This is a genomic window from Amycolatopsis cynarae (genome assembly GCF_026802195.1).
GTDB classification, from domain to species: domain Bacteria; phylum Actinomycetota; class Actinomycetes; order Mycobacteriales; family Pseudonocardiaceae; genus Amycolatopsis_E; species Amycolatopsis_E rhizosphaerae.
The window spans coordinates 6667894-7110227 of sequence record NZ_CP113836.1; the positions used below are offsets into that span (position 1 = coordinate 6667894).

Annotated in this window: 457 protein-coding genes, 4 tRNA genes and 3 pseudogenes (1 of these 464 running past the window's edge); 211 read left to right on the forward strand and 253 right to left on the reverse strand. The window is 69.5% G+C overall.

Features of this window, described 5'->3' with window-relative positions:
* The 3 genes in view from ORV05_RS32235 to msrA are tightly spaced (at most 40 nt apart) and all read right to left on the reverse strand, a layout consistent with a single transcriptional unit that may run on beyond the window.
* Positions 1–146 carry the 5' portion of a type II toxin-antitoxin system RelE family toxin gene (locus tag ORV05_RS32235; RefSeq protein WP_268755660.1) on the reverse strand. 121 nt of this gene lie to the left of the window's left edge, so 146 of the gene's 267 nt are visible here — the first part of the coding sequence; the start codon lies at positions 144–146; the stop codon falls past the left edge of the window.
* A 3-nt stretch (positions 147–149) separates the two neighbouring features.
* Positions 150–401, reverse strand: coding sequence for a type II toxin-antitoxin system Phd/YefM family antitoxin (locus ORV05_RS32240; protein ID WP_268755661.1), 252 nt, complete (start codon positions 399–401; stop codon positions 150–152).
* Positions 402–441: 40 nt separating this feature from the next.
* Positions 442–1110 (reverse strand): peptide-methionine (S)-S-oxide reductase MsrA, encoded by a 669-nt coding sequence (gene msrA, locus ORV05_RS32245; protein ID WP_268755662.1) that lies wholly within the window; start codon positions 1108–1110, stop codon positions 442–444.
* Between the two features lie 105 nt (positions 1111–1215).
* Here msrA and ORV05_RS32250 point away from each other — a divergent pair, with 105 nt between their 5' ends.
* The gene (locus ORV05_RS32250; protein WP_268755663.1) at positions 1216–2292 is read left to right on the forward strand and encodes a hypothetical protein; all 1077 of its coding nucleotides are present in this window, start codon (positions 1216–1218) and stop codon (positions 2290–2292) included.
* On the opposite strand, the gene ORV05_RS32255 is transcribed toward ORV05_RS32250, so the two are convergent.
* The 3 genes from ORV05_RS32255 to ORV05_RS32265 are packed head-to-tail and all read right to left on the reverse strand — an operon-like array spanning position 2234 to position 7787.
* Positions 2234–3394, reverse strand: a complete 1161-nt coding sequence (locus ORV05_RS32255) for an acyltransferase family protein (RefSeq protein ID WP_268755664.1) — start codon at positions 3392–3394, stop codon at positions 2234–2236. The genes ORV05_RS32250 and ORV05_RS32255 overlap by 59 nt on opposite strands.
* 52 nt (positions 3395–3446) lie before the next feature.
* On the reverse strand, positions 3447–4565 hold the full coding sequence (locus ORV05_RS32260; RefSeq protein ID WP_268755665.1) for an acyltransferase family protein: 1119 nt from the start codon (positions 4563–4565) through the stop codon (positions 3447–3449).
* A 51-nt stretch (positions 4566–4616) separates the two neighbouring features.
* Positions 4617–7787: a glycosyltransferase gene (locus tag ORV05_RS32265; RefSeq protein ID WP_268755666.1), complete on the reverse strand. Its 3171-nt coding sequence runs from the start codon at positions 7785–7787 to the stop codon at positions 4617–4619.
* 58 nt (positions 7788–7845) lie between these two features.
* Between ORV05_RS32265 and ORV05_RS32270 the strand changes: the two genes are divergently transcribed.
* Both ORV05_RS32270 and ORV05_RS32275 read left to right on the forward strand, forming a co-directional pair.
* Complete coding sequence (locus ORV05_RS32270; protein ID WP_268755667.1) at positions 7846–9156, forward strand: alginate O-acetyltransferase AlgX-related protein; 1311 nt, start codon at positions 7846–7848, stop codon at positions 9154–9156.
* A 122-nt stretch (positions 9157–9278) separates the two neighbouring features.
* On the forward strand, positions 9279–10535 hold the full coding sequence (locus ORV05_RS32275; protein ID WP_268755668.1) for a DUF1707 domain-containing protein: 1257 nt from the start codon (positions 9279–9281) through the stop codon (positions 10533–10535).
* A gap of 244 nt (positions 10536–10779) precedes the next feature.
* On the opposite strand, the gene ORV05_RS32280 is transcribed toward ORV05_RS32275, so the two are convergent.
* The 3 genes from ORV05_RS32280 to ORV05_RS32290 all read right to left on the reverse strand — a co-directional run bounded on the left by ORV05_RS32280 (position 10780) and on the right by ORV05_RS32290 (position 13505).
* Complete coding sequence (locus tag ORV05_RS32280) at positions 10780–11448, reverse strand: response regulator (RefSeq protein ID WP_268755669.1); 669 nt, start codon at positions 11446–11448, stop codon at positions 10780–10782.
* Between the two features lie 7 nt (positions 11449–11455).
* Entirely contained in the window at positions 11456–12523 is a 1068-nt protein-coding gene (locus ORV05_RS32285; RefSeq protein WP_268759996.1) for a sensor histidine kinase, read from the reverse strand.
* A gap of 118 nt (positions 12524–12641) precedes the next feature.
* Positions 12642–13505: a helix-turn-helix transcriptional regulator gene (locus tag ORV05_RS32290; RefSeq protein ID WP_268755670.1), complete on the reverse strand. Its 864-nt coding sequence runs from the start codon at positions 13503–13505 to the stop codon at positions 12642–12644.
* A 102-nt stretch (positions 13506–13607) separates the two neighbouring features.
* Here ORV05_RS32290 and ORV05_RS32295 point away from each other — a divergent pair, with 102 nt between their 5' ends.
* From ORV05_RS32295 to ORV05_RS32305, 3 genes are read left to right on the forward strand one after another with little or no spacing between them, the layout of a single operon-like run.
* Positions 13608–15020 (forward strand): MFS transporter, encoded by a 1413-nt coding sequence (locus tag ORV05_RS32295; protein ID WP_268755671.1) that lies wholly within the window; start codon positions 13608–13610, stop codon positions 15018–15020.
* A gap of 52 nt (positions 15021–15072) precedes the next feature.
* Positions 15073–15597: an RNA polymerase sigma factor gene (locus ORV05_RS32300; protein WP_268755672.1), complete on the forward strand. Its 525-nt coding sequence runs from the start codon at positions 15073–15075 to the stop codon at positions 15595–15597.
* On the forward strand, positions 15590–16492 hold the full coding sequence (locus tag ORV05_RS32305; RefSeq protein WP_268755673.1) for a VOC family protein: 903 nt from the start codon (positions 15590–15592) through the stop codon (positions 16490–16492). Before ORV05_RS32300 ends, ORV05_RS32305 begins: the two co-directional genes overlap by 8 nt.
* Positions 16493–16536: 44 nt before the next feature.
* Here the strand turns inward: ORV05_RS32305 and ORV05_RS32310 are convergent, their stop codons facing one another.
* Positions 16537–17838 carry a UDP-glucose dehydrogenase family protein gene (locus ORV05_RS32310; protein WP_268755674.1) on the reverse strand — a complete coding sequence of 434 codons (1302 nt, stop codon included), beginning with the start codon at positions 17836–17838 and terminating at the stop codon, positions 16537–16539.
* Between the two features lie 153 nt (positions 17839–17991).
* On the opposite strand from ORV05_RS32310, the gene ORV05_RS32315 reads away from it, so the two are divergent.
* Positions 17992–18750 (forward strand): SDR family NAD(P)-dependent oxidoreductase, encoded by a 759-nt coding sequence (locus tag ORV05_RS32315; protein WP_268755675.1) that lies wholly within the window; start codon positions 17992–17994, stop codon positions 18748–18750.
* Positions 18751–18787: 37 nt separating this feature from the next.
* Here the strand turns inward: ORV05_RS32315 and ORV05_RS32320 are convergent, their stop codons facing one another.
* The gene (locus tag ORV05_RS32320; RefSeq protein ID WP_268755676.1) at positions 18788–20419 is read right to left on the reverse strand and encodes a TM0106 family RecB-like putative nuclease; all 1632 of its coding nucleotides are present in this window, start codon (positions 20417–20419) and stop codon (positions 18788–18790) included.
* Positions 20420–20514: 95 nt separating this feature from the next.
* On the opposite strand from ORV05_RS32320, the gene ORV05_RS32325 reads away from it, so the two are divergent.
* Positions 20515–20979, forward strand: a complete 465-nt coding sequence (locus tag ORV05_RS32325) for a DUF6474 family protein (RefSeq protein ID WP_268755677.1) — start codon at positions 20515–20517, stop codon at positions 20977–20979.
* A 19-nt stretch (positions 20980–20998) separates the two neighbouring features.
* On the opposite strand, the gene ORV05_RS32330 is transcribed toward ORV05_RS32325, so the two are convergent.
* Genes ORV05_RS32330 through ORV05_RS32345 form a run of 4 tightly spaced genes read right to left on the reverse strand, consistent with a single transcriptional unit; the run spans position 20999 to position 24555 of the window.
* Positions 20999–21964, reverse strand: a complete 966-nt coding sequence (locus ORV05_RS32330; protein ID WP_268755678.1) for a glycine betaine ABC transporter substrate-binding protein — start codon at positions 21962–21964, stop codon at positions 20999–21001.
* On the reverse strand, positions 21961–22737 hold the full coding sequence (locus tag ORV05_RS32335) for an ABC transporter permease (RefSeq protein WP_268755679.1): 777 nt from the start codon (positions 22735–22737) through the stop codon (positions 21961–21963). Before ORV05_RS32335 ends, ORV05_RS32330 begins: the two co-directional genes overlap by 4 nt.
* Positions 22734–23915 (reverse strand): ATP-binding cassette domain-containing protein, encoded by a 1182-nt coding sequence (locus ORV05_RS32340; protein WP_268755680.1) that lies wholly within the window; start codon positions 23913–23915, stop codon positions 22734–22736. Before ORV05_RS32340 ends, ORV05_RS32335 begins: the two co-directional genes overlap by 4 nt.
* Complete coding sequence (locus tag ORV05_RS32345) at positions 23908–24555, reverse strand: ABC transporter permease (RefSeq protein WP_268755681.1); 648 nt, start codon at positions 24553–24555, stop codon at positions 23908–23910. The genes ORV05_RS32340 and ORV05_RS32345 overlap by 8 nt, the downstream gene beginning before the upstream one ends.
* Positions 24556–24866: 311 nt before the next feature.
* Here ORV05_RS32345 and ORV05_RS32350 point away from each other — a divergent pair, with 311 nt between their 5' ends.
* Genes ORV05_RS32350 through ORV05_RS32365 form a run of 4 tightly spaced genes read left to right on the forward strand, consistent with a single transcriptional unit; the run spans position 24867 to position 27679 of the window.
* Entirely contained in the window at positions 24867–25340 is a 474-nt protein-coding gene (locus ORV05_RS32350; RefSeq protein ID WP_407652809.1) for a hypothetical protein, read from the forward strand.
* A gap of 60 nt (positions 25341–25400) precedes the next feature.
* Positions 25401–26132 carry a YcnI family copper-binding membrane protein gene (locus ORV05_RS32355; protein ID WP_268755682.1) on the forward strand — a complete coding sequence of 244 codons (732 nt, stop codon included), beginning with the start codon at positions 25401–25403 and terminating at the stop codon, positions 26130–26132.
* Positions 26133–26135: 3 nt separating this feature from the next.
* Positions 26136–26660, forward strand: coding sequence for a copper resistance CopC family protein (locus ORV05_RS32360; RefSeq protein WP_268759998.1), 525 nt, complete (start codon positions 26136–26138; stop codon positions 26658–26660).
* Positions 26657–27679, forward strand: coding sequence for a copper resistance D family protein (locus ORV05_RS32365; protein ID WP_268755683.1), 1023 nt, complete (start codon positions 26657–26659; stop codon positions 27677–27679). Before ORV05_RS32360 ends, ORV05_RS32365 begins: the two co-directional genes overlap by 4 nt.
* 199 nt (positions 27680–27878) lie before the next feature.
* Here ORV05_RS32365 and ORV05_RS32370 read toward each other — a convergent pair whose 3' ends face one another.
* Together ORV05_RS32370 and ORV05_RS32375 are read right to left on the reverse strand one after the other, a co-directional pair.
* Entirely contained in the window at positions 27879–28805 is a 927-nt protein-coding gene (locus ORV05_RS32370) for an aminoglycoside phosphotransferase family protein (protein WP_268755684.1), read from the reverse strand.
* Positions 28806–28826: 21 nt separating this feature from the next.
* Positions 28827–30209 carry a helix-turn-helix domain-containing protein gene (locus ORV05_RS32375; protein ID WP_268755685.1) on the reverse strand — a complete coding sequence of 461 codons (1383 nt, stop codon included), beginning with the start codon at positions 30207–30209 and terminating at the stop codon, positions 28827–28829.
* 285 nt (positions 30210–30494) lie between these two features.
* On the opposite strand from ORV05_RS32375, the gene ORV05_RS32380 reads away from it, so the two are divergent.
* Complete coding sequence (locus tag ORV05_RS32380) at positions 30495–30815, forward strand: hypothetical protein (protein ID WP_144588822.1); 321 nt, start codon at positions 30495–30497, stop codon at positions 30813–30815.
* A gap of 13 nt (positions 30816–30828) precedes the next feature.
* Positions 30829–31236, forward strand: coding sequence for a hypothetical protein (locus tag ORV05_RS32385; protein ID WP_268755686.1), 408 nt, complete (start codon positions 30829–30831; stop codon positions 31234–31236).
* Positions 31237–31423: 187 nt separating this feature from the next.
* Here ORV05_RS32385 and ORV05_RS32390 read toward each other — a convergent pair whose 3' ends face one another.
* Both ORV05_RS32390 and ORV05_RS32395 read right to left on the reverse strand, forming a co-directional pair.
* On the reverse strand, positions 31424–32671 hold the full coding sequence (locus ORV05_RS32390; protein WP_268755687.1) for an MFS transporter: 1248 nt from the start codon (positions 32669–32671) through the stop codon (positions 31424–31426).
* Positions 32668–33945 carry a GH1 family beta-glucosidase gene (locus ORV05_RS32395; protein WP_268759999.1) on the reverse strand — a complete coding sequence of 426 codons (1278 nt, stop codon included), beginning with the start codon at positions 33943–33945 and terminating at the stop codon, positions 32668–32670. The genes ORV05_RS32390 and ORV05_RS32395 overlap by 4 nt, the downstream gene beginning before the upstream one ends.
* A 121-nt stretch (positions 33946–34066) precedes the next feature.
* On the opposite strand from ORV05_RS32395, the gene ORV05_RS32400 reads away from it, so the two are divergent.
* Positions 34067–34687, forward strand: a complete 621-nt coding sequence (locus tag ORV05_RS32400; RefSeq protein WP_268755688.1) for a TetR/AcrR family transcriptional regulator — start codon at positions 34067–34069, stop codon at positions 34685–34687.
* Positions 34688–34718: 31 nt separating this feature from the next.
* On the opposite strand, the gene ORV05_RS32405 is transcribed toward ORV05_RS32400, so the two are convergent.
* Positions 34719–35906, reverse strand: coding sequence for an amino acid deaminase/aldolase (locus ORV05_RS32405; protein WP_268755689.1), 1188 nt, complete (start codon positions 35904–35906; stop codon positions 34719–34721).
* A gap of 87 nt (positions 35907–35993) precedes the next feature.
* On the opposite strand from ORV05_RS32405, the gene ORV05_RS32410 reads away from it, so the two are divergent.
* Positions 35994–37316 carry a D-arabinono-1,4-lactone oxidase gene (locus ORV05_RS32410; RefSeq protein ID WP_268755690.1) on the forward strand — a complete coding sequence of 441 codons (1323 nt, stop codon included), beginning with the start codon at positions 35994–35996 and terminating at the stop codon, positions 37314–37316.
* Positions 37317–37387: 71 nt separating this feature from the next.
* On the opposite strand, the gene ORV05_RS32415 is transcribed toward ORV05_RS32410, so the two are convergent.
* From ORV05_RS32415 to ORV05_RS32425, 3 genes are all read right to left on the reverse strand, one after another.
* Positions 37388–38038: an NAD(P)H-binding protein gene (locus tag ORV05_RS32415; RefSeq protein ID WP_268755691.1), complete on the reverse strand. Its 651-nt coding sequence runs from the start codon at positions 38036–38038 to the stop codon at positions 37388–37390.
* A gap of 130 nt (positions 38039–38168) precedes the next feature.
* Positions 38169–38807 (reverse strand): hypothetical protein, encoded by a 639-nt coding sequence (locus tag ORV05_RS32420; RefSeq protein ID WP_268755692.1) that lies wholly within the window; start codon positions 38805–38807, stop codon positions 38169–38171.
* Positions 38808–39027: 220 nt separating this feature from the next.
* Entirely contained in the window at positions 39028–40029 is a 1002-nt protein-coding gene (locus ORV05_RS32425) for a LysR family transcriptional regulator (RefSeq protein WP_268755693.1), read from the reverse strand.
* A 122-nt stretch (positions 40030–40151) separates the two neighbouring features.
* Between ORV05_RS32425 and ORV05_RS32430 the strand changes: the two genes are divergently transcribed.
* Complete coding sequence (locus tag ORV05_RS32430) at positions 40152–41420, forward strand: MFS transporter (protein ID WP_268755694.1); 1269 nt, start codon at positions 40152–40154, stop codon at positions 41418–41420.
* Here the strand turns inward: ORV05_RS32430 and ORV05_RS32435 are convergent.
* Positions 41386–43227 carry a serine/threonine-protein kinase gene (locus ORV05_RS32435; protein ID WP_268755695.1) on the reverse strand — a complete coding sequence of 614 codons (1842 nt, stop codon included), beginning with the start codon at positions 43225–43227 and terminating at the stop codon, positions 41386–41388. The two genes, ORV05_RS32430 and ORV05_RS32435, sit on opposite strands and share 35 nt — an antisense overlap.
* Before the next feature lie 106 nt (positions 43228–43333).
* Between ORV05_RS32435 and ORV05_RS32440 the strand changes: the two genes are divergently transcribed.
* A complete protein-coding gene (locus ORV05_RS32440) occupies positions 43334–44404 on the forward strand; it encodes an HpcH/HpaI aldolase/citrate lyase family protein (protein WP_268755696.1) in 1071 nt (356 codons plus the stop codon).
* 38 nt (positions 44405–44442) lie between these two features.
* Entirely contained in the window at positions 44443–45270 is an 828-nt protein-coding gene (locus ORV05_RS32445; protein ID WP_268760000.1) for an HpcH/HpaI aldolase/citrate lyase family protein, read from the forward strand.
* Between the two features lie 62 nt (positions 45271–45332).
* Here the strand turns inward: ORV05_RS32445 and ORV05_RS32450 are convergent, their stop codons facing one another.
* From ORV05_RS32450 to ORV05_RS32500, 11 genes are all read right to left on the reverse strand, one after another.
* Positions 45333–47174, reverse strand: coding sequence for a hypothetical protein (locus ORV05_RS32450; protein WP_268755697.1), 1842 nt, complete (start codon positions 47172–47174; stop codon positions 45333–45335).
* A gap of 29 nt (positions 47175–47203) precedes the next feature.
* Positions 47204–48574, reverse strand: a complete 1371-nt coding sequence (locus ORV05_RS32455) for an amidase (protein WP_268755698.1) — start codon at positions 48572–48574, stop codon at positions 47204–47206.
* 10 nt (positions 48575–48584) lie between these two features.
* Positions 48585–49337 (reverse strand): SDR family NAD(P)-dependent oxidoreductase, encoded by a 753-nt coding sequence (locus ORV05_RS32460; protein ID WP_268755699.1) that lies wholly within the window; start codon positions 49335–49337, stop codon positions 48585–48587.
* Positions 49334–50761: an aldehyde dehydrogenase family protein gene (locus ORV05_RS32465; protein ID WP_268760001.1), complete on the reverse strand. Its 1428-nt coding sequence runs from the start codon at positions 50759–50761 to the stop codon at positions 49334–49336. Before ORV05_RS32465 ends, ORV05_RS32460 begins: the two co-directional genes overlap by 4 nt.
* Positions 50761–51531 carry an ABC transporter ATP-binding protein gene (locus tag ORV05_RS32470; protein ID WP_268755700.1) on the reverse strand — a complete coding sequence of 257 codons (771 nt, stop codon included), beginning with the start codon at positions 51529–51531 and terminating at the stop codon, positions 50761–50763. Before ORV05_RS32470 ends, ORV05_RS32465 begins: the two co-directional genes overlap by 1 nt.
* On the reverse strand, positions 51531–52292 hold the full coding sequence (locus ORV05_RS32475; RefSeq protein WP_268755701.1) for an ABC transporter ATP-binding protein: 762 nt from the start codon (positions 52290–52292) through the stop codon (positions 51531–51533). The genes ORV05_RS32470 and ORV05_RS32475 overlap by 1 nt, the downstream gene beginning before the upstream one ends.
* The gene (locus tag ORV05_RS32480; RefSeq protein WP_268755702.1) at positions 52289–53125 is read right to left on the reverse strand and encodes an ABC transporter permease; all 837 of its coding nucleotides are present in this window, start codon (positions 53123–53125) and stop codon (positions 52289–52291) included. Before ORV05_RS32480 ends, ORV05_RS32475 begins: the two co-directional genes overlap by 4 nt.
* The gene (locus ORV05_RS32485) at positions 53122–54087 is read right to left on the reverse strand and encodes an ABC transporter permease (RefSeq protein WP_268755703.1); all 966 of its coding nucleotides are present in this window, start codon (positions 54085–54087) and stop codon (positions 53122–53124) included. The genes ORV05_RS32480 and ORV05_RS32485 overlap by 4 nt, the downstream gene beginning before the upstream one ends.
* Positions 54087–55577: an ABC transporter substrate-binding protein gene (locus tag ORV05_RS32490; protein WP_268755704.1), complete on the reverse strand. Its 1491-nt coding sequence runs from the start codon at positions 55575–55577 to the stop codon at positions 54087–54089. Before ORV05_RS32490 ends, ORV05_RS32485 begins: the two co-directional genes overlap by 1 nt.
* 97 nt (positions 55578–55674) lie before the next feature.
* Positions 55675–56721, reverse strand: a complete 1047-nt coding sequence (locus tag ORV05_RS32495; RefSeq protein WP_268755705.1) for a trans-sulfuration enzyme family protein — start codon at positions 56719–56721, stop codon at positions 55675–55677.
* Entirely contained in the window at positions 56718–57374 is a 657-nt protein-coding gene (locus ORV05_RS32500) for a B3/B4 domain-containing protein (RefSeq protein ID WP_268755706.1), read from the reverse strand. Before ORV05_RS32500 ends, ORV05_RS32495 begins: the two co-directional genes overlap by 4 nt.
* A 72-nt stretch (positions 57375–57446) precedes the next feature.
* Between ORV05_RS32500 and ORV05_RS32505 the strand changes: the two genes are divergently transcribed.
* Together ORV05_RS32505 and ORV05_RS32510 are read left to right on the forward strand one after the other, a co-directional pair.
* Positions 57447–58007: a helix-turn-helix domain-containing protein gene (locus ORV05_RS32505; protein ID WP_268755707.1), complete on the forward strand. Its 561-nt coding sequence runs from the start codon at positions 57447–57449 to the stop codon at positions 58005–58007.
* Between the two features lie 58 nt (positions 58008–58065).
* Positions 58066–58440 carry an FKBP-type peptidyl-prolyl cis-trans isomerase gene (locus ORV05_RS32510; protein ID WP_268755708.1) on the forward strand — a complete coding sequence of 125 codons (375 nt, stop codon included), beginning with the start codon at positions 58066–58068 and terminating at the stop codon, positions 58438–58440.
* 8 nt (positions 58441–58448) lie between these two features.
* Here the strand turns inward: ORV05_RS32510 and ORV05_RS32515 are convergent, their stop codons facing one another.
* Positions 58449–59351, reverse strand: a complete 903-nt coding sequence (locus ORV05_RS32515) for a LysR family transcriptional regulator (protein ID WP_268755709.1) — start codon at positions 59349–59351, stop codon at positions 58449–58451.
* A 75-nt stretch (positions 59352–59426) separates the two neighbouring features.
* Between ORV05_RS32515 and ORV05_RS32520 the strand changes: the two genes are divergently transcribed.
* A complete protein-coding gene (locus ORV05_RS32520) occupies positions 59427–60326 on the forward strand; it encodes a serine/threonine dehydratase (protein WP_268755710.1) in 900 nt (299 codons plus the stop codon).
* Positions 60327–60424: 98 nt separating this feature from the next.
* Here the strand turns inward: ORV05_RS32520 and ORV05_RS32525 are convergent.
* Positions 60425–60507, reverse strand: a tRNA-Leu gene (locus tag ORV05_RS32525).
* Between the two features lie 130 nt (positions 60508–60637).
* Between ORV05_RS32525 and ORV05_RS32530 the strand changes: the two genes are divergently transcribed.
* The 7 genes from ORV05_RS32530 to pknB all read left to right on the forward strand — a co-directional run bounded on the left by ORV05_RS32530 (position 60638) and on the right by pknB (position 70199).
* Positions 60638–61921 (forward strand): DUF3662 and FHA domain-containing protein, encoded by a 1284-nt coding sequence (locus ORV05_RS32530; RefSeq protein ID WP_268755711.1) that lies wholly within the window; start codon positions 60638–60640, stop codon positions 61919–61921.
* A 149-nt stretch (positions 61922–62070) separates the two neighbouring features.
* Entirely contained in the window at positions 62071–62538 is a 468-nt protein-coding gene (locus ORV05_RS32535) for an FHA domain-containing protein FhaB/FipA (RefSeq protein WP_144593147.1), read from the forward strand.
* The gene (locus tag ORV05_RS32540; protein WP_268755712.1) at positions 62535–63869 is read left to right on the forward strand and encodes a PP2C family protein-serine/threonine phosphatase; all 1335 of its coding nucleotides are present in this window, start codon (positions 62535–62537) and stop codon (positions 63867–63869) included. The genes ORV05_RS32535 and ORV05_RS32540 overlap by 4 nt, the downstream gene beginning before the upstream one ends.
* Positions 63869–65356 (forward strand): FtsW/RodA/SpoVE family cell cycle protein, encoded by a 1488-nt coding sequence (locus ORV05_RS32545; protein ID WP_268755713.1) that lies wholly within the window; start codon positions 63869–63871, stop codon positions 65354–65356. The genes ORV05_RS32540 and ORV05_RS32545 overlap by 1 nt, the downstream gene beginning before the upstream one ends.
* Positions 65353–66822 (forward strand): peptidoglycan D,D-transpeptidase FtsI family protein, encoded by a 1470-nt coding sequence (locus ORV05_RS32550; protein WP_268755714.1) that lies wholly within the window; start codon positions 65353–65355, stop codon positions 66820–66822. The genes ORV05_RS32545 and ORV05_RS32550 overlap by 4 nt, the downstream gene beginning before the upstream one ends.
* A gap of 3 nt (positions 66823–66825) precedes the next feature.
* Positions 66826–68022, forward strand: a complete 1197-nt coding sequence (locus ORV05_RS32555; protein WP_268755715.1) for a serine/threonine-protein kinase — start codon at positions 66826–66828, stop codon at positions 68020–68022.
* A 167-nt stretch (positions 68023–68189) separates the two neighbouring features.
* Complete coding sequence (gene pknB, locus ORV05_RS32560) at positions 68190–70199, forward strand: Stk1 family PASTA domain-containing Ser/Thr kinase (protein ID WP_268755716.1); 2010 nt, start codon at positions 68190–68192, stop codon at positions 70197–70199.
* 58 nt (positions 70200–70257) lie between these two features.
* Here the strand turns inward: pknB and ORV05_RS32565 are convergent, their stop codons facing one another.
* Genes ORV05_RS32565 through ORV05_RS32585 form a run of 5 tightly spaced genes read right to left on the reverse strand, consistent with a single transcriptional unit; the run spans position 70258 to position 73423 of the window.
* Positions 70258–70905: a hypothetical protein gene (locus ORV05_RS32565; protein WP_268755717.1), complete on the reverse strand. Its 648-nt coding sequence runs from the start codon at positions 70903–70905 to the stop codon at positions 70258–70260.
* Positions 70902–71768 (reverse strand): ABC transporter ATP-binding protein, encoded by an 867-nt coding sequence (locus ORV05_RS32570; RefSeq protein ID WP_268755718.1) that lies wholly within the window; start codon positions 71766–71768, stop codon positions 70902–70904. The genes ORV05_RS32565 and ORV05_RS32570 overlap by 4 nt, the downstream gene beginning before the upstream one ends.
* Entirely contained in the window at positions 71765–72406 is a 642-nt protein-coding gene (locus ORV05_RS32575) for an aminodeoxychorismate/anthranilate synthase component II (protein WP_144585911.1), read from the reverse strand. The genes ORV05_RS32570 and ORV05_RS32575 overlap by 4 nt, the downstream gene beginning before the upstream one ends.
* A 24-nt stretch (positions 72407–72430) precedes the next feature.
* Entirely contained in the window at positions 72431–72586 is a 156-nt protein-coding gene (locus ORV05_RS32580) for a hypothetical protein (RefSeq protein WP_268755719.1), read from the reverse strand.
* Positions 72587–73423, reverse strand: a complete 837-nt coding sequence (locus ORV05_RS32585) for a class E sortase (RefSeq protein ID WP_268755720.1) — start codon at positions 73421–73423, stop codon at positions 72587–72589.
* Between the two features lie 104 nt (positions 73424–73527).
* Here ORV05_RS32585 and crgA point away from each other — a divergent pair, with 104 nt between their 5' ends.
* Entirely contained in the window at positions 73528–73794 is a 267-nt protein-coding gene (gene crgA, locus ORV05_RS32590) for a cell division protein CrgA (RefSeq protein WP_144585913.1), read from the forward strand.
* A gap of 79 nt (positions 73795–73873) precedes the next feature.
* Positions 73874–74278, forward strand: coding sequence for a PH domain-containing protein (locus ORV05_RS32595; RefSeq protein WP_268755721.1), 405 nt, complete (start codon positions 73874–73876; stop codon positions 74276–74278).
* Between the two features lie 13 nt (positions 74279–74291).
* On the opposite strand, the gene ORV05_RS32600 is transcribed toward ORV05_RS32595, so the two are convergent.
* Entirely contained in the window at positions 74292–75059 is a 768-nt protein-coding gene (locus ORV05_RS32600; RefSeq protein ID WP_268755722.1) for a rhomboid family intramembrane serine protease, read from the reverse strand.
* 195 nt (positions 75060–75254) lie between these two features.
* Positions 75255–75809, reverse strand: coding sequence for a peptidylprolyl isomerase (locus ORV05_RS32605; RefSeq protein WP_268755723.1), 555 nt, complete (start codon positions 75807–75809; stop codon positions 75255–75257).
* 89 nt (positions 75810–75898) lie between these two features.
* Between ORV05_RS32605 and ORV05_RS32610 the strand changes: the two genes are divergently transcribed.
* Positions 75899–76531: a hypothetical protein gene (locus tag ORV05_RS32610; RefSeq protein ID WP_268755724.1), complete on the forward strand. Its 633-nt coding sequence runs from the start codon at positions 75899–75901 to the stop codon at positions 76529–76531.
* 78 nt (positions 76532–76609) lie between these two features.
* Here ORV05_RS32610 and ORV05_RS32615 read toward each other — a convergent pair whose 3' ends face one another.
* Both ORV05_RS32615 and ORV05_RS32620 read right to left on the reverse strand, forming a co-directional pair.
* A complete protein-coding gene (locus ORV05_RS32615) occupies positions 76610–77062 on the reverse strand; it encodes a DUF6918 family protein (protein ID WP_144585918.1) in 453 nt (150 codons plus the stop codon).
* 137 nt (positions 77063–77199) lie between these two features.
* Complete coding sequence (locus tag ORV05_RS32620) at positions 77200–77763, reverse strand: DUF2020 domain-containing protein (RefSeq protein WP_268755725.1); 564 nt, start codon at positions 77761–77763, stop codon at positions 77200–77202.
* A gap of 65 nt (positions 77764–77828) precedes the next feature.
* Between ORV05_RS32620 and ORV05_RS32625 the strand changes: the two genes are divergently transcribed.
* Entirely contained in the window at positions 77829–78782 is a 954-nt protein-coding gene (locus ORV05_RS32625; protein WP_268755726.1) for a threo-3-hydroxy-L-aspartate ammonia-lyase, read from the forward strand.
* Positions 78783–78789: 7 nt separating this feature from the next.
* On the opposite strand, the gene ORV05_RS32630 is transcribed toward ORV05_RS32625, so the two are convergent.
* From ORV05_RS32630 to ORV05_RS32650, 5 genes are all read right to left on the reverse strand, one after another.
* Positions 78790–79653, reverse strand: coding sequence for a spermidine synthase (locus ORV05_RS32630; RefSeq protein WP_268755727.1), 864 nt, complete (start codon positions 79651–79653; stop codon positions 78790–78792).
* Position 79654: 1 nt separating this feature from the next.
* Positions 79655–80170: a DinB family protein gene (locus ORV05_RS32635; protein WP_268755728.1), complete on the reverse strand. Its 516-nt coding sequence runs from the start codon at positions 80168–80170 to the stop codon at positions 79655–79657.
* Positions 80171–80193: 23 nt separating this feature from the next.
* Positions 80194–81762, reverse strand: a complete 1569-nt coding sequence (locus ORV05_RS32640) for an MFS transporter (protein WP_268755729.1) — start codon at positions 81760–81762, stop codon at positions 80194–80196.
* A 110-nt stretch (positions 81763–81872) separates the two neighbouring features.
* Positions 81873–82457, reverse strand: a complete 585-nt coding sequence (locus ORV05_RS32645; protein ID WP_268755730.1) for a TIGR03086 family metal-binding protein — start codon at positions 82455–82457, stop codon at positions 81873–81875.
* A gap of 81 nt (positions 82458–82538) precedes the next feature.
* Complete coding sequence (locus ORV05_RS32650; protein ID WP_268755731.1) at positions 82539–83429, reverse strand: SDR family NAD(P)-dependent oxidoreductase; 891 nt, start codon at positions 83427–83429, stop codon at positions 82539–82541.
* Between the two features lie 70 nt (positions 83430–83499).
* On the opposite strand from ORV05_RS32650, the gene ORV05_RS32655 reads away from it, so the two are divergent.
* Both ORV05_RS32655 and ORV05_RS32660 read left to right on the forward strand, forming a co-directional pair.
* Positions 83500–84420, forward strand: a complete 921-nt coding sequence (locus tag ORV05_RS32655; protein WP_268755732.1) for a LysR family transcriptional regulator — start codon at positions 83500–83502, stop codon at positions 84418–84420.
* 51 nt (positions 84421–84471) lie between these two features.
* Positions 84472–85389: an SDR family oxidoreductase gene (locus ORV05_RS32660; RefSeq protein WP_268755733.1), complete on the forward strand. Its 918-nt coding sequence runs from the start codon at positions 84472–84474 to the stop codon at positions 85387–85389.
* Here the strand turns inward: ORV05_RS32660 and ORV05_RS32665 are convergent.
* Positions 85380–86345 (reverse strand): helix-turn-helix transcriptional regulator, encoded by a 966-nt coding sequence (locus ORV05_RS32665; protein ID WP_268755734.1) that lies wholly within the window; start codon positions 86343–86345, stop codon positions 85380–85382. The genes ORV05_RS32660 and ORV05_RS32665 overlap by 10 nt on opposite strands.
* Before the next feature lie 57 nt (positions 86346–86402).
* On the opposite strand from ORV05_RS32665, the gene ORV05_RS32670 reads away from it, so the two are divergent.
* The gene (locus ORV05_RS32670) at positions 86403–86990 is read left to right on the forward strand and encodes a flavodoxin family protein (RefSeq protein WP_268755735.1); all 588 of its coding nucleotides are present in this window, start codon (positions 86403–86405) and stop codon (positions 86988–86990) included.
* Here ORV05_RS32670 and ORV05_RS32675 read toward each other — a convergent pair.
* The 3 genes from ORV05_RS32675 to ORV05_RS32685 form a co-directional block, all read right to left on the reverse strand.
* Positions 86962–87573: a hypothetical protein gene (locus ORV05_RS32675; RefSeq protein WP_268755736.1), complete on the reverse strand. Its 612-nt coding sequence runs from the start codon at positions 87571–87573 to the stop codon at positions 86962–86964. The genes ORV05_RS32670 and ORV05_RS32675 overlap by 29 nt on opposite strands.
* 178 nt (positions 87574–87751) lie before the next feature.
* A tRNA-Ala gene (locus tag ORV05_RS32680) sits at positions 87752–87824 on the reverse strand.
* A 27-nt stretch (positions 87825–87851) separates the two neighbouring features.
* Positions 87852–88040 carry a DLW-39 family protein gene (locus tag ORV05_RS32685; RefSeq protein WP_144585929.1) on the reverse strand — a complete coding sequence of 63 codons (189 nt, stop codon included), beginning with the start codon at positions 88038–88040 and terminating at the stop codon, positions 87852–87854.
* A gap of 122 nt (positions 88041–88162) precedes the next feature.
* On the opposite strand from ORV05_RS32685, the gene mbp1 reads away from it, so the two are divergent.
* The 5 genes from mbp1 (at position 88163) to ORV05_RS32710 (ending at position 90459) form a co-directional block, all read left to right on the forward strand.
* A complete protein-coding gene (gene mbp1, locus ORV05_RS32690; RefSeq protein ID WP_268755737.1) occupies positions 88163–88396 on the forward strand; it encodes a microaggregate-binding protein 1 in 234 nt (77 codons plus the stop codon).
* A 132-nt stretch (positions 88397–88528) separates the two neighbouring features.
* Complete coding sequence (locus ORV05_RS32695; RefSeq protein WP_268755738.1) at positions 88529–89005, forward strand: MerR family transcriptional regulator; 477 nt, start codon at positions 88529–88531, stop codon at positions 89003–89005.
* A complete protein-coding gene (locus ORV05_RS32700; RefSeq protein WP_268755739.1) occupies positions 88960–89427 on the forward strand; it encodes a PP2C family protein-serine/threonine phosphatase in 468 nt (155 codons plus the stop codon). The genes ORV05_RS32695 and ORV05_RS32700 overlap by 46 nt, the downstream gene beginning before the upstream one ends.
* A 111-nt stretch (positions 89428–89538) precedes the next feature.
* On the forward strand, positions 89539–89898 hold the full coding sequence (locus tag ORV05_RS32705) for a hypothetical protein (RefSeq protein ID WP_268755740.1): 360 nt from the start codon (positions 89539–89541) through the stop codon (positions 89896–89898).
* 330 nt (positions 89899–90228) lie between these two features.
* Entirely contained in the window at positions 90229–90459 is a 231-nt protein-coding gene (locus ORV05_RS32710; RefSeq protein WP_268755741.1) for a hypothetical protein, read from the forward strand.
* A 409-nt stretch (positions 90460–90868) separates the two neighbouring features.
* On the opposite strand, the pseudogene ORV05_RS32715 reads toward ORV05_RS32710, so the two are convergent.
* The 3 genes and pseudogenes from ORV05_RS32715 to ORV05_RS32720 form a co-directional block, all read right to left on the reverse strand.
* Positions 90869–91162 (reverse strand): annotated as a pseudogene (locus ORV05_RS32715) (DUF1330 domain-containing protein).
* Positions 91163–91210: 48 nt separating this feature from the next.
* Complete coding sequence (locus ORV05_RS36555; RefSeq protein WP_407652627.1) at positions 91211–91879, reverse strand: hypothetical protein; 669 nt, start codon at positions 91877–91879, stop codon at positions 91211–91213.
* Between the two features lie 1325 nt (positions 91880–93204).
* Positions 93205–94017, reverse strand: coding sequence for a GntR family transcriptional regulator (locus ORV05_RS32720; protein ID WP_268755742.1), 813 nt, complete (start codon positions 94015–94017; stop codon positions 93205–93207).
* A gap of 130 nt (positions 94018–94147) precedes the next feature.
* On the opposite strand from ORV05_RS32720, the gene ORV05_RS32725 reads away from it, so the two are divergent.
* The 15 genes from ORV05_RS32725 to ORV05_RS32795 all read left to right on the forward strand — a co-directional run bounded on the left by ORV05_RS32725 (position 94148) and on the right by ORV05_RS32795 (position 105096).
* Positions 94148–94453, forward strand: coding sequence for a hypothetical protein (locus tag ORV05_RS32725; protein ID WP_268755743.1), 306 nt, complete (start codon positions 94148–94150; stop codon positions 94451–94453).
* Positions 94453–95253: a DUF4097 family beta strand repeat-containing protein gene (locus ORV05_RS32730; protein WP_268755744.1), complete on the forward strand. Its 801-nt coding sequence runs from the start codon at positions 94453–94455 to the stop codon at positions 95251–95253. The genes ORV05_RS32725 and ORV05_RS32730 overlap by 1 nt, the downstream gene beginning before the upstream one ends.
* Before the next feature lie 5 nt (positions 95254–95258).
* Positions 95259–95609 (forward strand): HIT family protein, encoded by a 351-nt coding sequence (locus tag ORV05_RS32735; RefSeq protein ID WP_268755745.1) that lies wholly within the window; start codon positions 95259–95261, stop codon positions 95607–95609.
* A gap of 13 nt (positions 95610–95622) precedes the next feature.
* Positions 95623–96498: a hypothetical protein gene (locus tag ORV05_RS32740; protein WP_268755746.1), complete on the forward strand. Its 876-nt coding sequence runs from the start codon at positions 95623–95625 to the stop codon at positions 96496–96498.
* Between the two features lie 8 nt (positions 96499–96506).
* The gene (locus tag ORV05_RS32745) at positions 96507–96821 is read left to right on the forward strand and encodes a hypothetical protein (RefSeq protein WP_268755747.1); all 315 of its coding nucleotides are present in this window, start codon (positions 96507–96509) and stop codon (positions 96819–96821) included.
* The gene (locus ORV05_RS32750) at positions 96818–97252 is read left to right on the forward strand and encodes an RRQRL motif-containing zinc-binding protein (RefSeq protein WP_268755748.1); all 435 of its coding nucleotides are present in this window, start codon (positions 96818–96820) and stop codon (positions 97250–97252) included. The genes ORV05_RS32745 and ORV05_RS32750 overlap by 4 nt, the downstream gene beginning before the upstream one ends.
* On the forward strand, positions 97249–97425 hold the full coding sequence (locus ORV05_RS32755) for a hypothetical protein (RefSeq protein ID WP_268755749.1): 177 nt from the start codon (positions 97249–97251) through the stop codon (positions 97423–97425). The genes ORV05_RS32750 and ORV05_RS32755 overlap by 4 nt, the downstream gene beginning before the upstream one ends.
* Complete coding sequence (locus ORV05_RS32760) at positions 97425–97679, forward strand: hypothetical protein (RefSeq protein WP_268755750.1); 255 nt, start codon at positions 97425–97427, stop codon at positions 97677–97679. The genes ORV05_RS32755 and ORV05_RS32760 overlap by 1 nt, the downstream gene beginning before the upstream one ends.
* The gene (locus tag ORV05_RS32765; protein ID WP_268755751.1) at positions 97666–97983 is read left to right on the forward strand and encodes a hypothetical protein; all 318 of its coding nucleotides are present in this window, start codon (positions 97666–97668) and stop codon (positions 97981–97983) included. Before ORV05_RS32760 ends, ORV05_RS32765 begins: the two co-directional genes overlap by 14 nt.
* Positions 97980–98948 carry a conjugal transfer protein TraI gene (locus tag ORV05_RS32770; protein ID WP_268755752.1) on the forward strand — a complete coding sequence of 323 codons (969 nt, stop codon included), beginning with the start codon at positions 97980–97982 and terminating at the stop codon, positions 98946–98948. The genes ORV05_RS32765 and ORV05_RS32770 overlap by 4 nt, the downstream gene beginning before the upstream one ends.
* On the forward strand, positions 98945–101191 hold the full coding sequence (locus ORV05_RS32775) for an FtsK/SpoIIIE domain-containing protein (RefSeq protein ID WP_268755753.1): 2247 nt from the start codon (positions 98945–98947) through the stop codon (positions 101189–101191). Before ORV05_RS32770 ends, ORV05_RS32775 begins: the two co-directional genes overlap by 4 nt.
* 468 nt (positions 101192–101659) lie before the next feature.
* Positions 101660–102604 (forward strand): bifunctional DNA primase/polymerase, encoded by a 945-nt coding sequence (locus tag ORV05_RS32780; protein ID WP_268755754.1) that lies wholly within the window; start codon positions 101660–101662, stop codon positions 102602–102604.
* 29 nt (positions 102605–102633) lie between these two features.
* Positions 102634–103686: an AAA family ATPase gene (locus ORV05_RS32785; RefSeq protein WP_268755755.1), complete on the forward strand. Its 1053-nt coding sequence runs from the start codon at positions 102634–102636 to the stop codon at positions 103684–103686.
* A gap of 65 nt (positions 103687–103751) precedes the next feature.
* A complete protein-coding gene (locus tag ORV05_RS32790) occupies positions 103752–103964 on the forward strand; it encodes a helix-turn-helix domain-containing protein (RefSeq protein ID WP_268755756.1) in 213 nt (70 codons plus the stop codon).
* A complete protein-coding gene (locus tag ORV05_RS32795) occupies positions 103948–105096 on the forward strand; it encodes a tyrosine-type recombinase/integrase (protein ID WP_268755757.1) in 1149 nt (382 codons plus the stop codon). Before ORV05_RS32790 ends, ORV05_RS32795 begins: the two co-directional genes overlap by 17 nt.
* An 89-nt stretch (positions 105097–105185) precedes the next feature.
* Here ORV05_RS32795 and ORV05_RS32800 read toward each other — a convergent pair.
* The 9 genes from ORV05_RS32800 to dnaA form a co-directional block, all read right to left on the reverse strand.
* Positions 105186–105259 (reverse strand) — tRNA-Ile (locus ORV05_RS32800).
* 30 nt (positions 105260–105289) lie between these two features.
* Entirely contained in the window at positions 105290–106009 is a 720-nt protein-coding gene (locus tag ORV05_RS32805) for a DUF3566 domain-containing protein (RefSeq protein ID WP_268755758.1), read from the reverse strand.
* Positions 106010–106020: 11 nt separating this feature from the next.
* Positions 106021–108555, reverse strand: coding sequence for a DNA gyrase subunit A (gene gyrA / locus ORV05_RS32810; protein ID WP_268755759.1), 2535 nt, complete (start codon positions 108553–108555; stop codon positions 106021–106023).
* 64 nt (positions 108556–108619) lie between these two features.
* The gene (gene gyrB, locus ORV05_RS32815; protein ID WP_268755760.1) at positions 108620–110587 is read right to left on the reverse strand and encodes a DNA topoisomerase (ATP-hydrolyzing) subunit B; all 1968 of its coding nucleotides are present in this window, start codon (positions 110585–110587) and stop codon (positions 108620–108622) included.
* A gap of 209 nt (positions 110588–110796) precedes the next feature.
* Complete coding sequence (locus ORV05_RS32820) at positions 110797–111324, reverse strand: DciA family protein (protein WP_268760002.1); 528 nt, start codon at positions 111322–111324, stop codon at positions 110797–110799.
* A 250-nt stretch (positions 111325–111574) separates the two neighbouring features.
* Positions 111575–112729, reverse strand: a complete 1155-nt coding sequence (recF, locus tag ORV05_RS32825; protein WP_268755761.1) for a DNA replication/repair protein RecF — start codon at positions 112727–112729, stop codon at positions 111575–111577.
* 33 nt (positions 112730–112762) lie between these two features.
* Positions 112763–113650: a phosphogluconate dehydrogenase (NAD(+)-dependent, decarboxylating) gene (gene gnd, locus ORV05_RS32830; protein ID WP_268755762.1), complete on the reverse strand. Its 888-nt coding sequence runs from the start codon at positions 113648–113650 to the stop codon at positions 112763–112765.
* Positions 113651–113681: 31 nt separating this feature from the next.
* Entirely contained in the window at positions 113682–114815 is a 1134-nt protein-coding gene (dnaN, locus tag ORV05_RS32835) for a DNA polymerase III subunit beta (protein ID WP_268755763.1), read from the reverse strand.
* 764 nt (positions 114816–115579) lie between these two features.
* Positions 115580–117250, reverse strand: a complete 1671-nt coding sequence (dnaA, locus tag ORV05_RS32840; protein ID WP_268755764.1) for a chromosomal replication initiator protein DnaA — start codon at positions 117248–117250, stop codon at positions 115580–115582.
* 515 nt (positions 117251–117765) lie between these two features.
* Between dnaA and rpmH the strand changes: the two genes are divergently transcribed.
* From rpmH to ORV05_RS32880, 8 genes are all read left to right on the forward strand, one after another.
* Positions 117766–117909 (forward strand): 50S ribosomal protein L34, encoded by a 144-nt coding sequence (gene rpmH / locus ORV05_RS32845; protein ID WP_027941633.1) that lies wholly within the window; start codon positions 117766–117768, stop codon positions 117907–117909.
* A 22-nt stretch (positions 117910–117931) separates the two neighbouring features.
* The gene (gene rnpA / locus ORV05_RS32850; protein ID WP_407652629.1) at positions 117932–118471 is read left to right on the forward strand and encodes a ribonuclease P protein component; all 540 of its coding nucleotides are present in this window, start codon (positions 117932–117934) and stop codon (positions 118469–118471) included.
* Positions 118468–118785, forward strand: coding sequence for a membrane protein insertion efficiency factor YidD (gene yidD / locus ORV05_RS32855; RefSeq protein ID WP_144590342.1), 318 nt, complete (start codon positions 118468–118470; stop codon positions 118783–118785). Before rnpA ends, yidD begins: the two co-directional genes overlap by 4 nt.
* Before the next feature lie 4 nt (positions 118786–118789).
* A complete protein-coding gene (gene yidC / locus ORV05_RS32860) occupies positions 118790–119890 on the forward strand; it encodes a membrane protein insertase YidC (RefSeq protein WP_268755765.1) in 1101 nt (366 codons plus the stop codon).
* Between the two features lie 27 nt (positions 119891–119917).
* A complete protein-coding gene (locus ORV05_RS32865; RefSeq protein WP_268755766.1) occupies positions 119918–120466 on the forward strand; it encodes a Jag family protein in 549 nt (182 codons plus the stop codon).
* Positions 120467–120629: 163 nt separating this feature from the next.
* Positions 120630–121343, forward strand: coding sequence for a 16S rRNA (guanine(527)-N(7))-methyltransferase RsmG (gene rsmG / locus ORV05_RS32870; protein ID WP_268755767.1), 714 nt, complete (start codon positions 120630–120632; stop codon positions 121341–121343).
* Positions 121344–121463: 120 nt separating this feature from the next.
* A complete protein-coding gene (locus tag ORV05_RS32875) occupies positions 121464–122321 on the forward strand; it encodes a ParA family protein (RefSeq protein WP_268755768.1) in 858 nt (285 codons plus the stop codon).
* Positions 122318–123322 (forward strand): ParB/RepB/Spo0J family partition protein, encoded by a 1005-nt coding sequence (locus tag ORV05_RS32880; RefSeq protein WP_268755769.1) that lies wholly within the window; start codon positions 122318–122320, stop codon positions 123320–123322. Before ORV05_RS32875 ends, ORV05_RS32880 begins: the two co-directional genes overlap by 4 nt.
* Positions 123323–123355: 33 nt before the next feature.
* On the opposite strand, the gene ORV05_RS32885 is transcribed toward ORV05_RS32880, so the two are convergent.
* Both ORV05_RS32885 and ORV05_RS32890 read right to left on the reverse strand, forming a co-directional pair.
* Positions 123356–124306 (reverse strand): D-alanine--D-alanine ligase family protein, encoded by a 951-nt coding sequence (locus tag ORV05_RS32885; RefSeq protein WP_268755771.1) that lies wholly within the window; start codon positions 124304–124306, stop codon positions 123356–123358.
* A 37-nt stretch (positions 124307–124343) separates the two neighbouring features.
* Entirely contained in the window at positions 124344–125657 is a 1314-nt protein-coding gene (locus ORV05_RS32890; protein ID WP_268755772.1) for an aminotransferase-like domain-containing protein, read from the reverse strand.
* 197 nt (positions 125658–125854) lie between these two features.
* Between ORV05_RS32890 and ORV05_RS32895 the strand changes: the two genes are divergently transcribed.
* Complete coding sequence (locus tag ORV05_RS32895) at positions 125855–126514, forward strand: GNAT family N-acetyltransferase (protein ID WP_268755773.1); 660 nt, start codon at positions 125855–125857, stop codon at positions 126512–126514.
* 139 nt (positions 126515–126653) lie between these two features.
* Here ORV05_RS32895 and ORV05_RS32900 read toward each other — a convergent pair whose 3' ends face one another.
* The 9 genes from ORV05_RS32900 to ORV05_RS32940 form a co-directional block, all read right to left on the reverse strand.
* Positions 126654–127799, reverse strand: coding sequence for an N-acetylmuramoyl-L-alanine amidase (locus tag ORV05_RS32900; RefSeq protein WP_268755774.1), 1146 nt, complete (start codon positions 127797–127799; stop codon positions 126654–126656).
* Between the two features lie 205 nt (positions 127800–128004).
* Positions 128005–128331: a thioredoxin gene (trxA, locus tag ORV05_RS32905; protein ID WP_268755775.1), complete on the reverse strand. Its 327-nt coding sequence runs from the start codon at positions 128329–128331 to the stop codon at positions 128005–128007.
* A gap of 32 nt (positions 128332–128363) precedes the next feature.
* The gene (gene trxB / locus ORV05_RS32910) at positions 128364–129353 is read right to left on the reverse strand and encodes a thioredoxin-disulfide reductase (protein WP_268755776.1); all 990 of its coding nucleotides are present in this window, start codon (positions 129351–129353) and stop codon (positions 128364–128366) included.
* A gap of 95 nt (positions 129354–129448) precedes the next feature.
* Entirely contained in the window at positions 129449–130201 is a 753-nt protein-coding gene (locus ORV05_RS32915; RefSeq protein ID WP_268755777.1) for a hypothetical protein, read from the reverse strand.
* A gap of 85 nt (positions 130202–130286) precedes the next feature.
* The gene (gene sigM / locus ORV05_RS32920) at positions 130287–130895 is read right to left on the reverse strand and encodes an RNA polymerase sigma factor SigM (RefSeq protein WP_144592432.1); all 609 of its coding nucleotides are present in this window, start codon (positions 130893–130895) and stop codon (positions 130287–130289) included.
* A gap of 10 nt (positions 130896–130905) precedes the next feature.
* Positions 130906–132501 (reverse strand): protein kinase family protein, encoded by a 1596-nt coding sequence (locus ORV05_RS32925; RefSeq protein ID WP_268755778.1) that lies wholly within the window; start codon positions 132499–132501, stop codon positions 130906–130908.
* Between the two features lie 104 nt (positions 132502–132605).
* A complete protein-coding gene (murJ, locus tag ORV05_RS32930; RefSeq protein WP_407652810.1) occupies positions 132606–134528 on the reverse strand; it encodes a murein biosynthesis integral membrane protein MurJ in 1923 nt (640 codons plus the stop codon).
* Between the two features lie 336 nt (positions 134529–134864).
* Positions 134865–136997: a DUF6049 family protein gene (locus tag ORV05_RS32935; protein ID WP_268755779.1), complete on the reverse strand. Its 2133-nt coding sequence runs from the start codon at positions 136995–136997 to the stop codon at positions 134865–134867.
* Positions 136994–137518, reverse strand: coding sequence for an NUDIX hydrolase (locus tag ORV05_RS32940; RefSeq protein WP_268755780.1), 525 nt, complete (start codon positions 137516–137518; stop codon positions 136994–136996). Before ORV05_RS32940 ends, ORV05_RS32935 begins: the two co-directional genes overlap by 4 nt.
* Positions 137519–137691: 173 nt before the next feature.
* On the opposite strand from ORV05_RS32940, the gene ORV05_RS32945 reads away from it, so the two are divergent.
* Positions 137692–139086: a CCA tRNA nucleotidyltransferase gene (locus tag ORV05_RS32945; protein ID WP_268760005.1), complete on the forward strand. Its 1395-nt coding sequence runs from the start codon at positions 137692–137694 to the stop codon at positions 139084–139086.
* Positions 139087–139149: 63 nt separating this feature from the next.
* A complete protein-coding gene (locus ORV05_RS32950) occupies positions 139150–139296 on the forward strand; it encodes a hypothetical protein (RefSeq protein ID WP_268755781.1) in 147 nt (48 codons plus the stop codon).
* Here the strand turns inward: ORV05_RS32950 and ORV05_RS32955 are convergent.
* The 3 genes from ORV05_RS32955 to ORV05_RS32965 are packed head-to-tail and all read right to left on the reverse strand — an operon-like array spanning position 139280 to position 143532.
* Positions 139280–141133, reverse strand: a complete 1854-nt coding sequence (locus ORV05_RS32955; protein WP_268755782.1) for a TNT domain-containing protein — start codon at positions 141131–141133, stop codon at positions 139280–139282. The genes ORV05_RS32950 and ORV05_RS32955 overlap by 17 nt on opposite strands.
* 34 nt (positions 141134–141167) lie before the next feature.
* Positions 141168–142265 (reverse strand): TNT domain-containing protein, encoded by a 1098-nt coding sequence (locus ORV05_RS32960; RefSeq protein ID WP_268755783.1) that lies wholly within the window; start codon positions 142263–142265, stop codon positions 141168–141170.
* Positions 142266–142293: 28 nt separating this feature from the next.
* A complete protein-coding gene (locus ORV05_RS32965; RefSeq protein ID WP_268760006.1) occupies positions 142294–143532 on the reverse strand; it encodes an MFS transporter in 1239 nt (412 codons plus the stop codon).
* A 307-nt stretch (positions 143533–143839) separates the two neighbouring features.
* Here ORV05_RS32965 and ORV05_RS32970 point away from each other — a divergent pair, with 307 nt between their 5' ends.
* On the forward strand, positions 143840–144412 hold the full coding sequence (locus ORV05_RS32970) for a YqgE/AlgH family protein (RefSeq protein ID WP_268755784.1): 573 nt from the start codon (positions 143840–143842) through the stop codon (positions 144410–144412).
* 4 nt (positions 144413–144416) lie between these two features.
* On the opposite strand, the gene ORV05_RS32975 is transcribed toward ORV05_RS32970, so the two are convergent.
* Positions 144417–144824: an SdpI family protein gene (locus ORV05_RS32975; RefSeq protein ID WP_268755785.1), complete on the reverse strand. Its 408-nt coding sequence runs from the start codon at positions 144822–144824 to the stop codon at positions 144417–144419.
* 106 nt (positions 144825–144930) lie between these two features.
* Between ORV05_RS32975 and leuS the strand changes: the two genes are divergently transcribed.
* A complete protein-coding gene (gene leuS, locus ORV05_RS32980; protein ID WP_407652630.1) occupies positions 144931–147771 on the forward strand; it encodes a leucine--tRNA ligase in 2841 nt (946 codons plus the stop codon).
* Positions 147772–147958: 187 nt separating this feature from the next.
* On the opposite strand, the gene ORV05_RS32985 is transcribed toward leuS, so the two are convergent.
* A complete protein-coding gene (locus tag ORV05_RS32985; protein ID WP_144586683.1) occupies positions 147959–148705 on the reverse strand; it encodes a TetR/AcrR family transcriptional regulator in 747 nt (248 codons plus the stop codon).
* Between the two features lie 344 nt (positions 148706–149049).
* On the opposite strand from ORV05_RS32985, the gene ORV05_RS32990 reads away from it, so the two are divergent.
* Together ORV05_RS32990 and ptsP are read left to right on the forward strand one after the other, a co-directional pair.
* Positions 149050–149925, forward strand: a complete 876-nt coding sequence (locus tag ORV05_RS32990) for a ribokinase (protein ID WP_268755787.1) — start codon at positions 149050–149052, stop codon at positions 149923–149925.
* 44 nt (positions 149926–149969) lie between these two features.
* Entirely contained in the window at positions 149970–151604 is a 1635-nt protein-coding gene (ptsP, locus tag ORV05_RS32995) for a phosphoenolpyruvate--protein phosphotransferase (protein ID WP_268755788.1), read from the forward strand.
* Here the strand turns inward: ptsP and ORV05_RS33000 are convergent.
* Genes ORV05_RS33000 through ORV05_RS33015 form a run of 4 tightly spaced genes read right to left on the reverse strand, consistent with a single transcriptional unit; the run spans position 151601 to position 155234 of the window.
* Positions 151601–152212 carry a DUF1707 SHOCT-like domain-containing protein gene (locus ORV05_RS33000; RefSeq protein ID WP_268755789.1) on the reverse strand — a complete coding sequence of 204 codons (612 nt, stop codon included), beginning with the start codon at positions 152210–152212 and terminating at the stop codon, positions 151601–151603. The two genes, ptsP and ORV05_RS33000, sit on opposite strands and share 4 nt — an antisense overlap.
* Before the next feature lie 48 nt (positions 152213–152260).
* Positions 152261–152905 carry a response regulator gene (locus ORV05_RS33005; protein ID WP_268755790.1) on the reverse strand — a complete coding sequence of 215 codons (645 nt, stop codon included), beginning with the start codon at positions 152903–152905 and terminating at the stop codon, positions 152261–152263.
* Positions 152902–154050: a MacS family sensor histidine kinase gene (gene macS / locus ORV05_RS33010; RefSeq protein ID WP_268755791.1), complete on the reverse strand. Its 1149-nt coding sequence runs from the start codon at positions 154048–154050 to the stop codon at positions 152902–152904. The genes ORV05_RS33005 and macS overlap by 4 nt, the downstream gene beginning before the upstream one ends.
* Positions 154047–155234 carry an AI-2E family transporter gene (locus ORV05_RS33015; RefSeq protein ID WP_268755792.1) on the reverse strand — a complete coding sequence of 396 codons (1188 nt, stop codon included), beginning with the start codon at positions 155232–155234 and terminating at the stop codon, positions 154047–154049. The genes macS and ORV05_RS33015 overlap by 4 nt, the downstream gene beginning before the upstream one ends.
* 462 nt (positions 155235–155696) lie before the next feature.
* Here ORV05_RS33015 and ORV05_RS33020 point away from each other — a divergent pair, with 462 nt between their 5' ends.
* From ORV05_RS33020 to ORV05_RS33030, 3 genes are all read left to right on the forward strand, one after another.
* The gene (locus ORV05_RS33020) at positions 155697–155951 is read left to right on the forward strand and encodes a hypothetical protein (RefSeq protein ID WP_268755793.1); all 255 of its coding nucleotides are present in this window, start codon (positions 155697–155699) and stop codon (positions 155949–155951) included.
* Positions 155952–156213: 262 nt separating this feature from the next.
* Positions 156214–157167, forward strand: coding sequence for a hypothetical protein (locus ORV05_RS33025; RefSeq protein ID WP_268755794.1), 954 nt, complete (start codon positions 156214–156216; stop codon positions 157165–157167).
* A 173-nt stretch (positions 157168–157340) separates the two neighbouring features.
* Positions 157341–160193 (forward strand): beta strand repeat-containing protein, encoded by a 2853-nt coding sequence (locus tag ORV05_RS33030; RefSeq protein WP_268760090.1) that lies wholly within the window; start codon positions 157341–157343, stop codon positions 160191–160193.
* A 59-nt stretch (positions 160194–160252) separates the two neighbouring features.
* Here ORV05_RS33030 and ORV05_RS33035 read toward each other — a convergent pair whose 3' ends face one another.
* Both ORV05_RS33035 and ORV05_RS33040 read right to left on the reverse strand, forming a co-directional pair.
* Positions 160253–161029, reverse strand: a complete 777-nt coding sequence (locus ORV05_RS33035) for a dioxygenase family protein (protein WP_268755796.1) — start codon at positions 161027–161029, stop codon at positions 160253–160255.
* Between the two features lie 84 nt (positions 161030–161113).
* Entirely contained in the window at positions 161114–161431 is a 318-nt protein-coding gene (locus ORV05_RS33040) for an ArsR/SmtB family transcription factor (protein ID WP_326938166.1), read from the reverse strand.
* 71 nt (positions 161432–161502) lie between these two features.
* Here ORV05_RS33040 and ORV05_RS33045 point away from each other — a divergent pair, with 71 nt between their 5' ends.
* The gene (locus tag ORV05_RS33045) at positions 161503–162159 is read left to right on the forward strand and encodes a haloacid dehalogenase type II (RefSeq protein WP_268760008.1); all 657 of its coding nucleotides are present in this window, start codon (positions 161503–161505) and stop codon (positions 162157–162159) included.
* Positions 162160–162168: 9 nt separating this feature from the next.
* Here ORV05_RS33045 and dnaB read toward each other — a convergent pair whose 3' ends face one another.
* From dnaB to ORV05_RS33105, 12 genes are all read right to left on the reverse strand, one after another.
* The gene (gene dnaB, locus ORV05_RS33050; protein ID WP_268755797.1) at positions 162169–163572 is read right to left on the reverse strand and encodes a replicative DNA helicase; all 1404 of its coding nucleotides are present in this window, start codon (positions 163570–163572) and stop codon (positions 162169–162171) included.
* Positions 163573–164028: 456 nt separating this feature from the next.
* Positions 164029–164826 (reverse strand): ESX secretion-associated protein EspG, encoded by a 798-nt coding sequence (locus ORV05_RS33055; protein ID WP_268755798.1) that lies wholly within the window; start codon positions 164824–164826, stop codon positions 164029–164031.
* Positions 164819–166144: a PPE domain-containing protein gene (locus ORV05_RS33060; protein WP_268755800.1), complete on the reverse strand. Its 1326-nt coding sequence runs from the start codon at positions 166142–166144 to the stop codon at positions 164819–164821. The genes ORV05_RS33055 and ORV05_RS33060 overlap by 8 nt, the downstream gene beginning before the upstream one ends.
* A gap of 25 nt (positions 166145–166169) precedes the next feature.
* Positions 166170–166796, reverse strand: coding sequence for a DUF3558 domain-containing protein (locus ORV05_RS33065; RefSeq protein ID WP_268755801.1), 627 nt, complete (start codon positions 166794–166796; stop codon positions 166170–166172).
* Positions 166793–167212: a hypothetical protein gene (locus ORV05_RS33070; RefSeq protein ID WP_268755802.1), complete on the reverse strand. Its 420-nt coding sequence runs from the start codon at positions 167210–167212 to the stop codon at positions 166793–166795. Before ORV05_RS33070 ends, ORV05_RS33065 begins: the two co-directional genes overlap by 4 nt.
* A 258-nt stretch (positions 167213–167470) precedes the next feature.
* Positions 167471–167932: a 50S ribosomal protein L9 gene (rplI, locus tag ORV05_RS33075; protein ID WP_268755803.1), complete on the reverse strand. Its 462-nt coding sequence runs from the start codon at positions 167930–167932 to the stop codon at positions 167471–167473.
* Between the two features lie 11 nt (positions 167933–167943).
* Positions 167944–168192, reverse strand: a complete 249-nt coding sequence (gene rpsR, locus ORV05_RS33080) for a 30S ribosomal protein S18 (RefSeq protein WP_027941586.1) — start codon at positions 168190–168192, stop codon at positions 167944–167946.
* A 36-nt stretch (positions 168193–168228) separates the two neighbouring features.
* Positions 168229–168720 (reverse strand): single-stranded DNA-binding protein, encoded by a 492-nt coding sequence (locus ORV05_RS33085; protein ID WP_268755804.1) that lies wholly within the window; start codon positions 168718–168720, stop codon positions 168229–168231.
* Positions 168721–168730: 10 nt separating this feature from the next.
* Complete coding sequence (gene rpsF / locus ORV05_RS33090; RefSeq protein ID WP_186382810.1) at positions 168731–169045, reverse strand: 30S ribosomal protein S6; 315 nt, start codon at positions 169043–169045, stop codon at positions 168731–168733.
* Between the two features lie 115 nt (positions 169046–169160).
* The gene (locus ORV05_RS33095) at positions 169161–170054 is read right to left on the reverse strand and encodes a hypothetical protein (protein WP_268760009.1); all 894 of its coding nucleotides are present in this window, start codon (positions 170052–170054) and stop codon (positions 169161–169163) included.
* A gap of 75 nt (positions 170055–170129) precedes the next feature.
* Positions 170130–171017, reverse strand: coding sequence for a hypothetical protein (locus tag ORV05_RS33100; protein ID WP_268755805.1), 888 nt, complete (start codon positions 171015–171017; stop codon positions 170130–170132).
* An 82-nt stretch (positions 171018–171099) separates the two neighbouring features.
* On the reverse strand, positions 171100–171888 hold the full coding sequence (locus ORV05_RS33105; RefSeq protein WP_268755806.1) for a hypothetical protein: 789 nt from the start codon (positions 171886–171888) through the stop codon (positions 171100–171102).
* A 112-nt stretch (positions 171889–172000) separates the two neighbouring features.
* Here ORV05_RS33105 and ORV05_RS33110 point away from each other — a divergent pair, with 112 nt between their 5' ends.
* Positions 172001–172774 carry a deoxyribonuclease IV gene (locus ORV05_RS33110; RefSeq protein WP_268755807.1) on the forward strand — a complete coding sequence of 258 codons (774 nt, stop codon included), beginning with the start codon at positions 172001–172003 and terminating at the stop codon, positions 172772–172774.
* Here the strand turns inward: ORV05_RS33110 and ORV05_RS33115 are convergent, their stop codons facing one another.
* The 3 genes from ORV05_RS33115 to ORV05_RS33125 all read right to left on the reverse strand — a co-directional run bounded on the left by ORV05_RS33115 (position 172775) and on the right by ORV05_RS33125 (position 177515).
* The gene (locus ORV05_RS33115; protein ID WP_268755808.1) at positions 172775–174322 is read right to left on the reverse strand and encodes a glycosyltransferase family 87 protein; all 1548 of its coding nucleotides are present in this window, start codon (positions 174320–174322) and stop codon (positions 172775–172777) included.
* A gap of 111 nt (positions 174323–174433) precedes the next feature.
* Entirely contained in the window at positions 174434–177043 is a 2610-nt protein-coding gene (locus ORV05_RS33120; RefSeq protein ID WP_268755809.1) for a transglycosylase domain-containing protein, read from the reverse strand.
* A gap of 73 nt (positions 177044–177116) precedes the next feature.
* A complete protein-coding gene (locus tag ORV05_RS33125; RefSeq protein WP_268755810.1) occupies positions 177117–177515 on the reverse strand; it encodes a DUF5318 family protein in 399 nt (132 codons plus the stop codon).
* A 349-nt stretch (positions 177516–177864) separates the two neighbouring features.
* On the opposite strand from ORV05_RS33125, the gene ORV05_RS33130 reads away from it, so the two are divergent.
* Entirely contained in the window at positions 177865–178428 is a 564-nt protein-coding gene (locus ORV05_RS33130) for a PadR family transcriptional regulator (protein ID WP_268755811.1), read from the forward strand.
* Between the two features lie 61 nt (positions 178429–178489).
* Positions 178490–179581 carry an inositol-3-phosphate synthase gene (locus tag ORV05_RS33135; protein WP_268755812.1) on the forward strand — a complete coding sequence of 364 codons (1092 nt, stop codon included), beginning with the start codon at positions 178490–178492 and terminating at the stop codon, positions 179579–179581.
* A gap of 91 nt (positions 179582–179672) precedes the next feature.
* Here the strand turns inward: ORV05_RS33135 and ORV05_RS33140 are convergent, their stop codons facing one another.
* Positions 179673–180308: an HAD family hydrolase gene (locus tag ORV05_RS33140; RefSeq protein ID WP_268755813.1), complete on the reverse strand. Its 636-nt coding sequence runs from the start codon at positions 180306–180308 to the stop codon at positions 179673–179675.
* Between the two features lie 152 nt (positions 180309–180460).
* Between ORV05_RS33140 and ORV05_RS33145 the strand changes: the two genes are divergently transcribed.
* The 3 genes and pseudogenes from ORV05_RS33145 to ORV05_RS33155 all read left to right on the forward strand — a co-directional run bounded on the left by ORV05_RS33145 (position 180461) and on the right by ORV05_RS33155 (position 184163).
* The gene (locus ORV05_RS33145; protein WP_268760010.1) at positions 180461–180850 is read left to right on the forward strand and encodes a MarR family winged helix-turn-helix transcriptional regulator; all 390 of its coding nucleotides are present in this window, start codon (positions 180461–180463) and stop codon (positions 180848–180850) included.
* Complete coding sequence (locus ORV05_RS33150; protein WP_268755814.1) at positions 180847–182064, forward strand: MFS transporter; 1218 nt, start codon at positions 180847–180849, stop codon at positions 182062–182064. Before ORV05_RS33145 ends, ORV05_RS33150 begins: the two co-directional genes overlap by 4 nt.
* An 85-nt stretch (positions 182065–182149) precedes the next feature.
* Positions 182150–184163, forward strand: a pseudogene (locus ORV05_RS33155) (PhoX family protein).
* A 36-nt stretch (positions 184164–184199) separates the two neighbouring features.
* On the opposite strand, the gene ORV05_RS33160 reads toward ORV05_RS33155, so the two are convergent.
* Positions 184200–185516 carry an MFS transporter gene (locus ORV05_RS33160; protein WP_268755815.1) on the reverse strand — a complete coding sequence of 439 codons (1317 nt, stop codon included), beginning with the start codon at positions 185514–185516 and terminating at the stop codon, positions 184200–184202.
* 55 nt (positions 185517–185571) lie between these two features.
* Here ORV05_RS33160 and ORV05_RS33165 point away from each other — a divergent pair, with 55 nt between their 5' ends.
* Positions 185572–186261, forward strand: a complete 690-nt coding sequence (locus ORV05_RS33165; RefSeq protein WP_268755816.1) for an SDR family oxidoreductase — start codon at positions 185572–185574, stop codon at positions 186259–186261.
* A gap of 8 nt (positions 186262–186269) precedes the next feature.
* Here the strand turns inward: ORV05_RS33165 and ORV05_RS33170 are convergent, their stop codons facing one another.
* Both ORV05_RS33170 and ORV05_RS33175 read right to left on the reverse strand, forming a co-directional pair.
* On the reverse strand, positions 186270–187577 hold the full coding sequence (locus tag ORV05_RS33170; RefSeq protein WP_268755817.1) for an amidohydrolase family protein: 1308 nt from the start codon (positions 187575–187577) through the stop codon (positions 186270–186272).
* A gap of 83 nt (positions 187578–187660) precedes the next feature.
* Positions 187661–188395, reverse strand: coding sequence for an SDR family oxidoreductase (locus ORV05_RS33175; protein ID WP_268755818.1), 735 nt, complete (start codon positions 188393–188395; stop codon positions 187661–187663).
* Between the two features lie 230 nt (positions 188396–188625).
* On the opposite strand from ORV05_RS33175, the gene ORV05_RS33180 reads away from it, so the two are divergent.
* Entirely contained in the window at positions 188626–189465 is an 840-nt protein-coding gene (locus ORV05_RS33180) for a helix-turn-helix transcriptional regulator (protein WP_268755819.1), read from the forward strand.
* 40 nt (positions 189466–189505) lie between these two features.
* Here the strand turns inward: ORV05_RS33180 and ORV05_RS33185 are convergent, their stop codons facing one another.
* On the reverse strand, positions 189506–190156 hold the full coding sequence (locus ORV05_RS33185; RefSeq protein WP_268755820.1) for a response regulator transcription factor: 651 nt from the start codon (positions 190154–190156) through the stop codon (positions 189506–189508).
* Positions 190157–190182: 26 nt separating this feature from the next.
* The gene (locus ORV05_RS33190; RefSeq protein WP_268755821.1) at positions 190183–191877 is read right to left on the reverse strand and encodes a sensor histidine kinase; all 1695 of its coding nucleotides are present in this window, start codon (positions 191875–191877) and stop codon (positions 190183–190185) included.
* Between the two features lie 109 nt (positions 191878–191986).
* Here ORV05_RS33190 and ORV05_RS33195 point away from each other — a divergent pair, with 109 nt between their 5' ends.
* Together ORV05_RS33195 and ORV05_RS33200 are read left to right on the forward strand one after the other, a co-directional pair.
* A complete protein-coding gene (locus ORV05_RS33195) occupies positions 191987–192682 on the forward strand; it encodes an ABC transporter ATP-binding protein (RefSeq protein WP_268755822.1) in 696 nt (231 codons plus the stop codon).
* Positions 192679–194880 (forward strand): FtsX-like permease family protein, encoded by a 2202-nt coding sequence (locus ORV05_RS33200; RefSeq protein ID WP_268755823.1) that lies wholly within the window; start codon positions 192679–192681, stop codon positions 194878–194880. The genes ORV05_RS33195 and ORV05_RS33200 overlap by 4 nt, the downstream gene beginning before the upstream one ends.
* Positions 194881–194923: 43 nt before the next feature.
* Here the strand turns inward: ORV05_RS33200 and trmB are convergent, their stop codons facing one another.
* The 7 genes from trmB to ORV05_RS33235 all read right to left on the reverse strand — a co-directional run bounded on the left by trmB (position 194924) and on the right by ORV05_RS33235 (position 201087).
* Complete coding sequence (trmB, locus tag ORV05_RS33205) at positions 194924–195628, reverse strand: tRNA (guanosine(46)-N7)-methyltransferase TrmB (RefSeq protein WP_144587609.1); 705 nt, start codon at positions 195626–195628, stop codon at positions 194924–194926.
* 77 nt (positions 195629–195705) lie between these two features.
* Positions 195706–196275 carry a hypothetical protein gene (locus tag ORV05_RS33210; RefSeq protein WP_407652631.1) on the reverse strand — a complete coding sequence of 190 codons (570 nt, stop codon included), beginning with the start codon at positions 196273–196275 and terminating at the stop codon, positions 195706–195708.
* A 157-nt stretch (positions 196276–196432) separates the two neighbouring features.
* Positions 196433–197116, reverse strand: a complete 684-nt coding sequence (locus tag ORV05_RS33215) for a hypothetical protein (RefSeq protein ID WP_268755825.1) — start codon at positions 197114–197116, stop codon at positions 196433–196435.
* A 233-nt stretch (positions 197117–197349) separates the two neighbouring features.
* Positions 197350–198120: an ABC transporter permease gene (locus ORV05_RS33220; protein ID WP_268755826.1), complete on the reverse strand. Its 771-nt coding sequence runs from the start codon at positions 198118–198120 to the stop codon at positions 197350–197352.
* A 14-nt stretch (positions 198121–198134) separates the two neighbouring features.
* Positions 198135–199076, reverse strand: a complete 942-nt coding sequence (locus ORV05_RS33225; RefSeq protein WP_268755827.1) for an ABC transporter ATP-binding protein — start codon at positions 199074–199076, stop codon at positions 198135–198137.
* A 194-nt stretch (positions 199077–199270) separates the two neighbouring features.
* On the reverse strand, positions 199271–199939 hold the full coding sequence (locus ORV05_RS33230) for a response regulator (RefSeq protein ID WP_268755828.1): 669 nt from the start codon (positions 199937–199939) through the stop codon (positions 199271–199273).
* Positions 199936–201087: a sensor histidine kinase gene (locus tag ORV05_RS33235; protein ID WP_268760011.1), complete on the reverse strand. Its 1152-nt coding sequence runs from the start codon at positions 201085–201087 to the stop codon at positions 199936–199938. The genes ORV05_RS33230 and ORV05_RS33235 overlap by 4 nt, the downstream gene beginning before the upstream one ends.
* 194 nt (positions 201088–201281) lie before the next feature.
* Here ORV05_RS33235 and ORV05_RS33240 point away from each other — a divergent pair, with 194 nt between their 5' ends.
* The 5 genes from ORV05_RS33240 to ORV05_RS33260 all read left to right on the forward strand — a co-directional run bounded on the left by ORV05_RS33240 (position 201282) and on the right by ORV05_RS33260 (position 208099).
* Positions 201282–202787 (forward strand): dynamin family protein, encoded by a 1506-nt coding sequence (locus ORV05_RS33240; protein ID WP_268760012.1) that lies wholly within the window; start codon positions 201282–201284, stop codon positions 202785–202787.
* A 5-nt stretch (positions 202788–202792) separates the two neighbouring features.
* The gene (gene grpE / locus ORV05_RS33245; RefSeq protein ID WP_407652632.1) at positions 202793–203251 is read left to right on the forward strand and encodes a nucleotide exchange factor GrpE; all 459 of its coding nucleotides are present in this window, start codon (positions 202793–202795) and stop codon (positions 203249–203251) included.
* Entirely contained in the window at positions 203248–205083 is a 1836-nt protein-coding gene (locus ORV05_RS33250; protein ID WP_268755830.1) for a dynamin family protein, read from the forward strand. Before grpE (ORV05_RS33245) ends, ORV05_RS33250 begins: the two co-directional genes overlap by 4 nt.
* 94 nt (positions 205084–205177) lie before the next feature.
* Complete coding sequence (locus tag ORV05_RS33255; RefSeq protein ID WP_268755831.1) at positions 205178–205879, forward strand: DUF6802 family protein; 702 nt, start codon at positions 205178–205180, stop codon at positions 205877–205879.
* A gap of 396 nt (positions 205880–206275) precedes the next feature.
* Complete coding sequence (locus ORV05_RS33260) at positions 206276–208099, forward strand: phosphoenolpyruvate carboxykinase (GTP) (protein WP_268755832.1); 1824 nt, start codon at positions 206276–206278, stop codon at positions 208097–208099.
* 194 nt (positions 208100–208293) lie between these two features.
* On the opposite strand, the gene ORV05_RS33265 is transcribed toward ORV05_RS33260, so the two are convergent.
* Positions 208294–208548 (reverse strand): helix-turn-helix domain-containing protein, encoded by a 255-nt coding sequence (locus tag ORV05_RS33265; RefSeq protein WP_268755833.1) that lies wholly within the window; start codon positions 208546–208548, stop codon positions 208294–208296.
* A 115-nt stretch (positions 208549–208663) separates the two neighbouring features.
* A complete protein-coding gene (locus ORV05_RS33270; RefSeq protein ID WP_268755834.1) occupies positions 208664–210292 on the reverse strand; it encodes an alpha/beta hydrolase in 1629 nt (542 codons plus the stop codon).
* 193 nt (positions 210293–210485) lie between these two features.
* On the opposite strand from ORV05_RS33270, the gene ORV05_RS33275 reads away from it, so the two are divergent.
* The 3 genes from ORV05_RS33275 (at position 210486) to ORV05_RS33285 (ending at position 213084) form a co-directional block, all read left to right on the forward strand.
* Entirely contained in the window at positions 210486–210758 is a 273-nt protein-coding gene (locus tag ORV05_RS33275) for a DUF3311 domain-containing protein (RefSeq protein ID WP_268755835.1), read from the forward strand.
* Positions 210759–210772: 14 nt separating this feature from the next.
* The gene (gene mctP / locus ORV05_RS33280) at positions 210773–212446 is read left to right on the forward strand and encodes a monocarboxylate uptake permease MctP (protein ID WP_268760013.1); all 1674 of its coding nucleotides are present in this window, start codon (positions 210773–210775) and stop codon (positions 212444–212446) included.
* A gap of 62 nt (positions 212447–212508) precedes the next feature.
* A complete protein-coding gene (locus ORV05_RS33285) occupies positions 212509–213084 on the forward strand; it encodes a peroxidase-related enzyme (protein ID WP_268755836.1) in 576 nt (191 codons plus the stop codon).
* Between the two features lie 10 nt (positions 213085–213094).
* Here ORV05_RS33285 and ORV05_RS33290 read toward each other — a convergent pair whose 3' ends face one another.
* Positions 213095–214024, reverse strand: coding sequence for a bifunctional helix-turn-helix transcriptional regulator/GNAT family N-acetyltransferase (locus ORV05_RS33290; RefSeq protein ID WP_268755837.1), 930 nt, complete (start codon positions 214022–214024; stop codon positions 213095–213097).
* A 111-nt stretch (positions 214025–214135) separates the two neighbouring features.
* On the opposite strand from ORV05_RS33290, the gene ORV05_RS33295 reads away from it, so the two are divergent.
* Positions 214136–214639: a hypothetical protein gene (locus ORV05_RS33295; RefSeq protein ID WP_268755838.1), complete on the forward strand. Its 504-nt coding sequence runs from the start codon at positions 214136–214138 to the stop codon at positions 214637–214639.
* Positions 214640–214780: 141 nt separating this feature from the next.
* Here the strand turns inward: ORV05_RS33295 and ORV05_RS33300 are convergent, their stop codons facing one another.
* A complete protein-coding gene (locus tag ORV05_RS33300; protein WP_186382548.1) occupies positions 214781–214930 on the reverse strand; it encodes a hypothetical protein in 150 nt (49 codons plus the stop codon).
* A 184-nt stretch (positions 214931–215114) separates the two neighbouring features.
* Positions 215115–216311 (reverse strand): ATP-binding protein, encoded by a 1197-nt coding sequence (locus tag ORV05_RS33305; RefSeq protein WP_268755839.1) that lies wholly within the window; start codon positions 216309–216311, stop codon positions 215115–215117.
* Between the two features lie 196 nt (positions 216312–216507).
* Here ORV05_RS33305 and ORV05_RS33310 point away from each other — a divergent pair, with 196 nt between their 5' ends.
* Positions 216508–217014 carry a DoxX family protein gene (locus ORV05_RS33310; protein WP_268755840.1) on the forward strand — a complete coding sequence of 169 codons (507 nt, stop codon included), beginning with the start codon at positions 216508–216510 and terminating at the stop codon, positions 217012–217014.
* Positions 217015–217041: 27 nt separating this feature from the next.
* Here ORV05_RS33310 and ORV05_RS33315 read toward each other — a convergent pair whose 3' ends face one another.
* A complete protein-coding gene (locus ORV05_RS33315) occupies positions 217042–218313 on the reverse strand; it encodes an acetyl-CoA C-acetyltransferase (RefSeq protein ID WP_268755841.1) in 1272 nt (423 codons plus the stop codon).
* Positions 218314–218404: 91 nt separating this feature from the next.
* Between ORV05_RS33315 and ORV05_RS33320 the strand changes: the two genes are divergently transcribed.
* A complete protein-coding gene (locus ORV05_RS33320; protein WP_268755842.1) occupies positions 218405–219748 on the forward strand; it encodes a 3-oxoacyl-ACP reductase in 1344 nt (447 codons plus the stop codon).
* On the forward strand, positions 219748–220617 hold the full coding sequence (locus ORV05_RS33325) for a MaoC/PaaZ C-terminal domain-containing protein (protein ID WP_268755844.1): 870 nt from the start codon (positions 219748–219750) through the stop codon (positions 220615–220617). The genes ORV05_RS33320 and ORV05_RS33325 overlap by 1 nt, the downstream gene beginning before the upstream one ends.
* On the opposite strand, the gene ORV05_RS33330 is transcribed toward ORV05_RS33325, so the two are convergent.
* Positions 220574–221227 (reverse strand): TetR/AcrR family transcriptional regulator, encoded by a 654-nt coding sequence (locus ORV05_RS33330; protein WP_268755845.1) that lies wholly within the window; start codon positions 221225–221227, stop codon positions 220574–220576. The two genes, ORV05_RS33325 and ORV05_RS33330, sit on opposite strands and share 44 nt — an antisense overlap.
* Before the next feature lie 45 nt (positions 221228–221272).
* Between ORV05_RS33330 and ORV05_RS33335 the strand changes: the two genes are divergently transcribed.
* The gene (locus ORV05_RS33335) at positions 221273–221839 is read left to right on the forward strand and encodes an SCP2 sterol-binding domain-containing protein (RefSeq protein ID WP_268755846.1); all 567 of its coding nucleotides are present in this window, start codon (positions 221273–221275) and stop codon (positions 221837–221839) included.
* 8 nt (positions 221840–221847) lie between these two features.
* On the opposite strand, the gene ORV05_RS33340 is transcribed toward ORV05_RS33335, so the two are convergent.
* Both ORV05_RS33340 and ORV05_RS33345 read right to left on the reverse strand, forming a co-directional pair.
* Positions 221848–222282, reverse strand: a complete 435-nt coding sequence (locus ORV05_RS33340; protein WP_268755847.1) for an FxsA family protein — start codon at positions 222280–222282, stop codon at positions 221848–221850.
* Positions 222283–222286: 4 nt separating this feature from the next.
* Positions 222287–222877: a TetR/AcrR family transcriptional regulator gene (locus ORV05_RS33345; RefSeq protein WP_268755848.1), complete on the reverse strand. Its 591-nt coding sequence runs from the start codon at positions 222875–222877 to the stop codon at positions 222287–222289.
* A gap of 82 nt (positions 222878–222959) precedes the next feature.
* Here ORV05_RS33345 and ORV05_RS33350 point away from each other — a divergent pair, with 82 nt between their 5' ends.
* Positions 222960–223895 carry a quinone oxidoreductase family protein gene (locus ORV05_RS33350; protein ID WP_268755849.1) on the forward strand — a complete coding sequence of 312 codons (936 nt, stop codon included), beginning with the start codon at positions 222960–222962 and terminating at the stop codon, positions 223893–223895.
* 75 nt (positions 223896–223970) lie between these two features.
* Positions 223971–225770 carry an NHL domain-containing thioredoxin family protein gene (locus ORV05_RS33355; protein WP_268760014.1) on the forward strand — a complete coding sequence of 600 codons (1800 nt, stop codon included), beginning with the start codon at positions 223971–223973 and terminating at the stop codon, positions 225768–225770.
* Here the strand turns inward: ORV05_RS33355 and ORV05_RS33360 are convergent.
* Complete coding sequence (locus ORV05_RS33360) at positions 225748–226335, reverse strand: TetR/AcrR family transcriptional regulator (RefSeq protein ID WP_268755850.1); 588 nt, start codon at positions 226333–226335, stop codon at positions 225748–225750. The genes ORV05_RS33355 and ORV05_RS33360 overlap by 23 nt on opposite strands.
* 56 nt (positions 226336–226391) lie before the next feature.
* On the opposite strand from ORV05_RS33360, the gene ORV05_RS33365 reads away from it, so the two are divergent.
* From ORV05_RS33365 to ORV05_RS33375, 3 genes are all read left to right on the forward strand, one after another.
* A complete protein-coding gene (locus ORV05_RS33365; protein ID WP_268755851.1) occupies positions 226392–227753 on the forward strand; it encodes a carboxypeptidase regulatory-like domain-containing protein in 1362 nt (453 codons plus the stop codon).
* 61 nt (positions 227754–227814) lie between these two features.
* Positions 227815–228108, forward strand: a complete 294-nt coding sequence (locus ORV05_RS33370) for a GroES family chaperonin (protein ID WP_268760015.1) — start codon at positions 227815–227817, stop codon at positions 228106–228108.
* A gap of 14 nt (positions 228109–228122) precedes the next feature.
* Entirely contained in the window at positions 228123–229964 is a 1842-nt protein-coding gene (locus ORV05_RS33375; RefSeq protein ID WP_268755852.1) for a VanW family protein, read from the forward strand.
* An 86-nt stretch (positions 229965–230050) separates the two neighbouring features.
* Here ORV05_RS33375 and ORV05_RS33380 read toward each other — a convergent pair whose 3' ends face one another.
* The 4 genes from ORV05_RS33380 to mug form a co-directional block, all read right to left on the reverse strand.
* Positions 230051–230332, reverse strand: a complete 282-nt coding sequence (locus ORV05_RS33380; RefSeq protein ID WP_268755853.1) for a GlsB/YeaQ/YmgE family stress response membrane protein — start codon at positions 230330–230332, stop codon at positions 230051–230053.
* A 165-nt stretch (positions 230333–230497) separates the two neighbouring features.
* Entirely contained in the window at positions 230498–232345 is a 1848-nt protein-coding gene (locus tag ORV05_RS33385; protein ID WP_268755854.1) for an acyl-CoA dehydrogenase, read from the reverse strand.
* A 130-nt stretch (positions 232346–232475) separates the two neighbouring features.
* Positions 232476–233267, reverse strand: a complete 792-nt coding sequence (locus tag ORV05_RS33390) for a response regulator transcription factor (RefSeq protein WP_268755855.1) — start codon at positions 233265–233267, stop codon at positions 232476–232478.
* Between the two features lie 200 nt (positions 233268–233467).
* The gene (mug, locus tag ORV05_RS33395) at positions 233468–234022 is read right to left on the reverse strand and encodes a G/U mismatch-specific DNA glycosylase (RefSeq protein ID WP_268755856.1); all 555 of its coding nucleotides are present in this window, start codon (positions 234020–234022) and stop codon (positions 233468–233470) included.
* 40 nt (positions 234023–234062) lie between these two features.
* Here mug and ORV05_RS33400 point away from each other — a divergent pair, with 40 nt between their 5' ends.
* Both ORV05_RS33400 and ORV05_RS33405 read left to right on the forward strand, forming a co-directional pair.
* Positions 234063–234419, forward strand: a complete 357-nt coding sequence (locus ORV05_RS33400; protein WP_268760016.1) for a VOC family protein — start codon at positions 234063–234065, stop codon at positions 234417–234419.
* Positions 234420–234471: 52 nt separating this feature from the next.
* Positions 234472–235107: a class I SAM-dependent methyltransferase gene (locus tag ORV05_RS33405; protein WP_268755857.1), complete on the forward strand. Its 636-nt coding sequence runs from the start codon at positions 234472–234474 to the stop codon at positions 235105–235107.
* 189 nt (positions 235108–235296) lie between these two features.
* On the opposite strand, the gene ORV05_RS33410 is transcribed toward ORV05_RS33405, so the two are convergent.
* Complete coding sequence (locus ORV05_RS33410) at positions 235297–235926, reverse strand: VanZ family protein (protein ID WP_268755858.1); 630 nt, start codon at positions 235924–235926, stop codon at positions 235297–235299.
* Positions 235927–236105: 179 nt separating this feature from the next.
* On the opposite strand from ORV05_RS33410, the gene ORV05_RS33415 reads away from it, so the two are divergent.
* The 4 genes from ORV05_RS33415 to phoU all read left to right on the forward strand — a co-directional run bounded on the left by ORV05_RS33415 (position 236106) and on the right by phoU (position 241791).
* Positions 236106–237806, forward strand: coding sequence for a bifunctional metallophosphatase/5'-nucleotidase (locus tag ORV05_RS33415; protein ID WP_268755859.1), 1701 nt, complete (start codon positions 236106–236108; stop codon positions 237804–237806).
* Between the two features lie 172 nt (positions 237807–237978).
* A complete protein-coding gene (locus tag ORV05_RS33420; protein ID WP_407652633.1) occupies positions 237979–238683 on the forward strand; it encodes a GGDEF domain-containing protein in 705 nt (234 codons plus the stop codon).
* A 282-nt stretch (positions 238684–238965) separates the two neighbouring features.
* Positions 238966–241050, forward strand: coding sequence for an LCP family protein (locus ORV05_RS33425; protein ID WP_326938105.1), 2085 nt, complete (start codon positions 238966–238968; stop codon positions 241048–241050).
* A 75-nt stretch (positions 241051–241125) separates the two neighbouring features.
* Positions 241126–241791, forward strand: a complete 666-nt coding sequence (gene phoU / locus ORV05_RS33430; RefSeq protein WP_268755860.1) for a phosphate signaling complex protein PhoU — start codon at positions 241126–241128, stop codon at positions 241789–241791.
* Positions 241792–241798: 7 nt separating this feature from the next.
* On the opposite strand, the gene ORV05_RS33435 is transcribed toward phoU, so the two are convergent.
* From ORV05_RS33435 to ORV05_RS33470, 8 genes are all read right to left on the reverse strand, one after another.
* The gene (locus tag ORV05_RS33435) at positions 241799–242431 is read right to left on the reverse strand and encodes a GTP pyrophosphokinase (RefSeq protein WP_268755861.1); all 633 of its coding nucleotides are present in this window, start codon (positions 242429–242431) and stop codon (positions 241799–241801) included.
* Between the two features lie 9 nt (positions 242432–242440).
* The gene (locus ORV05_RS33440) at positions 242441–243349 is read right to left on the reverse strand and encodes an EamA family transporter (RefSeq protein ID WP_407652634.1); all 909 of its coding nucleotides are present in this window, start codon (positions 243347–243349) and stop codon (positions 242441–242443) included.
* Positions 243350–243431: 82 nt separating this feature from the next.
* Positions 243432–244208, reverse strand: a complete 777-nt coding sequence (gene pstB / locus ORV05_RS33445) for a phosphate ABC transporter ATP-binding protein PstB (protein WP_268755862.1) — start codon at positions 244206–244208, stop codon at positions 243432–243434.
* Between the two features lie 9 nt (positions 244209–244217).
* The gene (pstA, locus tag ORV05_RS33450) at positions 244218–245144 is read right to left on the reverse strand and encodes a phosphate ABC transporter permease PstA (RefSeq protein ID WP_268755863.1); all 927 of its coding nucleotides are present in this window, start codon (positions 245142–245144) and stop codon (positions 244218–244220) included.
* 4 nt (positions 245145–245148) lie between these two features.
* Positions 245149–246072: a phosphate ABC transporter permease subunit PstC gene (pstC, locus tag ORV05_RS33455; RefSeq protein ID WP_268760020.1), complete on the reverse strand. Its 924-nt coding sequence runs from the start codon at positions 246070–246072 to the stop codon at positions 245149–245151.
* 144 nt (positions 246073–246216) lie between these two features.
* Entirely contained in the window at positions 246217–247341 is a 1125-nt protein-coding gene (gene pstS, locus ORV05_RS33460) for a phosphate ABC transporter substrate-binding protein PstS (RefSeq protein WP_268760021.1), read from the reverse strand.
* A gap of 213 nt (positions 247342–247554) precedes the next feature.
* Complete coding sequence (gene mshD / locus ORV05_RS33465; RefSeq protein ID WP_268755864.1) at positions 247555–248472, reverse strand: mycothiol synthase; 918 nt, start codon at positions 248470–248472, stop codon at positions 247555–247557.
* Positions 248473–248505: 33 nt separating this feature from the next.
* The gene (locus ORV05_RS33470; RefSeq protein ID WP_268755865.1) at positions 248506–249258 is read right to left on the reverse strand and encodes a winged helix-turn-helix transcriptional regulator; all 753 of its coding nucleotides are present in this window, start codon (positions 249256–249258) and stop codon (positions 248506–248508) included.
* 167 nt (positions 249259–249425) lie between these two features.
* Between ORV05_RS33470 and ORV05_RS33475 the strand changes: the two genes are divergently transcribed.
* From ORV05_RS33475 to ORV05_RS33510, 8 genes are all read left to right on the forward strand, one after another.
* Positions 249426–250292 carry an LmeA family phospholipid-binding protein gene (locus ORV05_RS33475; RefSeq protein WP_268760022.1) on the forward strand — a complete coding sequence of 289 codons (867 nt, stop codon included), beginning with the start codon at positions 249426–249428 and terminating at the stop codon, positions 250290–250292.
* Positions 250293–250297: 5 nt separating this feature from the next.
* Entirely contained in the window at positions 250298–250744 is a 447-nt protein-coding gene (locus ORV05_RS33480; protein WP_268755866.1) for a thioredoxin family protein, read from the forward strand.
* Between the two features lie 206 nt (positions 250745–250950).
* The gene (locus ORV05_RS33485; protein WP_268755867.1) at positions 250951–251394 is read left to right on the forward strand and encodes a DUF4395 domain-containing protein; all 444 of its coding nucleotides are present in this window, start codon (positions 250951–250953) and stop codon (positions 251392–251394) included.
* Between the two features lie 55 nt (positions 251395–251449).
* Positions 251450–252286, forward strand: coding sequence for a sulfurtransferase (locus ORV05_RS33490; RefSeq protein WP_268755868.1), 837 nt, complete (start codon positions 251450–251452; stop codon positions 252284–252286).
* A gap of 2 nt (positions 252287–252288) precedes the next feature.
* Positions 252289–252597, forward strand: coding sequence for a DUF1416 domain-containing protein (locus ORV05_RS33495; RefSeq protein WP_268755869.1), 309 nt, complete (start codon positions 252289–252291; stop codon positions 252595–252597).
* Between the two features lie 258 nt (positions 252598–252855).
* Positions 252856–253470 carry an FABP family protein gene (locus tag ORV05_RS33500; protein WP_268755870.1) on the forward strand — a complete coding sequence of 205 codons (615 nt, stop codon included), beginning with the start codon at positions 252856–252858 and terminating at the stop codon, positions 253468–253470.
* A 5-nt stretch (positions 253471–253475) separates the two neighbouring features.
* Entirely contained in the window at positions 253476–254087 is a 612-nt protein-coding gene (gene pxpB, locus ORV05_RS33505) for a 5-oxoprolinase subunit PxpB (protein WP_268755871.1), read from the forward strand.
* The gene (locus ORV05_RS33510) at positions 254084–254935 is read left to right on the forward strand and encodes a 5-oxoprolinase subunit C family protein (protein ID WP_268755872.1); all 852 of its coding nucleotides are present in this window, start codon (positions 254084–254086) and stop codon (positions 254933–254935) included. Before pxpB ends, ORV05_RS33510 begins: the two co-directional genes overlap by 4 nt.
* Here ORV05_RS33510 and ORV05_RS33515 read toward each other — a convergent pair.
* The gene (locus ORV05_RS33515; protein ID WP_268755873.1) at positions 254926–255774 is read right to left on the reverse strand and encodes an aminodeoxychorismate lyase; all 849 of its coding nucleotides are present in this window, start codon (positions 255772–255774) and stop codon (positions 254926–254928) included. The two genes, ORV05_RS33510 and ORV05_RS33515, sit on opposite strands and share 10 nt — an antisense overlap.
* 31 nt (positions 255775–255805) lie before the next feature.
* On the opposite strand from ORV05_RS33515, the gene ygfZ reads away from it, so the two are divergent.
* Both ygfZ and ORV05_RS33525 read left to right on the forward strand, forming a co-directional pair.
* Positions 255806–256933, forward strand: a complete 1128-nt coding sequence (gene ygfZ, locus ORV05_RS33520) for a CAF17-like 4Fe-4S cluster assembly/insertion protein YgfZ (protein ID WP_268755874.1) — start codon at positions 255806–255808, stop codon at positions 256931–256933.
* A 50-nt stretch (positions 256934–256983) separates the two neighbouring features.
* Positions 256984–257559 carry an RsiG family protein gene (locus ORV05_RS33525; protein ID WP_268755875.1) on the forward strand — a complete coding sequence of 192 codons (576 nt, stop codon included), beginning with the start codon at positions 256984–256986 and terminating at the stop codon, positions 257557–257559.
* Between the two features lie 20 nt (positions 257560–257579).
* On the opposite strand, the gene ORV05_RS33530 is transcribed toward ORV05_RS33525, so the two are convergent.
* Positions 257580–258473: a hypothetical protein gene (locus ORV05_RS33530; protein ID WP_268755876.1), complete on the reverse strand. Its 894-nt coding sequence runs from the start codon at positions 258471–258473 to the stop codon at positions 257580–257582.
* A gap of 196 nt (positions 258474–258669) precedes the next feature.
* Between ORV05_RS33530 and ORV05_RS33535 the strand changes: the two genes are divergently transcribed.
* Together ORV05_RS33535 and ORV05_RS33540 are read left to right on the forward strand one after the other, a co-directional pair.
* Complete coding sequence (locus ORV05_RS33535) at positions 258670–258867, forward strand: DUF3073 domain-containing protein (protein ID WP_144586201.1); 198 nt, start codon at positions 258670–258672, stop codon at positions 258865–258867.
* A 96-nt stretch (positions 258868–258963) separates the two neighbouring features.
* The gene (locus ORV05_RS33540; protein ID WP_268755877.1) at positions 258964–259824 is read left to right on the forward strand and encodes a 3-hydroxybutyryl-CoA dehydrogenase; all 861 of its coding nucleotides are present in this window, start codon (positions 258964–258966) and stop codon (positions 259822–259824) included.
* 62 nt (positions 259825–259886) lie between these two features.
* On the opposite strand, the gene arfB is transcribed toward ORV05_RS33540, so the two are convergent.
* From arfB to ORV05_RS33575, 7 genes are all read right to left on the reverse strand, one after another.
* Entirely contained in the window at positions 259887–260324 is a 438-nt protein-coding gene (gene arfB, locus ORV05_RS33545) for an alternative ribosome rescue aminoacyl-tRNA hydrolase ArfB (RefSeq protein WP_268755878.1), read from the reverse strand.
* Positions 260305–261375, reverse strand: a complete 1071-nt coding sequence (purM, locus tag ORV05_RS33550) for a phosphoribosylformylglycinamidine cyclo-ligase (protein ID WP_268755879.1) — start codon at positions 261373–261375, stop codon at positions 260305–260307. Before purM ends, arfB begins: the two co-directional genes overlap by 20 nt.
* A 31-nt stretch (positions 261376–261406) precedes the next feature.
* Entirely contained in the window at positions 261407–262939 is a 1533-nt protein-coding gene (purF, locus tag ORV05_RS33555; RefSeq protein ID WP_268755880.1) for an amidophosphoribosyltransferase, read from the reverse strand.
* Between the two features lie 135 nt (positions 262940–263074).
* Positions 263075–263416, reverse strand: a complete 342-nt coding sequence (locus tag ORV05_RS33560; protein WP_268755881.1) for a hypothetical protein — start codon at positions 263414–263416, stop codon at positions 263075–263077.
* 13 nt (positions 263417–263429) lie between these two features.
* The gene (locus ORV05_RS33565; RefSeq protein ID WP_144586195.1) at positions 263430–263669 is read right to left on the reverse strand and encodes a DUF397 domain-containing protein; all 240 of its coding nucleotides are present in this window, start codon (positions 263667–263669) and stop codon (positions 263430–263432) included.
* Positions 263670–263895: 226 nt separating this feature from the next.
* A complete protein-coding gene (locus ORV05_RS33570) occupies positions 263896–264774 on the reverse strand; it encodes a helix-turn-helix domain-containing protein (protein WP_268755882.1) in 879 nt (292 codons plus the stop codon).
* A gap of 136 nt (positions 264775–264910) precedes the next feature.
* Positions 264911–265291 carry a sterol carrier family protein gene (locus ORV05_RS33575; RefSeq protein WP_268755883.1) on the reverse strand — a complete coding sequence of 127 codons (381 nt, stop codon included), beginning with the start codon at positions 265289–265291 and terminating at the stop codon, positions 264911–264913.
* A 55-nt stretch (positions 265292–265346) separates the two neighbouring features.
* On the opposite strand from ORV05_RS33575, the gene ORV05_RS33580 reads away from it, so the two are divergent.
* The 4 genes from ORV05_RS33580 to ORV05_RS33595 all read left to right on the forward strand — a co-directional run bounded on the left by ORV05_RS33580 (position 265347) and on the right by ORV05_RS33595 (position 269322).
* Positions 265347–265970 (forward strand): type VII secretion system-associated protein, encoded by a 624-nt coding sequence (locus ORV05_RS33580; RefSeq protein ID WP_268755884.1) that lies wholly within the window; start codon positions 265347–265349, stop codon positions 265968–265970.
* Positions 265971–266065: 95 nt separating this feature from the next.
* Positions 266066–266974: a lysozyme gene (locus ORV05_RS33585; protein WP_407652635.1), complete on the forward strand. Its 909-nt coding sequence runs from the start codon at positions 266066–266068 to the stop codon at positions 266972–266974.
* A 185-nt stretch (positions 266975–267159) separates the two neighbouring features.
* Positions 267160–268041 (forward strand): lysozyme, encoded by an 882-nt coding sequence (locus tag ORV05_RS33590; RefSeq protein WP_268755886.1) that lies wholly within the window; start codon positions 267160–267162, stop codon positions 268039–268041.
* 171 nt (positions 268042–268212) lie between these two features.
* Positions 268213–269322: a hypothetical protein gene (locus ORV05_RS33595; protein ID WP_268755887.1), complete on the forward strand. Its 1110-nt coding sequence runs from the start codon at positions 268213–268215 to the stop codon at positions 269320–269322.
* On the opposite strand, the gene ORV05_RS33600 is transcribed toward ORV05_RS33595, so the two are convergent.
* Positions 269313–269900 carry a helix-turn-helix domain-containing protein gene (locus ORV05_RS33600; protein ID WP_268755888.1) on the reverse strand — a complete coding sequence of 196 codons (588 nt, stop codon included), beginning with the start codon at positions 269898–269900 and terminating at the stop codon, positions 269313–269315. The two genes, ORV05_RS33595 and ORV05_RS33600, sit on opposite strands and share 10 nt — an antisense overlap.
* A 31-nt stretch (positions 269901–269931) precedes the next feature.
* Between ORV05_RS33600 and ORV05_RS33605 the strand changes: the two genes are divergently transcribed.
* On the forward strand, positions 269932–270435 hold the full coding sequence (locus ORV05_RS33605; RefSeq protein ID WP_268755889.1) for a GNAT family N-acetyltransferase: 504 nt from the start codon (positions 269932–269934) through the stop codon (positions 270433–270435).
* A 34-nt stretch (positions 270436–270469) separates the two neighbouring features.
* On the opposite strand, the gene purL is transcribed toward ORV05_RS33605, so the two are convergent.
* Entirely contained in the window at positions 270470–272758 is a 2289-nt protein-coding gene (gene purL, locus ORV05_RS33610; protein WP_268755890.1) for a phosphoribosylformylglycinamidine synthase subunit PurL, read from the reverse strand.
* A gap of 105 nt (positions 272759–272863) precedes the next feature.
* Between purL and ORV05_RS33615 the strand changes: the two genes are divergently transcribed.
* Positions 272864–274438 carry an ABC transporter transmembrane domain-containing protein gene (locus ORV05_RS33615; RefSeq protein WP_268755891.1) on the forward strand — a complete coding sequence of 525 codons (1575 nt, stop codon included), beginning with the start codon at positions 272864–272866 and terminating at the stop codon, positions 274436–274438.
* Positions 274429–276180, forward strand: a complete 1752-nt coding sequence (locus tag ORV05_RS33620; RefSeq protein WP_268755892.1) for an ABC transporter ATP-binding protein — start codon at positions 274429–274431, stop codon at positions 276178–276180. The genes ORV05_RS33615 and ORV05_RS33620 overlap by 10 nt, the downstream gene beginning before the upstream one ends.
* Here the strand turns inward: ORV05_RS33620 and purQ are convergent.
* Together purQ and purS are read right to left on the reverse strand one after the other, a co-directional pair.
* The gene (purQ, locus tag ORV05_RS33625; protein WP_246127695.1) at positions 276141–276818 is read right to left on the reverse strand and encodes a phosphoribosylformylglycinamidine synthase subunit PurQ; all 678 of its coding nucleotides are present in this window, start codon (positions 276816–276818) and stop codon (positions 276141–276143) included. The genes ORV05_RS33620 and purQ overlap by 40 nt on opposite strands.
* A complete protein-coding gene (gene purS / locus ORV05_RS33630; RefSeq protein ID WP_144587841.1) occupies positions 276815–277051 on the reverse strand; it encodes a phosphoribosylformylglycinamidine synthase subunit PurS in 237 nt (78 codons plus the stop codon). Before purS ends, purQ begins: the two co-directional genes overlap by 4 nt.
* A gap of 187 nt (positions 277052–277238) precedes the next feature.
* Between purS and ORV05_RS33635 the strand changes: the two genes are divergently transcribed.
* The gene (locus ORV05_RS33635) at positions 277239–278171 is read left to right on the forward strand and encodes a U32 family peptidase (protein ID WP_268755893.1); all 933 of its coding nucleotides are present in this window, start codon (positions 277239–277241) and stop codon (positions 278169–278171) included.
* A 4-nt stretch (positions 278172–278175) separates the two neighbouring features.
* Here the strand turns inward: ORV05_RS33635 and ORV05_RS33640 are convergent, their stop codons facing one another.
* From ORV05_RS33640 to ORV05_RS33650, 3 genes are all read right to left on the reverse strand, one after another.
* Positions 278176–278940, reverse strand: coding sequence for an IclR family transcriptional regulator (locus ORV05_RS33640; protein WP_268755894.1), 765 nt, complete (start codon positions 278938–278940; stop codon positions 278176–278178).
* Between the two features lie 75 nt (positions 278941–279015).
* Positions 279016–279441, reverse strand: coding sequence for a L,D-transpeptidase (locus tag ORV05_RS33645; RefSeq protein WP_268755895.1), 426 nt, complete (start codon positions 279439–279441; stop codon positions 279016–279018).
* A 27-nt stretch (positions 279442–279468) separates the two neighbouring features.
* Positions 279469–280962, reverse strand: coding sequence for an aldehyde dehydrogenase family protein (locus ORV05_RS33650; RefSeq protein ID WP_268755896.1), 1494 nt, complete (start codon positions 280960–280962; stop codon positions 279469–279471).
* Between the two features lie 198 nt (positions 280963–281160).
* Between ORV05_RS33650 and ORV05_RS33655 the strand changes: the two genes are divergently transcribed.
* Entirely contained in the window at positions 281161–281796 is a 636-nt protein-coding gene (locus tag ORV05_RS33655; protein WP_268755897.1) for an MBL fold metallo-hydrolase, read from the forward strand.
* Here the strand turns inward: ORV05_RS33655 and ORV05_RS33660 are convergent.
* The 5 genes from ORV05_RS33660 to ORV05_RS33680 all read right to left on the reverse strand — a co-directional run bounded on the left by ORV05_RS33660 (position 281718) and on the right by ORV05_RS33680 (position 285916).
* Complete coding sequence (locus ORV05_RS33660; RefSeq protein ID WP_268755898.1) at positions 281718–282464, reverse strand: DUF2334 domain-containing protein; 747 nt, start codon at positions 282462–282464, stop codon at positions 281718–281720. The genes ORV05_RS33655 and ORV05_RS33660 overlap by 79 nt on opposite strands.
* Before the next feature lie 236 nt (positions 282465–282700).
* Positions 282701–284131 (reverse strand): adenylosuccinate lyase, encoded by a 1431-nt coding sequence (gene purB, locus ORV05_RS33665; RefSeq protein WP_268755899.1) that lies wholly within the window; start codon positions 284129–284131, stop codon positions 282701–282703.
* Positions 284128–284727, reverse strand: a complete 600-nt coding sequence (locus tag ORV05_RS33670) for a TetR/AcrR family transcriptional regulator (RefSeq protein WP_268755900.1) — start codon at positions 284725–284727, stop codon at positions 284128–284130. Before ORV05_RS33670 ends, purB begins: the two co-directional genes overlap by 4 nt.
* Before the next feature lie 33 nt (positions 284728–284760).
* On the reverse strand, positions 284761–285417 hold the full coding sequence (locus ORV05_RS33675) for a hypothetical protein (protein WP_268755902.1): 657 nt from the start codon (positions 285415–285417) through the stop codon (positions 284761–284763).
* Positions 285410–285916 carry a SigE family RNA polymerase sigma factor gene (locus ORV05_RS33680; RefSeq protein WP_268755903.1) on the reverse strand — a complete coding sequence of 169 codons (507 nt, stop codon included), beginning with the start codon at positions 285914–285916 and terminating at the stop codon, positions 285410–285412. The genes ORV05_RS33675 and ORV05_RS33680 overlap by 8 nt, the downstream gene beginning before the upstream one ends.
* Positions 285917–286122: 206 nt before the next feature.
* On the opposite strand from ORV05_RS33680, the gene ORV05_RS33685 reads away from it, so the two are divergent.
* Positions 286123–287079: a threonine aldolase family protein gene (locus ORV05_RS33685; protein ID WP_326938167.1), complete on the forward strand. Its 957-nt coding sequence runs from the start codon at positions 286123–286125 to the stop codon at positions 287077–287079.
* A 21-nt stretch (positions 287080–287100) separates the two neighbouring features.
* Here ORV05_RS33685 and ORV05_RS33690 read toward each other — a convergent pair whose 3' ends face one another.
* The 9 genes from ORV05_RS33690 to purD all read right to left on the reverse strand — a co-directional run bounded on the left by ORV05_RS33690 (position 287101) and on the right by purD (position 295103).
* Positions 287101–287283 carry a hypothetical protein gene (locus ORV05_RS33690; protein WP_268755904.1) on the reverse strand — a complete coding sequence of 61 codons (183 nt, stop codon included), beginning with the start codon at positions 287281–287283 and terminating at the stop codon, positions 287101–287103.
* Between the two features lie 91 nt (positions 287284–287374).
* Positions 287375–288574: a pyridoxal phosphate-dependent aminotransferase gene (locus ORV05_RS33695; protein WP_268755905.1), complete on the reverse strand. Its 1200-nt coding sequence runs from the start codon at positions 288572–288574 to the stop codon at positions 287375–287377.
* 101 nt (positions 288575–288675) lie between these two features.
* Positions 288676–289824 carry a transglycosylase SLT domain-containing protein gene (locus ORV05_RS33700; RefSeq protein WP_268755906.1) on the reverse strand — a complete coding sequence of 383 codons (1149 nt, stop codon included), beginning with the start codon at positions 289822–289824 and terminating at the stop codon, positions 288676–288678.
* A 31-nt stretch (positions 289825–289855) separates the two neighbouring features.
* A complete protein-coding gene (locus ORV05_RS33705) occupies positions 289856–290206 on the reverse strand; it encodes a hypothetical protein (protein ID WP_268760024.1) in 351 nt (116 codons plus the stop codon).
* Between the two features lie 79 nt (positions 290207–290285).
* A complete protein-coding gene (locus ORV05_RS33710) occupies positions 290286–291068 on the reverse strand; it encodes an ESX secretion-associated protein EspG (RefSeq protein WP_268760025.1) in 783 nt (260 codons plus the stop codon).
* Positions 291065–292756, reverse strand: coding sequence for a RodZ family helix-turn-helix domain-containing protein (locus tag ORV05_RS33715; RefSeq protein WP_268755907.1), 1692 nt, complete (start codon positions 292754–292756; stop codon positions 291065–291067). Before ORV05_RS33715 ends, ORV05_RS33710 begins: the two co-directional genes overlap by 4 nt.
* On the reverse strand, positions 292753–293349 hold the full coding sequence (locus tag ORV05_RS33720; protein WP_268755909.1) for a DUF3558 domain-containing protein: 597 nt from the start codon (positions 293347–293349) through the stop codon (positions 292753–292755). The genes ORV05_RS33715 and ORV05_RS33720 overlap by 4 nt, the downstream gene beginning before the upstream one ends.
* Complete coding sequence (locus ORV05_RS33725) at positions 293333–293716, reverse strand: hypothetical protein (protein WP_268755910.1); 384 nt, start codon at positions 293714–293716, stop codon at positions 293333–293335. The genes ORV05_RS33720 and ORV05_RS33725 overlap by 17 nt, the downstream gene beginning before the upstream one ends.
* A gap of 127 nt (positions 293717–293843) precedes the next feature.
* Positions 293844–295103: a phosphoribosylamine--glycine ligase gene (gene purD / locus ORV05_RS33730; protein ID WP_268755911.1), complete on the reverse strand. Its 1260-nt coding sequence runs from the start codon at positions 295101–295103 to the stop codon at positions 293844–293846.
* 169 nt (positions 295104–295272) lie between these two features.
* On the opposite strand from purD, the gene ORV05_RS33735 reads away from it, so the two are divergent.
* The 4 genes from ORV05_RS33735 to ORV05_RS33750 all read left to right on the forward strand — a co-directional run bounded on the left by ORV05_RS33735 (position 295273) and on the right by ORV05_RS33750 (position 301314).
* The gene (locus ORV05_RS33735; protein ID WP_407652811.1) at positions 295273–296322 is read left to right on the forward strand and encodes a glycerophosphodiester phosphodiesterase; all 1050 of its coding nucleotides are present in this window, start codon (positions 295273–295275) and stop codon (positions 296320–296322) included.
* Between the two features lie 143 nt (positions 296323–296465).
* Positions 296466–297989: a DHA2 family efflux MFS transporter permease subunit gene (locus tag ORV05_RS33740; RefSeq protein ID WP_268755912.1), complete on the forward strand. Its 1524-nt coding sequence runs from the start codon at positions 296466–296468 to the stop codon at positions 297987–297989.
* A gap of 142 nt (positions 297990–298131) precedes the next feature.
* Positions 298132–299634 (forward strand): amino acid permease, encoded by a 1503-nt coding sequence (locus ORV05_RS33745; protein WP_268755913.1) that lies wholly within the window; start codon positions 298132–298134, stop codon positions 299632–299634.
* A 27-nt stretch (positions 299635–299661) separates the two neighbouring features.
* On the forward strand, positions 299662–301314 hold the full coding sequence (locus tag ORV05_RS33750) for a Na+/H+ antiporter (protein ID WP_268755914.1): 1653 nt from the start codon (positions 299662–299664) through the stop codon (positions 301312–301314).
* Here ORV05_RS33750 and ORV05_RS33755 read toward each other — a convergent pair.
* Complete coding sequence (locus tag ORV05_RS33755) at positions 301300–302220, reverse strand: TIGR03564 family F420-dependent LLM class oxidoreductase (protein ID WP_268755915.1); 921 nt, start codon at positions 302218–302220, stop codon at positions 301300–301302. The two genes, ORV05_RS33750 and ORV05_RS33755, sit on opposite strands and share 15 nt — an antisense overlap.
* A gap of 124 nt (positions 302221–302344) precedes the next feature.
* Here ORV05_RS33755 and ORV05_RS33760 point away from each other — a divergent pair, with 124 nt between their 5' ends.
* Positions 302345–302842, forward strand: a complete 498-nt coding sequence (locus tag ORV05_RS33760; protein WP_268755916.1) for an OsmC family protein — start codon at positions 302345–302347, stop codon at positions 302840–302842.
* Between the two features lie 24 nt (positions 302843–302866).
* Here ORV05_RS33760 and ORV05_RS33765 read toward each other — a convergent pair whose 3' ends face one another.
* Complete coding sequence (locus ORV05_RS33765) at positions 302867–304153, reverse strand: adenylosuccinate synthase (protein ID WP_268755917.1); 1287 nt, start codon at positions 304151–304153, stop codon at positions 302867–302869.
* Positions 304154–304224: 71 nt separating this feature from the next.
* On the opposite strand from ORV05_RS33765, the gene ORV05_RS33770 reads away from it, so the two are divergent.
* Complete coding sequence (locus ORV05_RS33770) at positions 304225–304905, forward strand: hypothetical protein (protein ID WP_268755918.1); 681 nt, start codon at positions 304225–304227, stop codon at positions 304903–304905.
* A 31-nt stretch (positions 304906–304936) separates the two neighbouring features.
* Here ORV05_RS33770 and ORV05_RS33775 read toward each other — a convergent pair whose 3' ends face one another.
* Positions 304937–305584: a TetR/AcrR family transcriptional regulator gene (locus tag ORV05_RS33775; protein ID WP_268755919.1), complete on the reverse strand. Its 648-nt coding sequence runs from the start codon at positions 305582–305584 to the stop codon at positions 304937–304939.
* A 75-nt stretch (positions 305585–305659) separates the two neighbouring features.
* Here ORV05_RS33775 and ORV05_RS33780 point away from each other — a divergent pair, with 75 nt between their 5' ends.
* On the forward strand, positions 305660–306871 hold the full coding sequence (locus ORV05_RS33780) for a lipase family protein (RefSeq protein ID WP_268755920.1): 1212 nt from the start codon (positions 305660–305662) through the stop codon (positions 306869–306871).
* A gap of 68 nt (positions 306872–306939) precedes the next feature.
* On the opposite strand, the gene ORV05_RS33785 is transcribed toward ORV05_RS33780, so the two are convergent.
* On the reverse strand, positions 306940–307353 hold the full coding sequence (locus ORV05_RS33785; protein WP_268755921.1) for a DUF3151 domain-containing protein: 414 nt from the start codon (positions 307351–307353) through the stop codon (positions 306940–306942).
* A 226-nt stretch (positions 307354–307579) separates the two neighbouring features.
* Here ORV05_RS33785 and ORV05_RS33790 point away from each other — a divergent pair, with 226 nt between their 5' ends.
* Entirely contained in the window at positions 307580–308752 is a 1173-nt protein-coding gene (locus ORV05_RS33790) for a hypothetical protein (RefSeq protein WP_268755922.1), read from the forward strand.
* Between the two features lie 27 nt (positions 308753–308779).
* Here the strand turns inward: ORV05_RS33790 and fbaA are convergent, their stop codons facing one another.
* Together fbaA and ORV05_RS33800 are read right to left on the reverse strand one after the other, a co-directional pair.
* Complete coding sequence (gene fbaA / locus ORV05_RS33795) at positions 308780–309811, reverse strand: class II fructose-bisphosphate aldolase (protein WP_268755923.1); 1032 nt, start codon at positions 309809–309811, stop codon at positions 308780–308782.
* Positions 309812–309877: 66 nt separating this feature from the next.
* Positions 309878–310705 (reverse strand): LLM class F420-dependent oxidoreductase, encoded by an 828-nt coding sequence (locus ORV05_RS33800; RefSeq protein ID WP_268755924.1) that lies wholly within the window; start codon positions 310703–310705, stop codon positions 309878–309880.
* Positions 310706–310783: 78 nt separating this feature from the next.
* Between ORV05_RS33800 and ORV05_RS33805 the strand changes: the two genes are divergently transcribed.
* Together ORV05_RS33805 and ORV05_RS33810 are read left to right on the forward strand one after the other, a co-directional pair.
* Positions 310784–311716, forward strand: coding sequence for an aldo/keto reductase (locus ORV05_RS33805; RefSeq protein ID WP_268755925.1), 933 nt, complete (start codon positions 310784–310786; stop codon positions 311714–311716).
* A gap of 60 nt (positions 311717–311776) precedes the next feature.
* Positions 311777–312655 (forward strand): SDR family oxidoreductase, encoded by an 879-nt coding sequence (locus tag ORV05_RS33810; protein ID WP_268755926.1) that lies wholly within the window; start codon positions 311777–311779, stop codon positions 312653–312655.
* A gap of 47 nt (positions 312656–312702) precedes the next feature.
* Here the strand turns inward: ORV05_RS33810 and ORV05_RS33815 are convergent, their stop codons facing one another.
* Positions 312703–312978 (reverse strand): YciI family protein, encoded by a 276-nt coding sequence (locus ORV05_RS33815; RefSeq protein ID WP_268755927.1) that lies wholly within the window; start codon positions 312976–312978, stop codon positions 312703–312705.
* Positions 312979–313133: 155 nt separating this feature from the next.
* On the opposite strand from ORV05_RS33815, the gene ORV05_RS33820 reads away from it, so the two are divergent.
* Genes ORV05_RS33820 through ORV05_RS33835 form a run of 4 tightly spaced genes read left to right on the forward strand, consistent with a single transcriptional unit; the run spans position 313134 to position 315986 of the window.
* Positions 313134–313706 (forward strand): SigE family RNA polymerase sigma factor, encoded by a 573-nt coding sequence (locus tag ORV05_RS33820; protein WP_268760027.1) that lies wholly within the window; start codon positions 313134–313136, stop codon positions 313704–313706.
* A gap of 28 nt (positions 313707–313734) precedes the next feature.
* Complete coding sequence (gene nagA, locus ORV05_RS33825) at positions 313735–314871, forward strand: N-acetylglucosamine-6-phosphate deacetylase (RefSeq protein WP_407652636.1); 1137 nt, start codon at positions 313735–313737, stop codon at positions 314869–314871.
* Between the two features lie 50 nt (positions 314872–314921).
* Positions 314922–315248, forward strand: coding sequence for a hypothetical protein (locus tag ORV05_RS33830; RefSeq protein WP_268755928.1), 327 nt, complete (start codon positions 314922–314924; stop codon positions 315246–315248).
* 42 nt (positions 315249–315290) lie between these two features.
* Positions 315291–315986: a DedA family protein gene (locus ORV05_RS33835; RefSeq protein ID WP_268755930.1), complete on the forward strand. Its 696-nt coding sequence runs from the start codon at positions 315291–315293 to the stop codon at positions 315984–315986.
* Between the two features lie 68 nt (positions 315987–316054).
* Here the strand turns inward: ORV05_RS33835 and ORV05_RS33840 are convergent, their stop codons facing one another.
* The gene (locus tag ORV05_RS33840; protein ID WP_268755931.1) at positions 316055–317446 is read right to left on the reverse strand and encodes an FAD-binding oxidoreductase; all 1392 of its coding nucleotides are present in this window, start codon (positions 317444–317446) and stop codon (positions 316055–316057) included.
* Between the two features lie 78 nt (positions 317447–317524).
* Complete coding sequence (locus ORV05_RS33845; RefSeq protein ID WP_268760029.1) at positions 317525–317959, reverse strand: PPOX class F420-dependent oxidoreductase; 435 nt, start codon at positions 317957–317959, stop codon at positions 317525–317527.
* A 273-nt stretch (positions 317960–318232) separates the two neighbouring features.
* Here ORV05_RS33845 and ORV05_RS33850 point away from each other — a divergent pair, with 273 nt between their 5' ends.
* The 4 genes from ORV05_RS33850 to ORV05_RS33865 all read left to right on the forward strand — a co-directional run bounded on the left by ORV05_RS33850 (position 318233) and on the right by ORV05_RS33865 (position 323040).
* A complete protein-coding gene (locus ORV05_RS33850) occupies positions 318233–318757 on the forward strand; it encodes a MarR family winged helix-turn-helix transcriptional regulator (protein WP_268755932.1) in 525 nt (174 codons plus the stop codon).
* Positions 318754–321384: an MFS transporter gene (locus ORV05_RS33855; RefSeq protein WP_268755933.1), complete on the forward strand. Its 2631-nt coding sequence runs from the start codon at positions 318754–318756 to the stop codon at positions 321382–321384. The genes ORV05_RS33850 and ORV05_RS33855 overlap by 4 nt, the downstream gene beginning before the upstream one ends.
* Entirely contained in the window at positions 321381–322202 is an 822-nt protein-coding gene (locus tag ORV05_RS33860; RefSeq protein WP_268755934.1) for a YceI family protein, read from the forward strand. Before ORV05_RS33855 ends, ORV05_RS33860 begins: the two co-directional genes overlap by 4 nt.
* A gap of 151 nt (positions 322203–322353) precedes the next feature.
* Positions 322354–323040: a DedA family protein gene (locus tag ORV05_RS33865; protein ID WP_268755935.1), complete on the forward strand. Its 687-nt coding sequence runs from the start codon at positions 322354–322356 to the stop codon at positions 323038–323040.
* Between the two features lie 9 nt (positions 323041–323049).
* Here the strand turns inward: ORV05_RS33865 and ORV05_RS33870 are convergent, their stop codons facing one another.
* The 7 genes from ORV05_RS33870 to ORV05_RS33900 form a co-directional block, all read right to left on the reverse strand.
* The gene (locus ORV05_RS33870; protein ID WP_268755936.1) at positions 323050–323463 is read right to left on the reverse strand and encodes a VOC family protein; all 414 of its coding nucleotides are present in this window, start codon (positions 323461–323463) and stop codon (positions 323050–323052) included.
* Between the two features lie 209 nt (positions 323464–323672).
* Positions 323673–324413: an SDR family oxidoreductase gene (locus ORV05_RS33875; RefSeq protein WP_268755937.1), complete on the reverse strand. Its 741-nt coding sequence runs from the start codon at positions 324411–324413 to the stop codon at positions 323673–323675.
* Positions 324410–325045, reverse strand: a complete 636-nt coding sequence (locus ORV05_RS33880; RefSeq protein ID WP_268755938.1) for a nucleoside/nucleotide kinase family protein — start codon at positions 325043–325045, stop codon at positions 324410–324412. Before ORV05_RS33880 ends, ORV05_RS33875 begins: the two co-directional genes overlap by 4 nt.
* On the reverse strand, positions 325042–325875 hold the full coding sequence (locus ORV05_RS33885; protein WP_268755939.1) for a PfkB family carbohydrate kinase: 834 nt from the start codon (positions 325873–325875) through the stop codon (positions 325042–325044). Before ORV05_RS33885 ends, ORV05_RS33880 begins: the two co-directional genes overlap by 4 nt.
* Positions 325872–326705, reverse strand: a complete 834-nt coding sequence (locus tag ORV05_RS33890; protein ID WP_268755940.1) for an ATP-binding cassette domain-containing protein — start codon at positions 326703–326705, stop codon at positions 325872–325874. The genes ORV05_RS33885 and ORV05_RS33890 overlap by 4 nt, the downstream gene beginning before the upstream one ends.
* Positions 326702–327700, reverse strand: coding sequence for an ABC transporter permease (locus ORV05_RS33895; RefSeq protein WP_268760030.1), 999 nt, complete (start codon positions 327698–327700; stop codon positions 326702–326704). Before ORV05_RS33895 ends, ORV05_RS33890 begins: the two co-directional genes overlap by 4 nt.
* Positions 327697–328710, reverse strand: coding sequence for a substrate-binding domain-containing protein (locus ORV05_RS33900; protein ID WP_268755941.1), 1014 nt, complete (start codon positions 328708–328710; stop codon positions 327697–327699). Before ORV05_RS33900 ends, ORV05_RS33895 begins: the two co-directional genes overlap by 4 nt.
* Before the next feature lie 114 nt (positions 328711–328824).
* Here ORV05_RS33900 and ORV05_RS33905 point away from each other — a divergent pair, with 114 nt between their 5' ends.
* On the forward strand, positions 328825–329841 hold the full coding sequence (locus tag ORV05_RS33905) for a LacI family DNA-binding transcriptional regulator (RefSeq protein ID WP_268755942.1): 1017 nt from the start codon (positions 328825–328827) through the stop codon (positions 329839–329841).
* Positions 329842–329875: 34 nt separating this feature from the next.
* Here ORV05_RS33905 and ORV05_RS33910 read toward each other — a convergent pair whose 3' ends face one another.
* Entirely contained in the window at positions 329876–330412 is a 537-nt protein-coding gene (locus tag ORV05_RS33910; RefSeq protein ID WP_268755943.1) for a hypothetical protein, read from the reverse strand.
* Between the two features lie 38 nt (positions 330413–330450).
* Entirely contained in the window at positions 330451–331437 is a 987-nt protein-coding gene (locus tag ORV05_RS33915; RefSeq protein ID WP_268755944.1) for a glycoside hydrolase family 76 protein, read from the reverse strand.
* A gap of 56 nt (positions 331438–331493) precedes the next feature.
* On the opposite strand from ORV05_RS33915, the gene ORV05_RS33920 reads away from it, so the two are divergent.
* A complete protein-coding gene (locus tag ORV05_RS33920) occupies positions 331494–333632 on the forward strand; it encodes a molybdopterin oxidoreductase family protein (protein WP_268755945.1) in 2139 nt (712 codons plus the stop codon).
* A 10-nt stretch (positions 333633–333642) separates the two neighbouring features.
* Here the strand turns inward: ORV05_RS33920 and ORV05_RS33925 are convergent, their stop codons facing one another.
* From ORV05_RS33925 to ORV05_RS33940, 4 genes are all read right to left on the reverse strand, one after another.
* Positions 333643–334296, reverse strand: a complete 654-nt coding sequence (locus ORV05_RS33925) for a TrmH family RNA methyltransferase (protein ID WP_268755946.1) — start codon at positions 334294–334296, stop codon at positions 333643–333645.
* 14 nt (positions 334297–334310) lie between these two features.
* Positions 334311–334703, reverse strand: a complete 393-nt coding sequence (locus tag ORV05_RS33930; RefSeq protein WP_407652638.1) for a DUF2784 domain-containing protein — start codon at positions 334701–334703, stop codon at positions 334311–334313.
* Positions 334704–334926: 223 nt separating this feature from the next.
* The gene (gene pyrE, locus ORV05_RS33935; protein ID WP_268755948.1) at positions 334927–335490 is read right to left on the reverse strand and encodes an orotate phosphoribosyltransferase; all 564 of its coding nucleotides are present in this window, start codon (positions 335488–335490) and stop codon (positions 334927–334929) included.
* Positions 335491–335545: 55 nt separating this feature from the next.
* Complete coding sequence (locus tag ORV05_RS33940) at positions 335546–336301, reverse strand: hypothetical protein (protein WP_268755949.1); 756 nt, start codon at positions 336299–336301, stop codon at positions 335546–335548.
* Between the two features lie 976 nt (positions 336302–337277).
* Here ORV05_RS33940 and ORV05_RS33945 point away from each other — a divergent pair.
* The 3 genes from ORV05_RS33945 to ORV05_RS33955 all read left to right on the forward strand — a co-directional run bounded on the left by ORV05_RS33945 (position 337278) and on the right by ORV05_RS33955 (position 339970).
* Positions 337278–337739, forward strand: a complete 462-nt coding sequence (locus ORV05_RS33945; protein WP_268755950.1) for a hypothetical protein — start codon at positions 337278–337280, stop codon at positions 337737–337739.
* Between the two features lie 25 nt (positions 337740–337764).
* Positions 337765–338343: a DUF3558 family protein gene (locus tag ORV05_RS33950; RefSeq protein WP_268755951.1), complete on the forward strand. Its 579-nt coding sequence runs from the start codon at positions 337765–337767 to the stop codon at positions 338341–338343.
* 1051 nt (positions 338344–339394) lie between these two features.
* Complete coding sequence (locus ORV05_RS33955; RefSeq protein WP_268755953.1) at positions 339395–339970, forward strand: DUF3558 family protein; 576 nt, start codon at positions 339395–339397, stop codon at positions 339968–339970.
* A 174-nt stretch (positions 339971–340144) separates the two neighbouring features.
* Here the strand turns inward: ORV05_RS33955 and ORV05_RS33960 are convergent, their stop codons facing one another.
* The 6 genes from ORV05_RS33960 to ORV05_RS33990 form a co-directional block, all read right to left on the reverse strand.
* Positions 340145–340909: an SDR family NAD(P)-dependent oxidoreductase gene (locus tag ORV05_RS33960; protein WP_268755954.1), complete on the reverse strand. Its 765-nt coding sequence runs from the start codon at positions 340907–340909 to the stop codon at positions 340145–340147.
* Positions 340906–341667 (reverse strand): type III secretion system chaperone family protein, encoded by a 762-nt coding sequence (locus tag ORV05_RS33965; RefSeq protein ID WP_268755956.1) that lies wholly within the window; start codon positions 341665–341667, stop codon positions 340906–340908. Before ORV05_RS33965 ends, ORV05_RS33960 begins: the two co-directional genes overlap by 4 nt.
* Before the next feature lie 73 nt (positions 341668–341740).
* Complete coding sequence (clpB, locus tag ORV05_RS33970) at positions 341741–344338, reverse strand: ATP-dependent chaperone ClpB (RefSeq protein WP_268755957.1); 2598 nt, start codon at positions 344336–344338, stop codon at positions 341741–341743.
* A 101-nt stretch (positions 344339–344439) separates the two neighbouring features.
* Positions 344440–345654, reverse strand: coding sequence for an iron uptake transporter deferrochelatase/peroxidase subunit (gene efeB / locus ORV05_RS33975; RefSeq protein ID WP_268755958.1), 1215 nt, complete (start codon positions 345652–345654; stop codon positions 344440–344442).
* A complete protein-coding gene (gene efeU, locus ORV05_RS36395) occupies positions 345654–347660 on the reverse strand; it encodes an iron uptake transporter permease EfeU (protein ID WP_326938106.1) in 2007 nt (668 codons plus the stop codon). The genes efeB and efeU overlap by 1 nt, the downstream gene beginning before the upstream one ends.
* 117 nt (positions 347661–347777) lie before the next feature.
* Positions 347778–348251, reverse strand: coding sequence for a MarR family winged helix-turn-helix transcriptional regulator (locus ORV05_RS33990; RefSeq protein ID WP_268755959.1), 474 nt, complete (start codon positions 348249–348251; stop codon positions 347778–347780).
* Positions 348252–348595: 344 nt separating this feature from the next.
* Between ORV05_RS33990 and ORV05_RS33995 the strand changes: the two genes are divergently transcribed.
* Complete coding sequence (locus ORV05_RS33995) at positions 348596–349768, forward strand: globin domain-containing protein (RefSeq protein ID WP_268755960.1); 1173 nt, start codon at positions 348596–348598, stop codon at positions 349766–349768.
* 9 nt (positions 349769–349777) lie between these two features.
* Here ORV05_RS33995 and ORV05_RS34000 read toward each other — a convergent pair whose 3' ends face one another.
* Positions 349778–350341, reverse strand: a complete 564-nt coding sequence (locus ORV05_RS34000) for a TetR family transcriptional regulator (protein WP_268755961.1) — start codon at positions 350339–350341, stop codon at positions 349778–349780.
* An 89-nt stretch (positions 350342–350430) separates the two neighbouring features.
* Between ORV05_RS34000 and ORV05_RS34005 the strand changes: the two genes are divergently transcribed.
* On the forward strand, positions 350431–351321 hold the full coding sequence (locus ORV05_RS34005) for an SDR family NAD(P)-dependent oxidoreductase (protein WP_268755962.1): 891 nt from the start codon (positions 350431–350433) through the stop codon (positions 351319–351321).
* A gap of 42 nt (positions 351322–351363) precedes the next feature.
* Complete coding sequence (locus ORV05_RS34010; RefSeq protein ID WP_268755963.1) at positions 351364–352062, forward strand: dienelactone hydrolase family protein; 699 nt, start codon at positions 351364–351366, stop codon at positions 352060–352062.
* 41 nt (positions 352063–352103) lie between these two features.
* Here ORV05_RS34010 and ORV05_RS34015 read toward each other — a convergent pair whose 3' ends face one another.
* The 5 genes from ORV05_RS34015 to ORV05_RS34035 all read right to left on the reverse strand — a co-directional run bounded on the left by ORV05_RS34015 (position 352104) and on the right by ORV05_RS34035 (position 357181).
* Entirely contained in the window at positions 352104–352541 is a 438-nt protein-coding gene (locus ORV05_RS34015) for a heat shock protein transcriptional repressor HspR (RefSeq protein ID WP_268755964.1), read from the reverse strand.
* On the reverse strand, positions 352541–353716 hold the full coding sequence (gene dnaJ, locus ORV05_RS34020) for a molecular chaperone DnaJ (RefSeq protein WP_268755965.1): 1176 nt from the start codon (positions 353714–353716) through the stop codon (positions 352541–352543). Before dnaJ ends, ORV05_RS34015 begins: the two co-directional genes overlap by 1 nt.
* Positions 353717–353777: 61 nt before the next feature.
* The gene (grpE, locus tag ORV05_RS34025) at positions 353778–354476 is read right to left on the reverse strand and encodes a nucleotide exchange factor GrpE (RefSeq protein WP_268755966.1); all 699 of its coding nucleotides are present in this window, start codon (positions 354474–354476) and stop codon (positions 353778–353780) included.
* Positions 354473–356341 (reverse strand): molecular chaperone DnaK, encoded by a 1869-nt coding sequence (gene dnaK / locus ORV05_RS34030; protein WP_268755967.1) that lies wholly within the window; start codon positions 356339–356341, stop codon positions 354473–354475. The genes grpE (ORV05_RS34025) and dnaK overlap by 4 nt, the downstream gene beginning before the upstream one ends.
* 171 nt (positions 356342–356512) lie before the next feature.
* On the reverse strand, positions 356513–357181 hold the full coding sequence (locus ORV05_RS34035; RefSeq protein WP_268755968.1) for a DUF4097 family beta strand repeat-containing protein: 669 nt from the start codon (positions 357179–357181) through the stop codon (positions 356513–356515).
* A 171-nt stretch (positions 357182–357352) separates the two neighbouring features.
* Between ORV05_RS34035 and ORV05_RS34040 the strand changes: the two genes are divergently transcribed.
* Entirely contained in the window at positions 357353–357892 is a 540-nt protein-coding gene (locus ORV05_RS34040; protein ID WP_268755969.1) for a YbhB/YbcL family Raf kinase inhibitor-like protein, read from the forward strand.
* 7 nt (positions 357893–357899) lie between these two features.
* Here ORV05_RS34040 and cynS read toward each other — a convergent pair whose 3' ends face one another.
* The 3 genes from cynS to ORV05_RS34055 are packed head-to-tail and all read right to left on the reverse strand — an operon-like array spanning position 357900 to position 359277.
* Positions 357900–358343, reverse strand: coding sequence for a cyanase (gene cynS / locus ORV05_RS34045; RefSeq protein ID WP_268755970.1), 444 nt, complete (start codon positions 358341–358343; stop codon positions 357900–357902).
* A gap of 50 nt (positions 358344–358393) precedes the next feature.
* Positions 358394–358954 carry a TetR/AcrR family transcriptional regulator gene (locus tag ORV05_RS34050; RefSeq protein ID WP_268755971.1) on the reverse strand — a complete coding sequence of 187 codons (561 nt, stop codon included), beginning with the start codon at positions 358952–358954 and terminating at the stop codon, positions 358394–358396.
* Positions 358951–359277: a DMT family transporter gene (locus ORV05_RS34055; RefSeq protein WP_268755972.1), complete on the reverse strand. Its 327-nt coding sequence runs from the start codon at positions 359275–359277 to the stop codon at positions 358951–358953. Before ORV05_RS34055 ends, ORV05_RS34050 begins: the two co-directional genes overlap by 4 nt.
* 145 nt (positions 359278–359422) lie before the next feature.
* Between ORV05_RS34055 and ORV05_RS34060 the strand changes: the two genes are divergently transcribed.
* The 3 genes from ORV05_RS34060 to ORV05_RS34070 all read left to right on the forward strand — a co-directional run bounded on the left by ORV05_RS34060 (position 359423) and on the right by ORV05_RS34070 (position 363538).
* Complete coding sequence (locus ORV05_RS34060; protein WP_268755973.1) at positions 359423–361714, forward strand: (Fe-S)-binding protein; 2292 nt, start codon at positions 359423–359425, stop codon at positions 361712–361714.
* Positions 361715–361835: 121 nt separating this feature from the next.
* A complete protein-coding gene (locus tag ORV05_RS34065) occupies positions 361836–362510 on the forward strand; it encodes a DUF742 domain-containing protein (protein WP_268755974.1) in 675 nt (224 codons plus the stop codon).
* 98 nt (positions 362511–362608) lie between these two features.
* A complete protein-coding gene (locus ORV05_RS34070) occupies positions 362609–363538 on the forward strand; it encodes a cation diffusion facilitator family transporter (RefSeq protein ID WP_456062022.1) in 930 nt (309 codons plus the stop codon).
* On the opposite strand, the gene ORV05_RS34075 is transcribed toward ORV05_RS34070, so the two are convergent.
* Both ORV05_RS34075 and ORV05_RS34080 read right to left on the reverse strand, forming a co-directional pair.
* Positions 363535–363924, reverse strand: coding sequence for a DUF6640 family protein (locus tag ORV05_RS34075; RefSeq protein WP_268755976.1), 390 nt, complete (start codon positions 363922–363924; stop codon positions 363535–363537). The two genes, ORV05_RS34070 and ORV05_RS34075, sit on opposite strands and share 4 nt — an antisense overlap.
* 37 nt (positions 363925–363961) lie before the next feature.
* Positions 363962–364588: a TetR/AcrR family transcriptional regulator gene (locus ORV05_RS34080; protein ID WP_268755977.1), complete on the reverse strand. Its 627-nt coding sequence runs from the start codon at positions 364586–364588 to the stop codon at positions 363962–363964.
* Between the two features lie 75 nt (positions 364589–364663).
* Between ORV05_RS34080 and ORV05_RS34085 the strand changes: the two genes are divergently transcribed.
* Together ORV05_RS34085 and ORV05_RS34090 are read left to right on the forward strand one after the other, a co-directional pair.
* Positions 364664–365260, forward strand: a complete 597-nt coding sequence (locus ORV05_RS34085; RefSeq protein WP_144585076.1) for a TetR/AcrR family transcriptional regulator — start codon at positions 364664–364666, stop codon at positions 365258–365260.
* The gene (locus ORV05_RS34090; protein WP_268755978.1) at positions 365253–366872 is read left to right on the forward strand and encodes an acyl-CoA dehydrogenase family protein; all 1620 of its coding nucleotides are present in this window, start codon (positions 365253–365255) and stop codon (positions 366870–366872) included. Before ORV05_RS34085 ends, ORV05_RS34090 begins: the two co-directional genes overlap by 8 nt.
* Positions 366873–366893: 21 nt before the next feature.
* Here the strand turns inward: ORV05_RS34090 and ORV05_RS34095 are convergent, their stop codons facing one another.
* The 3 genes from ORV05_RS34095 to ORV05_RS34105 are packed head-to-tail and all read right to left on the reverse strand — an operon-like array spanning position 366894 to position 370342.
* The gene (locus ORV05_RS34095) at positions 366894–368486 is read right to left on the reverse strand and encodes a nucleotidyl transferase AbiEii/AbiGii toxin family protein (RefSeq protein WP_268755979.1); all 1593 of its coding nucleotides are present in this window, start codon (positions 368484–368486) and stop codon (positions 366894–366896) included.
* A 40-nt stretch (positions 368487–368526) separates the two neighbouring features.
* A complete protein-coding gene (gene dcd, locus ORV05_RS34100) occupies positions 368527–369108 on the reverse strand; it encodes a dCTP deaminase (protein WP_144585071.1) in 582 nt (193 codons plus the stop codon).
* Positions 369109–369124: 16 nt separating this feature from the next.
* The gene (locus tag ORV05_RS34105) at positions 369125–370342 is read right to left on the reverse strand and encodes an oxygenase MpaB family protein (RefSeq protein ID WP_268755980.1); all 1218 of its coding nucleotides are present in this window, start codon (positions 370340–370342) and stop codon (positions 369125–369127) included.
* A gap of 94 nt (positions 370343–370436) precedes the next feature.
* Between ORV05_RS34105 and ORV05_RS34110 the strand changes: the two genes are divergently transcribed.
* Positions 370437–370507: transfer RNA gene (locus ORV05_RS34110), tRNA-Gly, on the forward strand.
* A gap of 94 nt (positions 370508–370601) precedes the next feature.
* Here the strand turns inward: ORV05_RS34110 and ORV05_RS34115 are convergent.
* Positions 370602–370766 (reverse strand): hypothetical protein, encoded by a 165-nt coding sequence (locus tag ORV05_RS34115; RefSeq protein ID WP_268755981.1) that lies wholly within the window; start codon positions 370764–370766, stop codon positions 370602–370604.
* Between the two features lie 247 nt (positions 370767–371013).
* Here ORV05_RS34115 and ORV05_RS34120 point away from each other — a divergent pair, with 247 nt between their 5' ends.
* Both ORV05_RS34120 and ORV05_RS34125 read left to right on the forward strand, forming a co-directional pair.
* A complete protein-coding gene (locus tag ORV05_RS34120; protein WP_268755982.1) occupies positions 371014–371772 on the forward strand; it encodes an SDR family NAD(P)-dependent oxidoreductase in 759 nt (252 codons plus the stop codon).
* A gap of 10 nt (positions 371773–371782) precedes the next feature.
* On the forward strand, positions 371783–372133 hold the full coding sequence (locus ORV05_RS34125) for a MerR family transcriptional regulator (RefSeq protein WP_268755983.1): 351 nt from the start codon (positions 371783–371785) through the stop codon (positions 372131–372133).
* A gap of 92 nt (positions 372134–372225) precedes the next feature.
* On the opposite strand, the gene ORV05_RS34130 is transcribed toward ORV05_RS34125, so the two are convergent.
* Positions 372226–373080 (reverse strand): patatin-like phospholipase family protein, encoded by an 855-nt coding sequence (locus ORV05_RS34130; protein WP_268755984.1) that lies wholly within the window; start codon positions 373078–373080, stop codon positions 372226–372228.
* Between the two features lie 82 nt (positions 373081–373162).
* On the opposite strand from ORV05_RS34130, the gene ORV05_RS34135 reads away from it, so the two are divergent.
* From ORV05_RS34135 to ORV05_RS34145, 5 genes are all read left to right on the forward strand, one after another.
* Positions 373163–373723, forward strand: a complete 561-nt coding sequence (locus ORV05_RS34135) for a TetR family transcriptional regulator (protein ID WP_268755985.1) — start codon at positions 373163–373165, stop codon at positions 373721–373723.
* 70 nt (positions 373724–373793) lie between these two features.
* The gene (locus tag ORV05_RS36560; RefSeq protein WP_407652812.1) at positions 373794–373955 is read left to right on the forward strand and encodes a GNAT family N-acetyltransferase; all 162 of its coding nucleotides are present in this window, start codon (positions 373794–373796) and stop codon (positions 373953–373955) included.
* Between the two features lie 127 nt (positions 373956–374082).
* Entirely contained in the window at positions 374083–374658 is a 576-nt protein-coding gene (locus ORV05_RS34140) for a hypothetical protein (RefSeq protein ID WP_268755986.1), read from the forward strand.
* A 102-nt stretch (positions 374659–374760) separates the two neighbouring features.
* A complete protein-coding gene (locus ORV05_RS36565; protein ID WP_407652640.1) occupies positions 374761–375000 on the forward strand; it encodes a hypothetical protein in 240 nt (79 codons plus the stop codon).
* 117 nt (positions 375001–375117) lie between these two features.
* Positions 375118–375741, forward strand: coding sequence for a maleylpyruvate isomerase family mycothiol-dependent enzyme (locus ORV05_RS34145; protein ID WP_268755987.1), 624 nt, complete (start codon positions 375118–375120; stop codon positions 375739–375741).
* A 7-nt stretch (positions 375742–375748) separates the two neighbouring features.
* Here ORV05_RS34145 and ORV05_RS34150 read toward each other — a convergent pair whose 3' ends face one another.
* From ORV05_RS34150 to ORV05_RS34195, 10 genes and pseudogenes are all read right to left on the reverse strand, one after another.
* Positions 375749–376402 carry a class I SAM-dependent DNA methyltransferase gene (locus ORV05_RS34150; protein WP_268755988.1) on the reverse strand — a complete coding sequence of 218 codons (654 nt, stop codon included), beginning with the start codon at positions 376400–376402 and terminating at the stop codon, positions 375749–375751.
* Between the two features lie 20 nt (positions 376403–376422).
* Positions 376423–376921: pseudogene (locus ORV05_RS34155) on the reverse strand (GrpB family protein).
* Positions 376922–376985: 64 nt separating this feature from the next.
* Positions 376986–377540, reverse strand: a complete 555-nt coding sequence (locus tag ORV05_RS34160) for a potassium channel family protein (RefSeq protein ID WP_268755989.1) — start codon at positions 377538–377540, stop codon at positions 376986–376988.
* 37 nt (positions 377541–377577) lie between these two features.
* A complete protein-coding gene (gene glmS / locus ORV05_RS34165; protein ID WP_268755990.1) occupies positions 377578–379404 on the reverse strand; it encodes a glutamine--fructose-6-phosphate transaminase (isomerizing) in 1827 nt (608 codons plus the stop codon).
* A 15-nt stretch (positions 379405–379419) separates the two neighbouring features.
* Entirely contained in the window at positions 379420–379677 is a 258-nt protein-coding gene (locus tag ORV05_RS34170) for a hypothetical protein (protein ID WP_268755991.1), read from the reverse strand.
* Positions 379678–379790: 113 nt separating this feature from the next.
* Positions 379791–381209 carry a hypothetical protein gene (locus ORV05_RS34175; RefSeq protein ID WP_268755992.1) on the reverse strand — a complete coding sequence of 473 codons (1419 nt, stop codon included), beginning with the start codon at positions 381207–381209 and terminating at the stop codon, positions 379791–379793.
* A gap of 175 nt (positions 381210–381384) precedes the next feature.
* The gene (locus ORV05_RS34180) at positions 381385–381570 is read right to left on the reverse strand and encodes a hypothetical protein (protein ID WP_268755993.1); all 186 of its coding nucleotides are present in this window, start codon (positions 381568–381570) and stop codon (positions 381385–381387) included.
* A 94-nt stretch (positions 381571–381664) separates the two neighbouring features.
* On the reverse strand, positions 381665–381904 hold the full coding sequence (locus ORV05_RS34185) for a hypothetical protein (protein WP_268755994.1): 240 nt from the start codon (positions 381902–381904) through the stop codon (positions 381665–381667).
* A gap of 174 nt (positions 381905–382078) precedes the next feature.
* Complete coding sequence (locus ORV05_RS34190) at positions 382079–382234, reverse strand: hypothetical protein (RefSeq protein WP_268755995.1); 156 nt, start codon at positions 382232–382234, stop codon at positions 382079–382081.
* Positions 382235–382321: 87 nt separating this feature from the next.
* A complete protein-coding gene (locus tag ORV05_RS34195) occupies positions 382322–382552 on the reverse strand; it encodes a hypothetical protein (RefSeq protein ID WP_268755996.1) in 231 nt (76 codons plus the stop codon).
* A 599-nt stretch (positions 382553–383151) separates the two neighbouring features.
* Between ORV05_RS34195 and ORV05_RS34200 the strand changes: the two genes are divergently transcribed.
* Complete coding sequence (locus ORV05_RS34200; RefSeq protein WP_268755997.1) at positions 383152–383925, forward strand: AfsR/SARP family transcriptional regulator; 774 nt, start codon at positions 383152–383154, stop codon at positions 383923–383925.
* A gap of 64 nt (positions 383926–383989) precedes the next feature.
* Here ORV05_RS34200 and dusB read toward each other — a convergent pair whose 3' ends face one another.
* Entirely contained in the window at positions 383990–385129 is a 1140-nt protein-coding gene (gene dusB, locus ORV05_RS34205; protein ID WP_268755998.1) for a tRNA dihydrouridine synthase DusB, read from the reverse strand.
* Between the two features lie 125 nt (positions 385130–385254).
* On the opposite strand from dusB, the gene ORV05_RS34210 reads away from it, so the two are divergent.
* Together ORV05_RS34210 and ORV05_RS34215 are read left to right on the forward strand one after the other, a co-directional pair.
* Positions 385255–385713, forward strand: a complete 459-nt coding sequence (locus ORV05_RS34210; RefSeq protein WP_268755999.1) for a DUF6328 family protein — start codon at positions 385255–385257, stop codon at positions 385711–385713.
* A gap of 80 nt (positions 385714–385793) precedes the next feature.
* Positions 385794–387731, forward strand: coding sequence for a class I SAM-dependent methyltransferase (locus tag ORV05_RS34215; protein WP_268756000.1), 1938 nt, complete (start codon positions 385794–385796; stop codon positions 387729–387731).
* On the opposite strand, the gene ORV05_RS34220 is transcribed toward ORV05_RS34215, so the two are convergent.
* Positions 387707–388885, reverse strand: a complete 1179-nt coding sequence (locus tag ORV05_RS34220; protein ID WP_268756001.1) for a M20 metallopeptidase family protein — start codon at positions 388883–388885, stop codon at positions 387707–387709. The two genes, ORV05_RS34215 and ORV05_RS34220, sit on opposite strands and share 25 nt — an antisense overlap.
* An 83-nt stretch (positions 388886–388968) precedes the next feature.
* On the opposite strand from ORV05_RS34220, the gene ORV05_RS34225 reads away from it, so the two are divergent.
* Positions 388969–390495 carry a RyR domain-containing protein gene (locus ORV05_RS34225; RefSeq protein WP_268756002.1) on the forward strand — a complete coding sequence of 509 codons (1527 nt, stop codon included), beginning with the start codon at positions 388969–388971 and terminating at the stop codon, positions 390493–390495.
* Here the strand turns inward: ORV05_RS34225 and ORV05_RS34230 are convergent.
* Positions 390480–390764, reverse strand: coding sequence for a DUF3040 domain-containing protein (locus tag ORV05_RS34230; RefSeq protein ID WP_268756003.1), 285 nt, complete (start codon positions 390762–390764; stop codon positions 390480–390482). The two genes, ORV05_RS34225 and ORV05_RS34230, sit on opposite strands and share 16 nt — an antisense overlap.
* A 230-nt stretch (positions 390765–390994) precedes the next feature.
* Between ORV05_RS34230 and ORV05_RS34235 the strand changes: the two genes are divergently transcribed.
* The gene (locus tag ORV05_RS34235) at positions 390995–391123 is read left to right on the forward strand and encodes a hypothetical protein (protein WP_268756004.1); all 129 of its coding nucleotides are present in this window, start codon (positions 390995–390997) and stop codon (positions 391121–391123) included.
* A 52-nt stretch (positions 391124–391175) separates the two neighbouring features.
* Here the strand turns inward: ORV05_RS34235 and ORV05_RS34240 are convergent, their stop codons facing one another.
* Positions 391176–391577: a VOC family protein gene (locus ORV05_RS34240; RefSeq protein ID WP_268756005.1), complete on the reverse strand. Its 402-nt coding sequence runs from the start codon at positions 391575–391577 to the stop codon at positions 391176–391178.
* Between the two features lie 67 nt (positions 391578–391644).
* On the opposite strand from ORV05_RS34240, the gene ORV05_RS34245 reads away from it, so the two are divergent.
* The gene (locus ORV05_RS34245) at positions 391645–392400 is read left to right on the forward strand and encodes a TetR/AcrR family transcriptional regulator (protein ID WP_268756006.1); all 756 of its coding nucleotides are present in this window, start codon (positions 391645–391647) and stop codon (positions 392398–392400) included.
* Here the strand turns inward: ORV05_RS34245 and ORV05_RS34250 are convergent.
* Positions 392390–393178 carry an IclR family transcriptional regulator gene (locus ORV05_RS34250; RefSeq protein ID WP_268756007.1) on the reverse strand — a complete coding sequence of 263 codons (789 nt, stop codon included), beginning with the start codon at positions 393176–393178 and terminating at the stop codon, positions 392390–392392. The genes ORV05_RS34245 and ORV05_RS34250 overlap by 11 nt on opposite strands.
* Before the next feature lie 110 nt (positions 393179–393288).
* Between ORV05_RS34250 and ORV05_RS34255 the strand changes: the two genes are divergently transcribed.
* Genes ORV05_RS34255 through ORV05_RS34270 form a run of 4 tightly spaced genes read left to right on the forward strand, consistent with a single transcriptional unit; the run spans position 393289 to position 397630 of the window.
* Positions 393289–394434, forward strand: coding sequence for an acyl-CoA dehydrogenase family protein (locus ORV05_RS34255; protein ID WP_268756008.1), 1146 nt, complete (start codon positions 393289–393291; stop codon positions 394432–394434).
* Positions 394431–395651 carry a CaiB/BaiF CoA transferase family protein gene (locus ORV05_RS34260; RefSeq protein WP_268756009.1) on the forward strand — a complete coding sequence of 407 codons (1221 nt, stop codon included), beginning with the start codon at positions 394431–394433 and terminating at the stop codon, positions 395649–395651. The genes ORV05_RS34255 and ORV05_RS34260 overlap by 4 nt, the downstream gene beginning before the upstream one ends.
* Entirely contained in the window at positions 395648–396388 is a 741-nt protein-coding gene (fabG, locus tag ORV05_RS34265; RefSeq protein ID WP_268756010.1) for a 3-oxoacyl-ACP reductase FabG, read from the forward strand. Before ORV05_RS34260 ends, fabG begins: the two co-directional genes overlap by 4 nt.
* 33 nt (positions 396389–396421) lie before the next feature.
* Positions 396422–397630 (forward strand): acetyl-CoA C-acetyltransferase, encoded by a 1209-nt coding sequence (locus tag ORV05_RS34270; protein WP_268756011.1) that lies wholly within the window; start codon positions 396422–396424, stop codon positions 397628–397630.
* A gap of 107 nt (positions 397631–397737) precedes the next feature.
* On the opposite strand, the gene ORV05_RS34275 is transcribed toward ORV05_RS34270, so the two are convergent.
* The gene (locus ORV05_RS34275) at positions 397738–398505 is read right to left on the reverse strand and encodes a crotonase/enoyl-CoA hydratase family protein (RefSeq protein ID WP_268756012.1); all 768 of its coding nucleotides are present in this window, start codon (positions 398503–398505) and stop codon (positions 397738–397740) included.
* Positions 398502–400046, reverse strand: coding sequence for a class I adenylate-forming enzyme family protein (locus ORV05_RS34280; RefSeq protein WP_268756013.1), 1545 nt, complete (start codon positions 400044–400046; stop codon positions 398502–398504). Before ORV05_RS34280 ends, ORV05_RS34275 begins: the two co-directional genes overlap by 4 nt.
* Before the next feature lie 59 nt (positions 400047–400105).
* On the opposite strand from ORV05_RS34280, the gene ORV05_RS34285 reads away from it, so the two are divergent.
* Positions 400106–400678, forward strand: coding sequence for a TetR/AcrR family transcriptional regulator (locus ORV05_RS34285; RefSeq protein WP_268756014.1), 573 nt, complete (start codon positions 400106–400108; stop codon positions 400676–400678).
* On the opposite strand, the gene ORV05_RS34290 is transcribed toward ORV05_RS34285, so the two are convergent.
* Positions 400647–401858: an MFS transporter gene (locus tag ORV05_RS34290; RefSeq protein ID WP_268756015.1), complete on the reverse strand. Its 1212-nt coding sequence runs from the start codon at positions 401856–401858 to the stop codon at positions 400647–400649. The two genes, ORV05_RS34285 and ORV05_RS34290, sit on opposite strands and share 32 nt — an antisense overlap.
* A 64-nt stretch (positions 401859–401922) precedes the next feature.
* Between ORV05_RS34290 and ORV05_RS34295 the strand changes: the two genes are divergently transcribed.
* Positions 401923–402288, forward strand: a complete 366-nt coding sequence (locus ORV05_RS34295) for a MerR family transcriptional regulator (protein WP_268756016.1) — start codon at positions 401923–401925, stop codon at positions 402286–402288.
* Positions 402289–402292: 4 nt separating this feature from the next.
* On the opposite strand, the gene ORV05_RS34300 is transcribed toward ORV05_RS34295, so the two are convergent.
* Entirely contained in the window at positions 402293–402970 is a 678-nt protein-coding gene (locus tag ORV05_RS34300) for an SDR family NAD(P)-dependent oxidoreductase (protein WP_268756017.1), read from the reverse strand.
* Positions 402971–403088: 118 nt separating this feature from the next.
* Here ORV05_RS34300 and ORV05_RS34305 point away from each other — a divergent pair, with 118 nt between their 5' ends.
* From ORV05_RS34305 to ORV05_RS34315, 3 genes are all read left to right on the forward strand, one after another.
* A complete protein-coding gene (locus tag ORV05_RS34305; RefSeq protein WP_268756018.1) occupies positions 403089–403541 on the forward strand; it encodes a MarR family winged helix-turn-helix transcriptional regulator in 453 nt (150 codons plus the stop codon).
* A gap of 13 nt (positions 403542–403554) precedes the next feature.
* Complete coding sequence (locus ORV05_RS34310) at positions 403555–404415, forward strand: haloalkane dehalogenase (protein ID WP_268756019.1); 861 nt, start codon at positions 403555–403557, stop codon at positions 404413–404415.
* A 191-nt stretch (positions 404416–404606) separates the two neighbouring features.
* On the forward strand, positions 404607–405113 hold the full coding sequence (locus ORV05_RS34315; protein WP_268756020.1) for a hypothetical protein: 507 nt from the start codon (positions 404607–404609) through the stop codon (positions 405111–405113).
* A gap of 55 nt (positions 405114–405168) precedes the next feature.
* Here the strand turns inward: ORV05_RS34315 and ORV05_RS34320 are convergent, their stop codons facing one another.
* Positions 405169–406068, reverse strand: a complete 900-nt coding sequence (locus tag ORV05_RS34320; protein ID WP_268756021.1) for a serine hydrolase — start codon at positions 406066–406068, stop codon at positions 405169–405171.
* Between the two features lie 112 nt (positions 406069–406180).
* On the opposite strand from ORV05_RS34320, the gene ORV05_RS34325 reads away from it, so the two are divergent.
* Complete coding sequence (locus ORV05_RS34325; RefSeq protein WP_268756022.1) at positions 406181–407032, forward strand: endo alpha-1,4 polygalactosaminidase; 852 nt, start codon at positions 406181–406183, stop codon at positions 407030–407032.
* A gap of 16 nt (positions 407033–407048) precedes the next feature.
* On the opposite strand, the gene ORV05_RS34330 is transcribed toward ORV05_RS34325, so the two are convergent.
* Positions 407049–408071: a Gfo/Idh/MocA family protein gene (locus ORV05_RS34330; RefSeq protein WP_268756023.1), complete on the reverse strand. Its 1023-nt coding sequence runs from the start codon at positions 408069–408071 to the stop codon at positions 407049–407051.
* An 82-nt stretch (positions 408072–408153) separates the two neighbouring features.
* Between ORV05_RS34330 and ORV05_RS34335 the strand changes: the two genes are divergently transcribed.
* From ORV05_RS34335 to ORV05_RS34360, 6 genes are all read left to right on the forward strand, one after another.
* Complete coding sequence (locus ORV05_RS34335) at positions 408154–409230, forward strand: glycosyltransferase (protein WP_268756024.1); 1077 nt, start codon at positions 408154–408156, stop codon at positions 409228–409230.
* Positions 409227–409973, forward strand: a complete 747-nt coding sequence (locus ORV05_RS34340; RefSeq protein WP_268756025.1) for a polysaccharide deacetylase family protein — start codon at positions 409227–409229, stop codon at positions 409971–409973. The genes ORV05_RS34335 and ORV05_RS34340 overlap by 4 nt, the downstream gene beginning before the upstream one ends.
* Positions 409970–410350 (forward strand): BlaI/MecI/CopY family transcriptional regulator, encoded by a 381-nt coding sequence (locus tag ORV05_RS34345; protein WP_268756026.1) that lies wholly within the window; start codon positions 409970–409972, stop codon positions 410348–410350. The genes ORV05_RS34340 and ORV05_RS34345 overlap by 4 nt, the downstream gene beginning before the upstream one ends.
* Positions 410347–411318, forward strand: coding sequence for a M56 family metallopeptidase (locus tag ORV05_RS34350; RefSeq protein ID WP_268756027.1), 972 nt, complete (start codon positions 410347–410349; stop codon positions 411316–411318). The genes ORV05_RS34345 and ORV05_RS34350 overlap by 4 nt, the downstream gene beginning before the upstream one ends.
* Positions 411319–411340: 22 nt before the next feature.
* Positions 411341–412615: an MFS transporter gene (locus ORV05_RS34355; RefSeq protein ID WP_268756028.1), complete on the forward strand. Its 1275-nt coding sequence runs from the start codon at positions 411341–411343 to the stop codon at positions 412613–412615.
* 104 nt (positions 412616–412719) lie between these two features.
* Positions 412720–413052, forward strand: coding sequence for an STAS domain-containing protein (locus ORV05_RS34360; protein WP_268756029.1), 333 nt, complete (start codon positions 412720–412722; stop codon positions 413050–413052).
* Positions 413053–413061: 9 nt separating this feature from the next.
* Here the strand turns inward: ORV05_RS34360 and ORV05_RS34365 are convergent, their stop codons facing one another.
* Positions 413062–413865, reverse strand: coding sequence for an inositol monophosphatase family protein (locus ORV05_RS34365; RefSeq protein ID WP_268756030.1), 804 nt, complete (start codon positions 413863–413865; stop codon positions 413062–413064).
* A 112-nt stretch (positions 413866–413977) separates the two neighbouring features.
* Between ORV05_RS34365 and ORV05_RS34370 the strand changes: the two genes are divergently transcribed.
* Complete coding sequence (locus ORV05_RS34370; protein WP_268756032.1) at positions 413978–414640, forward strand: hypothetical protein; 663 nt, start codon at positions 413978–413980, stop codon at positions 414638–414640.
* 76 nt (positions 414641–414716) lie between these two features.
* Here ORV05_RS34370 and ORV05_RS34375 read toward each other — a convergent pair whose 3' ends face one another.
* Together ORV05_RS34375 and ORV05_RS34380 are read right to left on the reverse strand one after the other, a co-directional pair.
* Positions 414717–415649, reverse strand: coding sequence for an LLM class F420-dependent oxidoreductase (locus ORV05_RS34375; RefSeq protein ID WP_268756033.1), 933 nt, complete (start codon positions 415647–415649; stop codon positions 414717–414719).
* A gap of 36 nt (positions 415650–415685) precedes the next feature.
* Positions 415686–416339 carry an NAD(P)-dependent oxidoreductase gene (locus ORV05_RS34380; RefSeq protein ID WP_268756034.1) on the reverse strand — a complete coding sequence of 218 codons (654 nt, stop codon included), beginning with the start codon at positions 416337–416339 and terminating at the stop codon, positions 415686–415688.
* A 132-nt stretch (positions 416340–416471) separates the two neighbouring features.
* Between ORV05_RS34380 and ORV05_RS34385 the strand changes: the two genes are divergently transcribed.
* Together ORV05_RS34385 and argS are read left to right on the forward strand one after the other, a co-directional pair.
* On the forward strand, positions 416472–416816 hold the full coding sequence (locus tag ORV05_RS34385) for a winged helix-turn-helix transcriptional regulator (RefSeq protein WP_456062023.1): 345 nt from the start codon (positions 416472–416474) through the stop codon (positions 416814–416816).
* A gap of 110 nt (positions 416817–416926) precedes the next feature.
* The gene (argS, locus tag ORV05_RS34390; protein WP_268756036.1) at positions 416927–418684 is read left to right on the forward strand and encodes an arginine--tRNA ligase; all 1758 of its coding nucleotides are present in this window, start codon (positions 416927–416929) and stop codon (positions 418682–418684) included.
* A 50-nt stretch (positions 418685–418734) separates the two neighbouring features.
* On the opposite strand, the gene ORV05_RS34395 is transcribed toward argS, so the two are convergent.
* Both ORV05_RS34395 and ORV05_RS34400 read right to left on the reverse strand, forming a co-directional pair.
* Positions 418735–419949, reverse strand: a complete 1215-nt coding sequence (locus ORV05_RS34395; protein ID WP_268756037.1) for an MFS transporter — start codon at positions 419947–419949, stop codon at positions 418735–418737.
* A complete protein-coding gene (locus tag ORV05_RS34400; protein ID WP_326938107.1) occupies positions 419949–420566 on the reverse strand; it encodes a mycothiol-dependent nitroreductase Rv2466c family protein in 618 nt (205 codons plus the stop codon). Before ORV05_RS34400 ends, ORV05_RS34395 begins: the two co-directional genes overlap by 1 nt.
* A gap of 112 nt (positions 420567–420678) precedes the next feature.
* Here ORV05_RS34400 and pdxR point away from each other — a divergent pair, with 112 nt between their 5' ends.
* From pdxR to ORV05_RS34415, 3 genes are all read left to right on the forward strand, one after another.
* Entirely contained in the window at positions 420679–422127 is a 1449-nt protein-coding gene (gene pdxR / locus ORV05_RS34405) for a MocR-like pyridoxine biosynthesis transcription factor PdxR (protein WP_268756038.1), read from the forward strand.
* A 336-nt stretch (positions 422128–422463) separates the two neighbouring features.
* Positions 422464–423129 carry a hypothetical protein gene (locus ORV05_RS34410; protein ID WP_268756039.1) on the forward strand — a complete coding sequence of 222 codons (666 nt, stop codon included), beginning with the start codon at positions 422464–422466 and terminating at the stop codon, positions 423127–423129.
* Between the two features lie 22 nt (positions 423130–423151).
* Entirely contained in the window at positions 423152–423940 is a 789-nt protein-coding gene (locus ORV05_RS34415; RefSeq protein WP_268756040.1) for a hypothetical protein, read from the forward strand.
* Here ORV05_RS34415 and ORV05_RS34420 read toward each other — a convergent pair.
* Positions 423874–424362, reverse strand: a complete 489-nt coding sequence (locus tag ORV05_RS34420) for a hypothetical protein (RefSeq protein ID WP_268756042.1) — start codon at positions 424360–424362, stop codon at positions 423874–423876. The genes ORV05_RS34415 and ORV05_RS34420 overlap by 67 nt on opposite strands.
* 4 nt (positions 424363–424366) lie before the next feature.
* Positions 424367–424657 carry a saccharopine dehydrogenase family protein gene (locus ORV05_RS34425; protein WP_268756043.1) on the reverse strand — a complete coding sequence of 97 codons (291 nt, stop codon included), beginning with the start codon at positions 424655–424657 and terminating at the stop codon, positions 424367–424369.
* Positions 424658–424666: 9 nt separating this feature from the next.
* On the opposite strand from ORV05_RS34425, the gene ORV05_RS34430 reads away from it, so the two are divergent.
* Positions 424667–424816: a hypothetical protein gene (locus ORV05_RS34430; RefSeq protein WP_268756044.1), complete on the forward strand. Its 150-nt coding sequence runs from the start codon at positions 424667–424669 to the stop codon at positions 424814–424816.
* Between the two features lie 22 nt (positions 424817–424838).
* Here ORV05_RS34430 and ORV05_RS34435 read toward each other — a convergent pair whose 3' ends face one another.
* Positions 424839–425867 carry an aldo/keto reductase gene (locus ORV05_RS34435; RefSeq protein WP_268756045.1) on the reverse strand — a complete coding sequence of 343 codons (1029 nt, stop codon included), beginning with the start codon at positions 425865–425867 and terminating at the stop codon, positions 424839–424841.
* Between the two features lie 364 nt (positions 425868–426231).
* Positions 426232–426552, reverse strand: a complete 321-nt coding sequence (locus tag ORV05_RS34440) for an ArsR/SmtB family transcription factor (protein ID WP_268756046.1) — start codon at positions 426550–426552, stop codon at positions 426232–426234.
* A gap of 112 nt (positions 426553–426664) precedes the next feature.
* Here ORV05_RS34440 and ORV05_RS34445 point away from each other — a divergent pair, with 112 nt between their 5' ends.
* Positions 426665–427924, forward strand: a complete 1260-nt coding sequence (locus ORV05_RS34445; protein ID WP_268756047.1) for a CynX/NimT family MFS transporter — start codon at positions 426665–426667, stop codon at positions 427922–427924.
* Positions 427925–428069: 145 nt separating this feature from the next.
* On the opposite strand, the gene ORV05_RS34450 is transcribed toward ORV05_RS34445, so the two are convergent.
* From ORV05_RS34450 to ORV05_RS34460, 3 genes are all read right to left on the reverse strand, one after another.
* Complete coding sequence (locus ORV05_RS34450) at positions 428070–428507, reverse strand: hypothetical protein (RefSeq protein WP_268756048.1); 438 nt, start codon at positions 428505–428507, stop codon at positions 428070–428072.
* A 99-nt stretch (positions 428508–428606) separates the two neighbouring features.
* Entirely contained in the window at positions 428607–429122 is a 516-nt protein-coding gene (locus ORV05_RS34455; RefSeq protein WP_268756049.1) for a DUF2199 domain-containing protein, read from the reverse strand.
* A 106-nt stretch (positions 429123–429228) separates the two neighbouring features.
* Positions 429229–430257, reverse strand: a complete 1029-nt coding sequence (locus ORV05_RS34460; protein WP_268756050.1) for an NAD-dependent epimerase/dehydratase family protein — start codon at positions 430255–430257, stop codon at positions 429229–429231.
* Positions 430258–430312: 55 nt separating this feature from the next.
* On the opposite strand from ORV05_RS34460, the gene ORV05_RS34465 reads away from it, so the two are divergent.
* Positions 430313–430789 (forward strand): MarR family winged helix-turn-helix transcriptional regulator, encoded by a 477-nt coding sequence (locus ORV05_RS34465; RefSeq protein ID WP_268756051.1) that lies wholly within the window; start codon positions 430313–430315, stop codon positions 430787–430789.
* A gap of 59 nt (positions 430790–430848) precedes the next feature.
* Here the strand turns inward: ORV05_RS34465 and ORV05_RS34470 are convergent, their stop codons facing one another.
* Positions 430849–431376: a DUF2199 domain-containing protein gene (locus tag ORV05_RS34470; RefSeq protein WP_268756052.1), complete on the reverse strand. Its 528-nt coding sequence runs from the start codon at positions 431374–431376 to the stop codon at positions 430849–430851.
* Positions 431291–431779 carry a DUF6959 family protein gene (locus ORV05_RS34475; RefSeq protein WP_268760091.1) on the reverse strand — a complete coding sequence of 163 codons (489 nt, stop codon included), beginning with the start codon at positions 431777–431779 and terminating at the stop codon, positions 431291–431293. Before ORV05_RS34475 ends, ORV05_RS34470 begins: the two co-directional genes overlap by 86 nt.
* A 91-nt stretch (positions 431780–431870) precedes the next feature.
* Here ORV05_RS34475 and ORV05_RS34480 point away from each other — a divergent pair, with 91 nt between their 5' ends.
* The 4 genes from ORV05_RS34480 to ORV05_RS34495 all read left to right on the forward strand — a co-directional run bounded on the left by ORV05_RS34480 (position 431871) and on the right by ORV05_RS34495 (position 434074).
* Positions 431871–432299: a tyrosine-type recombinase/integrase gene (locus tag ORV05_RS34480; RefSeq protein ID WP_326938108.1), complete on the forward strand. Its 429-nt coding sequence runs from the start codon at positions 431871–431873 to the stop codon at positions 432297–432299.
* A gap of 382 nt (positions 432300–432681) precedes the next feature.
* The gene (locus ORV05_RS34485) at positions 432682–432891 is read left to right on the forward strand and encodes a hypothetical protein (protein WP_268756053.1); all 210 of its coding nucleotides are present in this window, start codon (positions 432682–432684) and stop codon (positions 432889–432891) included.
* Positions 432891–433310, forward strand: a complete 420-nt coding sequence (locus tag ORV05_RS34490) for a type II toxin-antitoxin system VapC family toxin (protein ID WP_268756054.1) — start codon at positions 432891–432893, stop codon at positions 433308–433310. The genes ORV05_RS34485 and ORV05_RS34490 overlap by 1 nt, the downstream gene beginning before the upstream one ends.
* Positions 433311–433903: 593 nt before the next feature.
* Positions 433904–434074 (forward strand): hypothetical protein, encoded by a 171-nt coding sequence (locus ORV05_RS34495; protein ID WP_268756055.1) that lies wholly within the window; start codon positions 433904–433906, stop codon positions 434072–434074.
* A gap of 335 nt (positions 434075–434409) precedes the next feature.
* Here the strand turns inward: ORV05_RS34495 and ORV05_RS34500 are convergent, their stop codons facing one another.
* From ORV05_RS34500 to ORV05_RS34515, 4 genes are all read right to left on the reverse strand, one after another.
* Positions 434410–434571 carry a hypothetical protein gene (locus ORV05_RS34500; protein WP_268756056.1) on the reverse strand — a complete coding sequence of 54 codons (162 nt, stop codon included), beginning with the start codon at positions 434569–434571 and terminating at the stop codon, positions 434410–434412.
* A 66-nt stretch (positions 434572–434637) separates the two neighbouring features.
* A complete protein-coding gene (locus ORV05_RS34505) occupies positions 434638–435384 on the reverse strand; it encodes a GAF domain-containing protein (RefSeq protein ID WP_268756057.1) in 747 nt (248 codons plus the stop codon).
* A 301-nt stretch (positions 435385–435685) separates the two neighbouring features.
* Positions 435686–436474, reverse strand: coding sequence for a hypothetical protein (locus tag ORV05_RS34510; RefSeq protein ID WP_268756058.1), 789 nt, complete (start codon positions 436472–436474; stop codon positions 435686–435688).
* A gap of 4 nt (positions 436475–436478) precedes the next feature.
* Positions 436479–437306 (reverse strand): hypothetical protein, encoded by an 828-nt coding sequence (locus ORV05_RS34515; RefSeq protein WP_268756059.1) that lies wholly within the window; start codon positions 437304–437306, stop codon positions 436479–436481.
* Between the two features lie 148 nt (positions 437307–437454).
* Here ORV05_RS34515 and ORV05_RS34520 point away from each other — a divergent pair, with 148 nt between their 5' ends.
* The 5 genes from ORV05_RS34520 (at position 437455) to ORV05_RS34540 (ending at position 442330) form a co-directional block, all read left to right on the forward strand.
* Positions 437455–437910 carry a hypothetical protein gene (locus ORV05_RS34520; RefSeq protein WP_268756060.1) on the forward strand — a complete coding sequence of 152 codons (456 nt, stop codon included), beginning with the start codon at positions 437455–437457 and terminating at the stop codon, positions 437908–437910.
* A 36-nt stretch (positions 437911–437946) separates the two neighbouring features.
* Positions 437947–438225 carry a GntR family transcriptional regulator gene (locus ORV05_RS34525; RefSeq protein WP_268756061.1) on the forward strand — a complete coding sequence of 93 codons (279 nt, stop codon included), beginning with the start codon at positions 437947–437949 and terminating at the stop codon, positions 438223–438225.
* Between the two features lie 555 nt (positions 438226–438780).
* Complete coding sequence (locus ORV05_RS34530; RefSeq protein ID WP_268756062.1) at positions 438781–440331, forward strand: FtsK/SpoIIIE domain-containing protein; 1551 nt, start codon at positions 438781–438783, stop codon at positions 440329–440331.
* Positions 440328–440720 carry a hypothetical protein gene (locus ORV05_RS34535; RefSeq protein ID WP_268756063.1) on the forward strand — a complete coding sequence of 131 codons (393 nt, stop codon included), beginning with the start codon at positions 440328–440330 and terminating at the stop codon, positions 440718–440720. Before ORV05_RS34530 ends, ORV05_RS34535 begins: the two co-directional genes overlap by 4 nt.
* Positions 440717–442330: a replication initiator gene (locus tag ORV05_RS34540; protein ID WP_268756064.1), complete on the forward strand. Its 1614-nt coding sequence runs from the start codon at positions 440717–440719 to the stop codon at positions 442328–442330. Before ORV05_RS34535 ends, ORV05_RS34540 begins: the two co-directional genes overlap by 4 nt.
* The last annotated feature ends 4 nt before the right edge of the window (positions 442331–442334 follow it).

Sequence of the window (442334 nt, forward strand, 5' to 3'; positions counted from 1 at the left end):
GGGTGCCCCACCAATGCCTTCGATCCGGGAGGCCGGGGATCCGAGCCGAGTTCCGTAACGGCACGCACGATTCGGCGCTGCACCGATCGATCAAGCTTGCGAAGCTCTCGAGCGGCAGGTGCCGTCCATTCGATGCCGTACTGCACGGATCAAACGAGACCAAGCTCGGAGAGGATCTCGCTGTGCGGCACGCGACGCTCCTCAGAGGCGAGAGACTCGCGCGCGGCAAGCAGATCAGCCTCGTCCTCTGCCGCTTCCAAGGCCCGGAGGTCGTCGATGGAGACGACCGCGGCGACGGGACGCCCATGCCGGGTCAGCACGGCCCGCTCGTGGGCATGCTCCACCTTCGCGACCACATCGCCCAGATGGTTACGTGCTTCGCTGATCGGAAGCTCTGTCATACCACAAATTGTACAAAATCGAGAGTTTGGCTGCCAGCGGCTATGCCTGGCCCTCCCTGACGCCGAGGCCCACCGGGCAAGAGACCCCGGTCCCGCCGAGGCCGCAGTAGCCGTCCGGCACCTTGTGGAGGTACTGCTGGTGGTAGTCCTCGGCGTAGTAGAACTCGCCCAGCGGGGCGATCTCCGTGGTGATCGCCCCGTATCCGGCCCCGCGCAGTGCCGTCTCGAAGGAGGCGAAGGAAGCTTCTGCCTGAGCTCGCTGCGTGTCGTCCGAGTAGTAGATGGCGGAGCGGTACTGGGTGCCGACATCGTTGCCCTGGCGCATGCCCTGCGTCGGGTCGTGACCCTCCCAGAACACCTTCAGCAGCGTTTCGTACGAGGTCCGCGCCGGGTCGAACACCACCAACACCACCTCGGCGTGTCCGGTCAGGCCGGTGCACACCTCTTCGTAGGTGGGGTTCGGCGTGTGCCCGCCGGCGTAGCCCACGGCCGTGGAGTACACGCCCGGCGTCCGCCAGAACAGCCGCTCGGCGCCCCAGAAACAACCGAGCCCGAACACCGCGGTTCGCAGCCCCTCCGGGAACGGGGGCTTGATTCGGCGATCCGGGTACACGTCATGCCACTCCGGCGTCCGCAAGGGCTCCGGCCTGCCGGGCAGCGCCTCTTCCGCGGTGACCCGCCGGGTCTTGTCCCTGCCGAACCACGTCATATTTCCACTGTACGGACGATCCGGCGCAACTCGGAGGCGCTACGGTAGCGCTGGGCCGTCACCGTTCCACATCGACGCCAGGTACGCGGATCCGAGGAGTCCCAGATGAGTTGGCAGGAGGAGCTGCGCCGTCTGGACGCCGAGCTGGCCAGCGGCAAGATCAGTCTGCGCCAGCATCGCAAGCAGCGTGAAGAGTTGCTCGCGGCGGTCTCCGGTGGCTTCCGGCCCGCGCCTTCACCGGCACCGGCACCGCCTCCCGCCCAGCAGGCGCCGCCCGAGCCTGCCGGGGGCACCCCGGCCTGGCCGCAGGCCGAGCCGCTGGGCACCTCAGCCGCACGGCTGCTCGCCTCCGACGTGCCCACCACCGCGCCCAGCCCGGCCGACGAACGGGCCACCGAGTCGATGCGCTACCCGTCGCTCGACGACACCCCCACGGTGATCACGAACCCGGCGCGGCCGGGTATGCCGCTGCCCGGCCTCACCCCCGCTCCGCGCCCCCAGGGGCACGTCCCCCCGCTGCCCACCGCGACGATCCGGCCGTCCCGGCGGCGCCCGACGTGGCTGTTCATCTCGCTGGGCCTGTTCCTGGTCCTCGCCATGATCGTCGCCGCGACCTGGTTCCTCGGCGCCCGGGGCACCTCCCAAAACTCCCAGAACCCGGCGAACACGTCCGTGCCCGTCACGAGCACGGCCGGCACTCCCACGCCCGCGGTTCCGCTGGAGAACCGCATGCCCACGCTGCCGGGCACGCAGGACGTCAACAACTCGACCGTCTCCGTGGCCAAGGGGGTGGAGCTCGGGCTGTACCCCGCGCAGGCGGCCGACACCTTCACCCGCAACGGCGTCCAGCAGGTCGTGTACCGGGGCTCATCGCAGGGCGACGACAACTACTTCGTGCTCGCCATCCAGGCCGGTGACCCGGCGAAGGCGAAGGCGATCGTCGACTACATGTACAACGGCGCCCTGACCGGCGGATTCACCGCCGTGACCTCCGCACCGTCGACCGCGCCGGTGGCGAACGGCATCAAGGGCACCCGCGCGATGCGCGGCACGTGGTACGCCTCGGGCGACACCGCCGTGGTCGTGTGGGTTTCCCAACCGCGCGGACTGGCCGCCTCCCGGCTCAGCCAGCACCTCGACTCGACGGTGACGGCGCTGCGGCAGGTGCTCCCCGCTGGGTGATCATCGTCGTTTCCGCCTCGGGCCGCGGTTCGGGGGGCGGCGGCTTGCGCAGGTAGCGGCGCAGCCGCTGGGTCGGTTCCTCGACGAAACGCCATGAAAGCTGGCCCGCCAGGAAGGCGGCGGGCACGGCCAGCGCGATGAGCAGCCACAACTGCCGGACCCCGGCCATCACCAGCAACTGCTGGATCGGGAACGCCCAGATGTAGAGCCCGTAGCTGCCGTACACCAGTGCTCCGGCGCGTTCCCAGCGCTTCGGCCAGTGCGAAGCCAGGGTGATCGCGCCGTAGGACGCCATCACCGCGAGCAGATAGCGGCTCACCACCGTCTGGCTCAACGGAATCCACGCCAGGAACAGGACGATGGCCACCCAGGGGCGGAGCGGGATCTTGTCCCGGTAGGTCCGCAGGATCATGCCGATCACGAACGGCACCAGGAACGCCACCGCCGAACCGATCGGCACGACCAGCAGTGAGAGGGGACGGCCGTGGTACTCGAAGGTCGCCTGGAAAACGCTGTCCGCGTAGACCATGCCGCCCAGCACGCCGAACAGCGCGAGCCGCGACACCCCGAAGGAGATCAGCACCCCGGCCAGCAGCACCAGCGCGTAACCGAGCATCTCGATCGGCAGGGTCCACAGCGCGCCATTGACCGAATAGGGATAGGGATTGCCGCTGAACACGCCGGGCAGTTGGTGCTGCAACAGGAACAGCACCGTGGTCCCGACCAGGTACCGCCAGGTCTGGACATGGGTCCAGTAGGCGTGGGCGGGCCAGGTGGTGACCAGCGGACCGATCACGAACACGGTGGTGCAGAGCACGACCACCAGCGGCGGCAGGATCCGCAGCAGACGGCGAGCCGAGTACCGCCACCACGACGGGTCGCGGGTCCAGCTGTCCTGGATCTGGAACCCGCTCATGGCGAAGAAACCCATGAGCGCCACGTATCCCGGGGACGCGTGCCACGAGGCCGGGAAGATCGTCAGCCGGTTCGGTTCCAGCAGCGGACAGCAGTGGTCGACGACGACCGTGATGGCGCCGATCGTGCGCAACCAGGCGAACCCGATATTGGGATCCGCGTAGATCTTCCCCCGAGCGCCCCGCATGGCGGCTGATGGTAGTGCACGTATCCATTCGCCGGGACCGGCAGTTGGAAATTCACCGCGACAGGGTCGCGACCACCGCCTGCTCCGCCTCGGACCGCGGTTCGGGGGGCGGCGGCTTGCGCAGGTAGCGGCGCAGCCGCTGGGTCGGTTCCTCGACCAGACGCCACGAAAGCTGGCCCGCCAGGAAAGCAGCGGGCACGACCAGCGCGATGAGCAGCCACAACTGCCGGACCCCGGCCATGACCAGCAACTGGGTGATCAGGAATCCCCACAGGTAGATCCCGTAACTGCCGGAGAGCAGGGTGCGGCCCCGGGCCCACCGGCTGGGCCAGTGCGAAGCCAGGGTGATCGCGCCGTAGGACGCCATGGCGGCGAGCAGGTAGCGGCTCGCCGCGGTCTCGGTCGCCAGTATCCACGCCACGACCAGGACGACGGCCACCCAGGGGCGGAGCGGGATCTTGTCCCGGTAGGTCCGCAGGATCATGCCGATCACGAACGGCACCAGGAACGCCACCAGCGAACCGATCGGCACAACCAGCAGGGAACCGCCGCCACCCTGGTACGCCTCGGTCGCCCCGAGCACGGTGTCCCCCCAGACCAGGCCTCCCAGCAGCACGAACAGCACGAATCGTGGCGCGCCGAAGGAGATCACCAGCCCGGCTGCGAGGACCAGCCCGTAGGCGAGGACCTCCATGGGCAGGGTCCACAGCGAGCCGTTGACCGCGTACGGATACGGGTTGCCGAGGAAGACTCCCGGCAACTGGTGCTGCATGAGGAACAGCACGGTGGTGCCGACCAGGTAACGCCAGGTCTGGACGTGGGCGAAGTAGGCGTGCGCGGGCCACGAGGTGATCAGCGGCCCGATCACCAGCGTGGTGATCAGGAGCGCCACCACCAGCGGCGGCACGATGCGCAGCAGACGGCGGGCCGAGTACCGCCACCACGACGGATCCCGGAGCCAGCTGTCCTGGACCTGGAAACCGCTCATGGCGAAGAACGCCATGAGCGTCACGTATCCCGGGGTGACGAACCAGGACGGGGGGAAGAAGGCCACCCCTTGCACCCCCAGCAGCGGGATGCAGTGATCGACGACGATGACGAGCGCGCCGATCGTGCGCAGCCAGGCGAAACCCGTGTTGGGATTCGCCTGGATTTTCCTTTCAGGCCGCACCGGCCGATGGTAATATGCCGACTCACCTTCGAAGGCGTGTCGATGTGCGCGTTATCGTAACAATGTCTCAAGTGTCCTTCGTGCGTTCTCCGGCCCGAACTGCCTGGCCACCGCGGCCTTTCCGTGTTCGGACAACGTCAGCCACAGCTTGTCGTCCTCGAGCACGGTGACCAGCTGGGCCGCGAGTTCGGCGGCGGTTTCACCGAGCAGCGCGCTTTCCCCCGGCACCAACGGCATCCCTTCCGCGGCCAGTGAGGTCACCACCACCGGCACCCCGTGCCCGAGCGCTTCACCGACCTTGCCCTTGACGCCCGCGCCGAACCGCAACGGGGCCACCACGGCGCGGGCCCGCCGGTAGTGGGGGGCGAGTTCGGGCACCCAGCCGTGCACGAGCACGCCTTCCCCGGCGAGGTTCCGGATCTCCTCCGGCGGGTTGCTGCCGACGATGTGCGCGACCGCGTCGGGCCTGCTGAGCCGCACCAGCGGCATGATCTCCTCGGCCAGCCAGCGCGCCGCGTCGCGGTTCGGCAGGTGGTCGAAACTGCCCACGAAGAGCACGCCGGAACGCCCGTCCGGCACCGCTTCCGCGCGGTCGGCGGTGTGCACGTTGGACAGCACCTCCACCTTCGCCGAAGGCACCAGCTCGCCGAGGAGCTCCCGTTCCACCTCGGACACGGTCAGCGTGACGTCGGTGGTGCGAGCGAGCCCGAGTTCGAGTTCCCGCAGGACGGCGGCCCGGCGGCGCAGCGATGCGGCCTCGTCCTCGTCACCGGTCTTCGCGGCCAGCTCGGCCTGCCGCTCAAGACGCAGGAAGTGCAGGTCCACGGTGTCGTAGACGACGCGGCAGTCCGGCGCCACGCCACGGATCTGTTCGAGCAGCCGCCAGGCCACCTCGGGTCGCGACAGCAGGGCGAGGCGCAGCGCCGGGCCCGCTTCACGCAGGAACTCCCGCTGGTGCCCCTCCCCGGCGATCACCGTGATTCCCCGGTCGTGCAACAGCTTCGTGTAGTCCTCCGGAAGCCATTGGTTCATCGGGAAGAACACGACCCGCTCGCGCAGGTCCGCGAGCAGTTCGAGGACGCGGCTCATCCGCACCGAACCGGAGTCCTCGTCCGGCCGCGGCACCTGGTGGTCGGCGACCAGCACGAGGCCACCGTGGTGGCCTGAAGCGCCGCGCTGCCGGGCAAGCCACACGTTGCGCGGACTCGCCTCGGGCAGCTGCCCGGCCAGCTGTGCGGCCCACTTGTCGACGAACACGGTCCGGTTCAGTTCCTGGTGGCGCTTCACCCCGGAAGCGAGGTCGGTGCCGTTGGACACGCCCTCGTGGTGCACCACGACCGACGCCGGCTGCACCATCGTGCGGTAGCCCGCCGCGCGCACGGCGAAGGCGAGGTCGGTGTCCTCGTAGTAGGCGGGCGCGAAACGCGCGTCGAAGCCGCCGATCTTCTCGAAGAGGTCTCGCCGGACCAGCAGGGCCGCCCCCGAGCAGTAGTCGACCTCGCGCACGGTCTGGAACCACGGCTCGTTCGCCTGCTGGTTGCGGCCGTAGTTCCAGCCCGTCCCGTCGGCCCAGATGATCCCGCCGCTCTCCTGCAGGGTGCCGTCGGGATAGATCAGCTTGGAGCCGACGAGGCCCACGTCTTCGCGGTCCTCGACGAGCTCGACGAGCTTGTCCAGCCATCCAGGCCGGACCTCGGTGTCGTTGTTGAGGAACATGATCAGCTCGCCGCGCGCGTGCTCCGCACCCAGGTTGCAGGCGCCGATGAAACCGAGGTTGCGCGGGGCACGGACCAGGCGCACGCCGGGGCAGGCGGCCGCCCGGTCGGCCGAGTCGTCCGGAGAGGCGTCGTCCACCACGATCACCTCGAACGGCGTGACCGGCAGCGCGAGTTCGATGGATTCCAGGCAGCGACGGGTGTAGTCCCAGTGCCCGTAGGTCGGGATGACCACGCTGACGATCGGCTGTTCGCTCGTCGTCACGGCGATCGGGCCGGGCACCGGAGGCGCCGAGGGCAGCACCCCGGCGGGACGGCCGAAGGCCCGCTCGTACAGGTCACGCCGCCGGGTGCCGCGCGGCGCGTACCGCTCGATAGAGGTGCGGTAGCGGTTGATCAGGCGCTGGCCCAGTGCGGACTGCTCCTCGCGCAGGCGCGCGTTCTCCGCCGCCAGTTCGTGCACGGTGCGCTTCAGGCTGCTGCTGGTCTCGCTGAGCCAGGAGAGCCGCGCCTGCTCGTGACCGGCCTTGCGCTGCTCCCGGTCGAGTTCGGCGGCCAGCTGCCGGTTTTCCGCACGTTCCCGCTCGATCCGCTCCAGCGCGGCGTCCCGTTCGGCGGCGGTCCGCAGACCGGTTTCCCGGGCCTCTGCCAGTTCGGCCGCCCTGCTCTCGGCCTTCTCGGAAGCGCTTTCGAGGTCGCGTTGCAGGGCCTGTGCGGCCTGGGCCAGCCGGTCCACCTCGGCGCGCGCCGCGGCGACGAGGGCCAGATGTTCGTCGACCAGCACGGAGACCCCGGGGCTTTCGACCCGTTCATCCGAAGCGACCGCGAGGAAATAGGTGTGCGGCGCACCCTCGCGCACCGACCACTCGTCGGCCGAGGTCTGGTTCATGGTGTGCAGCTCGCCACCGGTTCCCTCGCCGTGGATCAGCGACCCGACCGCGACGTTCTGCCGCAGCAGTTCGACGTGGGCGAAGCTCCCCGACAGCAGCGAACGGAAACCGTCTTCGTCCAGTTCCCTGACGTGATAAGGGTTCTCGTTGCCGTGGTCGTGCGTGTAGACCTCGACGTCGGGGGTGCTGCACAGGAAGACCCCGCCGGGGACCAGCAGCCGCCGCACCAGTCGCAACACCTGTTCCTGGGCCTCGACGTGTTCGATCGCCTCGAAGCAGGTGATCACGTCGAAGGGTTCGGCCCCGGACAGCGCCTCCGGATCGTCCATCGAGCCGACCTCGAAGCTCACCGTTCCGGACTGGTAGCGGCGCCGGGCGTGCTCGACGGCGGCCGGGTCCAGTTCCAGCCCCACCACCGCGGCCGCGGCCCGGCCGAGCAGCGCGCAGCCGTACCCTTCGCCGCTGGCCAGGTCCAGCACGCGCTTTCCGGCGACGAACCGCAGGGCGAAGGCATAACGGTGGTAGTGCTCGTAGATGACCTGGTGGTCGTCGGTCCACGGCACGCAGCGTTCGCCGGTCCACTCGATGAGTCGTTCGCCCGGGGTCCCCACATCCATGCCGAGCAGGTTAGCGAACCGGCACCACCGGCCCGCGGTGCTCGGTACCCTACGTCCCATGAAGGTGGGCACCCGATCGCACCCGCCGGGCTCGGGCGGTCTGCCTCCCACTCCGGAATCCTGGCTGCCCAAGGAACACAACCTCTACCGGCCCCGGCACAGCCTGCGGCAGCGGACGGCACTGGTCTCCGCCATCGTCTTCTTCCTGGTACCGGCGCTGGCCTTCGTGGTCGGTGTGCGGCCCACCGCCTTCGAAAACCGCGCCCTGCACGGGTTTCCCCCACTGGGCTCGGGATGGGCGTTCTTCACCGGATTGTCCGCCTGGGCCACCGACCAGCTGCCCCTGCGGCAGGCCGGGGTCGAGGCCGCGAACGGCATCAGCACCGGTGTCTTCGGGGACCCGCCCGGATCCGGCCGCGGCAGCACACAGGGGGGACCCACCGTGCTCGGGCCGCAGGACCAACGGCCGCCGACCCCTCCGGCGGAGAACTACCCGCCCCTGATCTTCGGTTCCGACGGCTGGATCTACCTGGGTGCCGACGTGAGCAACAAGTGCGCGCCCACCCTGAACCCCGCGGGGGTGGTGCGGGCGTTCCAGCGGTTGCGGGCGGCGGTCGAATCGTCCGGACGGCGCTTCGAGCTGATCATCGCCCCGGACAAGTCGACCGAACTGCCCGAGCACCTGCCCGCCTCCTATCCCGGGCGCGACTGTTCGCGAGCGGTTTCCGACCAGTTCTGGCGCGATGCCACCCAGCTCGGAAACATCGACCTGCGCCCGAGCCTCGCCGCGACCACGGCCCGCGTCGGCCACCCGCTGTACGACCCGAACGACACGCACTGGAACTACGAGGGCGGCCTGACCATGGCCTACGCCCTCGCGGAACGGCTCCAGCCCGGCATCACCGCCTCCTGGATGGCGAAACCGGGACGGGTCAACCCGTGGCCGGCGGATCTTCCCCCACTGATCGGAAAATCGGAAAACCGGCATCTTCAGACCTACTCGCTCGCCCCGGACGGCACCACGGATCGCTCGCACTACGTGGCGAGCGATTTTCGAACTCCCCTGCACCTCCAGCAAAACACCGCCGAACCGGGGAAGGGTGTCATCGGGGGCAAGGTCGCGCTGATCGCGGACTCGTTCACGCAGTTCGCATCGCCGTTTCTCGCCGCGGCTTTCCAGGACGTCAGCATCGTGCACGCCGAAACGATGGCGGCGAACCCCACGGCCGAAGCCGCCCAGTTGCTCGCCGACCGGGACACCGTGGTGGTGGAGCTGGCCGAACGCAATGCCGCGGGCGGCGCGAGCCCGCTGCTCGAGGATTCCGTGATCGACCAGATCGCCGCGGTACTGGCGAATAACCCCAGGTAGCAACAACCGCGCCAATGGCGGGGTGCACAATATGCACGGTCCGGGAACCGCTTCACCGTTCCCGGTTGTCGCGGCGGAGCCCGTCAGCATCGGTGAACATCTATCCCGAAGGGGGTGCCGGGGTGACCTGGCAGGAAGAGTTGCGCAAGCTCGACGAAGACCTGGCGAGCGGCACCCTGTCCGCCGACGCCTACCGCGCGCGACGCGACCAGATCCTTTCCGCCGCGGTGACCTCCGGCGATCCCGGCTCCCAGCCCAACCAGGGCGGTGAACAGGCGAACGCGACGCAGATCATCGAACCGGTGTCGCCTCCCGGCGGTTTCCCGCAGCGCCCCGGCACGCAGAACCAGCCGGCACCGCAGCAGCCGGTGCAGCAGCCGCCCCAGCAGCAGGTGCCGATGCCCGGCGTCCACCCGGAAGCCACGCAGGTGGTGCAGCCGCGCGACACGGCCTCCGAGCGCACCCAGGCGGTGCCCGCGTGGCAGGTCCAGCAGCAGCCTCCGTACCAGCAGGGCCCGCAGTCCCCGCCCGCCGGCTTCGCGGCCCCGCAGCAGCCGATGTGGAACGCCCCGCAGGAGGACGCCACCCCGCCGTGGGCTGGTTCGGACCTGCCGCCCATCGCCCCGACCGGCGGCTACGACTGGGGCGGCGGCCCGCAGGTGTCGCAGGGGCCGGAAAGCTTCGACTCGGGGCCGGGTTCCTCGGGCAACAAGGGACGCAAGATCCTCTTCTCGGCCCTCGCGGTGATCGTGGTGGCCGGGCTCGGGGTCGCCGTGTGGCTGCTTTTCTTCCACAACGGCAACACCCCGCAGGGCGTCGCGGCGAACACCCCCGCCCCCACCGCGGCCTCGCCGACCACCAAGCAGCTGCCCGCGCCGCCCCCGGCGAAGGCCGAGCCGGCCGACGACAAGAGCGCACTGATCACGCCGCCGGGTACCCCGCGCAACGGTGGCGGTGACTTCACCCTGACCACCCTCAAGAGCGGCAAGCTGCTGCCGGACACCGTCATCTCGGCGCTCACGCAGGGCGGCATGACCAGCGGACGGCTCAACACCTCGACCGACGGCGCGGTCACGATCGGCATGTTCTCGCTGACCCTGCCCGACACCCAGACCGCCTCGACGGTGGCGCAGCAGTACGCCAGCAACCAGCAGAACGGCGGCCTGCCCGCGAACCAGGACCTGGCGATGCAGGGCGTGCCGGTGTTCAGCACCCGCAGCGGAAGCAGCCAGGCGGTCTACCGCGCGGTGTACGTGCTGTACGGCCGAGTGATCATCGTCGAGGCCTTCGGCAGCGACCGGACCGCCGTCGAGGACGAGTTCAAGACGGTTCTGGAGCAGCAGATCGAGCACGCGCCGCCGACGCAGCGCAACTCCTGACCGGAACGGCCGGGGCCGGGGCGGGGGTCACACTTCAGTGGCTTTTCTCCCCGGTACCCCGACCACCTCCCCCCTTCGCGCGTCTTCCGGACAGAGGATCACGTGCGAAGGGAGGTACGACATGTGGATGGGCATCGGCCTGGCCGGCCTCGCCGGGATCGTGTTCCTCGTGCGGATAACCTGGCAACTCCTCCGCGGCCGCTAGAACTTTTTGGCAGTCCCCGACGCCGTTGAAAAGCACAAGCTATGTGTTACGGGGTTTGACCAAACCGGACTCGTAGGCGAGGACCACCAACTGGGCGCGGTCACGGGCGCCGACCTTGGTCATGATGCGGCTGACGTGGGTGCGGGCGGTGGCGGCGGAGATGACCAGCTGCGCGGCGATCTCGTCGTTCGACAGGCCGCCGGCGACAAGGCCGAGCACCTCGCGTTCACGTTCGGTGATCTGCTCCACGGCCCGCGCGTCGACCCGCCGGTTCTCCGGCCTGGCGACGAACTCCGAGATCAGCCGCCGGGTGACGGTGGGCGCGAGCAGCGCTTCCCCGGCCGCCACGATGCGCAGCGCCCGCAGCAGTTCGACCGGCTCCGTGTCCTTGAGCAGGAATCCGCTCGCCCCGGCTCGTAACGCTTCGTAGACGTAGGCGTCGATGTCGAAGGTGGTCAGCACGAGCACCTTCACCGCGGCCAGTTCCTCGTCGGCGGTGATGCGGCGGGTGGCTTCGAGCCCGTCCACACCGGGCATCCGGATGTCCATCACCACCACGTCCGGCTGGTGCCGCCGGGCCAGTTCGACGGCACCAGCACCGTCACCGGCCTCGCCGCAGACCTCGAACCCCTCCTCGGTTTCCAGCAGGACGCGGAACCCGGCGCGCACCAGCGCCTGGTCGTCGGCCAGCACCACGCGGATCGGCATTCGCCCCTCAATCCCCCTCGGTCCGCTCCTCGACGGGCAGCAGCGCCCGTACCTCGAATCCGCCGTCGACGGGTCTCGCGGTCAGCTCTCCGCCGAGGGCCGTCGCCCGCTCGCCCATACCCCGCAACCCGTTGCCCGGCTTGGGCTCGGTCGCACCGCGGCCGTCGTCCCGTACCACGAGTTCCAGCGTGCCGCCTCGCCGCGCGAACGTCACCCGGACCAGACCCGGCTGGTTCGCATGCCGCACCACGTTCGTCAGGGATTCCTGCAGGATCCGGTAGGCGGCGCCGTCCACGGGCGCGGGGAGCTCCCCGGGAGATCCGTGCACCTGGACGTCCAGACCGGTAGCGCGGGTGTGGTCGAGCAGTTCGTCGAGCTGGCGCAGGCTCGGCGCCGGGCCGAGCCCCTGTCCGGAGCGCAGGACCGCGACGGTGGCACGCAGGTCGGCCAGTGCGGCGGCGCTCGCCTCCTTGATCGCCCGCAGGGCCTCGACCGCCTGTTCGGGACGGCGGTCGGCGACGTGCGCCGCCACCCCGGCCTGCACGTTGATCATGGCCAGGCTGTGGGCCACCACGTCGTGCACCTCGCGGGCGATCCGCAGCCGCTCCGACTCGGCAAGGCGCTCGCGGTGTTCGGCGGTACGCTCGCGGGCCGCCTGGATCGCCGCGACCCGGTTGCGCACGGCCGTCCCGATGCCCAGCACGGCCGCCAGCCACGCGATGACCAGCGCGGCGCGCGCGTCGAGGAGAGCGCTTCCCCGGACGATCAGATGCGCCCCGAACGGCACGGCCAGTGCCACGGTCCCGGCGATACCGGCCACCACCGGCCCCCGCAGCCTCGTCAGCGTGAACAGCGCGACGGTGGGCAGAAGCATCGCGGGCCCGCTCGGGTAGGCCGACCAGTAGTAGGCGAAGGTCAGCCCGGCGACGACGAGGAACACCGGGAGCGGGAACCGCCGCGACACCAGCAACGGCAGGGCGGCGGCCACCAGCCAGGCGTAGCCGAGCGGGTCGAGTGGATGCCGGGCGTGCTGGAAATGCCCGGCCGCGGTCGTCACACCGAGGACCAGCACCATCGGCACGACCGTCAGCAGGACATCGCACGGGGCCGGCACCCGCCCGTTCCCTCGCCACACGCCTGAAAAGCTACGGCACTCCGGCCCGGTGCGCGTCCGTCCGGAAGCGGCCGTCCGATTACGTCCCCGACGTTAGGTCCAAGCAGCGCAGCTTCGCTTCGGTTTCCGCGTCGGCGGGGGTGTAGGTGGTCAGCCGGATCTCGGAGCGGCGACCGAACCACAGGTGCGTGTAGTCGAAGCTGAGCAGACCGGCCTCGGGGTGCAGGAAGTGCTTGCTGAGATTGCGCATCGGCTGCACGTCGTGCTGCTCCCATGCCCGCGCGAACAGCGGCGATTCCTCACGCAGCCGCTTGACCAGCTTCTTGAAACTCGGCTCCCCCACGTGCTCGGCCATCACTGCCCGGAACTGCGCCACCGACCGCGCCACGCCGTCCTCCCAGCCGGGCAGCCGCGCGTGCCACTTCGGGTTCGTGCACAGCTGCAGCAGCGAGTTGCGCTCCTCGAACGGCAGTTCGTCGACCTCGAACAGCCAGTTGTGGGCGCGGTTGTAGGCGAGGATGTCGGTGCGGCCGTTGTACGCGGCGGCGGGGAACGGATCGAGCTTGTCGAGCATCGCGCGGATGCCGGGCGAGACGGCCTTGCACTCCTTGGCCACGACCGGCTCGCCGAGCCCGGCGAGGGTGAACAGGTGGGAGCGCTCGTACGGGTCGAGCCGCAGGGTGGTCGCGATGGCCTCGAGTACCTGTTCGGAGGCGTTGATGTCGCGGCCCTGTTCGAGCCACGTGTACCAGGTGACGCCGACTCCGGCGAGCTGCGCGACCTCTTCGCGCCGCAATCCCGGGGTGCGCCGGCGGCCGAAGGACGGGAGGCCGACCTGCTCGGGGGTGATGCGCTCGCGGCGGCTGCGCAGGAACGCGGCGAGTTCCCGGCGGCGGATGACGTCGGGCCGCTCCGGTGCGGCGGTGGTCAGAATGCCGGTCATGCCGCCACTGTGTCACACCGTCCAGCCAGTTACCAGGTAGTCCGAATACCTGGATAACCAGGCTCCTGGTACCAGGTTGGACGGCGCCCGAACCTGGTACTCATGACGACCACCACCACCCTCGCGGCGCCGGCGACTCCGGCGTTGAGCCGGGCCGGGCTGGCCACGGTGCTCCTGGGTGCCGCACTCGCCCCGATCGACATGTTCATCGTCAACGTCGCGCTGCCGACCATCCACAGCGATCTGAAGACCTCCACCACCGCACTCGAATGGATCGTCGCCGGGTACGCCATCGCCTACGCGCTGCTGCTCGTCGTGGGCGGGCGGCTCGGCGACGCGTTCGGCCGCCGCCGCCTGTTCACCGCCGGGTTGGCCGCGTTCACCCTCACCTCGCTGGTGTGCGGGCTGGCGCCGGACGCGACCGTGCTCGTGGCGGCCAGGGTGGCGCAGGGTGGCGCCGCGGCCATGATGGTGCCGCAGGTCCTGTCGATCATCCAGGCCACCACCTCGGGTGAGCAGCGGGCCCGGACCCTGGGCTACTACGGCGCCACCGGCGGTATCGCGATGGTGATCGGCCAGCTGTTCGGCGGGGTCCTGGTGTCGGCGGACATCGGCGGCACCAGCTGGCGGCCGGTCTTCCTGGTCAACGTGCCGATCGGGCTGCTGGGACTGCTGCTGGCCCGGCGGACGCTGCCCGAGACCCATGCCACCGACCCCGTGGGGGTGGACCGCGCCGGCACCGCGCTGCTCGGCCTCACACTGCTCACCCTGCTGGTCCCGCTGATGGAGGGCCGGACGCTCGGCTGGCCGCTGTGGTGCTGGCTGGTGCTCGCCGCCTTCCCGTTCGCCGCGACCGCGTTCGTGAGAGCGGAACGCCGGATGGAACAGGCCGGTGGCGCGCCGCTGCTCCCGATGTCGGTGCTGCGCGTGCCGAGCATGCGCCACGGCCTTGGCATCGCCATCCCGTTCTTCACCTCGTTCGGCGGCTTCATGTTCGTCTACGCGCTGACCCTGCAGGACGGCCTGCACCTCGGCCCGCTCGGTTCCGGCCTCGCCCTGACCCCGCTCGCGCTGGCCTTCCTGGTCACCTCGCTGAGCAGTAGCAGGCTGGTGCGGCGGTACGGGCACCGCGTCGTCATCCTGGGCACGACCGTTCAACTGCTCGGTCTGCTCACCCTGATCGCGACCGTGCTGATGGCGTGGCCGAACCTCGACGTCGCCGATCTCGCGCCGGGCACCCTGCTCTGCGGGGCGGGCCAGGGCCTGACCGCGCCGACCATGTTCCGGCTGATCCTCTCGCGGGTGCCCGCGGCGAGCGCGGGGGTGGGCAGCGGGGTGCTGACCACCACGCAGCAGACCTCGCTGGCGCTCGGCGTGGCCACTCTCGGCAGCCTGTTCGCCAGTCTCGCCACCGGTGGGCTGGAGGGCGCGCTGCTCACCGTCACCGGGGTGCAGGCACTGCTGATCGCCGGGATCGCGGCGACCGCGAACCGGCTGCCCGACCCCCGCGCGTGAAAAATCCGGGCGAACCCGTCGGAGCAGCGGCCTCCCGGACGACGATGGGGATGTGAGCGAACCGCGGGTGCGACCGGACCCGGCCTTCGAACTGCTCGGTCTGTACGAGACCGCGCTGCCGGAGGTCTACGGGTACCTGCTGTCGCGGTGCGGGAACCCGACCGTCGCCGAGGAGCTCGCCTCGGAGACCTTCCTCGGTGCGGTCACCGCCTGCCGACGGCCGGAGGCACCGCCGGTCAGCACCGCGTGGCTGATCGGGGTGGCCCGGCACAAGCTGGTCGACCACTGGCGCCGCAGGGAACGCGAGGAGCGCGGGCTGCGGCTCGTCCACGAGCAGGAGGTCGAGACCATCGATCCCTGGGACGGGCGACTGGACGCGCTGATGGCCAGACAGGTGCTCGACGAACTGGGTGTCCATCACCGGAGTGCGCTAATCCTGCGCTATGTGGACGGACTGGGAGTTCCGGAGGTGGCCCGCCTGCTCGGGCGCACCGTGCACGCCACGGAGGCGCTGCTGGTGCGGGCCAGGTCCGCGTTCCGCGCGGCTTACCGGGAGAAGGAGGGCAGCGATGGCTGATCCGTTCGCCGACCTCCATGCCCTCCTCGGGCAGGCCCGGCCGATCGAGCCCGATCCCCGGTTCGCCACCGGACTGCGGGAGCGGTTACGCCGCGCCGTGCTGCAAGGAGAACCGGAAGGAGCACGAGGAATGACCACGACCGAAACGCCTGCGAGGGCCGAAGTGCGCTCCCTGACCCCGTACCTGGCAGTGCCCGATGCCCGGCGCGCGCTGGACTTCTACGTCGAAGTGTTCGGCGCGACCCGCCGTGGCGATCCGGTCGTCATGCCGGACGGCACGATCGGGCACGCCGAACTGGCGATCGGCGATGCCGTGCTGATGCTGGCCGACGAGGCACCGGAGATCGGGCACCGGGCCGCGCCCGCGGGCGCCTCGATCCGCATCGAACTGTCCGATGTAGACGATGCGGTGGCGCGGGCGGTGGCGCGGGGCGCCGAGGTGCTGCGACCGGTGCAGGACAGCGGATACGGCCGCAGCGGGGCGCTGCGCGACCCGTTCGGGCAGCGGTGGATCGTCGCCCAGGCCCCGGCACGGACGCCCGGGGGCGAAACCGGGCCCCGGCACGGGGAGGCCAACTACTTCACCTTCCAGGTACCGGATGCCGAACTGGCCAAGACCTTCTACGGCGGGGTGCTGGGCTGGCGGTTCTCCCCCGGCAGCGTGGAAGGCGGCTGGCTGGTCCAGGGACACGGACTGGAGGGCGGGCTGTGGGGCGGCCCGGGGCGGCAGATCGGCTGGAAGCCGATGTACGCCGTCGACGATCTCGAAGCGGCGCTCGCCCGGGTGCGGGAACTCGGCGGCCGGACCGGGGAGAGCGAGCATCACCCCTACGGGCTCACCGCCGACTGCACCGACAACCAGGGCATCGAGTTCTGGCTCTGGCAGCGCCCCTGAGCGCCCTGAGCGCCCTGGGTGCCCCTGCGCGGCTCCTGGGCATCCTAAGCCGTGGCGCGGGCGCGGACGCGGGGACGACCAAGACCCAGCCAGCACAGACCGGCCGCGAGGATGGCCGGCGGGTCGAGCAGGTTCCGGGTGTCGACCACCGCGTCGCCGTGCATGAGGTCGGCGAGGTAGGACCAGTCGAGGCGGCGGAACTCGTCCCACTCGGTCAGCACGACGATCGCGTCCGCGCCCTTGGCGACCTGGTACGGGTCGTCGACCAGGCGCATCCCGGGCAGGTCGCCGCCGATCGCCGGGTCGTAGGCGGTCACCTCGGCACCGTGCGCGGCGAGCATCGAGGTCACCGACAGGGCCGGGGAGTCGCGCAGGTCGTTGGTGCCCGCCTTGAACGCCAGGCCGAGCACCCCGATCCTGGACCCCGCCAGGCTGCCGCCGACCGCTCCGGCGATCTTGGCGACGATCCGGTCGCGCTGGGCGATGTTCTCGCCGATCGCGGCCGACAACAGGGAGAAGTCGAAGCCGACCGACTCGGCCACCTGGACCAGCGCGTGGGTGTCCTTGGGCAGGCACGAGCCGCCCCAGCCGGGGCCGGGCTTGAGGAAGGCCCGGCCGATCCGGTGGTCGTACCCCATGCCCTCGGTGACGGACAGGATGTCCGCGCCCAGCCGTTCGCACAGCTCGGCCATGGCGTTCACATAGGACAGTTTCATCGCCAGGAAGCAGTTGGCGGCGTACTTCACCAGTTCCGCGCTCGCCGCGTCGGTGACCACGGTGGGCGCGGCGAGGTCGGCGTACAGTGCGGCGACGCGCCGCGCGGCGGCCTCGTCGTCCGCGCCGACCACGATCCGGTCGGGGTTGAGGAAGTCGCTGACCGCGGTGCCCTCCCGCAGGAACTCGGGGTTCGCCACCACCGGCACGTCGGACCGGCCGAGCCGGTCACGGATGCGTTGCGCGGTGCCGACCGGGACGGTCGATTTGGTGATCACCACGCATCCCGGCGGAAGCGCGCCGGCGATTTCATCCACGACCGCCTCCACCGCGCGGAGGTCGGCCGCGCCCTGCGCCCCCATCGGGGTGGGTACGCACAGGAACACCGCCTGCGCGTTCCAGACCGAGCCCCGGGAGCCGACCGCGAAGCTCAGCCGCCCGGCGGCCAGTCCGCGGGAGACCAGTTCCTCCAGCCCCGGTTCGAGGATGTCCACCTGCCCGGCGGCCAGTCTGGCCACCTTGACCTCGTCGACGTCCACACAGGTGACCCGGTGCCCGAGGCTGGCCAGGCAGGCTCCGGTGGTGAGGCCGACGTATCCGGTACCGATCACGGTGATCCGAGCTGAGCCCATGCTGGGAAGGTGACAGCCGGAGTTGACGGCCGCGCTAACGGCAGGGGTCAGGCCCGAATACTCCACACGACGGGTGAGAAGGGCCACCACGGGCCCATGCGAACGAGCGTTAACCTGTGAGCGGCATTGCCGCCACGTCGAGAAGGGAACGATATGCGGATCACGGACACGGCAGCGATCGTCACCGGGGGTGCCTCCGGTCTCGGTGGTGCCACGGCCCAGGCGCTCGCCGCGAAGGGCGCTCGCGTCTTCGCCCTCGACCTGGCAGGCGGGATCGAAAAGGCCCCGGCGGTCGACGGCGTGACCTACGTCGAAGCCGATGTCACCGATCCGGAACAGGTCCAGGCCGCGGTGAACCAGGCCGCCGGTTCCGGCGTTCCGCTGCGGATCGTGGTCAACTGCGCCGGGATCGGCCCCTCCGCCCGCATCCTGTCCAAGCGCGGCCCGCACGACCTCAACCTCTTCCGCAAGGTCGTCGAGATCAACCTGATCGGCACCTTCAACGTGATCACCCTGGCCGCCGAGGCGATCGCGAAGACCGAGCCGCTGGCCGACGACGCACGCGGCGTCGTGATCAACACCGCCTCCGTCGCGGCCTTCGACGGCCAGATCGGCCAGGTCGCCTACTCGGCCTCCAAGGGCGGCGTGGTCGGCCTGACCCTGCCCTCGGCCCGTGACCTCGCCTCGCACGGCATCCGCGTGATGACCATCGCCCCCGGCATCATCGACACCCCGATGCTGGCCACCGTGAGCGACGAGTTCCGCGCCGGACTGGCCGCCGGGGTGCCCTTCCCGAAGCGCCTCGGCCGCCCGGACGAGTACGCCCAGTTGGCCGTGGACATCGTGGAGCACGACTACCTCAACGGCGAAGTGATCCGCCTCGACGGCTCGCTGCGGATGGCCCCGCGCTGACCCGCCCCGGTGCGGCCCCGCCAGGGGCCGCACCGGCTCAGAGATCGCCCATGTAGGGGATCTCGGCCGCCGGGCCGGACATCCACTCGCGCAGGGCCTTCGTGGCCAGGACATCGTCCTCGTTGTAGCGGAGCAGTCGGTCGCGCTGGCCGGGATCCGGTTCGCCGCCGTCCATCCCCACGGCCGCCCGGTACCAGCGCATCGACGCCTCACCGCCGGCCTCCGGATCGCGCCAGGTGAACCCGGCCACCGGGGCGACCACCTTGAGCCCCTTGCCACGGGCGCAGAGGAACTGGTCCGACACGCTGCGGAACAGGTCCACCCACTGATCGGAGTCCACAAAGGACTGGACCTCGCGCTTGGCCGGAATTCCTTCGAAATCGGCGAAGCGCTCGACCGAGCCGAACAGCCACCGGTTCTCCGCCATCGCGTTGTAGCAGTAGGCGCGGAAGGTCAGCCCCGCCGCCTCGGCCCGCCCGCGGACCTCGCGCAGCCAACCCCAGAACTCCGCGAACGACCGGGCTTCGTCCACTGTGGGCAGTGGGTCCCAGGTCACGAACGCCCGGTACCCGCGCTCGATCCCGATGTCGGCCCCGGAAAGCAGGCAGCCCCACAGGTACGCGCCCGACTCGCCGAAGCTCTCCATGTCGACGTCCAGTTCGACGTCGGCCCTCGGCACGACCACCTCGGGCACCTTGCGCACCACGGTCAGATCGGCGAGCCAGGCCCGCGCCAGCGCCACCGCGTCGGCGAAGGTGCCGGAGGTCCACAGGATCGGGGGCTCGTCGGCGGGATCGAGCGCGGCCAGCTTGTCCACAGTGGACACCCCGGCGCGGCGCAGTTCCACCGCGTCCTCACCACGCACCACCAGGCTCACGTCCCGCAGCGCACGCAGCTGCGGCTCACAGGTCACCCACCACGGGCAGGTACGGCACTCCAGGACCCGGGACGGCTCGGCCAGCACGGGCCCACCGCTCGCCGCCGCCTGCGCCACGGCGAGACGGTCGGCGAAACGCGCGTCGTACTCGGTGAGCGCGTTGCGGCCGCCCGGCCAGGTGGGCGCGGACAGGTCGTGCCACAGCACCACGTCGGCATCGAGGCCGATCACGCCGCCGAGCGGCCGCGCCGAGGCCAGGCCGAGTCCTTCCAGCATCCGCCGCAGGTGCGCCAGGCGGAGCTGGTCGCGCGGCTGCGACCGGACCTTCCGCCTGTCGTCGGCCGTCGCGTGTGCCGGGTCGAGATCGGTGGGGGCGGTGGTGATCGCCCCGGTGCCCGGGTCGGTGATCCGGTGGCGCACCACGAGCATCGGCAGGTATCCCTGGCCGTCCCGGATGAGCAGTTCCGCCCCGCCGCGCCGGTGGCCCCGGCGGTCGGCGGGCAGCAACGCGCCCCAGATGTGACTCGCGCCCTCCTCGATCGCCCGTTCCGTGAGCGCTACGCGCTCCTCGGCGGGAAGTTCGCGCGGCACCGTGACCCACTCCCCCGCGGCGGCCTCGATCAGCCGCCGCCGGATCTCCTCCCGGTGCGCCGCCGCGTCGGCGATCCGCTGCTCGGTGGCCGGATCCGGCGGTCCGAGCGGCGTGTCACGGTGCTCGGGGGCGTGTTCGAGGTGCACCCGGCGCCGGCAACGGTGTACCGCGGCGGCGTCCAACAGCACCTCGTTCTCCATACTCCCCACTGTAGAAGCCCGCACCGACGGAAAGTCACGGAGACCGCTCCCGTGCCGGACATGCCGGTCCGCCAGGTGACCAGTAAGTTCATCCCATGGCACGCAGAAAGACCCGCGAGTCCGAAGACAGGGGGCTGACCCCGAAGAAGGCCCGCAACGCCGTCTCGGTGGCCAAGATCGTGGTACCCGCGGTGGCACCCGTGCTCCTCCCCGTCGCGGTCCGCGCCGCAGGCGCCGTGCGTGAGGCCTACGACCGGTACCAGGCGCGCCGCCTCGGCGTGCCGGTGGAACGGCTTTCCGAGTTCACCGGCCGGGGCGCCGGACTGCTCGCCCGCATCGCCGGGGTCTCCGAAGCGCTCGACGAGCTGCGGAAATCCGAGCGGGCGACCGAGGACGACCGGCGGTTCGCCGCCAGGGCCCACGGCGATCTCGAGCAGCTGACCGCGGCGGTCCACGCGGCCGAACGCATGCCCTCCTCCCGTCGGAGGAGCGCGCATCACGCGATCCGCGACGAACTCGAGACCCTCGAATCCCAGCTCCTCAAGCGGCTCGGCGTCTGAATACCCGGTGGCGCGGGCCTCAGGTGATGAAGCCCTTCGCCACCATCCAGTCGTGCGCGACCTGGCCCGCGTCCCGGCCGTCCACGTCGACCTGCTTGCACAGCTCGATCATCTGCTCGTTGTCGAGTGCCTTCGTGACCGGCTCCAGCACGCCGGCCAGCGCGGGATGCGCGGCCAGGTAGGACTTCTTCATCGTGACGGCGGCGTTGTACTGCGGGAAGAACTTCTTGTCGTCCTGCAGCACGCGCAGGTGCAGGCCGGCGATGCGGCCGTCGGTGGTGAAGATCTCACCGAAGTTGCAGGTGCCGTTGGCGATCGCCGAGTAGATCGCGCCGGTGCCGAAGGTCTTGAGCGTCGTCACGGGGAACCCGTAGGCCTTCTGCACGCCGGGCATACCGTCCTGACGGCTGGCGAACTCCGTCTCCACGCAGAACACGGCCTGGTCCGGGTGCTGCGCCAGGAACGCGGTCAGATCGGAATCGGTCCGGAGACCGTGTGCCCGGGCGTACGCCTCGGTGGTCCCGAAGGCATAGGTGTCGTTGACCGGCGAATAGTCCAGCCACGCGATCCCGAAGCGCCGCTCGTCGGCCGCCTTGACCGCGTCGTACTGCTGCCGCTCGTCCGGGATGGGTTGCGTGTTGCCCTGGTAGGAGATCCAACCGGTGCCGGTGTACTCCCACATCAGATCGATCTGCCCGTTGAGCAGCGCCTGGCGCGCCGAGTTCGATCCGCTGATGTTGGTCAGGTCGACCACCTTGGCCCCGGCCGCGGACAGCGCCAGTTCCGCGAGGTAGCCGAGGATGATGTTCTCGGTGAAGTCCTTGGAGCCCACCGTGACGGTGAGCCCCGCCAGACTCGGCACCGGCCGGATCGAGCCCGGCCGCACCTGGTAGGGCAGTGCGGCGTTGACGTTCAGGCCGCATCCGGTCACCGACACGGCGAGCGCCACCGCCAGCACGGTCCGCAGCCATCTCGAGACTTTCACCGCAGCCCCCTCGGGCCGAAGTACTCCTCCATCACCGCGCCCACCCAGTCCACGAGGAGGGCGAGCCCGACCGCCAGCACCGCGCCGGTGACCAGCACCGGAACGCGGTTGAGCTTGTAGCCGGTGTCGATCATTTCGCCGAGCCCGCCGCCATTGACGAAGAAGGCGAGCGTCGCGGTGCCCACCGCGAGCACCAGCGAGGTGCGCAGCCCGGCCAGGATCAGCGGGTACGCCAGCGGAAGTTCGATCCGGAACAGCACGGCCGAGGAGGACATGCCGATCCCGCGGCCGGCGTCGGTCAGCGACGGATCCACCGCTTCGATGCCGACGATCGTGTTCCGCAGCACCGGCAGCAGTGAGTAGAACGCGATCGGCAGGACGGCGCACCAGAAGCCTTCCCCGCTGGTCCAGAGGAAGAACAGCACGAGCATGCCGAGCACCGGCGCGGCCTGGCCGATGTTGGCGATGCCGAGGAACAGCGGCGCGATCCGCCGGGCCCGGGGCCGGGTGAGCAGGATGCCGAGCGGGACCGCGACGAGCACCACGATCACCGCCACCGCGAGCGTGATCAGCAGGTGCTGCCAGGTGTCGGCGGCCAACGTGCCGGGGTTGAGGCTGCGCTGCTCGATCGCGTCGTTGTTCCTGGTCAGTGCCCAGATCAGCACGGCACCGACGAGGACGACCACGGCGAGCGGTTGCGTGATCAGCCGGGTCCGGTCGGCCCGGCGTGAACCGGATTCGCTGCGGAAAGCGCTTTCACCAACGGTGCTCATGACTCCGCGTACTCCTCACGCAGGCGATGGATCGCGGCGATCACCGTGTCGAGCTCGATCATCCCGGTGTAGCGGCCGTCCAGGCCGGTGACCGGTACCGCACCACCCTCGACGAGGATCGCCTCGAGCGCGTCCTGCAGCGTGGACTGCACGGTGACGCTGTCGCTGAGCGCGCGGCCGGCGCCGGCCAGCGAGGTGGCCCGGCCGAGATCGCCGATGTGGACCCAGCGGACCGGGCGGCCTCGCTGGTCGAGGACCAGGGCGTAGGTCGCCCGCCGCTCGGCGAGGCGCGCCCGCAACTGGGCCGGGGACTCGCCCAGGGTCGCGAGTTCGACCTCGCGGGACAGTTCCACATCGCGCACCCGCAGCAGGGTGAGTTGTTTGAGGGAGGCGCCCGCGCCCACGAACCCCGCGACCGTGTCGTTCGCCGGATGCGCGAGGATCGCCTCGGGCGTGTCGTACTGCAGGATCGTGGACCGGTCGCCGAGGACGGCGATCCGGTCGCCCAGCTTCACGGCCTCGTCGAAGTCGTGGGTGACGAAGACGATCGTCTTGCGCAGCTTGGCCTGCAACCGCAGCAGCTCGTCCTGCAGGTTGCCCCGGGTGATCGGATCGACCGCGCCGAAGGGCTCGTCCATCAGCAGGACCGGCGGATCGGCGGCCAGCGCCCTGGCCACCCCGACGCGCTGCTGCTGCCCGCCGGAGAGCTGACGGGGGTAGCGGTTCCGGAACTCCGCGGGATCCAGCCCGACGAGGTCCAGCATCTCGTCGACGCGGTCGTCGATCCGCTTGCGCTCCCAGCCGAGCAGGCCCGGCACCACCGCGATGTTCTGCGCCACCGTGAAGTGCGGGAACAGCCCGGCCTGCTGGATGGCGTAGCCGATCTTGCGGCGCAGCCGGTCCGGCTCGAGTCCGAGCGCGTCCTCGCCGCCGATGGTGATCCGGCCCGAGGTGGGTTCGATCAGCCGGTTGATCATCCGCATCGCGGTGGTCTTTCCGCAGCCGGAGGGGCCGACCAGGATCACCACCTCCCCGGCGGGGATGGTCATGGTCAGCTCGGACACCGCCGGCGCCTTCGTGCCCGGGTAGCGCTTCGTCACGTGGTCGAGTTCGATCTCCACCCCGGAGACGGCGGGCGAGCCGGGTGCCGGATTCGCGGTGTTCACGGTTTCAGACACGGATCCCCCTGGGCACGGTGAAACGGGTGATGAGGGCGTAGACCCCGTCGATGAGCAGCGCGAGGATGACGACGCCGAGCGTGCCGGCGAGGGCCTGGTTCGTGGCGTTCGCGCTGCCCGCGCGGGTCAGCCCGGCGAAGACCTCGGCACCGAGGCCGGGGCCCTTGGCGTAGGCGGCGATCACCGCGATGCCCATCAACATCTGGGTGGCCACGCGCATCCCGGCGAGGATCGCGGGCCAGGCCAGCCGCAGTTCGACGCGGGTGAGCACGCCGAACCGGCTCATCCCGATGCCCCTGGCCGCTTCGGTGACCGCGGGATCGACACCGCCGAGCCCGACGATCGTGTTCCGCACGATCGGCAGCAGCGCGTAGACGACGAGCGGGATCACGCTGGGCGCGACCCCGAGGCCGACGATCGGAATGAGCAACCCGATCAGCGCGAAGGAAGGGATGGTCAGGATCGTGCTGGCCAGTGCGGTGGCCAGTGCCGAGCCGAGGGGGCTGCGGTAGACCGCGACCCCCACCAGTACCCCGATCACGGCGGCGACGAGCGTCGCCTGGACCACCTCGCTGACGTGCAGCCAGGCCTGCAGGGAAAGTCTGGGCCAGCGATCCGCCACGTACTGGAATAGGTTCACGCGGCGTTGCCCTCCCTCCCGACTCGCTCACTCGTCCGGTGCGACGAGGAGTCGTTGGTAAACGGCGAGCTAACCGTTGCTTATTTTCCGCCAACAAGCAACCGTCACCCCTGGTCGACGCAGTCACCACCGGCCATCGACGCCGGGGATGACCAGGAGAGATATCGATTGATCACCTTTTCCCGCGCTCGAACCCGGAGTTGCGCTCACCACACGTAACGCCGTCGCGGCGCACTTCCGCCGTCTCCTACGCTGGGCGGGTGAGCAACCAGCGAGGGCAGCGCGGCGCGTTACGCACCGCGCGGGGCTGCTTGCTGGCCGTCAGCTCCGCCGGGCTGGCGATGACGGCGCATGCGCTGGCCGGCGGCGGAATGCCGGACACCGCGCTCACCCTCCTGCTCACCGCGCTCGTCGGCTGGACCGGCGCGGCGCTGGCCGACCGCACGCGCGGCGTCTTCGGCCTCCTCGCCGTACTGGGTGTCGCCCAGCTCGGCATGCACCTCGTGCTGTCCAGCCTGATGAGCCACCAGACCGCGCCCGGCACCGGGATGTACCTGGCACACGCCGGCGCCACCGTGCTCACGGGCCTTCTGCTGGCACACGCCGAATCGATGCTCCAGGCCGCGGTGGCCGGCCTGCGGCTGCTGCTCCCGGTCCTGCGGGGTCCGCTCCCCGTGCCGCCGGGCCCCGTGCCCGTCCCGCTTCCCGCGCCCGGCGACACCCCGCTCGTGTCGGTGGTGTTTCGCCGGGTTCACGGGCGGCGCGGGCCACCCGTCCGCTCCTGAAATTTCCCTTTCACCCCAGCGCAATCCGCTGGCCCCGACTCATTCAGGAGCATCCTTACCATGGTGATCACCCGTGCGCTGAGCACGACCGTGGCGGCCGCCGTCCTCGGTGCGGCCGCCTTCCTGGGCGCAGGCGTCGCCTCCGCCCACGTCACTACCAATCCCGGCACGAGCACGCCGCAGAAGGGCGGCAGCGGCACCATCGTCTTCCGCGTGCCGAACGAAGAGGCCGACGCCGGCACTGTCGGCGTCGAAGTGGATTTCAAACCCGAGTACGCGATCAGCTCGGTGCGGTACCAGCCCATTCCGGGCTGGAAGGCCGAGGTGACCAAGACGACGCTGCCCGCGCCGGTGAAGAACGGCAAGAACCTCGACGTGACCAACCCGGTCACCAAGATCGTGTTCACCGCACTGCCCGGCGGCGGCATCGCCAAGGGGGACACCGAGTTCCAGGAGTTCAAGATCACCGCTTCCACCCTGCCGTCGAACGTGGACCAGCTGGTACTGCCAGTGGTCCAGACCTATGACGGCGGCAAGGTGGTGAACTGGAACCAGGAGAGCGCCGGCGGCGCGGAGCCGGAGCACCCGGCTCCGGTCGTGGAACTCGCGGCCGCGGGCAGCGATGGCGGCCACGATCACACCGACGCCACCGCGGCCTCGACCACGGCAGGCCCGGCCGACACCATGGACAGCACCGCTCGCTGGCTCGGCGGTGCCGGACTGATCGTCGGCGCGCTGGGCCTCGGCTTCGGCGGCGGAGCGATCCTACGAGCACGCAAGGCAGGAAAGTAGATGCTGCGCAAGGCGTTCACCACGCTCGCGCTCGCCGGGGTGGCCATGCTGGCCATGGCCACCCCGGCACTGGCGCACAACGTGCTGATCTCGACCGATCCGGGCAAGGACGCCTCGCTCGAGGCCGGGCCCGCCAGGATCACGCTCACCTTCGACGCCCCCGTCCAGGGCGGTGACATCAACCAGGTGGCGGTCGTGGGGCCGGACAACACGCAGTGGGCCGAGGGTTCGGTCGAGGTGAACAGCAACGTGGTGACCGCGCCGCTGCGGCCGCTCGGACCGGCCGGGGTCTACACCGTCGGCTACCGCATCCTGTCGGCCGACGGCCACGCGGTGACCGGTGAATACAAGTTCACCCTCACCAGGGCAGGCACCGGAACCCCGGCCAGCGCCACCGCCGCCACCGGTGCGAGCAGGCAGGGTGGCTCCGGCGGGGTGCCGGTCTGGGTGTGGATCGCGGGCGCCGTGGTGCTGCTCGCGATCGGGCTCACGGTGGCCCTCCGCACCGGGGGAGGCAAGGCGAAATGACCCGGACCGAGACCGCTTCGCGGCCCCAGTTCCAGACCGTCCTGGCCGCGGGTTCCGCTGCGCTGGCGGCGGTTCTGATCGGACTCGCGCTGACGGCGACCGCCCCGATCCCCGGGGTGACGGACGTGAGCGAGGCGGTCTCGGTCGCCATCCCGGTGGTGCGGGTCGTGCTGGACCTCGCCGCGGTGACGACCGTGGGACTCGCCCTGCTGTCGGTGCTGGTGGGTTACGACCGGCCGAAACTGACCGAACCGGTGCTCGCGCAGGCGCGGCCCGCCGCCGTGGCCGCCGCACTGGTGTGGGCGGTGGCGGCGCTGGTCACGCTGGTCCTGCAGACCGCGGAGTACCGGCCGGGTTCCGCCACGATCGGTTTCGGCGACATCTGGGACTACATCGTGCACATCGGCGCGGGCAAGGCGCTGCTCGTCGTCGCGGTGCTCGCCTTCGCGCACGCAGGGCTCGGCTTCCTCGCCCTGCGGCACGGCGAGAAGGTGCCCGCGGAGGTGCGGGTCGGGCTCGGCCTGTTCGCCCTGCTTCCGCTGCCCGTCACCGGCCACGCGTCGAACTGGAACTTCCACGACTACACGATGATCTCCATGGAGCTGCACGTGATGAGCGCCGTCGCCTGGATGGGTGGTCTCGGCGCGATGACCGTGCTGCTGGCGAACAACCGCACGCTGCTGGCCTACGCGCTGCCCCGGTTCTCCAAACTGGCCACCCTGTGCCTGATCCTGGCCGCGGCGACCGGGCTGTTCAACGCGTGCGTCGAGATCCTGCTGAACCCGACGATCGGCTTCTGGGCAGGCCTGTTCACCACGCCCTATGGCCAGCTTGTCCTGCTCAAGGTGCTGTGCGCGGGGGCGATCGCCCTGCTCGGCGCGAATCTGCGCTGGCGGCTGATGCCGCGGATTCTGCGGCACGAGCGCACCGCGCTCGCGTCCTGGGCGGGCCTCGAACTGATCGTGATGGGCCTCGCGTTCGGCTTCGCCGTGGTGCTGACCCGAGCCCCGGTAACCTGACGGAGAGTAACTGCAAATTGCAGTTAGCGACTGGCATTACGCCATTTGGGGTGACTAGTTGGGCCGAATCTCCGCACTCTGCACGTGCATTTGCACAAACGACGAGCGGTCGGGTTTTGTCGACGAGTGTCACGACTCGGTCTCGAAATCGGAGTATCCGTAACGTGCGGCGCCCAGCCGCGGTATCGAGCGGCGCCGGTCAGCGATATCGAATCCACGGACGGGTGGTCCGGCCCGACCGCAGATCGTCCAGCCGCCGCCTCAACTCCGCCCGCACCCCGGGGTGGCTGCGCAGGATGGGCAGCACACTGGTGGCGAGCTTCAACTCCCGCACCGTCCGGAGCACGGCGAACCCCTCCCAGGCGGTGACGTCGAAACCGTAGACGTCGGCGAGCATCCGGTACCGGCCCGCCGGATCCCCGAACCGCTCCCGGCCCACCGCGAGCGGGGTCAGATCCCACTCGGGCGGGCCGAGGCACGAGGAGTCGAAGTCGCACAGGACCGGCCCGTCCGGGCCGACGATCACGTTGCCCGGATGCGCGTCGCCGTGGATCAGCGCCCTCGGCAGCGGAAACTCCAGCTCACCCAGGGCGGCTTCCGCCTCGGCGCAGCGCCGCAACAGGAACCGCCGGTCCTCGGGCGCCAGCTCTTCGGCGTCGCCGATCCGAGTCCGCACGTCCATCAGCGGTGCCCACTCCGCCACCCCGACGGGCACTGGCAACGCGTGCAGACGCCGGAGCAGCCGGGCGAGATCGGCGGCGCCCGCGGACCGGGCCGCCGGTTCGACGTACCGCCACACCGTGGCCACGTGCTCGCCGACTCGAAGCGGCTGCACCACACCGGGCAGCAGACGGACTGCGGGCACCCCGTGCCGTTCGAGGTGCCGCGCCACGGCGACCATGTTCCCGGCGCGGTGCCGCAACCCGCGCGAACCGACGATCCGCACCACCACGGACTCGCCGTCCAGCACGAACACCGCGTTGTTGGTGAACCGGAGCAGCCGCGCACCGCGATGGTCCAGACCGATCCCGGCACACACCCGCCGGAGCACGTCGACCAGCTTCTCCCTCGTGAACCGCCCCTCGGGCACGGCTCCCGCGTCGCCGCGGGTCTGCTCGGCGGTCACGCCGGTGGGGAGAACGCCAGGTCAGGCCGCGAAGAACAGGCCGAGCCGCTCGGCGAGCTCACGGGCGTCCGGGTTGTTCTTGCGTTTCTCGGCCTCTTCCTTCAGCGGCGTCATGCGGTCCTTGATCCGGGCCGACTTGAGCCCCTCGGCCGCCTCCAGCGCCGCCCGGCCGACCCGCGCGCCGTGGTCGATGTCGCCCTCGAGCAGGTGGTTGGTCGCCAACGCGCCCAGGTTGAAGGTCTTGCTGCGCTGCATGTCCTCGCCGTACGCGTCGACGGCCCTGGTCAGCGCCGGAATCGCGTACTTGGTGTGCCTGAGGTCCACATTGCGCGCCAGCACCGTGTGCACGGTGCCGATCATGGCGTAGACGTCGGTCTCGTTGAAGAACTTGACCCAGTCCTCGGCCTCGGCGAGGTTCGCCCTGGCGAACTCGTCCTTGGCCAGTCCCAGCAGCTTCATCGCCTGGTCCTCGTTCTCCATCATCGCGTAGGCCCAGGCCTGGTTGGCCGCGAGCACGGCGATGGCCAGTTCGGACCCGGCCTCCTGCGCCGCGATCTGCCCCAGCTGGAACAGCTTCAGCGCGTCGTTCGGCGCCTCCTGGTGCAGGTAGACCCGGCCCATCCGGTAGAGGATGTTCGCCACCAGCGGGTTGTTGTCGCCCTGCTTGGCCAGTTCCAGCGCGTTGGCGAAATGCCCGCGCGCGGAATCCATCAGCCCGGTGTCGAACGAGGTCCAGCCCGCCAGGCTGTGCAGATCGGCGAGCGCCACGTAGAGCCTGGACTTGACCACGCTGGTCGCCGAGGAATCGAGCATCTGCTGTCCCCAGGACAGCTGCGCCACCACAGCGTCGCGGCAGAACCCGCCGCCGTACTGGTAATCGAGTGCCCGCAGCGCCCTCGTCGCTGCCTCCACCTGGCGCACGTCGGTCATCCCGATGTGCCCCGGTGCCGGCGTCCTCGCGGGACTCGCCCCCCACGCCTGCGGAGACGATCCGAAGACCGCCGCCCCCATCGTGACCTGGGCGGCATGCGCGAGGAAGTTCCGCCGTTTCACGGACTCGTCCTCCTCAGCCTGCTGCTCGTCGGCCGCGCCGACGACCTGAATCTCGGTGGCCTCGTCGTAGGCGAGGCCCATGTATCCACGGGGGACGCCCAGTCCGTCGGCGATCCGGGCCAGCACGTCATAGGCCATGACCTGCCGACCCTTGAGGATCTCCGACACTTCGGACTGTGACTGGCCGGTCAGTGCGGCGATCTGACGCTGGGAGATCCCCTCCTTGCGGAGGTTGCGGTAGACCGCGCTGATCTCACGGGCGGCCAATGCCTCCCGCATTTCCCGCTTCTCCCACACGTCAGAGCTGATCGGGTGTCCCTGCCGGGCATCCGCAGCGCCACTGGCGTCCATTCGCGACCCCTCACCGTCCATAGGCGTCGATTCGCAGCGTAGGCATCCCTATTCAACCGTGCGAGACGCTGTTTGCCGAGTCTGATCGGCCGGGCCGAACTATCCCGACCGTTTACCGGCGAACCCAGGCCGGTCGCCGCTATGGCGGCGGTTCGGCTTCTCTTCGAGTCCGCTTCCCCGCAATCTAGTTGTCAGGTCTGAGTGAGCGAACGGGCACTGCCCGCGATCACGCAGAGCTACGAAGACACGAACAGTCCCGGAGAGCGAAAGAGCGGAGTTGACGCGGTGGAGTTCGCAAGCTCGATCCCGGCAGCACGTCCGGCCGCCCAGGGCCCGGCACGGGTGAGCAGGCCGGCCTCCCGCTCGGCGATGCCGTCGGTCACCGATCCCCGCGCCGCCCAGGTGCGTCGTTACGAGGGCGGTCAGCTGGTGTGGCGGGTGCAGTGCGGCGACATGATCAACCGGGAACGCTGCGTCACCGTGCTCGTTCAGGACAACGAGGTGGTGCTGGTGGGACCGCCCGGAGAGACGGCGCGACTGACCGCGGGCCAGCTGGGCCAGTTGCGGGCGGCGCTCAACGAAGCTGCGAAGCTGACGGAAAGGTGACGGTGAGTTTCCCGTGGATCAGATCCTTGGACAGGTCCTCCGCAATGCGGTGTGGGAGCGGCTGGACATGCTCGCCGACCTCGCCAACCGCGCCGACAGCGAGTCGCTGGTCTCGGTAGCGCGCTCGGAACTGCCGCGCCTCACCGAGGGCTGGCGCGCGATGTTGTCCGCGCACGAGCCCGACGAGCGTGGCGACTGCCCCACCTGCTCGACCCGGTGGCACCGCTGCAAGGCGCCGTGCTCGGTCTGGCAGGTCGCGCACGAGCATCTGGTGGCCGGTGGACTGGCTCCGCAGCGGGTGCTGCGCCGGCCGTGGCGGCGGAACAAGTCCGCGATGCCCAGCCAGTCGCGCGCCCCGAAGCCGAGCCCGGCGGAGACCACCGGCAGGCACGCTCTCCTGCCCCAGGTCGCCACCCGCTGAGCCCTCCCGGCCATTCGGCGATTAATCCGTGAAACTGGGCGAGAACCCCTAGCGGGAGCGGTAATCCACGGGTATCTTGATCAAGATCTTGATCGCCGTCGACCGACCCGAGACGGCCTCCGAACTCCGCGGGCCGGTGCCGTTGCACTCCCCTCCCCCGACCGGCACCGGCCCGCGGGCCCATCCCTCACCGCACCTTGCGCACCCCGAGGATCAGCCCGCCCGCGGCGAACGTGGCGACCGCCGAAGCCGCGAACAGCCCGGGGTAACCGCCCAGATCCGCGAGGATCACCGTGGCCAGCAGCGGCGCGATGACCTGCGGCAGCAGGTTCGCGATGTTCACCACCCCGAGGTCCTTCGCACGGTCCTGCGCCGCGGGAAGGACCTCGGTGAGGATCGCCAGCGCGACCGCCCAGTAGGCGCCGAACCCGACACCGAGCAGCGGCGATGCGGCCAGCGCGGCGGGCCAGGTCTGCCAGAGCACCAGCACCACCGCGGCCGCCGCCATCACCACGACCGCGAACAGCACGTAGGGCTTGCGTCGCTGGGAGCGGTCCGACAACCAGCCGACGGTGAGGCCGCCGACCACCAGCGCCGCCCCGTAAAGCCCCATCATGATCAGCAGTCCGCTGTCCGGATCCGGGTAGTGGACCGCATCCTTGAGGAAGAACAGCAGGTAGAACGTGCCGAGGGCATTCCCCAGGTTGATCATGAAGTGGCAGCCCCATGCCCAGAAGAAGTCCGGCTGCTCCTTCGGTGACACCCACAGTTCGGCCAGCACGTCCCGCCACCGGTTCGACGGCCGCCAGTCCCGGGGCAGCGCGAGGTCCGGGGTGCGCAGCACGAACACCACGGCACCGGCCACCACCACCGCCGCGCAGGCGAGGTAGCCGCCGGGCAGGTTGGTCACCACGACGGTGACCAGCACAGCGCCGAGCACGGTGCCCAGCATCTGGCTGATCCCGACCAGGCCGCCGATCTGCGCCCGCTGTTCGACCGGAACCCGGTCCGGCACGGCGGAGGTCAGCGTGGCCAGCATGCCGTTGAGCCCGGCCTGGACCAGGCACCAGCCGAGGGTCATCACCACGACGCTGGGTGCGAGCGCGAGGACCACCAGTCCGGCGGCGCCGACGCAGGCCCCGAGCAGGGTCCACGGGTGACGGCGGCCGAACCGGGACCGGGTGCGGTCCGAGGCCAGCCCGACGAGCGGGTTCGCGAACAGCGAGACCACCGCGCCGACCCCGGTCACCACGCCGAACACGAGTTCCTTGTTCGCCGAGTCCAGCAGTTCGGCCTGTTCGGGCAGCAGCACCTGGATCGGGGCGTAAATCCCCAGCCAGAGGCCGATGTTCGCGAGGAACAGCAGCGTCGTCCAGCCGGGACGGACCCGCGCGGTCGGTTCGGCCAGCGCCGCGGGCAGGGCGGTTTCGCTCATTTCCTCACCAATTTCCGGTACCAGGCGAAGGAGTCCTTGGGAGTGCGGCGCTGGGTTTCGTAGTCCACCTGGACCAGGCCGAAGCGGGGAGCGTACCCCTTGGACCATTCGAAATTGTCGAGCAGGGACCAGACGAAATAGCCCCGAACGTCCACTCCGGCCGACATCGCGGCGCGAACCGCCGTCAGATGGCCCTCCAGGAATTCGATCCGCTCAGGATCGTGCACTCCGTCGAAACTGCACCCGTTTTCCGTGATGTAGACAGGCGGGAGCGCCTCGCCGTAGCGCTCGCGGAAACCGACGAGCAGTTCGCGCAGCCCGTCGGGCACGATGGGCGAATCGTTCGTCGTCCGTGGATACCCGTCGATGGGGCGGAGTTCGAACGGAAGCGGATTGCCTTCACCGGGCGCGGCGGCACCCTGCGGTTCGTAGTAGTTGACGCCGTAGAAATCCAGCGGTTGCGCGATGACCGGCAGGTCGCCGTCGAATCCCTCCGGGAGGTGTTCGTGCATTTCGTCCGGATACGTGCCGAGCAGAACAGGATCGGCGAACAGGCGGTTGAGCAGGGCATCGAGCCAGTTCGCGGCGGCGCGGTCGCCTTCGCCGTCTCCGGCGGGCCAGACCGGCGAATGGTGGTTGGCGGTACCGATGCTCTCCGCGCCCGCCGCGCGCAGGGCCTGCGTCGCCAGGCCGTGCGCGAGGTGCTGGTGATGCGCGGTGGGGACGGCCCCGAGCAGCAAGGTCTTGCCGGGTGCGTACTCGCCGATGGCGTAGCCGTAGACCGTGGTGACCATCGGTTCGTTGATCGGGATCCACATCCGCACCCGGTCGGCGAACCGTTCGCCCAGTATCGCGGCGTAGTCGGCGAATCTGGCGGCGGTGTCCCTGGCCAGCCAGCCGCCGGCGTCTTCCAGTGCCTGGGGCAGATCCCAGTGGTAGACGGTGCCCACCGGGGAGATCCCCGCCGCGCACACGGCGTCGAGCAGCCGGTCGTAGAAATCGAGTCCGCGAGGGTTCGGAACTCCTCCCCCATTCGGCTGAATTCTGGGCCAGGCGAAGGACATCCGATAAGCCCCGACGCCCAGATCCGCCAGCAGTGCGACATCCTCCGGGTAGCGGTGGTAGTGGTCGTCGGCGACGATCTGGCCCTGGTCCGCGGTGAATTTGTCCCAAATGGACCGTCCTCGACCGTCGGCATCGGTTGCGCCTTCGATCTGGAAGGCTGAGGTGGACACGCCCCAGAGGAAATCGGGCGGGAAGGTGAGGTTTTCCACTGGCATTCGCCCTTCGGCGAGGGAAACATGAAAATTTCTCATACGATAGCCGTTCCCTCGTCCGGGGGGAAGCGGTTCGGCACGCTAAAGTCGCAGTTCAGAGCACCAGGAGGAGCACATCGTGTCGGACACCCAGGCGACCCCGCTGCGCCGTCAGCCGGTGCAGCGGCGAAGCGCCAGGCGAGTGGAGCAGATGCTGGACGCGAGTGCGCAGCTGATCGACGAGGTCGGCTACGAATCGCTCACCACCACACTCATCGCGAAGCGTGCCGGAGTCGCGGTGGGCTCGTTGTACCAGTTCTTCCCGGACAAGCGGGCCGTCGTCCAGGCCCTGACCCAGCGCAACCTCGACCACTTCATGGCGGCGGTCAGTGAACGGCTCGCCCGCGAGGATCCGCACCACTGGTGGGACGTGGTCGACTCGATCCTCGACATCTACCTGGAGATGCACCGTTCAGTGCCCGGTTTCTCCAAGGTGCACTTCGGCGACGTGGTCGACCGGCAACTCCTCGACGACAGCCGCGACAACAACAAGGTCATCGCCGATGCGCTGACCGACCTGGTGCGCAAGTACATCGAAACGCCCGGCGAGAAGCTCCCGCTGGCCATCATGGTGGCCATCGAGGTGGCCGACGCGCTGCTCAAGCTGGCCTTCCACCGGGACCCCGACGGCGATCCGGAGATCGTCGAAGAGACCAAGCAACTGATCAAGGGATACCTCGCCGGCCGACTCGGCGAGTAGTCCACAGGGCCTGTGGACAACTCTCTCCGGGCTAGCCGAAGTTCTGCTGCTCCCCGCGATAGGTCGGGACGGTCCGCACGACGCGGCCGCCCTCGACGAGGTGGTACTCCTTGAACCGCTCGGCGAGTTCACCCGCCTTCGCGTGGCGGAACCAGACGCGGTCACCGATCCGCAGGTCACGGGCCGGTTTTCCGGTCACCGGCGTCTGAACCTCGCCGGCCCCCTCCACGGGGAGGAGCCTGAGTCCGGCGGGCAGGTACGGCGACGGGAGCCGGGAGCCCGAAGGCGGTCCGGACGCGATGTACCCCCCGGCGAACAGGGTCGCGATACGGGCCGTCGGCTTGTGGACAACCGGCAGTGCGAACATCGCGGCGGGGCGCGGCCGGAAGCGCGTGTACCCGTCGAACAGGGTCGAGCCGATCAGCCCGGATCCCGCGGCCGCCTCGGTCACGGCGGGCTCGGCGAGCGTGCTCTCAATACTCCCCGAGCCGCCGCCGTTGACGAATTCCAGTTCGGCGATCGCACGCACCGCACGGACGGCTTCCGCCCGCCGCCGCGCCAGTTCCCGTGCCGAACGCCGCTGCATCCAGCGCACCAGTGCGTCGGTCCGTTTCCCCGTGGCGTCGGGCAGCCCCGCGATCTGCCCCTCATAGGCCATCAGCCCGACCAGCCGGAATCCCGGGCGCGCCACCACCGACCTGGCCAGTGCCGCCGCCTGCCGCGGGGTGAAGACCGGCGAGCGGCGGGTGCCGACGTGCACCAGGCGCAGCGGTCGCCAGGACGCGTCGAGTTCGAGGCAGACCCGGATCTCCGGATGGCCCGGTCCGAGCACGGTGGTCACGAAGTCCAGGTGCGCCGCCGAGTCGATCATGATCGTGATCGCGGCCCTTGCCCGTTCGTCCGCGGCGAGACGGCGCAGCGCCCCGCGGTCGGCGGTCGGGTAGGCGACCAGGATGTCGTCGCACGTCCCGCTTTCGACGTGCCACAGCGCCTCCGCGAGCGAGTAGCACATCAGGCCGGAGAAACCGGGCTTGGCCAGCGCGCGTTCGATGAGGTAACGACAGCGCAGGGACTTGCTGACCAGGCGGATCGGCCTGCCTTCCGCCCGCCGGAGCAGGTCGTCGGCGTTCGCGTCGAACGCGGCCAGGTCGATGACGGCCAGCGGGGGATCGAGATCCTTCGTGGCCAGGTCAAAGGTGACCGCACTCGGTGTGCTCATGCGCAGTACGGTACGGCAGCAGGTCTTGAAAAGCGAATATCTTTCACCTACGGTTTCCGTCACTCCGATACGAACAGGTGACTCCCCATGAACCGGTGGACCAACTGGGCGGGCACCGCGACCGCCGAACCGCACCGCGTGCACACGCCGCGCAGCGTGGCCGAAATGGCCGAGGTGGTGGCCGGTGCCGCCGTCGACGGCCGTCGCGTGCGGCCGCGCGGCAGCGGGCACTCCTTCACGCCCATCGCGGTGGCCGACGGCGACGCGATCGACCTGACCCACTGGAGAGGCATCGCCTCGGTGGACGCCGAGAACCATCGCGTCACCGTCCGCTCGGGCACTCCGCTGCACCAGCTCAACGCCGAACTCGAAGCGCTCGGGCTGGCGATGACCAACCTCGGCGACATCGACGCGCAGACCATTTCGGGCGCGGTGTCCACCGGTACGCACGGTACCGGGGCCCGCCTCGGCGGCCTGGCCACCCAGATCGCGCAGCTCGAACTCGTACTGGCGGACGGCTCCGTGGTCACCTGCTCGGCCGACCGGCGGCCCGATCTGTTCGCCGCGGCCAGGGTCGGCCTCGGCGCACTCGGCGTGATCAGCCACGTGACGCTGCAGTGCGAGCCTGCCTTCGCGCTCTCCGCGCAGGAGCGCCCGGAACCGCTCGAAGGAGTCCTCGACGGCTTCGACCAGTTCGCGGAGGAAAACGACCATTTCGAGTTCTACTGGTTCCCGTACGGCCGCAACGCACTGGTCAAGCGCAACAACCGGCTGCCGTCCGGCGCCGACCGCAAACCGCTCAGCCGCGCACGCCAGTTCCTCGACTACGAGATCATGGAGAACGTCGCCTTCGGCACCCTGTGCCGGGTGAGCCGCGCGGTCCCGCGCCTGACGCGACCGCTGGGCCGGTTCGCTTCGGCCGTGCTTTCCGCGCGCGAGTACAGCGACCTGTCCCACCGCGTGTTCGTCACCCACCGCGGCGTGCGGTTCGTCGAATCCGAGTTCGCGGTCCCCCGGGAGTCCGTGCACCAGGTGCTCTCCGAACTGCGGGCCCTGGTCCCCCGGCTGGAGAACCCGGTCGCCTTCCCGGTGGAGGTCCGGGTGGCCGCCGCCGACGATCTCTGGCTGTCCACCGCGCACGGCCGCGACTCCGCCTACATCGCCATCCACCAGTTCGTCGGCATGCCGTACCGCGAGTACTTCGCCGGGTTCGCGGCCATCGTCGCCGAGGTTGGCGGGCGGCCGCACTGGGGCAAGATGCACGATCTCGACGCGGCCGCGCTGCGGGCGCTCTATCCCCGATTCGACGACTTCCTCCGGATCCGCGACGAGGTGGACCCGGCAGGCGTGTTCGCGAACCCCTATCTGGACCGGGTACTGGGCCCCGCCCCGCGAGCCGCCGACCGCTGACGCTCCCGGCGACCGGCCAGGGCCGTGAGGGGTCCCTTCACGGCCCTGCCTCCGCCGCAAGACCCGAGGGCTCAGATCCGCGCGACGGCTTCGTCGATCGGTGTGTTGCCGCCGACGAGTTCGAGGGTTCGGTGCACGCTGCGCTGCTCTTCCAACAGTGCGAGGAGGACGGCGGCGACGTCGTCGCGGGGGATTTCGCCGTAAGCGACCGAATCGGCCAGCTGCACCTCGCCGGTGCCGGGCTCGTCGGTCAGCCTGCCCGGACGCAGGATCGTCCAGTCCAGATCGCGGGCACGCAGGTCCTGTTCGGCGGCTTCCTTCGCCCGCAGGTAGGCGGCGAACACCTCGTCGGTGCCGGGGCGGGGCGGACGGCCCACGCCGATCGAACCGATCTGCAGCAGACGGCGGACCGCCGCCTGTTCGGCCGCCGCGGCGAACAACGCCGCGGCACCCCGGTCCACGGTGTCCTTGCGCGCCACTCCGCTGCCGGGCCCCGCGCCCGCGGCGAACACGGCGGCGTCGGCGCCCCGCAGCACTTCGGCGACTTCCCCGGTTTCGGCGGCTTCGAGGTCCAGCACTACGGGCTCCGCGCTCACCGCGCGCAGATCGGTCGCCTGGGCGGGATCGCGGATGATCCCGACGGCTTGATCTCCGTGGGCGGCCAGCAGCCGCGCCAGCCGCATCGCGATCTTGCCGTGCCCGCCCGCGATCACCACTCGCATGACACAGAAGCCTACTCAGCCAGATCGTTTTTCGAAGCGGCGGAGCCGCTTGCGGTGGGCTGTCAGCTTGCACCGCCGCGGGTTCTCAGGCGGTTCCTGGCAGCCACGCAAACCGGTCCAAACAGGTCCTCTAGGCCACCGGCAGGTCGTACGAAGCGAGGAGCTGTTCGTACACGATCTCGTTGACCCAGCGGGAGACCGCGTCCTCCGGCAGGACGAGCCGCTCGTGGCAGCCCTCGAGGTCGCGGTCGACGACGGCGTCCTCGTCGGCGGAGACGACGGCCAGGCCGTAGGACCGGGCACGCGGCAGGCAGTTGTCCAGGTAGTCCTTGCTCATCACGGCGGAGGAGGGAAGAACCATGGCCGCGTCGCCGTAGCGGGCGAACGGGACCGCGGCGGCCATCGCGGTGCGCCAGTGGCGGGCGACGGCGAGCACGCCGACGATATCCGCGGCCGGGGCGGGGGCGGTGGCGGTGAACTCCGGCCAGGTCCAGGTGGCCACCGTGGTCCGGTCGGTCACCGGGCCGACACCGAACGCGATCCGCTCGGCGTGCACGTCGGTGCGCAGCTTCGCCACCACGCAGACGCGCCGGCCGAGGATGGTCACCTCCGGCAGGACGACGCCCTGCCAGCCGAGCCTGCCGGCCGCGGCGTTCGCCAGGAAGGAGGTACTCGCGGGAAGCTCGACGGGCGGGACGACACGGGTGGGAAATGACCGGGTTCCGCCGGCCACCACCGCGTCTCCGGTGTGCCCTGGTGTAACCGCCACGAGTCCGCCTCCTTTTGCCCTGCACTGCGTCCGAGGTGCCGCTTCCCCCTCGTGAAAAGTGGCACATGAATTGAGTACCAGGGCGGTGGCCGCGGGTCTCGGGTAAGCGGAGCGGCTGCGATCGGCGGCGTCCAACGGTCGGTGACCGGTCGATGAGCGGTTTTTCGACTTCAGTCCGACCCCGCCGCCGAACGGGTGAGGAGGGGTTGAGCGGCGCTACTCAGAGGATTTCCGTACCGCCAAACGGAGCAATTCGTGATCTTGTCTGCCTGGTGTTGGCGTCGCTGCGGCCTGGTGCCGTTGCCCAGGACGGGCGCCACACCGTCCCGGCAAGCGGTTTCAGGCCGCGGAAGTGGTCGATGATCGCCCGAAGTCCCGGGTGCGGATTCGTTCCCGGGACCATGAGGGAGAGCGGATAGGCGAGCGTCGGGTTCACGATCGGAATGCGGCGCAGGTCGTAGTTCGCCGGCCAGACGTACCGGTCGCGCGCGCCGACGAGGGTGGCCACGTCGGCGGAGTCCGCGAGGGCGTCGAGAAGCACTTCGTCACCGAAATTCGGCCCTGCCGCGTCGATGCGGAGGTCGAACTCCGTGGCGAGCTCGTCGTAGAACTCCCCCCATTCGCTTCGGGGTGCGATACCCGGCACCCAGATCCGGAGCTTGCGCAGCCGGGGCGGGGTCAGTGTCCGCGCGGAGGCGAGCGGATGCCTCGGGCCGACGAGGAGTTCCAGCGGGGAGTCGAAGGCGTGGATCATGTGCACGTCGCGCGGCAGCACGGCCGGATCGGTGACGGTGCGGAACGAAGCGTCGATCTCACCCACCTCGACGGCGGCGGCCGCCACGCGAGGGTCGTCGACCCTGAGGGTCACCACGTCGAGGTCGGTTTCGGGATGCGAGCGCCAATAGTCGTGCAGGATGACCGCCTGCGCGCTTCGCAGGCCGAGCACGTCGATCCGAAGGGCCCGCGAGCCCGGCCTGATCGCGGTGATGGCGCGATCGACACTCGCGACGATGCTCCGCGCGTGCGGGAGGAACGCCCGGCCGTCGAGCGTCAGTTCGACTCCCCTGGCGGTACGGGTGAACAGGCGGACTCCCAGCTCGCGCTCCAGGGCGGCGATCCGCTTCGAGACCGCCTGCTGTGTCACGCCCAGCTCGTCGGCCGCGTGTTGCACCTGTCCGAGCTCGGCGGCCCGGACGAACGACCGCACTGCCTTGGTGTCCATCGGGTCCAGCCTAGGCACGCACAACCGATCGTTGTGGCTCGCCGCAGGGCGGTTGTTTGGTCCTGCGGCCGTACAGCCGCTGTGATGCAGGGACCCAAACATCGGTTGTCGCTGAGGAGTGTGTGCGCGTGAAACTGGGGGCCGCTTTCGGCTGGTTGTGGTGGGCCTACGCCGTGAGCACATACGGCACATGGGTCGCCTTCGGAGCGTTCCCGCTCATCGCGGTCCGAATACTGCACTCGCCCGCATTCGCCGTTTCGCTTCTGGAGGCGGCCGGGCTGGCCGTCGCGGCGGTCCTCGCGCTCCCGCTCGGACCGTGGGTCGAGCACCGGCCCAAGCGTCCGGTGATGATCGGGATGGATCTGGCCCGGTTCCTCGCGATGGCGAGTGTTCCGGTGGCGTACTTCCTCGGCCTGCTGTCCTACGGCCAGTTGCTGGTCGTCTCGGCCGTCTCCGGGACCGCGAGCATCGCCTTCACCGCCGCATCCGGCGCGTACCTGAAACACCTCGTCCCCAGCGAACACCTCCTCACCGCGAACGGGAGATTCGAGGGCACCGGCTGGGTGGCGACCGCGGTGGGCCCACCACTCGGCGGCGCGCTCATCGCCCTGCTCGGCCCGGTCATCACCGTCGTGGCCGACGCCCTCAGCTACCTGCTGTCCGCGCTCGGGATCCTCCGCATCCACGGAAGCGACGTCGCGGCACCCCGCGACGCGGCCACCAGACTGCGCGCAGCCGACCTGCTGCGAGGCTGGCGGTTCATCCTCCACGACCGCGCGCTGCGGCGCCTGTTCCTCAACTCGATCCTGGTCAGCGGCCTGATCATGGCGACGCTCCCGCTACTGGCCGTCCTCCTGCTGGGCGAGTACCACTTCCCGGCCTGGCAGTACGGTCTCGCCTTCGGCATCCCGGCACTCGGCGGCTTCGTGGGGGCCCGCCTGTCCGCACGCCTCGTCCGGCGTTACGGACGGCACCGGGTCATGACCGTCTTCGGCTGGCTGCGATCGCTCTTCCCGCTCGGTCTCGCGTTCGTCGGCCCCGGCGTTCCCGGACTTCTCACCGTGATCCTCGTCGAGGGCCTGCTGATCACCTGCATGGGCGTCTTCAAACCGATCTACGCCACCGAACGCCTGCAGCGCACCCCCGCGGATCACGCGGCCCAAGTCCTCAGCACCTGGAGTGTCAGCAGCAAACTCCTGCAGGCCACCCTCATGGTGATCTGGGGCATCCTCGCCACACTCACCAGCCCCCTCGCCGCGATCACCATCTCGGGCGTTCTCCTGCTCGCCACCCCGCTCCTGCTACCCAAACGGACGCACCTGTCCGCCCCCGCTCCGGTACCGGCTCTTCGGACGGTCAGAACAGGAGCGCCCGGGCCTCGGGGGTCATGAGATCGGAAAGATCCCGGTAGGGCACGACGATCTCGGTCGGATCGCACACCATCGGGTAACCGAGGGCGCTGGCTTCGATCACGAAGGTCACGCCGTCCTTCGCGAAGCCGACCTGCAGCGCTCCCGTACCTGCCGGGGTATAGGGGTCCAGATCCCCGGGTTCGAGGCCACGCACGTCGTTGACCGGAGGGGTGTCGCCGCAGAAGCCGCCCGGCGAGCGAGCGAGGATCCGCTGGCTGAGAAGCGACATCCCCTGAGCGCTCTTCGCGATGTCGCGGAAGACGTCCGTCGCGGTCAGCGTCCGCCCGGTGGTCAGGTCGAGGTTGATCGCCTGCACGCTCGCCGCCCCGTGGTTGCCGAACTGGGCCGAGTCGACGGTGAGCGTGTACTGCACCGACAGCACCTTCCGGTCCTGACGGCCGATCTTGACCTCGTTGTGCACGTGCGGGATGTCGCCGTTTTGCTCGGGACCGTTCACCCCCTGCCGGACGTAGCCGATCCACTGGTCCAGCGGGGCCGTCAGTGCGGCGTTGACGCGTTGCTGCACCGCCGGATCACCGATCCCGGAGACCCGCGCGTACTGGGCGCTGACGTCGAAGGTGCCGTCGTTTTCGTTTCGGGTGGGCAGGTCGACCACGAGCGCGACCGGGGTGGCGCTCGTGGTTCCCGCGGCTACCGGCGGCGGGTTCCCGTTGGCACCCGAAGGTGCGGTGCCCACCACGACCGCGACGACGACGGCCGCCGCGACCAGAACCGCGCCGACGATGGCGGCGATCACCTTCCCGCTCACCGCCACCCCGGCGGCGGCCGTCCCGGCGGTTCCGGCCACACTGCCCGCCGCGGTCCCGGCCGCGGTGGTGCCCACCGTTCCGGCGGCGGTTCCGGCGGCGGTTCCGGCGGCGAGGCCGGGAGCGGCCGCGGTCCCGGCGCCGAGCAGCGCCAGCGGCGACAGCGCCAGCAGCACCCCCGCCCGCTGCGCGAGCCGGAGCAGACCCCGCTCTTCCCAGTCCTCGCCGTAGCCCGCGACCGCGGCGGCTTCGAGTTCGGCGACGAACTCGGCGGCGCCGAGCGGCCGGTCGGTGGGTGCCTTCGCCATGCCGCGGGCGATCAGCGCGCGCACCGGCTCCGGCGCCAGTTCCACCGGCACGGGCGCGTCCCGGTGCAGTTCGCGCAGCGTCTCGATGCTGTCGGCCTCGAACGGCCGCCGTCCCGTGACCCCGTGAAAGAACACGCAGGTGGCGGCGTAGACGTCGGTCGAGGGACTCGCCGGAAGGCCCGCCCACTGCTCGGGCGCCATGTAGGCGGGTGTGCCCACGGGTACGCCCGCCTCGCCCGCGAGCACGGCGATGCCGAAGTCGACCAGCTTGCTCTCGCGGCCGGGTCCGACGAGCACGTTGTCGGGCTTGTAGTCGCGGTGCACGATGGCCACCCGGTGCGCGTCGGCCAGCCCGAGCAACGAGCCCTTGAGCACCGCGAGGGCGCCTTCGGGTTCCAGCCGTCCGTCCGCGGCGAGCACCTCGCGCAGTGAGATCCCTCGCACGGCTTCCATGACGATCGCGGCACCCTGCGGGGTCTCCACGAACTCATACAACCGGGTGACATGCGGGCTGTGGATCCGGCTGAGGATCGTGGCCTCCCGCCGGAAGGCGGCCAGCCTCGCCGGGTCCAGCAGGTGCCGCCGGAACAGGTACTTGATCGCAACGACGCTGTTCGAGACGTCGTGCCGGGCCAGTACGACGCGGCCGAAACCGCCTTCGCCGAGTGCTTTCAGTTCGGTGAAACCGGGTAGCGACCATGTGTCCACCACTCTGAGAGGTGAGCTGCGCCGCAGCGGTTCCCCTGGGTTCGCGGTTAGGGTTACTCGCCGGTTACCGTGCGAGTCACCACTAGTCACATTCGTTGGAGGATCATCGATGCGTTCGCCGAAGGACTTCTTCGCGCCGCTCGCGGTCGGGGCACCGGACCCGGTCCGGGAGATTCCCGCGCTGCCGTCGAGGATGATCCACTTCTTCGACCCCAGCAACGAAAAGATGGCCGCCAAGGTCCCCGACCTGGCCAAGAAGGTCGACGTCCTGCTGGGCAACCTCGAGGACGCGGTGCGTGCCGACCGCAAGGAGGCGGCCCGCAACGGACTGGTGTCCATCACCAAGTCCACCGACTTCGGCGCCACCCAGCTGTGGACCCGGATCAACAGCCTCGACTCGCCCTGGGTCCTCGACGACCTGATCACCCTCGTCACCGAGATCGGCGACAAGCTCGACGTGATCATGGTGCCGAAGGTCGAGGGTGCACAGGACATCCACTACGTCGACCGGCTGCTCGCCCAACTGGAGGCCCGCGCGGGCCTGCGGCGCCCGCTGCTGGTGCACGCCATCCTGGAGACGGCTAGCGGTGTGGCGAACGTCGAGGAAATCGCCGGCGCCAGCCCCCGCATGCAGGGCATCTCGCTCGGCCCGGCCGACCTGGCCGCCAGCCGCCGGATGAAGACCACCCGCGTCGGCGGGGGCCACCCCGGCTACCTGGTGCGCACCGACCCGGTCGGCGACGACCTCGAGACCGGCCGCACCACCTACCAGCAGGATCTGTGGCACTACACCGTCGCGCGCATGGTCGACGCCTGCGCGATGCACGGCATCCTCCCCTACTACGGCCCCTTCGGCGACATCCGCGACGTGGTGGCCTGCGAGGACCAGTTCCGCAACGCGTTCCTGCTCGGCTGTGTCGGCACCTGGACGCTGCACCCGGTGCAGATCGACATCGCCCGCAAGGTGTTCTCCCCCGATCCCAAGGACGTCGCCTGGGCGCGGCGCGTGATCGCCGCGATGGGCGACGGCACCGGCGCGGTGATGATCGACGGGAAGATGCAGGACGACGCCTCGGTGAAGCAGTGCCGGGTGGTGGCCGAACTGGCCGACGCGCTCGCCGCCCGCGACCCGGAACTCGCCAAGGCCTACGACGAAGCCACGAAGGAGGCGCTGGCGTGAGTCAGCTCGAGGTCAAACCCCGCCGGTCCGTGCTCTACATGCCCGGTGCGAACGAGCGCGCGCTGGAGAAGGCCAAGACCCTCCCGGCGGACGCGCTCATCCTCGACCTCGAGGACGCCGTCGCGCCGGACGCCAAGGAAGCGGCCCGGGAACGGGTGTGTGCGGCCGCGGCCTCGGGCGAGTACGGCCGCCGCGAGGTGACGATCCGGGTGAACGGCCTCGACACCGAGTGGCACGACGCGGACCTGCGGGCCGCGGCGCAGGCCGGTCCGGCCGCGGTGGTGGTGCCGAAGGTCAACTCCGCACAGGACGTGCACAACATCGAACGCGCGCTGGAGCTGGGCGGGGCCCCGGACCACACCAGCATCTGGGCCATGGTCGAAACCCCGGTCGCGATGCTGCACGCCGAGGAGATCGCGGCGGCCAGCGAGCGGCTCACCGTGCTCGTGATGGGCACCAACGACCTGGCCAAGGAACTGCACGCGGAGTTCGTCCCCGGCCGTGCCCCGCTGCTCGGCGGGCTGTCGCTGTGCCTGCTCGCCGCGCGGGCCACCGGCAAGGTCATCCTCGACGGCGTCTACAACGACGTGAAGGACCTCGAGGGCTTCAAGGCCGAGTGCCTGCAGGGCCGCCAGTTCGGGTTCGACGGCAAGACCCTGATCCACCCGGGTCAGATCGAGCCGTGCAACGAGGCGTTCTCCCCGTCGGAGGCCGAGATCGAGCAGTCGCGCAAGATCATCGCGGCCTTCGAAGAGGCCAAGGCCGAGGGCCGCGGCGTGGTCACCGTCGACGGCCGGATGATCGAGAACCTGCACGTCGACAACGCGCAGCGGATCCTCGCCCTGGCCGAGGCCTTCACCGCCTGATTGGGCGGGTCGGGTTCCGCCACCCGCACCGCCACGCAAACCACTTCCAAAACAGGCTCTGGCTAGGTGAAGGTGCCGGGGTCCTGGAGCCAGTCGAGCGCCTTGCGGGCCGCGTTCGACACGGCGCGGTCGGGGTGGGCGACCACCATCGACTCCAGGACCTCCCGGGTGCTCGGGTGGCCGCAGATGGTGGCGTCGGCGAGGAACAGCAGCTGGGCAGGCCGCGGTTGCGCGGCGAAGGACTCCATCGCCTTCTTCCGGCCTGCCGAGCGGATGTCCGCCGCCAGCACGTCCACCATGCTGTAGGTCCGCTCGCGCCCGCTGACCTCGCTGGCGTCGATCAGCCCGGCTTCGAGCAGCCAGGCCAGCGCGGCGGGACCCGCCGCGGAGTGGTCCCGCAGCCCGGCGATCGCCGCCACCCCCGCCTCCCCGAACTCGCCGAGCAGCTGGAAGGCGCGCATGCGGTGCTCGAAGTCGTCCGTGCGGCGGGCGATCTCGGACAGTTCGACGATCGCGCGCTCGGGTTGCCGTGCCCGCAGCCACCGGTTCGCCCCCTCTTCGAAGGCCTCGGGGGACAGCTGCGCAATGCGGGTGAAGAACACCTCGGCCGTCTCGGCGGCCAGGTCGTCCAGGGTGAGCGTCGGGATGCCCGCGCAGACCCGTGCGTCGTAGATCGCGCGGACGCCCAGCGGCAGGATCCGCACCACCTGCCGCTCCTCGGCGGGCACTTCGTCCACCGAGTCCACACCCGCGAAGTCGATCAGATCCGGGTAGTGCTCCTCACGGGCGGGCAGCAACTCGACCAGGCCGAAATCGCTCAGCCTGCGCACCACGCGGAGCACCGGTTCGGCGTCCGAGGCGTACCGGGCCGTCTCGCCGAGGCCGTCGAGGATCTCGACCAGCATCGGGATCGTCGCGTAGTCGTGGTCGGCCTGCACCGATTCCAGCAGGTCCAGGGCGAGATGCCGGTCCGCGGAGCGGCGCCGGACGGGCTCACCGACCTCCGCGATCACGTGCGGGATCGCCACGCGCCACAGCGCGAGCGGATCCTCCAGCACCGGCGCGGCCCGCTTGACCCGCACCAGCCTGCCCCCGCGAGCCCGGACCACGCCCGCCGTCTTGGCCAGCGACACCAGCTCCGCCGGGTCGTCCACGCCGAGCCGGTCCACCAGATCGCACGCGTCCGCCTCGGTGAGGCGCCCCTTGGCGGCCAGCTCACGTCCCTCGCCCACCCAGTCGGCGAACCGCCTCAGCCGCCGCACCACCGGGGTGCCGGCGGCGTCGGCCGCCAGCACCGACTCGGGGGCCAGCGCGAACACCGGGACGGGGTCCTGCGGATCCACCTCGGGATCGCCGTCGTAGTGCCGGTAGGCGATCTCGTGCAGCAGACCCTGGTCCACGCCGATCTCGCCGTGCTGCACGCGCTCGATGAACCGCTGCGCCTCGGCCTCGTCCAGCGGATCGATGCCGTTCTCGGCCATCGCCACCGCCCAGAACTTGGCCAGGCCGAAGTTGGCCGGGTCCCGCATCGCCTCGTCGAACCGGGGCCCGATCGCCCGTACGAACGAACGCAGCACCACCGGCGGTTCGCTGCGCATGTCGTAGAGATCCGCGTCGTCGAGGAAGTCGAGCAGCGCCTCGACGGTGGACAGCACCGCGGAGGAATGCGGATCCAGCAGCACGACCTTGCGCGGGAACCAGTTCAGCAGCGCCCCGCGCAGGATCTCGCGGGTCCAGCGCCCCAGCAGGCCGTCGCGCTCGAACCGGTAGTCGAGCAGGGCGCCGGCGACCACGGGATCGACCACGCGTTGCCGCATCTGCGCCCACGCGTCGAGTTCGACGAGCAGGCGCTCACGAGCGTCGATGAAATCCTCTTCGTCCGCTCCCGTGTAGACCATGCGCATACCGAGATGGTCTCAAGTTCCGCCGCCGATTACACCTCAAGAACGCGTTGCGGTTCCCGAATTAGTTCGAATGCTGCAGCCATCCGCAGCACTCCGAGGTCGTCGAAGCGCCGCCCCGCGATCTGGAGGCCGATCGGCAGCCCCTCGGAGGTGTAACCGCAGTTGAGGGACACCGCGGGCTGCCCGGACATGTTGTACGGCACGGTGAACGCGATGTGGTCGAAGGGCCGTGCCGGGTCGTTGGTGGGCGAGGGCCACTCCGCGGGCGGCGGCGGAACCGGGCAGGTGGGCGACAGGACGAAGTCGAACGGTCCGGTCGCACGCAGCGCCGCCACGCTGATCGCGTCGATCTGGGCGAAACCACGGTAGGTCGCGGCGCCGGACACCGCCGCACCACCGCGTGCCCAGTCCGCGATGTACGGCAGTACCTTCGCACGCCGCCGTTCGGGCAGCGCGCTGATGTCGCACCACGCGCGCACCCGCCAGAACGTGTCGAGACCGTCGAGCATCTCCCTGGTCAGAAACGCCTCCACCGGCTCGACGATCGCTCCCGCCGCCTCGAACCGGCGAGCGGCGTCCACGACCGCGGCGCGGATCTCCTCGTCGACCGGCAGCCCGACGCCGGGGTCGAGGTGCAGACCCAGGCGCACTCCGGCGAGGCCGGTCTCGAGCGCGTGCCACGGGATCTCGGCCGGCGGCAGGCTCAGGTGATCGCGCGGGTCCGGCGCGGCCAGCAGCCCGGTGAGCAGCGCCGCGTCGGCCACCGTCCTGGTCAGCGGACCGGCGACCCGGCCGAGGTAGGGCGGATGCACCGGCACCCGGCCGAAGCTGGGCTTCAGGCCGACCAGGCCGCACCAGCCCGCGGGCAGGCGGATCGACCCGCCGATGTCGGTGCCCACGTGCAGCGGGCCGTACCCGGCCGCGGCCGCCGCGGCCGCTCCGGCGCTCGATCCGCCCGGCGTGCGGCCGGTGTGCCAGGGATTGCGGCTCGCGGGGTGGAAACTGGACAGGCCGGAGGTGAGCATCCCGTAGTCGGGCATGGTGGTCTTGGCGAGCAGCACCGCGCCCGCCTCGCGTACGCGGGCCGCCGCCGGCGCGTCCTCGGCGGCGGGCAGCAGTTCGGTGGCCGCCGTGCCCAGTGGCACGGGAACGCCCCTGGTGGCGATGTTTTCCTTGAGCGTCAGGGGAATCCCGTCGAGCGCGCCGGCTTCCCCGTGGCGCCACCGCCGCTCCGACTCCTTCGCCGCGGCCCGCGCCCGCTCCGGTTCGTAGGCGTAGAGCGCGTGCAGCGTGGGTTCGAGGGCGTCGATGCGGTCCAGTACCGCCTCCGTCACCTCGACCGGGGACAGCTCGCCTCGTCGGTATCGCTCCAGCAGCTCGGTCGCGCTCAGGTCGATCAACGCGGTCCTCCTATTCCGGTGGCGTGTAGCGGCCGTCCACCGCGGTCCAGCCGCCGTCTACGGCGAGCACCGAACCGGTGACGAAACTGGCGGCGTCCGAAGCGAGGTAGACCACCGCACCCGCTAGTTCCTCGGCGCGGGCCCACCGGCCGAGGGCGCTTTTGTCCGCGTACGCCGCGTACCACTCGGGACTGGCCTTGATCTGCGCGGTGAGCGGCGTTTCCACCACCCCGGGCGCGATCGCGTTCACCCGCACCCCGGACGGCCCGAACTCGGCGGCCGCGGTGCGCAACAGCTGCACCAGACCGGCCTTGGTCGCCGCGTACGGCCCCTGACCGGGCTCCACCGTCGTCCCGCGGATGGACGAGAAGGCGATGATGCTGCCCCGGCCCCGCCGTACCATCCCCGCGCCGAACGCGCGCACCACCTCGAAGGCGGCACCGAGGTTGAGCGCCACCACCCGGTCGAAATCCGCCCGCGTGTAGTCCAGCAGCCGCTTGCGCACGTTCGTGGCCGCGGTGAGCACGACGATGTCGATCTCCCCCAGTTCGGCCGCGGCGCGCTCGGCGGCGCCCGGTTCCAGCAGATCGATCTCGTAGGGGCGGCCACCCGTCTCACGGGCGGCGGCCGGATCGCGGTCCGCGCTGATCACCTCGGCACCGTGCGCGGCCAGCGCCCTGGCCGATTCCCGGCCGATCCCGCTGCCCGCGCCCAGCACCACGGCCCGTTTCCCGTCGAGCCGGAACAGCTTTTCGTAGGTCATGCCCGGATCACCGCCATCCGCGTCACGGTCAGCTCGTCGATGGCGAACCGCGGCCCCTCCCGGCCGACACCGGAATCCTTCACCCCGCCGTAGGGCATGGTGTCCGACCGGAACCCCGGCACCTCGTTCACCACCACCCCGCCGACCTCGAGTTCGTCGATCGCGCGGAACGCGATACCGAGGCTGCGCGTGAACACGCTCGCGTGCAACCCGTACCGGGAGGCGTTCACCTGCGCGAAGGCCTCGTCCACGTCGGACACCCGGCGCAGGCACACGACCGGGCCGAAGATCTCCTCGTCCCAGCAGGCCACCCCGTCCGGCACGTCGGCCAGCACGGTCGGGGGGATCACGCCGTCGGCCACCTCGCCGCCGGCGAGCACCTTCGCGCCCGCCGCGACGGCCTCGCCGATCCAGGCCAGCACCCGCGCCGTCGACCGTTCGTCGATGAGCGCGGAGACGCGGGTGGCCTCGTCGCGCGGGTCGCCGACGACGACCTCGCCGAGCCGCGCGAGCACCCGCTCGGTCAGCGCGTCGGCGACCGAGTCCACGACGATCAGCCGCTGAACCGAGATGCACGCCTGGCCCGAGGCGTAGAACGCGCCGCGCAGCACGGCGTCCGCCGCCGCGTCCAGGTCGGCGTCCTCGGCGACCACGAGCGCGGCGTTCGACCCCAGCTCCAGCAGGGTCTTCGTGGGCGCCGCGTCCTTGGCGATGCGATGCCCGGTCGAAGCAGAGCCGGTGAACGACACCGCGCCGACCCTGCGGTCGGTCACCAGCGCCGAACCGACCTCCGCGTCGCCGGTGACGAGTTGCACCATCGCGGGCAGCGCGGTCGCCTCACGCACGAGGTGGACCAGCCACAGCGTCGCGAGCGGCGTCTGCGGCGCCGGTTTGACGATCACCGGGCAGCCCGCCGCGATCGCCGGCGCGATCTTGTGCGACGCGAGCAGCAGCGGATAGTTGAACCCCGCGATGCCGACCACCACGCCGATCGGCTTCCGCTTCCAGAAGCCGGTCAGCCCCTCGCCGAAAGGCAGCAGGTCGAGCGGCACCGTCTCGCCGTGCAGCCGGGCCACCTCTTCGGCCGCGGCCTGCCAGGTCACCAGCGTGCGGGCCACCTCGACCCGGCAGTCACACAGCGGTTTCCCGGTTTCGGCGACGAGTAGGCCTTCGAACTCGCTCTGCCATTCGGTCAGCGCCCGGTGCACGTTCAGCAGGATGTCGCGGCGGGCCCAGGAGGGCAGCGCCGCGACCTCGCGGGCGAGGCCGACCGCCTCGTCCACCGCGCGCCGGGCGAGCTCCGGTGTCCCGATGGGTGCCTCGGAGACCACGCTGCCGTCGTAAGGAAAAGTGATCTCCTCAGTGTCCGGTGTGGACACCCAGCCCGGCCCGACGGGCAGCCCGGACGGATACGGGTCGAACATCATCGTCCTCCCTCGGCGGTACGCAGACGAGCCAGCTCCGCGCGCAGGTTCGGCGCCGCGGAGATCAGTTCCCGGGTGTAGGGATGTCGCGGCGCCAGGTAGATCTCCTCGACCGGGCCCCGCTCCACGATCTCGCCCCGCCGCATCACGGCCACCATGTCGCAGACGCGGCGTACCACGGCGAGATCGTGCGAAACGAACACCAGCGTCAGCTCGAACCGGGCCACCAGATCCGCCAGCAGGTCCAGGATCTGCTTGCGCACCGACACGTCCAGCGCGCTCACCGGCTCGTCGGCCACCAGCACCCCCGGCCGGGGCGCGAGCGCACGGGCGATCGAGATGCGCTGCCGCTGGCCGCCGGAGAACTGGTGCGGGTACCGGTCGCCGCTGTCCTCCGGCAGGCCGACGGCCGCGAGCAGTTCGGCCACGCGGGCCCGGTCGGTGCGGCCAAGGGGTTCGCAGATGATGTCGCGTACGCGCATGCGCGGGTCGAGTGACCCCATCGGATCCTGGAACACGACCTGCAGGCGCGATCGCAGGAACCCGAGCCTGCGCTCGGGCAGGGTGTCGACGCGCTGCCCGTCGAACCGGATCTCGCCCCCACTCGGCTGGTCGAGCCCGGCGAGCAGCCGCACCATGGTCGACTTCCCGGAGCCGGACTCGCCGACGATGCCGAACCGCTGACCGGCCTCGATGTCGAGGGAGACGCCCCGCAGCGCGTGCGCCCGCCGGTACCGACGATGCACGTCACGCAGTTCGATGAGTGCCACTACCCCACCTCCAGGTCCGAGGCGGCCAGCAGTTTCCTCGTGTATTCGTGCCGCGGCTCAGTGAGCACGTCCCGCGTGCTGCCCTCCTCGACGATGCGCCCGTCGAGCATCACCAGCACCCGCTCACAGACCTGCGCGACCACCGCGAGATCGTGGGTGATGAACAGCAGCGCGGCCGACCGCCGCGCCACCCCGGTGAGGATCAGGTCCAGCACCTGCGCCTGCACGGTGACGTCCAGTGCGGTCGTGGGCTCGTCGCAGATCAGCAGGGACGGGTCGTTCGCCAGCGCGATCGCCAGCATGATCCGCTGCCGCTGGCCGCCGGAGAGCTGGTGCGGGTAGGCGCGGGCGACCCCGGACAGGTCGACGGCGTCGAGCAGTTCCCCGGCGATCCGGTTCGCTTCCCGCGACGAGACCCGTCGGTGCAGCCTGATCGACTCGGCCACCTGCCTGCCCACCCGCATCAGCGGGTTGAGCGCGGTCATCGGCTCCTGGAACACCATGGCCAGGTCGTTGCCCCGCAGGCGGGACAGCTCCCGCTCGCTCGCACCGAGGAGATGTTTCCCGTGGAACATGATCGAGCCGGTGGCCCGCAGCCCCTCCGGCAGCAGGCCCATGATCGCCGAAGCGGTCAGCGACTTGCCCGATCCGGACTCGCCGATCAGCCCGACCCGTTCCCCTTCGCCGAGCTCGAACGACACGTCCCGCACCAGCGGCACGTCCCCGGCGAGCACCGACAATCCACGCACGCCGACCGTCATCGGGACACCACCCGCAGTCGTGGATCCAGCCGGTCCCTGAGCCCGTCACCCAGCAGGTTGAAGCCGAGCACGGCAAGGGCGATCGCGATACCGGGCACCAGCGCCAGCCGCGGCTGCACTGCGAGCAGTTCCTGCGATTCCTGGAGCATCCGCCCCCAGGACGGGGTGGGCGGCCGGGTACCGAAGCCGAGGAAGGACAGGGCCGCCTCGGCCAGCACGGCGATCGCGAAGGACACCGAAGCCTGCACGATCACCAGCCCGGCGATGTTGGGCACCACGTGCCGCCGTGCGATGAACGGGCGCGACCGGCCGCCCGCCCGCGCGGCGAGCACGTACTCCGTGCTCATCACCTGCAGGCTGCCCGAACGGGCGATCCGCGCGAAGGACGGGATGGTCGCGATGCCGATCGCGACCATCGCGGTGAGCGTGCTCGGCCCGAACACCGCACCGAACATGATCGCCAGCAGCAGCGCCGGGAAGGCGAGCACCAGGTCGTTGACCCGCATGACGAACTCGCTCAGCCCGCGCCGCGACATCCCGGCGAAGATCCCGAGCGGGGTGCCCACGAGCGCGGCGAGCCCGACCGCCAGCACGCCGACGTAGAGCGTGGTCCGCGCCCCCACCATGAGCTGGCTCAGCAGGTCGCGGCCGAACTTGTCCGTGCCCAGCCAGTATTCGCCGGAAGGCCCGAGCAACCGTGCGGAGGCGTCGACCCGCAACGGATCGTGCGGCGTCCACACGAAGGACAGCAGTGCGGTGAGCACGACGAGTCCCACCAGCCCGGTCCCGGTCAGCAGCGGCCAGTTGAGCCGGTTTCGGACGGCGACGCTCATCGGCTCCCCACTCTCCCCCGGGCTTCCCTCAGTCGCGGATCGATCAGCGCGTAGCCCACGTCGACCAGAAAGTTCACCAGGAGCACGGCCACCACCAGCACGAGCACGATGCCCTGCACGGTCAGCAGGTCCCGTGCGGCCACCGAGTCGAGCAGCAGACTGCCGAGACCGGGCAGCACGAACACCCGCTCCACCACCACCGCGCCGATCAGCAGTGTGGTCAGCTGCAGGCCCAGCACGGTCACCACCGGCACCGCCGCGTTGCGCAACCCGTGCCGGATCAGCGCCGGGTACGGCCGCAGCCCCTTCGACCGCGCCGTGCGCAGGTAGTCCTGGCCGAGGACGTCCAGCACCGCCGAACGGACATACCGGGTCAACACCGCGCCCTGGACCAGGCCCAGCGACAGCGCGGGCAGGACCAGGCCGCGCAGGAACTCCCCGGCGTCCTGGTCCGGAGGGGTCCAGCCGCCCGAGGGCAACCACCGCAGGCCGACCGCGAACACCTGCACCAGCAGGATGCCCGCCAGGAACGCCGGCACCGCCACACCCAGCTGCGACAGGCCGGAGATCGTCGCCCCGGCCGCGCGCCGGTGCCAGGTCGCGGCGAGGGTGCCGAGCGGCACCGCGATCACCACCGCCACCAGCATGCCCGCACCGACCAGCCACAACGTCACCCCCAGGCGGTCGACCAGCTGCGGGCCGATCGCCTCGCCGGTGACGTAGGAACGGCCGAAGTCCCCGTGCAGCAGCCCGCCGAGCCAGCCGAGGTACTGCACGACCAACGGGCGGTCGAGGCCGAACTCGTGGCGGGTCTTGGCCAGCAGCTCCGGCGTCGCGTTCACCCCCAGTGCGACCTGGGCCGGGTCGCCGGGCAACACCGCCATGAAGGCGAACACCACGATCGACGCCGCGAGCACGCTCGCCACCAGGATCGCCGTCCGGCGCAGCATCGCCGCGGCCATCACGCCCGCCCCAGCCCGGTGAGGTCGAAGGATTCGCCGACCTGGTTGCGGGCCAGACCGGTCACCTTCTTCTTGGCCACCACCACGTTCGGGAACAGGAACAACCAGTCCGCCGCGGCGTCCGCGGTGATCGTCTCGGCCACCTGCTTCATGTCGTCGACCTGCTCCTGGGCCGTCCCGGCATCCGCCGCCGCGAGCAGCTGCCGCACACGCGGGTTGTCGTAGCCCCAGTAGTACTGGGGGTTACCGAAGGTCGCGATGTCCCTGGCCTCGACGTGCTGCACTATCGACATGTCGTAGTCGTGGCCGTTGAACACCTGTTTGAGCCACACGGCCGGGAAGTCCAGCGGCTCGATGTTCACGCGCACCCCGATGTCCGCCAGCTCGGAGGCGACCACCTGCGCGGCATTGACCGCGTACGACAGGTTCGGGATCCGCAGCCGCAGCACCAGGCTCGTCTGGCCCGCCTCGGCGAGCAGCGCCTTGGCGCGGGCCGGGTCGTGGGGGTAGTAGCCGGCAAGGTCTTCGTACCAGGGGTCGGTGGGCGGCACCATACTGCCGATGAGCGTGCCCCGGCCGGCCCAGGCGGTGGCGAGCAGTGCCTTCCGGTCGATCGCGAGGGTCAGCGCCTGCCGCACCCGCCGGTCGTCCAGCGGCGGCCTCGCGTTGTTGAACGACAGCACGACCTCGCTGTTCGTGGTGCCCTGTAGCACCGTGAACCGGGTATCGGCCTCGAACTGCGGGATCGAATCGGGCGCGGTGATCGTGGAGACGACGTCGATCCCGTTGCTCAGCAGGGCGTTGTTGAGCGCGGTCGGGTCCTTGATGTACTTGAGCACCACCGTCCGGTAGGCCGGTTTCGATCCCCAGTACGCCGGATTCTGTTGCAGCACAATGGAATCCCCGCGACGCCTACTCGCCATGAGGTACGGCCCGGTGCCGATGGGCGCGTTCGCGAGATCGGCCACCCCGGTCGGGCTGAACATGGCGCCGACGCGGCCGGTCAGGTCGAAAAGCCAGCCGTTGCTGGGTTTTTTCAACACCACTCTCGCGTGCAGCGGGTCGACCACCTCCACGTGGTCGACGACGTCCATTTTGGACTTCAGGGAGACGGTCCAGCTGGTTTTGACCCGCTCGAGGGAGAACTTGACGTCGTCGGCGGTGAACGGGGCACCGTTGCTGAACTTCACGCCGGGGCGCAGCTGGAAGTCGTACGCCAGGCGATCCGGGCTGAGCGTCCACGACTGCGCGAGCAGCGGCACGATCCGGCCGTCCGCGTCCAGCTTCACCAGACCCTCGTACACGTTGTACAGCAGGGCCTGCGGGATGGCGGCGCCATCGGTGCGGGTGAAGTCGAAGTTCTGGGGCTCGGCCGCAAACCCGACCGCCAGCGTGTCGGGTCCGCCGCCGACCGAGGCGGTGGACCCGGCGGAACAGGCGGTGACCACCAGCAGCAACGCCAGCGCGATGGCGGAAACCCGGACCCTCATCCACCCTCCAGCCCCGGAATGCCGGACCAGTAGCTTAGGTTGGCATCCCACCCGATCAAGGTCAACGAGCGATTGCGCACCCTGCCGCCGGCTCGGCTCAGCCCAGGGCCTGGTTCAGGTCGCGCCAGAGATCCTCCGGATCCTCCAAACCGACACTGAACCGGATCAGACCCGGCGGCACATGGGCGTCTCCTGCCCACCGCGCCCGCCGTTCCACCAGGCTTTCCACCCCGCCGAGGCTCGTGGCGTGCACGACGAGCGAGAGCGAGGCGCAGAACCCCTCCGCGGTGTCCGCGTCCGCCAGTTCGAAGGCGATCATCGTGCCCTGGCCCGGGTAACTCACCCGGCGCACCGCCGGATGCCCGGCCAACCGGTCCGCCAGCAGCGCCGCGGTCCTGGACTGCTCCGCGAGCCGGACCGGCAGCGTGCGGAGGCCGCGCAGCGCGAGCCACGCTTCCAGCGCCCCTGGCGTGGCACCGAGCCGGGTCCTGGCCGCCCGCAGGCCGGCGACCAGGGTCTCGTCGGTCGCCACCGCGAGCCCGAGCAGCAGGTCGCTGTGCCCGCCGATCAGCTTCGTCGCGCTGTGCACGACGATGTCGGCGCCCAGCGCCAGCGGCTGCTGCCCCAACGGCGTGGCGAAGGTGTTGTCTACGACCACGCGCGCCTTGCCGCCGGTCAGCGACGCGATGTCGATCAGCTCCAGCGTCGGGTTGGTGGGCGACTCGAGCCAGAGCAGATCCAGTTCGCCGGCCGCGGCGGCCCAGCCCTCCCGGTCACTCGGGTCGATCCGCCGCACCTTCAACCGCCCCTGCTTCGCGGCGTGATCGAGCAGACCGCGCGTACCGGAGTAACTGAAGGTCGGCACCGCCACCCCGGCCCCGGCCGGGAGCAGGTCGAGCACCGCCGCCACCGCGCCCATCCCGGAGGCGAACGTGATCGCGCTACCGCCTTCCAGCGCCCCGATCGCTTCTTCGAGCGCCACCCACGTCCTGGTGCCCTCCTCACGGGCGTAGGCGAAATCGCCGCCCGCGACGAAGGTGCTCGCCGGGACGATCGGCACGTTCAGCGGCTCGCCAGGGCCCGACGGCCGTCCCGCCGCGACCGCGCGCGTGCGCGGCGTCCACTCGTTCACGCGGTCGTTCATGCGGCCTCCTGCGCAATCAACCTCGAACACACTTCGACGTCCGGCCCCAGAGCACGGATCAGGTCCTCACCGGCCGCCGACAGGGCCGCCAGCGGCATCGGTTCGAGCCGTTCCAGCAGGAACAGCCCGCGCTTGCTGTCTTCCCGCAGACGGGTGCGCACACACTGCCGGTGGTTCCATCGACGACAGGTCACCCCCGCGTCGTCCCGCCACACCACTTCTCCCGGGTCGGCGGTCTCGGTGACGGGCTCGCCGTTGGCCATGGTGTCGAAGGCTTCGTCGCCCCGCGCCCGCACCAGCCGCGGCAAGCCGGCGTAGGCGTCCAGATCCTCCCCGCCGATCGGCAGTCCATGCCGGACGGAAACCCTGTTGTAGATGTCCACGACACGGTTGACCTGCGGCAACTCGGGGCGGCGGAGGAGCGCTTCCAGCGAGTTCCTGGTGCGGTTCGGCTTGGCGCCGAAGGCGCGGTACGCCTCGCGCCAGGCGTCCACGTGGGCACCCGCCTCGGCACGCCTGGCCACCGGCGTCCCCTCGCTCGGCCCGCTGGGCAGCCCCTCGACCACGATCGCGAGCAGCGCGAAGTCGGGGCGCAGGCGGAGCACCTCCGGGTCCACCTGGATTCCGTCCAGCAGCCTGTTCCTATCGTGCACAGCTGTCCTCCTGTCGCCGGTCAGTTTAACGACCCAGTCAGTACAATATAACGACTACCGAAGGAGTCCCTGGTGACCGACGGAGAACCGGCGGCCGTGCTCGCCCGCAACATCCGCGCGAGGCGGATCGCGCGGCACTGGAGCATGGACGCACTCGCCGCGCGTGCCGGGCTAAGCAAGGGCGTCGTGGTCGCACTCGAACAGGGCCGCGGCAACCCGAACCTGGCCACCCTGATCCGGGTCGGCGACGCGCTCGGAGTTTCACTGACCGCGCTGCTCGAAGGCACCGAAGCCCCGTCCATTTCGGTCCACGACCAGGGAAACCTGCTGTGGGAGGGCGAGTCGGGCGGGACCGGGCGGCTGCTCGCCGGGACCGACGCCCCCGCCCCCGCCGAGTTGTGGCGGTGGCGGCTCCAACCCGGAGAAGAGCATCGGAGCGAGGCACACGCTCCCGGCACTCACGAGCTGATCCACGTGCTGACCGGATCGCTCCGGCTTAGCGTCGGTCAGGAGGAGGTCACCGTGCCCGCCGGTTCCACCGCGCGCATGACCGCCGACCGGCCACACGGCTACGCCAACGTCGGCGAAGAACCGGTCGACTACATCGGGGTGGTCGTGGTCCCCGTGTCGTGATGCGCACCGTTAGACCGATCGCTACGGTCGCACGGACACCGACAACAAGGAGTAGTACATGGCACTGCAGAAGCCCGAGATCGACCGGCCCGAGGGACCGCCACCGGCGGATCTGGAGATCACCGACATCACCGTCGGTGACGGCCCCGAGGCGACCGCGGGGACGGTCGTATCGGTGCACTACGTCGGCGTCTCGCACTCCACCGGGGCCGAGTTCGACGCTTCGTGGAACCGGGGCGAAGCGTTTCGCTTCCCGCTCGGCCAGGGCCACGTGATCCCGGGCTGGGACCAGGGCGTGGTCGGCATGCGGGTCGGCGGCCGTCGCAAGCTCGTGATCCCGCCGCACCTCGCCTACGGCTCGCGAGGCGCCGGTAGCGTGATCAAGCCCAACGAAACCCTGATCTTCGTGGTCGATCTGGTCGGCGTCTCCTAAACCGGGAGCTATCCAAGCCGGACGGCCGCCTCCTGCAACAGGGCGAGCATCGTGGCCACGTGGGCGGGCGGCCGGTTCCGGTGCACGGTGTGGATCTCGCGGACCGGTCGTCGTCCGGCCAGGTCCCGCACCACCAGTCGCGCGGGATCGGCGGCGGTCAGCAGGCTCTGCGGCACGAACGACACCCCCAGCCCGGCCCGCACGAGCGCGAGGATCACCGAATAGTCCCTCGTCTCGTACGCCACTCTGGGCCGGACACCGGTCTCTTCGACCAGGCTCTCGAAACAGATCCGGCTCGGGGCCCGCTCGTCGCCGGAGATCCAGTCGTCCTCGGCGAAGTCCTCGAACCGCAGACGCCGGGCCGTGGCCAGGCGATGGTCCGCGGACAGCACCAGGCGCAGCCGGTCGGCCAGCAGGGACCGCCGCACCAGGCCCCGCGCGGGCGGCAGCTTCACGGCCGGGTACCGGTGGGTGATGAGCAGGTCGAGATCACCGGCCAGCACGAGGCCGTACCCGTCCGGCGGTTCCAGGTCGACCAGCCGTAGCCGGGTCCGGGGGTACGCCTCGCGGAAGGCCCGCATCGCGGGTGGCACGAGCAGTTGGCCCGCGGTGGCGAAGGTGCCGACGCTCAGCTCCGCGGCGGGCAGTTCCCGCAGTCGTGCCAGCGCCAGTTCGGCGTCACGCAACTCGCCCGCGATGGACTCCCCGTGCTCCACCAGCAGACGCCCGGCCTCGGTGAGCGAAGCGCCGGTGGGCCGCCGCTCCAGCAGGGCGCAGCCCGCCTCCCGTTCGAGCCGGGCCAGTTGCTGTGAAAGCGCCGAGGCGGTGAAGCCCATGCGGCGGGCCGCCGTGGCGATGGACCCGGCGTGTGCGACCTCGACCAGCACACGGAGTCGTTCGGGGGCGATCACGGTATTAAGTATTGCTAACGTCGGCTTAGTCGATTGCGCTAACCACTTAAGGCATCCACTGGCCACAGTGGAGCCATGACAGCCACTTCTGTTGACGGTGTGACCGCCGCGGCAGCGCGCATTGCCCCGCACATCCGGCACACTCCCTTGCTCCGCGCCGAAGTCGACGGCCGACCGGTGGTGCTCAAGCTCGAACATCTCCAGCGGACCGGCTCGTTCAAACTGCGGGGTGCACTCAACGTGCTGCTCAGCGGTCCGCGCCCGCGACGTGTGATCACCGCGTCCGGTGGCAACCACGGCATCGGCGTGGCCACCGCCGCCGCGATCCTCGGCCTGCCCGCCACCGTCTACGTGCCCTCGACCGCGCCGGAAAGCAAGGCGCGGCGCATCGAGGCGGCGGGTGCCGAACTGGTCCGGACCGGCGACCGGTATGCGGATGCGGCGGCCGCCGCACATGAGGCGGCCACCGTTCCCGGCACCCGCTACGTGGAGGCCTACGACGACCCGGTCGTGATCGACGGGCAGGGCACGCTCGCCGCGGAGATCATCCGGGAGGCGCCGGAAATCGACTCCATCGCCGTCGCCGTGGGCGGTGGCGGGCTGGCGGCGGGGGTCGCACTGGGCGGCGGCGGGCGGCTGACCGTGGCCGTGGAACCGGAAGGATGTTGTTGCCTGCACCGCGCGCTGGAGGCGGGGCATCCGGTGGACGCGGAGGCGGCATCCGTCGCATCGTCCGCGCTCGGAGCCGGACGGGTCGGCGAGGCGCCCTTCGCCGTCTTGTCGAGCCGCCCGGTGCACTCGGTCCTGGTCAGCGAGGAGGAGATCATCGCCGCGCGGGACCGGCTGTGGGACGAGTACCGGCTCGCCGTGGAGCCCGCAGCGGCGGTGCCGTTCGCCGCCTGGCTCGCCGGCCGGATCCCAGGAGACCAACCCTGCATCGTCCTCTGCGGGGCCAACGCACCCTGGACTCCCTGACACCACAGCAAGAACGCGCGCTGGGCGCTCGGCCCCCGGAACGTGACAAGGCCCACGGAAAAAGGCCTCCGTAGCATTTGCTACGGAGGCCTTGACTGTGGGCGAGGAGGGAGTTGAACCCTCACGTCCTTTCGGACACACGGACCTGAACCGTGCGCGTCTGCCATTCCGCCACTCGCCCGAGTAACTGCGACAGCCAGGAAAGCGTAGCAGGCCGTCAGAAGGGGTTTCACCGGGGGTCGTGTCCGGGGGCCCGGATGCCGATAGGATCGGGTGCGAAAGCACACGCGCAAAGGAGGCAACGAATCCCGGTGGGCCGCGTTGAAAGGTTCGATCGACGCCTGGAAAGCCTGGTGGGGAACACTTTTGCGCGGATGTTCGGCGGTAACGTCGTCACCCAGGAAGTGGCGCAAGCCCTGGAACGCGAAGGCGAGGAGAATGTTCGTGAGCTGGCCGGCGGCAGGCTGCTCGCCCCGAACCACTACGTCGTGTCGTTGGGGCCGGCCGACCATGACCGGATGGCCGGTGATGAGGAGCGCGTCACAAGAGTGCTCGCGGAAGCAGTGGCGCAGCATCTCGCCGAGCACGGCTGGGACACCTATGGTGACGTCGTAGTCTCGCTCGAGCGCAACGAGGCGCTGCATACTGGACAATTCAAGACCCGTTCATCCGTCGATCCGGACGTCAGCGCGCGTGGCGCCTCGGGTCCAGGACGGCCAGCACGACCCAGCAACGCAGGAGACCCAGCAATGAGCCAGCCCCCCGGCTACGGCCAATACGACCAGGGTGACCCGTACGGCCAGCATGGCGGCCAGTACGGCTACGGACAGCAGGGACAGCCTGGTTACGACCAGGGCGGCTACGGCGCTCCCCAGCCCGGTGGGTACGACCAGGGCGGCTACGGCGGCCAGCAGCAGCCCGGCGGCTATGACCAAGGTGGCTACGGCGCTCCCCAGCCCGGTGGGTACGACCAGGGCGGCTACGGCGGCCAGCAGCAGCCCGGCGGCTATGACCAGGGCGGCTACGGCGCTCCCCAGCCCGGTGGGTACGACCAGGGCGGCTACGGCGGCCAGCAGCAGCCCGGCGGCTATGACCAGGGCGGCTACGGCGCTCCCCAGCCGGGCGGCTATGACCAGGGTGGCTACGGCGCTCCCCAGCCCGGTGGGTACGACCAGGGCGGCTACGGCGGCCAGCAGGCCGCCGGCTACGGCGCGCCCGCGCCCGCCGGCTACCCGCCCCAGCAGGCTCCGGACCCGTATGCGCAGCAGGGCTACGCGCCGCCGGCCGTGCAGGGCGCGAACCGCCAGCTCAACGCGACGCTGCAACTCGACGACGGCTCGAACCGCACCTACTCGCTCAAGCAGGGCGGTAACGTGGTCGGCCGCGGACAGGACGCCGACTTCCGGCTTCCGGACACCGGCGTCTCCCGCCGTCACCTGGAGATCACCTGGGACGGGCAGAGCGCCACGCTCGCGGACATCGGTTCGACGAACGGCACCACCGTCAACGGCACCCCGGTCCAGACCTGGCAGCTGGCCGACGGTGACGTGATCCGGGTGGGCCACTCGTCGCTGGTGTTCCGTACCCAGGGCTGATCGGCCCGGCCACAACAGGGGCGCTTGCCCGGGTTGGCAGAGCCGCTGGGAAGCTGGTTTCCCGAGTCCCGGAAAATGGCCTTGCGGGGTCTCGTGGCGCGCACCGGTGCCGCGGGTGGGAGCACAGAAGGCGGGAGCTGACACAACAAGTGCCAGAGCTGGTCGTTCAACTCACCAGGGTGGGCTTTCTCGTCCTGCTCTGGCTGTTCGTGCTGGCCGCGTTGCGGGTGGTGCGCTCGGATCTCTACGCGGCCTCCGGGCTGAAGGTGGCGCTTCCGGGCCTGCGACGAGACAAGGAAAAGCAGCGGCCGAAGGGTTCGGGCAAAATGCCTCGCCAGCTGATCGTGACGCACGGCGCGCTGGCTGGAACCCGGATCGCACTGGACGGCAGGCCGATCACGATCGGCCGGGCCGACGACTCGACCCTGGTGATGGACGACGACTACGCGTCGACCCGGCACGCCCGGTTGTCCCTACGTGGAACGGATTGGTACGTGGAAGATCTGGGATCCACCAACGGGACCTACCTTGACCGGGCTAAGGTCACTGCACCCCTCCGAGTTCCACTCGGAGTCCCCATCCGGATCGGTAAGACGGTGATCGAGCTTCGCCCATGACACTCGTCCTTCGTTACGCGGCCCGCAGCGACCGTGGCCTGGTGCGTTCCAGCAACCAGGACTCGGTGTACGCGGGACCACGCCTGCTTGCCCTCGCTGACGGCATGGGCGGCCACGCCGCCGGTGAAGTCGCCAGCAAAGTCGTCATCGCCTCCCTCGCTCCGCTCGACGACGACGAGCCGGGCGATGATCTGCTGTCCCAGCTGAGAGAGGCTGTGGCGGGTGGCAACGCGGCGATCTCCGAGCTGGTCGCGAACGATCCTGACCTGGACGGGATGGGCACCACCCTCACCGCGATGCTGTTCTCCGGCGCGCGCATGGGCATGGTGCACGTCGGCGACTCGCGCGCCTACCTCTACCGCAACGGCCAGTTCGCCCAGATCACCCGGGACGACAGCTTCGTCAACGAACTGCTCGAACAGGGCCGCATCACCGCCGACCAGGCGGCCACCCACCCCCAACGCTCGCTGCTGCTCAAGGCGCTGACCGGGCACGAGGTGGAGCCGAGCCTGACCGTGCGCGAAGCCCGCGCAGGCGACCGGTACCTGCTCTGCTCGGACGGGTTGTCCGGGATGGTGAGCGACGAAACCCTCGCCGAGGCGATCCAGATCCCGGATCCGCAGGCCTGCGCCGACCGGATGATCGAGCTCGCGCTCAAGGGCGGCGGCACCGACAACGTGACGGTGATCGTCGCGGACGTGGTGGACGTCGACTTCGGCGAGGACGCGCCCATCGTGGGCGGCGCCGCCGGAGACGGCAGCGACGAGTACCACCAGGGCGACTCCCCCGCCGCGCGGGCCCGCGCGCTGACCGCGCCGCCCCCGCCTCCGCCGCCGCAGCTGACCGAACCCCCGCCGGATCCCAAGGCGAAGCGCCGCAAGCGCTGGCGCTGGATCGTCGGCATCTTCCTGGTGCTGGTGCTGCTGGCCGCGGGCGGGATCGCCACGCGGTACTTCGTGCTCAGCCAGTACTACGTGGGCGAGGGTGCCGGCAACGAGGTCGCGATCTTCCGTGGGGTGCCGGGCAGTGTGCTCGGCATCCAGTTGCACCAGCAGGCCGAGGGCTCCTGCCCGCCGGGCGGCTCGATGTGCGACGTGCTCACCGTGCCGCAGCTGCAGCAGGACGCGCAGAACGCGGTGCGCAACGGCGTGAAGAAGGACAGCCTGCAGGCCGCCCGCGACTACATCAACAACTTCCTGCGGTACAAGACGCTCAAGGACTGCACTTCCCAGCAGACCGGCGGCGATCAGCAGCCGACCTCTGCGTCGGCCGGCGCGCAGGCGGGGAGGGACTGCTCGACAACCTCGCTCCTGCCGGGCGGCGGCGGTTGATGAGCCAGCCTTCACCGCCCGACGCGGCGTCGATCTACCAGACGAACCCGCAGCGAGAGCTCCCGACGCGGCGAGGGACCGAGCTGGCCATGCTCGGCTTCGCCGCGTTCATTGTGACCTGCGCCTTCGTCCTGGTCCAGGCCAATCAGGAGCAGGAGCTTTCGTTCTCCATCATCTGGTACGGCCTGGCCTACCTGGGACTCTTCTCGGTGGCGCACTTCGCGGTGCGCCGCTGGGCGCCCTACGCCGATCCGCTGATCCTGCCCACCGTGGCCCTGCTCAACGGCCTCGGCCTGGTGATGATCTACCGGGTCGACCTGGCGCTGGCCGAACGCGCCACGCAGAGCGGCGACACCTACAGTTCGGCCGCGCCGAAGCAGGTGCTGTTCACCGCGCTGGCGCTCGCCCTGTTCCTGGCGGTGCTGATCGTGGTGAAGGATCACCGGACGCTGACCCGCTACGGCTACATCGCGGGCCTGGTGGGCCTGTTCGCGCTGATACTGCCCGCGATCCTGCCGAGCTCGCTGTCGGAGGTCAACGGCGCGAAGGTGTGGATCAAGCTTCCCGGGGTGTCCATCCAGCCCGGTGAGTTCGCCAAGATCCTGCTGATGGTGTTCTTCGCGTCCTTCCTGGTGGCCAAGCGCGACCTGTTCATGGTGGCGGGCCGCAAGCTGCTGGGCGTGGAACTGCCTCGCGCCCGTGATCTCGGTCCGATGCTGATCGCGGTGCTCGCGGCGGTCTGCATCCTGATGTTCGAAAAGGACCTCGGACAGTCGCTGCTGCTCTTCGGCATCGTGCTCGTGATGATCTATGTGGCGACCGAGCGCGGTATCTGGGTGATCGTCGGCCTCGGGTTCTTCGTGGTCGGCTGTGTCATCGCCTACAACATGTTCACCCACGTCGAACAGCGGGTCGCCAACTGGATCGACCCGCTCGCCACCTACTACGACGCGGGCGGCGGGTACCAGATGGCCCAGGCCCTCTTCGGTCTGGGCACCGGCGGTGTGGGCGGCACCGGTCTCGGCGCGGGCAGGCCGGACATCGTGCCGGAGGCCAACAGCGACTTCATCACCGCCGGCCTCGGTGAGGAACTCGGCTTCATCGGGCTCGCCGCGATCCTGATGCTGTACCTGATCCTGGCCACCCGCGGGATGCGCAGTGCCCTCGCGGTGCGCGACACCTTCGGCAAACTGCTCGGCTGCGGCCTGTCCTTCGCGATCGTCATGCAGGTGTTCGTGATCGTCGGCGGCGTCACCAAGCTGATCCCGATGACCGGTATCACGACCCCCTTCCTGTCCTACGGCGGCTCTTCGCTGCTGGCCAACTACATCCTGGTGGCGCTGCTGCTCCGCATCTCCGATGCGGCCCGCCGACCGGCGCAGAAACCGCGACCGCGGCCTCAGCAGCAGGCGCCGCTGGCGGAGGCGCACACGGTGCTGGTCCAGCGGCCGCCGGTGACCGGACCCGAAACGGGGACCCAGGCATGAACAAGCCCATGCGCCGCGTCGGCATCGCCATGCTGGTCATGGTGGTGCTGCTGCTGGCCAACATCACCTACATCCAGGTGGTCAAGGCCGACGACTACCGCACGGACTCCCGCAACCAGCGGGTGCTGCTCGACGAGTACGCGCGGCAGCGCGGCAGCATCGTGTCGCAGTTCGACGGCCAGGTGCTGGCCGACGTGACGGCCACCAACGACAAGCTCAAGTTCCAGCGCCGCTACCTCAACGGCCCGATGTACGCCCCGGCCACCGGGTACTACTCGGTCCGCTACGGATCGGCGGGCCTGGAGCGCGCCGAGGACGACATCCTCAACGGTTCCGACCCGCGCCTGTTCGTGCGCAGGCTGTCGGACATGGTCACCGGGCGGGACCCCCGCGGCGGGAACGTCCAGCTCACCATCAATCCGGTGGTCCAGCAGGCGTTGTACAACGCGATGATGTCGCACGGCTACACCGGTGCGGCCGTGGCGATGAACCCGAAGACCGGCGAGATCCTGGGCATGGTGTCCACGCCGTCCTACGACCCGAACCCGCTGACCTCGCACGACGGCACCGAGCAGCAGCAGGCCTGGAGCAACTACACCAAGGATCCGAAGAACCCGATGCTGAACCGGGCGATCTCGGAGACCTACCCGCCGGGCTCGACGTTCAAGCTCGTGGTCGCCGCGGCCGAACTGGAGAACGGCGCAAGCCCGGACACCCCGGTGAGCAACGCTCCGAACGTGACCCTGCCGGGGACGAGCACCACGCTGGAGAACTACGGCGGCGAGGTCTGCCCTGGGACGACGTTCAAGGATGCGCTCGCGCACTCCTGCAACGTCCCGTTCGCCACCTTCGCCGGCCAGCTCGGCGCCGACAAGCTGCGCGCCACGGCCGCGAACTTCGGGATCGGCATGACGAACCTGGCGATCCCGCAGAAGGTCGTCGCCTCCAGCCTCGGTGACCTGGACTCGACCGCCGCGCTGTACCAGAGCGGCATCGGCCAGCGTGACGTCCGGCTGACCCCCCTGCAGGACTGCCTGCTCGCCGCGACCGTGGCCAACGGCGGGATGGCGATGAAGCCGCAGCTGGTCAAGAAGCTGCTCGCACCGGACCTGTCCGACCTGGAGGGCTTCACGCCCGAGGAGCTGACCGGCAAGCCGGCGCTGTCGGCGGCCAACGCCGAGATCCTCAAGCAGATGATGGAAGCCTCGGAGGACAACACCAAGGGCCTGGGCAAGCGAGCCGACATCAAGATCGCGTCGAAGACCGGCACCGCGGAGCACGGCACCGACCCGAAGAACACCCCGCCGCACGCCTGGTACACCGCGTTCGCGCCCGCCGACGCCCCGCAGATCGCGGTCGCCGTGGTCGTCGAGTCTGGCGGTAACCGTGGCCTGGAGGCCACCGGTGGCACGGTGGCCGCGGAGATCGGCCGGGCCGCGATCAACGCCCAGCTCGGGGGTGGATAGCGGATGCTGTCCACGGGTCAGCTGGTGGCCGAGCGTTATCGCTTGGTCAGCCGGATCGCCGTCGGTGGCATGGGCGAGGTCTGGCAGGCCAGCGATACCCGCCTGGACCGCACCGTCGCGGTGAAGGTGCTCAAGGCCGAACTGTCCGGAGACGCCGAATTCCTGCACCGCTTCCGTACCGAGGCGCGCACCACCGCGTCGCTGAACCACCCTGGAATCGCGGCGGTCCACGACTACGGTGAGAGCGTGGCCGCCCCGGAGACCGGCAACGATCATTCGATCGCCTACCTGGTGATGGAGCTGGTCGAGGGTGAGCCGCTCGCGGCGATCCTGGCCAGGGAGGTCAGGCTGCCCGCCGACCGGGTGCTGGACATCCTGGAACAGGCCGGTCACGCGCTGCAGGCAGCGCACGAACGCGGGTTGGTGCACCGCGACATCAAGCCCGGCAACATCCTGGTCACCCCGGGCGGGCGGGTGAAGATCACCGACTTCGGGATCGCCAAGGCGGCCCACGCCGCCCCGGTGACCCGCTCGGGCATGGTGATGGGCACCGCGCACTACATCGCGCCGGAGCAGGCGCTCGGCCACGACGCCGAGCCGGCGAGCGACGTCTACTCGCTGGCGGTGTGCGGCTACGAATGCCTGGCGGGCCATCGGCCGTTCCTGTCGGAGCATTCGGTGACGGTGGCCATGATGCACATCCGGGATCTGCCGCCGCCACTGCCGCCCGACGTCCCGCCGGGGGCAAGAGCCCTGGTCGAGACCACCCTGGTGAAGGATCCGCGGCGGCGTTACCAGAACGGTGGGGAGTTCGCGGCCGCCGTGGCGGCGGTACGGGCGGGCAGGCCCTTGCCTGCCCCCTCGGGTCTGGTTCAGGCTTATCCCCCGAGCCCCCCGGCGGCACCGATGGTGCCGGGGGGTCCGGTGGGACCCGTGTCGCATCCGGCGATGCAACCGGTCGCCCCGCCACCCGGCGCGGTGCTGCCGATGCCGGTACCGCCGCGCCGCCGCAACCTCACGGCGCTGTGGGTGGTGCTCGCCGTGCTGGTGGTGGGCCTCATCGTGGCGGCGTTGGTGCTGTTACCGGGGTGGCTGAAACACCAGTCCCCCGCCGACGGGCCGGGCCGGGTCGGCACCAGTGACACCTTGCGCGGCCGGGGGCAACCGCCTCCCACCGCACCGAGCAGCTACAGGGCATGATGAGTACATCTTGGACGGAAACGGTATGGAAGAGGCGACCTCAGTGCTCGCGGTGAGCACCACTCCCCGGGAGTGGGCCATCGGCGCCCGACGGCGTTCAGGGCTGGACCACCCGCACCCGCGTGCGCGTTTTGAACGATTCTGACGGAACGGAACGGCTTTCCCCGATGAGCGCACCCCAAGTTCTGTCCAACCGCTATGAGTTGGGCGACACGCTCGGCTACGGCGGCATGTCCGAGGTCCACCACGGCACCGACATCCGGCTCGGCCGCGAGGTGGCGGTGAAGATCCTGCGTGCGGACCTGGCACGGGACCCGCAGTTCCAGGAACGCTTCCGCCGCGAGGCCCAGAACGCGGCGGCACTGAACCACCCCGCGATCGTGGCCGTGTACGACACCGGTGAGGCGCAGACGGAGTTCGGTCCGCTGCCCTACATCGTGATGGAGTACGTCAGCGGCCGCACCCTGCGTGACATCGTCAAGACCGAGGGTCCGATGTCGCAGAAGCGCGCGATGGAGGTCATGGCCGACGTCTGTGCCGCGCTGGACTTCTCGCACCGCCATGGCATCGTGCACCGGGACGTCAAGCCCGCGAACGTGATGATCACCGACCACGGCGCGGTCAAGGTGATGGACTTCGGCATCGCGCGGGCCATGCACGACGGCCAGGCCGCGATGACACAGACGGCCGCGGTCATCGGGACCGCTCAATACCTGTCACCGGAACAGGCGCGGGGTGAGGGCGTGGACGCGCGGAGCGACGTCTACGCGGCGGGTTGCGTGCTCTACGAGCTGATCACCGGGGAGCCGCCGTTCACCGGTGATTCGCCGGTGGCGGTGGCCTACCAGCACGTCCGGGAGGACCCGAAGGCCCCGTCCTCGGTGAATCCGGCCGTCTCGCCGGAGCTGGACGCGATCGTGCTCAAGGCACTGGCGAAGGGCCCGGCGAACCGGTACCAGTCGGCCGCCGAGATGCGCTCGGACATGGTGCGCGTGCTGTCCGGCCAGCGCCCGTCGGCGCCGATGGTGATGACCCCCGACGAGCGCACCCAGGTGATGGACGAGGGCGGCCCGGGGCACGCGGGGGACTACAAGGAGTACGCGGCCGCGCCGGGGGACGACGCGAAGAAGCGGCGGCGCGTCCGGCTGTGGACGGCCGCGATCTTCGGCGTCATCGCCCTCGGGCTGGTCGCGTTCATCCTGTGGGTCAACAATGCCTTCGACACGAAACCGGCCACCGCGGTCGTACCCGACGTACGCAGCCTGCAGACCAATCTCGCCGTGGACACGCTGCACAACAAGGGCTTCAACAAGGTGACCCTGGTGCCGGTGGTCTGCAAGATGCAGCCCGACCACCAGCAGCCGTGCACCGCCGACGACGAGGGCAAGGCGCTGTCCACCGACCCGGCGGCCGGGGCTTCGGTGAATGTGACCACCGAGATCAAGCTGCGGGTCGGCAAGGCGCCCGGAAAGGTCGCGGTGCCGGACCTGACGAGCGCCCCGTACCGGACCGAAGCGGAGGCGCAGGCGATGCTCACCGCGGCCGGGCTCTACGCGGACCCGAACGTCACCTACGTCGACGTCAACGACCCGAACCTGTACGGCAAGGTCATCAGGCAGAACCCGGCGGGCAACTCGCAGGTCGACGAGGGCAGCACGGTGAGCCTCACGGTCGGCAACACCAAGAACATGATCGCGGTCACCGACTACACCGGCCAGCAGGTCGGCGTGGCCGAGGCCGGCCTGAAGGCGCTCGGGTTCAAGGTCTCGAAGCAGACGCAGGCGGCGGCCGATCCCGCGGGCACCGTGGTCAACCAGCGGCCGAACGGCGGACAGCAGGCCGAGGGCAGCACCATCACGCTCTACGTGTCCGATGGTTCTCTGGCGCTGATCACCATGCCGAACCTGGTCGGGAAGAGCCAGACGGACGCGGAGAACGCGCTGGCCCAGGCGGGCTGGACCGGACAGCTGAGCTACCAGGTCGACAAGGTGACCAACCCAAGCCTGCAGGGCACCGTCACCCGGACCTCCCCACAGGCCGGAGCGCAGATCCAGAAGACCCAGGCGATCACCATCTACCTCGCTGAAAGCGGCAGTGGCGGGAGCAGCAGTTCGAGCAGCGCCACGTCGAGCAGGGGAGGCTTCCTTCCCCCGGGCGGCGGCGGCAATGGCGGCTGATCGGTCGTGACCGAAAGGGCCAGGGCGTGCTCGCCCTGGCCCTTTTCGTTTGTGCGCCTCAGGCCCGCCGCCGCAGCAGCAGCGCGGCGACCGCGGTGACGGCGATGGCCAGCGCGGCCAGGGAGCAGCCCAGTCCGGTGAGCACCGGTCCGAGCAGGGACCCGCCGGGCGACATGGTGTTCGACATGGCGCGCAGCATCGGGTTGATCAGTGGCAGCCAATGGAGCAGGAAGACCGCCATCAGCGCCGCCAGTGCGACAAGGACCGTGTAGCCGATGCGGGGCACGAGCAGCCGGGAACAGGACAGGCCGACGGTGATCCCGGTCAGTGCCGCGGCGAGGTGTGCCAGAGCCCCGATGCCCAGCGCGGCAGGGGCGAACCCGCCGAACGCGATCGCCGACCAGACCAGGGACACCGCGGCCAGCCCGCCGCAACAGATCAGTACCGAAGCCGCCGCTCCGCCGACCAGGCGGACCGGCCCGGCGTGGGTCAGTGTGATCAACCGCTGGACCGGATCCTCGGTGTCGACCAGTGCGATGGCCAGCCAGCAGGCGATCACCGTGAGCGCGCCGCACGACACGGCGTACTGCGGAATCTGCGGAGCTCCGCGGTCGGTGTAGAGCACGCCCATGACCAGCAGAAAGGCCAGCACGGGCGGCAGGTAGCGCTGCGAATGCCCCAGCAGGGCCAGCTGGTAGCGGATCACCGAACGCTCGGGCTTCCCGTGGCGGCGGTGCTGTCGTCGGCCGTGCTGTCGAGCTTGAACACGGACCATCCCCGCCGCAGTGCCGACAGCAGCACCGCGTCCGACTGGTCCCGCGCCACGGTCAGTTCGACCTCCCCGGCTTTCCTGGCCACCTCGATCACCCCGGGCTCGTCCCGCCAGTCGTCGGCGCCCTCGCCGCGGAGGACGATCCGCACGGCCCGCTCGTCGCCGGGCGTGGGCGGTAACGCCGGTCGCAGCGAGCCCGCGACAAGCTGGGACACGCGCGTCGCACACGCGCGCGCATGATCCAGCCGGTGCTCGGTGAAGACCACGGCCGCGCCGCGTTCGCGGCTCTCCGCGAGGAGCTCGGCGAGCGCACGGTGCGCCGCGGGATCCAGCCCGGACCACGGCTCGTCCAGCACGAGCAGCTCGGGCTCGGTCAGCAGGGCCTGGGCGAGCGCGACCTTCTGGGCGTTGCCCTTCGACAGGCTGCGGATCGGGGCGCCGGGACCGCCCACGAGCGCGAGCCGGTCCAACAGCTCGACGGCACGTGCGGACAGGTCACCAGCACGGGGCCCACCGCGGATCCGGCCCAGGTGCCGCAGGTAGCTCACCGCGGTCATGCGGGTGGCGGCCGGAAAGCGGTCGGGCACGTACCCGACCGACGGGCTGCCGTCGACCACTCCGGCCGAAGGCGCCGAAAGCCCGGCGAGAATGCGCAGCAGGGTGGACTTCCCCGAACCGTTGGTGCCGACCACGCCGAGCACCTCGCCGGGCCGGATCTCCAGGTTCACCCCGGTCAACACGTCCGGCCCCGCGCCATAGCGCTTTCCGACCGCGCGCAGCCGGAGCAGCGGGGTCATGCCACAGCGGTCTTGCGCAGTGCCTCGACCTCGGTGACCAGCGCGTCCACGACCGCCCGTGGCACCGGATGCCCGGCCCCGGCCATCCAGTTCGCCAGCATCAGGTGCCCGCGCTCGGTCAGCACGGATTCCGGGTGGAACTGCACCCCTTCGACCGGCAACTCCCGGTGCCGCATCGCCATCACCACTCCGGATTCGGTCCGGGCGGTGACCTCGAAGCAGTCCGGCACGGTCTCCGGCAGCACGGTCAGCGAGTGGTAACGGGTCGCGGTGAACGGGTTGGGCAGGCCGGCCAGCACACCCTTGTCCTCGTGGAAAACCAGGCTGGTCTTGCCGTGCAGGAGTTCGGGCGCACGGTCCACGGTGCCGCCCCAGGCGACTCCCATCGCCTGATGCCCGAGGCAGACACCGAGCACCGGGGTGCGGGTGTCGGCGCATCGGCGCACCACGTCGATGCTCTGACCCGCTCGCTCGGGTGTGCCCGGCCCCGGCGACACCAGGACGCCGTCGAACTCGGTGATGCGCTCGATGTCCACCTCGTCGTTGCGCCAGACGGTGCAGTCGGCACCGAGCTGGGCCAGGTACTGCACCAGGTTGTAGACGAAGCTGTCGTAGTTGTCGACGACGAGGACGCGCATGGCCACCAGACTACCGGGGCGGGCTTACTGCACCGAGACGTTATTGAACGGCAGCAGCGGGTCCAGCCACGGGAACACCACGAAGAGCAGCAGTGCCACCACGCCCGCGACCAGCACGATCGCCAGGAAGAGCTTCGCGGCCACCGGCCCGGGCAGGTACCGCCAGATCCAGCCGTACATCTATCCCTCCCCGAGGGCTTGCAGCAACTGCGCGTAGGTCGCGCCGTTCCCCTTCGGGTACTGGTTGGTCAGCACCGCGTGCACGATGAGCCGCTGCCGGTCCGAGAACTGGGGGTGGCAGGTGGTCAGCGTGAGGAGCGCGACCTGCTGTGCGGGCGGCAGCAGGTCGGGGGCCCGGTGCGGCACCGGCGCGATCACCGTGACCTGGTCCGGGGTCACCACCTCGCGCCCCACGGTCTGGCCGTAGGGCCCGCCGTCCGGGGCGTTCGTCCGCAACGTGCTGACCCGCTGGCACTTCGGATCGCGCCCCTTGCCGGTGGCCCAGCCGGCGATCTCGTCGGCGTGCGGCAGCACGCGGTACACGAAGAAGTCGGTCTGGGTCTCGACGACGATCGCGTCACAGGAGCTCAGCAGGTCGAGGTCGTTGAACGGGGCGCCCTTGCCGACCCGGTGCCCGGCGACGGCGAAGTTGCCCGGCTCGCCGGGCAGTGCGGTGCCCTTGTAGTGCCCCGGCCCGACCTCCAGCGACTTTTCGTCGGTCCCCTGCTGGATGGTGAAGTGGTAGTCGGCGCCGAAGGTCGGGATGTAGATCTTGGCGAAGGCCTGGCCGTCGATCAGCTCGGGATGCAGCTCACGCCCCTTGGCCCAGTCGCCTTCCAGCGTCGAGGCGGCGTCGGCCTGCTTGCCCGCGGAGAACAGGTCGGTCACGTACAGCTCGTAGACCACGAACAGCAGGACCACGAGCCCCGCTGTGATCAGCAGCTCGCCCAGGGTGCGCACGGTCTTCCTGCCACGGCCGGGCGACGACTTCGGCGGCGGTGCTTGCAGTATCGCCACGCGCGCTCCTCTCGTCAGCTCGCTTACGTTAACGTGTGGAGCCAGCGGTGGGTGCGCGCAAAGACGCTGTGCATCCCCAGTTCACCCGAGCGCGCGAGGTTCCGATGCCCAAGTCGAAGGTCCGCAAGAAGACGGCGTACACCCCGCCTGCCGACCGGCGCACCCCGGTCAAGGTGCGCGCAGCGGGGCCGTCCCATCCGATCTACAAGATCGTCATGTTCGGGCTGATGCTGATCGGCCTGGCCTGGCTCGTGGTGAACTACATCGCCGCGGACAAGATCGGTTTCATGTCCGATCTCGGGAACTGGAACTTCGCGGTCGGCTTCGGGCTGATGATCACCGGCCTGATGATGACCATGCGATGGCGCTGACGGTCGCGGAAATTACTCCGAACGGCCTCTTGACGGCAAATGACACGGCTGTAATTCATCCCCACTGTGGATAACCCCTGTGGATAACTACACGGCACACTGGGCTCCGCAGCCGGCTCTCGTCGCCCTCGGCTGGCTGGCCGCTGCCGCTGCACTCGCGGGCGCCGTGCTCTACGCCGACCCGCGGGGTGCCCTGCTGCTCGGCGTCGCCGCGATGGTGCTGCTGGCGCTGTCGGTGCACGGCTCGGTGGTCAGGCCCCGCCTCGCCGCCGACCCCCGGGGAGTCCGCGTGCGCACCGCCCACGGCGCTCATGAGTTCACCTGGCCGGAAACACGGACCACGCTGCGCACCGCCAAACGCCTCGGCCGGGACAGCACCACGCTGGAGATCTCCGCGGGTGACCACCTGTTCGTCTTCGGCAGGCTGGAACTGGGCGCCGATCCGCGCGAGGTGCTCGACGCACTGGCGAACCTGCGGGGCTGATCCCCGCTCCCGGTCAGCCGGGCGTGCAGACCAGTGCCGCCTGTGCGTCGGGCCCGCACATCACCCCGGCGAGCTGCGCGTCCCGGTGGACCACCAGCGCCACCGCCACTGCCACCACCACCAGCACCCCGGCGGCCTGCCACCACACCCGGTTCTTCTTCGGTGCGTACACCAGCACCGCGATGACCACCAGGCCGGTGAGGAAGCCGCCGAGGTGCTCCCAAACCGAAATCTGCGGCACTCTCAGCGTGATGACCGCGTTCAGCCCGACGGTGACGATGATCGGCATCGGGTTGAGCCGCATCCGGAGCACGACCACGAGAGCCCCGGCGAGCAGCCCGAAGATGGCTCCGGAAGCCCCCGCCGTCGCCCCGTTCGCATCACCGAAGGCGTACACCGCCGCGGCCCCGCCGAGCAACGAGACGAGGTACAGCACGAGGAACCGGGCCTTGCCGAGCAGAGGCTCCAGATCCCGCCCGAGCACGAGCAACGCGACCATGTTCGACAGGATGTGCAACGGGCCGAAGTGCAGGAAGCCACTCGTGACCAGCCGCCACCACTGGTCCGCACCCGCGATCGCCCTCGGCCACAGCACCCAGTCCCCGAACAGGGCGGAGCCCTGGTTGTCCACCAGGCTGTTCGCCTGCACCACGGTGACCACGAACGCCAGCAGGTTCAACCCGATCAGCACCGGGGTGACCACGGGCATCCCCGACGACCGCGCCCCGACCAGAGCCTGGGGAGACACCGGCCGGGCGGCCCGCGCCTGCCGGTGGCTCACCGCGGCGCAGTCGACGCAGTGAGAGCCGACGTCGGCCTCACGCAGGCAGTCAGGACAGGCAGGCCGGCCGCAGCGCGTGCAGCTCAGACCGGTCTGCCTGTTCGGGTGCCACCAGCAGCCCGGCAGGGCCGGTGCCGGGGGATGAGCGTTGGGAGGCTGGTTCACAATGCCTCCAAACTACCCGCCCGAAACGACTCAGCGCTCGATGTCGATCTTCTCGATGACCACCTCGTTGATCGGGCGGTCGGCCACCCCGGTGGCGGTGTTGGCGATCGAGTCGACGACCTGGCGCGACGCCTGGTCCGCGACCTCACCGAAGATCGTGTGCTTGAAGTTCAGGTGCGCGGTCGGCGCGACCGTGATGAAGAACTGGGAACCGTTCGTGCCCGGTCCCGCGTTCGCCATCGCCAGCAGGTACGGGCGGTTGAACTGCAGTTCCGGGTGGAACTCGTCGGCGAACCGGTAGCCGGGGCCGCCACGGCCGGTGCCCGTCGGGTCCCCACCCTGGATCATGAAGCCGGAGATCACCCGGTGGAAGACGGAACCGTCGTAGAAGGGCCCCGAGGAGTCCCCCTTGGCGTTGGGCTGGCCGTACTCCTTCGTGCCCTCCGCGAGGCCCACGAAGTTCTTCACCGTCTTGGGCGCGTGATCAGGGAAAAGGTTCAGCCGGATGTCCCCGTGGTTGGTGTGCAGCACCGCCTGGAGCTTGCCACCAACGAGGGATTCGTTGCTCTCACTCACGCCTCTCATCGTGCCATCCACAGCGCGATCGGCCGGAGACGGGCAGGATAGGGGACGGGGTAACCACCGGTTGAACAACGATTGACGAGGTGAAGGCCATGACCCGAGCAACGGACTCGGTCGGCGAGTCGGTCCGGACCGGCTTGCTGGGCCTGCGTAAACGCGCCGTCGAGGCGGGTAAGGCGGGGGCCGAGGCCACCGTCCGCGTCGCGCAGGTGGCCGCGGAGAGCACCGAAGGGGCCCGTAAGGAGGCGGCGAAGCGAAGCCGTCAGGCCACGGCGGACCTGGCCCGCAAGTCCGGCCAGACCCGCAAGGAGCTCGCCAAGGCAGGTAAGCAGGCGCGCAAGGAGGCGGCCGAACGGCTCGCCGAGATGCGCAAACCGGGCCGCAAGGCCCGCAAGGCCGCGCTACGGGCCGCCAAGGCGGCAGGGGAATCGAAGCGCAAGGCCAAGCGCGATTTCAAGATCGCGAAGAGGGACTTCAAGGCCGCACTGGCGGAGGCGAAGCTGGCGGCCAAGGGTGGCAGGCGCCGCCGCCGCTGGCCCTGGCTGCTGGGCATCGCCGTGCTCGCGGGCGGAGCGGCCTACGCCGCCCTGCGCCCGAAGCCGCAGCCCCCGGTCGCGGCTGAGCCGCCACGCACCGGCACGACACCGAAGGCCGAAACGGCGCCGAGCGCGAACGGCCAGCAGACCGCACAGGCGGCGTCTTCGGCTCAGCACCGCAAGGCCTGAATCCGGCCGAGACAGTCTGAAGGCCACCATCCCGGCGAACCTGCCGCGATGGTGGCCTTCGGACTGACGGGACCGGGATCAGGCGGTCGCCGCGTGCTTGTCGATCAGCTTGCCGAGGCGGGGAAGCGCTTCCTCGACGTTCTTCTTCCCGTTCGGGCGCAGCTTGCTGTAGACCTTCTTGATGCTGTCCCGGGAGGTCTGCTCCGCACGACCGTCGGTGACGCTGAGCAGCGCGTCCGCGGCCTCGTCACCGCGGCCCGCGAGGTAGCCACCGAAGTCGGTGCCACCCGTGGCCTTGTAGTCGGCGTAGAACGGCTCGAGGGAGGCAGCGAAATCGTCGAGCAGGCTGTCGACCGCCGAGCCGATGATGCCCGGCTTGATCTTCTTGACGGCCGCGAAACCAGTCTTGATCACGGCACCCGAAACGCCGCCCTTGTCCGCGACCTCTTCGTCGACCAGGTTCTCCAGGTCGGCGACGACGGCCGGACGCCTGCCGGAGTCGAGCAGGATTGCCTTGAGGGTGTCAGCCACGGATGTTTCCTTCTTTGCTTTGAGGTACACGGATTGCCTGCGGCCCTTGGCACACCGACCCCGGGTGCTGGTCCTCCCCGGCTGCAGGTGGCGATCAGAGTAGTACAAGATCGATCGGACACTTCAGGCCGTCTGCGTTAGAGGCCCAGAGCGGAAATTGTTTGTTTCGTAACGGTTCTCGCCTTGACTGTCTGCATCTGGTCGGTGGTGACCACGACCGCCGTGCCCTGCTTCGCGACCGCGTACACCGCACCCCCGTCCATCTGCTGGTATCCGCCCTGCCAGCCGGGGGGATCGGTCGCGGGATTGCTGGTGTCCACGGGCGCCACGTGGTCCACCAGAGCGGTGGCCACGGCCGGTTCGCCGACGTAGATCCGCACGGTCAGCTGGAGCTTGCCCGCGCGGTCGTAGAAGAAGCACGCCGGATGGGGCCGGTCGGCGGAGAGCTTCACCACCGACACCCGCTGCCCGTTGGCCTGAGCGGCGAAGTCGGTGGCGAGGTAGGGGCACGGACCGGCGGCCACCGGCTGCGGATCGGGCGGCAGCGGAGGGGCGGCCGTGGTGCTGGCGGTGGTGATGGCCGGCGGCGGCGCGCTGGACGAGGACGGCTTGGCGACCGGCGCGGGGCGCTGGGAGCAGCCGACCGCGCCCAGGCCGGTGACCAGGGTGAAGGTTGCGAGAACGAGCACGACTCGACGCATCGGGCACAGTGAACCACGCCCCAAGTCGCTGGACTATTGGTCTAGATATCCGACATACTGTCCAAGTGACCGTGACTCTCGACGACGTCCGCGCCGCCGCCCTGCGGCTGACCGGCCAAGCGCACCGGACTCCCGTGCTCACCTCCCGCACCCTGGACGAGCGGGCTGGCGCCGAAGTCTTCCTAAAGTGTGAAAATTTTCAGCGGATCGGGGCGTTCAAGTTCCGTGGCGCCTACAACGCGCTGTCGCAGCTTTCCCCGGAGCAGCTCGCGCGCGGGGTCTGCGCCTATTCCTCGGGCAACCACGCACAGGCCGTCGCGCTGGCCGCATCGCTGCTGGGCAGCAAGGCGACCATCCTGATGCCGATCGACGCGCCGGAGTCCAAGGTCGAAGCCGTGCGCGGCTACGGCGCGGACATCCGCCGGTTCGACCGGTACACCGAGGACCGGGCCGCCCTCGCCGCGGACCTCGCCGAGCAGCACGGTTTCGCCATCGTCCCGCCCTACGACCACCCGGCCGTGATCGCCGGCCAGGGCACCGCCGCCCTGGAGTTCGTCGACGAGACCGGACGGCTGGACGCGATGCTCGTCCCGATGGGCGGCGGCGGACTGATGGCGGGCAGCGCCATCGCCACCACCTCGCTGTTCCCGGACACGGCGATGATCGGTGTCGAACCGGCCGCGGGTGACGACCACCAGCGCTCCTTCGCGGCCGGGGAACGGGTCGACATCGGGGTTCCCCAGACCATCGCGGACGGCCTGGCCGCGCCCACCCCCGGCGAACTGACCTTCGAGATCAACCGGCGGCTGGTCGGCGAGGTCGCCACGGTCACCGACGACGAGATCCGCGACGCGATGCGCTTCCTGTTCGACCGGATGAAGATCGTCGTCGAGCCCAGCGGCGCGGTCGGCGTGGCGGCGCTGCTGGCGGGGAAGGTCCGCCTCCCCGGCCGCCGGATCGGCGTACTCCTCTCCGGCGGGAACATCGCCACCGAGCGGTTCTGCCTGCTCCTCGGCTGAGAAGTCCCTAGCGGCTCGGGAGGCCGAAGGAGTTCCAGGGCGGCTCGGGTGAGGGGGTCGCGTCGGCGTCGGTCATCGGTTTCGCCCTCCCCCGGAAGGTGATCAGGTCCTCGCCCGCCACGCAGCGGGCGGGGAACGCCGCCGAGGCCGCCCGAGCGGCCACCGCGGCGACCGGCAGTTCGACGGGCGACGCGGCCAGCACGACGTTGCCGAAACGGCGGCCTCGCAACACGCCCGGTTCGGCCAGCAGCAGCGCGTGCGGGAACACCGCCGTCACGGTGGCGACGGTGCGGCGGGTGAACACCAGGCCGGGCCCATCCGCGATATTCATCAAGTAGGTGCCCGCCGGTCGCAGCACTCGCGCCACGTCGGTGGTGAACTCGACGGTGGCGAGCCCGCCGGGCATGCGGGCGCGCTGGAACACGTCGGCCACCACGAGATCGGCGGAGTTGTCGCGCCGGGTGGCCAGCCCCTCCCGGCCGTCGGAGATCCGCACCCGCAGCTGAGGCACGGAGCGCAGGTCGAGCTGCTCTCGCACGAGCTCGATCAGCGGGCCGTCGGCGTCGAAGACGAGTTGCCGTGAGCCGGGCCGGGTCTCGGCGACGTAGCGGGGCAGCGTGCAGCCGGCGCCCCCGAGATGGACCGCTTCCAGCGGTCCCTCCCGGAGACAGTCGACGACATCTCCCATGCGCCGCACGTAGTCGAATTCCAGGTGCGCCGGATCGTCGAGGTCGACATAGGACTGTGCGATCCCGTCGACGCTGAGCAGCCACCCGCCGGGCCGGTCGGCATCGGCCAGCAACTCGGCCGTACCGAAGCGGACCGGATACTTCCCCGGCACCGGTTCGCCGCCCTTGCGCCGCTTCGCCACGCTACGGACCCGTCACGCCGTCGACCTGTTCCCTCAGCAGGTCCGCGTGTCCGTTGTGCCGGGCGTACTCCCCGATCATGTGCTGGTAGATCATACGCAACGAGAACGGCTCGCCGCGGTGGTCGAACGTGTCGTCCAGCGAGGCGTCCGCGACGGCCTCGTCGGCCAGACGCCACTCCTCGAGAAACCGCGCGTAGTCGGCCTCGGCCCGCTCGGGGTCCAGATCGTCGAAATCGGCGTCCTTGCCCTTGGCCGGGTCGTACATCGGCGGCAGTTCCTGTCCCGAGAACCGCTCCCGGAACCAGATCCGCTCGACCTTCGCCAGGTGACGGATCAGGCCGAGCAGCGACAGGCTCGACGGCGGCACGGACCGCTGAGCGAGCTGCTCACCGGTCAACCCGGCGCATTTGGCCAGCAGGGTCTCGCGTTGGAAGGTCAGGTAACCGGTCAGCAGGGTCCGTTCGGGCGCGCTGGTCGAGCCGCCCGCGCGCACCACCTCAGGAGCAGTCCATGTCATGGACAAAGCATGCCTGGCGCCGATCACCGCACGGCACCTCGGTCCGCTTCCCGCCGCCGCGGGCGGGGCACGAACACGACGGTCAGCAGGATCACGACCAGCGGCAGCAGGCTGACCAGTGCCATCGTGATCCGGACCGCGTTCGCGTAGTCGACGCCCAGTGTCAGGCCCTGCATCTGCTGGACGAGGTTCGGGTTGTAGCCGGTGTTCCCGGGGCTGTTCGCCATCGCGGCCGTCACCGCGTCCACATCGTGCCGGGCCTGCTGCGCGGACAGCGCGCGGGACTCGGCGTCGGCCAGCCACTGCCGCTGGAACAGCAGGTTGATCAGCAGGATGTAGACCGTCGGCCCCATCGCGTACCCGATCATCCCGAAGGTCGGTTGCACGGCGGTCACCGCTCCCGCCTTTTCGGGCGGGGCGTGGGACATCACGATGTCCGAGACCGGGGTGGAGGTGAGGAAGCAGCCGAGGTTGCCGAGCCAGGTGATGAGCACGAGGAGCCAGATCGCCATCGTCGGCGTGGTCGTGGCGGCCTGCACCATTCCGGCGGTGGTGAGCACGATCAGGCCCACGAGCAGCACGGGCCGTGCGCCGTACCGGCCGATCAGCCGCCCGGTGAGCACACTGATCGCGGCCAGCACCAGGGTGCCCGGCAGGTACAGCTGCCCGATCGCCCTCGCGGACAGGTTCAGGACGTTCCCGCCGAACTGGCTCAGCACCACGCTGAACCCGGCGGACAGGAAGTTGAGGGTCAGCGCCGACACCGCCGCGACCACGAAGGGTGCGACGCGGAACAGGCTCAGGTCCAGCGCCGGCCGCGGGGTCCGCAGTTCCTGGATCACGAACAGGATGAGCGCGACGGCGGCGACCAGCAGCGGTCCCCACGCGTGGACGGTGAACCCGTTCTGGAGCTCACCGACGCCGAAGACCAGGCACAGCAGCGCACAGCCGAAGAGGACGACGCCGAGGACGTCGAAGCCCGTGCCGCGCCGGACCGGCGGTTCGGCCACGTAGCGGATGGTGAGCACGAGCCCGCCCAGCGCCAGCAAGGGCGTGACCAGGAACAGGTACCGCCAGCCCATCGCGGCTACCAGTTGCCCGCCGATCAGCGGCGTCACGCCGAACAGGAAGGCGTCCGTGGCCATGAAGATGCCGAGCGCTATCGGGCGTATCTCGTCGGGTATCGCAACCCTCAGCAACGCCAGCGACAGACCGAGCAGCGCGGTGAGCGCCAACCCGTCCAGGAAGCGCGCCATCAGCAGGAACCAGTACGTCGGGGACACCGCCCCCAGCAGTTGGGCGAAGACGTTGAGGGCGAACCCGATCAGCAGCAGGCGTTTGAGCCCGAACCGGTCGCCGAGGTTCCCGATCGCCAGCACCGCGGCGGCGATGACCAGCGTCGCCAGTCCGCCGAGGAACCCCAGCTTGTCGCTGGGCACGGCCAGGCCGTGACTGACCGCGGTCAGGTTGAGGCTGAGCATCAGCGGGTCGACGGCGGTGACGGCGAAGGCGAGGCCCAGCCCCAGTACCTGGGCCAACTGCGCCCAGGTCAGCCGGGCGCGGCGCTGCCTGGTCCGGATTGCCGCTGGCATGACCTCATCGTCACATGGGAGAAGGGCCGCCGCCGGGCGCTCGGCCTCCGGGCGGTCAGGCCGCACAGGCTTGCCCGGAACTCCCGTGCCGCGCTGACCGGAGGCCTGCCCTAGCGCGGAAGACGGCCGAGATAGCGGAGCAGCGCCGCGACCTCGGCGTCTCCCGCTTCCGGCGCCAGCGCCGGCGCGTAGGCGAACCCGCGCAGGGGTTCGACGAGCTCGTCGGCCACCGGCCGGAGCGACCGGGCGAGCTCGACGGTCAGCGGCGAGTCCTGCCCCGTTGCCACGGCGATGTCCCAGGCGTGCACCGCCGCGTCGAGCGCGCAGGCTCCGGTCGCGAGCCACGGGGCCAGTGCGCCCTGCGGCAACGGGGTGGGCACCTCCGAGGCGTCCACCGGAACCGTCGCCCACGCCTTCGCCGTGACGAGCACGGCGTTTTCCACGAGGTCGACCGGGTCACCGTCGAGACGGCCGGAAGGGGCGAACGGGTTCTCCGACGGCCCGGGCTCCCCGGTGATCGCGGAGGCGTAGGCGAGCTGGTCACCGGCGGCGTGCTGAAGCACCTGCAGCACGGTCCACTCCGCACACGGGGTGGGACGGTCCCAGTCGCCCGCGCGCACGCCCCGCACCGCCGAACGCAGCGCCTCGTGCGCGGTCTCCAGGACGTTCCAGCTGTTCACGGTGGTCTCGGTCATCGTTCTGCCTTTCCGCTCTCCGTTGTCGAGATCGACACTATTCGTCGAATAGGCAGAGTTCGTTCCTAAAGAAAGGCTTCTTCAGCCGCGTTTGACCAACTCGTCCTGGTACTCCGAAGGTGCCCCGCCGGTCCAGGGCAGGACCTGGCCGAACCGGACGAGTTCGCCGTAGTGCTTCGGATCGACTTCCCCGGCGAGCACCAGGTCGAGCAGGGCGCGGGCGGCCTGCTCCGGGGTCTGCGCCTGACTGAAGTCGTCGAACCACGGCCGCGACGCGGCGGTGTCGATGAGGCCGGGACAGACCGCGGCGATCAGCGTGCCGTCCGCGAGATCGCGCTCGCGGCGCTGCGCCGCGACCGCTCGCACGGCCGCGACCTGGGCCACCTTGGACGGGACGTTGATCCAGACCGGCCAGCCCAGGGATTCGGCGGTGCCGTCGTGGATGGCCTTGCGCCAGGTTTCGACGACCTGCTCGACCTGGTCGAGGGTGGCGCCCTCGAAGAGGTGGTGCAGCCGGGGATCGAGCCTGCCCAGCATGCCCAGCGAACTGGCGACCACGAGCAGTCTGCCGCCGGGCCGCAGCACCGGTCCGAACGACCGCAGGATCGCATGTGTCCCGCCGTTGGCCACCGCGATGAAGGCGTCGGCCTGCTCGGCCTGCGACCGGTCGGGGGTGATCCGGGCCGACGCGTTCGACAGGACGATGTCCACCCCGCCATAGGCCCGTTCGAGTTCGGCGGCCATGCGTGCCACCGCGTCCGCGTCGCTGACGTCGAGCACCCGGCCCTCCACCCGGCTCTTCGTGCCGGGTGCGTTCGCGACGAGTGCGGCGGCGTCGGCGACCCGCCGTTCATCGCGTCCAGTGAGCAGAACCAGGTCCTCGGGCCCCAGCCCGGCCGCCAACCCCTCGGCGAGTGCGAAACCGAGCCCCTGGTTGGCCCCGGTGACCAGGGCGATGCGTTGCGCTGTCATGACTTCAGGTTAGGAGCGTCGCTGTCATGCGAACAGCGAAAGTTTCTCAGTCCTGGTATGCGTATGTGTCATGGACTTGGCCGATGTCTCGCCCGGCGCGCTACGGGTGTTCCGGGAGGTGACGGAACGGGGCACGCTCACCGCAGCCGCGGCCGCACTGGGCTACACACAGTCCGCGGTCTCCCGGCAGATCTCGGCACTGGAACGGGCGGCGCGGGTTCGGTTGCTGGAGCGACGGCATGACGGCGTCCAGCTGACCGAAGCGGGGCACATCCTGCTGCGGCACGCCGCGATCGTGCTGGATCAGATGGATGCCGCGGCCCGCGAACTGGCCGGCCTGCCCGCGCGGGCCGGTACGGTCCGGCTCGGCTGGTTCGCCAGCGCGGGCGCCTTCCTCGTCCCCGCTGCGCTCGCGGCGCTGCGGCGCACCGATCCGGCCATCACCGTGGTGACCCGCGAAGGCAGTACACCGTCCCTCGCCCGCGCGCTGCGGGCGGGCACGCTGGACCTCGCGGTGCTGGCCTCCGGACCACCGTTCCGCCCGCTCGACACGGAGTCGCCGCCGCTGGAGTTGCGGACGCTCACCGAACGTCCGCTGTGCGTCGCGGTCCCCGCGACGCATCCGCTCGCGCGGGGCGAAGCGGTCACCGTTCCGGAACTGCGCGGTCAGCGCTGGATCGCCGCACCGTCCGGAAAGGACGAACTGATGGGTGTGTGGCCGGGCCTGGACGATCGACCGGAAATCGTCCACACGGCACGGGACTGGCTCGCGAAGCTGCATCTCGTCGCCGCCGGTTGCGGCGTGACCACGGTGCCGGCGGGTCTCGTCTCCGCGGCCCCGCCAGGGGTGCGGATCCTGCCCGTGCACGGCGGCCCGGTGGAGCAGCGCCGCGTCGTCCTTGCCCGGCTCCCGCAACCGCCCACGGAGGCCGTGAACCGGCTCGGCGACGCCCTCCACCGTGCCGCGGCCGAGGTGTTCGCGGGGAAATAGCTCCGGAAACCCTGCCGTGCCGTGGCAGGGTTCGCGGCGATCGTCGTCGGCATGAAGACAGATCTCACGGACAAGGTGGCACTGGTGGCCGGGGGTACCCGGGGTGCGAGCAGGGCGATCGCGGTGGAACTCGGCCGGAACGGGGCGACCGTCTATGTGACGGGACGTTCCTCCGGGGGACAGCGGTCCGAGGTGAACCGGACCGAGACCATCGAGGAGACCGCCGAACTGGTCCGGCAGGCAGGCGGAACTTCGATCGCACTGCGGGTCGACCACCTGGCCCCCGAGCAGGTGCGGGGCCTCGCCGAGCGCATCGACCGCGACCACGGCGGGCTGGACATCCTGGTGGACGGCGTATGGGGCGGCGACCACCACATGGCTTGGGGGAAGCCGGTGTGGGAGCACTCGCTGGAGGCCAGCCTGCGCATGCTTCACCTCGGGATCGACGCCCATCTGATCACCGCTCACCACCTGCTGCCGCTGGTGATCCGCAAGCCCGGCGGCCTCGTGGTGGAGATGACCGACGGCACGGCCGAATACAACGCCCAGTACCGCAAGGGCACCACGTTGGCGTTCTACCTCGCGAAGGCCACGGCACACTACCTCGCCATCGGCGAGGCGGCCGAAACGGAGGTTCACGGGTGCACGGCGGTGGCCATGACCCCGGGTTGGCTGCGCTCGGAGGCCATGCTCGAAATCTTCGGGGTCAGCGAGGAAAACTGGCGTGACGCGACGGCCAAGGAACCGGACTTCGCCATCTCGGAGTCACCGGCCTTCGTCGGGCGTACCGTCGCCGCGCTGGCCGGGGATCCGGAAAAGGCGCGCTTTTCGGGGCAGACGCTGAGCAGTGGTCAGCTCGCGAAGGTCTACGGGATCACCGATGTCGACGGCAGCCGTCCGGACGCCTGGCGTTACATCGCCGAGGTGGCGGGCACCGACCGGGCGGGAGACACCACCGGTTACCGGTGACGCTCCACCATCCGCCGTGCGAGGTCCGCGAACGCGGCCCGCACGGCGGGTGGCGCGACGATCTCGACCTCCGGCCCAAGCCCGAGCAGTTGCGCGGCTGCGATCTCCGGTGTCTCCAACGCCAGTTCCACATCGGTCCACCCGTCGGCGCCTGGAGGACCAGCCTGCTCCAGCGCCTCCGCCGCGAGGCCGGCGTCGATAACCGAGGGCAACGCGCGCAGGCCACCGGGACTGAGCCGGACCCGCACCACCGTTCTGGCCAGCTCACGCTCGAACCGCGCCGACGAACGCTCCCACCAGCTCACGAGCTCGAACCCGGCGGGCCGGTCGAACCGCTCGTCGAGTTCCTCGACCGCCTCGATCCGCCCGGCACGATAGGTGCGCACCTCCTCCCCGACGGCCGCGACGAGGTACCACACCCCGGCCTTGAGCACGAGTCCCAACGGCTCCAGCACCCGCTCGACGGTCCGATCCCCGCGCCCGTAGGTGACGCGCACGCGCCGCTGCTCCCACACCGCACGGGCGACCGCCGCCAGGTGCTCGGCGTCGTCTTCGCGTCGGAACCAGCCAGGCGCGTCGAGATGGAACCGTTGCGCGAGATGCTGTGCCTGCTCGCGCAACGGGGCGGGCAGCGTCGCCGAAAGCTTCGCGTGTGCCGCCGACATCGCCGTGCCGAGCCCCAGTTCCGCCAGTGCTCGCGGCACCCCCATCGCGAAGATCGCGACCGCTTCCCGGGAGGTGAGCCCGTCGAGCCGGGTGCGCCAGCCCTCCACGAGCCGCACTCCCCCGTACCGCCCCGGCTCCGTCCACAAGGGAACGCCCGATGCCTGCAACGCCGCCACGTCACGATGCATCGTCCGCTCGGACACCCCAAGTGCCTTCGCGAGTTCGGCGATCGTCGCACTGCGGCGGCTCTGCAAGGTGAACAGCAGAGCCACCAGTCGTTCCGCCCGCATTCTCCCGATCCTGCCGCAGACGGGAATCTCCCGGCTGGTCTGCGCCTTTCACCAGACGTGTCCGCGAACGACGGAAAGAACCGCGACTTCCTCTTCCTGCTGGGCAGCGCCCGCACCGGTGGCAACACCGAGCATCTGGCCCGGCGGGCCGCCGAAAAGCTGCCGCCGGGTGCCGACCAACGATGGCTCCGGCTCCGCGACCTCCCACTGCCCGCCTTCGAAGACATCCGGCATCGCAGCGACGGTGTCTATCCGCAGCCCACCGGACACGCGAAAACCCTGCTCGACGCCACCCTGGAAACCACCGACCTCGTCATCGCCTCGCCGCTGTACTGGTACAGCGTCAGCGCGAGCGTGAAGCTGTACCTCGACTACTGGGCGGGCTGGATGCGCGTGCCTGGCCTGGATTTCCGCAGCCGGATGGCGGGCAAAACGCTGTGGGCGATCACCGCGCTCAGCGAGGAAGACCCCGCCAAGGCGAGCCCACTGGTCGACACCCTGCGCATCACCGCCGACTACCTCGGCATGCACTGGGGTGGCGCACTCCTCGGCTACGCCAACCGCCCTGGTGACATCTGGCGAGACGGCAAAGCCCTGTCGAAGGCCGACTCGTTCTTCACCAGCGACTACCTCCGTCCAAATTAGAGAAGGATCTCGTCGTGGGCGGTCGACGGCACGAGCCGCCCCTCCAGTTGTCCAGCGAGACGACCACGGCGCTACCTTGGATCTTCATCCTGATCTCGCTTGCGCCCGGGCCGTCGAGCCGGTCCTCCTCACGGCAGCCCGACCCGTCGCTACCCAACTTCCACCCGCGCGCCCCCGTGAGGTGGCGGATGAACTGCAACTTGATCTCCTCGGTGGATTGACCGTCGTCGCCTCCGACGGTGAACTCTTGTCGGCATGCTTCGTTGCCACAGTCCTCCTTGCTCTGCTCGACGAGAGTCAACGCGGAGGGCAGGGCAGGACCTCGGTTCGATCGACGTAGGGGCCAGGCATCAAGCCGACCAGGAACAGCAGCGCGGAGAACCCGAGCGAAGCCGGCCACACAGGACACCGTCACGGCGCCCGCCGACACCGTCGTCGGCCCGGAGGTGGGGATCACTTCCAACGCCGTCAGTACCGGTGTGGTCGAGCATCCGGCGAGCAGGGCTGCACCGATGGCGCCCACCAGCAACGTCCGGGCGAGCAACAACCAGCCGACCAGCGACGTGAGGGCCAGCACGCCCATGAACACGATCATGCGAAGCGCTACCGACGCCCGCTGAAATTCGCCGCATCAAAGTACGAAACACAACCCGGTGCTGGTCACCGCCCGAGTTCGGGAGATGCACACCCCGTGGGGGCTCGGCCCCACAGCGGGATGGGACACCGGGGAGATGGCCAACGGCCATCGAACAGGATCCGGGTGGAGCTGAGGGGAATCGAACCCCTGACCCCTGCCTTGCAAAAGCAGTGCTCTACCAATTGAGCTACAGCCCCGGACGCGGGCTGGCTGCCCGCGGGAGTTCAGTTGTTGTGCCCTGCGCCCGCGGCCTTGGCCGGCGCGCTGCCGTTGGACGAAACGGCCCCCAGCGGCTTCTCCGTCGGGGCGGTGGCTTCGCGCCACAGGTCAGCTTCGGCCTTGGCGTCCTTGTTGCGCTTGATGACGAACAGCACACCACCCGCGATAACCGCGAGCGCCAACAGCTTCTTCACCTGAAGCCCCTTCTCGATGTTTCGGCTGACACACCGATGCTACTGCACCCCCGTCCGGGGTGAACGCGTAGTCCCGACACCGGCGGGTAGCCCCAAAATACGGCAACAGAAGGAGATCCTAAATGACTGACCGCGAAGACCGCCAGGAAGGCATCAAGGGCACGGTCGAGGGCATCAAGGGTCGAGTCAAGGAAGCCATCGGCACGGCCTTCGGCAATGACTCGGCCCAGCGTGAGGGCCGCGCCCAGCAGGACAAGGCCGCCGAGCAGCGGAGGGTCGCCGAGAGCGAACTGGAGGCCGACCGAGCCCGCGAACGAGCACGCGCCGAAGAGGCGCGTCAGCGCGCCGAGCAATAGTGGTCCGTACTTTCGAGGTCGGCCGGGGCAGGAACCCGGCCGGCCTCCTTGGTTCCACGTGGAACCAGCATCTTCGCTGGTAGAGCCGGTTTCGTTGACCTTGCCCCAGGGGCAGGCAGCACAGTGTGCGGCATGAGGAAGGCAAGCGGGGAACTGCTGACGATCGGAGCCTTCGCCCGGGCCTCGGCCCTGTCCGCGAAGGCGTTGCGGCTCTACGACGAACTCGGCCTGCTCCGCCCGTGCACGGTGGACGAGGCCTCCGGTTACCGCTTCTACGCTCCCGAACAGCTCGAGCGGGCCCGCCTGGCGGCCTGGCTCCGGCGACTGGGGATGCCGCTGGCGCGGATCAAGGTCGTCTGCGAGCTCGACGCCCCGGCCGCGGCGGAGGACAGGAAGGAAGAACCCATGACACCGCTCGCCATCCGCTATGCCGCCCTGTCCGATCGCGGCCTTGTCCGCGCCTCGAACCAGGACGCCGCCTATGCCGGAGCACACCTGCTCGCCGTGGCCGACGGATTCGGACCGGACCTCGCCGGGCAACGCGCCAGCGCGCGAGCCGGGCCGTGCGGGAGTTGGCCGCGAGCGAGGGCGAGGCGGGGACGACGCTGACCGCGATGGTGTGGTCCGGATCGGAACTGGGGCTCGTCCACCTCGGGGATTCCCGCGTGTACCTCCTGAGGGAGGGTCGCCTGTTCCAGCTCACGCACGACCACACCCTCGTTCAGGCGATGATCGACGAGGGCCGCCTCACCGAGGCGGAAGCCGAATCACACCCCCAGCGCACCCTGCTCGTCAAGGCGCTCCACGGCCGTGGCACCGCGGAACCGGACATCGAACTGCGCGAAACCCGGCCCGGTGACCGGTACCTGCTCTGTTCCGATGGACTCCACCGCGCGGTGAGCACAGTCCACCTGACCGAGGTGATGCGCGAAGTGGCCGACCCGGGCGAAGCCGTGCGTCGGCTCGTCGACCTGGCCAATCGCCGCGGCGGTGCGGACAACGTCTCCTGTGTCGTCGCGGACGTGTGCTGACCAATCCATTGCCACGAACGGGTTCTCCCCACGGGTACGGGACCTACGCCCCTTGCCCGACCTGAGCCGGAATGTGTTCCGTGGAGGCGAGGACCGTCGAAGGAGGTACCCATGGAAACCGGAATCCTGATCAGGTGGGGCATGCCGAGGCCGGGACGGGAAAAGGAGTCCCTGAGCTTGTTCGAGAAGTCGGGCCAGTACTACCGCCGTCTCGTCACGGAAGGGAAACTGACCTACTTCGAGCCCTTCATGCTCGCGAGCGGCGACTCCGAGGTCGAGGCCGGATTCTTCATCCTCAAGGGAGAAGTGACCCACATCTTCGAACTACTGGAGGATCAGGAGTTCCGCGACCTGCTGGCGCAGGGCAGCGTGCTCGCCGAGCACTACCGCTTCGACATGCTCGCCGTCGGCGACAGCATCCGGCGGTGGCTTGACGAGTACCAACGTGCTCTCACCACCGTGGCTACCTAGCCCTCTACGGACACCCGAAGGCCGGTTCGCGTACTCCGCGGACCGGCCTTCGATTCTCCGAGTTTCCCGGCATCGACCGCCCGTGGCGTTCTAACCTGTCCCTCCTGGAGGAGGAACATCGGGCGATGCCCAATCCGCCGCGGTGCTCGACGCCGCGACCGACGGCGAAGAGCTTTTCATAGTCACGGAATACGTCCCGGGCCCCACCTTGCGTGAACAGGTGACCGGTCAAGGACCGCGCCGTGGATCAATGACGCCACCTGCGTCAAGAAAGATCCGGCGCCGCAGTACCTGGAATGGGTCCAGTGCAAGGCCAACCGGGACGCCTATGTGGTCGACTTCGAACTGGCCCAGGGCCAGAGCACCCGCGACAGTTGCCGCGACTCGTCGGTCGAGCGGGACCGTCCCGGCTACGAGGCGTTCGTCTATCAGGCGGCGTTCCCGGAGAGCGGTTCGATGAAGAGCTGGACGGACGATCGCGGCTATTGCCACACCTACTGGGACGACGACAAGTTGAGCGCGTTGCCGAGCTTCGCACCTCTGTACCCCTGGACGGCCTGACATCCACACTGTGCAGGATCGAATGGGTGGGGAATGTGCACCCCAAGATGACGGCCCAGAAGTGATCGGGAGGGCCAGACGGGGACCGAGCCGCACCGTCGGGCCTATAAACAAACCGAGCCCGTCTCCCATCAGGCCAAGATCACGACTTTCTGATCTTGCTGGACAGCCATTTCACCTGGTCAGCAACGTCCACGTTCGTCCAGGGAAGTCCGCCAGTTGCACCGGTGGTTGTCGCCCAGTTCGTCACCCCTGTCGACGAGATCGGGCACCCGTTGCAGGAGGTCAAGCAACCGCCCATTACGCGAATTGGGACGCGGGGCATCGCTTCGAACTCGTCGCGTGAGTCGTCGTTCAGCACCGTGTGCGTATCGGGTGACGGATGCTCAGCGATGGCTGGGCCCGCCGGTCAGTCGATGCCTTCGATGATGCGGAAGTCGCGCTCGACGGCGTCGGAGAGAACCATCAGCGCCTTCTGGTATGCCTCGCTCTCGTATGCCGCGACGGCCTGTTCAAAGCTGTCGAACTCGATCAGAACGACGCGTTGCGCGATTCCGGCCTCGTGGGCGACGACTCGACCACCACGGGACAGGACACGCCCGCCCCCAGCCCGGACAGCCGGACCGGCCAGCTAGTTGTAGGCAGTCAGCCTCTCAGGGTCGGAAATGGTGCGGTAGACACTGACCCAGTAGCCCTTAGCCATTGGAAACCTCCTGTTTTCGGCCGGACACGTCCGACTTCGAATTGACACTCAGATCGATCGATCCCGGCGACGGATCACCGGGCATTGAGAGGACGCGCTGATCAGGCCTGGTTCGGGTCCGCCATCCGCGGCTGCCGGTTCGCGTCCCGGCCAAGTCTTCCTCAGCGCCCTGGGCGCCTTCGGCGACGAGGGAATGTGCCGGAGACGGAAACGAAGACTTCCCAGGTCGACGATGTCGGCTATGGCGGGCATTCCAGTCCGTTCACGCATGAGGAGATACAGCCTCATCCGAACCTTGCCGGGTGTCCGCCACCCGCTGGTGCCGTCGGCGTCAACAGCATACTGAGGTCGAAGGTCCAGTGTGATGGATCCAGACGCCTCGAGCCGGGGCCCTTCCGGCCCGCACAGCGTCACGATGTACCGCATGTCTTCGATGGACATGTCGTCCAGCATGATCCACTCTAATCCCGCGCGGAGCACGATGGCCTGGGCTGTCGACTCGGCTTCCCCCTCGACGGCGATGCCCCGCGTGTTACACGCGTGCACTGCCCGCGATCGCGGCAGGCTGCCGCAGCGGACGAGTGCGTCGACGCGCTCAAGGCACACCAGACAAAGCAGGCGTTCGCGCGACGGCTGCCGGTGACCGGTGGCAGGAAACTGACCTCGTGTTCCGTCGGCCGTCAATGGCCCGGAGGCCGACCGAAACCGTGAACGCACCGCATCACGGCACTTCAGGCGCTAGTCACCCATAACCGACGAAAGCCCGTTTCCCATGATCGGGAAACGGGCTTTGACCTCGGTGGGCCCAGGAGGACTTGAACCTCCGACCTCTTCGTTATCAGGCCAAGATCACGACTTCCCTAGCTCGCTCTGCAGGACGTTCGCGCTGGCCAGTGGCGTCCGTGGGCGTCCGCGGACGTCCGTCCTTCTACGGGGTCGTTGTCGCTCACTTTGCCGCCCTCCCCAATGCTCTGACCTGGGAAAAAGGACGGCTGAAACAGTAGGGGGCTGCTTAGTGCCCCCCTACTGTTTCAGCCGTCCGTGACGCTGTGACAGGAAATTAGTGTGGGGAACTACTGTCACACCCCGGTGTCACTCCCCTGTCACACCCGTTTCCGCAGGTCAGGACCGGTTGAGTGACAGAGTGACAGGTGTGACAGTTCCGGGATGCGCCCCGGTGTGACTCCCCGGACCGGCCACGCAGCGCCGCCTACGACCCGAACAAGCGCCCCATCGCCTCAGCCTGCCGTTCCTCGGGCGGAGTCGCCAGCCTGCGAACTTCAGCGGCGTTGCACTCATCCAAGTCAAGTTCGTCAGCGGCGTATCTCCAACCGAACTTCCTGATCGCCCTGGCCCGCTTCGCCGCCATTTCCATGCGTGCTCTGTGTTCGTCGTCCTCCCAGTATCGACTATCAGCCGTCGTCTGCTGACCGTGCTTCCGATAGAGCAAGCTCGGCTCCGATATGAATTCTCCATCAGCGACAGCGTCGGCAGCCAAGACGAGAGCTATCGTTTCACCGCCCGTCAATGCGCTCCATCCCCCTAAAGCCCAGATAAGGTCAGTGCGAGCAGCGAAAGTGTTCGCTTGGACCGGAAACCGTCCTTCTTCGTGGCTCTTCAGCAAATAGCCGTCCGGAAACCTACCCGCTGGCGGATCATATGGCCCTGGCGCCGTACTGCCGTCCGACAAAAGATCCAGGCAGGCAGAGGTGCACCACGCGACCCGGCTCAACACCTCGATATCGCGCATGAGGGCACCAGGCAAAAGAACGTCGTCCGCATCCAAAGTGCGCGTCAGTGTGCCCCTTGCACGAGAAAGCGCCATCGTCCGTGCAACTGCCGCGCGTCCTGGGAGGGATGTCCCCTTCGAAATTCGCGGATCATCGGGGAGTACTGAAAAGGGCTCTCCGCTATCTCCGTCCTCTTGGAGACACCACTCCCATTCCCACCCCGGTGGCATTTCTTGCCCAACCAGAGACTCGTAAGCCTCGCGGAGATGCTGGTACCCCCCGCTATGCACGGCCGTGATGACAGTAAGCACACTAACAGTCGCCATGCGGAGAGTCCTCCCACTTTTTCAAGGGTGTGACGTAGGTGAGCGACAGACGGTCCGCCGGAGTCAAAATGTCCATAACCTCCACTGCTCGGCCATTCGTATCGTAACTCACCTTCCTAATCGGTATTACGGGAACCCCAAACGGGATGTCGTAGAGTTTGATTTCCTCATCCGTTGGCATCCGAGCCGATACGTGATCGACTATTTTTGCAACCTCGACCCCAGCAGTGTAGAGCTGATGAAGAGTTCCGCCAGGCCAAGGCTCATTGTTCGCGTCAAGTAGTGGCGGATAGTCCCTGACTATTTCGTACGGGATATACGAAAAGGTGCGACTGAACCCCTCGCCCTCACGATGCTGCCGGAGATAGGTTCTGCGGAGTACATAGTCGGATTCAGAGATACCTAAAACCTCTGCGACATCCGACGAAGGGTTTACCACTTCGTACGTTGCAGTGTCTTTACTCAGCTGAGCAACAGACACGGATGAATCAAGCTCGGCAACACCGTTTCGCCTTCGTACCTCCTCGGGGGCCCTCGCAAGCTCCTTCTCCACGTGATACCGCTCGTTGGAGCGATTGCTAGTCGTGGGAATCACGCGGACGTGTACGGGTCCGCCCCCGACGCCGCTCAGCAGTCCTTCACCCTTGAGCAGCTGGATGGCTGAGGAAATCGTGTTCTTCCCCGCGCCGAACCTCTCGCGCAACTTCTCATTCGTCGGCAGGCGAGTCCCTGGCTTCAGCTCGCCCGCCTTGATGGCGGCCCGGAGTCGGGCGGCCACCTCCTTCACGTCTGCTGGCACAAGTGCATGCTCGCACGCTGTCACGGAACGCACAAAGCATCCCGGGAAGGTCTTGACATCTTGCGAGACCTTCGGCAACACTCTTCCCAACCATCCCGGGAAGGATGGTCTAGCACGGGAAGGATGCGAGATGGGTACCGGACGGATCACCAGCCTGGAAGCGCTCGAAGCGCTGTTTCCACTGGTAGATGAGGATATTTCCGCCGTGGCGCGCGATGAGGCGATGGCTGCCGAAACCGCCGAGATCGATGCGCTAATCGAGGAAGCGGAGCGCGAGTGGATCGCCGCTGAGCGCATCGAGACGTTCCGGGTATCGCGGGACCTCACGGACCAGCGGTCCGCGCGCCGGTTGCGCCGCAGGGACGAAACCACATTGCTGCGGTCCTTGACGGTTCGCTTGGACAGTGTCGGGCCGGAGTACGGGGAGGCCGCGTGATGCGCACGCTGACCCACACCAGCAGCGGCCCGGTTCAGGCGATGGTGGAGGCCGATAGCGCCGTCACGGTCGAGGTCCACGCCGAGGAGCGGCACACCGCGGAGGTGACGCTGGAGCCGGTCGACCCTCGCGACGCCGAAACCGCCCGCCTGATCGAGAACGCCACGGCCGAGTCCAGGGGCAAGCGGTTCGTTGTCCGGGTGCCCCGGAACGGGGCGGGCGGGAACAGCATGACGGTGATCCGTTCCGGCGGTTCGGTGATCGTGTCGGGTGGCACGGTGACCGGCTCCGTGACGGGGATGGTGATTGGCAGTGGGGTGACCATCGTCAACGGCCAGGTGATCGGCGGTCAGGGCACCACGATCATCAACGGTGGTCGAGGGATGCGCGTGATCGTGCGCCTGCCGCTCGGCTCGGAGATCGAGGTGGCCACCCAAAGCGGAGATGTCACCACACACGGGCCGCTGCCCCGGGTCGAGACCAGCAGCGTGTCGGGGGATGTCCGGATCGAGCGCGCCGAGGTGGCCGAGGTTCGCACGACCTCGGGGGATGTGCGGATCGCCAGCGCGGACGCGGTGCGAGTCAACGCCGTGTCCGGGGACGTGACCGTGCGCGCCCTGGCCGGCCGCGCCGAGGTCCGCACCGTCTCCGGTGACATCACCGTGCACGCGGTGCGCGCCTCCATCGTCCGCGCCGCTGCGGTTTCCGGTGACGTGACCGTCACCGCCGACGCGGGGGTCGAGGTCGATGCGGACACCCGCACGGTGTCCGGCCGTACCCGCAACCGCCGGGGCTGGTGACCCCGATGACCGTACTGAAGGAGTGCGTTTTCTGCACGATTGTCGCGGGGACGGCACCGGCCACGGTGGTGCGGACCTGGTCGGACACGATCGCGATCCAGCCACTCGGCGGCGTCACTGCTGGCCATGTGCTGGTGATCCCCCGCACGCACGTCGCGGATGTCGGGGTGAACCCGGCGGTGTCGGCCCGCACCATGGCGCGCGCCGCCGAGCTGGCGGCCGAGCTGCCCGCGTGCAACGTGATCACCAGTAAAGGCGCCGCGGCCACCCAGACCCAGTGGCACCTGCACGTTCATGTGGTGCCGCGTGTCGAGGGTGACGCGCTGCCGCTGCCGTGGACCCCTGCGGTCCGCTGAAGGGGGCGACGTCATGCGGTTGGACCAGGACTTCGCGGGCAGCGTGCGTCTCTACCTCCCGGGCGGCACGACCTCTGGCACGACCGACTTCACGCTCACGGCCGGGCAGATCGGACCGAGCGAGATGGAGTTTTTCTCGCAGTCCAGATGCCATTGGCTGGCGGGGGCGATCAGCTGCATGACCGGTTGGGACATCGTCGGGGTCAAGCTCTGCTACCCCGACACCGGCTGGAAGCTCGTGCACAGTGCGGTGTCCGTACCGGACGGATCGGTTCTGGACATTCTCGGCCGTCGCCCCAACCCGTCCGCGCTCGTCGAGGAGTACCAGCGAGTCCACGGGCTTCCCGTGTCGCTGGCTTGGCGGCGCACCCACGAGATGTTCAACAACTACCTCACGGGCGGGGACCCGTCCCTGGTCGGCGATCCGCTGTGGTGGACCAAAACCGATGCCGACCCCCGGGTGGCGGCCCTCTACCAGCACTACGCCCGCCTGCTCATCACTCACGCCGGTTACGAGGTGCCCGAGCACTGCCGTCCCGCACCCCGCCCTGACACCAACACCACGGCCGCCACCGGGCGGCCAGCACCGCACCACAACACCACCAACAACACCACTGGAGGAACACCCGTGTCCCACGTCGACGAGATCCGCGCCATCCTCGCCGCCACCAACCAGCAGGCGGAAAACGTCTTCGCCGCGCTGGCCCAGGCCAGCCAGGACACCGACCAGATCCGCGGCCAGCTCCACCAGGTCGCCGAAGGCAGCAACCAGGCCGCCGCACAGGAAGCCCTCGGCATCTACGCGCAGCTGCGGGAGTCCTTGGACCAGGTCATGGGCCTGGTGTCCGCCGCCCGCACCTCGGTCGAGACCTACGCGGCCAGCCTGTGAGGCCCCGCATGACCCGATTCCTGATCACTGATGACCCCAGCCCGGCGGCACGTCCCGCCAAGAACCTGACCGCCGGGCCGGGGCTTCCCAACCAGACAGCAGAGGACTCGAAGGGAAGGAACCCGATGGTAGACGCGCCTCGCAAGGTGGTCTTGAGCGAACAGATGCGTAAGTGCCTGCGTGACCCGGGCGCGCGGTACCCGGTCGCGTACGGCTTCCTGCTCGATGCCATGGACAGCGTGCTGGCTGGCACCAGCGACCTGGACCGGCTCCGCGCGGTCTCTGAGTCGCTGGAGGCCGAGTTGCGGGGGGAGGCGCGGTGAGCGGGCGCCGGTACCCCTGGGACCTGCGGCCGGTGCCGTGGTCGGACCAGCCGGAGTTCACCCGGGGCATGTTCGAGGGTGTTGTCCTCTTGTCATGGGGCATCGCCCCTCGGGACAAGCTGGCCACGCGGCGGCAGTTGCGGGCGATGGGTCTTCGCCCGGGCGGGCAGGACCCGGTGGCGGTGCTCTACTTCCGCAACCGCGCGGCCTGCAAGAAGGTCTTCGCGAACCTGTACCTGATCAGCGAGGCCAAGCCGGTGCGGCCGATGACCGCGGCTCGGCGGGCCGCGCTGGACAAGGCGCTGGCCGCACGCCGCACCTGTCGGACCTGCGGCCGGGATGTCGGCTACTACATGCCGACCAGCACAAGAGAGTGCTGGGAGTGCGAGAACAGCGAGGACACCGAGCAGGGCGCGGGGGTGGCGGCATGAGCAAGGCTGGTTTTCCGGTCGTTCCGCAGAAGAACACGTTGCGGAAGGTGTTGTGGGGCCTGGTGTTCCTCGCGCTGATCGTGTGGGCGGTCAAGCACCCCTACCAGGCCCGAGACGCCATCGCCGCCGTGATGCACGCCCTGTCGGTGATCTTCTCCGGCGGTGGCCACTGATGTCGATATTCGAGGTCCTGGCCCGTTACGGCACGCTCGCGCTGCTCCGCTTCGCCGCCGCGCTGCTGCTGTTCCTGGCACTGCACCTGATCCGTATCCCGCTGGTGTTGGCCGCGGCTGTGCTGGCAGTGGCCTTGGGTCGCCTGGATCGCTACGCGACCCGGCAGGCCAGCACCAGCCCCCGCCGTCCGGTGAACGACTTCTACCCCCACACCAACACCGTTGGAGAGGAGGCGTTTCGTGTCCACGCCTGATCCCCGCCGCATGTCCACACAGGACAGCACACCCGCTTCGCTGGTGCGGGCCAGCACCCCGCCCGCGGCCGAGGTCGAGGCGATGACCGGTGGCCCGACCCGTACGGCCCGGTCGGTGTCGTGGCTGGGCTACCACCTGGGCGAGGTCGCCGGTGTCACGGTGCCGTCGCTGCTGGCGCTCACGGTGTCGCCCTGGTGGGCCACCGTGTCCGGGCTGGTGGCGCTGCTGTGGGCCGTGCACGAGTACCGCATCCACCACCACAACCGCACCGGCCACAAGCCGGGCCAGGAGGTGACCCGATGAGCACGACGACCCCGTTCCCTGAGCCCACCCCCGACGAGGTCCAGCGCGGCCTGACCGAGCTGGAACAGCACCTGGCTACCCACGCCCCGACCGACCCCGGGTCCGCCCGGGTGGTCGAGCCGGTGCAGGGGGAGACCAAGCGTGTGGCCACGCTGCGCGCTGAGGTGGCCGAGGCGCACCGACTGCTGGCGTTGCAGGACGACGAGGCGCCGTTGCTGGTGGAGTCGCCGAAGGTGCGCCGCCGCCGTAAGCAGGGCCAGCAGGCCGCCCGGCTGCACGCCCTCGCGCAGTCCCCGGCACTGCTGGCGTGGCAGGCCGCCCGGTGGCGGCTGGTGCTGACCGTGGCCGCGTTCGTGGCGCTCACGCTCGCCCTTGGCTGGTCTACCGCCGGGGTGCAGGTCTTCGCCGCCGAGGGCGCGCCCGCCTGGTCTCCGTCCTGGTGCTTCGCGTGGCTTGTCGAGCCGTTCCTGTCCCTGGCGCTGCTCACCGTGGTGGCCGCGCGGGCGTTCCTGGCCACCCGGGGCCGCCCGCTGGATCACCCCACCCTGCGCAAGATTGAGGCCCTGTTCCTCGGCCTGACCCTGGGCATGAACGCCTGGCCACACCTGCCCTGGACCGCGCCGCATTTCACCGTCTCCGGGCTGGTGCTGCACCTGCTCGGACCGGTGGTCGCGGTCGCCGTCGTGACCGCTCTGCCGATCATCTGGCGCGCTTTCGCCGAACTCGACCACGCCCGCCCGGCGGGGGCCGGTGAGGGGGTTACCCCCCTTACGTACAGGGCAAATACGCCCACCGCACCCGCCGCCGCGACCGGCGCGGCGCGGGCGCTGGTGGAGCGTGCACGGGAGCTGATCCGCGCCGGGCGGCTGCCGACCGAGCCCTCGGCGAACAAGGTCCGGGCCGCCCTCGGGTGCGGCATGGACGACGCCCGCCACGTTCGTGACGCCCTGCGAGGTGCGGCGTGAGCGACCACCACAACACCACCCCGCCGACCGTGGAGGACCCCACCATGGACACCCGCGACCAACCCACCCCGGGTGAGGAGCTGGCCGAGGTGCACTACCTGCCCCAGCGTCACCCCGACGCGGCCCCGACCCCGATGGACACCGAGGTGGTGGAGGCGGAACTGGTCAGTGATGAGGACTGGCACCGTCTCCAGCAGGCCAAGCGCCTGGCCCGCTACCAGGGTTACCGGCGTGACATCGTGACCGTGGCTCGGGGTGTGCGCACCGTGGCCACGCACCAGCACACCAAGACTGCGGGGAAAACCCTGCTGGCTGCCGGGGTGACCACCTTGCAGGGGGTGGAGTCCTGGGGGCGGCGGGCGTGGGACGCCTCGACCATGGGTGTCTACCGGCGCCAGATCAAGGCCGCCGAGGCGATGGGTGACCGGGAGGCGCTGGCGGAGTGGACCGAGCGCAAGGAAGCCTCCGCCGAACGCCGCCATAAGCGGCTGATGGACCTGCCCAAGATCGCCTGGGGAGTCTCCAAGGTCATCCTGGGCAGCCTGGCCGGGTGTGTGGCCTTGACCCTGCTGGTGGGGCTGTTCGTGCAGCTCTCCGGGTCCGGCGAGTTCGTGAAGGTGATCTCCGGGGTGCTCGCCGCCATGCGATGGATCTTCACCTCCATCGCCGTGGCGTGGACCCCGTTCGTGATGGCGCTTCCCGCGTTCGTGCTGCTCGCCGCCTACCGGGAGGGCCGCCGCCGCGGCCAGGCGCCGGCCTGGCTGGCCACCGCGCGGGAGGCGGACATGGATGCGGCCATCGACGAAACCACGATCGCGCGCGCTTTGGAGGCGCTGCGGATTCCGCAGATCAACGCCTACCTCAAGCAGGGCCTGCCCTTGCAGTACCTGACCACCGCGCGCGCGGATGGGCGCGGCACGCACGCCGTGATCCGCCTCCCTGCCGGGGTCACCGCGGAGAAGATCGCCCGCCGCCGCGCCGACCTGGCCACCGGTCTGCACCGCCTGGCGAAGGAGGTGTGGCCCACCACCGGGTCCGAGGCCGGAATCCTGGACCTGTGGGTGGCCGACAAGGGCGCCCTGGCCGAGGGTGCCGGGCCGTATCCGCTGCTCACCGATGGTGCGGTGGACGTGTTCAAGGGAGTGCCCTTCGGCAAGACCCTGCGGGGAAACCCGCTGGTCGCACCGCTGATGGAGCGCAACACCATCACCGGCGGCATGCCCGGCCAGGGCAAGTCCTCCGCGGCGCGGGTCATCATGGCCGGGGCCGCCCTGGACCCCACGGCTGAACTCCGGATCTACGTGCCGGACGCGAACTTCGACTTCGAGGCGTTCAAGCCCCGCTGCTCCCGCTACGTCATGGGCGCCGAAGACGAGAAGATCGCCCAGATCCTGGCCGACCTGCGGGAACTGCACGCCGAAGTACAGGCCCGCGGGGAACTGCTGATCAAGTTCGAGGTGCCCGCGGTCACCCGCGAGCTGGCCAGCAAGAACGTCGGGCTGCACCCGCTGTTCTGCCTGCTCGAAGAAGCGCACGTCGCCATCCAGCACCCCAAGTACGGCAAGGAGATCTCCAAGCTCCTGGTGGACATCGTGCGGTTGGGCCGTAAGCGCGGCATTCACCTCATCGTCTCCACCCAGGCCCCGACCAAGGACTCCATGCCCCGCGACGTCACCCGCAACTGCTCCAACGGCATTGCCTTCGCCGTGGGCGACCACGTGGCCAATGACGCGCTGCTCGGGCAGGGCGCCTACGCTGCCGGACACCGCGCCACCGAACTGATCCCCGGCACGGACAAGGGCACCGCCGTGGTGAAGGGCTTCACCGGAGAACGCAGCGACATCGTGCAGGTCTACTTCCTGGACGTGGCCCGCGACAACGACCAGGTCACCCCGATCATCGAACGGTCCCTCGCCGCGATCGAGGACGCCGGACGGGGCCTGCCCGGCGGCGACCGGCCGGTGCGCGAGATCGAGCCGGGCAAGCAGCGAGACTTGCTCGAAGACCTGGACGAGGTGCTGGGCAACGACCCTGTTCCCGCCGCCCGGGTCGCGCCCCTGCTCTCCGCCCTGGACCCCGACTGGCCGCCCTACCAGGGTCTCACCGGCACCCGACTGTGCGCCGAGCTGGCGATGCTGGGGGTCAAGGTGCCCAGCTCGAAGAACCGCTACCCCATCGACCCGGTCACTATCCGTGAAGCGCTCGCGGTCGCGGCGACGGCCGACCTGGACGACGACGAGTAGCCCACATCTCCGGGTTAGGCCCGGCCACACCCCGCCGCAAACCCCCGATTCCAGGGCCGGAAACAGGGCCACGGCGCGGGCCTAACCCACCTAACCCACCTAACTTTCCGCAGGCCAGCGCCACACTAGCCGACCTAACCCGCCGGGTTAGAAACCTAACCCGACTCCGGCGACCTAACCCCACAACCTAACCCACCGGACGACACCGACCCGAGGTGATCGCCATGGCCCGTCACGCCCACATGCCGTCACTCACAGTCACATTTGGAGGACTGGTGAAGACCCGAATCGCTCGCCTGATCGCCGCGCTCGTCGCCACCTGCGCGGGTGGCTGTGGCCGCCCCGTCCCGGCCGGGCAGGTCATGTGCTCGGTCTGCGCCACCAAGTAACCCACCTGCTCTGCCGGGCCGCCCGTTGACCCGCCTCCGGGCGGCCCGGCAGTCACCAGCCCCGAAGGGAACATCACCGATGCACCCGCACACAACACGCCTGCTCGCCGCCGCCCTCGCCGCCGCCGAGCGCGGTTGGCACGTCTTCCCGCTCCGCCCTGGGGCCAAGCAACCGGCCCTGCACGGTCACGCCGCCTGCCCCGGCACCGGCCCTTGCACCGAAGGACACCAGGGGTGGGAGCAGCGCGCCACCCTCGACCCCGACCGCATCCGCGCCGCCTGGTCCCGCGCCCCCTACAACGTTGGGTTGGCCACTGGGCCGTCCGGGCTGTGCGTGCTCGACCTGGACACCCTCAAGCCCGGGGAGACCATGCGCCCGGAGTGGGCACGCCACAATGCCACCCGAGGGGAAGACGTGCTCGCCATCGTCGCCGAGCAGGCCGGACAGCCCGTGCCCGGGGACACGCTCACGGTTCGGACCCCCTCCGGGGGACTGCACCTGTATTTTCAGGCGCCCGACGGGGTCACCTTGCGCTGCACCGCGGGCGACCGTGGCAACGGACTCGGCTGGAAGATCGACACCCGTGCGTGGGGCGGCTACGTCGTCGCGGCCGGGTCGATCGTGGACGGCAGCGCCTACGACTACCTGTCCGCCCAGGACCCCGCCCCGCTGCCCGGGTGGCTGGTCGAGCGGCTCACCCCGGCCCCGCCACCCCCGGCCCCTGTCGCCCCGATCCGGCCCACCGTGGGCCGGTCCCGCTACCTCGACGCCGCCATCCGCGCCGAGGCCGCCAAAGTCCACAACGCGACCAAGAGCCAGCGCAACGCCACCCTCTACGCCGCCGCCCTGGCCCTCGGGCAACTCGTGGCCGGGGGCGCCCTCACCGAGGCCGAGCACGAACAGGTGCTGCTGACCGCCGCCTCGCGGCACATCAGCGAAGGCGCCTACAGCCAGCACCAAGCCCGGCAAACCATCGCCTCCGGCCTCCGCGCCGGGCGCAACCGGCCCCGCCGCATCGCCTGACCACCCCGACCAGACTGGAGGGACACACCATGCCCGCACCCCGCGCCCTCGCACCGGTCCCCGACCAACCGCAACGGCGGACCCGGTGGACCGACGCCGAACTCATGGCCGTGGACTTCCCTGAGCCCCGGTGGGCAGTGCCCGGCCTGCTCTGTGAAGGCCTGAACCTGTTGGCGGGGGCGCCCAAGCTCGGTAAGTCCTGGCTGAGCTTGGGCCTCGGCGCTGCCATCGCCAACGGTGACCCCGCCCTCGGCACCATCGACGTCGAACGCGGACCGGTGCTCTACTGCGCCCTAGAAGACACCGGGCGCCGCTTGCAACGGCGGCGCCGCCAGATGCTCGCGGCCGGGGGCCGGGCCGCGCCCCTGCTCACCCTCGAAACCGCCTGCCCCACCATGTCCCATGGTGGCGAAGCCCTGCTGTGCGAGTGGCTGGAGGAGAACCCGCACGCCCGGCTGGTCATCATCGACACGTTCGCCAAGATGCGCGGCGCCGACCCCTCAGGCATGTCCGCCTACGCCGCCGACTACGCCGCCGCCGTCCGGTTCAAAACCCTCGCCGACCACTACGGCGTCCCGTTCCTGCTCATCCACCACGTCCGCAAGCAGGCCGCCGAGGACTTCCAGGACATGGTGTCGGGCACCAACGGGTTGACGGGCGCCGTGGATGCCACGTTGGTGCTCAAGCGCTCCCGGGGCCAAGCGGACGGGGTCCTGCACGTGACCGGGCGTGACGTCGAAGAGGCCGAATACGCCATGAGCTTCGATGCGAACTCCGGGGCCTGGACCAAGCTCGACGGCCCCGCCACCGACTACCAGATGCACGACACCCGAACCCTCATCACCCGGTTCGTGCGCGACTACCCCGGCCAGAAACCCGCCGCCATCGCCGAAGCGCTGCAGCTCAACCCCGGCACCGTCCGGCAGACCCTCGCCCGCATGGCCAAGGACGGCCAGCTCCGCGCCGCGCCCGGCGGCACCTACTTCCCGCCCGACCAGGGCAGTGACACCACGGACACCTCCGAACTGTCACACCTGTCACTCCGTCACTCAACCGCCCCTGACCAGGGAGAACACCTGTGACACCTCCTGTGACACCCCACCCCACTGTCACACCCGCCCGCCCCGAGGAGCGAAGGAGGAACGCGATGGACACCCTGCCTGACCGGCAGCTCTACCGCATCACCGAGGCCATGCGCCTGCTCTCCATGAGCCGCTCCGCCCTCTACGAGCAGATCCGCACCGGACGCTTGCTCTCAGTCAAGCAAGGCCGGGCCCGCCTTATCCCTGCCCAGGCGATCAGCGACTACGTCCAACTCCTCATCAACGAATCGGAGGTCATGAATGGCCAAGCAGCGTAGCAACGGTGACGGGGGCCTGTTCTGGGAGGAATCCCGGCAGCGCTGGCGCGCTGAAATCACGGTGGGATACACCGCAGGCGGAAAGCGCCGGACGCGGAGGGCATACGCGAAGTCCAAGACCGAGGCGAAGAACAAGCTCAAGGAACTCTTCAAGGACCTCGAAGACGGCATCGCCGAGGACCGGCGCTACACGGTCGCCCAAGCGGTGCGCGACTTCCTGGAGTTCGGTCTGCCTCGCCGGAGCATCGGCACGGTTGAGAAGCTGACCATCCTGGCGAACACCCACATCATCCCTGAGCTCGGGGCGCGGAAACTTCGTGAGCTGACGGCTGAGGAGGTGGACCGGTGGCTAGCCGTAAAGGCCGAGGTCCTGTCCACGCGATCGCTCCGAGAGGTCCTCTCCGTGCTCCGGCGCGCCGTCGCGCGGGCCCAGAAGCGGGAGAAGGTTCGTCGTAACGTCGTGCTGCTGTGCGAGATCCCGGAGGGACGGCCCGGACGCCCGTCCAAGTCGCTGACCTTGGAGCAGGCGGAGGCGGTGCTGACGGCCGCAGAAGGCACGCCCATGCGCGCCTACATCGTGGTGTCGCTGCTCACCGGAGCACGGACCGAGGAAATGCGGGCCCTGACCTGGTCGCACGTGGACCTGGTCGGTAAGCCGGACGCCACACCGCCCATCCCGCCGCACATGAGGGTGTGGCGGTCGGTGCGAGAGCATGGCGACACGAAGACCCGGAAGTCTCGGCGCTCGCTCGCCCTCCCTCGGCGCTGTGTCGAGGCCCTGAAGGCGCACCAGGTCAAGCAGGACTTCATGCGGACCCTAGCGCGGGAGCGATGGCAGGAAAACGACCTGGTGTTCTCGTCGGCGGTCGGCACCGAGCTCGACGCGGCCAACGTCCGCCGCGCCTTCCGGAAGGTGGCCGAGAAGGCTGGGCTGAACGCGAAGGACTGGACGCCCCGCGAGCTACGGCACAGCTTCGTCTCACTGCTGTCCGATAGCGGCGTACCGATTGAGCAGATCTCGCGACTGATGGGCCACAACGGGACGGCCGTCACCGAGCTGGTCTACCGGCACCAACTCCGGCCGGTCATCGAGCATGGCGCCGAAGCGATGGATCGGATCTTCGCAAGCTGACCTGCCGACACCAGATCTGGCGGCAATGTCGCCCAGAATGACGCTCAGGCCCCGTTTCCCTTGATTGGGAGACGGGGCCTGATCTGCTGTGGGCCCAGGAGGACTTGAACCTCCGACCTCTTCGTTATCAGCGAAGCGCTCTAACCGCCTGAGCTATGGGCCCCGGGAACGACAGAAGACTACAGGATGTCCTCTACTCCCGTTCAGCCAGGGTCACTTCAAGGCCTCCGGCCAGGTCAGCGGACACGTTGTAGATGAACGCGCTGACCGTGGCCAGGGCCGAGAGCAGCACGATGTTGATCGCGCCGAGGATCGCGGCGATGCCGAACACGCGCCCGGCGCTGATCAACGGTTCCGCGGGCGCGTTGCCGGCGTCCCCGGAGACCAGCGACGAGTAGGTGCCGTTCAGCTTGTCCCACACGCCCATGCCGTCCAGCACGGTGTAGAGCACGCCGACCGCGACCAGCCAGACGAAGAACAACGCGACGCCGAGGACCAGCGACAGCTTCAGCACCGACCACGGGTCGACCCGCTTGACCTGCAGACTCGCGCGCCGGGGCCCCCGGCCGGGACGGCGCAGGGCACTGGGTGTGGCGCGCTTGGTCCCGGTGCCGGCGACGCTCACTGCTTCCTGCCCCTTCAGCCCCGACGTGTCCTCGGACGGCCCGCCGGGGTTGCCGAACATCCCCTTGGCCGCGGTACCGGTCACCACCGGCCGCTCGGCACCGTCCGTATCCGAGTACAACACACTTTCCCCGGCCTGGCCGCCCGGAAGCCACTGCGTGGGCGCATCGGCGTTCGCGTTGGCATCCTTGGCGGAATCGTCGGGTGTGTCCTTGCTCAGCCGCTGCCACGGTGGCGTGGCCGGCTCACCGTTGGTCGTGGATGTTTCCGGAGTCTCGGGCGAAGTCACTCACTCAGTCCTTACCCGGCGCTGTCGGGCTGATCGACCTGCGCACCGGTGTCGTCTCCTCCATTGTCGTCACCATTACCGACGTCCGAGGGCTCGTCCGCGTTGCGCGCCACGGCGAGCAGCGTCGTGCCTTCGCCGAGGTTGATCAATCGGACGCCCTTCGTCTGCCGGCCCGCTTTGCGCACCTGCTCGGCGGCGGTCCGGATCACACCGCCGCTGGAGGTGATGGCGTAGAGCTCGTCGTCGACTTCGACCACGAGCGCCCCCACCAGCCTGCCACGCTTGGTGTCGTGCTGGATGGTCAGCACGCCCTTCCCGCCGCGGCCCTGCACCGGGTAGTCCTCGATGTCCGTGCGCTTCGCGTACCCGCCGTCGGTCGCGACCAGCAGGAACGTGTCGGGCTTGACGACGTTGAGCGCGAGCAGCTCGTCACCGTCGTTGAACCGCATGCCGAGCACCCCGGAGGCGGGCCTGCCCATCGGGCGAAGCGCCTCGTCGGTGGCGTGGAAGCGGATGGACTGCCCTTCGGCCGAGACGAGCAGGAGGTCTTCCTCGGGGCCTGCCAGCACCGCACCGACCAGTTCGTCGCCTTCGCGCAGGTTGATCGCGATGAGCCCGCCCGAGCGGTTCGAGTCGAACTCGCTGAGCTTGGTCTTCTTCACCAGCCCGCGCTGGGTGGCGAGCACGAGGTACGGTGCCGCCTCGTAGTCGCGGATCTGGATGACCTGCGCGATCGTTTCGTCCGGCTGGAACGCCAGCAGGTTGGCCACGTGCTGGCCCCGCGCGCTGCGGTTGGCTTCGGGCAGCTCGTAGGCCTTCGCGCGGTACACCCGGCCCTTGTTCGTGAAGAACAGGATCCAGTCGTGCGTGGAGCACACGAAGAAGTGCTGCACGATGTCGTCCTGCTTGAGCTGTGCGCCCTGGACACCCTTGCCGCCCCGCTTCTGCGAGCGGTAGAGATCGGTCTTGGTGCGCTTGGCGTAGCCGGTCCGCGTGATCGTGACGACCACGTCCTCGACGGCGATCAGGTCCTCGATCGAGACCTCGCCGTCGAACGGGATGATCTGGGTGCGCCGGTCGTCTCCGTACTTCTCGACGATCTCGGTCAGCTCGTCCTTGACGATCTGCCGCTGCCGCTCGGGCCGGTCCAGGATGTCCCGGAAATCGGCGATCTTCGCCTCGATCTCGGCCAGTTCGTCGATGATCTTCTGACGTTCCAGTGCGGCCAGCCGGCGCAGCTGCATGTCGAGGATCGCGGTCGCCTGGATCTCGTCGATCTCGAGCAGTTCGATCAGGCCGGTCCTGGCCTCGTCGACCGTCGGCGACCGGCGGATCAGCGCGATCACCTCGTCCAGCATGTCCAGCGCCTTGACCAGGCCGCGCAGGATGTGGGCCCGTTCCTCGGCCTTGCGCAGCCGGTACCGGGTGCGCCGGACGATGACCTCGATCTGGTGCTTGATGTAGTGCCGCACCACCTGGTCGAGCCGGAGCGTGCGCGGCACGCCGTCGACCAGGGCGAGCATGTTGACGCCGAAGTTGTACTGCAGCTGGGTGTGCTTGTAGAGGTTGTTCAGCACGACCTTCGCCACCGCGTCGCGCTTCAGCGTGATCACGATGCGCATACCGCGGCGGCTGTTCGACTCGTCGGCGATGTCGGAGATCCCGGTGAGCTTGCCGTCGCGGACGAGGCTCGCGATGTTCTCCACCAGGTTGTCCGGGTTGACCTGGTACGGGAGTTCGGTGACGACCAGGGTGGTGCGGCCCCTGACGTCCTCCTCGACCTCGACCACCGCGCGCATCCGGATCGAGCCGCGGCCGGTGCGGTAGGCGTCCTGGATGCCGGAGGTGCCGAGGATCAGGCCCTTGGTCGGAAAGTCCGGCCCCTTGACGCGCTGCAGCAGAGCCGCGAGAAGTTCGTCCTCACTCGCCTCCGGGTTGTCCAGCGCCCAGATCACGCCCTCCGAAACCTCGCGGAGGTTGTGCGGCGGGATGTTGGTCGCCATGCCGACCGCGATCCCCGAAGTGCCGTTGACCAGCAGGTTGGGAATGCGGGCCGGCAGGACGTCCGGCTCCTGCGTGCGGCCGTCGTAGTTGTCCGAGAAATCGACGGTCTCCTCTTCGATCTCCCGCAGCATCTCCATGGCCAGCGGGTCCAGCCGCGATTCGGTGTACCGCATGGCGGCGGCCGGATCGTTGCCGGGAGAACCGAAGTTGCCCTGGCCGTCGATGAGCGGGTAGCGCATCGACCAGGGCTGGGCCAGTCGCACGAGTGCGTCGTAGATCGCCGTGTCACCGTGCGGGTGGTAGTTGCCCATCACGTCGCCGACCACCCGTGAGCACTTGTTGTACCCGCGATCCGGCCGGAAACCCGAGTCGTACATCGAGTAGAGCACGCGGCGGTGCACCGGCTTGAGGCCGTCACGCACGTCCGGCAGCGCCCGCGACACGATCACGCTCATCGCGTAGTCGATGTAGGAGCGCTGCATCTCCTGCTGGATGTCGACCGGTTCCGTGCGGTCGTGCTCCGGTGGCAAGGTTTCCGTCATCGTGTCCTTCTCGTGGAAAAGCTGGGTGTGTGTCCGCTATGGACGGTGGCGCGGCGGGTAGCGGCTACACGTCGAGGAAGCGGACGTCCTTGGCGTTGCGGGTGATGAACGAACGGCGGGCTTCCACGTCCTCGCCCATCAGCACGCTGAACAACTCGTCGGCGGCCGCCGCGTCGTCCAGGGTGACCTGCAGCAGCAGGCGGCGCGCCGGGTCCATCGTGGTCTCCCACAGTTCCTCGGCGTTCATTTCACCGAGACCCTTGTACCGCTGGATCGCGTCGTCCTTGGGCAGCTTGCGCCCGGCCTGCACGCCGGCGGCGATGAGGCCGTCCCTCTCCTTGTCGGAGTAGGCGTATTCCGGTTCGGACCGCGGCCACTTGATCTTGTACAGTGGCGGGCAGGCGAGGTACACGTGGCCGTGCTCGATGAGCTGCGGCATGAACCGGAACAACAGGGTCAGCAGCAGCGTCCGGATGTGCTGACCGTCCACATCGGCGTCCGCCATCAGCACGATCTTGTGGTAACGCAGCTTCGACAGGTCGAAGTCGTCGTGGATCCCGGTGCCCATCGCGGTGATCAGCGACTGGACCTCGGTGTTCTTGAGCACCCGGTCGATGCGGGCCTTCTCCACGTTGATGATCTTTCCGCGGAGGGGCAGGATCGCCTGGAACCTCGACTCGCGGCCTTCCTTGGCCGAACCGCCCGCGGAGTCGCCCTCCACGATGTAGAGCTCGCACTCCTCCGGGTTGGTGGACTGGCAGTCCTTCAACTTGCCCGGCAGGCCGCCGATGTCCATCGCACCCTTGCGGCGCACGAGATCCCGCGCACGCCGCGCGGCCATGCGGGCCTGCGCGCTGGACACCGACTTGTTGATGATCGTCCTGGCCTCGGTGGGGTTGCGCTCGAACCAGTCGGCCAGCCACTCGTTCGTCTTCGTCTGCACGAAGGACTTCGCCTCGCTGTTGCCCAGCTTGGTCTTCGTCTGGCCCTCGAACTGCGGCTCGGCGAGCTTGATCGACACGATGGCCGCGAGGCCCTCGCGCACGTCCTCACCGGAGAGGTTCTCGTCCTTCTCCTTGAGTAGCTTCTTGTCCCGGGCGTACGCGTTGACCACACGGGTCAGCGCGGCACGGAAACCCTCTTCGTGCGTGCCGCCCTCGTGCGTGTTGATCGTGTTGGCGAAGGTGTGCACCGACGCGGTGAAGGAGTTGTTCCACTGCATCGCGACTTCGACCTCGAGCCCGTCGCCCTTGGCGTCGAACGAGATCACGCTGCTGTGGATGGGTTCCTTGCTGGCGTTGATGTGGCGGACGAAGTCCTCCAGACCGCCGGGGTAGTAATAGGTGCGTTCCTTCACCCGGGCCTGATGGCCGACGGCGTCGGTCTCCGCCTCCTCCTCGGACACCCGCTCGTCGCGCAGCACGATGGTGAGGCCCTTGTTGAGAAAGGCCATTTCCTGGAGCCGGCGCGCCACAGTCTCGGCGTTGTAGGTGGTGGTCTCGAAGATGTCGGGGTCGGCCCAGAACGTGGTGGTGGTACCGGTCCTGTCGGTTTCGCCGAGTTCCTTCAGCTCCCCCGGCTCCGAGTGGTCGTACCGCTGCTGCCAGATCTTCCCCTCGCGGCAGACCTCCACCTCGAGCGCGGTGGACAGCGCGTTCACCACGGACACGCCGACGCCGTGCAGGCCACCGGAGACGGCGTAGCTCTCACTGTCGAACTTGCCACCCGCGTGCAGCACGGTGTGCACGATCTCCAGCGTCGACTTCTTGTGCACCGGGTGTTCCTCGACGGGAATGCCCCGGCCGTTGTCGACCACGCGGACGCCGCCGTCGGCGAGCAGGGTCACCTCTACCCTGGTCGCGAACCCGGCCATCGCCTCGTCGACCGAGTTGTCCACCACTTCTTGGATCAGGTGATGGAGACCACGCTCACCGGTCGAACCGATGTACATACCGGGGCGCTTCCGGACGGCTTCGAGCCCCTCGAGCACGGTGATGGAGGATGCGTTGTAGTCGTTCTGCTTCGCTGCCACAGGCCTGCTTTCTCCTCAGTCTCGCCCAAGGGATCCCCACTCCCCTCTTCATTCTACTTGCCCAGGTGCGCTGACATACGGCAAGGACACCTCTAGTTTCGTCACAGAGCCACGAATTCGGATCCGGATGGGTGCCGAGGTGGGCCTGCGTTAGGTCGAGGCATCAGGGCGCGTTCAGTGTCGGCTTGTCAAGCGTCGACGAGCCCTACTCAGCCATAGGTGTCACGGGGGCCTCGGCCGGGTACGTGTCTGGCCCCCTTGCGCCAGCTCGGTGCCGTCGGCCCATGGATCCGCATCCGCTTCACCACGCCGTTCCCGACCGCGGCCGCGATCTTCGTGAGCAGCTGCCCCTGGAGCAGGCGGAGCTGCGTGGCCCAGGCGGTGGAACTGGTCTGCACGGTGAGCTCCCCGTCCTTCAGCGAGACGGGCTGCGCGTGCTCGGCCACCTCTTCCCCGACCAGCCGGGCCCACTGGCCGAACACCTGGCCGTCGGCGAGCCGCGCCCCCCAGCCCCGCTCGGCCGAAAGTCGGGAGACCAGCCGGCCCAGCGGCTGGGGATCGCGGGGATCGGCGCCGGAACCGGACCAGCGGCGGCGCCGGGGGTTCTGGGTGAAGTCGGTGGCCTTGGCGCGCTTGCGCACCCCGGGCTCCGCGCCCCGGGCCTGCGCCTTGGCCCGCGCGGCGGCCAGCGCCGACCTCGCCAGGTCGCGGCCCGACAGCGACTGCTCCACCCCCAGCGGAAGGTCACCCTCCGTGACCGATAGAGTGTTCGGGTTCGGTTCGACACCCCTTTGGGGCTCCCGATCGGGTGTCACGGCCGACCCATTCGGCGGCTTGACTACCTCCCGCGATAACCCAGTCACCGTGTTATCCACACTATCCACAGACTTATCCCCAGATCGGTGGGTAACTTCTGTGGCGCCGGTCACCAACGATCGTTCCTCCCACGGTGACTTCGAGCGCGACCTCGATGGTCCATGTGCCCTCTCAGACACGCTTGACCTCCCCGTTCGAGATCGAGAACCGCGTTCCCGTCAACTCCTCGGGCACGTCCTCATCCACCGCGGCCGTCACCAGCACCTGTTCGGCGCTGGCCGCCACCTCGGCCAGTCTGCTTCGCCGACGCTTGTCCAACTCGGCGAACACGTCATCCAGCAGCAGGACCGGCTCCCCGGTCTCGCCGCGCAGCAGTTCGTAGGAACCCAGCCGCAACGCGAGTGCGAACGACCAGGACTCGCCATGACTGGCATATCCCTTGGCCGGCGCCTCGCCGAGAACCAGCTCGAGCTCGTCACGATGGGGCCCGACCAGGCTCACCCCGCGCTCGAGTTCGGCCTGCCGCACCTCCGACAGCGCCTCGACCAGGATACCGCTCAACCGCTCGGAATCGGCTCGTTCACCGCCTGGCACGCCGTACCCGTCGGGAAGCGCCTCCCCGAGACTCGACCGATAGGAGATCCTGGCCGGCCGCGAGTCGGGTGCGACCCCGGCATAGGCGGCGGCGGTGTACGGCGCGAGATCGGCGACCAGGTCGAGCCGGGCCGCCAGTAGCTGGGCCCCCACCGAGGCCAGGTGGTTGTCCCAGACCTCGAGGGTGGAAAGCGCATACGGATCCTCTCGCGCTCCTTTCCTCTTGCCCGCCGTTTTCAGCAGCGCGTTGCGCTGGCGCAGCACCCGTTCGTAGTCGGCACGCACCCCGGCCCAGCGCGGGGCGCGCAACACCAGCAGTTCGTCGAGAAACCGCCGCCGCTCACCGGGGTCGCCACGCACCAGCGCGAGGTCCTCGGGAGAGAACAGCACCGTCCGCAGGATCCCGAGGATGTCGCGGGGCTTGCCGACCGCCCCCCGGTTGACCCGGGCACGATTGGCCTTGCCCGGGGTGATCTCGAGTTCGATCGTCAGTTCGCGGTCCTCATTGACCACGGCGGCGCGCACCAGCGCACGCTCGCAACCGTGCCGGACCAGCGGTGCATCGGTCGCCACCCGGTGTGAACCGAGGGTGGCGAGATACCCGATCGCCTCGAGCAGGTTGGTCTTCCCGCGCCCGTTGGGGCCGACCAGCACGGTCGCCCCCGGGGTCAGCGGCAGGTCGGCATGCTCCCAGGAACGGAAGTCGGTGACCTGGAGGTGTCTCAGATGCATGACTCTCGGCGGTGCGCCCGGTGCACGCCCCTACTACTCGGCCTTCTTGACGGCGTGACCGCCGAACTGGTTGCGCAGCGCCGCCACCGCCCGCATGGCGGCGGAATCCTTCTGACGTGACGAGAAGCGTGCGAACAGGGCGGCCGAAATGACCGGCGCGGGCACCGCGTTGTTGATCGCTTCCTCCAGGGTCCACCGGCCCTCGCCGGAGTCCTCGACGTAGCCCTCGAGGTCGTCGAGGTCCGGGTCCTCGTCGAGCGCGCGGACCAGCAGGTCCAGCAGCCAGGAGCGGACCACGGTGCCGCGCTGCCAGCCCTTGATCACCGCGGGCACGTTTTCGATCACGTGCGCGGCTTCCATCAGCTCGAAGCCCTCGGCGTAGGCCTGCATGATCCCGTACTCGATGCCGTTGTGGATCATCTTCGCGTAGTGGCCCGCGCCGATCGAACCGGCGTGCGAGAAGCCCTCCTCGCGCGGCCCTTCCGGGCGCAGCGCGTCGAAGACCGGCATGGCGCGCTCGACGTCTTCCTTCGCGCCACCGACCATCAGGCCGTAGCCGTTCTCCTTGCCCCAGACGCCACCGGAGACGCCGCAGTCGAGGTAGCCGATCTTCTTCGCCGCGAGCACCTCGGAGTTGATCTTGTCGTCGGTGAATTTCGAGTTGCCTCCGTCGATCACCAGATCGCCCTCGGACAGCAACTCGGCGAGCTCGGCGACGGTGTCCCTGGTCGGGCCGCCGGCCGGGACCATGATCCAGACCATCCGCGGCGCGGCGAGTTTCGACACCATGTCGGCGAGTGAGGAAGAGTCGCTGACCGCTTCGTTGCGGTCGTAACCGACCACCTCGTGCCCGGCGGCGCGCAGCCGCTCGCGCATGTTGAAGCCCATCTTGCCAAGGCCAACGAGTCCCAGCTGAACCATCGATGTTCCCCTTCGTTCCTGGCGTTTTCGATCAGCCTGGCAGACGGACCGGCATCAACAGGTAGAAGTAACCAGGAATGACCTGGCCCTGTTCGTCCGCCGGTTTGATCAGCGCCGGCCGGTTGGCGGTGGTGAACGTCAGTTCGGCCCGATCGGCGTGCAACGCCCCCAGGCCGTCGGCGAGATAACCGGGGTTGAACGCGATGGCGACCGGGTCGCCCTCGTACTGCACCGGCAGCTCTTCTTCGGCGCTTCCCTCGTCGTCGCCGCCCGCCGACAACCGTAGCGAGCCGTCCGCGAACTCCAGCCGCACCTGGGTACCCCGCTCCGCGACCAGGGACACGCGCTTGATCGCGTCGGACATGGGGCCGACCTCGACCACCGCACGCGAGGTGTACTGGGAAGGAAGCAGCTGCCGGTACGGCGGGAACTCCGCGTCCAGCAGGCGGGTGGTGGTGTAGCGCCCGGAACCGGCGAGCCCGAGCAGGCCCTCGCCACCGGCCAGGCCGAGGGAGACGGGCGCGCCACCGGCGCCGAGCGACTTGGCCGCCTCGGCGAGCGTGCGGGCGGGGACCAGTACCGCGGCGTCGGCCAGCCCCTCGGCCGGCTTCCACGCGAACTCGCGCAGGGCGAGGCGGAACCGGTCGGTAGCGACCAGGGTGAGCGATTCGCCCGAGATCTCCAGGCGCATCCCGGTGAGCATCGGGAGCGTGTCGTCCTTGCCGGCCGCGACGGCGACCTGGGTGACCGCGAGGCCGAAGACGTCGCCCGCGACCTCACCCGCGAAGGCGGGCTGCGCGGGCAGCGACGGGTAGTCCTCCACCGGCATGGTCGGCAGGCTGAACCGCGCGCTGCCGCAGGTGATGGTGGCGCGGGAGCCCTCGACGGAGATCTCGACCGGCTGAGCGGGCAGCGACTTGGTGATGTCGGCGAGGAGCCGGCCGGAGACCAGCACGCGCCCGCCGTCGGCGATGGTGGCGGGAACGCCGACCGTGGCCGACACCTCGTAGTCGAACCCGGACACGGTCAGGGCGTCGGTGGTGCCGTCGGACCCGGCATCGAGCAGGACACCGCCGAGGACCGGGACCGGAGGCCGGGACGGAAGGCTGCGTGCCACCCACGCGACGGCATCGGCCAGCCCGTCACGCTCGACGCGGATCTTCATACGCCCATCCTTTCGACAGCCGAGCTGCCCCTGCGCTCGAGAAGGTCGATAACGGCCCTGGTCCGAACGGGGAACGGTGTGTTGGCCAGGGAGCTGAGTCATGTGCGGTATGGCCCGCGGCGCCGGTGTCGCGACGACGACGGGCTTGGGTGTGGACCTCCACGTTAGAACCTCACCCTCCGCGCCGTCACTCGGGGCCGACCATCGACTTGTCGACAAGTCTCCAGATTTGCGTCGTTCGTCCACAGCCCCTGTTTTTCCGTTAGGAGATTTTCTTGAGGAGAAGAAAGGCAGTAACAGTAATAGGGGGTGTGGATTGTGTGGACAGAGCTTGTTTCCGCAGCTCATCGCGTGTGCGGGCCTGTGGATGACTGTGGGTAAGTCCGGTGGATAACTCGGGCCGTCCGTGGACAACTTTTCGGCACCCACAGACTGTCCACACTTGTCCCCAGTTGTCCACAGATTCATCCCCAGTTGTGGGCCGAGTTGTACCCATGGTTGTGCCCAGGGGTGGAGGGACGCGGTTCACCCCCGAGGGCGAGCGAGATCCACATTCGATGCGCGCTCGTTATCGTGATCACACGGGCAAGATCGCCCGAAGCGGCGAATTCCCTTATCTGGAGCGGAGAATCGCGGCACACCGCGGCAGCGGCGTCCGCGCGCGACTGTCCATCTTGTACAGAGCCGGGCGGTTGCGGACGCACGCGAACGGCCAGCGGCCGCGCTGTGCCGCGGTGCCGGGGAGTGAGGGAAGGGGTGCGGCGCTACTGGCGCGCGCGCTGCTTGATACGGAAGGTCAGTTCCTGGACCTGGTCGTAGATCCGGCGGCGTTCGGCCATTTCCTTGCGGATTTTCTTGTCCGCGTGCATCACGGTCGTGTGGTCGCGGCCGCCGAATGTCTGGCCGATTTTGGGTAGCGACATGTCGGTGAGCTCGCGGCACAGGTACATCGCGATCTGGCGGGCCGTGGCGAGTGCCTTGGTCTTGCCGGGGCCGCAGAGGTCGTCGATGGTCACGTCGAAGAACTCGGACGTGGCCGCCATGATCGTCGGCGCGTTGATCTCCGGGGCCTGCGAATCGGGGATCAGGTCCCGCAGCACGATCTCGGCGAGGCCGACGTCGACGGGCGCCTGGTTCAGGGAAGCGAACGCCGTGACGCGGATGAGCGCGCCCTCGAGCTCCCGGATGTTCGCTTCGACGCGGGAGGCGATGAACTCCAGCACGTCGCCCGGCACCGCCAAGCGGTCCTGGGCGGCCTTCTTGCGGAGGATCGCGATGCGGGTCTCCAACTCGGGCGGCTGGATGTCGGTGATCAGGCCCCACTCGAACCGGGTGCGCAGCCGGTCCTCCAGGGTTTCCAGCCGCTTCGGCGGCCGGTCCGAGGACACCACGATCTGCTTGTTCGAGTTGTGCAGCGTGTTGAAGGTGTGGAAGAACTCCTCCTGGGTTCCTTCCTTGCCCTCCAGGAACTGGATGTCGTCCACCAACAGGATGTCGATATCCCGGTAGCGCCGCTGGAAGGCCACCTTGCGGTCGTCGCGCAGTGAGTTGATGAAGTCGTTGGTGAATTCTTCCGTCGACACGTACCGCACCCGCATGCCGGGGAAGAGCCGCTGCGCGTAGTGCCCCACCGCGTGCAGCAGGTGAGTCTTGCCCAGCCCCGACTCACCCCAGATGAACAGCGGGTTGTAGGCGCGCGACGGCGCCTCGGCCACGGCGAAGGCCGCAGCGTGCGCGAACCGGTTCGAAGCGCCGATGACGAAGGTGTCGAAGGTGTACTTCTCGTTCAGCCGCGTCTTCGAGGTCTGCGGCTGGGCGGGTGCCGTATAGGGCTGCCCCGCGATCGGCTGGCCGGAGAACATCGGCCAGATCTCATGGGCCGCGGCGAGCGCCTCGCCTTCCTCGTCGACCTCTTCTTCGGCGTCGTCCTCAGCGAGATGCTTCGGCGCCGGTTCGGCCGGTACCGCTCGGCGCCGCAACGGCGGGAGCAACGTCTCTTCCAACGGTGGCAGCGACGGCGGCAACGACGGGTTCAGTGACGGGTTCAGCGACGGTTGCAGAGCGGGCGGCAGGGCCGGCTGCATCGAGGGCAACGTCGGCGGATCGAGGGGGTTTTCCCCCCGCGCGGGTGAAGGCGCGTACTGGGCGGTGCTCGGCGGCGGGGGCGCCACCTCGGCGGTGTCCACCTTCACCGCCAGTGACACGGGTCTGCCGAGCCGACGGGAGAGGGCGTGGGTGATGGGCTCGCGCAGCGCGCGTTCGATGGCTTCCTTGGCGAAATCGCTCGGAGCGGCGAGCAGGGCCGTACCGTCGAGCAGGCCGATCGGCCGGGTCACGCGCATCCAGGCCCGCTGCTGCGGGGAAAGCGTCCCGTCGGACAGCTCCCGGACCACCTGCTCCCAGACGACCCCCAGATTGATCTGGTGCTCGGACACCGACTCCGCTCCCCTCCCCTCATCGCCCCGGACGACCGTCGAATCCGGCCACGCAGGCTCCATGGCGCGACGTCAGGCTTCCGGGCGAAACCGGGCAGCGTCCATCCACAGAGTTGTCCACAACTGTGCACTAATGTACGGCGGCTCGTCGCGACGCCACGTGCGGGTCGCAACCTACGCCAGACAGCCCCTCCACACATTCCGACGACGGCGCCGGGCCCCGCGATCGGGTGACTCAAGGGGAGACACGCTAACAAGTACCGGCGGGGTCCCACAAGGCGCTCGGGCGCAAGGATGGCACGAGCCTGCGAACCGTGGCCATCCGGTCCCCGGCTGTGTTTGACCGGGGCCGGTTGGCAGGGCCGTTCGGTCACTGCGTACCCTCGTAAGGTCTCCCGCTTGCGGCGGGCACCTTGGGCTGTCCACAGCGTGTCCGCGTTCGCGATGGCGTCGGGAGGCAGCAGACCTGACGGTGGCGCTGTCACCGGTATGTCGAGACCAGGAGAAGCAGAGTCGTGAGCAAGGGTAAGCGCACTTTCCAGCCGAACAACCGCCGACGCGCCCGCACGCACGGATTCCGGCTGCGCATGCGGACCCGCGCCGGCCGGGCGATCCTGGCGGCCCGTCGTCGCAAGGGCCGCGAGAAGCTGTCCGCCTGATCGCGGCTGATCGAGGCGCGCAGTGCTGCCCCCTGCCGCACGACTGCGGCGCAGCGAGGACTTCCGGGAAGTGATGCGCCGGGGTTCTCGCGCCGGGCGGCGGCGCCTCGTGGTGCACGCGCTGTGGGCTTCGGACGAGCAGAGCGTCTCGGCCGTGTCCCCCCCTGGGGAGACACCGGCCGAGGTCGGCTCGTCGCTGCCCACTCCATCACCGCTCGCCGGGTACCCCGCGGAGCGGTCCACAGCTGACGAACCCGTCCGCCCGAGTCGTGCCGAACTGACGGCACGCAACGTGCGGGCGGGTTTTGTGGTGAGCAAGGCCGTGGGCAACTCCGTCGTCCGCCACCGCGTGAGCCGACGGCTGCGGCATCTGGTCGCGGCCCGGCTCGGAACTGTCCCGCCCGGCAGCTCGTTGGTGATTAGGGCCCTCCCGCCGGCCGCCACGGCGTCCAGCGCCGAGCTCGGCGCGGACCTCGACGCCGCCCTCAGGCGGTTGAGCCAGTCACCGAACCGACGAGCGGCCGGTTCGCCCGAGCACGCGCACGATGGGTCAGCGGTGTGAACGAACCCACGACCGCCCACGACGACGAGGCACGAGAGGCCACTCGCCCAGGCCCGGTCGCCCGGCTGTTGCTACTCCCGATCCGGTTCTACCGGAAGTTCATCTCTCCCTACCTCCCGCCGAGCTGCCGCTTCTACCCGAGCTGCAGCACGTACGCGGTCGAGGCCCTGACCCGGTTCGGCGCCGCCCGAGGTTCCTACCTCGCGGTTCGCCGGCTGTTGCGCTGCGGCCCGTGGACCATGCCCGGCCGCGATCCGGTGCCTGAGACCTTCTCCTGGCGCCACACCAGACCTGGTATGTCAACCGAGGAGTAGCTCAGTGCTCGACTTCATCTACTACCCCGTGTCCTTCATCCTGTGGTGTTGGCACAAAGTCTTCGGGTTCGTCCTGGGCGATACCAACGCTGTCTCCTGGATCCTCGCGATCATGTTCCTGACGTTCACGGTCCGCGGCATCATGTTCAAGCCGTTCGTGAACCAGGTCCGGTCGATGAAGAAGATGCAGGAGTTCACGCCGGAACTGAAGAAGATCCAGAAGAAGTACGCGAACGACCGGCAGCGCCAGGCGATGGAGATGCAGAAGCTCCAGCGCGAGCACGGGGTGAACCCGCTGGGCAGCTGCCTGCCGATGCTGCTGCAGATCCCGGTGTTCATCGGCCTGAACTGGGTGCTCCGCGCGTTCACCATGAACCCGCACCCCGGCACGCCGAAGACCAACAACTACTTCTTCGACCAGCAGGGCGTCGAGTCCTACGTCAACGCGAAGCTGTTCGGCGTCAACATGGGTGACGCGATCCACCACGCCGCGGTCCTGGGTGGCACCGGAGGCGGCTGGAACTGGCACGTGGCCCCGGTCGCGGTGCCGCTGATGATCCTCGCGAGCGTCCTGACCCACCTCACCGCGCGGCACTCGGCGGCCCGCCAGAACCCGGCGCAGGCCACCCAGCAGACCGCCATGATGCAGAAGCTGACGATGTACGTCTTCCCGCTGGGCGTGCTCGTCTTCGGTGCCTTCTTCCCCATCGGCCTGCTGGTGTACTGGCTCTCGAACAACAGCTGGACCCTGATGCAGCAGCGCCTGGTCTACACGAAGATCGACAAGGAAGAGGCGGCCGCGAAGGCTGCCGCCGCGGAGAAGCGTTCGGCCCTGGCCCCGAAGCCCGGTGCCAAGCCGAAGCCGGGTCAGAAGCCGGTGCAGCCGAGCAAGGCGGCGACGCAGGACGCGGCGGAGGACACGGAGAAGAGCGAAGGCGCCGAGACGGCGAAGCCGTCCAACGGCAAGCGCAGCTCGAAGGCCGGATCGCCCCACCAGTTCGCCCAGCAGCCACCGCGCCCCCAGGGCGCGGGCGCGCAGCGGAAGAAGCCGGCGGCGGGCAGCAAGAACTCTGGACAGAAAGGCTCGGGGCAGAAGCGTCGCTGACGCGAGTCCCGGGAGAGGAGACGAATCATGGCGGAAACGGCCGAAGCGATCGGCGCCGAACCGGACAGCTCTGCGGACGAGAACGAGGAGTCCGGTCTCACCGGTGCCGATCTGCTCGTGCAGGAGGGCGACATCGCCGGGGACTACCTGGAGCGCCTGCTGGACCTGCTCGACTACGACGGCGACATCGATCTCGACGTGGAGGCCGGACGTGCGGTCGTGAGCATCGACGGCGGTGACGATCTGGAGAAGCTGGTCGGCAACCGCGGGCAGGTGCTCGAGGCGCTGCAGGAGTTGACCCGCCTCGCGGTGCAGCAGGAGACGGGCACCCGGAGCAGGCTGATGCTCGACATCGCCGGGTGGCGGGCGGCCCGACGGGAGGAGTTGCGCGAACTCGGCCGGTCCACGGCGGAGACCGTGTTGTCGACGGGTGAGCGCGTGCGCCTCCAGCCGATGAGCCCCTTCGAACGGAAGGTCGTCCACGACGCGGTCGCTGCGGTCGACGGTGTGCACAGCGAGAGCGAGGGCGAGGAGCCCAAGCGTCGCGTCGTCGTGATCCCGGACGACGAGGACTGACAGCCAGGATCATCGGAGCGGCCCGCCGGAGTCTCCGGCGGGCCGCTCTTCTTTTGGGTGGTTTCACGTGAAACCCAGCCGAAGGAAGAGTGGCTCCCGGACGCGCGCGAGGGGTCGGGGAGAATCGGTGCGACGAAGGGTTTCACGTGAAACGGGGTGACAGGTGGAGGACGTCGAGAGCTCGGTGCCGGTGCCGGCGGTGGCGGCGCGAGTATTCGGAGACGGCCTGCCGGGAGCTGAGCGGTTCGCCGCTCTGCTCGAACGGTTCGGGGTCGAGCGAGGACTGATCGGCCCGCGCGAGGTCGAACGACTCTGGGACCGTCATCTGCTGAATTCCGCGGTCATCGGCGAGCGGATCCCGGCCGGGGCGACCGTGGTGGACATCGGCTCCGGGGCCGGCTTCCCCGGCGTCCCGCTGGCGCTGGCGCGGCCGGACCTGACGCTGACTCTGGTCGAACCGATGGCACGGCGCGTCGACTGGCTCAGCGAAGTGATCGAGGATCTGGGGCTGACGATCACGGTGCTTCGCGGGCGTGCCGAGGAGCGCGCCGTCCGAGCGGAACTCGAACCGGCCGATGTGGTGACCTCGCGAGCGGTCGCTCCTCTGGGCAGGCTCGCCGGTTGGTCTCTTCCTTTGCTACGAGAAGGTGGCATGATGCTGGCGTTGAAGGGGGCGAGCGCGCAGGAAGAGATCGCGCGCGATGAGGCGGCCGTGGCCCGTGCGGGTGGCGGCACGCCGAAGGTCTCCGAGTGTGGGGTCGGTGTGCTCGAGACCCCGACTACGGTGGTGATCGTCGAGCGAATCCGCGCGCGGAAGCCGGCGCAGGAGAAACGACGGCGAAACGCTGCCGCCGTCCGCCCGAAGCGGACGGAGTGAAAAGATGGTCATGTTCCACGTGAAACCGCGCGGTTCGCGCGTTGGAGTGTCGAAAGCAGAGAGGTGGCTCGGCCGGTGACCCCGCCTTCGTCAGACTGGACCCCGATCGCTGAAGAAGCCATGCGCGCGGCGCGCGTGCTGCATCCCGAAGCAAACCTGCTCCCCCGTCCCGACCACCGGCGCGTGCTGACGGTCGCCAATCAGAAGGGCGGCGTGGGCAAGACCACCAGCGCCGTGAACCTGGCCGCGGCGCTCGCCGTGCACGGCCTCAAGACGCTCGTGATCGACCTCGATCCCCAGGGCAACGCCAGCACCGCGCTCAACGTGGACCACCGCTCGGGCACCCCGTCGGTCTACGAGGTGCTGCTCGGCGAGGTTTCCCTCGCCGAGGCGACGGCGGTCTCCGAGCAGTCCCCGAACCTGTTCTGCGTGCCCGCCACCATCGACCTCGCGGGCGCCGAAATCGAGCTCGTCGAGATGACCGCCCGTGAATCGCGTCTCAAGGAAGCGCTTTCGTCGGAGGCGCTGGACGAGATCGGGATGGACTACATCTTCATCGACTGCCCGCCCTCGCTCGGACTGCTCACGGTCAACGCGATGGTCGCGGCACGCGAGGTGCTCATCCCGATCCAGTGCGAGTACTACGCCCTGGAAGGTTTGGGCCAACTGTTGAGCAACATCGACCTCGTGCGGAAGCATCTGAATCCCGGGTTGTCGGTTTCCACGATTCTGCTCACCATGTACGACGGGCGGACGAAGTTGGCCGACCAGGTCTCCGCCGAGGTGCGCGAGCACTTCGGTGACGTGGTCCTGAAGACCGTCATCCCGCGCAACGTGAAGGTCTCGGAAGCGCCGAGCTACGGGCAGACCGTACTGGCGTACGACCCGGGTTCGCGGGGAGCGATGAGTTATGTGGACGCGGCGCGTGAGATCGCCGAACGTGGCAGCACGAATGGATCGAGGAGGGGCACTCTGTGAGCGAGCGACGGGGAGGACTCGGGCGTGGCCTCGCGGCCCTGATCCCGACCGGGCCGGCGACCACCGAGGCGCCGCCCGCCGATCGACGGCCGCCGAAGGCGTCCCGTAGTAGTTCCGAGAAGGACTGGTTCGCGGCGAACAGCGCGGTGACCGCTTCCGGCGGCGAGGTCGCCGGTGCGGTGTACCGCGAGATCCCGATCGACGCGATCAAGCCCAACCCGAAGCAGCCACGGCAGGTTTTCGACCAGGAAGCGCTCGCCGAACTCGAGCACTCCATCCGAGAATTCGGCCTGATGCAGCCGATCGTGGTCCGGGAGTTGCCGGGCAACGACTACGAGCTCGTCATGGGGGAACGCAGGCTGCGGGCCTCGCAGCAGGCGGAGCTGGAGAAGATCCCGGCCATCGTCCGGCAGACCGCCGACGAGGCGATGCTGCGGGACGCGCTGCTGGAAAACATCCACCGGGTCCAGTTGAATCCTCTGGAAGAGGCGGCGGCCTACCAGCAGCTGCTGGACGAGTTCGAGGTGACACACGAAGAGCTGGCCAGCCGGATCGGGCGGAGCCGCCCGGTCATCACCAACACCATCCGGCTGCTCAAACTCCCCCTCCCCGTCCAGCGGCGCGTGGCGGCCGGGGTGCTTTCCGCCGGTCATGCCCGCGCTCTGCTTTCGCTGGACGAGCCCGAGGCCCAGGAAGATCTGGCGACGCGGATCGTTGCCGAGGGCCTGTCCGTGCGGGCGACGGAGGAGGCGGTGACGCTGAAGAAGAGCGAGGCGCCGCCGAAGCCGAAGGCCGCACCTCGCAAGCCGGTCCACGCCCCCGGTCTCCAGGAACTCGCGACGCGCCTGTCGGACACCTTCGACACCCGGGTGAAGGTGGACCTCGGTCGGCGCAAGGGCCGGATCGTCGTCGAGTTTGGCTCGGTCGACGATCTGGAGCGGATCGTGGCGCTGATGGCGCCGGAAACGACAAAACGGGCAGGTCATTCCGACGAGGAATGACCCTGCCTCATTTCGTCACGGTGATGATTGGATTCAGGCGGATCGGGAGACGGCCCGCATGACCAGATCGGCGAAGACCTCGCCCAGGGTGGTCCCCGAGGACTCGATCGCCATCGGCACGGTCGAGGTCTCGGTCAGCCCTGGCGAGGAGTTCACCTCCAGGAACTGAACCGTCCCGTCCGGGGCGACGATCGCATCGGTCCGCGAGATGTCCCGCAGACCGATCAGCCGGTGTGCCGCGACCGCCAGTTCACCCACGCGCTGAGCGGTCTCGGCGGGCAGGCGGGCGGGGGCGAAGAAGTCGGTGAGCCCGGCGGTGTAGCGCGAGGTGTAGTCGTAGACACCGCTCTCCGGCACGACCTCCACCGCGGGAAGTGCTCGCGGCCCACCATCGCGTTCGATCACGGTGACCGCGACCTCGATCCCGTCGACGAACCGCTCGGCGAGCACTGTGTCGCCATAGGCGAAGCAGGCCACCATCGCGGCCGGTAGTTCCGAAGCTTCCCGCACGACCTGAGTGCCCAGTGCCGAGCCGCCCTGGTCCGGCTTGAGGATGAGCGGCAGGCCCAGGTGATCCACGATCGCGTCGAGCACGCCCTGCGCACCCAACTCGCGGAACGTCGCATGCGGTAGCGCCACCCAGGCAGGGGTCGCGAAACCGGCCTGGGCCAGCAGGGCCTTCGCGGTCGGCTTGTCCCAAGCCCGGCGGCAGCCCTGTGAGCTGGTGCCCACGTAGGGCACCTTCAGCATCTCCAGGATGGTCTGCACCGAGCCGTTTTCGCCCTCGCCGCCGTGGAGGGCGACGACGGCCGCGTCGGGACGCTGTGTGCGCAGCCGTTCGAGCAGGCTGGCGTCGACGTCCCACTCCTCCACCGTCAGTTCCTGCGCACGCAGGGCGGCGGAAAGCCGGCGACCGGAACGCAGGGAGACATCGCGCTCATGCGAAAGCCCGCCTGCGAGAACTGCGACGGTGGGCAAGACCACGCCGTACTCCTCTGTAACGTCTACTGTGGACAGCGGATCACGCTGTGTCCGGGGACGGGGACTCCGGTCCCGGGATCGGTTTCATGCTGACGTTACCGAAGGTGCGAACAAGGTCCATTTCGGACTCGAGCACCGCGGCGAGCCGCCGCACGCCTTCCCGGATCCGCTCCGGGGTCGGATAGCAGTAGGAAAGCCGCATCTGCCTGCTGCCGAACCCGTCGGCGTAGAAACCCGTTCCGGAGGCGTAGGCCACCCGGGCGGTCACCGCGCGCGGCAGCATCGCCTTGGTGTCCACACCCTCCGGCACGGTCACCCACACGTAGAAGCCGCCCTCGGGGCGAGTCCACGTGCAGCCGGGGGGCAGGTACTGCTCCAGTGCGGACAGGATCGCGTCCCGGCGCTCGCGGTAGTTCTCACGGAAGGTCTTGATCTGACCCTTCCAGTCGTGCGTGCTCAGATAGCGCGACACGATCATCTGGTTCAGCGACGGCGGGCACAGGGTGGCCGACTCCGCGGCGAGCACCAGCTTCTCCCGCACCGCGTGCGGTGCGAGCACCCAGCCCACGCGCAGCCCGGACGCGAAGGTCTTCGAGAACGAGCCGAGGTACACCACGTTCTCGGGGTCGATCGACCGCAGGGCCGGGTAGGTCTGCCCGTCGAAACCGAGCAGGCCGTACGGGTTGTCCTCGACGACGAGTACACCGTGGCTGCGGCAGATCTCGAGGATCTCCGCGCGCCGTTCGACGGCGAGGGTCACGCCGGCCGGGTTGTGGAAGTTCGGGATCGTGTAGAGGAACTTGACCCGCTTGCCTGCCTTCTCGGCCTGGGCCAGCGCCTCGCGCAGCGCGTCGGGCATCAGGCCGTCGTCGTCCAGCGCGACGTGGACGACCTGGGCCTGGTAGGCGGCGAACGAGCCGAGAGCACCGACGTAGGAGGGGCCCTCGGCGAGCACGACGTCACCGGGGTCGCAGAACAGCCGGGTGACCATGTCCAGGCCCATCTGGGAGCCCACGGTCACCACGACGTCGTCCGGATGGGCCGAGATGCCCTCCAGCGCCATGATCTCGCAGATCTGCTCCCGGAGTACCGGGATGCCCTGCGCCGAGCCGTACTGGAGCGCTACGAGCCCGTCGTCGGCGATGATCTCGGCGACCTGGGCGGACAGGCTGTCCAGCGGGAGCGCGGCGAGGTTCGGCATACCGCCCGCCAGTGACACCACCTCGGGGCGGCTCGCCACCGCGAACAGGGCACGGATCTCCGAGGCCGTCATCCCGGCGGTACGCGCGGCGTACCGGGCCAGATGAGGGTCGAGGTTGTGTCGGCCGGTTCTTTCGGGCGGTGTGGCAGTCATCAGCACTTCGCAAGCAGTCGTCGGGCCAGTTAGTCGAGTGTAACCACCCTTCCTTGTGACCTTCGCGGCCTTTCGGTACGCATCACAGCCGCCTATGCTCAATTGAGGCCATTTCGGCTGCGGCGATTTCGCACGCCCGCCAGCCGTCGGCTGTCGAGGGTCGGACAGCTGGAGCACAACAGTCCAGGGGAGGTCGGGTGTCGCGTCGCGTCGTGGGCGTCACGCTGGACAACCTGGAGCAGTTGCCGAAGCACTGTCGCCGCTGCGTGTACTGGGAGCTCGCGCCGCATCTGAAGGCACAGGCCGAGGAGTTCGGGCAGACCGAGGTCGAGAAGGAAGCCTGGGTCTCCAGCGTGCTGTTGGAGTGGGGTTCCTGCGGCCGACTGATCTACAGCGACGCCTTGCCCGTCGGGTTCGTGCTCTACGCTCCCCCGAACGCCGTGCCCAGGGCCAGCGCGTTCCCCACCTCCCCGCCGAGCGCCGACGCGGTGCTGCTCACCGGGTTCCACGTACTCCCAGAGTTCCGGGGCGGCGGGCTGGGCCGCACGCTGGTGCAGGCGGTCGCCAAGGATCTCACGCGCCGCGGGGTACGCGCGATCGAAGCCTTCGGCGACGCGAGCCCCAGCGAGGTCGAAAACGACGCGATGGGGCACACCTGCGTGGTCCCGGCCGATTTCCTGACCGCGGTCGGCTTCAAGACGGTCCGCCCGCACCCGAAGTGGCCCCGGCTGCGCCTGGAACTGCGTTCGGCGATCTCGTGGAAGGCCGACGTCGAAGCGGCGTTGGAGCGCCTGCTCGGGCAGGTCACCGTGTCCACCGCGGCGCCCGCTCCGCAGCCGTCCACCGCCGGCGCCTGAGCTCGAAGGCAGCGAAAACTCACACAGTGCACAGACTTGTCCACAGAACTGTGGACAAGTCTGTGCAGTTATCCACAGGGTTAGGCCATTCGTGCAGATGGGTCTGTGATGGACGCCACCTCAAGCGGAGGAGAGCGCTTTACTCGGCCTTCGCCAGTTCGTGCGCGAGCACATCGGCGAAGGTGAAGGTGCCGGTGGGCTGATCGCCCTCTCCGAGCAGGTACAGCCGCTTCACCGCGACGAGGATGCCTTCCGCCACCACGTCCCGGAACGCCGGATCCGACATGCGCGCCCGGTCGTTCGGATTGCTCAGGTAACCGATCTCGATCCGGACCGCCGGGCAGCGGGTGAGCCGCAGGATCTCCCAGGTCTTCGCGTGCGTGCGGCAGTCCAGCATGCCCGTCCGGGCGGCCAGTTCCCGCTGGATGAAGCCGGCGAGCAGCTCACCCACGGTGGAGGTGGTGCCGTAGCCGTTGCCGAAGTGGAAGGTCGCCACGCCCTGGGCATGCGGCGACGAGTTGAAGTCGGTGTGCAGCGACAGGAACAGATCCGCCCCGGCCTCGTTGGCGAACATGGCACGCTCGGCCTCGGAGGGACCGAAATCGGGGCCCCGGGAGACGAGCGCTTCCATCCCGGTGGCCTTCATCCGGCCTTCGAGCCGGCGCGCGAGATCCCAGACCAGGTCGGCCTCCCGCAACCCGCCGAACACCACGCCGGTGTCCGCACCGCCGTGCCCCGGGTCGATGACGATCCGCTTGCCGCGCAACCGCGGCCCGGCCTGCCGGACCTGCTCCTGCTCCCGCAGGAACACCGGACGGCCACCACGGGCACGTGGGGACAACTGCCGCAGCGCCCGCACCGTGGCCGGACCGCAGATACCGTCCACCACCAGGCCGTAGTCACGCTGGAAGTTGCGCAGTGCCTTCTCGGTGCGGCCACCGAACAGGCCGTCGGGCCGTCCGGCGTCGTACCCCAGCTCGGTGAGCCTGTCCTGCAGGGCGAACACGTCGTCACCGTGCACCGGAGCGGAGATCAGATACGCCAGCGGGCGGCTGCCGAGGTGATAGATCGCACCGCGCAGCACCTGGTAGGTGGCCGGACCGACGACACCGTCGGTGATCAGGCCCCGTCGCTGCTGAAAGCCGCGAACGGCCCGCTCGACCTCGTGATCGAAAACTGCCTGGCCGTCGGTTCGCCCCGGGGCCTCGAGCAGGCCCAACGACACCAGCATCGACCGGATCTCAGCGACGTCTTCACCGGCGTCACCGCGGCGGAGTACCCGCATGCACTCCTCGCTCTTCCTTGGGCACCGGAGAGAAATCCGGTGCGGCGCAAACAGTCCCGGGTGGCAAGCCCGGGTCCTTATTCTGCCTTGTGGACTCTCCGTGACGGCGAAGGGCCGGTCTGCGGCACTCGTCGCCGGAGCGGACAGCAACGAACCCGGGGGCCGTCCTGGGAAGACGCCCGCCCCCGGGTTCGGGTTGCCTCGCTCAGGCGAGAACGTCGGAAAGGTCCGAAAGCAGCGCGGCCTTCGGCTTGGCGCCGACGATCTGCTTGACCGGCTTGCCGCCCTTGAACAGGATCAGCGTCGGGATCGACATGACCTGGTAGTCACGGGCGGTGCCCGGGTTCTCGTCGATGTCGAGCTTGGCGATCGTCAGCTTGTCCTTGTGCTCCGCCGCGATCTCCTCGAGCACCGGCGCGACCATCTTGCACGGTCCGCACCAGGTCGCCCAGAAGTCGACCAGCACCGGCTTCTCACTGGTCAGGACGTCGTCGGCGAAGGACTTGTCGGTCACCTTGACCGTCTCGGACATCATTTCTCCCTTGGTTGGTGTGCCAGGTCTGCTCAGTTCGCGGAGCCGTAGCCGCCGCCGACCAGCTCGGGCGCGGCTTCGGCGGCGGCGCTGCCGTGCTCGGCGAGCCAGCGCTCGGCGTCGATCGCGGCCGCACAGCCCGAACCCGCGGCGGTGATCGCCTGCCGGTAGGTGTGGTCCACCAGGTCACCGGCGGCGAACACGCCGTCGACGTTGGTGTAGGAGGTGCGGCCCTGGGTGACCACATAGCCGGCCTCGTCCAGCTCGACCTGGCCGCGGACCAGTTCGCTGCGGGGATCGTGGCCGATGGCCACGAAGAACCCGGTTACGTCGAGTGTCGACTCTTCGCCGGTCACGGCGTCGCGCAGGCGCACCCCCTGCACCTTGCCGTCGCCGAGCACCTCCGTCACCTGGGAGTTCAGCTGCCAGCGGATCTTCTCGTTGGCCCTGGCCCGCTCCAGCATGATCCTGGACGCGCGGAACTCCGACCGCCGGTGGATGATCGTCACCGAGCGTGCGAACCGGGTGAGGAAGGTGGCCTCCTCCATTGCCGAGTCGCCGCCGCCGATCACCGCGATGTCCTGGTCGCGGAAGAAGAATCCGTCACAGGTCGCACAGGCGGACACGCCACGGCCCAGGAGCTCCTGCTCACCGGGCACGTTCAGGTAGCGTGCCGCGGCACCCATGGCCAGCACCACGGCTTTGGCCGCGTACCGGACGCCGTTCGCGGTGACGTACTTGACGTCCCCGAGCAGCTCGACCTCCTCGACGTCCTCGGCACGCAGCTCGGCACCGAAGCGCTTGGCCTGCTCGCGCATCTCTTCCATCAGGTCCGGACCCTGGATGCCCTCCCGGAAGCCGGGGAAGTTCTCCACCTCGGTGGTCGTCATCAGGGCGCCGCCGAACTGCGTCCCTTCGAACACCAGCGGCTCGAGCTGGGCACGAGCGGCGTACACCGCTGCCGTATATCCAGCCGGTCCGGACCCAACGATGATCAGGTTCCGAACGTCTTCTGCAGCCACCCGTGACCTCCACTCGTGTTGAACTGGCAAACAGCTCAACACGATCGTAGGGTCAGGTGTTCCCCGCGGTGACTTGCGTCGCGCGTGGCGGAAGACTACTTCCCGATCACCTGGTCGAGCAGGGGCCGCGAGCCGCAGTCCGGGGACAGCGCCACCAACCGGAACTCCGCCAGCTTCCCGGTGGTCAGCAGGACCAGCACGGCGGGTTTGCCGTCCACCGTGCCCGGCCGGACCCCGATCGGATCGGCTTGCGCGGTGAACCCGGCGGCCTGCAGACAGGCGCCGAGTTTCTGGGGGGTACCGAACGGGCCGTAGTCCTTCACACCCTGGGATAGCGGGCCGAGTGCGGCCTGCGGGTGGTCGCTGCGCAGGGCCAGCGGGGGGTTCGGGACGGCCTGGCCGGCCGTCGGCTGCGCCACCTGGCTGCTGCCGCTGCCGTCGCTGCCGGAGTTGCCGGGGATCGCGATCGCGACCGCGGCGACCGCGGCGGCGGCTACGGCCACCACACCGCTGATCCAGCCGATCCGCCGGTTCCGCTTACGCCGGGCGGCGTCCAGGCTCACCACGGGGGCGAGTTGGGGGGAAGCCGCTTCCCGGGCCAGCGCGGCGTCGATCCGGGCGGCCACGTCCTCGGGCATCGGCGGCGCCGGGGCGGTGGTGAGCGCGGCCAGGTCCGCGGCGGTGGCCTCGAGCGCGTCGATGACGGCGCGGGCTTCCGGATCGGAGTCGACCTGGGGCCACAGCCGGCTCGCCTGCGCCTCGTCCAGCACGCCCGCATGCAGATCGGCGAGCAGGTCGACAGACCACGGCGGGCCGGCGGCCTCGATCCCCCGACTCTCGTCCGTCATCGCCCCTCCCCTTGCCCCATACGCACCATGGTGCCGGGCGCCCGCACCGGGATGGCCGGCATGAGCCGGATCGTGTGAAGACCGGTCATGCTTCCCTCCTCGGTGACCGTTTGCTTTCGGAAGTTGGGACGTTCGCAATCGCATCGGGGTTCCGTAGGTGCCCGAGAACCTTCGCGAGTTTCGCCCGGCCCCGTGCACATCGGCTTTTGACCGTGCCCTCGGCGATCCCGAGCAGCTTCGCGGTCTCGCTCACGGAGTACCCCTCGACGTCCACCAGGACGATCGGTGCGCGCTGGTCCTCCGGGAGCTGGTCGAGGGCGGCGGTGACGACCAGGTTCGTTTCCCGATCGGAGATCGAGTCACGGGGCGTCGCGGGCTCGTTGAAACCGGTTTCCGGGAGCGGCACGGTGGGCCTGGCCTGTCTGCGGCGTATGCGGTCGAGGCAGGCGTTGACCACGATCCGGTGCAACCAGGTGGTCACCTGGGATTCGGCTCGGAAGTTGGCGGCGCCCCGGAAGGCCGAGATGAAGGCGTCCTGCAGCGCGTCGGCCGCTTCTTCGGGGTCGCGCAAGGTGCGTAGCGCGACGGCCCACATCCGGTCCCGGTGCCGCCGAACCAGTTCGCTGAACGCTTGCGGATCGCCTGCGGCATGTGCCGCCATGAGATCGGCGTCAGTCGGTACGGCTGCGGTCACCCGAAGGAGACTACTGGGCGGGCAGGAAGGTCAACTCGCCGATCTGCGACTGGTACTTACCAGCGGAGCCACTCAGCTGACTGATCCACACGATGAAGTACTGGCCTTGCTGCGGCTGCGGGAGCGTGACGTCGGTCGAAGCGCTGCTCAGCGTGGCCGTACCGACCACTCGGGTGGCGGGGAGATCCGGGTCGGCCGAGTCGGCGACCCGGACCTCGACCACCGTGCCCTGGCTGGCCCCGGCGATCATCACCCTCGCCAGCTTGATCGGCTGGGCGAAGGTGGCGAGCAGGCCGACGCCGTGCTTGATGGTCGGGAACTGCTGCCGGTACTGGTCGGTGCGCCAGATCGTGCTCGGGTCACCGTCGACGGCGTACTTCGCGCGGCTGGTGTTGTCCCCATCGCCGTCGGGGTTGTACACCGTGACGCTCTTCGCCGGGACGGCCGCCCCGAGCTGCACCTGTCCGGTGGGCCCCGAGGGCTGGGCGGGCGGCGGGGGGCTTGCGGCGGCCTGTGTGGTGGTCGGCTGGGCCACGTTGATGGCCGGGCCGCTGGCGGCGTTGTTGTCCTGGAAGAAGCTGATCGCCAGCATGCCGAGCCAGGCCAGGATGGCCACCGCGGCGACCACCAGCACGGTCACGCCCAGGGCGAGCTTGCGCCGCCTGGCCTTGTCCTTGACCGGCTTCTTGGTGGTCCAGACCGTGCCGTCGTCCTCGGGCTTGATCCCGGCGGCGGCCTGCGCCTTGATCAGCTGGGTGTGTTCCTCGGCCTCCGCGGCCATCTCCAGGGCACGCAGGATCGCGGCGCTGGTGCGGATCCCGCCGTGACCCCCGTCCTCGATGGTGCGGACGGCGAGTGAGGACAGCTCCGCCGGAACGGCCGGCTGCAGCGAACGCGGCGGCACGAGCCGCCCGTTCGGGGCGTGCGGTGCGGCGGGGATCGCCGCCGGGCCGCCCGGCAGTGCCCACCGGCCGGTGAGCAGCAGGTACAGCACCGCGCCGATGGCCTTCACGTCGTCGCGCAGGGTTGCGTCGGGCAGCGGTCCGGGGAAGGCGAGGCGAAGGGTGCCGTCGGTGGTGAGGCGGAGCCGCTGCGGGTGGTCCAGGCCGAGGACCAGGCCCGAATGATGGGCGCGCTCCACCGCTTCGGCGAGCTTTTGCACCATGCGGGCGGCGGTGAGCGGCGCGACCGGGTGTTCGGCGACCAGGTCGATCAGATCGGTGCCCTTGGTCCATTCCGTGACCACCACCCCCAGCAGGCCCTCGCTGGAGGTCACGCCGCTGCCGAGGCTGAGCACGTCGAGCACCCGGGCGACACCGTCATGCGTGAACTTGGCGGCGTGGGCGGCGCGTTCGAGGGTGCGCCGCGCCATCCGGGCGGATTCGGCGTCCGCCGGGTCGCCGACGAGCAGCGTCAGGGCGACGTCGCGCCGCAGCTGGCCGTCACGGGCCCGCCACAGGTGCGCCCCGGCGCGTTCGTCGATACCGAACTGGGCGAGCAGCCGGTACCTGCCGTCGCCGACGACACTGCCCGGCGCCAGGGATCCACCCCGTGCGCGCACACCTACCCGGGCAGCGCTCGACTGCTCGCTCCGTTTCTCGTCCACCCCACGCTCGCTTTCACGCACCTCTGCTTGAGGGTACGGGAATCCTTCCGGTCCATCAGCGTTATCCGTGTGGCAATCGTTACCGGAACTTGACCGGGAGCTGATCAACCACGTTTGAGCAGGCGGGAGAAGCGCTTGGTGGCCGGTGCGAGCTCCTCGACCTTGAGCGCGGCGAGTACCCCGAACGAGACCACCAGCCCCACCAGGCCCTGCAGGATCAGCTTGAGCCAGGCGGTCACGCGGACCCCGAAGTCCGGCACGATCGCGCCGACCAGCACGGCCGCGATCACCCCGAGCACGCTCGCCACCACGGTGAACAGGATGACGCCGAGTACCCGGCGGCTGCGGAGGTTGCCGAGGCTCACCCACAGCCAGACCTGACCCATGATCGCGCCGACCACGAAGGTCAGCGAGTTGACCATCATGGCACCGAGCACGATGTTCTTCGGGTCCAGCAGCACCGGGCAGAGGTACAGCAGCGGGATCTTGACCAGCGTCATCACGATCATGATCAAGGTCGGCGTTCGCGCGTCCTTCATCGCGTAGAACACCCGCAGCTGCAGCATCACCAGCGCGTACGGCAGCAGGCCGAAGGCCGAGATGGCCAGCGCCTCGCCCAGCCGCTGGGCCTCGGCGACCGAACCCTGGCCGCTGCCGAACAGGGCGATACCGATCGAGGAGCCGATCACGCTCATCACCGCGCCGATCGGCACCAGCATCACGGTGGAGATGCGCGAGCCGTACGACAGGTCGGCGACGACCTTGCGGGTGTCGCCGTCGGCCGCGTTGCGGCTCAGCCGGGGCATGATCGCGGTCAGTAGTGAGACGCCGATCACACCATAGGGCAACTGGAACAGCAACCAGGCGTTGGAGTAGATCGACACCCCACCGGGGTCACCCATGGTGAGGACCCGCGTGTTGACCGTCAGACCGATCTGGCTCACCCCGACGTAGCCGAGGATCCACAGGGCGAGACCGCCGAACTCCTTCATCCGCTTGTCGATGCCCCACCGCCAGCGGAACCGGAAACCGGTGCGCAGCACCGGCGGGACCAGCATCAGCGCCTGGACCACGATGCCGAGGGTCACGCCGACGCCGAGGACGAGCAGCTTGGGATCGCTCATGCGCACCGGGTTCGTGGTGATCTCTCCCGGCATCAGCATGAACAGGCCGAGCGTCACGATGACCACGACGTTGTTCATCACCGGCGCCCATGCGGTGGGTCCGAAGATGTTCTTGGCGTTGAGCATCGCCGACAGCAGTGCGAACACGCCGTAGAAGAAGATCTCGGGCAGCAGCAGCTTGGCGAACGCGGTGGTCAGATCAGGACTGGCCTTGCCGCCCTTCTCCATGTACAGCGAGGTCAGCTGGGGTGCGGCGATGACCGCTATGACCGTGCCGACGGCGAGGATGACCAGGCCGACGGTCAGCATGCGCTGGGTGTAGGCCTCGCCGCCGTCCGGATCGTCCTGGGAACGCACCAGCAGGGGTACCACGACACTGCTCAGCACGCCGCCGAGCAGCAGTTCGAACACCTGGTTCGGCAGCGTGTTGCCGATGTTGAACGAGTCGTTGGTGATCCCGATGCCCACCGCCCAGACCAGCATGATCTTCCAGACGAACCCGGTGATCCGGCTGACCAGGGACGCCACCGCCATCTTGCTGCTGGCCTTGGCCAGCGAAGGGGCGGCCTCCTTCTCGATCTTCGGGATGTAGCCGGTGGCGTCGAGCCCCGGGCCCTCCCCGAACGAGCCGGCCGTGGGGCTCGGCGCGATCCGGGGCAGCATCCGCGTGGCGAGCGTGTCGTACGGGCGGAGCACGTCCGGGTCGGCGACCGGCCATTTGGAACTGGCGGGCACACCGCCGATCCGGGGGATGAAGACGGTGGCGTCCGGATCGTTCGGCGCCAGCGGCGGCGCACCGAACGGCATGGAGTCCGCCGCCTCGCGCTCCTGCCGCCACGGCCGGACCGGCTGGCGGCGGGGTGCTGGGGACGGCGGCCCCGGAGGCGGCACGGGCGCGGGCATCGTGGGCTTGCGCGGCAGTGGCTGGCCCTGCGGGACGGGACCGGCAGGCGGCGGCGCCACTGGGGGACCCGGGGGAACCTGCTGCGCCGCGGGCGGCATCGGTGGGAGCCGGCGGCGCCTGCCGTTCTGTACCGGGGGAGGCGGCGGCGGTACCCGGCGACGAGGCGGTTCGGGAGGCGGAATTCGGTCAGGCGGCGGGCGTCGCGCGACACGGTCGGCGGGACGCTCGGGCGGCCACCCCGGCTCTCTGTCCAACGCGTGCCCCATCTCCGGCGGTCTCTACAGTCATACCAGGGTAATGGGCCAGACGGCCACGTCCGGCCCCCCGGGGGTGGGTCAGGCGGACCGGCGGGCCCTGAGCCTGCGGTAGATCTGCCGGGCGGAGAGCAGGACCAGCGCGGCACCACCGGCGATGGTGAGGATGAGGGTGACCACGCCGTACTCGTTCGAGCGAAGTTCGAACCGGGCCGGGTTGCCCAGCGGCGTGCCGCCCGGGGTGCTGAGGTTGACGATCACGCTGAACTTGCCCGCACGCAGGGCCTGCGCCGGGATCGAGAGCAACGTGGTTTTGCCCAGCCCGGCCGGGATCTGGTAGAGCGGCAGTTCGCTGGACCGCAGACCGGTGTTGTTGTTCAGCACGATGCGGACCGCGACCTGCACCGGGAGCATGTTGTTCACGAACACCGGCAGCGGGGCCGAACCGGAGGCCATCGAGATCGGCACCTCCGGCGTGCCCACCGCCACTCGTCCGAGCAGCGCGTCGAGCTGGGTGCGGGAGTCCGCGGCGGAGGTCTCGGCCGCCCCGGAGGTGCCTTCCCAGGCGGTGGAGGTGTTGCGGACCAGCGCGTAGCGCAGCGGCAGAAGCACCTGCTCGGGGTCGACCTGGGCGGTCGGGTCGATCGTCATGGCGCTCCGCAGGTCGGCCATGGTGCCCTCGATCGTGGCCATCTCGTTGGTCACCGTGCCCGGGATGGCGGTGGCGACGTCACGCGCGGTGTAAGCCATCGAGGCCGTTTCGGACGGCGCCGCCGCGAGCACCTGCGGCAGGGGCACGGCGGTCAGCATCCTGTGGCCGAGCAACTCGCCGAACGAGTGCAGCAACTGGGTGAACTCGGTGCCCGGCAGGTCCCAGCGCCGCGGCGGGGTCACCACCACCGGGCCGCCCTGGTCCCTGGTCAGCCCGCGGTACGCCAGCATCGCCAGTCCGTTCTGCACGCCGACGGCGGACTGCTCGGAACCCGTACCCAGCGCCATGCTCACCAGCGAATCGGCCGGTGTCGCCTGCAGGCCCGTGCCACGCAGCGTGACCGCCCCGGACGTGCCGGGGGACAGTTCCGACTCGTCGACGATCAGCTTCTTGACCCCGCCGGAGCCGAGCGTGTCGAGCGCGGAGTTGTTCAAGGGGCCGTTCGCCCAAAGCACCCCGGGCAGCGGCGACACGCCGGTCACCTGCTGCACCCGGTAAGCCGTGTCGATCGCGTACCGCATCAGGTCGCCGTTTCGCACGCCCGACAGCGAGGACAGGTCGGCGTCGGCATAGGGCATCTGCACCACGCACTGTCCGGCGACCAGCCTGCGCAGCGAGTCGAGCCACGACTTGGCGGCATCGACACCGGAACCGGCCACCGTGCCGGTCGCCGTGCGCACGTCGTAACCGCGCGTCATCGCGTCCACGGTGTCCAGCAGATCCGGGTCGACCGCGTAACACAGCGCCTTGCCGACCTGCGGGTCGTCGCGCACGGACAGGGCCGAGGACACGAGCGCGTCGAGACGGCCCCCGTGGCGCAGCTCGCCGGCCAGCGCGTCGTCGCTGAGGACCGCCTTCCCGCCGTATGGCGCCGCGACGACCCTGGGGCGGGTATCGGCGATCGGCCACAGCATGGTGACCTGCGAGGGCTGGGCAGGCGGAGACGCCGGGTTCTTGCCGGGGGCCCCGAGTACCGGCAGGAGGAGGTTGAGCGCGATCAGGCGCGCCTGGCGGCCGTAGTCGGGCGTGCCGTTGACGTTGACCAGCAGCGGGTACACCCCGGGGCTGTTCACGCGCAGGTTGTTCGCGGAACCGTCGAGACGCACGGTGACGGTGAGCTGCGCGCTCTGCCCCGGTTCCAGGGTCGCCGGGGAGAGGTCGACGAACTTGCTGATCGAGGCGCCCGAGGACAGGGGTGTGGTGAGGCTGTTGCGCAACTGTCGTTCGCTGCTCGCCTTCTCCCCGAGTTCCAGCCGGACCTGCAGGTCGGAGATGCGGCGGTCGCCGACGTTGGTGACGGTGCCGCTGACGTTGAGCGTGGTCGAGGTCGAGTTGATCTCGCGGGGGTTGAGCTGCGTGAGGGTCAGCTTCAGCCGGCTGGGCGGTTCGGGGACCGGGACCGACTCCGCGGCGGCGGTCATGGGTGCGAGCAGGACGGTCAGGAACGCGGCCAGGATGACGGCGGCGAATCGCTGGGCGGCTGGGGTGCCCGCCTGGTTCACTCCCCCACTCCTTCGGTAGCAGGCTCTTCGTCTTGGAACAGTGCGCGTGCCTTGCGGACCAGGGCACGTTCGTCGGTGTAGGCGAGCCTGTTCTCCAGATCGGCGATCGGTACCCAGGCGACCTCGGTCACCTCGACGTCCTCGTCGGAGAGTTCGCCACCGACCGCCTCCAGGAGGAAATGATGCACCGTCTTGTGCACGCGCCGACGCTCGGCCACGAACCAGTAGTCGATGCTGCCCAGCGGGGTGAGCACACGCGCGGAAATGCCGGTCTCCTCCTTCACCTCGCGAACCGCGGTCTGCTCGACGGTCTCACCGTCCTCGATATGGCCCTTGGGCAGGGACCACAGCAGCTTGCCGTGCCGGTCGAGCCTGCCGATCAGTACCGCCCGGCGCCGATCGGAGTCCACCACGAGACCACCGGCGGAGGTCTCGTCGACCGTGGTCATCTTCCGGCCGCGGCGGCGTCGCGACCGGCGTCGCGGCTTGCCCCCGCCGGAGCGACCGGCCGATCCAGACATGCTGCGATGCTAGTGGCTGCCGGTCTCGAACGGTGACAAAAGCGTAGTGAGACCCTCACTTTCGGTCGATCGGTAGGCTCAGTTCTCGTGTCTTGCCCTGATGAGTGGACCCTGCGGGTGGTTGTGTCCCAGTGAACGAACTCGCCGCGAAGCGGAATGCGGTGACCGAGCTGATGCGGATCTCTCCGCTGGCCGACGATCTGGCGCGCCTGTTCGCCCAGGCCGGTCACCGGCTCTACCTGGTCGGCGGCAGTGTGCGTGACGCGCTGCTCGGCCGGTTGTCCAGCGACCTCGACTTCACCACCGACGCGCTTCCCGAACAGGTGCTCGGAATCGTGTCGCGCTGGGCGGACGCGGTCTGGGAGACCGGGATCGAGTTCGGCACCGTAGGGATCACCAAGCGCGGCGCGACGCTGGAGATCACCACGTTCCGCGCCGACACCTACGACCGGGTGAGCCGCAATCCCGAGGTGCGTTTCGGTGACTCGATCGAGGGTGACCTGCTGCGCCGCGACTTCACCGTCAACGCGATGGCGATCGAACTGTCGACAAAGCAGTTCGTCGACCCGCACAACGGGTTGGCCGCGCTGGCGGACCGCGTGCTCGACACGCCCGCCACCCCGCAGGAGTCCTTCGCCGACGACCCGCTGCGCATGCTGCGTGCCGCCCGGTTCGTCTCGCAGCTGGGGTTCAGCCCGGCGCCCAGGGTGGTCGAGGCGATGCGGGAGATGGCGGGCGAGATCGACCGGATCACCGCCGAGCGCGTGCAGACCGAGCTGTCCAAGCTGCTCACGGGGGCGCACCCCCGGCGTGGCCTGGAACTGATGGTGGACACCGGGCTGGCCGAGCGGGTGCTGCCCGAGATGCCGGGTATGCGACTGGCCATCGACGAGCACCACCAGCACAAGGACGTCTACCAGCATTCGCTGACCGTGCTCGAGCAGGCGATCGCACTGGAGAAGCGCGACGATCCGGATGCCGAGCCGGATCTGGTGCTGCGCCTGGCCGCCCTGCTGCACGACATCGGCAAGCCGGCCACGAGGCGGTTCGAGCCGGGTGGCGGGGTGAGCTTCCACCACCACGAAGTGGTGGGGGCCAAGATAGTCCGCAAGCGTTTGCGTGCCCTGCGCTACTCGAAGCAGATCGTGGACGACGTGAGCCAGCTCGTATTCCTCCACCTGCGGTTCCACGGCTACGGCAAGGGCGAGTGGACCGACTCGGCGGTGCGGCGGTACGTGACCGACGCCGGCCCGTTGCTGTCCCGGTTGCACAAGCTCGTCCGGGCCGACTGCACCACCCGCAACAAGCGCAAGGCCGCGGCGCTCCAGCGCACCTACGACGAACTGGAGGAGCGGATCACCCGGATCGCCGCCGAGGAGGACCTGGCCAGGGTCAGGCCCGATCTCGACGGCAACGAGATCATGAAGCTGCTGAACCTGCCGCCGGGGCCGCTGGTCGGGCAGGCGTGGCGGTACCTCAAGGAACTCCGCCTCGACCGCGGACCGCTGTCCCACGAAGAGGCCGTCGCGGAACTGCGCCGGTGGGCCGAGGAGAACGGCATCGGGTAACCGCTACATCCCGCTCACCACTGTGCACCGCGTTGCAGCGACAGGCGGGACCTGCGGACGGAGGTGCGGGACGGCTTCGCTCGTCACGACGTCGAGATCGCGAACCTCCGGATCGGGCTGGACGATCTTCGCACCGAAATGGGTGACCTTCGTACCGAGATGCGGAAGGGCTTCGCCGAGCTGACCGACCTGATCAAGGCTGGTCGCTGACCCGTTCGAGTGCTCCCGCCTCCAGGTGCTGGGCGATCGCGAGCGGCAGCAGGTAGCCGACCGCGCCGCCCGGCATCGGTCCCCACGGCAGGGTCACCCCGGTGAGCGCCACCAGCCCGCGCGTCAACCGGTAGGTCTGCCGCAGCGGCTCGCGTTCGGGGGTGAGTGAGGCCTCCGGGAACCTGGTGCCCGGATCGTGCACCAGGTTCCCGGTCTCGTTGCCGAAGCGCAGCACCGTGGTCCCGGCGGGCAGGGTGATCATCCGCTTGGACCGGAAGAAGGTGAGCGGCGGTTCGCCCCGGAGCGGGACGACGGGCCATTCCATCGGCTGCGGCTCCGGGGTCCTCGCGGGATAGAGCAGGAGCGAGCCGAGCAGGAACCGCGCCGCCTCCTCGACGTGCGCGAACGCGGCGGGTTCACCGCCTGCCGGGCCGGTGACCTCCCAACTCGCCTCCGTCCGGTGGAGTGACCAGGCGCCCTCGGCGTGCTCGCCGATCCGGTAGGCGGACTCGGCGATGCCGTACTCGTTCAGCCGCCGTTGCAGCACGGTCAGCACCTCGGAGGCACGCAGGCCCAGTGGGGGTTCGGCACCGCGGTCGATCAAGGTCACCGAATCCGCCGCGCGCGTCTCCGGAGTCGGCGGATAGGGCATTCCGAGCAGTTCGGCCTCGGCCGCCGCCCGGATCTCCGGCGGCACATACGGCACCCGGAAGGAAATGCCCCGAATCCGCTCCAGGAGTTCGGGTTCCGGTCCGATCCCGTACTTCCGCAGGTAGTGCGGGATCGCGGCGGGCCAGATCCAGACGCCGTCGGTGTGGAAGGCGTCGGGGACGTCCGCGGGGCCCGCCGGGTTGACCGCGTCCGGGAGCCGCTCGGGCCGGGTGAGCACCACCGACGCCCGGTAGAGGTAGTCCAGCACGCCGCGGACCTCCTCCGGGGGCAGCGGTTGCCGGTTCTCCGGCAGCACCGCCTTCCGGAACGTGACCTCCACCGGCAGCCCGGCCTTCGCCGCGAGCCACTCGGGCACCTGTTGCCGGGCCCGGGGGAAGTACGCGAGCTCCGCTTCGTAGGCACGCGCGGTCAGCCTGCCGGTGCCGGGCGGCTGCCGCCAGGTCGGTTCGTTCGTCGAGTCGTAGTCGAACAGGAACGACGAGGGGGCTTCGAGGGTGAGGGTGCCCTTGAACCAGGTCCCGGTGTCCGGCCGGTACATCGCCGAGCGCAGCCGGGCGAACAACTGGCCGAGCTGGGGCGGAGCGGGCAGCGAGACCGACAGCTCACCGCTGATCGAGCGGATCTCGATCTCCGCGTAGTCACCGACCTGGCGGAACTGGGCGGCGACCCGCTCCCAGCCTTCGGGCAGGATGGACCGGACGGTGCGGGCGATGGCGCGGACCAGCTCGTCCGGATCGCCGATGCCCGGCTCCGGCCGGGTGGCGCCCGGGAAGTCGTGCCGTTCCTGCCACAGGGCGCTGAGCTCGCCCGGGGTCGCGGTCGTCGCGAGCTCGACCAGGCCGAGCTGGCGTGCGCGCGCCTCGTCCTGGCCGTTCCAGCGCAGGGGCAGCCTGTTCGGGTCCGAGTCGGGTGCGATGCGGAAGAGTTCGTCGTCGAACAGGCAGTGCGTCTGCAGGCTGAACGTCGAGTCGGCCTGCTCATCCGGCACCACCTTGGCCGCGCGGCCGTTCCACTCCGTGTCGAAGTCCTCCGGCGCTTCCTCACCGGGCAGCACGACCAGCAGGACGGTGCCGTCCGCCGTCGATCGCTGTGCTGGGTAGACCCGGCCCCGCCAAACGCCGTACAGCCCGTCCGGCCGGTCGGCGAGCTCGACTCGATACCGCACTGATCCCCCCGTGTAAGTCAAAGACCCGGTAAATCTAGCCGACCAAGAGCTCCAAACTGCCGTCGGCGAGGTGCTCCTTGATCGCCTTGGGCAGGACGTAACTCACCGCCCCGCCGGGCAGTCCGGCCCACGGCACCGCAATGCCGAGGATGACCGAAAGCGGGCGGCACAGCCGGAAGTTGCGTTCGTTCCGTTCCCGTTCGAGCGGCAGGGAGGTGGTGGGGAACCGGGTCTCGTCGTGATGCACCAGGTTTCCGCCGTCGCCGCCGAAGCGCACCACCACGGTGCCGGCCCCGAGCCGCACGATCCGCTTGTTCCGCAGCAGTGTCAGCGGCGGTTCGCCCTCCGTCGGCTGGATGGGCCAGTCGGCCAGTTCGGCCGCGGTTTCCAAGGGGGTGCGGTGACCGGCGGTGATCCGGCTCGGATGCAGCAGGAGGGTGCCCAGCAGGTACTGCGCGGCGTCTTCGGCCCGCTCGAAGTAGCGGGGCTCGACGGGATCGCCGTTCTCGTGCCAGGCCACCTCCCAGCCCTGTTCGGTCGCGTTGAGGCACCACGCGCAGTCCCCGCGCGCCGCGATCCGGTAGGCCTCCGGCCAGACGCCCTGCTCGCCGAGCCGCTGGGCCAGCACGACCAGGACGGCGGGGTCCTCCAGCTTCGGATCGGGCTGGGTCTCCAGCGCGGCGGCGACATCGGCGCTGGTCGGTCCGATGTCCCTCGCCTCGGCCGGGGGGCGGGGACGGCCGAGCAGGTCCGCGGCGGCGGTGCGGCGCACCAGCTTGTCCACATAGGGCGGGTGGAACCCGCGCTGCCGCATGTGCTCGACGAAGGCGGGTTCCGGTGGCGTGCCGTACTTGCGCAGGTAGTGGGACACCGAGGCATGCCAGATCCAGGTGCCGTCGGTGTGATAGCTCTCGGGCACGTCGGCCTCGGCGCCGCCGCTGAAGATGTCCGGGCCGAACCCGCTGCCGACCAGCACGGCGGGCTGGCGTTCGAGGTAGCGGAGTACCTGTGGGATTTCGTCTTCGGACAAGGGCGGCCGGTCCACGACCGGTGGTGCGCCCGCTTGCTGGGTGTCGACCACTCGTGCGTGCCGGAAGGTCACGGAGAGCGGTTGTCCGGCCGTTCGTTCCATCACGCTCACTCTAAGCGAGAACGTGATCTCAGATCCCCGGATTTCGCCGAATGGCAAGGAAGTAGCCGAGCCCGCCGAGAAGGTAGATCGCCGTGGCGGCCAGCAGCAGCGGGATCGAGTGGCCGTCCAGCGGGGTGATCGCGGCCGCGGCGGCGACCGCCGCCACCTGGGTGATGTTGAACAGCGTGTCGTAGAGCGCGAACACGCGTCCGCGGGCTTCGTCCCCGATGTCGCTTTGCACGGCGGAATCCACGCACAGTTTGAGCACCTGGCCGGCGGCGGTGATGAAGAACGACGCCAGCAGCACGGTCGGCAGCAGCATCGGCAGGCCCAGTCCGGCCTGCGCGAGCGCGGCCAGCAGCAGTGAGCCGAACACCACCGGGTGCCTGCCGAACCGCTGCACCAGTCTCGGCGTGAGGAACCCGGCGAGGAGGATCCCGGCACCTCCCATCGCGGCCATCTGCCCCAGGCCGGGCAGCCCGGATTTGAGCGGGCCCGCGTCGTGGAAGGAGAACCGCATCAGGAGCACGGTCAGCAGCAGCGAGATGCCGTAGGACGCCCGGTGGGCGAACAGGGCGACGAACCCGGCGGTCACGGTGGGGGCGGCGAGTGCGGCTCTGCCCCCGTCCGCCAGCCCGTGCGCCACCGCCAGCAGCGCATCGGAGGGCTCGTCGACCAGGTCCGGGCCGAGTTTGCCGCGCGCGAAGCGGGCGGCGATCAGCGCGGCGAGGGCCGACCCGAGGATCGCGACGGAGGTCGTCCAGGCCGACCCGGCGTTCCCCGGGCCGAGCACCGCCCGCAGGCCGATGGCACAGCCCCCGCCGACCACCGCGACCATCGCACCGAGGGTGGCCGCGAACGCGTTGCCCGCCACGATCATTTCCGGGCGGACCACGTGGGGAAGTGACGCCGACATACCGGAACCGACGAACCGGGAGATGCCTTCGACCAGCAGGGCGAGCACGAACAGGACCGGGCCGGCGAGGCCGAAACCCACCGCCGCCGCCGTGGCGATCACCGCTACGCCTCGCAGCAGGTTGGCGAGCACGAGCACGCGGCGGCGGTCCCAGCGGTCCAGCAGGGCCCCGGCGAACGGGCCGATCACCGAGTACGGGAGCAGCAGCACGGCGAAACCGCCGGCGATGGTCAGCGGGTCGGCCCCGCGTTCGGGATTGAACAGCACCGCCCCGGCCAGCCCAGCACGGAACACCCCGTCGGACCACTGGGCGGCGAAGCGGGTGAACAGCAGCCGGCGGAAGCCCGGCATGCCGAAGAAGGCACGAGCGCCCGGTTTGACCTGCTGGATCTGCGCGCTCGCCGTCACACCACGAAAGCTTACGGCGCCCTCGGGGGCGGTGTTGGCGACGAAACGGACGAATAAGAGGCCGGCGCACTTGGTCGCCTCTCGGCGGCGTCGCGCAGTGTGGCTCCAGCCGAACGGTATTCCACAAAGGCTCTTCTCAAGTGGGCCCGGGGGACACGGAGTGCGCCGGCCACCCCGTACAACGGGTCGTACCCATCCGTTGTTCCCGCGGGGCTCGAACAGAGGCGGCGGCAGGTGCGATCATGGCCTTGTGCCAGCGGACGCCGAGGTTGAACCGGGCTCGCTCCTGGTCGCCGCCCCCACGATGTTCGATCCCAATTTCCGCCGGACGGTGGTCTTCGTCATCGACCACCGCCAGGAGGGCACCCTCGGTGTGGTCCTCAACCGGCCGAGCGAGGTGCCGGTGGACGACGTGCTGCCCAGTTGGGGCAGGCATGTGGTCGAACCGCAGTCGGTGTTCGTCGGTGGTCCGGTGGAGAAGAAGACCGCGTTGTGCCTGGCCGCGCTGCGTGCCGGGGAGACCGCGGCGAGGGTGCCGGGGCTGATCGGTGTGCGTGGCCCGGTGGCACTGGTCGACCTCGATGCCGATCCGGACCTGCTGGTGCCGAAGGTGCGGGGGCTACGCGTGTTCGCCGGGTACGCGGGCTGGGATTCCGGCCAGCTCGCGGGTGAGATCGAGCGGGGTGACTGGCTGATCGTGCCCGCACTGCCGAGCGACGTGCTGGCCACGCCGGACCGCGATCTGTGGGGACAGGTGCTGCGCAGGCAAGGCGTCCCGACCGCGCTGCTGGCCACCCATCCGGGGGATCTTCAGCGAAACTGAGGTTTCAGGCGCGCTGCAGGGCCGAGCAACCACCGCAGGCGCAGCCCGCGCAGGCCGAGGGTGCCGAGGGCGCCGGCGCGGGCACGGCGAGCGCGGCGCGGTGGCCCAGCAGACCGCCGGCGAGCACCAGCGCGAACATGCCCACCAGACCGACCAGGGTGGCGATCACGAGACCCGCGGTGGTGGGCATGACCAGCCCGGCGATTCCGGCCAGCAAGCCGGCGACGCCACCCACCACGGTGGGCAGGCCCGCCACCTTGTTGCCGATGCGGAACGCTTCGTCGGACCGCATCGTGGCCGCGGTCCGCACGCCCGCGCCGCGGTCACGCGGCAGCTTCTCGCGCCAGCCGAGGAGACCGCCCCAGCCGACGACGACACCGAGCAGCATGGGGATCAGCGCGAGGAAGAACACGGGGCAAGAATAAGCGGGTTTCCTCCCGTCGCGCTGCCTGCCCTGCTCAGGTGTGCCGCAGGCCATGGTCCGGCCGCGCGAAAACACGGTCGACCTGCCGCCTACCATGAGTGGTGTGAGCGAGGCAAGCGAGGAAATTCCCGGGCACCGGTACAACGCGGAGCTGGCAGGCCGGATCGAGCTGCGCTGGCAGCAGTTCTGGGCCGAGCACGGCACCTACCACGCGCCGAATCCCGAGGGCTCGCTCGCCGGAGAGGACATCCCCTCCGACAAGCTGTTCGTGCAGGACATGTTCCCGTACCCATCGGGCGCGGGCCTGCACGTCGGCCACCCGCTGGGCTTCATCGGCACCGACGTCTTCGCCCGGTACCACCGGATGATCGGGCGCAACGTCCTGCACACCATGGGCTTCGACGCCTTCGGCCTGCCCGCCGAGCAGTACGCGGTGCAGACCGGGCAGCACCCCCGCAAGACCACCGAGGAGAACATCGAGACCTACCTGCGGCAGATTCGCAGGCTGGGGCTCGGCCACGACGAACGGCGCCGGATCTCCACCATCGATCCGGAGTACTACCGCTGGACGCAGTGGATCTTCCTGCAGATCTACAACTCCTACTACGACGAGGAGCAGGGCAAGGCCCGCCCGATCGCCGAGCTGGAGGCCGCGTTCGCCGAGGGCAAGCGCACGACCCCGGACGGACGCGGCTGGGGTGAGCTGAGCAGCGCCGAGCGGCAGGCGGTCCTGGCCGAGCACCGCCTGGCCTACCTTTCGGAGGCACCGGTCAACTGGTGCCCCGGCCTCGGCACGGTGCTGTCCAACGAGGAGGTCACTCCGGACGGCCGCAGCGAGCGCGGGAACTTCCCGGTGTTCCGGCGGAACCTGCGCCAGTGGATGATGCGCATCACCGCCTACGCCGACCGGCTGGTGGACGACCTGGACCGGCTGGACTGGCCGGAGAAGGTCAAGTCCATGCAGCGCAACTGGATCGGCCGGTCGCAGGGTGCGCGGGTGTCCTTCGCCGCCGGGGCCGAGTCGATCGAGGTGTTCACCACCCGCCCCGACACGCTGTTCGGCGCCACCTACGTGGTGCTGGCACCCGAGCATCCGCTGGTGGACAAGCTGACCGCCGAGGCGTGGCCGGAGGGGGTCGACGAGGTCTGGACCGCTGGCGCGGCGACCCCGGCCGGGGCGATCGACGCCTACCGGCTGGCCGCCTCGCGCAAGTCCGAGCTGGACCGGCAGGAGAGCAAGGACAAGACCGGCGTGTTCACCGGCGCGTTCGCGGTGAACCCGGTCAACGGCAAGCAGATCCCGGTCTTCGTCGCCGACTACGTGCTGATGGGCTACGGCACGGGCGCGATCATGGCGGTGCCCGGCCAGGACCAGCGTGACTGGGACTTCGCGAAGAAGTTCCACCTGGAGATCATCCGGACCGTCCAGCCGAGCGAAGGTTTCGACGGTGAGGCGTACACGGGCGACGGCCCGGCGACCAACTCGGGCTTCCTGGACGGGATGAACGTCGACGAGGCCAAGAAGACGATCATCGCGTGGCTGTCCGAGCACGGCCACGGCGAGGGCACCGTCCAGTACAAGCTGCGGGACTGGCTGTTCTCGCGGCAGCGTTACTGGGGCGAGCCGTTCCCGGTCGTCTACGACGAGAACGGCGTCGCGCACGCCCTGCCGGAGAGCATGCTGCCGATCGAACTGCCCGAGGTCGACGACTACTCCCCCAAGACCTTCGAGCCGGACGACGCCAACGCCGAGCCCTCGCCGCCGCTGTCGCGCGCGACGGACTGGGTCGAGGTCACGCTCGACCTGGGTGACGGGCCGAAGACCTACCGGCGCGACACCAACACCATGCCGAACTGGGCCGGTTCGTGCTGGTACCAGCTGCGGTATGTGGATCCGGACAACAGCGACCGATTCGTCGACCCGGTCAACGAGCGGTACTGGCTGGGCCCGCGGCCCGCCGAGCACGGCGCGAACGATCCGGGCGGCGTCGACCTGTACGTCGGCGGCGTCGAGCACGCCGTGCTGCACCTGCTGTACTCGCGGTTCTGGCAGAAGGTGCTCTACGATCTGGGGCACGTCTCCTCGGAGGAGCCCTACCGGCGCCTGTTCAACCAGGGCTACATCCAGGCCTACGCCTACACCGATGCCCGCGGTTTCTACGTTCCTGCCGAAGAGGTCGAGGAGAAGGACGGCAAGTTCTTCTTCCAGGGCCAGGAGGTCAAGCAGGAATACGGCAAGATGGGCAAGAGCCTGAAGAACGTGGTCACCCCCGACCAGATGGCGTCGGACTACGGGGCGGACACCTTCCGGTTCTACGAGATGGCCATGGGGCCGCTGGACGTGTCCCGTCCGTGGTCGACCAAGGACGTGGTCGGTGCCCATCGCTTCCTGCAGCGGTTGTGGCGGCTGGTGGTCGACGAGCGGACCGGCGGGCCGCGGGTGTCCGATGTGGACGCGACGACGGCGGATCGCAAGCAGTTGCACAAGACCATCGCCGGGGTCCGCGAGGACTACGCGGAGATGCGGTTCAACACCGCGGGCGCGAAGCTGATCGAGCTGAACAACCACGTGACCAAGGTGTACGGCTCGGCCGAGGCCACTCCACGCGAACTGGTGGAGCCGCTGGTGCTGATGCTGGCGCCGCTGTGCCCCCACATCGCCGAAGAACTGTGGCACCGGCTGGGCCACACCGGCTCGCTGGTGCACGGGCCGTTCCCGGTGGCGGACGAGAAGTACCTGGTGGAGGACTCGGTCGAGTACCCGATCCAGGTCAACGGGAAGGTTCGTTCGCGCATCACGGTCGCCGCCGACGCCGCCACCGACGCGGTCAAGGCCGCGGCGCTGGCCGACGAGAAGGTGGCCGCGCTGGTCGGCGACAAGACGCCGCGCAAGGTGATCGTCGTGCCGGGCCGCCTGGTCAACGTCGTGCTCTAGGACCTGTATCGAAGTGGTTTGGGTGGCGGAACCTGACGTGGTCCCTCGCTGTGGGATCGCCTCCTCATGAATGCCAATTCACGAAGCGCTGGCGGTGCTGTTTCCTGCGAGGAACCACGTCAGAACCCGCAGCGGTGCAAGCTGCCAGCCCACAGCAAGCGGCTCTGCCGCTTTGGTACACACCTAGCTAGGTGCTCTCCAAACCGATCTCCCTGGCGAGATCGGCGAGGAGGGCGTCGAAGACGGCGTCCGGTTTGGTCATCGGGATCGGGTAGTTGCCGAACACCTCGAGCGTGATGTGCCCGTACAGGCGGGCCCAGAACTGGATCATCACGTAGGTGGTGCCCAGGTCGAGGTTGTCGGGCGGGAATTCGAGGCCGGTTTCGCGCAGTACCGACAGCAGGTTGTCCTGGAAGGTGGCCAGGTCGTCGCGCAGTTCGGGCGGGATCCGCTCCACCGGCGGGAGCGTGAGCTTGTGGTTGGCCAGGATCTGGCCCGCGGCCATCAGGAAGATCCGCCCGAACGGCTCGTCGGCCCGGTTGAGCGTGGCGACGCTGTGCGGGGAGTGGGGTCCGACCTCGCCGGTGGGTGAGGCGAACACGAGGGTGAACTCCTTCGTGTGCGTCAGCGCCCAGCGGCGGAAGCCGCGGCAGATGGCGAACAGCTGTTCGGCCCCGTCGCCGGGCAGCGTGCCGATCTCCTCGCTGAGCTGGGCCGCCAGATCGGCGATGACGTCGAGCCGGAGGTGCTCGATCAGGTCGTCGCGGGATCCGTAGTACCGGTACAGGGCGGGGGCGGTGATGCCGAGTTCGCGAGCGATCGCCCGCAGGGTGACGGCTTCTGGTCCGCGCTCGACCAGGAGCCTCCGGGCGGTCCGCCGGATGTCCTGGTCGGTCGCCACGCGCACGCGGCCCCGGCGCGCTGGCTTGTCCATTCAGGCATTCTAAAAGGTCACACCGGCCGTTTCGGGAAAGAAGTGACCAAGCTTGGTGGTCGAACGCTGCACACGGGCGCCGGTGAAGGCAGCCTGGGCGGGCGCCGCCGGTACCGATCGCTCGGGGGGCTACGCGATCGGTACCGGCGACCCGATGCCCTTCCCCCGGTGCGCATCCGGGTTCGGACAGTTATAGAAGAGGCCGGCCTCCCTGTGACGGGACGCCCAGAGGACGAAGTTCCCCCATTCGGGTGAACGTCGTCGGACACTCATCCTCATGTCGCTCCAGGTGGGCAATAAGTTACAAACGTCTTTCACGTTGGCCGCTGGGGGAGACTGTGGGCATGACTCATGACGTGCTCGTGGTCGGCTCGGCGAACGCCGACCTGGTGGTACCGGCCGAACGCCGTCCCGGCCCCGGGGAAACCGTGCTCGGCGGTGACACCACGATCTCGCCCGGCGGGAAGGGCGCCAACACGGCCGTCGCCGCCGCCCGGCTCGGTGCGGACGTCGCACTGCTCGGCGCGATCGGGCAGGACCCCTATGGTGCGGTCCTCACCGAGTCCCTGCGGTCCGCCGGGGTGCACACGGACCTGGTCAAGACCGTGGCCCGGCCGACGGGCATCGCCTACATCACCGTCACGCCCGACGGCGAGAACTCCATCCTGGTGTCCCCCGGCGCGAACCACGCCCTCGAACCCGCGGATCTCGACGGGGCGCTGTCCGGAGTCAAGATCATGGTTGCTTCGATGGAGATCCCGCTGCCCACCGTGGAGCGCGCCGTGGCCGCGGCCGCCGAGGCGGGTGTGCGGCCCCTGCTCAATCTGTCGCCCGCGGCGGAGGTCTCGCCCGCTACCCTCGCCGCGCTCGACGTCCTGCTGGTGAACGAGCACGAAGCGGCCTGGCTGCTCGGCACCGGCGTCGAACCGGAGAAGCTGCTCGGCCTCGGACCCCGCTCCGCGGTGGTGACCCTGGGGGCGCGCGGGGCGCTGGTGGTCACCCGGCAGGGCACCACGGAGGTGGCCTCCCCGAAGGTCGAGGCCGTCGACAGCACTGGCGCGGGCGACGCGTTCACCGGGGCTCTCACCGCCTCCCTTGCCGCCGGCGCCTCCCTCGAAGCGGCCGCTCGCCGGGCGGTGCGGGTCGCGGCGATCTCGGTGACCCGGCGGGGTGCCCAGCCGTCCTACCCGTCCGCGGCGGAGGTGCCGGAACAGGCGTAGGAAGGGGGTGTCCGAGGCGCACGCGGAAAGGTATGGTCTAGACCATGTCGGAAACAAGGCTGTCCGGGGTCGCGGTGAGCCCGGGCCGGGCCAGCGGCCCCGTCGTCCGGGTGGCCGAGCCGCTCGGGGAACCGCCGAGCACGCCGAAGCCCGAAGACCCCCAGGCCGACGCCGCTCGTATCGCGCCGGCCACCCGGGCCGTCGCCGCGCGGCTCGAGGCGCTGTCCGAAAAGGCTTCCGGCGAGGCCGCCACCATCCTGCTCACCACCGCGGCCATGGCGGCCGACCCGGCACTGGTCAGCGAGGCCGAACGGCTCGTGCTCCAGGAGGGGAAACCGGCCGCCCGAGCGGTCTGCGAGTCCGCCAACGTCTTCGCGCAAACACTGGCGGCTGCCGGGGGCTACCTGGCCGAACGCGTGCGCGACATCGAGGACGTGCGTGACCGGGTGGTCGCCGAACTGCTCGGGGTCGAGCCGCCCGGGGTGCCGGAGCTGACCTCGCCGAGCGTGCTGGTCGCCCGCGACCTCGCCCCGGCCGACACCGCCGGGCTCGATCGCGAGCGGGTGCTCGCCCTCGTCACCGAGGAAGGCGGGCCGACCAGCCACACCGCCATTCTGGCCCGCGCGCTGGGGATTCCCGCGGTGGTCGCGGTACGCGGTCTGCTCACCACCGACGCGAAGGCGCTGCTCGTCGACGGCGACACCGGTCAGGTCGAGGTCGTCGACCCGGACGCCCCGGTGCTCACCGCCGTCGTCGCGGGCCCCGCCGAGTGGAACGGGGTGGGCACCACCTCGGACGGGCATTGGGTGAAGGTGCTCGGCAACGTGGGCTCACCGGCGGACGCGCGTGCGGCGGCCGACGCCGGTGCCGAAGGCGTCGGCCTGTTCCGCACCGAGTTCTGCTACCTCGACGCGCCCGCCGAGCCTTCCGTGGACGAGCAGCGTGCCGCCTATGCCGCCGTCCTTGCGCCGTTCGCGGGGAAACAGGTCATCGTGCGCACGCTCGACGCGGGCGCGGACAAGCCGTTGGCCTTCCTGTCGCCGGAGGAGGAACCGAACCCGGCGCTCGGCGTGCGCGGGCTCCGGGTCGCCTTCGACCGGCGCGACGTGCTGGACCGCCAGCTCGAAGCCATCGCGGGAGCGGCGGGGGAATCCGGCGCCGAGGTCTCCGTGATGGCCCCGATGGTGGCCACCGCGGAGGAGGCGGCCTGGTTCGCCGAGCGGGTGCGCGCCGCCGGAATCGCCCGCGCCGGAGTGATGATCGAGATTCCGGCCGCGGCGTTGTCGGCCCGTGAGATCCTGGAGGCGGTCGACTTCGTCTCGATCGGCACGAACGACCTGGCCCAGTACACCTTCGCCGCAGACAGGCAGCTCGGTGCCGTGGCGAAACTGAACGATCCCTGGCAGCCCGCACTGCTCCGGCTGATCAAGCTGGTCGGCGACGCGGCCCGTGCGACGGGTAAACCCGTGGGCGTCTGCGGCGAGGCCGCCGCCGACCCGCTCCTCGCCCGTGTCCTCACCGGGCTCGGGGTGACCAGCCTGTCCATGAACGCGGCCGCGATCCGCGCGGTCGGCGCGGGGCTGGCCGCGACCACCCTCGCGCAGTGCGAGGCCGCGGCCGCCGCGGCACTGGCCGCGCCCGATCCCGCCACCGCCAGGGAAGGCGCCCGCGAGAGCTAGAAACGCAAGCCGCGGCGCGGGTAGCGGATGGACAGCGAACCTCCGTGCACCCGCCCGGAAAAGACCAATCGGGGTGAGCCGGCGCGGCCGTCCGCGCCGGTCCTGTCGTGCAGCGAGGTGTACTTCAGGTCGGTGATCGCGTTGAGGTCGATCGAGGCGTGCTCGGGGATGACCACCTCGACCGAACCCCATTTGCAGTCCAGCTCGACGTGTACCACGGAGCCACCGATCTGGGCCTCGGAGAAGTCGAGTTTCGTGGATCCGTACTTGGCGCGGACCACGAGTTCGGGCGGCACGATCCAGGCCCCCCTGCGGACCAGGGACGAGTACTTCGCGGTCAGTTCGAGCCGGGGGCCGGTCCGCCGGATCGCGCCGTCCGGCATGGGCAGCTCGTGGTTGACCAGGCCGGGAATGTCCGCGAGCACGCGGTTCAGCTCGCCCCGGGTCGAGGCGGCGAGCGCGACGTCGGTGCGTTCGGTGAACTCGTCCAGGTCGAGCAGCCCCCGGCCGATGGCCTTCTGCAGTACCCCGATCACGTGTTCTCGCTCTTCGTCCGACACGCGGAGGTCGCGTGGGGCGAGCGGTTTCGTCCCGGTGTCTTCAGCCATGTCGAAAGCGTAGAAGCGGCCGCCGCCGAGGGGATCCGGGAAAAACCCCTACTCTCCGTCGAGCCCGTGCTCGATGGCGTAGCGCGCCAGTTCGACGCGGTTGTGGAGTTGGAGCTTGCGCAGGGTGGACTGGACGTGGTTTTCCACGGTCCGGTGCGACAGGACGAGCCGTTCCGCGATCTGCCGCGCGGTGAGTCCCTTGGCGACCAGCCGCAGCACGTCCGTTTCCCGTTCGGTCAACCGTGGGGGCGGCGAGCCGCTCTCCGGCGCGTCGGCCATGCGCCGGTACTCGCCCAGGACCAGGCCGGCCAGACCGGGGGTGAACACCGTGTCCCCCTGCGCGGTCCGCCGCACGGCCTCGACCAGTTCCCGCGCCGAGGCCGATTTCACCAGGTAGCCGGATGCCCCGGCCTTCACCGCCTCCAGCACGTCACTGTGCTCGCCGCTCGCCGAGAGCACCAGTACGCGCGTGTGCGGGAGCACGGTGGTGATCTCCCGGGTGGCGTCCACCCCCGAGGTGCCTCCCAGATTCAGGTCCATGAGCACCACGTCGGGGCGCACCGCGGTGGCTATCCGCACCGCCGCGTCCGCGTCCGGCGCGGTCGCACGCACGTCGAAACCGTTTTCGGTGAGGTCGCGGGCCACCCCGTCCCGCCAGATCGGGTGATCGTCGACGACCATCACCGAAATCATCTGCCCCTCCCAGGCTTGGGTATCCGAAACTCCCACTCGGTTCCGCGATCGGGTGCGGTGTCCAGGGCGATCGTGCCACCAAGATCGGTCACCCGCCCGCGCATCGACCGCGCCACCCCCAGATGGCCCTGCGATTCGGCGTCGGCGAGCCTGCCTTCCGGAATCCCGCGGCCGTCGTCCCGCACGGTGATCAGCACCTCGGCGGGCAGGTCCTCCAGCAGCACCCAGGCCTTCGCCTCGGGGCCTGCGTGCTTGTCCACGTTCGTCAGCGCCTCCCGGACGACGGCGACGAGCTCGGAGGTGACCCGCGCGGGCAGCCTGACCTCACCGGCCGGTGCCGCCACCTGCACGCGCGACGACGCGAGCAACTGCAAGCCGGCCCGGAGATCGGCTTCCCGGGTGGTCGGCCCCGTCGGTTCGGTGGTGACCAGCGCGCGCAGCGCGATCTCCTGCTCACCGGCCAGTTCCGCCAACTCGGCGGCCTCGCCGCCCAGTTCGGCACCGCGGCGGCGGACCCGGGCGAGCACCTGCAGCACGCTGTCGTGGATCGAGCGGGCCAGCCGCTCCCGTTCGGCGTTGGCCACCTCGGTGCGCCAGGCCCGGGCCAGTGCCGCGGCGGACTTGCGCGCCGTGGTCGCGCTCATGCCGATCAACAGGCCGGTGGCCATCAGCAGGACCCCATCGCGCGCCACGTCCAGGGTGAACGCCTGCCGGGCGAGGGCGGTCGCCGCACCGACCACCGCGCCCGCCAGCACACCCCCGGACCCGCCGAACCGGGTGCCCACCGCGACCGGTACCCCGGCCACCCAGACCGTCGTGATCAGCGGATCGATTCCGGACAGCTGTGCGGGGGTGAGGATCCACGGCGAGGTGAGCATGAGCCCGCAGGTGATCACCAGGTCGAGCACCGTGAACCAGGACAGGCGCCGGCGCAGCGCCTCCCTGGCGTAGACGAGGCTGGTCGACAGGGTCCACAGTGCCATCGCGCCCAGCACGGTCCAGGCCAGGCCGGGGCGCTGGTAGTCCCGCGCGTGCACGAGCACCGCGCCGAGCGCGAACAGCAGGGTCAGGATCCGCAGCCCGATACCGCCCCACCACAGCGGGGCGGCGGGTTCGACCTCGGTGGGACCGAACCGGCGGCTCATCGGACTTCGGGCTCGTCCACCTGTACCGCGTCGTCCACCTGCACCGCGCCGCCGGGAAGTGCCTCCTGGTCGTGCAGGACGTCGATGTCCTCGGGATGCGGGTCCTTCTCGTGGATCAGCGACCGGATCCCGGCGTTGAGCACCGCCAGCAGGGGCACCGCGAGCAGCGCGCCCGCGATACCGCCGACCACGAAGCCCGCGGCGATCGACAGGACCACGGCGAGCGGGTGCAGCTTCACCGCACGGCCCAGCAGCAGTGGCTGGAGGATGTGGCTTTCCAGCTGCATCACCAGGATGACTATGCCGAGCACGATCAGCGCGGTGACGAATCCGTTGGTCACCAGTGCCACCAGCACCGCCACCGCGCCCGCGAGGACCGCGCCGAGGATCGGCACGAACGCGCTCAGGAAGACCAGCGTGGCCAGCGGAATCACCAGCGGGACCCGCACGATCCACAGCCCGATGCCGATACCCAACGCGTCGACCACGGCCACCGCCGCCGTCGCGCGGACGTAACTGACCAGCGACGCGAAGCCGCGCCGCCCCGCCACGTCGACGCGGGCCCGCACCGGGCGGGGCACGCCGAGGATCAGGAACTGCCAGATCCGTTCGCCGCTGGCGAGGAAGAAGATCGTGATGAACAGCGTGAGCAGGAAACCGGTGAGGATCTCGCCCACCGTGCTCGCCGTGGTCAGCGCGTTCGTGGTGATGGCCGCCTGGTTGTTCTGCAGGAAGCTGATCGAGTTGTCGATGAACTGCTGGATCTGCTCCTGGCGCAGGTGCAGGTCGTTGATCAGCCAGTCCCGCACCTGCGAGAGGCTGGTGTTGACCTGCTTCTGCAGTTGCGGCAGGCCGTCGGTGAACTGGATGACGACGAAGGCGAGCAGCCCGCCCAGTACGGCGAGGCCGCCGACCAGAACGATCGCGGTGGCCAGCCCCCGGGGGACCTTGACGTTCACCAGGTGTCCCACAGCCGGTGCGAGCAGTGCCGACAGCAACAGGGCGACGGAGACCGGAACGACCACGACCGACAGGCGGGCGACCAACCAGATGACCACGTAGAGGGCGGCGATCACCAGCAGGAAACGCCAGGCGAAGGCCGCCGCGACCCGCAGCCCGCGCGGCACGAACGCGGCGCTCACGGGGTCTTCACCGGATGACTGGAACTGCTGGCCGTCACTCACGTTTCCCACCCTAGCGAGTGGGGCGAATCGGACGGGGCGGTTCGGGCCGCGCCACGCCACCACTCGGCTGTCACACGATCAGGCGCTTTCGTCCGATCTACCTCGTTCTCCCCTTGCGAAGTCTGCGACGGTGCAGCAGACGGCCCGGGTAGCCGGAGCGTCGAAAAGAACGGAATATTCGGCTTACGCGCACCGGGCAGGTGGTGCGCGTATTTTTCCCTGGCCGAAAACAGGGTTCGAGTCAAGGGTTTTATCACTCTCCGCGGAAGCTCGCGATCAGGTGAAACACGATGGGTGAAGGCTGGTGGAAAACAATTCCCTGTCGCCGATAAATTGATCACCAGGGAGGCATGAAATCCCGGAAACACCGGCTGAACATGGTTTCGATGACATGATCTATCGGAATTAGTTTCGCGCCGCATCTTGGTAACCCAGTCGCGACAAGAAGGAGAACCAGTTCCCATGCGCAAGAGCCTGACCCGCGTCGCCGCCGTCTTCGCGCTCTCTCTGGGCGTGCTCGGCCTTGCCGGTGGTGTCGCCTCCGCTCAGGGCCCGACTGCTCCGGTGGTCGTCCCGGCGCACCCCACCGGGGGCGACTATGTCAACGCTTTCAACGAATCCGGCGCACTGCTCGGCGCCGGGGCGGCCGGACTGGTCAGTTCCGCGTGGGCCGGCGCGATCCCGTCGATCCTGCAGGGGGCGCTCGGCGGCCTCTGAGGCCGGCGGAACGGGGCGGAACCGGTTGTCCGCCGGTTCCGCCCCGTTCCGGCGACAGCCAGCCTTGATCGCGGAGCGTGCCTGGGCCGATCACCGTCTGTCTTCACACGATCGTGCTATCAAGTCGCGTCGGACGTGCGCCGCGCCCCGAAGTTTTGGTTACCTCGTCCGTGGCAAGCCGGTTCCGTATCAATGTGAACGCTTTTCAAATACGTTTCCCGGAACGCGGCAAGATCCCTCGGCATTAATCGGCAGGAGAACGGTGACGCAGCAGAACGCGGCCAAGCGGCGGGGAACGGCATGTGCCGCCCGCTGGCTTTCGCGTGCCCTGCTCGCCGTCGGCGGCGCCGTGGCCGGTACCGCGGCCGCGTGGGCGATCGGCTCCGCGACCGCGTCCGCCGACACCGCACTGCCTCCGCAGGACTCCCCCGCCACCGTCTCGGTCACACCGGTCACCGATGCGGCCGTCGGCGTCGGCGATGACGTTGTCGGCGGTCTTTCCGGCCTCGTGGGCCAAGCCGCGGCGACACGATTCGACACCACCGACCTCACCGCGACGGCGGCGCGGGGCGATCAGCAGGTCGCGCGCCAGGTCACCGGGGCGGTGCACGACTTCACCCGGCAGGCGGTGCTGCATCCGGCCGAGCGCATCCTCGGCGGGCTGGAACAGATCAGCCGCCAGCCGCAGGACACGCCGCGCGTGCTCGGTGAGGCGCTGACCCCGCCGCCGGGGCTGTTCGACTTCCTGCGCCCGCCCGCCGGACTGATCACCCTGCCGGGCCTGCCGCTCGGGCAGGCCACCGGCGATCGGACCACCGGCGCGGGCACCGAACCCGAGGCCGACTCCGCGGAGGCCCCCTTCGCGGCCGGAGTTCCCACCCCCGCCGTGGTTCCCGCCGCCGCGGGGCACGCCGACCTGACCGACCCGGCCTACCTGGCCTACCCGGCCGCGATCGGCTACGACCAGCAGGAACGCCACCACGGTGAGCGGTCCGGGCAGGTCCCCCCAGCGCCCAAGCGCGCCCCGATGGCCCCTAGTGGCCTCCCCCCTGTCCCCGGTGGTTCCGTCACCGGTGGTCACATCGACGGTCCGTTGCTGGGTGTCCCCGCCAACGCGCTGACCGTCGTCGAAGCGATCGGCCTTCGCGCCGCCCGCTTCGCCCCCCGGCACATGCCGGTTCAGCCGGGCTCCCAGCCCGGTGTCACTCCTGACTGATCACGCGCGGGGCCGCTGAACGCGCCCCGCCCGCCGTGCCGTTCTCGGTCGGCCGCGCGTCCAGCACCTCGCTCATCCCCACGCGGACCCCACTTGTCCGCGGCCTCCGGGTGCCTCACCGCACCCACCCCACCAAGACCCCGTAAGGGAACGAGGAAAAGGAGAAACACCCAATGCAGACCTGGGCAAAGCGCGGAATCCAGACCGCGCTGGTGACGGGTGGCCTGCTCATGCTGGGCACCGGCATCGCCTCTGCTGACGAGAAGGTCAGCCCGGACGTTCCGGCCGGCCCGCTCGACCTCAACGCCAGCATCCCGGTCGACATCTCCCACAACGCGATCGGCACGCTCGGCAGGCAGGTCAACCTGCCGGAGATCAAGACCGAGATCAGCACCAAGCCGGTCACGGACGTGCTGAACAAGGCCCTCGCCCCGGTGAGCCAGACCGGCGCGCTCAAGGCCGCGGCCCCGGTCACCGGCGCCGTCAACGAGGCGGTCGCGAAGGGCACCTCGGCCCTGCCCCAGGCGTCGGGCAAGCGCGTGGACCAGGCTCCGGTCCAGTCCACCGGCGACCCGCTGATGGGCAACAAGGTGGTCGGCAACGTCGCGCTGCCGATCCAGATCACCGGCAACGCGCTGGGTGTGCTCGGCAACGCGACCGTCGACTCCGCCTCGACCCAGACCTACGCGCACAACAGCGACATCAGCACTAGCGGTGCGGGCGGCGGCCTGGCGGGCAACGCGGTCAACCTCGACTGGGCCCTGCCCGTCCAGATCTCGGGTAACGCCGGTGCCCTGGGCGGCAGCGCCAAGACGACCGGCAGCGCCACCCAGTCCGCGGCCGCCACGGGCAACACCACCACCGACGGCACGAACGGTGCCGGTGCTGGCAACGTGGTGAGCCCGCAGCTCGCCACCCCGGTCCAGCTGTCGGGCAACGCGCTCGGCTGGTTCCTCGGCCACGCCGAGACCGACTTCAACGGCAGCAGCGACGCCTCCTCCGGCGGCTACACCGCCACGCACGGATCGCAGGGTTCCATCGCGGGCAACGTGGCCGCGGTGCCGCTCGCCCTGCCGATCAAGGCCTCGAACAACGCGATCACGTGGGGCGGCGACGCCGACAGCGCGGGCAGCACCACCGCCAACGCCACCGCGGGCGGCACCACGCCCGGCCCCGACGGCACCCCGGCCTTCGTCCAGACCGACGGTGACCAGTCCTTCCTGGCCGGCTCGATCATCCAGCCGCAGGCCGCCGTGCCCGCGACCGTGGCGAGCAACGCGGCGGCGTGGATCGGCAACGCGGTCTCCGGCAAGGAGGGCTCGCCCTCCGCGCTGAACACCACCGCCCACGCCGGTGGGTTCTCCACCACCAGCGGCAAGGACGCGGCCGGTTCGGGCACCGTGGCCGACGTGCCGGTCGCCCTGCCCGCCGAGGTGTTCTGCGTCGGCGGCACCTGGATCGGCAACGCGCACGCTTCGGGCTGCGAGAACACCCTCCAGGCGATCGCGGGCGGCCGCACCTACACCAACGGCAACGGTGGGTTCCTGTCCGGGAACAGCGCGAGCGCGCAGCCTGCCGGCACCGCCGAGGTGTTCGGTGTGGGCGGCTCCTGGATCGGCAACGCCTCCGGCTCCGCGACCGAAAACAAGCTGGTCCAGGCCGGTGGTTACAACGGCAGCCAGGGCAACGACTCGGCCGGCTCGGGCAACGTCGTCCAGGTGCCGGTGGCACTGCCCGCCGAGGTCTTCGGTGTGGGCGGCTCCTGGATCGGCCAGGGCGCCGGAACCGCTTCCGAGACCAAGGACGTCACCGCGGGCGGCGGCGGCAACACCCAGGACGACAACGGCGCGGCCAGCGCGAACCTGGTCGCGGTTCCGGTCTCCCTGCCGGTGCAGGCCTTCGGGATCGGCGGCAGCTGGATCGGCAACGGGCAGGGCTCGGGCACCACGGACACCACCTCGACCGCGGGCGGGCACCTGAACGCCAACGGCAAGAAGGGCTTCCTGGCGGGCAACCTCGCCGACGTGCCGGTGTCGCTGCCCACGCAGCTGCACGGCATCGGGGCCACCTGGATCGGCAACGGGCACGGTGCCAGCCAGAACACCATCCAGTCGATCGCCGGTGGCGACGCCACCGCGACCGGTGAGGGCGGCTCGCTGGCGGGCAACATCATCCAGGTTCCCGGTGCGGCGGCGGCCGACGTGTTCGGCCTCGGCGCGGTCTGGGGCGGCACGGCCAGCGGCGACGCCACCAACGACGTGGTGTCCTCGGCGGCCGGGTCCACCCACACCAACGGTGACGGCGGCTCCCTCGCCGGCAACGTGATCAGCGCGCCGCTGTCCCCGGTCGCGCAGGTCTTCGGCGACGCCGCGAGCCTGCTCGGGGTCGCGCACGCCTCCGGCGTGAACAGCACCGAGATCACCTCGGGCGGGCAGAACACCACCTCGGGCCAGGGCGGCTCGCTGTCGGGCGACATCTTCGACGTCCCGGTCGCCGCGGTGGCCCAGGTGTTCGGCGTGGCCCCGGCGGTCGGCGGTGTCTCGCACGCGGTCGCGGACAACAGCACCACCGGCACGCTGGCCGGCACCGACACCACCTCGGGCCCGGCGGAGGCGCTGTCCGGCCTGAACCCGGTGCTGCCGGTCGGTGTGGTCGCGCAGGTCTTCGACATCCCGCTGGGCCTGCTGGGGGTGGCCTCGTCGGACACCACCAACGCCACCGACGTGACCCTCGCCGGCCACGAGCCGCTGATCGACCTGCCGATCAGCGGGGCGGAACTGCCCGCCACCGGCCTGCCGTCCCTCCCCCTGGCGAACGCGCTGCCCGCGCTGCCCGCCGCCGGTGCGCAGCGTGCGGACCTGCCCCAGCTGGGCTCGCTGCCCGGCCTGCCCGTCGGTGCCCTGCCGACCGGGAGCCTGCTGCCCCAGGCCCAGCTGCCCGCGCTGCCGAGCCTGGACTCGGTGACCGGCCTGCTGGGCCCGGTCTCCGGACTGGCGAGCGGCAAGGGAATCCAGATCCACGGCTGATGGCCTGGTGACGTGAAACGGGCCCGGAAGCCTTGCGGCTTCCGGGCCCGTTTTGTCGTTCAGCCCAGCTGGACCGATCGCTTGGCCAATCCGTACCAGTAGCCGTCGATGACGGTCCGCGGGGCCGCGTCGTCGACACCGGCGCCGAGGGTCACGAACAGCGGGGCGAAGTGCTCGATCCGCGGGTGGGCGAGCCCGGCGGCGGGCGCCTTGCGTTGGAAGTCCAGCAGCGCGTCGACGTCTCCCGCGTGCAGTCGTTCGGCACCCCACTGATCGAACTCCGCCGACCACAGGGGAGGTTGTCCGTCGGTGCCGCCGACCTGGCGAAGCGCGGACAGGTTGTGGGTGAAGAACCCGCTACCGACGATCAGTACACCCTCGTCGCGCAGCGGCTTGAGCTTGCGGCCGAGTTCGAAGAGCTCATGCGGGTCGAGCGAAGGCATCGAGACCTGGAGAACCGGGACGTCGGCGTCGGGGTACATCTCCATCAGCGGCACGTAGGCACCGTGGTCCAGTCCTCGGTCCGGAGCTTCGTGGACGCCGGTACCGGGGCTGTGCAGCAACTTGCGGACCTTCGCCGCCAACTCGGGAGCGCCGGGAGCGGGGTAGGTGACGCGGTAGTAGCGCTCGGGGAAGCCCCAGAAGTCGTAGACCAGAGGTACCCGGGTGGTGGCGCCGAGCGTCAGTGGCGCTTCTTCCCAGTGCGCCGAGATGACGAGGATCGCCTTCGGCTTCGGCAGTCCGGCCGACCAGTCGGCCAACTGGCGGGTCCAGGTGGCGTCGTCGGCGAGCGGCGGCGCGCCATGGCTCAGGTAGAGCACCGGTGTCGCACTCATCGCGGCCTCCATATCTTTGAAAGTTCAACTACCACTGTAGTACGACGCCACGTGGTGCCGCGATATTCCCCGCCGATCCCGGCGTCAGATCTCGTCCAGCTTCGCGATGGTGGCGAGCAGGCCCGGGAAGCGATCGTCGAACTCGCTTCGGAGGCGGACGAAGGTGCCGTTACCGGCGTCGCGCTGACGGATGAGGCCGGCCTCGCGCAGGACGCGCCAGTGGTGGGTACGCGTCGACTTCGCTTTGGGCAGCTCGAACGAGGCGCACGCCCGTTCGCTGCCGTCTCCGTCCAGCAGTTCCCGGACGATTCCGCGGCGCAACGGGTCGGCCAGCGCCGAAAACACCGCGTTGAGGTTGATCTCGGTCAGTTCAGGAGCGGGTAGTTCGCCGGTCATCTGCATCACCCCTGGACATGGTACGACATCCGTCGTACCGTTAAGGTACGAATTCGATCGTACCTATGGGAGTTGCCGTGTTGTGCGTGTTCGACGTGAACGAGACCCTTCTCGACCTGGCCCCGCTGGACGAGGTGTTCCTCGAGCTCACCGGCTCCGCCGACGCCCGCCGTGAATGGTTCGCCCTGGTCATCCACACCGCACTGAGCGTCACCGCGGCCGGGGGCTACCGCGACTTCGCCGAGATCGCCGGGGCGGCCGCGGGCGCGATCGTCGGGCGTCACGGTCGGGAGGCGAGCGACGAGCAGCGCAAGAAGGTCGGGGCGACCCTGCGGTCGCTGCCACCGCATCCGGAGGTGCCGGGGGCGCTCGCCCGGTTGCGGGACGGGGGGTTCACGTTGGTCGCGCTGGCGAACTCACCGCTGGCCACGGTCGAGGCGCAGTTGCGGCACGCCGGGCTGACCGGCCTGTTCGACGGGATCTTCTCCGCCCAACAGGCCGGTGCGCTCAAACCGGCTGCCGCGCCGTACCGCCAGGTGCTCGAGGCCCATCGCGCGGAGCCGGGCGAAGCGATGATGATCGCGGCCCACGACTGGGACATCGCGGGGGCGCAGGCGGCGGGGCTGCGCACCGCGTTCCTCGGCCGGCCGGGCCAGGAACTCCTGCCGGGCGCGGCCGGGCCGACGATGACCGCACCCGATCTCGCCGCGCTGGCCGACCTCCTCCTGACGTGACCGCCCAGCTCAGCTCTGCGCGAGATCGGCGAATCGGCTGTAGTGCAGCTGGTGGGCCACGACGACGGTGCTGGTCGGGCCGGCCCGGTGCTTGGCCAGGATCAGGTCCGCCTCGCCTGCGCGCGGGTCGTCGCGCTCCCAGGCGTCCGGGCGATTGATCAGCAGCACGATGTCCGCGTCCTGTTCCAGCGAACCGGATTCACGAAGGTCGGACAGCATCGGCCGTTTGTCCGTGCGCTGCTCGGGACCGCGGTTCAGCTGGCTGATCGCGACCACCGGCACTTCGAGTTCCTTCGCCAGCAGCTTCAGCTGGCGGGAGAACTCCGAAACCTCCTGCTGGCGGGACTCCACCTTCTTGCCCGAGGTCATCAGCTGCATGTAGTCCAGGATCACGAGCTTGAGGTCGTTGCGCTGCTTGAGGCGGCGCGCCTTCGCGCGGATCTCCATCATCGTCATGTTGGGCGAGTCGTCGATGAACAGCGGCGCCTCGCTGATTTCGCTCATCCTCCTGGCGAGCCGGGTCCAGTCGTCGTCGGACATCCGGCCGCCGCGCATGTCGGCGAGGCGGATCCTCGCCTCCGCCGACAGCATGCGCATGACGATCTCGATCCGGCTCATTTCCAGCGAGAAGATCACGCTGGTCATACCGTGCTTGATCGAGCAGGAGCGGGCGAAGTCCAGTCCGAGTGTCGACTTGCCGACACCGGGCCGGGCCGCGACGATGATCATCTGGCCCGGGTGCAGCCCGTTGGTCACCTCGTCGAGATCGGCGAACCCCGTCGGCACCCCCTGCGAGGAACCGCCCCGCGAAGCGATGGCGTCGATCTCGTCCATCGTGGGCTGGAGCAGTTCCTCCAGCGCGACGTAGTCCTCGCTCGTCCGGCGCTCGGTGACCTCGTAGATCGCGGCCTGGGCGCGGTCGACCACTTCGGCGACGTCACCACCGGTGCCGTTGGCGCCGTAGCCGTACTGCACGATGCGGGTACCGGCCTCGACCAGCCGTCGCAGGATCGCCTTCTCGGACACGATCTCCGCGTAGTAACCCGCGTTCGCCGCGGTGGGCACCGTCGCGATCAGGGTGTGCAGGTAGGGGGCCCCGCCCACCCGGCCGAGCTCGCCGCGCCGTTCCAGCTCGGCCGACACCGTGATCGGGTCGGCCGGCTCGCCGCGGCCGTAGAGGTCGAGGATGCAGTCGTAGACCGCCTGGTGCTTGGGCAGGTAGAAGTCGCCGGGCCGCAGGGCCTCGACCACGTCGGCGATGGCGTCCTTGGACAGCAGCATGCCCCCGAGCACCGACTGCTCGGCCGCGATGTCCTGGGGCGGCTGCCGGTCGAACTCACCGGGCGGCGGGCCAGGATCAACCGGTCCCGGGTCGGATGCGTAGGCGGGACCGCGGTCGTCCGTAAGCGCCACCGCGTGGACACCTCCTCGTCAAGCGAACACCAGTTCGATTATGCCGGAGCCTTCGCGCCGGCACCCGTCATGCGGGCGGGTGTTTCGTGCACCGCGCGCGACCACTCGGCGGGCAACGCTAGATCCCCCGGAAGGAGCAAGGCAAACTCGCCTGTTGATTGCCTGGGGACATCCTGTGGATAACTTGTGGAAGGGTGCCCCCAACCAGTCACAAGATCCGAATTACTTGTGGACAACTTGGGGACTACTTCGGGGATGATCGAGAAAAGACCAGGTCAGACCCTGTGGGTAAGGTGTGGAAAAGATTGCTCCAAGTTCGTCGGCGTGTCGCCGTGGAACGCGTCTTCGGCGTGTCGCGCGGGAGTGGTCTCAACCGCGCTGGGCGATGCCCTGTGGATGGACGCACCTGCGGTGTGCGCACCGCCCGCTCGACTGAGTGGGTGGTGCGCACACCGGTCAGCCCAGTGCGCTCTGTGCGTTCCGTAACCGGTCGCCGAGCACCTGCGGGGTGGCGGGAGTGAACACGATGAGCGGTTCGCCACGGGCCGGCCGTTCTTCCATCAACCAGCGGCCTTCCGCGGTGTCGATGAAGTTCAGCGGCTTTTCGCACCGTCGGCGGCTTCCCCCTCGGGAGCGTGCGGCGACGTAGAGGCTCCCCGCGCCGGTCCGCGGTGCGCCCATGAGCCGCTTCATTTCCTTGGCCGGAGCCGGGCGAGCGACGTCACGGGCCGACCTCATCACGGTGAAGTCCGCGTCGTCGGCGGCGGCGTCCCTGCCGGTGACGAACTCGGACTTCGTCGCGATGAGCGGTTGCCCCAGGCCCGGGCGGCCCTGCGGGATCTGGTTGAGGAAGCCGGCGAGCAACTCCTCGGGGCGTTCGGGGGCGAGGATCACCGACTCCTCGTCGATGAGGCGGACGAGTACGAAGGCGCCCCCGCTCCCACTGCCCGCGAGCACGCTGAAGTTCGGCGGCGAACCGGGGAACTGGCCCTCGAACCAGCCGTAGTACTCCAGGTCCGGCCGGGACAGCGACTCGACCAGGCCGAGCAGGTCTCTGTCCATCCCGCGCGGGCCCATCAGGCCGTGCTCGGTCAGGAGCGTGTTGACCGCTTGGTCGGCCGTGCGTTGCACGTCTTCTTCGACAAAGACCGGTGTGCTCGCCAGCGTGGGGTGCGGTTCGCCGCCACGTCTCCGGATCAGGTTGATCAGGATGGGGGTGGAGAGCTTGAGGGGACCGTTCAGCACTTCACTCACCGATCACCGGGGGCGCGGTGAGTTCGTCGGTGCCGAACAGCGAGTTCGGATCCTCGCTGACCAGATACTTCGTCTGGTGCTCTTCGTCTTCGCCACCCTTGCCCTTGGCACCGTGGCCCATACCGCCCATTCCGGACGTGCCACTGCGGCCGGCCGCGCCGGACGCCCCGGCACCGCCCATCCCTCCAGCACCGCGGGCACCCGCTCCGGTGCCTGCTCCGGCAGCGCCGCCGGTGCTGGCACCGCCACTCAGCGAGCCGCTACCGCCGGGACCGAAGCCGCCGGGTCCGAAGCCACCCGAGATACCACCGGCACCCGCACCGCCGCCACCGTATCCCGAACCCGAGCCGCTGGGCCCGAACCCGCTGCTGAAGTCGGTCGACGAGCTGCTCGGCGTGTATCCGGCCGCGGTGGTGTTGTCCCAGGTAGGCGTCTTGTACGTGGGCGGCGTGTAGCCCGGCGGGTTCGGCGGGTGGACTGGCGGGTGGACCCCGGGAGGGTGGATGCGGGGAGGATTCACGGTGACCGGAGGTAGACCGGTGCCCGGAGGTAGACCGGTGCCCGGAGGGTTGATGCCCCCCGGCGGGTTGATGCCGCCCGGCGGGTTCGGGCCACCAGGCCCGCCCGGCCCACCGGGTGGGCCAGGGGTGACCGGTGGGAGGGGATTCGGGCCAGGCGGGTTCGAGACGGGGTTGCCGCCGTCGGTCCGGAACTGCGGCATGCCCGCGGCGTTCTGCGCGCTCGCCTGGTAGTAGGCGTTGAACGCGTCGACGTTCGCCTGGCCCTTCCGGTTGTAGGAGTTGATCTCGTCGTCTTTGTCGCTCCAGGGGTTGACGTAGTCCGTCCACCCCTTGGAGGGCGGGCTTTGCGGAATCTCCTGGACCCTCGACGAGACGGTGTGGAAGTCGGTGATCTGGTTTCCGATGAACTGGTGGCTCTTGCCCAGGTTCTGCGCGGAGTCGTTCAGCCAGGTCTGCAGCGGGTGCGCCCCGGCCTGCGCGGCCTGAGAGCCGTCGCCCTGCCAGGCGGAGTCCATCATCTGGTTCAGCGCGGCGATCTTCTGGGCCCGGTCCTCGTGATTGCTCTGCATCTTCTGCGCCGCGGTGCCCGCCGCCTCCAACCCACCGGTGCCTGGGCCGCCCTTGATCTGCTGGAAGATCTGGTAGGCGTCGATCGACCGTCCGCCGATGTCCGATTGGTGCTGCTGGGCCGAGGGGCCACCCGACAACCAGCCGCCGATGGCCGACCCGACGGCCGTGCCGACACCGGGCATGATCGCCGTGCCGATCGCGCCGCCGATCAACTGACCGTTCGACATAACAATCAACCCCTCCCGATGGTTCTCATGCCGCACCCTTGAGGTGCTCGATCATCGCCTGGCCGAACCGTGCGGCGATCGGACAGGGATTCGTGTGGTACTGCCCTTCACCGAGGCTGGTCGATACGTTCACCACGACCTGGTCGGTCACTCCGATGAACAAGCCGCACGCGCCTTTCGCCCGGAGATCACCGTTTTGGCGGGAATCCGCGTAGACCGCCGGATAACCGTCGATTGTGGTCGGCTCGAAGTACGCGGACATCCCTTTGTTCGCGTACACGGCAGCCAAACCCTGGTTTGATGAGCCGGGTGCGATCTTTATCAGGTTGATCGCGGAGGTCGCGGAAGACCACGTGCAGTTCGGCGTTCCGTCCTGCAGTTTGCCCTGCTTGCCCGTTCCGGCGACGCTGAGTTGGTTGAGCTGAGCGGACGAGATCGCAGTGCAGGGATCGGACACCAGCGCCTGCGTCGGGAGGGGGGAGGACACCCTCGGCACGCCCCCCGCCGCTCCGGTGGCTGTCGCACTGCTTTCGCTGCTGGGCAGGGCGGCTGAAGACTGCGTGTTGCCTAACCGGCTGTTGCCACTACAGGCGGCCAGAAGGCCGATCACCGCGAGTGCGGCGCCGAACCGGATCGCGCGAGCCGTGCTCACCACGAGTTGTCTCCTCCTTGCTTGGTGATCACCTGCTGATGGTCGGCTTCGACTTGCTGGATCTGTCCGCGGGCCTGCTCCAGTGCCTTGATGTAGTTCTGTACGTACTCGATCATGCGCTGATTCTGTTGCGTCAGAGTCTGAACCGACGGGTTGTAACCCTTGTCCACGTAGTCGCCACTGGCGAACTCCTGGCCCGGTGGTGTGGCGGCCGCCAGGAGCACCTGCACCGACTGCTGATCGTCCAGCAGGTCGCTGAGGAGTTCCTGCCACTTGTTGATGACGGTCTGGACCTGGTCCGGGTCGAATTTGTAGCCGCCGGGCGAGCCGTTGCTGCCGACCTGGATCGGCGCAACCGCAGGCATGTCGGGCAGGCTGTCGGCGACGTAGTTTCCGGACTCCGGTGGCTGCCTCATGATCAAGTCCCCTTCGCGCGTCCCGCCCCCAGCTAAGCGGGATCAGCAATGGGATGCTAGCGCAGCGCCGCTGGTTCCCGCGGTCGAATCATCCGTGCGCGGCCGATTGCGTTCCTCGCCGTTCGAGCACGGAGGAGGGTGCCGGCACCGGGCACGATCCGACTTGTTCGGACCAGTGGAGACGACCGCTGATCGGCTCGCGGCAGAACGAAACAACGCCCTTTCCCGGAGCGGGAAAGGGCGTTGTTCGTGGACTACTTACTCGGCCGCCTTGACGACGTCGATGCGGACACCGACCTCGACCTTCGGGTGCAGCCGGGCGCTGACCTGGTGCTTGCCGAGGGTCTTGATGTGGCCTTCGAGCTCGATGATCCGCTTGTCGAGCAGCGGGCCGCCCGCGGCCTTGATCGCCGTGACGATGTCGCCGGTGGTCACCGAACCGAACAGCTTCTTCGAGCCTTCGGCGGCCTTCGCGGTGAGCTGGACGGTGCCCAGGCCCTCGAGCGCGGCCTTGATCTCCTTGGCGTGGTCCAGGTCCCGGATGCGCCGGCTTTCCTGGGCCCGGCGGATGGTCTGCACGTTCTTCTCCGCGCCCTTGCTGGCCACGATGGCGTAGCCCCGCGGGAGCAGGTAGTTGCGTGCGTAACCGTCCTTGACCTCGACGATGTCACCGGGGCCGCCGAGGTTGGCCACGTCGGTGGTGAGAATGATCTTCGCCATGACGTGCCTCCTTAGCGCGCGGTCGAGGTGTAGGGCAGCAGCGCCATCTCGCGGGAGTTCTTGACCGCGATGGCGATGTCACGCTGGTGCTGGCTGCAGTTGCCGGTGACGCGACGGGCACGGATCTTGCCGCGGTCGGAGATGTACTTCCGCAGCAGGTTCGTGTCCTTGTAGTCGATCAGTTCCGGGCGGCCCTTCTGCTCCGCCTTGCAGAACACACAGACCTTCTTCTTGGGCTTGCGAATGGGTGGCTTGGCCACGGGGATGCTCCTGGGAATTCCGATACGAGTGGTTGGTTAGAAGGGGGGCTCGTCCGCGAACCCGCCGCCGCCCCCGGCAGGCGGGGCGGAGCCCCACGGGTCGTCGGCGGGCATGCCGCCGCCACCGCCGCCGCCGTAGCCGCCGCCACCACCACCGGTGCCGCGGCTGACCTTGTTGACCTTGGCGGTGGCGTAGCGCAGCGACGGGCCGATCTCGTCGACCTCAAGCTCGACGACGGTCCGCTTCTCGCCTTCCTTGGTCTCGAACGACCGCTGCTTGAGCCGGCCCTGCACCACGACCCTGGCGCCGCGGGTCAGGCTCTCGGCCACGTTCTCCGCGGCCTGGCGCCAGATGTTGCAGCGCATGAACAGCGCCTCGCCGTCCTTCCACTCGCCGCTGGCGCGGTCGAAGGTACGGGGGGTGGAGGCCACGGTGAAGTTCGCGACCGCCGCGCCGGAGGGCGTGAAGCGCAGCTCAGGGTCCGAGGTCAGGTTGCCGACCAGGGTGATGACGGTGTCTCCGGCCATGGTCGCCGCCTCAGGCCTTCGCCGCGACCTTGCGCGGGGCGGCCTTGCGAACGACCTTCGTGCGGAGCACGTTTTCCTGCAGCGACAGCTGACGGTCGAGTTCCTTGACCGCTTCCGGCGAGGAGTTCAGGTCGAGCAGGGCGTAGATGCCCTCGGCGTGCTTCTTGATCTCGTAGGCCAGCCTGCGGCGGCCCCACACGTCGACCTTCTCCACGCTGCCGCCGGACGTGCGGATCACGTTGAGGAACGTGTCCAGCGTCGGAGCGACGGTGCGCTCGTCGAGCGTCGGATCGAGGATGACCATTACCTCGTAATGGCGTGACACAACCACTCACCTCCTGTGGGCTCTGCGGCCACGGACGATCCGTGGCAGGAGGGTTTGTCGAGGTACCAGCCTAGCCGAGGCGTTCGGGCGGCTCGCAGCGCCCGGGGTGCGGCGGTCAGGACACCCGGCGCAGTACCCAGGTGCGGACCAGCGCGGCGCTGACCCCTGCCAGCGCGACCACGGCGAGCAGCATGGGCAACTGGACGGTGTTCGTGGTGGGGGCGGCGGCCAGCGCGTTCGCGTTGCCGGTGTTGCGCACGTCGGCCTGCCCGGGCGGGGTGTTGCTGCCGGACAGCACGCCGATCTCGGGTGTCGGCAGGCCGGCCACCGGGGCGCTGGACGGGTACTTGTCGCCGGGCGAGAGCGCGATGCCGGGCACGGCGGCGGGGATGTTGCCGTAGTCGCGCCGCGGCGCGGTCGCGTTGCCGGTGCCCATGGAGGGCGTGGCGGCGGTGGCGGTCGGCGCGGTCGTGCCGGGCGCCGGGGTGCCGGTGGCCGCCGAAGGCAGACCGGTGGCGATGCTGTAGTTGGCGGTGTTGACGGACAGGCCGCAGTTGCCCGCGACCTTGTTCTGGATGGAGGCGAGCGTCTTCTGCTGCGTCGCGGTGTCCCACGACCAGCCCAGCCCATCCGCACCCTTCAGCGCCTGGGTGACGACGGCGGCGATGGTGTCCCCGCTGACCGTGCCGGAGGCCGCGGTGGGCACCTTCCCCACCGGCAGCACACCCTTCGCGGTGATCTCCTGCGCGAGTTTGTCCGGGTCGACCGCGTTGAGGTGCAGGAATATCTCCTGCTCCTTCGCCCCGGCCTTCACCAGGTCGGCGACGTCCTTGCCCTGCACCGCGATGTCGTCGCCGATGTTGCCGGTGACGTTGCCCGTGCAGGCGGAGGCGAGGACCGTGCTGGCCGAAGCGTCACCGAGGAACAGACCGCCGGTGAGCAGTGCGGCGAGCGTGCCCACGGCGAGCACCCGACGGGTCGTCCTGGTCAGGTCGGTCCGTGTTGGCATCCGCACGGTGGCAGTCCTCCAGTGGTCGCAAGCGTCATCCTCATGAGGGATAACGAAAAGCAGGCGACGAGGATACTAGGCGGTAGCTCCGCGCAAAACCCAGGCGCGGACCAGTCCGGCGCTGACGCCCGCGAGCGCGAGCACCGCCGCCAGCACGGGCAGTTCGACCGGGGTGCCGCCACCGCTGCCCTGACCCGGCAGGGCCTCGGCTCGTCCGGCGTTCTGCACGGATCGCTGATCACCGCCCTGCGGCGCGCCCTGGCCCAGCGAACCGATCGACGGCGCATAGCCCGGGATCTCCCCGCCGTACCGCAGCCCGGGAGCTGGCGACCACAGCCCCGCCAGTGCATACGGAATGTCGCTGTAGTCCCGCATCGGGGCGTAGCCCGGCACGGAGCCGAAGCCGCTGAAGCTCGGGAGCCGGTAGCCGGGGTCGGAAAGGACCTGGCTGGTCGCGGCGGGGATGCCGACGGTGGCGGCGCCCGTACCGCCCGGGGTGGCCTGCTGAGCGCCTCCGGTCCCGCCGCCCGGGCCGCTCTGCGCCGCACCGCCCGTCTGCGGTGCGGGTTGCTGCTGCTTTCCGGTGAGGCCGGAGGTCGCGCTCTGCACCGCCGAGGTGAGGCCGTTCGTGGTGCCGGCGACGGTGCTGTCCACGGCACCCGCGACGGGCGCGCCCACCACGGGGATCGGAGCGACCACGGTGTCCACCACCTTCACCGTGATCTGGCAGAGTCCGGAAAGCAGGCCGCCGATGATCGAGGTGAGGCCGTCGGTGACGGTCTGCAGGCCGAGGGGGCTCTTGATGACGTCACCCGGGTGGGCGGTCACGGTCTGGCCGCAACTCGCGGTGATGGTCTGGGCCGAAGCCGCAGCCGCGGGTGCGGGCGCGGCGAAGGCCGAGGTGCCGGCCAGTACGAAGGCGGCCGCGCCCACCGCGGCGGCCTGACGAGTTCGACCTCGCATCCGTCCCACCCCTCTTCCACGTCACTGAAGGGATAACGACGGTGACCGTGCGGACGTGACGCACGCGAACGGGTGAGGCGGTTCAGTCCACCGTCCGGCCGAGCCAGACGTGGGCGAGTGCGGCGCCGACGAGGGCCAGTGCGATCGCCGCGAGCAGCAGGGGCAGCCGGGGCGGGACGGCGGAGGCCTGCATCGCCTGCGCGGAGCCGGGGTCCTGGTCGGTCACGCTGGGTGCGGTGCCGGTCGGCGGGACGAGGTTCAGCGTGGCGGGTGCCACCGTGCCGTCGCCGAGCGGGCCGAGTAGTTGGGCGGCGGACACCGGCGCCACCCCGATGATCGGGTAGCCGGCGAACTGCACGCCGCCGTTCCAGCTGTCCCCGCTGATGGGAGGGGGAGATGGGGTACCACCGGCGGGTGGCCGGGGCGTAGGCCGGACGGGTCGCGGCGCGGGAGCCGGCACCCGCGCATGCCCGGAAAGGAGACTCTGCGTGGTTGCCGACAACCCGTTCACCGTGTTCTGCAGGCCGGGACAGACCTCGTCGGTGAGCAGCGGGCCGAGCACCGGCAGCGAGCCCGCGTCCAGCGTTCCTGCCGTGTCGGCGAGCGGTAGCGACAACAGCGGCGCGCTCTGGCCGGGACCGGTCGCGGCCGAGTGGGATCCGGTGCCCACGGTGAGGATTCCGGGCAGGTCGAGCGAGGCGCCCGCGTCGACGGTGAGGGCCTGGCCAGGGGCCGGCCGGAGGGTGGCGTCACAACTGCCGGCCAGAGCCGGATCGGCCGGATCCGCCGAAGCCGTTCCCGGCAGCACGGCCAATGTGGCGAAAGCGGTGAGAAAACCCAGTGCGGCCAACCTGTTCCCGGTCTTCCCCATGCTTCCCCCTCCGGCGCCGGCAGGCCACGCTGGTTCACGGAACGCGCTCACGCTACTGCATCTGCGTGAGCGTGGGGCGATCCCGGCGGAATTCCGGCGGTAGCGTGGCCCCATGCAGATCGGAGCCCATGTTCGCGACGACGATCCGTTGGCGGCGGCGCGGGAGCGCGATGCCGCGGTGGTCCAGTTCTTCCTCGCGGACCCGCAGGGCTGGCGCAAACCGGTGCCCGCGCCGAGCGCGGCGGAGATCGAGGCGGCCGGGGTGACGGTGTTCATCCACGCCCCGTACGTGCTGAACGTGGCCTCCACCAACAACCGCATCCGCATGCCCTCCCGCAAGTTGGTCGGCCAGCACGCGGCGGCCGCCGCGGAGATCGGCGCCCGTGGCCTGGTCGTGCACGGCGGGCACGTGCGCAAGGACGAGGACCCGGAACTGGGCCTGATCAACTGGCGCAAGCTGTTCGAGCGCCAGGCCGAAGACGGTGGCTTCGGTGTACCGATCCTCATCGAGAACACGGCCGGGGGTGACGGCGCGATGGCACGCCGGTTCGACATGCTGGCTCGGCTGTGGGACGTCGTCGGCGGTTTCGGTGCCGGCTTCTGCCTGGACACCTGCCACGCCTTCGCCGCGGGCTGGGAACTCGACGGCGTCGTGGACCGGGTGAAGGCGATCACCGGCCGGATCGACCTGGTGCACCTCAACAACTCGCGGGACGAGTTCGGCTCGACCCGGGACCGGCACGCCAACGTGGTGCACGGCGGCGGCACCATCCCGCCGGAGCAACTGGTGGCGGTGGCCAGGGCGGCCGGGGCGCCGGTGGTCGTCGAGACCCCGTCGGAGGGCCAGGCCGAGGACATCGCGTACCTGCGGGACGCCCTCGGCTGATCAGGCCGGGACCGGCTCCTTGGCCGGCTTGAGCACGAACACGTCGCGGGCGCCGTCGAGCACGCCGCCCGCCGGATCGTCGTCGCCGGAGAGCCGGACCTTGTCCCGCTCCGGCCGCAGGATCTCCCGGATCACCAGTACACACAGCCCGACCACGGCCAGGTCCCGGACCACGACGAAGCCGAGGAACCAGTCCTCCGGCAACCCCTTGTGGTCGACGCCGAGGTAGAAGAACATCCTCGGCACCCAGACCAGCGCGTCGACGAGCATCCAGCCGAGCAGCAGCCGCCAGCGCGGGATCGCCAGCACCGCCAGCGGCACCAGCCACAGCGAGTACTGCGGGCTCCACACCTTGTTCGTCAGCAGGAACGCGGCGACCACGAGGAAGCTCAACTGGGCCACGCGCGGCCGTACCGGTGCGGCGAGCGCCAGGTAGGCGATGCCCGCGCAGCACAGCAGGAACAGGCCGCCGCTGACCAGGTTGAGCCAGGTCGGCGTCTGCCCCGGCCGCAGTGGACCGTCGAAACCGGTCCAGCCGGTGAAGTAGGAGATCACGTTGTAGACCGAGTCGGGGTCCATTGGGCGCTCCCCGTTCAGCCTGAAGAACTCCCGCCACCCGGTGTTGTAGACGAGCGCGATGGGCAGGTTCACCGCCAGCCAGATCACCAGGGTGGTCGCGGCCGTGCGCGCCCAGTAGCGGAACTTCCCGGCGCGCAGGCACAGCAGGAACAGGGGGCCCAGCAGGAACAACGGGTACAGCTTCGCCGCGGCGCCCAGGCCGAGCAGCACACCGGCCAGCACCGGTTTCCGTCTGGCCCACGCGAGGAGCCCGGTGGCGGCGAACGCGGTGGCGATCGCGTCGAAGTTCGTGAACGCGTGCACCAGTACCAGTGGCGAGATCGCGGCCAGTGCGGCGTCCCATGGTCTGCGGCCCGCGGTGCGGCCGACCGCCCACACGGTGACCAACCAGGCGGCGGACAACCAGAACGCGGTGATGTTGAAGTAGATCGCCACCGGGAGCGCGCCGGGGAGCCAGCCCGCGTCGGAGACCGTCTTCCAGATCGTGGTGAGTTTCGCGTTGGCCCACTGGAAGTACCCGGTGAGCACCGGGTACTCCATGTACCGCACCTGCGCGTTCGCGGTGCCGGCGTTGTCCACCCAGCTCGTCCGGTACGGGAAGGTCCCGGGCTGGTCGAGTTGTTCGCGGCTGTAGAGCGGCACGATGTCGGAGTAGCACATGGCCACGTACGGGCGGCCCGCCCGCCAGTCCAGCTGGTTTTGGCCGCTTTCGTCGGTGTACTGCTGGATGCAGCTGCCCTTGCCGAACCAGCACAGCATCAGGGCGAGGGTGGCCAGGGCCAGTCCCACCCGCTGCGGGGTCCAGAACCAGTGCCTGCCCACGGCGGCGTGCTCGCCGAGCGGGCCGCCGATGGGCGCGCTGGCCGCGGCCACCAGCGGCTCGGTCCGGCTGGGGGCGACCCGCTGGGTCGCGTCGAGTGAGGCCGGTGCCGGTTGGGGCGCGCTGTCGTGGTCGGTCGGGCTGGACACGCGCGCGATGTTACGGCCCCGCCGGTGGGTTGGCAGTGAGCCACGCTGCGCACGAAAAGGGCGGGGGCATCGTCGCCGTGCCCACCGCCCTCTCCGGTTCCGTCGTGCCGGTCAGCCGCCCTGGGGACCACCGATCACGAAGCCGCCGGTCGTCGAGGTCGGGCTCGACGGCTTCGACTTCGAGGGCTTCGACGCCGAGGTGGGCGAGGTGTCCGAAGTGGGCGTCGTGGTCGGGGTGGTCGGGGTGGTCGGGGTGCTGGTCCCCGTCGACTGCGAGGCGGTGTTCGACGCGGAGGAGTCGCTGGACGCGTCGGCGGACTTGCCGATCGGATCCACCGTGGAGAACTTCTCCGCGGGCTTGCCCTTGAGGTAGTTGTTCATGAACTCCTGCCAGATCTGGGCAGGGAGCCCGGTACTGCCGACGGACTTGCCGTCCTTGTCCTTCAGCGGCTTCGGCGGGTCGGAACCGACCCAGGAGGCCACCGCGATCGACGGGGTGTACCCGATCATCCACACCTGCGAGTTGAGGCTCGCCAGGGCGGGATCGCTCGAGTCGTACTGCTGCGTACCCGTCTTGCCCGCGCATTCGTGGTTGTCCGGGCACTTCAGGTGCGAAAAGTCGATCACCGGCTTGAGCGCGATGGTGACGTTCCCGGCGATCTGCTTGCTCTTCTGCGCGTTGTTCGCGGCGAAGGCGGGCTTCGGGGTCACCTGGGTCTGGTACACCACGTTGCCGCCGGGATCGGTCACCTTGGTGACGAAGTGCCGGTCCATGGCCATGCCGTCGGCGGCGAAGGTCGCGTAGCCCGAGGCCATGTCGAGCGGGGTGGCCTCGGTCGTGCCACCGCCGAGCGAGATGTTGTTGTCCAGTGCCGTCTTCGGATGCTCGACCGTTTTGACACCGGCCTCCACGGCGGCCTCCTGCACGGCGGGCCAGTGCGTCACGTTGGCGACCATGTCGAAGAACACCGTGTTGGCGGAAATCTTGACGGCCTCGGCGACCGTGCAGTCCTTGCCGCAACTGTTCGCCTGGCTCGCGTTGCGGACGGTGCGGGAGCCGAACTGACGGGATATGGAGCCGTCGAAGACCTCGCCCAGCCCCTTGCCCATCTTCAGGAACGCGGTGATGTCGAACGCCTTGAACGAGGATCCGGGGTTGTGCGGTGTGTTCGCCCAGTCGTACCGGTCGGTCTTGTCGTTCGGCCCGCCGTAGTAGGCGATCACACCCCTGGTCTTCGGGTCCACCGCGACGAGCGCCTTCTTCAGCGTGTCCGGCTGACCGGTCATGTACTTGTTCTCCGCGTCGACCGCGATCTTCTGCGCGACCGGGTCGATCGTGGTGTAGATGTTGTAGCCCCCGGCCTGCAGCTTCTCCTTGGAGTAGCCCGCGGTCGCCAGTTCGTCCTCCACCTGCGCCTGGATGTACTGGTTCGGGCCGGTGATGGCCTGCGGTTTGGTCTGGTCGATGGGCAACGGGGTCGGGAACTGGGCGGCCGTGCGGTCGGCGGAGGGCAGCCAGTTGTACTTGACCAGGTTGTCCATCACGTAGTTCCAGCGCCGCTGCGCGTATTCGGCGTTCTCCGACCGGCCCGGACCCTGGATCAGACCGGCCAGCAGGGCCGCTTCCGACGAGGAGAGCTGGGAGACGTCCTTGTTGAAGTACGCGTGCGAAGCCGCCTGGATGCCGTAAGCGCCCCGGCCGAAGTAGATGATGTTCAGGTAGGCCGTGATGATGTCCTCTTTGGACTGGGTCTGGTTCATCTTGAACGACTTCACCAGCTCCGTGGCCTTACGCGTGAGCGTGTGTTCCTCGTTCTCGGTGGCCTTCTTGATGTACTGCTGGGAGATGGTCGAACCACCGCCCTGACCACCGGTGAGGTTGTTGTAGACCGCGCGCAGGATGCCGAGCACGTCGAAACCGCTGTTGGTCTCGAAGGTGGCGTCTTCGGCCGCGTACACGGCGTGCTTGACGGTGTCGGGGATCTGGCCGGGCTTGAGGATCTGGCGGTTCTTGTTGTCCGGGATGTCCTTGCCCATCACCGTGTTGTCGCTGTAGTAGTAGGTGACGACCTGGCTCTGCTGTGCGAGCACCTCATCCGGCGTCGGCACGTCGACCAGGAAGTAGGCGATGGTGAAGGCGATCGCGGGCAGCACGACGAACAGGCCGACGCACGCGTAGAGGCTGCGGCGGATGATCTTCCAGCGCCGCTTCTTGCGCTGTTTGGGCGTCAGGGCCTTCTTGCCCTTCTTGCCTTCTTCGGGGGCTTCCTCGCCGTCCGCGCCGAACTCGTTGAACCGGTCCTGCTCGTCGTCGTAGTCGTCCTCGGGGTAGCCGGGGCCGCCCAGTTCGTTGTGGGTGAGCAGGCCCGGTTCACGGTTCGGCGGACCGCCGGGCCCCTGCGGTCCCTGAGGACCCCCAGGTGCCGGGGGCCGGTAACGGCCGCGCATCGGACGTTCGCCCGGCGCCTGGCCGCGCGCGGGCGGCGGCGGTCCGGGCTGGCGGGGATGCTGCGGTGCGCCCTGCGGAGGCGGTGGGAGGCGGCGGCCCGGGGGCGGGACGGCACGCTGACCGGGGTTGCCCGCGGGACGGCGCGGCGGTTGTCCTTCGCCGGGCCACTGGGGCGCGGGGCCGCGCCGGGGTTCGTCGGCACCCGGCCATTGCGCACGACGGGGTTCATCGGGCTCCTGGCCAGGCCAGGAGCGGTTGTACTGGTCGTTCACGAATGAGCCTCCCAGACCGGCGGTTCGGGGTACGCCGTTCTGCCGTCAAGTGGGTCCATGCCCGCGTTCTCCGTCACTGCCCGGCGGTCCTCTTGGAACGGCCGTGCGGAGTTCCCGTGCCCAGGACGTATGACAGCACCAGGTGGTTCCACCGGCACGTGCGGCAGACCTCGACCACATGGACGGTGAACTCGCCGAACAACTGCTCCATGCGGTCGAGTTCGTCCTGCGTGCGGGCCGAGCCGGAGATGTGCCGCAGCTCGTCCCCGAACACCCAGGAGACGTTCGTGACGGTTTCCTCGCGGCACACCGGGCAGGGGACGGTGCTCGCGGCGCCGTGGAACTTCGCCGCCCTGAGCAGGTACGGGTCCGCGTCGCAGACGTCCTTCTTGCCGAGGCGACCGGCACGGACGTCGGCCAGCAGCGCCCGGCGCTGCAAGGCGTAGTCCACGACCTGTCGCTGGTTTCGCACGCTGACAGAGTACGTGTCCGCCGACCCCGTGCCATGGGCTGTTCTGCCTAACGCGAACGGCCATGGGAGGGACACGCCGACGGTTTGGTAACTCTCGGGTGAAGTTCCGCGCATCCGGCCAGGTGGGCGGGTATCCGCGAAGGGATTTACCGCGAGTTCCGCCGCGTTGTGGCTGTGATCTTGGTCGCGACCGGCTCACCGGGCTTCGTTTTTCCGTTGTTGGTGTGGTGGTAACCCACCGGACGGCCGCCGAGCTCCGTTAGCTGCGCCACTCGATGTATCGAGTCGATATAATGAGACGTTAGGTTGCCCTGTGTGGAGTGGTCAGCTGCCCGAGAGGGGGTGCACCGTGCTGGAGTTCGCCATACTCGGGCTGTTGCACGAGGCGCCGATGCACGGCTACGTGCTGCGCAAGCGGCTGCACGACACGCTCGGCATGTTCCGCACGTTCTCTTACGGTTCCCTGTATCCGACCTTGCGGCGGCTGCAGTGGGCGGGCTTCATCGTCGAGGAAGCCGATGAGGTCGGTGAGCACGCGAAATCCGCTGCCAGGACGCGGGTCCGGCGGGCTCGGCGCGTGTACAAGCTCACCGCCGAAGGTAAGGAGCATTTCGCCGAGTTGCTCGGCGACGCCGGCCCCCAGACCTGGGACGACGAGGGTTTCGGGGTACATCTGGCGTTCTTCTCCCGTACGCCGGCCGATGTCCGGATGCGCATCCTCGAAGGGCGGCGCCGTCGCGTCGAGGAACGACGGGAAGGCCTTCGGGCGGCCTTGGCGCGCGCCGAGGAGAAGATCGACCGCTACACCCGCGAACTGCACCGGCTGGGCCTGGAGAGCAGCGAGCGGGAAGTTCGCTGGCTGAACGAGTTGATCGCGCACGAACAAGCCGAACAACGCGGTCTGCAGAGCTAGCGGCCGCCGTCGTGAGAGCAGCAGCACTGACATGAAGACAACGAGCGAAGGAGAAACCGGCATGGGCGACAACAGCGGCCGCGTAAAGGTGGCCATCGTTGGCGTCGGCAACTGCGCGGCATCGCTGGTCCAAGGAGTGCACTACTACCGGGACGCGGACCCCGCCTCGCGGGTGCCCGGGCTGATGCACGTCACTTTCGGGCCATACCACGTGCGGGACGTGGAGTTCGTGGCCGCGTTCGACGTGGACGCGAAGAAGGTCGGCCGCGATCTGTCGGAAGCCATCCTCGCCAGCGAGAACAACACCATCAAGATCACCGACGTGCCGCCGCTCGGCGTGCCGGTGCTGCGCGGGCACACGCTGGACGGGCTCGGCCGCTTCTACCAGGAAACGATCGAGGAGTCCGACGAGCCGGCCGTCGACGTGGTCGCGGCGCTGCGTGAGTCCGGGGCCGACGTGCTGGTTTCGTACCTGCCGGTGGGATCCGAAGCGGCCCAGAAGTTCTACGCGCAGTGCGCGATCGACGCGGGGCTCGGCTTCGTCAACGCGATCCCGGTCTTCATCGCTTCGAACCCGGAGTGGGCGCAGAAGTTCACCGACGCCGGACTGCCGATCGTCGGCGACGACATCAAGTCCCAGGTCGGCGCGACCATCACGCACCGCGTGCTGGCCAAGCTGTTCGAGGACCGCGGCGTCCAGCTCGACCGCACCATGCAGCTCAACGTGGGCGGCAACATGGACTTCAAGAACATGAAGGAACTCGAGCGGCTCGAGTCCAAGAAGGTGTCCAAGACCCAGGCCGTCACGTCGCAGATCGACCGCGACCTCGGCAAGGCGAACGTGCACGTGGGCCCGTCGGACTACGTGCAGTGGCTGGACGACCGCAAGTGGGCCTACGTCCGGCTCGAGGGCCGCGCCTTCGGTGACGTGCCGCTGAACCTGGAGTACAAGCTCGAGGTGTGGGACTCGCCGAACTCGGCGGGCATCATCATCGACGCGGTGCGTGCCGCGAAGATCGCGATGGACCGCGGCATCGGTGGCCCGCTGCTGTCGGCTTCCTCCTACTTCATGAAGTCGCCGCCGGAGCAGTACAGCGACTCCGAGGCTCGCGACGCGGTCGAAGCCTTCATCCGCGGAGACCTGGAACGCTGACCTTTCCGGTCGTCCGGCGCTCACCGGCAGGCAGACACAGAGGGGGCCTGCCGGCGGGCGCCGGTTTCGTTTTCCGGGCCGATACCCCGGTTCACAGCTTCCCGGGAAGTTCCCGGATGTCGCCCAGCACCCGGTGGACCTCGGCGAGTACCGCCGGATCCGGCGGAAAGTGCGGGTTGGGCACCGCGTACACCGTCATGCCCGCGGCAAGGGCCGCTCGCAGCCCGTTGGTGGTGTCTTCGACGGCGGCGCAGGCTTCGGCAGGCACGCCGAGGAGTTCCGTCGCCCTGAGGTAGACGTCGGGGGCCGGTTTCCCGGCGCCGACCTGCTCGCTGGACACGGCCACGGGTACCACGTCCGTCAGGCCGGTCGCGTCGAGGAAGGCCTTGATCAGGACCGGTGGTGACGAACTGGCGATCGCGACCGGGAAACGCCGCCCCACCGCCCGGACGGTTTCGGGCGCTCCGGGCAGCAGGGGCGGTCCGTCCGCGTAGCGCCGTTCCATGCCCTCGACCACCAGTTCGGCGATCCGCTCGGGGCCGCCGCGCGCGCCGAGTTCGGTGACCAGGTAGTGCGCCCATTCCGGGGTGCTCATCCCCTGCATGGCCCTGGTCGCCTCGGCGGTCCACGTCCCGCCGTGCTCGGCGACGACCGCGCGCCGCACCTCGTCCCAGGTCCGTTCGGAGTCGATCAGTACCCCGTCGAGATCGAAAACCACCGCGTCCATGCCCCGACGCTACCTGTGAGGCGAGTTACTTCGACAGGCTAACTAATATTGCTTAGCATAGCTAAGTGAGTCAAGGAGCTGTCGAAGGAGCCGTCACCGGCGTCGCCGAACTGGCGCACGAGCTGCGCCCGCTCGTCTTCCGCCTCTACTACATGGTTCGGCGGCTCACCCCGCAGCATCAGCTCACCCTGACCCAGGGGTCGGTGCTCGGCGAGCTGGTGCGCAACGGGCCCAGGCGGATGAGCGTGCTCGCCGAACTCGAAGGGGTGCGCCAGCCCTCCATGACGGATCTCGTCCGGCGGCTGACCCGGCTCGGCCTGGTCAGCCGCCGCACGGATCCGGAGGACCGGCGGGCGGTCCTGATCGAGGCTACGGAGGCCGGGCGTCGCTACATCGACGAGCTGGTGCTCGCGCGGGAGGAATTCCTGCGCGAGCGGCTCGGCGCGATGGGCGCGGCGCAGCGTGCGGCGATCGAAGCCGCCTTGCCCGCACTGCGGCAGCTCGTGGACCCGGCGGAGCGAGCGAAACGGGAGGAACAGTGAGCGGCAAGGGGCACTCGAGCCTGTTGGAGGCGGTGAAGGGGCAGTCCAAACAGGTCTGGATCACTGCCTTCGCGGCCGTGATCGCGTTCATGGGGATCGGACTGGTGGACCCGATCCTGCTGTCCATCGCCGAGGGGCTGCACGCCACGCCGTCGCAGGTCACGCTGCTGTTCTCGTCGTACCTCGGCGTGCAGGTCGTCGCGATGCTGGTGACGGGCGCGATGAGCGCGCGTTTCGGGGCGAAGCGCACGGTCCTCGCCGGACTGGCGCTGATCGTGGTCGCCACCGCGCTGTGCGCCGCCGCGGGGTCGATCGAGCAACTGGTCGCGCTGCGAGCCGTCTGGGGCCTGGGAAACGCCTTCTTCATCGCCACGGCGCTGTCGGTGATCGTCGGTGCGGCTTCGGGCGGCCAGGCCGGGGCGATCCTGCTCTACGAGGCGGCACTCGGGGTGGGGCTCGCGGTGGGGCCGCTGCTGGGCGCGTTTCTCGGCAGTTTTTCCTGGCGTGGCCCGTTCGTCGGGACTTCGGTGCTGATGGGGGCGGGGCTCGTGCTGTGTGCGGTGTTCCTGGCGCGGGACGCGCACGAGAAGCGGTCGCGGATCCGGCTGTCCGATCCCTTGCGCGCCTTGGCCCACGGCGGCCTGCTGCGCACTTCCGTCGGATCGGCGCTGTACACGGCGGCGTTCTTCACCGTGCTGGCCTGGACGCCGTTCGTGCTGAACTGGAGTGCGGTCGCGGTTGGCCTGATCTTCTGCGGCTGGGGGCTCTGCGTCGCGGTCGCCGGGGTGGTGCTCGCGCCGAAACTCGCCGCCCGTCTCGGTGAACGGCACGCGACGGTGCTCGCGGTGCTCGGGTACGCGGTCCTGATGCTGGTGCTCGCCCTGCCGGGCAAGGCGGTGGTGGTGACCGGGGTGGTCGTGTCCGGGCTGGTTTCGGGTCTGCTCAACACACTTTTCACCGGAACCGCGATGTCCGTCAGCGACGCGCCGAGGCCGGTGGCGAGCGCGGGCTACAACTTCTGCCGCTGGCTCGGCGGAGCGGCGGCCGCGACGCTGGTCGGACACGTCGCGGGCTGGCTCGGCTCGCCGCGCGCCCCGTTCGTGGCGGCCGCAGTGCTGTGCGTGCTCGCCGCGGGTCTGCTCGCGGTGCGGGGGCGTTCGGCCGATCCGCACCGGCTGCCCGCCGGAGCCGCACTGATCGGCGAAGAACTTTAAGATCTATTTACCTGATCTTTGGGATCACCTGGTTTTACTCGCCTACCTTCGGTCTCCTTCCCCCCTATCGAGCGATGGAGGCCCGGTGATCCTGCCCCTGTTCGTCCATGCCGGCGGTAGAGCCCCGCTGACCTGCGAGTACCGCTGCGGCAACGCCTGTGCGCACGAGGCACCGAACACTTCGGACAACGAGTACTTCGGCGAGGTCGCCAGGGGTGTGCTGTCCCGGCGCGGCGTTTTCCGGGCGGGGGCCGTGATGGCGGCCGCGGCCGGTGGTTTCGCCGCGCTGTCGGCGACCACCGCGCCGCCCGCCCTCGCCGCACGGCCCGGGCACGGGGCGCCCGGCAGGCCGGTGCCCGGCACCGATTTCCGGCCGGTGGCGCCCAACCGGGCCGACGCGCTGACGATCCCGCCCGGGTACCGGCAGAACGTGGTGATCCGCTGGGGTGACCCGGTCTTCCCGGGGGCGCCGGAGTTCGACGTGACGCGGCAGTCCGCCGCCGCGCAGGCGCGCCAGTTCGGCTACAACAACGACTTCGTCGGGCTGATCCCGCAGGGCCGGGACCGCTACCTGATGGTGGTCAACCACGAGTACACCACCGAGGTCCAGATGTTCCCGGCCGGGCAGTACGACCCGGCGAATCCGACCCGCGAGCAGGTGGAGATCGCCTGGGCGGCGCACGGGCTGTCGGTGGTCCAGGTGGTGCGGGGGCGTGACGGCGGACTCGAGGTGGTGCCGAGCCGCTACGGCCGCCGCATCACCCTGGACACCGAGTTCGAGGTGCGCGGACCGGCCGCGGGTTCGGTCCACCTGAGGACGTCGGCGGACCCGACGGGCCGGAAGGTCCGTGGTACCCAGAACAACTGCTCGGGCGGGGTGACCCCGTGGGGAACCGTGCTGTCCGGTGAGGAGAACTTCCACCAGTACTTCGCCAACTCCGAACAGGTCACCGACCCGGAGGCGCAGGCGCGGCTGAAGCGGTACGGCGTGGGCAAGGGCGCGAGCACCCGCAAGTGGGAGCGGTTCGACCGGCGCTGGGACGTGGCGGCCGAACCCAACGAGCCCAACCGGTTCGGCTGGGTGGTCGAGATCGACCCGAACGACCCGGCTTCGACGCCGGTCAAGCACACCGCGCTCGGCCGGTTCAAGCACGAGGCCGCCACCGTGAAGATCACCAAGGATGGCCGGGTCGTGGTGTACTCGGGCGACGACGAGCGGTTCGACTACATCTACAAGTTCGTCTCCAAGGGCAGGTACAAGCCCGGCACCAGCGCGCACGCGCGGCGCCACAACTCGTCGCTCCTCGACGAAGGCACGCTCTACGTCGCGAAGTTCACCGGGGACAGCCCGGCGGCCGAGATCGACGGCAGCGGGAAGCCGCCCGCCGACGGCGAATTCGACGGGACCGGGCGGTGGATCCCGCTCGCCAGCGGAGACAGGTCCTTTGTGGACGGTTTCACGGCCGAGGAGGTCTACGTCTTCACGCGGCTCGCTGCGGACAAGGCGGGCGCGACGAAGATGGACCGGCCGGAGGACATCGAGCCGAACCCCGTCAACGGCCGCATCTACGCTGCGCTGACCAACAACAGCGATCGCGGCGCCGGGCGCCGACGAGGTGAATCCCCGCAACGGCAACAAGAACGGGCATGTGCTGGAGTGGGAGGAGGCGGGCGGCGACGCGGCCGCGACCACCTTCTCCTGGCGGCTGCTGCTGGTCTGCGGCGACCCTTCCACCGCCGACACCTACTTCGGCGGTTTCCCGAAGGACCAGGTCAGCCCGATCTCCTGCCCGGACAACCTGGCCTTCGATCCCTACGGCAACCTCTGGATCGCCACCGACGGCAACGCGCTCGGCTCCAACGACGGGCTGTTCTCGGTCCCGGTCGCCGGCCCCGAACGCGGCCAGGTCAAGCAGTTCCTGACCGTGCCGGTGGGGGCCGAGACCTGCGGCCCGGTGGTCACCGGTGACTTCGTGGTGGTCGCGGTGCAGCACCCGGGTGAGGACGGCACTCCGGCCGCCCCGACCTCCCACTGGCCGGACGGCGGCAACGCGATGCCGCGTCCGGCCGTCGTTTCCGTCTGGCGCGACTGCCGCTGACCGAGGGTGGGCCACCGCGGCGGTGGCCCACCCGAGTCAGACCTCCCGCTCGCGCCGGGGATGGGCGCCCAGGGCAAGCGCGACCACGGAGCCGGCCAGCAGGCAGATCCCGACGGCCCACATCCCGGCGCGCTGGCTGCCGGTGAGGTCGGCCAGCCAGCCGGTGAGGTACGGCGCGGCGAACCCGCTGATGTTGCCCAGCGAGTTGATCAGGGCGATCCCGCCCGCCGCCGCGGTGCCGGACAGGAAGTTCGACGGCAGCGCCCAGAAGGTGGGCAGCGCGGAGATCACGCCGACCGCGCACAGCGTCACCGCCGCCATCGCCGCGTACGGGTTGCCCAGGTAGAGCGCGATCGGGATGGCGATCCCGCCGAGCACCATCGGCAGCACGACGTGCCACTTCCGTTCCCCGGTCCGGTCGCCGTGCCGCGCCCAGAACACCATCACCACGGCCGCGACCACGTACGGGATCGCGGTCACGAGCCCGGCCTGCACCACCGAAAGCTTCGTGCCGAACTGCTGGTTGAACCCGGCGATGATGGTGGGCAGGAAAAAGCCCAGCGCGTAGAGCCCGTAGGCGATGGCGAAGTAGACGAACGCCAGCGCGAGGATCCGCGGATGGGTGAGGGCCTTGCGCAGCGGCCAGTGGAACTCCGCCTCCGTCGCGCGGCGCTCCGCGTCGAGTTCCGCGGCGAGCCAGGTGCGTTCGTCCTCGTTCAGCCAGCGTGCCTTCTCCGGCCGGTCCGTCAGGAAGAACCACGTCACGAAGGCGAGCAGCATCGCGGGCACGCCTTCGACCAGGAACATGAATCGCCAGCCCGTCAGGCCGAACATGCCGTTGCCGTGTGCGATGAGCAGGCTCGACACCGTGGAGCCGAGCGCCGAGGACACCGGGACCGCGGTCATGAACAACGCGACCGCCTTGGCCCGCTGCGCCTTGGGGAACCAGTAGGTCAGGTAGAGGATGATGCCGGGGAAGAACCCGGCCTCGGCCACGCCGAGCAGGAACCGCAGGATCACCAGTGTGGTCGCGTTGGGCACGAAGGCCATCACCGTGGCCAGCGCGCCCCACGTGATCATGATTCGGGCGAGCCAGCGGCGTGCGCCGAACCGGTGCAGCGCCAGGTTGCTCGGCACTTCGAGCAGCAGGTAGCCGAGGAAGAAGATCCCCGAGGCGAACCCGAAGGCGGTCGAGGTGAGGCCGAGTTCCTTGCGCATCCCGTTAGGCGCGGCGAAACCGATGTTGACGCGGTCGAGGTAGTTGACGAAGTAGAGCAGCGCCAGGAACGGCATGATCCGCACGGCGACCTTGGTGAGCACGCGCGTGCCTGCGGCGGTGGTCCTCGTTGACATGTCCGCATCTCATGCCACGGCGACTGGCCAGTCAAGGTCGTTTTACGGTATAGGCATGTCGGAAAGGCCACTCGCGCTCGTCACCGGAGCTTCCCGCGGGATCGGCGCGGCCATCGCGCGCGCCCTCGCACCCACCCACCGGCTGCTGCTCGGCGGCCGGGACACCGAAGTGCTGTCCCTTCAGGCGGCGGAACTGCCCGAGGCCGAACCGTGGCCGGTGGAACTCACCGATCCGGACGCGGTGCGGGAGGCCGCCGGCCGGATCGAGCGGCTGGACGTGCTGGTGCATTCGGCCGGGCTGGCCGAACTGGGCACCGTCGAGCGGACCGAGGCGGACTCGTGGCGGCGCCAGTTCGAGGTGAACGTGGTGGCCGTCGTGGAGTTGACGCGCCTCCTGCTGCCCGCGCTACGGGCCGCCGGAGGGCATGTGGTGGTGATCAATTCGGGTTCCGGCCGCACCGCACGCGCGGGCTGGGGGGCCTACGCGGCCAGCAAGTTCGCCGCGCGCGCCTTCGCCGACACGCTGAGGGCCGAGGAAGAGCGCAACGGCCTGCGGGTGACGTCGGTGTTCCCCGGCCGTACCGACACCGAGATGCAGCAGGCCGTGATCGCGGCCGAGGGCAAGGAGTACGCGCCAGGCGAGTACCTGCGCCCCGAATCAGTGGCCGCCGCGGTGCTTTCGGCCGTCGCCGCCACCTCGGACGCGCATCCCGCCGAGATCATCCTGCGCCCCCGCTCGCATTGAGCGGCGATTCAGCCCCGCAGGCGGGCCGCGGCCTCGCGGGCGGCTTCCTGTGCCTTCGCGCGCTCCACCCGGACCGGCTCACCGTCGGTGATCACCTTCTCGCCCGCGACCCACACGTCGCGCACCCGGCGTGATCCGGAAGCCCACACCAGGTTCGCCAGCAACTGCTCGTCCGACACGTCCAGTCCGGCGGCGAAGGCGAAGTCGTCGGTGTCGATGTGCACGAAGTCCGCCCAGCGGCCCGGTTCCAGCACACCGATGTCGTCGCGGCCCAGTGCCTCGGCGCCACCCCGGGTGGCCATCAGCAGCGCGTCCACCGCGCGCACCGCCGTGGAGTCCTTTGTGGATAGACGGGCCAGCATCGCGGAGAGCTGAACCTCCTCCCACAGGTCCAGGTCGTCGTTGCTGGCCGGGCCGTCGGTGCCGAGACCGACCGGGACCTTCGCCGCCCGCAGGTCGGTGAGCCGGGCGAAACCCGACGCCAGCTTGGCATTCGAACCGGGGCAGTGCGCCACGCCGACGCCCCGCGCGGCGAACAGCGCGATGTCCTCATCGGACAGATGCACCGCGTGCGCCGCCAGCACCCGGCCGTCGAGCAGACCCACCTTGTCCAGCAGGCGGGGCACCGAACCGTGTTCCGCCCGCTGCCGCTGGTCCTCGTCGGCGGCCTCGGCGACGTGGATCTGGACCAGCGCGCCGCGTTCGCGCGCCGCCTCACCGGTCAGGCGCAGCGCCTCCGGCGGCAGCATGTACGCCGAGTGCGCCGCGAAGGACAGTTCGATCCTCTCCCCCGGACCGAACCGCAGTCCGTCGGCGTCGATCCACCGCGCCGCCGCGTCGATCATCGCGCGCCAGTCGACGTTCGGCAGGTCGATGATGGGGCCGCCGAGTACCGCCCTGGCACCCGTGCTGAGCACCGCCTCGGCCATTTCCTCGGCGTGGAAGTACATTTCGGCGCTGGTGGTGACGCCGTGGCGCAGCATCTCCAGCGAGCCGAGGATCATGCCCGCCCGCACGTCCTCCGCGCGCAGATTCGCTTCGAGCGGCCAGATGATCTCGTTGAGCCAGCGCACGAGCGGCAGGTCGCCCCCCATCCCGCGCAGCAGCGTCATCGGGCTGTGCGCGTGCGCGTTCACCAGGCCCGGCAGCAGGATCCCGGCCAGCTCGGTGACCGGTGCGGCCGAGTCCGGGGCCTCGGCGCGCGGTCCGCAGTAGGTGATCCGCCCGTCGTCGGCGACGTCCACCACCGCGTCGCGGAGCACGGAACACGCCGGATCACACGGCAGGACGACCGGGGCACGGAATCGACGCGACATCGCTTAAGTCTAGAGCCCACGCCCGGCGCCCCCGCCGCGCTGAGCCAGATCGCGGCGGCGAAGGCGGTGTGCCACCTTCGGGGTTATTGGGCGCTTGCGGCGGGACGGACGACGATTTCGTTGACGTCGACCTGCGAGGGCTGGGAAACGGCGTAGGCAATGGCCTCCGCGATGGCGGAGGCGGGCAGTGCCACCGCGCGGTAGGTCTTCATGGCCTCCCTGGCAGCAGGGTCGGAGATGCTGTCGGCGAGTTCGGACTCGGTCACGCCCGGGGACACGAGGGTGACCCGGATGTTCCCGGTGGACTCCTGGCGCAGTCCTTCGGAGATCGCGCGGACGGCGAATTTGGTGGCGCAGTAGACGGCGGCGGTGGGAGAGACCTCGTAGGCGCCGACGGAGGCGATGTTCACAAAGTGCCCGCCGCCCTGAGCGCGCATCGCGGGCAGGGCGGCGGCGATACCGTGAAGGACTCCCCGCACGTTCACGTCGATCATGCGGTCCCACTCGTCGGTCTTCAGCGCTTCCAGCGGCGAGAGCGGCATCACTCCGGCATTGTTGACCACCACGTCCACTCGGCCGTAGCGCTCGCGGGCGGCGGACACGAAGGCCCGGACATCGTCGGCATCCGTGACGTCCAGCCGCTGGAACGCCGCAGTGCCGCCTGCTGCGGTGATCTCCCTGGTCAGCGCGTCGAGACGATCGGTGCGCCGCGCTCCAAGGAGCAAACGGTGGCCGTCGGTGGCAAGCCGGCGGGCGGTCGCCTCGCCGATCCCGCTGCTCGCTCCGGTGACCACCACGACCTTGGCTGCGTCTGTCATGCCTGCTTTCCCTCTCGGTAGAGCACGCCATCGCGGATGTCGCCCGTCGCCTGGAACCCGGAGTCGTCGACCTCCGTGTCCCCTGTCATGACGGGCTCTCCTCGTCCATGGGTGCGGATCTGTCCTGCCCGGTCGAGTCTGGACAGGTCGGATGTCGCCAACCAGGACGTGTGCTGCCTGGGTGCACCGCACCCAGGCAGCACACCGCCCCTGCGCCCTAGCCTGAGGACATGGCCGACAGCCACCTGGGAGAGTTCCTACGCGCACGCAGGGCGGGCCTACGGCCTCAGGACGTCGGCATGGCGAGCTACGGCGTGCGCAGGGTCGCCGGACTGCGCCGTGAAGAGGTCGCGGTCCTGGCCGGGGTGAACGCGGATTACTACACCCGCCTGGAACAGGGGCGCGAACGCCACCCCTCGGCCCAAGTACTCGACGCGCTCGGCCGCGCCCTGCGACTGGACCCCGACGCCCACGCACACCTGCACCAGCTGGCCGGGACAGCGCCGAGTAACCAGTTCACTCACACCGCGGACCGCATCAGTCCCGCCCTTCGCCAGCTGATGGACGGCTACCCGGGCGCCCCGGCGTTCGTCATCAACCGGACCTTGGACGTCCTGGCGGGCAACGCCCTGGCCGAGGCCCTGCACTCACCCTTCCGGCGAGCGGACAATCTGGCCCGCATGACCTTCCTCGATCCGGCAGGCCGACAGTTCTACACCCGGTGGAGCCGCACGGCGCAGGCCACCGTGAGCCACCTGCGTCAGACGGCCGGCCTCGACCCGGACAACCCACGGTTGCGGGAACTCGTCCGCGCCCTCACCGAGCACAGTGCGGACTTCGCCCGCTTGTGGAACACCCACGCCGTGCGTGGCAAGACCCAGGACGCCAAGCACTTCCTCCACCCGGACGCCGGACCCCTGGCGCTCACCTACCAGGCCTTCGACGTACGCGACGCTCCGGGCCAGCAACTTGTCGTCTACCAGGCCGAACCCGGCAGCCCCAGCGCCCAGGCCCTCAACCTGCTCGGCTCCATCCACGCCATGGTCCCTACCCGCGGCGGTGCAAGCTGACGGCCCGCCGCAAGCGGCCCCGCCGCTCAGGAAACGCGACCTAGTCCAGCAGTCCGCTGCGCCAGGCCCACGCGGCGATCTCGACGCGGTTGCGCGCGCCGATCTTGCTCTGGACCGAGGCCAGGTGGGTCTTCACCGTGGACAGCGACAGGTACAGTTCCGCCCCGATCTCGGTGTTGGTCAGCCCGCGCGCGGCCGCGCGCACCACGTCGAGTTCCCGTGCGGTCAGCGGCTCCTTCGGCGGCGCTTCCGCGGTCTTCGTCGAGCGGCCGTCGAAGTGTTTGAGCAGGCGCACCGTGATCTGCGGGGAGACCAGCGCGTCACCGCGGTAGGCCGCGCGGACCGCCTCGATCAGCAGGGCGGGCCCGGCGTCCTTGAGGAGGAAACCGCTGGCGCCGTTGCGTAGTGCGGTGTGCACGTACTCGTCGAGGTCGAAGGTGGTCACCACGACCACCTTCACCGGATCGGCCACCGCGGGCCCGGCGAGCTGCCGGGTCACCTCCAGCCCGTCGAGCCCGGGCATGCGGATGTCCAGCAGGCAGACGTCGGGGCGCAGTTCCCGCGTCTTCTGCACCGCGGTGACGCCGTCGGGCACGTCGGCGACCACCTCGATGTCCTCCTGCGAGTCGAGGATCATGCGGAACCCGGTCCGCACCATGCTCTGGTCGTCGGCGATGAGCACCCGAATCACTGCGGTCTCCCCCTCATCCACGCGGTCTACGTGCCGTGCAGTGGCAGCCATGCTTCCACCAGCCAGCCGCCGTCGACCGGCCCGGCGGTGAGCCTGCCGTGCAGCAGCTCGACCCGCTCGCGCATGCCGACCAGACCGTAGCCTCCCGAACCGCCCGCCGGACGGTCCACCCGGTACCCGTCGTTGTCCACCCGGATGTGCAGCTCGTCGCCGACCGTCTCGGCGAGCACGTGGACGCGGCTCGCGTTCGGAGCGTGCTTGCCCACGTTGGTCAGCGACTCCTGCACCAGCCGCAGGGCGGACCGGGCCACCTCCTGCGGGACGTCCGCCGAGATCCGCAGGTCCGCCTCGGTCGGGATGCCGTGGTGCCCCGCCTCGACGAGCCCGCGCAGATCGGCTTCCAGATCGGTGGTCGCCTGCTCGGTGGTGTCGGCGGTATGGGTGGAACTGCGCATGCTGCCCACCAGCCGCCGCATTGCGACCAGCGCCTCCGTGCCCGCCTCCTCGATGCGGTCCAGCGCTTCCATCGCCATCGCGGGGTTCTGGCCGCCGATCATCTTCGCCGCCTGCGCCTGCACCACGATGCCGGTGACGTGGTGGGCCACCACGTCGTGCAGTTCCCTGGCCAGTGCCATGCGCTCCGAGGTCTGCGCCTCGGTGACCGCCGCCTCGACCGCGCGAGCCCGTTCCGAGTCCCGAGCCCGGAAGTACAGCCCGACCGCCACCGAAATACCCAGCAACAGCAGCGCCCCCACGAACAGCGAGGCGAGCGAGACCCTCGGCGTTTGCGACACACCGAGCCCGACGGCGACCGACATCAGCGCGATGGCCGCACTGGCCTGAGCTCGCGGGGTGTAGCGGACCAGGAACACCACGATCGCCATCCCGGCCAGCACCTGGGTCGGCGGGGGCGTCTCGAACGGAAGGGTGGGGCTGACCGAGCTTGCCCGTCCGGCGACCGCGGAGACCAGGAACGTCACGGACATCAGCACCGCCGCGAGCACGGGCGAACGGGCGGCGTACACCGCGAGCGCCGCGCCCGCGACGGAGCACAGCAGGAGTGGGAAGAGCCACGGCCCGCGGTGCAGGGTCTGGTTGAGTTCCAGGAACAGCGGCAGGCACAGCAAACCGATGAGCGGCCACTGCGCGAGGGCCAGACTGGTGACGGCGGCCGGGGGCCGGCGCCGCTGCGGCCCCCGGAACCGGATGCCCATGGCCACCGCACCGGCCAGGAGCAGCGCGCCCGCGCCGAAGGTCCCCACGAGCCCGTTAAGCAAGTGCCCCGACCCGCTCGGGCGCATGACCACGGCGAACAGCGCGGCGAAGGTGAGTGCGACGGTGGAGGTGAACGCCGAGGCGGGGCGTTCGCGGCGCACGGTCGCCATGACCAGTTCGAGTCCGGCCACCGTCTCGGTCAGCGACAGGTTGCTGAGCAGGGTCGAGTAGGCGGCGGCGGCGGTGAGGTGGATGAGCGTGGTCGACCCGACGAGCACCGCGGCCGCGGTGAACGCGGCGGCCGCGGGCCGTCGCTTCGCCCACAGCGCGCAGGCGAACATCGCGAGGATGCCCGGCAGGAGGTAGAGATCGCGGCCCTTCGGCCCGATGTCGTCGAAGGCGGCGGGGAACACGATCAGCAGGTCGCCCAGCAGTGCCGCGAGCAGCACCGAACCCTCGAGCCCCAGGTGGCGCCAGGCCCAGTTCAGGCGATCGGAGAAGGACACACCGCGACGGTAGAGGACCGCACCGCCCGCCGACCTTGGCCGGGTGGCCACCCCGGATCGGCCGATCGGCCGATCCGGGTGGCGGTCCCCGGCTGTGACCCTGCTTGGCATGAATCCACAGTGGAACGGCCGGGGGGTCCTGTCCGGCCGGGGGTTGGTGAAGCGGTACGGCGAGCAGTACGCGCTGGCCGGGGTGGACATCGACATCGAGGCGGGGGAAGCGGTCGCGATCGTCGGGCCCTCCGGTTCGGGAAAGAGCTCCCTCCTGCACGTGCTGGCCGGCATCCTGCGCCCCGATTCGGGTGAGATCCACCTTGGGGACGAGCGGATCGACCAGTTCTCCGAGAAGCGCCGCAGCGAGTTGCGGCGCCGCGAGTTCGGGTTCGTCTTCCAGCAGGGGATGCTGGTCGCGGAGCTGACCGCCGAGGAGAACGTCGCGCTGCCGATGCTGCTTGGCGGGGCGGGACGCAAGCAGGCGCTGACGGCGGCGCGGGAATGGCTGGCCAGGCTGGGGCTCGGCGGCCGGGAGGGCAGCCGCCCCGGTGAACTGTCGGGCGGGCAGGCGCAGCGGGTCGCGATCGCCAGGGCGCTCACCCATCGGCCGAAGGTGATCTTCGCCGACGAGCCGACCGGCGCGCTGGACAGCCGCACCGGCAAGGACACCATGAACGCCCTGCTCGACGCCGCGACCGAGGCCGGGTCGTCGGTGCTCATCGTGACCCACGACCGTGAGCTCGCCGCGTCGCTGCCACGGGCGGTGACCATCCGCGACGGGCGGATCACCACCGGGGTGACCGTCGGATGAACCCGGTGCAGCTGGCGTTCCGGGTGCTGCGGGCCGATCGCCGCACCCGGGTCTCGACCCTGCTCATCGCCGTCGGCGTGGCCATCGCGACCGGTCTGGTGCTGTTGCTGATGAGCCTGCCGCAGGCGACCAAGGCCAGGGCCGTGCGCACCGTCTGGACCGCCACCTACAGCTCGTCCGCCCCGGCCACGATGATGTTCGCGAAGAGCGACGACTTCACCGAGGGCGACCCGATGACCAGGGTGGACCTGGCGGCCAAAACCGATCCGGCCGCCATCGCGCTGCCCCCGGGACTGCCGCGGTTCCCGCGGCCCGGCGAGGTGCTCGTCTCACCCGCCCTGCTGGAGCGGATGCACAAGCTGTCCCCCGCCCAGCTCGCCGACCGGTTCCCTGGGCGGGTCGTGGGCACCCTCACCGACCAGGCGCTCGCGTTCCCCGGTGAACTGGTCGCCGTGGTCGGGCACACACCCGATTCGATGCCGTCCGAAGCAGCGGCGCTGCCCGGTTTCCACGGCAGCGAGCACACCGACGGTGACCCGTCGCTGAATCTGCTGGCCTGGGTGGGGATCGTGGTGCTGCTGGTGCCGAGCCTCGCGCTGGTCGGCTCGTCGTCGCGGCTGATCGCCACCCGCCGAGAACGGCGGCTGGCCGCATTCCGGCTTGCCGGAGCCACGCCCGGGCAGGTCACCGCGATCGTCGCGGCGGAGACGGGGATCGCCGCCGTGGTCGGTGCGCTGCTCGGCCTGGCCGTCAGTCCCGTGCTGCGCTGGCTGGCGACTTTCGTCCCGTGGGGCGGCGGAACCTGGCTGGCGGGCGATTTCCGGTTGCCGCTCGCGGAGACCGTGTCCATCGTCGCGGGGATGCCGGTGCTCGTGGTGCTCGCCGCGGTGCTCGGCCTGCGCCGCGTGATGCGCAACCCGATCGGCGCCGCCTCCGCGCAGACGCCCAAACCGCTACGGGCCTGGCGCCTGCTCGCCGTGCCCCTCACCGGGGTGGCCTTCTACCTCTCGGTCACCATGAAGATCGAAGCGCCGCTGGGGGTGTCGGCCTTGTTCCTCCTGCTCGGCTCGGTGCTGGTGGTCGGGCCCTGGCTCACCTACGCGGCGGGCCGGATCTTCGTGCGCCTGTGGCGCAGGCCGTCCGGCCTGCTCGCAGGCCGCCGGCTGCTGGACGATCCCCGCGGGGCGTACCGGGCTTCGGCCGGGGTGGTGCTCGCGGTGCTGGTCGGTTCCATGGCGCTGACCCTGATGGCCTGCTTCGAGGGCATGTCCGGGGGCGGCGGCAGCTTCCGGGACCCGGTGTTGCTGACCTACCCCGAGAACGACCAGGCCGCCGCGCTGGTGTCCAGGGTCGACGCCCAGCTGGCGCGGTACGGTCAGCGGGCACGGGCGGTCGCGCTCGCCGAGGTGTCGCTGACCAGGGGCGGCAGCCATTACCGCGCCCTCGTCGTCCCGTGCGAGCAGGCCGGGCAGTTGCTTCGGGTCGAGGTGGGCTGTCTCGGCACGCCCGCCGTCTACCTGCCGTCCGGGGCGGGGAACATCCGGATCGCCGGGCACGAGCCGCCCCTCCCGCTGGCCGAGGGGGTGCGGGTCGGCGGGTTCCACGCCCTCGACTCCGACGTCATGATCAGCGGGATCGTCGACCCGGCGGTACTGCCCGCGGGGGTGGTACCGGAGCAGACGATCGTCGCCGTCGCGACCACGGGAAGCGATCCCGAAGTGGTGCGCACGGCGCTGGGGGCGGGCGGTGACAGCGTCTTCGGCCGCGACACCTTCCTGGCCAAACAGGACAGCCAGCTCGGGGACCTGCGGCGGGTGACGGTGATCGGGCTCGTCGTGGCGGGGGCTCTGGCCGGCGCCAGCGCGGCGATCTCGACCACGGGTTCGGTGCTCGACCGGCGCCGCACCTTCGGCGCGCTGATCGCGGCGGGGACCCCGGTGCCGGTGCTGTCCCGCGCGCTGCGGGCCGAGGCCGCGCTCCCCGCGCTGGTTGCCACCGTCGGCGCGGGCGGCATGGGCGTCCTGGTCGGGCTCGGGTTGTTCCACCTGGTCCAGATGGCGCGGCCGGGCGCGGCCGCGGCCGTGACGGCCTGGGCCGGCACCCCGGTGGTGCTCGGCATCGGAGTGGCCCTGCTGGCCGCATCGGTGTGCACCCCGGCGCTCAACCGGGTGCGCGCGGAGCCGCTGAGCGACGAATGAGACGACCGGGGCGCCCCCCTCGGGGGTGGGGGCGCCCCGGTGCTCACAGCTCCGGCACGCGCTCGAAGATCAGGTCGCGGCTGATCCGCCCCTCTTCGTTCGCGCGCTGCTCGAACTTCGTCACCGGCCGCCAGCTGGGGCGGGGAGCCCAGTCGGGGAAGCGGTTGCGCAGCAGCGGCTCGGCCGAACAGACCTCCAGCATCTGCTCGGCGTAGTGCGCCCAGTCGGTCGCCAGGTGCAGCATGCCGCCGGGAGCCAGTCGCGAGGCCACCAGCCGGACGAACTCGGGCTGGACGAGCCTCCGCTTGTGGTGCCGCTTCTTCGGCCACGGATCAGGGAAGAAGATCCGGACACCCGACAGCGAATCCGGCGGGATGTGCTCGGTCAGCAGGATCACCGCGTCGCCGTGCAGCAGCCGCAGGTTGGTCAGGCCCAGCTTTTCGGCCCGCAGCATCAGCTGCCCCAGGCCCGCTTCGTACACCTCGACCGCGACGTAGTTGACCTCGGGTTCGGCGGCCGCGAGCTGAGCCGTCGTCTCGCCCATGCCGGAACCGATCTCCAGCAGGACCGGGGCGGGCCTGCCGAACCAGGCGGCGAAGTCGATCGGACCGGGCGGCAGCTCGGACACGCGGCGGCCGAGTTCCGGCCACCGCTGCGTCCAGGCCCGCTGCTGCCCGACGGTCATCCGGCCGCCGCGCTGCACATAGCTGACCACGCTGCGCAGGCGCGGTTGATGCTCGCTTTCCACGACTCCCAAGTTAGAGGCCGGGGGCCCGGGTCACCGCAGGTGGCCCGCCTTTGGGGGTGCACCACCCGCCCGGGGTGTCAGCGCACCGCTTCGAACTCCCCCAGCCGGGACCGCAGCCCGGCCGGACCGGCCACCGCGATCGGTTCGGGCGTGCTCCCGGTGTGGGCGGGCAGCACGTCGATCCACCCGGTGTGGCGGCTGGTGTTGAGGATCGTGGTCGGGATGTGGTGCCCCGATCTGCCGCGCTCGGAGGGCATGAACTCCCAGTACCCGGAGTCGCCGTCGGCGACCCACGGCACGAACTCCCAGCCCGGCCGCCGGGACAGCAGGTGCGCCATCCGGTCTTCGATGCGGAACCCCGCCGCCCGCGACTCGAGGCTGCCCTCGGCGAGGGCCCGCAGCCACCAGGGGGCCGGGATCGGCTCGTTCCGCTCGCTCATCGTGCGGAACAGTGCGAGCACCTCGGCCTCCGGCGCGCGGTGGATCCAGGCACGGCGGATCCCGGCGGGCGTGGTGGCGGAAATCGCGTCACGCGGCAGTTCGAGCGCCTGGGACCACTGAAGCGCGTCCAAAGGCTCGAGAGTGGGCTGCGGCGCGGCGTTGCGCGGAGGGGGAACGGGTGGACCAAATTCTTGTCCGACATCCACCGTCAAGGGTCACCTCCGTGGAGTCTCCCGACGTGGTTGCCCTCATTTTCGCTGGTCAACGACCCTGTTGTCCGCTCCCTGTGAGGCCAACCACAGGGGCTTTACGCGTTGTTAACCCGAGGCCGCTAACGCGGGTGAGGATTTCTTCGATTAAACCTCAATTTTTGTCGCGTACGACACCCGCCGTGAATACGAGTAGGCAGAGGGCCGCGAAATAGAGCCCGTACCAGCCCGCGCTCAGCGGTAGCCCGGGGTGCCAGCCTGCCACCTGGTTCGCGGCGAAGAACAGCAGCCACCGCTGAACCCCGGGAGCCAAGAAGGCCAGGCCCTCGACCAGTTGCGTCCACCCGAGCACGATCGCCACCGCGGGAAGCGGTGCCCGCACCAGGAGGCCGATGCCGAACCCCAGCAGCGCGGTCAGCGCGAACAGCGCGGCCTGCCCGAGCACCGCGCGCCAGTCCGCGGCGGTGTGCAGACCGAGGTCGACCTCGGGGTCCACCACGGTGGCCAGCGCCCATGAGCCGAACCCGGCGGCGAGCCCGACCAGCGCCGACCAGCCACCGACCACCGCCGCACCGGCCAGCACCCGCCGCCGTCCCGGCGAGGCCTGCCGGGTCAGTCGGCGCTCCACGGTCGCGGCGAGCACGGCCATCACCAGGATCACCGTGCGCCCGAACGTCTCCGCCGTCTGGGTGTCACCGACGGTCACGGGCAGTTCGTCGCCTTCGACGATCAGGCGCGCCGCGCCGAGACCCGCCGACGCGACCACCGCGAGCACCGCGGCCCACCAGGTCACGGGCGTGCTGAACAGTCTGACGCGCTCTGCCGCGAGCAGGCTCACTCCTGACCCCCCAGGGCTACCCGACCGGTTCCCCGGCCAACTGCATGAATGCCTGCACCAGTGAACCCTGTTGCGCGCCGAGCCGCGTACCGGGTCACCGCTCACCGGCGCCGGGCGGAAAGGACAGGGCCCGGGCCGCCCCCCGAATGGCGGCCCGGGCCTGTCTCCCCTGTTCCGGCGCGACGTTCCCCGAATTCACGCCCTCGCCGGAGTTCCCCTGTGGTGGTCTTTCGTCAGGCGTCCCGCCGCTTCGCGACCGCGAGCGCCGCGCCGAGCAGTACCAGCGCGAAGGCCGCGAAGTAGGCCAGCGCCCAGCCCTGCCCGAGCGTGGAGGTGGACAGCGGGGCCCCGGCCGCCGCGTCGCGGCCGACGTTGGTGGCACCGTTGCCGGTGAGGAACTTCTCCGCGACGTTGAACGGCATCCACCGGTAGATGTCCGGCCCGATCGTCGGAATGAGCTTGACCAGGCTCTCCACCGCCAGCGAGTAGATCAGCAGCAGTGCGATGGCGCCCGCGCTGTGCCGCAGCATGATGCCGACGGCGACCGCGATCACCGCGGCGAACGCGTAGACCACCCCCACCCCGGCGACGTTGATCCAGGCCGCGGTGCTGTCCAGCGCCAGGTGCGCGTGCGGCTTGAGCAGCCTGCCGACGCCCCAGGAGCCGAAGGCGCTGATCTCGCCGATGACCAGGGCGAGCACGGCCACCACGGTGGTCTTGGCGAGCAGGGCCGAGGTGCGGTTTGGCACCGCCTGGAAGGTGGTGCGGATGGTGTTGAACCGGTACTCGGTGGTCACCGACAGCGCCGCCAGCACCATGATCACCGCCATCCCGAAGCCGTAACCGAACTGGGTGGAGGCGACGGTGGCGGAGAATTCGACGTCGTTGGCGTTGCCGACCACGAGCGCGGCGAACCCGATGGTCAGCACGAGCGTGGTCAGCGCGCACCACCACGGTGAGCGGGTGGTGAACAGCTTGATGCGTTCGACTGCGAGCAGAGTCATGGTCTTCGTCTCCCCTAGTTCGCGCTCGGCGCGAGCACGGCCCCGTCGGGCAGGCCGGTCTGGTACTCCACGGAGTCGCCGGTGATCTGCATGAACGCCTGTTCCAGCGAACCGGTCTGCGGGCTGAGTTCGTGCAGCACGATCTGGTGCTGCGCGGCCAGCTCACCGATCTTCTCACTGTCCATTCCGGACACCAGGATGCCGCCGTCGGCGTCGGCGTCGGTGACGGCGACCCCGGCCTCCGCGAGCTCGGCGCGCAGCCGGTCGAGGTGCGGGCTGCGGACCTTGACCGTGTTCTCCGCGGCCCTGGCCACGAACTCCTTCGTGGTGCTCTGCGAGATGAGCTGCCCCCGGCCGATCACGACCAGGTTGCTCGCGGTCAGCGCCATCTCCGAGAGCAGATGGCTGGAGACGAACACGGTCCGCCCGTCCTCGGCCAGCCGCTGCATGAACCGGCGGATCCACAGGATCCCCTCCGGGTCGAGCCCGTTGACCGGTTCGTCGAACAGCAGTACCTCCGGGTCGCCGAGCAGGGCCGCGGCGATGCCCAGCCGCTGCGACATGCCCAGCGAGAAGCTCCCGGCGCGCTTGCCCGCCACCCCGGTCAGGCCCACGGTCTCGAGCACCTCGTCGACCCGGCGCGTCGGGATCTTGTTCGACTTCGCCATCCAGGTCAGGTGGGCCCGGGCGGAGCGGTTCGGATGCACCCACTTGGCGTCCAGCAGCGCGCCGACCGTCCGCAGCGGGTGCTTCAGGTCCTGGTAGCGCTTGCCGCCGATGCGGACCTCGCCCGCGGTGGGCGTGTCCAGCCCGAGGATCATGCGCATGGTGGTCGACTTCCCGGCCCCGTTGGGGCCGAGGAAACCGGTTACCTGCCCGGCGTCCACGGTGAAGGACAGGTTGTTCACGGCCAGCGTCTTGCCGTATCTCTTGGTGAGGCCGGATGCCTCGATCATGGCTTCTCCCCTGATCAGAGCCTGTGCTTAACCCTGTCGGCCCATCTTCTCGGATCGGGCGCCACCGACGCGTCATCCTGTGGTCCGAACTTCCACCCGACTGCGGTAGTAGCTTCCCCTGCGCCCGTCATGGGCGGGATCGGTGATGTCCCTGACTCGCCCCTGACCTTTCCCCGGCCCGGTTCGGGGTCGGTTCAGGCGAAAGTGCCGTTCTGTCCGGGGCGGATCAGACCGGTTTCGTAGGCGAGTACGACGGCCTGGACGCGGTCGCGGAGCCCGAGCTTGGCGAGGATGCGCCCGACGTGGGTCTTCACCGTAGCCTCCGAAAGGAACAGCGTCTCGGCGATTTCGACGTTCGACAGGCCCTTCGCGATGAGCACCAGCACCTCGCGCTCCCGCTCGGTGAGCGGCGTCAGCGCCGACTCGTCGCGCAGTTGCCCGGCACCCGAGCTGACGAAACGGTCGAGCAGGCGGCGGGTGACCGAGGGCGAAACCACGGCGTCGCCGCTGGCCACCGCGTGCAGCGCGGCCACCAGCTGGGCGGGCGGGATGTCCTTGAGCAGGAAGCCGCTGGCCCCGCCCTGCAGCGCCGCGTACACGTATTCGTCGAGGTCGAAGGTCGTCATCACGAGGACCCGCGAGGTGCCCGCTTCGACGATGCGCCTGGTCGCCTCGACCCCGTCGAGCACCGGCATCCGGACGTCCATCAGCACCACGTCCGGCCGCAGCTTCGCGGCCAGCTCGACGGCCTCGGCGCCGTTACCGGCCTCACCGGCCAGGTCGACGTCCTGCTGGGCGCCGAGCACCATCCGGAACCCGGCCCGCATCAGCTCCTGGTCGTCGACCACGACAACACGGATCACGAGGCCAACCTAACCGGCAGGGTGGCGCGCACTCGCCAGCCACCGCCCGGAGCCGGTCCCACGTCGAGCGTGCCGCCGTAGACGTGGGCGCGCTCACGCATCCCGATCACCCCGTTGCCTCCCGGCAGCGCCGTTCCGGCCGGCACCAGCTGCCGCGCTTTCCCCGCACCGTCGTCGATCACCTCGACCTCCACGACGTGCGGACCACGGCGGATCCGCACCTCCGCCCTGGCGTCGCGCCCCGCGTGCTTGAGGGTGTTGGTCAGCGACTCCTGGACGATGCGGTACACCCCGAGCGAGACCCCGGCGGGCAGGCCGCCGAGGCCGCCTTCGACGTCCAGCCGTACCGGGAGACCGGCCTGCCGCACCCGGTCCACGAGCTCCTCCATCGACTCCGCGTCCGGCTGGGGGATGCGCGGTTCGGCCCCGGGGTCCTCGTTGTTGCGGAGCACCTCCAGCAGGCGCCGCAGTTCGGCCAGTGCCTCCCGGCCCGTGCGTGAGATCGTCTCCACCGCGCGTTGCGCGAGATCGGGATCGGAGCGCACTGCATAGGACGCGCCGTCGGCCTGGACCACGATGACGCTGACCGCGTGGGCGACCACGTCGTGCAGTTCCCTGGCGATGCGGCCGCGCTCCTCCGCGACCGCGATCCGGCTCGCCTGGTCCCGTTCGGTTTCCAGCAGGTGCAGCCGTGCTTCGACTTCCTTGTGATAGGCCTGCCGGGCGCCGACGAACTCGCCGAGCACCCAGCAGAACGCGAAGACCAGCAAGGTGATGATCGCCGTGCCGATGCTGCCGGGGGTCCAGGTGAAGGCGAGCAGCCCCGCGCTGCTGAGCACGAGCCCTGCCAGGTAGTAGGCCGCTTGCCTGCGCCCGACGTACACCAGGAGCGTGTACAGCGCGATCACCGCGCCGAGGCTGCCGACGCCGAGGTTCAGCGCGCCGTGCACGGTGGCGGCGACCAGCGCGACGCAGGCCACGGTGAGCGGGTACCTGCGCCGGAACACCAGCGGCAGGGTCATCGCCAGGTCGACGGGGATCGCGAGGTACCAGGGCGTCATCTCGGGGTGCGGCGTCAGCGAGTCGACCAGGAGCAGCAGCAGGTCCGCCACCAGCAACAGCGCGGCGAGCAGGCTGTCCCCGGCCATCGGGTGTGCCCGCATCCACAGACTCAGTCGCCGCATGCGCTCACCCTAGGCAGGCGCCGGGCGCGTTCGCGTCGTCCGTGGGGACCACCTTCCCTCGATCCGTGGAACGACGGGTGGCACTATTTCGACCGGACGGTTCACGGCTGGGAGGGGGCGACGTGACGGACCAGGGCCACTTGGCGGGCCCCTTGTCGATGTCGGTGGCCAACCTGTGCCGGCGGTTGCAGCCCCAGGTTTCGGCCCGCACCGCTGCCGGGTTCGCCGAGGTGACGCGGCGGCTGGCGGCGCCGCTGCAGGTGGCGGTGGCCGGCCGCATCAAGTCCGGCAAGTCCACTCTCGTCAACGCGTTGATCGGGCGCAGGGTGGCACCCACGGACGTCGGCGAGTGCACCCGGCTGGTGACGCGCTTCCAGTACGGCACGGTGGACCGCATCGAGGTGGTCTTCACCAACGGCACCAAGCAGGTCCTGCCCTTCGCCGCGGACGGCATGATCCCCGGCGAACTGGGTGTGGACATCTCCCAGGTTTCGCACATCGAGGCGTACCTGACCAACGCCGTGCTGCAGCACATGACCGTGATCGACACCCCGGGGCTCGGTTCGCTGGACGCCGCCTCGGTCTCGCGGACCGAGGAACTGCTCGGGGCGGCGAAACAGGACGAGGGCTCCGACGAGCTCGACGACACCTCGCGCAACGCGGTCGCCGGGGCGGAAGCGGTGCTGTACGTGGTGACGCAGGGCGTGCGCGCCGACGACCAGCAGGCGCTCGCGGCGTTCACCGCGGCCACGGCGAGCCGTGAGGCGGGCCCGGTCAACGCGATCGCGGTACTCAACAAGGCCGACACGATCACCCCGGAGTCGGTGCAGGGCGCCGAAGACGACGTGTGGAAGGCCGCGACCATCCTGGCCGGGAAGCAGGCCGCCCTGCTCAAGCCCAGGGTGGCCGACGTGCTGCCGGTGATCGGCCTGATCGCCGAGTCCGCCGAGTCCGGTGGGTTCACCTCGGCCGACGCGGAGGCGCTTCGCCAGTTGTCGGCGCTGGACGACGCGACGCTGGAAACCATGCTGATGGCCGCGGACATCTTCACCAGCTGGGACTGCGAGGTTCCTGCCGGAACCCGGTTGCGGCTGCTGGAAAAGCTCGACCTGTTCGGCATCCGCCGCGCGATCGAGGCGATCCGGGCCGACCCCGAGATCACCGCCGGTGCGCTGCGCCGGATGCTGCTGGAGGCCTCCGGTCTGGAGGCGGTGCGGGCCCGGCTCAACGTCGTGTTCGCCGCGCGCGCGGACGGGATCAAGGCGGCGGCCGCGCTCGCCTCGGTGACCGCGCTCGCCCACGCCTCCGGCGACCCGGCCGAACGCCAGCGCGTGCACGACGCGATCGAGGTGCTGCTGGCCAAGCCGGAGGCGCACCAGTTGCGGCTGCTCGAGGCACTCACGCTGGTGGTCGCCGGGGCGGTGGACATGCCCGAGGACCTGGCCGAGGAGGTGCTGCGGGTCGGCAGCAACGCCGAGATCGGCGCGCAGCTGGGCATGCCCGGCGGCACGCGGGCCGAGCTGGCGGCCTACGCTCTCGAACGGGCCGGATGGTGGCGCTCGTTCGCCTCGTTCGGCGCCACTCCGGCGCAGAGCCGGGTGGCACACGTCGTCCATCGTGCGTATTTCCTTATCTGGCAACAATTGCGCGAGAACCGGGGGTGAGTCGGGTGCCGTCGTGGTTTCGGAGGGAACCCGAGGCGGGCGCGGATGACCCGACCGGCGAGATTCCGGGCGCCAGTCTGGCCAAGCTCATCGAAGAAGCGGATGGAACCGCCGCGGCCGCGGACGCGTCGAAGTCCGACGTGAACAGCGGCGTTGTCACGAGCGAGTTGGAACGGGCATTGTCCGATCGGCAGGCGCTCATCCAACTGTGCCTGTACGCCCTCGACCGCGCCCGCAGCGGCGGCGTGGTGGAGCGGCTCGAACAGGGTTTGGCCGGGATCGGGGTGACCGCCGTGCGGCCGGACGGCCAGCGGTTCGATCCCGCCGTGCACGAGGCGGGCGGGGCGGTGGCCACCGACGATCCGGCACTGGACGGCCTGGTCGCCGAGACCGAGGTGGTCGGCTTCAACGACCACGACCGGTTGTTGCGGGCCCCGATTGTGACGGTGTATACGAAACGATGACCGCTTCCACGGCACCCTCGCTTCCGGCGCAGGTGAAACAGGCGCGCGAAACGCTGCTGACGGTGTTGCGCGAAAACGACGTCCAGGCCGCGAAGTGGGTCGATGACATCCGCCGCGCCCGGCCGAAGAAGCCGTCGGTGGTGGTGGTCGGCGAAACCAACCGCGGCAAGAGCTCGCTGGTCAACGCCCTGCTGGTGCGTCCCGGGCTGTCCCCGGTCGACGCCGAGGTCGCCACCGCGACCTACCTCGTGTTCGACCACGGCCCGGAGTGGGCGGCACAGGCCTGCTATCCGGGGCAGTTGGCCCCGGTCGGCATCCCGATCGACGAGCTGACGCGGTGGGCTTCGGCGGCGCACGAGCTCCCGGAAGGGCAGTTGCCGCCGCGCTACCTGGAGATCACCGGCCCGGTGCCCCTGCTCGAACGTCTGTCCCTTGTGGACACTCCGGGGGTCGGCGGGCTGGATTCCATGCACGGTGAGCTGGCCATGGAGGCCGCCGCGAACGCGACCGCGTTGCTGTTCGTGGTGGACGCGTCGGCGCCGTTCACCGCCGGGGAACTGGACTTCCTGCGCAGGACGGGCGACCGGGTCGAAACAGTGCTCTTCGCGCTGTCCAAAACGGACCAGTTCCGGGGCTGGCGCGAGGTGCTCGAAGCCAATCGCCGGTTGCTGGCCGAACATGCACCCCGGTTCGCGGACGCCGTCTTCCACCCGGTGTCCGCCCGCATGTTCGAGATGGCGGCCAAGGCGCCGAACGAACAGGCCGCCGCGATGCTGCGGGAGCGGTCCGGGGTGATCGCACTGCAGGCGGCGATGCAGGAGTTGCTGGTGGGCCGCTCGGCGATGCTCGGTGAGGCCAACACGCTCCGGGCGCTGTCCAGTGCGCTCGGCGAGCGCCATGCGTTGCTGAAGGCCGAGCAGAGAGCGCTTTCTTCCGGCGAAGCCGAGGCGGAGGCGCTGCGGGCCCGGCGCGACCAGCTGGTCAGCGACCGGCGGTCCTCGACGCGGGGATGGCAGCTGAAGCTGCGCGGCGAGATCCAGCGGGCACGGGTCGATCTCGGGCACGAGTCGAGCCGGCAGATGCGGGACGCGCAGTCGTACTTCCGGCAGCAGATCGAAGCCGCGAACCGTGACCGGCTGCACGAGCTTCCGCAGCAGGTGGACGCGTCACTGCAGATGATTTCGCAGCGCGTGTCCGCGGTGATGGCGCAACGGCTGAACCGGGTCACCGACGTGGCGCTGTCCGAGCTGTTCTCCGCCGAGGAACTGGACGTGATCCGCGCCCAGTTCCTGCGTTCCGGTGGCCCGCAGGTGGTGCTGCGGCCGCCCGACAAGCGGCCGCCCACCCCGGAGGACAAGCTGCTGGTCTTCATGGGGATTTCGGGCGGGGTCGGGGCGGGCAAGATCGCCGCACTGCCACTGGCCGGGGTCGCCCTGCTCAACCCCGTGGTACTGCCCGCGACCATCGTGATCGGCCTCGGCGCCGGGTGGTGGATGGCGCGCACGCGCAAGCACGCCGCGGACAAGCAGCACATGAAGCAGTGGCTGGTCGAGTCGATCGCCGATGCACGGTCTACTTTGGACCAACTGGTGGCCGAGCAGCTGATCGAGGCCGAACAGCAGCTGTCGCTGGCCCTCGACGACGCCTTGGGCCGCCGGATCGACGCGATCGAGGCCGACCTCAAGGAAGTCGACAAGGCGATCAAGATGGACGCGCAGGAACGGTCCAGGAAACTCGCCGAACTGGGCAGGCGGATCAAGGAGGTCGGCGACGGGCGGGATCGGGCGGAGGTCCTGCTCGGTCGTATCCGCGCCCTGCGCGACCAGCACTGACTCGGACCGCGAGTTCGGTTGTGCCGGGGAACCGAACCGGCCTACCGTGAGTCCAAGTCGTTGTTCAGAGAGTGGAGAGTGGGGAGACAAGGCCGTGTGGATCGACGACACTGGGGGCGCGGACACTGCCGACGCCGGTCACGAAGGCGAGATGGAGATCTCGGTCGACGGCCACAACTACACCGCTGAGGAGAATTACGACCTCAATCACGACGGTGTGGCCGACACCGTCAAGATGGAGAACTCCGACGGCACGATCACGGCCTACGTCGACACCGACGGCGACGGGCACGCCGACGAGTACGTGCACACCGACGAGCAGGGCAACGTCGTCGAGATGGCCCGGTTCGACGCCTCGACCGGCTCCTGGGTGGACGATCACGAGCAGTCCGGCGGCGGCTCCCACACGCCGGACAGCCAGGCCGGTCACCAGGGCGACATCATGGTCGACACCCCGCAGGGCACGGTCGACGCCGGTCACGCCACGATCGACAGCAACCACGACGGCACCCCCGACACCGTCCAGGTGACCGACGAGCAGGGCAACACGATTCTCTTCACCGACACCAACGGCGACGGGAACGCCGACGTCGAGACGGTGGTCACGCCCGACGGTGAGCACCAGACCTACGAGCACACGGGCCCGGGCCAGTGGACGGAGACCGACGGCGGGCACGGGGTCGCGGCCGAGGTGCCCGCCGACAGCGACCAGTTGTGGGGTGGCGGGCACGACACCGTGGTCGAGGGGGTCGCGAAGATCGACTCTGTGACGGGGCAGTGGATCTCGCAGAACTGAGTCGTTCGTGCCACCGACGGGCCCCGGCCGCCACAGGCGCCGGGGCCCGCTTCGTTTCCGCTCGGCGAACGAAGTTGAACGCCGAAACAACGCCGGGGAACGTAACCATGGCCACTTCGAGGTATCGGGAAGATCACGGCCGTACCGGAAACCTTTTTCCGCTAGGCCGGTCCAGCGATATCTGAATCGATTCCCTTATCGTTCCTGTGAGAGAACCGACAGGCCAGGGCTCGGTTAGCCGGGCGGAGCGCGGCTACCCTCATGGAATCCCAATTCCCCGTACGTCGGTCGCCAGCCGGCGTGCGAAGCCATTCGGTCGCCGGCGATGGAGCCCGCGTCCGGACAACCAGATACGTCCGGGCGCGGGCTCCTCCCGTCGAAGTCAGGAGACAAGGAATGACTGCAGTAGCCATCCCGGGACTGGATAAGGCGCCGACCTCGCACAGCGGAGTCCTCGCGTGGGTGCGGGAAGTCGCCGAACTCACCACTCCGGACCGAGTGGTGTGGTGTGACGGCTCCGAGGAAGAGGCCGCGCGGATCAATTCCGAACTCGTCGAAGCCGGCACCTTCGTTCCGCTGGAGGCCAAGCCGAACTCGTTCTGGGCCGCTTCGGACCCCAGTGACGTCGCGCGAGTCGAGGAACGGACCTTCATCTGTTCCGAGCGCGAGGAAGACGCCGGGCCCACCAACAACTGGGTGCAGCCGGACGAGATGAAGGCGACCATGACCGAGCTCTACCGGGGCTGCATGCGGGGTCGCACGATGTACGTGATCCCGTTCTGCATGGGTCCGCTCGGCGCGGACGACCCCAAGCTCGGCATCGAGATCACCGACTTCGCCTACGTGGTCGCGTCGATGCGGGTGATGACCCGGATGGGCGCCGCCGCGTTGGAGAAGTTCGTCGCCGAGGACGGCACCGAGCGCCCGTTCGTGCCCGCCCTGCACTCCGTCGGCAAGCCGCTGGCGCCGGGCGAGAAGGACGTTGCGTGGCCGTGCAACGACACGAAGTACATCACCCACTTCCCGGAGACCCGCACGATCTGGAGCTACGGCTCGGGCTACGGCGGCAACTCGCTGCTGGGCAAGAAGTGCTACTCGCTGCGGATCGGTTCGGTGCTCGCCCGTGACGAGGGCTGGCTCGCCGAGCACATGCTGATCCTGAAGCTGATCTCGCCGGAGAACAAGGCCTACTACGTCGCCGCCGCCTTCCCCAGCGCCTGCGGCAAGACCAACCTCGCGATGCTGCAGCCGACCATCCCCGGCTGGCGTGCCGAGACCCTCGGCGACGACATCGCGTGGATGCGGTTCGGTGAGGACGGCCGGCTGTACGCGGTCAACCCCGAGTTCGGCTTCTTCGGCGTGGCGCCGGGCACCGACTGGCACACCAACCCGAACGCGATGCGCACGATCGAGAAGGGCAACACGGTCTTCACGAACGTCGCGCTGACCGACGACGGCGACGTGTGGTGGGAGGGCATGGACTCCAAGCCCGAGCACCTGACCTCGTGGAAGAAGCAGGACTGGACGCCCGAGTCGGACGAGCCCGCCGCGCACCCGAACTCGCGGTACTGCACCCCGATGTCGCAGTGCCCGATCCTGGCGCCGGAGTGGGACGACCCGAAGGGCGTGCCGATCTCGGCGATCCTGTTCGGCGGCCGCCGCGCCACCACGGTGCCGCTGGTGAACCAGGCGCGCGACTGGCAGCACGGCGTGTTCATGGGCGCGACCATGTCCTCGGAGAAGACCGCGGCCGCGGCGGGCAAGGTCGGCGAGGTGCGCCGCGACCCGATGGCGATGCTGCCGTTCCTCGGCTACCACGCCGGTGACTACTTCCAGCACTGGCTGGACACCGGCAAGAACGCCGACGCGACCAAGCTGCCGAAGATCTTCTACGTCAACTGGTTCCGCCGGGGCGAGGACAAGCGCTTCCTGTGGCCGGGATTCGGCGAGAACTCGCGCGTGCTCAAGTGGATCATCGAGCGGATCGAGGGCAAGGCCGGTGCGGTCGAGACCCCGATCGGCTTCGTCCCGCGTGCCGAGGACCTGGACACCGAGGGGCTGGACCAGCCGCTGGAAGACGTCCAGGCCGCGCTCGACATCGCGCCCGAGGAGTGGCGTCAGGAGATCCCGCTGATCGAGGAGTGGTTCGACAAGATCGGCGACCGCGTCCCGACCAGCCTGCGTGACGAGCTCGACGCGCTCAAGGCGCGCCTGGGCTGACACGTCTGTGCCTACGGCCGGTTCCCCACCCGCACGGTGGGGAACCGGCCGTTCGCATTTCGGGTATGCGCCGCTAGCGCCGTCGCACCAGCTCGGCGGGGTCGAGATGGTCCGGCCGTGCGGCAGGGCTCATTCGGATGCCTTTCGGTGAGCCGAGTGTTGCCGCTACTCACCGTAAGACTCCTGTTCCCCGCTCAACCGGCGCGGACGCTCGTCACCGCGCCACGGAGCGCGTCCAGGGGCAGGCCGACCGCGTCCGCGAGGGCCACCACGGTGAAGAACGCCGGGGTGGGGATGCGGCCGGTTTCGATCTTGCGCAGCGTTTCCACCGAGATCCCGGCCTGGGTCGCGATTTCGGTCATGCTCCGGGAGCCGCGTGCTTCGCGGAGGACGGCGCCGAGCCGTTCGCCGCGCGCACGTTCGGCTTCGGTCAGCGGCACTCGCACCATGGCCCAAGTCTATCCGCCAGTTTCTCCACAGGCTGTGGACAACTCTGTGCACAAGCTGGGGACAACTGTGGACAGCCCCGCCGAGCGGGCTCGGCGGGGCCGTTGTCCAGGGCGGCTAGGCCCCCGGGGGGACCGGGAGCGGACGGCCCGGCAGGGTCTGGTCGGCCGGAACCACCCCGTCCACGAGGTAGTCCTCCACAACCTTGTCCACCGCCGCGTTGCCTCCGGCGTAGATGCCGTGGTCGCCCTCCCCGGTGACCGTGATCATCCGGGAGCCGCGGAAGGCGGCGTGCGCCCGCTGCGCACCCTCGATCGGCGTGGCCGGGTCGTGGGTGGACTGCACCATCAGCACCGGCGGGACGCCCGCCCCGTCGAGCACCGGCAACGGCTCGGGGCGGTTCTTCCAGAAGATGCACGGCTGCACCACCCAGCCCCAGCCGAGCAGCGGATACCGCGGGCCGAGCTCGGCGGACTGCCGGATCACGCTGTTCCGGTTGCCGAGCCACGGGCCCTCGTTGCAGGGGATCGTCCAGAAACTCGCGTCGTAGGCGTCGCCGTCGCCCGGCACCATGAGCGGCTGCGGGCCAAGGCCCGGCTCGTCGGCCCTGGCGGCGTCGACCCGCTGCTTCGCCACCGCCTGCTGCGCGGCGCTTCCACTGTTCTCGGCGAGCGTCCGCACGTTCACCAGGTACTCCGCGAGACCCGGGAAGTACCGCTTGTTGTAGAGCTCGGAGGCGATGAAGGAGTCGAACTCGTTGGCCGACAGCGGCGCCCCGTCCACCTCCACCGGGCTCTTGGCCAGTGCCGCGCGCACCGATTCGTAGGTCAGCCGCGCCGCTTCACCCGTGGTGCCGAAGTGGTAGAGGCCGTCGTAGCGCGCCATCCACGGGAGGAAGTCCTCCCGCCAGCGCCGCTCGAAGCCGAGCGGCTGCCAGTCGAAGGACTTCTGCCAGGTGGTGGTGAACTCGGTGTTCGAGTCGAGGACGAAACGGCCGGTCCGGTTCGGGAACGCCTGCGCGTAGTGCGCGCCCAGCCAGGTGCCCGCCGAGTAGCCGACCCAGTTCACCCGGTGCCTGCCGAGCAGCACGCGCAACAGGTCCAGATCGTGCACGGTCTGCCCGGTGTTGATCAACGGGCCGAGGTCGCCGGACTTCACCTGGCACGAGTCGGCGGCGTACTTCGTCGCCTCCAGGATGAGATTGAGGTTCCGGCGGCTGCGGTCCCTGGGGTCGAGCGCCGCACCGGTGCCGATGGCGCCGCCGCAGGTGATGTTCGTGCTCTTGCCGGTTCCGCGCGGGTCGAAGCCGACGATCTCCTGGTGCTCGCGCAGCCGCGTCTGGTTGCGCAGCCGGGCGGGGAACATCCGGCCCGGTGCGCCGGGACCGCCCGGGTTGACCAGCACACTGGCGGTCGCGTTCCCGGTGGCCTTGAGCCTGCTCACCGCGATGGTCAGATCGGCGCCGGCGCCCGGATCGCGCCAGTCCCGCGGCGTCAGGTAGGTGGTGCATTCGATGCCTTCGGCACCGGGCGGCGGTGTCTGGCCCGACAACTCCTCGGAGGTGCAGGGATGCCAGTCCAGCACCTGGTTCGCGTACCGGCCGGGGATCCCGGTCGAGTTCAGTGCCTGTTCTGCCTGGTCAGGCCGTGTTGACTGATCGGTCGCACCGGCGTAGGCCGGTGCTCCCGCGGCCAGCAGGGTGCCGGCCAGAGCCGGGATCACCACCGCCCGGCGGAGTCGTTTCATGCTCGCCCCTTCGTCACTGGCTCCACACGCCTCGACCACGGTCGAGGGCGATCATTTGTAGCCAGCTGGGCGATTCGTGCCTACCTGCTTAAGTTGGGTATTCCTGCCCAAATCGATACATGAGACCCCCGTGACGCAACGCCCGTGACGAATTAGGGTCGTCCAGGCTGTCCGAACGTTCAAGTGAGGTCCGATGTCTGGCAAAGCCGCCGGAAGGGCGCAGGGGTTGGTCTTCAACCCGTGGAACCTCTTCCTGCTCATCCCTCTGCTTATGTTGATCACTCCGTGGTTCAACTTCGACAAGCCGAGGTTGTTCGGTCTCCCCTTCTTCTACTGGTACCAGTTCGCCTTCGTGCTGGTCGGGGTCGCCTCCGTGGCCGTGGTCTACGTGATGACCAGCGAAAAGCGCGTGACCGGGCCCGATCGTCTCTCGGTGGATGACCTTGATGAAGGGGAGAAGAAGTGAAGACCGATCTGGTCATGGCGGCGCAGTCGCCCGGCGGTGGCCTGCAGTGGGTCGAGCTGAGCGTCTTCATCGTGCTGTTCGGTGTGGTGACGGTGCTGGGTTTCGTCGCCGCCCGCTGGAAGGCCGCGGCCTCACTCGACCATTTGGACGAATGGGGTCTCGGTGGCCGGAAGTTCGGTTCCTGGATCACCTGGTTCCTGGTAGGCGGTGACCTCTACACCGCCTACACCTTCGTCGCGGTGCCCGCGCTGGTCTTCGGTGCCGGGGCGCTCGGCTTCTACGCCCTGCCCTACACCGTGATCCTCTACCCGATCGTCTTCCTGCCCGCGCTGCGCATGTGGTCGGTTTCGCGTTCGCGCGGCTACGTCACCCCGGCCGACTTCGTGCGCGGCCGGTTCGGTTCGCCGACGCTGGCGCTGCTCATCGCGATCACCGGCATCGTGGCCACGATGCCCTACATCGCGCTGCAGCTGGTGGGCCTGGAGGCGGTGCTGCGCACGATGGGCCTGAACGGCAGCGGGATCGTGGGCCATCTGCCGCTGCTGATCGCCTTCCTCATCCTGGCGCTCTACACCTACCAGTCGGGCCTGCGAGCGCCGGCGCTGATCGCGTTCGTCAAGGATGGCCTGATCTACCTGGTGATCCTGGTGGCCGTGTTCTACCTGCCCGCCAAGCTCGGCGGCTGGTCGCACATCATCGACGTCAGCGCGGCGAAGTTGTCGCAGCCGAACCCGAAGACCGGCAAGCCGTCGGGCTCGATCGTGCTGACCGCCACCAACCAGCTCCAGTACATCACCCTCGCGCTGGGTTCGGCGCTGGCGCTGTTCCTGTACCCGCACTCGCTGACCGGTGTGCTGGCCTCGCGCGGACGCAAGGTGATCAAGCGGAACATGATGGCGCTTCCCGCCTACTCGTTCCTGCTGGGTCTGCTGGCGCTGCTGGGCTACGTCGCGATCGCCGCGGGGGTCAAGCCGATCACCAACGCCGCTACCGGGAACGCCGATTCCAACACCGTGGTGCCGGTGCTGTTCGACCTGAACTTCCCGTCGTGGTTCGCCGGGATCGCGTTCGCCGCGATCGGCATCGGCGCGCTGGTGCCCGCCGCGATCATGTCGATCGCCGCAGCGAACCTGTGGACCCGCAACATCTACAAGGAATACCTCAAGCGGGACGCGACCCCGGCGCAGGAGGCCAAGCAGGCCAAGCTCGCCTCGCTGGTGGTCAAGTTCGGTGCGGTGGCGTTCATCCTGTTCATCGATCCGCAGTTCTCCATCGACCTGCAGCTCATCGGTGGCGTGCTGATCCTGCAAACGCTGCCCGCGGTCGCGATCTCCCTGTACACGCGGTGGTTCCACCGCTGGGGCCTGATCGCGGGCTGGGCCGTCGGCATGGTGTGGGGTGTGCTCATGCTCTACGGCATCGGAAACCCGAACACCGGCAAGGCGCACTTCGGTGGCTCGGCGCTTCCGCTGGGCAAGCTGTCGATCTTCGGCTGGCACCCGTTCCCCGGCTCGCTGGTGCAGATCTACCCCGGGTTCGTCGCGCTGGTCGGCAACCTGGTGGTCGCGGTGGTGGTCACCGTGATCGCGCGCCGGTTCAAGGTGTTCAACGGCACCGACGACACGGAGCTGTCGGACTACCACGTCGACGAGCACGACGAGGGCCTCCGCCCGATCGGCGTCCACTGATCCAGGTTCCGCCACCCGCACCGCCACGCAGAACACTTGCATACAGGTCCTAACGTGAGGGTATGAGTGAAGCAGTGAGCCGATTCCCGGTCGTGGAGCTCGACGAGCTCCCGGACGATCTCCGCGACCGGGTCGGTGCCATCGCCGAGAAGTCGGGATTCGTCCCGAACATCTTCCGCGCCCTCGGGCACCGTCCGGCCGAGCTCCGGGCGTTCCTCGACTATCACGACGCGTTGATGGAACGCCGCGAGGGGCTGACCAAGGCCGAGCGGGAACTGGTGGTGGTCGCGACCTCCGGGGCGAACCACTGCACCTACTGCGTGGTGGCGCACGGGGCGATCCTGCGGATCCGCGCGAAGGATCCCCAGCTCGCGGACCAGGTCTCGGCCAACCCCTGGCAGGTGGAGCTGGACGCCCGTGGCCGGGCGATCGTCGAGCTGGCGCTGGCGCTGGCCCGTGACTCGCACCTGTTCGGCGACGCGCAGTTGGCGGCGGCGCGCGAGGCCGGGCTGACCGACGACGAGATCTGGGACGTCGGGGCGATCACCGCACTGTTCGCGATGTCGAACCGGCTGGCCCACCTGACGGCGCTGCGCCCGAACGAGGAGTTCTACCTGATGGGACGCCAGGCGCGGTAACGGACAACCGCTACAGCTTCAGCCGCCAGGTTTCTCCGACCAGGTCGTGCCCGAAGCTGTGGTGGGGTTCGCTCTCCACCAGTTGGAAGCCGGTTTTCGCGTAGATGTGGCGGGCCGCGGTGAGCACGTCGTTGGTCCACAACTCCATCGCGGTGTAGCCGTGCGCGCGGGCGAACGCCACGCATTCCTCGACCAGCCGCCGGCCAAGCCCGTACCCGCGTGCGCCGGGTTCGACGAGCAGCAGCCGCAGTTTCGCGGTCCGCTCGTCGGATCCGCGCACGCAGAACACGCTACCGGCGCGCTCGCCGTCGATCTCGGCGATCCACGCCGCCTCCGCGCGAGGGTCGTGCCGGTCCGCGTAGTCCGCGACGATCCGGGCGACGAGAGCTTCGAAGCCGCTGTCCCATCCGTATTCCCGCGCGTAGATCGCGCCGTGCCGCTCCACCACCCAGCCGAAGTCCCCGGGCCGGGGCGGGCGCAGCACGACGGCGGGCCGCACCGACCGCTCGCCGACCAGGTTGGTGATCGCGCCCATGGCGGAGACCAGCCGTTGCTGGTCCTCGTCACCAAGCCGTTCGAGGAGCTTCGCGATCTGGTCGACGGTGCGCTGCTCGAGTGAGTGCTGTGCGGCGCGGCCGGCCTCGGTGAGCCGGATGAGCTGACGCCGTCCGTCGCTTTCGGACCGTTCGCGGGCGAGCAGACCGCGGGTTTCGAGCCTGCCGAGGAGGCGGCTCGCGTAGCCGGCGTCGAGGCCGAGCCTGCGGCGCAGTTCGGTGACCTCGGTGACGCCCTGCTGTTCGAGTTCGTAGAGCACCCTCGCCTCGCTGAGCGAGTACTCGGTGCCGACGAGTCCTTCGTCGAGGACGCCGATCAGCGCGGTGTAGAGCCGGTTGAAGGCCCTGACCTTGGCCACGCGCTCCAGGAGCCGAGGACTGTTCATTGACCACCTCAACAACTTCGTTGACTTAGTCAAAGAATAGCGCGGCCGTCAACCAGCTACCGAGCAAGGATGTTCAAGACCCGGCCGGTTCCGTGCCGGAGGCTGGAGGACGTGAACGAGAAAACCACGGAGATGCTGCGACTGCTCGCGGCCGACGGGCCGCATCCGGACCTGCGGGACGAGTTGATGCTGTTCGGGCAGTTCGTCGGCAGTTGGTCGGTGCGCAACCGGTTCTTGGACGGCGGAGTCTGGCGCGAGGAGAACCGCGAGTGGCGGTTCGGCTGGGTGCTGGGCGGGCGCGCGGTTCAGGACGTGCTGGTGAACGACGGCGGCCCGGACGACGCGCGGGTCACCGCGGGCACCACGGTGCGGGTGTACGACCCGGCTGCGAGTGCGTGGCGTGTGCAGTGGTTCGGACTGGCTCGGGCCCAGTACGTCACCTTGTTCGGCCGCGCCGCGGGTGACGAGATCCATCAGGAAGGCACGAGGTCGGACGGAGCGACCGTGCGGTGGAACTTCACCGACATCACGCCGGAGTCGTTTCGCTGGCAAGGGTTCGTGGCCGACGGTGACGGGTGGCGCCTGGAACAGGAGATGCGCGCGCGAAGGCGGTGAGGTCCGGACATATGGAAACCCCGTGATGCTGCCAGGTCGGGGGTCCGCCAGCATCACGGGGTCATCAGGAGTATCGCCGGATTCAAGCTTGGCGTTACACCTGAGTTCTCATGTGGTGCACGTCACTCCTGAGTCACTTTATCAGCGCAGCCCGGCGCGATGCGCCTGCGCGATGGCGATCAGTTCCTGACGCATGGTCGGCGTGGCCGCTTCCTCGATCGCCTGGTTCAGTGCTCGCCGCGTCCGGTACTCGCTGCGACGGGCGCGGAACTTGGCGGCAATGGTGGTCATCGGTACTGCATCCCCTCAGGATCCTCGCGGTTGCTGATGGCTCCAGTATGCGCCCGAGGAACCCAGCAATGCCAACGATTGTCCGGTGATCTAGCGCACTCGCCGATGAATCGTCGGTGAGTGTCCTGTCTTCCGGACGATGTGGAGCTCTTGGGAAAACACTAGAAACGGCGAGAAAACTCGATCAGTCGTCGGCGCGGCCGAGCAGGTAGTGACCGAAGTGGGGCACGGTGAACGCGATCCGCCCCCGCTCGGCCGAGTACACCAGGCCCTTCTTCATCAAGTTGTCCCGTGCGGGCGACAGCGAAGACGGCTTCCGGCCCAGGTAGACCGCGATGTCCGAGGTGCCCGCGCCCTCGTCGCGGCCCTGGGTCAGCTCGGCCATGGCGAGCAGGTACTCGCGCTCGGCCGGGGTGGCCCGCTCGTACCGGGAGCCGAAGAAGCCGACCGCGAGTTCCTGCTCGGCTTCCGGCGCGGCGACCCGGACGTCCTCCACCGTGATGGGATCGGCGGGCGCGGCGTCCCAGGCGGCCTTCGCGTAGGCCTGGATGAAGTAGGGGTAACCACCGGAGGCGTCGAAGAGGGCGTCCAGCGCCTCCGGCTCGATCCCCGCCTCCTCGCGTTCGATCGGGGCGAGCACCGCGCGATCGGCGTCCTGCCGGTCGAGCCGGTCGATGCGGGCGTATCGGAACAACCGTTCCGAGTAGGACTTCGACGCGGACAGCACGGCCGGCACGTGCGGCAGGCCGGCACCGACCACGACCAGCGGCGAGCCGGACTGGGACAGTTCGTGGCAGGCCGCGCACAGCGCCGAGACGTCCGCGGCCTTCAGGTCCTGCATCTCGTCGATCAGGATCACCGCGCCGGTGCCGACGTCGGCGGCCAGTTCCGCGACGTCGGTGAACAGTTCGACGAGATCGATCTCGATATCGCCCGAATCGGCGCGACCCTGCGCGGCGGGCACGTCGATGCCCGGCTGCCAGCGGTCGCGCAGTTTCGCGTCGTCCTTGTTCGCGCGCAGGGCGAACGCCTTCAGCACGCCGAGCACTTCCTCCACCCGGTCCGGTGCGCGGTGCCGCACGGCGAGATCGCGGATCGCCCGGTGCAGTGCGGCCGACAGCGGCCGCCGCAGCTCCGCGTCCGGACGGGCTTCGATCTTGCCCGCGCCCCAGCCGTGCCGGATCGCCATCGCCCGCAGTTCACCCAGCAGCACCGTCTTGCCGACGCCTCGCAGGCCGGTGAGGATCAGGCTGCGTTCGGGTCGTCCGCGCGCCACCCGCTGCAGCACCACTTCGAAGGCGTGCAGCTCCCGCTCCCGCCCCGCCAGTTCGGGAGGTCGCTGCCCGGCCCCGGGGGCGAACGGATTCCGGATCGGGTCCACGGCCAGGACGGTATCGGCCTTTCTAGCAACCGTCCGATATTCGCCCAGAATTCCCTACGGCGTGTCGGCGCCGCCCAGCCTCTCGGACTGTCTAGAGCTTTCTAGTTTCATAGCAATACCGGGATAGATCTTTGAAGAAGCCGCCGAGCGGGTAGCTACCCGGGGAGGTTTCCGGCAATCGAGGAAGGCGAGGACCGTGATCTTGCGTCGAGTGGCCCGTCCCCTGCTCGCATCGATCTTCATCTACGGCGGGATCGGGGCCCTGCGGCAGGCCGAAGGGCATGCGGAAGTGGCGAAACCCCTGGTGGACAAGACGATCGGGGCCAGGCAGGACAGGCTGCCGCCCGCGGTCTCGACCGACCCGGTCACGCTGGTCCGCGTCGACGCGGCGGTGAAGATCGTCGCGGGCACCCTGTTCGCGTTCGGCAGGGTCCCGCGCCTGTCGGCGCTCGCGCTGGTCGGCAGCCTGGTGCCGACCACGATCGCCGGGCACCCGTTCTGGGAGGCCAAGGACGACAGTGAAAAGCAGCAGCAGCTGATCCACTTCCTGAAGAACGCCGGTCTCGTGGGCGGGCTGCTCATCGCCGCCGCCGACACCGAGGGCAGGCCTTCTCTCGGCTGGCGTGCTCGCCGTGCCGCGCGCAAGGCGAGCAGGCAGGTGCAGAACACGGCCGAGACCGCGCGCGGCAAGCTGCCCGGGTGAAGGGGGCCCGGGCAGCTCGCGCGGTGGTTACTTCTCGAGGATCGCGGTGACGCCCTGGCCGCCCGCGGCGCAGATGGAGATCAGGCCGCGGCCGGAGCCCTTCTCGTGCAGCAGCTTCGCCAGGGTGGCCACGATCCGGCCGCCGGTGGCGGCGAAGGGGTGGCCCGCGGCCAGCGAGGAGCCGTTGACGTTGAGCTTCGCGCGGTCGATCGGGCCGAGCGGCGCGTCCAGGCCGAGCTTCTCCTTCGCGAAGGCCGGGTCCTCCCAGGCCTTCAATGTCGCGAGCACCTGGGAGGCGAAGGCCTCGTGGATCTCGTAGAAGTCGAAGTCGCCCAGCGTCAGCCCGGCGCGGGCGAGCATCCGCGGCACCGCGTAGGCCGGTGCCATCAGCAGGCCTTCGCGCCCGTGCACGTAGTCGACGGCCGCGGTCTGCGAGAAGGTCAGGTAGGCCAGTACCGGCAGGTTCCGCTCCCGGGCCCACTCCTCGGTGGCCAGCAGCACGGTGGAGGCCCCGTCGGTGAGCGGGGTCGAGTTGCCCGCGGTCATGGTGCCGTCCCGGCCGCCGAAGACCGGCTTGAGCTTCGCGAGCTTTTCCGCCGTGGAGTCCGGGCGCAGGTTCTGGTCCCGGGACAGCTTGAGGAAGGGCGTGAGCAGGTCGTCGAAGAAGCCGCGGTCGTAGGCGGCGGCGAGCCGCTGGTGGCTGGCCGCCGCCAGTTCGTCCTGCTCCTCGCGCGGGATGCCCCACTCCTTGGCGGTCAGCGCGGCGTGCTCACCCATCGACAGGCCGGTGCGCGGCTCGGCGTTGCGCGGGATCTCCGGGACGATCTGTCCCGGGCGGAGCTTCGTGAGCAGGCGCAGGCGCTCGCCGAGCGACTTCGCGGCGTTGAGCCGGACCAGGATGCGCCGCAGGTCGTCGTTCACCGCGAGCGGCGCGTCGGAGGTGGTGTCCACCCCGCCGGCGATCGCGGAGTCGATCTGCCCGAGGGCGATCTTGTTCGCCACGGTGATGATCGCCTGCAGCCCGGTCCCGCAGGCCATCTGCACGTCGCAGGCCGGTGTCTCCGGGGCCAGCCTGCTGCCGAGCACGCATTCCCTGGCCAGGTTGAAGTCGCGGGCATGCTTGAGGACCGCACCGGCGGCCACCTCGCCGATCCGCTCGCCCTGCAGGGAAAAGCGGCTGACCAGGCCGTCGATGGCGGCCGTCAGCATGTCCTGGTTGGAGGCGCCGGAGTAGGGGCCGTTCGACCGGGCGAACGGGATGCGGTTGCCGCCGATGATCGCGACTTTGCGGACGTCCATGGTTTCCTCCCGCTCGGATGGTGGAACTCGACGAAGAGTGTAACCTACTCGCGAGTAGGTTAGGCTGGTGCAGGACACGAGGAGGGCGACCATGGCGGATCGGTATCAGCAGTTCACCAAGACACCCGTGGGGAAGTTCCTGGTGCCCAAGCTCGGCCTGCCGAATCCCGCCACGCTGCGCCGGTACCGGCCGGGCCAGCCCGCCCTCGATGGTCCCGCACTTCTGGGCGCGGCGCCCGGTGGACGGCTCGAGAAGACGGTGAAGGGCCAGCTCGGCGAGGCCGGTATCGAAGTGCTCGGCACCCCCGCCGCCGACCAGCGCTACGGCGCACTCGTCTTCGACGCCACCGGCATCACCGATCCCGCCCAGCTGCGTGAGCTGTACCTGTTCTTCCACCCGGTGATCCGCAAGACCGGTTACTGCGGCCGGGTGCTCGTCCTCGGCACACCGCCCGAACTGGCCGAGGGCCGCGAGCGGATCGCGCAGCGCGCACTGGAGGGCTTCGTGCGCTCGGTCGGCAAGGAACTCAAGCGCGGCGCGACCGCCCAGCTCGTCTACGTCGCGCCGGGCGCGGAGAACGCCACCGAGTCGACCCTGCGCTTCCTGCTCTCGGCCAAGTCGGCCTTCGTCGACGGCCAGGTGATCCGCATCGGCACCCAGGGCATCCCGGACGTCCCCGCGCCGCAGAGCTGGGAACGGCCGCTGGCGGGCAAGGTCGCCCTGGTCACCGGCGCCTCCCGCGGGATCGGCGCGGCGATCGCCGAGGTGTTCGCCCGCGACGGCGCGCACGTGGTCGCGCTCGACATCCCCGCTCAGGGGGCCGAGCTGTCCGAGGTCGCGAACCGGGTCGGTGGCTCCGCACTGCAGCTCGACATCACCGCCGCCGACGCGCCCGCCAAACTCGCCGACCACCTGCGCGAGCGCCACGGCGGGGTCGACATCGTGGTGCACAACGCCGGGATCACCCGGGACAAGACCCTCGGCAACCTGAACCAGGGCGGCTGGGACGCGGTGATCACCGTGAACCTCGCCGCGCAACTGGCGATCAACGACAAGCTGCTGGCGGACAAGGTGCTCCGGGAGAACGGCCGCATCGTCGGCGTGTCCTCGATCGCCGGGATCGCGGGCAACGTCGGCCAGACCAACTACGCCACGAGCAAGGCCGGGGTGATCGGGATGGTCGACGAAACCGCGCCGAGGCTCGCCGAGTACGGCGGCACGATCAACGCGGTCGCGCCCGGTTTCATCGAGACCAAGATGACCGCCGCCGTCCCGCTGTTCATCCGCGAGGCAGGGCGGCGCCTGTCCAGCCTCGGCCAGGGCGGCCTGCCGGTCGACGTGGCCGAAACGATCGCCTGGTACGCCAACCCGGCTTCCGCCGCGGTCAACGGCAACGTGGTCCGCGTGTGCGGCCAGGCCCTGCTGGGGGCGTGATGACCACCAAGGAACTGCGCGAGGCACCGCGGCTGATGCCGCTGTACGCCAAGGCGCTGCTGCCGCATTCCGCCGCGGGCGACACGCTGCCGGACACCGAATACGTGCGTCCCGATCTCGAAATCGACCCGGCGCACCTCGCCGCCTACAACCAGGTGTGCGGGTTCCGGCTGGCCGACGAACTGCCCGTCACCTATCCGCACCTGCTCGCGTTCGGCCTGCAGATGGCACTGATGACCGAGCCGGGATTCCCGTTTCCCCTGCTCGGCATGGTGCACGTGGCCAACCGCATCACCCAGCACCGCCCGCTCCGGCTGGGCGAGCGCTGCACGGTGAGGGTGCGGGCGGAGAACCTCCGCCCGCACGAAAAGGGCAGGCAGTTCGACGTGCTGTCCGAGGTGTCCACCTCGGACGGGGTGGTCTGGAGCGAGGTCAGCACCTATCTGCGGCGGGGCGGCGGTGCCGGCGGTTCGGCCCCGAGCCGCCAGCTCGCCCCGCCCTCGCCCACCGCGGTCTGGGGGGTGCCCGGCGATATCGGCCGTCGCTATGCCGAGGTCTCCGGCGACCGCAACCCGATCCATCTGCACCCGCTGACCGCGCGGCTGTTCGGCTTCCGGTCCGCCATCGCGCACGGGATGTGGACCAAGGCCCGCTGCCTCGCCGCCTTCGAGGGCCGCCTGCCCGAGGCCTACACCGTGGACGTGCGGTTCAAGCTGCCCGTCCTGCTGCCGGCGAAGGTCGCGTTCACCTCGTGGCAGACCGGGGACGGCTGGGCCTTCGAGCTGTGGAACGCCAGGAAACCCAAGCCGCATCTGGAGGGCACGATCAGCCGGCCGGGCGCCACACCTGCCCCTCCACCAGGTCGTTGAACCCGAGCCACACCAGGTTCATCAGCCAGGAGGCCAATACCCCGTCGGACACGTCCGAATGGTCGAGCCACCAGTCGGCGAGGGATTCGGCAGCCCCGACCAGTGACACGGCCAGCGCGGGCCCGGAGAACTCGGCCACCTGGCCGAGGCCCTGCTTCGTGCCCGCGGTGACCACCAGCGTGGCCACGATGTCGATCGCCTTGGTGCGCAGCACGGTGACCTCGTCGGCGAACTGCCCGCCGACGGTGAGGGCCTGCCGGTGCAGCACGGTCCACGAGTCGCGGTACTCGGCGACGAACCGGTAGAACGCCCGCAGTCCGTGCCACAACTGCATGTCCGGGGGCAGTTCGGTGCGGATTCCCGCACGCACCGCCTCCAGCAGCCTGCCGGCCTCCCGGCGGATGCACTTGGCGAACAGGTCTTCCTTCGCGCCGAGGTAGGAGTAGATCATCGGTTTGGACACGCCCGCGACCTCGGAGATCTCATCCATCGAGGCCGAGTGGTAGCCGTGCCGGGAGAAGACCTCCACCGCCGCGTCCAGGATCTGCCGTTCGCGCACCGCACGGGGTAACCGCCGGGCTCGTCCCGGCGCTTTCACTTCTTCGGTCACACGGAAACGCTACCCCGTACCCTGTGTGGCGGTAGAATCCGATTCGTGCCTTCGGATGTCGTCGACGCACTGGCGCGTCAGATCGATCTGGGCAAACTGACCGCACACCAGTTCGTCCGGCTACTGGAAACCCTGCATATGCTCGGTGCGGCCGAGGCCGGGGTGGAATTGCGGGGCCTGACCACCGAAACACTCGTCTCGGTGGTCCGGCGCGCCTCGAAGGAGCAGCTCAAGGCGCTGGCGGCGCATCCCGAGTTGCGGCACGTGTTCCTGGACGAGGTATTCCGCCGGATGGCTGATCACTTTGTTCCGGAAAAGGCGGCGTACGTCTCGATGGTGGTGAGCTGGCGGTTTTCCGGTGGGGCCGGCGAGGGCGGATTCGACCGTTTCCAGACGGTGATCGAGGAGGGCTGCTGTGTCTCCGCCCCCGATCTCGGTCGTGAGCCGGACACCACGATCACCATCGCGGTGGAAGATTTTTTCCGAATAGCCACCGGAAACGCCGCCGTGACGGCCCTGTTCGTCACCGGCAGGGTCCGGGTCAAGGGCGAGTACACCCCCGCGCTGCGCCTGGTGAGCTACTTCGACATCCCCAAACCGGCGGACGCCTGACGGGCGCCTCAGCGCCCCTCGATGACCGGGTGGTTCCCCGGTTCCTGGACGATCTCGCTGTCCACCACGATCGTCCGGCCGCGGCTGCGCACCGCCATCCGCCGTTCCGCCCGGCGCAGCCACAGCCCGCGCACCACGGCCCGGGTGGGCGGCAGCAGCAGGAGCAGGCCCACCACGTCGGAGACGAACCCCGGCACCATGATCAGCAGACCGCCGAGGCCGATCAGCATTCCGTCGGTGACCTCGGCGACGGGAGCCCGGCCGGACCTGGTGGTGGTCAGGAAGGCGCGGGCGGCGCGGGTGCCCTCCCGGCGGGCCAGCCAGGATCCGACGAACGCGCCGGCCAGCAGCAGGCCCAGGGTGGCGAGCACACCCAGTGCCGAGCTCACCGCCCAGACGGCGGCCACCTCGGCAACCACATAGAGCAGGAGCACGACAGCCATACCCCTACAACGCCGCACGCCCCTCATTTGCTCCCCGCGGCTGGTCGAGCAGGGCGGCCGTGACCGTTTGCAGCGCGCTGACCAGGCGGTTCGCCTCACCGGTGCGGAGCATGTGCACGATCAGATCGCTGTGCAGCGCGCCGAGGAGGATGTGCCCGAGTGCTTCGGCGTCGAGGTCGGGGCGGGCCTCGCGGAGGAGCCCGCTGACGTGCTCGTGCCAGGCCGTGTAGATCGGGTTGTCCTGCCGGTGGCCTGAGGTGCGCTCGTGTGCGGCCATCAGCGCGACGTTGCGGCTGACCAGGTCCACGAGGGCGGTGAAGAAGGCGTCCAGCCGTTCGCGGGCGGGTGCGCCGGGCCCCAGCGGTGGCGGTCCCTCCGTGTAGCCCTGCTGGAAGGCGCCGAGCCGCTCCATGATCAGCGCGCCGATCAGGCCGGCCTTGTTGGTGAAGCGGTGGAAGACCGTGCCCTTGGCGACTCCGGCGGCGGCGGCGACCTGCTCCAGCGAGACGCGGTCGGGGCCGTGGGCGGTGAGCAGTTCCTCGGCGGCGCGGAGGATCGCGCGCCGATTTCGCGCCGCGTCCGCGCGTTCCGCCATCCAGAGCTCCCTCGACAACTTGACCGTCGGTCCATATAGTACCGGCGAGGAACTTGACCGATGGTCCAGTTAAGGAGAAGACATGCGAGCGGTGATGCTGCACGAGGCCGGTGATCCCGGCGCGCTGCGGACGGCCGAAGTGCCGCGGCCCGTGCCGGGCGAGGGTGAACTCCTGGTCGAGGTGGAGGCGATGGCGGTCGCCTACTACGAGATCGGCGTGCGGACCGGGGTGTTCCCGATGCCGGGCGGACTGCCCGCGGTGTTCGGTTTCGAGGCGGCGGGAAGGATCACCGAGGGACCGAGGTCCGGGCAGCGGGTGGTCGTGCTGACCCGGACCGGCGGCGCGTACGCGGAGTACCTGGCGGTGCCGGAAGAGGCCGTCACGCCCATCCCCGACGGGGTGTCCGCTGTGGACGCTCTCGCCGTGGCCGTGCCGGGCGCGGTCGCGCTGGCCCTGCTCCGCAAGGCCGCACTGCGGGACGAAAGGATCCTCGTCCAGGCCGCGGGAAGCGGAGGGGTGGGCAGCTACCTGATCCAGCTCGCCCGCGCTCGCGGTGCACGGCACATCACGGCCACCGTGGGCGGCGAGCGGAAGCGTCGGCTGGCCGAGGATCTCGGGGCGGACCTCGTGCTCGACCACAACGATCCACAATGGACAGAGAGGGTGCCGCGGGGGCTCGGGGTGGTGTTCGACGCGGTCGGCGGGCGGACGGCGGCGAAGCTGCTCGACGCGCTCGAACCGGGCCCGGGCCGCATGCTGTGCTACGGCATGCTCGGCGGCGAGCCCGCCGCGGTCGGCGTGGCGGACCTCGGTTACCGGGAGCTGACGCTGGCCACCTGCATGGGCGCCAGCTGGTTCCCCCAGGTGTCCGCGGCCCGGCCGGAGGTGCTCGATCTGCTGGCGCGAGGACGGCTTCGCGCCCTGGTCCACGAAACCATGCCGATGGAAGAGGTGGCGAAGGCGCACGAACTGGTGGAAGGGCGCAGTGCGCTCGGAAGGATCATCCTGCGGCCCTGACCACCCTCACGGGAACAAGCGCGATCATCGCCTTCGTTGCAAGCCGATGTGACTTCTGTACGACGGCAGGCCCGCGTGCGCGCGCCCGAACTGTCCGGCGAGCACTGGCTCAACACCGGCGGCGAGCGGCTGACGCTGGCCCGGCTGCGCGGCCGGATCGTGCTGCTGGACTTCTGGACCTCGGGCTGCATCAACTGTCTGCACGTCCTGGACGAGCTGCGCCCGCTGGAGGCCGAGTTCGCCGAAGTACTGGTGACCATCGGGGTGCATTCGCCGAAGTTCCTGCACGAGGGCTCCTCCGACGCGATCGAGGCTGCCGTGCGGCGCTACGAGGTGCACCATCCCGTGGTCAACGACCCCGAGATGGAGACCTGGCAGCAGTACGCGGTGAAAGCGTGGCCGACGCTGGCCGTCGTCGATCCCGAGGGTTACGTCGTGCACGTCGCCGCCGGGGAGGGTCACGCCGAGGCGCTGCGGCGCGTGATCGCCGAGCAGATCGCCGTGCACGAGGCGAAGGGCACGCTCCGCCGCGGTGGCTCGCCGTACGTGCCTGCCGAGGAACACGCGGGACGCCTGCGCTTCCCGAGCAAGGCCGTGGCGACCGCCGAGGGGCGGATCCTCGTCGCGGACACCGGGCACCACTCGGTGGTGGAGCTCGCTTCGGACGGCGAGACGGTGGTCCGCCGTTTCGGCAGCGGCGAGCGGGGCGCGGCCGACGGCGCCTTCGACCGCGCCAGTTTCGCCGAACCCTCCGGATTGACCTTGCTGCCGGCCGAGATCGCCGAGCGGGCGGGCTACCACCTCCTGGTCGCCGACACCGCCGGTCACCTCCTGCGCGGCATCGACCTGACCACCGGCCGGGTGTCCACAGTGGCCGGTACCGGGCGGCAGTGGCGCAACGGCGGAACCGACGGTCCGGCGCGGGAAATCGACCTCACCAGCCCGTGGGACGTCGCCTGGTGGGCCCCGGCGGGCGGGGTGGTCGTGGCCATGGCGGGAAACCACACGCTCGGCCTGTTCGATCCGGTCGCCAGGACGGTCTCGCGGTTCGCGGGCACCACCGTCGAGGGCCTGCGTGACGGCGTGCTCGAGGAGGCGTTCTTCGCCCAGACCTCCGGCCTGGCGGTGCAGGGCGACCGGCTGTGGCTGGCGGACGCGGAAACCTCCGCCCTGCGCTGGATCGAGCGGGGCGTGGTACACACGGCGGTGGGCACGGACCTGTTCTCCTTCGGGCACCGCGACGGTGACGCCGCCGAGGCCCTGCTGCAGCATCCGCTCGGGGTGGCCGTGCTGCCGGACGGCGCGATCGCGATCGCCGACACCTACAACGGGGCGGTCCGGCGCTACGACCCGCGGACCGGGAAGGTCGCCACGCTCGCCGAGGGGCTGGCCGAACCGTCCGGCCTGGTCGTCACCGGCGAGGCGCTGCTCGTGGTCGAGTCGGCCGCGCACCGCCTGCGTCCCCTGCCGCTCACGGAGGACACCGCGCAGCAGGTGGCCGGGGACGCGCACGAGGTGCGACGGCCGCCGAGCGTGCTCGCACCCGGCGAGGTCGAACTCGCCGTGGTGTTCACCCCGCCGCCGGGCGAGAAGCTCGACGACCGGTTCGGCCCTTCGACCCGGCTGGAGGTCCGCGCGTCGCCGCCGGAGCTCCTGCTGGAGGGGGCGGGCACCGGCACCGGGCTGACCCGGAGGATCCGCCTCGCGGACGGGCCCGCGGAAGGGGTGCTCCAGATCGTGGCACAGGCCGCGAGCTGCGATTCCGGCGCCGAACACCCGGTATGCCGGGTCAGCAGGCAGGACTGGGGCGTGCCCGTCCGGATCGAACCGGGCGGACCGGCGACGCTGCGCCTCATCCTGGCTGGGACGGCGTAAACCCCCGTTCCAGCACGTCCAGCGCCTGGTGCAGGAGGGTGACCAGGCCGGGGTCTTCGCCGGGCTGCCAGCAGGTGACGGCGGTGCGGTGCGCGGCGAAGGCGGCGGCCGCGGTGGTGCGGACGTAGATGTCGTCCTCGGGGAGGCCGGTGCGCGCGGCGAGCCCGGCGACCACGGCCGCTTCGAAGGCCCGGTTGGTGTGGGTCATGCGGGGCACCAGTTCGGGACGCTCGCGCAGGAGCAGCGTCCGTTCGCGGAAGATCTCGCTCTGGGCCACCTGCTCGAGACGTGCCGTGAACACCACGCGCAGCGCCTGCAGCGGGCTTTCCGGCGCCGGGCGGTCGATGATCCGCCGCCGCAGTTGTTCGGTGCTGACGTCGAGGAAGAGGGCGGCCTCGTCCTTGGTCTCGAAGTAGTTGAAGAAGGTGCGGGCCGAGACGCCGGCCTTCGCGCAGATGTCCTCGACCGTGACCGCCTGCGGCCCGTGCTCCCGGTAGAGCGTCACCGCGGCGTGCCGCAGCGCGTCGCGCGTGGCTTCCTTCTTGCGTTCCCGCAGGGATGTCATGTTTCTTACACTACCTGCATTTTTGCGTTGACTGCAAAAACTGTTAGCGTGGATTCATGGCCCACAAGGCGGATGGTGACACCCTCCAGAACCCTGCGCACACCCTGCGGACCCTCGCCGAGAGTCTCTGGTTTCCGGCGTTCTTCGCGCTGGGCTTCCTCTTCTGCTATCTGCTGCCCTTCCACCAGCCGAGTCCGCACCACGTGAAGATCGCGGTCGCAGGCCCGGCGGCCGTGCAGATCCAGGCCGCCCTCGACAAGGCGAGCCAGGGCGCCTTCGACATCCAGCAGGTCACCACGACCGCCGCGGCCCGCCAGGCGGTACTCGACCGCGACGTGGTGGCCGGGTTCTCCCCGGTTCCCGGTCACTCGGTGCTCTACGTCGCCAAGGCCGAGGGCTACCTGCTCGAATCGGTGGTGAACCAGGCCATCACGCCGATCGCGGCGAAGAGCGGCGGCGCGCTCACCGTCACCGACCTCGCGCCCACCACGAACGGTGATCCCATGGGCACGGGCCTGTTCTACCTGGTGCTGGCGTGGACCATCCCCAGCTACATCGTCGTGATGATGCTGCTGCGCGCGGTCACCCTGAGCCGCCGCGCGAAGCTGCTCACCCTCGTCGGCTGGGGTGCCGCCGTCAGCGTGCTCGGCTACCTGGTGGGTCTCGCGCTCGACGTGATCCCCTCCGACCCGGTGACCATCCCCCTCGCGTTCCTGCTCACCCAGGGCGTCGCCCTCACCGCCTTCGGACTGGTGCCCTTCTTCAAACAGTTCGTTCCCGGCGTCGCGGTGGGCCTGTTCGTGCTGCTCAGCATGCCCTCGAGCGGGGGTGCCGTGCCGGTGCAGCTGGTGCCGGGATTCTTCCGCGCCCTGCATCCGGTCATGCCGATGGGCAACCTGATCGAGGCGCTGCGCGGTGTCTTCTACTTCGACGGCGCCGGAGTCGCCGGTCCGGTGCTCGTGCTCTGCGCCTGGGTGCTGTTCGGCGTGGTGCTCATCGCGGGCCGTGCCTGGTGGCAGCGAAGGCAGGCGGTCCCGACCGATGTGGCGGAGCCGCCGGTCGAGGACCCGACGATCGAGATTCCCCGGCCGACCGCGCTGGTCCCGCACCCCCACCACTTCGGGGAACCGGTGCCGATGGTGCGGGGCACGGTGCGGACCGGCGGCGGCAAACGAGTGGCCGGGGCGGTCGTCACGGTCACCGACGGCCGTGGCGGACAGCTCGTCCGCGCGGTGGCCGACGAGCACGGCGTCTACGGGGTCACCGGCCTGCCGGAGCAGTTCGTCGACGTGGTGGTGTCCGCGCCCGGGCTGCATTCCGCGGTGCGCCGGATCCCGGTCCGTGAAGGGATCAGCCGGGTCGAGGATTTCGAACTGGCCTCCCGGCGGCCCACCGTCACCGCCTCCCCGGGTGCGTAGCATTACCGGCGTGTCGGATGCCAGAAGCGTGCCGATTGCCGGCGCCAAACTAGAAATCCAGATGCTGCACGATCGGGTGTTGGTGCGGCTGTCCTCCGACGAGGGCGAGCGCCGGAGCAGCGGGGGCATCGTGATTCCCGCGACCGCGCAGGTGGCGCGCCGCCTCGCCTGGGGGCATGTACTGGGCGTGGGCGCTAATGTGCGTACCGTGAAGGTCTCCGACCGTGTGCTGTTCAACCCCGAAGACCAGATGGAAGTCGAGATTCAGGGCGAGGCCTACCTCGTGATGCGGGAGCGCGACATCCACGCGGTGGCCACCGAGCGCACGGAGCAGGGGACGGGGTTGTACTTGTAGCGCGGGGAGGCGCGGTGCGGGAGGACGACAACTGGCCGGAAGGGAACCTCGAACGGGTTCCGTTTGCCGAATGCCGCACCGAAGAGTTTCCGCCGGTCACCGAGGAGGTACTGGCCGGCGAACTGCTCGACACCCGCACCGCCCCACCCATCGGGCCGTCCAGGGGAAAGCGCTACCTCGGCTTCGCGCTGATGGGCATCGGTGGCTTTCTGGTGGTCGGCGCCATCCTCTACACCATCGACCTGGTCCTGAGCGCCGGGCACGTTCCGCGCGGGGTGGCGGTGGCGGGCGTCGAGGTCGGCGGCATGGCCCGCGCCGACGCCGAAACCAAGCTGCGGCGCGAACTCGGGCCCCGGCTCGCCCAGCCGGTGCCGGTGCTCGCGGGCGACGTGCGGGCCGCACTCGATCCGGTGAGTTCCGGGCTGAAAGTGGACTGGACGTCCACCCTGGCGCAGGCGGGCAGTCAGCCGCTCGACCCGTTCGACCGGATCAGGTCGTTCTTCGTCCGCCGCGAAGTCGATGTGGTCACCAAGACCGATCCCGACGAGCTGACCAAGGCGATGAGCGCGCTCGCCGCCGACACACTGAACCACCCGCCCACGGAGGGCGGTATCGGCTTCCGGCCCATCCCCGGTACCGACGGCGGCGTCGCGCCCTACGCGATCGAACCGCGCCCGGGGCAGACCGTGACGGACATCCGGGGCGCGGCCAACCTGGTGAAGGCACGCTGGCTCGACAAGACCGGGGTGCGGGTACCAGTCGAGGAGATCCCGGTCAAGGCGACCTCCGAGGGCGTGCACCGCGCGCTGGAAGAGGTGGCGGTTCCCGCCGTGGCGAAACCGCTCACCGTGCACGGGGACGGAGCGGAGGCGGTGCTGCGGCCGGATTCGATCGCCTCGGCCCTGCGGTTCACCGCCCAGGACGGCGGGGAACTCGCCGTGACACTGGAAACCGCCAAGCTGCAGCAGATTCTGCAACCCCGGCTCGCCCCCACCGAGCGGGCGGGCCGGGACGCGCAGATCGTGTTCCCCGCCGGGGTTCCCCTCGTCCAGCCCTCGGAGGATGGGCGCAGGATCGACTGGGCGGGCACCTTCGGCGGGCTGAAGGCCGTGCTGTACCGGTGGAACGACCGCGAACTGCCGGTGCGTTACCTGACGAGCAAACCGAAACTGAGCACCGACGACGCCAATGCCTTGAACGTCAAGGAGGTCGTCGGCGAGTTCACCACGATCGGGCTGGACGGGCCTGCCGCGGCGAACGTGCAGGCGATGGCGGCCAAGGTCAACGGTGCGCTCGTGCGGCCGGGCGAGACGTTCAGCCTGCTCGCCAGGATCGGCGGGTTCGGCCAGGGTTTCGTGCCCGCGCCCGTGAACGAGGACGGCACCGGTCCGATCGTGCCGGGTGGCGGATCCTCGCAGTTCGCCTCCACTCTGTACAACGCCGTGTACTTCGCCGGGCTGACCGATGCCGGGCACACCGAGCACACCTCCTACATCGACCGCTACCCGCCCGGCCGCGACGCGATCGTGCTCCGCGATGACGGCTCCCCGGTGGATCTCAGGTTCACGGACGGCCTGGCCAGCGGTGTGGTGATCCAGGCGGAGGCATCGGGCTCGGCGGTGACCGTCCGGCTCTGGGGCACCAGGCAGTACCGCGTGGTCGGCAACACCGGCCCGAGCGAGGAGGTCACCCCGCCCACACTGGAGAACCAGCCGCCCGGTTGCCGGATCTCGGCGGGAGTGTCCGGATTCACCGTCACCGACACGCGTGTCCTCTACGACCTCGCCACCGGGGGCGAGGTCCACCGCGACACCCGGACGGTGCGTTACGCACCCCGGCCCGCCACGTACTGCTGACTCCGGTCTCCCCGGGCTTCCGGCAAGAGAAAAGGGCCGTGCCGGCGGGGAAGTGCACCCGCCGGCACGGCCGGGGAAAAAGTTCGCTACCTGGTGATGTTGTGGTGCCGCCTGCCGTACGCGCCACTGACCAGCGAGACACCGATCGCGGCCAGGACGACCTGGGTGATGAGTTCGAGCCAGTCGAAGCCCGACGTGCTCGCGTAGCCGAAGCCCCGCGCGATGGCCGTGCCGATGAAGGCGGCCACGATCCCGACCAGCATGGTCAGCCAGATCGGGATCGGCTGCTTGCCCGGCAGGACGAGCCGTCCGAGCGCGCCGATGATCAGACCCACGATGATCGCCGTGATGATTCCGGTGATGCTCATCGAAACTCCTTATGTCGTGACCTGTCCTGGAGTACCGCGAGTTGCCCGGATCGAAACCGCCCGCGCGCCTTTTGTTGCCTTGGAAACAGCGGCGACGGACGGGGGAACGGCAAAAAAAAGGGGCCGCGAGGAAATTCCTCGCGGCCCCTTTTTTCACAGTGTGAGTCAGAACGCGGCTTCGGGAACCTCCATCAGGTCGTTGTCGGCGGCTTCGACGATCGCGCGGCGCGCGGTCAGTTCCGGCAGCACGCTCTTGGCGAAGAACGACGCGACGGCGATCTTGCCCTGGTAGAACGTCTGGTCCTTGGCCGAGGCGCTGTCGACCTTGGCCAGCGCGATCTCCGCCTGGCGCAGCAGCTGCCAGCCGACGAGCAGGTCACCGGCGGACATCAGCAGCCGGACGGTGTGCTGACCGACCTTGTACAGGTTCTTCGGGTCGTTCTGCGACGCGGTCAGGTAGCCGATCAGCGCGCCCAGCATGCCCTGGAAGTCCTCGAGGGCCTGCTTCAGCAGCTGGCGCTCGTTCTTGAGCTGGCCGGCGGCCTCCGACGAGGTGTCCTCGATGAACTTGGTGATCTCACCCGCGAGGTAGCCGAGCGCCTGCCCCTTGTCCCGGACGATCTTCCGGAAGAAGAAGTCCTGGGACTGGATCGCGGTGGTGCCCTCGTACAGCGAGTCGATCTTGGAGTCGCGGATGTACTGTTCGATCGGGTAGTCCTGCAGGAAGCCCGAACCGCCCAGCGTCTGCAGCGACTGCACGAGCTGCTCGGTGGCACGCTCGGAACCGACACCCTTGACGATCGGCAGCAGCAGGTCGTTGATCCGCTCGGCCAGCTTCAGCGACGCCTCGTCGCCTTCCTGCGTCCACACCTGGTCCTGGAAGGACGCGGTGTAGAGGTACACCGCGCGCAGGCCCTCGGCGTAGGCCTTCTGCAGCATCAGCGAACGCCGCACGTCGGGGTGGTGCGTGATGGTCACCCGGGGCGCGGCCTTGTCCAGCATCTGGGTCAGGTCGGCGCCCTGGACGCGCTCCTTGGCGTACTCGAGCGCGTTGAGGTAACCGGTGGACAGGGTGGCGATGGCCTTGGTGCCCACCATCATCCGGGCGTACTCGATGACCTGGAACATCTGCGCGATGCCGTCGTGCACCTCGCCCAGCAGCCAGCCCTTGGCCGGAACGCCGTGCTGGCCGAAGGTCAGCTCGCAGGTGGTGGAGACCTTGAGGCCCATCTTGTGCTCGACGTTGGTCACGAAGGCGCCGTTGCGCTCGCCCAGCTCGCCGGTGTTGGTGTCGAAGTGGAACTTCGGCACCAGGAACAGCGACAGGCCCTTGGTGCCCGGCTTGGTCTCGATGCCGGGACCCTCGGGACGGGCGAGCACCAGGTGCATGATGTTCTCGGTCATGTCCTGGTCGGCGGAGGTGATGAACCGCTTCACGCCGTCGATGTGCCAGGAGCCGTCCTCCTGCTTGATCGCCTTGGTGCGGCCGGCACCGACGTCCGAGCCGGCGTCCGGCTCGGTGAGCACCATGGTGGCGCCCCAGGCGCGCTCGATCATGATCCGCGCCCAGCGCTTCTGCTCCTCGGTGCCGTTGCGGTCGAGGATCATCGCGAAGTTCGGGCCCGCGAGGTACATGAACAGGGCGGGGTTCGCGCCGAGGATGAGCTCGGCGGCGGCCCACTGCACGGTCGGGGGCAGGCCGAGGCCGCCAAGGTCGTTGGTGAGGCCGAGGCGCCACCACTCGCCGTCCCAGAGCTGCTGGTAGCTCTTCTTGAAGGACTCGGGCAGCGTGGCCGAGAAGGTCTTGGGGTCGTAGACCGGCGGGTTGCGGTCGGCGTCGGCGAAGGACTCCGCCAGCGGGCCCACAGCGAGGTTGTTCAGCTCGGACAGCGCACCGCGGGCGGTTTCCTCGTCGGACTCCGCCAGCACGCCCTTGCCGAGGCGGTTCTGGACGCCGAGCACCTCGAACAGGTTGAACTCAAGGTCTCGGACATTGCTCTTGTAATGGCCCATGTCGTCGCTCCGTCGTGTATCGGGTATCCGGCTGGGCGCATGCTGGTCCCCTACTGGCCGGTAACTTCAGGATATTACCTGCTGGTAACCGGGGCAAGGGGGGCCGGTGGTGTGTGACCCAGAAGGCGCCTCAGCGGGCTCGGTGCTCGGCCAGGCCGGGCTGGTTAACCCGGGTGCGAGTAGGGGAAACCCGCTCCGCGGCCTCGGTGTTGTCGGTCGGCTGGGCGACGAGGATGCCGTTGCGGAAGGCGATCGCCACGGCATGCGTCCGATCACGCGCGGACAGTTTGCGAAGGATGCTCTTCACGTGGGTGCGCACCGTTTCCACGGAGAGGTAGAGCAGCTTGGCGATCGCGGCGTTCTCCAGTCCGTCCGCGACGAGCTGCAGCACCTGGTACTCCCGGCGGGACAGGGGCATCCGCACCCGGTGCGCCGCCTCGCCCTGGTGCAGGGCCTGGCGGGGAGCGGTGGTGAGCTGCGCCAGCGCGGGGTCGAGGTAGCGGCGGTCGAGATGGGTACGACGGATGGCCTCGACGAGCCGCCGGGGCTCGGCGATGCGCGGCAGCGCGCCGTGCACCCCGGCCACCAGCGCGGACTGCAGGAACACCGGATTCCGGTGCGCCTCACGGAGCAGCATGATCACCAGCACCGCGGGATCGCCGTGCACCAGCAGTTTCGTCAGGTGACCGTGGGGGTCCAGCCCGGAGTCGATCAGGATCACGTCCGGCCGCACCTGCTCGGCCAGTTGCAGTGCGGAGTGCGGTGTTCCCACGCCTCCGGCCCAGTGCAGTCCGGGAGTGCGCTGCACGATTGCGGACAGGCCCTCCCGGCAGATCGGCACCGGGTCGACGGCCGCGACACCGAGACTGCGGGCGGGGCCGGGGCCCTGCGATGCCCGGGGTGGCTCGTTACTGCGCGTCATCACGACCTCGTCTCGGCACGGTCATGGCCGGCGCGAGGCCTTTGGCCCGGCGAGGCCACCCCCCCTCGATGGCCTCGCCGGGCGCTCTTGCTACCGCGACCCGATCCCCCCTGCTTGGGATCGGCCGGACATGACTCTGTCCTCTGAGGGAGTAACCAGAATGGCCTACATGACGCGGCTTCACCCCGCCGAGTTTCGCGCTACTCTGAGTAGACCTCACGGTGGAGCTCGGCGAAGGCCTTAGCCAGCGTCGCCGCCGTCCAGTGGGCGTTGAGACCACTGGGATTGGGCAGTACCCAAAGCGGCGTTCCGGCAATCTTTTCCGGCCGAGGTCCGAGCGCGGCCTTGGGGTGGCCGAACGCCGTCCGGTAGGCGGTGATCCCGACCACGGCCAGGTAGCGCGGCCGGTACCGTTCGACCTTCCGGGTCAAGGTGACCGCTCCCTCGCGCAACTCCGCCTCGGTCAGCTCGTCCGCCCGCGCCGTCGCCCTGCCCACCAGGTTCGTGATCCCCAGCCCGTACCGCGGCAACTCGTCCTGCTCACTCGGGTCCAGACGGCGCGGGGTGAAACCGCCGCCGTGCAACGCGCCCCAGAAGCGGTTGCCGGGCCGGGCGAAGTGGTACCCGGTGGCGCCCGAGTAGAGGCTCGGGTTGATCCCGCAGAACAGCACGGCCAGCCCGGGCGCGATGACGTCGGGAATCGTGCTGCCGTGCGCCTCGGCCAGCTGCTTCTTCGTGGGGCGGAAGGAGGACATGCGGGCTCATTCTGCCGTCGCACCCCAGCGAAGGGACCACATGACCAGCCGGATTCTCGCCATCGCCATCGACTGCCGCCAGCCGGACGCGCTCGCGCGCTTCTGGTGTGCGGCCCTCGGCTACGAACTCACGCGGCACTGGCGCGACGCGGTCGGACTGGAGTACCTGGAGATCACCGGCGACGGACCGATGCTGCTCTTCCAGCCCGTCGGCGAGGACAAGGTGGTCAAGAACCGTCTCCACCTCGACCTCGCCCCCGTGGCGGGCACCCAGGCCGACGAGGTGCGAAGGCTGTGCGAACTCGGCGCCACTCTCGTCGCGGACGAGCCGTCCTTCCCCTGGATCGTGCTCGCCGATCCCGAGGGCAACGAATTCTGCGTGCTGCCACCGCGCTGAGGGGTGACCGTGACGCGATCGCGGCGGCGAAACGGACGACGATGGGAGTGGCGTGATCACTGCCGATGGCTGCCCAGTCGAGGTCTACACCATGTTGCCCGCCGCGGGCGAGGCCGAGATCGTGCACGCGGCGATATCCGCCGGTGCGACGGTGCTCGATCTCGGGTGCGGCACCGGCAGGATCGCGCACCGGCTCGTCGAACTGGGCCACCCGGTGACGGCGGTCGACGATTCGCCCGAAATGCTGGCTCACCTCCGCGGAGCGGAAAAGGTGTGCGCGCGGATCGAGGACCTGCGCCTCGGGCGAGGCTTCGACGCTGTCCTCCTCGCGAGTCACCTGATCAACGGTTCCGGCATCCGGGGCCTTCTCGCCGCAGTGCGGCGTCACCTGTCGGACGACGGGCGGGCACTTATCGAATGGCACCCGCCGGAGTGGTTCGACCGGTTGGCCGAAGGGGACGGCGGGATGCTTGGCGAAGTCCGGGTCAGCCTGCGTGACATCGTGCGCCGCAACGAGGCGCTCACCGCCACTGTCCGGTACGAGGCACGAGGCGGGCGCTGGGAACAGCGGTTCACCGCGTATCGCCTGACCGAGGCAAACCTCGTGTCGCACCTGGCCGAAGCCGGGCTCGCCTTCGAGGGCTGGCGCGATCCCGAGCGCACCTGGTTCGGTGTTGTGTCCGTTTGACGGTGGCCAAGTCGACTTCGAGGGCGTACCGTTTGTGATCTACCACACAAGGACGGCGCCAAAGGAGGCGGTGTGGAAATCGCGATCGTCTTCGGGCTCGTGCTGCTGATCTTCATGGCTGCCGCGGTGACCGTGGCGTGGGAGAACCGGCGGGCAGCGCGTCGTGCGGCCCTGCGCAGGGCCGCACGCCTAGCGAGTCTGGGTGAGGTGGATCCGCTCGCGCCGAGCCGTCTGCGCTGGGACCGCTGAGGCCCGCAGGGCGAGCAGCAGTGCACCGGCGATCCAGCCGAGCGCGGCACCCGTGGTGTTGGTGATCAGGTCGTCCACGTCGAAGATCCGGTACTGGAACGGCGCGGTCCCCCAGTTCGCGGTCAGCTGGGTCAGTTCGATCGCCAACGAGCAGGCGAAGCCGAGCAGGGTGGTGCCCACCAGCCCGCGCCGCCACAGCATCCGCGCGAAGATCCCGAGCGGGACGAAGAGCAGCACGTTCAGTGCCATCTGCTCGAAGGCGGTGGTGGTGATCGAGTGCCACAGGCCGGGGGCGACCCGGTCCGTGCGCACGTCGGTGATCCACTGGAACGGGGTGAGCTGGATGGTCTGCACCAGCCGGTGCGCATTCGGTCCGGGCAGCGGCAGCAGCACCACCGCGAGGGTGAGGCAGGCGTAGCACAGCAGGGCCGCCGTCGTCGCGATCCGCCCCGGCAGAAACCGGCCGAACCGGGCCCGCTGGATGATCAGCTGGGGGACGAGCACCGTTCCCCAGAGGGCGAGGAAGGCGAGTAGACCGGTTCCGAGGGCGTTGACCTGGGCTGATGTCATGATCCGACGGTAGGGCCGGGGAGGGGGCGGCCGGATCGGTCGAAGGGCCGGTGGTCCGAGCTGGGGATCGGCCAAGTGGCCGATCATGCGAGGTTTACCTGACATCAACCTTTCTACGCTGGTGGTGATCGCTCTCCGCAGGCAAGATCCCCTCCGATATGCCCCCTATCGGAGGAAAAATGACTCTTTCACCTCGCGTGCTGCGACGTGCCGTAGCGGCCACCGCCGCCGCGCTCGCGGCCGTGACCGTCGGCGCGACGCCCGCGTCCGCGCATCCGGTGGATCAGACCACGGACGTCCGGCTGATCACCCTCAACGACTTCCACGGCAACCTCGAGCCGCCCTCGGGGTCCTCCGGCCGCGTGAAGCTGGCGGATGGCAGCACGGTCGACGCGGGCGGTGCCGCCTATCTGGCAACGCACGTCAAGCAACTCGAAGCGCAGGCGCGCAATTCGCTGGTGCTGTCGGCGGGCGACAACATCGGCGCCTCGCCGCTCACTTCGGCGCTGTTCCACGACGAACCCACCATCGACTTCCTGAACGAGATCGGCGTGCAGGCCTCGGTCGTCGGCAACCACGAGCTCGACGAGGGATACCAGGAACTGCGGCGGATGCAGACCGGCGGCTGCCACCCGACCGACGGCTGCCAGTTCGAGGACTCCTTCCAGGGGGCGGACTTCCCGTTCCTCGGCGCCAACGTCACCTTCGACAACGGCAGGCCCGCCCTGCTGCCGTTCACCATCCGGGTTGCCGGCGGGGTGCCGATCGGCATCATCGGCGCGACGCTGAAGGACCTCCCCACCGTCGTCACCCCGAGCGCGATCAAGGGGCTCCACTTCGGTGACGAGGTCGAGGCGATCAACCGCACCTCGGGCTGGCTGGACCGGCTCGGCATCCGCTCGCAGGTCGTGCTGCTGCACCAGGGGGACAACACCGGCGGCGGTGGTCCGAACGACTGCACCGTCACGCCGGGTCCGGCCACCCAGATCGCCAAGCAGGTCTCGCCGAGTGTGGACGCGATCTTCACCGGACACAGCCACCAGCAGTACAACTGCCTGATCAACGATCCGGCGGGCAACCCCCGACCGGTGATCCAGGGTGCCTCGTTCGGGCGACTGCTTTCGGTGGTCGACCTCAAGATCGACCGCAGGACCCGCGACGTGGTGCGCTCGGCGACCGTGGCTCGCAACGAGATCGTCACCCGGGACGTGCCCGCGGACCCGGCGGTGCAGAAGCTGGTCGACCAGGCGAAAGCGGAGTCGGCGCCGATCGCGAACAAGAAGGTCGGGACCATCACCGCGGATCTGAAGGCGGCGGGCGGGCCGTCCGGCGAATCGCCGCTGGGTGACGTCATCGCCGACGCACAACTGGCGGCGACTACCGGTAACGGGGCCCAGGTCGCGATCACCAATCCGGGTGGAATCCGTGCCGACCTCACTTACACCTCGTCTCCGGCAGGCGAAGGCGACGGTGTGGTGACCTACGGCGAGGCGTTCACGGTGCAGCCGTTCTCCAACATCATGCAGACGATCACGCTGACCGGCGCGAACCTGAAGAACGTGCTGGAGCAGCAGTGGACCGCGAGCAGCACGCGGATCCTGCAGATCTCCTCGACCCTGCACTACACCTACTCGGCTTCGGCGCCGATCGGTGCGAAGATCTCGAACATCACGATCGACGGCGTCCCGCTCGACCCGGCCGGCACCTACCGGGTTTCGGTGAACAACTTCCTCGCCGCGGGCGGCGATGGTTTCACCGAGTTCACCAAGGGTACCGGTCTCACCGGTGGACCGGTCGATCTCGACGCGCTGGTCGCCTACCTCGGCGCCCACCCCGGGATCGCGCCGCCCGCGGCCGACCGGATCACCGTGGTCGCATAGTTCGGCCGGAAACGGGTTCCCGGCCGACTCGGTTCACTCGGCCGGGAACCCGTTCCCGACACGGAGCGCAACCACGCTCGTCCAAGTGAGCGGAGTTCATGTTTGGCTGTCCCGATCGCTCAAGCCGCGCCTCTCTGTAGACGACAGAACATGCGGGACGGAGGTGAAGGCCGTGTCGACCGAGCAGGCGATGTCGGACGCGGTGAGCCTGCACGAGTCGATCGCGGGGGCGTTCGCCTCGCAGGGCGACTGGGAGCGTGCTTACCAGCATCTCCGGGCGGCGCTCGAGCTGTCTCGCGCGTGTCCGCCGGTGATTCCCGAGCAACTGCGCCGCGAGGTGGACCGCCTGCGCCGGGAGCGCGCGCAGGCGCGGGAAGAGAGTCTGCGTGACGCGCTGACCGCGGTGTACAACCGCCGGTACCTCGACCGGAAACTGGCCGATCTGCCCGCCCCGTTCGCGGTCGCGCTGGTGGACATCGACCTGTTCAAGAACGTGAACGACAACTTCGGGCATTTCACCGGTGACCAGGTGCTGCGGCGCGTAGCCGCGCTGCTCGGCGAAGGCCTGCCGCCCCAGGGTTTCTGCGCCCGTTACGGCGGCGAAGAGTTCGTGCTCGTCCTGCCCGCCGTCGCGGCCGGCGACGCGATCCTGCTCGCGGAACAGGTCCGGACCAAAGTGGCCGAACACCCGTGGCCGGAGTTGTGCCCCGGACTGGCGGTGACGGTCAGTGTCGGGCTCGCCTGCGGCGCCGGGGGCGGAACCTGGGCACAGGTGCTCGACGCCGACCGGCTGCTCTACGCGGCGAAGCGGGCCGGCCGCAATCGGGTCGCTTATCGAGACAGCGAAGACGGGTACGTTATCCAATACAGACCGTAGTTGGCGTCCGGCCATTACTCTTTTCGTCACCGCTCGGTTCACCCGGTTTGTCGCACCCGGCACCCGTTCTCCCACTGTGCGTAAAAAAATTCGTGGGAGGGTGTCGTCAGGAACGGCGAGTATCCGTACGATAACGATGCTCGCCACGCCGGCGATCAAACCTTCGACGGGGTTCCGCCGACCAGAGCTTCGAGAGGAGACCGGGTGCCCGACGATCATGCTGCCGGCCCCGGCTCCCGAGACACCGGCAGCCCTTCCCGGGCAGGTCGACGGCGCCGCTCCGTGGACACACCAGGCGGAATCAGCGTTTCGGATGTGCTCGCCCAGCACACCGGGATCCGCCCGGTGTTCGACACGGCGGGCGCGACGGCGGCCAAGAGCGAAGCGGCCCGATCGTCCGAGCGCAGGCCGCGCGAGCCGCACCCGTCGCTGCCACCGGTGGCCCGGCGTGCCGCACCGGCCGCGCCCACCGCCGATCCCCGCAGCTCCGAATCCCCCGTCCAGCGCCGTCCGCCGGTCCCGCCCGCCGTCCGCCCGCCTCGGCCGCCGCTGGCCTCACCGCCGGTCCCGCCCGCAGCGGCCGCCCCGCCCCGCCGGGCGGCCTCCGCGCCCCCGGCAGGCGAGGCCCCCGGGCGGCATCGCTCCCCCGCGCCGCCCACACCTCCGGCGCCTCAAGGGCCTCAGCCGCAACTGGCGTCCAGGGCTGTGGCACCGGTGGCGCCTGAGGCGCCGGTCCGCCGCAGGCCGCCCGCGGAACCGGAGTCGCCCCAGGCCCGTCCGGCACGGCCTGTCGCCGCCCCACCGAAGGCCGTTGCCCTGCCGAAGGCCGTGCCACCGAAGGCCGCCCCGCCGGCCGAGGCCGAGGCGACCAGGATCGCGGCGCCGGTGCGCCGCAGGCCGCCCGCCGAACCCGAGTCGCCGCAGGCGCGCCCGGCGCGACCCGCGAGCCCCCCGCCGGCTCCCCCGCGGCCCCGGATCGTCACGCCGGAAGACCGGCTGACGATGACCGACGAGCTGGAGCCGATCGACGACAGCACCAAGGTCCGCCGCAAGATCGACCACACGCTCGCCCGTTTCTCGGCGGCCCATGACGAACTGGCCGCCGAGGAGGCCAAACGCAAGCAGCGACTCGAAAAACTCGCCGCGCGTCCGGCGCAGCTGTTCGAGCAGACCCGCACCGTGTTCCAGCGGGCGATCTCGCCGATCCGGCCCGCCCAGACCGACGCCGAGGCCGAGGCCGAACCCGCAGCGGAACCGGAGCAGCCCGCTCCGCAGACCCGCCTGCAGGAGAAGAAACAGCGCAAGAACGAGCGCTCCATCCTCGTCGGACGAATCGTCGCCGCGGTGCTCGCCACACTGGTGTTCCTCGGCATCGGGGCCCTGTGGGGCACCAAGACCTGGTTCAACAGCAAGTTCACCGAAATCGCGGCACTCGACGAGAACTCGGCCGACATCCAGGACGCCCCGGCACAACTCGGCGACGAGAACTTCCTGATCGCCGGGTCCGACACGCGGGTCGGGGCCTCCCCCGACGAAAACGTGGGCAACGCCCAGCAGGTCGAGGGGGCGCGTTCCGACACGGTGATGCTCGCGCACGTCCCGGCGGACCGGCAGCGCGTGGTGGTCATCTCCTTCCCCCGCGACCTGGAAATCTCGCGCCCGTCCTGCAACCGTTTCGACAACGTCAAGAACGAGTACACCGACGACGTCGTGCCCGCGGAGACGAAGGTCAAGCTGAACACCGCCTACGCGGTCGGCGGCCCCCGCTGCCTCACCAAATGGGTGCAGCAGTTGACCGGGATGCGCATCAACCATTTCATCGGTGTCGACTTCAACGGCTTCAAGGAAATGGTGGACGCCGTCCAGGGGGTGACCGTGCACCTGGACGCCCCGATCAAGGACACCGTGCTCGGCATGGTGATCTCGCAGACCGGGGACGTGACGATCTCCGGAGACCAGGCGCTGAGCTTCGTCCGCGCGCGGCACGTGGTGGGCGACCCGACCTCCGACTACGGCCGGATCAAGCGCCAGCAGCAGTTCATCGGCGCCTTGATGAAGAAGGCCATGTCCCATGGCGTGCTGACCAGTCCTTCGCAGTTGTCCGCCTTCGTCACCGCCTTCGCCAAGGCGACCTTCGGCGACAACATCGGTGTCGACCAGATGCTGACCCTGGCCCAGTCGATGAAGGGCCTGGATCCGGCGAAGGTCGCCTTCATGACCGTGCCGACCACCGGCGAGGCGAACTCGCGGGGCAACGAGGTGCTGCTGGACAGCAAGGCCAAGGCCATCTTCCAGGCGCTGATCCAGAACACCCCGCTGCCGGGGACCGGTTCGCCGTCCTCCGCAAGCCCGCAGTCGAACCCCTAGAACCGTTAGCGGCGGTTCACCCCGGGTTCACTCTGCGATGCGGTGTTTAGCCCGTTCGGGTCGTAAGGTGTGGGCATGCGCGAGGCTTATCACGTCGAACTCGAAGAGCTGGCCGGCAAGCTGGCCGATATGTCGGCTCAGGCCGCCACCGCGATGGAGCGGGCCACCAAGGCACTGCTGGAGGCAGACCTTGCCCTGGCGGAGCAGGTCATCGGGGACGACTCGAAGATCGACGACGCGCGCGCCCAGTGCGAGGAGGAGGCCTACGCCCTGCTCGCACTGCAGGCTCCCGTCGCGACCGATCTCCGCACCGTGCTCGCGGTGATCCACGCCGCGGAAAGCCTGGAGCGCATGGGCGACCTGGCACTGCACGTGGCGAAGGCCGCCCGGCGCCGCCACCCCGCGAACGCGCTGCCGGAGCCCGTCCAGCCCTACTTCGCCGAGATGGGCGAGGCCGTGGTGCGGCTGGCGCGGCGGACCGAAGAGGTCATCAAGTCCAAGGACGTCGAGGCGGCTCGTTCCCTGGAGGCCGACGACGACCAGGTCGACGAGATCCACCGCCACCTGTTCAGCGTGATCATGGCCAAGGACTGGGAGTTCGGGGTGCCCGCGGCCGTGGACGTCACGCTGCTGGGCCGGTTCTACGAGCGCTACGCCGACCACGCGGTCTCGGTGGCGAAGCGCATGGTGTTCGTGGCCACCGGCAAGATGCCGGGCTACGGCTCCGACGAGGACATCTGAGCCGGGCTCACTCCCGCCGGAGGCGCTGGTGCAGCGCCGTCATCCGGGAGTCGAGGTCGGCCGCGGTCGCGGCCGCGGCCCGCAACTCGCCGCCGAAGTCGGCGGGGGCCTCCCCGTCGTACTTGTAGAACAGCTTGTGTTCGACGGCGGCCCAGAAATCCATCGCGATCGTGCGCATCTGGATCTCCACCTTGACCCGCTCCACGCGGTCGGACAGGAACACCGGGATGCGCACGATCAGATGGAGGCTGCGGTAGCCGTTGGGTTTGGGCTCGGCGATGTAGTCCTTGGTGCGGACGATCTCCACGTCGTCCTGCGCCGCCAGCATGTCCGCGACGAGGTACACGTCGGGGACGAACGGACACACCACCCGGATACCGGCGACGTCCTCGATGTGCTCCCGTACCGCGTCCAGGCTCGGCGCGAGACCCTTGCGCCGGAGCTTGCGCACGATCGCCTCGGGCTGCTTCACCCGGCTCGTGATGTGCTCGATCGGGTCGTGCTGGTGGGCGAAGTCGAACTCCTCGGACAGGATCCGCAGCTTCGTCATCAGTTCGTCGACGCCGAACTTGTAGACCATCAGCTCCCGGCCGAGGTCGCGCAGCGCGGCGACGGTCCGCGGATCGTCCAGTACGGTCATAATCCCAGCTTAGCCAGCCGAAGAGGCCGACCGGGTGGCGCCGATCGAGGCCGCGACCACGCAGCACAGGGCCAGCCACTGCAATGGTTGCAGCGACTCGTGCAGCACGACAAGGCCGGCGAGCGCGGCCACCGCGGGCTCCAGGCTCATCAGCACCCCGAACACGCGCGGCGGGATCCTGCGCAGGGCCTCCAGTTCGAGTGAGTACGGGATGACCGAGGACAGCAACGCCACGGCCAGCCCGATCACCAGTACCCACGGCGAGAGCAACCCGGTGCCGGTTTCCGCGATCCCCGCGGGCATCGCGATCATCGCCGCGACCGCCATCGCCAGTGCCAGGCCGTTGCCTTGGGAGGTGCGGTTGCCGAGGGCGGCGCCGAGCAGGATGTAGGCGCCCCAGCAGATTCCGGCGCACAGCGCGAACAGCATGCCGAGCAGGGAGAGGTCGCCGCGGGTCTCGGCGAGCAGTACGACGCCGCCCGCGGCCAGCAGCGCCCAGACGGCGTCGAGCAGGCGGCGGGATCCGGCCAGCGCCACCACGAGCGGGCCGAGGAACTCGATGGTCACCGCGATGCCCTGCGGGATGCGGGCGAGCGCCTGGTAGAAGGTCAGGTTCATCAGCCCGAGCACAAGGCCGTAGCCGACCACCACCGGCCACGCGCGCCGCCCGAGCCGGAGCGTGGGCCGCCACACCAGCAGCAGCACGAGCGCGGCGAAGAACAGCCGCAGGGTGACGGTGCCCGCCGCCCCCGCGACGGAGAACAACTGCTTGGCCAGTGCGGCGCCGACCTGCACGCTGACGATGCCGACCAGGATCTGCACCGGCGGCGGGATCGCGCCCAGCGCGCGGGCGGCAGGCCCGGCCACCCGCGGTCGCGGCAACCGCCCGCCCAACTCGTCCACATGCACTGAAACCACGTTTCGATCCTCCCACTTCGGGCCCGAGCACAGGGAAAGGGCCGTGAGGGAGTCCCTCACGGCCCTTCGCGGAAACGGCGGATCAGCCGAAGCGGCCGGAGATGTAGTCCTCGGTGGCCTTCTCGTTGGGGTTCGAGAAGATCTTCTCCGTGTCGTTCAGCTCGACCAGCCTGCCGGGCTGACCCACGCCGGCCAGGTTGAAGAACGCGGTCTGGTCCGAAACGCGCGCCGCCTGCTGCATGTTGTGGGTGACGATGACGATCGTGTAGTCCTTCTTCAGCTCACCGATCAGGTCTTCGATCGCCAGGGTCGAGATCGGGTCGAGTGCCGAGCAGGGTTCGTCCATCAGCAGCACGTCGGGCTTCACCGCGATGGCGCGGGCGATGCACAGCCGCTGCTGCTGACCGCCGGAGAGGCTGCCGCCCGGCTTGTTCAGCCGGTCTTTGACCTCGTTCCACAGGTTGGCCCCGCGCAGGGCCCGCTCGGCGATCTCGTCGAGCGACTTCTTGTTCTTGTTGCCCGCCAGCCTCAGGCCCGCCACCACGTTGTCGCGAATGGACATCGTGGGGAACGGGTTGGGGCGCTGGAACACCATGCCGATGGTGCGCCGCACCTGCACCGGGTCCACGTTGGACGCGTAGATGTCCTCGCCGTCGAGCAGCACCTGGCCCTCGACCCGCGCGCCGGGGATGACCTCGTGCATGCGGTTGAGGGTGCGCAGCACGGTGGACTTGCCGCAACCGGAGGGCCCGATGAAGGCGGTGACGTTCCGCGGCGGCACGGACAGCGTCACGCTGTCCACGGCGTGGAACTTGCCGTAGTAGATGTCGAGGTCCTTGACGTCGATTCGCTTAGCCATCGCGAAAGCTCACTTCTTCTTCGGGGCGACCACGCGGGAGATCACCGTGGCGACGAGGTTGATCAGGGCGATGATGAGGACCAGCGTCAGCGCTGCGCCCCAGATGCGGTCGAAACCGACGCTACCGGGCTCCATCGAGTTCGTCGCCCGCTCGTTGTTCATGAGCAGCGGCAGCGAGGCCTGCTCGTGGCCGAACAGATTCCAGTTGGTGTAGGCCGAGTAGCCCACCAGCACCAGCAGCGGAGCGGTCTCCCCCATCACGCGCGCCAGCGCCATCATGATGCCGGAGATGATGCCGGACAGCGCGGTCGGCAGCACGATCTTCATGATCGTCTTCCACTTCGGCACGCCGAGTGCGTAGGACGCCTCGCGCAGGTCGTCCGGCACGATCCGCAGCATCTCCTCGGCCGAGCGGACCACGACCGGGATCATCAGAAGTACCAGGGCCAGCGACACCGCGAACCCGCTGCGTGGCAGGCCGAAGGTGGTCACCCACAGGGCGTAGATGAACAGTGCCGCCACGATCGACGGGACACCGGAGAGAATGTCCACCATGAAGGTGGTGACCTTGGCCAGGCGGGCGTTGCGGCCGTACTCCACCAGGTAGATCGCCACCAGCAGCCCGAGCGGCACCGCGATGACGGCGCAGACCAGGCCCTGCTCCAGGCTGCCCACGATGGCGTGCAGGACACCACCGCCCACCTCGTCGGACAGCACCGACCCGAAGTCCTGGGTCCACCAGTTGCTGTAGGGGATGCGCTTGATCCCGTTGGCGATCACCGTGTACAGCACCCACACCAGCGGGGCGACGGCGATCAGGAACGACAGCCACACCAGCACGGTCGCCAGGGTGTTCTTGGCCCGGCGGGCGAGGCTGATGTGCTGGAACGCCGGGCTGGACGCGGGGCGTTCGGTTTCGGACAGGGTGCTCGTCATCGCGTCAGTTGCCCTTCCGGTCGCCGATGATGGCCCTGGCCCCGAAGTTCACCGCGAAGGTCAGCACGAACAGCACCAGGCCCGAGGCGATGTAGGCGCCTGCCGAGGTCGGGTTGTTGAACTCGCTGGCGTTCGTGGCGATCTGCGAGGCGAACGTCGCGCCGCCGTCGAAGATGCTCCAGTCGAAGTGCGCTCCGCGCGGGATGAACAGGATGACGGTCACCGCGATGGTCTCACCGAGCGCGCGGCCGAGGCCGAGCATCGACGCGCCGATGTAGCCGCCCTTGCCGAACGGCAGCACCGTGGTGCGGATGACCTCCCACCGGGTCGCGCCCAGCGCGAGGGCGCCTTCGATCTGCGCGGGCGGGGTGCGGTCGAACACCTCGCGCGAGAGCGAGGTGATGATCGGCAGCAGCATCACCGCCAGCACCACGCCCGCCGTGAAGATGGTGCCCGCGAAGTTGGGGTAGACGTTGCCCTTGCCGAAGATCGGGATCCAGCCGAGCGCCTGGTTGAGCCATTGCGAGACCGGTGCCAGCTCCGGCGCGAGCACCAGGATGCCCCACAGGCCGAAGATGATCGACGGGACCGCCGCCAGCAGGTCGATGACGTAGGCGAACGGGCGGGCGAGTTTCTTGGGTGCGTACTGGGTGAGGAACAGCGCGATCCCCAGCGAGATGGGCATCGCGAACACCAGTGCCACCACCGAGCTGAACACGGTGACCAGCAGCAGGTCGAGGATGCCGAAGCGCAGGTGAGCCGGGTCGCCCGTCGACCACTCCCGTGACGTGAGGAAGCCGACCTCGTCGGCCTTCAGCGACGGAATGGCCTGAACCAGCAGGAACAGGCCGATCAGGCCGATGATGACCACGACGAGAGCGCCGGCGCCGGTTGTCAGGTTCTGGAAGATGCGGTCACCGGGCCGCACCTTGGTCTTGGCCTTGATCTTGGCCTCCGGTAGTGGTCGAGACGACGACGGACGCCCACCGGGGTTCCCGGTGGGCGTCCGCGTCGAGCTTGGTTCGCTCATTGGTTGTCTAAGTCCAACCTGTTTCCGAACTGAACTCCAGCCTCAGGAGATCGCGTTGACCGCGGTCAGCACCTTGTCCTGCAGGCTCTGCGGCAGCGGCACGAAGCCCTTGTCCGCGATCGGCTGCTGGGCGGTGGTGGCGGCGGTGGTCAGGAAGGCCTTGGCCGCCTTCGCGGTGTCCGCGTCGTAGCCCTTCGAGCAGACGATCTCGTAGGTGGCCAGCAGCAGCGGGTAGGCGCCCGGGGTGTTGCTGGCGTAGATCTTGTCGAGGTCCATGGCCAGGTCGTTGGTGCCGGGGGCCTTGAAGGCCGCCGCGTCGAGCGCCTTGGCGACGTTCTGCGGGGTGAGCTCGACACCGCCCGAACCGCTGTCCAGCTTGGCGGCGGTCAGGCCGTCCTTGACGTAGGAGGACTCGACGTAGCCGATGGCACCGTCGGCGCCGCGGATGCCCGAGGCGACACCGTTGGAACCGGAGGCACCGTTGCCGACGCCGCCCTTGAAGGCCTTGCCGGTGCCCTGGGTCCAGGCACCCTTGCCGGCGGCGGCCAGGTAGTGCTGGAAGTTGTCGGTGGTGCCCGACTCGTCGGAACGGGAGAACACCTGGATCGGCTTGGCGGGCAGGTTGACGCCCGGGTTGGCGGCGACCACTGCCGGGTCGTTCCAGGTCTTGATCTGGCCGTTGAAGATCTTGGCGGCGAGTTCGCCGGTCAGGGTCAGGTTGGTGACGCCGTCCAGCTTGTAGGCGATGGCGACCGGGCCGACGACCATCGGCAGGTTCCACGCCGGGTTGCCCGCGCAGCGCGTCTTGGCGGCCTCGGCGTCGGCACCGCTGATCGGGGAGTCCGAACCACCGAAGTCGACCTGCTTGGCGTTGAACTGCTTCACGCCCGCGCCGGAGCCCGTGGCGTTGTAGTTGACGACCTGGCCCGCGCACGCCTTCGCGTACTGCTGGGCGAAGATGTCCATCGCGGTCTTCTGGGCGGTCGAGCCCTCACCGGAAAGCGGCGACTTGCCCCCGCACTGGACGTTCGCCGTGCCCGTGGCCGCGCTGGCCGCGCCCGACGTGCTGGTGCCGGTGTTGGACGCCGGGTCCGAGCCACAGGCGGCGAGCGCAAGAGCCGCGCTGGCCACGATGCCGACCGCACCCATCGGCCGCATGATCTTCACTGTCATGTCCTCCGAGCTATGTGAGCTTTCCGAAACCGGACACTAGGCAGACAGGGTGGACACACGGCCGGATCTGGGTTAACGAGAGGTGAACAAGAGCACCTTTTCCACGTGGCCTTCTTCACCCGAAGGGTTGTCGTGTCCTTGCTGTGACCTGCGGGTTTGCGATCCGTGATGGTACAGCGTCATTCGGTTAACGCGGCGAAACAATGATTACAGAGAGTATTGGACGTCGGTGGCGAATCGGGTGAACCCGAGGCGCGAGTAGACCGCCAGTGCGGGGGCGTTGTCGCCCTCGACGTACAGGATGACCTGCCCGAGGCCGCGCTCACGCAGGTGACGCAGCCCGGCGAGGGTCAGCGCCTTGCCCAGTCCCCCGCCCTGCGCGCCGGGATCCACCCCGACCACGTACACCTCGCCGACCTCCTCGCCGCCGAACTGCTTCGGATCGGCGGGGTGCACCTTCGTCCAGTGGAAGCCGAGCACCGTCCCGTCACGTTCCGCGAGGAAGAACCCGGCCGGATCGAACCAGTTCTCGCGCTCGGCCGCGCGCAACTCGTCCTCGGTGAGGCTGCCCTGCTCGGGATGCCAGTCGAAGGCGCGGGCATTGACGGCCACCACGGCCCGTTCGTCCTTGCCCGGCACGAAGGTGCGCAGGGACACGCCCTCGGGCAGGGCGGGTTCGGGCCAGTCCGCCCCCGCCACCGGGACGTGCAGCACGAGCAGTTCGCGGACCCTGCGCAGACCGGCGCGTCCGGCGATCCGCGCCGCCGCCGGATGGTCCCCGTGCGCCCAGAAGCGCAGTTTGTCCTCGCCCGCGCTCGTGCCGGACCGGGCGGCAACGGCGTCGACGAGCGCCGTTCCGACACCCCGGCGGCGCAGGTCCGGCCGGACGATCACCTCGGCCACCTGGCGGCCGAAGGAGTCCCCGACGGTGTCCAGATGCGCGTAACCGGCCAGGGCACCCTCGTCACGGGCGAGAAGGTGCGGCCCGGAGGCGAACTCGCCCGGCAACGGCCCCTCGGCGGACACCTCGGGGCGGCCGTCCGCTGCCCGCGCCGCGAGCAGCAGCTCGCGGACGTCACGGGTGGCGGCCTCGTCCAGTTCCTCTACCCACACCAGGTTCAGCACGGGTTCGAAGGTACCCGCCGATCGGTGAGCGGGTCAGTAAGTGGAGAGCTCGCTGGGCAGGTCGGCGCTGTCGAAGGAGAGCGAGCCGGCGCCCGGCTTGGCGTGCCCCTTGGCGGGCCGCTCGAACTTGTAGCCGACGTTGCGGACGGTGCCGATCATCTGCTCGTGCTCCGGGCCGAGCTTGGCGCGCAGCCGCCGGACGTGCACGTCCACCGTGCGGGTGCCGCCGAAGAAGTCGTAGCCCCAGACCTCCTGCAGCAGCTGGGCGCGGGTGAACACCCGGCCGGCGTGCTGGGCGAGGTACTTGAGCAGTTCGAACTCCTTGTAGGTGAGTTCGAGGGTGCGGCGGCGCAGGCGCGCGGTGTAGGTGGCCTCGTCGATCACCAGCTCGCCGACCCGCAGTTCGGCGTCGACCTGGGTCGACCCGCCGTCGCGGGTGGTGGCCAGGCGCAGCCGGGCGTCCACCTCGGCCGGGCCCGCGGTGGGCAGCAGGATGTCGTCGGTGCGCCATTCGGCGCTCACCGCCACGAGACCGCCCTCGCCGACCACGGCGATGATCGGGGTGCTCGCCTCGTCCTCGCCGGTGCCCTTGAGCAGGCGGCACAGGCTCTTCGCGGAGGCGAGGTCGGTGCGGGCGTCCAGCAGGATGACGTCCCGGTGCCCGGCGTCCAGCAGCGCGGTCACCTCGGGAGCACGCACCCGGACGGTGTGGGGTAATAGGTCCAGGGCCGGCAGGACTGAGGTAGCCTCCGCCTCGGGAGTGAGTACGAGCAGGTCCAAGCTCATCGCCACCGCCTTTTCCGTGTTCGTAGCCTCGAGCCCCCCTGGCCGGTGTTTAGTAAGAGTAACCGGCGAACACTGGAAACACCTCCCCCGTGCCGTGCTCGTCACAGTGACGTCACACTGGGGACCCAGGACTTCCGACAGATCGGATACGAACAGTGAGCAGGCCTGTGACCGAGGACCGGACCGCTTCCCCCCACCCGGCGAACCGCCGTGGCCGGCGCGCCCGGCGGATCATCATCAGCCTCATCGTGCTGGCCGGTGTCCTGGTCGCGGCGGATTTCGGGCTCGCGGCCTACGCCGAGCACACGGTGTCCCAGAAGGCGCGGCAGCAACTGGGCCTGACCGACGACCCCTCGGTCACCATCCACGGCTTCCCGTTCACCACCCAGGCGATCGGCGGTGACTACCGGCACATCTCGCTGTCGGCCTCGGGCGTGCCCATCAAGGACCTCAAGGACGTGGGCGTCAACGCCGAGCTGACCGACGTGGCCGCGCCGCTGTCGGACCTGGCGAACGGGAACACGAGCGCGATCACGATCGGCAAGCTGTCCGCCCAGGTCACCATCAAGGCCAGCGACATCGCCAAGATCGACCCGCTGACCAAGATCGAGGACCTCCGGATCGAGCCGTCGAGCATCGAGTACGTGCAGACCGGACAGGACCTGCCGTCGACGAACGGTGGTGCCACCACCCGCCCCGAGACGCAGGACAAGTCGAAGGCCGGGATCCGGGTCTCCGGCAACGTCGAGATCGCCGGTCAGAAGATCGAGATCTTCTGCTTCGCCATGATCGAGCTGCACGGGACGACGATCCAGATCATCCCCGCGCGCCTGCAGTACGGGAATGACAAGGAGACCACCGTTGTTCCCCAGGCGGTGCAGAAGGCCTTGCTGCCCAACTTCAAGGCGACCATCGACACCGGGAAGCTCCCGTTCGCGGTGACGCCGACGGCGGTGGTTGTCAACAGCGGTTCCGTCACCATCAAGGGCGAGGCCGAGAACGTACAGTTCAGCAGGATGGCTTCGGGAGGGTGAAACGGATGACCGGCTTGTGGGTCGTGGTGGGCGTGCTGGTGCTCGGGCTGTTCACGGGGGCGCTGCGGTACGCCCGTGAGGGCCGGATCCGGGCCGCGAAGAAGTCCAAGCACGCCCTGCCCGCACCGGTGGCCGAGGTCATCGACCCGGCGGGCGGGGTCACCCTCGTCCAGGTTTCCACCTCGTTCTGCGCTCCATGCCGCCACGCGAAGGCGGTGCTCGCGCCACTGGCCGGGCGCACCGAGGGGCTGACCCACGTCGAGCTCGACGTGACCGATCAGCCGGAGGTGGCGCGGGCGCTGGGCGTGCTGCGCACCCCGACCACCATCGCCTTCACCTCCGACGGCACGGAGCTGCTGCGCGTCAGCGGCGTGCCGAAGGGCGACGAGGTACTGGCGGCGCTCGGTGAGCAGCTGCCCTCCGCCGATATCCCCGCCACTCGTCTCACCTGATGAACGTGGTTCCCACGAACAGGGAACCCTGGGTAGGCTGAATGCCGTGGACAGGCTGCCCCTCACCTTGCTGACGCAACGTCGCGCGGTCGATTTCTGCCGTGTGCGCAGCAGCCTGTGTCTGGACTGACGGGTCTTTTCCGTTCGTCCATTCCCTTTTCCCTCAGTGACGCGTGTTTTCGCGCGCGTCTGACCGGGGAGGTCACATGTCAGCAGGACCCGCCGTCGATCCGCGAGGTCCCCGTTTTGCCGCGGTGGTGACCACGGTGGTGCTCGCCGTCGTGCTGGTCACCGGGTGGTGGCCGCTGCTCGCGGCACAGACCGTGGTGTTCGCGATCGGCGCCTTCATCGGACTCCGGCCCGCCCCGTACTCGGTGCTGTACCGGGTGCTCGTGGCACCGAGGCTGGCGCCGCCCACCGAACGCGAGGACGCCGCCCCGCTGCGGTTCGCCCAGACCGTCGGGTTCGTGTTCGCGCTCGTCGGCACCATCGGCTACGTCTCCGGTGCGACCGTGCTCGGTGTCGTCGCGACCGCGTTCGCATTGTTCGCCGCCTTCCTCAACGCGGCGTTCAACTTCTGCCTCGGCTGCGAGATGTACCTGCTGATCCGCCGGTTCGTGCCGAGCGCGGGCGAGGCTCCCCAGTCCTGAATCCGGACATCCCCACAAGAAGCCAGCTGGAACAAGGAAGAGAGTGCCACCGACCATGAGCCGTGAAGACGTCCTCGTGACGACGCAGTGGGCCGAGGAAAACCTGGACACCCCCGGCGTGGTCTTCGCCGAGGTGGACGAGGACGTGTCCGCCTACGACGGCGGCCACATCCGCGGCGCCGTGAAGATCGACTGGAAGAGCGAGCTGCAGGACCCGGTCCGCCGCGATTTCGTGGACAAGGCCGGTTTCGAGGCTCTGCTGTCGGAGAAGGGCATCGGTAACGACGACCTCGTGATCCTCTACGGCGGCAACAACAACTGGTTCGCCGCCTACGCGTACTGGTACTTCAAGGTCTACGGGCACAACAACGTCAAGCTGCTCGACGGCGGCCGCAAGAAGTGGGAGCTCGACGGCCGCGAGCTGAGCACGGACGAGGTCAAGCGCGAGCGCACCACCTACGTCGCCAAGGAGCCCGACACCTCGATCCGCGCCTTCCGTGACGAGGTCGTCGCCGCCATCGGCACCAAGAACCTGATCGACGTCCGCTCGCCCGACGAGTTCTCCGGCAAGCTCATGGCGCCCGCGCACCTGCCGCAGGAGCAGGCGCAGCGCGCCGGTCACATCCCGACCGCGCTGAACGTGCCGTGGGCCAAGACCGCCAACGAGGACGGCACGTTCAAGAGCAACGAAGAGCTCAAGGAGCTCTACGACGGGGCCGGCCTGGAGAGCGGCAAGGCGACCATCGCCTACTGCCGTATCGGTGAGCGGTCGAGCCACTCCTGGTTCGCCCTGCACGAGCTGCTCGGGCTCGAAGACGTGAAGAACTACGACGGATCGTGGACCGAATACGGCTCGCTCGTGGGCGTGCCGATCGAGACGGGAGCTAAGTGATCATGAGTGCAGACGGTTGCGGCGCGCCGGTGCAGACCGCCACTCCGGCCGACCTGGACACCCGCGGCGAGGTCGTGGTGGCGGGCAGGGTGACCGGCGGCGACGGCCCGCTGGGCGGCGCCTACGTGCGCCTGCTCAACGGCGACGGCGAGTTCGCCGGTGAGGTGCAGGCCTCCCCCGAGGGGGACTTCCGCTTCTACGCGGCCCCCGGTTCCTGGACGGTGCGTGCCCTGCACCGTGCGGGCAAGGGCGAGGCCTCGGTGACCGCCGAAGGCCCCGGCCTCCACCAGCTGACCATCGCGGTCGCGTAAGGGACTCGACAGCGGGGGACCTTTGCTGCGAATGATTCGCAGCAAAGGTCCCCCGCTGCTGTATGCGGGCGGCGGAACGTGGGCTACGCGGCATTTCGGGGCTGGGCGGGGTCGGACCCGGCGGCCGGGAGTTATCCTGCACGCGTGGAGATCCTGTTTACGACGCTGCTGGTCATCGCGGCCGTCGCCATCCTCTGGTTCACGTGCTACGTCGTCTACCGGCTCTACGCCGACCAGCGCTGAGGTAGTACCGAAGCGATGAGCAGCGGCGACGACGCCATCCAGGCGGCGGAGCGGCGGGCGGAGAGCACGCGGGGCCTGAACCTGCCCCAGTTCGACGATCTGCCGATCCCCGTCGACACGGCCAACCTTCGCGAGGGCGCGAACCTCAACGACGCCTGTCTGGCGCTGCTGCCACTGGTCGGGGTGTGGCGCGGCGAGGGCGAGGTCGTCTACCCGACGATGGACAAGCCGGTCAGGTTCGGCCAGCAGTTGACCATCGCGCACGACGGCAGACCGTTCCTCCTCCACGAGGCCCGGTCCTGGCTGCTCGACGACGAAGGCAACGTCCTCCGGCCCGCGGCCCGCGAGGTGGGCTGGTGGCGCCCGCAGGCCGACGACACCATCGAACTGCTGCTGGCGCATTCCAGCGGCATCATGGAGATCTTCTACGGCAAGCCGCGCAACCAGACGTCCTGGGAACTGGGCACCGACGCGGTGGTCCGCACGGCCAGCGCCAAGGAGGTCACCGGCGCGCAGCGGCTCTACGGCCTGGTGAACAACGGCGACCTCGCCTACGTCGAGGAGCGCGCGATGGTCGGCCACGAACTGCAGCCGCACGTGTCCGCCTATCTCCGCCGCGTCGTCGGCTGACGAACTTGCGCTGGCTGCCCTGCGGCGCGGACGCGGTACTGATCGAGTGCGCTTCGCTCGAGGAGACGAGCGCGGTCCGCGCGACGGTGACCGCGGCGGACCTGCCGGACGTGCTCGAGGTGGTACCCGGCGCCCGCACGGTGCTCGTGGTGGCACGCCGCGGGTCGCGGGGGCTCGCCCGCGTCCGTGACCTCGTGGAGGGCGCCGACCTCGATCACCCGCCCGGTGCCGAGCCACGCCTGGTCACGCTGGACGTCCACTACGACGGGGACGATCTCGACCTGGTCGCCCGCACCGCGGGCCGGTCCGTGGACGAGGTCGTCGAACTGCACACCGGTGCCGAGTACACCGTCGCCTTCACCGGGTTCGCGCCGGGATTCGCCTATCTGACCGGGTTGCCCGAGCCCCTGCGGCAGCCCCGCCTGGCGACGCCGCGGACGCGGGTGCCCGCCGGTTCGGTCGGGCTGGGCGGCGAGTTCACCGGGGTCTACCCGCGATCTTCGCCCGGGGGGTGGCGCTTGCTCGGGCACACCACCGCGGTGCTGTTCGACACGCGGGCCGAGCGGCCGGCACTCCTGTCGCCCGGCGACCGGGTGCGCTTCCGGAGGGCGGGATGAGGTCGATCGAGGTACTGGCCACCGGGCCCTCGTCGCTGATCCAGGATCTCGGCAGGCCCGGGTACGCCCATCTCGGGGTGCCGCCGTCGGGGGCGCTCGACGGGCCCGCGCTGGTACTGGCCAACCGCCTGGTCGGCAATGCGGAGTCCGCGGCCGGCGTCGAGGTACTGCTCGGTGGGCTGAGCCTGCGAGCGCGGTGTTCCTGCACCATCGCGGTGACCGGTCCGCCCGTGCTGGTCACGCTGGACGGGCGGCCGGTGGGCTCGCACGTTCCGGTGCACCTTGCCGAGGGACGGACGTTGAGCATCGGCACGCCGGAGACCGGGTTGCGCTGCTATCTGGCGGTGTCCGGCGGGGTGGCGGTGGAACCGGAACTCGGCAGCCGGTCGCGCGACGTGCTGTCCGGTATCGGCCCCGCCCCGCTGGCGCCGGGAGACGTCCTCCCGCTGGGCTCACCGCAGGGCGTTCCGGTCGGTGAGGACGAGCTCGCCCCGCTCTCGCCCGCCCGGGAACTCGAGGTGCCGGTGCTGCTCGGCCCTCGGGACGACTGGTTCGCCGAGCCTGCCTCGGCGCTGGCCACGCGCTGGACGGTCACGCCCGAGTCGAACCGGGTCGGGCTGCGGCTGTCCGGGGAACCGCTGCGGCGCGTGAGGGACGGCGAACTGCCGAGCGAGGGCATCGTCACCGGGGCGGTCCAGGTACCGCCCAGCGGGCTGCCGCTCGTCTTCCTCGCCGATCACCCGACCACCGGCGGTTATCCCGTGATCGGAGTGGTGGCACCGGCGGCGCTGCCCGCCCTCGCGCAGGCGCGCCCCGGTACCCACGTCCGTTTCCGACCTCAGGCGTAGACGTTCTCGTACGCCTCGGCCAGTTCGGCGTGGATCTCGCTCGCGTCCCGCAACGGCTGTCCGTCGAGGGTGTGCACCCTGGTCAGCTTTCGGACCGAAGAGGCGAGGAACACGCCGTCGGCCGCGCGCAGGTCGTCGGCGTGCAGCGGCTCGATCTTGGTGCTCCAGCCCGCGCGCTCGGCGCCTCGGAACACCGCCGCCTGCGTGGTGCCGGGCAGGATGCCGATCGTGGCGGGGGGTGTGAGCAGCGTCCTGCCCTGGGCGAGCACCACGTTGGACGTGGGGCCCTCCAGCACCGAACCGTCGGTCGCCAGGAAGATCACGTCGTTCGCGCCGCGCCGCGCGGCCTCGCGGCCCGCGGCCATGTTGATGCTGTACGACAGCGACTTCGCGCCGAGCAGCAGCCACGGCGAGCGTTCTGCGAGCCCGGGGTCGATCCCGCGCTCGAGTGTGACCACCGAGACCCCCTCGGCGCGGGCACGGATCACCTTCTCGTCGATCGCCATGCCCAGCGCGAACGCGGTGGGGCGCGCCTCGGGGTCGCCCTCGACCCCCCGCGTGTAAACCAGTTTCAGCGCGAACTCGTGGCCACCGGGCCAGTTGTCGATCACCTGCGCGACCACGCGCTGCCAGGCCTCGTCGTCGGGCTCCGGCATGTCGAGCATCGACGCCGAGCGGGCGAGCCGGTCCAGGTGGGGACGGAGCTCCCGGGGCTCGCCGTCGACGACGAGGATGGTTTCGAAGACGCCGTCACCGCGCATCAATCCCAGGTCGTCCACCCTGATGTGCGGGGTTTCGGGATTGGCGAGGGTGCCGTCGAGGAAGGCGAGTACGCGCATGAGCCCACGGTACTCACCTACGATGACGGATATGACCTACCAGTCGCCGCTGCTGGCCGCCCCCGGATCGATCGCGCCCGGTGAGGGCGTCGTGGAGCAGGGGGTTCCCTGGCATTGGGGCGATCCCTTCGCCGAGCAGCGCACCGCGTCCCGCGGGGTCGCGGTGGTCGACCGGTCGCACCGTGAGGTGCTCAAGGTGACCGGTCCCGAGCGGCTTTCCTGGTTGCACCTGGTGATTTCCCAGCACGTGACGGAACTGCCCGACGGTGCGAGCACCGAGGCGCTCGTCCTGGACAGCCAGGGCCACGTCGACACCCACATGGTGCTGGCGCACGTGGGCGAGGCCGTCTACCTCGACACCGACCCCGGTGCGCACGCCACCAGCGCACTGCCGAGGGGCGGCCCGCAGACCCTGCGCGAGTACCTGGAGGCGATGCGGTTCTGGTCGAAGGTGGAGATCAGCGACGTCACCGGTGACCTGGCCATCCTGACCCTGCTCGGGCCGGACGCCGACCAGATCCTGTCCGTTTTGGACATTCAGCTCGCCGCCGCGCCCTACGCGGTGACCGGGTTCGAGGGCGGTTTCGCCCGCCGGATGCCCTGGCCAGGACGGTCCAGTGTGGACCTCGCGGTGCCGAGGGCGGAACTGGCGGACTGGTGGCGGCGGATCACCGATGCCGGTGCCCGCCCGGCCGGCAGCTGGGCCTTCGACGCGCTGCGCGTCGAGTCGCTGCGACCCCGCCTCGGCGTGGACACCGACGAGCGCACCATCCCCCACGAGGTGAACTGGATCGGCAGTGCCGCACACGTGGCGAAGGGGTGCTATCGAGGCCAGGAGACCGTGGCCAAGGTGTTCAACGTCGGCAGGCCGCCCCGCCGCATGCTGCTGCTGCACCTGGACGGCTCACCGGAGGTCTACCCCGAAACGGGGGATCCGGTGCGGCTGGGCGAGCGGATCGTCGGCCGGGTGGGCAGCGTCGCGCGCCACCACGAACTGGGTCCGGTGGCGCTGGCACTGATCAAACGATCGACTCCGATCGACGCGGAACTGCTTGCCGGCGACGACGATCGCGTCGTGCAGGCCGCGATCGATCCGGATTCGGTGCCCACGGAGGGTGCCGCGCCGGGTCGGGTGGCGGCCGCCCGCCTGCGTGGCTGAACGGAGAACCCGGCCTAGCGCGCCGGGGTGGGATGGAGCAGGATGTCCGCGTGATCGAAGTCCGGCCCGGTGGACGCCGCCGCATCGACCGCGTCCTGGACCCCGGCTACGTCGAAGCCCTCGCCGAGCTGTCCCTCGGTGAGCTGCGCGAGCGGCGGGACGAGGCCGCCCAGGAAGAGACCGACCTGTCGTACCTGCGCCGGCTCCTGCACGTCCGGATCGACATCGTGCGCGCGGAGCAGCAGCGCCGCAGCACCGGCGGGCAGACGAGCATCGTCGACCAGTTGGCCACCATCCTGTCCGACAACACGCTGCGCCCCGCCCGCGGTTCCGGGCGGCATCAGGCGCTGGAGCCGTCGCGGGCCGGTGAGCACCGGCGGCAGGCGGAGGCGCTGGCGGGCAACATCGATCTGACCGACGTCGGTTCCCTCAGCGACGCGAAGCTGGACGCGACCCTGCACGACTACGTGGAGGAGGAGGCGTCGGTGTCCGCGCGGCGCCGCGAGGTGCAGGCCGTGGTGGACCTGCTCAACGCCGAGATCGCCACCCGCTACGCCAGCGGTACCGCGTCCGTGGACGAACTGCTCGCCGCCGAACGCGCCCGCGACGACGAAGATCGAAGTTGACCCGAAGCTCTAGGTCCTAGCTAGTTCGCGTGCTCCATGGCGGCCAGTTCGCTCCAGTACTCCCGCAGGGCGCTGAACAGCTCGGCGATCTGCTCGACGTCCCCCGCCCGCAGCGCATCGAGGATGGCGTGCACCTCTTCGGCGGAGGCGTCCGATTCGAGGACCGGATCGTCGATCAGCTGCACGAGCCCGCCGTAATCGAGTTCCACCGCCGAGGCCGGGTCGAAGTTGGCCAGCCACTGTTCGGTTTCCGCGAGGATCCGGGTGGGGCCGGAGTCCCCGAGGGTGTTCTCGATGAGTTCGCGGGCCTCGGCCGCGCGTGCCAGCGCGTCGGGCATGGCGACCCGCCATGACAGCTCTCGGTCCGGGTCGTCACGCCCAGTGCCCAGGTGCAGCCGCCGCTGCGCCGGGTCGACCAGGGCGAACCACGGCAGCGGGACCGTCCAGGTGGTGGACAGCACGTGCACGGCCGCGCGAGAAAGTTCGCTCAAGGCCGCACTGGCGCGGGAGCGCACCGCCTCGGCGCTGACCCCGCCCGCCTCGAGCACGGTGGCCCGCAGGGCGGGTGGCGCCTCCCCGAGGAAGCTGACGAGTGCGGCCGCCGAGCGGGCGCGCACCTCCAGCGGGCAGATCAACGGCCCCGGGCCCACCTCCCCCGGTACGTCGGCCGGATCCAGCACGAGGAAATCGGTGCCGGTGCCGGGGACGGCCCGGCCGTCGGGGAGCTCTGCGGGCAGCAGTCGAGCCGGAGCCGAGGTCTGTGATTTGAGCCACAGCCGCTGTTCGCGCTCGCCGACGGTCGCCCGGGTCAGCTGAACGGCCTCGATCGCCTTTCGTAGCTGGTCAGCGGGTGTTTCACGGAAAGCGGACAGGGGCTCATACACCCGCAGGTAGGCCACGAACGGTCGAAGCACAGTTGAATCGTGGCACGTCGGGTCGCACCGGGGGGCGAGACGGGCGGCACGGTGAGAGAGATGCTCGCCACGAGAGGAGATGCCACGTCGCATTCTCCCCCTCGGACAAGGTACGGTGTGGACAGGAAATAGTTGTCGAACATGCGGGGCCGCCGTTTCCCCCGGCCGCCCCGTCCCTGTGCGAGGGGGTCGAGCCATGGGGCGCGGCCGGGCTAAGGCCAAGCAGACGAAGGTGGCGCGAGAGCTCAAATACAGCACTCACGACACTGACTTCGATGCTTTGCAGCGCGAGCTGTCAGGTAAATCCTCTCAGAACTCCCACGACGAGGACGAGTTCAAGGACCCGTACGCGATCGAGGACGACGACGAGGACTACGACGACTACCGTCGTTGACGCCGACGAAGCACGAGGGCGAGGTCCGGGGAGATTCCGGACCCCGCCCTCGTTCCTCGTCGTGCTCCGGGCTCACCGGATCTGAAGGAGTGTGCGATGGCGGACATCCAGCGCGTCGGCGTGGTTGGTGCCGGACTGATGGGCTCGGGAATCGCGGAGGTGCACGCGAGAGCGGGCATCGACGTGGTCGTCACCGAGGTCAGCCAGCCGGCCCTGGACGCCGGACGAGCCCGGATCGAGAAGTCGCTGCAGCGCGGTGTCCGCGCGGGCAAGCTCACCGAGGCCGACGCCGAGGCGGCGGTGAAGCGGCTGACGTTCACCACCGACCTCTCCGCCTTCGCCGACCGTGATCTCGTCGTCGAGGCCATCCTCGAGCAGGAACAGGCCAAGGTCGAGGTCTTCCGGTCGCTGGACAAGGTCGTCGAACGCGAGGACGCGATCTTCGCCTCGAACACCTCGTCCATCCCGATCATGAAGCTGGGGATGGCGACCCGCCGTCCCGCGCAGGTGATCGGCATCCACTTCTTCAACCCGGTCCCGGTGCTGCCGCTGGTCGAGCTGGTGCCTTCGCTGCTGACCGGCGAGGAGACGATCGCCCGCGCCGAGGCACACGCCACCGAGGTGCTCGGCAAGACCGTCATCCGCTCGCAGGACCGCGCCGGGTTCATCGTGAACGCGCTGCTGGTCCCGTACCTGCTCTCCGCGATCCGCATGATCGAGTCCGGGTTCGCCTCGGCGGTGGACATCGACCGCGGCATGGAACTGGGCACCGCGCACCCGATGGGGCCGCTGCGCTTGTCCGACCTGATCGGTCTCGACACGATCAAGGCGATCGCCGAGTCGATGTACGAGGAGTTCAAGGAGCCGCTGTACTCGCCGCCGCCGCTGCTGCTGCGCATGGTCGACGCCGGGCTGCTCGGCAAGAAGAGCGGACGAGGCTTCTACTCCTACGCCTGAGCCCCACGTCTGAGCTCGGCCCTGCCCGGGCATGAGCAAGACAGCACTCGCCGAATCACCGCTCAGTCGTCGTAGCTGCCGCGGCGGCCGCGTTTGACGTCGCCGCGGCGCTTCTTCTCCGCCAGGCGCCGTTCCTTCGCACCCCGCGTGGGTTTCGTCGGGCGCCGTTTCGGCGGGGGCGGCGCCGCCGCGTCCCGGAGCACCGCCACCAGCCGCGCCCGCGCAGCCTCGCGGTTCGCCAGTTGCGCACGATGCTCACTCGCGGCGATGGTCAGCACGCCACCGGTGAGCCGGGACGCCAGCCGGGCCAGCAAGCGCGGGCGCAGATCGTCCGGGATCGACGGTGATGTCGCCACGTCGAAGGACAGTTCGACGCGAGAGTCCGTGGTGTTCACGCCCTGGCCGCCGGGACCGGACGACCGGGAAAACCGCTCACGCAGTTCCCCGGCCGGGATGACCAGGCGGCGCGTGACGGCGAGATCAGAACCGGGGGTGGTCACCGGACAGCACCGCGCGGGGTCCCTCGGTGTCGTCGGTGGCGCGGACCTCACCCAGGATCCAAGCCGGGACATGCCGCGCGGTGAGCACGGCGAGCGCCCGGTCGGCGTCCTCGGGGCTGACCACCGCGACCATGCCGACGCCCATGTTGAACGTCTTCTCCATCTCGGCCCGCGCGACCTTGCCGCGCTGCGCGATCAGGGCGAACACCGGCGCCGGGGTCCAACTGCCGCGTTCGAGGTCGGCACGCAGTCCGGCGGGAAGCACGCGCGCCAGATTCGCCTCCAGGCCACCGCCGGTGATGTGGGCGAAGGTGCGCACTTCGGCCTCCGCGGCGAGCGCGAGGCAGTCCTTCGCGTAGATGCGCGTCGGTTCGAGCATTTCCTCGCCGAGGGTCCGGCCGAACTCCTCGACATGACCTTCCAGCGGCAAGCGGGCGATGTCCAGCAGCACGTGCCGCGCCAGCGAGTAGCCGTTGGAGTGCAGTCCGGAGGAGCCCATCGCGAGCACCACGTCACCGGGCCGCACCCGTTCCGGGCCGAGCAGTTCGGAGGCTTCCACCACGCCGATGCCGGTGGCGGACAGGTCGTAGTCGTGTTCGCCCATCAGGCCGGGGTGCTCGGCGGTCTCCCCGCCCAGCAGCGCGCAGCCCGCCTGGACGCAGCCTTCGGCGATGCCGCCGACCAGCTCCGCGATCCGCTCCGGCACCACCTTGCCGACCGCGATGTAGTCCTGCAGGAACAGCGGCTCCGCACCGGTCACGACCAGGTCGTCGACCACCATGGCCACCAGGTCGATGCCCACGGTGTCGTGCTTGTCCAGCGCCTGCGCGATCGCGATCTTGGTGCCGACCCCGTCGGTGGACGAGGCGAGCACCGGCTCCTTCCACCGGTCCAGCTTCAGGGAGAACAATCCGGCGAACCCGCCGACGCCGCCGAGTACCTCCGGCCTGCTCGCCCGCGCGGCGTGCGGCTTGAGCAGCTCGACGGCTTGGTCACCGGCGTCGATGTCGACCCCGGCGGCGGCGTAGGTGGCGTTCGTGGACTCGCTCACGGCAAGCGGACTCCAGACTGGTCTTGAAGCGTCAGGGACGCCGGACGGCGTCCCCAGCACCGTACCCGGCCTGGCTGACGGTCAGGGAAGGTGCGGGGCTCCCCGCGCCGTTGTCCATGCTCTCCAGCAGATGCTTGCCGATCAGCGCGTCCTCCGGCAGCGGGATCGGGTAGTGGCCGTCGAAGCAGGCCGTGCACAGCCGGGTCTTCGGCTGTTCGGACGCCGCGACCAGGCCTTCGAGTGAGACGTAGCTCAGCGAGTCGGCACCGATGAGCCGCCGGATGCCTTCCAGATCGGCCCCGTTGGCCACCAGTTCGGCCCGCGAGGCGAAGTCGATGCCGTAGAAGCACGGCCAGCGCACCGGTGGCGACGCGATCCGCACGTGGACCTCCAGCGCACCGGCCTCGCGGAGCATGCGGACCAGCGCGCGCTGGGTGTTGCCGCGCACGATCGAGTCGTCGACCACGACCAGCCGCTTGCCGCGGATCACCTCGCGCAGCGGGTTGAGCTTGAGGCGGATGCCGAGCTGCCGGATGGTCTGCGACGGCTGGATGAAGGTGCGCCCGACGTAGGCGTTCTTGACCAGGCCCTGGCCGTACGGGATGCCGGAGGCCTGCGCGTAGCCGATCGCGGCCGGGGTGCCCGACTCGGGCACCGGGATCACCAGGTCGGCCTCGACCGGGCTCTCCTGTGCGAGCCGTTTGCCGATCTCCACCCGGGTGGCGTGCACGCTGCGGCCCGCGATGGCGGTGTCGGGACGGGCGAGGTAGACGTACTCGAACACGCAGCCCTTGGGCTCGGGATTGGCGAACCGCGAGGAGCGCAGCCCCTCCGCGTCGATCGCGATGAGCTCACCGGCTTCGACCTCGCGGACGAACGAGGCGCCGATGATGTCGAGGGCCGCGGTCTCACTGGCGATCACCCAGCCGCGTTCGAGCCTGCCCAGCACCAGCGGGCGCACACCGTGGGGGTCGCGGGCCGCGTAGAGGGTGTTCTCGTCGGAGAAGACGAGGCAGAACGCGCCCCGGAGGGTGGGCAGCAGTTCGAGTGCCGCGGCCTCGATGCCCTTGTCCGCGGCGGAGGCGGCGAGCAGTCCGCAGACCAGGTCGGAGTCGCTGGACGAGCCGGTCAGGCCGGCGTGCGGCTTGAGCCCGGCTTCCAGCGTGCGGTCGCGCAGCTCCGCCGTGTTGACCAGGTTTCCGTTGTGCGCGAGGGAAAGCCCGCTGCCGGTGTCCGTGGTGCGGAAGGTGGGCTGGGCGTTCTCCCAGGTCGAGGAGCCGGTGGTGGAGTACCGGCAGTGCCCGACGGCGATGTGGCCCTGCAACGACGAGAGCACCTGCTCGTCGAAGACCTGGCTGACCAGGCCGAGGTCCTTGAAGACCACGATCTGCTTGCCGTCGGAGACGGAAATGCCGGCGGCTTCCTGCCCCCGGTGCTGAAGTGCGTACAGGCCGTAGTAGGCCATCTTTGCGACTTCTTCGCCTGGTGCCCAGACACCGAAGACGCCGCATTCCTCACGCGGTTCGGACTCGGGCTGGTCGTGCGCGATGTGGTCGGAAACCACGAAAGTGCTCCCTGGAGACGAGGGCATGCCACCCATCAGTGTAGGTGGCACTCGGCCGGACGCGACGGTCTGCGGACGTGACCTTTCGCTCCTTCTCCCTGCCTCCAGGGCACTCACTCCGCCCGGTGACACGTTTCAGCCGGTCGCGGCCAGCCATTTCGCGCGGCCGTGCTCACCCGGAACCCAGCAGCCGTGCACCCGGCCAGGGACCGCGTACGCGTCGTCGGCGAGGGTGAGCAGGTCGTCGAGGACCCGGCGTGCGGTGCCCTGGCTGCGCCAGAGCACGCGCCGCGGGGCCAGGACGTCGGCCTCGTCGCCGGGTAGCCGGAGAGCGGTCGCGTCGTCCTCGGCCTCGAGCCGGATCATGTCGATGACCGAGTCGTGCACCCGGATCCCGACGACCGCGACGATCCGGCCCTGGTCGTCGCGCGGGTGCAGGAACTGGTACCCGCGCTCGATGAGGTCGGCCAGCCGCATGTCGAGACGCTGTTCATCCGAGCACATCGTCGAAGTCGCCGTCCTTCGCGCCGGCTACGAACGCGGCCATCTCGTCCCGCGTGTAGACGAGTGCCGGGCCGGAGGGGAACCGTGAGTTGCGGACGGCGATCTCGCCTGTGGGCAACGAGGCGAGTTCCACACAGTTGCCGAGGGCGCCGCTGCGGGCGCTCTTGCGCCAGGCGACGCCGGTGAGCAGGTCCGCAGGCAGGCCGTTTTCGATTCGTCCGGTCATGGTTGTCCTCGCCTTCCCCGATGCTTACGCGAGAGTGGCAGTGCAGATGCACGTGCATTTGCACTGTAGTCGGGAAATTACCAGGAGTGTCGGCGCAAGGAAAACGCTCGGCATTATGCCGGTGCGCAGCGTGTTTGTCCTGCTCAGCAGGTGGCTGTTCGATCGAGTGAACCGCTTCCCTGATCGGACCGCCGCGGTCGTGACGGAGAGTTGCGAGAGCCTGCCGTTACAGCTCAGCCAGGCGCTTGATGAGCATTTGCCTACTTCGATCGGGTGTTTCTGCGTCGACCGTCAGCCGGTCGAAGGCCCGGCCGTAGAGCTCGAGCTCGTCCGCCTTCTCCAGATAGGACGCGCCGTTGAGATGTTCCAGGTAGGCGATGTTCGGCAGCTCCGGCTCGGCGAACTGCAGCAGGGAGAAAGCGCTCTCGGCGGCGAAGCCGGACAGGTCGAACGGCACGATCTGGACCGAGATGTTCGGCAGCTTGATCAGGTCGAGCAGGTGCTCGAGCTGCCCCTTGAGCACCGCGACCCCGCCGACGGGCCGGTGTAGCACCGCCTCGTCGAGCACCGCCCACAGCCGCGGCGGTTTCGGCCCGGTCAGCAGCTTCTGCCTGCGCATCCGCACCGCGACGCGGCTTTCCGTCCTCGGGTCCTCGTTGTCGGGGTTGCCCCTGCTCACCACCGCGCGTGCGTAGGCCTCGGTCTGCAGCAACCCCGGTACGAACATCAGCTCGTAGGTCCGGATGCGGGTGGCCGCCTCCTCCAGTCCGATGTAGTTGTCGAACCAGCCGGGCAGCGTGTCCCCGAAGCGGTGCCACCAGCCGGGCTGGTTGCCCTGCTTGACCATCTGCCGGGCCCAGTCGCGGGTCGCCTCGTCGTGCACCCCGTACATGGTGAGCAGGTCGGCGACGTCGCGTTCCTTGCAGCCCACGCGGCCGAGTTCCATCCGGCTGATCTTGGACTCCGAGGCGCGGATCTCCCAGGCCGCCTGGGCGCGGGTGATGCCCGCGTCCTCCCGGAACCGGCGCAACTGGGTGCCGAGGATCATCCGTCGTGCGGTCGGGCCGGTGCCCTGCTCCGGCTCAGCAGAGTCGGCCAAAGCCATCGGGAGGACCTTCCTCAAGTCGTGGCTGGGATCGGTGGGAAAGAAATCACCCGACTACCGAAGGTACACCGCGACGGGGTGCGGCCATAGGCACCGGGCGCTCCCGCCGCATCTCCGGCGGGCAAGGCCGCCGGGCTCAGACGCGCACGATCGGGAGCCAATGGGAGAGGTCGGCGCGGGTGCCGGAGGCCGAAATCCGGCCCGCCGCCAGCGCTTCGGTCCACTTTAGACGACCGGTGGCCAGTTCGAGCCAGGTCTTCGGATCGGTCTCGATCACGTTGGGCGGGGTGCCGCGCGTATGCCTCGGCCCCTCGACGCACTGCACGGCGGCGAAGGGCGGGACCCGCACCTCCACGCTTCGACCCGGCGCGGTCGAGGCCAGGGCGCGTAGGCTGAGCCGCACGGCCGCGGCCAGTGTCGCGCGCGGCGGTTTCTCCCCTTCTCCGCTCAACCACGCCGAGGTCGCCTCGACCGCGGCACGTAACTCTGCGGGGTTGACCGAACGCGAAGTGGGCATGGGGGAACAGTAGAGTGAACGTCAGTACTGAGGCACGCGAGACGTGGGGTTGAACATGGCGCAGCGGGACGAAGCGGACCGGCTCGTACCGAGTCCCCAGGCCGGCGGAAGACTGGGCAAGCCCAAGATCACCGACGAGATGCGCGCCAACGCCAGGGCCAATCCGAACAGCTGGCTCTACGTGATCGACGAGGCGTTCGACCCCAACGGCCCGGTGCCGTCGTGGGCCGTGGTGGGTGCGTACCCGGTCAACGCCGCGGGCCACATCGTCGAGGACTTCCACCCCAACGACCGTTACCGCCCTTCCCCGAAGGCGCTGGGCTTTCCCGAGCCCGCCAACGAACTGGAGCGGTTGCTGCAGCTGGTCCGCACCCAGCACCGCCCCACCGAGGACCTGCCGCCGGTGATCCTCAACGCCACGCTGTTCGTGTACGCGATGTCGCCGTTGCAGCGCACGGTGATCGGGTTCCACAACACGGACGGCCGGGTGATGGTGCCCGCGTACACCTCGAAGAGCCTGGTGCCGCGGGAGTGGCCGCACGCCAGGGCCGTGCTCGGCCGGGACATCGTGCCCCTGCTGGCGGGCCATCCGGTGACGATCAACCCGCATGACGTGGTCACCGCGGTGGTGCCCGCCGAGCATCTGGAACAGGCGCTGGCGGCCGAAGGGCGCCGCTGATCAGCCATCCCGGCTGCTTCTCGGCGAAGATCACTCCCAAGGGTGATCATCGACTCGCACATCGTGGCGGCTGACGGCATCGTGGCTTCCGGAGGATGGGAGTCGCCGTGCGTCGTTGGAATGTCAAGCTACGCCGCAGTGGCGTGGCGATCTGCCTTTCGGGCTGCCTGACCAGTGCCCTGCTGGGCCTCGCGCCGACCGCGGCCGCCGCCGGCCGGGGCGCGGCGGACTACAGCCTGGCGGACTCGACTTTCGCCGGTTCACAGATCGCCCGGTTCGAGGGTGTGGTCCCGGTGCCCATCACCGGCACGGCCCGCTCCGATCGAGCCGATCGCTCCGATCGCGCCGGCCTGGGCAAGGCCGATCGGGGCGGCGATCTCCTCGGGCACGACGTGAGCGGCCATCAGGGCGACGTGGACTGGCAGGCGGCCTGGCGTGACGGCGGCCGCTTCGTCTACGTCAAGGCCACCGAGGGCAACGGCTTCATCAACCCGCGTTTCACCCAGCAGTACAACGGTTCCTACCAGGTCGGCATGATCCGTGGTGCCTACCATTTCGCCCGGCCGGACGTCTCCGATGGTGCGAACCAGGCGAACTACTTCGTGGACCACGGCGGCGGCTGGTCGCCCGACGGCAGGACGCTTCCCGGCGCGCTCGACGCCGAGTACAACCCCTACGGCGATGCCTGTTACGGCATGGACCCCGTCCGGCTCAGCAACTGGCTCGCCGATTTCTCGAACACCTACAAGGCGCGCACCGGCCGATTCCCGATGATCTACACCTCCACCCGTTGGTGGAACAAATGCACCGGGAGCAACGCGAGATTCGGTGGGAACAACCCGCTGTGGATCGCGCGTTACGCGCCCGAGATCGGCCCGCTGCCCGCGGGCTGGACCCGGGAGGCGATCTGGCAGTTCTCCGATCGCGGGGCGCTGCCCGGCGACCAGAACCGGTTCAACCAGGCTTTCGGGCGGCTTCGGGACGTCGCGAGGGCCGCTTCCTGATGGTCTAGTCCATGCGGAGGACGACGAAAGTCGGATCTTCGGAAGCGACATGCGTAAATAACTCACCTGACGCCGAAATTTCACGGAATTCGGTGACAAGTCGCCCTGGGGTCATCAAGAATCACGCGCGGACGGCTCCCTGCAAACGGCCGTCCATCGCGAGGGCAACAGGAAGAGGTAACGCAATGTCGGTTTCACGAAGAAGATGGCGGCAGTTCGCCGCGGTTGTCGCCACCGCTTCCGCCGCGGTCCTGCTGGGAGGCATGACCAATCCGGCGGGCGCCGCGCCGAAGTCGATCGACGGGATGCCGATCGACCGGTATGTGGCCACCCACGATCACCCGATGGGCTCGCAGATCCGCCGTGTCGAGGGAGACGGGTCCACCCCCGACAGCCGGGCGCGGGCACGGATGCCGCAGGGGCTGAACGCCGACGGACTGGCCGCCACCGCCACGGTGGCCGGTATCGACGTCAGCGGTTATCAGGGCAACGTCGACTGGAACGGCTACTGGGCGGACGGCATCAGGTTCGCCTACGTGAAGGCCACGGAGAGCACCACCTACACCAACCCGTATTTCACCCAGCAGTACAACGGTTCCTACAACGTCGGGATGATCCGCGGTGCCTACCACTTCGCGACCCCCGACACGTCGAGCGGAGGCACGCAGGCGAAGTACTTCGTCAGCCATGGGGGCGGCTGGTCGGCGGACGGGAAGACCCTTCCCGGCGCGCTGGACATGGAATACAACCCGTACGGCGCGACCTGCTACGGCCTGTCGAAGAGCGCGATGACCGTCTGGATCAAGGACTTCAGCGACACCTACCACTCGCTGACCAACAAGTACCCGACGATCTACACCAGCACCAACTGGTGGAGCCAGTGCGTCAGCGGGGACTTCAGCTCGACCAACCCGCTGTGGGTCGCCCGGTACGCCTCGACGGTGGGCACGCTGCCCTACAACTGGAGTTACTACACGTTCTGGCAGTACAGCTCCAGCCCGATCGACCAGGACACCTTCAACGGTGCGTACGACCGGCTGGTCGCACTCGCCACCAACCACGACTGAGCCGACCGGTCCGAAGGGGGCTCCCGCCTTTCCCGGCGGGAGCCCCTCGCCATGAACGGCCGCCGAGGGGCAGAATTCGGCGCGAAGCGATGTCGGGGCATGGGGGAACGGGAACCAGGCACGGCGTCGGTACGTCCGAAGCGGCGTAGTGACTGGCGAAAGGCGACGTCGATGACCTATCCACCGCAGCCGGGGCAGCCCGATTACGGCCAGCAGCCGGATTCCTATGGTCAGCAGCCCGGCGGGTACGGCCAGCCCGGTGGGTACGGTCAGCAGCCCGGCGGCTATCCCCAACCGGGAGGCTATCCGCAGACCGGCGGATTTCCCCAGCCCGGTGCGCCCCAGCCCGGTGCGCCGCAGTACGGGCAGGGTGGCTACACCCAGCCCTATCCGGCTTTCGACCCCTCGGCGGGCGGTGGTGGCGGCTACCCGCCCACCGGTCAGTTCCCGGGTTACCCCGGAGGACAGCCCGGCGGCGGTGGTGGTGGCAAGAAGGGCCTGTGGATCGGGCTGAGCATCGGCCTCGTGGTGATCCTCGCCGCACTGGGGATCACCGGTTTCTGGGTGCCGGGCTTCTTCCTGAGCAAGGATTCGGGCGGGCAGGCGGCCGCGCAGGCCGCGGCGCAGTCGGTCGCCGATGCCGTGGCCAAACACGACCAGACCGCGCTGAACGGCCTGAAGTGCGGCGACGCCACCTCGGCGGTAACCAGCCTGATCAAGGACGTGTCGGCCGTCAAGACCGTCAAGCTGGGTCCGGTGCAGGTCAACGGCAACCAGGCGACCGTCGCGGTGAACTACACCACCAGCAAGGGAGCGGGCAGCCTCGCCGCCGTGCTGGCGAACGAGAACGGCAAGTGGTGCTGGAAGGACACGCAGAGCGACAGTGCCGCCGGCAGTTCGTCCCCGACCTCGTCGACCCGGTCGAGCCGCTCGTCGAGCTCGTCGTCGAGTTCGTCGTCGAGTTCGAGTTCGGACAGCGGTGCCGACTCCCCGGCGGGCAAGCTCGTGAACGACTTCATCGACAAGGTCAACGCCGGGGACAGCTCGGGTGCGATGACCATGGTGTGTCAGAAGGACGTGACCGACGTCCAGAAGTCCGCCAGCGACGCCGCCTCGAAGGGCGCGAAGCTCAGCGTCGACGTCCGCGTCTTCGGCTCGATGGCGACGGGCACGCTCTCGGGGACCGTCGGCGGTGACTCGGTCGGTGGGATCGTCACCGCCGGCCCCGAAAGCCCCGACAGCAGCACCAACATCTGCATCGACAACTTCGCCTACTTCTGATCGACGGCCATGCGGCCGAGGCCGGGACGCCTCGGCCGCATGATCATCGCCGCGACGTGGTACGTGCAGGGCGTTTCCGCGCGGTTGGCGTAGGACAGGGTCACGTCCGCCGCGAGGTAGAGGGAGTCTCCCTCGCGCAGGACGACGGTCTCGCCGTCGACGGTGAGGGTCAGTGTGCCGGTCTGGACCACGATGAACTCGTGTGAGCCCGCCGCGTAGGGCGGGTAGGTGCCTGCTTCGCAGTGCGGCGGCAGGGTCGAGCGGATCCACTCGAAGTTCACGCCGGGGACCACGGGGGTGAGGATGGTGCGCTCCCACCCGCCGGGCTCGGCCACGGTGTCCTGCTCGGCGGCCCGGCGGAGGATCATCCGTTCCGGCGGGGTGAGCAGTTCGGCGAGAGGGATGCCGAGCCCGGTGGCGATGCGGTCGAGCACCACGACGGTGGGCGCCTTCGCCGCGCGCTCGACCGCGGACAGCATGCTCACGCTCACTTCCGAGCGCTCGGCGAGTGCTTGCAGGGTCAGGCCCCGTTCGGTTCGCGCCGCCTGAATTCGCTCACCCAGTGCCACCAGGTCCATGTATCCTATAGTAGTGGATCATTCTTCTATAGTGAAATCGGCGAGTCCGGACGATCTCCCCGGGATTGCCGAGATCTACGCGTACTACGTCGAGAACTCCACCGCCACCTTCGAGCTCGAACCACCCGGCGAGGCCGAATGGGATCGGCGTTTCAGCGCGATCGTCGACGCCGGCCTGCCGTTCCTGGTGGTGGAAACCTCGGGGAAGCTCGCCGGATACGCCTACTGCGGCCCATGGAAGACCAGGCCCGCCTACCGCCGGACCGTGGAGGATTCGATCTACCTCGCGCCGTGGGCGGTCGGGCAGGGCCTCGGCGGCCTGCTGTTCCGCGAGCTGCTGACGCGATCCGCCGCGGCGGGTCTCCGCGAGATGATCGCGGTGATCGTGGACAACGGGAGCGACGGCGCGTCCGCCGCGCTGCACCGCCGCCACGGCTTCGCCGAAGCGGGGCGGCTCACCAACGTCGGCTTCAAGCACGGCCAGTGGCTCGACACGCTCCTGATGCAGCGCAGCCTGACCCCCGAAGGGCCGTGAAGGGTCCCTTCACGGCCCTTCGGCGGGGGGATCCTCAGCCGAAGATCTCGGGGAGGGTGCCCTCCCAGGCCGCCCGCAGCTCGTCGAGGGGGAAGTCCGCCACGCCCTGGATCTCCAGGCTGTCCGACTCGGGGTCCACCACCCCGGTCTTCCGCCACGGCAGACCCCGCGCGGTGCACATCTCGGTGAACCGCAGCTCCTCGGTGCGCGGCACGGCCACCAGCACGCGACCGGCGGACTCCGAGAACAGCTGCACGAACGGGTCGGCGTCCTCGTCGAGGAAGATGCGCGCCCCGCACTGACCCACCAGCGCGGTCTCCACCACCGCCTGGGCGAGGCCACCGTCGGACAGGTCGTGCGCCGCGGAGATCATGCCGTCACGGGAACCGGCGACCAGGATCTCGGCGAGCAGGCGCTCGTGCTCCAGGTCCACCTTCGGCGGCAGGCCGCCGAGGTGCCCGTGCATGACCTGCGCCCAGGCGGAGCCGCCGAACTCGTCGTGCGTCTCGCCCAGCAGCAGCAGCGTTTCCCCGGCCTCGGCGCCGATACCGGTGGGGATGCGGCGCCGGACGTCGTCGATCACGCCGAGCACGCCGACCAGCGGGGTGGGCAGGATCGCGGTGTCGCCGGTCTGGTTGAAGAAGCTGACGTTGCCGCCGGTCACCGGGATGCCGAGCTGGGCACACCCGTCGGCGAGGCCGTGTACGGCCCGCTCGAACTGCCACATCACGCCCGGATCGGTCGGGGCGCCGAAGTTGAGGCAGTCGGTGACGGCGAGCGGGGTGGCACCGGTGGTGGCGACGTTGCGGTACGCCTCGGCCAGCGCGAGCTGGGCGCCGGTGTACGGGTCGAGGTAGACGAACCGGCTGTTGCAGTCGGTGGACACCGCGACCCCGCGGCCGGTGTTCTCGTCGATCCGGATCAGGCCCGAGTCGGCGGGCTGGGCGAGCACGGTGTTGCCGCGGACGTAGCGGTCGTACTGCTCGGTGACCCAGTCCTTGGCGGCCTGGTTCGGCGAGGAGATCACGCGCAGCAGCGTTTCCCGCAGCTCTTCCGCGGTGGTCGGCCGGGGCAGCGCGTCCGGGGTGTCGGCCTGCAGCGCGTCCTGGAAGGACGGCCGCTCGATCGGCCGGTCGTACACGGGACCCTGCAGGGCAACGGTGCGCGGCGGCACGTCGACCACGGTCTCACCGCGCCAGGTGATGACCAGGTGGTCGCCGTCGGTCACCTCGCCGATCTCGGTGGCGAGCACGTCCCACTTGCGGCAGATCGCCATGAACTCGTCCACCTTGGACGGTTCGACGACCGCGCACATGCGCTCCTGCGACTCGCTGGAGAGGATTTCCGCCGCCGTCATCCCCTCGGCTCGCAAGGGAACGCGGTCGAGGTCGATGAACATCCCGCCGTCGCCTGCCGCCGCGAGTTCCGAGGTCGCACAGGACAGCCCGGCGCCGCCGAGGTCCTGGATGCCGACCACGAGCTTCTTCGCGAACAGTTCGAGGCAGCACTCGATGAGTACCTTCTCGGTGAACGGGTCACCTACCTGGACGCTGGGCAGCTTCTTGCGGCCGCTGCCGGACTCCTCCCCGGAGAAGGTGTCGCTGGCCAGTACCGACACGCCGCCGATGCCGTCGAGACCGGTGCGGGCCCCGAACAGGATGATCTTGTTGCCGGTGCCGGAGGCGAACGCGAGGTGCAGGTCTTCGGCCCGCATCGCGCCCACGCACAGCGCGTTCACCAGCGGGTTGCCCGCGTAGGACGGGTCGAACACGACCTCGCCGCCGACGTTCGGCAGGCCGAGGCAGTTGCCGTAGCCGGCGACACCCGCCACGATCCCGGGCAGCACGCGACGGGTGTCGGGGGCATCGGCCGGGCCGAAGCGGAGCGAATCGGCCACCGCCAGCGGGCGCGCGCCCATCGCGAGGATGTCGCGGACGATCCCGCCGACCCCGGTGGCCGCGCCCTGGTAAGGCTCCACATAGGACGGATGGTTGTGGCTTTCCGCCTTGAACGTGACGGCCCACCCGTCCCCGATGTCCACCACGCCCGCGTTCTCGCCGATGCCGGCCAGCATCTTGGCCTTCATCTCCTCGGTGGTGGTCTCCCCGAAGTAGCGCAGGTGCTTCTTGGACGACTTGTAGGAGCAGTGCTCGCTCCACATCACCGAGTACATGGCCAGTTCGGCGTCGGTGGGCCTGCGGCCGAGGATCTCGCGGATGCGGGCGTACTCGTCGTCGGCGAGGCCGAGTTCGCGGTAGGGCTGCGGGGTGTCCGGGGTTTCGGCGGCGTGCGCGGTCGTGTCGATGACCAGGGATTCCGTCACCTCTCCAGGGTAAACGGGCCCCCTCGCGCCGGCGTGGGGGGCCAACGGGCCTGAGCGGGTAAAAATCGCTCGCCCCGCCATCCGTGGCTCCCTACCTTGAAAAGAATGCGCCTGCCCACCCGGCTGACTCCGCTGCGTTACCTCGCCGCGCTTCTCCGCGCGAGCCCTTGGCTCGCGACCGCGTCGGGCCTGCTCGGCGCGGTCTGGCTGCTGCCCGGTGCGCTGCTCCCGCTGGTGGCCGGGGACGCGGTCGAGGCGATCGCCCGTCACGAACCGCTCACCGGTGAGGTCCTGCTGGTCGCCGGTCTCGGCGTGCTGCAGGCGTTGTCGGGCACGGGAGTGTATTTCACCGCGCACACACTGTGGATCCACGGCGCCGAAACGACCCAGCGCGCGGTGTCCGGCCACGTGGCGCGCCTCGGTGCATCGTTGAGCGCGCAGGCCGCGACGGGTGACGTGATGGCGATCTCGTCGAACGACGTCTCCCGGGTCGGCAACCTGCTGGAGGTGCTGGGGCGGCTCATCGGTTCGGTGGTGGCCTTCGTCACCGTCGGTGTCGTGCTGCTGGTCATCTCGCCACTGCTGGGCCTGGTGGCCGTGATCGGGGTGCCGCTCGCCGTGCTCGGGATCGGCTGGCTCGTCGCCCCGTTGCAGCGCCGTAAGGGTGACCAGCGCGAAAAGCTGTCCGAGGTGAACGCGCTCGCGGCGGACATCGTCTCCGGGCTGCGGATCCTGCGGGGCGTCGGTGGGGAGCGCCGGTTCCTCGACCGGTTCCGGCAGGCGAGCCGTCGGGTGCGCGGAGCCGGGTTCGACGTGGCGCGGAGCGAATCGTGGCTGACCGGGGCGGAGGTGCTGCTGCCGGGACTGGTCACGGTCGCGATCACCTGGCTGGGCGCGCACCTGGCCGTGGCGGGCACCATCGGCGTCGGCGAGCTGGTCACCTTCTACGGGGCGTCGGCCTTCCTCCTGGTGCCGGTGAGCACCGCGACCGAGGCCGCCGGGATCTTCGCCGCGGCGACGGTGGCCGCGAAGAAGGTCTGCGGGGTGCTCAGCCTGCGCCCGGCCCTGCCGGAGCCGGAGCAGCCGGTCGCACTGCCGGAGGGAGCACTGGAGTTGCACGACACCGAAACCGGCATCACCGCCGTCGCGGGCAAGCTGACCGTGATCGACGCGGGGCCTGCCGCCGAGCCGCTCGCGGCGCGGATGGCGCGGTTCAGCGAGGCGGCGGAGGGGGAACGGGTGCTGGTGTCCGGAATCCCCGCCGACCGGGTCGCGGTCGCCGAGCTGCGCTCACGGGTGGTCTACGCGCACAACCAGGACCTGTGGTTTTCCGGGGTGTTGCGCGAGCAGTTGGTACCCCCGCAGCGGGCCGAACGGGCGCTGTGGGCGGCCGATGCCGGGGACATCGTGGCCGGGTTCCCCTCGGGCATGGACGAGGTGATCGGCGAACGGGGGCGCGAGGTGTCCGGCGGCCAGCGCCAGCGGCTGAACCTGGCCAGGGCGCTGGCCACCGACGCCGACGCACTGCTGCTCGACGAGCCGACCTCGGCGGTGGACACGCACACGGAGGCCCGCATCACCGAACGGGTCGCACGGCTGCGGCGCGGCCGGACCACCGTGGTGTTCACGGAAAGTCCGTTGTGGACGAATGTGGCGGACGAGGTGATCACATGCCGGTGAGGCTGCCACTGGCCACCGCGGCAGAGGCCCGCGCGTGGCTCGCCGCGACCCTGCGTGCCCGTCGGCGCGCCTTCGTCGTGGTGATCGGCCTGTTCTGCCTGGCGTCGGTCGCGGGCCTGGCCGGGCCGCAGATCCTGGGCCGGCTGGTGGACTCCGTGGTCGCCGGTTCGCCGCGGATCGACGTGCTCGCGGTGTCGTTCGTCGTGATCCTGCTGCTGCAGGCGGCGCTGAAACAGATCGCGCGGGCCAGGGCGGGCATGCTCGGCGAGCGGGTGCTGGCCGAAACCAGGGAACGATTCGTCGAGCGGGCGTTGAGCCTGCCGCTGGGCACGGTGGAGGCGGTGGGCACCGGCGACCTGCTCAGCCGTGCGACCACCGACGCCGACCGCATCCAGTACGCGGTCCGCAACGCCCTTCCCGAGATCGCGGTCGCCTCGATCACCACGGTGATCACGGTGGCCGCCATGATCGTGACCTCGCCGCTGCTGGCACTGGGCCTGCTGGCCGTCCCGGCGGTCCTGTTCCTGCCGACGCGGCGGTACCTGCGGGGTGTGCCGCCGGTGATGGAACGGATGCTGGACCACTGGGCCGACGTGCAGACCAGGTTGCACGAGACCGCGGACGGCGCACGGACCGCGGAGGCGCTCAGCCTGGTCGGCCACCGGATCGCGCTCGGGGACCGGACCCTCGAGTCGGCGATCCGCGAGGAGCGCAGGCTGCGGTCGATGGCCGTGCGGTGGGTGCCGTGGCTCCAGTTGTCGCAGGTACTGCCGATCGCGGTGATGCTGCTGATCGGCGGCTGGGCCTACTCCGCGGGTCTGGCCGGGCTCGGCACCGTGGCCACCATGGTCATGTACCAGCAGGCGCTCGCCGCCCCGGTCGAGGAACTGCTGTGGTGGATGGAGGACATGCAGGTGTCGGGCACCGCGCTGCGGCGCGTGCTCGGTGTGCGCGGGCGCGAGCAGCAACGGCACGGCGGCACTCCTCAGGGCCGCGAAATCGTGCTGCGCGAGGTGCGCTACGGGTACTCGGCCGATCGCGAGGTGCTGCACGGGATCGACCTGCGCGTGCCGCCGGGCGAGCGGTTGGCGATCGTCGGCCCGTCGGGAGCGGGCAAGTCCACGCTCGGCAGGCTGCTCGCCGGGGTGGCCACCCCGGATTCGGGATCGGTGACCATCGGTGGTGCGGAGGTCTCGGCGCTGCCGGAGGACCTGCTGCGCCGGGAGGTGTTGTTGCTCACGCAGGAGCAGCACGTGTTCGCCGGCACCCTGCGGGAGAACCTGACCCTGCCCGCCGGGGAATGGACCGACGAACAGCTGGTCGCGGCACTCGGCGCGGCCGGGCTGGCGGACTGGCTGGCCACCCTGCCCGAGGGGCTGGACACGCGGCTGGGCTCCGGGGCGCGGGCGGTGCCCGCGGCGGTCGCGCAGCAGCTCGCGCTGGCCAGGGTGGTGCTGGCCGACCCGCACACCGTGGTGCTGGACGAAGCGACCTCGCTGCTCGACGACTCCTCGGCGCGGAAACTGGAAAGCTCGCTGCGCCGCGTGCTCGGCGGGCGGACGGTGATCGCGATCGCGCACCGTCTGCACACGGCCGCGGCGGCCGACCGCGTCGCCGTGGTGGAGGACGGCCGGATCACCGAGCTGGGCCCGCACGCCGGACTGCTCGCGGCGGGCGGGCCCTATGCCCGGCTGGTGGAGGCTCAGGCGGTGGCGGCGACCAGGGCGTCGACCGCCGAGTAGAACATGCCGAGCCCGTCGTCGGAGGGACCGGTGAGGGCGTCGATCGCGTGCTCGGGGTGCGGCATCAGGCCGACCACGCGGCCGTTCGCGCTGCACACCCCGGCGATGTCGTTACGGGAGCCGTTCGGGTTCTCGCCGACGTAACGGAACACGACGCGGCCTTCGCCCTCCAACTCGTCCAGAGTGGACTGGTCGGCGACGTAACCACCCTCGCCCGACTTGAGCGGGACGAGGATCTCCGCGCCCTTCTCGTAGCGGCCGGTCCAGCTCGTGGTGTTGTTCTCCACGCGCAGCCACTGGTCGCGGCACACGAAGTGCAGCTTCGCGTTGCGGACCAGCGCACCGGGCAGCAAACCGGCCTCGCACAGGATCTGGAAGCCGTTGCAGATGCCGAGCACGGGCATGCCCTTGCGGGCCGCCTCGACGACCGAGGTCATCACCGGGGCGAACCGGGCGATCGCGCCGCAGCGCAGGTAGTCGCCGTAGGAGAACCCGCCGGGCACGATCACCGCGTCCACACCGTGGAGGTCCTCGTCGGCGTGCCACAGCGACACCGCCTCGGCGTCGGCGTAGCGGGCCGCGCGGGCCGCGTCCACGTCGTCGAGCGTGCCGGGGAAGGTGATCACGCCGATCTTCACGACAGCCTCCGCACGGTCCATTCCTCGATCACCGGGTTGGCGAGGAAGCCTTCGGCGATCTTGGCCAGCGTCTCGTCGTCGACCGAGTCGTCGACTTCGAGCTCGAAGTGCTTGCCCTGGCGCACCTCGCGCACTCCGGTGAAGCCCAGGCGCGGCAGGGCTCCTGCCACGGCCTGGCCTTGCGGGTCCAGGATCTCGGGTTTGGGCATGACATCGACCACGACTCGGGCCACGGCGGGGCGCTCCCAGGTATTCGCAGGTAGGAGGTACCTCTCGAGGGTAACCGAGTGGGCGCCGAACCGGTGCGGCGGCCTGGAGGCGGCAGCGCGGTCATCCCGTTGGCGGCTTGACCAGTGAGTCGCCTGCTTCCTAATGTCGTCTGGGATAACGGAACATGTCTGAAATATCGGACGGTGACGGATGCGACGGACCCGGGACTTCCTGCGTTCCCTCGGCCTTCCCGGCGAGGATCCGCACGGCCTGCCCAGCAGCACCAAGCGGTTTCCCGACGGCGGGCAGTACCGCGTCGAGATCCCCAGCGTCGAAGGGCCGGAAGCGCTCGACGCCGTGTTCACCGAGGCGGACGCGCGGGGGGTGGTGGTCCACCGCGTCTCCCAGGGCAGCGGCGGGATGCTGCTCACGCAGGGCGACCTGGCCACGATCGCCCGGCTCGCGCACGCGCGCTCGGTCGAGGTGAGCCTGTTCGCCCGTCCGGTCGCCGCCTGGGACACCGGGGCCGCGTCCATCGCCTCCGGCGGAGGCGTGTTCGCCGCACAGGTGCGGGGCACCGAGCAACTGGTGCACGTGCTCGAGGACATCCGGCGCACCACGGAGGCCGGGATCCGCAGCGTGCTGGTGACCGACCTCGGCGTGCTCGCCGTCGCGGACCGGATGCGGGCGGCCGGTGAACTGCCCGTGGACCTGCGGTTCAAGGCGAGCGTGCAGATGGGCCTGGCCAACCCCGCGTCGGTCCGGCTCGCCGCCGAAACCGGCGCGACCACCTACAACGTCCCCACCGACCTCAGCCTCGCCCAGCTCGCCGCCCTCCGCGCCGCGGTCGACATCCCGCTCGACATCTACGTCGAAGCGCCCGACGATCTCGGTGGTTTCGTCCGGCACTTCGAGATCGCCGAGATCGTGCGGGTGGCGGCGCCGGTGTACGTCAAGTTCGGACTGCGCAACGCGCCGAACATCTATCCGAGCGGAACCCATCTGACGTCCACCGCGGTCGCGCTGGTGCGTGAACGGGTCCGGCGGGCGGAGATCGGCATGGAACTGCTGCGCCGCTACGCGCCCGACGCGGTCGCCTCCCCGCTGCCCGCGGCGGATCTCGCGGTACCGCGGCCGGCCTGACCGGTCAGGACCGGCCGCCGAGCCGGGCGGACAGCTCGGCGGCGCCCTCGCGGACGAGCCGTTCCCAGTCCCGCCAAGCGGCTTCCGAATGACGCGAGGTGGGGATGGAGATGCTCATCGCGGCCACCCAGCGGCCCCGGGCGTCCGGCACCGGGGCGGCCACGCAACCGGCGTCCGGATTGGACTCGCCGCGCTCGTGGGCCACCCCGTCCGCACGCACGCGGTCCAGTTCGGACAGCAGGGCGGCGCGGGAGGTGATGCTGCGCCCGGTGAGGGCGGTCAGCCGCTGGCCGTGGAGGCGTTCGGCCAGCTCTTCGGTGGGGAGACCGGCCAGCAGCGCCTTCCCGACCGCGGTGCAGTGCGCGGGCAGTCTGCGGCCCACCTCGGAGATCAGCCGGACCGAATGGGTCGAGTCTATTTTGGATATGTAGACCACGTCGAGCCCGTCGAGCACGGCCACGTGCACGGTTTCGCCGCACCGCGCCGCCACCGAGCGGGCCACCGCGTCCGCCTCGGCCGCGAACTCCAGCCGTTCCTGGTAGCGCGAGCCCAGTTCGAGCAGCTTCGGGCCGAGCCGGTACGTGGTCTCCTCCCCGCTCAGGCGGTCCAGGTAGCGGCGCGCGACCAGCGTGGTCAGCAGTTCGTGCGTGGTGGAGCGGGGCAGCCCGAGCCGGGCGGTGATCTCCGCCGCGGACAGCGCCGTCTCCGCGCCGAGGAACAACTCCAGGATGTCGGCTGCGCGGACCACGGCGGGCACGAGGCGAGGCACCGCCACACGCTACCCCGCCCGCCACCCCCGTCGGTGGAGTTAGGGCGAGCCGTGAAGGGTCCCTTCACGGCCCGGCTAGTTCACGACTTCGACGGTGTCGCCGGGGCGGAGCTTCTGGAAGAAGGTCGCCGCGGCGTCGTGGGACAGGTGCACGCACCCGTGCGACGGCACGCTCAGGCTCCCCTCGTGAAACGCCACCCCGGTGCGGGTGAAGAACACCGAGTACGGCATCGGGCCGTTGTACTCCGTGCTGTAGTGATGAAGATCCTTGTACAGCACCGAAAATCGACCCTGCGGGGTCACGTGGCCCGGTCTGCCGACGGTCACCGGCACCGGGCCGTAGGCCACCGCGCCCCGGTCCATCAGCCAGGCGCGGTGGGTGTGCAACTGCAGGCACGCCTTCGCCGCGGCGTCACAGGGTGCCGCCGCGGCCTCCGCCGCCGGGGTGGCCATCGCGAACGCGCCGATCGCCACCGCCGCTCCCATGAGCGTTCCGGTCATGTTTCGTAAGGTTGTCATGCCGGAGGGTTACCCCTTGGCGCCCCGTCCATACAGGGCGGTGACCAGGGTGCGGACCAGCTTCTCGGTCTTCTCGGTCCGGCTGAACGAGGTCAGCTGGATCGGTGCGGTGAACCGCTGCCGCGCGACCGCCTTCGGCCGGGAGAACTCGCGCAGCCCCTCCGGGCCGTGGATGCGGCCGAAGCCCGAGTCACCGATGCCGCCGAACGGCAGCGAAGCCATGCCCGCGAACGAGAACGGCGCGTTGATCGAGGTCATCCCGGCGCGCAGGCGGGCGGCGATCCGCGGGCCGTTCTGCCGGGAGAAGACCGTCGAGGCGAGGCCGTAGCGGGTGGCGTTGGCCTTCTCGATGGCCTCCTCCATGTCCCGCACCTTGGCGATGGTCATGGTCGGCCCGAAGGTCTCTTCGCGCACGGCCTCGGAGTCTTCCGGCACGTCGACCAGCACCGTCGGGGCGACGTAGCGATCGCCGACCGCGTCCTTGCCGCCGGTCAGCGCCCGGCCGCCGCGCGCCAGCGCGTCGGAAATGTGCCTGCGGACCACGTCGAGCTGGGCGGGCATGGTCATCGGGCCGTACTGGACCCCCGGCTTGACCTTGTCCGTCAGCGCCATGACCTTCTTCACGAACGTGTCGTAGACCTGTTCGTGCACGTAGACGCGTTCCACGCCGATGCAGGTCTGGCCCGAGTTGGAGAACGCGCCCCAGACGGCGGCGTCGGCGGCCGCGTCGAGATCGGCGTCGGCGTCCACGATCAGCGGGTCCTTGCCACCGGCCTCGATGATCACCGGGGTCAGCGTCTCGGCGGCCGCGGCCATGATCTTCTTGCCGGTGGCGGTGGAACCGGTGAACGCGATCTTGTCGACGCCGGCGCCCACCAGCGCGGCCCCGGTGGCGCCGAAACCGGTGACGAGCTGGACCACCGGGTACTCGGGCACGACCTCGGCGAAGGTGTCGACCAGCCATTTGCCCACGCCGGGCGTGTACTCGCTGGGCTTGAAGACGATGGTGTTCCCGGCCGCCAGCGCGTAGGTGATCGAGCCCATCGGGGTGTACACCGGGTAGTTCCACGGGCCGATCACACCGACCACGCCGAGCGGCTGGTACTCCACGGTCGCGCTGTGGTTGCTCAGCAGCAGACCGGCCGGGCGGCGCTTGCGCCCGAGCACCTTGCGGGCGTTGCGAGCCGCCCACGCGATGTGCTCGATGGCCAGCACGATCTCGAGCTGCGCGTCCCCGGCGGGCTTGCCCGTTTCGCGCTGCACGACCTCGCCGAGTTCGGTCATGCGGCGGGTGATGGTCGCCGTCCACCGGCGCAGCCGCTCCGCCCGTCCGTCGAAGCCGAGGGAGGCCCACCACCGGGAGGCCTCGCGCGCCCGCGCGACGGCCTCGCCGACCTGCTCGGCCGTGTGCACCGGATAGGTGCCCACCACCTCGTCGGTCGCCGGGTTCAGCGAGTCGAAGGTCTCCTGCGCCACTGCCGGCTTCGGCTCCACCGCGGTCATGCTGTGCCTCCTGCTGTCTCCCCTGACTACTCGCCAGTACGTTCAGCATGACACAATCCGTGGCCGAGCTCACTACCCCGCGAAAAGTCGCGTTCGCCGGGTTCGCGGATGAGGGCGCGGGTCGATCTTGGTGCTCCCGTGCTCGCGGTCCTAGGCTGAACTGGTCCGAAGCCAGAAGAGAGCACAGGAAGAAGCACCATGCGAATTGTCCACTATGGACACGCTTGCGTACTGCTGGAGACCGATGGGGCGCGGATCCTGCTCGATCCCGGTGTCTTTTCCGAAGGATTCGAGGGCGAGCGCGAGCTCGACGCGGTCCTGATCACCCACCAGCACTACGACCACATCGACGCGGAGAAGCTACCCGCGCTGCTGAAGGCCAACCCGGAGGCGAAGCTCTACGTCGACCCGGGTTCCGAGGAGACCGTGGCCAAGCTGGACGTGGAGTTCCGGGTCGTCCGCCCCGGGGACGCCTTCGAGGCGGGCAAGGCGGCGGTCACCGTGACCGGCGGTGAGCACGCGGTGATCCACCAGGACATCCCGACCATCCCCAACGTCGGCTACCTGATCGACCACGGCGCGTTCTACCACCCCGGCGACTCGTTCTTCGTCCCGGAGCAGAAGGTCGACGTGCTCGGCGTGCCGACCGGCGCCCCGTGGCTCAAGGCCGGCGAGGCGGTGGACTTCCTGCGGGCGGTCTCCCCCCGGGTCGCGGTGCCGATCCACGAGGCGGTGCTGGCCAACCCGGCCATGCACTACCGCCTGTTCACGGACCTCTCGCCCGAGGGCACCGAGGTCCGCGTCGCGCCCCGCGGTGAGACCGTCAAGCTCTGATACGTGGCGCCGAAGGCCCGGTTTCCCAGCGCGATGTCGACGGCGTCGAGCAGCGCTTGCCGGAGACCGGGCCGGGCCAGATCGGCGGCGTCCACCCCGAGCCGCACCAGTCCCCCTCGTCTCGCCGCGCGCGCCGCGGCGAGGACGAGCGCGAAGCACCGGACCGTCTCGCCGTGTGCGTGCGCGCTGAACTCCTGGACCCGGGCCCGGTGCACCTCACCGGTCCGCAGATCGTGCACGGCGGACAGTTCCGCGCACAGCCGGAAATCCTGGCCGCGCAGGGCCTCCAGTGTTCCCCGCGAGGCCAGCCAGCGCGGGGGCGCGAACCCGTCCGCGCTCAGGCCCGCCGCGTCGAGCGCGGCACTCGCGGCGATCAGCCGCAGCCGGGCCTCGTGGGCCGGGAGCGCGGCGAACTCCGCCTTGCGACCGAAGCTGACGGCCCGATGCGAAGGCGGCACCCGGTGGTCGTAGCCGTGGAGAAGCAGGCCGTCGCCGAGCCGCGTCCGGGCGCGGAGCCACCCGGTCACCGCGGGTGTGCCGTCGGTGCGCGGGGTGAACAGCAGGGTGAGCGGGACTTCCCGCCGGTCCAGCTCCGCGGCGAGATCCGCGCAGCGGTGCAGCGTCCGTGCGCTGATGCCGGACAGCGAGACCAGCAACCTGGCGGTCATGCCCCCATTGGGCCAGCTCGAGGTGACCTCGCGTTGACCCCCGGGTGACACCCCGCCACCGGGCGGCCGAACTCGCTGCTGTGAAGGGTCCCTACGGCAGCGACAGGGGAAGAACTCCCGGGACAGGGGTGTGCCCTCAAGGTGGCCTTGAGGGCGTTTATGACTCTGAAGGCGACCTTCAGGGCATCCCGCCCCGGCCCCCAGCCGAGCCGACCGGACTTTGCCGGGGCTCGTCTCTACAGGATCGGCGCCGGAACGTAGTGGGCTGCTTCCGGGAAGCGGGTGAGGATGTCTTCGACACGCTTCACGATGGTGGCCACCTGCGCCGTCGCCACCCCGGTGAAGGACAGCCGGTCCGCGAGCAGTTCGTCCAGGTCGGCGCGGGTCAGCGGGATCCGGTCGTCGGCGGCGAGCCGGTCGAGCAGGTCGTTGCGCTCCAGCCCCTGCTCGCGCATCGCCAGCGCGACCGACACCGCGTTCTCCTTGATCGCCTCGTGCGCGGTCTCGCGGCCCACCCCGGCCCGCACCGACGCCATCAGCACCTTCGTGGTGGCGAGGAACGGCAGGTAGCGGTCGAGTTCGCGCGCCACCACGGCCGGGAAGGCGCCGAACTCGTTCAGCACGGTGAGGAAGGTCTCCAGCAGGCCGTCCAGCGCGAAGAACGCGTCGGGCAGCGCGACCCGGCGCACCACCGAATCCGAGACGTCCCCCTCGTTCCACTGGTCGCCCGCCAGCTCCCCGATCATCGACAGGTAGCCGCGCAGCACCACGGTGAGCCCGTTGACCCGCTCGCACGAGCGCGTGTTCATCTTGTGCGGCATCGCCGACGAGCCCACCTGGCCGGGCTTGAACCCCTCGGTGACCAGCTCGTGCCCGGCCATCAGGCGGATCGTCTTGGCCAGGCTGGACGGCGCCGCGGCCAGCTGCACCAGGGAGGAGAGCACGTCGAAGTCCAGCGAGCGCGGGTAGACCTGGCCGACGCTGGTGAAGGTGCGGGTGAAGCCGAGGTGCTCGGCGATCCTGCGCTCCAGCTGGTCGAGCGTTGCCTCGTTGCCGAGCAGGTCCAGCATGTCCTGTGCGGTGCCGACCGGGCCCTTGATACCGCGCAGCGGGTACCGGCCGATCAGGTCGTCCAGGCGCTCGAAGGCGACCAGCAGCTCGTCGGTGGCGGTGGCGAAGCGCTTGCCCAGCGTGGTGGCCTGCGCGGCGACGTTGTGCGAACGGCCCGCCATCACCAGGTCGGTGTGCTCGGCGGCGAGCGCCGCCAGTCGCGCCAGCACCGCTGTCACCCGGCCCCGGACCAGCTCCAGCGACCGCCGGATCTGCAGCTGCTCGACGTTTTCGGTGAGGTCGCGCGAGGTCATGCCCTTGTGCACGTGTTCGTGCCCGGCCAGCGCGTTGAACTCCTCGATCCTGGCCTTGACGTCATGCCGCGTGACCCGCTCCCGCGCCGCGATCGAGGCCAGGTCCACCTGGTCCACGACCCGCTCGTAATCGGCTATCACCGCGTCGCCGACCTCGACGCCCAGCTCCTGCTGCGCGCGCAGCACCGCGATCCACAGCTCGCGCTCCAGGATCACCTTCCGCTCCGGGGACCAGAGGGCGACCAGCTCCGGGGAGGCGTAGCGGGTGGCGAGCACGTTGGGGATGCTGGGCTTGTCCGTCACGGCTCCAGCGTAATCGGGCGCCCCAGCGCTTCCCGCAGCATGTCCCGGGCCACCGCGCGCGGATCGGGATCGATCTCGATCAGGGCGTTCACCACCGCCCCGTCGACCAGGGCGACGACCTGGGCCAGCCGCTTGCGGTCGATGAGCATCCCGAACCGCGCGAAGATCTCCATCAGCAGGTCGTGGAACTCGGCCTGGAGCGTGCGCATCAGCGGCCTGAGGTAGGGCCGCCGTCCGGTGGTGACCAGCCGCTCGTAGCGCAACAGCACCGCCTCGTAACCGGCGTCCTCCCCGAGCAGCTGGTCGAGCAGGCTCTCCACGAGGGTGTCCACGTCCCGCGGTCCCGCGCTCAAAGCGTCGAGTTGGGCCCGGCCGTGGGCCAGCTCGATGCGGCACCGGTACTCCACGGCCGCGGTGACCAGATCGTCGAGCGAGTCGAAGTAGTACGTGGTCGAGGCCAGCGGCAGCCCGGCGCGTTCCGCGACGGCACGATGCCGGATCGCGTCGAACCCGCCCTCGACGAGCAGTTCGGCGGCGGCTTCGACCAGCGCCGCCCGCCGTCGTTCACCCTTCGGAGTGCTCGCCGCCGATGTCATGACCCGAATTTAGTGCCCGCCGCGGCGGGGCCTTCAAAAACGGTGCGCGAGCGTGGCCGCGAGCGACGGCAGCGCGGACTCCAGTGGCGGGGCGCTCCCCGCGTCCGGGGTGCTCAGGACGAGCACGGTAGCCCCGGTCCGGGTGCGTTGTCCGGCCGTCACCGTGCCGTCGGTGAATGCGGGAAGCCACGGAGGAGTGGGCAGGAGCAGCACCGAGATCAGCCCCGTGCGACCCGATTCGGCGACGTGGAACGCGGCGGAGCGGGCACCAGTCGGGCAGAGCCGGGAGGGTGCGGGCTGGACTCCGGTCGCCGGGAGCTCGCCAGCGAGGGCGGTGGCGAGCTCCCGGTCGACCTTTTCGCACCCGGAGGTGCTTTCGGCCAGGGGGCCGTCCTCCCCGTTTCCGGCGCTTCCCTGCAAGGGCGACGGAGCGGGCGAGGCGCTGTGAGGACGCGCGGGCGCGGCCACGGGTTGCCCGTCGGATGCCGCCGATCCGGGGCGCAGGTACACCGCGGCCAGGCCACCGCCCCCGGCCACCGCGATCAGGCAGGCGACGGCGATCCACAGGCGGGTGCGGTGCCGGGCGGAGGTCCGCGCCGAGACGCGGGTTACGTCTTCAAGGGTGAACCCGGGGGCAGGCGGCTCACCCGGGGCGGACCGGAAGAGCGTTTCGAGTTCCCGCTCATCCATGGGTCTCCACCTCCTCGCCCAGTGCCGCGCGCAGGTTCGCCAGCCCGCGTGCCGTCTGGCTCTTCACGTTCCCTTCGCTGCAGCCGAGCACCTTCGCGACCCCGGCCACGTCCAGCCCCTCGAAGTAGCGCAACACGAGCACGGCACGCTGCTTCGGCGGCACCGCCCGCAACCCGGTCATCAGGTCGGCCCGTGCGGCCACCCGCTCGTCGAGCGACGGGCTGGGCTCGGGCTCAGGCACCTGCTCGACCTGCTGTTCCCGCCGCCATGGACGGCGTGACTCGTCGATCGACGCCCGGATCAGCGTTCTTCGCAGGTAGGCGTCCGTGGCCGCCCGGTCGCGGATCTTCCTCCAGCGCCGGTGCAGCGCGACGAACGCCGTCTGCGCGAGATCGTCCGCGCGATGCCAGTCGCCGCAGAGCAGGTACGCGGTTCGGCGCGCGGAGTCCCGCCTGGTGGCGAAGTACTCCGCGAACTCCTGTTCCTCGCGCTCGTTCACCGGCCTCCCGGACGCTCCCGATCCAAGACGGAAGGACTGCCTTCGCGGGTTGCACCGTAGTCGTCCGGGTACGGAAACGGTGAAGCCGTACCTTGTAGATCAACTATTTGGTGTGATGTGATCTCACCGTGACCTCAACTGGTGCCAACCCGATCGATTTTCGCTCGGATACCGTCACCCGGCCCGACGAGGCGATGCGCGAGGCGATGGCCGCCGCCGAGGTCGGGGACAACGTGATCGACGTCGACCCGACGATCAAGGCCCTCGAGGAGCGGGCGGCCGCGGTGCTGGGCATGCCGGCCGCGCTGTGGACGCCGAGCGGCACGATGGCCAACCTGATCGCGCTGAGCGTGCACCTGCAGCGGGGCGACCGGTTCCTCGCCCCGAAGGGGGCGCACGTGCTCACCAACGAGCTCGGCTCGGCGGCCTGGCTGGCCGGCGGCATGCCGGAGGCGCTGGAGCACGACGCGGGCCCCGGCCGTCCCACCCCGGAGACCCTCACCGCCGCGATCGGCCCCAGGATCGACACCTACTTCAGCCTCCGCACCACCCTGCTGTGCCTGGAGAACACGCACAACGCGGCGGGCGGCGCCATCATCCCGCCGCACGAGCACGCGCAGTTGCTCGCCACCGCACGGCAGGCGGGCCTGCGGGTCCACCTCGACGGGGCGCGCATCTGGCATGCCGCCGCCGCGCTCGGCCTGCCGCCCGCCGCCCTGACCGTCGGCGTGGACACCGTCTCGGCCTGTTTCAGCAAGGGACTCGGCGCCCCCGTCGGCTCGGTGGTCGCCGGCAGCGTCACCTTCGTCGAACGAGCCCGCCGCATGCGGCAGATGCTGGGCGGCGGTGTCCGCCAGGGCGGCGTGCTCGCCGCCGCCTGCCTGGTCGCGCTGGACCGCATCGGCGACCTCGAGGAGGACCACGAGAAGGCCCGGCGGCTGGCCGCGGGGCTCGCCGAAATCGGCTGGGACGTCAACACGCCCGAAACCAACATCGTGCTGGTGCGCGTGGCCGATCTCGAGGTGACGCTGAAGTCCCTGTGGGCTCAGGGCGTGCTGGCACTGCCGCTGGGCGGCCGGGTGCGCTTCATCGCCCATCGCGACCTCACCATGGCCGACATCGAAGACGCGCTGCGCCGGATCAAGGCAGGAGGCCACCCCTGAGCGGCGCGGTGACCAGGGCGGTCAGGGCAGGCGCTTGGGCGAGCTCTTCCCCTTGATGGCGCCGTAGGCGGCGGTACCGAGGAAGACGGCGCCGCCGATGATGGCGATCCACACGACGGCCTTGAGCAGGAAGCCGACCACCGATCCGATCACCATGATCGCCACCCAGGCGACGACGAGTGCCCCGACGATCTTCCAGAACATGGCATCCCTCCGGTTACCTCGCGGGCCGTTCGGCCCGCTGTGCACGAGGCTCCCACTTCCGGGCCCGTGAGGCTCGCGTTATGGCCAACGATCAGGGAAAAGCCGGGGTTCCCCCGGACCGTCCCCGCTCCAGCCAGCGGCCGAGCCGCCCGATCGCCTCTTCGATCTCGTCGCCGGCACCGGCGAAGGAGAACCGCACGAACTTGCCGCCGTCGACCGGGTCGAAGTCGACGCCGGGGGTGATCGCGACCCCGGTTTCGGCGAGCAGGCGCTGGCACCAGCTCAGGCTGTCGGTGGTGTGCGCGGACACGTCCACGTACGCGTAGAAGGCGCCGTCCACCGGGGCGATGTGGTCGAGGCCGATCCCGCGGAGCCCGTCGAGGATCAGGTCCCGGTTCGACCGGTAGTGCGCGACATGCCCGTCGAGCTCGGCGTAGGACTCGGGCCGGAAGGCGGCGACCGCGGCGTGCTGGGCGAGCGCGGGGGCGCAGATGTTCAGGTTGCCGGTCAGCACGTCCACCGCGCGGTGCAGGCGCCGCGGCACCAGCATCCAGCCCAGTCGCCAGCCGGTCATGGCGAAGTACTTGGAGAACGAGCCGAGCACCACCGACTCCGGCGAGCTCTGCCAGGCGCAGCCGAGCTCGGTGCCGTAGGAGATGCCGTGGTAGATCTCGTCGCTGATCAGCTGCACTCCGTGGGACGAGCACCAGCTCGCGATCGCGGCCAGTTCGCCGGGCGGCAGCACGGTGCCCGCCGGGTTCGTCGGGCTGGCCACGATCAGGCCGGAGATCGGCCCGAGGCTTTCCAGCAGTTCGACGGTCGGCTGGAAGCGGGTGCTTTCGTCCGTGGCGAACTCGACGACCTCGCAGCCCAGTGCGGTCAGCAGGTTCCGGTAGGCCGGGTAGCCGGGGCGGGCCATCGCGACCCGGGCGCCGGCATCGAAGGAGGACAGGAAGGCAAGCAGGAAGCCGCCGGAGGAACCGGTGGTCACGATGACGTCGTCCGGGCTGACGTCGAGTCCGTAGCGGTGGTCGTAGTGACCGGCGATCGCCTCGCGCAGTTCGGGAATGCCCAGCTGCACGGTGTAGCCGAGGTTCTGCTCGCGCAGGGCCCGTTCCGCGGCCTCCAGCACCGGCCGCGGTGCCCCCGCCGTCGGCTGACCCGCGGCCAGCGAGATCACGTCGCCGTGGGTGCGCTGCCGGGCCTGGGCCGCGGACAGCACCTCCATCACGTGGAACGGCGCGACCTCAGCGCGCCTTGCCGGACCGGGGAACGCCGCTGTGTCGACCATGACTTCCAGGTTAAGGCTGACGTGTCCCCTTACCGCCCCCATTCGGGGGGTAAGGCCGACCACACTGCGTTACCCGACCCGTTACCTGACCGCGCTGGCCGTCAGTAACCCACGTAGCCGCCGCCATGGGCCATGGACTTCAGACCGGGGTGATTGGCGAAGCTGCCGTAACGGCTGAGCGTGTAGCGCACCCCGGCGATGATGTTGTCGACCGGGTTGTAGATGTTGTCGTGCCCGGGCAGCTTGTAGGAGTTGAACGTCGAGTCGATGCACTGCATCAGGCCCTTGGACGGGTGACCCGCCTTCGCGTTGCTGTCCCAGAGGTTGATCGCGTTCGGGTTGCCGCCCGACTCCTTCTCGATGATCGTCCAGATCTTGTCGATGTCGGCGTCGGTCACCGGGATGCCCTGCGCCTGCATCTCCTTGATGGCTTCCTCGATCCACTGCCGCACGTTCCCCGGCGGCTGCGTGGTGGGCGGGCCGCCGCTCGAGCCCATCCCGCCGCCACCGCCGCCGTCGCCACCCCCGCCGTAACCGCCCCCACCACCGTGGTGTGAGCCGCCGCCACCACCGCCACCGCCGTACAGCCCGCCGGTGCTCTGCATGGCGGCCGGCGCGGTGCCGAGCGGGGGCACCGAGGAGTAGCCGCCGTCGACATCCTTCTGCACCAGCTGCATCACGCGCTGGATCTCCTGGTTCGCCGCGTTGAGCTTGCTTTCGATCTGGCTCTTCGCGTCGTCGGCGATCGCGGTGGTGTTCTGCAGGTTCTGCGCGATGATCGCCTCGGGCGTCTGCGCCGGCATCGTCGCGCCATCCCGGTGGGCGTTGACCGCGTCGATCTGGGCCTGCGCGGCGTCGGCGGCGGACTGCGCCTGCCGGTTCGCCGCGTCGATCTTGTTGTGCGCGTCGTCGTGGAGCTGCTGCACCTCTTTCTGGGTGCGGTCGAGGAAGGCCTGGAGGTTGCCGAGCTCGTTCGCCACCTCGTCGAGGTGGTCGTTCACCTTCTGCCCCGCGTCCCCGATCTTCTTCACGTAGTCGAAGAACGCGTCCGCCTGCGGCCCGGACCAGGTGCCGCCGCCGAGCGCCGCGGTCGCGTTGCGCAGCGCAACGGTGTGGTCCGCGGAATCCTTCGACGCCTGGCGGAACTGGTCCGCCACCCCCTGGATCGTCGAGGGGCGGACGTTTTCCACCTGCTTGGTCTTGGCTTCGACGTCGGGCCAGTTGGGTGGGAATTCGGCCGTGGCGCTCATGGTGTCCCCCAGATGTGAAGAAGAAGGCCGGTCAGACCTGCAGACTGCCGTCCTTGACGGTGAGACTGTCCTTCGCGGCCTCTTCGGTCTCGCGCAGCGCGCGGGCAGCCTCTCGCAACGCCCCGCCTGTCGACTTCATCAGCTCGGCGGCCGCGTCGAACTGGCCGTGCATCCGGTCCCGGAACGAGTGCAGCGTGGTCACCGCGGCCTCCGACGGATGTTCGCCGGGACGGTTGTCCGGATGCCTGATATCGCCGAACGGGTTCTGCCCGGCGATGCCGGTCATCTTGCTCTTGGCGTCCTTGAAGTGGTCGTGCAGCACCTCGACCTTGCCGGCCACGTGCTCCAGTGAGTCCGGATCGCTTTGCGCCACCCTCGTCATCCCCTTCGCCAAGCTCGCTCCGCCATTCCGACGCACCGCCCCCCACCGGCGGTTCCCGCCATTTCTAGCACCGCCGCGGTCAGACTTCTTCGAGCAATTCCCAGATCCGGTTCGCCAGCAACTGGTTGTCGGCGGGCGCCACGGTGACCCAGGCCTGGCCGTCGTTGTTGGGCGACACCTGCACCAGGTAGCGCCCGGCGTCGGTGTCGTGAAAGGCGATCACCCGGTCCGCCCGCCGGGTCACCCCGTCCCGGCCGGCACGTTCGACCCCGAACTGGCCGCGCGTGGTCATCCCCACCAGCATCCCGGCCAGCTCCTGTGCCTGCCAGAGCACCACTCCGCGGTCCGCCAGCGCCGTGACCAGGGCCTTCGGCTCGCCCTTCGCGGCCGCGTCGGCGTCGCGGACCACCGTATGGGGAGCGCTGACCGAGCGACCGATCCCGGCGGGCAGCTCACCGGCCACGGACACGGCCGACTCCGGCAGCGAAGTGTCGCGCGCCGGGATCAGCCACACCTCGTCGCGGTCGACGACGCCGAGCAGGGCCTGGCTGCCGGTGCTCACCGCGAGCCCCTTGATCTGGCGATCCGTCCAGACCCAGATGTCGATGGCGACCCTCGGACTGGCCAGCAGGTGCAGCTGGTCCATCAACTCCCCCGAGACGCGCTTGCCACGGGCGAGCCGCCGGTCGGCCAGCGATTCCCAGGCCTGCTCGACGAGGGCCCGCCGCTCGCTGTGCGTCCGGCCGGGGCTGGGCACGCGCAGCGCGGGATGCGCGGGCGGCAGCCGTTCGGCCTCCCACAGCACGTCGAATTCCAGGGTGGACAGCACGACGCTGTCGTTCGGCTCGTTCACGGTGGTCAGCGGTCTTCCGGCAGTTCCTTGTCCCCGATGAGGTCGGGTGAGACCTCGCGCGGATCGGTGAACAGGTCCTTGTCGTCGATGCCGTAGCGCCGGACGTGCGCGGCGTCCTCCTCGCCGTCCTGGGTGGCCGCCGGTTCGAGGATGGCCCGGGTGCGCTCCCGGCTCGGCGGTGCTGGGGCGGCCTTGCGTACCCGCTCGGCCTCCGCCTCCTCGGGCAGGTCGCCGACCGGCAACTGCCGGACGCGCTTGCCCGCCTGGTCGCCCTGCCTGCCCCGGCCGCGCCCGCCCTGGCGCTCGTTCTCGCCGCCGACCACGCCGCCCGCGCCCGCGGCGCCGATCGCCGGTACCGCTTCGGCGAGGCCGCCGACGCCGCCTGCGGCGCGGGTCGCGGTGAACCCGGGGCCGAGACCGGTGCTGGTCGGGTTGACCGGGGCGGACCCGACCACCTTGCCCTTGGCCAGCCCTTCGGCGCCCCCGCCGGTGCGGTGCAGGCCGTCGCCCGCTCCGCCGCCGGGCTGGCCGGAGTTCTGGCCGGAGTTCGCGCCGCCCCCGGGCTGCTGGCCCCAGGCGGCGTTCCCGCCGGACTGGCCCCAGGCGCCGGAACGTCCGCCCTCCGGACCGGCCCCGGTCGCCGTCCTGCCGTCCACCAGGCCGCTCGTACCACCCGGACCACCGCCCAGCGGTTCTCCGGTGACCGTCTGGGTCGGACCGGAGGTGGACCGGCTCCCGTCGTAGGCGTTCGACCGGCCGTATCCGGTGTTCGTGCCGCTGGTGGTGCTGGTCTCGTCGGTCGGCGCGGGCGCCGAACTGGGCAGCGTGACGTGCTGGGGGGCGGTCGAGGTGTCCGCACCGGCACGGCCCGCCACCGCGACCACGTCCGGTGGAGTCGGTGCGTCGTGCACCACGGACGCGGCCGGGGCGGACACCGGCGGGACGTGCACGGGTGCGGTCCGCACCGGCGTCACGGGTGCGCTCGCCGCCTGCGTCGGCGCGGTGTCCGGCCCCGAGGGCACCGATGGCACCTGCGGTGCCGGGGGTACGGGGGTAATCGGCGGGTCCGCCACCGCCGCGGCCGCACTGCCCGGCGCGGCCAGGTCCATCGTCTCCGGCGGCGCCGCCACCGGTTGCGACGAAGCCAGATAGTCGCCGGTGTCGTGGGCGTAGGCGTTGAGCGCGTCCACGGCCTGCGCGTTCGCCTCCAGGTTCGCCTTCACGGCCTTGGCGTGATCGGTTTCGAAGCCGAACAGGCTGAACAGGCCGTCGCTGGCGGAGAAACCGTCAGCGCCCTGCCGCAGCGCTTCGGGGTCGGGCAGCTTGTTCCTGGTCCGGTTGAACGCCTCGCCCTGCTGGAAGATCAGCTCGGCGGCCTGGGTGACCTTCTGGTTGGCCTCGCTGGAGAACCCGGCCTGCCCGGCGAGTACGGAACCGGCCTGCCCGCCCGCCTTGCTCTGCCACTCCACGCCGAGCGCGGCCAGCTGGCGGCGCAGCGTGGTGTCGGTCTCCCCGAGCGCGATCGCCACCTTCTTCAGCGCGGCGACCGCGTTGCCCATGCTGGCCGTGCCGCTGCCGCCCCGGAACTTCTCCACCTCCTGGGCGAGGGATTCCGGGTCGTAGCCGTCGAAACGCTGGTCGCGCAGCTTCTCGATCAGGGTCGTGATGTCGTAGCGGCTGCTGTCGAAGGTGATCACCGGAATGTCTCCAAGGTCTCGACGGCCATCTTCGCCACCGTGGTGGACATGTCGCAGAGCTGTTGCCGAGTGAAGGTGTTGCCGTCCGGCGCCGTCTCGGCCCGCAGCGTCTGGCCTTCGGCGACCCCCACCAGGGTTTCGCAGTCCGGCACGCCGCGGCTCGGCGCGTAGTGGATCAGCGCGGGGAAACCGGGCACGTTCACCGGCTCCCTGGTCATGCTCGCCTTGAAGTGGCCGCCTTCGATCCAGTCGTGCAGATCCGCGGTGGCGATCACTTCGAGGTAGTAGGTGTAGCTCGGCGTGGTGGCGTCGACGTCGAACGCGCAGGTGGGCCCGTCCCGGCGGGTGTCCTCCGGCAGCAGCCGGGGGATGCCGTTCTCCTTCAGCCGGTTCAGCTGCTCGGTGGTGAGCAGGCTGCACGGATCGACCCCCCGCACGGACACCTCGCGGGCGCGGGGCGGCAGGCCGGGGTCGCCGGAGCCCCTCGGCGAAGGTACCGAGCCGTCCGGGGCCCGGCCGTCCGTCGAGGTGCAGCCGCCGAGGGTGATCATCGCCAGCACCCCCGCGGTCAGTGCGCTAGTTCTGGTGGTCACGGCGGTCCCCGAAGGCCGTGATCTTCTCGTCCTCGCCGAGCTGGTAGGTGTCCGCCGCGGTGCGGAGCTGCCGGGCGAGGGCACGCAACTGCTGCAGGTAGTTCATCACCCGGCCCGCGTAGGAATCATCACCGCTGGCGATGAGGCGGTTCCAGGCGTCCGCCGCGGTGGCGCTCACCACGTCCCCGGCGGGCGCGTCGATGCTCAGTTCCAGCAGCAGCTGGTGGATCTTGTCGTCGAGCGCGTCGGCCTGATCGTTGATGATCCTGGCGACCTGGGCCACCTTGTCCGGCTCGACCTGGATGTCCATCGCCCCCGGAACGGAGGGGACGGTCGTGCTCAACGCGCTCACGGTGTTCTCTGCCATGCTGCGCACCCCCGGGTACGGACGGTAGCCGACCAGTTCCGTAAGCAGGCTACCAATGTGCGTGTGACAACGGGCTGAGTTTCGACGAGCCAGGACCAGAGGCGGTTCCCGCCGGTCGGCCACCGACTTAGCCGGGAACGGAGATCTCCCCCTGGACCGCGCGCAGCGCGATGTCCTTGCGGTGGTGCGAGCCCGCCAGGTGCACCTTGGCCACCCGCTCGTACGCCTGCTCGCGCGCGGCGCCCAGGTCGGGACCGGTGCCCACCACGGACAGCACCCGGCCGCCGTGCGACACGACGGCGCCGTCGTCCCGGCGGCGGGTACCGGCGTGCAGCACGCCTTCGGCCTCGGCGCCGGTGATGACGTCCCCGGCGCGCGGGACACCCGGGTAGCCGTCGGCGGCGACCACCACGGTGACCGCGGCGCCCGGATGCCATTCGAGCGGCGGCTGCCCGGCCAGCGTGCCGGTGGCCACCGCGTGCAGCAGCGTCGCCAGCGGACTGGCGAGCAGGGCCAGCACGACCTGGGTCTCCGGGTCGCCGAAGCGGCAGTTGAACTCGATCACCTGCGGGCCGTCCGCGGTGAGCACGAGCCCCGCGTACAGCAGGCCGTTGAACGGGGTCCCGCGGGCGGCGAGTTCGTCGACCACGGGCTGCACGATCTCGGCCACGATGCGTTCGGTCAGGCCCTCCGGCGCCCACGGCAGCGGGGCGTAGGCACCCATCCCGCCGGTGTTGGGCCCGGTGTCGCCGTCACCGACGCGCTTGAAGTCCTGCGCGGGCAGCAGCGGCCGCACCGTCCGGCCGTCCACCAGGCAGAACAGCGAGACCTCCGGACCCTCCAAAAAGGATTCCAGAAGCACCGCGTGCCCGCCGTCGAGCAGGGTCATCGCATGGGCGCGGGCCGTGTCGTAGTCCGAGGTCACCACCACGCCCTTGCCCGCGGCGAGGCCGTCGTCCTTGACCACCCAGGTGGGGCCGAACCGCGCCAGCGCCGCGTCGAGCCGCGCCGGGTTGTCCACGGTTTCGCTGTGTGCGGTGGCCACCTTCGCGGCCGCCATCACATCCTTCGCGAACGATTTGGAACCCTCGATCCGGGCGGCCGCGGCCGACGGCCCGAAACAGGGGATGCCCGCCTTGCGCACGGCGTCGGCGGCCCCGGCGACCAGCGGGACTTCGGGGCCGACCACCACGAGGTCCGCCCGCCAGCCGATGGCGAGCTCGGCGACCGCGGCGGGATCGCCCGCGTCGACGCCGAGCTGTTCGGCCACGCCCGCGATCCCGGCGTTGCCGGGCGCGCAGGCGAGCGCGGTCACCGCCGGGTCATGGGCGGCCGCGAGGACGAGGGCATGTTCACGGGCTCCGGACCCGACAACCAGGACACGCACGCCCCGAGCCTAACCGGGGGCGCATCGCACGTTCCGTTTACCCATCCGTCAGGATGCCGTCGATCCATTTTGTCGTGCCGGATGTCCGCGGGCGTGAGAGTGACTCGGACCGCGATTTCCTTCCCGACGAAGGTTGTCGATCGCCCGGACCCGACTGGTGGTGTTGATCCTGTCCAGCCTCGCCCTGCCCGTCCCGGTCGCGCCCGCGGCCCCCGCGTCCGGGGTCCTCCCCGTGGTCGTCGGTCACCGCGGTGCGCCGGGTCACCGTCCCGAACACACCCTCGGCTCCTACGAACTGGCGTTCCGGCAGGGGGTGAGCTGGGTGGACGTGGACCTGGTCCCGACCGCCGACGGGCATCTGGTGGCCCGGCACGAAAACGAGATCGGGGGGACCACCGACGTGGCCCGCCGTCCGGAGTTCCGCTCGCGGCGGACCACGAAGGTGGTCGACGGGGTCGAGCTGACCGGCTGGTTCACCGAGGACTTCACGCTCGAAGAGCTCAAGACGCTGCGGACGGTCGAGCGCATCCCGAAGCTGCGCCCCGACAACACCATCTACAACGGACGGTGGCCGGTCGTCACCTACCAGGAGGTGCTGGACCTGACCGTGCGGCTCGGCCGCGAGCTGAACCGCACCCTGGGCACCTATCCCGAGGTGAAGCACTCCACGTACTTCTCCTCGATCGGCAATCCGGTGGAGCCGAAACTGGTCGAGTTGCTGGAGCGCAACGGGCTCAACCGCGCGGACGCCCCCGTGGTGATCCAGTCGTTCGAGGTCGCCAATCTCCGTCAGCTCAGCGAACAGGTACTCGTTCCACTGCTCCAACTGACCTCTTCGGACGGTGCTCCCGCCGATTTCGCGGCAACCGGCGACGTGCGGACCTATGCCGACCTGGTCACCCCCGCGGGCTTGGCCGAGATCGCCGAGTATGCGGCCTACCTGGGGCCGGACAAGAACCAGGTGATTCCACGGGATCCGGACGGAAACCTGGCCGGCCCGGCCGCACTGGTGCACGACGCGCACGAAGCGGGCCTGCTGGTGATCCCCTACACCTTCCGCAACGAGAACTCGTTCCTGCCGGTCGAGTTCCGTTCGTCCGCCGATCCCGCCGCCTGGGGGAGCATCTTTTCCGAGGAGTCCGCCTTTCTCGCCACCGGTATCGACGGGCTGTTCGCCGACCAGCCCGACACGGCGTTGCTCGCCGTGACCGGTTCGTAGCGCGATCCGCGGATATCCGCTGTCGGCGAAAATCGGTAGCGTCCGCTTTTCCCGTTTCGATAACGTCAGCGGCGGGTCGAGGGGGGCGCGGGGGTGCACTTCTTCGGTCGCCGTCTGCTCTCACTTCCACGGAAACGGACCCGATGACTACCGCTGAACCCGAGAAGCTCCACCCTGCCGGTTCGGACAAGCTCGACGCCGCCGTGCTCAAGGTCGCCGGCGTGGTCGTGCTCGGCGCGGTGATGGCCATTTTGGACACCACGGTCGTGAACGTCGCGCTGCAGGCGCTGATCCTCCAGTTCACGACCTCGTTCGACACCATCCAGTGGGTGGTCACCGGCTACATGCTGGCGCTGGCCACGGTGATCCCGGTCACCGGCTGGGCCTGCGACCGCTTCGGCACGAAACGCCTGTACCTGCTGTCCATCGTGCTGTTCCTGGTCGGTTCGATGCTCGCCGGAATGGCGTGGAACATCGAGTCCCTCATCGCGTTCCGCGTGGTACAGGGCCTCGGTGGCGGCATGCTGGTCCCCGCCGGGATGACGATCATGACGAAGGCGGCGGGGCCGCACCGCGTCGGGCGCGTGATGGCCGTGCTCGGGGTGCCGATGCTGCTCGGCCCGATCGGCGGGCCGATCCTCGGCGGTTACCTGGTCGACGCGGTGAGCTGGCGCTGGATCTTCTACATCAACGTGCCGCTCGGGCTGGTGGCGCTGCTGACCGCTTGGCGCGTGCTGCCGAAGGACGAGCCGCGGCCCACCGAGCGGCTGGATCTGCCGGGCATGCTCATGCTGTCGCCCGGCCTGGCGCTGCTGATCTTCGGGGTGTCCCGGATCCCGCAGGAGGGCGGGGTCGGCTCGGTCAGCGTGTGGCTGCCCGCGCTGATCGGGCTCGTGCTGATGGCCTCCTTCGTGATCAGGGCGACCAGGGTGGCGAACCCGCTGGTGGACCTGAAGTTGTTCGCCGACCGCACCTTCACCATCGCGATGATCACGATGAGCCTGTTCATGGTGGCCTTCCTCGGCGCGATGCTGGTGCTGCCCACCTACTTCCAGTTGGTGCGCGGCGAATCGGCGTTGCACGCCGGTCTGCTGCTCGCCCCGCAGGGGCTCGGCGCGATGCTCACCATGCCCGTCGCGGGGCGACTGGTCGACCGGATCGGCGCACGCAAGGTCGTGCTGCCCGGGCTGGTGCTGATCGTCGCCGGGGTGGCGGTGTTCACCGCGGTCGGCGCGAACACCTCCTACCCGCTGCTGGTGGCCGGGTTGTTCGTGATGGGCCTCGGCATGGGCTGCACGATGATGCCGATCAACACGGCGGCCCTGCAGACGCTGACCCAGCGTTCGGTCGCGAGGGCGTCGACCGCGATGAACATCGTGCAGCAGACCGCGGGCGCGATCGGGTCCGCGGTGATGTCGATCATTCTGGCGAGCCTGCTGGCGGGGAAGTTCGGCGTGCCGACCAATCAGGGGCAGCTGGCCGCGACCGTGGCACTGGGGAACCCCCAGAGCCACGACGCTGCGGCGACGCTCGCGTCCGGCGCGTTCGCGTCGACCTTCCTGTGGGCGCTGGTGCTGATGGCGGTGTGCTTCGTCCCGGCGCTGTTCCTGCCCAAGCGGCCGCCGGTGCACGCCGAGGCCCGCGAGGCGGCCCCGGTCCACGTGTAGCCGCGCTCGTCCCCTGCCGAAGGCCCCCGTTACCGCCGCGTGACGGGGGCTTTTCTTCGTTCCGGGCCCCTTGACCTGCTGTTCCGGCCGGGCTACTTTCTGCGGACCCGCAATGGAACAATTGCAGACCTTTGGGGTAGCGATGGATGAAGACAGCGCTCGCCTGCACCAACTCGGTTACGCACAGGAACTCAGACGCACCATGTCGGCGTTCTCCAACTTCGCCGTCTCGTTCACCATCATTTCGATCCTGTCGGGCTGCCTGACGCTCTACGGCTTCGGGCTCAAGACCGGCGGCCCGGCCGCCATGATCTGGGGCTGGCCCCTGGTCGGCGTGTTCGTCATCCTGGTCGGGCTCGGCATGGCCGAGGTCTGCTCCAGCTATCCGACCGCGGGCGGGCTCTACTACTGGGCCGCCAAGCTCGCGCCCTCCGGCGGGGCGGCCTGGTCGTGGTTCACCGGCTGGTTCAACCTGATCGGGCAGGTCGCGGTCACCGCGGGCATCGACTTCGGCGCCGCGCTGTTCCTCAACGCCTTCCTCGACCTGCAGTTCGGTTTCGCCGCCACGCCCGGCCACACGATCCTGCTGCTGGCGATCATCCTCGCCGTGCACGGGCTGCTGAACACCTTCGGTGTGCGCCTGGTGGCCGTGCTCAACGGAGTCAGCGTGTGGTGGCACCTGCTCGGCGTGCTGGTGATCGTCGGGGCGCTGGTGTTCCTCCCGGCCAAGCACCAGTCCGCGTCCTTCGTGTTCGGTCACTTCGTGAACGAAACCGGCTGGGGTTCGGTGCCCTATGTCTTCGCGCTCGGCCTGCTCGTCGCCCAGTACACGTTGACCGGGTACGACGCCTCGGCGCACATGACGGAGGAGACCAAGAACGCCTCGACCGCGGGCCCGCGCGGAATCGTGAACTCCATCCTGGTGTCCCTGGTGGCGGGCTGGGTGCTGCTGATCGGCCTCACCTTCGCGATCCAGGACTACGACGGCGCGGTCAACACCGAAACCCAGGTGCCGCCGGCGCAGATCTTCATCGACGCGGCCGGTGCGACCACCGGCAAGTTCCTGCTGCTCATCGCGATCGGCGCGCAGTTGTTCTGCGGGATGGCCTCGGTTACCGCCAACTCCCGGATGATCTACGCCTTCGCCCGGGACGGCGCGATTCCCGGATCCGGCTGGTGGCACCGGATCAACAAGCGCACCCGCACGCCCACCAACTCGGTGTGGTTCGCCGCCGTGGGCGCACTGCTCCTCGCCCTGCCCTACCTGTGGAGCGCGACCGCCTACGCCGCCGTCACCTCCATCGCCACCGTCGGCCTGTACGTCGCCTACGTGATCCCGGTGTTCCTGCGCGTCCGCAAGGGCGACGCCTTCGAACGCGGACCGTGGCACCTCGGCCGCTGGGGCAGGCCGATCGGCATCGTCGCCACGGTGTGGGTGGTGCTGATCTTCGTCCTGTTCATGCTGCCGCAGGCCTCCCCGGTCACGGTCGCGAACTTCAACTACACGCCGGTCGCGTTCCTGGTGGTGCTCGGCGGGGCGACGCTGTGGTGGGTGCTTTCGGCCCGGAAGTGGTTCACCGGTCCCAAGGTGCAGGGCACGGCGGAGGAGCTCGAAGCGGTCGAGGAGGATCTCCGGGCGGTGTGATCGCGCCCGCTGCACCAGGATCGGGGCATGGAGCAGCTGACCCTGATGGTGGTGCTGGGCTGCGCGCTCGGTCTCACCGCGCTGGCCCGCCGGTTCAACCTGTCGGCGCCACTGCTGATCGTGGTGGTGGCGCTGGCGGTGTCCTTCGTGCCCGGTGTGCCGCGCATCGAGCTCGACCCGGAACTGATCCTCACCCTGGTGCTGCCGCCGCTGCTCTACTCGACGGCGCTGAACAGTTCGTTCGAACAGTTCCGCGCGGTGATCAGACCGATCGTCGCGCTCGGGGTGATCCTGGTCGTGGTCACCGCGGTGGTGGTCGGGCTGGTCGCCCATCTGCTGCTGCCGCAGCTCCCGCTCGCCTCGGCGATGGTGCTGGGCGCGGTGGTCGCACCGCCGGACGCGGTGGCGGCGGTCGCGGTGGGCCGAAGGCTCGGCCTCCCGCGCCGTCTCACCACCGTGCTCACCGGCGAGAGCCTGGTGAACGACGCGGCGGCGCTGACGCTGTACCGCATCGCGCTGGCCGCGGTGCTGGGCACGGCCGGATCGATCGGGCACGGGTTCCTGATCTTCGCGGTGGCCGCCGTGGCCGGAATCGGGGTCGGCCTGCTCTCCGGAATCGTGATCGGCTACCTCCGCCGCAGGCTCGACGATCCGCTGATGGAGTCGGTGTTCGGCATCATCGTGCCGTTCGCCGTCTACGTCGTCGCCGAGCAGGTGCACCCCTTCTCGCCGGACTTCAGCGGGTCCGGGGTGCTCGCGGTCGTGACCGCCGGGCTCTACCTGGGCAACCATTCCCTGCATGCCGGGTCCGCGACGCGCATACAGGACTCGTCGATCTGGGCGACGCTGGACGTGCTGCTGGAAACGCTGGTGTTCGCGCTGATGGGCCTGCAACTGCCGTTCGTGGTGGAAAACCTGCGCGCCTCCCCCTCGGACAACGCGACGCTGCTGCTCATCGCGCTCGCCCTGCTGGGCGTGACGATCGGGGTCCGCATTCCGTACGTGTTCCTCACCGGGGCGCTGCCGCAGGCGCTGCGGCTGTTCGGCCGCGAGCCCACCCGGTCGTCCTGGCGCTACTTCCTGGTGCTGTCGTGGACGGGTATGCGGGGGGTGGTCACGCTGGCCGCGGCGACCGGTGTGCCGCTGGTGACGCACACCGGCCAGCCGTTCCCGGGACGGGCGGAGATCCAGCTGTTCGCCTTCTTCGTCGCGATCGGCACCCTGCTCGTGCAGGGGCTGACCCTGCCTTCGCTGATCCGGCGGCTGCACGTGTCGAGTGAGGCGGAGGCCGAGCGGGACGAGGCCGAGGAGCTGGCGGCCCGGGAGGCCGCGATGCACGCGGCGCTGAAACGACTCGACGAGCTGATGCCCGAACTGCTGGCCAAAGTGGACATATCGCCGGAACGTGCCGAGCGGCTCGCGCTGCGCCTGCGGGGGCTCGTGGAATCGCGGTACCAGGGTGCGGTGGCCGCCATCTCCCTGTCCGCCGAGGAGCGCGAGACGAGCCCGCACACGGCGTTCTTCGAAGCCCGCCGCCAACTCCTGCTGTCCCAGCGTGAGGCCGTCCTCCGCTGCCGGGAACAGGGCAAACTGGACGACGACGTGCTCCGCAAGGTGTTGCGGGAACTCGACCTCGAAGAGCTTGCCCTGTCCGACACGCTCACGTCACGCGTGAGCTGAATTCAACTCACCGAGCAGCTTCCAGGTGCGCCGCTGGTCGGCCTCCCCGGCCAGGTCGGTGGAGGTGAGCACGACCTCGGTCGCGCCCGCGTCGAAGTAGCGCCGGATCCCGTCGGCGACCGTCTCCTCGTCGCCGATCAGGGCGAGCTCGGCCGCCCGCGTCGCGCCCTCCAGTTCGATCACGCGGCGGTACGAGGGCACCCGCTCGTAGAAGGCCAGTTCCTGCACGGCCTTTTCGCGCACGGCCGCCACTTCGGAGGTCACCACCCCGGGCACGAACGCGACCACCCGCGGTGGTTTCGGCGCGGCCTTGGTGAGCGCGGGCACGATGTGTTCGCCCAGTGCCCTCGGCCCGGCCAGATACGGCAGCGCGCCGTCGGCGAGTTCACCGGTGACGCGCAGCGCCTGCGGCCCCATCGCGGCGACCAGCACCGGCACCGGCGGCCGCGCGCCCGGCAGCGAGACCGGCATGACCGGGGTGGCGGTCAGCAACTCGCCGCGGAAGTCGGCCGTGCCGGTCTCCAGCAGGGTTCGCAGCGCGGTCAGGAACTCGCGCAGCATGGCGATCGGCCGGGCGAACGGGATGCCGAGCGAGTCGTCGGCCGTGAACTTCGAGCCCAGCGCGAGACCGAGGTGGTAGCGGCCGTGCGTGGCGGCCTGCGTGGTCTGGGCCTGGGCGGCGACCAGGAGCGGATGGCGGCCGAAGATCGGGATGGCGGAGGTGCCGACGGTCAGCCCGGGCACCTCGCGTCCGACCACGGCTGCGAGCCCGGGCGAGTCGTAGTTCATGCGTTGCCCGAACCAGGCCGACCGCACGCCCAGTTCGGCTGCTTGCCGGGCCTGGGCGACCATGTCGTCCACGTAGTTGTCGGTTTCCGCGGTGGCGAACGAGACCCCAATGCTCATGCTGTGGCGAACACCTCGTCGAGGGGCGGGATTCCCGTTCCACCGATTGGGAGGGTTCGCGCGCGGCCGCGGCGGCCGTCATTTTTGGGGCGTCATCCGTCGAGCACCCGCACAGGAGCACACCATGTCACTGACCGACGTCATCGAAGGAACCCGTCAGGCCGCCGCCGCGGATCCCGCCAAGGCCGCGGTGTCCTTCAGCGTGGACAACGCGCTGGTGCCCGGAACGGCGACCGTGGTGGACGTCCGGGTGCGCGACCACTCGTTCTCGGTGGACGAGCCGACCGGTCTCGGCGGCACGGACAAGGCGGCGAACCCGGTGGAGTACGCGCTCGCCGCGCTCGGCTCCTGCCAGGTCATCACCTACCAGTTCTGGGCGGCCAAGCTCGGCATTCCGCTCGAGTCGGTCAAGGTGACCGTCGACGGCGACCTGGACCTGCACGGGTTCTTCGGGTTCTCCGAGACCACCCGGCCCGGCTTCACCGACGTCCGCGTCACCGTCGAACTCGGCGGCCCGGCGGACGCGGAGCGCTACGAGGAACTCAAGCGGCAGGTCGACCAGCACTGCCCGGTGCTGGACCTGTTCCGCAACCCGACCCCGATCTCGACCACCCTCGCCTGAGGCCTATCCCCCGGCGATGCCGGGTCACACGAACTGGTGCCGGACGATCGTCTGGTCCCGTCCCGGGCCGACGCCGATGGCGGAAATGCGGGCGCCGGAGAGCTCCTCGAGGCGTTCCACGTACGCACGGGCGTTGGCGGGCAGATCGTCGAAGCTGCGGCAGTCGGACAGGTCCTCCCACCAGCCGGGCAGCTCCTCGTAGATCGGCTTCGCGTGGTGCACGTCGGTCTGGGTCATCGGCATGTCGTCGGTGCGCACGCCGTCGACCTCGTAGCCCACGCAGACCGGCACCTTGTCCAGCCCGGAGAGCACGTCGAGCTTGGTGAGGAAGAAGTCCGTGATCCCGTTGACCCGCGCCGCGTACCGGGCGATCACCGCGTCGAACCAGCCGGTGCGGCGGGACCGCCCGGTGGTCACGCCGAACTCGCCGCCCGCCTTGCGGAGGTGCTCGCCCATCTCGTCGGTCAGCTCCGTCGGGAACGGACCCGAGCCGACGCGCGTGGTGTAGGCCTTGAGGATGCCCAGGACGGTGGTGATCCGGCCGGGGCCGATGCCCGAGCCCGAGCTCGCCCCGCCCGAGGTGGGGTTCGACGACGTCACGAACGGGTAGGTGCCGTGGTCGACGTCGAGCAGCGTGCCCTGCGAGCCCTCCAGCAGGACCGTCTCGCCGGCTTCGAGGGCCTGGTTGAGCTTGAGCCGGGTGTCGGCGATGCGGTGCGCGAACTTCTCACCGGCGGCCAGCACCTCGTCGGCGACCTGGTCGGCGTTGAGCGCCTTGCGGTTGTAGACCTTGACCAGCACCTGGTTCTTGAACTCGAGGGCGGCTTCGACCTTCTGCCGGAAGATCTTTTCGTCCAGCAGGTCCTGCACGCGGACCCCGACGCGCGCCACCTTGTCCTGGTAGCAGGGGCCGATCCCGCGCCCGGTGGTGCCGATCCTGCGGCTGCCGAGGTAGCGCTCGGTGACTTTGTCGATGGCCACGTGGTACGGCATGATCAGGTGCGCGTCGGCCGAGATCAGCAGGCGCGAGGTGTCCACGCCGCGCTTCTCGAGTCCGTCGAGCTCCTCGAGCAGGACGCCCGGGTCCACCACCACGCCGTTGCCGATCACGTTGGTGACCCCGGGGGTGAGGATGCCCGAGGGGATGAGGTGCAGGGCGAAGTTTTCGCCATTCGGCAACACGACCGTGTGGCCCGCGTTGTTGCCACCCTGATAACGGACGACCCACTGGACACGGTCGCCGAGCAGGTCGGTGGCCTTGCCCTTGCCTTCGTCGCCCCACTGGGCACCGATGAGCACGATGGCCGGCATGTGACACTCCTGGTATTCGGCGAGTAGCTAGGGTGCGGGTGCCCCGGCGGGACACGGCGCAATGCCGGTGCATGAGCGTAACGGAGGACCGCGGAGTGCGGGGACAGGTACTGGTTTGCGGGGAGTCGGCCCCGTCACTGCCCGAGGTGGCCGGGCTGGCGGTGCACCGGATCGGGGCGCGCCCCGGCAAGGCCGAGGTGGACCCACTGCTGGACACCGAGACGCTGGTCGTCGCGGGTACCGACGCGGATCTTGCCGCGGTGGTGGTTCGCTTGTTGCGTAAGGAGAAACTCGGTTCCGTCCGGGTCGGTTTCGTGCCATCGGACCCGGGGTCCGCGGTGGCGGCGCTGTGGGGGCTGCCGACCGATCCGGCGCGTGCGCTGGCACTGGTGACGCGGGGCGAAGTGGACCCGGTGCCGCTCATCCGCGACGACTCCGGCGGCGTTTTAGTGGGAAGAGGCACATTCGGCGCGATCCGGGGGGTCGCATACTGTGACGATCAGGTCGCTTTGCGTGGTCCTGCTCGCTCCGTCGAGGTGACACCGGATGGCGACGGTGGACCGGGGCTCGTGGTTCGGGTCGAGAAGGGGCTGCTGTTCAAGCGGCCGGTCACCTTCACCGGTCGCGCCTTCCAGATCGGCTGCCTGCCCACGCGCCCGCAGTCCGACGGCGTGCCCTTCCCGCGCGCCATCACGCGCTGGACCTGGTACCGGCACACGGAGGATCTGCGCTTGATCCGCGGGCTCGGTTGACGGTGCCCTCGCTGCTCCTCAAGGAGGGCGGTCAGCGGACCCTGGCGAGGATCTCCGGGGCCTGCCGGAGGCGCTGAACGCCGCCGATGGTGAACTCGGTGAGCAGGTCGATGATCGCCTCGGGTTCGGGCGGATCGCCCTCCCAGGCCAGGTCGACCAGCGCTTCGGTCATCGCGAAGCACATCGCGACCAGTGCCCGGTCGGCGCGGCCGGACTCGATGCCGTGTTCGTTCCAGCGCCGCCTGCTGGCCGCCGTGTAGATCTCCGCGAGCCGGGTCCGGAGCCGGTTGAGGGCGGGGTTGCCCGCCCGTTCGGCCTGCTTGAGCACGACCAGCGCGTCCGGGTACTCGGCGGCGAGCGTGACCAGGGCCGAGAATCCGGCGCGGGCCCAGGTCGGCAGGTCGAGATCGGGACCGTCCTCGCCCAGTTCGGCGATGTGCCGGTAGACGAGTTCCTCCACGTCCGCCACCGTCCGCTCGAACAGCACGGTCTTGTCGTCGAAGAGGTCGTAGACGGCCTGGCGAGTCACTCCCGCGCAACGTGCGACCTGTTCGATCGTTGCTCCCTGCACACCGTGGGTGGCGAACACGTGGCGGGCCGCGACGAGCACCAGCGCGCGCTGCTCGTCGAGCGGCAGCTTGCGCGGCCGCCCCCGGCCCCGCTTACCGGGGGTTGACATGGCGTCACCCTACCTGGATCCTTTTTTCGACACTGTTGTCGAAAATTAGCTCAAAGGGGAGCGGAGAGGCGTCTCATGCGTCGATGGCGGTTCTTGGCGATCTTCACGTCTGTCCTCGGGGCGGTCTCGCTGGCGGTCACCGCGCCCGCGGGTGCCGCCGACTTCTACGATCCGCCCTCTCCGCTACCCGCCGGGAGCAGTGGCGACGTCATCCGTCACCAGCCCACCCAGTTCTTCCTCGACCCGGCCAAGCTCATCCCAGCCCCGGCGAGCGCGCAGCGGATCATGTACCGCAGCACCGACGAACACGGCGCACCCATCGCGGTGACCGGCACCGTGCTCACCCCCACCGCCGCCTGGACCGGTCCGGGGGCACGCCCGATCATCAGCTACGCGGCGGGCACCCAGGGGCTCGGCGACCAGTGCGCGCCGTCGAAGGCGATGGCCGCCGGGCTGGAGTACGAGGGGCCCTTCATCGCGGGCCTGCTTTCCCGCGGCTACGGCATCGTGATCACCGACTACGAGGGTCTCGGCACGCCGGGCCTGCACACCTACGTCAACCGCAAGGCCGAGGGCTACGCGGTGCTCGATGCGATCCGCGCGGCGCAGCGGCTGCCGGAGGCCGGGCTTCCCGCGGACGGTCCAGTCGGCATCTCCGGGTACTCGCAGGGCGGCGGCGCCTCGGCCGCGGCCGCCGAACTGCAGCCCGCGTACGCGCCGGAGCTGAAGCTGAAGGGCGCCTACGCCGGTGCCGTCCCCGCCGACCTCGGCGCGGTGGCCGCCCTCGGCGACGGAAGCTACGCGGTCGGCTTCACCCTGTTCGCGGTGGCGAGCATGAACTACTCCTACCCGGAGCTGAACGTGCCCGCGCTGCTCAACGACAAGGGCAAGCAGGTGCTGCAGGCGGTCGCGACGGAATGCACCGCGGACGCCCTGCTCAAGCACGCCTTCACCCGCACCGCGGACCTGACCGCGGACGGCAGGCCGCTCACCGCCTACCTCGGCGAGGAGCCGTTCGCCTCGGCGCTGCGGGAGCAGCGCATCGGACTGACCCCGCCGAAGGTGCCGATGCTGGTGGCGCACAGCTCGGCCGACGACATCGTGCCGTTCGACCAGGGCCGTGCGATGGCTCGGGCCTGGTGCGCCGAGGGGGCGACGGTCCAGTTCGACACCCTCTCCGTGCCCACCCACATCGGAGGGGCGGTCGCCGGGGCCCCGCTCGCGTTCAGCTGGCTGGACCAGCTGTTCCAGGGGCAAGCCGTACCCAGCAACTGCGGCTCGTTCTAGACGTGCCATGCCGTGAAGGGTCCTTTCACAGTCGAAGCGACTGTGAAGGGACCCTTCACGGCAAGCGCTCAGGCCAGGCCGGTCGCTTTGGCCGCGGCGGGGTCGGAGTCGACGAGGAAGGTGCGGCAACGCTCGTACTCCTCGGTTTCCCCGATCCGGCCCGCCGCCTTGGCCAGCGTGGCGAGCGCCCGCAGGAAACCCTGGTTCGGGCGGTGCTCCCAGGGGATCGGCCCGAAGCCCTTCCAGCCGTTGCGGCGAAGCTGGTCGAGCCCCCGGTGATAGCCGGTGCGGGCGTAGGCGTACGCGGCGACCAGTTCACCCGCCTCCAGCGAGCGCTCGGCCAGGGCCGCCCACGCTTCGCTGAAGTCCGGATGCTCCGCGGCGACCTCCGCCGGATCCGTTCCGGCGTCGAGGGCGGCCTGCGCGTCGGTGCGTTCGGGGAGCCGGGTCGGCTCGGGGCCCAGCAGGTTGGCGTGCGTCATACCCGCCATCCTGCCGGATCGTTCAGAGGAACAAGCTGGTGAGCACCCCGCTGCCGAGCAGCACGAGCGCGGCGACCAGGACAGCGGCGACCATTCGTTTCGGCATCATCGGCGCACACACTGCCGTCTCGTCCCCGGCCGGGGCAAATTCTTCACACCTCAGGGTGAACCCTGGTTTTCCTCCCACCTCGTCCCGATCGTGACCGGGAACCGCCATGATGAGCCCATGACGCAGGCGATCCAGGGGGACGTCGTCGTTCCGGGAAATCCCGTGGCGAAGACCAAACTCTTCTTCAAGCTGTACTGGCACCGTGGCGCGCCCGGGCAACCGACACCGCCCTGGGTGCTCCGGTTCGCCTACGGCATGTGGCTGGTCGCGTTCACGTTCAAGGTGCTCGGCTCGTCCTGGGACGTGTCATGGCACTTCAAGTTCATCCGCGACGACTTCGCACCACCGCACCTGATCAACACCGTGGGCACCGGCATCGTGATCGTGCTGGTGATGATCCACACCTATACCGGGCTCGGCTGCGACCGGCGCTCCCTGCGGCTCATGCAGTGGGGGCTGGGCCTGTTCCTCATCGCGGCGCCGCTGGACGTGATCAACCACCGGATCAACGGACTCGACCTGACCTCCTGGAGCCCCACCCACCTGCTGCTGTACTTCGGCACCGCGGTGATGCTCGCCGGCGTGATCGACGGCTGGGTCAAGCTCGCCGAGCCCGGCAGGCTGCGCACCCTCGTGCTCACCGGGCTCTGGGCGTTCTTCCTGGAGAACATGTTCTTCCCCAATGAGCAGCAGGAGTACGGCATCCTCGGGCTCCGTGCATGGGAGCGGGGCGCGCCGGAGGCGGAACCGTCGCTGCTGAGCTTCGCCGCCCAGCAGATCGGGCATCCGGTGGACCGCGCCGCGGTGCTGCACTTCACCATGCCGATCCCGGACTGGGTGTACCCGCTGTGGGGCATCGGGATGTCGGCGCTGGTGCTGCTGGTGGTCCGGCGCACGGTGGGCCAGAAATGGTCCGCGACGGTGGTGGCCGGGGCCTACGTCGCCTACCGCGCGTTGATCTGGCCGCTGCTCGTGGTGAGCACCTTCCCCGCCTCCGCGATCCCGTTCTACCTGGTGTTCGTCGGGTTCGCGGTGGACCTCGGTGCCCGGTTCGGCCGGACGACGCCCGGCCGCGCGGCGCTGACCGGGCTGCTGGTGACCGGCCTGGGCTACGGCGCGTTGTGGCTTCAGGCGCATCTGCGGCCCTGGCTGCTCGGCGACGCGCACACGGAATCGGCGCCGCCCGCCGCCTACTGGACGGCGCTGGTCGTGCTCCTCGCCGTGCCCGCACTGTGGTGGGTGGGCCGGCGGAGGGTGAACGGCAAGGAGGGCCACCGGCTCGGCGCGTGAGCGCCGGCCGGCGGCCCTCCCCGGGGGTCAGCTCAGCTTCGTACCGGCCGACTTCAGTGCCTTGGCGGCCTCGACGACGCGTTCCGCCATCGACACCTCGGCCTTCTTCAGGTAGCTGCGCGGGTCGTAGGTCTTCTTGTTGCCGACCTCGCCGTCGATCTTCAGCACCCCGTCGTAGTTCTTGAAGAAGTGGTCCGCGATCGGCCGGGAGAACGCGTACTGGGTGTCGGTGTCGACGTTCATCTTGATCACGCCGTAGGACACCGCCTCGTGGATCTCCTCGAGCAGTGAGCCCGAACCGCCGTGGAACACCAGCTCGAACGGCTTCGAACCGGCGGGCAGGCCCAGCTTCTCGGCCGCGACCGCCTGGCCCCGCTTGAGCACGTCCGGGCGCAGCTGCACGGCACCCGGCTTGTACGCGCCGTGCACGTTGCCGAAGGTCGCGGCGAGGAGGTAGCGGCCCTTCTCGCCCGAGCCGAGCGCGTCCACCGTCTTCACGAAGTCGCCCTCGGCGGTGTACAGCTTCTCGTTGATCTCGTTCGAGACGCCGTCCTCCTCACCGCCGACGACGCCGATCTCGACCTCGAGGATGATCTTGGCCGCGGAGGCCTTCTCCAGCAGCTCGGCCGCGATCTTGAGGTTCTCGTCGAGGTCGATCGCCGAGCCGTCCCACATGTGCGACTGGAACAGCGGGTTCTGGCCCCGGTTCACCCGTTCCTGGGAGATCGCGATCAGCGGGTTGACGTAACCGTCCAGCTTGTCCTTCGGGCAGTGGTCGGTGTGCAGTGCCACGTTGATCGGGTACTTCTCGGCCACCACGTGTGCGAATTCGGCGAGTGCGACCGCACCGGTCACCATGTCCTTGACCCTGGTGCCGGAGGCGAATTCGGCACCGCCGGTGGACACCTGGATGATCCCGTCGCTTTCCGCCTCGGCGAAACCGCGCAGAGCGGCGTTGAGGGTCTCCGACGAGGTCACGTTGATGGCCGGGTAAGCGAACTCGCCTCCCTTGGCCCGGTCCAGCATCTCGGCATAGACCTCGGGGGTGGCGATGGGCATCGTTGGTCCTCCTAGCAGGTGGTTCGCCTTCCTTGCCCGAATCGTACGAGGTCCTGACTCAGACCTCTATGAGAGCAATCCCTCGGAGATCGCTCGGTAGGCCGCGCGCGGGTCGGGGCCGAGCGCCTGGACGCAGACGTGGTCCGCGCCCGCTTCGAGGTGCGCGCGGATCCCGTCGGCGATGACCGCCCCGCTGCCGTGCAGTACGAGCGCGTCGATGAGCGCATCGCTCCCGCCGTCCGCGAGATCCTCGTCCGACCAGCCGATCCGGCGGAGGTTGGAGACGTAGTTCGCGAGACCGAAATACGGGTTCTGCACCCTGGGGCGGCCGATCGCGCGGCCCTGTTCGGGATCGTCGCTGAGCACGACCTTGTGTTCCGGCGCCAGCAGCTTGCCTTCGCCGAGGATGTCGCGGGCCATCCGGGTGTGTTCGGGGGTCACCAGGTACGGGTGAGCGCCGGCGGCGCGCTCGGCGGCGAGCTTGAGCACCTTGGGGCCGAGTGCCGCGAGCACGCGGTCCTCGACCGGTACGCCCGCCTCGTCGAGCTGGTCGAGGTATTCGACGATCTTCTCGTAGGGCTTCTGGTAGGTCTGCGTGTGCTCGCGGTGCCCGATGCCGACGCCGAGCAGGAACCGGCCCGGATGCCGCGCCACGATGCGGTGGTACGACCGGGCGACCGTTGCCGCGTCGTCGGCCCACATGTTGACGATGCCGGTGGCCACCACGATCCGCTCGGTCGCGTCGAGCAGCGTGTCGACCGCTTCGAGTCGCCCGTTCGGGGAACCGCCGATCCAGATCGCGCCGTACCCGAGACTTTCCAGTTCCTTGGCGAGGTTCGCGTCGAGGGCCGATTCGTGCGCCCACACCCCGAGGGTGCCGAGTTCGTTCGTCATGTCCCGCACAACCGGCGCCCTCCGGCGTTTCATTCCACGGTCCGGAAGCTGTCGCCCGTCCCGGCTAACGTCCGGGGTATGACGAGAATCGGTAGCAGTGAGCTGGATGTGTACGGGTTGAACCTCGGCGGCAACGTCTTCGGCTGGACCGCCGACGAGACGCAGTCCTTCGCCGTGCTGGACGCCTACGTCGCGGCCGGGGGCAACTTCATCGACACCGCGGACTCCTACACGGCCTGGGTGCCGGGAAATTCGGGCGGTGAGTCCGAAACCGTCATCGGGAACTGGCTTTCCCGGCGCGGGCGCCGGGACGATGTGGTGATCGCGACGAAGGTGGGCAGCTGGGCCCGGCGTCCCGGACTGTCCGCGAAGAACATCCGCGAAGCCGCCGAGGATTCGTTGCGCCGTCTGAAGACCGAGTACATCGACCTCTACTACGCGCACCGCGATTTCCCCGACGTTCCGCTGGAGGAAACGCTCGGTGCGTTCGACGAACTGGTGCGGGCGGGGAAGGTCCGCTGTCTCGGGGCGTCGAACTACACCCCCGAGCGGCTGGCGGAAGCACTGTCCATTTCGGAGCAGGAGGGCTTCGCCCGGTACGTCGCCGTGCAACCGCACTACAACCTCGTGGAGCGGGCCTACGAGCGGGACCTGGCGCCGTTGGTGGCGCAGGAGGGGTTGTCCACCATGCCGTATTACGCGCTGGCGAGGGGCTTTCTCACCGGCAAGTACCGCTCCCGTGAGGCCGGCGGCAGCAGCCCGCGGGCCGGAGGCGCGACGGCCTACCTGGACCACCGGGGCGAGCGGGTGCTGGAGGCGCTCGACGACATCTCGGCCGCCCACGGCACGACCCCGGCCGCCGTCGCGCTTGCCTGGCTCGCGGCCCAGCCGACGGTTGCCGCGCCGATCGTCAGCGCGCGGAACACCGAGCAGCTGGCCGATCTTCTGGCTTCGGTCGAGTTGCGACTCACCGGCACCGAGCTGGCTGCGCTCGACGAGGCTTCGGCGTAGCGCGAAATCTACCTACCGAAGAGTAGCTTACTGGCGGTAGGTTGAGGTAGCGTGCCGGTCATGGCCAACGTAGAAGGCAAGGTCGTGCTCATCACCGGAGCTGCGCGCGGCATCGGCGCCGGGCTCGCGGAACGGCTCGCCGCCAAGGGTGCCAAGGTGGCCCTCGTCGGACTGGAGGCCGAGGAACAGCGCAAGGTCGCCGAGCGGATCGGCCCGTCGGCGCACTCGTGGGAGGCCGACGTCACCGACTGGGCGGCGCTGGAGCGGGCGACGGCCGGTGTGGTCGAGCGGTTCGGCGGGATCGACATCGTGATCGCCAACGCCGGGATCGCGACCACCGGTTTCGTGCGCTCGGTCGATCCCGACGCATTCGAGAAGGTGATCGAGGTCGATCTCCTCGGCGTGTGGCGAACCTTCCGGGTGACCCTGCCGCACGTCATCAGGAGCAAGGGGTATTTGCTAGCGATATCGTCCCTAGCGGCGATAGCGCACGCGCCGGGGATGGCGAACTACGCGGCGGCGAAGGCCGGGGTCGAGGCGTTCTGCAACAGTCTGCGGGCCGAGGTCGCGCACCTGGGCGTCAAGGTGGGCGTCGCGCACCCGACCTGGATCCGGACGGACCTGGTGGAGAGCGCGGACGCGCATCCGGTGTTCGGCAAGCTGCGCACCGGTATGCCCGGGCTGCTCGGCAAGACCTACCCGCTCGGCGTGGCGATCGACCTTCTCGAGGCCGGGGTGCTGCGGCGTGCCAGGACCATCCACGTGCCCCGCTGGGTCGGGGCGCTCAAACTGGTCCGGGCACTGCTGCCGCCGATCATCGAACTCGGCGCGCGCCTCCGGGTGCCGGCGGCGGACCGGGCCGCGCTCGAGGACATCGAGGCGCGAGGCGCCAAGGCGTCGTCGGTCAACGGCCACGGCGGCCGGGCCGCCACTCACTGACCCGGAGCGCGCCGTGAAGGGTGGATCCCTTCACGGCCGCTTCGCGGTCAGGACACCCAGGAGCCGAGCACCGGGGTGTACTCGCGGACGCTGCGCTCGGCCAAGGCGCCTTCGAGGTGGTAGGGGTCGGTGTCGAGGATCTTCTGCAGGGCCTCGGCGTCCTCGGCGCGGAAGAGCATCACGCCACCGCTGCCGTCCGCGAGCGGCCCGGCGACGAGGCAGACGCCCTCTTCGGCCAGTTTCCGCAGGTACTCCCGGTGGCGCGGCCGGACCTCCCCGTACTTGTCCGGCACGTAGCGGGTCTCCACCAGGAACGACTTCATCGCCTGCCTCCTTGCCCCAAAGTCCTTCTTTCCTTGCCGTGCGCACGCTACCCGTTTGCAACTTATGACCCTTGTGGCGCAACCCGATACGCTGAGCGCGCGTGGAGATAGATGTGGGTTACGAGCGAGCGAAGGCCAAGGACGGGCAGGGCTACATGTCGGACGTTAGCGCGGAGCGCAGTGTCGAGCGGACGCTCGGGCATTTGCGTACGGTCGACGGGCTCGAACGGCCCCCTGCGCCGCCCACGGCGCCGTTGACCTTGGAAGACCTGTACCGCACGCACCGCATGCGCCTGGTGCGGCTGGCGATCCTGCTCGTCGACGAGCCGGCCACCGCGGAGGACGTGGTCCAGGAGGCGTTCACCGGCCTGCATCGCAACTGGGGCAAGCTCCGGGATTCCGCCGCGGCCGTCGGGTACCTGCGCACCGCCGTGGTGAACGGGTCTCGCAGCGTGCTCCGCCGGCGCAAGACGGCCCGTGAGTACGTGCCGCCGCACGTGGTGAACGCGCGCTCGGCGGAGAGCCTGGCGATGCTGTCCAGCGAGCACCAGGCGGTGGTCAACGCCCTGTCGAAGCTGCCGCCGCGGCAGCGCGAGGTGCTGGTCCTGCGTTACTACGGCGGGCTTTCCGAGGCGGAGATCTCGGAGGCGGCCGGGATTTCGAAGGGAACCGTCAAGTCGACGGCGAGCCGTGCCCTCGAATCGCTCCAGAAGGCTATGAGCGGCTAGCTGGTTTAGACCAATATATGCTGACATCGTGACGGACCTTGTGCTCACCGGCGGCAAGCTGGCGCTCCCCGAAGGCGTGGTCAACGACGGCTGGCTGACCGTCTCCGGCGGGCTCATCTCCGGGATCGGCACCGGCAGTCCGCCCCCCGGCCTCCGCCTGGCGCTGGACGGCGAGCTCGTCGTCCCCGGGTTCATCGACCTGCACTGCCATGGCGGCGGGGGCGGCTCGTTCTCCAGCGCCGATCCCAAGGAGATCCTGCGTGCGGTCGTCGCACACCGCCGCCACGGTACGACGACCATGCTGGCCAGCCTGGTCTCCGAACCGATCCGCGCACTGGCCGACCAGGAGGCCGCTCTGCGGGAGCTGGTCGAGGAAGGCGAGCTGGCGGGCATCCACCTGGAAGGCCCGTTCATCGCCGCGGCGCGCTGCGGCGCGCACGACCCGGCGGTCCTGCTCGAACCCGACACCGCCGCCGTGGACGCACTGCTGCGGGCCGGACAGGGTGCGGTGCGGATGGTCACGCTCGCCCCGGAACTCACCGGCGCGGTGCGCGCGGTCCGGCAGCTCGCCGAGGCCGGGGTGATCGCCGCGATCGGGCACACCGACGGGACCGAGGAGCAGATCCGGCCCGCCATCGAGGCGGGCGCCACCGTCGCCACGCACCTGTTCAACGGGATGCGCCCGCTGCACCACCGCGAACCGGGGCCGATCGGCGCGCTGCTGGACGACGAGCGGATCACGATCGAACTCATCTGCGACCTCGTGCACGTCCATCCCACCGTGCTGCGCCTGGCCGCGACCCATGCCGGGCGGGGCCGGACCATCCTGGTCACCGACGCGATGTCGGCCACCGACGCGGCGGACGGCCGGTATCACCTCGGGCGGCTCGAAGTGGACGTGCGGGACGGGGTGGCCACCGTCGCCGAAACCGGTGCGCTGGCGGGCAGCACCCTGACCATGGACGTGGCCTTCCGGAACCTGGTCCGCGGCGCCGGGCTCGGTGTGGCGGACGCGGTCCGCGCCACCTCGGGCCGCCCCGCGGAGCTCCTCGGTCTCTCCCACCGCACCGGCTCGCTGCAGAGCGGGCTGGCCGCCGACCTCGTCGTCCTCGACGACGATCTGCGTCCGGTCCGGGTGATGCGCCACGGCGACTGGGTGGCCTGAGGCGGTACGACCCGTGCGTGGGCGCACGGTCAGCCCCTAAGCTCGGGCGGGTGAGCGAGCTCGAGGATCCGGAGCGCCTGCTGGCCGAGGCGCTGCGTGCCCAGGCGAGGAGCGCCCCACCCGGAGACCGCGCGCCGGGCGCGCCACCGCCGCCTCCGCAGTACGGGTTGCTCTCCGGCGCGGACGGGGGTGCGCTCGCCCGCGAGCGGGCCGCACTCGATTTCCCGTCCGCCGGTGATCCCACCGTAAGTGATCCCGCGGTGGCCACCCTGAAGGCGGGGCAGGCCAGACGGCTCCCCGCGGTATGGATCCTGTCGCTGGCCGTGCTGCTCGGGCTGGCCACCGGTGCGGTGATCGGCCTTATCACACTGTTGTAGCCCACAGAGGCAACACAGGGTCACCCTGTACCGTTTGATGGTGTGATCCTTGCCGAGACCACGACCACGCTCGCCCTGATGCCCAAGTGGTTCAACCCGGAGTACCTGCTGACCCAGTTCGGCGCGTACGTCATTCTCGGGCTCTGCCTGGTCATCTTCATCGAAAGCAGCGTCTTCCCGGTGCTCCCGGGTGACTCCCTGCTGTTCACGGCGGGCCTGTTCGTCGCCCAGGGCTCGATCCACACCCCGTTGTGGCTGGTCTGCCTCGTGGTGAGCGCGGCCGCGCTGCTCGGCAACGCGGTCGGCTACTTCATCGGCTACAAGGCGGGTCCCGCGCTGTTCAAACGGCCGGACTCGAAGTTCTTCAAACAGGAGTACGTCGACAAGACGCACGCCTTCCTGGAAAAGCACGGGCCCAAGGCCGTGGTGCTGGCCCGGTTCGTGCCGTTCGTGCGCACGTTCATCACCTGGATCGCCGGTGTCGGCCGGATGGACCCGAAGCGCTACTTCACCTACACCGTCATCGGCGGCATCCTGTGGGCCGGCGGCATCACCTCGCTGGGACACCTGCTCGGCAACATCTCGTTCATCAAGAACAACATCGAGGCCATCTTCATCCTGATCGTGCTGGTCTCGGTGGTGCCGCTCATCGTGGAATGGGCGCGCAGCCGCCGCGAGCGCAAGCTCGCCCCGGCCGACGCCGAGGTCACCCAGCAGATCCCCCGGATCGACCGCTAGGCAGGGCCGTCAGGGGTCCCCTCACGGTCGATACGGCTGTGAGGGGACCCCTGACGGCAACGGCTCCTCTAGCTCATCGAGAACATCGAGCCGGGGTTGAACAGGTTGTCGGGGTCGAGCGCCTGCTTGATCTGGCGGTGGACGCGGATGCCGACCGGGCCGATCTCGCGTGCCAGCCAGTCGCGCTTGATCTTGCCGACACCGTGTTCGCCGGTGACCGTGCCGCCGAGGGACAGCCCGACGTCGAGGATGTCGTCGAAGGCCTTGTGGGCGCGTTCGAACTCCTCGGGTGAATCGGACGAGTAGACGATCGTCGGGTGCATGTTCCCGTCGCCCGCGTGCCCGACAACGGCGATCCGCAGGCCGACCTCCTGGCTGATGCGCTCGCAGGCGGAGATCAGTTCGGCGATGCGGGTGCGGGGCACGCACACGTCGTCGGTCAGCCACACGCCGTACTGTTCGAGCGCGGTGAGCACGACGCGCCGCGCCTGCATCAGCATGCGGCCCTCGGCCAGGTCGTCGGTCGCGTAGGCCATGGTGGAGCCGCAGTCCACGCAGATCTTCTCGATCGCGGCGAGTTCGCGCCGCGCCACCTCGCCACCGGCGTCGGACTGGCACAGCAGCAGCGCCATGCAGTCGGAACCGGCCCCGAGATCGGTGTTCAGGTAGGTCTCGGCGGCCTTGATGGAACTGGCGTCCATGATCTCCATCAGGGAGGGCACCAGGCCGTCGCGCACGATCCGGGCGACCGCTTCACCCGCCTTCTCCGTGGCGTCGAAGCCGGCCACGAGGGTGCCGGGCGCCTGGGGCAGCGGGCGCAACGCGAGGGTGGCCTGGGTGATCACGCCGAGGGTGCCCTCGCTGCCGATGAACAGCTTGGTCAGGTCGTACCCGGCCACGCCCTTCACGGTTCGGCGGCCGGTCTTGAGCAGCGAGCCGTCGGCGAGGACGACTTCCAGGCCGAGTACCGAGTCGGTGGTCACGCCGTACTTCACGCAGCACAGGCCGCCGGCGTTGGTGGAGAGGTTGCCGCCGATGGTGCACCAGTCGTAGCTGGACGGGTCGGGCGGGTAGAACAGCCCGTGCTTTTCGACCGCGGTGCGGAAGTCGAGGTTGATCACGCCGGGTTGCACAACGGCGAGCCGGTTGCCGGGGTCGATCTCCAGCACCTTGTCGAACCTGGTCATCACGAGCATGACGCAGCCGTCGATGGCGTTCGCGGCGCCGGAAAGTCCGCTGCCCGCGCCGCGCGGCACGATCGGCACTCCGGCGGCGGCGCAGGCGCGGACGGTGGCCTGCACCCCGGCCACGTCCGAGGGCAGGACCACGGCCAGCGGCCTGCCGGACGGGGCCAGCGGCATCATGTCCCGCGCGTAGCTGTCGATGACCTCGGGATCGGTCAGGACGGAGTCCTTCCCGAGCGCTTCACGGAGTTCGGTCAGCAGTGCGTCGGTGCCCATTCCCCCATGGTAGACCGCACAACCTCCGCACTACGGAAGAGAAATTCCGGGATCCGTTACTTTCGGTGGTGCTCCCTGTCAGGAGAGTTGCCGGGCGATGCCGAGCAGTCGTTCGATCCGGAGCCGGAGGACGAGGCGCCCGTCGGCAACCATGGCGGCCCGGTACTCGTCCCAGTCCGGATGTTCGCCACGCACCTTGCGGTAGAGCTCGATGAGCTCTTCGACGGTTTCGTCGTGGGGCTCCCGGGCGACGGGTGACAGTTCGGCAGTGCCCTCGGCCACCACGTAGGACCATCCGTCCTCGCTGCTGACGTGGAAGCTGGCCCGTGGGTCGCGCCGCAGGTTGCGGGTCTTCGCGCGGCCGTCGGTGATCGAGACGAGGATCCGGCCGTGCTCGGCGTCGTAGTGGTGCGTGACGTTGGAAAGCTGGGGCCTGCCATCCCGTTTGATGGTGGCCAGGACGCCGAAGGGGCGGGCGGCGAGCAGGGCGCGGAGCGCGGTGTCGTCGGTCATGACCATCGCAACGGCGGCTGGGAAGGCGGGCATTCCCGTGCCTTCGGAAACTGTCGTACCCCGGGTCTACGGTGAGGGTATGTCGCGAGGCTGACCAGGGAAAAGGGACATATCGCCCCGGAAGGTCGCAGGTCAAGCAGTTGTCTTGGGCAACTAAAGTGTTTTGTGACACATCGCAGATATTTGAGTGGCGCAAACAACCAGCTTCGGTGCATCCTTGCCCTAGGCAACTAGTTGCAGTTGCCAAGTAAGACCCTGAAGAGAGTGATCACCATGGCCCCTGCCGCTCAGGAGGCGGCTTTCACGGCCGCCGAGCTCGACATCGCCGACGAGCTCGGGGTTCAGCTGGTCCGCTTCGTGCGCCTGATCAACAAGGCGAAGTCGCAGGTGGCGAAGCAGGGGCCGGACGGAATCGAGCGGGCCGCCTACGCGATCCTGTTCCACCTCATCCACGACGGGCCGCAGCGCACCAGCAAGCTCGCCGAGGTGCTGCACGCCGAGATCTCCACGATCAGCAGGCAGAGCAGCGCGCTGGTCCAGCACGGGCTGGTGGAACGCCAGGCGGACCCGGAGGACGGCAGGGCCTGCCTGCTCGCGCCGACGGCCGAAGGGTTGCGGGTCTTCGAGGAGAACCGCAAGAAACGCAACCTGTGGCTGGCGGAGGTGCTGGCCGAATGGCCCGAGGAGGACCGCCAGACCTTGAACGAACTGCTGGATCGACTCAATTCCGGCATCGAGAGACACATACCGCACGTTGCCGACCACGGGTCGGCTCAGGCGAAGGGGGCTGACGCATGACGAGTTCGATCAGACAACAACCGGCGCCACCGGGGGGAGCCGTGGCGGACGAGGGGCCGAAGCTCACGCACAAGCAGATCCTCACCGTGCTGAGCGGTCTGCTGCTGGGCATGTTCCTGGCCGCGCTCGACCAGAACATCGTCGGTGTGGCGATCGTGAAGATCGCCAACGACCTGAACGGGTTCAGCGAGCAGGCCTGGGCCACGACGGCGTACCTGATCACGGCGACCATCGCCACGCCGCTGTACGGCAAGCTTTCCGACATCTACGGGCGCAAGCCGTTCTACCTCGCCGCGATCGCGATCTTCGTCGTCGGTTCGGCGGCCTGCACCTTCGCCACCTCGATGTACGAACTGGCCGCCTTCCGCGCCTTCCAGGGGCTCGGCGCCGGTGGCCTGATGTCGCTCGCCATGACGATCATCGGTGACATCGTGCCGCCGCGGGAGCGGGTGCGCTACCAGGGCTACTTCATGATGGTCTTCGGGGTCGCGACCGTGCTCGGCCCGGTGCTGGGCGGGTTCTTCTCCGGTGCGGAATGGCTCGGCGGCATCAAGGGCTGGCGCTGGATCTTCCTGATCAACGTGCCGATCGGCGCCGTGGCGCTGTTCGTCGTCGCCAGGGTCCTGAACGTGCCGCACCAGCGGCGCAACCACCGGGTCGACTGGTTCGGCGCGACCGCGCTCGCGATCGCCGTGGTGCCGCTCCTGCTCGTCGCCGAACAGGGCCGCACCTGGGGCTGGGGCTCCACCAGCGCGGTGATCTGCTACGCCGTGGCCGCCTTCGGCGTCGTGCTGTTCCTCTTCGTCGAGTACGTGATGAAGGAGGAGGCGCTGATCCCGCTCCGGCTCTTCCGCAACTCCACCTTCAGCGTCACCATCGTCGGCAGCACGATCGTCGGTGTGGCGATGTTCGGCGGGATCACCATGGTGCCGCAGTACTTCCAGGTCGTCCGGGGCTACACGCCCACCCAGGGTGGTCTGCTGATGCTGCCGCTGGTGCTGGGCATCATGAGCGGCTCGATGCTCTCCGGCCGGATCACCGCGAAGACCGGGCGCTACAAGATGCTGCCGGTCGCCGGCACCTTCGTGATCGCCCTCGGGACGGTGCTCTACGCCCAGGTGCACTACGACAGCCCGCTCTGGCAGCCGCTGGTCTACGCCCTGATCATCGGCCTCGGCCTCGGTGGCTGCATGCAGACGCTGATCATCGCGGCGCAGAACGCCGGTCCCCGCAGCGACATGGGGGTGTCCACCGCGGCGGCCACGTTCTTCCGCCAGATCGGCGGCACGCTCGGTGTCGCGGTGTTCCTGACGATCCTGTTCAACCTGCTGCCGAACAAGATCGTCGATGCCTTCGGCGGGCACCTGCCCAGGTCGCTCGGCGGCGGCGGGCTGGACAAGCTGCAGTCGAACACCAGCGGGATCGCCAACCTGCCCGAGGAGATCAAGGTACCGATCCTGACCGGGTTCACCAACTCGCTGCACGCCGTGTTCTACGTCGCGTCCGGGGTGGCTCTGCTGGCCTGCCTGGTGCTGCTGTTCATGCGCGAAATCCCGCTCGCCGGCGGGCCGACTCCTCCGCCCGTCGAGGGCGGTGAGGCGCTGCTGGAGGCCGCGTTGGCCGAGCAGCCGCAGACCGCGGCGACCACCTCGGACTCCGACGTCTGGGCCGACGCCGAGGCGGCGCTGGACGAACCGGAACCGGTTCTCGTCGGGGCCGGGAAGCACGCCCTGCCCAGCGAGAACGGGCACGGAAACTACGAACTGGCCGCCCAGACGGTGCCGTTCGCGAGCGTGACCGCCGGGATGAGCAGTGCGGTCGAGACCGGTGGGCAGCCGATCACCGGGCACATCCGGCGGCAGGACGGCTCGTCGGTGCTGGGGGCCGCGCTGACGCTGATCGACCAGCGGGGCCGCCAGGTCTCGCGGGGGACCGGCGGGTCCGACGGCGGTTACCACATCAACGCACCGGGCGAGGGCACCTATGTGCTGATCGTGTCGGCCGCCGGTCACCAGCCGCAGGCCTCCAGCGTGGTGGTCGGCCAGGGCCCGGCGCGGGTGGACGTGACCCTGGTCGGTTCGGGCGAGCTGAGCGGCATCGTCCGGGTGGCGGGCACCGGTGCCCCGCTCGCCCGCGCGACGGTCACGCTGACCGACTCGCGGGGTGAGGTCACCGGTGCCTCGATCACCACCGCCGAGGGTGCCTACTCGTTCCACGGGGTCGGCGCCGGGACCTACACCCTGGTGGCCAGCGCCGAGCGGATGCGCCCGGTCGCGACCATGCTGACCGTGCCCGACAGCGGCGTGCTACGGCACGACGTCGAACTGAACTCCGCGATCGTGCTGACGGGCACGGCGCGCACCGACGGCGAGCGCGCGGTTCCCGACGCCCGCATCACGGTGCTCGACGCGGAGGGCAACGTCGCCGCGGTCACCCGTACCGACGCCGAGGGCAAGTACGTGGTCAGTGACCTGCCCCAGGGGGACTACACCGTGGTGGCCAGCGGGTATCCGCCCGCCACCAGCCAGGTCAACCTGGCCGGGGGCGGTGAGGCGCAGCACGACGTGCGGCTCGGCTACGAGCAGGTGATCGACCAGCTCGCCGCGGACGGGCCGGCCGCGTCATGACCGGACTGACCGCACAGATCAAGACCGCCGAGGGATGGGCGGTCGAGAACGCGGTGCTGACCGTGACCGACATGGCCGGTCAGCAGGTCGCCCGTGCCGTCACGGACGCCAGCGGGGCGGCGGACACCGCCCCGCTGGCGCCCGGGGTCTACACGGCCGTCCTCACCGCCGCCGGCTACACGCCGGTGGCGCGGACGGCGCAGATCGGCTCGGACGGCAGCGGCTCGCTCGGCGAGATCGCACTGGCGCCGGTGGCGGAGGCCGTCGAGCTTCCGCCCCCCGGCCCGTGGACGATCGACCCGGTGCACAGCTCGGTGGTGGCCACCGCGCGGCATCTCGGCATCGCCAGTGTGCGGGCCCGGTTCAGCGACGTCGGGGGGCGGATCGTGGTCGGCAGGCCCGTCGAACGCTCCACCGTGCACGCCGAGATCAAGGCGGCGAGCATCGACACCGGAATCCGGATGCGCGACGATCACCTGCGCTCTTCGGACTTCCTCGATGTCGAGGCCTATCCGACGATCGGCTTCGAAAGCACCGCGTTGCGCCAGCGCGGGGTGGACACCTGGACGCTGGCCGGGGAACTCACCCTCCACGGCGAGCGCCGCGCGATCGAACTCGATCTCCGTTACGGCGGCTGGGGTCCGGACCCGTGGGGCGGCGTGCGTGCCGCCTTTCACGCGGAAACCCAATTGCGCCGCAACGATTTCGCGATCAACTACAACGCCATGGTGCGGGCCGGGGTGGCCGCGGTCGGGACCACGGTGAAGATCGAAATCGATATCGAGGCGGTACAGGGCGAGTCTCTGCCGGAAATGTGACGGCGCGCCCAGCCTCGGGTGACCGATAGTGACGCCCGGCCCGGAAAACGGGCCGGGCGTTCGCATTGTTTACCGGTGTGTCGATAACGGATTTCCACGAACACACCCTTCCGATGAGTGGCGCTCTCGGCGAACACGTAGGCTTCTCGGAGTGAGTCTCGTTTACGCCGCTTCCGAAGCCCTCGGTGTGGGCTGGCTGGATACGGCCGGCCCGCTCCTGGTGTGGGTCATCGTGCTCAGCTTCGTTTTCCTCGAATGCGCGCTGATCATCGGCCTGTTCCTGCCCGGTGACTCGCTGCTGTTCGCCGCCGGGGTGGTGCTCGCCTCACATGGCGCCGACGCGAACGCATGGCTGCTTTCGGTGGCCGCGCTGGTGGTCGCCGTGGTGGGCAACCAGGTGGGCTACTACATCGGCAGGCAGACCGGGACCCGGTTCATCGCCCGGCGCGGCGGGCGGGTGCTCAACCGTGGCAACCTCGAACGCGCGCGGGCCTTCCTGGACCGGAGGGGTTTCTTCGCGATCGTCGCGGCCCGGTGGATCCCGTGGATCCGGACGCTGGCCCCGCTCATCGCCGGTGCGGCGCGGATGGAGCCGCGCCGCTTCCTGGCCGCGACCACCCTTGGCGGCGTGCTGTGGGTGCCGTCACTGGTGCTGCTCGGCTACTACGGCGCGGGCCTGCTGAGCGCACTGCCGTGGGTCCAGACGGTGCTGATGTGGCTGTCCATCCTGTTCTTCGTCGGTGGCACCGGGTTCGGCATCGTGCGCTACCGCCAGGAGATGAGCCGCCCCATCGACGAGGACCGCGACGTCGATTCGCAGGTCCGCAAGGTGGCCTGAGCCACGCGGTCAGGCGGCGGGGTCGGCCCAGACCTCGAGCTGGATCCCGTCCGGATCGTGGAACACCAGCACCGAGGACCCCGGCAGGGTGCGGGAAGCCGTGATCGGGCGGTGGGTGACACCGTATTCGGCGAGCCGCTGCTCCCACTCCTGGAGTTCGAAGTGGGAATCCACCTTGAACGCGAGGTGGTCGAGACCGGTGTGCCGCCGGTCGAAGGCCACCCGCTCGGTCTCGGGTCGTTGCACCAGCATCACGGAGAAGGTGTCCGTCCGGTCCCGGAGGAGCACCTTGCGCAGGCCGGTGGAGGGGTCCTCGCGGCGGGCGACCTCCTTGAGTTCGAGCACCCGCTCGTACCACGGGACACTGCGGTCCACGTCCGTGACCGCCAGCGCCAGGTGGTGTACGTCGATGAGCGTTGGCATTGGCGAGTCGTCCTTTCGGCGTTGCTGCGGAGTTCCGCCCCCGACCGGCCCTCCTCCGCGGGTACTCCTGTGTCGCACCTGCTTCGTGTGGTCCTTCGGGGTTTCGCCCCTGCGTCAGGCTACCGACCCCGAGCGACGGTAAACGGTTTCTCCAAAATCTGTGGATAACTCGGCGAACTACCCACAGCCTGTGGACAACTCGGTGACGGTCAGCGGCCGCCGCTCACCGTGAGCACCGACCCCATCGCGTAAGAGGACGCCGGAGAGAGCAGCCACAGCACCGCCTCGGCGATCTCCGTGGGCGTTCCCGCACGTCCGGCCGGGATCTCCGGGGACAGCCGCTCGACCCGGTCGGGCAGACCGGCGGCCTCGTGGAGGCCGGTCTCCACCAATCCCGGTGCCACCGCGTTCACGCGGATGCCCTCCCGCGCGACCTCTTGGGCGAGCCCGAATGTGAGAGTGTCCACAGCCGCCTTCGAGGCGGCGTAGTGCACCCAGGTGCCCGGCGAGCCGCCTCGTACGGCTGTCGAGGACACGTTCACGATCACGCCACCGGTGCCGCCGTACCGGGTCGACATCCGGCGCACCGCCTCGCGGCAGCAGAGGAAAACGCCGGTCACGTTCACGTCGAGCACGCGCCGCACCGTCTCCACGTCCTGCTCGTCCAGCCGGCCGGGCGTGTTCCCGGTGATGCCCGCGTTGTTCACCAGCGCGGTCACCGGGCCCAGCTCCCCGGCCGCGTCGAACAGAGCGGTCACGTCGCGCTCCGAAGAGACATCGCCGCGAACCGCCAGCGCCCGTCGCCCGTGCCGCCGGACCTGCTCGGCGACCGCTTCCGCGGAGGCGCCCGAGCCCGAGTAGTTGATCACCACGTCGTGTCCGCGCTCGGCGGCCAGCACGCACACCGCGGCGCCGATCCCCCGGCTGCCGCCGGTAACGATCAAGGTCATAGGGCGAAGTTTGCCAGCGGCAGATCTGCCAGGACCAGGTCCGCACGCGCCGCCGTGGGCGCGATGAGATCGGCGTTGCGCTGGTCGCTGCCCAGCGCCCGCTGCTGCGCCTCCACCAGCGACCGCCCGTACCGCCGATGCCGGGTGACCAGCCGCTCGATCCGGACCTGCTCGTCGGGGGCGAGGAACCACACCTCGTCGAGCAGCCCGCGCACGTCCCCCCAGGGGGCCGAGTCGAGGAGCAGGTAGTTGCCCTCGGTGATGACCAGCGGGACCTCGGGCGGCACCGGCACCGCGCCCGCGATCGGTTCCTCGATCTCGCGCCGGAACTCGGGGGCGTAGACCGTCTCCTTCGCGTCCTTCAGCCGCCGCAGGAGGTGGACGTACCCGTGCGCGTCGAACGTGTCCGGGGCACCCTTGCGCTCGATCCGCCCCAGACGGCGCAGTTCGGCCTGCGCCAGGTGGAAACCGTCCATCCCCACCACCGCGGCCCGCGTGCCCAGCGCCCCGGCGACGCTCCGCGCGAGCGTGGTCTTGCCCGACGCGGGCGCGCCCACGATGCCCAGCAAGGTCCGCCCGCCGCGGGCCACCAGTTCCTCGGCCCGCCTCAGCAGCTCGTCGAACGACGTCATTGCACTCCTATCCTCCGGACCCACGACCGGGCCCCGCTGTGCCGCACCCGTTCCGCGGCAACCTCGTTGGCGAACCGGATCAGCTCCGGCAGCGCACACCTTCCGGCTCCCAGGACGAGAGCGCCGTGCCACACATCGCCGGCGCCGAGCGTGTCCCGCGCCCGCACCTCGGGTACCGGGACCGAACCCGACTCCTCGGCGGTCCACCAGCGCACCGGATCCGGGCCCGCGGTGACGATCACCGTGCCCACGCCGCGGGCGAGCAGATCGTGCGCGGGAAGCGGAAACCCGGCCGAACAAGCGGCGATGTCCACCAGCGGCAGCAGTTCGTCGAGGACGGGTTTCCAGCTCCCGGCGTCGAGCACCACGGGCACGCCGCGTTCCCGGGCCCAGCGCGCCACCCCCAGTGCGAGCGCCGGATGGTGCCCGTCCACCAGCACCGACCGTACGTCAACGACCTCGGCCAGGGACGGCAGCCGGGCCGTCGACCGCGCGGCATTGCGGGAGACGACGGTGCGCTCGCCGTCGCGTTCCCGCACCGCCACCGCGCTGAGCGCGGGCGGTTCGGGACAGCCGGGATCGGCGTCGAGGAGCCGTACGCCGCACGTGTCGAGATCGGCTCGCGCGAGCGCGGCGAGCGGGTGCGCGCCGAGCACTGTCACCAGCACCGGATCGCCGCCGAGGGCCGCCACGGTCACCGCCGCGTTGGTCGCGGGGCCGCCCGCGGCCACCTCCACCGACGTGGACTGCACCTTCTCGCCGGGCTCGGGAAGCTCGGCGACGCGCTGCACCACGTCGATCGTGCACAGCCCGGCGAGAAGGACGGTCATGCCGACAGCCCCGTGTGGATCGCGGACGAGACCTCTGCCACCGCGCCCTGCTCGTCGATCCGCAGCGCCCCGGTGATCAGCCCGACCACCTGGTTCATCGAGGTCGTCTTGGGCGACACCACGGCCACCCGCCTGCCCAGGCGGTGTACGTGGATCCGGTCGGCGATCTCGAACACGTGCGGCATGTTGTGGCTGATCAGCACCACCGGCAGGCCACGCCCGCGGATCCGGTCGATGAGCGCGAGCACCCGGCCGGACTCGGCCACCCCGAGCGCCGCGGTCGGCTCGTCCATGATCACCGCCTTGCTGCCGAAGGCCGCGGCCCTGGCCACCGCGACTCCTTGCCGCTGCCCGCCCGAGAGGGTCTCCACCGGCTGCGTGATCGACTTGATCTTGATGTCCAGCTCGTCGAGGACCCGCTGCGCCTCCGCGCGCATCTTCGCGGTGTCGAGTTTACGGACCAGGCCGAGCGGGCCGTTCCGCCGGATTTCGCGGCCGAGGAACATGTTCGTGGCGATGTCCTGGGCCGGGGAGAGCGCCAGGTCCTGGTAGACGGTCTCGATACCGCAGCGCCGTGCGTCCAGCGGCGAACGGAAGTGGACCCGCCGCCCGTCGACGTGGATTTCCCCGGCGTCCGGCACCAGTGCCCCGGAGAGGGCCTTGATCAGGCTGGACTTGCCCGCCCCGTTGTCGCCCACCACGGCCAGCACCTCGCCGGCGTGCAGGTCGAAGTCGGCGCCGTCGATCGCGGTGACGTGCCCGTAGCGCTTGACCAGGCCACGCGCGGACAGGACGGGGGTCTTCCCGGCTTCGTCGGTGCTTCCGGTCATCGCTGCCTCCTGGCGATCCGGTCGACGGCCACCGCGGCGATCACCAGCGCCCCGGTCGCCAGATCCTGGTACAGGGAGTCGACGCCGAGCTGGCTGAGCCCGGACTGCAGCACCGTCACGATCAGTGCGCCCATCATCGTGCCGAGCACCGAACCGCGGCCGCCGAACAGGCTCGTCCCGCCGAGCACCACCGCGGTGATGGACTGCAGGTTGCCGAGCTGGAAGGCGTTCGGGTCGGCGTTGGGGATGCGGCCCAGCGCCTGCCACGCGGCCACGCCGAAGATCACCCCGGCCACCGCGTACACCGACACCAGCGTCCGGCCGACCTTGATCCCCGACAGCCGTGCCGCCTCCGCGGAGTCACCGACCGCGTACACGTGCTTGCCCCAGGCGGTGCGCGTGAGCGCGTACCAGACCACGAGATACATCAGCAGCGCGACGGTCATGCCGTAGGTGACCGGGATGCCGCCGAACAGGTAGCGCTGGGTGCCGAGCCAGGTCAGCGGGCCGCCGGGGGCGACCGGCACCGCCTGGCCGCCGGCGACCAGCTTGTCGCCCGCGGTGAGCATGGTGAAGAAGCCCAGCGTCACGATGAACGGCGGCAGCTTGACCCGGGTGACCAGCGAACCGATCACCAGGCCGAGGCCGAGCGGCACCGCGATGCCGATCACCAGCGCGAGGATTCCCGGTGTCCCGCCCGCGAACAGCTTCGCCATCAGCAGCGACGCCAGCACCATCGCCGAGGCGTTGGACAGGTCGATCCCCGCGGTGAGGATGATCAGCGTCTGGCCAAGGGCGAGGGTGCCCACCACCAGTGCCTGGTCGACCATCAGCGACAGGTTGTCCAGTTCGAGGAACCGGCTCGTGGACAGCGAGAACACGACCATCGCGAGCACCAGCGCGAGGGCCGGGCCCGCCGCCGGGGCGCGGAGGAAGAACTCGCCGATGCTTTCCCGCTTGCCGGACGCGCGGGGCGGGGCGCTCGCCGTGGTCATTTCGTCCCCCAGCAGTTCTGCAGGCCCCACGTGGTGTCCTGGCTGGGCACCCCGGGCATCGGGCGGTCGGTGATCACCACGGAACCGGTGTCGATGAAACCGCTGGGCTTCTTGCCGGTCCTGGCGTACTCGACGGCGGCGGCCACGCCCCGCTCGGCCATCTTCCTCGGGAACTGCATGACGGTGGCCTGGTAGAGCCCGTCCCGCACGTTCTGCACGCCCTGGCAGCCGCCGTCGATGGAGCCCATCACCACGTGGCCCGCGAGCCCGCGGGCCTGCAGCGCCGCGTAGGCGCCGCGCGCGGTGGGTTCGTTCATGGTGTAGACCGCGTTGATGTCGGCGTCGCGCTGCAGCAGGTTCTCCATCTTCTGCTGCGCGATGCTCTGGTCGCCGTTGGCCGGTTCCCGTCCGGCGATCGCCGGATCGCCGTCGCGCAGCCCGATGCCTTCGAGGAAACCGTTGTGGCGGTAGGTGTCCACGGTGCTGCCCGCGGTTCCGTCGACCATGATCAGCTTGGCCGGTGTGCCGCCGAGGGCGGCCTTGACGTACTGGCCCTGCTCGCGGCCCGCCGCCACGTTGTCGGTGGCGAACGTGGCGTCCACCGCGCTCGCCGGTTCGGTCGCGGTGTCGAGCGCGATCACCAGTATCCCGCTCCTGCGTGCGCGGTCGATCGCGTCGAGCACCCCGGTGGACGAGTTGGGGGTGATCAGGATCGTGGTCGCGCCCTGCTGCATCAGGTTTTCGATGGCGCGGACCTGGCCGTCGTTGTCGCCGTCGAACTGTCCGGCGAGTGCGACGAAGTCCGCTCCCTGCGTCTTGGCCGCGGCGCTCGCGGCGTTGCGGAGTTCGACGAAGTACGGGTTCGTGTTGGTCTTGGTGATCAGGCCGATCTTGGTCTTGCCGCCACCGGCGCCGGTGCTGCCGCCCCAGTGGCGCTCGACCGTGCATCCGCTCGCGCCCACCGCCAGGGTGGCGGCCGCGAGCAGGCACAGGAGACTGCGGTGTCTCACGTGACCTCCTCATCGAGGCTCGTGGCTGGACGAGTCGTGCGCAGACGGTAGAAGGCCGTATGCTGCATCGCAAGCGTTTGCGCAAACGCTTGCTGTTGACTTTGGGGAGCGAGTATGCCGCCTGCCGGAGCATCGAGGCCCACCCAGCGCGACATCGCCGAGCTGGCCGGGGTGTCCATCACCACGGTCTCGCACGTGGTGAACGGCACCAGGCCGGTCGCGCCGGAGACCAAGGCCGCCGTGCTCCAGGCCATCGAGAAGACCGGCTACACCGGGGACGCGATCGCCCGCTCACTGGTCACCGGCGGCACCCGCTCGATCGGCGTGGCCATCTCACTGCTGGCGAACCCGTACTTCGCGGCCCTGATGCAGGCCATCGAGCGGGAGGCCGCCTCGGCCGGGTACACCGTGCTGCTCGCCGACACCCACGACACCGTGAGCACCGAGCAGGACACCGTGCGCGCGCTGCGCTCGCGCCGGGTCGAGGGCCTGCTGCTGACGCCTTCACCCGGGGACGGCGCCGTGATCGGCGAGCTGGTGTCCCTGGGCGCCCCGGTCGTGCTGGTGGACCGCGTGACCACGCGGACCGACGTGGACCAGGTGGGCTCGGAGAGCATCCAGTCCACCTCGGCGCTGACCGAACACCTGGCCGCGCTCGGGCACCGCCGCATCGGGATGGTCAGTGGCACACCCGGGCTGAGCACCAGCGAGGAGCGGATCCTCGGCTACCGGCTCGGCCTCGGCCGGGGCGGTCTGGCGTGGAACGCCGAACTCGTCGCCCCAGGGCATTCGTCGAAGACCGGGGGCGCGGCGGCCTTCGCCGCGCTGATGGACCTGCCCGAGCCGCCGACCGCGCTGGTGGTGGCCAACGACAGCATGATGGTCGGAGTCCTGCACGAAGCGCGGCGACGGGGGGTGAGGGTCGGCCGCGATCTCGCCGTCGTCGGATACGACGACGCCGAATGGGCCGATCTCGTCGATCCTCCGCTGACCACGATGGCCCAGCCGATCGAGGAGATCGGTCGTCGCGCGGTGCGGCTGCTGCTCGCCCGCATCATCGATCCCGGGCGCCCGCCGGAAACGCTGCGCCTGCCGCCGCGGCTGATGCACCGGAATTCCTGCGGCTGCTGATCACGACTTACTCGGCAGAGGTCGGTCGTCTTCGTCAGAGAAATCTGCCATAGGGGTGGAAAGTCATTTCATCATCCCCCGGCTGATAATATAGGCAAGGGTGCTTGAAGGTGCCGGTGATCATCTCCAGGACAAAGGATGAGGCCGGACCCGGATAAGCTCCCCAATCGAGCCCGGCGTCATGGAAGACCACCGTCCAATCATCGGGTCGTGCGGCGTCGGTGGCCCAGTAGTACACGTGCTCATCGCCAAGAGCCCACGGTATGATGCCCCCCGCCTCGGGAAAGAGTGGGTAGGGGGCGTCACGCGGTAACCTTTCGCGAACTCGGGCCAAGAAGTCCAGGTGGCTTGTCCACGTGAGCCGGAATTCGTTCAACGAATCGTGACTCTGGATGGGCGAGTAGAAGTAGAAACCGCCGGGGAATGCTCCCGAGGGGAATCGGGACGCAAATCTTTTGAAGTCTTCCGGGAAGCCGACTCCGACGATCGGCTCCACTTCTTGCCACGACAACTTCGGTCGAAATTCATCGGACCAGTGGAGCAACTCGGCCAGCTCTTCGTCGGCGTTCATTACTGTTCCTGTCTTTTTCGCGATCATAGCTCCCGTGATCACGACTCGAGCGTCGCGGCCGCTTCCAGGAGCAGCCAGGCGCCGGTCTGGACCGACAGGTCCCGGCAGGGATGCCCGGTCGGCTCCACCGGGGCGGGCTCGGCCCATTCGTGGTGGAACAGCGGGCCGCTCGGCGCCTCCCGGGCACCGTCCCAGCAGGCGCGGGCGGAGGTGAGCACGAGTTCGCGGGCGAGGTCGGCCTCGGTGCCGGGAAGCCGCCGCGCGGCAAGGGCGAGATAGCGCGCGAGGATCCCGGCGAAGAGTCCCCCGTCCCCGCCGCCCTGCCCGCGGAGGACCCCGCCGGGAGCGCAGTGGTCCGCCACCGCGCGCACGGTACGGGCCGCGGCGTCCAGTTCGGACAGTTCGAGGCAGGTGCCGAGGAAGACGCCTTGGCAGTACGTGTAGATCTCCTTCGCCAGGCGCTGGTCGTCGACGTGGAGGCCGTCCCACACCAGCCCGGTGGCCGGGTCCACCAGCGTCCGTTCGAGCCACTCGTACAGCTCTCGCGCCCGCCGGAGGTCGCCGGCACGGGCGTGCAGGATCGCGGCGGGCCCGTTCGTCGGCGTGTTCTTGAACCGGTCGTTGCGGCGCCACCAGATCCCGCCGCCGCCGTCCGCCGTCCACCCCGAGCGCATCCTGGCCAGGAACACGGTGACGTCGCGGCCGGTGCGCTGCAGGGCCAGGCCGAGCCAGGCCATGTCGTCGTAGTAGTCGTTGGCCCAGGTGCCGAAGTTGCGGAGGCGGAGGGTGGCGACGTAGCGGTCGATGGTCGCGGCGCGAGCCGGGGTCGGGGCGCGCAGTTGGGCGTCGATCAGGCAGTCCAGCACGTGGGCCTGCCACCAGTAGTTCCAGTGCCAGTGCAGGCGTTCGCCGGGCGTGGGCGGCCAGCCGCTGCGCGCCAGTACCGTCCCCGGCAGCCCCCAGAGCCGGCTCAGATGCCGGGTGACGATCGCCCGTTCCGCCGCCGCGGCCCACGTCCGGTACATGAACCCATGATGGATTGGCCCTCGACATAACGCGCGATATCTCTACGATCCGAAGAATGTCGGTGCTGACGTGTCCCCTCTGCGAGGCCACCTGTGGTCTCGAGATCACTCTCGACGGCCGTCGCGTCCTCGGTGTCCGAGGGGATGCCGACGACGTTTTCTCCCACGGTTTCCTGTGCCCCAAGGGGGCTTCCCTCGGTGCCCTGCACGAGGACCCGGACCGGTTGCGCGCGCCGCTGGTGAAGCGGGACGGCGAGTTCACCGAGGTGTCCTGGGACGAGGCGTTCGCCGAGATCGACGCGCGGCTGCGGCCGCTGCTCGCCGAACGCGACACGATCGCCGTCTACGCGGGCAATCCCAGCGTGCACAACCTGGCCACCGCGCTCTACGGCCGGATCTTCTTCAAGGCGCTCGGCACCCGGAACTTCTACAGCGCGAGCAGCGTCGACCAGCTTCCCAAGCATTTCTCCTCCGGTTATCTGTTCGGTGACGCCTTCTCCATCCCGGTGCCGGACGTCGACCGCACCGCACACCTGCTCATCGTCGGGGCGAACCCGTTGGTGTCCAACGGAAGCCTGATGACCGCGCCCGACATGCGGGGCAGGCTGCGCGCGATCCGGCAGCGCGGCGGCAAGATCGTGGTGATCGATCCGCGCCGCACCCGCACCGCACTGGCAGCCGACGAGCACCACGCGATCCGCCCCGGCACCGATGCGCTGCTGCTGTTCGCTCTGGTTCGGGTGCTGTTCGAAGAAGACCTCGTGTCGCTGGGGAGACTCGACGACATGGTCAACGGCCTCGCCGAGGTCGAGGCGCTGGCCGCGGGCTTCACCCCCGAGGCGGTCGCGCCGGTGACGGGGATCCCCGCGGCCGAAATCCGGCGTCTCGCGCGGGAACTGGCCGCAGCCCCCTCCGCCGCCGTTTACGGCCGCATCGGGACCACCACCCAGTCCTTCGGCACCCTCACGAGCTGGCTGGTGGACGTGCTCAACGTGCTCACCGGCAACCTCGACCGGCCAGGCGGCGCGATGTTCCCGCTGGCCGCGGCCGGGCAGGCGAACAGCGCCCCCGGGAAACGCCGCCCCTTCGCCGCGGGCCGCTGGCGCAGCCGCGTGCGGGACCTGCCGGAGGTGTTCGGCGAGCTGCCGGTGGCGACGCTGGCCGACGAGATCCTGACGCCGGGGGAAGGCCGGGTGCGGGCGCTGATCACGGTCAGCGGCAACCCGTGCCTGAGCACGCCGAACACCGCACGGCTCGACGAAGCGCTTTCGCGGCTGGATTTCCTGCTGTCACTGGACATCTACCTCAACGAGACGAGCAGGCACGCGGACGTGATCCTGCCGGGGCCCTCCCCGCTGGAGCGACCGCACTACGACGTCGCGCTGTACCAGCTCGCCGTCCGGAACGTGGCGAACTGGACTCCGGCGGCACTGCCGAGCGAACTGCCGCAGGAATGGGAGACGCTGCTGAGGCTGACCGGGATCGTGACCGGGCAGGGCCCGGACATCGACGTCGCCGCCTTCGACGCGCTGGTCGCCGCGCAACTGGCGCAGCGCAACGGGCTCGATCCGGCGCTCGCGGGCGAGCGGACGGGCCCGGCCCGGCTGCTGGATCTGATGCTGCGGGCGGGTCCCTACGAGCTGACGCTCGCCGACCTCGAGGCCGCGCCGCACGGCGTGGACCTCGGTCCGCTCCAGCCCCGGTTGCCCGGGCTGCTGAGCACGGCGAGCGGGCAGATCGAACTGGCCGCCGAAGCCGTCGTCGCGGATGTCCCCCGGCTGGCCGAACAGTTGCGCCGCGGGCCGGACGAGCTGGTTCTGATCGGCCGCAGGCAGCTGAGTTCCAACAATTCCTGGATGCACAACCTGCCCCCACTGGTGCGCGGGCAGAACCGGTGCACCATGCAGGTCCACCCCGACGACGCGCGGCGGCTCGGTCTTGCCGACGGAGAGCTCGCGATGGTGCGGTCGAAAGCCGGGGAACTGGAGGTGCCGGTCGAGGTGACCGACGAAATCCGGCCCGGGGTGGTGAGCATCCCGCACGGCTGGGGGCACGGGTTGCCTGGCACGAAGGGCGAGGTCGCGGCCGCGCATGCGGGGGTGAACTCGAACCTCGTCGCGGACGAGACCCTCATCGACGCGCTGTCCGGCACCTCGGTCCTCAACGGCATTCCGGTCGAGGTCACGCCCGTCTGACCCGGGTCGGTCACCAGGCCTGGGAGAGGTCAGCGTGCTGGCGGATCCAGGTGTGCATGACGATGCCCGCGGCGACTCCGGCGTTGATGGACCGGGTGGTGCCGAACTGCGCGATGGACACCACGAGCGACGCCGAATCCTGCGCCTCGGCGGACAGCCCTGGTCCCTCCTGGCCGAACAGGAGCACGCATTCGCGGGGCAGCCGGACGGTCTCGACCGGACGGGAACCCGGGGTGTTGTCGACGGCCACGATCACCAGCCCGTGTGCGGTCGCGTATTCGGCGAGCGACGGGACGTCCGGATGGTGCTCCAGGTGCTGGTACCGGTCGGTGACCATGGCTCCGCGCCGGTTCCAGCGGCGGCGGCCCACGATGTGCACCGCGGCCGCCGCGAAGGCGTTCGCGGTGCGGACCACGGTGCCGATGTTGTGGTCGTGCTGGAAGTTCTCGATGGCGACGTGGAACGGGTGCCGCCGACGGTCCACGTCGGCGACGATGGCTTCACGCCGCCAGTACCGGTAGGCGTCCACCACGTTGCGGCGGTCGCCTTCGGCCAGTAGTTCCGGGTCGTAGCGTTCGTCGGACGGCCATTCCCCGCTCCACGGCCCGACGCCCACCTCCGCGCGTGCGGTCCATTCGGTCGGTCCGGCCTCGTCCAGGTTCACCCGCTGATTTTCGCTCAGGCCTGGCGCACCCGGTGAGCCGGTGCGTGGTGGTCGCGGCTGCGCCACCGGTGGTACGCGCCGACGTAGGAGATCAGCACGATCCCGATCGCCGTCACCCCCACCACCGGGAGCAGCGCGCGCGGGATGACCGTGCCGTAGAGGTAGTAGGCGTTGAACCCGCCCGGGAGCGGGCCGAGTCCCTGCAGGCTGCGGAAGTAGTCCTCCAGGGCCGTGAGCGGGCACGGCAGCGGGAAGACGTTGACCGCGACCCCCCAGAGCGCGAAGAAAACGTGGACGAATATAGTCTTGAACCAGCGCCAGGCGAGAAATCCGCCCAAGCCGATGTAGAGCAGCGCCAGGATATGGATGCCGACGGTCAGATCGGCCAGAATCCTTGCGGTGGACACCACGTACCGCCCCCTTCCGCAGTCCCCGTACCCTCGACGGTACTCCGCGTTTGCTGAGAAACATCGACAAATGGACGCGGGGAGATAACGGTAGAGGTGTCGTTGATCACGGCGGAGCGATCGGGTCGACCGGTGGCGCCGCTTGATCACCGGGCGCTGGGTCTGCTCCGGGCATCACCCGGACGAGGGATGGTCCGGGCGTTGGCCGCCCGGACCGCCCGGGTCAGGCCAGGCCGAGATCGTCGAGGTCCAGCAGGTACCGGTACGACAGGCCGGCTTCCTCGATCGCTTCGCGCGCCCCGGTGTTCCGGTCCACGACGGTGGCGACGCCGACGACGGTGGCGCCCGCTTCGTTCAGCGCCTCGACGGCGGTGAGCACGCTGCCACCGCTGGTGGAGGTGTCCTCCACGGCCAGTACCCGCTGCCCGGCGACCTCCATGCCCTCGATCCGCCGCTGCAGGCCGTGTTGTTTCGCGCTCTTGCGGACCACGAACGCGTCGAGCACCATCCCGTCGGCCGCCGCCGAATGCAGCATCGCGGTGGCGACCGGGTCGGCGCCGAGGGTCAGTCCGCCGACGGCGACGTAGTCCCAGTCGGCGGTGAGCTGCCGCAGCAGCTTGCCGATCAGTGGGGCCGCCGCGTGATGGAGGGTCGCGCGCCGCAGGTCGATGTAGTAGTCGGCTTCCTTGCCGGAAGAGAGCGTGACCTTGCCGTGGACCACGGACAGCTCCGTGACGAGCCTGGCCAGTTCGATCTTCGCTGCTTCATCCAACGCCGGTTTCACCACGCCCAGAGTCTTTCACACCCCCTGCCGGGGGCTTCGGACGTGGTTCGGCCGGTGTTTATGCGCCGATGACGGGGGGTGCGGTGCGTTCGTTGGTGCCGAAGATGTCGTCGGGGTCGGCTTCGACGAGCCAGGAGGGGCGGGTGTGTTCTTCGTCTTCGGCGCCTTCGCCTTTGGCGCCGTGGCCCATGCCACCCATGCCACCGCGACTGGCGGCACTGGCGCCGCGGCCGCCGCTGCTGCCGCCGGCGGCGGTTTCGGCTGCTCCGGCACCGCCGGCACGGGCACCGCTTTGCGCCCCGGCCCCCGCCGCGGACCCGCTGCCCGCGGCGGACCCGCTGCCGGGCCCGAACCCACCGCCGCTGCCGCCGCGGCCGATTTTGCTGCTGTAGCCCTCGCTGTCGCCACCGGGGGAGAACCCGCCACCCATGGGTCCCATTGGCATGCCACCCAGCCCGGGCAGGCTGTTGGAGTTGGAGTTCGACGTGGTGGGGGTGTTGGTGGCGGGCGCCTGGTAACCCTGCGCCGAGGTGCCACCCGGCCGCGAGGAGCCACCACCACCACCGGTGCGGGCCCCACCAGACAGCGGGGGCGTGGGATAGCCGGGCAGGTTCCCGATCGGGGACCCACCCCCGTTACCGCCACCGGGACCGCCCGAAGGGCCACCGTTGTAGCCGCCCCCACCCCCGCCGGGGATGGTGCCGCCGGTGGGGCCGGTGTAGCCGGAGGCCACAGTCGAGCCGATGGCGCCGCCGACCACGCTGCCGATCGCGCCACCGTTGGGTGGGGTGAAGGTGGGGGGCTGGGCGAACACGGGCTGCTTGGACGCCGCGGCTGCGCGGCCTGGTCATGGGCCTGCTGGCTCTGCTGCTGCTTGTCCATCGACTTCTGGATGTTGTCCGCCAAATCCAACGGATTCGACGTCGCCCAGCTCTTCATCTCATCCGACCACGAAAACGGCACCGGCGCGGGCATACTCGACTTCGCCGTCTGCGCCGCCGTCGACTGCTGATACGTCACCTCCGACGCCAGCCGCGCATTCTGCGCGTTCGCGTCCGCCCACTGGTGGGTACTGGTGAAGTATCCGCGTGCGGCGTCGGCCGCGTCACCCTCCCACTCGGTCTGCGACTTGTTCACCGCGTCGTTGAACGCGGTCGCGATCCGGTCGAACGACGACGCCAACTCGTGGTAGCCGTTCGACGTCGTGCCGACCTGCCCCGCGTCCAGGCCGTTGGTGACATAGCTCTGCAACTCGGCGTGGTCGACGGCCTTGTAGTTGATGTCCGACGCGGGCAGACCTTCCACGTACTGGGTCTGCCCGGTGGTCGTCTGCGCGATGGTCTGCTGGTTGTACTTGTTGGCCTGAGCCTGCGCTTCGACCCTCGCGATGAGCTGGTCGAGAATGGGCAGCAAACCCGGGTCGGACGCCGTCTTCGCCTGCGCGGCGTCCTGCAGGTAGTTGGCCCGGTCCTCGGGAGACATGGACTCCGTGACGTAGCGCTCCCGCTCGGCATCCGGCATCGCCGCGATGTCCTGCGCCGTCTTGTGCCCGTCACCATAGGTCTTCGGCGGCTGCGGAGCAGTCGACCACGGAGAAGTCATCCTCGTCGTCCCCCTACCCGATTTTGGAAGCGCTCTCTACGCCCTCATCGTAGCGACCGTCAAGTCGGTGCGTGACCGTTTCGGTCAGGAAACTCCCTCCGGCCGGTCGCCAAACACGGCAAACCACGTCCCGCGCCGCCCCGCCGCTGCTACCTTCGAACCGGACACGACTTCGGGGAGGGAGCACCATGGGAGTCAACATCCCAGCTGATGGCGGCGGCCAACTCGGCTCGACCGGCTTCATCGCGGACATCGTCGCCGCCGTGCAAACGGGTGTCAGTGATCAGGCCCTCAACCAGGCCAAACAGGCTGCCCAGGGTCTCAAGAACGCCGCCGCGTCCGGACAGCTCCGTATCACCGAGAACGGCTTCGACGCCCTCATGGCCGCGATCAAAACCGGGTACGACGAACTTACAAATCTCAGGTACGCAGCCTCAATCGCCAAACAGGCGCCACAGCTTGGCATTGGCCGATATGCTCAGACAGTCTCGGCACACGTCCAGCAGGGTGGTACTGGTCTCACCAACTCTGCTGATGCTGTCGTTGAACAGTTTCAAGAAGTCCTCGACATCACGCGCGCCGCCCTGGAACAGGCCAAGAAGAACTACGAGGACAACGAGCACGGTAACGTCCGAGTTCTCAAGTCCTAGCCAGCCCGCTGACACGGAGGAACGGGTGCGTTCAGCAGTCATCGCCACCATCACCGCTGCCGCTGCTCTCGCTATGGGAGGCTGCACCAGCACCCAAACGGGAGAAGCGTCACCCACCAGTGGCGGAAATCCCGCGCTGTCAAGTTCCGCAACGTCGGGGACACAGGCAGGCGCCAACAGCCTGATTGGGCTCGACGCATGCACCCTTCTCGCCGATTCTGAGGCCCAACAGGCTGTGCCAGGTGCGGGGAGCCATCAGGATCTGGGTGACATCGGCGGGGAGGGTGTGAGCAGTTGCAAGTGGAGCAAGTCGGCGGGCGATGACTTCACTGCGCACACGTTCGGCACGACCGTTCGCCCGATGCAGGGGATCAAAGGCATTGTAGTCAGCCCTGGTGGGCAATTGTCGGACATGACGACTAGCGAAGGAAGGCTAGCTGCGGTCCTGAAAAACAATGAAGGTAAAGGTTCTTGTACAATTAGTATTGCTGTCGGTTCTGGTCGTGTTGACATTACGGACCAGACCAACGGATCGACCGACAGTGCGTGTTCGGTGGTGAGCAAGATCTCGGGCTATGTTGAGTCGAGGCTGCCAAAAACGTGAGTGAACTGCGCAGTTAGTCCTGGGTCCTCTCCGAACAGGCGAAACAGGTCGTCCAGGGTCTCAAGAACGCGGCCTCGTCTGGTCAGATCCGCATCACACCCGAGGGCTTCGACATCCTGACGAAGGTCTTGACCGACTGCGAGGACCATGCACGTAGCTTGAATGACAACGTGCAGACTGTTGCCCAAGCGCCGCTGGTGGGAAGCAGTACGTACGCACAGAAGGTCGCTGTGCACGTGGAGAAGGGGGACCGGGAAAACCCAGTCCGCGGACGCGGTGGTGCAGCCGCTTCTCACGATTTTCCAGGAGACCCGGGATGCGTTGAACAAGGCCAAGCAGGCTTACGAAGACAACGAGCACGCTAACGTACGGGCACTCAAGTAGACGAACACTAACGCGGAGGATCGGGTGCGCACAGCCCTTCACTACAGTCATCGCGGCTGCCGCGCTGGTCACTGCCGCCTGTATCAGCACCCAGGCAGGCCAGCCGGAGCCATCCGTTAGTGGGCAATCCACTGCGTCGAACTCCAACTCGCCCTCGTCAAAGAGTGCCACGAGTCAGTTGTTTGCCCTCAGAGCTTGCGCCCTTCTTGTCGACAGTGAAGTCCAGCAAATCGCCCCGGGCGCCGATACTGGCAAGAGACCAGGGTGAACTCGGCGCACTGGAACCAACAACTGTCCGTGGAATACGCACGCGACAAACGACTTTGGCGGGGTCATTTTTAGCGTAACTGTGCGACCGGCGCAGGGGTTGAACGACGTCAAGGCCAAGGCTGGTGCAGTGCGGTCAGAAACCCGTTCGACGGCGGGACGTCAAGTTGTCCTTCTTGAGAATAATGGAGCGTGAATCTCCTGCTTTGCGGCTATTGCAGTCGGTTCCGGTCGTGTGGACATCAATGCAACAACCTCCCGGGGTGCAACTACCGGGCAGATGTGCTCGATCGTGAGCAAAATTGCTGGCTACATCGAACCGAAGCTGCCCGCGTCATGAGGGCACGAGCACGCTAACCTGCGGAAGCTCAGGTACACGCAGGCCACACGGAGGAGACGGGTGCGCTCAGCAGCCCTCAGCACGATCATCGCAGCCATCGCACTGACTTCGGCTGCTTGTAGCAGCACTCAGCCTGGCCAGCCTTCACCCGCCGGTAGCCTTGCTCCCTCCAGCGCAAGCCCGTCCTCGGCCGCCACTGCCGCTAGCAAGCTGTCCGGGGTCAACGCCTGCGCCCTCCTCGCCGACAGCGAAGCACAACAGATCGCGCCAGGTGCGGGCTCGCACACTGACTACGGCGATGCCGGTGGCGCCGGTACCAGTGTGTGTGGATGGACCAAGCCCGTGGTGAACGGGCAGGGCGGTGTCAGCTTCGGAATTGTGGTGCGCCCGGCGCAGAGCATCAACGACTTGGCCGTAAAGCCAGGTGGGCAACTGTCGCGCCCGACATCCACAGGGGGACGTCAAGTCGCGCTGGTGAAGAATAATGAGGGCAAAGGAACTTGCCTTGCGGCCATTGCTGTCGGTTCTGGTCGCATCGACATCAACGCGACCACCATGCACGATACGACCGAGCAGATGTGTTCGGTTGTGAGCAAGATCGACGACTTTGTCGAGGCCAGGTTGCCGTCGTCGTGAGCGAACCCCTGCGTGAGGCGGAGGCTCGGATCCGGACCTCGGCGCGCGCAGGCGTGCCGATCAGGCTGTACCGCGAAGTCGGTGAGGAGCCTGATGAGGTGCTGCTCGATACCCAGCGAACACCTTGCCCGCACTCTCACCGTCCTCCGCCAAAGCGAGGGGTGAACACGCACCTCAAGTGCGGTCGCGGCCCGCGAAAAGGCTTCCTGCCTTGCGGATCACGCTGCGGGGCAGCAGGCCGCCGATGGCGACCACGATCTTGTACTGCAGGCTGGGGATGGAGATGACCTTGCCGCGGCGCAGGTCGGTGAGTGCGTCGGCGACTACCCGGTCCGCGCTGAGCCAGAAGGCCTTCGGGCCCGGCTTTTCCAGCCCGGCTCGTTCGTGGAACTCCGTTTCCGTGAAGCCGGGACACAGCGCCATCATCCGCACCCCGGGCGGCAGCGCGGCCGCGATGCCTTCGGTGAAGGAGGTGACCCAGTTCTTGCTGGCGGTGTAGGTGGAGCCCCGGCCGGAAAAGAACCCGGCGACGCTGGAGACGTTGATGATGTCCCCGTGACCGCGTTCGAGCATGCCGGGTACGGCGGCCCGGGTCAGGCGCAGTACGGCCGTCACGTTCACGTCGAGCTGGCGCTGCAGTTCCTCCGGCGACGAGGTCCAGAACTCGCCCGCCAGGCCGAGACCGGCGTTGTTGACCAGCATGTCGACCGGTTCCGCGGCGAGGTGGTCCTCCACCAGTGTGCGTCCCTCGGCGGTGGCGAGGTCGGCGGCCAGCACCGTCGTGTCGATGCCGAACCGCTGGGACAGCTCGGCGGCCTGGGCTTCCAGCCGCGCCTTGTCGCGCGCGACGAGGACGAGGTGGTAGCCCTCGCGGGCGAGCCGGCGGGCGAAGGCGGCGCCGATTCCGGCGCTCGCCCCGGTGATCAGTGCGGTGCTCATGCCTGGCTCTGCGGCTGCGATTCGGCGGTGGTCTTCTGGTCCTCGGTCTTGTCCTCCGCAGACTTGTCTTCCGCGGCGACGCCCCCGGGCACGGCGGGCGGCTGCCAGGTCGCGGCGGCCTCCTCGTCGAACGGGTCGACGATGTCGGCGATCTCGCCGAGGTCCCGCAGCAGGCGCTCCAGCCGCGACGGCCCCGCCTGCGGGGCGGCGCTGGCCAGCACCCACTCGCCCTCCAGCCACGCCACACCGACGTCGCCCCCGAGGCCGTCCGCGGCGTCCACCAGCTCCTGCGTGATGACGCGGCGGGCGCCCTCCGAGTCGTCGGCGAAGGCGTAGCGCTGGCCCACCGGGCCGAGTAGTTCAGGCATGTCCGCGCGCTGGAAGGGCACGCTCGCCAGCCACAGCTCCACGAGCACCGGGTGCACGCGGTTGCAGCGCACCGCGACCACGATCGCGGGGATCTGCCCGTCGGCCTCGATGTCGAACACGAAGACCGGCCGCCTGCCGTCGGAGGTGAAGGTCGACCCCGCGACGACGTTGACCGCCGATTCCGCGCCGAAGTAGCCGATCGCACCGCCGGACCACTGCTTGGCCAGCCGCTCGTCCTCCTCGACGAACTGCCATCCGCGCAGGTCGGCCCAGCGCATTCGCTCGCGGTTGCGCGAGCCCTCCCTGGTGCGGTCCGCCGCGAGCAGCAGCAAGGCGGCCACCAGGGCGACGGCGGCGATCACGAACCAGACCCACGCTGGAATACCCACGTGGTCAGGGTATCGTCACGGGCCGCCGATCCAAGATCAGCGGCCCGTGTCGCCGTCAACTCTTCGAATTGGTTTACGCGCGCGCGACGGTGAGCGTGTCTCCCGCCTCGAGTGCCGGGATGTCGACCCGCACGGTGTCACCGTCGCGGACCTCACCGGCCAGCAGCTTGCGGGCCAGCTGGTCCCCGATCGCCGACTGCACCAGCCGCCGCAGGGGGCGCGCGCCGTAGATCGGGTCGAACCCGTTGAGCGCGAGCCACTCGCGGGCCCCCGGCGTGACGTCCAGGGTGAGCCGCCGCTGCGCCAGGCGCTGGGCGAGCCGGTCGATCTGGATGTCCACGATCGAGGTCAGCTGCTCGGTGTCGAGCGAGTGGAAGACCACGATGTCGTCGAGCCGGTTGAGGAACTCCGGCTTGAAGTGCGTGCGCACCACCGACAGCACCGCGTCCTTGCGCTGCTGCTCGTCGAGCGTCGCGTCCGCGATGGCCTGCGAACCGAGGTTCGAGGTCAGCACCAGGATGGTGTTGCGGAAGTCGACCGTGCGGCCCTGGCCGTCGGTCAGCCGCCCGTCGTCGAGCACCTGCAGCAGCACGTCGAACACGTCCGGATGGGCCTTTTCGACCTCGTCGAGCAGCACCACCGAGTACGGGCGGCGCCGCACGGCTTCGGTCAGCTGGCCGCCCTGGTCGTAGCCGACGTACCCGGGGGGAGCACCGACCAGGCGGGCCACCGAGTGCTTCTCGCTGTACTCGCTCATGTCGATCCGGGTCATCGCCCGCTCGTCGTCGAACAGGAACTCCGCCAGCGCCTTGGCCAGCTCGGTCTTGCCGACGCCGGTCGGGCCGAGGAACAGGAACGAACCGGTCGGCCGGTCGGGGTCGGCGACGCCTGCCCGCGTGCGGCGAACCGCGTCCGAGACCGCCGCGACGGCCTCCTTCTGCCCGACGACGCGCTTGCCGAGCTCCTCCTCCATCCGCAGCAGCTTGCCGGTTTCGCCCTCCAGCAGACGGCCGGCCGGGATGCCGGTCCACGCGCTGACCACGTCGGCGACGTCGTCCGCGCCGACCTCCTCCTTGAGCATCACGTCGCCGGACGAACTGGCCGCGGTGTTCTGCTGTGCCGCTTCGAGCTCCTTCTCCAGCGCCGGGATGCGGCCGTAGCGCAGCTCCGCCGCGCGGCCGAGGTCGGCGTCGCGCTCGGCCCGGTCGGCCTCGCCGCGCAACTGCTCCAGCTGCTCCTTGAGGTCACGGACCTTCTCGATGGAGCCCTTCTCGTTCTGCCAGCGTGCCGTCAGCGCCGAAAGCGTTTCCCGCTTCTCGGCCAGTTCGGCGCGCAGGGCGGCGAGCCGCTCCTTCGACGCGGGGTCCTCTTCCTTGGCCAGCGCCATTTCCTCGATCTCCAGGCGCCGCACGGCGCGCTCGACCTCGTCGATCTCGACGGGCCGGGAGTCGATTTCCATGCGCAGCCGGGAGGCGGACTCGTCGACCAGGTCGATCGCCTTGTCCGGCAGGAAACGGGCGGTGATGTAGCGGTCGGACAGCGTCGCCGCGGCCACCAGTGCGGCGTCGGTGATCCGGACACCGTGGTGGACCTCGTAGCGTTCCTTGAGGCCGCGCAGGATGCCGATGGTGTCCTCCACCGACGGCTCGCCCACCAGCACCTGCTGGAAGCGCCGCTCCAGCGCCGCGTCCTTTTCGATGTGCTGGCGGTACTCGTCGAGCGTCGTGGCGCCGACCATGCGCAGCTCGCCGCGCGCGAGCATCGGCTTGATCATGTTGCCCGCGTCCATCGCGCCCTCGCCGGTCGCGCCCGCGCCGACGATGGTGTGCAGCTCGTCGATGAAGGTGATGACCTGCCCGGCGGAGTCGGTGATCTCCTTCAGTACGGCCTTGAGCCGCTCTTCGAACTCACCGCGGTACTTCGCCCCCGCCACCATCGAACCGAGGTCCAGTGCGACGACGCGCTTGCCGCGCAGGGATTCGGGCACGTCGCCGGCGACGATCCGCTGGGCGAGGCCCTCCACGATGGCCGTCTTGCCCACGCCGGGCTCGCCGATCAGCACCGGGTTGTTCTTGGTGCGGCGGGAAAGCACCTGCACCACACGCCGGATCTCGGTGTCACGGCCGATGACCGGGTCGAGTTCGCCCTTGCGGGCCCGCTCGGTCAGGTCGACGCCGTACTTCTCCAGCGCCTTGAACGTGCCTTCCGGGTCGGGGCTGGTGATCCGGGCGGAGCCGCGCACCTTGGTGAACGCCTCGCGCAGCGCCTCGGGGTTAGCCCCGTGCCGTCGCAGCAGGTCGGCGACCGCGCCGCCCTCGGCGGCGAGACCGACCATCAGGTGCTCGGTGGAGACGTACTCGTCACCCAGCTCCGTCGCCAGCTTCTGGGCGTAGGTCAGCGACTTGAGCGCGTAGTTGTCGAACTGCGGGGTGGACACCGTCGCTCCGGTGGCCGAGGGCAGCCCGTTGATGATGGGCTCGAGTTCCTTGTGCACCTGGGCGGGGTCGGCGCCCACCGCGGTCAGCAGTGGCCCGGCGATCCCGTCGCCCTGCGCCAGCATGGCACCCAGCAGGTGCGCCGGTGCGATGCTCGGGTTGCCCGCCACGGTCGCCGCCTGCGCCGCCGACGAGATCGCCTGCTGGGTCTTCGTCGTCGGGTTGAAAGCGTCCATCCCACACTCCATGTCCAAAGTCAGCCTGGTGACAGCCTCCCTCACCGGCCGTCGCCATGCATAACGTCAGAAAAGTTGAGTCTGTTCCGCTCAACTCCGACTCAGGCCAGTAAGCTGCTGGCGAACCAGACTCCGGCATCCCGGACCCCGGGGAGAGTGAAGAAATACCCTCCCCCGTAGGGCTGGATGTAATCGGTCAGCGGCTCCCCGGCCAGCCGGGTCTGCACCGCGGCGAACTGCCGGTCCACGTCCTGCTGGTAGCAGGCGAAGATCAGGCCCACGTCGAGGTTGCCGTTCAGGGCCAGCCCGAGGTCGTAGTTGTAGCCACGGCGGAGGATCCGGCTCGCCGCCGTGTCCGGGGTGCGGGGGTTGGCCAGGCGGATGTGCGAGTTCAGCGGGATCGCCTTGCCTTCGGGGTCGGCGGCGTAGTCTGGCGCATCGCCCTCGTTCGCGCCGTCCAGCGGCGCACCGCTGTCCCGCTTGCGCCCGAACATGTTCTCCTGCTCGGTGATCGACACCCGGTCCCAGAACTCGACCAGCATCCGGATGAACCGCACCACCTGGTACGAGCCGCCGGTCGCCCAGTCCGGTTCACCCGCACCGGGCGCCACCCAGACCACGTTGTCCGCCTCGGCAGGGTTGGCGATGCCGTCCTTGAACCCCATCAGGTTGCGGGGCGTGCCGGACGGGCGGGGCGGGGAATGGAAACCGTTCATGCGGTAGCGCGCCTGCATCGCGCCACGGGTGTGCTTGGCGATGTCGCGTAGCGCGTGCTGCACCGTGTCGGGGTTGTGCGCGCACAACTGCAGCATGAGGTCCCCGTGGCACCAGCGCGGCTCCAGCGCGTCGTCGGGGAAGGTCGGCATCGGCTTGAGCTTCGCGGGCTTTCGCGACGCGAGGCCGAAGCGGTCGTCGAACAGCGACGACCCGACCGACACGGTGATCGTGAGTCCGTCGGCGGGTACGTCCGGGCCGAGCACGGCGCTGTCCGACGGCGGAGAGCCGACCCCCAGGTCGTCCGGAGTGCCGCCCGCCGTGAGGAAGCGGGCCCGCTCGGTCAGTGTGCGGAACAACCGCACCAGGCCCGCGCGGTCGCCCGCCGTGACGTCGAACGCGGCGAACGCCGCGGCGCTCTGCTGCGGGGTGAACACCCCCGCCTGGTGCACACCGTGGAACTCGTAGCGCTGCGTGGTCGAGGCCGGAGCCTTGGCCCGCTCGTCCGCGTAGGCGCCCGCGGCGACGAGACCGCCGGCCAGCGCGCTGCCCGCCACCCCGGCGCCGGTGCCCTGCAGGAATCTGCGCCTGCTGAGTTCCATCAGCCCTCCCTGATTTCGAGCAGGTCCGGGACCACCGACAGCGTTTCCAGCACTTCGCCGATCGCCGCGTCGACCCGCTGGCGCTGGGCGAGCGGGGCGGTCTCCGGGCTCGACGTGGTCGCGGCCACTGCCTGTTCGAGCGCGGTGAGCTGGGCTTTGGCGGTACCGACGAGCTGGGGTCGCCGCGCGGTGAGCAGCGGGGCGAGTTCGTCCAGCACGACCCGGGTGGCACCGGCGTCGGCGAGCGTCTCTCGATACCCGGTGCCCGCGCCCTGGTCGGACTGGCCGGTCAGCTTGTCGCGCAAGGCGTCCTCGAGGATTTCGTGCGCCCGCTTGGGCAGTTCGGACAGGTCCGTGGTGACCGATCGCAGTTGGCCGCGCAGGGTGGCGAGGTCCTGGGCCAGGCGGTCCGCCACGGGCATCAGCGCGGCCGGGGTCTCCCCGTGCCAGAGACCGTGTTCGAGGCGGCGGAGGCCGGTGAACGCGGGATCCGCGGTTCCGCCCGGCAGCCCGTCGGGCAGCCCGTCGATCGCCTTGGCCAGACCGCCGAAACTGCCGTAGGCCGCCCCGACGCGTTCCCAGGTGAGCTGGGCATCGGTCCAGGCCGCCCTGGCGGCGCCGGTGTCCCCGGTGGTCAGCGCGAACCGCAGCGAGTCCACCTGCGCGGCCAGCGTGGCCAGCTGTCCGGCCGCATAGGTGCGGTACTCGTCGAGCGGTCCTTCGAGATCCTGCGACGACACCGGAAGCACGGCGGGAGGGGCAGAGCCGGTGGTGCCGCGCACCGCGACCGTGGCCGATTTCAGTTGCGGGGCGCCCGACATCTCGCAGCGCCAGGCGTACTCGCCCGCCGGGAGGTTCGCGCGCAGCGTTCGCTCTGTCCCGGGGCCGAGCCCTTCGAGTTCGCCGATCACCCCGCCGTCGGCGCCGCGGACGAGGTAGACCTCGCCGCTGCGGCCGGACTTGTTGACGACCGTGAACTCCTGCCGCCCCGCGGACGGAGGGCTGAAGTCGGGCGCGCAGGCCGAAGCGGTGATCGTGACGCGCTCGGTGCCTCCCCGGCCGGACGGCACCACCATGGCGAACACCCCGGCGGCGAGCAGGGGGACGCCGATCGCGGCGGTGACCAGGACCCACCGGCGCTTCGCCGTCTTCGGGGTGCGTTCGGGCGCGTCTTCCGGGGCCGGTGCCGGTTTCGGGGTCGCGCCGCGGAAGAACACGGTCAGCACGGCCGCGATGTAGCCGGTGTACGCGATCACCTGCAGCCACGTCATCGACGGGGAGAGGTTGGTGACGCCGCGGATGACGGTGACCCACCACGCGTCGGCGGAGACGGTGTACGACAGGTCGAAGGCGATCCAGGTGTGCCCGGGCAGCAGGCCGGCGTCCTGGAGGTCGCCGAGGCCGTAGGCGAGCACGCCCGCGGCGATCACCACGAGCAGCACGGCGGTGCGCGAAAAGAACTTCCCCAGGTTGATCCGGATCGCGCTGCGGTAGAGGAGCCAGCACAGCAGTGCGGCGGCCCCGATGCCCACGGCGGCCCCGAGCAGCGGGGCGGTGGACTCGCCGGCGGCCTGCACCGTCGTCCACAGGAACAAGGCGGTTTCCAGGCCCTCGCGGCCGACCGCGAGAAAGGCGGTGAGCGCGAGCGCGCCCGAGCCGACCGCGAGCGCGCCGGTCACCTTCGCCGAGAGTTCGCCGGACAGGCCACGGGCGGTGCGGCGCATCCAGAACACCATCGCGGTGACCAGGCAGACGGCGACCAGGCTGAGCACGCCGCCGAAGGCGTCCTGCGCGGTACTGGACAGTTCCGCCCCCGAGAAGGTCAGCACCGCGCCCAAGCCGGCCGCGAGGGTGGCCGCGGCCAGCACGCCGAGCCAGATCGGCGCCGAGGAGGTGCGGCCGTCACCGGCGCGGCGCAGAGCGGCGAGCAGGATGCTGACCACCAGCCCGCCTTCCAACCCCTCGCGAAGCCCGATCAGCAGGTTGGGGACAGCGTCGGCCCACACGCGGCACTCCTCGTCGCCGAACCAGTTGCTTGGTTAGGCTTACTTTAGCCGCGGAGCAGGGCGAGAACAGAGGTTAGCCTTGCTTTATTACCGCAGCTCACGCCGCATCGGGCTCATTCAGGACGAATCGCCACGGGAAAGCCGGTCCATCGCCGTGCGCAACGCCTCGTTCATCTCGGCGATGCGGCCGGTCAGCTCGGCGACCTCCGCCTCATCCCAGCCCTCGAGTGCCTTCCGGAAGAACTCGATGTGGTTCTCCCGCCACTTCTTGATTTCGGCGAGCCCCTGTTCCGAGACGCGGACCAGCGCGGCGCGCCCGTCCTCGGGGGCCGGGCGCCGCTCGATCAGTCCGGCGGCGGAGAGCTGGCTGATCTGCCTGCTGACCACCGAGACGTCGACCATCTTGCGCTTGGCCAGGTCGGAGGGGCGGCACTCGCCGTTCGCGGCGAGGTCGCTGAGCAGGATCGCGGCGGCCGGGTGCAGGCCGGCGTCGCGGGTCTGCCAGGCGTGGGTCACCCACGCGTGCTGCAGTTGGCCGGTGAGCCGCAGCTGGCGCATCAGTTCGAGGCCGGCGTCCTCGCTCAGGCTCATCTCGACCCTCCATTTGGTTGTCACATACAACTATACGTGAAGTAGTCGGACGATTAACGAACGACGAACGTGAGGCCCACCACTCGACCGGGTCCTCGTTAACCACCCGGACGGAGCAATGAGGCGCGCTCACCCGGGTCGGGTGACTACTCTGCGGTCGATTGCCTCCCCGCTTTCCTGGTTCGACCCGACCGAACGGGGCGGAATATCCGTGATCATTTCGGGCGGTAGCGATGCCCGCTGGCCTGCTGCTGCCCGGTTCGGGGTCGCTCTTGCGTCCTCAGTGAATAATCGAGCCGAGCAGCAGCAGGCCCCCGAAAAATGCCCCGAAAGACCCGTAGACCATGACCGCCGATCCCGTCAGTCCCGTCCCCCGGTCCAGCCACCGGGAGGCGCCCCCAGCCGTGACCGCGATGGTGCGGCTCATCCGGGATTCCTGGGTCAAGGCCGAGCCGTACCTACCGGAAGTGACCCAGTTCTTCTACGGGATGCTGTTCACCCTGGCCCCGGCTACCCGCGACTTCTTCCCGATCAACATGGAGGTCCAGCGCAACCGGATGGTGCGCGCACTGGTGCACGTCGTGCAGATGGTGGACCAGCCCGAGGACCTCGTCCCCTTCCTTCGCCAACTCGGTCGCGACCACCGCAAGTTCGGCGTGGTGCCCAAGCACTACGAGGCCATCGGCACCGCGCTGCTCGCGGCGATGAAGACCCAGCTCGGGCCGGACTGGACCCCGGAGGTCGAGCGGGCCTGGGCCGAGGCGTTCACCATCGTCGCCCGGCAGATGCAGGAGGCGGCCGCCGCCGACACCAATCCGCCCAGCTGGCGGGGGCGGGTCGCCGAGCACCGCAGGCTCAGCTGGGACCTGGCCATGGTGCGCATCGAGCCGGAACAGCCGATCCCGTTCCAGGCCGGCCAGTACCTCAGCGTCGAGGTGCCGCAGCGGCCCCGGCTCTGGCGGTACCTCTCCCCGGCCAACGCACCCCGGGAGGACGGCTCCCTGGAGTTCCACATCCGCGCGGTCGACGGGGGATGGGTCTCCCGCGCGATCGTCAGCCATACCCAGCAGGGCGACACATGGCGGTTCGGCCCGCCGCTGGGGCGTCTCTCGGTGGACCGCGAGGCCGGGCGGGACGTGCTGATGATCGCCGGTGGCACGGGGGTGGCCCCGCTGCAGGCGCTGCTCGACGAGCTCTCCCAGTGGGGGGAGAACCCCAAGGTCCGGCTGTTCTACGGCGGCCGCACCCGGGAAGACCTCTACGCGCTCGAAGGCCTGCGCATGGTGGCCTCGTGCAACCCGTGGTTCACCGTCACGCCCGTGATCGAGCGCGGCCCCGCCCTCGTCGGTTGCGAGCAGGGCACCCTGGCCGACGTGGTCACCCGGCACGGCGCCTGGCCCGGGCACGACGTGCTCGTCTCCGGCTCACCCGCGATGATCCGCGCGACCGTGTCCCGCATGCTCGTCGCCGGGACCGCCCTCGAGCAGATCCACTACGACCCGTTCACCATCGATTAGGCCGTCCACTCAGGACAGCAGCGCCGCGACCGCGTCGACTACGACCTGTCGCCGCTTGGCGGTGGTTTCATGGTCCACCAGCGCGTCGAATTCCGGCACCTGGGAACTCCAGAACCCGGAAAGGTGGATGACGAGCCCGAGTAGGACGTCCGCGGGAAAGCGCCTCGGAAGGATGCCCCTCGCCTGCGCGTCGGCGACGGCCTGGATCTTGGCCTCGTTGCTGGCGAGCACCATCCGGTTCAGATCGCCGGTGCCGGCGCGCTCGAGCCGGTACCAGGTCGCGATCCGCTGTACCCACGGGCGCTGCTCGTAGGAATCGAACAGCCGGCCCGCGTATTCGGGCAGGTTGCCCGCGTCGATCGGCACCCCATCGACGGTCTCCCGGCACATGGCGTCGAAAACCGCGTCGAACAACCCGTCCTTGCTGCCGAAGTAGTGGTAGATCTGCGCCTTGTTGCTGCGTGCGGCGGCCGCGATCCGGTCGACGCGGCTGCCCGCGATGCCGTACGCGGCGAACTCGTCCCTCGCCGCCTCCAGGAGTCGTCGCCGGGTGGCCTCCGCGTCCCTCGTCACCTTCGCATTCTAACTAACCATCTAGTTGACAGCTAGCCCGGCAAAGGGTTAGCTGGTGAAGTAGCTAAACAACTAGTTAGAAAGTTCGGGTGAAGCAGACCATGTCCTCCACAACTTCGAATTCGGTCTTCCTGGTCAGCGGGGCTTCCCGCGGCCTGGGCAAGGAGATCGTGCGAGCCGCCCTCGCCGCGGGGCACCGGGTCGTGGCCGGGGTCCGCACCCCGTCCGCGCTGGACGCTCTCGCCGCTGAGCACGGAGACCGGCTCGTCGTGGTCGGACTGGACGTGACCGACGACAAGGCGGCCGAGGCCGCGGTGCGCACCGCGGTGTCGCGGTTCGGCCGCTTGGACGTCCTGGTCAACAACGCCGGTTACGCCAACGTCGGCGCCATCGAAGACGTCGACTTCGACGATTTCCGGGCGCAGGTCGACGCCAACCTGTTCGGGGTGGTGCGGCTGACCCGGGCGGCGCTGCCGGTCCTGCGGGAGCAGCGGTCGGGGCACATCATCCAGGTCTCCTCGGTCGGCGGCAGGTTGGCCACGCCGGGGCTGGCCGCCTACCAGAGCGCGAAGTGGGCGGTGGGCGGCTTCTCTTCGGTGCTCGCCGCCGAGGTGGCGCCGCTCGGCATCAAGGTGACCGTGCTGGAACCGGGCGGGATGCGGACCGACTGGTCCGGCCCGTCCATGCGCATCGACCCGATCCGCCCGGAATACACCGCGACCGTCGGCCAAATGGCGGCCATGCACGGCGGTGACTCGCTCGCGGCCAATGATCCGGCGAAGGTGGCTCAACTGGTGCTGCGGCTGGTCGCGCTGGACGAGCCGCCGCTGCGCCTGCTCGTCGGCCCCGACGCGTATGCCTACGCCACCGCGGCCGGTCGTGCGCTGCTCGCGGAGGACGAGCGCTGGCGCGAGCTTTCCGAATCGACGGTCGCCGACGACGCCACTCTCGAACACCTCGATCCCCTGGGTAAGCGATGAGTTCGACGGCGCCGATCTGACCGGGCTCCTAGGCTCACCGGTATGGACATCTCTGTCGATGGTGCCCTTCGCGGCTATCTGGCCCTACCCCAGCGGGAAGTCGCGGGTGACCCGCCGTGGCCCGGAGTGGTGGTCGTTCACGACGCCTTCGGGATGAGCGAGGACACCCGCAACATCACCCAGCGGTTCGCCACCGCCGGGTACGTCGCGCTGGCGCCCGACCTGTTCTCCCGGGGCGGCCTCATGCGGTGCATCAAGTCCGTGTTCCGGGATCTGATGGCAGGCCAGGGCCGCGCGTTCGAGGACCTGCAGGCCGCCCGGCGGCTGCTGGCCGAACGGGAGGACTGCACCGGCAAGGTCGGCGTGGTGGGATTCTGCATGGGCGGCGGATTCGCCCTCGTCGCCGCGTCCGGCGGGTTCGACGCTTCCGCGCCGTACTACGGGCAACTGCCCAAGGACCTGTCCGTTTTGGACGATGCTTGCCCGGTCGTGGCCAGCTTCGGGCGTAAGGACCCGGGGTTGAAGGGGGCCGCGGCCAAGCTCGAAGCGGAGCTGACCGCCCGCGGCATCCCGCACGACGTCAAGGAATACCCCGAAGCCGGGCACAGCTTCGCCAACCAGCTCGCGGGCGGCCCGCTCAACAAGCTGCTCAAGGTCGCCGGGCTGTCGTTCCACCGCGAATCCAGCGAGGACGCCTGGCGTCGCGTGCTCGCCTTCTTCGCCCAGTACCTCGGCAGCTGAGGAAAAAGGGTGGGCACTTCCGGAGGAAGTGCCCACCCGCGTCACTGTTTGCCGGTGCGCTTCGGTTTCCAGACCACCAGCGCGGTCTCGTGCCGGATCGGAACCAGATCCTTCCGGTAGGAAGCGTGCACGGCGGCCGCCGCGTGCTCGGCCGCGGCGTAGGCGGCGGCCAGTTCTTCGGTGAGCTCGGCGACCCGGTTCCGCAGGGCCTCGACCTGGTTTTCCAGCTCGATGATGTGCTTGATGCCGGCCAGGTTCACCCCGGCCTCCTGCGACAGCCGCTGCACCTCGCGCAGCAGTGCGATGTCGCGCATCGAATAGCGCCGCCCGCCGCCCGCCGTGCGCCCGGGCGACACCAGGCCCATCCGGTCATAGGACCGGAGGGTCTGGGCGTGCAACCCGGACAGCTGAGCGGCCACCGAGATCACGAACACCGGGGTGTCTTCGTCCGCCCCGTGCGGCAACCCACCGAACGCCATCACCGCTCCTTGAGCAACTTGGTGATTTCCGGTCGCGGATCGTGCTTCGCGGCGGCCTCCGCGAACGCCTGCAGCGCCTCCTGCTCCGCGGGCTCGAGCCGGGACGGAACCGCCACCTGCAGGGTGACCAGCAGATCGCCCTGCGAGCCGTCGCGCTTGCGGATGCCCTTGCCGCGCACCCGCAGCACCCGGCCGCTCGCCGTACCCGCGGGCACCTTGAGCGACACCTTGCCGTCCAGCGTGGGCACCGCGATCGTGGCACCCAGCGCCAGTTCGGTGAAGGTGACCGGCATGGTGATCGTCAGGTCGTTGCCCGACCGGCCGAACACCGGGTCCGGGGTGACGTGCACGCGGACGTACAGGTCACCGGCCGCGGCCCCGCCCCGGCCCGGTTCGCCCTGACCGGCGAGCCGGATGCGCTGGTTGTCGTCGACCCCGGCGGGCACCCGCACGGTCAGGGTGCGGGTGCGGGTGCTGATGCCCTCGCCGCCGCACTCCGGGCACGGGTCGTCGATGATCTGGCCACGCCCACGGCAGTCCCGGCACGGCTCGGAGAAGGCGAACGCGCCCTGGCTCCGGCTCACCAGCCCGGAACCTCCGCACACCGGGCAGGTGCGCGGCATCGTGCCGGGCCGTGCGCCGTTGCCGCCGCACGTTCCGCAGGTGCCCGGGCTGGACAGCCGCAGCGGCAGCGTCGCGCCCTTGACCGCCTCGGCGAACTCGATCCGAACCTCGGTCTCCACGTCGGCGCCCCGCTGGCCGCGGGCGGCGGTCGCCCCGGCACCCGCACCGCGACGGCCGAACAGGCCGCCGAGGATGTCGCCGAGGCCGCTGAAGCCACCGCCCCCGCCCGCCGCGGTCTGGCCGAACAGGTCGCTCATGTCGAAGGTGCCGGAACCGCCGCCGCGCGGGAAGTTGAACGTGCCGGCGCCACCGGCGCCGAACAACTGCCGCGCTTCGTCGTATTCCTTGCGCTTCGCCGGGTCCGAGAGCACACCGTAGGCCTCGGACACCGACTTGAACTTCTGCTCGGCCTCCGCGTTGCCGGGGTTGGCGTCGGGGTGGTTCTCCCGCGCCAGCTTGCGGTAGGCCTTCTTGATCTCGTCCTGGGACGCGTCGGAGGAGACGCCCAGCTCTCGGTAGAAGTCCTTACCGATCCACTCGCGAGCACTCACCGGACGTCTCCTCCTTCCTGTTCAAGACCGCGAAAGCGATCACAGCCGCTTCCTAGCGTCGTTACTGCTGGTTCTCATTCGACAGTTGCTCCACCGGCAGCTCGCCCTCCACGGACGCGTCGACCGGTGTCTCGGCGCCCGGCTCGTGGTCGGTCACCCCGACCAGCGCGGCCCGCAGCACCCGCTCGCCGAACCGGTAACCCCGGCGCAGGACCGTGGTCACCGTCGGGCCGGACACGTCGGGCGAGGTGCTGTGCTGCACCGCCTCGTGCACGCTCGGGTCGAAGGGGTCGCCCTCGCCGCCGAACGGCTCGAGGCCGGCCCGCTGCAGACCCGCGACGAGCTTGTCGCCCACGGCCTTGAACGCCCCGGTGAGATCACCGTGCGCCTCGGCGCGCTCGAGGTCGTCGAGCAGCGGCAGCAGGTCGTTGACCACGCTGGCCTTGGCCGCGGCGACCACGGCTTCGCGGTCCCGGTCCACCCGCTTGCGGTAGTTCGCGTACTCGGCCTGCAACCGCTGCAGGTCCGCGGTCCGCTCCGCGAGCTGCTTCTCGAGATCGGACTGCACGCCCACCGCGTCGTCGACGGTGGTCGCGCCCAGCTCCGGCCCGGAGGCTTCCGCGGTCGCGGAAGCCTCCTCGGTCGCCTGCGGCCGAACCTGGCCGGTCTCCGGGTCGATCTTGCGACGATCCCGGACCACCACCGGTTCGGTCACCTCCGGTTCCTGCTCGTCGGCTTCGCGATAGTGCTTGCCCGTCACTTCTTCTCGTCCTCGTCGACGATCTCGGCGTCCACCACGTCGTCGGCCTTGGCCGAGGAACCGGTGCTCCCCGCCGAACCGGTCGCGCCGCCGGCACCGGCGGCACCGGCGTCGGTCTGCTGCTGCGCGTTGGCGTAGAGGGCGGTGCCCAGCTCCTGCGACGCGGTGTTCAGCTTCTCGATGGCGTCCTTGATCTTGGCGGTGTCGGTGCCCTTGAGGGCCTCGTTCGCCTCGTCGATCGCGGTCTTGACCTTGCCCTTGAGGTCCTCGGGCAACTTGTCGTCGTTGTCCTTGATGAACTTCTCGGTCTGGTAGACCAGGGTCTCGGCCTGGTTGCGGGTCTCGACCTCCTCGCGGCGCTTGCGGTCCTCTTCCGCGTGCGCCTCGGCGTCCTTGACCATGCGGTCGATGTCCTCCTTCGGCAGCGCGGAGCCACCGGTGATGGTCATCGACTGTTCCTTGTTGGTGCCCAGGTCCTTCGCGGTCACGTGCACGATGCCGTTGGCGTCGATGTCGAAGGTGACCTCGATCTGCGGCACGCCGCGCGGGGCCGGCGGGATCCCGGTCAGCTCGAACATGCCGAGCTTCTTGTTCTGCGCGGCGATCTCGCGCTCACCCTGGAAGACCTGGATCTGCACCGACGGCTGGTTGTCGTCCGCGGTGGAGAAGATCTCGCTGCGCTTGGTCGGGATGGTGGTGTTGCGCTCGATGAGCTTGGTGAACACGCCGCCCTTGGTCTCGATGCCCAGCGACAGCGGGGTCACGTCCAGCAGCAGGACGTCCTTGACCTCACCCTTGAGCACACCGGCCTGCAGCGCTGCGCCGACCGCGACGACCTCGTCCGGGTTCACGCCCTTGTTCGGCTCACGGCCGCCGGTCAGCTCCTTGACCAGCTCCGACACCGCGGGCATGCGGGTGGAACCACCGACGAGCACCACGTGGTCGATCTGGCCGACCGAGATGCCCGCGTCGCGGATGACGTTGTTGAACGGCTGGCGCGTGCGCTCCAGCAGGTCGTTGGTGATCCGCTGGAACTCGGCGCGGCTCAGCGTCTCGTCCAGGAACAGCGGGTTCTTGTCCGCGTCGACGGTGATGTAGGGCAGGTTGATGTTCGCGCTCGACGAGCTGGACAGCTCGATCTTGGCCTTCTCCGCGGCTTCCTTGATCCGTTGCAGGGCCATCCGGTCCTTGGTCAGGTCGATGCCGTGCGAAGCCTTGAACTTGTCCACCAGCCAGTCGACGATGCGCTGGTCCCAGTCGTCACCACCGAGGTGGTTGTCACCGCTGGTCGCGCGGACCTCGACGACACCTTCGCCGATCTCCAGCAGGGACACGTCGAAGGTACCGCCACCGAGGTCGAAGACCAGGATGGTCTGCTCCTTCTCGCCCTTGTCCAGGCCGTAGGCGAGGGCCGCGGCGGTGGGCTCGTTGACGATGCGCAGCACGTTGAGGCCGGCGATCTGGCCGGCTTCCTTGGTGGCCTGCCGCTGGGCGTCCTCGAAGTAGGCGGGGACGGTGATGACGGCGTCGGTGATCTCCTCACCCAGGTAGGCCTCGGCGTCCCGCTTCAGCTTCATCAGCACACGGGCGCTGATCTCCTGCGGGGTGTAGGCCTTGCCGTCGATCTCCGTCGTCCAGTTCGTGCCCATGTGCCGCTTGACGGACCGGATGGTGCGGTCCACGTTCGTCACGGCCTGGTTCTTGGCGGGCTGCCCGGTGAGCACTTCGCCGTTCTTGGCGAACGCGACGATGGACGGGGTGGTCCGGGAACCCTCGGAGTTGGCGATGACCGTCGGCTCGCCGCCCTCAAGGACGGCTACGACCGAGTTGGTCGTGCCGAGGTCGATGCCGACCGCTCGCGCCATGGTGGTTTCCTCCTGGTTATACGCTGCTTGAGCTGCGGTGATCGCGCCCGCCTTGAGCGGGTCTCACTCAAGTTCTATCCTGCGCTTCCCGCTCGCGTCAATCCAGACTTGAGTCGGGTTCGCTCAACCTTTCTGCCCGTCCCAACGACGGGGTGCCGCGAGTTGTTCCCGTCAGGCCGGGCTGACCGTCACATCGCCGCTGGTGCTGCTCAGATCGAGCTCGTAGGGGCCGGCCGGATCGGTCGCGATGTCGATCCGCTGGCTGCCGGACCTGGTGCCGGTCCGCACGCGGTAGCGGTCGCGCGGCACCGTCACCATGACGTTCCCGCTGGTCACGTCCACCTTCACGTTCTGGGCCATGCTCATCGCCACCGTCACGTCGCCCGAGGTCGCGTGCACCTGGACCGGTCCGGTCGCGTCGGTGACCATGACGTTGCCGGAGGTCGAAGTCACGTCCGCCGCGGCCGCGCCCCGCACCGTCGTCTCCCCGGAGGTGACCTTCCCGGTCACCGCGACACCGCGGGGGACGATCACCTCGTAGTCCACGCTGCACCGGTTCCCGCAGTCGCGCAGCACCAGCTTGTCGCCTTCGACCGTGAACGCGTCGCCCGGTTTGCCGCCGGTGTAGCTGAAGTACTGGTGGACGGTGGTGGTGGCCACGTCCTCGGCCAGGATCCGCACGTCCCCGGACCCCGTATCCAGCTGGACCGCGTCGATCCGTTGTGCCAGTTCTCGGTCGACCTGGTCCCTCGTGGACCAGCGCCAGTTCCAGTTGGTGGCGATGGCGATACCGGCACCGATCAGGACGATCCCGCCGACGGCGAGTGCGACCCTGCCCATTGCGTCCTCCCCAGTCATTTTTCCTGTGCAGTGAGGCTAAGGGGCCTGAGGAGGCGGGTACATCAGGGAAGGTCCCCGTATCGACCCTGGGGTTGTCCCTACCCTGGCGGCCTCCCCCCGGCGCGGGCAGTAACCTCATGGACACCCCGAGCCCCGTGACGAGGAGGACTGATGGCACAGGCGCCCAACCCGTACGACTTCCTGCCCTCGGTACCGAGCTTCACCCTGCGCAGCAACGACATCGCGGACGGGGAGACCCTCGCGACCCCGCACCTGAGCGGCATCTTCGGCGCCGGCGGCGAGGACCGTTCGCCGCATCTGGCCTGGTCGGGCTTCCCGGCCGAGACGAAGAGCTTCGCCGTCACCTGCTACGACCCGGACGCCCCCACCGCGAGCGGGTTCTGGCACTGGGCCGTGTTCGACATCCCGGCTTCGGTCACCGAGCTGAGCTCGGGTGCCGGGGATGAGAGCGGCTCGGGCCTGCCGGAGGGTGCGGTCACCCTGACCAACGACGGCGGGGTCAAGCAGTTCCTCGGCGCGGCGCCGCCGCCCGGACACCGCCCGCACCGCTACTTCTTCGTGGTGCACGCCGTGGACGTCGAGAAGCTCGGCGTGCCGGAGGGCGCCAGCCCGGCGATCCTCGGCTTCAACCTGTTCAGCCACACCCTGGCCCGCGCCACCCTCACCCCGGTCTACGAGAACAAGGGCTGAGACCCCCTCACCACTGGTAGGGCAGGAACTTGCCGTCGAGGGTCACCACGACCCGGTCGCCAGCGGGATCCGGTACGCGTTCGACGCCGAGCCGGAAGTTGATCGCGCTCATGATCCCGTCGCCGAACTTCTCGTGGATCAGTTCCTTGATGGTGGGCCCGTAGACCTGCAGCACCTCGTAGAACCGGTAGATCGTGGGGTCGGTGGGCACCGGCGAGTCGAGCGCCCCGCGGGTGGGTTGCGCGCGCAGCGCCGCCACCTCGTCCGCGGACAGTTCGAGGATCTCGCCGGCGCGGTCCGCCTGGTCCTCGGTCATCGGGTGCTGGCCGAGCAGCGCGGCGGTCGTCCAGGCGAGCGGGGCGTCGAGCGCTTCGGCGAGTTCCGCCCAGGTCAGCCCGAGCCGCGTCTTGGCGGCGAGCACGGCCTCGGCGGCTTCCTTCTTCGTCGTCATGCACCCCGATCATTCCGGGCGGGGCCGGGGCGTGCCAGCGCGGACGGGACTCAGCGCGGGCGCAGCAGGTATTCGACCACCGGCCGGAGTTCCTCCGCGGTGGGTGGTTCGTCGTCGATCAGGCCCTGGATCAGCAGTCCGTCGATCCCGGCGAGGAACGCTCGCAGCGCCACCAGGTCGTCGGGCCGGACCATCGAGGTGAGCACGTCGAGCCAGCGGCGGGCGGCCGGGCGCAGTTCGGGCCGCCGGGCCGCGAGCAGGTACAACTCGTACTCGGCCATCGTCCGGCCGCGTTGCGGGCCGAGCGCCTCGGCGAGCAGGGCCGCCACCTCGTCGGCGCCGAGACTGCCGCGGGAGCGGGCCCGGTCGATCATCCAGTAGACCTCGCTGGCCATGTCCTTCGCGCAGGAGATCAGCGTCGCGATGAGCAGGTCGTCGAGGCTGGAGAAGTGGTACGTGGTCGAGGTGGTGGGCACGCCGGCCTCGGCGGCGACGGTGCGGTGGGTGACCCCGGCGACGCCGTCGCGTTCGATCACGCGCAGCGTGGCCTCGATGATCTCCTGACGCCGCCGGTCGCCCCGGACCTTGCGGCCGTCGCGCTGGCCCTTCACGCGGCCGACCCCAGTTCGATCAGCACGACACCCCCGATGACCAGCGCGAGTCCGCCGACCATGGTGAGATTGAGGTGCTCGCCGAGGAACAGCACTCCGATGAGTGCGACGGCCGCGACCCCCACGGCCGCCCAGATCGCGTAGGCGACCCCGACCGGAAGGCCGAGCTTCAGCACCAGCCCCAGCGCGACGAACGCGGTCAGGTACCCGGCGACCACGACCAGGGACGGGACGAGCTTGGAGAAACCGTCGGACAGTTTGAGGGAGACCGTCGCGGACACCTCGGCGGTGATCGCCAGCGCGAGCAGGAGATAGGCAGCCACCTCGCCAAACTACTTGTACGATCGTCCCAATAGCTAGGGAGTCGTACGCCACATCGGTGGGACTTAGGGCGGCGTCATGGGTTACTCACTAGTAAGGCCCGGTTAGGCTGCCCGCCAGTACACATACGGACGAAAGGCCCCGATCATGGGTGCTCTGCAGATCACAGTGGGTGTGATCGGCGTCGCCATAAGCATTGTCGCTTGGATCGCGTTCGTCGCCGGCGTCGTGCGCATGGTGCGCATCATTCGCCTCGGACAACCCGACGGGACTCGCAACGGCCCCTTCTGGAGCCGGCTCGGCACGCTGATCAAGGAGTTCGCCGCGCACACGCGGATGAACAAGTTCCGCCACGTCGGCCCCTGGCACTGGATGGTGATGTGGGGCTTCCTGATCGGCTCGCTCGTCTGGTTCGAGGCCTATGGCGAGACCTTCGACCCGAACTTCCACTGGCCGGTCTTCGGGGCCTGGGAACCCTGGCTGCTCCTGGTCGAGCTGCTCGGCCTCGGCACCGTGGTCGGCGGGATCGCCCTGGTGATCATCCGCCAGCGCAACCACCCGCGCCGCGCCGACCGGCAGTCCCGGTTCCAGGGATCCAACTTCAAGCAGGCGTACTTCGTCGAGACCGTGGTCATCGTCGAGGGGCTGGGCATCCTGGGCGTCAAGGCGTTCAAGATCTCCAGCGGTATCGAGGACCCGGCGCTGTGGAGCAGCTTCGTCACCAGGCCGCTCGCCGAGATCCTGCCCGCGAGCACCGCGGCCGTCAGCATCACCGCACTGGTCAAGCTGCTCTCCGGCATCATCTGGCTCCTGGTCGTCGGGCGGACCCTGACCATGGGTGTGGCCTGGCACCGGTTCAGCGCCTTCTTCAACATCTACTTCAAGCGCGAGGCCGACGGCGGCGTCGCGCTGGGCAAGCTCAAGCCGATGATGAGCGCGGGCAAGCCGCTGGACTTCGAGGAGGCCGACCCGGAGAAGGACGTCTTCGGCGCGGGCAAGATCGAGGACTTCAGCTGGAAGGGCTGGCTCGACTTCACCACCTGCACCGAATGCGGCCGCTGCCAGTCGCAGTGCCCCGCCTGGAACACCGGTAAGCCGCTGTCGCCGAAACTGGTCATCACCCAGTTGCGGGACCACGCCTACGCGAAGGCGCCGTACCTGCTCGCGGGCGGCCGCAAGGACGTCACCGGCGAAGAGATCGGCCTGACCGGCGACAACCCCTACGCCGGGATCGACGTGCTCGCCATCGCCGAGGCGGAGCGTCCGCTCGTCGCCGCGGGCGACGACGGCGGCGTCATCGACCCCGACGTGCTGTGGTCCTGCACCACCTGCGGCGCCTGCGTCGAGCAGTGCCCGGTGGACATCGAACACGTCGACCACATCGTCGACATGCGCCGCTACCAGGTCATGATCGAGTCGAACTTCCCGAGCGAGCTCAACGGGATGTTCAAGAACCTGGAGAACAAGGGCAACCCGTGGGGCCAGAACGCCAAGGACCGGCTGGCCTGGACCGAGGACCTCGACTTCGAGGTGCCGGTCTTCGACGGTGACCTCGGCGAAGCCGAGTACCTGTTCTGGGTCGGTTGCGCCGGTGCCTTCGAAGACCGCGCGAAGAAGACCACGCGGGCGGTCGCGGAACTGCTCCACATCGCGGACGTCAAGTACACCGTGCTCGGCCCGGAGGAGACCTGCACCGGTGACCCCGCCCGCCGGGCCGGTAACGAGTTCCTGTTCCAGATGCTCGCGCAGCAGAACGTCGAGGTGCTCAACTCGGTCTTCGAGGACCGGGAGCCGGGCAACCGCAAGATCGTGGTCACCTGTGCGCACTGCTTCAACACGCTGGCCAACGAGTACCCGGAGGTCGGCGGGAAGTTCGAGGTCGTGCACCACACCCAGTTGCTCAACCGCCTGGTGCGGGAGAAGCGCCTGGTCCCGGTGGCGCCGATCGCCGACGACGTCACCTACCACGACCCGTGCTACCTGGGCCGCCACAACAAGATCTACGAGGCGCCCCGCGAGCTGATCGGTGCCTCCGGCGCCCAGTTCCGCGAGATGCCGCGGCACGCCGACCGGTCCATGTGCTGCGGTGCCGGTGGTGCCCGGATGTGGATGGAAGAGAAGATCGGCAAGCGGATCAACATCGACCGCGTGGACGAGGCGCTCGGCACCGCGCCCTCGAAGATCGCCACCGGCTGCCCGTTCTGCCGCGTGATGCTCACCGACGGTGTCACCGCCCGCCAGAACGACGGCAAGGCCTCGGAAAAGGTCGAGGTCGTGGACGTTTCGCAGCTGCTGCTGGAGGCCGTGAAGCGGCGCCCGCAGCCGGTCCCGGTCGGGGCGGGCGGGGGGCTCCCGGCCGCGGTCGCCGACCCGCTGGAGGCGGACACCGCGACCGACCGGGCCCCGAGCGGCACTCCGCTGCCGACCGAGGACAAATAGGCAGATTCCGGTGTCCCGGCACGCCGGGGGTATCCCTGGATACCCCCGGTGGCCTCGACAGAGGCGTTATTCTTATGCCCTCGCAGCCGTAGTCGTCCGCGAGCCACTGTGACGAGTCACTGTGACCTGGGCGAACGGGGCGATGGACATGGAGCGGGTTGCCGGAATGAAGGCGGCCGGGGAACCGGCCGCGCCGAGGGCCGGTGCTCGTTTCCCGTCCGCCAAACAACTGGAAAAATACGCCGAGGCCGAGGTGGAGCAGCTTCCCGAGGACAGCAACTCCCGCACGTCTCGACACCGGCCCGCCGGTGCCCGCTTTCCGACGGAGAAACAATGGGAGATGCTCGACGCGCCGGAAGGCCCGCCCGAGCCCGAGCCCGAGGAGCCGCCGAGGCCCTCACCGAGGCCACGGGCGAAACCCGGGCGAGTGCGTACGGACGAGGTTGACGTGGAGGACAACGGGCCTCGCGTCCGCCCCTACGTACTGACCCGCGGCCGTACCCAGGCCAGTTACGAACTCGGGCTGGAGACCATGGTCTCGTTGCGGGCCGACGGGAAGTGGGCCGGTCCGGCGTTGAGCGGCGAGTACCAGCCCGTGCGTGCCCTGCTGCGCGTTCCGCTGTCCGTGGCGGAGGTCGCCGTCGGCCTGTCGGTCCCGATCGGGGTGGCGCGCGTGCTGCTCAGCGACATGGCCGAGCTGGGCCTGCTGCACATCCACGGCACGGAGCGGACCGCCGAGGGGCGCCCGCCGATGGCCCTGATGCGCCGCGTTCTCGACGGTCTGCAGCGCCTTTGACCCGGCCATAGGATCACCGGGTGAGCGGGCAAGGCGAGGCGAGCGAGAGCACACTGACCGTCCTGCTGGCCGGTGTCGTCAACCTGGCGATCGCGGTGATGAAGGCCGCCGCGGGGGTGATCACGGGTTCCGGTGCGTTGCTGTCGGAGGCCGCGCACTCGTTCGCCGACACGATCACCGAGTTGCTCCTGCTGACCGCACTGCGCCGCTCGCGCCGCCCCGCCGACCGGATGCACCCCTTCGGCTACGGCAAGGAGCGGTACTTCTGGTCGCTGCTCGCCGCCGTGTCGATCTTCGCCTCCGGCGCGATGTTCTCCTTCTACGAGGGTGTCACGACGCTTACCGGGGAACCGAAGGAGCAGTCACGGCCGCTCATCGGCTACCTCGTGCTGGCGGCCGCGTTCGTGCTGGAGACCGTGTCGTGGCTGCAGGCGATGCGCCAGGTGCGGCACGAGTCGGCCGAGCAGAACCGGTCGATCGTCGAGTACCTGAGGCTGGTCGACGATCCGGCGCCGAAGTCGGTGTTCCTGGAGGACTCGGCGGCGCTGATCGGTCTCGTGCTGGCCTTCGCCGGGCTCTTCCTGCACCATCTGACCGGCTCGGCGGTCTGGGACGGGACGGCGTCGATCCTGATCGGGCTGCTGCTCGCGCTGGTCGCCTACAGCCTCGGGCTGACCAACCTCCGGCTGCTGATCGGCAGGCAGGCCGATCCGGTGGTGGTCGCGGGGATCCGGCAGCTGCTCGCCGCGGCGCCCGAAGCCGAGGCCGTGGTCGACCTCCAGACGATGCTGCTCGGTACCGACCAGATCCTGGTCTGCGCGCGCGTGGACTTCGACGACGCGCTCGGGGCTGCGGACCTCGAACGCACCTGTGTCCGGCTGGCGGCCGAGCTGCACGAGGAGTTCCCGGACGTCGCCGAGGTGTTCATCGAGCCGGTTCCCCGCACCGATCCCGATCTCCGCGCCGCCGTGCTCGCCCGCTACGGCGACCTCGCTCCCCGCTACAGCCACCCGGCTTCAGGCAGCTAGCGGATGCGCCTGCGCTCGAGTGCGTAGCCGAGGGCATTGAGCGCGAGCGTCGCGCCCGCGATGACCGGTTGCCGTCCCTTGCGGGTGCTCGGCGGGTCCACCAGCGCCGTGCCGGGGTAGAGGGCGGCGGAGAGCTGGGTGATCCAGTAGAGCGAGGCGAAGGCAGTGGCGGCGTCGAGCCTGCCCCGGGACGGGCGGCCGCCCCACAACGAGCCCAGGGCGCAGGCACCGAGCGCGAGCCCCATGCTCATCGTCTGTCCGTTGTGGAACTTCGCGTGGGGTGGCCAGTTCGGGTTGTGCACATGGGTCTCGTTCCAGTCGGCGAGGAAGGCGCCGAACATGGTGGTGAGCGAGGTCGCGGACAGCAGGACTCGGCCGATGCGCATGACGTCTCCTCGAATGGAACGGAATCTATATTCCGATTCAATCAGAAGAGGGCTCCAAGTGCCACAACCGCTGCAGATCCGGCCAACTCGGCGCCGGTCCCGGCAGTCCCGCGCCGTCCGTCCGGAGGCCTGAGACGGCGATGGCGAGGAAGCGGCGGTTCAGGGCCGGGTCGCGGAACTGCACCAGGGTGAGCAGCAGGTAGACGTCCGCGGCGGTCACGTCCTGGCGCAGCCGGCCCGCTCGCTTCACCTTGTCCACCAGTGCGCCAAGGGCCTCCCCGAGCCGGTTGCTCGCGGCGAGACGTTCCGGTGACGAGACGATTCGCCCGGCCAGGCGCCTCAGATCGCCCGGCCGCTGTTCCACGCAGCGCCGAAGGAAGTCGACGAAACCGCTCCATGCGTCTCCTTCGGCCTCGATCGCCGCCACGGCCTGGTCCGCCGCCCAGTCCATGGTCGAGATCGCCACCGCCGTCACCAGGTCGTCCTTGCTCGGGTAGCGGCGGTAGAGGGTCCCGATCCCCACCCCGGCGCGGCGCGCGATCTCCGCCATGGACACGTCGTACCCCTCGTCGGCGAGGGCTTCACGGGCGACGGCGAGGACGCGCTCGTCGTTGCGCCGGGCCTCGGCCTGGCGTCCGGGCAAGCCCGGTGCGGTGCTGGTCATGGGCCGAGGGTAGTGCGGGCGGGAGGGGCCGGACGGCCCTTGCCGCAAGGTGTGAATCAGTGGTTCACTTCTTGCGTGGTCTACCGACGCACACCCCAGGTGCAGGCGCGCCTGGACGCCCAGCGCGCGGCGATCCTCGATGCCGCGGGCGAACTGCTGGCCGAGCGTGGCTACGCCGGATGTTCGGTCGCCGCGGTCGCCGAGCGGGCCGGGGTCGCCACCGGCAGCGTCTATCGCCACTTCCCCGGCAAGGCCGAATTGGTCGTCGAGCTGTTCCGGGGAGTGGTCAGCCGCGAGGTCGAGGCCGTCACCAAGGCCGGTGAGCTGCCGGGCGATCCCGTCGGACGGGTCGTGGCCGTGTTCGAGACCTTCGCCGCCCGTGCGCTCAAAGCGCCACGCCGCGCCTACGCGCTGCTGGCCGAGCCCGTCGACGCGCAGGTCGAGGCCGAGCGCGTCGTGTTCCGCCGCGTGTTCCGCGACGTGGCCGCCCGGCACATCCGGGACGGGGTGCGGGCCGGGCTGCTGCCCGCCCAGGACGCCGAACTGACCGCCGCCGCGCTGGTCGGTGCCGCCGCCGAGGTGCTCGTCGGCCCACTGACCAGCGACAACACCGAAGCCGATCCCGGTCTGCGCACCTTCATCCTGCGTGCCCTAGGAGGTTCCCATGCCTGACACCCACGAAGTCCTCAACCAGGTATCCCCGCTGGTGGGCTACGACGTCGCCGAGGACGCCGCCCTGCTGGCCGGGCTGCGCCGCGAAGGCGCGGGCTGGGCCGAGGACGAGGTGCACGAACTCGGCCGCCTCGCCGGCAGCGCCCAGGGACAGGAGTGGGGCCGCCTCGCCAACGAGTATCCGCCGAAGCTGCTCACCCACGACCGGTACGGGCACCGGATCGACGAGGTCGAGTTCCACCCGTACTGGCACGAGCTGATGACCGTCGCGGTCCGGCACGGGCTGCACGGCGCGCCGTGGCGCGACGAGCGGCCGGGCGCGCACGTCGCGCGGGCGGCGAAGGTGCTGGTGTGGAACCAGGCCGAGGGTGGGCACATGTGCCCGATCTCGATGACCTACTCGGCGGTCCCGGCGCTGCGGGCGAACCCGGAGCTCGCCGCCGTCTACGAGCCGCTGCTCGCCTCGCCCGAGTACGACTTCGGCCTGCGGGTGCCCACCACCAAGCGCGGGCTGATCGCGGGCATGTCGATGACCGAGAAGCAGGGCGGTTCGGACGTCCGCGCGAACACCACCACCGCCACCCCCGCCGGCGACGGCAGCTACCGGCTGACCGGGCACAAGTGGTTCACCTCGGCCCCCATGTCGGACGTGTTCCTCACCCTCGCCCAGGCCCCCGGCGGTCTGTCCTGCTTCCTGCTGCCGCGCGTGCTGCCGGACGGCTCACGCAACCGGATCTTCCTGCAGCGCCTGAAGGACAAGCTCGGCAACAAGTCCAACGCCTCGTCCGAGATCGAGTACGACGGGGCCGTCGGCTGGCTCGTCGGCGAGGAGGGGCGCGGGGTGCCCACCATCATCGAGATGGTCAACAACACCCGCCTCGACTGCGTGCTCGGCACGACCTCGCTGATGCGCCAGGGCGTCGTCCTCGCCACGCACCACGCGGTGCACCGGCGTGCGTTCGGGGCCGCTCTGGTCGACCAGCCCGCGATGGCCAACGTGCTGGCCGATCTGGTGGTCGAGTCCGAGGCTGCGACCACGGTGGCGATGCGGCTGGCGGGCGCCACCGGGGACCCGGACCAGCAGGCGTTCCGCCGACTGGCGCTCGCGGTGACCAAGTACTGGGTGTGCAAGCGCGGTCCGGCACACACCGCCGAAGCGTTGGAATGCCTGGGCGGCAACGGTTACGTGGAGGACTCGGGCATGCCCCGGCTCTACCGGGAGGCGCCACTGCTGTCCATCTGGGAGGGTTCGGGCAACGTCGCCGCACTGGACGCGCTCCGCGCCATGGGCAAGCAGCCGGAATCCGTGGAGGCGTTCTTCGAGGAGGTCGGACTGGCGGCGGGTGCGGATTCCCGGCTGGACGACGCGGTGGCCAGGCTGCGCAAGGAACTGTCCACTCTGGACGACCTGCAGTTCAGGGCCCGCCGGCTGGTAGAGATGATGGCGCTGGTGCTGCAGGGTTCCCTGCTCGTCCGGTACGCCCCCGAGGCCGTCGCCGACGCGTTCTGCGCTTCGCGACTGGGCGGCGACTGGGGAATCGCGTTCGGCACCCTTCCCTCCACTGTGGACACCGAGGCGGTGATCGAGCGGGCGCGGGTTCCGCGCGGCTGATCCGCGGCAACGCCTCGCGGCTCAGCGCCAGGCGGCGTCGAGGGCGAGGGCGAGGCGACGAGTCCAGTGGTCATCGTCGGCGGGCAGGTCCGGGTGCGCGTCACGGAAGCCGGACCAGTCCACATCCCAGGCCAGGACCGACTCGGCGGTGAAGGCGTCGGCAGCGCCCGCGAGTTCGGGCCGCAGCAAGTCGCGGACCAGCGACAACGACGGCACCCCCGTGCGCTCGGCCAACAGCGTCGCGTCGTAGAGGTCCTTGCCCTGCGGGTACAGGTCGGTGCCCAGCCACAGCAGCTTCCAGGCCAGCGACAGCTCCGCGGTCGCGGCCAGCACGACCCGGTCGATCGAGGGCAGGTGCAGCGGTGCGGGCGGGATCGGCAGCGGCTCGCCGAAGACGAAGTCGAGCTGCACCGCGCCCGGCGGCACACCGTCCACGGCGAACGGGATGACCAGTCTCCGGCCGTCGGCGCGCTCGTAGGTCCAGATGTCCTCGCCGAGCGCGCCGTCGGCGTCCAGCCCGGCGCCGGGAGCGGCGCGGACGGCGGCCAGGACGTCGTCGAACATGCGAGCCGCGTCCGCGCTGCGGAGGCTGCGCTCCGGTGGCAGCACGACGAAATCGATGTCGCCCGGCTCGCGCGCGTCGTCGCCGATCCACGCGGGCATGGTCACGCTTCCCCGCAGCACCAACGATTCGGCCCACGCGGAGTCGGCGATCAGGGTCAGCACGTGGTTCCGCGCCGTCGCGCGCGCCTGCCGCCACCGCGCGCCCGTAGCCGGGTCGGCGAACCGGGGCTCGCCGGGACGGTAGGCGTTCGAGTGGTGCTTCATCGCCGGGTCGAACACCTGGCTCTGCTCGACTTCCTCGCCGGTAGGCAGCGGGAGGTAGGTGGCAGGGTACTTGTCCGCTCCGGCGGGAGCCGCGGGCCGTAGTGGGTCGTGGCGGGCTCGCGCGGGTTCCAGCCAGCCACGGTCGTAGTGCAGGGCGGTGTCGTGGACGACGTACTCCTGCTCGACCTCGACGATCTCGTGCCCGGCCGCGCGGAGGTCGGCGACCAGCGCGTCCAGCCGGGCCATCGCCGTCTCGCGACCGACGCCGTGACAGCGCTGCGTGGCGAACCGCTCCTCGCGACCGTCCGGCCGTCGTCGCCGTGCCACCCGGGACAGCCGCGTGCCGTGGGGGGCGACCAGGTCGGTCAACGCCACCAGCCGTTCGACGGCGTCGTCCGGCAGCAGGAGCTTCACGTGGTGCTCGAAGTAGCGTTCGGGTCGATCCCTGCCGTCCCAATAGGACGGACCGGTGCATACCGGCGGCTCGTCCGCGGCTTCGACGTCCGTGCGCGGCACGCCCTCGTTCCACGGCGCCGCCTCGACCTTGACCCGCTGAACGTCCAGACCCGCGGCCCTGAGCCGCTCGCGCCAGGCCGCGGCGAGCGCGAGTTGGTCATCCAGGGTGCCCGAGCCCGTGAGGGTGAGCATCGGCTGCAAGACGTAAGTGCCGCGATCGAGGACGATGTGGGTGACCTTGAGCCCGTGCTCGGTGCCGAACGCGGTGAGTTTGCCCGACTGGGGCTCGTAGACGGTCAGGTGGATGTCGAAGTCGCCGACGATCGTCACGTTCGCTCTTCCCCGCCGACTGGGAGGTTCCGGTGGCGGCCTAACGCCAGGTGTCCACGCGGTGGAAGTTGAGGTAGGCGCGGCTGGGGGTGGGGCCGCGCTGACCCTGGTAGCGGGAGCCGACTTCGGCCGAGCCGTAGGGGAATTCGGCGGCGCTGGTGAGTCGGAACAGGCACAGCTGGCCGATCTTCATGCCCGGCCAGAGCGTGATCGGCAGGTTGGCGACGTTCGACAGTTCGAGGGTGATGTGGCCGCTGAAGCCGGGGTCGATGAAACCGGCGGTGGAGTGGGTCAGCAGGCCGAGGCGGCCCAGCGAGGATTTGCCTTCGAGCCGGCCCGCGAGGTCGTCGGGCAGGCTGACCAGCTCGAACGTCGATGCGAGCACGAACTCGCCCGGGTGCAGGACGAACGGGTCGTCGCCCTCCTTCTCCACCAGCGAGGTCAGCTCGTCCTGCTGCAACGACGGGTCGATGTGGGTGTACTTGCTGTTGTCGAACACGCGGAAGAAGCGGTCGAGCCGCACGTCGATGCTGGAGGGTTGCACCATCCCGGGGTCGAACGGGTCGATCCCCAGCCGGCCGGCTTCGACTTCTTTGCGGAGGTCACGATCGCTGAGCAGCACCCGTCCACCCTAGCTGTCACGCCGCTGGCATATGCCGGGCGTAGGTGGGGTCGAGCTGGAAGATCTTGGAAAGCTGGTCGAGGTAGCGCCTCCGCTCCAGGCCGCCGACCACTTCGCGGAGCAGGGTGGCGCCCGGGATGTACTGGCGGACGGTCTCGGCGGCGAAGTTCAGTGCCGCCGCCGTGACCACCGCCCCCTGCGCGATCGGGTCGTCGGGCAGTTCGAGGAAGTCGGCGTTGGTTTTGCCGAGCACGAGGCGGCTGATGGAGGAGTGCACGCGCACGGACAGGTGGGACAGCACCCGGCCCGCCGCGCCCCGGTCCCTGCCGACCTGCTCGTGGGAGACGAGCAGCGCCTTGGCCAGCCGTTTGGAATCCTCGTCGGGGATGAACTCGGTGGCCGCCAGCAGCCACAACAGCCGCCATGCGTCCTCCTCGGTGGCGGGCAGGAGCTCCTCGTCGACGCCCAGCAGCCAGCCTGCGTAGCGCCACAGGTGGATGATGTCGGCGCGCTCGCGAGCGGAGTAGCGGATGCCCAGCAGTTGGGTGCCGAGGACGAAGACGAGGGAGAACAGCAGCAGAGTCCCGGTCGTCTGCACCTGGTTGACGGGCCGGTCCCAGGCCGCGTAGTCCCAGTCTTCGCGCCCGTTCATCGCGGCACGCACATACGCGTGCACCAGCCGGACCCGCAGCGCCGCCGCGTACCCGCTCTCGCCGGCGCGGAGCTTGCCGGGGGTGGTCACCTCGATCCACCACGCGGCCGTCTCGACCAGCCTGCGGCTGGCCATATGCTCGATCTCGCCGGTCGCCACCAGCGACTTCGTCGCACGGGAGGCGAGATACCCGCCCATCAGCGACATGTCACCCAGGGGGAACAACCCCAGCACCCCCGTGCGCATGATCGCGCGGGCCCCGCGGTCGAGCCGGTCGTAGTCCACCCAGTACGGCGTCGCCTCCACCGCCCGGAAGAACTCGACCAGCTCGCGCGGAGGGTCGTCCACCGCCGCGATCCCCCCGGTCAGCGCCCGCTCGAACAGCGCCCGCCCCTGCCCCTTCGGCAGGCGGTGGAACATCGCCACCACCGCGTCGGCGAGCCCGTCCTCGGCCTGCGCGTACTCTCGGAACCGCCGCACCTGCTCCTCGGTCCCACGGATATCCCCAGGTCCGAACAGGCGGGCCGCGAGCTTGAAGCCACCCTGGCGGAACAGTTCCGGGTCCGGCAGACGGTCAATCATGACAACAAGTGTTGTCAGTTTTGTGCGACACGTCAAGCGGAAACGGAGGGCTTGATGAAGGGGGAATGCGGCAGCGTGTATGCTCTGTGGCACTGCGGATGTAGTTCAATGGTAGAACATCAGCTTCCCAAGCTGAGAACGCGGGTTCGATTCCCGTCATCCGCTCTCGTGGCGAAGGCCCAGGTCAGAAGGTGTCTACTTCGGACCTGGGCCTTCGTCGTTGCTAGATCAACTCTTGAGTTGGGCCATTAGCGGGCCATTAGCCCACTGGGACGCGCGTCCCCGAGTCGCCGTAATCCGGATCTTCGGCGTCCCTCTTCCGGTGCTCGTCAACCAGCTCCGACAGCCGGTCCGCGATCCGCTCGTCAGCATCGGAAGTGGCCCACTGGTAGATCAGTGCCGCCCGCATGTCGTCATGCCCCATGTGAGCCATGCGGTCCTTGGTCGAGGTTCCGGCCTTGGACGCCCTGCCAGCATGGCTGGCCGTGGAGTGCAGCCCCTTCGGCCCCAGGGCCAGATCACGGGTGGTCGAAACCGGCGCTGGCAGACCTCGGGACGGTGCCGCGCCTGTAGCCGACGCCCGCCGGACACCAATACGTTCGCAGCAGTGGCTGCCTGACGCCGTTCCGTCCTTGACCTTGACGCCAGGGTCAAGGCTTAGCGTCTCGCGCATGGAAAAGACGAACACCCTTCACGGCCGGGCAGTGCTCATCACCGGAGGGGGCACCGGAATCGGGCGTGCGACGGCCCAGAAGTTCGCCGCCGAGGGCGCTGAGGTTCTCATCATCGGCCGGACTGCCGAGCGTCTTGCGGAGACGGCCAGAGAACACCCGCGCATCCGGACGTTCGTGGCCGACGTCGCCGAGCCGGACGCCTCCGCCGACATCGTCGCCGCCGCGCTGGAGGCGTTCGGCCGCATCGATGCCCTGGTCAACAATGCCGCTATCACTCGTCCGGCTCCGCTCGGTGCGATCGACCGGAAGGTCGCCGAGGAACAGCTTGCCACGAACCTGCTCGGCCCGGTCTTCCTGGCCCAACACGCTCTGCCGCACATGGAGGCCGGTGCAACCATCGTCAACGTCACATCCAACCCACCCAACTACGGCTGGCCGAACAATTCGATCTACGGATCCACGAAGGTGGCTCTCGACTTCCTGACCCACACGTGGGCTGTCGAGCTGGCGCAGCGCGGCATTCGCGTGCTGTCGGTGGCCCCCGGGATAACGGCGACACCGGTGCTGAGCCATGCCGGCTTCTCGGACGAGCAGATCGCCGCGGCGGGGAAGGAGCTTCGGGCCCGGATCCCGCTCGGGCGTATCGCTCAGCCCAAGGAGATCGCGTGGTGGATCGTGAACGCGATGCGCCCCGAAGCCGGCTACCTCACCGGTACGATCATTCGTGTCGACGGCGGGCTGAGCGCCGCTGGATGAAGATGGAGCGATGCTGATCTCAGAACTGGCGAACGAGGCCGGCACCACCGTTCGGGCCCTGCGGTATTACGAGCAGCAGGGCCTGCTCCACCCCCGGCGAGCGCCGAACGGTTACCGCGAGTATGACGAGACGACGGTCGGCCAGGTGGGCAACATCAGGCTGCTGCTCTCGCTCGGCCTCACCGCTCGTGACGTCCGTGCCTTCCTGCCCTGTCTCGATCAGGACATCGCCGATGATCCCATCTGTCCCGCGAGCGCGCGGGTCATCGCCCGGAGGCTCACCGACGTGGAGGAGAAGATCGCCGCGCTGGACGTCGTCCGCAAACGCCTCACCGAAGTACTCGCCCAGGCCGGCGGCTAGTGGCTGTAAGCGGTTTCGGGCTCGGTCTGTGAGAGGAAGGCAGCCGGCTCGCGGCTGTCCCGTCCCACCAGGCTCCGGTGATCGGGCGGCGCTCAGTCCATGCCGGATCCGGTCTTCCATGCGAGACGGAACTGCTCCGCGGCATCGGCGGCTTGGTGAAGACCGGCCTGGTAGGCCGGTTCCCAGCTCGTCCGGTCGTTCAGGTCTGGGCCGAATGCGCGGATCGACGCCGGATCGGGGCCGATGGTCACCACTGTGTGCGCCCCGGCGACCGCCAACTCCTGGTGGAGCAACTCTCGGGGAAACAGGTGCGCCTGCGGGTCGATCACGACGAGGGTCCGGGCTCCGGCCGCGAGTCCGGCGTTGGTCGCCGACCGCAGGGAGCCATCCATGTATCGGCGGCCGTTGATGGTGATCGGTGGGTAGATGCCCGGGAAGGCCGTGCTTGCCGCCACAGCGGAGGGCAGCGGTGCGCCACTGGCACGGTCGAAGACCTCCTGCTCCCCGGTCTCGGCGTCCAGCGCGGTGATGAGCAACTTCCGGTCCGGCCATTGGTCTGAGCCGGTCATGGCGCACATCCGGGAGATATGTGCCTGCTCGGGGCCGGTCTCGGCGGCGAGTGCGATCCGGCCCACCCGGCGCCAGGCCTCGGCCGGGTTCGCGGCGGCATTGCCGAGCACGGCGAAAGCCTCGCCCAGCCGCCGCCCGTCCACCTGGGGCGGGGTGCCGTCGGAGTCGGCGGGGCGCACGGGGGTGGCCAGCCGGTCGGGGTCCTGGCCGGTGGCCAGCAGTGCGGCGGTGATCGCGCCGGCGGAGGTGCCCACGATCAGGTCGGCCTCGCCGAGATCCACCCCGCCGCGGCGCAGTCCGCAAGCCAGCCCTGCCATCCAGGCCGTGCCGACGAGACCTCCGGCGCCCAGTACGAGTGCCCGGTCGAGTGAGTACATGACGGCCTCCTCCAGTTATTGAAACAGTCGTACCATATACTGACGTAGGCTCAGATCCGCAGTACCGAGAGGATGATCCACTGTGGGGCGACCCCCGGATCCCGCCCGACGGGAGGCCACGCTGGCGCGAGCGACCGACTACGTGCTGGCCCACGGCTTGGCCGGATTGAGCCTGCGGCCGCTGGCCGCGGCTCTCGACACCAGCCCGCGGATGCTGCTCTACGACTTCGGCAGCAAGCAGGAGTTGGTATCCGCCGTGCTCGCCGAGGCTCGCCGCCGCGGTGCGACACGGTTGGCCGAGAACCTCCCGCCGGAGGCAGCCTCTCCGGAGGAACGCCTGCGCGGCATCTGGGCCTGGATCAGCGCACCCGAGCGCGCCGCGTTCGTCCGGCTGTTCTTCGAGGTGCACGCCGACGGTCTCGCTCACCCCGAGAACTACCCGGACCGGGCCGGGGCGATCGCGGACTGGTTCAACACTCTCGACGCCACGTTCCGCGACATCGTCACCGGCCCTGACGACACCGTCACTCCAACGCTGGTCATGGCTGTCATCCGGGGCCTCCTGTTCGATCTCACGACCACCGGCGACCGCCGCCGCACCGACCGCGCCCTGGACCGCTTCTGCGAACTCCTTCGGCATTGAACGAAGACTGCAGGAAGCGCTTGCTGGACTGGCTGCGTCGTCAAATCCGCGACGGCAGGGTGCGGCGACCATCGCGACACGCGTCCTCGGCGACTGGGCGCTCGACCGTGGAGCACCACGCGTCCAGCTCCTGACCATTCCCGGCAACACTGCCAGCGAAGCAGTTGCCCGGCGCGCGGGTTTCAGGATCGCGGGCCGTGAGCGGTGGAACGTTGTGACAAGATTCACATAATATGTGAACGCAATTGCTCCATCAGGGTGACTTCGTAACCTGCCGGAAGACGATCTTGATGTGGTCGGTCCGCCCGAGGCCGGAATGACCAGTCATATCCCCAGGTGGGCGAAAAAGGAGTTCGATCATGCCCCGTGAACCTCTGTTCGGCCCTGCGCGGCAGCGCGTCCTCGCGGCACTGGCCGGGGGCGCGATCCTGCTCTTGATGTCCGCCTGCCGTACTTCCGACACGGCCGGGACCGGGACCGGGGGCGGATGGCCGGTGTCCACGCCCTCAGCAACCTCGGACAGCACCGAGATGCCCGCCACTTCCAGTACCCGGATGCCCGCTACGTCCACTGCCAGGCGCACATCCGGTTCCACCACCGCGCAGTCATCGCAGGCGCCCCGTGCCACGCTGATCACCTGCGACGGCACTGCCGCTTCTTCTCCCTCTCGCTACACCCTCACCTGTGCTGACGCCGGTATCTGGCTCGATGGATTGCGCTGGTCGGCATGGGGTTCGGCCACCGCGCAGGCGAGCGGCAATCTGTGGGCGAACGACTGCAACCCGAACTGCGCCGGCGGACACAACGTGTCCCACCCGGCGACGGTGAGCGTCTCGGGATTGTCCGGCGGCCAGTACACGCGGATACACGTCGATGTGCAGGGCGACAGTCCCTACGACTACTCGATCGGCGCAAACGGGCCCGAAAGCCCGTAGGAGCCGGGATCGTGATCACGCAGCTCCCGAACCTGCGCGACTTCCTCAACGGGCTGGCGAGGCTGGTCCGGCACACGGGCATGGACCTCCTTGGGTGGCGAGATGACGCTCGATGCCAGTCACGGGCGGGGCAGGCTCGCTGTCGCCCTCCGGCGCGCCAAACGGACGTATGACTTCGATGTCTGGTCAGGCGAAGCCGAACAGCAGGAGCAGCCGGGCGGCCTCGGTGGCCTAACCCCGTCGGGGTGGCGAGTCGCCTCGGGATCGCTGGCGAAAGCATGCACCGAAGGCTCATCCGAGGCGGCGAAGTCGCGCAGCGAAAGCCGTTCGCCCGTCGGATGAATCCCGTCGTGCTCGTGTTCCTCCGGCATGAAACGGGCGGCCGGGCAGGAAGACCAACCACGTTCCCCAGCCGTCCGGGGTTGCGGGTGCGGCCTGGATGGATTAGACCGGCATGCCATGGACGCGGCACGACTCGCGATGGAGGAACGGGCGGACCTCGCCGCGTTCCTGGAATCCCTTTCTCCTGAGCAGTGGGAGTCCCCGACGCTGTGTGCGGGGTGGCGGGTCAGGGACGTGGTGGCGCATGTGATCAGCTATGAGGGGCTGGGATTCCGGGATGTGCTGTCCCGGTTCGTGCGGGGCCGGTTCCGGCCGGACCGGGTCAACGACCTCGTCCTGGCCGAGTACGGGGACCACGGTCCGGAAGAAATCCTCGCCCTGCTGCGGGCGCGCCTTCGGCCACGCGGTTTGACGGCGGCGTTCGGCGGGATGATCGCGCTGGTCGACTGCGTCATCCACCACCAGGACATCCGCCGCCCGCTCGGCCTGCCGCGCAGCGTTCCCGAAGAGCGGCTGCGTCCGGCCCTTCGCGGCGCGCTCGGCGCACCGGTCATCCGGGGCTTCTCGCGTACCCGCGGCTTGCGGCTCGTCGCCACGGATCTGGACTGGTCCCTGGGGCGCGGACCCGAGGTGCGAGGCACGGCGGAGGCCCTGTTGATGGCGATCGCCGGGCGACGCGGGGTGGTCGCGGAGTTGAGCGGGCCCGGACAGCCGGTCTTCGCCCGCCGGGTCGGGGGCTGAAACCGGGTTACGAAGCCATCGGCTTCCGGGCCATCAGGTACGCCTGCGGCGTCTTCTCGGGCTTGGCGGCGGCTCTGACCAGGCGGGCATCCACGGTGAGACCGGCTTCCCCCACCAGTTCGGAGATCTTCTCCGGCGGAAGACGGTAGGCGTCGAGGGAGATCCGGTGGCCGTAGGCATCCCGCAGGTGGGCCCGTTCGTCGCCGACCTGGAAGGCGAGCAGCAGCGGGGCACCGGGCATCAGCACGCGGTGGAACTCGGCGAAGACCCCCGGCAGCAGCTCCGGCGGCGTGTGGATGATCGAGTACCAGGCGAGCGCGCCGGCCAGGGATTCGTCCGCCAGTTCCAGCGCGGTGATGGTGCCTTCTTCGAATCTCAGGTGCGGATGGGTCCGCCGGGCCACCGAGATCATTTCCGGCGACAGGTCGATGCCGAAGGCGTCCAGTCCCAGCGAATCCAGATGGGCCGTCACCCGGCCGGGCCCGCAGCCGAGGTCGGCGACGGGACCGTTCCCGACCGCGCGCACGAGTCCGGCGAACACGCCGAGCATCGCGAGGTCGTACGGCTTCCTGGCCAGTTCGTCCTTGAGGAGTTCGGCGTAGTCGGCGGCGACGGTGTCGTAGGCGGTGCGGGTGGTCCGCAGGAAGGACGGCTCGGTCACGCCGAAACCGTACCGAGCGGTCAGGACGGGGGCGTCCAGCCACCGCGAAGCAGGATCTCGTCGATGACGGGACGTTTCGCCTCGGCATAGAAATTGACGTCCCGCCATTCGCGCTGGGCCAGACGCCGTTTCGTCGCGGCGTACAGTTCACGGTCCGCGTCGTCGGCTCGCAGCCGGTCGCGGAACAGCAGGTACCGGCGCACTTCCTCGTCGTCCGGCGCGCACGCGCAGGTCGTACCCGGCCGCCTCCAGATCGGGCAGGTAGGCGCCTTCGTCGTCGGGATCGTCGATGCCGACGACGATGTCGACGATCGGTTTCGCGATCAGGCCCGGGACCGAAGTGGAACCGATGTGCTCAATGAGCCGGGCCCGTTCGCCCAGTATCGCGCGGAGTTCCGCCGCGCGGGCTTCGAAACGCGCGGGCCACGCGGGGTCGTACTCGGCGAGCACGATCCGTGCCGGGCGGAGCCCGTGTACGAGGATGGCGGCGAGTTTCTCTTCCGAGAGTGGTTCGGACATGGCTGCGGCCTCCCAGTCGGCAGCAGGCCAACGTAACGCCCGCGCCGGACACCGGCCAAGTTCTTTACCCCCGGTCCTCCGGCGGCGGGGTTTCCGGTTCGGCCGGACGCCGCCGGGCCACCTGCACGGCGGCGACGATCAACCTGGCCACGACGCCGACGACGACCAGGCCGCCGAGCATCTGGATGGTCGCGATGATCCGCGCCCCCTCGCTGACCGGGGCGATGTCGCCGAGGCCGACGGTGGCGAACACGGTCACCGTGAAGTAGAGCGAATCAAATCGGGTGATGTGTTCGGTGAAGCTGCCCGGCAGGTTGTGCTGGATGACCACGTAGCTCGCGGCGAACAGCACGAGGAACAGGGGAAGGCCGATGGCGGCCGCCTCGACGGCCCGCAGCCGGGGCGCGCTGGAGCGCACGATCGCCCAGAGCTGGAAGACGATGACCGAGGCGAAGAGCATCAGCGCGACCACGAACTTCGCCCACGCGACCGGGCCGAGCTTCTCGTCCAGCGGCGCCACGAAGTAGCTGACCAGCAGCAGGCCGTCCGCCGCGAAGGCCCGGTACAGCGACGCGAGCGCCTGCCGCCGGCGCACGCCCTGCGACTGCTCCCCCGCCATCGCCCCTCCGTTCTCCCCCAGCCCCGAACCGACGCGGCTACTCGACGGTCACGCTCTTCGCCAGGTTCCGGGGCTTGTCGATGTCCCGCCCCAGATGGCGGGCCAGGTGGTAGGCGAACAGCTGCAGCGGGACGGTGAACAGGATCGGGTCGAGTTCCGGTTCGCCGCGCGGAACCCGGATGAGTGAGTCGGCGAGGCCCTCGGGCAGCTCCGCGTTGGTAAGCGCGATCACCGGGCCGCCGCGCGCCTTGATCTGTTCGATGGTGGCGATGTTCTTCGCCAGCAGTTCGTCGTCGGGGACCACCACCACGGACGGCATCGCCGGGTCGATCAGGGCGAGCGGCCCGTGTTTGAGTTCACCCGCCTGGTAGGCCTCGGCGTGCACGTAGGAGATCTCCTTCAGCTTCTGCGCGCCTTCCCGCGCCACCGGCCAGCCCCGCACGCGGCCGACGAAGAACATCCGCTCGGCGTTGCTGTGCTCCTTGGCCACCTCGGAGATCGTGTTCTCGTCGGAGAGCACGGCGGTGATCTGGTCCGGCAGGGCCTGCAGCGCCTCGACGATCCGCGCACCGTCCGAAACGGACAGATCGCGGACCCGGCCGAGTGACAGCGCCAGCATCGCGAAGCAGACCACCATGTTGGTGTAGGCCTTCGTGGAGGCCACCGACACCTCGGGGCCGGCGTGCAGGAAGACACCGCTTCCGCAGGCACGCGCGATGGCGCTGCCGACGCTGTTCACCGCGCCGATCACCCGGCCGCCCTTGCGGCACAGCTCCTGCACGGCGGCGAGGGTGTCGGCGGTTTCACCGGACTGGCTGACGGCGACGTAGAGGGTGTCCTCCTCGACCACCGGATTGCGATACCGCAGTTCGGAGGCGGGTTCGGCGTCGGCGGGCAGGCGTGCCCACTCCTCGACCAGGTTCGCGCCGATCTGCCCCGCGTAGTAGGCCGAGCCGCAGCCGATGAACTTGACCCGCCGGATGCCGCGCATCGCGCGCGGGTCCAGGTTCAGGCCGCCGAGCCGGGCGGTGCCGAAACGTTCGTCGAGCCGTCCCGCCAGTGCCCGGCGGACCGCCTCCGGCTGTTCCCGGATCTCCTTGTGCATGAAGTTCGCGTACTCGCCCAGTTGGTAGTCCGAGTCCTCGAGGTCCACCGTGGTCGGGGTTTTCGCGGTGCGCCGCGCCTGCAGCGTGCTGGTGACGTAGCCGTCCCGCGAGATCGTGGCGAGTTCACCGTCGTCGAGGTAGACGACCCGGTGCGTGTAGCGGACGAGTGCGGCGACGTCGGAGGCGACGAACATCTCGCCGTCGCCGAGCCCGAGCACGATGGGGCTGCCGTTGCGGGCGACCACCAGCTGCCCGGGGTTGTGCGTGTCGAGCACGACGAGACCGTAGGCGCCGTTGACACCCCGCAACGTGGCGCGCACCGCCTCTTCGAGGGAAGGCGCGCCTTCCTCCAGCGCCGAGGCGACGAGGTGCGCCAGCGCCTCGGTGTCGGTTTCCGAGGCGAAGTCCACCCCCTTCGCGGTCAGCTTGGCGCGCAGGAGATCGGCGTTTTCGATGATCCCGTTGTGCACCACCGCGATCCGTTTCGCGGTGTCCACATGCGGGTGGGCGTTCGCGTCCGTGGGTTCGCCGTGCGTCGCCCAGCGCGTGTGGGCGATGCCGACCGTGCCCGGCTGGTCCGGTTCGACCAGTTCGCGAAGCTCGTCGACGCGCACCGCCGCCTTGGTCAGTCTCAGTCTGCCCCGGTGCACGACGGCCAGCCCGGCGGAGTCGTAGCCGCGGTATTCCAGCCGGTGCAGTCCCTCCAACAGGACGGGGGTGGCGGCTCGCGCCCCGATGTACCCCACGATTCCGCACATACGCTGTTCTCTCCTTCAGCCGTAGACGATGCGCCGCAACTGGCGTTCACTCAGCGGGGCGGCGCCGAGGGGCCGCCCCTTCAGTTCGGCGGCGATCAGCCGCCAGATCTCGGCGTTCTTGCGGCCACGCCTCCGCAGTTCGGCGTGACGGCGGCGGACGAACTCTTCGGCGGTCTCGCCGAAGTACGCGATGACGTCCGCGATCACCCGCTCGGCGACCTCCATCGGAAGGCCGGTGGAGGTCGCGACGTGGCGGACCAGTTGCTGATCCATCTCCTGAAAGTGGCAGCACGACGGCGCTGGAGCAAGTTTTCTGCCCGATTTCGGGCACAAAACACGGGTACCCCTGCCCGGAGGCCGAGCAGGGGTACGGAGATCGGCCGAGTTCACTCGGCGCGCTGGAACTCCGGCGCGGGCAGTCCACCGTCCCCTCCGCGGTCCGGTGCGGAGGCCGCTTTCCGGCGGCGCGCCAGCCTCCGGTTCACCGCGAAAACGATCTTCGCGGTGGTGCGGACGACCATCGTGCTGATACCGACCCACGGGACGAGCAGGATGATCACCGACACGACCGCGAGCAGCACTCCGCTCACGCTGCCGTTGTCGAACGCCGCCAGCCCCTCCCGGTAGTACACGCTCATGCTCTGCACGGCGGTACGGAAGTAGCCGGGCACGAAGATCGCGAGATTGACCAGCGCGAGGACCAGGGCGGGCACCACGAGCGAGACCCAGGCGGTGATCACGATCCTGGTCTTCCTGCGCAGGTTCGTGACGGCCCGCTCGGGCGGCTTCCGCAGCAGCGAATGCCGGATGATCGGCCGGATCTGCTCGAACAGGTTCGGCACCCCGACCAGGTCGCCCAGGATGTAGTAGCCGTCCATCCGGACCAGCGGCAGCAACTGCTGCATCATCTGGATGTGGACCATCACGATGATGGCCGGCAGTGCGGGGAACCCGGTCCACAGGCAGAGCGCACCGAGGAACACCGCGAAGATCGCGTTGAAGTAGATACCGCCGAGGTCGGTCCGCAGGCGTCCTCGCCGGTCCAGGCGGTAGGCGTCGTTGACGTTGGTGTAGAACGCCGGGACCACGATCAGGACACCCACCCCGATCTGGGCCGGTTTCCCGCCGCCGTAGTGGCATCCGGCGGCATGCCCGAACTCGTGGAACACGGATCCCGCGATCACCACGCCCATGATCGTCAGCATCAGCCCCGGTGAGCCGACGGACAGGTGGATGGAGGCACCGACGCGGCCGGTGGCCAGCAGCCAGACGTCCATGGCCAGCAGCGCCGCGAGGACGAGCACGATCACCGGCGGGCGGAACATCGGGGCGAAGAAGGCGGCGACGCGGCGGACCATCCACCCGGGCATGAGCACGAACCTCAGGCTCAGCGCGAGCAGCGGGTTCGCCTTCGGAGCGGGAGCGTCCGGGATGCCCATCGTCGCCAGGCCCAGCGGCCGCAGCTTGTTCTCGACCAGGTAGCGGACCGCGTCGGCGTTCAGCTCCGCGCCGTAGTGGCGGCTCGCCTCCTCCGCGACCTGTTCCAGCGAGCGCTTGCCGTCCAGCGCGGAGGCCACGGCGTTGAGCATCCGGGAGATCAGGACCATCTGGCCGTCGCCGCGCGAGACCAGGTAGCGGGGCTCGTCGTAGCCGCCGCCTTCGTAGACACCCAGCAGTGCGGTCCCCGGGGTGAGGGAGGGGGCGTCGTCGGGCGGTTCGGGTTCCCGTGTCGGCCACGCCGCCTGTCGGGGCAGGGGCACGGTGTCGGCCGCGAAGGAGTTTCGCAGCTGACTCGGTTGCGTCATCGAGGTTTCCTCCTGAAGTTGTGGATGGCAGGCGGGACCGGCGCCGGTCCCGCGGACCGGCGCGGCCACCAGTAGGCATCGGGAACGTCACCATGCCGTCACCAGCGGGAGGGTCCCGACGCGAAACCGCCCCGCCCGGAAGTGACGGGCGGGGCGGCTTGCCTGCGGTGCGGTGTCAGTGGCGGACGACGGCACCGAGCAGTTGGCCGGCGCCCGCCTTGGCGTCGCCGAACAGGCTCAGCGCCAAGGCGAGGTTGACACCGACGACGGTGTTGATGGTCAGCAGCGCCTCCCGGGTCGGAAGCACCTCAGCGGTCTCCTCGGCGAGACGGGCGATTTCTGCAGAGCGGGGGTCGTACACGGAAAGAACCTCCTTGGTTGGCGTTTCGGGGGGTGCCGGCCGGTCAGCGCGAGGGCGGCCGGCCGGCAGCCCGCGATCAGCTCGGGGTTAGTTGTCAGTCGTCGAAGAAGTCGCCACGGCCGAAGCCGTCGGCACCCTGGAGCTGGACAATGGTCTGGTTGGCGTTGGCGAACGCGTCGCCACACCTGCCGCCGATCGCCACGGCCTGGTTGAAGGCGTTGATCGTGGCGTGCCCGGCGCCGTGGCGGCGGAGACCAAACGTGCCCAGCGCCTCCCGAGCCGTCAGCAGCTCGGCGTCCTGCATCGACAGCTCCTGGATCGACACTTCACTCATTTTGTGTTCTCTCCTCTCGAGGTGTTTCCTCAGGTGCCCGAACCGTGGTCCGTGCACGACACCAGTAGGCCGGTGCACAGTCACCGCACCGTCACCTTTTGAAGGAGGAACACCGAGTCGCCCCATCCGAGTGAACGATTCGGATGGGGCGACGATGGCCGCCGAGGTCTCGCATCAGAGGCCGATGGTGGGGAGGGAGAGGCTGGCGCCGAGCGTGATCCCGAGGGCGACGCTGGCGGTGAGGCCGGCGTCGACGGTGCTCAGGGCTTCACGACTGGGCAGCAGCTCCACCTGCTCCTGCTCGAAGCGGGTGGTCGAGTGGTTGTCCATCACAAGAACTCCTTGATCCCTTCTGGAGGGGGTGGGTCGCCGGCCGTGTTTCACTTCACGGCCGACGACCTCTGTCGACGATCAGGATCAGTAGTCGTCGCCCGCGTCGGACATGTGGCCGGCGCCGGTGCCGCCGCCGCCGAGCAGCACGACGCTCGTCTGGCTGGCGTTCGCGCTGGCGTCGCCAGCCCCCTGCGGAACTGCGACAGCGGCGTTGATGGTGGTGATGATGTTGTTGAACGAGTTGACCTGCAGGGCCTCGCGGACGGGCAGCACCTCGATGTCCTGGGCGGACAGCTCCTGCGTCGATACCCTCATTTGGTTCTCCTCTCGGGGGTTATTTGTCTTGCTCACGGTGCTTGGACCGCGACCGAAAGTTAGGCCCCGTTCCGTCACCGACTCGTCACGGAGCGATAACGGCGGGGGCCTTCGGGTCCCGGCAGCCACATTGCCCCCACTCGAATCCCTTGTTGTAGCAGGGGTTTTGACCCTTCAGGGGAGTCTTCTCGGTTGCAGCCGGAACCCGGGTTTGGTTGTCTGATCAACCACATGGGTGCTCTCCGGGAGCAGCCGCCCCTGTGGGGAGCCGACTGATTGCAGGCCGATGGCCCGCCGGGTTAGTGTGAGGACGAAAGTTGCTTCGCCGACCGATTCCCTGGTCTCCCAAGGAATTTCGGCGAGAGTAGCCGTCCTGGACCTTGACGGGCGGTCCGGTGGGAACAAGCAGAAGCGCCGGGCGAACGGACGGCCTTTCGCACGCCGGGCCCTCTCGCCTGCCGATCCCCGAGACAAAACGGCTGTTTCAGTGTCAGTGACTTGTGACTGTGGCGCGGCGATCCGGCTCAACCGACCCGATCGCGACGTCGTCCCGCCCGCGGCGCGGTGAACCAGGCACAAGCCGATACGGAAGGAAGACGATGACGAGGATTCCCAGCCAGCGCGGTGCGCGGCTGAGACCCGACGGGCCAGAGGGCGGGTACCAGCTGACACTCCTCGGCGGATTCTCCCTGCGGCACGACGGCGTCGAGATCGAACTGGCGCCCAGCGCGCAGCGGCTGCTCGCCTTCCTCGCGCTGCACCGCCGCCATCCCCGCGGTTACGTGGCGAGCATGCTGTGGCCGGAGTACCCGCAGGAGCAGGCGCTCGCGAGCCTCAGGACAGCGCTGTGGCGCGTGCGGACGCGGGCGGCGGGCACCCTGTCCTCGACCCGGCACGACCTCGATCTGGACCTCGACGTCCTGGTCGACGTGCACCGGCTCGCCGAGGTGGCCAACAATGTGATCGACTCGGTGGGCGAGGACCGGCCGCTGGTCGACGCCTACACGGTGCGGGGGATCCTGACCGCGCCCGGGGAACTGCTGCCCGGCTGGTACGACGACTGGGTGCTGACCGAACGGGAGCAGACCAGGCTCCTGCACGTGCGGGCGCTGGAGGCACTGGCCGACCAGTTGCTCAACCACCATCGGCCCAGTTCGGCGGTGCACGCGGCGCTCACCGCCACCACGCTCGAACCGTTCCGGGACAGCGCGCACGCGGCCGTCCTGCGGGCGTACCTGAGCGAGGGGAACACCACCGAGGCGATCCGCCATTTCCAGCACTACCGCTCCATGCTGCACCGGGAGCTGGGGGTGGAACCGTCGCCGGCACTGTACAAGCTGGTGCGACCGCACCTGAGCGGGATCGTCGGCTGACACTCCCCGCGGACACGAAGGAGCCCCGCACGGCCAGGCCGTGCGGGGCTCCTTCGTGTGCGGCTCAGCCGCCGGAGTGCATCATGTCGGCCCCGGCGGGCACCGACGGATCGTCGGGGTCGTCCAGCCAGCCGTGCGGAAGGGTCACCTTGCCCGGCGAGCCCTGGCGGCCGCGTGGCCCCTCGGCGGCCTCGGGGAACGGGGCTTCGTGATCCAGTTGGCCGATCAGCTCGTCCAGCTCCGCCGGGGAGGACACCATCGCGAAGCGGCGACGCAGTTCGGAGCCCACCGGGAAGCCCATGAAGTACCAGGCCATGTGCTTGCGCAGGTCACGCATGGCCTTGCCGGGGCCGTCGTGCTCGACGAGCAGTTCGGCATGCCGCCGCAGCACACGGGCGACCTCGCCGAGGTTTGGCCCCTTCGGGATCTCACGCCCGGCGAACGCGGCCTCCAGTTCGCCGAACAGCCAGGGGCGGCCCAGGCAGCCCCGGCCGACGACAACCCCGTCGCAACCGGTCTCGGCGACCATCCGAAGCGCGTCGTCCGCGGTGAAGACGTCGCCGTTGCCCAGCACCGGGATGGTGGTGACGGCCTCCTTCAGCTTCGCGATGTAGCTCCAGTCCGCTTGGCCGGAGTAGCGCTGGGCCGCGGTGCGGGCGTGCAGGGACACCGCCGCCGCCCCCTCGGCCTCCGCGATGCGCCCGGCGTCGAGGTAGGTGTGGTGCTCGTCATCGATGCCGATGCGGAACTTCGCGGTCACCGGGACACCGGCGGGCGCGGCCGCCTCGACGCAGGCCGAGATGATGTTGGCGAACAGCCTGCGCTTGTACGGCAGGGCCGCGCCGCCGCCCTTGCGGCAGACCTTGGCCACCGGACAACCCCAGTTGGTGTCGATGTGATCGGCGAGCCCCTCGCCGACGATGATCTTCACGGCCTCGCTCATCGTCTTCGGGTCGACCCCGTAGAGCTGCATCGACCGGGGATGCTCCTGCTCGTCGAAGGTCATCATGTGCAGGGTCCCGGGGTGCCGCTCGACCACGGCGCGGGCCGTGATCATCTCGCACACGTACAACCCGGCGCCGTACTCACGGCACAGCCTGCGGAAGGCCACGTTCGTGATTCCCGCCATCGGAGCCAGCACGACGGGGGTGTCGACCTGGTAGGGGCCGATCTTGAGGGCCGGTTTCGACAGGGTGGCAGTCACCGCTCCAGGCTAGCTGGCCTGCACCGGACGCGAGTCGCGGCCGCCCTGCCGGGCTCTCGGCGGCGACGAGAAATCCACAGTGGACAACGCTGCCGGGCGCGCCGCGGTCTTCTACCCTGAACGGGGTGACCGGCGAGGACGAGGAAACGCCGAACCAGCGGCTGGCCCGCAATGTCAGCGAGTTGCTCAGCGAACTCCGCGTGGCGCAGGCCGGGGTGCAGATCCTGTTCGGGTTCCTGCTGGCGGTCGTGTTCACCGCCCAGTTCCGGCAGGCCAGCGGGATCGAAAAGGGGATGCACCTGGTCGCCGTGATCCTCGCGGCGACCTCGACGGCCCTGCTCACCGCGCCAGCGGCCTGGCACCGGATGCTGTTCCGCGGCGGGTTCCGGCTGGAGATCGTGGAGGCGGGCAACCGCGCGGTGCTGGCCGGGCTGGTCTGTCTTGCGGCCGCGGTGGTCGACACCGTCGCCCTGATCGCGAAGGTGGTGTACGGGCCGATCGCGATGATCGTGGTGGGCGGCCTGGGCGCACTGGTGTTCGTGCTGCTCTGGTTCGTCGTCCCCTCGCTCATCGCGCGGCGCTGACCCCAATATCCGCTTTCCGCCTCCGGAGTGTGCCCGGATGGATACACTGGCGGTCTCTCACACCATTCCCGGAGGTCTCGTTGACCCGGCTCACCGCTTTTCTCGCCTGGTCCACCCAGGCAGGTTCACCGGACGCGGTGCAGAAGGCCCTGTCGGTGATGAAGGCCAAGCTCGCCGAACACGGGTTCGACTATTACGACTGGAACGAGAACCAGAGCGTCAACAAGGACATCGGCGCGAAGGTCAGCGACGAGCTGCTGAAATCGGATCTGGTCATCCTGGAGGGCAGCAAGCAGCGTCCGAACCTCGCCTACGAGGCCGGTTTCACGCACGCGCTGCGCCTGCCGCTGGTGGTGGTCAAGCAGGCGGGGTCCGAGCGGCTGCCGGAGAACTTCGGTGAGCCGGACTACCTGGCGTACCCGAGCGACGCGGGCGACGAGGACGGGTTCGCCGCCTTCGAAGCGCGGTTCACCGACTGGCTCGGCAAGCTCGTCCTCACCACGCTCTCGCCCGGCCAGCGGTCCGCCCGGCGCGGCCGCAACGCGCTGAACGAGCAGATCAACAAGTTCATCGACGGCTACACCGAGGAGCACGCGAGCCTGCACCTGCTGGGCGGCTGGGCGGACGCGCTGGCGCTCGAGCTCGACTCGGGTGGTGCGTCACAACTGGTCGTCGACGCCGACTACTACCTGCCCAGCTTCTCCAGCCTGCGCGGCTGGGACGGCGGTCAGATCCGGGCGATCGCCGACCTCACCGACGAAACCGAGCAGTTCTGGACGCCCGATCACCCCGAGGAGATGACCGCGAACGTCAGCGAGCGCATCTTCCTCATCGACTGGTCGTGGTTCTTCGAAAACGAGGACAAGCTGGCCCGCCACATCGACCTGTGGCGCCGGCACCAGGCCCGGCATCGCACCGGCCCGTACGAGATCTTCATCGCGGCGAGGGAAGAGCTGCGGCCGGGCGAGGTGCACCCGATGGGCCCGGGTGCGGTCGGGCACCACCTGCTGCTGCTCGACCCGGACCTGATCGGCGGGTACCGGCCCAATCCCGGCCGGATCGACGGCCGCCAGCTCGTCATCGAGCGCAACACACTGCGCTATGCCAGCGCGACCCAGTTCTACGACTCGATCAAGTCCCGCGCGGTGCGGTTCGAGCCCAGCATGAAGGTGGTCGACCTGCGCCGGGCCTGGCTGGCCAGGACCGGGGTCGGGCACTGGGACGAGGACTGGACCAGCGAGACCGAATTCCGCTCGCCCGACTACTTCGACCTCTACGAGCGGCACATCCGGTGCTGGATCCCGCGCTACGCCCAGCTCATCCGCGACTGCGCGGCCACCGTGTTCCGGGAGATCCTGCGGATCTACGCGGACAGCATGCGCTCGGTGGACGTGCTGGAGCTCGGGTACGGCACCGGGCGGCTCACCAGCGAGATCGTGCCCTGGATCCGCAACATCAACCGGCCGTTCTACGAGCTGGAGCACCACGGCCCGGTCCGGCAGTACCGCGGGGTGGACCGGGCCGAGCAGATGGTCGAGTACGCGCGCGAGATGCTGCGGCCGGAACAGCAGCCCGGGCTGGACATGCGGCTCGTGCGCGGCACCGCCTGGGAGGACATCGACGGGCGCTACGACGTGGTGTTCGGTTCGCTGGTGATGCACTTCCTGATCGGGCCGGATCCCACGGACGAGACGCTGGACGAGTTCTTCGCCAACTCCGCCGAGCACACCACCGAGGACGGGACGCTGATCTTCGCGGACGTGTTCGGTGTCAACGGGGACCGGCGGGGCGCCTCGGCGATGGAGAAGTGGCGGGAGTGGATGATCCGCTACGGCCTCGCCGAAGAGGAGGTCGACGGCTACATGGCGGGTAACACCGACATGACCAGTGCCGCGCCGGTGTCGCTGTTGCGCAAGGCCGCCGAGGCGCACGGGTTCCGCACCCGGGTCAAGGTGGTGGGGGCGCCGACCCTGCCCTTCCGCATCGTGGTGTTTCAGAAGGAACGCTCGGTGCCGTGAGCCGACCGGGCTCCCGCAAAGTACGCCAGCGCCTGGGCACGGGCGACCAGGCGGACGGATTCGGCCGGTGGCAGGAACTCCGGGTGGTGCAGGGGCCGTGGGCGGAAACCGGGCGCGTCCCGCAGGCCCACGAAGGCCATCAGCGCCGGTCCGAGCCGGTTCAGGTGCGCGAAGTCGTCGCCGCCGCAGGAGCGCCATGGCGGAGCGACGCGCAGCCCGGCCGCCGGGGCCAGCTCCGCCGCCAGCCGTGCCAGGGTTTCGTCGTTGACCAGCGGCGGGTCGCTCTTGGTGAACCGCACGGTGGCGGTGCACCCGTGTGCCGCGGCCACACCCTCCACAGTGGACACGAACGCGGTGCGGAGCGCGGCCTGGTCGGCGGCGTCGAGCGCGCGCAGGGTCGCCCAGGCGCGGGCCTGCGCGGGGATGACGTTTTCCGCGGTGCCCGCTTCGAGCCTGCCGACGGTGAGCGTCGCCGCGTGCGTGGGATCGATGCGCCGGCCCACCAGGCCGTGCAGTGCCACCACGGTCTGGGCCAGTGCCAGCACCGGATCGGTGGCCAGATGGGGGTAGGCGCCGTGACCGCCTTCCCCGGTCACCACGATCTCCGCGGCGTCCGCCGCCGCGTTCACCGCGCCCGGTTCCACCCCGACGGATCCCCAGGCGATCAACGGGTGCAGGTGGGCCGCCACCACCGCGTCGAACCCTTGTGCCAGCTCGGAGTCGGCCAGCAGCGCGACCGCGCCGGAGGGGTGGCGTTCCTCGCTCGGCTGGCACACCGCGACGAACGGCGCGGGCAGCTCGTCGCGCAGGAGGTGAGCGGCGCGGGTCAGCGCGACCAGGGCCGCGAGGTGCACGTCGTGCCCGCAGGCGTGCATGCACCCGTTGGCCGAGGCGAACGGGGCGCCGGTCTCCTCCGGCACAGCCAGGCCGTCCAGTTCCGCGCGGACGAGCACGCCGCGCGGCCCGCCGATCCGGGCCAGCAGGCCGGTTTTCGCCACCCGGGTGCACTCGACCGGCATCGCCTCGGCGACCAGCTCGGCGGTGCGGAATTCGGAGAAACCGGTTTCCGGGACGGCGTGCAGCCGCTCCCGGAGGGCGATCGCGGCCGGGATTTCGAGGTCGACGAGCCGGAGAAGCCGTTCCAGACTGGGCACCGCTCCAGTTGTAACCGACGGAGGACACCCTGACGTCACGACCGGCGGTACTGATTCGCTTCGCCTTCGCCGCCCTCACCGTCGTGTCCCTGGTGTTGGGCTATCTCGGCCTGGCGGAGTACCTCGCGGCAAGCACCACCTTCGCCCACCGCCCGATCGATCTCGTCTACTACGACCTGCAGCTGTTCGTGATCAACTCGGGTCCGGTCACCAACGGGGGCCCGTATCCGTGGCCGCTGGAGATCAGCCGGTTCCTCACCCCGGCCGTCACCGCCTACGCCGTGCTGGAGGCCGCGAGGCTGCTGTTCGCCAGCGAGATCGCCCGGCAGCGCGCACGCCGCCGCTCCCGGCACATCGTGGTGTGCGGTGATTCCGACGCGGCGAAGACCCTCGCCGCTCGGCTCACCGACGACGGCCACCGTGTGGTCACCGTGCCGAGCGCGCGCACACCGAGGGTGCTGACCGAGGTGGGGCTGGCCAGGGCCGCCCGGCTGTACGCGTGCGCCGACGAGACTCCGGCCAACATCGCCACGGTACTGGCCGCGAGCCAGGTACCGCGCAAGGCGCACGCGCCGCTCCAGGTCCACGCCCACGTCGCGGATCCCGAACTCGGCGACACGCTGCGCGGCGGGCGCTGGCGGGAGGGGATGGAGGTCGACTTCTTCTCGCTGGAAGGGGTCGCGGCCAAGAAGGTGCTGGCCACCGAACAGCCCGACGGGGAGCGCCTGGTGGTCATCGGGCTGAGCGCGTTCGGCCGCGCCCTGCTGCTCGAACTCGGCCGCCGGGCGGCCCGGGCGCGGCGGGGCCCGGTCCCGGTCACCGTCGTCGACCCGGACGGGAGCGCCGTGGTGGCCGAACTGCGGGCCCGCCACCCGTTCTTCGCCGAGGCCTGCACCGTGACCGTGGCCGGTGTCTACCATCCGGAACCAGGTGTGCACCGTGTTTTCGTTTGCCACGATGACGAGGAAAGGGCGCTACGCGACGGCCTCACCGCCGCCGCCACGGTGGACGCGACCAGGGGAACCGTCATCGTGCGGATGGCTCAGCTGGCCGGCGTGGGTGAGATGATGGTGCAGCACGGTCAGGAAGACCGGTTGAGGTTCGTAGGAGTGCTGGACATGGCGAGCGTGTACCTATCCGAGCGGATCACCGACTCGCTGGCGCGCGCCGTGCACCGGCGTTACCTGCGAGACCAGGCCGCGCTGGGGCAGACCCCCGCGACGAACTCCTCCCTGGTGCCGTGGGAGGACCTGCCGGAGACGCTGCGTGACGCCAACCGTGCGCAGGCGGCGGACATCGAGCGCAAGCTGGCCCTGGTCGGCTGTGCCGCGGTGCCCAGCCTCGAGGAGGTGCCGTTCGTCTTCTCCCCGGAGGAGGTCGAGTTGCTCGCGGTGAGCGAGCACGACCGGTGGATGGCGGAGCGGCAGTCGGACGGCTGGCGCTACGGCGCCGTGCGCGACAATGAGGCGAAGCTGCATCCGGACCTGCGGCCATGGGACGAGCTGGGCGAAGCGGAGCGCCAGAAGGACCGCAACGTCGTGCTGGCGCTGCCGGAGATCCTGGCCGATGCCGGGTTCCGGATCGTGCGGAAGGGTCAGCGCACCCGGTAGAGGCAGGTGCGCCACAGGATCGCGGTGGGCACGCCCGAGGCCAGCGCCGTGCCCAGTGCCATCAGGAAGCCCGAGTGCACCTGGGCGGCCGCCACCAGGATGAACAGGCCGGAGACCATGGAGCAGAGCGCACCGAGGATCGCCAGCACCACAGTGGGGATCCGCATCGGCCGTAGCTCGGCGAGCCGCTGAGCCAGGCGCGGATTCTCCTCGGCGAGCTGCCGCTCGATCTCGGACAGTCGCCGCTGCTCTTCGCCGTGAAGTGCCATCGCCGCACCGCCTCTTGATTCATTATGGTCCCGGCCGGGGGCCGTTGTCACGGCACGGCCGGGACGGCGCCCGGTGTGAAATGCGTTGGTTGTCGGCTAGTTGCTGGCGGTAAGTAGGTAATATTACCCCGAGTTAACACCGTTGCCAGAAAAAAGCGAGGGGATGGGCGCTTCTGGCGGCACCACGAACCGCGTGAGCCGCAGCTCAGGCGGGTGAGGGAGGTACGGACATGAGCGTGAGTCAGAAAGAGCTGGAGGCTACGCCGATCTTCGCCGCGCTGACCGCGGAGATCGACCTCGAGCAGCTCCTCGGCGACGCGATCGAGTCACCCCAGCAGGCTTCTCAGCACGAAGAGTGATTGCCGGATAACAGAAAAGACACGGGGCCGGAGGTGATTTCCGGCCCCGTTCTCATTTCACCACCCGTACCGTCAGGCGTTGCCCTTCCAGTCGACCAGCTGGACGATGACGCCGTTGGGATCGCGGACCTGGAACGCCCGCTCGCCCCACTCTTCGACGGTCAGGGGCAGTGATCGTCACGCCCTCGCGCTGAAGGCGCTCGAGTTCGCCTTCGAGGTCGTCGACGACGAAGGCGAGGATCAGGCCCGCGGCGTGGATGTCCCGCTGGTCGGCGGGCAGGGTCGGCAGCCCGCGGCTCAGGAAGATCACGTTGAGTCCGGCGTCCTCCCTGGCCAGTGACGCGAACCCGTCGGCGGCCATCTGCTCGGTGAAGCCGAAATGGCGGCGCAGGAACCGGCTGGACGCCGCGACGTCGTCGACGTTGAGCGACACGGCGGAAGAGGTGATCCGCATACTACTCCTTTTCTCCGTACTTCGTACAATGTACATAGTACGAAGAAAGGTGCGCAACAATCGGGGCATGGCGACCGAACGGAGCGGTGCCGGTGACCCGGCCCGGACCCTGCACCTGCTGTGGCGGGAGACCACGCCGCCCAAACGCGGACCCCGGCAGGGCCTGAGCATCGACGCGGTCGTCGACGCCGCGACCGCCATCGCCGACGCCGAGGGGCTGGACGCCCTGACCATGCGACGGGTCGCGCAGGCGCTCGGCGTCGCGCCGATGACGCTGTACACCTACGTGCCGGGCAAGGCCGAACTGCTCGACCTCATGCTCGACACCGCCTACCTGCGCATGCGGCGCACCGACACCAGCGGGTGGCCGTGGCGCCGTCGGCTCACCGAGATCGCCGAGGAGAACCGGGAGCTGTATCGCGCGCACCCGTGGGCGGCCGGCGTCTCCACCCTCCGGCCCACCCTGGGACCCGGGCTGATGGGCAAGTACGAGCACGAGTTGTCCGCGTTCGACGGGCTGGGCCTCGACGACGTGACCACGGACGACGCCCTGACCTACCTGCTGTCCTTCGTCCAGTCCTGCGCCCGCGCCGCGGAAGGCGCCCGCGCCGCCCGAAGCGACAGCGCGATGTCGGACCAGCAGTGGTGGCAGGCCAATGAGCCGCTGCTGTCACGGGTTCTCGACGAGAAGGCCTACCCCCGGGCGGCGAGGATCGGCTCGGCCGCGGGCGCGGCTCACGGCAGCGCCCACGACCCGGACCACGCCTACCGGTTCGGACTCGAACGCGTCCTCGACGGGCTCGCGGTGCTGATCACGCCGTGAATCCGGACGCGCCGCCGTCGAACCGGCAGCGCGTGCCCATCTCCCGCATGACCGAGCGGAGCGTGTCCAGTTCGTCCTCGTCCACCGCGTCGGACAGGCCCAGCGCGACCAGCACCCCGAGCAGCCCGCCGCCGGAGTCGAGCACCGGACAGGACACCGCGAGCACGCCCGGCAGGTATTCGCCGCGCGACACCAGCACGCCGCGTTCGGGCAGGCGGGCCACCTCGGCCAGGTACTCGTCCGGTTCGGTGCGCGTGCGCGGCGTCACCTGGCGCAGGCCGTTCGCGAGCAGCCGCCGCCGTTCCGCCTCGTCGGCGAAGGCGAGCACCCACTTCCCGTACGACACGTCGGTGACCGGGAAGCGGTTGCCCACGGACACGTTGATGTGCATGGGATTCCCGCTGTCCTCTTTGGCGACGTACATCAGCCTGTCGCCGGGGACCCGCTGGGCGAAGACGATGGTGTGGCCGGTGCGGCGGGCGCATTCCCGCATCAGCGGCCGGAGCGCGGCCAGGTAGTCGAGGGATTCCTGGGCGCGGGAGCCGAGCACCACGCAGTAGTAGCCGAGGGAGTAGCGCTTGCTGTTCGCGTCGAAGGCGACCAGCCCGTGGGCCTGGAGGGTTTTCAGCACGCGCAGGCAGGTGGTCTTGGACACGTCCAGCGCGCTGGTGATCTCGGACAGCGTGCACGACTGCGTGCGGTAGCGCGTCAGCATCGCCAGCACCCTGGCCGCCGTGTCCACGGAGGGCACGAAGTAGGCGGACTCCGGCTCGGCCACGGGGTTCTCCTGACTCCGATGGGGTCGACAGGCGCGAGGTGGAGCGGTCATACTACCACGGCGTTTCACAACAGAACCCTGGGTTCATATATGAAACAGCTGGAGGTGTCGTGGAGGCTGACGAGTTCCGCGCCGTGCTGGCGGCCGTCCGGGAACTGGTGCGCAAGGAGGTCGTGCCGCAGGAGGCGCTCATCGAGGAGCGTGACGAGATCCCGGCCGCGCTCCGGGAGAAGGCGGCGGCGATGGGCCTGTTCGGCTGGGCCCTTCCCGAGCAGTACGGCGGGCTCGGCCTGTCGATGAGCGAGGACGTGCGGCTCGCCTTCGAGCTCGGCTACACCACGCCCGCCTTCCGCTCGATGTTCGGCACCAACAACGGCATCGCCGGGCAGGTACTCGTCCGCTACGGCACCGAGGAGCAGCGCGCGCGGTGGCTGCCGCGGCTCGCCTCGGGCGAGGTGGTGGCTTCGTTCGCGCTCACCGAGGCGGAGGCGGGATCGGATCCGAGCGGGATGACCACCCGTGCCGTGCGCGACGACGACGGGTACGTCATCAACGGCACCAAGCGGTTCATCACCAACGCGCCGATCGCCGGACTGTTCGTGGTGTTCGCGAGGACCGATCCGGCGGCCACCGGTACCAAGGGGATCTCCGCGCTGCTGGTCGAGGCGGGCACGCCCGGGCTGAGCGTCGGGCCGCGGGACCACAAGATGGGCCAGTCGGGTGCCTGGACCGCCGAGGTCTCCTTCCAGGACGTGCGCGTACCGGCTTCGGCGCTGGTCGGCGGCGAGGAAGGCACCGGCTTCCACGCCGCGATGGCCTCGCTCGCGCGCGGCCGCCTGCACATCGCCGCGATCTGCGTCGGCATGGCCGAACGCGCGATCGAGGAGATGGTGGGCTACGCCGCCACCGCCCGGCAGGGCGGCCGTCCCATCGGCGACCACCAGCTCGTGCAGGCCCACCTCGCCGAGTCGCACACCGAGTACCTGGCCGGTCGCGCGCTGGTCCTCGACGCCGCGGCCCGGTACGACAGCGGGGAGGACACCAAGATCGGACCGTCGTCCGCGAAGCTGTTCTGCAGCGAGATGGTGAACCGCGTGACCGACCGGGCCGTGCAGGTGCACGGCGGGTCCGGCTACATCCGCGGCGTCACCGCCGAACGCCTGTACCGGGACGCGCGCCTGTTCCGGATCTACGAGGGCACCAGCGAGGTGCAGAAGCTGGTCATCGCCCGCCAGCTGCTGCGGGACGCTCGATGACCGGTGAGCTGCCGCTGACCGGCGTGACAGTGGTGAGCCTGGAACAGGCGGTGGCCGCGCCGATGGCCACCCGCCACCTGGCCGACCAGGGCGCCCGTGTGATCAAGATCGAGCGGGTCGACGGCGGGGACTTCGCGCGCGACTACGACAGCGCGGTCAAGGGCCTCGGTTCGCACTTCTTCTGGCTCAACCGCGGCAAGGAGTCCGTCGCGCTCGACCTGAAGACCGGCGAGGGGCGCGAGCTGCTGCGACAGCTCATCGCCCGCGCCGACGTGTTCGTGCAGAACCTCGCTCCGGGCGCGGCGGCACGGCTCGGGCTCGATGCCGGGACGCTGCGTGCCGAGCGGCCCGAACTGATCGTGGTGGACATGTCCGGATACGGCTCCTCCGGCCCGTATCGGGACCGGCGCGCCTACGACCTGCTGGTGCAGAGCGAAACCGGACTCGTGTCGATCACCGGGACGCCCGAGGCGGCGGCCAAGACGGGCATCCCGACGGCCGACATCGCCGCCGGGATGTACGTCTACTCCGGGGTGCTGGCGGCCCTGTTCCGGCGCGAGCGCACGGGCGCGGGGGCGCATCTGGAGGTGTCCATGTTCGACGCGCTCACCGAATGGATGGGGCACCCGCTGTACCTGACCGCCCACACCGGGCGGAACCCGCCGCGCGCGGGGCTGAGCCATCCGGTGATCGCGCCGTACGACGCCTACCCCACCGCGGACGGACCCGACGTGCTGATCGGCATCCAGAACGACCGGGGCTGGGTGCGCCTGGTGACCGAGGTGCTGGACCGGCCGGAACTGGCCGCCGATCCGGATTTCGCGACGAACGCCGCGCGGGTACGCAACCGGGAACGGGTCGACGAGCTGGTCGCCGAAGGCACCAGGAAGCTGCCCGGGGACGAACTCGTGCGCAGGCTCGACGCGGCCGGTATCGCGTCGGCCCGGCTGAACTCCGTGCGGGACCTGCTCGCGCATCCGCAGCTCACCGAGCGGGACAGGTGGCGCGAGGTGTCCACCCCGGTGGGCCCCGTCCCGGCACTGCTGCCCCCGGTGCTGTTCTCCGACGTGGAAGCCCGGATGGGCGCGGTCCCGGCGCTGGGTGCGCACACCCGCGGCGTGCTGGCCGAACTGGGGCTGAGCGCGGAGAGGATCGACGAGCTGGCCGGGCAGGGCGTGCTCGCGTTCGGTGTTGTTGATGAGGAGGGCGAAGGGTGAATCTGCTGGCGGGCCGGTCCGTGGTGGTGACCGGTGGGGCGCAGGGAATCGGCAGGGCGATCGCGGAGAAGGCGATAGAGCACGGAGCCAGGGTGGTGCTCGGGGACCTCGATCTCGACGCCGCGCGCGCCTGCGCGGACGAACTGGGCGGGCCGGGCAAGGCCGTCGCCGTCCGGTGCGACGTGACCAAGCCCGACGAGGTGGAGGCGCTGGTCGCGCGCTGCGTGGACGAGTACGGCGCCATCGACGTGATGGTGAACAACGCCGGGATCACCCGGGACGCGACCATGCGGAAGATGACGCTCGACGCCTTCCGCGAGGTGCTCGACGTGCACCTCACCGGAACCTGGCTCGGCACCCGGTTCGCGTCGCTGGTCATGCGCGAGCAGGGCCGCGGGGCCATCGTGAACATTTCCTCGATCTCGGGCAAGGTCGGCAACATCGGCCAGACCAACTACAGCGCGGCGAAGGCGGGGATCGTGGGGCTGACCAAGGCCGCCGCGAAGGAGGTCGCGCACGCGGGGGTGCGGGTCAACGCCGTGCAGCCCGGGCTGATCCGCACCGCGATGACCGAGGCGATGCGGCAGGACGTGTGGGACGCCAAACTCGCCGAGATCCCGATGGGACGGGCGGGGGAACCGCACGAGGTCGCGGACGTGGTGGTGTTCCTCGCCTCGGACATGGCGAGCTACCTCACCGGCGTGACCATCGAAATCACCGGCGGGCGGTACATGTGACCGGCCATCGACAGTACACAAAGGACGATCAGCATGCGTGACGCGGTGATCTGCAGCCCGCTTCGGACGGCCGTCGGCCGGTTCGGTGGCGCCTTCAAGGACGTGCCGGCCCAGCGGCTCGGCGCGGCCGTGGTCCGGGCCATCCTGGACCGCACCGGCCTGCCCGCCGAGGCCGTCGACGACGTCCTGCTCGGCAACTGCTACCCGAGCATGGACGCACCCGCGATCGGCCGGGTGGTGGCGCTCGACGCCGGGCTGCCGGTGGAGACCGGCGGCCTCCAGCTGGACCGCCGCTGCGGCTCCGGGCTGCAGGCGGTGATCAACGCGGCGATGCAGGTGCAGACCGGCGCGAGCGACGTGGTGCTGGCCGGCGGGGTGGAGAGCATGAGCCGCGCGCCGATGTACAGCACCGAGGGGCGCTGGGGCGTGCGCGGTGCCGGGCTGATGCTGCACGACAGCCTCGCGCGCGGACGGGTCACCGCGGGCGGGCAGGACTACCCGGTGCCCGGCGGCATGCTGGAAACGGCGGAGAACCTGCGCCGCGAGTACCGCATCCCGCGCGAGGAACAGGACGAGCTGGCGCTCGCCTCGCACCAGCGCGCCGCGAAGGCCCAGGCCGCCGGGGTGTTCGCGGAGGAGATCGTCCCGGTGACCGTGCCGGGCCGCCGGGGCGAGGTGGTCGTCGACACCGACGAGCACGTGCGACCGGACACCACGCTGGAGGGGCTGGCGAAGCTGCGCCCCGTGATGCTCGCCGACGACCAGGAGGCCACGGTCACCGCGGGCAATTCCAGTGGGCAGAACGACGGTGCCGCGGTCTGCGTGGTGACTACGCCCGAGCGGGCGGCCGAACTGGGCCTGACCCCGCTGGCGCGCCTGGTGAGCTGGGGCGTCGCGGGCGTCCCGCCCCGCACCATGGGCATCGGCCCGGTGCCCGCCACACGGCGGGCGCTGGACCGGGCCGGGCTCCGGCTGTCCGATGTGGACCTGATCGAGCTGAACGAGGCGTTCGCCGCGCAGGTCCTCGCGTGCACACGGGAGTGGGGCTTCACCGAGGCCGATTTCGAGCGCCTCAACGTGCACGGGTCCGGGATCTCGCTCGGCCACCCGGTCGGCGCGACCGGCGGCCGCATCCTCGCGACACTGCTGCGTGAACTGCACCGGCGCGACGCCCGGTACGGCCTGGAAACCATGTGCATCGGAGGCGGCCAAGGCCTCGCCGCCGTCTTCGAACGCCTCTAACCCCCCGGCTCCCGCCTCCGGCTCCGGCGAGGGCCGTGCGGGGTCCCCTCACGGTCGTAACGGCTGTGAGGGGACCCCGCACGGCTGCGTGCGCCGGGCGGGTGCGCTTACGAGTCGAAGGAGCCGTGGCGGCCGGCGCCGGTGGCGAAGCGGGTCGCACCGGCGACGGTGTCGGAGGCCAGGGAGACCAGGCCGTGCTCGAACTCGTTGGCCAGGGCCCGTTCCTCGTCAAGGCCGTGCTGTTCCAGCACCGATGCCCGGTCCTGCCGCAGGCAGGTCTGGGGGAACGCGGCGATCTGCCCGGCCAGTTCCCGTGCCGCGACGAGGGCCTGCCCGGCCGGGACGACGCGGTTGGCCAGCCCGATCCGCAGTGCCTCTTCGGCGTCCACCGCCCGCCCGGTGAGGATGAGGTCCATTGCCCGACTCTCGCCGATGAGCCGCGGCAACCGCACCGTGCCGCCGTCGATGAGGGGCACCCCCCAGCGGCGGCAGAACACGCCGAACACCGCGGTTTCCTCGGCCACGCGCAGATCCGCCCACAGTGCGAGTTCGAGCCCGCCTGCCACCGCATGGCCGCTGACGGCGGCGATGACGGGTTTGGACAGCCGCATCCGGGTGGGGCCCATCGGCCCGTCGCCGGTCCGTGCGGTGCGGTTGGGCCTGCCCTCGCTGATCGCGGTCAGGTCGGCACCGGAGCAGAACGTGCCGCCGGTCCCGTACAGCACGGCGACCGCCGCCTCCTCGTCCTGCTCGAAGGCGCGGAACGCCTCGGCGAGCGCCTCGGCCGTGGCGCGGTCGACGGCGTTGCGGCGTTCCGGACGGTCGATGCCGATGGTGGTGACCGGTCCGTGCCGGTCGACGAGCACGGTGCTCATGATTCCTCCCCGTCCGTGTTCGTCCACAGTGGATCGCGCAGTGCCCGGCGCAGGATCTTGCCCACCGGTGACTTCGGGATCGCGTCGACGATGTGCACCCGCTTGGGCACCTTGTACCCGGCCAGTGCCGCGCGAACGCTGTCCCGCAGTTCCTCCGGGGAGGCCGAAGCGCCGGGCCGGAGTGCGACGAACGCGGTGACCGCCTCGACCCAGGTCGGGTCGGGTGCGCCCACGACCGCGCATTCGGCGACGGCCGGATGCGCGGCGAGCGCGTCCTCGACCTCGCGGGGGTAGACGTTGTAGCCGCCGGTCACGATCATGTCGCTGGCCCGGTCGACCAGGTACAGGTAGCCGCGCTCGTCGCGGCGGGCCAGGTCTCGGGTGCGCAGCCAGCCGTCCCCGGCCAGTGTCTCCGCATCGAGTTCCGGCGCGTTGTAGTACCCGGCCATGGTGAACGGCGCGCGCACCCGGATCTCCCCGATCTCGCCCGGCGGCACCGGGTTGCCCGCCGGATCGGTGAGCGCGATTTCCGCGTCCACCGCCGGATGTCCGCACGAGCCCAGCAGCGCGCCGCCCTCGGCGTGGTCGGCCTTGGGCAGGACGGTCTGGCACAGCGGGGCTTCGGTCTGGCCGTAGTACTGCACGAACCGGTGGCCGAGCCGGTCGATCCCCTGTTCCAGGATCGGCCTCGGCATCGGACTGGCCCCGTACACGATGGTGTCCAACGTGGACAGATCGGCACGGTCCAGTACCCCGGTCGACAGCAGCATGCCGAGCATGGTGGGCACCACGTTCACCGCCGTCACCCGGTGCCGGTCGATCGCATCCACATAGGACTGTGGTTCGAAGCCGGGCAGCACGACCGCCCTGGCGCCACGGATCCAGTAGGGCAGCACGAAGGTGCCGCTGGCGTGGATGAGGGAAGCGGCGTGCAGCATGGCGTCGTCCGGGCCCGGCGAGACCAGGTTCGCCAGGATGTTCGCGACGATCGCGGCGTAGCTCGCCTGCGTGTGCTGGGCCGCCTTGAGTTTTCCGGTCGTGCCCGAGGTGTAGAGCGCCAGCATGACGTCGTCGGGCGACACCGGGATCATCGGATCCGCGCCGCTCGCCGCCTCGGCCTCCACCAGGAGGTCGACATCGACGGCGCGCTGCTTCTCGCCCAGTCCGGCCAGGCGGAGCCCGTCCAGTTCGGCCGCGAGAGCGACCGCCCGCTCGGTCAGTTCGGCGCTGTGGACGAGGACGCGGGCGCCGGTTTCGTCCAGCATCCTTGCCTGTTCGGGCACGGACAGCCGCGCGTTGAGCGGGACGCGGGTCAGCCCGGCCTTGAGGCAGGCGAAGTCCAGCGGGATCGACCAGCCGCCGTTGTCCACCAGCAGCCCGACCCTGGCGCCCGGGCGCAGGTCCAGGCCGAGCAGTGCGTTGGCGAGCCGGTTGGCCCGGTCGTCCACCTCCGCGTAGGTGTACTCCCGATCGCCGACCACCACGGCCACCCGGGTCGAGAATCGCCGGGCACCCCGTCGCACCAGTTCCGCCGCGAGCATGGCCGAAGAATTTCACAGTCCATTTGGACTGTCAATTGCTCGCTTCGTACGCTGATCCCGTGTCCACGACCCGGCGGGAGCAGCGCGAGAGAACCCGGCAGCACCTTCTCGACACGACGGTGCGCTGCCTCGTCGAGTACGGCTATTCCGGCACCACCACCCACCGCGTCCAGGAGCGCGCGCAGGTGTCGCGGGGCGCGCTGCTGCACCACTTCGCCTCCCGTGCCGAGTTGTTCGCCGCCGCGATCCAGTACATCGCCGAGGAACAGCTCGAACGGTTCCGCGTCGCGGTGGCCGGGGCGGATTCGCTGCGCCACCTGGTCACCGAACTGCGCAAGGCGATGTCCGGTCCGCTCTTCCTGGCCGGACTCGAACTGTGGATGACCGCGCGCACCGATCCGGTCCTGCGGGCGGCGCTGCTCCCTGCCGAGCGGCGACTCGGCAGGGAGCTCCGGCAGGCCTACTTCGCCGTGGTGAAGCGGGATGACGCCGAGACCCGGACCGCCTTCGAGGCCCTGCTCATGCTGCTCAGGGGCTTGGCGTTGACCAGCGTGCTGCGCGAAAACCCCGAGGTGGCGGACGCGGTGGTCGAGCAGTGGCTCACGCGGATGGCGCCGGAGGAGTCCGCCTGAGCGGGAAGGCATGCCGCCGGGCGCCCAGTACCACGGCCAGTACCGGGATCAGCAGGACGAGCACGCTCCACGGGAACGACGCCGGGCCGGTGAGGTCCAGGAGCACGCCGCCGATCACCCCGCCGCCCGCCATCGACGCGTTCCATAGCGTGACGAGCATGGCCTGCGCGGTGTCCGCCGCCTCGCCGCCCGCGACCCCGGCCGCGGTCTGCAGCAGTGTCGGCACCCCGCCCCAACCGAGTCCCCACAGCGTCACCGCGACGTACACCAGCGGGCGGCTCTCGCTGGTCACGGCGAGGATCGCGGCCGCGACGGCGACTCCGACGGTGGCGGCGATGGTCAGTTTCCGCGGGAGGCGGTCGATCCACGCGCCGACGATCGCGATGCTGGCCAGTGAGGCCGCACCGAAGACCAGCAGCACGAGGTCGATGGCGCTGCCCATGCCCAGCCGGGCGAGGAAGGTGGCCAGGTAGGTGTAGAGGATCGTGTGGGCCAGCACGAAGGCGAGGGTGACGAACAGGATCGGTGCCACCCCGGGTACGCCGAGTGTGGCCAGGATCGGGATCCGGCCCTCCCGTCGCTGGCCGGGCTGATCCGGGACCAGCGCGACGATCCAGCCGAGGAGGATCACCGCGAGCACGGACATCACCGAGAAGGTGACCCGCCAGCCCACTGCCGCGCCGAGGAAGGTGCCCGCGGGCACGCCCAGCGACAGGGCGAGCGGGATACCGGCCATCACGATCGCGATCGCCTTGCCCTGCAGTGGTTCCGGTGCCAGGCGGCGGGCGTAGCCGGCGAGCAGTGCCCACACCACGCCCGCCGCGACCCCGGCCACGAACCGGGCGGCCATGGTCACCGGATAGGAGGCCGACAGGGCCGTGGCGGTGTTGGCCACGGCGAATCCGGCGACCCCGGCCAGCAGGAGGCGTTTGCGCCGCCAGTGCGCGGTCACCGCGGTCAGCGGGATCGCCGAGAGCGCGGTACCGGCCGCGTAGATCGTCACCGCCTGTCCCATCGCGGATTCGCCGACGCCGAGGTCGGTGCTCATGGCCGGGAGGACGCCCGCGGGCAGCGCCTCGGTGAGCACGGTGATGAAGGCCGCGGTGGCCAGCGCCGTCAGCGCGGGCAGCGGCATCCGGGTGCTGGGGGAATCGGAAAGCCGTGTGCCGAGTTCTTGCATGGCGATATGCTCAAACCTTCACATTGATGTGAAGGTCAAGCCGGCCGGTTGTGAGGTGGTGCACATGAGGATAGGCGAGTTGTCCGAGCGGACCGGGACGTCGCGACGGCTGTTGCGCTACTACGAGGAGCAGGGCCTGATCATCGCCTGCCGCGCGGCCAACGGGTACCGCGAATACGAAGAGTCCACCGTGGACCGCGTGCTGCAGGTCAGGGGCCTGCTCGACGCGGGGCTGCCGACTCGGATCATCAAGCAGATCCTGCCCTGCCTGGACAAACCGAGGACCATCTACTTCGAGGACGCGACACCGGAGATGCTCGCCACCCTCGAACACGAACTGGAGCGGATGACCGACCGCATCCGCTGCCTGGCCCGCAACCGCGACGCCATCGCCGAATACCTCGACGCGGTGCGCAGCACCCGCGCCTGACCGCTCACTCCGCCGCCGCGCGCATCGCTCTGCCGATCTCCTCGGTGTGCACGACCTCGTGGTCCCACCCTCCGGGCGGCTGGGTGTGCAACCGCCAGTAGTGCTCGGCGATGTCCCGCGGATCGAAGGCGGTGCCGGGAGCGACCGGACCGTCGACGGTCACGCTCGCCGCGTGCACCCCGGCCGCCCCGTAACGTTGGTCGATCAGCGCGACCAACGTCCGCACGCCCGCCTTGCCCAGCGAGAGACTGCTGTACTCCGGTTTGGGTTCCGGCATCCCGCCGGTGACGAGGAAGGTGCCGTTGCCGCGCTCCGCCATCGCGGGGGCGAGATGGGCGGCGGTGACGAGCGCCCCGCCCACGTTGACAGCCCAGGCGTCCAGATGGTCGCGCAGGGACGTGCCCTCCAGTGAGTGGGGTTTGACGAGCGCGGCGTTGTACACCACGACGTCCGGCAGCCCGAACCTTCCGATGGCGGCGTCGAGGGCGGTGCGCAAGGCCGTTTCGTCGGTGGCGTCGGCGGTCAGCGCGAGCGTCGAAACGCCCGTGAGCTGCGCGGTGGCGGCTTCGACCGTTGTCTTCGAGCGCGCCAGCAGCGCGATTGAGAACCCTTCCCGGGCAAACCTGCGCGCCACCGCCTGCCCGATTCCCGGGCCTGCCCCGATGATCGCCGCTACCGGCATGGCTCCTTCTTCCTCGCGTCGGATCGTGACACGCGGAGGCTAAGGCCTGACACGGGTGGCAAGGTCAAGCGCGGAAAAATAGTAGCCATGTACATAGTAGCCATGTACATTATCTGGCATGAGCGAAGCACCGAAGGGGTCGACGCCCGGGTATCTGGTCTGGCGGCTGTCGAACAAGTGGCGGGTGGCCGTCGATCGGGCGCTGGCGCCCCTCGGGCTGACTCATGCCCAGTACGTGCTGCTCGCGTCGCTGTACGGCATGCAGCGATCCGGAAGCAACCCCAGTCAGCGCGAACTCGCCGACTACACCGGCCTCGAGGCTCTCTACACGTCCAAACTGGCCAGGACCCTCGAGGCGGACGGGCTCATCCAACGGACTCGTGACCGTCGGGACAATCGGGCCGTCCGGCTGGCGCTTACCGAACGGGGGCGCGAAAAGGTCCGACCGGCTCTCGCCGCCGTCCAGGTGCTGTTGGGTCGTCTCCTCGCGCCCCTCGGTGGTCTCGACGGCCCGCGCACCGCCGAATTCATGCGCGACCTCACCGCATTACTCGAAGCCCCACTCGATTAGGAAGGAAGATCTCGTGCCCGAGATCGATGTTCTCGACTCCACCATGCACTACGAAGACACCGGAAGCGGTCCTGTTTTCGTCTTCCTGCACGGCAATCCCAGTTCCTCCCGGCTGTGGCGCAACGTGCTGCCGAAGGTGGGAGAAGGGCGCCTGCTCGCGCCGGACCTCATCGGCATGGGGCGCTCCGGCAAGCCGGACATCCCGTACCTGTTCGCCGACCACGCCCGCTACCTCGACGCCTGGTTCGACGCACTCGGTCTCGACCAGGTCGTGCTGGTCGGTCACGACTGGGGTGGCGCGCTCGCCTTCGACTGGGCGTCCCGGCATCCCGACCGGGTGCGCGGTATCGCGTTCCTCGAAAGCATCGTGAAACCGTTGGCGTGGGGGGAACTTTCCCCGCAGGCGCAGAAACGGACCGAATTGATCCGCACTCCCGGCGCGGGAGAGGAAATGGTGCTCCAGCAGAACGCGTTCGTGCGTACCGCGTTCACCGGTGGCGTGCGCACGCCGCTGCCGGAAGAGGAACTGGCGGAATACCTCGCTCCGTACCCCACGCCCGAAAGCCGGCGTCCGATCCTGGCGTGGGCGCGTCAGATGCCGCTCGGCGGCGAACCCGCCGAACTCATCGCCAGGATCGAGGCCTACGACGAGTGGATGGCCACCAGTCCGTCCGTGCCGAAACTGCTGATGACCTTCGAAGGTTCGCCCACGCTGGCCATCGGCGAGGAAGTGGCCAAATGGTGTGCGAACACCTTCGCCGCGCTGGAGACCGTCTTCTGCGGCGAAGCCGGGCACCACGCCCCGGAGGACCGCCCCGAGGAGATCGCGGCCGCCATTTCGGCCTGGGCGGACCGCCACGGTTTCCGCGGTTAGTCCCCTTCTTCGGAAAACTCCTTTTTCCGGTGAATGCCGGAATGGTTCCCCGGTGTGTTGATTCGGAACGACTTTAGTATTGTTTTTGTTTGGAATTCACCACCGAGATCTGTTCGCGCCAGTGGTGGCTGTCCATCATTTCCAGTCGACGGGGCCGCGGCGGGCGGCCCTTCGACTGGGAGGACCGCCTTATGCGCAAACAACTCTTCGCCGTCTGCGGCTCGATCGTCCTCGTGCTGGCCGGGGGTACGGCGGCCAACGCCAGCACGTTCGCCGCCACCTGCGGCATCGTGGACGGCAAGGCTGATTCCTCGTGCACTCCGGGAGCCTTCAATCCGGACGTCACGCAGGACACCATCGATTCGACGATCTGCGTCTCCGGGTGGACCGCCACCGTGCGCCCGCCGTCGACCTACACCACGAACCTCAAGAACGAGCAGAAGCCCGAATACGGCGAGGAATCCATCCCCAACTCCGAACTCGAAGAGGACCACCTGGTCCCGCTCGAACTCGGTGGCGCGCCCAAGGACCCGAACAACCTGTGGCCCGAGCCGAGGGAAAGCGCGGGCACCACGGACAGCGGTCAGGCCGCCGAGAACAAGGACACCGAGGAGAACTCGCTGAAGAAGGAGGTGTGCGCGGGCACGATCACCCTCGACGAGGCCCGCCAGCAGATCCTCGCGGACTGGACGCACTGATCGCGGCGCGGGTCCGGCCACGAGGCCGGACCCGCGCGCTCGTCCTTTGTGGACGTCAGTCGTCGAGGATCGTGTGCCGGTAGACGTAACGGGTCAGCCTGGTGATCCGTTCCGCGGATTCCTGCCAGGTGGTCGTGGTCGGTTCGAGCGTCAGCACGACGACGATGGTGCGGTCGTGCGGCCCCACGGTGCCGGTGGTGTGCATGGCGCGGCTGGTGAGGTCGATGCCGTCGTCCCCGCTCGATGCGAGCCTCGCCGCCGCACGGACTTCGGGGGAGTTGAGCACGCGTTGGGTGTGGGGATCCTGGCTCTTGCACTCCTGCCCGGGGGCCGGGGCGTCGCCGAAACCGTCCCAGCCTTGCTTGACCGCGTACGGCGACTCCCCGACCGCCGATGGGATGCCGAAGGACTGGTCGAACCCGTCCGACGCGCACCGTGTGGCCTTGTGCAGGTTGCCCATGATGAAGTCCCGGTACTTCGGGTTCGCCCGGTGCAGGATGTACCGGTAGGTCTTGACGATGTCCGCGGCGCTGATCGCGGTGTCGCCCCACGCACTCGTCTGCGGCGGTGCGGTGTCGGTCAGGCCGATCAGTGCGACTGTCCGGTTGACGATCTCCTGCCGGCCGTCGCGCTTCCACAGTGCGCTCGCGGCGTCGTCGTCGCTGGACCGCAGCATCGGCCGCAGCAGGTTCAGGTCCCCGGCCGGGATCTGGTAGCCGGGGCCGTGTGCTTCGAGGTAGTCGAGCGCGATGAACAGCTTGACCACCGAGGCCGAGCGGTACTGCTTGTGCTCACCGCGGCCGAAGGTGTGCCCGGTCGCCTGGTCGAGGGCGAGATAGCTGGCCGTCATCCCGTGCGGCAGGTCGAGGGGCGCCGCCGAGGCGGCGGGCGTGACCACGGCCAGTGCCGCCGCCGCACCCGTCAGGATCGCGGCGAACCGCCGGAGTCTCTTCATGTGAAAAACCCACACTTTCTGCATCAAGTTGGTGTGATTTGCACGGTAGCGGGTGGATGTCCACGCTGCACCCCGAGGTGGGTTCCGGGGCGCCGGACGAGAGAATGACGTGGTGCGAGCGCTTTCATTGTCGTTGATCTCGCTGACCACGCTCGTTGTCGCTTGTGGACCGGTGCAGTCGGACGAAGGCGTGATCACCCCGGCATCGACACCCGCTTCGACCTCCGCAACGGCGGTTCCGTTTCCCGCGGGCGAGGCGTTCGACTACCAGTTGGGCGGCGCCTACGAGCCGCCCGCGGAGGTTCGGGTCGTGGTACGGGACAGCACCGCCCAGCCGTCGCGAGGGCGGTACAACATCTGCTACGTCAACGGTTTCCAGAGCCAGCCCGGCGATCGGGAGTTGTGGTTGCGCGAGCGGGGCGATCTGGTGCTGCGCGAGCCGGGCGGCGATCCGATGGTCGATCCCGACTGGCCAGACGAGTTCATCCTCGACACCTCGACGGACGGCAAGCGCCAACGCCTGGCCGAGTACGCGGGCCAGGCGATCGCGCGCTGCGCCGCATCGGGTTTCGCCGCGGTGGAGATCGACAACCTGGACTCCGCGACCCGCTCGAACGGCAAGCTGACCATGGAGGACAACCTGGAGCTCGCCGCCGCGCTGGCTCGTACCGCGCATGCCGCGGGCCTGGCGATCGGGCAGAAGAACGCGGCGGAACTGGGTGACCGCGGACGGCGCGAGGCCGGATTCGATTTCGCCGTGTCCGAGGAATGCCTCGTCTTCGACGAATGTGGTGCCTACCGCGAGGCGTACGGGGAGCGAATCGTCGACATCGAGTACACCGACCGTCTCCCCGGTTCCGCCGACGAGGTTTGCGCTCGTCCGGACCGTCCACGAGCGACGATCATCCGGGACCGGAAGCTCGTCGCGATCGGGGAGGACGGCCACTACTACCGGCGTTGCTGACCGGAGGGGGACGCCGTCAGAGCCGGTGGATCTCCTCGATCAGTTCGATCACCCGGACCGCGTCGTGCGGATCGACCGGCAGTGGGGCGTCGCCGCGCAGTGATTCCGCGAGAGCGGCGTAGAAGTCCGCGTAGGCACCGGGCTCGGTCGGCACCGGCTCCGCTGCCCCGTCGATCCCCAGTCGTCCCCAGGCGGACTCGGGCTCCTGCCCGAACGACGCGTCGGTCACCCCGGCTCCGGACAGCAGTGCCGGTTCCTGCGGATCCAGGCCGTACTTCGTGTAGGCGCCCGCCGAGCCCAGGATCCGGAACCGGGGACCGAGCTGGGCGGCCATGCTGCTCATCCACAGGTGTGAACGCACCCCGGTCTCGTGGTGCAGTACGACGAAGGTGTCGTCGTCGGCGACCCCGCCGTCGCGGCGCGTCGCGGTCTCCCGGTACACCGGCACGGCGTCGCCGAACAGCTGCAGGGCCTGGTCGATGAGGTGCGAGCCGAGGTCGTAGAGCATTCCGCCGCCGCGCGAGACGGGTGTTTCGGTCTTCCAGGAACTGGGGCGGTCGGGCCGCCACCGCTCGAACCGTGATTCGAACCGCCAGACCGCACCGAGCGCGCCCCGGGCCAGCAGCGTCCGCACGGTGCGGAAATCCCCGTCCCAGCGGCGGTTCTGGAAGGCGGTCAGCGGCAGTCCGAGGCGTTCGGCCTTCGTGACGAGCTCGCGCGCTTCCCTGGCGGTGACGGTGAACGGCTTGTCCAGCAGCACACCGGTCCCGGCGTCGAGGAAAGCGTGCGCCAGTGCGGCATGGGTGTCCGGTGGGGTACCGACGACGACCAGATCGAGCTCACCGGCCTGCCGCAGCAACGCGTCCGCGTCGTCCACGATCCGGGTGGCGGGATGGCGCGCGGCGGCCTCGGCGCGACGCGCCTCGTTTCGCGTGACGATCGCTTCCAGCCGGTAGCGCGGGTCCGCTTCGATGAACGGGGCGTGGAAGATCCGGCCGGAGGTGCCGAAGCCGAGGACGGCGGTGCGGATGGGCTCCATACCGCCAAGCCTCTCAGTCCCCGCGACCGGATGTCACGAACCTCCCCTGTCCCTGAGTTCTACAATGCTGTAGAACTACGACATGGCTGTAGAAGCAAGAGTCGTGCTGCTCTCCGCCCGGATCGGGGCGGGTCACGACGGCGCCGCCGCGGAACTGGCGCGCCGTCTGCGCGCCCGTGGGCTTCGCGTCGATCGTCACGACTTCCTCGACCTGCTCCCGGGGAGACTGGGCCAGTGGTTGTGCGACGCCTACCACCGCGAACTGGAGATCGCGCCCGGCAGCTGGGACTGGCTGCTCGCCGCACTCGGCACCGCCCCGCTGGCCTGGCTGGCGGGCAGGCTCGCCGCACTGGCCGGGCCGAAGCTGCGCGCCCTGCTCGACCCGGCGCCCGCGCTCGTGGTGTCCACCTATCCGTTGGCCAGCCAGGCACTGGGCGACCTCCGTCGCCGGGGTCTGCTGCCCGCGCCGGTGGCCGTCTACCTGACCGATCCGTCCGTGCACCGGCTGGTCGTCGCCTCCCGGGCCGATCTGCACATCGCGCCCAACCGGCATGCCGCGGCCGCCACCCGGCACCTCGGCGCGCCCCGGGCGATCACCGCTCAGCCGGTGGTGGCGCCCTCCTTCCGGCCCGCCGGTGCCGGGGAGCGCGACCGCGCACGGGAGAAGTTCGGCTTCGGCCCCGGCGAGCGGCTCGCGCTGGTGGTCTCGGGTTCGTGGGGCGTTGGCGAGGTCGAGGCGATCACCGCCGACGTGTCGGCCACCGGAGTCGCCCGCCCGGTCGTGGTGTGCGGGCGCAACGAGGCACTGCGGCACCGGCTGATCGCGGCGGGGGTGCCCCACGTGCTCGGCTGGGTGGACGACATGCCGGAGCTCATGCGGGCCTGCGACGTCGCGGTCCAGAACGCCGGCGGCCTCACCACCCTGGAGGCGCTTGCCAGCGGGCTGCCGGTGATCACCTACCGCTGCCTGCCGGGGCACGGCAGGACCAACGCCCGGGTGCTCGACCGGATCGGGCTGGTGCCCGCGGTCACGGACCCGGCCGCGCTGGCCGACGCGCTGCTCACCACCAGGGCCGCCGGACTCCCGCCCGGCGACGACCCCGCGACGGTGCTGGCACGGCTGGCCGGTGCCCCGGCGGTGGAGGTCACGGCGGCATGAGGGTCCTCCTCCCGGTCCTGCTTTCGGGCGCCGCGTTCCACGCCGCCCCGGCCGCCGCCTTCCTGCCGCCGCTGCGCGAGAAGTTCCTGCCCCGGTTGGCCGGAATCGGCGATCCGGGGCATGTGGCGCTCACCTTCGACGACGGCCCGCATCCGCTGTCCACCCCGCATTTCCTGCGCCTGCTCGACGACCGGGGGGTCCGGGCGACCTTCTTCCTGCTGGGTGACCAGGTCGTCCGCTCGCCCGGCCTGGCCGCGGAGATCGCGGGCGCCGGGCACGAGATCGCCCTGCACGGCTGGGAACACCGCTGCCTGCTGCGCTACGGACCGCGCCGCGTGCACGACGATCTGGCCCGCGCCCTCCACACGATCGAGCGGGCGACCGGCCGGCGTCCGCGCTGGTTCCGGGCGCCCTACGGGGTGTTCAGCGGCGGCGCGCTGGTGGCGGCGAAACGCCTCGGGCTGACGCCCGTGCTGTGGACGAGCTGGGGTTTCGACTGGACGGCACGGGCCACCGGGGAATCGGTGCGGCGGACCGTGCTGAAGGACCTTCGCGGCGGCGGCACCATCCTGCTCCACGATTCCGACCACGCGGCGAGCCCGGGCTCCTGGCGTTCGGCGCTGGACGCGCTCGGCCCGCTGCTGGACGAGTGTCACCGTGCCGGTCTGCGGGTCGGGCCGCTGGGCGAGCACGGTCTCGTCCGGGCACGCGGGCGGCGGGACCCGGTAGATTTCGGGACGTGAGGAATCGGCGAGGTGGTGCGCGGCGGGCGCCCGGCGAGCTGGAAGCCGAGGTGCTTTCCGTGCTGTGGGAGGCAGAGGAGCCCGTGTCCGCGGGCGACGTGCAGCACCGGCTGCCCGGGGAGCTGGCCTACACCACGGTCGTGACCATCCTGTCCCGGTTGCACGAAAAGGGCGTGGTCACGCGGGAGAAGCACGGCCGCTCGTTCGCCTATCGCGCGGTCGACGACGAGGCCGGCCTCGCGGCCCGTCGCATGCGGAAGGTGCTGGACAACGAACCCGATCGCGGCAGCGTGCTGGCCCGGTTCGTGTCCACTCTGTCCGAATCGGACGAACGAGTGCTGCTGGAGTTGTTGCGGCGGCACGAGGGCGAGGAATGAACCTCGAGGTTGTCGCGCCGTTCCTGTCGCCGCTGGCGGCCTGGCCGGTGGCGAGGTTCCTGACCCCGAAACTCCCGCCGCACTGGGCGAGCTGGCTGCTCACCGCGAGTTGCGCGATCTTCGCGGTCGCGAGCACGATCGCGCTGCTCGCGACCGCGCTGGCCGGATTCATGCTGATCCCCACCGTCGCCGCGCTGATCGATCTGTCCCCGTCGGATCTTCGCGGCGCGGACCCGGTGAGCGTGCCGGAGTCGGTGCTGTGCGCGGGCGCCCTGCTGGTCGCGCTGGCGGCGGTGGCACGGGCCGTCCTGCGGTACCGGCGGCGTTCGCGGCGCCTGCACGACGAACTCGACGGGCACAGCCGCGAGGGCGGCCTGATCGTGGTGCCGGATGCGGAGCCGCTGGCCTTCGCGGTCCCCGGGCGCAGCGGACGTATCGTCGTTTCCCGCGGCATGCTCGCCGGACTGACCCCGGCCGAGCGGAGCGCCCTGCTGGCGCACGAGAACGCGCACCTGCGGCTGCGCCATCACGTCTTCCTCGCCGTGGTGGCGGTTTCGAGCGTGCTCAACCCGCTCGTCCGCCCCCTCGGCGAGCAGGTCAGGTTCTCCCTCGAACGCTGGGCCGACGAAAAGGCGGCCCGGCGCGTCGGCGACCGCCGGATCGTGGCCACCGCGGTCGCCAAGGCGGCACTGGCCACCCGGGCGCACGCCCCGTTCGCGCTCGCCGCGACCGGAGGACCGGTGCCCCGGCGCGTCGCGGCGCTGCTCGACGGCACCACCCGGCCCATCCTGGGGCCACTGGTCCTGCTGGGCATGGTGAGTGTCCTGGGCATCGCCGGCTGGGCCGCCGGGACCGCCTACGACGCGGCGAGTGAACTGCACGCCGGTATCGAAACGGCGCACGTGAACCACGGCGGGCCGCACGGCGACCACTGCGGAGGCCGGCACCGAAGGTGCGGCCAGGTCTGAAGGCGCGGGAGAGGGCCGGGAGATGAGCGAGAAGCGGCAGCGGCTCTTCGCCGCACTGCGCGTCCCGAACTTCCGCCTGTACTTCGCGGGCCAGGCGGTCAGCCTGACCGGCACTTGGATGCAGTCGGTCGCACAGTCCTGGCTGGTCCTCGAACTGAGCGGTTCCGGAACCGTCCTCGGGCTGGTGATCGCCGCGCAGTTCCTGCCGGTGCTGCTCGCCGGACCGTACGGGGGACTGATCGCGGACCGGTCCGACAAACGGCGCCTGCTGCTGTTCACCCAGAGTGCGCTCGCGACGCTGGCCCTGCTGCTGGGGTTGCTCACGGTGACGCATCTGGTGCGCCTGTGGATGGTCGTGGTGTTCGCGCTGGCCCTCGGCACGGTCAACGCGGTGGACAACCCGACGCGCCAGACCTTCGTGCCCGAGGTCGTGGGAAAGGACCTGCTCGGCAACGCGGTGAGCCTGAACAGCGTGCTGGTCAACACGGCGCGCGCGGTCGGTCCGGCGGTCGCGGGCCTGCTCATCGCGGGGGTCGGCGTCGGGATGTGCTTCCTGGCCAACGCGGTGAGCTTCGTCGCCGTGCTCTTCGCACTCGTGCGGATGCGGGTGGACCGGCTGCATCCGGCGCGCCCGGTGCCGTCCCGGCCGGGGCAACTCGCCGAGGGGCTGCGCTACGTCCGCGGCACCGCCGGCCTGTGGGTGCCGCTGACCATGATGGCGCTGGTCGGCACGCTCGCCTACGAGTTCCAGGTGGTGCTTCCGCTGTTCGCCCGTGTCGCCATGCACGGCGACGCGCGGACCTACGGTTTCCTCACCGCGGCCATGGGCGCCGGGGCCGTGGCCGGTGGCCTCGCGGTGGCGGCGCGAGGCCGAGCCGGGGTGCTGCCGCTGGTCATCGGCGCGACCGGGTTCGGTCTCGCACTGGGGGTGGCCACGGTGGCGCCGTCGCTGCCCGCCGAACTCGCCGCGCTGGCACTGGTCGGGGTGGGCAGCACCGCCTTCCTGGCCACCGGCAACACCACCCTGCAGCTGATCACGCGGCCGAGTTTCCGCGGCCGCGTGATGGCGCTGTGGTCGGTCACCTTCCTCGGCAGCACACCGATCGGCGGGCCCATCGTCGGCGTGGTCGCCCAGTTCTTCGGGCCGCGCGCCGGGCTCGGTCTCGGGGCCGCGGCCTGCCTGGCGGCAGCCGTGCTCGGGCTGTGCGTGCTGCCCCGGATTCCCGGGCCCCAGCGGCTCATTCCGCGCCCGGTCGCGCCGGAGGTCCCGCCGGTCACCGAATCCGACCGGAGCTGAAACCGCTCATCGTTGTCGACTTATCGACGACCTTCGCCTCTATCTGGTGAGGTCTGCGGTCCGTAGCGTCGGCGCGGGCCTGTGCCACGAAGGAGGGGTTGGCGATGGAGAACCTGCGCATCCGGGTCGAGGGATCACCGGCGGGAAAGGCGCTGATCCTGCGGGTCGAGGGAGAGGTCGACGCGCTCACCCTCGACCGGTTCGCCCGCCAGTTGCGCCAGGTGCTCGCGTGCGCGGTCGCGGAAGGCGCGGTCGTCCTCGAACTCCAGCAGGTCCACTTTCTCAGCTGTGCCGGGGCCGAGGTGCTGGCCGAAGCGCAACGCCGGTTCCTGGAGCTGGGTGTGCCGGTGGAGGTCAAGGCGAGCCGCGCCGTCCTTCGCGCCCTGCAGGTGACCGGGTTGGGCAAGCTGCTCTCCGTTCCCCCGGTGGTCGCCTGATCGCGAGCCTCAGTTCGTCGCGCGAGCGAGCAGTGCTCGCAGCGGATCGGCCAGTTTCGGGCTGATGGCGACGGTTTCGCCGGACGAGAAGGTGTGCGGCGCTCCGCGGAGGTCGGTGACCACGGCACCGGCCTCCCGCGCGATGACCACGCCCGCGGCGGTGTCCCAGGGCTTGTTGGACAGCATCACGCAGGCATCGGTGCGGCCGTCGGCGACCCACACGAGGTCGAGCGCGGCCGAGCCGACCATCCGCACCCGCTCGACGTTCTCGGCGAGCGTCCGCGTGATCGCGAACCGGCGGCGGTTCCCCTCGGCGGCGTCCGGGCCGGTGTCGTAGTCACCGAGGGAAACGATGGCGCGGCCGAGTTCATCGTTGGTTCGGGCGTGGATGCGTGCGTCGTTGACGTAGGCGCCGCCGTCCTTCATGGCGTGGTAGGCCAGGCCGAGGAACGGCGCGACGACGACACCCACGACCGCCTCCCCGTCGTCGACGAGTCCGAGGGAGGTGACGCAGAGCGGCAGACCGTGCGCGAAGTTGGAGGTCCCGTCGATCGGGTCGAGCACCCACACCGGCCCCGCACTCGCGAGCACCCCGCCGCCGTCCTCCTCACCCAGGAAGCCGAAGCCGGGGGTGGCGCGCCGGAGGTGGTCGCGGATCTCGTGCTGGATCCGCACATCCAGTTCGGTGACCAGGTCCCGATCGCTTTTCGCGCTGATCCGGCCGGGGCTCGTGGTGGTCATCAGGCGACGGCCGATCTCGGCCGCGTCCCAGGCGATGTCGAGCAGTTCGGCGAGGTCGTTCACGGGGTCCATCCCATCGGATCGACCGGGGGCACGCCAATCCGGGCCGGGCACGAACAGCCGCCACCAGGGTCTCGCGCCGCCGCTTTCCGGCTACTACATTGGTTGCGATTGGGGGGTTTTCGTGCTGGCTGAGGAGTTCGGCTACCAGATTTCGCCACGACCGGCGGTCGAGATGACACCGGCTGTCCAGGACATGGTGGACCAGCGGATCGCCGCCTCGCGGAAAGATCCGGACCAGGTCAAGAAGAACGTCGGCAACGGCTGCTTTTGGGTGTTGCTGGTGGCGACGGTGGTCATCGCCCTGTCCGCACAGGCGGGATGGATACTTCCGGTCGGAATAGCGGTGTCCGCACTGGCGGCGTTCGGGTTCGGGCAAGCGGTCGCAGACGGCAAGAAGGCCGAGAACCAGGCTGTCGTCCGTATGATGGAACCGGTGCGCCGTGGCCCTTGGCAGGCCTGGCCGGGTCGTCTGGAGGAAATCTCGGGACAACCCCAGCGGAGGCTGCTTCTCCTCGCCCCCGACGGAACCGTCGCGCGCGAATTCCGCTGCCTGGTCCCGGACGCCGGCTGGACCGGGCTGACCGACGGCCGGGGCCTGATCTGGTTCGTCGGCGATCTGCGGTTCGGCGGCCTCGCCGCCCTGCCGGGCGGTGAGCCGATGTGGTGGACCGGTCCACCGGTGGCCGACCCGAAACCGCCGTCGCAAAGCGCCGTGGGCAAGGCCGTCGAAGAGGAGCTGGCTCGCGAAGCCGTCAAGTACGTCTTCGACAAATGGCTCCCCTGAGCCGAACGCAGGCCGGTGGGAGTCCGGCGAAGCCCTCGTCGGACTCCCACCGGTACTCCACTGTGGACGACGGCGCTCACGCCTCCGATCCGGTCGTTGCACGGTTGACGTGACCGAGGAAGGTGAGGGTCCGGTTGATCTGTTCGGGCGATCCGAACGGAACGGCGATGAACTCGGTGGCGCCGGCGTCGGCGTAGGCGCGCAGTTGCCGTTCCACCGCATGTTCGTCGCCGACTACCACGACATCCGCTGGTCCGCGTACGCCCTCTCGCTCGAACAGCGCTCGGTAGCTCGGCACCAGACCGGCTCTGCCGAAGTGCTCGCCGATCCAGGCTCGGGCCAGATCGGGGTCGTCGGTGACGGCGATGGGCAGGTTGACCACGATCCGTGGCGCAGGCTTCCCCGCGCCCTCGGCGGCCGCGGTGATTCCCGGCACCACATGCGTTCCGATCGTGCGCAGGCCGGTCCACACGACGACGGTCCCGTCGGCGAGTTCGCCGGCGACACGCAGCATGACAGGGCCCAATGCGGCAAGGAGCACGGAGGGCGCCTGCGCGCCAGGCGTCCGCGTCTGTCCGGCGACCTGGTAGATCTTGCCGTCGAACTCGACCGTCTCGCCGCGTAGCAGGGGCATGAGAACGCGGAGATATTCACGGGTATGCCGTGCCGGGTGCTCGAAACGCAGCCCGAACACCGATTCGACGCGCTCCCGGTGACCAGGTCCGATGCCGAGCGTGAGGCGGTTGCCGACGGCTGCCTGCACGCTCAGGGCCTGGCCTGCCAGAGTCAGCGGGTGGCGCGGATAGGTGGTCACGACGGCCGTTCCGAGTGGCAGTCCCGGCACGGCGAGACCAGCGACCGTCGCGGCGGTGAGCGCGTCGGCGGTGTGCCGCTCGGCCCACCACGCGCCCCCCAGTCCCAGCTCAGCGGCGCGACGAACCTCGTCGACGATGTCCGTCATCGTCTTGGGGCCGTCGATTTCCATGCCGACGTTCGTTCCGATGCGCATGGCACGCTCCTCGTTTCACGCGGTGTCCAGCGGGAGTCAGGGCGCCACTGCGACCAGGGCGCGGTGGTGCTTGGGGGTTTCGATCTCGTCGATCAGGGCGACGGCGAGGTCCGCGTAGGAGAACGAGGCCGAGCCGGAGTCGGTGGGCATGATCCGGCTGCCACCGGTCCGGTAACGGCCGGTGCGCGCCGCTTCGTTGTCCAGTACGACGGGCGGCGGGGCCAGTACCACCCAGTCGAGGTCGGTGTCCGCGTCACGCAGCACCGCGAGCCCGGCCGCGTGCCCCAGCGAGAAGGCCCTGTGCTCCGGCGGGAAGCCGGGGTCGTCGTGCACCGCGACACCGGGCGCGGTCTCCAGCATCGTGCCGATCCCGATCGCGACCAGCCGCGCGACACCGGCGCGCGGCAGCCCGTCCAGCAGGGCGCGGGCGGCAGGCGGGAAGAAGGTCTCCGACGGCACGTCAAGCCGAACCGCCGCGTTCACGGCCGCGTCGTGGCCCGCCGCGACCTCGGCCACACTGTCCGGCCGGGTGACGTCACCGGCGACCACGGTCACCCCGGCAGCGGCCAGGTCCGGATGCCGATCCGGGTCGCGCACGACGGCGGTGACCTGATGGCCCCGGGACGCGGCCTCGGCAACCGTGTGGCGCCCGGCCCGCCCACCGGCACCGAAAACGACGATCCTGCTCATGGTGGTGGCTCCGTTCGACGTGGCGGGTACTCGATCACCCGCCGACGCCGCGAACGCTATGTGACGACACCTTGGTTTCCGCAACGATAGTTACGTACCGTGGACACCGTGAGTGAGCCGCTGGACCCCGAGATGTTCGCCGACTGTTCCCCCGTCGCGGCGCCGATGCGGATCGGCGACAAGTGGACCGCCAAGATCATCACCTGCCTGGAGTCGGGACCCCGCCGCTTCACCGAACTGCGGGTGCCCCTGCGGGGCATCACGCCCAAGGTGCTCACCGAATCGCTTCGGGCGCTGGAACGAGACGGGATGATCACGCGCACCGTCTACCCCGAAATCCCGGCCCGGGTCGAGTACGAGCTGACTCCGCTCGGCCGCACCCTCTTCGAACCGATGGCAGCCCAATGCGCTTGGACCCGCGAACACCTGCCCGAACTACTGGCCGCCCGCCAAGCCCACGAAAGCGCTGCACACTGAGCCGCAGCTGTCTCTGGTGAGTGATCCGATCGCGACCAACGGGTTCGACCTGGGAGACTGATTCCAGTCGCCGATGAACTCGCAAGGCGCGCAAAGGAAGAAGGGTCTCCGTGAACAGCCACGTGGTGCTGCCACTGCTCGGTCAGGTCGCCGACGCCGTGTCGGAGGCGATCGAGCGCGCACGTCCCGAACTGGCGGGATCGGACCCCGTGGTGCGTCGCTCCGAGCACGCCGACTTCCAGTCCAACGCGGCACTCGCCCTGGCCAAGCGCGTCGGTGCCAAGCCGCGTGAACTCGCGACCCAGGTGGCCGCCGCACTCGACGGCGGGCCGCTCGGTGCCGTCGAGTTGTCCGGCCCCGGCTTCCTCAACCTCACCGTTCCCGATCGGGCGGTGTGGGGGCAGGTTTCCGCGCGCCTGGCCAGTTCTCGTTTGGGTGTCGATACCCCGGAGGAGGGGCGGCGCACGGTCCTCGACTATTCCGCGCCCAATATCGCGAAGGAAATGCACGTCGGGCACCTGCGCACCACGATCATCGGCGACAGCCTCGCCCGTGTGCTCGGCTTCCTCGGCGCGGAGGTCATCCGCCAGAACCACCTGGGTGACTGGGGCACCCAGTTCGGCATGCTGATCCAGTACCTGGACGAGCACCCCGAGACCGCCTGGCACCACGACGAACTTTCCGGCGACACGTCCGCCGTGTCCGCGCTGGACGAGTTGTACAAGGCCGCGCGCAAGGAGTTCGACGCCGATCCGGCCTTCGCCGACCGCGCCCGGTCACGGGTGGTCGCCCTCCAGTCCGGTGATCCCGCCACGCTCGCCAAGTGGAAGGAGATCGTCGCCGAATCCGAAAAGGCATTCCGCGACATCTACGACCGGCTCGGCGTGCTGCTCACCCCGGAAGATTCCGTCGGCGAGTCGTTCTACAACTCCCTGCTCGGCGACACCATCACCGAACTCGTCGACGCCGGAATCGCGGTCGAAAGCGACGAAGCGCTGGTGGTCTTTTCCGAAGAGGTCACCGGAGCCGAGGGCAATCCCGTGCCGCTCATGGTTCGCAAGCGCGACGGCGGTTACGGCTACGACACCACCGATCTGGCCACCATCCGCTACCGCATCCACGACCTCAAGGCCAACCGCCTGCTCTACGTCACGGATTCCCGTCAGGCGCTGCACTTCCGGCTGATCTTCGAAGCGGCCCGCCGCGCCGGATGGCTCACCGACACGGTCGCGGCCGAACACGTCCCGTTCGGCACCGTGCTCGGCCCGGACGGACGCCCCTTCAAAACCCGCGCCGGGGGCACCGTGCGGCTCATGGCCCTCCTCGACGACGCGGTGGCCCGCGCCCGCGCCGTCGTCGCCGAAAAAAACCCCGGCCTCGACCCCGCCGAACTCGACCGGATCGCCGAACAGGCCGGAATCGGTGCGGTCAAGTACGCCGACCTGTCCACGTCACGCGTCAAGGACTACACCTTCGACCTCGACCGCATGGTGTCGTTCACCGGAAACACCGGCGTGTACCTCCAGTACGCCCATGCGCGCATCCGATCCATCCTGCGGAACGCAGGCGACCCGGAGAGCGAGATCGACCCCGCCGTCCCCCTCGAACCGGCCGAACGCGCCCTCGCCCTGGAACTCGACGCCTACGGCACCACCCTCGCCGAGGTCGGCGACGCGCTCGAACCGCACCGCCTGTGTGGATATCTCTACGACCTCGCCCGCGACTTCACCACGTTCTACGAAGCCTGCCCCGTGCTGAAAGCCGAAGAACCGGTCCGCGGCAACCGGCTCGCGCTGTGCACGCTCGCCGCGCGCACCCTCAAGCACGGGCTCGGCCTTCTCGGTATCGCCGCACCAGAACGCATGTGAAGTCGGTGCTCGCGATTGAGCCTGGCGGCCAACCGGAGTAAATGCTTCCTTCAGGGCGCGACGATGCCGAGGTCGGTCTCGGCTCGGCGCACGGCCGGACCGAAGGCGGCTCCCGCGATCAGGAACAGACCACCGAGTGCCCACCATCCGGGTGCGCCCCAATTCATCAGCAGCGCGGTCAGGAGCACCGGGCCGAGCATCCTGGCGATCTGCGGCCCCATGCCGAAGAAGCCCTGGTACTGGCCCTGTCTGTCCGCCTGTGCCAGTCCGAAGCCGATTTCCCAGCTGCCCGCACCCTGCAACATCTCGCCGAACACCTGGACCACCGCGGCGACGATCAGGATGACCACTCCGGCTTCGGCCCCGACACCGGCTCCGGACAGCGAGTACAGCGCGCAGGCGACGAGCATCAGTCCGCCGGCGTGCCTGGTTGCCCGGGTGGCGCTGCGCAGGCCGGTCACCCGCCGGGCCACGGGCACCTGGAACGCCACCACGCCCACCATGTTGACCACCAGCAGCACCGCGGCCATCGCCGCGGGCGCACCGGTCCGCTGCACGATCCACATCGGCAGACCAAGGCTGAGTAGCGGCATGTTCAGGCACATGATCGCGTTGAGCAGGGTGACCAGGGTGTACGGCCGATCGCGGAGCACGGCCAGTCGCGGCTCGGCGGCGGGTGCCTTCGGCGCGGGCCGTGTCTCGGGCAGTCGGCGCAGCACGAGCGCGGCAGCGAGGAAACTCACCGCGTCGACGACGAAGACTGCCAGGTACGCCGGCCGGGTGCCGACCGAGAGCGCCAGCGCGCCCAGTCCGGCGCCGATCGCCAGTCCCGCGTTGAGCGTGGACTGCAGGTGCGCCCGTGCCCTGGTCCGCTCTTCCGGGGCCACCGATCCGGCCAGCAGCGCCTGTCGGGCCGAGGCCAGGCCCGCCTGGCAGCAGGCGTATCCGCAGACGACGAGCAGGACGAGTGGAAACGACCGCACGACCAGGAAGGCGCTCAGGGCCGAAGCCGTCGCCACGGACAGCAGTACCGTGGTGCGGCGCGGCCCCCAGCGGTCGGTGAGGCATCCGAGCGGTACCCCGGCCAGCATCGCGGCCGCCCACGCCAGCGTCAGCGCGAGCCCGACCTGGGTCGGGGACAGTCCGACGAGGCGGGTGAAGAACAGCGCCGAGCAGGCGTAGAAAGCGCCATCGCCGACGGAGTTGGCCAGTTGTGCCAAGGCCAGCACCCGCAGCGGCCCGGCGGGCGGCACGATCCGGGACATCAGGAGACGCGAGGGGACTCGGTGCGACCGCGTTTGAGCTCGAAGAATCCCGGCGTGCCGGAGACGTTCAGTACGCCGTCCCAGAGCCGCCCGGCCGCTTCCGCGCGGGGCACGGGGCTGACCACCGGTCCGAAGAAGGCGTTGACGGTTCCGTCCGGCCCGGTGACGTGGATGGCCGGAGTGCCGAGATCCTCACCGACCGGGTCGAGGCCCGCGCGGTGGCTGACCCGCAGGGCTTCGTCGTAGCCGGTGCTCTCGGCGGCGTCGGCCAACTCCTCGGCCAGGCCCAGTTCGGTCAGCGCGCCGAGGTACAGGTCACGGCCGATCGTCGCCTTCTCGTGGTGGATCCGGTTGCCGAACGCCGTGTAGAGGTCCCGCAGCACCGGCGTGCCGTACTTCTGCTCCGCGGCGATGAGCACCCGGACCGGGCCCAGCGTGTCGGCCAGCCAGCGCTCGTACCACGCCTCGAGCCCCTCGCGGCCCTCGTTGAGCAGCCACAGGCTCATGACGTGGAAACGCACTTCCACGTCGCGGACCCGTTCCACCTCGAGCAGCCAACGCGAAGCGTTCCAGGCCCACGGGCATTTCGGGTCGAACCACATGTCGGCGGTGGTCACAGGGGAACTCCTCGATCGCTCTTTCCTTGCCTGCAGACATTCAACGACCCGAGATTGGCCTGTAGAAGCGCCAATTTCCCCAAGACTGATTGAGCCAATGTAGGGTCCTGCCGTGGACGTCCACGTCTCGCTCGCGGATTCCGGTGACCTCGCCTCCCGCATCTACCGGCAACTGGCCGACGCGATCCTGGACGGCAGGCTGCGCCCGGGAGAACGCCTGCCGCCCACGCGGGAACTCGCCCTCAGGCTCGCCGTCGCCCGCAACACGGTGTCCGTCGCCTACGAGCGCCTGGCGGCCGAGGGATTCGTGGTCGCCCGCGTCGGCGCCGGTACCTTCGTGGGGACCGAACCGGTTGCGCCACGAGCCGCACGTGCCCGGTCCCGTTCCCGGGTGGCACCGACGGGACGTGGCGTCCAGCCCCGTCCGATCTGGAACGCCGTTACCACTGCCACCTCCAGCGTCCCGCCGCCCGTCCACGACTTCCGGGTCGGCACGCCGGACCCCGGCCTGTTTCCCTTCGCCACCTGGCGCAGGCTGGTCGCCGGAGAGCTTCGAGCCTCGGCGGTCCGGACGATCTCCGGCTACGCGGAAACCGCCGGGCACGCCGACCTGCGTGCGGCCATCGCCCGGTACGTCGGAGTGTCCCGGTCCGTCCGTGCCTGCGCCGACGACGTGCTGGTCACCCAGGGCGCCCAGCAGGCACTCGACCTCATCGGCCGGGTCCTGATCGAACCGGGCGACAGCGTCGCCGTCGAGGAGCCCGGTTATCCGGCGGCGCGGTTGCTGTTCCGCTCACTGGGCGCCAGGGTCGTCGGAGTGCCCGTGGACGACGAGGGCCTGGTCGTGAGCGCGCTGCCGGACACCGTCCGCCTGGTGTACGTCACACCCTCCCACCAGTTCCCGTTGGGCATGCCGATGTCACCGGCCCGGCGGGCGTCGCTGCTGGAATGGGCGTCCCACCGCGGCGCCGTGATCGTCGAGGACGACTATGACAGCGAGTTCCGCTTCGGCGACCGCCCCCTGGAACCCTTGCAGAGCCTCGACCGCACCGGCCAGGTCATCTACGTGGGCACGTTCTCCAAGACACTGCTGCCGATACTGCGGCTCGGTTTCCTGATAGCTCCGGCCTCGCTGCGACCGGCACTGCGCGCCGCCAAGCAGTTCACCGACTGGCACAGCGAATACGTGGGGCAGGCGGCTCTCGCCCGTTTCATCGACTCCGGCGAACTCTCCCGGCACGTCCGAAGGGCCACCCGCGTCTATGCCGAGCGGCGCGAACGCATCGTGGCGACGCTGCACACCGAGTTCGCCGAATGGTTCGACACGGTGCCTTCCTCCGCCGGCCTGCACCTGTCCGCCCGACTCAAGCCGGACACCGCCATCGACATCGACGCCGTACTCCAAAGGGCAGGCGCCTCAGGCATTGCCGTCGAACGCCTGGCGGCCTACTACGCCGACGGCCGACCACAGCCCGGACTTGTCCTCGGCTACGGCAGGATCGCCACCGACGACATCGCCGAGGGCCTCACGCTGCTTGCCCGCCATTTCCGACGCCCCTGATCATCGACCAATGACACGCGAATGCGGATGCGAAGCACCCGCTTGTTGTCAATCGGGAAATTGCGGGGATCGAAGACTGGTAATTGGATCAACGACGCGCCGGATCGGTTGCTCCGGTCATCTTTTTATTATTGAGTAGGCAACGAAATAACGGTAAGGCTCACCCGGTCGAGGTGTCGAGATCGGCGCCTGGCGGGTGCCATGCTTGGGTGACCGCATGGAAACCGAAACCAGTTGTGAGCTGCCATGGCTATCTCGAGCACGAGCGCGGCGAGTACGCGAAAAGCGTTATTGGCAGAAGGAAAGATATCGGTATATGAATGCCCTGCTGTAGCTGTGATCAACTCACGGGCGCTGCTCGTCGGTGATCATCTATCGCCGCCGTCATTCGACGAAATGACCGTGTCGATCCTCTATGCGCAGTTGCGCGCAATACACGACACCGGGCAGGGCGGGACGGGGAGCAACTCGGACGCGCCCGAGGGGCGGGACCCGAAGCAGTGGCTGCAGACCTTTCGCAACGAGCTCGGCCTGCAGGGCTGGGCGGAAACCGGAAGTGATGTTTCCGCCGGCTTCGCGCCCGTGTCCCCGGAAAAGACCGCACTCGGCCTCGTCGGCAAGAAGTTCACCACTCCGGCTCCGCTCGTCTTCGGTTGGCGGCTTCTCGATCCGCTCGCGGGCCTCGGCATGTCCGCGGCCGGCACCTTCGGTGACGCCACACTCGACGGCGGGCCTGGAGAGAAGCGGCTTGTGCGTTGCCGGATGTTCGCCGAGGTCGGGCCAGGCGATCAGGGACGTGAGCTGTTCCTGGCGTTCCTCGTCCTCAGCTACCCGCGGGAGCCGGCGCCGGGACTGGGGAGTCCGTTCGACCAGGGAACCACCTACTGGCTGCCCGCCTATGGATACCGGCTGAACGAGAAAAGATTCAGGGAAGTCAAGGACAAAATCACGAAAAAGATAGGAGAGAGATTAAACCTTGTAGTCCGCGCATCGTTCCAGTAGTAATCCTGAGAGGTATTCTCAAATGACGGAGACCGTTTCTTCCGCGGTGGACTATATTCTGGATTCCGAGTTGGATACAATGCCTCTGGAACTGCTTGTCCCGGAGGCCAGGGCGGGAACCGAGCAAGCAAATCTGGGTGTGATCAACGGGCGTTCCATGGTCGTTTCCGCGCCGTCGATGAAGCCGGTTCAGACGCAGGATGCCACGCTTTCCCAGTGGTTCGCCGAGCGAAGGGCGAACCACGACCTCGGAGTGAAGTACGGAACACCGGGGGTGGACAACTCCATCGACCACCCCGTGGAATTCTTCAAGATCGTGACCAATGAGCTGCAGAAAATGGGATGGCTGATCCCCGGGTTTGATCAGACGGACCTCAAGAGCAGCGGCGGCGGGAACAGTGTTTCGCAGTATGTGTACCGCGCGCTGAACCAGATCGCGGCCGGGTCCGAAGGCTACGTCAAGAGCGCCGTGGACGGCGTCCGCGCCTGGGCGGATGACAGCAACAAGGTCAGCTCGCAACTGTTCACCCGAAAGAGTGTCCCGCTGCGTAAGGTCGCCAAACAGATCGGCTACGCGGCGAACGATCGCGACGGCACGCTCACGTACTCCTTGTCATTCTTCTTCTTCGATGGTGAGAAGGCCGTGACGGACTGGCTGGTTTTCGCCTTGCGTGACATCCAGTTCCGGTTGTGGTCCTACCTTGGCGCGGTGAAACTTCCGGGCGCCTCGCTGGACAAGCCGATTCACGATGCTCTGGTCTCGAAGTACGACCAGTATGGTAAGGGCGACATCGACAGCGGCGCCATCTGACGGGTTCGAGCAGTCAGGCCGTCGACCGGTCGTCGTGAATGGCGGGGAGGTCGACGGCCTGGCTCCCGTCCTGGCTGTGAGTCGGAGACCTTGACCGCCGCCAGACGCCGGGTCAGGAACCGGCGCAGCGGTCCGATGTGCAGCAGCATCAGCCCGGCCGGCACGATCAGGCGCAGCAGCCCACCGGAAGGCGCTTCGTTCGAGGCAGCACCGACGAAACGGGCCTGCGACGCGCGCTCTGCGGCCAGCAGCTCGCCGAGTGGCATCAACGCGCTGGTCACCCTGTCACCGTCCGGTGTGGTCAGCCGCATCGGCTCACCGCCGATCGGCGCGGGCGCGAGTTGCCCGTCGACGATTCGCCGTCCCTGGAAACGTCCGCCGCCCGCCACTCCGGGCAGGCCTTCGACGAGCGTTGCGGCCAACGCCTCACCTCTCCAGCACCGCATCGGCGATCACGGCGGCGGTCTGCTGAAACGGACCCACGGTGTTGACCGCCACCGCGGGACGCTCTCGCCGGATCGCCGCGGCCATCTCGGTCGGCGACCCCGCCACGACGCACCGTCCACCCACCGTACGAGCGGCGGTCTCCAGCCTGCCCGCGTCGCGCCCGACGAGCACGATCGGCGCCCCGCGGCTGGCCAGCCCCGCGGCGATCGCGCGCCCCGTCCGTCCCGTCCCACCGAGCAACCACACCTCTTTTGTCAGGTGATCCGACATGAGGAGGCGATGGCCGGACTTTTCAACCTGCTGCTGCAAACCGCCGTCGGCCGCTGGGTCGCACAGTCCATTGAGGAACGAGCACTCGTCACTTTCGTCCGCGAAGCATTCGACCAACTGTGCTCGACGGTCGCCCGCGTCGGAGAGCCGTCAGGGTGAATCCGTCCGCCATCGGCACCGGCTAGGCGGCGGCGCGCTCGTCCCTGGGCCGACGCCGCAGGCTGGCGCGCTGCAGGGCGGGCGGCTGGTAGGCCATGTCGAGTGTGCCGATGTCGGTGCCGGGCGGGACGATCTCGTCGATCTTGTCGAGGATGTCGTCGTCGAGGGTGGTCTCGATACCGGCGAGCAGGTTGTCGAGGTGTTCCATCGTGCGCGGCCCGATGATCGCCGAGGTCACGCCCGGATGAGCGATCGCGAACGCCATCGCCAGGTGGGTCATCGGTAAACCCGCCTCCTGGGCGAGCGGGACGAGTTGCTCGACAGCATCGAGCCGGCGCTCGTCGCTGAGGTGCTTGAAGCCGTAGTTGGCCCGGTGAGTGTCCGCCTGCCGGCCCTTGCGGTACCGGCCGGTCAGCAGGCCCCCGCCCAGCGGGCTAAAGACCAGCGTGCCCATCCCGTATTGCTGGCAGACCGGCAGCACCTCGCGTTCGATGCCGCGGTTGAGGATCGAGTAGGTCGGCTGCTCGGTGCGGAAACGCTGCAGGCCGCGCCGTTCGGCGACCCACTGCGCTTCGACGATCTCCGAGGCCGGGAAGCACGAGGAGCCGATCGCGCGCACTTTGCCGCTGTGGATAAGGTCCGACAACGCCCAGAGCGTCTCCTCTACGTCGACCGACGGGTCCGGGCGGTGGACCTGGTACAGGTCGAGGTGGTCGGTTTGCAGGCGGCGCAAGGAATTCTCGACCTCGGCGATGATCCAGCGCCGGGAGTTGCCCCGCTGGTTCGGATCGTCGCCCATCGGGTTGTGGACCTTGGTCGCGAGTACGACGTTCTCGCGGCGGCCCTTGAGGGCTTTGCCCACGATCTCTTCGGACTCGCCGCGTGAGTACATGTCGGCGGTGTCGACGAAGTTGATCCCCGCATCCAGGGCCTTGTGGATGATCCGGATCGAGTCATCGTGGTCGGGATTGCCGATGGCGCCGAACATCATGGTGCCCAGGCAGTAGGGGCTGACCTTGATCCCGGTCCGGCCCAACGTGCGGTACTGCATGACTCTCCTTTTCGAGTGGTGTGCGTGGTCGGCACTACTTCGGCGCCGCACCATCAAGCAAGCGGAGCGCTGCTCCAGAAGTATATGGAGCAGCGTTCCGCTTAGTCAAGTGGAGGAGTGTCGCGGAGAGTGGGAGGTCACCGTCGCGTCGCCAGGCGCGGGGACCCTGCGACCATTGCGGGATCTTGGAGAGCCGGTCACTGAGCCAGGCCAAGTAGTAGGCAAGAGGGGGTTGCCGGCCCTCCAGGAGCTGTCGGATGTGCTGTTCGGACTCTGACAACTGACCAAGCGCGGAGCGACGACACGGCGGAAAGGAGTGTCAGTCGAGCCGCGCGGTGGAAAGGTGCTTAGTTCCGTTCCCGTGTCACTGCGGGCTCGTGTTCCAGGAGTTGAGCACCGAATCGATCACTCCGGGGAAGCGCTCGTCAAGGTCGGCGCGCCTCAGGTCGATCCAGCGCTCTCTGCCACGGATGGTGGTCGTGGTCAGCCCCGCCTGGCGCAGCACGCGGTAGTGGTGGGACATCGTCGACTTGTGCACCTCGGCATCGTTGTTGATGTCCGCGCACTTCTGGCTTCCCAGGTTGGCGAGTCTGGCTACGAGCGCCAAACGCGTTGGGTCGGCGAGTGCACCCAGAACGTCTACCAGGCTCAGGTCGGCGGCGGACGGCTGCGATGGCTGCTTCACTTGCGTCCCTTTCGTTCCGTGATGCCCGCCCATCATAGGTCACTGTTGGGCAACCATCCAACTATGTGTTAGTTTGACGTGCTTCCAACTGACCTGGTCGAGAGGATGCGGAATGCGAGATCACGACGGCGCCTCGCCCGCGGCAACAGTAGGCGGCGTAGTTCGTTCGCAACGTGCCAGCCGGAGGACGCATTCCGGTCAAGCGCTCCTCCTGTGGGGGCTGCTTGTCGCGGCGGCGAATCTCCGGGCATCGTTGACGGGCGTCGGGCCAGTGATTGATCGGATACAGGTCGATCTGCGGCTCGCCCCGGCCGTGGCGGGGCTGTTGAACACGCTTCCGCTTTTGGCGTTCGCGATGATCTCTCCGATCGTTCCGCGACTGGCGGCGCGATGGGGGTCGGCGTGGGTCCTCGGGGCGGCGCTCGTGGTACTGACGCTCGGGATCGTCGTTCGATGGGTGCCTGCGGCAAGCGCACTGTTGGCGGGCACGGTACTGATCGGGGCCGGGATCGCCGTCGGCAACGTGTTGTTGCCGAGCCTGATCAAGCGCGACTTTCCCACCAGGGTGGGATTGCTGACCGCCGCATACGCCGCGGTGATGGGGGGCGTCGCCGCGGTGGCTTCCGGGGTGGCCGTGCCCATCAGCGAGATCGCCCCTGGCGGGTGGCACACCGCATTGGGCTGGTGGGCTGTACCCGCACTGGCGGCGGTCATGCTGTGGCTCCCCCAGTTGAAGGGGCCGGGACGGACCGCCGAGCCGATGCGCCACGCCCGGTTGCCTTGGGGGTCCCCGCTGGCGTGGAGCGTCACCGCGTTCATGGGCCTGCAATCGCTGGGCTTCTACGTCGTCGTCACCTGGCTGCCCCAGGTGTTCCACGACAGCGGGGTGACGTCGACAGCAGCGGGATGGCTGCTGTTCCTGTTCCAGGCGGTCGCGGTGGCGACCAGCCTTGCTGTGCCGGCGGCCCTTCGACGGACAAGAGACCAGCGCGGTATCGCGACGATCAGCTCGGCTGCCCTGTTCGCCGGCTATCTCGGGCTCCTGATCAACCCAGGATGGGCAGTGCTGTGGAGCGTTGTCCTCGGGCTGGGCGGCGGTGCGTGCCTCGTGCTCGCCTTGACCTTTCTCGGCCTTCGCGCCCCAGACCCGGCCGCGGCCGGCGCGTTGTCGGCGATGGCGCAGTCGATCGGCTACCTGCTGGCCGCGGTCGGACCTGTGATTTTCGGCTTTCTGCACAGCGTGAGTGCCGGATGGCAGGTGCCGATCATCTTCATGTGTGTTGCCGCAGCCGGGCAGGCGATCGTCGCGATCGCCGCAGGCCGGGGCACGGTGCCAAACACCAGCGATCAGGCCGCGCCGACTACGCGCTGACCAATTCGCATCGGGAGGTTGAAAGCGTGCGCCCATGCGACCGCCATCGCGGGTGCGCGACGAAGTGATCGTGGTTGGCGTCTTCTCGTCTTTTGGTTGCAGTAAAACGCCAGGTGGTCGTCCTCCCGCTGGCACAGCCTCTGAACTACAGTTCGTAGTCTTCGGCGAACTCGTCCCACGCGAGCGTGGCTACCGCAGCATTAACGAATTCGGCCACCGGGCTCGTTAGATCGTTCTGGAACCACACCACCGTCAGCCAGGATCGATGAAGAACCTGGTCGAGTTCAGCACGGACAGGGCTCGACCGGAAAGAAGCCCGACAGTACACACGAGGCAACTCCTCCACTGGGCCGAATGCCAGAGGCTCCGAGTCGGGATAGGGATAGCTGCGCGGCGGAGTGATCACGTGTATCGGCTGAGACCGATACCCGGGTTGGTCGCGCTCTGTCAGTCTTGCCAGCAGGTGATCGTTGATCAGCTTGCACGGGTAGCCCTCCAGCATCCCGTCATACGTTGAGAAGACGTCCAGCCTGGTCAACTCGATATCGCGACCAGAGTTCAGCGTCACCTGGGTAAGCGTCATGATCACGATGCTCTCAGTGCGGGGCAACTTTTTATTGCGGCGTGCCGGCGGCCCAAGGAGCGGGACACAGACCGAAGAGATCACCGGATGGAAAGGGGTTTAGGACTGTTCGGCGTGGAGGAGTTGTTCGGCGAGGGTTTGTATCTGCTCGACGGTGATTCCGTCACGTTGTTGTCTGGCCAGGGGGTGGTCCGTGGGTTCGAGTTCTACGACTGGGGTGAGTCCGACCGGGGTCTGGTGGACCATGGTTTTCAGGTTGAGCGTTGTCGGCGTGTACGGGGTGAGTTCCGTCGACAGCCAACCGAAGTAGGGTCGTTCGTTGACCCTGGCTGGGTCGTTCCACAGGCCACAGGCGCGTTGGTAGTTGTCAGGGCTGAGGGAGACCCAGGCACTCCATTCGAAGGCGTCCGAACTGTCGACGATGGGTAGGACGATACGGGCCCGGATGAAGAAGTGCTCGTTCGCGATCACGCATTGGTCAGCGGTGAGCAGGTTTCCTGGCTGCGAGGCCAGGTCGTCGCGCCAGTAGGCAGGCGCGCGTGTGCCATAGCTCAACGGGGGGCCCGCATGCTCCTCGGCGCACAGAGTGCAGCGGAAACGCTCGTGAGACGTCACGGGTGCGCAGTCTAGGTTGCGGACATGCGGGCGATGGTTCTGGCCACGGCGCGCGGGTGGCCGGTGGGCGGCCTGGTTGACAGCTCCCAGATCGCGATGGCGGCGGCTACCTGCCGAGTGCGTTGTTCGCGATCAGCGCGGTGGCAGTGTCGATGATGGTCTGCTCGGTCGGGCGGGGATGCCAGCCGAGTTCGGTGCGGGCCTTGCTGCTGTCGACGAGCCTTGTGCGGCCCAGCACAGGGCGCAGCATCGCCAGCTGCGGGTTCAGGTGCGCGAGCAGCTTGACGATGATGTCGGGCATGGTGTGCGTAGGCACCTTGGCGGCTTCGTCCGGGAGCTTCTCGCGCAGGAGCCGGGCGATGTCCCGGTACCACCAGAAGCTGCCCGATCCGAGGAAGCGCTGGCCCGGGGCGGCTGGACTGGTCATGGCGAGTATGTGCAGCTCGGCGATAGCACGGACGTCGACGACGTTCCATCCGATGTTCGGCACGGCGGGTATATCCCGGGCGAGCAGGCGGCGGATGATCTCGACCGTTCCTGGTCTGTTCGTCACGCCCAACACGGGTCCCTGCATGAACGTCGGAAGGACGGCGGTCAGTTCGAGCCCGGTTGCGGCGGCGAGATCCCATGCGTCGCGCTCGGCGAGGATCTTGGAGTCGGGGTACGCGCGAAGCGGGGTGCCGGACGGGGCGGTCCACACCGATTCAGTCGCGGCCGTGTCCGGGTCGCCGGTGTCGGCCGCAACGCCGGAGGAGGTGAGCACGGCACGCTTCACCCCGGCGCGGGCGGCGGCACCCAGGACGCGACGGGTGCCCTCGCGGGCGGTGGTGATGAGGTCCACGCCCGAGACCAAGGGAATCGGCGAGGCGGTGTGCAGTACGTAATCGACACCCGCGGCCGCCTCGTCCCAGCCGTCGTCGCGAAGAAGATCAGCGGCCGCGAATTCGACGGCCCCGGCTGCCCGTCCGCCCGCCTGCTCGCTGACGGCAGCGCGCACCTGCTCCGCCTTGTCGAGGCCGCGCACGGTGGTGCGCACCCGGTAGCCGCGCTGGAGCAGACCCGAGATCACCCAACCGGCCAGGTAACCCGTTCCGCCCGTGACAAGCACCGTCTCGTCGGCGTGACTGTCGCTCATTTAGACCACACATTCATTGAGTTTCTCATTGATGTGAGGAGCGTATCATCGGCTGATGACCGTTGGCCATAATGCGGACGTACCAGCGGCTCATCGCGCGGACATCGAGCGGAAGGCCGAGATCGTCCGGGTTCTCATGGAGGTGGGGAACGCGGCGGATGCGGTCGTGGCTCAGGTGCTCGGCGAGTTCGGGGTGCCGGCCTCCGTGGCCGGCACGCTGTGGGCGCTCGTTCCGGGAACGGAGCCGTCGACGATGAGGGAGGTGGCGGCCCGGCTGCACTGCGACCCCTCCACGGTCAGCCTCTCCGCCGACAAACTCCAGGCCGCGGGACTCGTCGCCCGCCAGCCCCATCCCGCCGACGGCCGCAAGCGCACCCTGGCCCTGACCGAACGCGGGCACGAACTCTGGGATGTGCTGAGAACACGGCTGCACGCCTCCGGCCTCTTCACCGGCCTCGACGCGGAGGAACAGGGTACTCTGCTCGCGCTGCTCACGAAAATGCGATCGCCGCAGCGCCCGTACTCAGAATGAGCTCATAGCGTCGTTGTTGCCCGGGCCATGTTGTTGGGATGTTGCTACGTGAGCCCCTCTTATTGGCCAGCGTCAAGCTTGGCCGCCTGGTGCTGAGCGCGGAACGCGACGTCGTGTGGCCACTCCTCGCGGAGAACCTGCTTGAGCGTCGGGTCGTCGGAGTGATCGCAGTACGGCGTGTGGTCGGGGTTGCGGACAATGGCGTCAACGGGAGCGGCGAGCATGCCCCAGGGCGGTACCGGGTTCGCAAGCCACCCCGAAATGCGAAGGTCTTGGTAGGTGGGCTCCCACCACATCCCGAAGATGTGCGGCAGATCGGAGGGATCCACGGCCAGCCAGACGCCATAAGTGAGGGTATGTCCGCCTGCGAGGTGGATGGGCAACAACGCTCGAACGAAGGCGCCAATGTCAGGAACCTGCATCATCACGGAGTCACGGGCTGTTCCGTGACTCATCCAGGTGCCTGGTTCGTTCTCCCAGCCGGTCAGGTTGAGCACGGGGTCAGGCAGCGTGAACCGAACATGCCGGTCGTGAGATTCCAAGGGCTGCCCGCAACTCGGGCACGTGTCGGCCGCAATGCCGTACATCCTGCACGCGGCCCCGGCTGTCCTGATTCCTCGCCCTGCGGCTGAGGTGATCTCCTCGTGGCCGCCCTTTCCGGATCACCGAAGCGGTGCCGGGTCCAGGGCGGAGCCCTGGATCAGTTTTAGGGTTGTACGGCAGGAGGATGTCGTGCCGTTGCAGTGTCGCTTGGTAGTGCGTAAGCAGTCCGGTTAGCTCGTCGGCCAGGTCCTGAGCTTGGTCGACGAGTTCATGGTCGACGAGTGTGTCGTCGAGGGCGGCGATGCGGTTTGCGAGTTCCCGCGTGTCTTGCTCCAGGATCGACAAGCTGTCGCCCTGGAGCAAGACGCCCGGGAACTGCCGTGCAGGCAGGCGGACGATGGCGTAGTTGCCTTGGCTGGTGAGTAGGTCGACCTCGATTCGCTCCACGGGGGCATTGTCGCTGCCCGTCGCATGCTGACGGCACGTTGGGATCGGGCCGCTGTCGGTCGCCGGGGCGTAAAATCTCGGCTGACGAAGTGTGATCGGCGGCAGGCTCGCCACGGGAACAGGACGTTGCAATGCTCGTGTCCGCACGAAGGCCGACGGCGCGAAGATCAACGAGGGCAAGACCGAGTTGGCGAAGCGGGGTGTGCCGTTGGCTGACTGGCTGGTGGACATGCTCGTGGACCGGCGGGTGCGGGTCGCCGCGGACCAGGGAGTGAAGCCGGAGGAGCTGACGGGGTGGGTGTTCCCGAACAGCAAGGGCGGCCTTCGAGAGACAAGCAATCTGCGGCGGGACTGGCGGGCGTTCCGGGAGCGGCGCGGTATCGGTGACTGGTTCACGCCGCGGACGTTCCGTCGGACCGTGGCTACCCTGGTGACCGATGCGCTGCCCGCGCGGGAGGCCAGTGACATGCTCGGGCACTCGCGGGTGTCCGCAGACGACGGACACCTACGTGGGGCGTAAGTCGCCGTCGCGGAAGGCGGCGGACGTGCTGGGTGTCCTTGGCGAAAAACGGCAGTAAACCGGCACCAAGATCAACAGGGGTAGGGTCCCGGGCTGCTGACCTGCATGAAGAGTGGGCCGCCCGGGGCTCGAACCCGGAACCTATGGAGTAGTTGGCCGCGGCCCCGGTCGTCTGCCGTTGATCGCTGATACCTGCTGTGAGCTGCATGGTGTTGCCGCGCAAACGATCACGGTTGCCGACTGCCTGCCGATAGCTGCCATCGTTTCACGGGGATAAAACGGGGAGATGATCTTGTGCGCAGCAATCCTGGGAGGCAGTCACCGGACCGCACGGTTCGTGAGATGCAGCGTCGGTCTCGGGGCGCATCGTAGACTTGGGGTCATGAGCAGTCCGGAGCGTGACGAGTTGATGCGCCTGGTCCAGGAGATCCCGGAGGACCAGGTGTCGGATGCGCTGCACGAGTTGCGGCGCCACCTCCAGCCGGTCCGGGAGCGGCCGTGGCCTCCGGCCTTTTTCGCCAGTGCTCCCGGTGATGGTGTGAGCATCGCTGAGCAGGCTGACGAACTGCTTCGTGAGGGCTTCGGCCGGTAGTGATTATCTGCGATACGGCCCCGATCGTCGCGGCCGCGCTCTACAAGGACCCGGACCACCACCGTTGTGTCGAGTTGTTCACCGGCCTACGCCTGGCCAACCGTGAGCTCCTGCTCCCTTCCCCCATCGTGGCCGAGGTCGGCTACCTGCTCGGGGCCAAGGCCGGCGCCCGCAGCGAAGCCTTCTTCTTGCGAGCGTTGGCCGACCGTGACTTCATCCCCGTGGACCTGACCTCCGCCGACTACGCCCGGATGGCGGAACTCGTCGAGCAGTACCACGACCTGCCCCTGGGTACGAGCGACGCCTCCGTGATCGCCTTGGCCGAGCGGCTCGACGTGGAAGAGGTCGCCACGTTGGACTTGCGGCACTTCACGGTGGTCCGGCCTCGGCACGTCAAGGCGTTCACGTTGCTGCCCTGACCACGTCTCTCAGGACGGGCTTGAAATCGCCCTCGTCGCTGACCAGGGGAGATGGTGGGCCGCCCGGGGCTCGAACCCGGAACCTATGGATAGAAGATCAACTTCTCCCGACGAGGCCGGATGGTTCCGGTCGATGCCGGTGACCTGGCCTCTTTCCGGCTGCAAATGCCGGTTGGTTCGGGCCGTTTCCGGCGCCTTCTCGTCGATTAGCGGCAGTAAAACGGCATCCTGTGTCTGCTCGGCATGGCTCGGGCTGAGGTGATCTCCTTGCGGCGCGGGTTCACCCCTGCCGGGCCGGGTGGTGCCGGTCAAGGGTTTGCCGGAGGCCGCGAAGCGCCCTTGACCGGTGCCGCCCGGTCTGGCTGCCCTCGGGCGCGCCGCGAGGAGATCACCGGACTGCCCCTCCCCTGATCTCCGAAGCGGTGCCGGGTCCAGGGCAGCGCCCTGGCCGCCGGAGGCGGTGTGTCGCGGGGAGCTCAAAGAGGCTCTGACATACTGGGCAAGGGACGCTCGCTGTCCCCTTCTTATGCGTAACGCAGAGTGAGCGCCCTCCCCTTCAGTTGATGTTTCGATCCTGAAGGGAATGCTTGAACATGGCCTGGGTGCTGCCTGGTTGCTTGGCTGGGGGCTTCGTGCTGGTTGCGGCTGTTGTGGTGACCGCGGTGTGGAAAGCGAAGGATCCGAGCGAGGCTGCGATGAAGGTGTTGTCGTCGTTCGCCCGGCTGGGGCTGGAGCTGGTGAAGTCGCTGTTTCGGGGACGGTAAGTAGTGGCCGGTGCCCGGTGGCGTGAAGCGTCGCCGGGCTCGGCTTCAATGCCGCGCCCTTGACCGAGTATGGCGAGCTGCCCTTGGCTGGTTATGAGATCCATTGCGCCGCTAGCGGTGGCGCGCTGCTTGGGCGTTCGTTCCTTGTGCCGCGCGGCGCGCCGAGCTGGAGCGGAGCGGCAAGCTCGGATGCGTCGCGTCCGCCAACTGGACCACGTTGCCAGGGTGGCAGGCCGGCCGCGCGCCGCCGCTGGCGGCGCGCCTTGATCCCATAGAGCCAAGTTCGGCAAACCTTCTTGGCAATGTTGTGCGATGTTGATCCCTGAACGGGAGAATCACAGTTTGTTTTGCCTACGGTGAATTATCTTAGCTTCCTTCTTTGCAACTCGAATTGCGTCTTTCCAAACTGCCTGGACCTTCTTTTGGTCAGTTGGATTCACCACTTCGCGTCGGGTCAACTTGCTATCGAGCATTGTGATCTTGGCGACCATCGCCATCGTGCTCCTTTTGCGAATTGTGTCTCCGTATCGACATCGTAATAGATGTGGTTTGTACTGAGGGGATTACGGCCTGTCAGCTTCTGCGAAGGCGATCCCAAGCAGGTCGGCGAGTAGACGGACAACCTGCATGTCCGTATCTACTAGGTCACCCGCCCGGGGAGCATCTACTGTGATCATTCCGAACGAGTTTCCGCTAGCAGTAATTGCGGCAGATATGAATGTCTTATAGTCTTCGCCGCTACCCTCCCACTCGCTAGGCTTCTGTTTGTCCAGATTTGGAACGAAGATATTCTTTCCAGCGGCCACCAAGTCGAGCGCTCGATCCCCGCGCGGCGTACTAGCATCGAACCCTTTAGGGGTCTGACCACGGCCGTAGTAACTCATGCAAGACATTGATCGGCGACTATTGTTCAGCTTAAATACGACAGCTCGAACTCGCGGCACCCCGTGAAGAAGTAGAACGAGTGCAGCGGTGCAACTCGCTGCGAGTTTACTGAGGAGGCTTTCGCGTTGAAGCTTGCTCAAGTACGGCATAGTCGAGATATCTTCGACAATGGGCTGCAATGCATCTTTCACTGCAACACGAAACCTTGGTTCGGTTGCCCCGCGAAACTTGCTTCTCTGGTCAAAAAACTGAATTAAACCGCCTATCAAGAGAATCCCTGCTCCGCTAATCAGCAATATCCAGCTGTTCGGCCTATTTTCCCCTAGGCTGATCATGAAGGCGCCGCCAACGGGAAGGGCGATAACAAGAACGGGCGCAGTCCATCTATAGCTACCCTTGATCGAATCCGAGATGTTCGTGCTCATCTTCGTTGTCAACCTCCTCTCTTTGGTTTCGATACGAATTCTACGTCCCGTGCTAACCCTTGGCATCTTGTCGAGTGCGTCGGGTCGCTCCATATCTCGACCGACTGGTGCGGTCGCGCCCCGCTCGGCCTGATTGCTCGGTTCGGGCAAGCTTGGAGACCTGCCGGGGGTGCAGAAGTGAGCGCCCCGCGTCCAGTTCGTGACGGTGACTGTTTCTCGTCCGCGGTCCTCGGTAGCGGGCCGTCTTAAAAAGGAACTTTGAACACTGGGCTCATGAGGCGCTTTGGTAACACGCTCTCTATTAAAGTTGGATGTGGGTGAGGCTCTTGTCGTCGTGGCGTTTCGCTCGGGGAAGCTTGCGTGCGTCTGGGTCGTGCTCGCTCTCCCAGCGTTGGCACTGGGCAAGCAGCTCGTCGAGCGGTGGGCTGATCGTCCGTGCGCCGGTTGGCCGGGGGGCGAGTCGTAGGTGGTTGAGGGTGTTGTAGGCGCCATCGGTAGCCAGGACTGCCCAGGGTGTTTTGCAGATTGGGCGCGTCAAGGTGAGCGCGTGGCGGGCTGCGGTTGCCTCGGTTTCGGCGATCCAGTATCCGCCGGGCCGATTGCGATGCTCGACCTGCTGCCGCTGGAGCTCGCGCAGCAACCGGCGGTGTTCGTCGTCGAAGCCATAACCGGCTGCGAGGCGTTCGCGGTAGCGGCGGGCGGGCTCCAAATCGAGCCGGTCTATGCGGTCGTCGGTGATGGTCCGGTCGGGGAGGATCACGACGTTATCGCCGAGTACCAGCAGGTCAAGGTGCTCGTCCCGTTCCCGGGCGATGGTGATGGTGCTGGACGGTGACCGGCCGGGGGTGAGGTCGAGTTCGTCCGTGGTGGCTTTGATGGCGTCGGCCAGGGCCTCGACGAGGTCGGCCTCGGGTGCCGTGGTGAGGGTGTGGGCGATGTGCTGTCCGAGGTGTTCGGCGTAGGTGGCGGCCGGGACGGGGACGGGCACGAAAGCTGAGGCGCCGTCGAGCATGATCACGGCGTTGGGGGTGACGAAGATCTTGTCGTCACTGTCCTCGAAGGGTGGGAGCTGGGCGGATTCGACCTTCATAGGTTCACCAGGTGTAGGGGCCTGCGGCGAGTTCGCTGTCGGTGATGGTCAGTCCGTCATAGCTGGCGCGCACCACGAGCGACATCGGCTTGTCTCCGACCTTGCGGAACACCTCGGCCAGGTGTCCAGTGAGGTAGTGGGTCGCGCCGAGTGATCCGATGCCGTGGATACCCGCGATGTGGACGATCACACGGCCGTCGATCTTGTGCCGTGCGACGTAGGCGACGTCCGCGGGCTGCGGTTGTGTCTCGTCGGAGGGGGAGCCGAACCGTTCGCCGTCGGTGTGGCGTTCGATCCACCACCGGCCGTGGTCCTCGACCATGTGCAGCGCGGGGTCCCGGGCGAGCAGGGCGGCGCCGATCGGGGCGGATTTCGGGCCGCAGACCACGATGCTGTCCCCCGCCGGCGGGTCTTCCCGGTCGGGCTCGATCTGGTAGCGACTGACGGAGAGGGCCAAGGCGCTGACGAGGGTTTCGAGCTGGTCGCCGGTTTGGGCGTCCTCGGCGGCGATCAAGGGGCGTTCGCGGTCGGTGGTCCGGTACCGGTAGGGCACGCCGATGCTGACCGGGCCTACACCGAAGAACGCTCGCTCGATGCCTGGAGCGGTGCTGCGAATCTGGGTGATGCGGCCCTTCGTGATGCCGAGTGCCGCGGCGATCTCGGTGTAGCTCATCCCCCGGTCGCGGTGTGCTTCCTCGATGGCGGCCTTGCGGAGACGGGCCAGTTCGGTGGCGCGTTGCTGGTAGATGGTGAGCAGCTCGGTCGCGCGCTGTCCTCGCCGTATCGGGTCGGGGTCGCGGCGGACGCTCTCGAACTCCTCCGAACTGGTCACGACTCGGGAGTTTAGACCCCCTTGACAGGTCCTGTCTTGCTCCGTACCTTGTTGTTTAGCCCCCCTCTACAGACGACGAGAACTGCACGTGAAGTGTTTAGGGGGGTAAACAGCCCGAGTGGGGCTCCGAGATGAGGGGAAAGACAGATTGGCGATCGAGAAGGGGTTCCGGTTCCCGGTGCCGTTCGACCAGGCGTTTCCGCAGGGCCTGGTGATGGTGGGGGAGATCGCGCCGGACACCGAGTACCAGCAGAACCGCAACGTGCCCGCGAAACAGCGCATCGACGAGGTCACCGGCCTGCCGGTCTGGAAGGTCACCGTGACCGACCCGGACCAGCCCAACGCCAAGCGCGCCTCGTTCGACCTCTACCTGCTGTCCAAGCATCAGCCGGTGCCCACCACCGAGCGGTTCTCGCCGATGGTGGACATGCGGCCGATCGTGGGGCTCACCGACCTGACGGCCCAACCGAAGATCGCGGGCAACGGTGAGTTCAAGTACCAGTCCTACGTCTTCCGGGCTACCGGCTTCGCCGAACCCGGAAGCGCTGGGCAGCGGCCGGGTGCCCGGGGCAAGGGCGCGGCAGGGGAGCAGCAGGCGGCGTAGCGGCGTTCGCCCGATTCCGACAAGGCAGGAAAGACGATGACCTTACGCAACGCCGAACACGACCGCCCTACTCCGCCTGAGGAGTACGTGGGGTACGTGTACGAGTGGCTTGCCGACGAGTTGGCCGCGCGGATCATGTCCGGCGACTTGAAGCCGTCCACACCGCTTCCGGCGGAGGCCCGCCTCGCTCACGAGTACGGCGTTTCCCTCGGGACGGCTCGGCATGCCACGAAGCTGCTGTGTAAACGGGGCTTGGTGATCACGATCAAGTCCAAGGGCACGTACGTGACCCCGCGTAGGCCCAACCCGAGTTGAGCGGCAGCACGGGGGCGGAAAAGAGTGTCAGTCGCGCCCGCCCCCGTGCCTTCCCACCCACATCCCCTGAGGGGAGGTGATCCAGGTGCCACCCAGGTTACGGCCTTCTCGGCGCCGGTGGCTTGTTCGGCGGCGTTGCCTGCTCTGCGGGGCGCAGCACCGGCTGATCCGGGACAAGGTCCACGTGTGCCGGGCGTGTGCACGCAGCCCATTCGAGGGCCTCTAAGCAGAAATCCACAATAGACAGTTTCCCAACACGCGCGGGGTCGTGTGGCGATCAAGCACGTCCTCGTGTCGAAAAATCCCTGAAAGCTAAGGCGCAGAAGCGGATTCGGCGGCCAAACCATTCTCCGCTTCTGCGCTGCCTACCCTTGCGGAGTAGACAGTGGAAACGATAGACAACGCGCACCAGCGCGTGTCAACGGATCGCGGTCGGCAGCGGTGCGCCGCTTGCCGCAAATTCGCCCGTCTGGCGCCCAATGACACCGAGTGTGCCGCGTGCGCGGGCCGGTTGCCTTTGGACATTCCCGCCATCGGGAAGGCCGGTGGTCGGCGATGAACGCGCACACCCTCGGTGTTCTCCTTCTCGGCAGTGCGGGCCTGGCCCTCGTGGTCTGGGTGCTGCACAAGCTGGGCAAGGCCCTGGCCGCGATCGCGGAAACCCTCGCGGCTGCGGCGGTGGTGTTCGTCGCGCTGTGGTGGCTGCTCAAGGGCCTGGGGTGGCTGGTCCGGCAGATCGTGGCCCACCCCCGCACCACTCTCGCTGTGTTGGCTATAGCCGCGTGGTGCCGGTGGTGGGGCTGGCTATCTTTCCTGCTCACCGTGTTACTGCTGGCTTCTGGGCTGACGACCTGGTGGTGGTTGCACCTGGTGTCGTTCGATCAGTGGGCGGGGCGGGTGTTGCGGTCGTGGTGGTTCCGCTGGGCCGTCTACGCCCCGAAGCTGCCGGGTTGGCTGCACGCCTGCGGCCTGAGTGTGAAAGACGACAGCATCCCCGTCGACGTCACCGTGACCCTCGTCGGGCGCAAGAAGATCAGCCGCAACCAGCAGCCTTCCCGAGTGCGGATCCCGAGGGTCAAGGTGGTGAAGTCCGGGCCGTCGTGGGACGAGGTGCGGGTGGAGTTGGTGGCGGGGCAGAAGCCGGAGGACTTCGACGACGCCGCCCGCGCCCTCGCCTCGGCCCGCAAGGTCGCCCGCTGCCAGGTCCGGGAGATCGCCCCGAACGTCGTGTCGATCGACTTCCAGCGGCGTGACCTGCTCGCCCACCCCGTGCCCTGCCCCGACCTCGACGAGGCCGCGGTGGATCTGCGCCGGGTGTGGGCCGGGCGCACCGAGTACGGGCAGGACTGGCACCTGCCCCTCTACGGCTCCGGGAGCCACACCCTGACCGCGGGTGCCAGTGGTGCGGGGAAGAACTCGGTGATGTGGTGCCCGCTTGTCTCCATCGCCCCTGCGATCCGTGATGGCCTGGTGCGGGTGTCGGGGATTGACCCGAAGGGCATGGAGTTGGCGTATGGGCGGGGGATCTTCCACCGCTACGCCGTGACCGGCAAGGACACCCTCGACCTGCTGGATGACCTGGTGCAGGCCATGGAAAGGCGTAAGGCGGAGTTCGCCGGCCGGGTCCGCACCGTCCCCATCACCCGGGAGCATCCGTTGGAGCTGGTGGAGTTCGACGAGATCGGGGCGCTCACGAAGTACACCGATCGCAAGACCCGCGAACAGATCGTGGAAAAGGTCGCCCTCCTGACCACCCAGGGCCGGGCACTCGGGTTCACCGTGCGCGGCTATGTGCAGGAGCCGACCAAGGACACGGTGCCGGTGCGGGATCTGTTCCCCCGCCGCATCTGCCTGCGCGTCACCGCGAAATCCCACGTCGGCATGGTCCTCGGGGATCAAGCCTACGAGCGGGGCGCGTGGGCGAACCGGATCGAGGAATCCGCCGCCGGGGTCGGGTACGTGTGGGGCGAAGGACTGCGCGAACCCCTGCGCGTGCGGGCCGGGTGGGTACCAGACGAGATGGTGAAGGCGCTGGAAGCGTTCGTGACCGCTGGTCAGGTCGTGCCGCTCCCGGCTCGGGAGATCGAAGGGGGGCGGGCGGCGTGAGCACATTGGAGCACCTGGCGACGGCGTTCTTCGACCACACGCGCAGGAACCCCTTGCCGGAGCCGTGCACGGTGACGTTGCAGGCGATGCGCCCGGAAGTGGAAGTGCAGATCGAGCCCGGTCCCACGGTCGCGCACTTGTCCGGCCTGCTGGCGTGGGCGGCCACTCTCGACCACGTCGAGGCCCGGTGGGGTCACACCCGTTATGGCGATCTCCACATCAGCGTCCAGGGGCTCACCCAGGGCGGGGTGCGGTTGCGGGTCTACGGCGGTATCTCCTTCGACGACTGCCACGGGCTGGTTTCCCTCGACGGCGAGGGCTACCAGAGCGTGACGCTCGACGAACTGTCCACCCTGCGCGACCTCCTCCAGGACGGGGAGGCCCGATGAGCACCGGAACCCGCGCCGAACGCATGCGGCTGCCGCTGTCCTCGGAGGTCATGAAGGCCACCGCCGAGAAACACGGCGTGTGCGTCCGCCCGTTCACCATGGAGGTCGGCGACCCCGACACCGGCGAACTTCGGTATGTCGCCGTGCCCTGCGGCTCCACCATCGAGTCCGTCTGCTTGCCGTGTGCGCGGAAGGCGAAGGCGTTGCGGATGGTGCAGTGCCGGGAGGGCTGGCATCTGGCCGAGGAGCCCGACTTCACCCCGACACCGCCGAGTGATGATCAGAAGGAGTTGATGGGGTTCCGGGCGGACCTGGTCAAGCTCTACCGGGATGCCGTGGCGCATGGGGAGGAGGGCCAGGCCGACGAGCTACGGGAGGAGATCCGCGGGGTCGACGAGGAACTTCGGCAACTCGGCATGCGCGGCCGACTCCCCTCACCCGACCTGCCCGAACGGAAACCGGCCAAGCGGTCCACCAAGCGCAGGCAGGACGCCCCGAACCTGCCTCGCCGGAAGGTCGCCAAGACGACGGTGGGCAGGGAGTATGCGGGGCGGTTTCGGCCGTCGATGTTCGTCACCCTGACCTGCGACACCTACGGACGGGTCCGAGAGGACGGCACCCCGGTCAACCCGGGCGAGTACGACTACCGGCGGGCGGCCCGGGACGCGGTGCACTTCTCCTCCCTGGTGGACCGCTGGTGGCAGAACCTACGGCGGGTCGTGGGGTGGGATGTGCAGTACTTCGCCACCGTCGAACCCCAAAAACGCGCCGCACCCCACCTCCACGCCGCGGTGCGCGGGTCGATCCCGCACGAGGTCATCCGCCAGGTCACCGAAGCCACCTATCACCAGGTCTGGTGGCCCAACCATGACCAGCTCGTCTACCACGGGGACCGGCTGCCCGTATGGGACGCACAAGCAGAGTCCTTTGTAGACCCCGAGACACGGGAGCCGCTGACGGCCTGGGGTGAGGCCGTGGAGGTGGTGGAGGAACCCGCGCACGTGGTGACCTTTGGGCGGCAGGTGCACTCCAAGGGCATCCTCGGCGGCACCGACGAAGCCGGACGCCACATCGGCTATCTGACCAAGTACCTGACCAAGTCCACGGGGGAAGTGGTCGAAGCCTCGACGAATCGGCAGCGGGAGCACCATGACCGGCTCCACGCCGAACTGTCGATCACGCCGTGTTCGCCGCGGTGCGCGGCGTGGATGCTCTACGGGATTCAGCCTCTCGGGGCGACCAGCCGGACCACACCGGGGCACTGCAAGGGGCGGGCACATCGCCGGACCACGCTGGGGCTGCCCGGCCGTCGGGTCCTGGTCTCCCGGAAGTGGTCCGGCAAGACGCTCGCCGACCACAAGGCCGACCGCAAGGCGTTCGTGCGGGACATGCTCGCCGCCGTCGGGATCGTCAAGCCGGAGCAGGACACCTCGCGGTTGATCTGGCGCAAAGTCGACCCGCGCGACCGGGACGCACCACCCCGCGCCCACCTGCTCCTACGTGCCATCGCTGAACGCATCACCTGGAAGGCCGAGTACGACCGCGCGCTACTGGCGGCAGGGCCACCAACAGGGGAGCAAGAAACTTCGGCAACTCCGCTCGCGGCCTAAAGGG

Bases quoted from the DNA above. Each gene is read 5' to 3' on its own strand.
- ORV05_RS32240 (WP_268755661.1), bottom strand. From the start codon at position 401: ATGACAGAGCTTCCGATCAGCGAAGCACGTAACCATCTGGGCGATGTG.
- msrA (WP_268755662.1), bottom strand. From the start codon at position 1,110: ATGACGTGGTTCGGCAGGGACAAGACCCGGCGGGTCACCGCGGAAGAG.
- ORV05_RS32250 (WP_268755663.1), top strand. From the start codon at position 1,216: ATGAGTTGGCAGGAGGAGCTGCGCCGTCTGGACGCCGAGCTGGCCAGC.
- ORV05_RS32255 (WP_268755664.1), bottom strand. From the start codon at position 3,394: ATGCGGGGCGCTCGGGGGAAGATCTACGCGGATCCCAATATCGGGTTC.
- ORV05_RS32265 (WP_268755666.1), bottom strand. From the start codon at position 7,787: ATGGATGTGGGGACCCCGGGCGAACGACTCATCGAGTGGACCGGCGAA.
- ORV05_RS32270 (WP_268755667.1), top strand. From the start codon at position 7,846: ATGAAGGTGGGCACCCGATCGCACCCGCCGGGCTCGGGCGGTCTGCCT.
- ORV05_RS32280 (WP_268755669.1), bottom strand. From the start codon at position 11,448: ATGCCGATCCGCGTGGTGCTGGCCGACGACCAGGCGCTGGTGCGCGCC.
- ORV05_RS32285 (WP_268759996.1), bottom strand. From the start codon at position 12,523: ATGGTGCTGGTCCTCGGTGTGACGACCGCGGCCGGGCATTTCCAGCAC.
- ORV05_RS32290 (WP_268755670.1), bottom strand. From the start codon at position 13,505: ATGACCGGCATTCTGACCACCGCCGCACCGGAGCGGCCCGACGTCATC.
- ORV05_RS32295 (WP_268755671.1), top strand. From the start codon at position 13,608: ATGACGACCACCACCACCCTCGCGGCGCCGGCGACTCCGGCGTTGAGC.
- ORV05_RS32305 (WP_268755673.1), top strand. From the start codon at position 15,590: ATGGCTGATCCGTTCGCCGACCTCCATGCCCTCCTCGGGCAGGCCCGG.
- ORV05_RS32310 (WP_268755674.1), bottom strand. From the start codon at position 17,838: ATGGGCTCAGCTCGGATCACCGTGATCGGTACCGGATACGTCGGCCTC.
- ORV05_RS32315 (WP_268755675.1), top strand. From the start codon at position 17,992: ATGCGGATCACGGACACGGCAGCGATCGTCACCGGGGGTGCCTCCGGT.
- ORV05_RS32320 (WP_268755676.1), bottom strand. From the start codon at position 20,419: ATGGAGAACGAGGTGCTGTTGGACGCCGCCGCGGTACACCGTTGCCGG.
- ORV05_RS32325 (WP_268755677.1), top strand. From the start codon at position 20,515: ATGGCACGCAGAAAGACCCGCGAGTCCGAAGACAGGGGGCTGACCCCG.
- ORV05_RS32335 (WP_268755679.1), bottom strand. From the start codon at position 22,737: ATGAGCACCGTTGGTGAAAGCGCTTTCCGCAGCGAATCCGGTTCACGC.
- ORV05_RS32355 (WP_268755682.1), top strand. From the start codon at position 25,401: ATGGTGATCACCCGTGCGCTGAGCACGACCGTGGCGGCCGCCGTCCTC.
- ORV05_RS32365 (WP_268755683.1), top strand. From the start codon at position 26,657: ATGACCCGGACCGAGACCGCTTCGCGGCCCCAGTTCCAGACCGTCCTG.
- ORV05_RS32375 (WP_268755685.1), bottom strand. From the start codon at position 30,209: ATGGACGCCAGTGGCGCTGCGGATGCCCGGCAGGGACACCCGATCAGC.
- ORV05_RS32390 (WP_268755687.1), bottom strand. From the start codon at position 32,671: ATGAGCGAAACCGCCCTGCCCGCGGCGCTGGCCGAACCGACCGCGCGG.
- ORV05_RS32405 (WP_268755689.1), bottom strand. From the start codon at position 35,906: ATGAGCACACCGAGTGCGGTCACCTTTGACCTGGCCACGAAGGATCTC.
- ORV05_RS32410 (WP_268755690.1), top strand. From the start codon at position 35,994: ATGAACCGGTGGACCAACTGGGCGGGCACCGCGACCGCCGAACCGCAC.
- ORV05_RS32415 (WP_268755691.1), bottom strand. From the start codon at position 38,038: ATGCGAGTGGTGATCGCGGGCGGGCACGGCAAGATCGCGATGCGGCTG.
- ORV05_RS32425 (WP_268755693.1), bottom strand. From the start codon at position 40,029: ATGGACACCAAGGCAGTGCGGTCGTTCGTCCGGGCCGCCGAGCTCGGA.
- ORV05_RS32440 (WP_268755696.1), top strand. From the start codon at position 43,334: ATGCGTTCGCCGAAGGACTTCTTCGCGCCGCTCGCGGTCGGGGCACCG.
- ORV05_RS32445 (WP_268760000.1), top strand. From the start codon at position 44,443: ATGCCCGGTGCGAACGAGCGCGCGCTGGAGAAGGCCAAGACCCTCCCG.
- ORV05_RS32450 (WP_268755697.1), bottom strand. From the start codon at position 47,174: ATGCGCATGGTCTACACGGGAGCGGACGAAGAGGATTTCATCGACGCT.
- ORV05_RS32460 (WP_268755699.1), bottom strand. From the start codon at position 49,337: ATGACCTACGAAAAGCTGTTCCGGCTCGACGGGAAACGGGCCGTGGTG.
- ORV05_RS32465 (WP_268760001.1), bottom strand. From the start codon at position 50,761: ATGTTCGACCCGTATCCGTCCGGGCTGCCCGTCGGGCCGGGCTGGGTG.
- ORV05_RS32475 (WP_268755701.1), bottom strand. From the start codon at position 52,292: ATGACGGTCGGCGTGCGTGGATTGTCGGTGCTCGCCGGGGACGTGCCG.
- ORV05_RS32480 (WP_268755702.1), bottom strand. From the start codon at position 53,125: ATGAGCGTCGCCGTCCGAAACCGGCTCAACTGGCCGCTGCTGACCGGG.
- ORV05_RS32485 (WP_268755703.1), bottom strand. From the start codon at position 54,087: ATGGCCGCGGCGATGCTGCGCCGGACGGCGATCCTGGTGGCGAGCGTG.
- ORV05_RS32490 (WP_268755704.1), bottom strand. From the start codon at position 55,577: ATGAGGGTCCGGGTTTCCGCCATCGCGCTGGCGTTGCTGCTGGTGGTC.
- ORV05_RS32495 (WP_268755705.1), bottom strand. From the start codon at position 56,721: ATGAACGACCGCGTGAACGAGTGGACGCCGCGCACGCGCGCGGTCGCG.
- ORV05_RS32510 (WP_268755708.1), top strand. From the start codon at position 58,066: ATGGCACTGCAGAAGCCCGAGATCGACCGGCCCGAGGGACCGCCACCG.
- ORV05_RS32520 (WP_268755710.1), top strand. From the start codon at position 59,427: ATGACAGCCACTTCTGTTGACGGTGTGACCGCCGCGGCAGCGCGCATT.
- ORV05_RS32540 (WP_268755712.1), top strand. From the start codon at position 62,535: ATGACACTCGTCCTTCGTTACGCGGCCCGCAGCGACCGTGGCCTGGTG.
- ORV05_RS32545 (WP_268755713.1), top strand. From the start codon at position 63,869: ATGAGCCAGCCTTCACCGCCCGACGCGGCGTCGATCTACCAGACGAAC.
- ORV05_RS32550 (WP_268755714.1), top strand. From the start codon at position 65,353: ATGAACAAGCCCATGCGCCGCGTCGGCATCGCCATGCTGGTCATGGTG.
- ORV05_RS32555 (WP_268755715.1), top strand. From the start codon at position 66,826: ATGCTGTCCACGGGTCAGCTGGTGGCCGAGCGTTATCGCTTGGTCAGC.
- pknB (WP_268755716.1), top strand. From the start codon at position 68,190: ATGAGCGCACCCCAAGTTCTGTCCAACCGCTATGAGTTGGGCGACACG.
- ORV05_RS32570 (WP_268755718.1), bottom strand. From the start codon at position 71,768: ATGACCCCGCTGCTCCGGCTGCGCGCGGTCGGAAAGCGCTATGGCGCG.
- ORV05_RS32575 (WP_144585911.1), bottom strand. From the start codon at position 72,406: ATGCGCGTCCTCGTCGTCGACAACTACGACAGCTTCGTCTACAACCTG.
- ORV05_RS32580 (WP_268755719.1), bottom strand. From the start codon at position 72,586: ATGTACGGCTGGATCTGGCGGTACCTGCCCGGGCCGGTGGCCGCGAAG.
- crgA (WP_144585913.1), top strand. From the start codon at position 73,528: ATGCCCAAGTCGAAGGTCCGCAAGAAGACGGCGTACACCCCGCCTGCC.
- ORV05_RS32605 (WP_268755723.1), bottom strand. From the start codon at position 75,809: ATGAGAGGCGTGAGTGAGAGCAACGAATCCCTCGTTGGTGGCAAGCTC.
- ORV05_RS32610 (WP_268755724.1), top strand. From the start codon at position 75,899: ATGACCCGAGCAACGGACTCGGTCGGCGAGTCGGTCCGGACCGGCTTG.
- ORV05_RS32620 (WP_268755725.1), bottom strand. From the start codon at position 77,763: ATGCGTCGAGTCGTGCTCGTTCTCGCAACCTTCACCCTGGTCACCGGC.
- ORV05_RS32635 (WP_268755728.1), bottom strand. From the start codon at position 80,170: ATGACATGGACTGCTCCTGAGGTGGTGCGCGCGGGCGGCTCGACCAGC.
- ORV05_RS32640 (WP_268755729.1), bottom strand. From the start codon at position 81,762: ATGCCAGCGGCAATCCGGACCAGGCAGCGCCGCGCCCGGCTGACCTGG.
- ORV05_RS32645 (WP_268755730.1), bottom strand. From the start codon at position 82,457: ATGACCGAGACCACCGTGAACAGCTGGAACGTCCTGGAGACCGCGCAC.
- ORV05_RS32650 (WP_268755731.1), bottom strand. From the start codon at position 83,429: ATGACAGCGCAACGCATCGCCCTGGTCACCGGGGCCAACCAGGGGCTC.
- ORV05_RS32655 (WP_268755732.1), top strand. From the start codon at position 83,500: ATGGACTTGGCCGATGTCTCGCCCGGCGCGCTACGGGTGTTCCGGGAG.
- ORV05_RS32660 (WP_268755733.1), top strand. From the start codon at position 84,472: ATGAAGACAGATCTCACGGACAAGGTGGCACTGGTGGCCGGGGGTACC.
- ORV05_RS32665 (WP_268755734.1), bottom strand. From the start codon at position 86,345: ATGCGGGCGGAACGACTGGTGGCTCTGCTGTTCACCTTGCAGAGCCGC.
- ORV05_RS32675 (WP_268755736.1), bottom strand. From the start codon at position 87,573: ATGGGCGTGCTGGCCCTCACGTCGCTGGTCGGCTGGTTGTTGCTCGCC.
- mbp1 (WP_268755737.1), top strand. From the start codon at position 88,163: ATGACTGACCGCGAAGACCGCCAGGAAGGCATCAAGGGCACGGTCGAG.
- ORV05_RS32695 (WP_268755738.1), top strand. From the start codon at position 88,529: ATGAGGAAGGCAAGCGGGGAACTGCTGACGATCGGAGCCTTCGCCCGG.
- ORV05_RS32705 (WP_268755740.1), top strand. From the start codon at position 89,539: ATGGAAACCGGAATCCTGATCAGGTGGGGCATGCCGAGGCCGGGACGG.
- ORV05_RS32725 (WP_268755743.1), top strand. From the start codon at position 94,148: ATGGGTACCGGACGGATCACCAGCCTGGAAGCGCTCGAAGCGCTGTTT.
- ORV05_RS32730 (WP_268755744.1), top strand. From the start codon at position 94,453: ATGCGCACGCTGACCCACACCAGCAGCGGCCCGGTTCAGGCGATGGTG.
- ORV05_RS32735 (WP_268755745.1), top strand. From the start codon at position 95,259: ATGACCGTACTGAAGGAGTGCGTTTTCTGCACGATTGTCGCGGGGACG.
- ORV05_RS32740 (WP_268755746.1), top strand. From the start codon at position 95,623: ATGCGGTTGGACCAGGACTTCGCGGGCAGCGTGCGTCTCTACCTCCCG.
- ORV05_RS32745 (WP_268755747.1), top strand. From the start codon at position 96,507: ATGACCCGATTCCTGATCACTGATGACCCCAGCCCGGCGGCACGTCCC.
- ORV05_RS32755 (WP_268755749.1), top strand. From the start codon at position 97,249: ATGAGCAAGGCTGGTTTTCCGGTCGTTCCGCAGAAGAACACGTTGCGG.
- ORV05_RS32760 (WP_268755750.1), top strand. From the start codon at position 97,425: ATGTCGATATTCGAGGTCCTGGCCCGTTACGGCACGCTCGCGCTGCTC.
- ORV05_RS32770 (WP_268755752.1), top strand. From the start codon at position 97,980: ATGAGCACGACGACCCCGTTCCCTGAGCCCACCCCCGACGAGGTCCAG.
- ORV05_RS32780 (WP_268755754.1), top strand. From the start codon at position 101,660: ATGCACCCGCACACAACACGCCTGCTCGCCGCCGCCCTCGCCGCCGCC.
- ORV05_RS32785 (WP_268755755.1), top strand. From the start codon at position 102,634: ATGCCCGCACCCCGCGCCCTCGCACCGGTCCCCGACCAACCGCAACGG.
- ORV05_RS32790 (WP_268755756.1), top strand. From the start codon at position 103,752: ATGGACACCCTGCCTGACCGGCAGCTCTACCGCATCACCGAGGCCATG.
- ORV05_RS32795 (WP_268755757.1), top strand. From the start codon at position 103,948: ATGGCCAAGCAGCGTAGCAACGGTGACGGGGGCCTGTTCTGGGAGGAA.
- gyrA (WP_268755759.1), bottom strand. From the start codon at position 108,555: ATGACGGAAACCTTGCCACCGGAGCACGACCGCACGGAACCGGTCGAC.
- recF (WP_268755761.1), bottom strand. From the start codon at position 112,729: ATGCATCTGAGACACCTCCAGGTCACCGACTTCCGTTCCTGGGAGCAT.
- gnd (WP_268755762.1), bottom strand. From the start codon at position 113,650: ATGGTTCAGCTGGGACTCGTTGGCCTTGGCAAGATGGGCTTCAACATG.
- dnaN (WP_268755763.1), bottom strand. From the start codon at position 114,815: ATGAAGATCCGCGTCGAGCGTGACGGGCTGGCCGATGCCGTCGCGTGG.
- ORV05_RS32865 (WP_268755766.1), top strand. From the start codon at position 119,918: ATGGCGGAAACGGCCGAAGCGATCGGCGCCGAACCGGACAGCTCTGCG.
- ORV05_RS32875 (WP_268755768.1), top strand. From the start codon at position 121,464: ATGCGCGCGGCGCGCGTGCTGCATCCCGAAGCAAACCTGCTCCCCCGT.
- ORV05_RS32890 (WP_268755772.1), bottom strand. From the start codon at position 125,657: ATGACTGCCACACCGCCCGAAAGAACCGGCCGACACAACCTCGACCCT.
- ORV05_RS32900 (WP_268755774.1), bottom strand. From the start codon at position 127,799: ATGCGGGTACTCCGCCGCGGTGACGCCGGTGAAGACGTCGCTGAGATC.
- trxA (WP_268755775.1), bottom strand. From the start codon at position 128,331: ATGTCCGAGACGGTCAAGGTGACCGACAAGTCCTTCGCCGACGACGTC.
- ORV05_RS32915 (WP_268755777.1), bottom strand. From the start codon at position 130,201: ATGACGGACGAGAGTCGGGGGATCGAGGCCGCCGGCCCGCCGTGGTCT.
- murJ (WP_407652810.1), bottom strand. From the start codon at position 134,528: ATGCCCGCGCCCGTGCCGCCTCCGGGGCCGCCGTCCCCAGCACCCCGC.
- ORV05_RS32940 (WP_268755780.1), bottom strand. From the start codon at position 137,518: ATGTCTGGATCGGCCGGTCGCTCCGGCGGGGGCAAGCCGCGACGCCGG.
- ORV05_RS32945 (WP_268760005.1), top strand. From the start codon at position 137,692: ATGCGGATCTCTCCGCTGGCCGACGATCTGGCGCGCCTGTTCGCCCAG.
- ORV05_RS32960 (WP_268755783.1), bottom strand. From the start codon at position 142,265: ATGGAACGAACGGCCGGACAACCGCTCTCCGTGACCTTCCGGCACGCA.
- ORV05_RS32965 (WP_268760006.1), bottom strand. From the start codon at position 143,532: ATGCCGGGCTTCCGCCGGCTGCTGTTCACCCGCTTCGCCGCCCAGTGG.
- leuS (WP_407652630.1), top strand. From the start codon at position 144,931: ATGAGTGGTGTGAGCGAGGCAAGCGAGGAAATTCCCGGGCACCGGTAC.
- ORV05_RS32985 (WP_144586683.1), bottom strand. From the start codon at position 148,705: ATGGACAAGCCAGCGCGCCGGGGCCGCGTGCGCGTGGCGACCGACCAG.
- ORV05_RS32990 (WP_268755787.1), top strand. From the start codon at position 149,050: ATGACTCATGACGTGCTCGTGGTCGGCTCGGCGAACGCCGACCTGGTG.
- ptsP (WP_268755788.1), top strand. From the start codon at position 149,970: ATGTCGGAAACAAGGCTGTCCGGGGTCGCGGTGAGCCCGGGCCGGGCC.
- ORV05_RS33000 (WP_268755789.1), bottom strand. From the start codon at position 152,212: ATGGCTGAAGACACCGGGACGAAACCGCTCGCCCCACGCGACCTCCGC.
- ORV05_RS33005 (WP_268755790.1), bottom strand. From the start codon at position 152,905: ATGATTTCGGTGATGGTCGTCGACGATCACCCGATCTGGCGGGACGGG.
- macS (WP_268755791.1), bottom strand. From the start codon at position 154,050: ATGAGCCGCCGGTTCGGTCCCACCGAGGTCGAACCCGCCGCCCCGCTG.
- ORV05_RS33020 (WP_268755793.1), top strand. From the start codon at position 155,697: ATGCGCAAGAGCCTGACCCGCGTCGCCGCCGTCTTCGCGCTCTCTCTG.
- ORV05_RS33030 (WP_268760090.1), top strand. From the start codon at position 157,341: ATGCAGACCTGGGCAAAGCGCGGAATCCAGACCGCGCTGGTGACGGGT.
- ORV05_RS33035 (WP_268755796.1), bottom strand. From the start codon at position 161,029: ATGAGTGCGACACCGGTGCTCTACCTGAGCCATGGCGCGCCGCCGCTC.
- ORV05_RS33040 (WP_326938166.1), bottom strand. From the start codon at position 161,431: ATGCAGATGACCGGCGAACTACCCGCTCCTGAACTGACCGAGATCAAC.
- ORV05_RS33060 (WP_268755800.1), bottom strand. From the start codon at position 166,144: ATGTCGAACGGTCAGTTGATCGGCGGCGCGATCGGCACGGCGATCATG.
- ORV05_RS33070 (WP_268755802.1), bottom strand. From the start codon at position 167,212: ATGAGGCAGCCACCGGAGTCCGGAAACTACGTCGCCGACAGCCTGCCC.
- rplI (WP_268755803.1), bottom strand. From the start codon at position 167,932: ATGGCGAAGATCATTCTCACCACCGACGTGGCCAACCTCGGCGGCCCC.
- ORV05_RS33085 (WP_268755804.1), bottom strand. From the start codon at position 168,720: ATGGCCGGAGACACCGTCATCACCCTGGTCGGCAACCTGACCTCGGAC.
- ORV05_RS33095 (WP_268760009.1), bottom strand. From the start codon at position 170,054: ATGCCAACACGGACCGACCTGACCAGGACGACCCGTCGGGTGCTCGCC.
- ORV05_RS33100 (WP_268755805.1), bottom strand. From the start codon at position 171,017: ATGCGAGGTCGAACTCGTCAGGCCGCCGCGGTGGGCGCGGCCGCCTTC.
- ORV05_RS33105 (WP_268755806.1), bottom strand. From the start codon at position 171,888: ATGGGGAAGACCGGGAACAGGTTGGCCGCACTGGGTTTTCTCACCGCT.
- ORV05_RS33110 (WP_268755807.1), top strand. From the start codon at position 172,001: ATGCAGATCGGAGCCCATGTTCGCGACGACGATCCGTTGGCGGCGGCG.
- ORV05_RS33135 (WP_268755812.1), top strand. From the start codon at position 178,490: ATGGGCGACAACAGCGGCCGCGTAAAGGTGGCCATCGTTGGCGTCGGC.
- ORV05_RS33140 (WP_268755813.1), bottom strand. From the start codon at position 180,308: ATGGACGCGGTGGTTTTCGATCTCGACGGGGTACTGATCGACTCCGAA.
- ORV05_RS33145 (WP_268760010.1), top strand. From the start codon at position 180,461: ATGGTTCGGCGGCTCACCCCGCAGCATCAGCTCACCCTGACCCAGGGG.
- ORV05_RS33160 (WP_268755815.1), bottom strand. From the start codon at position 185,516: ATGTCAACGAGGACCACCGCCGCAGGCACGCGCGTGCTCACCAAGGTC.
- ORV05_RS33165 (WP_268755816.1), top strand. From the start codon at position 185,572: ATGTCGGAAAGGCCACTCGCGCTCGTCACCGGAGCTTCCCGCGGGATC.
- ORV05_RS33170 (WP_268755817.1), bottom strand. From the start codon at position 187,577: ATGTCGCGTCGATTCCGTGCCCCGGTCGTCCTGCCGTGTGATCCGGCG.
- ORV05_RS33175 (WP_268755818.1), bottom strand. From the start codon at position 188,395: ATGACAGACGCAGCCAAGGTCGTGGTGGTCACCGGAGCGAGCAGCGGG.
- ORV05_RS33180 (WP_268755819.1), top strand. From the start codon at position 188,626: ATGGCCGACAGCCACCTGGGAGAGTTCCTACGCGCACGCAGGGCGGGC.
- ORV05_RS33195 (WP_268755822.1), top strand. From the start codon at position 191,987: ATGAATCCACAGTGGAACGGCCGGGGGGTCCTGTCCGGCCGGGGGTTG.
- ORV05_RS33200 (WP_268755823.1), top strand. From the start codon at position 192,679: ATGAACCCGGTGCAGCTGGCGTTCCGGGTGCTGCGGGCCGATCGCCGC.
- ORV05_RS33220 (WP_268755826.1), bottom strand. From the start codon at position 198,120: ATGACTCTGCTCGCAGTCGAACGCATCAAGCTGTTCACCACCCGCTCA.
- ORV05_RS33225 (WP_268755827.1), bottom strand. From the start codon at position 199,076: ATGATCGAGGCATCCGGCCTCACCAAGAGATACGGCAAGACGCTGGCC.
- ORV05_RS33235 (WP_268760011.1), bottom strand. From the start codon at position 201,087: ATGGCCGGGGACAGCCTGCTCGCCGCGCTGTTGCTGGTGGCGGACCTG.
- ORV05_RS33240 (WP_268760012.1), top strand. From the start codon at position 201,282: ATGTCGGTGGCCAACCTGTGCCGGCGGTTGCAGCCCCAGGTTTCGGCC.
- ORV05_RS33250 (WP_268755830.1), top strand. From the start codon at position 203,248: ATGACCGCTTCCACGGCACCCTCGCTTCCGGCGCAGGTGAAACAGGCG.
- ORV05_RS33260 (WP_268755832.1), top strand. From the start codon at position 206,276: ATGACTGCAGTAGCCATCCCGGGACTGGATAAGGCGCCGACCTCGCAC.
- ORV05_RS33265 (WP_268755833.1), bottom strand. From the start codon at position 208,548: ATGGTGCGAGTGCCGCTGACCGAAGCCGAACGTGCGCGCGGCGAACGG.
- ORV05_RS33270 (WP_268755834.1), bottom strand. From the start codon at position 210,292: ATGAAACGACTCCGCCGGGCGGTGGTGATCCCGGCTCTGGCCGGCACC.
- ORV05_RS33275 (WP_268755835.1), top strand. From the start codon at position 210,486: ATGTCTGGCAAAGCCGCCGGAAGGGCGCAGGGGTTGGTCTTCAACCCG.
- mctP (WP_268760013.1), top strand. From the start codon at position 210,773: ATGGCGGCGCAGTCGCCCGGCGGTGGCCTGCAGTGGGTCGAGCTGAGC.
- ORV05_RS33285 (WP_268755836.1), top strand. From the start codon at position 212,509: ATGAGTGAAGCAGTGAGCCGATTCCCGGTCGTGGAGCTCGACGAGCTC.
- ORV05_RS33290 (WP_268755837.1), bottom strand. From the start codon at position 214,024: ATGAACAGTCCTCGGCTCCTGGAGCGCGTGGCCAAGGTCAGGGCCTTC.
- ORV05_RS33300 (WP_186382548.1), bottom strand. From the start codon at position 214,930: ATGACCACCATTGCCGCCAAGTTCCGCGCCCGTCGCAGCGAGTACCGG.
- ORV05_RS33315 (WP_268755841.1), bottom strand. From the start codon at position 218,313: ATGGACGTCCGCAAAGTCGCGATCATCGGCGGCAACCGCATCCCGTTC.
- ORV05_RS33320 (WP_268755842.1), top strand. From the start codon at position 218,405: ATGGCGGATCGGTATCAGCAGTTCACCAAGACACCCGTGGGGAAGTTC.
- ORV05_RS33325 (WP_268755844.1), top strand. From the start codon at position 219,748: ATGACCACCAAGGAACTGCGCGAGGCACCGCGGCTGATGCCGCTGTAC.
- ORV05_RS33340 (WP_268755847.1), bottom strand. From the start codon at position 222,282: ATGGCTGTCGTGCTCCTGCTCTATGTGGTTGCCGAGGTGGCCGCCGTC.
- ORV05_RS33345 (WP_268755848.1), bottom strand. From the start codon at position 222,877: ATGGCGGAACGCGCGGACGCGGCGCGAAATCGGCGCGCGATCCTCCGC.
- ORV05_RS33350 (WP_268755849.1), top strand. From the start codon at position 222,960: ATGCGAGCGGTGATGCTGCACGAGGCCGGTGATCCCGGCGCGCTGCGG.
- ORV05_RS33360 (WP_268755850.1), bottom strand. From the start codon at position 226,335: ATGACATCCCTGCGGGAACGCAAGAAGGAAGCCACGCGCGACGCGCTG.
- ORV05_RS33365 (WP_268755851.1), top strand. From the start codon at position 226,392: ATGGCCCACAAGGCGGATGGTGACACCCTCCAGAACCCTGCGCACACC.
- ORV05_RS33370 (WP_268760015.1), top strand. From the start codon at position 227,815: ATGCTGCACGATCGGGTGTTGGTGCGGCTGTCCTCCGACGAGGGCGAG.
- ORV05_RS33380 (WP_268755853.1), bottom strand. From the start codon at position 230,332: ATGAGCATCACCGGAATCATCACGGCGATCATCGTGGGTCTGATCATC.
- ORV05_RS33385 (WP_268755854.1), bottom strand. From the start codon at position 232,345: ATGGGCCATTACAAGAGCAATGTCCGAGACCTTGAGTTCAACCTGTTC.
- ORV05_RS33390 (WP_268755855.1), bottom strand. From the start codon at position 233,267: ATGACGCGCAGTAACGAGCCACCCCGGGCATCGCAGGGCCCCGGCCCC.
- mug (WP_268755856.1), bottom strand. From the start codon at position 234,022: ATGTCCTCCTTCCGCCCCACGAAGAAGCAGCTGGCCGAGGCGCACGGC.
- ORV05_RS33400 (WP_268760016.1), top strand. From the start codon at position 234,063: ATGACCAGCCGGATTCTCGCCATCGCCATCGACTGCCGCCAGCCGGAC.
- ORV05_RS33410 (WP_268755858.1), bottom strand. From the start codon at position 235,926: ATGACATCAGCCCAGGTCAACGCCCTCGGAACCGGTCTACTCGCCTTC.
- ORV05_RS33415 (WP_268755859.1), top strand. From the start codon at position 236,106: ATGACTCTTTCACCTCGCGTGCTGCGACGTGCCGTAGCGGCCACCGCC.
- phoU (WP_268755860.1), top strand. From the start codon at position 241,126: ATGCGCGAGGCTTATCACGTCGAACTCGAAGAGCTGGCCGGCAAGCTG.
- ORV05_RS33435 (WP_268755861.1), bottom strand. From the start codon at position 242,431: ATGACCGTACTGGACGATCCGCGGACCGTCGCCGCGCTGCGCGACCTC.
- pstB (WP_268755862.1), bottom strand. From the start codon at position 244,208: ATGGCTAAGCGAATCGACGTCAAGGACCTCGACATCTACTACGGCAAG.
- pstA (WP_268755863.1), bottom strand. From the start codon at position 245,144: ATGACGAGCACCCTGTCCGAAACCGAACGCCCCGCGTCCAGCCCGGCG.
- ORV05_RS33470 (WP_268755865.1), bottom strand. From the start codon at position 249,258: ATGAGCTTGGACCTGCTCGTACTCACTCCCGAGGCGGAGGCTACCTCA.
- ORV05_RS33480 (WP_268755866.1), top strand. From the start codon at position 250,298: ATGACCGGCTTGTGGGTCGTGGTGGGCGTGCTGGTGCTCGGGCTGTTC.
- ORV05_RS33485 (WP_268755867.1), top strand. From the start codon at position 250,951: ATGTCAGCAGGACCCGCCGTCGATCCGCGAGGTCCCCGTTTTGCCGCG.
- ORV05_RS33490 (WP_268755868.1), top strand. From the start codon at position 251,450: ATGAGCCGTGAAGACGTCCTCGTGACGACGCAGTGGGCCGAGGAAAAC.
- ORV05_RS33495 (WP_268755869.1), top strand. From the start codon at position 252,289: ATGAGTGCAGACGGTTGCGGCGCGCCGGTGCAGACCGCCACTCCGGCC.
- ORV05_RS33500 (WP_268755870.1), top strand. From the start codon at position 252,856: ATGAGCAGCGGCGACGACGCCATCCAGGCGGCGGAGCGGCGGGCGGAG.
- ORV05_RS33510 (WP_268755872.1), top strand. From the start codon at position 254,084: ATGAGGTCGATCGAGGTACTGGCCACCGGGCCCTCGTCGCTGATCCAG.
- ORV05_RS33515 (WP_268755873.1), bottom strand. From the start codon at position 255,774: ATGCGCGTACTCGCCTTCCTCGACGGCACCCTCGCCAATCCCGAAACC.
- ygfZ (WP_268755874.1), top strand. From the start codon at position 255,806: ATGACCTACCAGTCGCCGCTGCTGGCCGCCCCCGGATCGATCGCGCCC.
- ORV05_RS33535 (WP_144586201.1), top strand. From the start codon at position 258,670: ATGGGGCGCGGCCGGGCTAAGGCCAAGCAGACGAAGGTGGCGCGAGAG.
- ORV05_RS33540 (WP_268755877.1), top strand. From the start codon at position 258,964: ATGGCGGACATCCAGCGCGTCGGCGTGGTTGGTGCCGGACTGATGGGC.
- ORV05_RS33560 (WP_268755881.1), bottom strand. From the start codon at position 263,416: ATGCGGCTGGCCGACCTCATCGAGCGCGGGTACCAGTTCCTGCACCCG.
- ORV05_RS33565 (WP_144586195.1), bottom strand. From the start codon at position 263,669: ATGACCGGACGAATCGAAAACGGCCTGCCTGCGGACCTGCTCACCGGC.
- ORV05_RS33570 (WP_268755882.1), bottom strand. From the start codon at position 264,774: ATGGCTTTGGCCGACTCTGCTGAGCCGGAGCAGGGCACCGGCCCGACC.
- ORV05_RS33575 (WP_268755883.1), bottom strand. From the start codon at position 265,291: ATGCCCACTTCGCGTTCGGTCAACCCCGCAGAGTTACGTGCCGCGGTC.
- ORV05_RS33580 (WP_268755884.1), top strand. From the start codon at position 265,347: ATGGCGCAGCGGGACGAAGCGGACCGGCTCGTACCGAGTCCCCAGGCC.
- ORV05_RS33585 (WP_407652635.1), top strand. From the start codon at position 266,066: ATGGGAGTCGCCGTGCGTCGTTGGAATGTCAAGCTACGCCGCAGTGGC.
- ORV05_RS33590 (WP_268755886.1), top strand. From the start codon at position 267,160: ATGTCGGTTTCACGAAGAAGATGGCGGCAGTTCGCCGCGGTTGTCGCC.
- ORV05_RS33595 (WP_268755887.1), top strand. From the start codon at position 268,213: ATGACCTATCCACCGCAGCCGGGGCAGCCCGATTACGGCCAGCAGCCG.
- ORV05_RS33600 (WP_268755888.1), bottom strand. From the start codon at position 269,900: ATGGACCTGGTGGCACTGGGTGAGCGAATTCAGGCGGCGCGAACCGAA.
- ORV05_RS33615 (WP_268755891.1), top strand. From the start codon at position 272,864: ATGCGCCTGCCCACCCGGCTGACTCCGCTGCGTTACCTCGCCGCGCTT.
- ORV05_RS33620 (WP_268755892.1), top strand. From the start codon at position 274,429: ATGCCGGTGAGGCTGCCACTGGCCACCGCGGCAGAGGCCCGCGCGTGG.
- ORV05_RS33635 (WP_268755893.1), top strand. From the start codon at position 277,239: ATGCGACGGACCCGGGACTTCCTGCGTTCCCTCGGCCTTCCCGGCGAG.
- ORV05_RS33645 (WP_268755895.1), bottom strand. From the start codon at position 279,441: ATGACCGGAACGCTCATGGGAGCGGCGGTGGCGATCGGCGCGTTCGCG.
- ORV05_RS33650 (WP_268755896.1), bottom strand. From the start codon at position 280,962: ATGACCGCGGTGGAGCCGAAGCCGGCAGTGGCGCAGGAGACCTTCGAC.
- ORV05_RS33655 (WP_268755897.1), top strand. From the start codon at position 281,161: ATGCGAATTGTCCACTATGGACACGCTTGCGTACTGCTGGAGACCGAT.
- ORV05_RS33660 (WP_268755898.1), bottom strand. From the start codon at position 282,464: ATGACCGCCAGGTTGCTGGTCTCGCTGTCCGGCATCAGCGCACGGACG.
- ORV05_RS33670 (WP_268755900.1), bottom strand. From the start codon at position 284,727: ATGACATCGGCGGCGAGCACTCCGAAGGGTGAACGACGGCGGGCGGCG.
- ORV05_RS33675 (WP_268755902.1), bottom strand. From the start codon at position 285,417: ATGGATGAGCGGGAACTCGAAACGCTCTTCCGGTCCGCCCCGGGTGAG.
- ORV05_RS33685 (WP_326938167.1), top strand. From the start codon at position 286,123: ATGGCCGCCGCCGAGGTCGGGGACAACGTGATCGACGTCGACCCGACG.
- ORV05_RS33690 (WP_268755904.1), bottom strand. From the start codon at position 287,283: ATGTTCTGGAAGATCGTCGGGGCACTCGTCGTCGCCTGGGTGGCGATC.
- ORV05_RS33695 (WP_268755905.1), bottom strand. From the start codon at position 288,574: ATGGTCGACACAGCGGCGTTCCCCGGTCCGGCAAGGCGCGCTGAGGTC.
- ORV05_RS33700 (WP_268755906.1), bottom strand. From the start codon at position 289,824: ATGAGCGCCACGGCCGAATTCCCACCCAACTGGCCCGACGTCGAAGCC.
- ORV05_RS33705 (WP_268760024.1), bottom strand. From the start codon at position 290,206: ATGACGAGGGTGGCGCAAAGCGATCCGGACTCACTGGAGCACGTGGCC.
- ORV05_RS33725 (WP_268755910.1), bottom strand. From the start codon at position 293,716: ATGGCAGAGAACACCGTGAGCGCGTTGAGCACGACCGTCCCCTCCGTT.
- ORV05_RS33740 (WP_268755912.1), top strand. From the start codon at position 296,466: ATGACTACCGCTGAACCCGAGAAGCTCCACCCTGCCGGTTCGGACAAG.
- ORV05_RS33745 (WP_268755913.1), top strand. From the start codon at position 298,132: ATGGATGAAGACAGCGCTCGCCTGCACCAACTCGGTTACGCACAGGAA.
- ORV05_RS33750 (WP_268755914.1), top strand. From the start codon at position 299,662: ATGGAGCAGCTGACCCTGATGGTGGTGCTGGGCTGCGCGCTCGGTCTC.
- ORV05_RS33755 (WP_268755915.1), bottom strand. From the start codon at position 302,220: ATGAGCATTGGGGTCTCGTTCGCCACCGCGGAAACCGACAACTACGTG.
- ORV05_RS33760 (WP_268755916.1), top strand. From the start codon at position 302,345: ATGTCACTGACCGACGTCATCGAAGGAACCCGTCAGGCCGCCGCCGCG.
- ORV05_RS33765 (WP_268755917.1), bottom strand. From the start codon at position 304,153: ATGCCGGCCATCGTGCTCATCGGTGCCCAGTGGGGCGACGAAGGCAAG.
- ORV05_RS33770 (WP_268755918.1), top strand. From the start codon at position 304,225: ATGAGCGTAACGGAGGACCGCGGAGTGCGGGGACAGGTACTGGTTTGC.
- ORV05_RS33775 (WP_268755919.1), bottom strand. From the start codon at position 305,584: ATGTCAACCCCCGGTAAGCGGGGCCGGGGGCGGCCGCGCAAGCTGCCG.
- ORV05_RS33780 (WP_268755920.1), top strand. From the start codon at position 305,660: ATGCGTCGATGGCGGTTCTTGGCGATCTTCACGTCTGTCCTCGGGGCG.
- ORV05_RS33785 (WP_268755921.1), bottom strand. From the start codon at position 307,353: ATGACGCACGCCAACCTGCTGGGCCCCGAGCCGACCCGGCTCCCCGAA.
- ORV05_RS33790 (WP_268755922.1), top strand. From the start codon at position 307,580: ATGACGCAGGCGATCCAGGGGGACGTCGTCGTTCCGGGAAATCCCGTG.
- fbaA (WP_268755923.1), bottom strand. From the start codon at position 309,811: ATGCCCATCGCCACCCCCGAGGTCTATGCCGAGATGCTGGACCGGGCC.
- ORV05_RS33800 (WP_268755924.1), bottom strand. From the start codon at position 310,705: ATGACGAACGAACTCGGCACCCTCGGGGTGTGGGCGCACGAATCGGCC.
- ORV05_RS33805 (WP_268755925.1), top strand. From the start codon at position 310,784: ATGACGAGAATCGGTAGCAGTGAGCTGGATGTGTACGGGTTGAACCTC.
- ORV05_RS33810 (WP_268755926.1), top strand. From the start codon at position 311,777: ATGGCCAACGTAGAAGGCAAGGTCGTGCTCATCACCGGAGCTGCGCGC.
- ORV05_RS33815 (WP_268755927.1), bottom strand. From the start codon at position 312,978: ATGAAGTCGTTCCTGGTGGAGACCCGCTACGTGCCGGACAAGTACGGG.
- ORV05_RS33820 (WP_268760027.1), top strand. From the start codon at position 313,134: ATGTCGGACGTTAGCGCGGAGCGCAGTGTCGAGCGGACGCTCGGGCAT.
- ORV05_RS33840 (WP_268755931.1), bottom strand. From the start codon at position 317,446: ATGGGCACCGACGCACTGCTGACCGAACTCCGTGAAGCGCTCGGGAAG.
- ORV05_RS33845 (WP_268760029.1), bottom strand. From the start codon at position 317,959: ATGACCGACGACACCGCGCTCCGCGCCCTGCTCGCCGCCCGCCCCTTC.
- ORV05_RS33850 (WP_268755932.1), top strand. From the start codon at position 318,233: ATGGCCCCTGCCGCTCAGGAGGCGGCTTTCACGGCCGCCGAGCTCGAC.
- ORV05_RS33855 (WP_268755933.1), top strand. From the start codon at position 318,754: ATGACGAGTTCGATCAGACAACAACCGGCGCCACCGGGGGGAGCCGTG.
- ORV05_RS33860 (WP_268755934.1), top strand. From the start codon at position 321,381: ATGACCGGACTGACCGCACAGATCAAGACCGCCGAGGGATGGGCGGTC.
- ORV05_RS33870 (WP_268755936.1), bottom strand. From the start codon at position 323,463: ATGCCAACGCTCATCGACGTACACCACCTGGCGCTGGCGGTCACGGAC.
- ORV05_RS33875 (WP_268755937.1), bottom strand. From the start codon at position 324,413: ATGACCTTGATCGTTACCGGCGGCAGCCGGGGGATCGGCGCCGCGGTG.
- ORV05_RS33880 (WP_268755938.1), bottom strand. From the start codon at position 325,045: ATGACGTCGTTCGACGAGCTGCTGAGGCGGGCCGAGGAACTGGTGGCC.
- ORV05_RS33885 (WP_268755939.1), bottom strand. From the start codon at position 325,875: ATGACCGTCCTTCTCGCCGGGCTGTGCACGATCGACGTGGTGCAGCGC.
- ORV05_RS33890 (WP_268755940.1), bottom strand. From the start codon at position 326,705: ATGACCGGAAGCACCGACGAAGCCGGGAAGACCCCCGTCCTGTCCGCG.
- ORV05_RS33895 (WP_268760030.1), bottom strand. From the start codon at position 327,700: ATGACCACGGCGAGCGCCCCGCCCCGCGCGTCCGGCAAGCGGGAAAGC.
- ORV05_RS33905 (WP_268755942.1), top strand. From the start codon at position 328,825: ATGCCGCCTGCCGGAGCATCGAGGCCCACCCAGCGCGACATCGCCGAG.
- ORV05_RS33910 (WP_268755943.1), bottom strand. From the start codon at position 330,412: ATGAACGCCGACGAAGAGCTGGCCGAGTTGCTCCACTGGTCCGATGAA.
- ORV05_RS33915 (WP_268755944.1), bottom strand. From the start codon at position 331,437: ATGTACCGGACGTGGGCCGCGGCGGCGGAACGGGCGATCGTCACCCGG.
- ORV05_RS33920 (WP_268755945.1), top strand. From the start codon at position 331,494: ATGTCGGTGCTGACGTGTCCCCTCTGCGAGGCCACCTGTGGTCTCGAG.
- ORV05_RS33945 (WP_268755950.1), top strand. From the start codon at position 337,278: ATGGGAGTCAACATCCCAGCTGATGGCGGCGGCCAACTCGGCTCGACC.
- ORV05_RS33960 (WP_268755954.1), bottom strand. From the start codon at position 340,909: ATGAGCACCGCACTGATCACCGGGGCGAGCGCCGGAATCGGCGCCGCC.
- clpB (WP_268755957.1), bottom strand. From the start codon at position 344,338: ATGGACGCTTTCAACCCGACGACGAAGACCCAGCAGGCGATCTCGTCG.
- efeB (WP_268755958.1), bottom strand. From the start codon at position 345,654: ATGGAACTCAGCAGGCGCAGATTCCTGCAGGGCACCGGCGCCGGGGTG.
- ORV05_RS33990 (WP_268755959.1), bottom strand. From the start codon at position 348,251: ATGAGCCTGAGCGAGGACGCCGGCCTCGAACTGATGCGCCAGCTGCGG.
- ORV05_RS33995 (WP_268755960.1), top strand. From the start codon at position 348,596: ATGACCGCCGATCCCGTCAGTCCCGTCCCCCGGTCCAGCCACCGGGAG.
- ORV05_RS34010 (WP_268755963.1), top strand. From the start codon at position 351,364: ATGGACATCTCTGTCGATGGTGCCCTTCGCGGCTATCTGGCCCTACCC.
- ORV05_RS34015 (WP_268755964.1), bottom strand. From the start codon at position 352,541: ATGGCGTTCGGTGGGTTGCCGCACGGGGCGGACGAAGACACCCCGGTG.
- dnaK (WP_268755967.1), bottom strand. From the start codon at position 356,341: ATGGCGCGAGCGGTCGGCATCGACCTCGGCACGACCAACTCGGTCGTA.
- ORV05_RS34035 (WP_268755968.1), bottom strand. From the start codon at position 357,181: ATGGGCAGGGTCGCACTCGCCGTCGGCGGGATCGTCCTGATCGGTGCC.
- ORV05_RS34040 (WP_268755969.1), top strand. From the start codon at position 357,353: ATGGCACAGGCGCCCAACCCGTACGACTTCCTGCCCTCGGTACCGAGC.
- cynS (WP_268755970.1), bottom strand. From the start codon at position 358,343: ATGACGACGAAGAAGGAAGCCGCCGAGGCCGTGCTCGCCGCCAAGACG.
- ORV05_RS34060 (WP_268755973.1), top strand. From the start codon at position 359,423: ATGGGTGCTCTGCAGATCACAGTGGGTGTGATCGGCGTCGCCATAAGC.
- ORV05_RS34070 (WP_456062022.1), top strand. From the start codon at position 362,609: ATGAAGGCCGCCGCGGGGGTGATCACGGGTTCCGGTGCGTTGCTGTCG.
- ORV05_RS34075 (WP_268755976.1), bottom strand. From the start codon at position 363,924: ATGCGCATCGGCCGAGTCCTGCTGTCCGCGACCTCGCTCACCACCATG.
- ORV05_RS34080 (WP_268755977.1), bottom strand. From the start codon at position 364,588: ATGACCAGCACCGCACCGGGCTTGCCCGGACGCCAGGCCGAGGCCCGG.
- ORV05_RS34090 (WP_268755978.1), top strand. From the start codon at position 365,253: ATGCCTGACACCCACGAAGTCCTCAACCAGGTATCCCCGCTGGTGGGC.
- ORV05_RS34105 (WP_268755980.1), bottom strand. From the start codon at position 370,342: ATGATTGACCGTCTGCCGGACCCGGAACTGTTCCGCCAGGGTGGCTTC.
- ORV05_RS34115 (WP_268755981.1), bottom strand. From the start codon at position 370,766: ATGGGGCATGACGACATGCGGGCGGCACTGATCTACCAGTGGGCCACT.
- ORV05_RS34120 (WP_268755982.1), top strand. From the start codon at position 371,014: ATGGAAAAGACGAACACCCTTCACGGCCGGGCAGTGCTCATCACCGGA.
- ORV05_RS34125 (WP_268755983.1), top strand. From the start codon at position 371,783: ATGCTGATCTCAGAACTGGCGAACGAGGCCGGCACCACCGTTCGGGCC.
- ORV05_RS34130 (WP_268755984.1), bottom strand. From the start codon at position 373,080: ATGTACTCACTCGACCGGGCACTCGTACTGGGCGCCGGAGGTCTCGTC.
- ORV05_RS34140 (WP_268755986.1), top strand. From the start codon at position 374,083: ATGCCCCGTGAACCTCTGTTCGGCCCTGCGCGGCAGCGCGTCCTCGCG.
- ORV05_RS36565 (WP_407652640.1), top strand. From the start codon at position 374,761: ATGACGCTCGATGCCAGTCACGGGCGGGGCAGGCTCGCTGTCGCCCTC.
- ORV05_RS34145 (WP_268755987.1), top strand. From the start codon at position 375,118: ATGGACGCGGCACGACTCGCGATGGAGGAACGGGCGGACCTCGCCGCG.
- ORV05_RS34160 (WP_268755989.1), bottom strand. From the start codon at position 377,540: ATGGCGGGGGAGCAGTCGCAGGGCGTGCGCCGGCGGCAGGCGCTCGCG.
- glmS (WP_268755990.1), bottom strand. From the start codon at position 379,404: ATGTGCGGAATCGTGGGGTACATCGGGGCGCGAGCCGCCACCCCCGTC.
- ORV05_RS34170 (WP_268755991.1), bottom strand. From the start codon at position 379,677: ATGGATCAGCAACTGGTCCGCCACGTCGCGACCTCCACCGGCCTTCCG.
- ORV05_RS34175 (WP_268755992.1), bottom strand. From the start codon at position 381,209: ATGACGCAACCGAGTCAGCTGCGAAACTCCTTCGCGGCCGACACCGTG.
- ORV05_RS34185 (WP_268755994.1), bottom strand. From the start codon at position 381,904: ATGAGTGAAGTGTCGATCCAGGAGCTGTCGATGCAGGACGCCGAGCTG.
- ORV05_RS34190 (WP_268755995.1), bottom strand. From the start codon at position 382,234: ATGGACAACCACTCGACCACCCGCTTCGAGCAGGAGCAGGTGGAGCTG.
- ORV05_RS34195 (WP_268755996.1), bottom strand. From the start codon at position 382,552: ATGAGGGTATCGACGCAGGAGCTGTCCGCCCAGGACATCGAGGTGCTG.
- ORV05_RS34200 (WP_268755997.1), top strand. From the start codon at position 383,152: ATGACGAGGATTCCCAGCCAGCGCGGTGCGCGGCTGAGACCCGACGGG.
- ORV05_RS34230 (WP_268756003.1), bottom strand. From the start codon at position 390,764: ATGGCACTTCACGGCGAAGAGCAGCGGCGACTGTCCGAGATCGAGCGG.
- ORV05_RS34235 (WP_268756004.1), top strand. From the start codon at position 390,995: ATGAGCGTGAGTCAGAAAGAGCTGGAGGCTACGCCGATCTTCGCCGCG.
- ORV05_RS34240 (WP_268756005.1), bottom strand. From the start codon at position 391,577: ATGCGGATCACCTCTTCCGCCGTGTCGCTCAACGTCGACGACGTCGCG.
- ORV05_RS34245 (WP_268756006.1), top strand. From the start codon at position 391,645: ATGGCGACCGAACGGAGCGGTGCCGGTGACCCGGCCCGGACCCTGCAC.
- ORV05_RS34260 (WP_268756009.1), top strand. From the start codon at position 394,431: ATGACCGGTGAGCTGCCGCTGACCGGCGTGACAGTGGTGAGCCTGGAA.
- ORV05_RS34270 (WP_268756011.1), top strand. From the start codon at position 396,422: ATGCGTGACGCGGTGATCTGCAGCCCGCTTCGGACGGCCGTCGGCCGG.
- ORV05_RS34275 (WP_268756012.1), bottom strand. From the start codon at position 398,505: ATGAGCACCGTGCTCGTCGACCGGCACGGACCGGTCACCACCATCGGC.
- ORV05_RS34280 (WP_268756013.1), bottom strand. From the start codon at position 400,046: ATGCTCGCGGCGGAACTGGTGCGACGGGGTGCCCGGCGATTCTCGACC.
- ORV05_RS34290 (WP_268756015.1), bottom strand. From the start codon at position 401,858: ATGCAAGAACTCGGCACACGGCTTTCCGATTCCCCCAGCACCCGGATG.
- ORV05_RS34295 (WP_268756016.1), top strand. From the start codon at position 401,923: ATGAGGATAGGCGAGTTGTCCGAGCGGACCGGGACGTCGCGACGGCTG.
- ORV05_RS34300 (WP_268756017.1), bottom strand. From the start codon at position 402,970: ATGCCGGTAGCGGCGATCATCGGGGCAGGCCCGGGAATCGGGCAGGCG.
- ORV05_RS34305 (WP_268756018.1), top strand. From the start codon at position 403,089: ATGAGCGAAGCACCGAAGGGGTCGACGCCCGGGTATCTGGTCTGGCGG.
- ORV05_RS34315 (WP_268756020.1), top strand. From the start codon at position 404,607: ATGCGCAAACAACTCTTCGCCGTCTGCGGCTCGATCGTCCTCGTGCTG.
- ORV05_RS34320 (WP_268756021.1), bottom strand. From the start codon at position 406,068: ATGAAGAGACTCCGGCGGTTCGCCGCGATCCTGACGGGTGCGGCGGCG.
- ORV05_RS34330 (WP_268756023.1), bottom strand. From the start codon at position 408,071: ATGGAGCCCATCCGCACCGCCGTCCTCGGCTTCGGCACCTCCGGCCGG.
- ORV05_RS34335 (WP_268756024.1), top strand. From the start codon at position 408,154: ATGGCTGTAGAAGCAAGAGTCGTGCTGCTCTCCGCCCGGATCGGGGCG.
- ORV05_RS34340 (WP_268756025.1), top strand. From the start codon at position 409,227: ATGAGGGTCCTCCTCCCGGTCCTGCTTTCGGGCGCCGCGTTCCACGCC.
- ORV05_RS34350 (WP_268756027.1), top strand. From the start codon at position 410,347: ATGAACCTCGAGGTTGTCGCGCCGTTCCTGTCGCCGCTGGCGGCCTGG.
- ORV05_RS34355 (WP_268756028.1), top strand. From the start codon at position 411,341: ATGAGCGAGAAGCGGCAGCGGCTCTTCGCCGCACTGCGCGTCCCGAAC.
- ORV05_RS34360 (WP_268756029.1), top strand. From the start codon at position 412,720: ATGGAGAACCTGCGCATCCGGGTCGAGGGATCACCGGCGGGAAAGGCG.
- ORV05_RS34365 (WP_268756030.1), bottom strand. From the start codon at position 413,865: ATGGACCCCGTGAACGACCTCGCCGAACTGCTCGACATCGCCTGGGAC.
- ORV05_RS34375 (WP_268756033.1), bottom strand. From the start codon at position 415,649: ATGCGCATCGGAACGAACGTCGGCATGGAAATCGACGGCCCCAAGACG.
- ORV05_RS34380 (WP_268756034.1), bottom strand. From the start codon at position 416,339: ATGAGCAGGATCGTCGTTTTCGGTGCCGGTGGGCGGGCCGGGCGCCAC.
- ORV05_RS34385 (WP_456062023.1), top strand. From the start codon at position 416,472: ATGTTCGCCGACTGTTCCCCCGTCGCGGCGCCGATGCGGATCGGCGAC.
- ORV05_RS34395 (WP_268756037.1), bottom strand. From the start codon at position 419,949: ATGTCCCGGATCGTGCCGCCCGCCGGGCCGCTGCGGGTGCTGGCCTTG.
- ORV05_RS34415 (WP_268756040.1), top strand. From the start codon at position 423,152: ATGACGGAGACCGTTTCTTCCGCGGTGGACTATATTCTGGATTCCGAG.
- ORV05_RS34425 (WP_268756043.1), bottom strand. From the start codon at position 424,657: ATGTCGGATCACCTGACAAAAGAGGTGTGGTTGCTCGGTGGGACGGGA.
- ORV05_RS34430 (WP_268756044.1), top strand. From the start codon at position 424,667: ATGGCCGGACTTTTCAACCTGCTGCTGCAAACCGCCGTCGGCCGCTGG.
- ORV05_RS34435 (WP_268756045.1), bottom strand. From the start codon at position 425,867: ATGCAGTACCGCACGTTGGGCCGGACCGGGATCAAGGTCAGCCCCTAC.
- ORV05_RS34445 (WP_268756047.1), top strand. From the start codon at position 426,665: ATGCGAGATCACGACGGCGCCTCGCCCGCGGCAACAGTAGGCGGCGTA.
- ORV05_RS34450 (WP_268756048.1), bottom strand. From the start codon at position 428,507: ATGACGCTTACCCAGGTGACGCTGAACTCTGGTCGCGATATCGAGTTG.
- ORV05_RS34460 (WP_268756050.1), bottom strand. From the start codon at position 430,257: ATGAGCGACAGTCACGCCGACGAGACGGTGCTTGTCACGGGCGGAACG.
- ORV05_RS34465 (WP_268756051.1), top strand. From the start codon at position 430,313: ATGACCGTTGGCCATAATGCGGACGTACCAGCGGCTCATCGCGCGGAC.
- ORV05_RS34470 (WP_268756052.1), bottom strand. From the start codon at position 431,376: ATGTACGGCATTGCGGCCGACACGTGCCCGAGTTGCGGGCAGCCCTTG.
- ORV05_RS34485 (WP_268756053.1), top strand. From the start codon at position 432,682: ATGAGCAGTCCGGAGCGTGACGAGTTGATGCGCCTGGTCCAGGAGATC.
- ORV05_RS34495 (WP_268756055.1), top strand. From the start codon at position 433,904: ATGGCCTGGGTGCTGCCTGGTTGCTTGGCTGGGGGCTTCGTGCTGGTT.
- ORV05_RS34500 (WP_268756056.1), bottom strand. From the start codon at position 434,571: ATGGCGATGGTCGCCAAGATCACAATGCTCGATAGCAAGTTGACCCGA.
- ORV05_RS34505 (WP_268756057.1), bottom strand. From the start codon at position 435,384: ATGAGCACGAACATCTCGGATTCGATCAAGGGTAGCTATAGATGGACT.
- ORV05_RS34510 (WP_268756058.1), bottom strand. From the start codon at position 436,474: ATGAAGGTCGAATCCGCCCAGCTCCCACCCTTCGAGGACAGTGACGAC.
- ORV05_RS34525 (WP_268756061.1), top strand. From the start codon at position 437,947: ATGACCTTACGCAACGCCGAACACGACCGCCCTACTCCGCCTGAGGAG.
- ORV05_RS34530 (WP_268756062.1), top strand. From the start codon at position 438,781: ATGAACGCGCACACCCTCGGTGTTCTCCTTCTCGGCAGTGCGGGCCTG.
- ORV05_RS34540 (WP_268756064.1), top strand. From the start codon at position 440,717: ATGAGCACCGGAACCCGCGCCGAACGCATGCGGCTGCCGCTGTCCTCG.